This window comes from Cellulomonas sp. FA1 (genome assembly GCF_000986825.1).
In the GTDB taxonomy this organism is placed as follows: domain Bacteria; phylum Actinomycetota; class Actinomycetes; order Actinomycetales; family Cellulomonadaceae; genus Cellulomonas; species Cellulomonas iranensis.
Window position 1 is genome coordinate 3391724 of record NZ_LBMY01000001.1, and the last position, 461373, is coordinate 3853096.

Annotated in this window: 389 protein-coding genes, 5 tRNA genes, 7 pseudogenes and 1 riboswitch (2 of these 402 only partly in view); of the genes and pseudogenes, 261 read left to right on the top strand and 140 right to left on the bottom strand. The window is 75.7% G+C overall.

Features of this window, described 5'->3' with window-relative positions:
• A protein-coding gene (lysX, locus tag GY42_RS15355) for a bifunctional lysylphosphatidylglycerol synthetase/lysine--tRNA ligase LysX (RefSeq protein ID WP_082131591.1) crosses the window boundary here: on the bottom strand, positions 1-1296 show its start. 2130 nt of this gene lie to the left of the window's left edge; only the first 1296 of its 3426 coding nucleotides appear in the window; the start codon lies at positions 1294-1296; the stop codon falls past the left edge of the window.
• 303 nt (positions 1297-1599) lie between these two features.
• Between lysX and GY42_RS15360 the strand changes: the two genes are divergently transcribed.
• Positions 1600-4080, top strand: coding sequence for a glycogen/starch/alpha-glucan phosphorylase (locus GY42_RS15360; RefSeq protein ID WP_046529982.1), 2481 nt, complete (start codon positions 1600-1602; stop codon positions 4078-4080).
• A 186-nt stretch (positions 4081-4266) separates the two neighbouring features.
• On the opposite strand, the gene GY42_RS15365 is transcribed toward GY42_RS15360, so the two are convergent.
• The 5 genes from GY42_RS15365 to GY42_RS15385 all read right to left on the bottom strand — a co-directional run bounded on the left by GY42_RS15365 (position 4267) and on the right by GY42_RS15385 (position 9961).
• The gene (locus GY42_RS15365) at positions 4267-5838 is read right to left on the bottom strand and encodes a methyl-accepting chemotaxis protein (protein ID WP_046529983.1); all 1572 of its coding nucleotides are present in this window, start codon (positions 5836-5838) and stop codon (positions 4267-4269) included.
• Positions 5839-5994: 156 nt separating this feature from the next.
• A complete protein-coding gene (locus tag GY42_RS15370; RefSeq protein WP_046529984.1) occupies positions 5995-7779 on the bottom strand; it encodes a choice-of-anchor G family protein in 1785 nt (594 codons plus the stop codon).
• Between the two features lies 1 nt (position 7780).
• Positions 7781-8548, bottom strand: coding sequence for a hypothetical protein (locus tag GY42_RS15375; protein ID WP_046529985.1), 768 nt, complete (start codon positions 8546-8548; stop codon positions 7781-7783).
• Between the two features lie 43 nt (positions 8549-8591).
• The gene (locus GY42_RS15380; protein ID WP_052748435.1) at positions 8592-9245 is read right to left on the bottom strand and encodes a S26 family signal peptidase; all 654 of its coding nucleotides are present in this window, start codon (positions 9243-9245) and stop codon (positions 8592-8594) included.
• On the bottom strand, positions 9242-9961 hold the full coding sequence (locus GY42_RS15385) for a SipW-dependent-type signal peptide-containing protein (protein ID WP_046529986.1): 720 nt from the start codon (positions 9959-9961) through the stop codon (positions 9242-9244). The genes GY42_RS15380 and GY42_RS15385 overlap by 4 nt, the downstream gene beginning before the upstream one ends.
• A gap of 267 nt (positions 9962-10228) precedes the next feature.
• Between GY42_RS15385 and GY42_RS19710 the strand changes: the two genes are divergently transcribed.
• Complete coding sequence (locus GY42_RS19710; protein ID WP_052748436.1) at positions 10229-12610, top strand: LuxR C-terminal-related transcriptional regulator; 2382 nt, start codon at positions 10229-10231, stop codon at positions 12608-12610.
• 33 nt (positions 12611-12643) lie between these two features.
• Here GY42_RS19710 and GY42_RS15395 read toward each other — a convergent pair whose 3' ends face one another.
• The 3 genes from GY42_RS15395 to GY42_RS19515 are packed head-to-tail and all read right to left on the bottom strand — an operon-like array spanning position 12644 to position 14989.
• Positions 12644-13429, bottom strand: a complete 786-nt coding sequence (locus GY42_RS15395) for a LysR substrate-binding domain-containing protein (RefSeq protein ID WP_236686817.1) — start codon at positions 13427-13429, stop codon at positions 12644-12646.
• 11 nt (positions 13430-13440) lie between these two features.
• A complete protein-coding gene (gene trmB / locus GY42_RS15400; protein WP_046529988.1) occupies positions 13441-14166 on the bottom strand; it encodes a tRNA (guanosine(46)-N7)-methyltransferase TrmB in 726 nt (241 codons plus the stop codon).
• 46 nt (positions 14167-14212) lie between these two features.
• Entirely contained in the window at positions 14213-14989 is a 777-nt protein-coding gene (locus GY42_RS19515; RefSeq protein ID WP_052748437.1) for a VOC family protein, read from the bottom strand.
• Between the two features lie 109 nt (positions 14990-15098).
• On the opposite strand from GY42_RS19515, the gene GY42_RS15410 reads away from it, so the two are divergent.
• Positions 15099-16154 carry a cation diffusion facilitator family transporter gene (locus GY42_RS15410; protein WP_082131592.1) on the top strand — a complete coding sequence of 352 codons (1056 nt, stop codon included), beginning with the start codon at positions 15099-15101 and terminating at the stop codon, positions 16152-16154.
• 28 nt (positions 16155-16182) lie between these two features.
• On the opposite strand, the gene GY42_RS15415 is transcribed toward GY42_RS15410, so the two are convergent.
• Positions 16183-17181: an alpha/beta hydrolase gene (locus GY42_RS15415; RefSeq protein WP_236686818.1), complete on the bottom strand. Its 999-nt coding sequence runs from the start codon at positions 17179-17181 to the stop codon at positions 16183-16185.
• Positions 17182-17368: 187 nt separating this feature from the next.
• Here GY42_RS15415 and GY42_RS15420 point away from each other — a divergent pair, with 187 nt between their 5' ends.
• Both GY42_RS15420 and GY42_RS15425 read left to right on the top strand, forming a co-directional pair.
• Positions 17369-17917 carry a PAS domain-containing protein gene (locus GY42_RS15420; protein ID WP_046529989.1) on the top strand — a complete coding sequence of 183 codons (549 nt, stop codon included), beginning with the start codon at positions 17369-17371 and terminating at the stop codon, positions 17915-17917.
• Between the two features lies 1 nt (position 17918).
• Positions 17919-18800 (top strand): methyl-accepting chemotaxis protein, encoded by an 882-nt coding sequence (locus GY42_RS15425; protein ID WP_052748438.1) that lies wholly within the window; start codon positions 17919-17921, stop codon positions 18798-18800.
• Positions 18801-18896: 96 nt separating this feature from the next.
• On the opposite strand, the gene GY42_RS15430 is transcribed toward GY42_RS15425, so the two are convergent.
• The 3 genes from GY42_RS15430 to GY42_RS15440 all read right to left on the bottom strand — a co-directional run bounded on the left by GY42_RS15430 (position 18897) and on the right by GY42_RS15440 (position 20341).
• Positions 18897-19553 (bottom strand): histidine phosphatase family protein, encoded by a 657-nt coding sequence (locus GY42_RS15430; protein ID WP_046529990.1) that lies wholly within the window; start codon positions 19551-19553, stop codon positions 18897-18899.
• A gap of 117 nt (positions 19554-19670) precedes the next feature.
• Positions 19671-20072, bottom strand: a complete 402-nt coding sequence (locus GY42_RS15435; RefSeq protein ID WP_046529991.1) for a type II toxin-antitoxin system VapC family toxin — start codon at positions 20070-20072, stop codon at positions 19671-19673.
• Positions 20069-20341, bottom strand: coding sequence for a type II toxin-antitoxin system VapB family antitoxin (locus GY42_RS15440; RefSeq protein WP_046529992.1), 273 nt, complete (start codon positions 20339-20341; stop codon positions 20069-20071). Before GY42_RS15440 ends, GY42_RS15435 begins: the two co-directional genes overlap by 4 nt.
• 170 nt (positions 20342-20511) lie before the next feature.
• Here GY42_RS15440 and clpB point away from each other — a divergent pair, with 170 nt between their 5' ends.
• Positions 20512-23115, top strand: coding sequence for an ATP-dependent chaperone ClpB (gene clpB, locus GY42_RS15445; RefSeq protein ID WP_046529993.1), 2604 nt, complete (start codon positions 20512-20514; stop codon positions 23113-23115).
• A 57-nt stretch (positions 23116-23172) separates the two neighbouring features.
• Positions 23173-23895: a DedA family protein gene (locus GY42_RS15450; RefSeq protein ID WP_307416117.1), complete on the top strand. Its 723-nt coding sequence runs from the start codon at positions 23173-23175 to the stop codon at positions 23893-23895.
• Between the two features lie 31 nt (positions 23896-23926).
• On the opposite strand, the gene GY42_RS15455 is transcribed toward GY42_RS15450, so the two are convergent.
• From GY42_RS15455 to GY42_RS15485, 7 genes are all read right to left on the bottom strand, one after another.
• Positions 23927-24382 carry a hypothetical protein gene (locus GY42_RS15455; protein ID WP_046529995.1) on the bottom strand — a complete coding sequence of 152 codons (456 nt, stop codon included), beginning with the start codon at positions 24380-24382 and terminating at the stop codon, positions 23927-23929.
• 131 nt (positions 24383-24513) lie between these two features.
• A complete protein-coding gene (locus tag GY42_RS19205; RefSeq protein ID WP_052748439.1) occupies positions 24514-25860 on the bottom strand; it encodes a DUF4190 domain-containing protein in 1347 nt (448 codons plus the stop codon).
• A 105-nt stretch (positions 25861-25965) separates the two neighbouring features.
• Positions 25966-26760, bottom strand: a complete 795-nt coding sequence (locus tag GY42_RS15465; RefSeq protein ID WP_046529996.1) for an exodeoxyribonuclease III — start codon at positions 26758-26760, stop codon at positions 25966-25968.
• 100 nt (positions 26761-26860) lie between these two features.
• Positions 26861-29923 (bottom strand): fibronectin type III domain-containing protein, encoded by a 3063-nt coding sequence (locus GY42_RS15470; RefSeq protein ID WP_152667350.1) that lies wholly within the window; start codon positions 29921-29923, stop codon positions 26861-26863.
• Positions 29924-30166: 243 nt separating this feature from the next.
• Entirely contained in the window at positions 30167-31687 is a 1521-nt protein-coding gene (gene glpK, locus GY42_RS15475) for a glycerol kinase GlpK (protein WP_046529998.1), read from the bottom strand.
• A gap of 45 nt (positions 31688-31732) precedes the next feature.
• A complete protein-coding gene (locus GY42_RS15480; protein WP_046529999.1) occupies positions 31733-32470 on the bottom strand; it encodes an MIP/aquaporin family protein in 738 nt (245 codons plus the stop codon).
• A gap of 116 nt (positions 32471-32586) precedes the next feature.
• A complete protein-coding gene (locus GY42_RS15485) occupies positions 32587-34401 on the bottom strand; it encodes a glycerol-3-phosphate dehydrogenase/oxidase (RefSeq protein WP_046530000.1) in 1815 nt (604 codons plus the stop codon).
• 175 nt (positions 34402-34576) lie between these two features.
• Between GY42_RS15485 and GY42_RS15490 the strand changes: the two genes are divergently transcribed.
• Both GY42_RS15490 and GY42_RS15495 read left to right on the top strand, forming a co-directional pair.
• Positions 34577-35563, top strand: a complete 987-nt coding sequence (locus GY42_RS15490; RefSeq protein ID WP_082131594.1) for a sugar-binding transcriptional regulator — start codon at positions 34577-34579, stop codon at positions 35561-35563.
• A gap of 198 nt (positions 35564-35761) precedes the next feature.
• Positions 35762-36277, top strand: coding sequence for an amino-acid N-acetyltransferase (locus tag GY42_RS15495; protein WP_046530001.1), 516 nt, complete (start codon positions 35762-35764; stop codon positions 36275-36277).
• Between the two features lie 191 nt (positions 36278-36468).
• On the opposite strand, the gene GY42_RS15500 is transcribed toward GY42_RS15495, so the two are convergent.
• The gene (locus tag GY42_RS15500; RefSeq protein ID WP_046530002.1) at positions 36469-37395 is read right to left on the bottom strand and encodes an A/G-specific adenine glycosylase; all 927 of its coding nucleotides are present in this window, start codon (positions 37393-37395) and stop codon (positions 36469-36471) included.
• Between the two features lie 337 nt (positions 37396-37732).
• Here GY42_RS15500 and GY42_RS15505 point away from each other — a divergent pair, with 337 nt between their 5' ends.
• The gene (locus tag GY42_RS15505; RefSeq protein WP_046530003.1) at positions 37733-38374 is read left to right on the top strand and encodes a hypothetical protein; all 642 of its coding nucleotides are present in this window, start codon (positions 37733-37735) and stop codon (positions 38372-38374) included.
• 58 nt (positions 38375-38432) lie between these two features.
• Here GY42_RS15505 and disA read toward each other — a convergent pair whose 3' ends face one another.
• Together disA and radA are read right to left on the bottom strand one after the other, a co-directional pair.
• Positions 38433-39509, bottom strand: coding sequence for a DNA integrity scanning diadenylate cyclase DisA (gene disA / locus GY42_RS15510; protein ID WP_046530004.1), 1077 nt, complete (start codon positions 39507-39509; stop codon positions 38433-38435).
• Between the two features lie 87 nt (positions 39510-39596).
• Positions 39597-41027 (bottom strand): DNA repair protein RadA, encoded by a 1431-nt coding sequence (gene radA, locus GY42_RS15515; protein ID WP_087509323.1) that lies wholly within the window; start codon positions 41025-41027, stop codon positions 39597-39599.
• 94 nt (positions 41028-41121) lie between these two features.
• On the opposite strand from radA, the gene GY42_RS15520 reads away from it, so the two are divergent.
• The 4 genes from GY42_RS15520 to GY42_RS19520 all read left to right on the top strand — a co-directional run bounded on the left by GY42_RS15520 (position 41122) and on the right by GY42_RS19520 (position 45232).
• A complete protein-coding gene (locus GY42_RS15520) occupies positions 41122-41802 on the top strand; it encodes a TetR/AcrR family transcriptional regulator (protein ID WP_046530006.1) in 681 nt (226 codons plus the stop codon).
• Positions 41799-42719, top strand: coding sequence for an ABC transporter ATP-binding protein (locus tag GY42_RS15525; protein WP_046530007.1), 921 nt, complete (start codon positions 41799-41801; stop codon positions 42717-42719). The genes GY42_RS15520 and GY42_RS15525 overlap by 4 nt, the downstream gene beginning before the upstream one ends.
• Complete coding sequence (locus GY42_RS15530) at positions 42716-44353, top strand: ABC transporter permease (protein WP_046530008.1); 1638 nt, start codon at positions 42716-42718, stop codon at positions 44351-44353. The genes GY42_RS15525 and GY42_RS15530 overlap by 4 nt, the downstream gene beginning before the upstream one ends.
• A 393-nt stretch (positions 44354-44746) precedes the next feature.
• Complete coding sequence (locus tag GY42_RS19520) at positions 44747-45232, top strand: hypothetical protein (RefSeq protein WP_046530009.1); 486 nt, start codon at positions 44747-44749, stop codon at positions 45230-45232.
• A gap of 31 nt (positions 45233-45263) precedes the next feature.
• On the opposite strand, the gene GY42_RS15540 is transcribed toward GY42_RS19520, so the two are convergent.
• The 4 genes from GY42_RS15540 to GY42_RS15555 form a co-directional block, all read right to left on the bottom strand.
• Positions 45264-45662, bottom strand: a complete 399-nt coding sequence (locus GY42_RS15540) for a VOC family protein (protein ID WP_046530010.1) — start codon at positions 45660-45662, stop codon at positions 45264-45266.
• 44 nt (positions 45663-45706) lie between these two features.
• Positions 45707-47218 carry a sensor histidine kinase gene (locus GY42_RS15545; protein ID WP_236686819.1) on the bottom strand — a complete coding sequence of 504 codons (1512 nt, stop codon included), beginning with the start codon at positions 47216-47218 and terminating at the stop codon, positions 45707-45709.
• A gap of 68 nt (positions 47219-47286) precedes the next feature.
• Complete coding sequence (locus tag GY42_RS15550) at positions 47287-48039, bottom strand: response regulator transcription factor (protein WP_046530012.1); 753 nt, start codon at positions 48037-48039, stop codon at positions 47287-47289.
• A 91-nt stretch (positions 48040-48130) separates the two neighbouring features.
• Positions 48131-48778 carry a TetR/AcrR family transcriptional regulator gene (locus tag GY42_RS15555; RefSeq protein WP_046530013.1) on the bottom strand — a complete coding sequence of 216 codons (648 nt, stop codon included), beginning with the start codon at positions 48776-48778 and terminating at the stop codon, positions 48131-48133.
• Positions 48779-48878: 100 nt separating this feature from the next.
• Between GY42_RS15555 and GY42_RS15560 the strand changes: the two genes are divergently transcribed.
• The 8 genes and pseudogenes from GY42_RS15560 to GY42_RS15595 all read left to right on the top strand — a co-directional run bounded on the left by GY42_RS15560 (position 48879) and on the right by GY42_RS15595 (position 58906).
• Complete coding sequence (locus GY42_RS15560) at positions 48879-49832, top strand: phosphatase PAP2 family protein (RefSeq protein WP_236686820.1); 954 nt, start codon at positions 48879-48881, stop codon at positions 49830-49832.
• An 80-nt stretch (positions 49833-49912) separates the two neighbouring features.
• Complete coding sequence (gene topA / locus GY42_RS15565; protein ID WP_046530015.1) at positions 49913-52642, top strand: type I DNA topoisomerase; 2730 nt, start codon at positions 49913-49915, stop codon at positions 52640-52642.
• A 443-nt stretch (positions 52643-53085) separates the two neighbouring features.
• Positions 53086-54090: a hypothetical protein gene (locus GY42_RS15570; protein WP_152667352.1), complete on the top strand. Its 1005-nt coding sequence runs from the start codon at positions 53086-53088 to the stop codon at positions 54088-54090.
• Positions 54091-54295: 205 nt separating this feature from the next.
• Positions 54296-55309, top strand: a complete 1014-nt coding sequence (locus GY42_RS15575) for a Gfo/Idh/MocA family protein (RefSeq protein ID WP_046530016.1) — start codon at positions 54296-54298, stop codon at positions 55307-55309.
• Between the two features lie 62 nt (positions 55310-55371).
• Positions 55372-56046 carry a dTMP kinase gene (gene tmk, locus GY42_RS15580; protein ID WP_082131596.1) on the top strand — a complete coding sequence of 225 codons (675 nt, stop codon included), beginning with the start codon at positions 55372-55374 and terminating at the stop codon, positions 56044-56046.
• A pseudogene (locus GY42_RS15585) lies at positions 56043-57178 on the top strand (DNA polymerase III subunit delta'). The gene tmk and the pseudogene GY42_RS15585 overlap by 4 nt, the downstream one beginning before the upstream one ends.
• Positions 57179-57234: 56 nt before the next feature.
• Complete coding sequence (locus GY42_RS15590) at positions 57235-58755, top strand: alpha/beta hydrolase (RefSeq protein ID WP_046530017.1); 1521 nt, start codon at positions 57235-57237, stop codon at positions 58753-58755.
• A 78-nt stretch (positions 58756-58833) separates the two neighbouring features.
• A tRNA-Thr gene (locus tag GY42_RS15595) sits at positions 58834-58906 on the top strand.
• A gap of 95 nt (positions 58907-59001) precedes the next feature.
• Here the strand turns inward: GY42_RS15595 and GY42_RS15600 are convergent.
• The 4 genes from GY42_RS15600 to GY42_RS15615 form a co-directional block, all read right to left on the bottom strand.
• Positions 59002-59343 (bottom strand): ArsR/SmtB family transcription factor, encoded by a 342-nt coding sequence (locus GY42_RS15600; RefSeq protein WP_046530018.1) that lies wholly within the window; start codon positions 59341-59343, stop codon positions 59002-59004.
• A gap of 46 nt (positions 59344-59389) precedes the next feature.
• Positions 59390-60871, bottom strand: coding sequence for a hypothetical protein (locus tag GY42_RS15605; RefSeq protein ID WP_046530019.1), 1482 nt, complete (start codon positions 60869-60871; stop codon positions 59390-59392).
• Positions 60868-64662 carry an ACP S-malonyltransferase gene (locus GY42_RS19525; protein WP_160309427.1) on the bottom strand — a complete coding sequence of 1265 codons (3795 nt, stop codon included), beginning with the start codon at positions 64660-64662 and terminating at the stop codon, positions 60868-60870. Before GY42_RS19525 ends, GY42_RS15605 begins: the two co-directional genes overlap by 4 nt.
• A 139-nt stretch (positions 64663-64801) precedes the next feature.
• The gene (locus tag GY42_RS15615) at positions 64802-66049 is read right to left on the bottom strand and encodes an MFS transporter (RefSeq protein WP_046530020.1); all 1248 of its coding nucleotides are present in this window, start codon (positions 66047-66049) and stop codon (positions 64802-64804) included.
• 357 nt (positions 66050-66406) lie between these two features.
• Between GY42_RS15615 and GY42_RS15625 the strand changes: the two genes are divergently transcribed.
• Together GY42_RS15625 and GY42_RS15630 are read left to right on the top strand one after the other, a co-directional pair.
• Complete coding sequence (locus tag GY42_RS15625) at positions 66407-66604, top strand: hypothetical protein (RefSeq protein ID WP_046530022.1); 198 nt, start codon at positions 66407-66409, stop codon at positions 66602-66604.
• 52 nt (positions 66605-66656) lie between these two features.
• A complete protein-coding gene (locus GY42_RS15630) occupies positions 66657-67367 on the top strand; it encodes a LiaI-LiaF-like domain-containing protein (RefSeq protein WP_046530023.1) in 711 nt (236 codons plus the stop codon).
• 23 nt (positions 67368-67390) lie between these two features.
• On the opposite strand, the gene GY42_RS15635 is transcribed toward GY42_RS15630, so the two are convergent.
• On the bottom strand, positions 67391-67729 hold the full coding sequence (locus GY42_RS15635) for a hypothetical protein (RefSeq protein WP_052748442.1): 339 nt from the start codon (positions 67727-67729) through the stop codon (positions 67391-67393).
• Positions 67730-67761: 32 nt separating this feature from the next.
• Positions 67762-69117, bottom strand: a complete 1356-nt coding sequence (locus GY42_RS15640) for a hypothetical protein (protein ID WP_046530024.1) — start codon at positions 69115-69117, stop codon at positions 67762-67764.
• Between the two features lie 218 nt (positions 69118-69335).
• Here GY42_RS15640 and GY42_RS15645 point away from each other — a divergent pair, with 218 nt between their 5' ends.
• The gene (locus GY42_RS15645) at positions 69336-70358 is read left to right on the top strand and encodes a M15 family metallopeptidase (protein ID WP_046530025.1); all 1023 of its coding nucleotides are present in this window, start codon (positions 69336-69338) and stop codon (positions 70356-70358) included.
• Between the two features lie 12 nt (positions 70359-70370).
• Here the strand turns inward: GY42_RS15645 and GY42_RS15650 are convergent, their stop codons facing one another.
• Genes GY42_RS15650 through GY42_RS15660 form a run of 3 tightly spaced genes read right to left on the bottom strand, consistent with a single transcriptional unit; the run spans position 70371 to position 75879 of the window.
• Complete coding sequence (locus tag GY42_RS15650) at positions 70371-71837, bottom strand: MFS transporter (protein ID WP_082131597.1); 1467 nt, start codon at positions 71835-71837, stop codon at positions 70371-70373.
• A 19-nt stretch (positions 71838-71856) separates the two neighbouring features.
• Positions 71857-72921, bottom strand: a complete 1065-nt coding sequence (gene ligD, locus GY42_RS15655; RefSeq protein WP_046530026.1) for a non-homologous end-joining DNA ligase — start codon at positions 72919-72921, stop codon at positions 71857-71859.
• A gap of 3 nt (positions 72922-72924) precedes the next feature.
• Positions 72925-75879, bottom strand: coding sequence for a helix-turn-helix transcriptional regulator (locus tag GY42_RS15660; RefSeq protein WP_046530027.1), 2955 nt, complete (start codon positions 75877-75879; stop codon positions 72925-72927).
• Positions 75880-76354: 475 nt separating this feature from the next.
• On the opposite strand from GY42_RS15660, the gene GY42_RS15670 reads away from it, so the two are divergent.
• The 6 genes from GY42_RS15670 (at position 76355) to GY42_RS15695 (ending at position 82266) form a co-directional block, all read left to right on the top strand.
• The gene (locus tag GY42_RS15670) at positions 76355-76588 is read left to right on the top strand and encodes a PspC domain-containing protein (RefSeq protein WP_046530029.1); all 234 of its coding nucleotides are present in this window, start codon (positions 76355-76357) and stop codon (positions 76586-76588) included.
• 85 nt (positions 76589-76673) lie between these two features.
• A complete protein-coding gene (locus GY42_RS15675) occupies positions 76674-77108 on the top strand; it encodes an ATP-binding protein (protein ID WP_046531105.1) in 435 nt (144 codons plus the stop codon).
• Positions 77109-77285: 177 nt separating this feature from the next.
• Positions 77286-78788: a chromosome partitioning protein gene (locus GY42_RS15680; protein WP_046531106.1), complete on the top strand. Its 1503-nt coding sequence runs from the start codon at positions 77286-77288 to the stop codon at positions 78786-78788.
• A 160-nt stretch (positions 78789-78948) separates the two neighbouring features.
• Positions 78949-79563, top strand: coding sequence for an RNA polymerase sigma factor (locus tag GY42_RS15685; RefSeq protein ID WP_330217857.1), 615 nt, complete (start codon positions 78949-78951; stop codon positions 79561-79563).
• A 119-nt stretch (positions 79564-79682) separates the two neighbouring features.
• Positions 79683-81137 (top strand): hypothetical protein, encoded by a 1455-nt coding sequence (locus GY42_RS15690; protein ID WP_046530030.1) that lies wholly within the window; start codon positions 79683-79685, stop codon positions 81135-81137.
• A 151-nt stretch (positions 81138-81288) separates the two neighbouring features.
• Positions 81289-82266, top strand: a complete 978-nt coding sequence (locus tag GY42_RS15695; protein ID WP_046530031.1) for a 5'-3' exonuclease — start codon at positions 81289-81291, stop codon at positions 82264-82266.
• 44 nt (positions 82267-82310) lie between these two features.
• Here the strand turns inward: GY42_RS15695 and GY42_RS15700 are convergent, their stop codons facing one another.
• The 4 genes from GY42_RS15700 to GY42_RS15715 all read right to left on the bottom strand — a co-directional run bounded on the left by GY42_RS15700 (position 82311) and on the right by GY42_RS15715 (position 88838).
• Positions 82311-82865: a hypothetical protein gene (locus tag GY42_RS15700; RefSeq protein WP_046530032.1), complete on the bottom strand. Its 555-nt coding sequence runs from the start codon at positions 82863-82865 to the stop codon at positions 82311-82313.
• A gap of 115 nt (positions 82866-82980) precedes the next feature.
• Positions 82981-83679 carry a DUF3806 domain-containing protein gene (locus tag GY42_RS15705; RefSeq protein ID WP_046530033.1) on the bottom strand — a complete coding sequence of 233 codons (699 nt, stop codon included), beginning with the start codon at positions 83677-83679 and terminating at the stop codon, positions 82981-82983.
• 136 nt (positions 83680-83815) lie between these two features.
• Positions 83816-87943, bottom strand: coding sequence for a S8 family serine peptidase (locus tag GY42_RS20150; RefSeq protein ID WP_052748443.1), 4128 nt, complete (start codon positions 87941-87943; stop codon positions 83816-83818).
• A gap of 370 nt (positions 87944-88313) precedes the next feature.
• A complete protein-coding gene (locus GY42_RS15715) occupies positions 88314-88838 on the bottom strand; it encodes a hypothetical protein (protein WP_046530035.1) in 525 nt (174 codons plus the stop codon).
• A 225-nt stretch (positions 88839-89063) separates the two neighbouring features.
• On the opposite strand from GY42_RS15715, the gene GY42_RS18405 reads away from it, so the two are divergent.
• The 7 genes from GY42_RS18405 (at position 89064) to GY42_RS15750 (ending at position 97768) form a co-directional block, all read left to right on the top strand.
• Positions 89064-90266: a M15 family metallopeptidase gene (locus tag GY42_RS18405; protein WP_052748444.1), complete on the top strand. Its 1203-nt coding sequence runs from the start codon at positions 89064-89066 to the stop codon at positions 90264-90266.
• 17 nt (positions 90267-90283) lie between these two features.
• Entirely contained in the window at positions 90284-91438 is a 1155-nt protein-coding gene (locus tag GY42_RS15725; RefSeq protein WP_046530036.1) for an AAA family ATPase, read from the top strand.
• A 94-nt stretch (positions 91439-91532) separates the two neighbouring features.
• Positions 91533-91973: an OsmC family protein gene (locus GY42_RS15730; RefSeq protein WP_046531109.1), complete on the top strand. Its 441-nt coding sequence runs from the start codon at positions 91533-91535 to the stop codon at positions 91971-91973.
• A 112-nt stretch (positions 91974-92085) separates the two neighbouring features.
• Positions 92086-92355, top strand: coding sequence for a FeoA family protein (locus GY42_RS15735; RefSeq protein ID WP_046530037.1), 270 nt, complete (start codon positions 92086-92088; stop codon positions 92353-92355).
• Positions 92352-94358: a ferrous iron transporter B gene (feoB, locus tag GY42_RS15740; RefSeq protein WP_046530038.1), complete on the top strand. Its 2007-nt coding sequence runs from the start codon at positions 92352-92354 to the stop codon at positions 94356-94358. Before GY42_RS15735 ends, feoB begins: the two co-directional genes overlap by 4 nt.
• A complete protein-coding gene (locus tag GY42_RS15745) occupies positions 94355-94585 on the top strand; it encodes a hypothetical protein (protein WP_046530039.1) in 231 nt (76 codons plus the stop codon). Before feoB ends, GY42_RS15745 begins: the two co-directional genes overlap by 4 nt.
• Before the next feature lie 177 nt (positions 94586-94762).
• Entirely contained in the window at positions 94763-97768 is a 3006-nt protein-coding gene (locus GY42_RS15750) for an FAD-binding and (Fe-S)-binding domain-containing protein (RefSeq protein WP_046530040.1), read from the top strand.
• A gap of 188 nt (positions 97769-97956) precedes the next feature.
• On the opposite strand, the gene GY42_RS15755 is transcribed toward GY42_RS15750, so the two are convergent.
• Positions 97957-98472 (bottom strand): TetR/AcrR family transcriptional regulator, encoded by a 516-nt coding sequence (locus GY42_RS15755; protein WP_046530041.1) that lies wholly within the window; start codon positions 98470-98472, stop codon positions 97957-97959.
• Positions 98473-98657: 185 nt separating this feature from the next.
• Here GY42_RS15755 and GY42_RS15760 point away from each other — a divergent pair, with 185 nt between their 5' ends.
• On the top strand, positions 98658-100292 hold the full coding sequence (locus GY42_RS15760; protein WP_236686821.1) for an MFS transporter: 1635 nt from the start codon (positions 98658-98660) through the stop codon (positions 100290-100292).
• Between the two features lie 68 nt (positions 100293-100360).
• On the opposite strand, the gene GY42_RS15765 is transcribed toward GY42_RS15760, so the two are convergent.
• The gene (locus tag GY42_RS15765) at positions 100361-100654 is read right to left on the bottom strand and encodes an MTH1187 family thiamine-binding protein (RefSeq protein ID WP_046531111.1); all 294 of its coding nucleotides are present in this window, start codon (positions 100652-100654) and stop codon (positions 100361-100363) included.
• 216 nt (positions 100655-100870) lie between these two features.
• Here GY42_RS15765 and GY42_RS15770 point away from each other — a divergent pair, with 216 nt between their 5' ends.
• Complete coding sequence (locus GY42_RS15770) at positions 100871-102304, top strand: hypothetical protein (RefSeq protein WP_046530042.1); 1434 nt, start codon at positions 100871-100873, stop codon at positions 102302-102304.
• Positions 102305-102338: 34 nt separating this feature from the next.
• On the opposite strand, the gene GY42_RS15775 is transcribed toward GY42_RS15770, so the two are convergent.
• The 4 genes from GY42_RS15775 to GY42_RS15790 form a co-directional block, all read right to left on the bottom strand.
• Positions 102339-103412: an alpha/beta hydrolase gene (locus GY42_RS15775; RefSeq protein ID WP_046530043.1), complete on the bottom strand. Its 1074-nt coding sequence runs from the start codon at positions 103410-103412 to the stop codon at positions 102339-102341.
• A gap of 1 nt (position 103413) precedes the next feature.
• Positions 103414-104373, bottom strand: a complete 960-nt coding sequence (locus tag GY42_RS15780) for a zinc-binding dehydrogenase (protein ID WP_046530044.1) — start codon at positions 104371-104373, stop codon at positions 103414-103416.
• Between the two features lie 107 nt (positions 104374-104480).
• Positions 104481-105203 carry a maleylpyruvate isomerase N-terminal domain-containing protein gene (locus GY42_RS15785; protein ID WP_046530045.1) on the bottom strand — a complete coding sequence of 241 codons (723 nt, stop codon included), beginning with the start codon at positions 105201-105203 and terminating at the stop codon, positions 104481-104483.
• Between the two features lie 133 nt (positions 105204-105336).
• On the bottom strand, positions 105337-106068 hold the full coding sequence (locus GY42_RS15790) for a GNAT family N-acetyltransferase (RefSeq protein ID WP_052748445.1): 732 nt from the start codon (positions 106066-106068) through the stop codon (positions 105337-105339).
• A 351-nt stretch (positions 106069-106419) separates the two neighbouring features.
• Here GY42_RS15790 and GY42_RS15795 point away from each other — a divergent pair, with 351 nt between their 5' ends.
• A complete protein-coding gene (locus tag GY42_RS15795) occupies positions 106420-106965 on the top strand; it encodes a hypothetical protein (RefSeq protein ID WP_152667354.1) in 546 nt (181 codons plus the stop codon).
• Positions 106966-107142: 177 nt separating this feature from the next.
• Here the strand turns inward: GY42_RS15795 and metX are convergent, their stop codons facing one another.
• Positions 107143-108453 carry a homoserine O-acetyltransferase MetX gene (metX, locus tag GY42_RS15800; protein ID WP_046530047.1) on the bottom strand — a complete coding sequence of 437 codons (1311 nt, stop codon included), beginning with the start codon at positions 108451-108453 and terminating at the stop codon, positions 107143-107145.
• Positions 108454-108501: 48 nt separating this feature from the next.
• On the bottom strand, positions 108502-109827 hold the full coding sequence (locus GY42_RS15805) for a bifunctional o-acetylhomoserine/o-acetylserine sulfhydrylase (protein ID WP_046530048.1): 1326 nt from the start codon (positions 109825-109827) through the stop codon (positions 108502-108504).
• A 432-nt stretch (positions 109828-110259) separates the two neighbouring features.
• Here GY42_RS15805 and GY42_RS15810 point away from each other — a divergent pair, with 432 nt between their 5' ends.
• Both GY42_RS15810 and GY42_RS19920 read left to right on the top strand, forming a co-directional pair.
• Complete coding sequence (locus GY42_RS15810; protein ID WP_052748446.1) at positions 110260-111462, top strand: coiled-coil domain-containing protein; 1203 nt, start codon at positions 110260-110262, stop codon at positions 111460-111462.
• On the top strand, positions 111417-111728 hold the full coding sequence (locus GY42_RS19920; protein WP_052748447.1) for a C40 family peptidase: 312 nt from the start codon (positions 111417-111419) through the stop codon (positions 111726-111728). The genes GY42_RS15810 and GY42_RS19920 overlap by 46 nt, the downstream gene beginning before the upstream one ends.
• Before the next feature lie 100 nt (positions 111729-111828).
• Here GY42_RS19920 and GY42_RS15815 read toward each other — a convergent pair whose 3' ends face one another.
• Positions 111829-112326, bottom strand: coding sequence for an inorganic diphosphatase (locus GY42_RS15815; protein ID WP_046530049.1), 498 nt, complete (start codon positions 112324-112326; stop codon positions 111829-111831).
• A gap of 146 nt (positions 112327-112472) precedes the next feature.
• Between GY42_RS15815 and dacB the strand changes: the two genes are divergently transcribed.
• From dacB to GY42_RS15920, 21 genes and pseudogenes are all read left to right on the top strand, one after another.
• The gene (gene dacB / locus GY42_RS15820; RefSeq protein WP_046531113.1) at positions 112473-113882 is read left to right on the top strand and encodes a D-alanyl-D-alanine carboxypeptidase/D-alanyl-D-alanine endopeptidase; all 1410 of its coding nucleotides are present in this window, start codon (positions 112473-112475) and stop codon (positions 113880-113882) included.
• 77 nt (positions 113883-113959) lie between these two features.
• Positions 113960-115045: a zinc-dependent metalloprotease gene (locus GY42_RS15825; RefSeq protein ID WP_046531114.1), complete on the top strand. Its 1086-nt coding sequence runs from the start codon at positions 113960-113962 to the stop codon at positions 115043-115045.
• A gap of 61 nt (positions 115046-115106) precedes the next feature.
• On the top strand, positions 115107-116354 hold the full coding sequence (gene tilS / locus GY42_RS15830; RefSeq protein WP_046530050.1) for a tRNA lysidine(34) synthetase TilS: 1248 nt from the start codon (positions 115107-115109) through the stop codon (positions 116352-116354).
• A 3-nt stretch (positions 116355-116357) separates the two neighbouring features.
• Entirely contained in the window at positions 116358-116912 is a 555-nt protein-coding gene (gene hpt / locus GY42_RS15835; protein WP_046530051.1) for a hypoxanthine phosphoribosyltransferase, read from the top strand.
• Positions 116913-117060: 148 nt separating this feature from the next.
• On the top strand, positions 117061-119112 hold the full coding sequence (gene ftsH / locus GY42_RS15840; protein WP_046530052.1) for an ATP-dependent zinc metalloprotease FtsH: 2052 nt from the start codon (positions 117061-117063) through the stop codon (positions 119110-119112).
• A 49-nt stretch (positions 119113-119161) separates the two neighbouring features.
• Complete coding sequence (folE, locus tag GY42_RS15845; RefSeq protein ID WP_046531115.1) at positions 119162-119767, top strand: GTP cyclohydrolase I FolE; 606 nt, start codon at positions 119162-119164, stop codon at positions 119765-119767.
• Between the two features lie 163 nt (positions 119768-119930).
• Positions 119931-120806, top strand: coding sequence for a dihydropteroate synthase (folP, locus tag GY42_RS15850; protein WP_082131766.1), 876 nt, complete (start codon positions 119931-119933; stop codon positions 120804-120806).
• Between the two features lie 86 nt (positions 120807-120892).
• Positions 120893-121138, top strand: a pseudogene (gene folB / locus GY42_RS19925) (dihydroneopterin aldolase); the annotation flags it as partial.
• A 488-nt stretch (positions 121139-121626) separates the two neighbouring features.
• The gene (gene folK / locus GY42_RS15865; protein ID WP_082131601.1) at positions 121627-122466 is read left to right on the top strand and encodes a 2-amino-4-hydroxy-6-hydroxymethyldihydropteridine diphosphokinase; all 840 of its coding nucleotides are present in this window, start codon (positions 121627-121629) and stop codon (positions 122464-122466) included.
• On the top strand, positions 122463-122951 hold the full coding sequence (locus GY42_RS15870) for a DUF3180 domain-containing protein (protein WP_046530055.1): 489 nt from the start codon (positions 122463-122465) through the stop codon (positions 122949-122951). Before folK ends, GY42_RS15870 begins: the two co-directional genes overlap by 4 nt.
• 58 nt (positions 122952-123009) lie before the next feature.
• On the top strand, positions 123010-123528 hold the full coding sequence (locus GY42_RS15875; protein WP_046530056.1) for a PH domain-containing protein: 519 nt from the start codon (positions 123010-123012) through the stop codon (positions 123526-123528).
• The gene (locus GY42_RS15880; protein ID WP_046530057.1) at positions 123525-125129 is read left to right on the top strand and encodes a PH domain-containing protein; all 1605 of its coding nucleotides are present in this window, start codon (positions 123525-123527) and stop codon (positions 125127-125129) included. Before GY42_RS15875 ends, GY42_RS15880 begins: the two co-directional genes overlap by 4 nt.
• On the top strand, positions 125126-126181 hold the full coding sequence (locus GY42_RS15885; RefSeq protein ID WP_046530058.1) for a Rossmann-like and DUF2520 domain-containing protein: 1056 nt from the start codon (positions 125126-125128) through the stop codon (positions 126179-126181). The genes GY42_RS15880 and GY42_RS15885 overlap by 4 nt, the downstream gene beginning before the upstream one ends.
• Complete coding sequence (gene panC / locus GY42_RS15890) at positions 126178-127137, top strand: pantoate--beta-alanine ligase (RefSeq protein WP_046530059.1); 960 nt, start codon at positions 126178-126180, stop codon at positions 127135-127137. Before GY42_RS15885 ends, panC begins: the two co-directional genes overlap by 4 nt.
• On the top strand, positions 127134-127601 hold the full coding sequence (gene panD / locus GY42_RS15895) for an aspartate 1-decarboxylase (protein WP_046530060.1): 468 nt from the start codon (positions 127134-127136) through the stop codon (positions 127599-127601). The genes panC and panD overlap by 4 nt, the downstream gene beginning before the upstream one ends.
• Before the next feature lie 78 nt (positions 127602-127679).
• Positions 127680-129428, top strand: a complete 1749-nt coding sequence (locus tag GY42_RS15900; protein WP_052748562.1) for an L-aspartate oxidase — start codon at positions 127680-127682, stop codon at positions 129426-129428.
• A 159-nt stretch (positions 129429-129587) separates the two neighbouring features.
• On the top strand, positions 129588-132764 hold the full coding sequence (locus GY42_RS18415; RefSeq protein ID WP_052748448.1) for an endo-1,4-beta-xylanase: 3177 nt from the start codon (positions 129588-129590) through the stop codon (positions 132762-132764).
• 158 nt (positions 132765-132922) lie between these two features.
• The gene (nadC, locus tag GY42_RS15910; protein ID WP_082131603.1) at positions 132923-133921 is read left to right on the top strand and encodes a carboxylating nicotinate-nucleotide diphosphorylase; all 999 of its coding nucleotides are present in this window, start codon (positions 132923-132925) and stop codon (positions 133919-133921) included.
• Positions 133922-134008: 87 nt separating this feature from the next.
• Positions 134009-135475: a lysine--tRNA ligase gene (gene lysS, locus GY42_RS15915; protein ID WP_236686881.1), complete on the top strand. Its 1467-nt coding sequence runs from the start codon at positions 134009-134011 to the stop codon at positions 135473-135475.
• A 22-nt stretch (positions 135476-135497) separates the two neighbouring features.
• Positions 135498-135662 carry a hypothetical protein gene (locus tag GY42_RS19635; protein WP_163275714.1) on the top strand — a complete coding sequence of 55 codons (165 nt, stop codon included), beginning with the start codon at positions 135498-135500 and terminating at the stop codon, positions 135660-135662.
• Between the two features lie 90 nt (positions 135663-135752).
• The gene (locus GY42_RS15920; RefSeq protein ID WP_046530061.1) at positions 135753-136097 is read left to right on the top strand and encodes a histone-like nucleoid-structuring protein Lsr2; all 345 of its coding nucleotides are present in this window, start codon (positions 135753-135755) and stop codon (positions 136095-136097) included.
• Positions 136098-136186: 89 nt separating this feature from the next.
• On the opposite strand, the gene xylB is transcribed toward GY42_RS15920, so the two are convergent.
• Positions 136187-137626 carry a xylulokinase gene (xylB, locus tag GY42_RS15925; protein WP_046530062.1) on the bottom strand — a complete coding sequence of 480 codons (1440 nt, stop codon included), beginning with the start codon at positions 137624-137626 and terminating at the stop codon, positions 136187-136189.
• 146 nt (positions 137627-137772) lie between these two features.
• Positions 137773-138963 carry a xylose isomerase gene (gene xylA / locus GY42_RS15930; RefSeq protein WP_046530063.1) on the bottom strand — a complete coding sequence of 397 codons (1191 nt, stop codon included), beginning with the start codon at positions 138961-138963 and terminating at the stop codon, positions 137773-137775.
• A gap of 98 nt (positions 138964-139061) precedes the next feature.
• Here xylA and GY42_RS15935 point away from each other — a divergent pair, with 98 nt between their 5' ends.
• From GY42_RS15935 to GY42_RS15950, 4 genes are all read left to right on the top strand, one after another.
• Entirely contained in the window at positions 139062-140357 is a 1296-nt protein-coding gene (locus tag GY42_RS15935) for an ROK family transcriptional regulator (protein ID WP_082131604.1), read from the top strand.
• 353 nt (positions 140358-140710) lie between these two features.
• Complete coding sequence (locus GY42_RS15940; protein ID WP_046530064.1) at positions 140711-141793, top strand: lactonase family protein; 1083 nt, start codon at positions 140711-140713, stop codon at positions 141791-141793.
• Positions 141794-142053: 260 nt separating this feature from the next.
• Entirely contained in the window at positions 142054-143388 is a 1335-nt protein-coding gene (locus tag GY42_RS15945; RefSeq protein WP_046530065.1) for a glycosyltransferase, read from the top strand.
• A gap of 72 nt (positions 143389-143460) precedes the next feature.
• Positions 143461-144201 carry a phosphoglyceromutase gene (locus tag GY42_RS15950; protein WP_046531123.1) on the top strand — a complete coding sequence of 247 codons (741 nt, stop codon included), beginning with the start codon at positions 143461-143463 and terminating at the stop codon, positions 144199-144201.
• A 223-nt stretch (positions 144202-144424) separates the two neighbouring features.
• On the opposite strand, the gene phoU is transcribed toward GY42_RS15950, so the two are convergent.
• Positions 144425-145099: a phosphate signaling complex protein PhoU gene (gene phoU, locus GY42_RS15955; protein WP_046530066.1), complete on the bottom strand. Its 675-nt coding sequence runs from the start codon at positions 145097-145099 to the stop codon at positions 144425-144427.
• A gap of 148 nt (positions 145100-145247) precedes the next feature.
• On the opposite strand from phoU, the gene GY42_RS15960 reads away from it, so the two are divergent.
• From GY42_RS15960 to pstB, 6 genes are all read left to right on the top strand, one after another.
• Complete coding sequence (locus tag GY42_RS15960) at positions 145248-146537, top strand: sensor histidine kinase (RefSeq protein WP_046530067.1); 1290 nt, start codon at positions 145248-145250, stop codon at positions 146535-146537.
• Complete coding sequence (locus GY42_RS15965) at positions 146534-147244, top strand: response regulator transcription factor (RefSeq protein ID WP_046530068.1); 711 nt, start codon at positions 146534-146536, stop codon at positions 147242-147244. The genes GY42_RS15960 and GY42_RS15965 overlap by 4 nt, the downstream gene beginning before the upstream one ends.
• Before the next feature lie 154 nt (positions 147245-147398).
• Positions 147399-148529, top strand: coding sequence for a phosphate ABC transporter substrate-binding protein PstS (gene pstS / locus GY42_RS15970; protein WP_046530069.1), 1131 nt, complete (start codon positions 147399-147401; stop codon positions 148527-148529).
• Positions 148530-148662: 133 nt separating this feature from the next.
• Positions 148663-149667, top strand: coding sequence for a phosphate ABC transporter permease subunit PstC (gene pstC / locus GY42_RS15975; RefSeq protein ID WP_046530070.1), 1005 nt, complete (start codon positions 148663-148665; stop codon positions 149665-149667).
• The gene (gene pstA, locus GY42_RS15980; protein WP_046530071.1) at positions 149667-150725 is read left to right on the top strand and encodes a phosphate ABC transporter permease PstA; all 1059 of its coding nucleotides are present in this window, start codon (positions 149667-149669) and stop codon (positions 150723-150725) included. Before pstC ends, pstA begins: the two co-directional genes overlap by 1 nt.
• A 38-nt stretch (positions 150726-150763) precedes the next feature.
• Positions 150764-151543 carry a phosphate ABC transporter ATP-binding protein PstB gene (gene pstB / locus GY42_RS15985; protein WP_046530072.1) on the top strand — a complete coding sequence of 260 codons (780 nt, stop codon included), beginning with the start codon at positions 150764-150766 and terminating at the stop codon, positions 151541-151543.
• Positions 151544-151618: 75 nt separating this feature from the next.
• On the opposite strand, the gene GY42_RS15990 is transcribed toward pstB, so the two are convergent.
• Positions 151619-152191 carry a hypothetical protein gene (locus GY42_RS15990; protein ID WP_046530073.1) on the bottom strand — a complete coding sequence of 191 codons (573 nt, stop codon included), beginning with the start codon at positions 152189-152191 and terminating at the stop codon, positions 151619-151621.
• A gap of 346 nt (positions 152192-152537) precedes the next feature.
• On the opposite strand from GY42_RS15990, the gene GY42_RS15995 reads away from it, so the two are divergent.
• The 3 genes from GY42_RS15995 (at position 152538) to ispF (ending at position 154340) form a co-directional block, all read left to right on the top strand.
• Entirely contained in the window at positions 152538-153020 is a 483-nt protein-coding gene (locus tag GY42_RS15995; protein WP_046530074.1) for a CarD family transcriptional regulator, read from the top strand.
• Positions 153021-153111: 91 nt separating this feature from the next.
• A complete protein-coding gene (ispD, locus tag GY42_RS16000) occupies positions 153112-153855 on the top strand; it encodes a 2-C-methyl-D-erythritol 4-phosphate cytidylyltransferase (protein WP_052748449.1) in 744 nt (247 codons plus the stop codon).
• The gene (gene ispF / locus GY42_RS16005) at positions 153852-154340 is read left to right on the top strand and encodes a 2-C-methyl-D-erythritol 2,4-cyclodiphosphate synthase (RefSeq protein WP_046530076.1); all 489 of its coding nucleotides are present in this window, start codon (positions 153852-153854) and stop codon (positions 154338-154340) included. Before ispD ends, ispF begins: the two co-directional genes overlap by 4 nt.
• A 20-nt stretch (positions 154341-154360) precedes the next feature.
• On the opposite strand, the gene GY42_RS16010 is transcribed toward ispF, so the two are convergent.
• Positions 154361-155293: an EamA family transporter gene (locus GY42_RS16010; RefSeq protein WP_046530077.1), complete on the bottom strand. Its 933-nt coding sequence runs from the start codon at positions 155291-155293 to the stop codon at positions 154361-154363.
• A gap of 72 nt (positions 155294-155365) precedes the next feature.
• On the opposite strand from GY42_RS16010, the gene GY42_RS16015 reads away from it, so the two are divergent.
• Together GY42_RS16015 and GY42_RS16020 are read left to right on the top strand one after the other, a co-directional pair.
• A complete protein-coding gene (locus tag GY42_RS16015; RefSeq protein WP_046530078.1) occupies positions 155366-156277 on the top strand; it encodes a LysR family transcriptional regulator in 912 nt (303 codons plus the stop codon).
• 130 nt (positions 156278-156407) lie between these two features.
• Entirely contained in the window at positions 156408-156680 is a 273-nt protein-coding gene (locus GY42_RS16020; protein WP_152667356.1) for a hypothetical protein, read from the top strand.
• Positions 156681-156701: 21 nt separating this feature from the next.
• Here the strand turns inward: GY42_RS16020 and GY42_RS16025 are convergent, their stop codons facing one another.
• A complete protein-coding gene (locus tag GY42_RS16025; protein WP_046530080.1) occupies positions 156702-158042 on the bottom strand; it encodes a D-arabinono-1,4-lactone oxidase in 1341 nt (446 codons plus the stop codon).
• Positions 158043-158187: 145 nt separating this feature from the next.
• On the opposite strand from GY42_RS16025, the gene GY42_RS16030 reads away from it, so the two are divergent.
• Genes GY42_RS16030 through rlmB form a run of 4 tightly spaced genes read left to right on the top strand, consistent with a single transcriptional unit; the run spans position 158188 to position 162633 of the window.
• On the top strand, positions 158188-158889 hold the full coding sequence (locus tag GY42_RS16030; protein ID WP_046530081.1) for a TetR/AcrR family transcriptional regulator: 702 nt from the start codon (positions 158188-158190) through the stop codon (positions 158887-158889).
• The gene (locus GY42_RS16035) at positions 158886-160136 is read left to right on the top strand and encodes an alanine racemase (RefSeq protein WP_082131605.1); all 1251 of its coding nucleotides are present in this window, start codon (positions 158886-158888) and stop codon (positions 160134-160136) included. The genes GY42_RS16030 and GY42_RS16035 overlap by 4 nt, the downstream gene beginning before the upstream one ends.
• 56 nt (positions 160137-160192) lie before the next feature.
• Positions 160193-161632: a cysteine--tRNA ligase gene (cysS, locus tag GY42_RS16040; protein WP_046530082.1), complete on the top strand. Its 1440-nt coding sequence runs from the start codon at positions 160193-160195 to the stop codon at positions 161630-161632.
• Positions 161632-162633 (top strand): 23S rRNA (guanosine(2251)-2'-O)-methyltransferase RlmB, encoded by a 1002-nt coding sequence (gene rlmB, locus GY42_RS16045; protein WP_046530083.1) that lies wholly within the window; start codon positions 161632-161634, stop codon positions 162631-162633. The genes cysS and rlmB overlap by 1 nt, the downstream gene beginning before the upstream one ends.
• 21 nt (positions 162634-162654) lie before the next feature.
• On the opposite strand, the gene GY42_RS16050 is transcribed toward rlmB, so the two are convergent.
• The 4 genes from GY42_RS16050 to GY42_RS16065 all read right to left on the bottom strand — a co-directional run bounded on the left by GY42_RS16050 (position 162655) and on the right by GY42_RS16065 (position 167638).
• Positions 162655-163959 carry a DUF4032 domain-containing protein gene (locus GY42_RS16050; protein WP_046530084.1) on the bottom strand — a complete coding sequence of 435 codons (1305 nt, stop codon included), beginning with the start codon at positions 163957-163959 and terminating at the stop codon, positions 162655-162657.
• A gap of 116 nt (positions 163960-164075) precedes the next feature.
• Positions 164076-165200: an ABC transporter ATP-binding protein gene (locus GY42_RS16055; protein WP_046530085.1), complete on the bottom strand. Its 1125-nt coding sequence runs from the start codon at positions 165198-165200 to the stop codon at positions 164076-164078.
• A 211-nt stretch (positions 165201-165411) separates the two neighbouring features.
• Positions 165412-166209, bottom strand: a complete 798-nt coding sequence (otsB, locus tag GY42_RS16060; protein ID WP_046530086.1) for a trehalose-phosphatase — start codon at positions 166207-166209, stop codon at positions 165412-165414.
• Complete coding sequence (locus GY42_RS16065; protein WP_046530087.1) at positions 166202-167638, bottom strand: alpha,alpha-trehalose-phosphate synthase (UDP-forming); 1437 nt, start codon at positions 167636-167638, stop codon at positions 166202-166204. Before GY42_RS16065 ends, otsB begins: the two co-directional genes overlap by 8 nt.
• Positions 167639-167743: 105 nt before the next feature.
• Here GY42_RS16065 and GY42_RS16070 point away from each other — a divergent pair, with 105 nt between their 5' ends.
• The 4 genes from GY42_RS16070 to GY42_RS16085 all read left to right on the top strand — a co-directional run bounded on the left by GY42_RS16070 (position 167744) and on the right by GY42_RS16085 (position 171331).
• Positions 167744-169645, top strand: coding sequence for a protein kinase domain-containing protein (locus GY42_RS16070; protein WP_046530088.1), 1902 nt, complete (start codon positions 167744-167746; stop codon positions 169643-169645).
• A gap of 46 nt (positions 169646-169691) precedes the next feature.
• Positions 169692-170198 (top strand): hypothetical protein, encoded by a 507-nt coding sequence (locus tag GY42_RS16075; protein WP_046530089.1) that lies wholly within the window; start codon positions 169692-169694, stop codon positions 170196-170198.
• Between the two features lie 54 nt (positions 170199-170252).
• Positions 170253-171179 (top strand): DsbA family protein, encoded by a 927-nt coding sequence (locus GY42_RS16080; protein WP_046530090.1) that lies wholly within the window; start codon positions 170253-170255, stop codon positions 171177-171179.
• A 75-nt stretch (positions 171180-171254) separates the two neighbouring features.
• Positions 171255-171331 (top strand) — tRNA-Thr (locus tag GY42_RS16085).
• A gap of 29 nt (positions 171332-171360) precedes the next feature.
• On the opposite strand, the gene GY42_RS16090 is transcribed toward GY42_RS16085, so the two are convergent.
• Complete coding sequence (locus tag GY42_RS16090; protein WP_201775285.1) at positions 171361-172122, bottom strand: deoxyribonuclease IV; 762 nt, start codon at positions 172120-172122, stop codon at positions 171361-171363.
• Between the two features lie 98 nt (positions 172123-172220).
• On the bottom strand, positions 172221-172895 hold the full coding sequence (locus GY42_RS16095; protein ID WP_046530091.1) for a response regulator transcription factor: 675 nt from the start codon (positions 172893-172895) through the stop codon (positions 172221-172223).
• Positions 172896-172973: 78 nt separating this feature from the next.
• Between GY42_RS16095 and GY42_RS16100 the strand changes: the two genes are divergently transcribed.
• The 4 genes from GY42_RS16100 (at position 172974) to GY42_RS16115 (ending at position 176245) form a co-directional block, all read left to right on the top strand.
• The gene (locus GY42_RS16100) at positions 172974-174158 is read left to right on the top strand and encodes a sensor histidine kinase (protein WP_046530092.1); all 1185 of its coding nucleotides are present in this window, start codon (positions 172974-172976) and stop codon (positions 174156-174158) included.
• Positions 174159-174435: 277 nt separating this feature from the next.
• Positions 174436-174930 (top strand): hypothetical protein, encoded by a 495-nt coding sequence (locus GY42_RS19535; protein ID WP_046530093.1) that lies wholly within the window; start codon positions 174436-174438, stop codon positions 174928-174930.
• A 44-nt stretch (positions 174931-174974) separates the two neighbouring features.
• A complete protein-coding gene (locus tag GY42_RS19540; RefSeq protein ID WP_160309428.1) occupies positions 174975-175433 on the top strand; it encodes a signal peptidase I in 459 nt (152 codons plus the stop codon).
• A complete protein-coding gene (locus GY42_RS16115; RefSeq protein WP_152667358.1) occupies positions 175430-176245 on the top strand; it encodes a hypothetical protein in 816 nt (271 codons plus the stop codon). Before GY42_RS19540 ends, GY42_RS16115 begins: the two co-directional genes overlap by 4 nt.
• A gap of 15 nt (positions 176246-176260) precedes the next feature.
• Here GY42_RS16115 and GY42_RS16120 read toward each other — a convergent pair whose 3' ends face one another.
• Together GY42_RS16120 and GY42_RS16125 are read right to left on the bottom strand one after the other, a co-directional pair.
• Positions 176261-177130, bottom strand: coding sequence for an SGNH/GDSL hydrolase family protein (locus tag GY42_RS16120; protein WP_046530096.1), 870 nt, complete (start codon positions 177128-177130; stop codon positions 176261-176263).
• 22 nt (positions 177131-177152) lie between these two features.
• A complete protein-coding gene (locus GY42_RS16125) occupies positions 177153-177827 on the bottom strand; it encodes a uracil-DNA glycosylase (protein WP_046530097.1) in 675 nt (224 codons plus the stop codon).
• A gap of 147 nt (positions 177828-177974) precedes the next feature.
• On the opposite strand from GY42_RS16125, the gene GY42_RS16130 reads away from it, so the two are divergent.
• From GY42_RS16130 to GY42_RS16140, 3 genes are all read left to right on the top strand, one after another.
• Positions 177975-178289 carry a DUF3263 domain-containing protein gene (locus GY42_RS16130; protein WP_046530098.1) on the top strand — a complete coding sequence of 105 codons (315 nt, stop codon included), beginning with the start codon at positions 177975-177977 and terminating at the stop codon, positions 178287-178289.
• Positions 178290-178388: 99 nt separating this feature from the next.
• Positions 178389-179012: a LytR C-terminal domain-containing protein gene (locus GY42_RS16135; RefSeq protein ID WP_046530099.1), complete on the top strand. Its 624-nt coding sequence runs from the start codon at positions 178389-178391 to the stop codon at positions 179010-179012.
• A gap of 157 nt (positions 179013-179169) precedes the next feature.
• Positions 179170-179373, top strand: a complete 204-nt coding sequence (locus GY42_RS16140) for a cold-shock protein (protein WP_046530100.1) — start codon at positions 179170-179172, stop codon at positions 179371-179373.
• A 72-nt stretch (positions 179374-179445) separates the two neighbouring features.
• On the opposite strand, the gene GY42_RS16145 is transcribed toward GY42_RS16140, so the two are convergent.
• Positions 179446-180927, bottom strand: coding sequence for a hypothetical protein (locus GY42_RS16145; RefSeq protein ID WP_052748450.1), 1482 nt, complete (start codon positions 180925-180927; stop codon positions 179446-179448).
• 229 nt (positions 180928-181156) lie between these two features.
• Here GY42_RS16145 and groL point away from each other — a divergent pair, with 229 nt between their 5' ends.
• Positions 181157-182782 (top strand): chaperonin GroEL, encoded by a 1626-nt coding sequence (groL, locus tag GY42_RS16150; RefSeq protein WP_046530101.1) that lies wholly within the window; start codon positions 181157-181159, stop codon positions 182780-182782.
• A gap of 101 nt (positions 182783-182883) precedes the next feature.
• Here the strand turns inward: groL and GY42_RS16155 are convergent, their stop codons facing one another.
• From GY42_RS16155 to flgN, 5 genes are all read right to left on the bottom strand, one after another.
• A complete protein-coding gene (locus GY42_RS16155) occupies positions 182884-184092 on the bottom strand; it encodes an EAL and HDOD domain-containing protein (RefSeq protein WP_046530102.1) in 1209 nt (402 codons plus the stop codon).
• Between the two features lie 79 nt (positions 184093-184171).
• Positions 184172-184612 carry a flagellar assembly protein FliW gene (locus tag GY42_RS16160; RefSeq protein WP_046530103.1) on the bottom strand — a complete coding sequence of 147 codons (441 nt, stop codon included), beginning with the start codon at positions 184610-184612 and terminating at the stop codon, positions 184172-184174.
• Complete coding sequence (flgL, locus tag GY42_RS16165; RefSeq protein ID WP_046530104.1) at positions 184609-185508, bottom strand: flagellar hook-associated protein FlgL; 900 nt, start codon at positions 185506-185508, stop codon at positions 184609-184611. Before flgL ends, GY42_RS16160 begins: the two co-directional genes overlap by 4 nt.
• A 5-nt stretch (positions 185509-185513) precedes the next feature.
• Complete coding sequence (gene flgK / locus GY42_RS16170; RefSeq protein WP_046530105.1) at positions 185514-186932, bottom strand: flagellar hook-associated protein FlgK; 1419 nt, start codon at positions 186930-186932, stop codon at positions 185514-185516.
• A 7-nt stretch (positions 186933-186939) separates the two neighbouring features.
• Entirely contained in the window at positions 186940-187437 is a 498-nt protein-coding gene (gene flgN / locus GY42_RS16175; protein ID WP_226237093.1) for a flagellar export chaperone FlgN, read from the bottom strand.
• Positions 187438-187803: 366 nt separating this feature from the next.
• Between flgN and GY42_RS16180 the strand changes: the two genes are divergently transcribed.
• The 31 genes and pseudogenes from GY42_RS16180 (at position 187804) to GY42_RS16325 (ending at position 215049) form a co-directional block, all read left to right on the top strand.
• Positions 187804-188670 carry a sigma-70 family RNA polymerase sigma factor gene (locus tag GY42_RS16180; RefSeq protein WP_052748451.1) on the top strand — a complete coding sequence of 289 codons (867 nt, stop codon included), beginning with the start codon at positions 187804-187806 and terminating at the stop codon, positions 188668-188670.
• 77 nt (positions 188671-188747) lie between these two features.
• Positions 188748-190307, top strand: coding sequence for a glycosyltransferase family 2 protein (locus GY42_RS16185; protein ID WP_046530106.1), 1560 nt, complete (start codon positions 188748-188750; stop codon positions 190305-190307).
• Between the two features lie 124 nt (positions 190308-190431).
• Positions 190432-191625 (top strand): flagellin N-terminal helical domain-containing protein, encoded by a 1194-nt coding sequence (locus GY42_RS16190; RefSeq protein WP_046530107.1) that lies wholly within the window; start codon positions 190432-190434, stop codon positions 191623-191625.
• Positions 191626-191795: 170 nt separating this feature from the next.
• Positions 191796-193172 (top strand): flagellar filament capping protein FliD, encoded by a 1377-nt coding sequence (gene fliD / locus GY42_RS16195; RefSeq protein ID WP_046530108.1) that lies wholly within the window; start codon positions 191796-191798, stop codon positions 193170-193172.
• Positions 193173-193186: 14 nt separating this feature from the next.
• Positions 193187-193606 (top strand): flagellar export chaperone FliS, encoded by a 420-nt coding sequence (locus GY42_RS16200; RefSeq protein WP_046530109.1) that lies wholly within the window; start codon positions 193187-193189, stop codon positions 193604-193606.
• Positions 193607-193612: 6 nt separating this feature from the next.
• Positions 193613-193978 carry a hypothetical protein gene (locus tag GY42_RS16205; RefSeq protein WP_046530110.1) on the top strand — a complete coding sequence of 122 codons (366 nt, stop codon included), beginning with the start codon at positions 193613-193615 and terminating at the stop codon, positions 193976-193978.
• A gap of 179 nt (positions 193979-194157) precedes the next feature.
• On the top strand, positions 194158-194502 hold the full coding sequence (locus GY42_RS16210; RefSeq protein WP_046531129.1) for a flagellar basal body rod protein FlgB: 345 nt from the start codon (positions 194158-194160) through the stop codon (positions 194500-194502).
• A complete protein-coding gene (locus GY42_RS16215; protein WP_046530111.1) occupies positions 194499-194897 on the top strand; it encodes a flagellar basal body rod protein FlgC in 399 nt (132 codons plus the stop codon). The genes GY42_RS16210 and GY42_RS16215 overlap by 4 nt, the downstream gene beginning before the upstream one ends.
• A gap of 112 nt (positions 194898-195009) precedes the next feature.
• Complete coding sequence (locus GY42_RS16220; protein ID WP_082131609.1) at positions 195010-195222, top strand: flagellar hook-basal body complex protein FliE; 213 nt, start codon at positions 195010-195012, stop codon at positions 195220-195222.
• Positions 195222-196826 carry a flagellar basal-body MS-ring/collar protein FliF gene (gene fliF / locus GY42_RS16225; protein ID WP_046530112.1) on the top strand — a complete coding sequence of 535 codons (1605 nt, stop codon included), beginning with the start codon at positions 195222-195224 and terminating at the stop codon, positions 196824-196826. The genes GY42_RS16220 and fliF overlap by 1 nt, the downstream gene beginning before the upstream one ends.
• Entirely contained in the window at positions 196823-197821 is a 999-nt protein-coding gene (fliG, locus tag GY42_RS16230) for a flagellar motor switch protein FliG (protein ID WP_046530113.1), read from the top strand. Before fliF ends, fliG begins: the two co-directional genes overlap by 4 nt.
• Positions 197814-198494: a FliH/SctL family protein gene (locus GY42_RS16235; protein ID WP_052748452.1), complete on the top strand. Its 681-nt coding sequence runs from the start codon at positions 197814-197816 to the stop codon at positions 198492-198494. The genes fliG and GY42_RS16235 overlap by 8 nt, the downstream gene beginning before the upstream one ends.
• A complete protein-coding gene (locus tag GY42_RS16240) occupies positions 198491-199825 on the top strand; it encodes a FliI/YscN family ATPase (RefSeq protein WP_046530114.1) in 1335 nt (444 codons plus the stop codon). Before GY42_RS16235 ends, GY42_RS16240 begins: the two co-directional genes overlap by 4 nt.
• On the top strand, positions 199822-200259 hold the full coding sequence (locus tag GY42_RS16245) for a flagellar export protein FliJ (RefSeq protein WP_046530115.1): 438 nt from the start codon (positions 199822-199824) through the stop codon (positions 200257-200259). The genes GY42_RS16240 and GY42_RS16245 overlap by 4 nt, the downstream gene beginning before the upstream one ends.
• 874 nt (positions 200260-201133) lie before the next feature.
• A pseudogene (locus tag GY42_RS20230) lies at positions 201134-201370 on the top strand (flagellar hook-length control protein FliK); the annotation flags it as partial.
• 214 nt (positions 201371-201584) lie between these two features.
• Entirely contained in the window at positions 201585-202052 is a 468-nt protein-coding gene (locus tag GY42_RS16250) for a flagellar hook assembly protein FlgD (RefSeq protein ID WP_046531132.1), read from the top strand.
• A gap of 24 nt (positions 202053-202076) precedes the next feature.
• Complete coding sequence (locus GY42_RS16255; protein ID WP_046530116.1) at positions 202077-203255, top strand: flagellar hook protein FlgE; 1179 nt, start codon at positions 202077-202079, stop codon at positions 203253-203255.
• A 2-nt stretch (positions 203256-203257) separates the two neighbouring features.
• A complete protein-coding gene (locus GY42_RS16260; protein ID WP_046530117.1) occupies positions 203258-203875 on the top strand; it encodes a M15 family metallopeptidase in 618 nt (205 codons plus the stop codon).
• Positions 203876-204030: 155 nt separating this feature from the next.
• The gene (locus GY42_RS16265) at positions 204031-204312 is read left to right on the top strand and encodes a flagellar FlbD family protein (protein ID WP_306298830.1); all 282 of its coding nucleotides are present in this window, start codon (positions 204031-204033) and stop codon (positions 204310-204312) included.
• Positions 204312-205091: a motility protein A gene (locus tag GY42_RS16270; protein WP_046530119.1), complete on the top strand. Its 780-nt coding sequence runs from the start codon at positions 204312-204314 to the stop codon at positions 205089-205091. The genes GY42_RS16265 and GY42_RS16270 overlap by 1 nt, the downstream gene beginning before the upstream one ends.
• Positions 205088-205975: an OmpA/MotB family protein gene (locus GY42_RS16275; RefSeq protein WP_046530120.1), complete on the top strand. Its 888-nt coding sequence runs from the start codon at positions 205088-205090 to the stop codon at positions 205973-205975. Before GY42_RS16270 ends, GY42_RS16275 begins: the two co-directional genes overlap by 4 nt.
• A 27-nt stretch (positions 205976-206002) precedes the next feature.
• Positions 206003-206518, top strand: coding sequence for a flagellar basal body-associated FliL family protein (locus GY42_RS16280; RefSeq protein WP_046530121.1), 516 nt, complete (start codon positions 206003-206005; stop codon positions 206516-206518).
• Between the two features lie 198 nt (positions 206519-206716).
• Entirely contained in the window at positions 206717-207703 is a 987-nt protein-coding gene (locus tag GY42_RS16285; protein ID WP_236686822.1) for a flagellar motor switch protein FliM, read from the top strand.
• Positions 207700-208398 (top strand): flagellar motor switch protein FliN, encoded by a 699-nt coding sequence (gene fliN, locus GY42_RS16290; protein ID WP_046530122.1) that lies wholly within the window; start codon positions 207700-207702, stop codon positions 208396-208398. Before GY42_RS16285 ends, fliN begins: the two co-directional genes overlap by 4 nt.
• Positions 208398-208832 carry a flagellar biosynthetic protein FliO gene (locus GY42_RS18420; protein WP_052748453.1) on the top strand — a complete coding sequence of 145 codons (435 nt, stop codon included), beginning with the start codon at positions 208398-208400 and terminating at the stop codon, positions 208830-208832. Before fliN ends, GY42_RS18420 begins: the two co-directional genes overlap by 1 nt.
• Positions 208829-209725 (top strand): flagellar type III secretion system pore protein FliP, encoded by an 897-nt coding sequence (gene fliP, locus GY42_RS16300; RefSeq protein ID WP_082131611.1) that lies wholly within the window; start codon positions 208829-208831, stop codon positions 209723-209725. The genes GY42_RS18420 and fliP overlap by 4 nt, the downstream gene beginning before the upstream one ends.
• Entirely contained in the window at positions 209725-209997 is a 273-nt protein-coding gene (gene fliQ / locus GY42_RS16305; RefSeq protein ID WP_046530123.1) for a flagellar biosynthesis protein FliQ, read from the top strand. Before fliP ends, fliQ begins: the two co-directional genes overlap by 1 nt.
• Before the next feature lie 10 nt (positions 209998-210007).
• Positions 210008-210775, top strand: coding sequence for a flagellar biosynthetic protein FliR (locus GY42_RS16310; RefSeq protein ID WP_046530124.1), 768 nt, complete (start codon positions 210008-210010; stop codon positions 210773-210775).
• The gene (locus tag GY42_RS16315) at positions 210772-211926 is read left to right on the top strand and encodes an EscU/YscU/HrcU family type III secretion system export apparatus switch protein (RefSeq protein WP_046530125.1); all 1155 of its coding nucleotides are present in this window, start codon (positions 210772-210774) and stop codon (positions 211924-211926) included. Before GY42_RS16310 ends, GY42_RS16315 begins: the two co-directional genes overlap by 4 nt.
• 3 nt (positions 211927-211929) lie before the next feature.
• Positions 211930-213986: pseudogene (gene flhA / locus GY42_RS16320) on the top strand (flagellar biosynthesis protein FlhA).
• Positions 213964-215049 (top strand): hypothetical protein, encoded by a 1086-nt coding sequence (locus GY42_RS16325; RefSeq protein ID WP_152667359.1) that lies wholly within the window; start codon positions 213964-213966, stop codon positions 215047-215049. Before flhA ends, GY42_RS16325 begins: the two are co-directional and overlap by 23 nt.
• On the opposite strand, the gene GY42_RS16330 is transcribed toward GY42_RS16325, so the two are convergent.
• The gene (locus GY42_RS16330) at positions 215022-215729 is read right to left on the bottom strand and encodes a DUF998 domain-containing protein (protein ID WP_082131612.1); all 708 of its coding nucleotides are present in this window, start codon (positions 215727-215729) and stop codon (positions 215022-215024) included. The genes GY42_RS16325 and GY42_RS16330 overlap by 28 nt on opposite strands.
• 111 nt (positions 215730-215840) lie before the next feature.
• Between GY42_RS16330 and csrA the strand changes: the two genes are divergently transcribed.
• The 16 genes from csrA to GY42_RS16410 all read left to right on the top strand — a co-directional run bounded on the left by csrA (position 215841) and on the right by GY42_RS16410 (position 235147).
• A complete protein-coding gene (csrA, locus tag GY42_RS20060; protein ID WP_046530127.1) occupies positions 215841-216155 on the top strand; it encodes a carbon storage regulator CsrA in 315 nt (104 codons plus the stop codon).
• 85 nt (positions 216156-216240) lie between these two features.
• Complete coding sequence (locus GY42_RS16340) at positions 216241-218607, top strand: chemotaxis protein CheA (protein ID WP_046530128.1); 2367 nt, start codon at positions 216241-216243, stop codon at positions 218605-218607.
• Positions 218604-219017: a chemotaxis protein CheW gene (locus GY42_RS16345; RefSeq protein ID WP_046530129.1), complete on the top strand. Its 414-nt coding sequence runs from the start codon at positions 218604-218606 to the stop codon at positions 219015-219017. Before GY42_RS16340 ends, GY42_RS16345 begins: the two co-directional genes overlap by 4 nt.
• Before the next feature lie 150 nt (positions 219018-219167).
• Positions 219168-220784 carry a methyl-accepting chemotaxis protein gene (locus tag GY42_RS16350; protein WP_046530130.1) on the top strand — a complete coding sequence of 539 codons (1617 nt, stop codon included), beginning with the start codon at positions 219168-219170 and terminating at the stop codon, positions 220782-220784.
• A gap of 6 nt (positions 220785-220790) precedes the next feature.
• Positions 220791-223064 carry a putative bifunctional diguanylate cyclase/phosphodiesterase gene (locus GY42_RS16355; protein WP_052748455.1) on the top strand — a complete coding sequence of 758 codons (2274 nt, stop codon included), beginning with the start codon at positions 220791-220793 and terminating at the stop codon, positions 223062-223064.
• Between the two features lie 86 nt (positions 223065-223150).
• Complete coding sequence (locus GY42_RS16360) at positions 223151-224740, top strand: methyl-accepting chemotaxis protein (RefSeq protein ID WP_046530131.1); 1590 nt, start codon at positions 223151-223153, stop codon at positions 224738-224740.
• 135 nt (positions 224741-224875) lie between these two features.
• A complete protein-coding gene (locus GY42_RS16365) occupies positions 224876-226501 on the top strand; it encodes a methyl-accepting chemotaxis protein (RefSeq protein ID WP_046530132.1) in 1626 nt (541 codons plus the stop codon).
• A gap of 118 nt (positions 226502-226619) precedes the next feature.
• A complete protein-coding gene (locus GY42_RS16370) occupies positions 226620-228248 on the top strand; it encodes a methyl-accepting chemotaxis protein (RefSeq protein WP_046530133.1) in 1629 nt (542 codons plus the stop codon).
• Positions 228249-228397: 149 nt separating this feature from the next.
• Positions 228398-229483, top strand: a complete 1086-nt coding sequence (locus GY42_RS16375; protein ID WP_046530134.1) for a substrate-binding domain-containing protein — start codon at positions 228398-228400, stop codon at positions 229481-229483.
• Positions 229480-231087, top strand: a complete 1608-nt coding sequence (locus GY42_RS20155; protein WP_046530135.1) for a methyl-accepting chemotaxis protein — start codon at positions 229480-229482, stop codon at positions 231085-231087. The genes GY42_RS16375 and GY42_RS20155 overlap by 4 nt, the downstream gene beginning before the upstream one ends.
• 208 nt (positions 231088-231295) lie before the next feature.
• On the top strand, positions 231296-232414 hold the full coding sequence (locus tag GY42_RS16385; RefSeq protein ID WP_046530136.1) for a protein-glutamate methylesterase/protein-glutamine glutaminase: 1119 nt from the start codon (positions 231296-231298) through the stop codon (positions 232412-232414).
• The gene (locus tag GY42_RS16390) at positions 232411-233430 is read left to right on the top strand and encodes a CheR family methyltransferase (protein WP_082131614.1); all 1020 of its coding nucleotides are present in this window, start codon (positions 232411-232413) and stop codon (positions 233428-233430) included. The genes GY42_RS16385 and GY42_RS16390 overlap by 4 nt, the downstream gene beginning before the upstream one ends.
• Positions 233427-233813, top strand: coding sequence for a response regulator (locus GY42_RS16395; protein ID WP_046530137.1), 387 nt, complete (start codon positions 233427-233429; stop codon positions 233811-233813). The genes GY42_RS16390 and GY42_RS16395 overlap by 4 nt, the downstream gene beginning before the upstream one ends.
• Complete coding sequence (locus GY42_RS16400; RefSeq protein ID WP_046530138.1) at positions 233810-234262, top strand: chemotaxis protein CheX; 453 nt, start codon at positions 233810-233812, stop codon at positions 234260-234262. Before GY42_RS16395 ends, GY42_RS16400 begins: the two co-directional genes overlap by 4 nt.
• A 34-nt stretch (positions 234263-234296) precedes the next feature.
• Positions 234297-234659, top strand: coding sequence for a response regulator (locus tag GY42_RS16405; RefSeq protein ID WP_201775286.1), 363 nt, complete (start codon positions 234297-234299; stop codon positions 234657-234659).
• Positions 234656-235147, top strand: coding sequence for a hypothetical protein (locus tag GY42_RS16410; protein WP_046530139.1), 492 nt, complete (start codon positions 234656-234658; stop codon positions 235145-235147). Before GY42_RS16405 ends, GY42_RS16410 begins: the two co-directional genes overlap by 4 nt.
• A gap of 84 nt (positions 235148-235231) precedes the next feature.
• On the opposite strand, the gene GY42_RS16415 is transcribed toward GY42_RS16410, so the two are convergent.
• Positions 235232-236464 carry a pyridoxal phosphate-dependent aminotransferase gene (locus GY42_RS16415; RefSeq protein WP_046530140.1) on the bottom strand — a complete coding sequence of 411 codons (1233 nt, stop codon included), beginning with the start codon at positions 236462-236464 and terminating at the stop codon, positions 235232-235234.
• A 280-nt stretch (positions 236465-236744) separates the two neighbouring features.
• Here GY42_RS16415 and urtA point away from each other — a divergent pair, with 280 nt between their 5' ends.
• The 6 genes from urtA (at position 236745) to GY42_RS16445 (ending at position 242678) form a co-directional block, all read left to right on the top strand.
• A complete protein-coding gene (gene urtA, locus GY42_RS16420) occupies positions 236745-238040 on the top strand; it encodes an urea ABC transporter substrate-binding protein (RefSeq protein ID WP_236686823.1) in 1296 nt (431 codons plus the stop codon).
• A gap of 134 nt (positions 238041-238174) precedes the next feature.
• Positions 238175-239059: an urea ABC transporter permease subunit UrtB gene (urtB, locus tag GY42_RS16425; protein WP_046530141.1), complete on the top strand. Its 885-nt coding sequence runs from the start codon at positions 238175-238177 to the stop codon at positions 239057-239059.
• Positions 239056-240270, top strand: coding sequence for an urea ABC transporter permease subunit UrtC (gene urtC, locus GY42_RS16430; RefSeq protein WP_082131616.1), 1215 nt, complete (start codon positions 239056-239058; stop codon positions 240268-240270). Before urtB ends, urtC begins: the two co-directional genes overlap by 4 nt.
• Entirely contained in the window at positions 240267-241139 is an 873-nt protein-coding gene (urtD, locus tag GY42_RS16435; protein ID WP_082131617.1) for an urea ABC transporter ATP-binding protein UrtD, read from the top strand. The genes urtC and urtD overlap by 4 nt, the downstream gene beginning before the upstream one ends.
• On the top strand, positions 241139-241834 hold the full coding sequence (gene urtE, locus GY42_RS16440; RefSeq protein ID WP_046530142.1) for an urea ABC transporter ATP-binding subunit UrtE: 696 nt from the start codon (positions 241139-241141) through the stop codon (positions 241832-241834). The genes urtD and urtE overlap by 1 nt, the downstream gene beginning before the upstream one ends.
• A 106-nt stretch (positions 241835-241940) precedes the next feature.
• Positions 241941-242678, top strand: a complete 738-nt coding sequence (locus tag GY42_RS16445) for a GntR family transcriptional regulator (protein WP_082131768.1) — start codon at positions 241941-241943, stop codon at positions 242676-242678.
• 12 nt (positions 242679-242690) lie between these two features.
• On the opposite strand, the gene GY42_RS16450 is transcribed toward GY42_RS16445, so the two are convergent.
• Positions 242691-243143, bottom strand: a complete 453-nt coding sequence (locus GY42_RS16450) for a hypothetical protein (protein ID WP_046530143.1) — start codon at positions 243141-243143, stop codon at positions 242691-242693.
• A 190-nt stretch (positions 243144-243333) separates the two neighbouring features.
• On the opposite strand from GY42_RS16450, the gene uca reads away from it, so the two are divergent.
• Positions 243334-246966 (top strand): urea carboxylase, encoded by a 3633-nt coding sequence (gene uca, locus GY42_RS16455; protein ID WP_046530144.1) that lies wholly within the window; start codon positions 243334-243336, stop codon positions 246964-246966.
• Positions 246963-248843, top strand: a complete 1881-nt coding sequence (gene atzF, locus GY42_RS16460; protein WP_236686824.1) for an allophanate hydrolase — start codon at positions 246963-246965, stop codon at positions 248841-248843. The genes uca and atzF overlap by 4 nt, the downstream gene beginning before the upstream one ends.
• Positions 248844-248915: 72 nt before the next feature.
• Here atzF and GY42_RS16465 read toward each other — a convergent pair whose 3' ends face one another.
• On the bottom strand, positions 248916-249179 hold the full coding sequence (locus GY42_RS16465) for a DUF4031 domain-containing protein (protein WP_046530145.1): 264 nt from the start codon (positions 249177-249179) through the stop codon (positions 248916-248918).
• A 201-nt stretch (positions 249180-249380) separates the two neighbouring features.
• Here GY42_RS16465 and GY42_RS16475 point away from each other — a divergent pair, with 201 nt between their 5' ends.
• On the top strand, positions 249381-249671 hold the full coding sequence (locus GY42_RS16475; protein ID WP_046530147.1) for a WXG100 family type VII secretion target: 291 nt from the start codon (positions 249381-249383) through the stop codon (positions 249669-249671).
• A 157-nt stretch (positions 249672-249828) separates the two neighbouring features.
• On the opposite strand, the gene GY42_RS16480 is transcribed toward GY42_RS16475, so the two are convergent.
• From GY42_RS16480 to GY42_RS16490, 3 genes are read right to left on the bottom strand one after another with little or no spacing between them, the layout of a single operon-like run.
• Positions 249829-250584, bottom strand: coding sequence for an HD domain-containing protein (locus tag GY42_RS16480; protein ID WP_046530148.1), 756 nt, complete (start codon positions 250582-250584; stop codon positions 249829-249831).
• A gap of 9 nt (positions 250585-250593) precedes the next feature.
• Positions 250594-252300 carry a sensor histidine kinase gene (locus GY42_RS16485; protein ID WP_236686825.1) on the bottom strand — a complete coding sequence of 569 codons (1707 nt, stop codon included), beginning with the start codon at positions 252298-252300 and terminating at the stop codon, positions 250594-250596.
• Positions 252297-253022, bottom strand: a complete 726-nt coding sequence (locus GY42_RS16490) for a response regulator transcription factor (RefSeq protein ID WP_046530149.1) — start codon at positions 253020-253022, stop codon at positions 252297-252299. The genes GY42_RS16485 and GY42_RS16490 overlap by 4 nt, the downstream gene beginning before the upstream one ends.
• On the opposite strand from GY42_RS16490, the pseudogene GY42_RS19940 reads away from it, so the two are divergent.
• Positions 253021-253542 (top strand): annotated as a pseudogene (locus tag GY42_RS19940) (hypothetical protein); the annotation flags it as partial. The gene GY42_RS16490 and the pseudogene GY42_RS19940 sit on opposite strands and share 2 nt — an antisense overlap.
• Before the next feature lie 83 nt (positions 253543-253625).
• On the top strand, positions 253626-254021 hold the full coding sequence (locus tag GY42_RS19945; RefSeq protein ID WP_236686826.1) for a type 1 glutamine amidotransferase: 396 nt from the start codon (positions 253626-253628) through the stop codon (positions 254019-254021).
• Positions 254022-254084: 63 nt separating this feature from the next.
• On the opposite strand, the gene GY42_RS16500 is transcribed toward GY42_RS19945, so the two are convergent.
• The 7 genes from GY42_RS16500 to GY42_RS16535 form a co-directional block, all read right to left on the bottom strand.
• Entirely contained in the window at positions 254085-254864 is a 780-nt protein-coding gene (locus tag GY42_RS16500) for a PspA/IM30 family protein (protein ID WP_046530150.1), read from the bottom strand.
• Positions 254865-254959: 95 nt separating this feature from the next.
• Complete coding sequence (locus tag GY42_RS16505) at positions 254960-257017, bottom strand: TPM domain-containing protein (RefSeq protein ID WP_082131618.1); 2058 nt, start codon at positions 257015-257017, stop codon at positions 254960-254962.
• A gap of 94 nt (positions 257018-257111) precedes the next feature.
• Entirely contained in the window at positions 257112-258134 is a 1023-nt protein-coding gene (locus GY42_RS16510; RefSeq protein WP_046530151.1) for a GNAT family N-acetyltransferase, read from the bottom strand.
• Complete coding sequence (locus tag GY42_RS16515; protein WP_046530152.1) at positions 258131-259786, bottom strand: DNA repair helicase XPB; 1656 nt, start codon at positions 259784-259786, stop codon at positions 258131-258133. The genes GY42_RS16510 and GY42_RS16515 overlap by 4 nt, the downstream gene beginning before the upstream one ends.
• Positions 259787-259909: 123 nt before the next feature.
• Entirely contained in the window at positions 259910-262309 is a 2400-nt protein-coding gene (locus GY42_RS18840; protein ID WP_236686827.1) for a helicase-associated domain-containing protein, read from the bottom strand.
• Between the two features lie 35 nt (positions 262310-262344).
• Positions 262345-262836, bottom strand: a complete 492-nt coding sequence (locus GY42_RS16530) for a hypothetical protein (protein ID WP_143320405.1) — start codon at positions 262834-262836, stop codon at positions 262345-262347.
• Positions 262837-262912: 76 nt separating this feature from the next.
• Positions 262913-263932: a hypothetical protein gene (locus GY42_RS16535; protein ID WP_046530154.1), complete on the bottom strand. Its 1020-nt coding sequence runs from the start codon at positions 263930-263932 to the stop codon at positions 262913-262915.
• Between the two features lie 184 nt (positions 263933-264116).
• Between GY42_RS16535 and GY42_RS16540 the strand changes: the two genes are divergently transcribed.
• The 8 genes from GY42_RS16540 (at position 264117) to GY42_RS16575 (ending at position 275418) form a co-directional block, all read left to right on the top strand.
• Positions 264117-265193, top strand: a complete 1077-nt coding sequence (locus tag GY42_RS16540; RefSeq protein ID WP_046531149.1) for an LCP family protein — start codon at positions 264117-264119, stop codon at positions 265191-265193.
• A 197-nt stretch (positions 265194-265390) separates the two neighbouring features.
• On the top strand, positions 265391-267280 hold the full coding sequence (locus GY42_RS16545; RefSeq protein WP_046530155.1) for a CgeB family protein: 1890 nt from the start codon (positions 265391-265393) through the stop codon (positions 267278-267280).
• A 14-nt stretch (positions 267281-267294) separates the two neighbouring features.
• Entirely contained in the window at positions 267295-268551 is a 1257-nt protein-coding gene (gene wecC, locus GY42_RS16550) for a UDP-N-acetyl-D-mannosamine dehydrogenase (protein ID WP_046530156.1), read from the top strand.
• 431 nt (positions 268552-268982) lie between these two features.
• Positions 268983-270500: a glycosyltransferase family 4 protein gene (locus GY42_RS18425; protein WP_160309429.1), complete on the top strand. Its 1518-nt coding sequence runs from the start codon at positions 268983-268985 to the stop codon at positions 270498-270500.
• On the top strand, positions 270497-271663 hold the full coding sequence (locus tag GY42_RS16560; protein WP_046530157.1) for a glycosyltransferase: 1167 nt from the start codon (positions 270497-270499) through the stop codon (positions 271661-271663). The genes GY42_RS18425 and GY42_RS16560 overlap by 4 nt, the downstream gene beginning before the upstream one ends.
• The gene (locus tag GY42_RS16565; RefSeq protein ID WP_046530158.1) at positions 271660-273396 is read left to right on the top strand and encodes a heparinase II/III domain-containing protein; all 1737 of its coding nucleotides are present in this window, start codon (positions 271660-271662) and stop codon (positions 273394-273396) included. Before GY42_RS16560 ends, GY42_RS16565 begins: the two co-directional genes overlap by 4 nt.
• Positions 273393-273998 carry a hypothetical protein gene (locus GY42_RS18430; protein WP_052748459.1) on the top strand — a complete coding sequence of 202 codons (606 nt, stop codon included), beginning with the start codon at positions 273393-273395 and terminating at the stop codon, positions 273996-273998. Before GY42_RS16565 ends, GY42_RS18430 begins: the two co-directional genes overlap by 4 nt.
• Positions 273991-275418 (top strand): hypothetical protein, encoded by a 1428-nt coding sequence (locus GY42_RS16575; protein ID WP_160309430.1) that lies wholly within the window; start codon positions 273991-273993, stop codon positions 275416-275418. The genes GY42_RS18430 and GY42_RS16575 overlap by 8 nt, the downstream gene beginning before the upstream one ends.
• Here GY42_RS16575 and GY42_RS19950 read toward each other — a convergent pair.
• The 6 genes from GY42_RS19950 to GY42_RS16610 are packed head-to-tail and all read right to left on the bottom strand — an operon-like array spanning position 275406 to position 282829.
• Positions 275406-276809, bottom strand: coding sequence for a DUF6270 domain-containing protein (locus GY42_RS19950; protein ID WP_052748460.1), 1404 nt, complete (start codon positions 276807-276809; stop codon positions 275406-275408). The two genes, GY42_RS16575 and GY42_RS19950, sit on opposite strands and share 13 nt — an antisense overlap.
• 50 nt (positions 276810-276859) lie before the next feature.
• Entirely contained in the window at positions 276860-277978 is a 1119-nt protein-coding gene (wecB, locus tag GY42_RS16590) for a non-hydrolyzing UDP-N-acetylglucosamine 2-epimerase (protein WP_046530160.1), read from the bottom strand.
• Between the two features lie 31 nt (positions 277979-278009).
• A complete protein-coding gene (locus tag GY42_RS16595) occupies positions 278010-278933 on the bottom strand; it encodes an ABC transporter ATP-binding protein (protein WP_052748461.1) in 924 nt (307 codons plus the stop codon).
• Positions 278920-279882 (bottom strand): ABC transporter permease, encoded by a 963-nt coding sequence (locus GY42_RS16600; RefSeq protein ID WP_082131619.1) that lies wholly within the window; start codon positions 279880-279882, stop codon positions 278920-278922. Before GY42_RS16600 ends, GY42_RS16595 begins: the two co-directional genes overlap by 14 nt.
• Entirely contained in the window at positions 279879-281600 is a 1722-nt protein-coding gene (locus GY42_RS16605) for a glycosyltransferase (RefSeq protein WP_152667362.1), read from the bottom strand. Before GY42_RS16605 ends, GY42_RS16600 begins: the two co-directional genes overlap by 4 nt.
• A complete protein-coding gene (locus GY42_RS16610) occupies positions 281597-282829 on the bottom strand; it encodes a glycosyltransferase family 4 protein (RefSeq protein ID WP_046530161.1) in 1233 nt (410 codons plus the stop codon). Before GY42_RS16610 ends, GY42_RS16605 begins: the two co-directional genes overlap by 4 nt.
• Before the next feature lie 142 nt (positions 282830-282971).
• Here GY42_RS16610 and GY42_RS16615 point away from each other — a divergent pair, with 142 nt between their 5' ends.
• Entirely contained in the window at positions 282972-284189 is a 1218-nt protein-coding gene (locus GY42_RS16615) for a M20 metallopeptidase family protein (protein WP_082131620.1), read from the top strand.
• Positions 284190-284193: 4 nt separating this feature from the next.
• Here the strand turns inward: GY42_RS16615 and GY42_RS16620 are convergent, their stop codons facing one another.
• On the bottom strand, positions 284194-284532 hold the full coding sequence (locus tag GY42_RS16620; RefSeq protein ID WP_052748462.1) for a TraR/DksA family transcriptional regulator: 339 nt from the start codon (positions 284530-284532) through the stop codon (positions 284194-284196).
• Between the two features lie 135 nt (positions 284533-284667).
• On the opposite strand from GY42_RS16620, the gene GY42_RS16625 reads away from it, so the two are divergent.
• From GY42_RS16625 to GY42_RS18450, 5 genes and pseudogenes are all read left to right on the top strand, one after another.
• Positions 284668-285051 (top strand): cold-shock protein, encoded by a 384-nt coding sequence (locus tag GY42_RS16625; RefSeq protein WP_046530162.1) that lies wholly within the window; start codon positions 284668-284670, stop codon positions 285049-285051.
• Position 285052: 1 nt separating this feature from the next.
• Complete coding sequence (locus GY42_RS16630) at positions 285053-286105, top strand: DUF3027 domain-containing protein (protein WP_046530163.1); 1053 nt, start codon at positions 285053-285055, stop codon at positions 286103-286105.
• A 131-nt stretch (positions 286106-286236) separates the two neighbouring features.
• Positions 286237-286437 (top strand): annotated as a pseudogene (locus GY42_RS20235) (hypothetical protein); the annotation flags it as partial.
• Between the two features lie 491 nt (positions 286438-286928).
• Entirely contained in the window at positions 286929-289139 is a 2211-nt protein-coding gene (locus GY42_RS16635; RefSeq protein ID WP_152667363.1) for an ATP-binding protein, read from the top strand.
• 81 nt (positions 289140-289220) lie between these two features.
• Positions 289221-290018 (top strand): CAP domain-containing protein, encoded by a 798-nt coding sequence (locus GY42_RS18450; RefSeq protein WP_052748466.1) that lies wholly within the window; start codon positions 289221-289223, stop codon positions 290016-290018.
• A gap of 28 nt (positions 290019-290046) precedes the next feature.
• Here the strand turns inward: GY42_RS18450 and GY42_RS16645 are convergent, their stop codons facing one another.
• Both GY42_RS16645 and GY42_RS16650 read right to left on the bottom strand, forming a co-directional pair.
• A complete protein-coding gene (locus GY42_RS16645; protein ID WP_052748467.1) occupies positions 290047-290337 on the bottom strand; it encodes a DUF2530 domain-containing protein in 291 nt (96 codons plus the stop codon).
• A gap of 50 nt (positions 290338-290387) precedes the next feature.
• Positions 290388-290957, bottom strand: a complete 570-nt coding sequence (locus GY42_RS16650) for an arsenate reductase/protein-tyrosine-phosphatase family protein (RefSeq protein ID WP_046530164.1) — start codon at positions 290955-290957, stop codon at positions 290388-290390.
• Positions 290958-291098: 141 nt separating this feature from the next.
• Here GY42_RS16650 and GY42_RS16655 point away from each other — a divergent pair, with 141 nt between their 5' ends.
• The 4 genes from GY42_RS16655 (at position 291099) to GY42_RS16670 (ending at position 296680) form a co-directional block, all read left to right on the top strand.
• Positions 291099-292985, top strand: coding sequence for a DUF4012 domain-containing protein (locus tag GY42_RS16655; RefSeq protein WP_052748468.1), 1887 nt, complete (start codon positions 291099-291101; stop codon positions 292983-292985).
• Between the two features lie 79 nt (positions 292986-293064).
• Positions 293065-293631 carry a hypothetical protein gene (locus GY42_RS16660; RefSeq protein ID WP_046530165.1) on the top strand — a complete coding sequence of 189 codons (567 nt, stop codon included), beginning with the start codon at positions 293065-293067 and terminating at the stop codon, positions 293629-293631.
• 179 nt (positions 293632-293810) lie between these two features.
• Positions 293811-295385 (top strand): polysaccharide biosynthesis tyrosine autokinase, encoded by a 1575-nt coding sequence (locus GY42_RS16665; protein ID WP_046530166.1) that lies wholly within the window; start codon positions 293811-293813, stop codon positions 295383-295385.
• A 47-nt stretch (positions 295386-295432) separates the two neighbouring features.
• On the top strand, positions 295433-296680 hold the full coding sequence (locus GY42_RS16670) for a lipopolysaccharide biosynthesis protein (RefSeq protein ID WP_046530167.1): 1248 nt from the start codon (positions 295433-295435) through the stop codon (positions 296678-296680).
• 119 nt (positions 296681-296799) lie between these two features.
• Here GY42_RS16670 and GY42_RS19545 read toward each other — a convergent pair whose 3' ends face one another.
• The 5 genes from GY42_RS19545 to GY42_RS16695 form a co-directional block, all read right to left on the bottom strand.
• Entirely contained in the window at positions 296800-297795 is a 996-nt protein-coding gene (locus GY42_RS19545; RefSeq protein ID WP_046530168.1) for a glycosyltransferase family 2 protein, read from the bottom strand.
• Positions 297792-298883 carry a hypothetical protein gene (locus tag GY42_RS19550; RefSeq protein ID WP_160309431.1) on the bottom strand — a complete coding sequence of 364 codons (1092 nt, stop codon included), beginning with the start codon at positions 298881-298883 and terminating at the stop codon, positions 297792-297794. Before GY42_RS19550 ends, GY42_RS19545 begins: the two co-directional genes overlap by 4 nt.
• Positions 298880-300214, bottom strand: coding sequence for an O-antigen ligase family protein (locus GY42_RS16685; RefSeq protein WP_152667364.1), 1335 nt, complete (start codon positions 300212-300214; stop codon positions 298880-298882). The genes GY42_RS19550 and GY42_RS16685 overlap by 4 nt, the downstream gene beginning before the upstream one ends.
• Positions 300211-301035, bottom strand: a complete 825-nt coding sequence (locus tag GY42_RS16690; RefSeq protein ID WP_046531162.1) for a glycosyltransferase family 2 protein — start codon at positions 301033-301035, stop codon at positions 300211-300213. The genes GY42_RS16685 and GY42_RS16690 overlap by 4 nt, the downstream gene beginning before the upstream one ends.
• Before the next feature lie 85 nt (positions 301036-301120).
• Positions 301121-302605 carry a sugar transferase gene (locus GY42_RS16695; RefSeq protein ID WP_052748470.1) on the bottom strand — a complete coding sequence of 495 codons (1485 nt, stop codon included), beginning with the start codon at positions 302603-302605 and terminating at the stop codon, positions 301121-301123.
• Positions 302606-303006: 401 nt separating this feature from the next.
• Between GY42_RS16695 and GY42_RS16700 the strand changes: the two genes are divergently transcribed.
• Positions 303007-304488 carry an NCS2 family permease gene (locus GY42_RS16700; protein ID WP_046530171.1) on the top strand — a complete coding sequence of 494 codons (1482 nt, stop codon included), beginning with the start codon at positions 303007-303009 and terminating at the stop codon, positions 304486-304488.
• A gap of 87 nt (positions 304489-304575) precedes the next feature.
• Here GY42_RS16700 and GY42_RS16705 read toward each other — a convergent pair whose 3' ends face one another.
• Complete coding sequence (locus tag GY42_RS16705; protein WP_046530172.1) at positions 304576-304998, bottom strand: VanZ family protein; 423 nt, start codon at positions 304996-304998, stop codon at positions 304576-304578.
• A 64-nt stretch (positions 304999-305062) separates the two neighbouring features.
• On the opposite strand from GY42_RS16705, the gene GY42_RS16710 reads away from it, so the two are divergent.
• Positions 305063-306385, top strand: a complete 1323-nt coding sequence (locus GY42_RS16710; protein ID WP_046530173.1) for a UDP-glucose dehydrogenase family protein — start codon at positions 305063-305065, stop codon at positions 306383-306385.
• Between the two features lie 36 nt (positions 306386-306421).
• Here the strand turns inward: GY42_RS16710 and GY42_RS16715 are convergent, their stop codons facing one another.
• Together GY42_RS16715 and GY42_RS16720 are read right to left on the bottom strand one after the other, a co-directional pair.
• Entirely contained in the window at positions 306422-306967 is a 546-nt protein-coding gene (locus tag GY42_RS16715) for a CAP domain-containing protein (RefSeq protein ID WP_046530174.1), read from the bottom strand.
• Positions 306954-308255 (bottom strand): hypothetical protein, encoded by a 1302-nt coding sequence (locus tag GY42_RS16720; protein WP_046530175.1) that lies wholly within the window; start codon positions 308253-308255, stop codon positions 306954-306956. The genes GY42_RS16715 and GY42_RS16720 overlap by 14 nt, the downstream gene beginning before the upstream one ends.
• Before the next feature lie 102 nt (positions 308256-308357).
• Between GY42_RS16720 and GY42_RS16725 the strand changes: the two genes are divergently transcribed.
• The 4 genes from GY42_RS16725 (at position 308358) to GY42_RS16740 (ending at position 312909) form a co-directional block, all read left to right on the top strand.
• Complete coding sequence (locus GY42_RS16725; protein ID WP_370297501.1) at positions 308358-308843, top strand: MarR family winged helix-turn-helix transcriptional regulator; 486 nt, start codon at positions 308358-308360, stop codon at positions 308841-308843.
• Positions 308840-310162, top strand: a complete 1323-nt coding sequence (locus GY42_RS16730) for an MFS transporter (RefSeq protein WP_046530176.1) — start codon at positions 308840-308842, stop codon at positions 310160-310162. Before GY42_RS16725 ends, GY42_RS16730 begins: the two co-directional genes overlap by 4 nt.
• A 106-nt stretch (positions 310163-310268) precedes the next feature.
• Positions 310269-312077 (top strand): DUF4012 domain-containing protein, encoded by a 1809-nt coding sequence (locus GY42_RS16735; protein WP_052748471.1) that lies wholly within the window; start codon positions 310269-310271, stop codon positions 312075-312077.
• A gap of 136 nt (positions 312078-312213) precedes the next feature.
• The gene (locus GY42_RS16740; RefSeq protein ID WP_046530177.1) at positions 312214-312909 is read left to right on the top strand and encodes an LPXTG cell wall anchor domain-containing protein; all 696 of its coding nucleotides are present in this window, start codon (positions 312214-312216) and stop codon (positions 312907-312909) included.
• Between the two features lie 76 nt (positions 312910-312985).
• On the opposite strand, the gene serC is transcribed toward GY42_RS16740, so the two are convergent.
• Positions 312986-314128, bottom strand: coding sequence for a phosphoserine transaminase (gene serC, locus GY42_RS16745; protein ID WP_233421210.1), 1143 nt, complete (start codon positions 314126-314128; stop codon positions 312986-312988).
• A 125-nt stretch (positions 314129-314253) separates the two neighbouring features.
• Here serC and GY42_RS16750 point away from each other — a divergent pair, with 125 nt between their 5' ends.
• The 4 genes from GY42_RS16750 to GY42_RS16765 all read left to right on the top strand — a co-directional run bounded on the left by GY42_RS16750 (position 314254) and on the right by GY42_RS16765 (position 317978).
• Positions 314254-314943 (top strand): metal-dependent transcriptional regulator, encoded by a 690-nt coding sequence (locus GY42_RS16750; protein WP_046530178.1) that lies wholly within the window; start codon positions 314254-314256, stop codon positions 314941-314943.
• Positions 314944-315226: 283 nt separating this feature from the next.
• Positions 315227-315449, top strand: a riboswitch (cyclic di-AMP (ydaO/yuaA leader).
• A 3-nt stretch (positions 315450-315452) separates the two neighbouring features.
• Positions 315453-316232, top strand: coding sequence for a C40 family peptidase (locus tag GY42_RS16755; RefSeq protein ID WP_046530179.1), 780 nt, complete (start codon positions 315453-315455; stop codon positions 316230-316232).
• 158 nt (positions 316233-316390) lie between these two features.
• Complete coding sequence (locus GY42_RS16760; RefSeq protein ID WP_082131623.1) at positions 316391-316936, top strand: HNH endonuclease; 546 nt, start codon at positions 316391-316393, stop codon at positions 316934-316936.
• A 109-nt stretch (positions 316937-317045) separates the two neighbouring features.
• Complete coding sequence (locus GY42_RS16765; protein ID WP_046530180.1) at positions 317046-317978, top strand: universal stress protein; 933 nt, start codon at positions 317046-317048, stop codon at positions 317976-317978.
• Between the two features lie 19 nt (positions 317979-317997).
• Here the strand turns inward: GY42_RS16765 and GY42_RS16770 are convergent, their stop codons facing one another.
• Positions 317998-318495 (bottom strand): Lrp/AsnC family transcriptional regulator, encoded by a 498-nt coding sequence (locus GY42_RS16770; protein WP_236686828.1) that lies wholly within the window; start codon positions 318493-318495, stop codon positions 317998-318000.
• Between the two features lie 161 nt (positions 318496-318656).
• Here GY42_RS16770 and GY42_RS19960 point away from each other — a divergent pair, with 161 nt between their 5' ends.
• Positions 318657-319859 carry a CAP domain-containing protein gene (locus GY42_RS19960; protein WP_052748472.1) on the top strand — a complete coding sequence of 401 codons (1203 nt, stop codon included), beginning with the start codon at positions 318657-318659 and terminating at the stop codon, positions 319857-319859.
• Positions 319860-319951: 92 nt separating this feature from the next.
• Entirely contained in the window at positions 319952-320404 is a 453-nt protein-coding gene (locus GY42_RS19965; protein ID WP_046530182.1) for a GNAT family N-acetyltransferase, read from the top strand.
• Between the two features lie 55 nt (positions 320405-320459).
• Here the strand turns inward: GY42_RS19965 and rocD are convergent, their stop codons facing one another.
• From rocD to GY42_RS19225, 3 genes are all read right to left on the bottom strand, one after another.
• Entirely contained in the window at positions 320460-321686 is a 1227-nt protein-coding gene (gene rocD, locus GY42_RS16785) for an ornithine--oxo-acid transaminase (protein ID WP_046530183.1), read from the bottom strand.
• Entirely contained in the window at positions 321683-322510 is an 828-nt protein-coding gene (gene ddaH, locus GY42_RS16790) for a dimethylargininase (protein ID WP_046530184.1), read from the bottom strand. The genes rocD and ddaH overlap by 4 nt, the downstream gene beginning before the upstream one ends.
• Positions 322511-322711: 201 nt before the next feature.
• The gene (locus GY42_RS19225; protein WP_052748473.1) at positions 322712-323203 is read right to left on the bottom strand and encodes an SRPBCC family protein; all 492 of its coding nucleotides are present in this window, start codon (positions 323201-323203) and stop codon (positions 322712-322714) included.
• A 33-nt stretch (positions 323204-323236) separates the two neighbouring features.
• Between GY42_RS19225 and GY42_RS16800 the strand changes: the two genes are divergently transcribed.
• On the top strand, positions 323237-324229 hold the full coding sequence (locus GY42_RS16800) for an aldo/keto reductase (RefSeq protein ID WP_046530185.1): 993 nt from the start codon (positions 323237-323239) through the stop codon (positions 324227-324229).
• A gap of 32 nt (positions 324230-324261) precedes the next feature.
• Here GY42_RS16800 and GY42_RS16805 read toward each other — a convergent pair whose 3' ends face one another.
• Positions 324262-325047: a hypothetical protein gene (locus GY42_RS16805; protein WP_236686829.1), complete on the bottom strand. Its 786-nt coding sequence runs from the start codon at positions 325045-325047 to the stop codon at positions 324262-324264.
• Position 325048: 1 nt separating this feature from the next.
• Positions 325049-325546, bottom strand: a complete 498-nt coding sequence (locus GY42_RS16810; RefSeq protein ID WP_046530186.1) for an OsmC family protein — start codon at positions 325544-325546, stop codon at positions 325049-325051.
• Between the two features lie 304 nt (positions 325547-325850).
• Here GY42_RS16810 and GY42_RS16815 point away from each other — a divergent pair, with 304 nt between their 5' ends.
• The 4 genes from GY42_RS16815 (at position 325851) to GY42_RS16830 (ending at position 335382) form a co-directional block, all read left to right on the top strand.
• A complete protein-coding gene (locus GY42_RS16815) occupies positions 325851-326258 on the top strand; it encodes a transferase (protein ID WP_046530187.1) in 408 nt (135 codons plus the stop codon).
• A 117-nt stretch (positions 326259-326375) separates the two neighbouring features.
• Positions 326376-327443: a helix-turn-helix domain-containing protein gene (locus GY42_RS18460; protein WP_052748475.1), complete on the top strand. Its 1068-nt coding sequence runs from the start codon at positions 326376-326378 to the stop codon at positions 327441-327443.
• 187 nt (positions 327444-327630) lie between these two features.
• The gene (locus tag GY42_RS16825; protein ID WP_152667365.1) at positions 327631-334590 is read left to right on the top strand and encodes a DUF5979 domain-containing protein; all 6960 of its coding nucleotides are present in this window, start codon (positions 327631-327633) and stop codon (positions 334588-334590) included.
• Between the two features lie 120 nt (positions 334591-334710).
• A complete protein-coding gene (locus GY42_RS16830; protein WP_046530189.1) occupies positions 334711-335382 on the top strand; it encodes an AIM24 family protein in 672 nt (223 codons plus the stop codon).
• Between the two features lie 55 nt (positions 335383-335437).
• Here GY42_RS16830 and GY42_RS16835 read toward each other — a convergent pair whose 3' ends face one another.
• Entirely contained in the window at positions 335438-336349 is a 912-nt protein-coding gene (locus GY42_RS16835) for a ribonuclease Z (protein ID WP_046530190.1), read from the bottom strand.
• A 227-nt stretch (positions 336350-336576) separates the two neighbouring features.
• Here GY42_RS16835 and GY42_RS16840 point away from each other — a divergent pair, with 227 nt between their 5' ends.
• Positions 336577-337389 carry a hypothetical protein gene (locus tag GY42_RS16840; protein WP_236686830.1) on the top strand — a complete coding sequence of 271 codons (813 nt, stop codon included), beginning with the start codon at positions 336577-336579 and terminating at the stop codon, positions 337387-337389.
• 394 nt (positions 337390-337783) lie between these two features.
• The gene (locus tag GY42_RS16845; protein WP_046530191.1) at positions 337784-338338 is read left to right on the top strand and encodes a hypothetical protein; all 555 of its coding nucleotides are present in this window, start codon (positions 337784-337786) and stop codon (positions 338336-338338) included.
• A gap of 229 nt (positions 338339-338567) precedes the next feature.
• On the opposite strand, the gene GY42_RS19230 is transcribed toward GY42_RS16845, so the two are convergent.
• The gene (locus tag GY42_RS19230; protein WP_152667367.1) at positions 338568-339044 is read right to left on the bottom strand and encodes a hypothetical protein; all 477 of its coding nucleotides are present in this window, start codon (positions 339042-339044) and stop codon (positions 338568-338570) included.
• A 339-nt stretch (positions 339045-339383) separates the two neighbouring features.
• Here GY42_RS19230 and GY42_RS16855 point away from each other — a divergent pair.
• The 6 genes from GY42_RS16855 to GY42_RS19235 all read left to right on the top strand — a co-directional run bounded on the left by GY42_RS16855 (position 339384) and on the right by GY42_RS19235 (position 343835).
• Positions 339384-339456: transfer RNA gene (locus tag GY42_RS16855), tRNA-Arg, on the top strand.
• 155 nt (positions 339457-339611) lie between these two features.
• Positions 339612-339839 (top strand): hypothetical protein, encoded by a 228-nt coding sequence (locus GY42_RS16860; protein WP_046530193.1) that lies wholly within the window; start codon positions 339612-339614, stop codon positions 339837-339839.
• 259 nt (positions 339840-340098) lie between these two features.
• Positions 340099-341340 (top strand): IS256 family transposase, encoded by a 1242-nt coding sequence (locus GY42_RS16865; RefSeq protein ID WP_046530194.1) that lies wholly within the window; start codon positions 340099-340101, stop codon positions 341338-341340.
• Positions 341341-341501: 161 nt separating this feature from the next.
• Entirely contained in the window at positions 341502-342539 is a 1038-nt protein-coding gene (locus GY42_RS16870; RefSeq protein WP_046530195.1) for a ParA family protein, read from the top strand.
• Positions 342536-343399, top strand: coding sequence for an SIR2 family NAD-dependent protein deacylase (locus GY42_RS16875; protein WP_052748477.1), 864 nt, complete (start codon positions 342536-342538; stop codon positions 343397-343399). The genes GY42_RS16870 and GY42_RS16875 overlap by 4 nt, the downstream gene beginning before the upstream one ends.
• 268 nt (positions 343400-343667) lie before the next feature.
• Entirely contained in the window at positions 343668-343835 is a 168-nt protein-coding gene (locus GY42_RS19235; protein WP_236686831.1) for a hypothetical protein, read from the top strand.
• A gap of 52 nt (positions 343836-343887) precedes the next feature.
• On the opposite strand, the gene GY42_RS18465 is transcribed toward GY42_RS19235, so the two are convergent.
• The gene (locus tag GY42_RS18465; protein ID WP_052748478.1) at positions 343888-346275 is read right to left on the bottom strand and encodes an endo-1,4-beta-xylanase; all 2388 of its coding nucleotides are present in this window, start codon (positions 346273-346275) and stop codon (positions 343888-343890) included.
• Positions 346276-346709: 434 nt separating this feature from the next.
• Here GY42_RS18465 and GY42_RS16885 point away from each other — a divergent pair, with 434 nt between their 5' ends.
• On the top strand, positions 346710-348518 hold the full coding sequence (locus GY42_RS16885; protein ID WP_046530196.1) for an endo-1,4-beta-xylanase: 1809 nt from the start codon (positions 346710-346712) through the stop codon (positions 348516-348518).
• A 51-nt stretch (positions 348519-348569) separates the two neighbouring features.
• Here the strand turns inward: GY42_RS16885 and GY42_RS19555 are convergent, their stop codons facing one another.
• The gene (locus GY42_RS19555) at positions 348570-349526 is read right to left on the bottom strand and encodes a hypothetical protein (protein ID WP_046530197.1); all 957 of its coding nucleotides are present in this window, start codon (positions 349524-349526) and stop codon (positions 348570-348572) included.
• Positions 349527-349873: 347 nt separating this feature from the next.
• Here GY42_RS19555 and GY42_RS16895 point away from each other — a divergent pair, with 347 nt between their 5' ends.
• Entirely contained in the window at positions 349874-352021 is a 2148-nt protein-coding gene (locus GY42_RS16895; RefSeq protein ID WP_046530198.1) for a DEAD/DEAH box helicase, read from the top strand.
• 3 nt (positions 352022-352024) lie between these two features.
• Here the strand turns inward: GY42_RS16895 and GY42_RS16900 are convergent, their stop codons facing one another.
• Positions 352025-352576, bottom strand: a complete 552-nt coding sequence (locus GY42_RS16900; RefSeq protein ID WP_046530199.1) for a DUF427 domain-containing protein — start codon at positions 352574-352576, stop codon at positions 352025-352027.
• A 94-nt stretch (positions 352577-352670) separates the two neighbouring features.
• Here GY42_RS16900 and GY42_RS16905 point away from each other — a divergent pair, with 94 nt between their 5' ends.
• Together GY42_RS16905 and GY42_RS16910 are read left to right on the top strand one after the other, a co-directional pair.
• Positions 352671-352928 carry a type II toxin-antitoxin system Phd/YefM family antitoxin gene (locus GY42_RS16905; protein ID WP_046531175.1) on the top strand — a complete coding sequence of 86 codons (258 nt, stop codon included), beginning with the start codon at positions 352671-352673 and terminating at the stop codon, positions 352926-352928.
• A complete protein-coding gene (locus GY42_RS16910) occupies positions 352913-353320 on the top strand; it encodes a PIN domain-containing protein (protein WP_046530200.1) in 408 nt (135 codons plus the stop codon). Before GY42_RS16905 ends, GY42_RS16910 begins: the two co-directional genes overlap by 16 nt.
• Positions 353321-353367: 47 nt before the next feature.
• On the opposite strand, the gene GY42_RS16915 is transcribed toward GY42_RS16910, so the two are convergent.
• The gene (locus tag GY42_RS16915; protein ID WP_046530201.1) at positions 353368-354561 is read right to left on the bottom strand and encodes a Fic family protein; all 1194 of its coding nucleotides are present in this window, start codon (positions 354559-354561) and stop codon (positions 353368-353370) included.
• A gap of 150 nt (positions 354562-354711) precedes the next feature.
• Here GY42_RS16915 and GY42_RS16920 point away from each other — a divergent pair, with 150 nt between their 5' ends.
• The 6 genes from GY42_RS16920 to GY42_RS16945 all read left to right on the top strand — a co-directional run bounded on the left by GY42_RS16920 (position 354712) and on the right by GY42_RS16945 (position 360735).
• Positions 354712-355596: a siderophore-interacting protein gene (locus GY42_RS16920; RefSeq protein WP_052748479.1), complete on the top strand. Its 885-nt coding sequence runs from the start codon at positions 354712-354714 to the stop codon at positions 355594-355596.
• An 87-nt stretch (positions 355597-355683) separates the two neighbouring features.
• On the top strand, positions 355684-356646 hold the full coding sequence (locus GY42_RS16925; RefSeq protein WP_046530202.1) for an ABC transporter substrate-binding protein: 963 nt from the start codon (positions 355684-355686) through the stop codon (positions 356644-356646).
• A gap of 25 nt (positions 356647-356671) precedes the next feature.
• The gene (locus GY42_RS16930; protein WP_082131630.1) at positions 356672-357730 is read left to right on the top strand and encodes a FecCD family ABC transporter permease; all 1059 of its coding nucleotides are present in this window, start codon (positions 356672-356674) and stop codon (positions 357728-357730) included.
• Between the two features lie 82 nt (positions 357731-357812).
• Entirely contained in the window at positions 357813-358856 is a 1044-nt protein-coding gene (locus tag GY42_RS16935) for a FecCD family ABC transporter permease (RefSeq protein ID WP_046530203.1), read from the top strand.
• The gene (locus GY42_RS16940; RefSeq protein WP_046530204.1) at positions 358853-359686 is read left to right on the top strand and encodes an ABC transporter ATP-binding protein; all 834 of its coding nucleotides are present in this window, start codon (positions 358853-358855) and stop codon (positions 359684-359686) included. Before GY42_RS16935 ends, GY42_RS16940 begins: the two co-directional genes overlap by 4 nt.
• A gap of 164 nt (positions 359687-359850) precedes the next feature.
• Entirely contained in the window at positions 359851-360735 is an 885-nt protein-coding gene (locus GY42_RS16945; RefSeq protein ID WP_046530205.1) for a L,D-transpeptidase, read from the top strand.
• A gap of 57 nt (positions 360736-360792) precedes the next feature.
• Here GY42_RS16945 and GY42_RS16950 read toward each other — a convergent pair whose 3' ends face one another.
• Both GY42_RS16950 and GY42_RS18470 read right to left on the bottom strand, forming a co-directional pair.
• Positions 360793-362661 (bottom strand): glycoside hydrolase family 15 protein, encoded by a 1869-nt coding sequence (locus GY42_RS16950; RefSeq protein ID WP_052748480.1) that lies wholly within the window; start codon positions 362659-362661, stop codon positions 360793-360795.
• A 101-nt stretch (positions 362662-362762) separates the two neighbouring features.
• Positions 362763-362963: a hypothetical protein gene (locus GY42_RS18470; RefSeq protein ID WP_052748481.1), complete on the bottom strand. Its 201-nt coding sequence runs from the start codon at positions 362961-362963 to the stop codon at positions 362763-362765.
• 188 nt (positions 362964-363151) lie between these two features.
• On the opposite strand from GY42_RS18470, the gene GY42_RS16955 reads away from it, so the two are divergent.
• The 4 genes from GY42_RS16955 (at position 363152) to GY42_RS16965 (ending at position 367173) form a co-directional block, all read left to right on the top strand.
• Positions 363152-364378: an MFS transporter gene (locus GY42_RS16955; RefSeq protein ID WP_046531179.1), complete on the top strand. Its 1227-nt coding sequence runs from the start codon at positions 363152-363154 to the stop codon at positions 364376-364378.
• A 100-nt stretch (positions 364379-364478) separates the two neighbouring features.
• Complete coding sequence (locus GY42_RS20065) at positions 364479-364610, top strand: hypothetical protein (protein ID WP_269082308.1); 132 nt, start codon at positions 364479-364481, stop codon at positions 364608-364610.
• A complete protein-coding gene (ligD, locus tag GY42_RS16960; protein ID WP_236686832.1) occupies positions 364607-366271 on the top strand; it encodes a non-homologous end-joining DNA ligase LigD in 1665 nt (554 codons plus the stop codon). The genes GY42_RS20065 and ligD (GY42_RS16960) overlap by 4 nt, the downstream gene beginning before the upstream one ends.
• Before the next feature lie 155 nt (positions 366272-366426).
• Complete coding sequence (locus GY42_RS16965) at positions 366427-367173, top strand: GAF and ANTAR domain-containing protein (RefSeq protein WP_052748482.1); 747 nt, start codon at positions 366427-366429, stop codon at positions 367171-367173.
• A 113-nt stretch (positions 367174-367286) separates the two neighbouring features.
• Here GY42_RS16965 and GY42_RS16970 read toward each other — a convergent pair whose 3' ends face one another.
• The 3 genes from GY42_RS16970 to GY42_RS16980 all read right to left on the bottom strand — a co-directional run bounded on the left by GY42_RS16970 (position 367287) and on the right by GY42_RS16980 (position 370516).
• Entirely contained in the window at positions 367287-367970 is a 684-nt protein-coding gene (locus tag GY42_RS16970) for a response regulator (protein ID WP_046530206.1), read from the bottom strand.
• Positions 367967-369211: a sensor histidine kinase gene (locus GY42_RS16975; RefSeq protein ID WP_226236874.1), complete on the bottom strand. Its 1245-nt coding sequence runs from the start codon at positions 369209-369211 to the stop codon at positions 367967-367969. The genes GY42_RS16970 and GY42_RS16975 overlap by 4 nt, the downstream gene beginning before the upstream one ends.
• A gap of 114 nt (positions 369212-369325) precedes the next feature.
• A complete protein-coding gene (locus tag GY42_RS16980) occupies positions 369326-370516 on the bottom strand; it encodes a TIGR04053 family radical SAM/SPASM domain-containing protein (RefSeq protein WP_330217859.1) in 1191 nt (396 codons plus the stop codon).
• A 131-nt stretch (positions 370517-370647) separates the two neighbouring features.
• Between GY42_RS16980 and GY42_RS16985 the strand changes: the two genes are divergently transcribed.
• The 3 genes from GY42_RS16985 to GY42_RS19560 all read left to right on the top strand — a co-directional run bounded on the left by GY42_RS16985 (position 370648) and on the right by GY42_RS19560 (position 373388).
• Positions 370648-371643 (top strand): CPBP family intramembrane glutamic endopeptidase, encoded by a 996-nt coding sequence (locus GY42_RS16985; RefSeq protein WP_052748483.1) that lies wholly within the window; start codon positions 370648-370650, stop codon positions 371641-371643.
• Positions 371644-371764: 121 nt separating this feature from the next.
• On the top strand, positions 371765-373060 hold the full coding sequence (locus tag GY42_RS16990; protein ID WP_046530209.1) for a helix-turn-helix domain-containing protein: 1296 nt from the start codon (positions 371765-371767) through the stop codon (positions 373058-373060).
• A gap of 181 nt (positions 373061-373241) precedes the next feature.
• Positions 373242-373388, top strand: coding sequence for a hypothetical protein (locus GY42_RS19560; protein WP_156441938.1), 147 nt, complete (start codon positions 373242-373244; stop codon positions 373386-373388).
• Positions 373389-373517: 129 nt separating this feature from the next.
• On the opposite strand, the gene GY42_RS16995 is transcribed toward GY42_RS19560, so the two are convergent.
• Together GY42_RS16995 and GY42_RS17000 are read right to left on the bottom strand one after the other, a co-directional pair.
• Entirely contained in the window at positions 373518-374660 is a 1143-nt protein-coding gene (locus GY42_RS16995; RefSeq protein WP_046530210.1) for an SLC13 family permease, read from the bottom strand.
• A 114-nt stretch (positions 374661-374774) separates the two neighbouring features.
• Positions 374775-376076 (bottom strand): MFS transporter, encoded by a 1302-nt coding sequence (locus GY42_RS17000; protein ID WP_046530211.1) that lies wholly within the window; start codon positions 376074-376076, stop codon positions 374775-374777.
• A gap of 466 nt (positions 376077-376542) precedes the next feature.
• On the opposite strand from GY42_RS17000, the gene GY42_RS17005 reads away from it, so the two are divergent.
• Positions 376543-381171, top strand: a complete 4629-nt coding sequence (locus tag GY42_RS17005) for a hypothetical protein (protein WP_046530212.1) — start codon at positions 376543-376545, stop codon at positions 381169-381171.
• Between the two features lie 1215 nt (positions 381172-382386).
• On the opposite strand, the gene mscL is transcribed toward GY42_RS17005, so the two are convergent.
• The 3 genes from mscL to GY42_RS17020 all read right to left on the bottom strand — a co-directional run bounded on the left by mscL (position 382387) and on the right by GY42_RS17020 (position 384274).
• Positions 382387-383034, bottom strand: a complete 648-nt coding sequence (gene mscL / locus GY42_RS17010; protein ID WP_052748484.1) for a large conductance mechanosensitive channel protein MscL — start codon at positions 383032-383034, stop codon at positions 382387-382389.
• Between the two features lie 43 nt (positions 383035-383077).
• A complete protein-coding gene (locus GY42_RS17015) occupies positions 383078-383800 on the bottom strand; it encodes an SAF domain-containing protein (RefSeq protein ID WP_236686833.1) in 723 nt (240 codons plus the stop codon).
• Positions 383801-383905: 105 nt separating this feature from the next.
• A complete protein-coding gene (locus tag GY42_RS17020) occupies positions 383906-384274 on the bottom strand; it encodes an FmdB family zinc ribbon protein (protein ID WP_046530213.1) in 369 nt (122 codons plus the stop codon).
• A gap of 180 nt (positions 384275-384454) precedes the next feature.
• Between GY42_RS17020 and GY42_RS17025 the strand changes: the two genes are divergently transcribed.
• Positions 384455-387025: a penicillin acylase family protein gene (locus tag GY42_RS17025; RefSeq protein WP_046530214.1), complete on the top strand. Its 2571-nt coding sequence runs from the start codon at positions 384455-384457 to the stop codon at positions 387023-387025.
• 50 nt (positions 387026-387075) lie between these two features.
• Here GY42_RS17025 and GY42_RS17030 read toward each other — a convergent pair whose 3' ends face one another.
• Complete coding sequence (locus tag GY42_RS17030; protein ID WP_046530215.1) at positions 387076-387735, bottom strand: 5-formyltetrahydrofolate cyclo-ligase; 660 nt, start codon at positions 387733-387735, stop codon at positions 387076-387078.
• A 134-nt stretch (positions 387736-387869) separates the two neighbouring features.
• Here GY42_RS17030 and GY42_RS17035 point away from each other — a divergent pair, with 134 nt between their 5' ends.
• The 4 genes from GY42_RS17035 to GY42_RS17050 all read left to right on the top strand — a co-directional run bounded on the left by GY42_RS17035 (position 387870) and on the right by GY42_RS17050 (position 391190).
• On the top strand, positions 387870-389114 hold the full coding sequence (locus tag GY42_RS17035; protein ID WP_046530216.1) for a molybdopterin molybdotransferase MoeA: 1245 nt from the start codon (positions 387870-387872) through the stop codon (positions 389112-389114).
• Positions 389115-389149: 35 nt separating this feature from the next.
• Positions 389150-389752, top strand: a complete 603-nt coding sequence (locus GY42_RS17040; protein ID WP_046530217.1) for a GNAT family N-acetyltransferase — start codon at positions 389150-389152, stop codon at positions 389750-389752.
• A gap of 93 nt (positions 389753-389845) precedes the next feature.
• Complete coding sequence (locus GY42_RS17045; protein WP_046530218.1) at positions 389846-391012, top strand: hypothetical protein; 1167 nt, start codon at positions 389846-389848, stop codon at positions 391010-391012.
• A 102-nt stretch (positions 391013-391114) separates the two neighbouring features.
• Positions 391115-391190: transfer RNA gene (locus tag GY42_RS17050), tRNA-Ala, on the top strand.
• 198 nt (positions 391191-391388) lie between these two features.
• Here GY42_RS17050 and GY42_RS17055 read toward each other — a convergent pair.
• The 3 genes from GY42_RS17055 to GY42_RS17065 form a co-directional block, all read right to left on the bottom strand.
• Entirely contained in the window at positions 391389-392315 is a 927-nt protein-coding gene (locus GY42_RS17055; protein ID WP_082131632.1) for an alpha/beta hydrolase family esterase, read from the bottom strand.
• A 160-nt stretch (positions 392316-392475) separates the two neighbouring features.
• On the bottom strand, positions 392476-393549 hold the full coding sequence (locus GY42_RS18475) for a methyl-accepting chemotaxis protein (protein ID WP_052748485.1): 1074 nt from the start codon (positions 393547-393549) through the stop codon (positions 392476-392478).
• Between the two features lie 113 nt (positions 393550-393662).
• A complete protein-coding gene (locus GY42_RS17065) occupies positions 393663-394676 on the bottom strand; it encodes a YeiH family protein (RefSeq protein ID WP_046530220.1) in 1014 nt (337 codons plus the stop codon).
• A 216-nt stretch (positions 394677-394892) separates the two neighbouring features.
• On the opposite strand from GY42_RS17065, the gene GY42_RS17070 reads away from it, so the two are divergent.
• Together GY42_RS17070 and GY42_RS17075 are read left to right on the top strand one after the other, a co-directional pair.
• Positions 394893-395822, top strand: a complete 930-nt coding sequence (locus GY42_RS17070) for a LysR family transcriptional regulator (protein ID WP_046530221.1) — start codon at positions 394893-394895, stop codon at positions 395820-395822.
• Positions 395823-395958: 136 nt separating this feature from the next.
• Positions 395959-397356: a UTP--glucose-1-phosphate uridylyltransferase gene (locus GY42_RS17075; RefSeq protein WP_046530222.1), complete on the top strand. Its 1398-nt coding sequence runs from the start codon at positions 395959-395961 to the stop codon at positions 397354-397356.
• Positions 397357-397454: 98 nt separating this feature from the next.
• On the opposite strand, the gene GY42_RS17080 is transcribed toward GY42_RS17075, so the two are convergent.
• On the bottom strand, positions 397455-397721 hold the full coding sequence (locus GY42_RS17080; protein ID WP_046530223.1) for a GlsB/YeaQ/YmgE family stress response membrane protein: 267 nt from the start codon (positions 397719-397721) through the stop codon (positions 397455-397457).
• A 176-nt stretch (positions 397722-397897) separates the two neighbouring features.
• Between GY42_RS17080 and GY42_RS17085 the strand changes: the two genes are divergently transcribed.
• Positions 397898-399391 carry a family 20 glycosylhydrolase gene (locus GY42_RS17085; protein WP_046530224.1) on the top strand — a complete coding sequence of 498 codons (1494 nt, stop codon included), beginning with the start codon at positions 397898-397900 and terminating at the stop codon, positions 399389-399391.
• 1 nt (position 399392) lies between these two features.
• Here the strand turns inward: GY42_RS17085 and GY42_RS17090 are convergent, their stop codons facing one another.
• The gene (locus GY42_RS17090) at positions 399393-401318 is read right to left on the bottom strand and encodes a dolichyl-phosphate-mannose--protein mannosyltransferase (protein ID WP_046530225.1); all 1926 of its coding nucleotides are present in this window, start codon (positions 401316-401318) and stop codon (positions 399393-399395) included.
• Between the two features lie 280 nt (positions 401319-401598).
• Here GY42_RS17090 and rsmI point away from each other — a divergent pair, with 280 nt between their 5' ends.
• Complete coding sequence (gene rsmI / locus GY42_RS17095) at positions 401599-402471, top strand: 16S rRNA (cytidine(1402)-2'-O)-methyltransferase (protein WP_046531186.1); 873 nt, start codon at positions 401599-401601, stop codon at positions 402469-402471.
• 109 nt (positions 402472-402580) lie between these two features.
• Here rsmI and GY42_RS17100 read toward each other — a convergent pair whose 3' ends face one another.
• The gene (locus tag GY42_RS17100) at positions 402581-403189 is read right to left on the bottom strand and encodes an isochorismatase family protein (RefSeq protein ID WP_046530226.1); all 609 of its coding nucleotides are present in this window, start codon (positions 403187-403189) and stop codon (positions 402581-402583) included.
• Positions 403190-403534: 345 nt separating this feature from the next.
• On the opposite strand from GY42_RS17100, the gene GY42_RS17105 reads away from it, so the two are divergent.
• From GY42_RS17105 to GY42_RS17160, 13 genes and pseudogenes are all read left to right on the top strand, one after another.
• Positions 403535-404848, top strand: a complete 1314-nt coding sequence (locus tag GY42_RS17105) for a PQQ-dependent sugar dehydrogenase (RefSeq protein WP_082131633.1) — start codon at positions 403535-403537, stop codon at positions 404846-404848.
• Positions 404849-404939: 91 nt separating this feature from the next.
• The gene (gene metG, locus GY42_RS17110; protein ID WP_046530227.1) at positions 404940-406727 is read left to right on the top strand and encodes a methionine--tRNA ligase; all 1788 of its coding nucleotides are present in this window, start codon (positions 404940-404942) and stop codon (positions 406725-406727) included.
• Between the two features lie 15 nt (positions 406728-406742).
• On the top strand, positions 406743-407675 hold the full coding sequence (locus GY42_RS17115; RefSeq protein WP_046530228.1) for a TatD family hydrolase: 933 nt from the start codon (positions 406743-406745) through the stop codon (positions 407673-407675).
• A gap of 162 nt (positions 407676-407837) precedes the next feature.
• Positions 407838-409034, top strand: coding sequence for a ubiquitin-like domain-containing protein (locus tag GY42_RS17120; RefSeq protein ID WP_082131634.1), 1197 nt, complete (start codon positions 407838-407840; stop codon positions 409032-409034).
• 252 nt (positions 409035-409286) lie between these two features.
• Positions 409287-410558 (top strand): resuscitation-promoting factor, encoded by a 1272-nt coding sequence (locus GY42_RS17125; RefSeq protein ID WP_046530229.1) that lies wholly within the window; start codon positions 409287-409289, stop codon positions 410556-410558.
• Positions 410559-410938: 380 nt separating this feature from the next.
• Positions 410939-411892 (top strand): 16S rRNA (adenine(1518)-N(6)/adenine(1519)-N(6))-dimethyltransferase RsmA, encoded by a 954-nt coding sequence (rsmA, locus tag GY42_RS17130; RefSeq protein WP_046530230.1) that lies wholly within the window; start codon positions 410939-410941, stop codon positions 411890-411892.
• On the top strand, positions 411889-412821 hold the full coding sequence (locus tag GY42_RS17135; protein WP_046530231.1) for a 4-(cytidine 5'-diphospho)-2-C-methyl-D-erythritol kinase: 933 nt from the start codon (positions 411889-411891) through the stop codon (positions 412819-412821). The genes rsmA and GY42_RS17135 overlap by 4 nt, the downstream gene beginning before the upstream one ends.
• Positions 412818-414266, top strand: a complete 1449-nt coding sequence (locus tag GY42_RS17140; RefSeq protein ID WP_082131635.1) for a sensor histidine kinase — start codon at positions 412818-412820, stop codon at positions 414264-414266. The genes GY42_RS17135 and GY42_RS17140 overlap by 4 nt, the downstream gene beginning before the upstream one ends.
• Entirely contained in the window at positions 414263-414922 is a 660-nt protein-coding gene (locus GY42_RS17145; RefSeq protein ID WP_046530232.1) for a response regulator, read from the top strand. The genes GY42_RS17140 and GY42_RS17145 overlap by 4 nt, the downstream gene beginning before the upstream one ends.
• Positions 414923-415064: 142 nt before the next feature.
• Entirely contained in the window at positions 415065-415982 is a 918-nt protein-coding gene (locus GY42_RS17150; RefSeq protein ID WP_046530233.1) for an ABC transporter ATP-binding protein, read from the top strand.
• Positions 415979-417091, top strand: a complete 1113-nt coding sequence (locus tag GY42_RS17155; RefSeq protein WP_046530234.1) for an ABC transporter permease — start codon at positions 415979-415981, stop codon at positions 417089-417091. The genes GY42_RS17150 and GY42_RS17155 overlap by 4 nt, the downstream gene beginning before the upstream one ends.
• A 132-nt stretch (positions 417092-417223) precedes the next feature.
• Positions 417224-417689: pseudogene (locus GY42_RS20240) on the top strand (ATP-binding cassette domain-containing protein); the annotation flags it as partial.
• Positions 417690-417712: 23 nt separating this feature from the next.
• Positions 417713-419038, top strand: a complete 1326-nt coding sequence (locus GY42_RS17160; protein ID WP_442856796.1) for an ABC-F family ATP-binding cassette domain-containing protein — start codon at positions 417713-417715, stop codon at positions 419036-419038.
• A 16-nt stretch (positions 419039-419054) separates the two neighbouring features.
• Here the strand turns inward: GY42_RS17160 and GY42_RS17165 are convergent, their stop codons facing one another.
• The 3 genes from GY42_RS17165 to GY42_RS17175 all read right to left on the bottom strand — a co-directional run bounded on the left by GY42_RS17165 (position 419055) and on the right by GY42_RS17175 (position 421539).
• Positions 419055-420290, bottom strand: coding sequence for an MFS transporter (locus tag GY42_RS17165; RefSeq protein ID WP_046530236.1), 1236 nt, complete (start codon positions 420288-420290; stop codon positions 419055-419057).
• A gap of 70 nt (positions 420291-420360) precedes the next feature.
• Positions 420361-420879 (bottom strand): MarR family winged helix-turn-helix transcriptional regulator, encoded by a 519-nt coding sequence (locus tag GY42_RS17170; RefSeq protein WP_046530237.1) that lies wholly within the window; start codon positions 420877-420879, stop codon positions 420361-420363.
• Between the two features lie 60 nt (positions 420880-420939).
• A complete protein-coding gene (locus tag GY42_RS17175) occupies positions 420940-421539 on the bottom strand; it encodes a TetR/AcrR family transcriptional regulator (protein WP_046530238.1) in 600 nt (199 codons plus the stop codon).
• A gap of 143 nt (positions 421540-421682) precedes the next feature.
• Between GY42_RS17175 and GY42_RS17180 the strand changes: the two genes are divergently transcribed.
• Both GY42_RS17180 and GY42_RS18480 read left to right on the top strand, forming a co-directional pair.
• A tRNA-Gln gene (locus GY42_RS17180) sits at positions 421683-421754 on the top strand.
• 113 nt (positions 421755-421867) lie between these two features.
• The gene (locus tag GY42_RS18480; protein WP_052748486.1) at positions 421868-422500 is read left to right on the top strand and encodes a nitroreductase/quinone reductase family protein; all 633 of its coding nucleotides are present in this window, start codon (positions 421868-421870) and stop codon (positions 422498-422500) included.
• A 28-nt stretch (positions 422501-422528) separates the two neighbouring features.
• On the opposite strand, the gene GY42_RS17190 is transcribed toward GY42_RS18480, so the two are convergent.
• Positions 422529-423359: an SAM-dependent methyltransferase gene (locus GY42_RS17190; protein ID WP_046530239.1), complete on the bottom strand. Its 831-nt coding sequence runs from the start codon at positions 423357-423359 to the stop codon at positions 422529-422531.
• A 173-nt stretch (positions 423360-423532) separates the two neighbouring features.
• On the opposite strand from GY42_RS17190, the gene GY42_RS17195 reads away from it, so the two are divergent.
• From GY42_RS17195 to GY42_RS17205, 3 genes are read left to right on the top strand one after another with little or no spacing between them, the layout of a single operon-like run.
• Positions 423533-423976 carry a GntR family transcriptional regulator gene (locus tag GY42_RS17195; RefSeq protein WP_046530240.1) on the top strand — a complete coding sequence of 148 codons (444 nt, stop codon included), beginning with the start codon at positions 423533-423535 and terminating at the stop codon, positions 423974-423976.
• Positions 423973-424929: an ABC transporter ATP-binding protein gene (locus GY42_RS17200; RefSeq protein WP_052748487.1), complete on the top strand. Its 957-nt coding sequence runs from the start codon at positions 423973-423975 to the stop codon at positions 424927-424929. The genes GY42_RS17195 and GY42_RS17200 overlap by 4 nt, the downstream gene beginning before the upstream one ends.
• Entirely contained in the window at positions 424926-425606 is a 681-nt protein-coding gene (locus tag GY42_RS17205) for an ABC-2 transporter permease (protein WP_046530241.1), read from the top strand. The genes GY42_RS17200 and GY42_RS17205 overlap by 4 nt, the downstream gene beginning before the upstream one ends.
• Here the strand turns inward: GY42_RS17205 and GY42_RS17210 are convergent.
• Positions 425594-426847 (bottom strand): MFS transporter, encoded by a 1254-nt coding sequence (locus GY42_RS17210; protein WP_046530242.1) that lies wholly within the window; start codon positions 426845-426847, stop codon positions 425594-425596. The genes GY42_RS17205 and GY42_RS17210 overlap by 13 nt on opposite strands.
• A 149-nt stretch (positions 426848-426996) precedes the next feature.
• Here GY42_RS17210 and glmU point away from each other — a divergent pair, with 149 nt between their 5' ends.
• The 7 genes from glmU to GY42_RS17245 all read left to right on the top strand — a co-directional run bounded on the left by glmU (position 426997) and on the right by GY42_RS17245 (position 434634).
• Entirely contained in the window at positions 426997-428664 is a 1668-nt protein-coding gene (gene glmU, locus GY42_RS17215; RefSeq protein ID WP_046530243.1) for a bifunctional UDP-N-acetylglucosamine diphosphorylase/glucosamine-1-phosphate N-acetyltransferase GlmU, read from the top strand.
• A complete protein-coding gene (locus GY42_RS17220) occupies positions 428661-429644 on the top strand; it encodes a ribose-phosphate diphosphokinase (RefSeq protein ID WP_046530244.1) in 984 nt (327 codons plus the stop codon). The genes glmU and GY42_RS17220 overlap by 4 nt, the downstream gene beginning before the upstream one ends.
• Position 429645: 1 nt before the next feature.
• Positions 429646-430296 (top strand): SIMPL domain-containing protein, encoded by a 651-nt coding sequence (locus tag GY42_RS17225; RefSeq protein WP_046530245.1) that lies wholly within the window; start codon positions 429646-429648, stop codon positions 430294-430296.
• Between the two features lie 358 nt (positions 430297-430654).
• The gene (locus GY42_RS17230; RefSeq protein ID WP_046530246.1) at positions 430655-431272 is read left to right on the top strand and encodes a 50S ribosomal protein L25/general stress protein Ctc; all 618 of its coding nucleotides are present in this window, start codon (positions 430655-430657) and stop codon (positions 431270-431272) included.
• 88 nt (positions 431273-431360) lie between these two features.
• Positions 431361-431978: an aminoacyl-tRNA hydrolase gene (gene pth, locus GY42_RS17235; protein WP_046530247.1), complete on the top strand. Its 618-nt coding sequence runs from the start codon at positions 431361-431363 to the stop codon at positions 431976-431978.
• A gap of 147 nt (positions 431979-432125) precedes the next feature.
• Positions 432126-433652: a sugar transferase gene (locus GY42_RS17240; RefSeq protein ID WP_046530248.1), complete on the top strand. Its 1527-nt coding sequence runs from the start codon at positions 432126-432128 to the stop codon at positions 433650-433652.
• Between the two features lie 16 nt (positions 433653-433668).
• A complete protein-coding gene (locus GY42_RS17245) occupies positions 433669-434634 on the top strand; it encodes a GDP-L-fucose synthase family protein (RefSeq protein WP_046530249.1) in 966 nt (321 codons plus the stop codon).
• 19 nt (positions 434635-434653) lie between these two features.
• Here GY42_RS17245 and GY42_RS17250 read toward each other — a convergent pair whose 3' ends face one another.
• On the bottom strand, positions 434654-435205 hold the full coding sequence (locus tag GY42_RS17250) for an acetyltransferase (protein ID WP_046530250.1): 552 nt from the start codon (positions 435203-435205) through the stop codon (positions 434654-434656).
• A 146-nt stretch (positions 435206-435351) separates the two neighbouring features.
• Between GY42_RS17250 and GY42_RS19245 the strand changes: the two genes are divergently transcribed.
• Together GY42_RS19245 and GY42_RS17260 are read left to right on the top strand one after the other, a co-directional pair.
• Complete coding sequence (locus GY42_RS19245; protein WP_152667368.1) at positions 435352-439410, top strand: LamG-like jellyroll fold domain-containing protein; 4059 nt, start codon at positions 435352-435354, stop codon at positions 439408-439410.
• A complete protein-coding gene (locus GY42_RS17260) occupies positions 439407-439883 on the top strand; it encodes a hypothetical protein (protein WP_046530251.1) in 477 nt (158 codons plus the stop codon). Before GY42_RS19245 ends, GY42_RS17260 begins: the two co-directional genes overlap by 4 nt.
• Positions 439884-440054: 171 nt before the next feature.
• Here GY42_RS17260 and GY42_RS17265 read toward each other — a convergent pair whose 3' ends face one another.
• Entirely contained in the window at positions 440055-440705 is a 651-nt protein-coding gene (locus GY42_RS17265) for an arsenate reductase/protein-tyrosine-phosphatase family protein (protein ID WP_046530252.1), read from the bottom strand.
• The gene (locus tag GY42_RS17270; protein WP_052748488.1) at positions 440702-442330 is read right to left on the bottom strand and encodes a polysaccharide biosynthesis tyrosine autokinase; all 1629 of its coding nucleotides are present in this window, start codon (positions 442328-442330) and stop codon (positions 440702-440704) included. Before GY42_RS17270 ends, GY42_RS17265 begins: the two co-directional genes overlap by 4 nt.
• Positions 442331-442505: 175 nt before the next feature.
• Here GY42_RS17270 and GY42_RS17275 point away from each other — a divergent pair, with 175 nt between their 5' ends.
• A complete protein-coding gene (locus GY42_RS17275; protein ID WP_046531194.1) occupies positions 442506-443363 on the top strand; it encodes a glycosyltransferase family 2 protein in 858 nt (285 codons plus the stop codon).
• Here the strand turns inward: GY42_RS17275 and GY42_RS17280 are convergent.
• Complete coding sequence (locus tag GY42_RS17280; RefSeq protein WP_201775287.1) at positions 443336-444517, bottom strand: glycosyltransferase; 1182 nt, start codon at positions 444515-444517, stop codon at positions 443336-443338. The two genes, GY42_RS17275 and GY42_RS17280, sit on opposite strands and share 28 nt — an antisense overlap.
• A 110-nt stretch (positions 444518-444627) precedes the next feature.
• On the opposite strand from GY42_RS17280, the gene GY42_RS17285 reads away from it, so the two are divergent.
• Positions 444628-446328: a hypothetical protein gene (locus tag GY42_RS17285; RefSeq protein ID WP_175578567.1), complete on the top strand. Its 1701-nt coding sequence runs from the start codon at positions 444628-444630 to the stop codon at positions 446326-446328.
• 1096 nt (positions 446329-447424) lie between these two features.
• Here GY42_RS17285 and GY42_RS17300 read toward each other — a convergent pair.
• The gene (locus GY42_RS17300; RefSeq protein WP_046530255.1) at positions 447425-448150 is read right to left on the bottom strand and encodes a CDP-alcohol phosphatidyltransferase family protein; all 726 of its coding nucleotides are present in this window, start codon (positions 448148-448150) and stop codon (positions 447425-447427) included.
• Positions 448151-448321: 171 nt separating this feature from the next.
• Here GY42_RS17300 and gmd point away from each other — a divergent pair, with 171 nt between their 5' ends.
• The 9 genes from gmd to GY42_RS17345 all read left to right on the top strand — a co-directional run.
• Entirely contained in the window at positions 448322-449305 is a 984-nt protein-coding gene (gmd, locus tag GY42_RS17305) for a GDP-mannose 4,6-dehydratase (protein WP_046530256.1), read from the top strand.
• 1 nt (position 449306) lies between these two features.
• Positions 449307-450602, top strand: a complete 1296-nt coding sequence (locus GY42_RS17310; RefSeq protein WP_046530257.1) for a glycosyltransferase family 4 protein — start codon at positions 449307-449309, stop codon at positions 450600-450602.
• Positions 450599-451042, top strand: a complete 444-nt coding sequence (locus GY42_RS17315; RefSeq protein ID WP_046530258.1) for an adenylyltransferase/cytidyltransferase family protein — start codon at positions 450599-450601, stop codon at positions 451040-451042. The genes GY42_RS17310 and GY42_RS17315 overlap by 4 nt, the downstream gene beginning before the upstream one ends.
• Before the next feature lie 178 nt (positions 451043-451220).
• On the top strand, positions 451221-454874 hold the full coding sequence (gene mfd, locus GY42_RS17320) for a transcription-repair coupling factor (RefSeq protein WP_046530259.1): 3654 nt from the start codon (positions 451221-451223) through the stop codon (positions 454872-454874).
• Positions 454875-454998: 124 nt separating this feature from the next.
• Complete coding sequence (locus tag GY42_RS17325; protein ID WP_046530260.1) at positions 454999-455565, top strand: hypothetical protein; 567 nt, start codon at positions 454999-455001, stop codon at positions 455563-455565.
• On the top strand, positions 455562-456326 hold the full coding sequence (locus GY42_RS17330) for a MazG nucleotide pyrophosphohydrolase domain-containing protein (protein ID WP_236686834.1): 765 nt from the start codon (positions 455562-455564) through the stop codon (positions 456324-456326). The genes GY42_RS17325 and GY42_RS17330 overlap by 4 nt, the downstream gene beginning before the upstream one ends.
• Positions 456327-456548: 222 nt before the next feature.
• Entirely contained in the window at positions 456549-458105 is a 1557-nt protein-coding gene (locus tag GY42_RS17335; protein ID WP_046530261.1) for a Re/Si-specific NAD(P)(+) transhydrogenase subunit alpha, read from the top strand.
• 5 nt (positions 458106-458110) lie between these two features.
• Complete coding sequence (gene pntB, locus GY42_RS17340) at positions 458111-459502, top strand: Re/Si-specific NAD(P)(+) transhydrogenase subunit beta (RefSeq protein WP_046531198.1); 1392 nt, start codon at positions 458111-458113, stop codon at positions 459500-459502.
• 139 nt (positions 459503-459641) lie between these two features.
• Positions 459642-461373, top strand: partial view of an endo-1,4-beta-xylanase gene (locus GY42_RS17345; RefSeq protein WP_082131637.1) — the 5' portion only. 392 nt of this gene lie beyond the right edge of the window; 1732 of the gene's 2124 nt are visible here — the first part of the coding sequence; its start codon is at positions 459642-459644; its stop codon lies beyond the right edge, outside the window.

A 461373-nucleotide genomic window follows, 5' to 3' on the forward strand; every position in this document is an offset into this window, starting at 1 on the left:
GAGCTCGGCGAGCTCGTCGGCGGGGATCGCGGCCTGGCGGCGCACGCGGACCTCGTACCCGGCGGCCTTCCCGCGCTCGACCGCGCGCCGCACGGGCCGCAGGGCGGGGTTGGCGAGGTCGATGCGGCGGGTCACGACGACGGCCTCGTCGCCCATGGGCACGGGGTGCAGGCCCGCGTCGCGGTACGTGCGGGCGCCGGCCTCGGTGGTCGACGTGACCGCGGGGATCCAGCCGTGCTGCCGCGTGTGCAGGAGCCAGCGGTCCACGGCCGCCGGCCAGGACTCGCGGGCCCCGACGGGGTCGCCGGCGGCGAGGCTCACGCCGGACACCACGCGGTACGACACGGCGGCGCGACCGTCGGGGGAGAACACCGCCGAGCGGTCGTCGCGCGTCGCGAAGTAGCCGAGCGAGTCGTGCTCGGGGTCCTCCAGCAGCAGGCGCCGCACCGCGAGCGCGTCGGCCGCGCGCTCGCCCGCGGGGCTCGCCGACGAGCGCAGGAACACGGCGATGCCCAGCAGCAGGCCTGCCGCCGAGACGAGCCCGACGAGCGCGCCGACCCACGCGGGGCCGTGGCCGCTCGCGACGACGCTCGAGTGGATGCCGAGCACGTGCGACAGGCTCCAGCCGAGCCGGTCGCCCTGCGTGGTGAGCCCCGCGGGGTCGAACTGCAGCAGCGTGTAGGCGAGCGTGGCCGCGGCGAGGGCGGTGGTGCCGGTGACGAGCACGGCGCGCCACCACGCGCCGCGCCGCAGCCGGGCCGGGAACGCGCGCCGCGCCGAGACGAGGACCACGATGATCGGCAGCGAGAAGCAGAACGCGACGACGTCGCGCGTGGTGACCTCGAGCTCGGCGAGCGTCGCCGACCCGGTCGCGACGAGCACGAGCGTGAGCAGGCCGATGAGGGCGACGGGCAGCTGCCACACGACCACGACGAACCACACGGCGGCCCGCAGGCGGCGCAGCACGCCGGACGCGACGACGCCGACGAGGATCGCCGAGAACAGGCCGGGCTGCGCGGGGACGTTGGTCATCGACAGCACGTGGCCGACGGCGCGGACCTGGTGCGGCCAGAACGGCAGCAGCACGAGAGCGACGAGCAGCCAGATCGCGTACGCCTGGAGCACGCGGCCCGTGACGTGCGCGACGCCGCGCGCCCAGGGCGACGCGTGGGGCGTGCCGGCGGGGGCGGCGTCGCCCGCGTCCCGCGTCGGGCGCGCGTCGCCGCGCGGCACCGGCCGTCGCGGGTCGACGTCGGTGCCCGTCGACGGTGCCGGCTCGGTCGACGTGCGCGCCATGCGCGGTCCCCCGCAGGTTCGTCAGCCCGGGGCGCGGTCGCAGGGCTGCGCACGTCGGTCCCACCGGTGGGCGGCCCGCTGCGCGGACGGCCGTGAGGGCCAATCTGCCCCTCGGGGCGAACCTGTGCAACGAGACGTCCGCCCAGGTCGGACGTGCACGGCGCCCGCGGGCCCTGCGCGTGGGCCCTCGCCGTGCCCGCGGGTGCCCGGGACGTCCGGTCCGTGACGAGCGTCCGGTTCGCCGGCGGATCCGCCGGGCGCACGGCCTGGCCGTGGGACCACGGGGCAACTACCGTTGCGCAAGTGACTGAGAACCGTGCCAACGGCACCGCGCCGGTGACCGCCCCCCAGCACTCCGTCGAGGGCTTCGTGAAGGAGTTCCTGCGCGAGCTCCACTTCGGCCAAGGGGTGACGCTCGCACGCGCGAGCGACAACGACCAGTACCTGGCGCTCGCGCGCACGGTGCGCGAGTACCTCATGGCCCGGTGGCTCGAGACGCTGCGGCGGCAGTTCGACGCGCAGGCGAAGTCGGTCGCGTACCTGTCGGCCGAGTACCTGCTGGGGCGCCAGCTCGACAACGCGCTCATCGCGACCGACCTCACCGAGATCGTCGAGGAGGGGCTCGCGTCGCTCGGCATCGACCTCGCGACCCTGCGCGAGCAGGAGGTCGAGCCGGGTCTCGGCAACGGCGGCCTGGGGCGTCTCGCCGCGTGCTTCGTGGACTCGCTCGCGACGATGAGCGTGCCGTGCATCGGCTACGGCATCCGCTACGAGTACGGCATCTTCCGCCAGACGTTCGTCGACGGCTGGCAGGTCGAGCAGCCGGACACGTGGCTGTCGCTCGGCGCGCCGTGGGAGTTCCCGCACCCCGAGCACTCGGTGCCCGTGCACTTCGGCGGCCACACCGAGACGTACGACGACGGCGGCGTCGAGCGCACGCGCTGGGTGCCCGCGTGGGACGTGCTCGGCGTGCCCTACAACTACATGGTCCCCGGCTACCAGAACGGCCGCGTCAACACGCTGCGCCTGTGGAGCGCGCGCGCGACCAAGGCGTTCGACCTGCAGATCTTCAACTCCGGCGAGTACGTCGACGCGGTGCGCGCGCAGACGTTCGCCGAGAACATCTCGAAGGTCCTGTACCCCGAGGACTCGACGCCGCAGGGCAAGGAGCTGCGCCTGCAGCAGCAGTACTTCTTCGTCGCGTGCTCGATCCGCGACTTCGTCGAGAACGTGCTGCCCGAGGACTTCGACCTGCACGACCTGCCCGAGCGCATCATCTTCCAGCTGAACGACACGCACCCCGTGATCGCCGTCCCGGAGCTCATGCGCATCCTGGTCGACGAGAAGAAGTGGGACTGGGACGAGGCGTGGGCCGTGACGCAGAAGTGCTTCGCGTACACGTGCCACACGCTGCTGCCCGAGGCGCTCGAGGTGTGGCCGGTCGAGCTGCTGGGCCGGCTGCTGCCGCGGCACCTGGAGATCATCTACCGCATCAACGACGACTTCCTCGCGGAGGTCGCGCAGCGGTTCCCCGGTGACGAGCTGCGCCTGCGCCGCATGTCGATCATCGCCGAGCACCCCGAGCGGTCGGTGCGCATGGCGTACCTCGCGACCGTGGCGGGCGCGAAGGTCAACGGCGTCGCCGAGCTGCACAGCCAGCTGCTGCGCGACAAGGTGCTCCCGGACTTCTCGGAGTACTGGCCGGACAAGTTCACGAACGTCACCAACGGCGTCACGCCCCGGCGGTTCGTGCGCCTGGCGAACCCGGCGCTGTCGGAGCTCATCACCGACGCGGTCGGCCCCGGGTGGGTCACGGACCTCGAGCGGCTGCGCGAGATGGAGCCGCTGGCCGACGACGCCGAGTTCCGCGAGCGGTTCCGTGCGGTCAAGGCGCACAACAAGGACCGTCTGAACGCGCTGCTGCAGCGCCGCGACGGCATCACGCTGCCGGCCGACGCGATGCTCGACGTGATGGTCAAGCGCCTGCACGAGTACAAGCGGCAGACCCTCAAGGTGCTGCACATCGTGTCGCAGTACGAGCGCATCGTCAGCGGCGAGCTCGACCCCACGAGCATCCCGCGGCGCGTGTTCGCGTTCGGCGCCAAGGCGGCCCCGGGCTACAAGATGGCCAAGCAGATCATCGGGCTCATCAACCACGTGGGCGCGGTCGTCAACACCGACCCGCGCGTGCAGGGTGCGCTCACGGTCGTCTTCCCGCCCAACTACAACGTCACGCTCGCCGAGACGCTGATCCCCGCGGCCGACCTGTCGGAGCAGATCTCGCTCGCGGGCAAGGAGGCGTCGGGCACCGGCAACATGAAGTTCGCGCTGAACGGCGCCCTGACGATCGGCACCGACGACGGCGCGAACGTCGAGATCCGGCAGCTCGTCGGCGACGACCACTTCTTCCTGTTCGGGCTCCTCGAGCCGCAGGTCGAGCAGGTCGTGGCCGCCGGGTACGAGCCGTCCCGGTACTACGAGGAGAACCGCACGCTGCGTCGCGCGATCGACCTCATCGCGTCGGGTGCGTTCGCGAACGGCGACCGCAAGGTCTTCGAGCCGATCGTGTCGAACCTGCTGCACGAGGACCGGTTCCTGGTGCTCGCGGACTTCCAGTCGTACGTCGAGGCGCAGGAGCGGGTCGACGCCGCGTACCTCGACACCGAGGGGTGGACGCGGTCGGCGATCCTCAACGTCGCGCGGTCCGGGTTCTTCTCGTCCGACCGGTCGATGTGGGACTACATCGACCGCATCTGGCACGCGCAGCCGGTCGTCGCGCGCTGACGCGACTGCCCGGTCGCACGACGGTCCCGCACCCACCGGGTGCGGGACCGTCCGACGTCCGGGACCTTCCGTCACCACCCACCCGGCCCCCGGCCACCCCACCCCGCCGAACGCGGAGTTGTGCCGGTTCCGAGGGCGCAGGAGCGGCCGAAGCCCGCACTCGACGGCCGTGATGCGGCGGTGGTGTCAGGCGCGCAGCGCCGCGACCGACTCCTCGAGGCGTCGGGCCGTGCCCGAGAGCTCGTCGGCAGCGGTGCGGATCGTCGCGATCCCGTCGAGCGACCGCTCCTGCCGCTCCTCGACGCCGCCGATGCCGGACTCGATGCCGCGGCCCGCGCGCGCGGCCTCCGCGACGGCCTGCGCCATCTGCGCGGTGGTCGCGGTCTGCTCCTCGACGGCGCCCGCGATGGTCGTCTGGTAGTCGTCGATGCGGGACACGACGTCGCTGATCCGCGAGATCTCCTCGACCGCGCGGCCCACGGCCGACTGGATCTGCTCGACCTGGTCGCCGATCTGCCCGGTCGCGCGCGCGGTGGCCTGCGCGAGGTCCTTGACCTCGCCCGCGACGACCGCGAACCCCTTGCCGGCCTCGCCTGCGCGGGCCGCCTCGATGGTCGCGTTGAGCGCGAGCAGGTTCGTCTGCTCGGCGATGCCCGTGATGACCTTGACGACCGACCCGATCTGCGCGGACGACTCGCCGAGCTCGGCGACCGAGCGCTGCGTCTGCTCGGCGATCCGCACGGCGTCGGCGGCGATCGCGGCTGCGTCGGCCGTGGTGCGGGAGATCTCGCCGATCGACGCGTCCATCTGGTGGGCGCCCGCCGCGACGGACTCGACGCGGTCGGCGACCTCGCCGGCCCCGACGGACACGCCGCGCAGCTGGTCGGTGGACTCCTGCACCGCGACCGTCAGCTCCTGCGAGGACCCGACGAGCGTCGCGGCGGCCTCGGCGACCGCGCGCGCCGACGTCGTGACCTCGGTCGTCGCGGCCGTCGTGCGGTCGAGCGTGGCGTTGAGCGCGACCGCGAGCCGGTCCAGCTCGGTGCGCTCGCGGCCCGTGTCGAGGCGCGCGGACGAGTCGCCCGACGCCAGGGCGTCGGTGGCCTGCGCGAGCGGCCGCACGATCGAGCGCTGCACCGCGATGCCCGCGCCGGCGAGCACGAGCAGCACCGCGAGGGACACCCCGATCACGGGTACCGCGTCGGCGAGCGCCGCGGCCTGCACGTCGTCGACGTAGATGCCCGAGCCGACGACCCAGCCCCACGGCTCGTAGCCCGCGACGTAGGAGATCTTGGGCTGCGGGTCCTCGGCGCCGGGCTTGGGCCACTGGTAGGCCACCGTGCCGGCGCCGTCGGCCTCGACCACCTCGACCATGCGCACGAACAGCCGGAGCCCGTCCGGGTCCTCGTAGTCGCCGAGCGGCGTGCCGTCCATCTCGGGCTTGATCGGGTGCATGAGCATGGTCGGGGTCATGTCGTTGACCCAGAAGTACTCGTCGCCGCCGTAGCGCATGGTCCCGAGGGTTGCGAGCGCGCCGGCCTGCGCCTCCTCGACCGTGACCTCGCCCGCCTGCGCCCGTGCCGCCCACGCCTCGACGACCCCCAGGGCGGACTCCACGACGTGCTGCGTCGCGGTCGAGCGCTCGGCGAGGATGCGCCGCTCGACACCGCCCACCGCGACCGCGGTGAGGACGAGCAGGCCGATCGCGGTGAGGACCACGAGCGCGGCCATGCGGGTGCGGATCCGGAACTGGCTCATCGGGCGGCCTCCTGTGCGTCGGCGCCCCCTGCCGGCGTCCCGGGCGGTCGGACGACGACCCGGGTGCCTCTCCGTCGGCCGCGTGCGGCGGAACGTGAGCCGGACCACAGGGTGAAACGCCGTGCGCCCGGGGCCGCCGGTCCGGTCCGTGCACGCTCAGGGGGCGCCGACCGGCCCCGCCGTCGAGGTCGCGAACCGCACGTGGGCGACGTCCGCGCTGCTCGTGTACCGCGCGAGGCCCAGCCGCAGCGCCGTCACGCGGTACTCGGGCGTGCTCGTCGCCGTCCCGGCCGTGTACGGCTCGCCCGGTGGTGCGCCGGGCCGGTCCGGCTGCACGTTGAGCATGAGCGACACGACGCTCGGCAGCACCGTGACCAGCGACGACAGCGCTGTCACGAGCGTGCCCGACAGCGTCGCGAGCGTCGTCCCCAGGGTCGTGACCGGCACGACCAGCGCGGTGCGCAGCACGGGTGCGACGAGGCCCAGGAGCGCCGCGCCCGAGCCGTTCAGCGCCCCCGTGATCGAGCTCAGCGAGAGGCCGAGGACGCCGAGGACGGTGTTGACGAGCGTGCCCGTGAGCCCGGTCGCCGTCACGGTGACGGCCGCGGTCGGCGGCACCGCGGTGCCCGCGGCGGAGTCGAGGATCGCCCCGACGGGTGCGGTGAGCTGCACGCGGACCCCCGCGACGTTCACGGTGACCGGACCCGTGACGGGCACGGTCGCGCTCGCCGCGACCGTCGTGGTCAGGTCGACGGTGACGGTCGCGGACCGGACCGCCGTGAGGAGCGCCTGGACCACCTGCCCGGTCCACGTGTCGAGCAGCGCCCCGACCCGCGTCAGCAGAGGGTTGAGCACCGCGGCGCTCAGGACGACCTCCGTGTTGGGCGGTTGGCTGCTGAGCGCGCCCGGCGCGTAGCCGAGCAGCGCGTCGAGGTCGACGTCGACGACGCCGGACGACAGGTTCAGCGTCACGACGCCGTCGGTGAGCGGAGCCGTGAGCAGCGGTGCGACCGCCCCGGCGACGTCCGGCGTGGAGACCGTGACCGTGCCGGACAGCGGCGCGAGCGACAGCCCGGCGCCGAGCTGCCCCAGCAGCCCGGTGCGGATCGCCGCGGCGATCGGCCCCGACGTGCCCCCCAGCGTCCCGAGGTTGGTCTGCAGCGTGCCGACGGTCGCGTTCACGGCCTGCACGAGCTGACCGAGCACCGGGCTGCTGGTCCGCAGCCCGACGTCGGCCACCCCGTAGCTGCGCACGGCACCCGTGGCGGTGCCGTCGCCCCACAGCAGCGCTCGCAGGTCGGCGCACCCGTCGAGCTGCGCGCTCGAGGCGACGGCGCCCACGCGCAGCCGCGTGTCGGCGAGGTTCGTGATCGCCGGCAGCAGCGTGCCGAGCGACACGTACGCCGGCCCGGGCAGCTGGTCGGACGGGGTCGTCGGCGTGACCTGCACGCCGCCGCTGTCGTTCACCAGGCCCGCGGCGCCCGCGGCGGTGCCGTGCCCCGACACCTGGGCGTACTGGTTCAGCGCGCCCGCCGAGCCGGCCGGCAGCCCGACCCCCAGCCCCGTGAGGTCGAGGCCCACGACGTTGAGCGCGCTCGCCGTCAGCGGGTTGAGCCGCGTCGCGGTCGGTGCCGGCGAGCCGGGGTCGATCGCGGTCGGCGGCGTGACGGTCAGGGTGCCGTCGGCGGCGCGCACCAGGCGCACGCCCTGCAGCGCGGCGACCGGGTCGAGGTCCGTGCCGAGCAGGCTCCCGGACAGGAACCGGCCCGCCGAGGTCGCGGTGAACCCCTCGTCCTGGCCGCAGCGCAGCGACGACGTCGCGGTCAGGCCGTGGACCCACTCGTCCTCGCGCCACGCGGCGGTCGACGTCGACACGACGGCGGGGGCGGCCACGGCGGCGGCCGCGGCGGCGGCCACGAGGGCCCGGACGGCAGCACGCATGTCAGCCTCTCCTCGGGGTCGGCGGTGCGGGACGTCGGGCCGCACCCAGCAGCCCGGCGCCGAGCGCGAGCGCCGCGGCGGCGGCGAGCGCGAGCAGCACGGGGTCGGCGCCCGTGCGCGGCAGCCGGCCGGGCGGTGCGGCGACGACGGGCGGGGCGCCGGCACCCGGCGCACCGGGTGCGCCCGGCGGCGCGGACGGGGACGGCACCGGCACGTCGTCGATCGCGACGGCGCGCAGGCCGAGGCCGACCTCGTTCGTCAGGCCCATGAGGGTCTCGTCGGCGGACGCCGCGGCCGAGTCCTCGACGGCGAGCGACACCAGCAGGTGCTCGGGCGCACCCGCCACGAGGGGGTCGAGCGTGAAGCGCGGACCGGTGCCCGGGCCCCCGGTGCTCGTGCCCGCGTGGGTCGCGACGGCGCGTTCACCCGCGCCGCACGTCGGGGCGCCCGGACCGTCCTGCCACGGGTCGGTGCAGCTGCGGACGTCGAGCCGGAGCCCGCGCGGGTGCTCGGTCAGCGCGCCCGCGCTGTGCAGCTCGACCTCGAGCTCGGCGCGCACCGCGTCCTCGAGGCGCGCGTCGACCCGCCAGTGCGCCGGCTCGCCCGGCGTGAGCACGAACTGCGCCGGGTACGGCGCGGAGGAGAGCACCAGCCGGCCCGTCGTGCCCGTCTCCGGCACGTCCTGCATGGCCGTCGCGGCCGATCCCGCCCCCAGCACGAGACCGACCACCACGGCCGTCGTCCCCGTCAGCGCGAAGCCCCGTCGCATCGTCGCCCCCTCCGGTCGTCGGTCGGCCCTGGGCCGTCGTCCGTCACACGGTCCGGCGGGCCGCGGACGCCCTCTCACCCGCGGCCCGCCGGTCGCCGCCGCGTGGCCGCTCGGGCCACAGGGCCCACGCCACGAGCGCGGCGACGAGCAGCACCCCGGCGCTGGCCACCGCCGGCTGCCGGACCGTCTCGAGCACGCGCCCGGCACCCGGCAGCGACGCGACGACGCGACCCGCCGTCGCGACCCGGTACGGGTCGCGGTCCGTCGTCCGGTTCGCGTCGCCCTGCAGCGTCAGGAGCCGCTCCTGCGGCTGCCCCGGCACGTCGTCGATCGCGACGACGCGGTGGGTGACCCGTGCCCCGTCGCCGCGCGGCACGGTCACCACGTCGCCGACCCGCAGGTCGGCCGCCGGGGTCGTGCGGACCACCGCTGCCGTGCCGGCCGGCATGCCCGGTGACATCGACCCGGTGACCAGCACGACGAGCGAGGCCGACAGCGCCCACGAGGCCACCAGCCACGCGGCCACCAGCACGCCCGGCGCCCCGACGGCCGCGAGCGCGACGTCGCGCAGCGACCACCCGGTCCGGGCGTGCCCCGGCGCCCGGTGCAGGGCCCCGTCCTGCCGGTGGGCCGCGGCGGTGCGGTGGTTCCGAGCCCGCACCGCCACGGCTGCGCCGCCGACCTCGCCCGTGGTCACGCCGACTCGCCCGCGAACGCCCAGGCGGGCGCGATCGAGCGGCCCATGTAGTCGTCGGCCGTCGTGCCCGGTGCCAGCGGCAGCGGGTCGGGCAGCGTGAGCTCGAAGCAGTAGTACTGCACCGAGCCGGCGGCCGCCGCGAGCGTCTGCGTCGCCGAGCCGCCTGTCGTGCCGAGGTCGCCGTCGGCGATGAGCGTCGGTGCGCCCGGTGCGCCCGAGAACGCGGTCGCGTCGCACGTGAACGCCGCGTCGTCGGTGACGACCCGCACGTCGATCGCGTCGAACAGCAGCCCCCCGGGGTCCGTCGCGGTGATGCCCGACGCCGTCACCGCGGCCTGCAGGTCGACGTCGCCCGCGATGGACGTCGGCGACGTGCGCAGCGCGACGGGTGCGTACGTCGTGTCGCCCGGCGTGAACGCGGACGCCGCGGCCGAGAACACCATCTCGCCACCGGGGTTGTCCTCCTCGTCGGTCCACGCGGCCGCGTCGACCGCCGCCGTCGTGTTCTGCTGCACCTCGAACGTCGACGTCGAGACGCCGGGGCCGCCGGCGCCGTCGCCGCCGAACACCCACTCCACGTCGGTCCACGCCGCGAGCGTCGCGACCCCGCCCACACCCAGGACGGTCCCGGCCGCCGTGAGCGCGAACGCCTTGCGACGCCGCTGAGCGCGCTTGTCCTCGTCGATGACCCTGGTCGTCGTGCCGTGCTTCACCATGTCCCCACCCCACCGCTCGTCGGTCCGTCGGAGCCGTGGGCGGTGCTCCGTCCACGACGTCCTGGACGCTAGGTCGACAGGGGCGGACGAATCGGACGCACCGTGACGGTTCCGTACCGGGCGGGCATGCGGACCCGTATCTGCAGGTCCGGTCTGGGTGAAGGAACCCAGTAGCGGTCGGTGGTGACGCCCGCGACTACGTACGGTGGAACGGACGCGCCTCCCCCCGGTGCGTCGGCAGGGGGCAGGGGGGACCAGGGGGACGGCATGACGACGGCACGGCACGACGGCCACGACGGGACGGTGATCGGCGAGGACCGCGACGCCCGCGCGGTGCTCGACGACGCGACGACGGGCCGCGGCGCCCTCGTGGTGGGGCCGCTGGGCTCGGGCAAGACGCACCTCGTGCGGGCGGTCGTGGCGCTCATGCGCGACGCGGGCCTGGACCCGCTCGTGCTCCGTGCGGCCGCACCGCTCGCGTCCCTGCCGCAGGGCGTGCTCGACGACGAGGGGGTCGCACGGCTCGACGCCGCGTCACCCGCGGCGCCGCTCGTCGTCGTCGTCGACGACGCCGAGGACCTCGACGACACGACCGTGGACCGCCTCGTGCGGGGCCTCGCGCGCGGCAGCGTGCACCTGGTGCTCGCGATCGCGCCGCGCCGCGACGGCGAGCCGGCGCACGCCGTGGCGGTCCGCGCCCGGCTGGTCGACCTGTGGCTCGCGCACCGGCTGGTGCGGCACGACCTGCGCGAGCCGGAGCGGGCCGACGCCGACGCGCTGGTCGACGCGTTCGGCGGCGGGCACCCGCTGGACCGCGCGACCCGGCGCATCCTGGTCGCGCGCGCCCGGGGGTCGCGCACCGTGCTGCGCGAGCTCGTCGCCGAGGCGGTGCGCCGCGACCGCGCGGGCGGCGACCCGCTGGAGCTGCCGCTGGACCTCGTCGAGGTGCCCGGCCTGCGGGACGCGCTGACGGTCGAGGCGGTGACGTTCGGGCCGGCCGTGCGGGAGGCGCTGGTCGTGCTGCGGCACCTGCCGGGCCTGCCCTACAGCGAGGCGTGCCTCGTGCTCGGCGCCGAGCGGGTCGACGGCCTCGTGACGCGGCGGCTCGCGATGGTCGACGACGGCCCGCGGCGCGGCCTGTACGTCCGCCGGCTCACGGCGCTGGTCGTCGAGCAGCAGCTCGACGACGCCGCGGTCGAGGGTGTGCTGGCGGGCGTCGAGCGGTACGTGCTGGAGCGGGCCACGGGCCCGGTGTCGGACGTGCTCGCGTCGTTCGTGGTGGCGCGCGCGTCGGTGCGCTCGCCCGACGAGGGGTGGAACGCCGCCCACCCGTCGACGTGGGCGCGGCTGGTGGTGGGCGCGGCGCGCTACGCGAACAGCACGGGGCGGCACGAGCGCTCGCTCGCGTGGACGACCATGCCGGGCGTGCCCGCCGCCGCGCCCGAGGTGCTGCTCGAGCGCACGGTCGCGCTGCTCGCGCTGCGCGAGGACGCGCGGGCGCGCGCCGAGCTCGAACGCGTCGAGCCCGAGCGGCTCGGGCCGACGAGCCTGCTGCGGTACGTGCGCTGCTGGACGGACCTCGTGCGGTGGGTGCCGCCGGACGCGCGCGTCGAGGTGCCGACGTTCCCCGAGCAGGTGCGCGGCGTCGCGCGGGCCGAGCTGGTGCTGCTGCGCGCCGAGCGGGCGGCGCTCACGCTCGACTGGGACCGTGCGCTGATCGCGGCGCGCCACGCGCTCGACGGTGCGGCGCACCCGCGCACGGCGGTGCGGGCGGCCGCGCTCGCGACGTTCGCGGCGGTGGTGCTCGGCGCGCACCCCGAGGCGGAGCGGCTCGCGCGGGAGACGCGCGCGTTGCTGCGCGACCCGGTCGGCGGGCGCACGGTCGGCCTCGACGACGAGCTGTGGGCGCTGTGCACGCTGGCGGCGGCCGCGGCGCTGGGCGGTCACCGTCCCGACGACCTCGAAGACTGGGTGGTGGCGTGCACGCTCGCCGCCGGGGTCCGCGGCGGACCGGCGGAGGTCGGGCTCGTCAACGTCGCGTGGGCGTGCCTCGCGTTCGACCGTGGCGACGGTGCCGCGGTCGTCGAGGAGCTCGCGGCGGCGGCCTCACGCGTGCCCGCCGGCCGGGCCGGGGTGCTGCGGGCGCTGCTGGTGTGCGCGCTCGGGTCGTCGCGGGCGGCGCTCGGTGACGACACCGGCGCACGCCGCGCGCTCGCGACGGCGCCGGCCGAGCACCGCGCCTTCCCGCTCGTCGACATGGCGGCGCGCGTGGTCGAGGCGTGGCCCGCGGCGCACGACGCGACCTCGGTCGACCTGACGCCCGTGCGTGCGGCCGTCGCGGCGGCGCCGCGCCTCGAACGGATCGTGCAGCGGCTCACCGTGACGGGCGGGCGTGTGGGGATCGCCCCGGACGCCGACGGCGGCGCGTCGGTGCCGGGCCGCGTCGACGCCGTGCTGTCGGACCGTGAGCTCGAGGTCGCCCTGCTCGTGGGGCAGGGGCTGACGAACCGCGAGGTCGCGGACCGCCTGGTGCTGTCCGTGCGGACCGTCGAGTCGCACGTTTACCACGCGTGCCGCAAGCTCGGGATCCCGTCGCGGCGCGAGCTCGCCCGGGTGGTGGTGACCACCGGCGTCGGCCGGCGGGGCTGACGCCTCGTCGTGCCGTGGCCGCCGGGGCGGGTGTCAGCGCGCGCGTCCGCCTCCACCGCCGCGGGGGCGTCTCTCGCCGCGGCCCGGGGTGCGGGGCGTCGGCCGGCCCGTCCGGCGCGGCGTCGGCGCGTCGCCGCCACCGCGCCCGTCGCGTCGGGTGCCGCGCCCGTCGCGCGCCCCGCCGCTCGCGGCCGGCGCGTCCCCGCGCGAGCTGCCCGCGGTGCGGCCGCGCACGATCCCGACGAGCTCCTGCGCGTGCGGGTGCTCGGTGTCGGTCCGCCACACGAGCGCGAGCCGGGACCCGGGCGCGTCGGGCACGGGGCGCACGGTCGTGCCGCGTCGGTCGTGCAGGCGCGCGAGCGCGTGCGGCACGACGAGCAGCCCGGCGCCGCTCGCGACGAGGTCGGCGCCCGTCGCGGCGTCCGGCACCTCGACGACGTCGACGCCGGCGGGGGTCCACCCGAGCACGTCGTCGGCGGGGACCAGCAGCGTCTCGCCCGCGAGGTCCGCGACGTCGACCTCGTCGACGACCGTGAGCACGTGGTCGGCGGGCACGACGACGACGGTCGTCTCGGTCCACAGCGGCACGACGGCCCAGCCGTCGCGGGTCGTGGGCGTCGTCGTGGGCAGGCCCGGGGGCGGCGTGAGGGCCGCGCCGTCGGCGGGTGCGGGCGGCAGGCGCAGCACGGCCGCGTCGACGTCGCCCGCGAGCACCGCGGCGACCGCGGCGGCGGGCTCGGCGTGCACGACGTCGAGCGGGTCGTCGGGCAGGCGTTCGCGCCACACGCGCGACCACCGGTCGGGGCTGGTGCCGGGCACCAGGAGCAGCCTCACCGGACGCGCCGCACGACGACGTCGGTGACCTCGTGGCCCAGGTCGAGGCCGCGCTGCTCGAACCGCGTCACGGGCCGGTGCGCGGGCCGCTCGACCGCGCCGCCGGCCAGGTCGGGGTCGGCGGTGAGCACGTCGACCATCTGCGTCGCGTAGTCCGCCCAGTCGGTCGCGACGTGCAGCGTGCCGCCGACGCGCAGCCGGTCGCGCAGCAGCGCGACGTGCGCGGGCTGCACGAGGCGGCGCTTGTGGTGCCGGGCCTTGGGCCACGGGTCGGGGAAGAACGCGTGCACCGCGTCGAGCGACCCGGGCGCGACCGCGGTGCGCAGCAGGCGTAGCGCGTCGCCGTGCGCGACCCGGACGTTGGTCAGGCCCTCGCGCTCGACGAGCAGCAGCAGCGCCGCGACGCCCGGCAGGTGCGCCTCGACCGCGAGCCAGTCGCGGTCGGGGTCGGCGGCGGCCATCGCGGCGGTCGCGTCGCCCATGCCCGAGCCGATCTCGACGACCAGCGGCGCGGTGCGGCCGAACAGCGCGGCCGTGTCGAGCAGCCCGTCGGGCGTGCGCGGCGGCGGCACGCGGTCGTCGTCGACCGAGAAGCCCCAGCGGTCGAAGAGCCGCTCGAGCGCGTCGGTGCGGTCCCGCCCCAGGGGTGCGCGGCGCGGGTGGAACGTGCGCAGCGGCTCGTGGGGTCGCGACGCGCGGTGGGTGAAGACGTCGGGCCGCACGGGCCCACCCTACGCAGCCGTGCTCCGTGGCCCGCTCCGGCGAGCGTCAGGCGGTCATGTCGTCCGGCTGCTCGACCAGCGCGAGGACCTCGCCGGCCGGCCCGCGGACCAGCAGCACGCGCCCGTAGGGCGTGTCCTCGGGGCCGCTGACGACCTCGCCGCCGAGCGACGCGACCAGGGGTGCGATCGCGTCGGCGTCCTCGACCGCGACGTACCAGGTCCACGCGGCGGGCACGTCGCCCGCGCCGGGCCCGTAGCCGCCGACGCCCGCGGCGGGCGAGCCGCCGATGCCGAGCGACGTGTACGTGAAGTCGGGCGCGCTCATGTCCTGCTGCTCGTACCCGAACAGCGCCGTGTAGAAGCGGCGCGCGGCGGCCGGGTCGTGCGACATCTGCTCGGCCCACACGAACGCGCCGGGCACGTCGGTGACCTCCCAGCCGGTCTGCCGGCCGGACTCCCACAGCCCGACGGTGGCACCGGTCGGGTCGATCAGCACCGCGCGGCGGCCCAGGTCGAGCTCGGTGGTGGGGCCCATGACGACGGTCGCGCCGGCCTCGACGGCCCGCGCGGTGGTCGCGCTGACGTCGTCGGTCGCGAGGTACACGCACCACCCCGCGGGGCTCGGCACGTCGGCGACCGCGAGGCCCGCGACCGCGCAGCCGTCGAGCGTCGCCGTGACGTACCCGCCGGTCTCGGGCCCGCCCACCACGAACTGCCAGCCCAGCAGGCCGCCGTAGAACCGCTGCGTGGGCGCGAGCTCCGTGACGACCATGTCCGCCCAGCCGGGGACGCCGGCGGGCCACGGGCTGGGGCTCAGGGTCACGGCACGGCTCCTGCGGGTCGACGGCCGCGCGCGGGACCGCGGCGGCGGAGCACAGCCAACCACCCGCGCCCGCGTCGCGCACCACGGGTCCGCGTGCTACGCCAGGACCATGACCGACGTCACGCGCCCGTCACCGCCCGACCGTGACGCCCCCGACGGTGCCGCGGGCGGCGACGCGTCGCCCGCGGGCGACGCGCTCGACGCGCTGACGCCGGCGGGCGACGACGAGCCGGGCGGTGAGTCCACGCTCACCGTCGTGCTCGCGCTCGCGGCCAACGCGCTCGTCGCCGTGGCCAAGACGGTCGCGGCGGTGCTGACGGGCGCGGCGTCGATGCTCGCCGAGGCCGCGCACTCGTGGGCGGACACCGGCAACGAGGTGTTCCTGCTGGTCGCGCAGCGCCGCGCCGCGCGCGCACCGGACGCCGCGCACCCGTTCGGGTACGGCCGCGAGGTCTACGTGTGGTCGATGTTCGCCGCGATCGGGCTGTTCGCGGTCGGGGCCGGGGTGTCGGTCACGCACGGCGTGCAGGAGCTCCTCCACCCCGAGCCGGCGACCGACTTCCCGGTCGCGTACCTGGTGCTCGCGATCGCGTTCGTGCTGGAGTCGGTGTCGTTCGTGCAGGCGTGGCGGCAGTCGCGCGCCGAGGCGCGGCGCCGCGAGCGGGGCCTGCTGGAGCAGGTGCTCGCGACGTCGGACCCGACCGTGCGGGCCGTGTTCTTCGAGGACGCGGCCGCACTGGTCGGCATCGTCATCGCCGCGGCGGGCATCGCGGCGCACGAGGTCACGGGCTCGAGCGTGCCCGACGCGGTCGGGTCGATCCTCGTCGGGCTGCTGCTCGGGTACGTCGCGTTCGTGCTCATCGGCCGCAACCTGCGCTTCCTGGTCGGCGAGACCGTGGACCCCGTGCTGCAGGCCGCCGCGCTGCGACGCCTGCTGGCGTTGCCGCAGGTCGCGCGCGTGACGCAGCTGCACATCGAGGTCGTCGGTGCGCGGCGCGTGCTGCTCACCGGGGCCGTCGACCTCGTGGGCGACCCGGGGGAGGAGGAGGCGTCGCACCTGCTCGCGCAGGTCGAGCGGGACGTGCGCGCGATCCCCGGCGTCGTCGGCGTCGTGCTGTCGCTCGCCGAGCCGCACGAGCCGTCGCTCGTGCCGCCGCCCGCCTGAGCCGGCGGGGCCGGCGTGGTCGGCGGCGTCAGCCGATGCGTTCCTGCAGGAACGTCACGACCTCGCGCAGGTACCGTTCGCGCACGTCCGGCGCCGACAGCGCGAGGTCGTGCGCACCGCCCGGCACCTCGACGAACGTCACGTCGGTCCCCAGCAGGTGCGCGCGCGCCGCGATCTGCGCGGGGTCGAGCACCGAGTCGGTCGACAGCAGCGCGTCGTGCTCGACGTCGTCGGGCCCCGCGGCGTCGGACGCGAGCACGAGCACGGGCACGTCGATCGCGAGCCCGCGGGCCACGCGCGCGTGCCCGCGGCGCACGGTGCGCACGAACCCGGCCCGCACCGGGAAGCCCTCGTGCGGCTTCCACGTCAGGTCGTAGTCCCACTCGCCGCCCGTCGCGGCGTGCAGCGCACGGCCGTAGTGCGGTGCGAGGCCGCGCAGCCGGACCTGCGGCGCGACGCGCCCCACGCGGTCGATCGCGCGCGTCACGACCGTGCGCTCGGCCCACGAGCCCCGCAGGTCGAGCCACGGCGAGTTCAGCACGAGCGCGTCGACGAGCCCCAGCCCGCGCCGCGCGTCGGCCCACAGCGCGGCCGTGAGTCCGCCGGTCGAGTGGCCGAGCAGCACGACCTCGTCGTGGTCGAGCCGCACGGCGCGGACGGCCGCGTCGATCTCCTGCGCGTACACGCCGAGGTCGGTGGTCTCGTTGGGCGGCCGCCCGGGCCGGATCGACCGGCCGTGGTCGCGCAGGTCGAGCGCGTAGGTGTCCCAGCCCGCCGAGGCGAGCGCGTCGCCCACGTGCGTCTGGAAGAAGTAGTCGACGAACCCGTGCAGATAGAGCACGGCGCGTCGCGACGGCTCACCGTCGGGCACGCGGCGCACGAGCGTCGCGACGGGGTCGACGCCGGTGCGGCGCGCGACGTCGTCGGGGCGCAGGTGCAGCGTGCGCGCGCGCCAGCGGTTGCCGAGCACGTCGGACGTCTCGCGGTCCCACAGGTCGCGCCTCGCGCGCGCGTCGTCGTCGGCCACGTCCCCGATCCTGCCACGCGGTGCCGCGGTCGGCGGGGGTGAGGACGCGGGGTGAGGTGACCTGGACGGGCGTCCGGGAAGATCGGGTGAACCCCGGGTGAAGTGGACTTACGTCCCCTCCGGACGGCCCGCGCGCTGCCGATGGACCCACCGGCCGGGAGGCGCCCGACCACGGAGAGGCGGTCGCATGCACGCGGTGCCGGTGGTCCCCAGCGGGGTCGAGCGCACGTTCGGGCGGGACGAGATCATCGTCTCCAAGACCGACCCGCGGGGTCGGATCACGTACGCCAACGACGTGTTCCTGCGCGTCAGCGGCTACGCCGAGGCCGACCTGCTCGGCCGGCCCCACAACGTCATCCGGCACCCCGACATGCCGCGCGCCGTGTTCCAGGTGCTGTGGGACGCGATCGGCGCGGGTGACGAGGTGTTCGCGTACGTGCTCAACCTCGCGGCCGACGGCGCGTCGTACTGGGTCCTCGCGCACGTGACGCCCACCTTCGGTCCCGACGGCACGATCGTCGGGCACCACTCCAACCGGCGCTGGCCGCAGCCCGCGGCGATCGCCGCGGTGCGGCCGCTGTACCGCCGCCTGCTCGAGGTCGAGCGCGCGCAGCCCACCGCGAAGGCGGCCGTCACGGCGTCCATGGCCGCCCTGCGCGAGCACCTCGCGGGCGCGGGCACGACGTACGACGAGCTGGTGTGGTCGATCATCTCCGACTCCGAGCGGGAGGCCTGACGTGGCACGACGCGCACCCGTCGCCGACGCGACGCCGACCGGCGTCCCGTTCGCGACCCTCGAGCTCATCACGCAGGTGCTGCACGCCGCGGCCGACGGCGACCTCGAGCGCCGCGTCCCCGCGATGGGGCCCGAGCTCGAGGACCTGCGCACGGCGCTCAACCGCGTGCTCGACGTCGTCGACGCCTACGTGCGCGAGTCCGGCGCGACGCTCGAGGCCGCGTCGCACGGCCGCTACCACCGCCAGCTGCTCACGCGCGGCCTGCCCGGCACGTTCCGCGGCGGCGCGCGACGCATCGACGGCTCGCGCGAGCAGCTCGCCGGCGCCGCCGCGGCGCTCGCCGGGCAGCAGGAGGTGCGCGACCAGGTCGTCGACCAGGCGGTCGAGGTGTCGTCGCACGTCGCCGCCGCGTCGGTCGAGCTCGGCGCGTCGGCGGCGACGCTCGCGGAGTCGTCGCGGGCGGGTCTCGCGCAGGTGGAGGCCGCGGGCGCCGCGGTGCAGGCGCTCGAGGACACGTCGCGCCGCATCGGCGAGGCCGCGGGCGTCATCCGCGACGTCGCGGCCCGCACGCGCCTGCTCGCGCTGAACGCGACCATCGAGGCGGCGCACGCCGGGCACGCGGGGGCGGGGTTCGCGGTCGTCGCGGGCGAGGTGCGGCGGCTCGCGGACGAGGCGGCCGCGTCGTCCGACCGGATCGCGGCCGACGTGGCGGCGGCCCAGCAGGCCGCGACGCACGGCGTCGAGGTGCTCGCGGGGCTCGGCGAGGTCATGCAGGAGATGGACGGCCAGGTCGTCGCGATCGCGCAGGCCGCGGGCGACGCGGGTCTCGCGCGGCTGGCCGAGCAGCTGCGCGACGAGGTGGGGCGGGTCGCGGAGGTCTGACGGTCCGGTCCGGCCCGTGCGCCGCACCCGGCCGGACCGCGGTCGGTGACCGGGTCCGGCCGGGCGGGCCGTACGGGTGCTGCCGCGCGACCTCCGTCAGGCGACGGACGGGACGGGCACCTCGACGCGCATCGGCCGCGCGGCGACGTGCCCCTGCTGCGCGACGTCGACCGCGACGCTCGTCAGCCGCACGGACCCGTCGCGCTCGACCTCGACGGTCGAGACCGACGCGTTCGGCAGCGGGACCAGGCCCACGTCGTCGACCGTCGCGAGGTACGCGCCGAGCGCGAGGCCGTGGCCGACGACGAGCACGTGACCCTCGTCGTGCGTCGCCGCGATGCGCGCGAACACGTCGCGCGTGCGGGCCATGAAGTCGCGCCCGCTCTCGCCGCCCGGCAGGCCGGGGTGCGTGCCGGCGAGCACGTCGGCGACGAGGTCGGGCCACGCGACGACCTCGTCGAGCACGCGCTCGGCCTTCTGCTCGTACACGCCGAACGCGTACTCCAGCAGCCCGGGGTCGGTGCGCAGCGGCACGTCGGGGTGGTGGCGCAGCAGCTCGACGGCCGTCGCGACGGCGCGCCCCGACGGCGACGCCCACGCGGCGGTGAAGGGTGTCGCGGCGAGGTGGCGCGCGGTGGTCCGCACGCCCGCGCGGCCGTCGCGCGTGAGGGGGGAGTCGCAGCGGCCCTGCAGGATGCGGCGCGCGTTGAAGTGGGTCCGCCCGTGGCGGACGAGGGTCATGGTGAGGGTCATCGGTGCCCTGCTCTCTGCTCGTCGGTCGCGCCCGACGCTAGGAGCCGCGGGTGGCGGGGCGGTGACGACGGCGTGACAGCGGGCCGACGCGTGGGCGGCGGGCGCCCGTGGGCTCCGTCAGCCCGGCGACCACGCCGGGCGCAGGTCGGTCCGTGCGAAGTCGTCGCCGACGAACAGCAGGGGCTCGTCGAGCGCGGACGCGAGGGCGTAGGAGAAGCAGTCCCCGAGGTTGAGGCGCGCCGGGTGCCCGCTGCCGCGGCCGAACTCGCGGTACGCCTCGGCCGCGAGGCGCGCGTGCTCGGGCGTCAGGGCGACGACCTCGACGCCCAGGCGGTCGAGGAGGTGCTCGACGCGCCGCCGCTGCTGCGGGGCGTCACGCTGCGCCACGACGGCCGACAGCTCGACGAACGTCGCGGCGGACATGCGCGCGTGGGAGGCGCTCAGGACGGTGCGGGCGAGCGCCTCGGCGTGCGGCTCCCCGAGCAGGATCGCGACGACGGCCGACGTGTCGACGATCACCGGGGCAGCCCCAGCTCGTCGTACAGGTCGGCGTCGGCGTCGGCGATGCGGGCCCGGTCCTGCGGTGTGAGGTCGGCCCGGTACTCGACGAGCAGGTGCTGCACGTCGACCCAGCGGGTGTCGACGTGGCCCGTCGGTGCCAGGGACTCGACCTCGGCCAGGCGCCGCGCGACCGCGTCCTCGACCGCCGCGGTCTGCGACTGGCCCGTGAGGTGGGCGAGGCGGCGGACGAGCGCATGGGTCCGCTCGTTCTTGATGTTGAGCGACATGGTCGGAGTCTACCCCGGTCTATTGCGCTGTCTACCGTGGTGGAGACGCCCGGGCACCGTCGCATGCCCGACGTGCTGCGTGAAGTTGAGCGGAATAGACTCAAGTTCGTCAGCGGTTGGGACTGGCAGACACATCCCGACGACGTGCGTCACCCGCACAGGAGGAACCCTTGGACGCGAAGTTCACGACCCGCTCGCAGGAGGCGCTCGGCGACGCCATCCAGTCCGCGAGCGCCGCCGGCAACCCCCAGCTCGAGCCGGCCCACGTCCTCGACGCGCTGCTGCGCCAGGACGGCGGCGTTGCCAACGGCCTGCTCGACGCCGTCGGAGCCGACCGCGGCGCGCTCGGACGCGCCGTGCGCGGCATCCTCGTCAACCTGCCGTCCTCGACCGGCTCGTCGGTCGCGCAGCCGAGCGCGTCGCGCCAGACCGCCGCCGCGATCGAGGCCGCCAACGCCGAGGCCCGCGCGCTCGGCGACGACTACGTGTCCACCGAGCACCTGCTCATCGGCCTCGCCGCCGGGCAGTCGGGCGTCGCCGACGCGCTGCGCGCCGCCGGCGCCTCGCGCGACGCGCTCGTCGCCGCGCTGCCCACCGTGCGCGGCAACGGGCGCGTCACGAGCCCCAACCCCGAGGGCACGTACAAGGCGCTCGAGCAGTACGGCGTCGACCTCACGCAGCGCGCCCGCGAGGGTCGCCTGGACCCCGTGATCGGCCGCGACGCCGAGATCCGCCGCGTCGTGCAGGTGCTCTCGCGCCGCACCAAGAACAACCCCGTGCTCATCGGCGAGCCCGGCGTCGGCAAGACCGCCGTCGTCGAGGGCCTCGCGCAGCGCATCGTCGCGGGCGACGTCCCCGAGTCGCTGCGCGGCAAGACGCTCGTCTCGCTCGACCTGGCCTCGATGGTCGCCGGCGCCAAGTACCGCGGCGAGTTCGAGGAGCGGCTCAAGGCCGTGCTGGCCGAGATCACCGGCTCCGACGGGCAGATCATCACGTTCATCGACGAGCTCCACACCGTGGTCGGCGCGGGCGGCTCGGGCCCTGAGTCGTCACTGGACGCGGGCAACATGCTCAAGCCCATGCTGGCCCGCGGCGAGCTGCGCCTGGTCGGCGCCACCACGCTCGACGAGTACCGCGAGCGCATCGAGAAGGACCCCGCGCTCGAGCGCCGCTTCCAGCAGGTCTTCGTCGGCGAGCCGTCGGTCGAGGACACCGTCGCGATCCTGCGCGGCCTGCGCGAGCGGTACGCCGCGCACCACCGCGTCGAGATCTCCGACGGTGCGATCGTCGCCGCCGCCACCCTGTCCGACCGCTACATCACCGGCCGTCAGCTGCCCGACAAGGCCATCGACCTCATCGACGAGGCCGCGTCGCGGCTGCGCATGGAGCTCGACTCCTCGCCCGTCGAGATCGACGAGCTGCAGCGCGCCGTCACGCGCCTGGAGATGGAGGAGCAGTTCCTCGAGACGGCCGACGACCCCGCGTCGCGCGACCGGCTCGAGAAGCTGCGCGCCGACCTCGCCGACCGCCGCGAGGAGCTCGCGGCGCTCAACGCGCGCTGGGAGAAGGAGAAGGCCGGCCACAACCGGGTCGGCGACCTGCGGGCGCGGCTCGACCAGCTGCGCGCCGACGCCGACCGTGCGCAGCGCGACGGCGACCTCGCGACCGCCGGGCGGATCATGTACGGCGAGATCCCCGCGGTCGAGAAGGAGATCGCCGACGCCGAGGCGTCCGAGGCGGCGCTCGACGGCGAGCTCGCGACCGAGCAGACCCCGATGATCGCCGAGAAGGTCGGGCCCGACGAGGTCGCCGAGGTCGTCGCGGCCTGGACCGGCATCCCCGCGGGCCGCCTGCTCGAGGGCGAGACGCAGAAGCTCCTGCGCATGGAGGACGTCCTGGGCGAGCGGCTCATCGGGCAGAAGAAGGCCGTCGCGGCGGTGTCCGACGCGGTGCGCCGCGCGCGGGCCGGGATCTCCGACCCCGACCGTCCGACCGGCTCGTTCCTGTTCCTCGGGCCCACGGGCGTCGGCAAGACCGAGCTCGCGAAGTCGCTCGCGGACTTCCTGTTCGACGACGAGCGCGCCATGGTGCGCATCGACATGAGCGAGTACGGCGAGAAGCACTCGGTCGCCCGGCTCGTCGGCGCGCCCCCGGGGTACGTCGGCTACGAGGAGGGCGGTCAGCTCACCGAGGCCGTGCGGCGCCGGCCGTACTCGGTCGTGCTGCTCGACGAGGTCGAGAAGGCGCACCCCGAGGTGTTCGACGTGCTGCTGCAGGTGCTCGACGACGGGCGTCTGACGGACGGCCAGGGCCGCACGGTCGACTTCCGCAACGTCATCCTCGTGCTGACGTCGAACCTCGGCTCGCAGTTCCTCGTCGACCCGACGCTCGACGAGGCGTCGAAGCGGGACGCCGTCATGGGCGCCGTGCGGGCGGCGTTCAAGCCGGAGTTCCTCAACCGGCTCGACGACGTCGTGCTGTTCGACGCGCTGACGATCGCGGAGATCGGGCGGATCGTCGACCTGCAGGTCGACGCGCTCGCGCAGCGGCTCGCGGACCGTCGTCTCACGCTCGACGTCTCCGAGGGCGCGCGCGAGTGGCTCGCGCTCGAGGGCTACGACCCCGCGTACGGGGCGCGTCCGCTGCGCCGCCTGGTGCAGAAGGAGATCGGCGACCGGCTCGCGCGCAGCCTGCTCGCGGGCGAGGTGCGCGACGGCGACACCGTCCACGTCGACCTCGCCGACGGCGGCCTGACGGTGCACGCGACCCGCTGACCGCCGCGCGCCGACCCCGCCCGTGCGGCGGGGTCGGCGCGCGCACCGGTGGTCCGCGTGGCAGCATCCGTCGACATGCTGCCGTTCGCGCCCGCCACCGTCCTGCACGCCGCCGGCGGCGGCGAGCTCACCGGGCTCGCCGGGTGGGTCGTGTCCGTGATCGACGCGCTCGGCCCCGTCGGCGTCGGCCTGCTGGTCGCGCTCGAGAACCTCTTCCCGCCCATCCCGTCCGAGGTCGTGCTGCCCGTCGCCGGGTACGTCGCGTCGCAGGGCGGCATGTCGCTCGCCTGGGCCGTCGCGGCGGCCACGCTCGGTGCGCTGGTCGGTGCGTGGGCCCTGTACGGGCTGGGCGCGTGGGTCGGGCGCGCGCGCATCCGCCGCTGGCTCGAGCGGCTGCCGCTCATGGAGGTCGACGACCTCGACCGTGCCGAGGGCTGGTTCGAGCGGCACGGCGGCGTCGCGGTGCTGGTCGGGCGGTGCGTGCCCGTGGTGCGCAGCCTCATCTCGATCCCGGCCGGGGTCGAGGGCATGGCCTTCTGGCGGTTCTCGCTCTACACGCTGGTCGGCTCGGCCGTGTGGAACGGCGGCCTGGTGTGGGCCGGGTACCTGCTGGGCTCGCAGTGGGAGGACGTCGGCCGGTACAGCGACTGGCTCAACGCGGTCGTGTACGTCGTCATCGCGGCCGTCCTCGTGCACTTCGTGTGGGCGCGCACGGGTGCCCGGGGCGAGCGCCGGCGCGCCGCGAGCGCGGCACGGCGCGGCGAGCGCACGGACGCCTGAGGGACGTCGTGCACCCGTCCGGGGCGCGGGGTCAGGGTGCCGGTGTCGCCGAGCCGTCGAGGAACGAGCCCGTGACCGGCGAGGGCGGCACCGCGAGGCACAGCCCCGTGCGGTCGCCGCGGCCCCACCCCTGCTCCGTCGGCGCCCACGTCACCACGCGCACGCCCGCGGCCTGCTCGTCCTCGCTCAGGACGCACGCGCGGGCCACGCGCGCGTCGGCGCCCGCCTGACCGGGCCACACCGCCGCGGGGTCGAACGCGTACTGCGCGACGACCTGCGCCGCGTGCGGCTGCGCGCACGGCACGACGTCCACGCGCGCGACCTCGCCGTCCGCAGGCAGGGCGGCGACGCACGACCCGGTGACGAGCTGCACGACGTGCGCCGACGTCGGGGCCGTCACGTCGGCCGGCAGCGGCCGGCTGCGCGCCGCCGTGACGGCGCGCGTCCCGACCACCGCCGCGACGGCGAGGACGACGACCGCACCCACGCCCGCCGCGACCAGCGCGGTGCGTCGCCGCGCGCGGGCGTGGTCGGCGGCGGCCTCCTGCCACCCCGGGGCGCGGTACGTCGGGGCGTACAGGTCGTCCGGGACGTCACCGCCCGGCCCGTCGGCGGAGGTCAGGGGGTCGCCCCCAGCAGCGACCCGGTGCGCGGCGCGTCGTCCTCGACGATGCAGTACCCGACGAGCTGACCGGCGGCGACCTGGTCCGGGTGCGGCAGCCACACGTCGGCGTAGCCGCGCTCGAGCAGGCCGGGGTCGATCGCGTCGATCGCCGCGGCGCACTCGTCGAGGGCCGTGGTCATCACCGGGTCGTCGGCCGAGAGGTCGGTCGCGGGCGCACCGGTCGCGGTGACGAGCGCGACGACCTCCGCGTCGTGCTCGACGTCGCACGGCAGCGGGATCGCGTCGGACAGGTCGTAGTAGCCGGGGAACGTCGAGTAGCAGGTCCCGGCCGCGACGTCCTGGGGCAGCGTGTACTGCGGGAGCGTGCCCGACGCGTCGGAGCCCGTGCCCTGGTCGAGCTGGTCGAGCTGCTCCTGCAGGTCGTCGAACAGTCCGTCGAGCTCGCCCGATCCCGACGAGCCGCTGCCGCTCTGGAGGTCCTCCAGCAGCTGCTCGAGGCTGTCGCTGCCCAGCGCGTCGGACGCCTGCTGGGCGGTGCTCTGGCCCCACGCGACGAGCGTCACGAAGAGCCACACCATGAAGCCGAGCACGAGGGTGCCGACGGCGCCGAGCACGATGCCCGTGATCGCCAGCCCGCGGCCGCGGGCGCCCGTGCGCTTGATGCGCGCGAGCGACCCGATGCCGAGCCCGATGCCGATCGGCCCCGGTGCGCCGAGCATGAGCAGCAGGCCCGCGCCCGACGTGATGACCGACGCGATCGCGAGCCCGTCGACCGGGGTCGCGGGCGGCCCCCACGGTCCGGGGCCGGCGGGGGCGCCGTAGCCGGGGCCCGCGGGCGGTGCCGCACCGTAGCCGGGGCCGGGCGGCGGGGGCGGCGTGCCGTACGTCGGCGCGCCGCCGCCGACACCGGGCGGCGGCGGCGTCGCACCGCCGGACCCGAGCGGCGGCGGCGTCGGTGCGGCGCCGTAGGGCGACGCCGACGCGCCCGAGGTCGCGTCGGCGCGGACCGCCCACGGGTCCTGCGGCGCGGACGTCGGCGCCGGTGCACCGGTCGCCGCGGGCAGCGGGGCCGTCGGCGCCGGCGCGGCCCACGTGAGGGGCTGCGTGTCGCCCGCGGGCGGCAACGGCTGCGTCGGGGCGGTCCCCGCGAGCGGCTGGGTGTCCTGGCCGCCGTACACGGGCGACGCGGACGTCCCCCACGTCGCGGACGCGGTCGCGCCCGGTGCGGCGGGCGGCTCGGGCGCCGGCGGCTCGGACACGGTGGGCTCGGCCGCGGGCGGCTCCTGGACCGGACCGGCCCCGGCGGCGGGGGTGTCGCGGTCCTCGGGGGTCGACGTCATGGTGCCGAATCTAGTGGAGCGGGATGACGGGTTCGTCCCGGGGCCCACGGGCCGGGGGCGCGACCACCCGTGCGGGCGCGTCGACGCACCCGCACGGGTCGCCCGTCACGGCTCGGCGATCTCCAGCACGACCGGCACGTGGTCCGACGGCTGCTTGCCCTTGCGCTCGTCGCGCTCAATGCGCGCGCCCGTGACGCGCGCCGCGAGCGCCGGGCTCGCGTACGTGAGGTCGATGCGCATGCCCTCGTCCCGCGGGAACCGCAGCTGCTGGTAGTCCCAGTAGGTGAACGTGCGCTCGGCCGGCAGGTGCACGCGCGAGACCTCGGTGTAGCCGGCGTGCGCGAACGCCGTGAACGCGTCGCGCTCGGCGGGCGTCACGTGCGTGCGTCCCGCGAACCAGCCGACGTCCCACACGTCGGTGTCGAGCGGCGCGACGTTCCAGTCGCCGACCATCGCGACCTGCGCCCGCGGGTCGGTCGCGAGCCAGCCCTGCGCCGCGTCGCGCAGCGCCGCGAGCCAGTCGAGCTTGTACGTGTAGTGCGGGTCGCCGACCTCGCGCCCGTTCGGCACGTACAGGCTCCAGACGCGCACGCCGCCGCACGTGACGCCGAGCGCGCGCGCCTCGGCGACGCCCGGGTCGCCCCACGTCGGCTGCCCGGGGAACCCGCGCTCGACGTCGGCGACGCCCACGCGGGACAGCACCGCGACGCCGTTCCACTGCGAGTACCCGTGCGTGACGACCTCGTAGCCGAGGGCCTCGAACGGCTCGCGCGGGAACGCCTCGTCCTTGACCTTCGTCTCCTGCAGCGCGAGGACGTCGACCCCCGTGCGCTCGAGGAAGGCCACGGCGCGGTCCACGCGGGCACGGATCGAGTTGATGTTCCAGGTCGCGAGCAGCACGGGGCGGAACGCTACCCGGCGGCACCGACGACGCGGGCCCCGGACGCAGGTCGGGCCCGCTCCCCACCCGGGGAGCGGGCCCGACCTCGTGCGGGCGGCGTCAGCCGCGCGCGTCCCGGCGGCGCGCCGCGAGCAGCGCACCGGCGCCGAGCAGCAGCAGCGCGAGCGCGGCGAGCGCGAGCGGCGCCGTCGACGCACCCGTCACGGCCAGCGCACCCGCGCCGGCCGCGGGGCCGCCGGGCGCGGCGCGCACGACCAGCCCGGTCGCGACCGACCGCAGCGAGCCGTCCGCCGCGGTGCCGTTCAGCTGGGCCGTGTGCAGCCCCGCCGGGATGCCCGCCGGCAGCGCGAGCCGCGCGGCGAACGTGCCGTCGGCGCCCACGGGCACGGTGCCCAGCAGGGTCGGCGTCGAGAACAGCCAGACGTCGACCTCGCTGCCCGGCGCGAACCCGTGGCCGGTGACGGACACGAACCCGCCCTGCTCGACCACGAGCCGGCCCTCGCCGTCCACCGCGAGCGGCGAGCCGTCGGTCTCGAACCCGCGCAGCGACACGCCGAACCCGTCGCCCGCGACGGTGACGCCCTCGGGCCCGGTCGTGAGCGTCGCGGCCACGGGCCGGTCGTCCGAGCGCACGAGCACGGCGCCCGGTGCCACGGTGGGCACCGTCGGCGTCCCGTCGGTGCCGTCGACCGTCACGGGCACGACCGCCGGGGCCGTGGCCGTCCCGGTCCCGGCCGTGCCGGGCCCCGCCGCCGTCACGGCGCGGACCCGGACGTCGTACGCCGTGCCGTTGGTGAGCCGACGCACCACGAACGGCGACCCGTCGACCCGCACCCACGTCGCGCCGCCGTCGACCGTGTACTCGTAGTGCTCGACCGGCGCGCCGCCGTCGGACCCGGGCGCCTCGAACGTCACCGTCAGCGACCGGTTGCCCGGCACGACCGACGTCACGCGCGGCGCGTCGGCGGGGCGAGCGGGCGCGACCTGCACGGGCTCGCTCCACGGGCCCTGGCCCAGGTCGTTCGTCGCGGCCGCGCGGTACCAGGCGGCACCGCCCGTCGCCGGCACGGTGCCCGCCGGGGCGCCCGTCGTCGCGACGTCGGTCCAGGTGCTGCCGTCCGTGCTGCGCTGGACGCGGTAGCCCGTCGCGGTCGGCGTCGGGGACCACGTGAGGGACACCTGCTCGCGCCCGGCGCCGCCGGTCAGGCCCGTGACCTGCCCGGGCACGTCGGCGTCCGACAGCACGACGGTGAACCGCGTCGGGCCGGTGAGGACGTGGCGCTCGTCCGCGGCGCGGACGGTGATCTCGTGCGTTCCGGTGAGCGCGTGCTCGCCCGGCGCGAGGACCTCGTCGCCCAGCAGGTAGACGACGCCCGGGACCGTCGGGACCACGACGCGGTCGCGCACGGTGCCGGGGCGGTCCAGCACGTCGGGGGCGACGGCCGCGACCGGGGTCACGTCGGTGAACGTGAGCGTGAACGCGGTCGGGCCCGTGAGCACGTAGCCCGGCAGCGCGCTCGCCTCGACGACGACCGTGCCGGTCCCCGGGTGGGTGCCGGCCGCGACGGGCGTGCCGTCGACCGAGTACTGCACGCCCTCGACCGACGGGATCGTGTAGGTGTCGTCGGCGGTGCCCGCGGCGTCGGTCCACCCGGGGGCGACCGCGGTGGCCTGCCGCACGTCCGTGAACGTGAGCACCCACTCGGCGGGGCCGGTCAGCACGTGACCCTCGACGGGCTCGGCGGTCACCACGACGGTGCCGGTGCCGGGGTAGGTGCCGGGCGCGACGGGGTTGCCGTCGACGAGGTACTGCACGCCGTCGACGGACGGGATCGTGTAGGTGTCGTCGGCGGTGCCCCACGTGTCCACCTGCGCGGGCTCGGTCGCGGCGACCTGGCGGACGTCGGTGAAGACCAGCTCGAACCGGGTCGGGCCCGTGAGCACGTGGCCGGGCAGCGCGGCCGCCTCGACGACGACCGTGCCGGTGCCGGGGTAGGTGCCGGGCGCGACGGGGCTGCCGTCGACGAGGTACTGCACGCCGTCGACCGACGGGATCGTGTACGTGTCGTCGGCGGTGCCCCACGTGTCGACCTGCGTCGGGGGCGTGGCCGTCACGTGGCGGACGTCGGTGAAGACGAGCGTGAACTCGGTCGCCCCGGTGAGGACGTACCCGGGCAGCGCGGTCGCGGTCACCACGACCGTGCCGGAGCCGGGGTACGTGCCGGCCGCGACCGGGGTGCCGTCGACCGCGTACTGCACGCCCTCGACGGCCGGGACCGTGTACGTGTCGTCGGCGGTCCCGTCGGCGTCGACCTGCGTCGGCGGCTGCGCGGTCACCGTGATCTCCGACGGCGCCTGCTGCGCGCCGGGCCGGCACTGCGTCGCGACGTCCGCGACCGTGCCGACGCGCAGGTTGTCGATGATGACGGCCGAGTCGAGCGTCGCGTCGCTCTGGTCGAACACCGTGAAGAACAGGTCCTGCTGCGTGCCCCCCTGCAGCGGGACCGCGGCCGTGAGCAGCGGCGAGGCGCCGTTGAACACGGTGCCCGCGGCCTCGGCGGCGGGCGACGAGCCGGCGCCGAACAGGCCGGAGTTGATGCTGAGCACGCGGCCCTGCGCGTCGAACGCGAAGTTGTCGGGCGCGACGATCGTGTTGCCCGCGCCGATCGTCCAGGTGCTCTGGCCGACCTCGGCGATGAACGCGTCGTTGTACACGTCGCCCACGTACTGCGGGTACTCCTCGGAGAGGAACCGGAAGCTCACGCCCAGCAGGCAGTTGGCCTGCGCGGGGACGTCGAGCCTGATGCGCAGCGTCGTCACGTCGTAGACGCTGGGCCGCACCGCGGTGGACGACCACGACGTGCTGGCCGCCGTGCCCTGCGCGCCGATCAGCTGGTCCGCACGCCCGGACGACAGCACCACGTACGACCCGCCGGGGCGCGTCGGGAACCCCGCCACCGGGGTCGTCATGACGGCCGCCGACGCGCCGTTCGCCTGGGCGGGCGCCAGCAGCTCGGCCGAGGCGAGCGCGTCCGTGCCGCCCAGCAGGGCCGCCGCGAGCTCGTCCGCGCTCGCGGCCTGCGCGGCCGTGGACGTGACCGCCACCGTCCCCGCGGCGAGCACCGTCGCCACCGTCGTCGTGATCCACCGACGCACTCGCATGCGTCCCTCCGCTCCTCGTCGCTCCCCGGGGCTCGAGGTGCGTCCTCGGCCCCATCGGCGGGGCGGGCTCGCAGGTGAAGGGAGTCGAGCAGGACGTTCGTCCTGGACGGCGAAGAGGGGTGGTAGCACCCAGGGGGCGGAGCGGGCGAACCGGGCGGTCCCGGACAGGGCGAGGGCCCGGAGCCTCCCCGCCCCGGGCCCTCGTCCTCACCGGCGCGCGCGGGCGCGCCGGTCGTCGTGCGGTCAGCGCACGTCGTCGTCCACCCAGTCGAACGACTTCGTGACGGCCTTCTTCCAGAGCCGGTACTGCCGGTCGCGCTCGTCGCCGTCCATCGACGGCTCCCAGCGCTTGTCCTCGGCCCAGTTGTCGATGACGTCCTGCTCGCCCGACCAGTAGCCGACCGCGATGCCGGCGGCGTACGCGGCGCCCAGCGCCGTGGTCTCCGCGACCTGCGGGCGGATCACTGGGACGCCGAGGATGTCGGCCTGGAACTGCATGAGCGCGTCGTTGGCGACCATGCCGCCGTCGACCTTGAGCTCGGTGAGGTCCACCCCCGAGTCCGCGTTCATGGCGTCGAGCACCTCACGCGTCTGGAACGCCGTGGCCTCGAGCGCCGCGCGCGCGATGTGCCCCTTGTTGACGTACCGCGTGAGGCCGACGAGCGCGCCGCGCGCGTCGGAGCGCCAGTACGGCGCGAACAGGCCGGAGAACGCGGGCACGAAGTACGCGCCGCCGTTGTCCTCGACCGTGGCCGCGAGCTGCTCGACCTCGGGGGCGGACGAGATGATGCCCAGGTTGTCGCGCAGCCACTGGATGAGCGACCCCGTCACGGCGATCGACCCCTCGAGCGCGTACACGGTCGGCTGGTCGCCGATCTTGTAGCAGACGGTCGTCAGCAGGCCGTTCTGCGACGAGATCGGCTCGGTGCCCGTGTTGATGAGCATGAAGTTGCCGGTGCCGTACGTGTTCTTGGCGTGCCCCACCTCGAAGCACGCCTGCCCGAACGTCGCGGCCTGCTGGTCGCCCAGGATGCCCGCGATCTTCACGCCCGGCAGGAGACCGCCCTTGCGGCCCTCGCCGTACACCTCGGACGACGAGCGGATCTCGGGGAGCATCGAGACGGGCACGCCCATCTCGCCGGCGATCTCCTCGTTCCACGTGAGCGAGTCGATGTTCATGAGCATGGTGCGCGACGCGTTGGTCGGGTCGGTGACGTGGATGCCGCCGTTGACGCCGCCGGTCATGTTCCACAGCACCCACGAGTCGGTGTTGCCGAACGCGAGCCGCCCGGCCTCCGCCTTCTCGCGCGCACCCTCGACGTTGTCGAGGATCCAGCGGATCTTGGGCCCCGAGAAGTACGTCGCGAGCGGCAGCCCGACCTTGTCCTTGTAGCGCTCGGCGCCGCCTCCCAGCGCCGCGAGCTCGTCGCAGATCTTCTGCGTGCGCGTGTCCTGCCAGACGATCGCGTTGTGCACCGGCTCACCGGTCTCGCGGTCCCACACGACGGCCGTCTCGCGCTGGTTGGTGATGCCGACCGCGGCGATCTGCTCGTGCGTGAGGCTCGCACGGCCCAGGGCCATGCCGACGACCTCGCGCGTGTTGGTCCAGATCTCCGTCGGGTCGTGCTCGACCCACCCGGCCTTGGGGAAGATCTGCTCGTGCTCCTTCTGGCCCACCGAGACGACCTTGCCGGCGTGGTCGAAGATCATGGCGCGGGTCGAGGTGGTGCCCTGGTCGATCGCCAGGACGAACTGGTCGGTCATGCGGGATCCCTCCGTCGGGGCTGACGTGGTGGTGGGGGGGCGGGGTCAGACGATGTACACGCGCGCCAGCAGGCCCGCGAGGATCCCGCCGACGAGCGGGCCGGCGATCGGGACCCAGGCGTACGCCCAGTCGGACGAGCCCTTGCCCTTGATGGGCAGCAGCGCGTGCGCGATGCGCGGGCCGAGGTCACGGGCCGGGTTGATGGCGTAGCCGGTGGGCCCGCCGAGGCTCGCGCCGATGCCGACGACGAGCAGCGCGACGGCCAGCGGCCCGAGCTCGGCGGGGGTCTTGCCGAACGCGAGCACGATGAACACCAGGACGAACGTCGCCAGCACCTCGGTGACGAAGTTCCAGCCGTACGAGCGCAGCTCGGGGCCGGTCGAGAACACGCCCAGCTTCACCGCCGGGTCGGCGTCCTGGTCGAAGTGCTTCTTGTACGCGAGGAACGCCAGGCCGGCGCCGATCGCGGCGCCGAGCATCTGCGCGGTCACGTAGAGGAACCCGTTGGCGGCGGTCACCGGGATGCCCTTGGCGAACTCGTCCGCGCCGGACGCCCAGATGCCGATGGTCACCGCGGGGTTCAGGTGCGCCCCCGACTTGTACGCCGCGTACACACCGGCGAACACACCGAGGCCCCATCCGAAGTTGATGAGCAGCCAGCCACCGCCGAAGCCCTTGGTCTTCGGCAGGATCACGTTCGCCACGACGCCGGCACCCAGCAGCAGGAGCAGGGCGGTGCCGAGCGTCTCCGAGAGGAACGCATCACCGATCGTGTAGTCCACTTCGACCTCTTCCGTCGACGTCGTTGTCACGCGGGCCCCCGCCGCGGGTGGTCACCGTCCGCGAGGGGACGGTGGGCCGGGGGTGCGGTGCGGCGGGGCGCCGCACCCCCGGGGTCTCAGGTGCCGGCCGGGCCGGACGTGCCGCGTCCGGCGGGCGAGCCGGGCTTGGTGCCGGGGTCGACGTCGTCGTCCCCCAGCGGCACGAGCGGAGCGACGTCGGTCGCCCGCAGCCGCACGCGCTCGGCGGACGCGTCGTCGGGCTCGGCCGCCGCGGCGTCCTCGGCCTCGGCGCGCGCGACGTACGCCTCGATCTCGCGGCGCCGCGTCGCGTCGTCCCAGCCCAGCACGGGGGCCAGCAGGTCGGCGATCTCGTCGAGCGCGCCCACGCCCTTGTCGGACTGCTCGTAGTTGAGCCGCGTGCGGTGCATCATCACGTCGTCCAGGTGCAGCGCGCCCTCGTGGCTCGCGGCGTAGACGATCTCGGCGCCGATGTACGCGGGTGCGTGCTGCAGCGGGCGTGCGAGCTCGGGGCGCTCGTCGCACAGGTCCGTGAGCTCCTGCAGCAGCGAGCCGTAGCGGTGCAGCAGGTGGTCCATGCGGGGGCGGTCCCAGCCGTAGCGCGCGGCGATCGCGCGGGACTGGCGCTGCACGACGCGCAGGCCCTCGGCGCCGACCAGCGGCACCTCGTGCGTGATCGACGGCAGCGTCGTGGCGCGCGACCCGAGCGCGAAGTCCACCGCGTCCTTGGCCATGACGCGGTACGTCGTCAGCTTGCCGCCCGCGATGACCGTGAGGCCCGGCGTGGGGGAGGCGACCGTGTGCTCGCGCGACACCTTGGCGGACGACGTGCCCTCCTTGGTGCCCGGCTGCAGCAGCGGCCGCAGGCCGGCCCACGTGCCGATGACGTCGTCACGCGTCAGCGGGCGCGACAGCACCTGGTTGGCGTGGTCGATGACGTAGTCGATGTCGGCGCTCGTCGCGACGGGGTGCGTGAGCTCCTGCTCCCACGGGGTGTCGGTCGTGCCGATCACCCAGTAGCGGGACCACGGGATGATGAACAGCACCGACTTCTCGGTCTGCAGGATCAGGCCCGTGTTGCCCTCGATCCGCTTGCGCGGCACGACGATGTGGATGCCCTTCGAGGCCAGCACGCGCAGACCGCCCTCGCTGCCCGCGAGCGACTCGGTCTGCTCGGTCCACACGCCGGTGGCGTTGATGACCTGGCGGGCGCGGACGGGGATCACCTCGCCCGTCTCGAGGTCCTGCACGCGTGCGCCGGTGACGGCGCCGCCGGCGGTGGTCTCGAGCCCGACGACCTGCGTGCGGGACGCCGCGTGGGCGCCGTAGCTGACGGCCGTGCGGACGAGGGTCTCGACGAGGCGCGCGTCGTCGACGCTCGCGTCCCAGTACCGGACCGCGCCGACCGCCGCGTCGTGCCGCAGGTCGGGGAACAGCCGCTCCATGCCCTTGCGGGTGAGGTGCTGGTGGATCGGCATCGCGCGACGCGTGCCGGAGACGGACGCGAGGGTGTCGTAGAGCGCGACGCCCGCGCCGACGTACGCGCGCTCCCAGACGCGGTTCTCCAGCGGGTAGAGGAAGCTCACGGGCTTGACCAGGTGCGGTGCGATCCGCGTGATCAGCAGGTCGCGCTCGGTGAGCGCCTCGCGCACCAGGTGGAAGTCGAGCATCTGCAGGTAGCGCAGGCCGCCGTGCACGAGCTTGCTCGAGCGGCTCGACGTGCCGGACGCCCAGTCCTGCGCCTCGACGACCGCGGTCGACAGCCCGCGCGTCACGGCGTCGAGCGCGATGCCCGCGCCGGTGACGCCGCCGCCGACCACGAGCACGTCGAGCTCGCCGCCGCCCTCGGAGCTGCGGCGCAGCGCCGCCAGCGCGTCCTGGCGTGCCTGTGCCGTCAGCGGTGCGGTCCTCATGCGGTGGATCCCCTCCCGGGTGGAGCCGTGCGGTCGGACGCGTCGGACGGCGGTGGCCCCCTCGCCCGCCGGGCGCGTCCCGGTTATCGTCATCACGTCCAGAACGGACGCGCAACCGGAGTGCACGAACGTGCAGGGTTGACGGGACCATGGTCCGTACGAGGGGTGGTGCCGGGTGTTCGTGGAGCGGGAGCAGGACGTGCTGCGCGCGGCGTCCATGTACTACCTGCAGGACCTCAAGATGGAGGTCATCGCGCGTCATCTCGGCACCTCGCGCTCGACCGTGTCACGCCTGCTCAAGCGCGCGCGGGAGACCGGGCTCGTCGAGATCACGCTGCGCCCGTCGAGCACGCGCGCCCCCGGTCTCGGTCGCTCGATCTCCGCCGCGTACGGCATCGACACGTACGTCGTGCCCGTGCCCGACTCCGCCGGGTCCGTCGAGCGGCTCGACCAGGTCGCCATGACCGCCGCACGTCTGCTCGCGTCGTGGTTCGACTCCGACATGGTCATGGGCATCGCCTGGGGCACCACGCTCGCGGCCGTGTCGCGGTACCTCGCGCCCAAGCCGACGCGCGGGTCGGCGGTCGTGCAGCTCAACGGCGCCGCGAACATGCGCACGTCGGGCGTCGAGTACGCGTCCGACCTCATCTCGTCCTTCGGGTCGGCGTTCGGCGCGGCCGTGCACCACTTCTCCGTCCCCGCGTTCTTCGACTTCCCCGACACGAAGGCCGCGATGTGGCGCGAACGGTCGGTCAAGCGGGTCCTGGACATGCAGCGCCGCGCCGACATCGCCGTGTTCTCCGCGGGAGCCGTCGCCGGCGCCGTGCCGTCGCACGTCTACTCGGCCGGGTACCTCGACGAGGACGACGTGCGCCGCCTGCACGACGAGGGCGTCGTCGGCGACGTCTGCACGGTCTTCCTGCGCGCCGACGGGTCCTGGCAGGACGTCTCGCTCAACAGCCGCGCGACCGGCCCCACGCCCGACGAGCTGCAGCGCGTGCCGCGGCGCGTGTGCGTCGTCGCCGGCGACAACAAGGTCGCGCCGCTGCTGGCCGCGCTGCGCGCCGACGTCGTCACCGACCTCGTCGTCGACGAGGTCACCGCCACCGCGCTCGTCGAGGCCGCGTCGTCGCGCCCCCACGCGCACCCGCGCCGCCCCTGACCCACCCACCCGCCGGTCCGCTGCCCCCATCCCGCCTCCGGTCCCACCCACCGGTCTCACTCCTCCGGCGAACGCGGGGTTCGTCCGGTGCCGGGCCGCGCAGACCGGCCGAACCCCGCGTTCGACCCGTGGGACAGACGGGGTCGGGACCGTGCGGGGCGGCCCGGCGCGTGCACGTCCGTGCGTAGGTTGGGGGGCGTGAGCGAACCCGCCCCCGTCGACGTCGTGCCGGCCCTGCCCGCCGACGTCCGCGCGATCCACCGGCTCGTCGAGCCCTACGCGCACGAGCGCATCCTGCTGGCCAAGGAGTGGGTCGGCTACTACGAGGCCGTGCAGGAGTTCCTCGTCGCGCGCCCCGCCGACGGCGGCGACGTGGTCGGCTGCGGTGCGCTGCACGTCATGTGGGAGGACCTCGCCGAGATCCGCACGCTCGCGGTCGCACCCGAGTACCGCGGGCGGGCCGTCGGCCACGCGCTCGTCGACGGGCTCGTCGACCGTGCGCGCCGGCTCGGGCTGCGGCGCGTGTTCTGCCTGACGTTCGAGGTCGAGTTCTTCCGCCGCCACGGGTTCGTCGAGATCGACGGGACCCCCGTGCCGCCCGACGTCTACGCCGAGCTGCTGCGGTCGCACGACGACGGCGTCGCGGAGTTCCTCGACCTCGCACGGGTCAAGCCGAACACCCTGGGCAACACCCGCATGCTCCTCGAGCTCTGACGGGTCGGCTCGCCCGCCCGGCGCCACGGGTCCGCCCCGCAGCCGCCCGCCGCCGAACGCGGGGTACGGCCCGTCCTCGACGCCCGTCACCGGCGAGACCCCGCGTTCGGCGGCCGGGATCGTGGTGGTGTGCGAGGACCGCAGGTGGGGGGCGGGGTGGCGGTGGTGCGCGGGGTGGCCGGGGGTGACGCTCAGCCGGGGAGGCGGTACGTCGTCGCCGACGGGTCCGGGTCGTCGCCCGGTGCGACGTCCCGCGCGACTAGACCGTCCGCGACCAGGCCGTCGAGGCACCGCGCGAGCTGCGCGGCGTCCGGCCACACGGCCGCGACCGCGTCGTGCGGCACGGGGGCGATCGCCTCGCGCAGCAGCGCCATCACTCGGCCGCGGGCCTGCCGGTCGGTGCCGGACCACGCCTGCGTGCGGCGCCGGTGCGCGTGCGCGTCGACGGGCCGTCCCGCGGCGAGCCAGCGGCAGCGGTCCGCCACCGGGCACGCGTCGCACCGCGGCGCGCGCGCCGTGCAGACCAACGCGCCCAGCTCCATCGACGCGGCCGCCCAGCGGGCCGCCGCGTCGTCGTCGTCGGGCACCCACGCGGCCGCCGCGCGTGTCTCGGCGACCGTCTGGGCCGGCGCCGGGAGCGCCTCGCCGGCCGCCACGCGCGCGAGCACCCGCCGCACGTTGGTGTCGAGCACGACCGAGCGGCGTCCGAACGCGAACGCGCGGACCGCCGCGGCGGTGTAGGCGCCGACGCCCGGCAGCGCGAGCAGCGCCGCCTCGTCGTCCGGGAGGTCGCCGCCGTGCCGCTCGACGACCGTGCGCGCGCACTCCTGCAGCCGCAGCGCCCGCCGCGGGTACCCCAGGCGGTCCCACGCCCGCAGCACGTCGGCCGTGGGCGCGGCCGCGAGGTCCGCGGGCGTCGGCCACCGGTCCATCCACGCGCGCCACGCCGGCTCCACGCGCACCACGGGCGTCTGCTGGAGCATGACCTCGCTCACCAGGACGCCCCACGGCGTGCGGTCGCGAGCACGCCAGGGCAGGTCGCGCGCGTGCACGTCGAACCACGCCACGACGTCGCGTCGGACGTCGGCGGCGAGCGGGTCGGGGTCGGCGGCGAGCACGCCTCATGGTGCCCGGCGGCGCGAGGCGGGCCAACTTCGGCCGCGACCGAGCGGCACGGCGGCGCGGTGCGGCACGGCGGCGCGCCCGTGCCGTGCGACGGTCCGGGGACACGCACCTGCCGTGCCGGCGCGGCGCCGTCCTCCCGTGCGGTGCGCGCCACCGGCGGCGGGGAGGCGCTCCACGACGCCGGACCAGCGTCCACGATGTGGACGACCGTCCGGGCCGGGGCGCGTGTCGCCACGGCCACGCGCGTCGTGGACGGCGCGCGGGCCGCGGGCCTCGTACCGTGGTCGCCGCAGCCGCGGCCCCGCGGGAGGCGCGACCCGGGAGGACACGATGGACGACCGCGACCGCCGGCGCCCCGCCGGCACGGGTGCGGTGCGCCGCGTCCCGCCGCCGCGCCCGCCCGTGCGCGTGTTCTGGATCCGGCGCTTCGTGGTGCTGGGCCTGCCGCTCGTCGCGATCGTGCTGCTCGTGGCGTGGCTGCTCAACCGCGGCGGCGACGACCCCACGCCCGCGGCCGCCGTCGAGCCGCCGGCCGCCACGCCCACCCCGTCACCCACCGCCGAGGACGCCGCGGGCGGCGTCGCCACGTGCGACCCCGCGTCGCTCGCGCTGACCGTCGCCCCGGGCGGCGAGGCGTTCGCGGCCGACGTCGACCCGACGTTCGAGGTGACCGTGACGAACTCCGGTGCGGCACCCTGCCTGGTCGACGCGGGTGACGCGCACCAGGAGGTCGTCATCACGTCGGGCGAGGACCGCGTGTGGTCGAGCCTCGACTGCGCGGGCGAGGACGCCGCCACGCGCACGCTGCTGCTGCCGGCCGGCGAGTCGGACGTGTCGGCCCTGACCTGGACGCGCGTGCGCTCGGCCGAGGGCTGCCCCGGGGGGCTGCCGTCGCCGCAGCCCGGCACGTACTCGGTGACCGTGGCGCTCCAGGGCGCGACGTCACCGGCCGCGGTGTTCGGCCTGGGCTGACGGGTCGCGGGGCGGCACGTCGCCGGGTCGGCGTGCCGCGGGCACGGCGCCGCCGCGGTCAGACGTAGCGCTCGAGGATGCTCGACTCGGCGAGCCGCGACAGACCCTCCCGGACCGAGCGGGCGCGCTGCTCGCCCACGCCGTCGACGGCCATGAGGTCCTCGATGGTGGCCGCGAGGAGCTTCTGCAGGCCGCCGAAGTGGTCGACGAGCCGGTCGACCACGGGACGGGGCAGGCGCGGCACCTTCGACAGCAGACGGTAGCCGCGGGGACCCACGGCCGCGTCGAGCTCCTCGCCGCCGCCGGGCAGCCCCAGCACGCGCGCGATGTGCGCGATGTCGAGCAGCTGGGTCGAGTCCAGCTCGGCGAGCGCGTCGGGCACGGTCTCGACCGCGCGCCGCGTGGTGTCGACGTAGTCGCGGATCACGAGCTCGCGCTCGGTGCCCACGCCGCCGACGAGCTCGTCGAGCTGGAGCGTGAGCAGACGGCCGTCGCTGCCGAGCTCGACGACGTACCCGGCGATCTCGTCGGAGATGCGGCGCACCATCTCGAGCCGCTGCACGACGGCGGAGACGTCGCGGACGGTGACGAGGTCCTCGATCTCGAGCGCCGACAGCGTGCCGCTGACCTCGTCGAGGCGGGCCTTGTACCGCTCGAGCGTCGCGAGGGCCTGGTTGGCGCGCGACAGGATGGTGGGGGAGTCCTCGAGCACGTGCCGCTGGTCGCCCACGTAGAGCTGGATGATGCGCATCGACGCGGACACCGAGATCACGGGCAGCCCCGTCTGGCGCGCGACGCGCTCGGCGGTGCGGTGCCGCGTGCCGGACTCGGTCGTGGGGATCGACGAGTCGGGCAGCAGCTGCACGGCGGCGCGGACGATGCGGTCGCGCACGGGGTCGATGACCACGGCGCCGTCCATCTTGGCGAGCTCGCGCAGGCGGGTCGCGGAGAACTCGACGTCGAGCACGAACCCGCCGGAGCAGATCGAGTCGACCGTCTCGTCCATCCCGAGCACGATGAGCGCGCCCGTGCGGCCGCGCAGGATCCGCTCGAGACCGTCGCGCAGCTCGGAGCCGGGCGCGACCGCGGCGAGCGTCGACCTCAGCAGGTCGTCCTGGTGGTGCGGGTGCGGCACGCGTGAATCGTATCGGTGGCGCGACGGATCGGCCGAGACCTTGGCCACGGGTGTCTCACCTGCCGACCTGCGCGCGAGGGGCCCGCGTCACCGTGAGCCGTCGGCCGGGTCCTGGGGCGCCAGGCCCGCGAGCACGGCCGCGGCGAGGTCGGGGGCCTCGACGACCCGCAGCCCGTCGGGCACCGCGACCTCGGCGAGCGTGCCCGCGGGCACGACGGCGCGCGAGCAGCCCAGCCGAGCGGCCTCGGCGAGCCGCCGTCCGACGCCGGGCACGGGGCGGATCTCGCCCGCGAGCCCGACCTCGCCGACCGCGACGAGGCCCGCGTGGACCGGGACGTTCTCGCGCCCGCTGACGGCGGCGAGCGCGAGCGCGAGGTCGGCGGCGGGCTCGACGACGCGCGCGCCGCCGACGGTCGACACGTAGACGTCCTGGTCGGCGAGCCGTGCGCCGAGCCGCCGCTGCAGGACCGCGAGGACCATCGCGAGGCGGCTGCCGTCGACGCCGCTCGTGGTGCGCCGCGGGTTGGGCACGACGCTCGGTGCGACGAGCGCCTGCACCTCGGCCGCGAGCGGGCGGCGGCCCTCGAGCGTCACCGTGAGGCACGTGCCCGGCACGTCGCTGACGAGGCGCGAGGTGAACAGCCCCGACGGGTCGGCCAGGCCGACGATGCCGTGCTCCGACAGGTCGAAGCAGCCGACCTCGTCGGTGGGGCCGTAGCGGTTCTTGGTCGCGCGCAGCAGCCGCAGGCGCGAGTGGCGCTCGCCCTCGAACTGGCACACGACGTCGACGAGGTGCTCGAGCGTGCGCGGGCCGGCGACCGAGCCGTCCTTCGTCACGTGCCCGACCAGCACGACGGGCAGCGCGCGCGACTTGGCCGCCGTGATGAGGGCGGCCGTGACCTCGCGGACCTGCGAGACGCCACCGGGTGCGCCGTCGACCTGCGCGCTCGAGACGGTCTGCACCGAGTCGAGGACCAGCAGGTCGGGGTCGACGGCCTCGACGTGGCCGAGCACGGTGCCGAGGTCGGTCTCGGCCGCGAGCAGCAGCGCCGGGTCGAGCGCGTGGATGCGACCGGCGCGCAGCCGCACCTGCGCCGCGGACTCCTCGCCCGTCACGTAGAGCACGCGCCGGCCCGTGCGCGCGGCGCGCGCCGCGACGTCGAGCAGCAGCGTCGACTTGCCGACGCCGGGCTCGCCCGCGAGCAGCACCACGGCGCCGGGCACGAGCCCGCCGCCGAGCACGCGGTCGAGCTCGTCGACGCCCGTGGGGCGTGCGGCGGCGGACTCGACGTCGATCTCGTGGATGGGGCGCGCGGGGTTGCGCGTGGGGGCGACGGCGACCGTGCGCGGGCCGCCCGAGCCGGGGCCGGCGTCCTCGACGACCGAGCCCCACTCCTGGCACTCGCCGCAGCGGCCGACCCACTTGGTGGCGGTCCAGCCGCACTCGGTGCAGCGGAAGCCGGGGCGCTCGGCGGACTTGTCGGCGGTGCGCGCGCGGCGGGTCGTCGTCTGGCTCACGGCGTGCACGCTACGGCCAGGCGCCGACATCGCCCGCGTGGGCTCGGCGTGAGGGGGTTGCCCGCAGGCTGAACCAGCGTTTAGTCTACTGAACATGCGATCAGCCGACGACCTCACGGCACGTGCCCGCATCCGCGACGCCGCGATGCTGCGCTTCGGCCGCGACGGCTTCGGCGTCGGCGTGCGGCAGGTCGCGGCCGACGCCGGCGTCAGCCCCGCCCTCGTCCTCCACCACTTCGGCTCCAAGGACGGCCTGCGCGCCGCGTGCGACGAGCACGCGCACGACGCGCTCGTCGCCGCGAAGACCGACGCGATGGCGCAGCCCGCCACGACCGTGCTCGCCCAGCTCGCCGCCATGGACCGGTACGCGCCGCTCGTCGCCTACCTGTTCCGCGTCGTGCTCGACGGCGGCCCCGCCGCCGCGCGGTTCGTCGACGGCATGGTCGACGACACGCTCACCTACCTCGCCGAGGGTGAGCGGGCCGGCGTCGTCCGCCCGACCGAGGACCCGCAGGGCCGCGCGCGCTACGTCGTCGCCGCGCAGCTCGGGCTCCTGCTCGTCACGCAGCTCGACGCCGCGGCCGGGCGCGCACCGTCCCCGACGGCCGAGCCGGCCGCCGCGCTCACGCACATGGCCCGCACCACCGCGCACGCGAGCCTCGAGCTCTACACGCACGGCCTGTTCGCCGACAGCACCTACCTCGACGCGTGGCGCGCCACGCAGGAGCGACCCGAGCCGCCCGTCGACCCCACCACCCACCAGGAGCAGCCATGACCGACGCGATCGCCGTGCGCGGCCTGGTCAAGACGTTCGGGCGCCGCCGCGCGCTCGACGGCCTCGACCTCACCGTCCGCACGGGCGAGGTGCACGGGTTCCTCGGGCCCAACGGCGCCGGCAAGTCGACCACCGTGCGGGTGCTGCTCGGGCTGCTGCGCGCCGACGCGGGCGACGTCGCGCTGCTGGGCGGCGACTCGTGGCGCGACCCCGTGGCGCTGCACCGGCGCCTCGCGTACGTGCCCGGCGACGTCACGCTCTGGCCGCAGCTCACGGGCGGCGAGACGATCGACCTGCTCGGGCGGCTGCGCGGCGGCCTCGATCCGCGCCGGCGCGACGAGCTCGTCGAGCGGTTCGAGCTCGACCCGCGCGTGCGCGCCCGCGCCTACTCCAAGGGCAACCGCCAGAAGGTCGCGCTCGTCGCGGCGCTCGCCGCCGACGTCGAGCTGCTGCTCATGGACGAGCCCACGTCGGGCCTGGACCCCCTCATGGGTGCCGTGTTCCAGGAGGTCGTGCGCGAGGCGGCCGCCGACGGGCGCACCGTGCTGCTCTCGAGCCACGTGCTCGCCGAGGTCGAGGCGCTCGCGGCCCGCGTGACGATCATCCGTCGCGGCCGCGCCGTGAGCACCGGCACGCTCGACGACCTGCGCGGCCTCACGCGCACGACCGTCGTCGCGGGCCTCGCCGACGCCGCGGGCGCGCGCACCGCGCTCGACGGGCTCGCGGGCGTGCACCACGTGCGGGTCGACGACGACCGCGTGACCCTCGCCGCCGACGCGCCCGCGCTCGACGCCGTCCTGGGCGTCCTCGCGGCGCACGGCGTGCGGTCCGTGACGGCGCACCCGCCGACGCTCGAGGACCTGTTCCTGCGCGAGTACAGCGACGAGCTCGCGACGCTCGGCGTGGGGGAGCGGTGACCACCACGGCGTCGCGGCGGTCGGCACCCGGTCGGGTCGCGCCCGCGCCGCACGGTCCGCTGGCCGGCACGGGACGGCTGCTGCGCCTCGCGCTGCGCGCCGACCGCTGGACCGCCGCCGTCTGGGCCGTCGCGGTCGCGGGCACGGCCCAGGTCTCGGTCGTCGGGCTCGCCGGCCTGTACGCGACGCCCGCCGACCTCGCGGCCCGGGCCGCGCTCATCGCGTCGCCCGCCGCGACCGCGCTCGCGGGTCCGGGCTACGGGCTCGACGACTACACGCTCGGCGCGATGACCGCGAACGAGCTCGGCGTCTGGCTCGCCGTGCCGGTGGCGATCATGGCCGTGCTCGCCGTCGTGCGGCACCTGCGCGCACCCGAGGAGGACGGGCGTCTCGAGCTCGTCCGGTCGCAGCCCGTGGGGCGCGCGGCGCCCGTCGCGGCCGGTCTGCTCGCGACGGCGTCGGAGGTGCTCGCGGTCGGCGTGCTGCTGCTCGCCGCGCTGCTCACGACCGAGCTCGACCCCGCCGGGTCGGCGCTGCTCGTGGCGTCGGTCGTCGCGGCCGCGCTCGTGGTGGCCGCGGCGACGGCCGTCGCGGCGCAGCTCACCACGCACGCGCGCACGACGAACGCGCTCGGCCTCGCCGTGGTCGGCGTCGCGTTCGTGCTGCGCGCGGTCGGCGACGTGCAAGGTCCGCGCAGCACGAGCGCGTGGTCGTGGCTCTCGCCGTTCGGGTGGTCGCAGGCCACCGCGCCCTACACGCTCGACCGCTGGTGGCCGCTGGGCGTCAGCGCCGCGGCGGCGGCCGCGTGCGTGGCGCTCGCGGCCGTGCTCGTGCGACGCCGCGACCTGGGGACGGGTCTCCTGCCGGACCGCCCGGGTCCGGCGCGCGGCCGGGTCGGTGGGCTGGTGGGCCTGACGTGGCGGCGGCAGCGGACGTCCGTGCTCGCGTGGGGCGCGGGCGTCGTGCTGACCGCGGGGCTCGTCGGCGTGCTCGCGTCCGCGGTCGTGCGGTTCGTGCGCGACGAGCCGTCCCTGTCGGTGCTGCTGGGTGACCCGGGCGACGCCGTCGCCGCGGTCTTCGGCCTGTACGTCGTGTTCGTCGCCGTGCTGGCCGGCGCGTACGCCGCGACGGCGGTCGGGGCCGCACGCGCCGACGAGCGCGCGGGCCGCGCGACGGCCGTCCTCGCGCTGCCCGTCGGGCGCGTGCGCTGGCTCGGCACGCAGGTCGCGCTCGCGGCCGGCGCCGCGACGACCATGATGCTGCTGGCCGGGCTCGTGATGGGTGCCGGTGCGGCGCTCACGCTCGACGACGCGTCGCAGGTCGGCCGCCTGCTCGTTGCCGCGGCCGGCACCGTGCCGGGCGTGCTCGTCGTGCTGGGCGTCGCGACCGCCCTCGTCGGGCTCGTGCCGCGCGCGTCCGGCGTGGTGTGGTCGTACGTCGCGTACACGGGCACGGTCGGGATGTTCGCCGCGCTGCTGCCCGCGGGTGCCGACGCGCTCTCGCCGTTCGCGCACCTCACGTCGCGGCCGGGCGAGCCGCTGGACGCCGGCGCCGCGGTCGCGGTCACGGCCGTCGCCGCGCTGCTGGTCGGCGCGGGCCTGCTCGGCGTCCGCCGGCGCGACCTCGACGCGTGACGACGAGGGGCGACCGTGCCTGGGTAGGCTGCGCCCTGGTCCGGCAGCCGTCGGCCGCGACACCGAGGGGGACGCGCGCATGAGCGACACCGGACGACCCGGGCAGCCGGAGCAGCGACCCGGTCCGGCGGCCCCGACGCACCGGCCCGCCGCGACGCCGCAGGGTGTGCCCGGCCCGGTGCGGGCCGTCCCGCGTGGGCGCCGTCCGGCGCGTCCGCGGCCCCGGAGCCGGCCCCGGCCCGGCACGACGACCGTGGTCGCGGCCGCCCGGCGTGGCTGCTGCCCGTCGTCGTCGGCGTCGTCGTCCTGCTCGTCGCCGGTGCCGTCGCGGGGATCCTCCTGACGCGGGACCGCGGTGCGGGGGCCGCCCCGACCGGCACCGCGTCGACGGTCGTGCTGCCCGCCCCCACGCCCGCGACGGCGCCCGTCGCGCGCGAGGCGACGACGGCGTTCGCGGCGGCCCTGCCGACCACCGTCCTGCAGTACGCGCTCGCGTCGTCGCAGGAGGACGCCGAGCGGCTCGCGGCGGGCGCCGTCGAGGCGTACGTCGAGACGCTGACCGACGGGGCCGGCGGCACCGTCACCGTGCGTGCCGCACAGCTCGAGAGCCCCGAGGCGGCGACCGCCCTGCAGCAGCAGGTCGCGGCGACGCTGCCCGTGCCCGCGCCCGACACCGGCGCGACCCCGGTCGACCCCGACGCCCCCGACCTGCCCGAGTCGGGCGACGTGACCGTCGGCGGCGAGGTCGTCGGCACGTACACGGTCGCCGACGCGGGCGACGGCACCGGTGTCGCTGTCTGGCGCAACGGCACGGCCGTGCTGCAGCTGACCGCGCCCCTGGCCGACGTGCTCGACGCCTACCGCGCCTACGGCCTCTGACGGGTCGCCGCGCGGCGACCGACGTGCCGCGTCAGCGCCGCAGCACCGCGACGACGTTGCCCGCCGGGTCGGTGAACCACGCGATGTCCGGGCCCGCGTCGCCGCCGCGCACGATCCCGGACGCGTCGGCCTCGAGCCCCGGGTACCGCTCGAACGTCACGCCGCGGGACCGCAGCCACGCGACCACGCCCTCGAGGTCGTCGACCGCGAGGTTGAGGACCGTGAACGTCGCGGGGCGGTGCGCGTCGCCCTTCGGGTAGACGAAGACGTCGGTCGCGGGCGTGCCCGGGGGCTCGTGGACGCCCACCCGCAGCCACAGCCCCTGGGGCGTGCGCTCGACCGGCAGGCCCAGCACGTCGGAGTAGAACCGCTCGGCGGCGTCCAGGTCGTCGACCGAGAAGCCGCTGAAGGCGTGCGCGTCGGTGAGCACGGTCGTCCCCGTCCCTCGTCCGCGGGGCGACGGTCGTCGCCCCGTCAGGTACCGACCGTGCCCGTCGCCGCCGCCGTGTCACCCGGACGGGTGGGACCCGCGGCGGGCAGCCGTGCCGCGAACGTCGTGCGGCCCGGCACCGACGTGCACGTGAGCGTCCCGCCGTGCGCCGTCACGACCGCGTGGGCGATCGCGAGCCCCAGCCCCGTCGAGCCGGCGGCCCGGTTGCGCGACGCGTCGCCGCGCGTGAACCGCTGGAACAGCGAGCCCGCGAGGTCGGGCGGCACGCCCGGGCCGTCGTCGGTGACCGTCAGCACCACGTCCGCGCCGTCGCGCCGCACGCCCACGTCGACGCGCGTGCCGGGCGGTGTGTGGCGGCGCGCGTTCGACGTGAGGTTCGCCAGCACCTGGCGCAGCCGGTGGTCGTCGCCGAGGACCGTCAGCTCGTCGTCGGCCGCGTCGTCGTCGTCGCTGCCCGGCAGGTCGAGCCGCCACACGTGGTCCGGCCCCGCGGCGTGCGCGTCCGCGACCGCGTCGACCGCGAGCACCCCCAGGTCGACCGGCTCGCGCTCGAGCGCGCGGCCCGCGTCGAGCCGCGCGAGCAGCAGCAGGTCGTCCACGAGCGCGCTCATGCGGACCGCCTCGGCCTCGACGCGCGCGAGCGCCGCGACCGCGTCGGGCGGCAGCGCGTCCGGCGAGCGGCGCACGAGCTCGGTGTACCCGCGGATCGACGCGAGGGGCGTGCGGAGCTCGTGGCTCGCGTCGGCGACGAACCGCCGCACCTGCGACTCCGACGCGTGCCGCTCGGCGAGCGCGCGCTCGACGTGGCCCAGCATGCGGTCGAGCGCCGCCCCGACCTGCCCGACCTCCGTCGACGGGTCGGTGTCCCGCGGGTCGACGCGCGCCGCGATCTCGACCTCGCCGCGCGCGAGCGGCTGCTCGGCGACGCGTGCGGCGGTCGCGGCGACGCGTGTCAGCGGCGTGAGCTCCCGGCGCACCAGCAGCGAGCCGCCGACGCCGGCCACGAGCAGCGCACCGGCCGCCAGCAGCACCTCGATGACCACGTACTGGCCGACGGTCGCGTCGACGCCCGACGTCGGCAGCGCGTTGACCACCAGCACGCCGTCGTCGTCGTGCCGCGCGACCGCACGGTACGTGCCGAGGTCGTCGAGCAGCACCGAGTGCGGCGCGCCGTCCGTGGGGACGCCGCGCAGCGCCGCGACCTGCGCGTCGGTGAGGCGTCGGTAGCCGTCCTGCGCGAGGTGCGCGCCGTCCGTCGTCGTGGCGCCGACCACGAGGCTCACGGTGCCGACGTCCTGGCCGGGCACGAGCAGCGGCGGCGGCCGGTCCCCGTGGCGTCGGTCGTCGTCGTCGCCGTCCGGCCGCGGCGGCACCACGCCGAGACCCCCGCCGGCCTCCGTCGCCTGCACCGCGCGCGCCGCGGCCGCGACCGCGCGCTGGTCGACCTGCGCGACGAGCGAGCCGCGCAGCGCCAGGGTCGACACGACGCCCATCGCGACGCCCACCAGCAGGACGAGCCCCAGGACGACCGCCACGAGCCGACGCCGCAGCGACCAGCGCGTGCGGCGACGGGGTGCGGCGTCCCGGAGGTCGCCCGCCGGGGTCATCTCGCCGGGCGCAGCACGTACCCGACGCCGCGCAGCGTGTGCAGCATCGGCTCGCGGCCCTTGTCGATCTTGCGTCGCAGGTACGACACGTACAGCTCGACGATGTTCGCCTGCCCGCCGAAGTCGTACTGCCACACGCGGTCGAGGATCTGCGGCTTGCTCAGCACGCGGCGCGGGTTGCGCATGAAGTACCGCAGCAGCTCGAACTCGGTCGCCGTGAGGCGGATCTCGTCGTCGCCGCGCCACACCTCGTGGCTGTCCTCGTCCATGCGGAGGTCGCCGACCACGAGCACGGACTCCTCCGACGGCGCGACCGCGCCCGCGCGGCGCAGCAGGCCCCGCACGCGCGCCACGACCTCCTCGAGGCTGAACGGCTTCGTCACGTAGTCGTCGCCGCCCGCGGTGAGCCCCGCGACGCGGTCCTCGACGGCGTCGCGGGCCGTGAGGAACAGCACCGGCACGTGCGGGTGCGTCTGGCGGACGCGGCGCAGCACGTCGAAGCCCGACAGGTCGGGCAGCATGACGTCGAGCAGGATCACGTCGGGCTCGAGCGTCCGTGCCTTCGTGATCGCGCTCTGGCCCGTGAGCGCGTGCTCGACGTGCCAGCCCTCGTACCGCAGGGCCGTGGCGAGCAGCTCGGCGAGCGTCGCCTCGTCGTCGACGACGAGCGCGCGCACGGGGGAGCCGTCGGCGCGCGTGAGCGCGTCGGGCTTGCGCGTCGGGTGCGGGGCGGGGGCCGTGGTCGTCATGCGACCAGCGTCGTGACGGCGGCTGTGGTGCGCCTGGAGCGCGCCTGTGAGTTGGCTGAGTCCGCTCGAAGGCGTCGGGCGACGCGCCGCCTCAGTCCTCGACGTCGCCCACGGGCCGGGGCGCGTCGGCGCCCGCGAGCGTCGCGGCGAGGATCGCCTCGATGGCGAACGCGGTCGCGTCGGCCAGCTCGACCGCGGAGTCGTCCAGCAGCCACTGCGTCTGCAGGCCGTCCATGACGCCGATGACCGCGTCCGCGGCACGCACGGCCGCGGCGCGCGGCACGTGCGGGCCGATCTCCTGGACCGCGTTCGCGACCTGCCCGCGCAGCACCGCGAACCGCTGCGTCACCCACGGGCGGGCCGGGTGCCCCTCGGTGACGGACTCGCCGACCAGGACCGTGTACCCCTGGACGAGGCCCCGGCGGCCCTCGTTGGCGCGCACCGTGCGCACGAGGTGGCGGAACAGCTCGAGCCCGCCGGGGATGTGCTGGCCCTCGAGGTCCCGCACGCCGTCGTCGTCGCGCTGCTGCAGCACCGCGACCAGCAGCTGCTCCTTCGAGCCGAAGTGGTGCAGCACGCCCGCGTGCGTGATCCCGACCTGCTCCGCGACGTCCGCGAGGGACCCCGTGCGGTAGCCCTTGCTGCCGAACGTGCGGGCCGCGGCGCGCACGATCTCCTCGCGACGCTCCTGCGTCGCGGCGCGCGGGCGGCGAACCCGGCTGGTCACGGCCTCGTCCATGGCCCGCAGGGTACGGGCGGTGGGACCGTGGCCACCGCGCGTGACCACCGTGCGGCCGCCACGGGGCCGGGAGATCCCCCGGGTGGCCTACCGTGTGACGGTGCACGAGCGTCCCCCCGCCCCGGACACCCCGGGAACCGTCGTCGCACGACGCCCGCGGTCGCGCGGCTGGACCGTCGCGGCGTGCGCCGTCGTGGCGCTGGCCTGCGCGGTCGGCGTGTGGCTGCTGTGGCGCACGTTCGTCGACACGTGGGCCGGCCAGCGCGTCGAGGACGCCGCGCTCGACGGCGCGACGACCGGCCAGGGGCACCTGTGGCGCGTGGCCGAGCCGGTGCTCGACGTCGTGTCCGTCGGCTTCGTCGCCGGGGGGCTGCTCGCCGCGGCGGGCGTCGCGCTCGTGCGGCGGCGGTGGTCGCTCGCGCTGCAGGTCGCGGTGCTCGTCGGCGGCGCGAACCTCACGACGCGCCTGGTGAAGTACGAGGTGCTGCAGCGACCCGTGCTCGGCGTCGGCGCGGACTACGGCAACACGCTGCCCAGCGGGCACACGACCGCCGCCGGGTCGGTCGCGGCCGCGCTGCTGCTGGTCGTGCCGCCGCGCGCCCGCCCGGCGGTCGCGGTGCTCGGTGCGGCCTACACCGCGGCGACGGGCGTCTCGACGCTCGTGGGCCAGTGGCACCGGCCGTCCGACGTCGTGGCGGGAGCGCTGGTGGTGCTCGGCTGGACCGCCGTGGTGTGCGCCGCGATGGTGCTGCGCCCGGCCCGCACCGCGACCGCGACCGCGACCTTGCGCCGCGTCGACCGGTCCGACCCGTGGCGCGCGCGCACGCGCCGGACCGCTCTCGCGCTCGTCGTGGTGGGCGTCGCGGCCGGTGGTCTCGCGACGGTCCTGCTGACCCGCACGTGGGCCCACCGTGCCGGGGCCACGTCCCGCGCGGACGAGATGCTGGCCTACGGTGGGGGTGTCGCGGGCGTCGTCGCGGCGTGCAGCCTGGCCTTCGCGCTCATGCTCGTGCTGCGGCACGTCGCCGGCGCACGGGCCGAGACGCCCGCTTGACCCCAGCACGTAGAGTCCCCCCGGTACGGGCGGCCGCGGCGACGCGCCGCCCACCCCCCTCGGCACGGAAGGCCGGTCAGATGCCCGCAGGTCGCAAGCTCGTCATCGTGGAGTCGCCCGCCAAGGCGCGCACGATCGCCGGCTACCTCGGCGAGGGCTACGACGTCGAGGCCTCCGTCGGCCACATCCGTGACCTGCCGCAGCCGTCCGAGCTGCCCGCGGACATGAAGAAGGGCCCGTACGGCAAGTTCGCCGTCGACGTCGAGAACGGCTTCACGCCGTACTACGTGGTCGACGCGGACAAGAAGAAGAAGGTCGCCGAGCTGAAGAAGCTCCTCAAGGAGTCCGACGAGCTCTACCTCGCGACCGATGAGGACCGCGAGGGCGAGGCCATCGCGTGGCACCTGCTGGCCGAGCTCAAGCCCAAGGTGCCCGTCAAGCGCATGGTGTTCCACGAGATCACCCGCGAGGCGATCACGCGGGCCCTGGAGAACACGCGCGAGCTCGACGAGCGGCTCGTCGACGCGCAGGAGACGCGCCGCATCCTCGACCGCCTCTACGGGTACGAGGTCAGCCCCGTGCTCTGGCGCAAGGTCCGGCAGGGCCTGTCGGCGGGGCGCGTGCAGTCGGTCGCCACCCGGCTCGTGGTCGAGCGCGAGCGCGAGCGCATGGCGTTCGTGCCCGCCGACTACTGGGACGTCACCGGCACGTTCGCGGTCGCCGACACCGCCGAGCCCACGTTCTCCGCGCGCCTGACGGGGGTCGGCGGGCAGCGCGTCGCGTCCGGCCGCGACTTCGACGACCGCGGGCAGCTGAAGACGCGCGACGCGGTCGCGCTCGACGAGGCGCGGGCCTCGGCGCTGGTGAGCGGCCTCGACGGCGCCGCGTTCGCGGTGCAGTCGCTCGAGACCAAGCCGTACACGCGCCGCCCCGCCGCGCCGTTCACCACCTCGACGCTCCAGCAGGAGGCGTCGCGCAAGCTCCGCATGGCGTCGCGGCAGACGATGCGCACCGCGCAGTCGCTGTACGAGAACGGCTACATCACCTACATGCGGACCGACTCGCCCGGGCTGTCCGCCCAGGCGATCGACGCGGCCCGCCGGCAGGCCGCCGAGCTGTACGGCGCCGAGTACGTGCCCGACAAGGCGCGGGTCTACACGTCGAAGGCGAAGGGCGCGCAGGAGGCGCACGAGGCGATCCGCCCCGCGGGCGACCACTTCCGCACGCCCGCCCAGGTCGCGCGCGAGCTGTCGGGCGACCAGTTCAAGCTGTACGAGCTGATCTGGAAGCGCACGGTCGCGTCGCAGATGGCCGACGCGCGCGGGCAGACGGCCTCGGTGCGCCTCGCCGCGACCGCGACCACCGCCGACGGCCCCGTCGAGACCGTGTTCTCCGCGTCCGGCACCGTCATCACGTTCCGCGGGTTCCTCGCGGCGTACGAGGAGGGTCGCGACCGCGGCCGGTACGACGACGCCGAGGGCGGCGCCGCGGCCGGCAACGACGACGCGCGCCTGCCGCAGATGGCGCAGGGCGACCCCGTCACGGCGTCCGACCTCACCGCCGACGGCCACCGCACGTCCCCGCCGCCGCGCTACACCGAGGCGTCGCTGGTCAAGGCGCTCGAGGAGCGCGGCATCGGCCGCCCGTCGACGTACGCCGCGACCATCGGCGTCATCCAGGACCGCGGGTACGTCACGAACCGCGGGCAGGCGCTCGTGCCCACGTGGCTCGCGTTCGCGGTGACGCGGCTGCTCGAGGAGAACTTCGACCGGCTCGTCGACTACAACTTCACGGCCGGCATGGAGGAGGACCTCGACGCGATCGCCGCGGGCCAGAAGGCGCGCGTCGACTGGTTGACGGACTTCTACTTCGGTGACCGGTCCGACTCCCCGGAGTCCGGGGGCCTGCGCGGTCTCGTCGACAACCTCGGCGAGATCGACGCGCGCGAGGTCAACTCGATCGACATCGGCGACGGCATCACCCTGCGCGTCGGCCGGTACGGCCCCTACCTCGAGGCGCCCGGCGACGGCCCCGACGCGGACCCGCTGCGCGCGTCCGTCCCCGACGACCTCGCACCCGACGAGCTCACGGTCGCGAAGGCGCGCGAGCTGCTCGAGACGCAGCCCGACGGCGACCAGGTGCTCGGCACCGACCCGACCACGGGCACGCAGATCGTGGCGCGCAACGGCCGCTACGGGCCGTACGTCACCGAGGTGCTGCCCGAGCCCGAGCTCGACCCCGGCCTGTCGGCCGCGGCGCGCAAGAAGGCGCTCGCGGCGCAGCCCAAGCCCCGCACGGCGTCGCTGTTCAAGTCGATGCAGCTCGCGACCGTCACGCTCGACGACGCGCTGCGCCTGCTGTCGCTGCCGCGCGTCGTCGGCGTCGACCCCGAGTCGGGCGCCGAGATCACCGCGCAGAACGGCCGCTACGGGCCGTACCTCAAGAAGGGCACCGACTCGCGCACGCTCGCGTCCGAGGAGCAGCTCTTCACCATCACGCTCGACGAGGCCCTCGCGATCTACGCGCAGCCCAAGCGCGGCCGCGGTCAGACCGCGACCCCGCCGCTGCGCGAGCTCGGCGACGACCCGACCAGCGGGAAGCCGATCGTCGTCAAGGACGGCCGGTTCGGCGCGTACGTGACCGACGGCGAGACCAACCGCACGCTCCCGCGCGACGTGACGCCCGAGTCGATCACGCCCGAGCAGGCCGTCGAGCTGCTGGCCGAGAAGCGCGCCGCCGGGCCCGCCAAGAAGCGCGGCACGGCCCGCAAGACGACCACGACCCGCAAGAAGTCGACCGCCAAGGGCTGACCTCGGCGCCACCACGCGGGGTGCGCGTCGTGCCGGTGGTCGGCAGGGCGGTCGGCCGCCGCCGACCGTCGGTGGTGGTTGCTCGGCGTCGTGACGGCTCGGTGGTGGAGTCGTCGAAGCCGTGACCGGGACCGTCGTCCAGTCGGCGAGACGCGTCGGTCGCGAGACCGGGCGGAGGGCGTTCGTCGACGTCGAGCGTGACGGTCAGCCCGGTCTCGCGCGGCGCGCGTCCCACGACTCGAGACTCTGTGGGGCCGCTGTCCCGCCGGTGCGGCGGTGGTGCCGGGCTCGTCGGTGGTCGCACGGTGGTCGCTCGGTGGAGGCGGCGCTCTGGTCGGGCCCCTCGGTTCGCCGAGCCGTCCCCAGGCGTCGCGTCCCGCTGCCCGACCACCGTGCGGGGCGAGGCGTCCCGTGGCGTGACGGGCGCGTGGTCGAGTGCCGACATGCGCACCGCCGCACCACTTCCTCCGGGACTCCTGCGCACGGCGCTCCAGCAGGAGGGACTCATCGACTCGGAGCAGTGCGACGCGGTCGGAGTCGGTGCGGCGCGGCGTGGTGCGCTGCGCCGTGCGGGTCTCCTCGAGCGTGTCGTCCGAGGCGTGCACGACCTCGCCCCCGCGCTCGACGCCGCGGACGTGCCGGCGTGGCAGCGGGCCGACCGATGGGAGCGTGCGCGCCGTCGGGCGGCGTGGCTGGGTGTCCTGGCGGTCGGCCGTGCGCGCGGCGTGGCCGTCGGGGCCTGCGCGCTCGCGCTGCTCGGAGTCGAAGGGCTTCCTGTGCGGATCCGGCCCGAGGTCGCGCTGCTGGACGGGACGCACCGCGTGCCGGGCGGCGGCGTGCACGTGCGCTGCGGCGTGCCCGAGCGTGTCGAGCGACTCGGCCCGGTGATGGTCGTCGACCCGGTGACGGCGCTCGCCCAGACGGTGCCGACGCTGGACCGGGAGCACGCGGTGGCCGTGCTGGACTCGGCGATCCATCGGCGGCTGGTGCGGGAGGACGAGCTCGAAGAGGTCCGCCGCCGGACCTGGGGGCGGCGGGGGAGCGTGCGGGTGGCCCGATGGTGGGACCTCGTCGACGGGCGCGCGCAGTCCCCGCTGGAGACGCGTGCCCGGCTGCAGTGCCGTGATGCCGGGATCGCTCCGCACGACCTGCAGGTCGCCGTGCGCGACGGCAGCGGACGGGTGGTCGCGCGCGGCGACCTCGGGTGGCGGCTCGACGACGGCCGGCTGCTGCTGGTCGAGATCGACGGCGCCACGCCGCACGGGTCGCCCGACGCGCTGTACCGGGACCGGGCGAGGCAGAACGCGATCGTCGCCACCGGGGCGCTCCTGCTGCGTTTCACGGCGGACGACCTGCGCCACCACCGCGTCGCGGAGGAGGTCGCCCGTCACGTCACGCCGTCCACCACGCGGGACGGCGCCGTCGTGAGACCGGGGTCAGGTCGGTGACGCACCGCTCGAGAGCGTGTGAGCCCGGTCTGGCAGCCGTCGCATCCCAGATGCTGGCCCGGTGCCCGGTGCCCGGTGCCCGGTGCCCGGTGCCCGGTGCCCGGTGCCCGGTGCCCGGTGCCCGGTGCCCGGTGCCCGGTGCCCGGTGCCCGGTGCCCGGTGCCCGCTGCCGCACCGCGTCGGCGGCGGGCACTAGGTTGGTGCCATGGCTCGCACCGAGGACCCGCGCACCGCCCCGTCGATCCGTTGGGGCATCATCGGTGCCGGTGGCATCGCCAGCCAGTTCGCCCACTCCGTGCGGGAGTTCACGCGCGCGCAGCTCGTGGCGGTCGGCTCGCGGAACAAGGACCGCGCCGAGCGGTTCGCCACCGCGCACGGCATCCCCACGACCCACGTCGGCTACCGCGACCTCGTCGAGGACAAGCAGGTCGACGCGGTGTACGTCGCGACGCCGCACTCCGAGCACCGCGAGCACGCGCTGCTCGCGATCCGCGCGGGCAAGCACGTGCTCGTCGAGAAGTCGTTCACGCGCAACGCCGCCGAGGCGCGCGAGGTCTTCGACGCGGCGCGCGAGGCCGGCGTGTTCGTCATGGAGGCGATGTGGACGCGGTTCCTGCCGCACGTCGCCGCGCTGCACCAGGTGATCGACTCGGGCGAGATCGGCGACATCGTCAACATCCGCGCCGACCACGGCCAGTTCTTCGCGTTCGACCCCGCGAGCCGCCTGTACGACCCCGCGCTCGCGGGCGGGGCGCTGCTCGACCTGGGCGTGTACCCGGTCGCGTGGGCGCACGACTTCCTGGGCGTGCCGTCGCAGGTGCACGCGTTCGGGCAGCTCACGAGCACGGGCGTCGACGGGCAGGTCTCGATGGTGCTCGAGTACGGCGAGGGCACGCAGGCCACGCTCAGCACGACGCTGTGGTCGAAGACGCCGACGACGTCGTCGATCTCGGGCACCGAGGGGTACATCCGCGTCGCCGGGCCGTTCTACGCGCCCACGTCGTTCCGTCTCGCGCGCCGCGACGGCCGCGAGTGGACGTTCGACCAGCCCGCGCAGCGCGGTCTGCAGTACGAGGCCGCCGAGGTCGCGCGCCGCATCGCCGACGGCGACACCGAGAGCCCGCGCATGTCGTGGCAGGGCACGCTCGACGTCATGACGACGATGGACGAGATCCGCCGCCAGGTCGGCGTCGCGTACCCGGGCGAGCCGGCGGCCTGACCGGACGGCGGCCGACCCGGGCCGGTGCCGGAGGTGTCGGCGACGGCGGCTAGCCTGACGCCGTGACCCCCGACCCTGGTGCCGTGCCCGCCGACCGCCCGCGCGCGCACGGCGGCGGACCGACCGGGCTGTTCGTGTCGTTCGAGGGCGGCGACGGCGTCGGGAAGTCGACGCAGGTCGCCCTGCTGGGGCACCACCTGGCCGCGCGCGGGCGCGAGGTCGTCGTCACGCGCGAACCGGGCGGCACACCGCTCGGTCTGGAGCTGCGGCAGGCGATCCTGCACGGCGAGGACCTCGACCCGCGCACCGAGGCGCTGCTGTACGCGGCGGACCGCGCGCACCACGTCGCGTCGCTCGTGCGCCCCGCGCTCGAGCGGGGCGCCGTGGTGCTGACGGACCGCTACCTCGACTCGTCGGTCGCGTACCAGGGCACTGGTCGCGGGCTCGGTGCGGACGAGGTCGAGCGGCTGTCGCTGTGGGCCGCGCGCGGGCTGCTGCCGCACGTCACGGTGCTGCTCGACCTCGACCCGGCGGTCGGGCTCGCGCGCCTCACCGGGGACCCGGACCGGCTGGAGTCCGCGGGCGCCGACTTCCACCGCCGGACGCGCGACGCGTTCCTCGCGCGCGCCGCGCAGGACCCGGACCGGTGGCTCGTGCTGGACGCGTCCCAGCCGGCCGAGGACGTCGCGGCGCAGGTCCGCGCGCGGCTGGCGCCGCTGCTGGGGGGTGACGCGTGAGCGTCTGGGACGACCTGGTCGGGCAGGAGCCCGCGGTCGCGGTGCTGCGCCGCGCGGTCGAGGACCCGGCGGCCATGACGCACGCGTGGCTGCTCACCGGCCCCCGGGGTCGGGGCGGTCCAACGCGGCGCGCGCGTTCGCCGCGGCCCTGCAGTGCGAGCGGGGCGGCTGCGGCACGTGCCACGCGTGCACCACGACCCTCGCGGGCGCGCACCCCGACGTCACGTTCGTCGCGACCGAGGGCGTCTTCATCCGGGTCGACGCGACGCGTCCGCTCGTCGAGCTCGCGCAGCGCTCGCCGTCGCAGGGTCGCTGGCGCGTGATCGTCGTCGAGGACGCCGACCGCTTCAACGACCAGAGCGCGAACGTGCTGCTCAAGGCCGTCGAGGAGCCGCCCGAGCGCACGGTGTGGCTGCTGTGCGCGCCGAGCCCCGAGGACGTGCTCGTCACGATCCGCTCGCGCAGCCGGTCGGTGGGCCTGCGGGTGCCGCCCGTCGACGCGGTCGCCGACCTCCTCGTGCGGCGCGACGGGGCCGACCCCAGGACCGCGCACGTCGCGGCCCGCGCCGCGCAGAGCCACATCGGCATCGCCCGGCGGCTCGCGCGCGACCCGCAGGCGCGCGAGCGGCGCGCCGCCGTGCTGTCGCTCGCGTCCCGCGTGCGCGGCGTCGGCGACGCGGTGCTCGCCGCCGGTGAGCTCGTCGAGACCGCGCAGGCCGACGCGAGGGCCGCCACCGAGGAGCGCGACGCGGCCGAGCGCGCCGAGCTGCTGCGCGGCCTGGGGGCGCAGGGAGCGCAGACGCTGCCGCCGGCGCTGCGGGCCCAGGTGCGGCAGCTCGAGGAGGAGCAGAAGCGTCGCGCCACGCGCGCGCAGCGCGACGTGCTGGACCGCGCCATGGTGGACCTGCTGTCGCTGTACCGCGACGTGCTCGTGGTGCAGCTCGGTGCCGACGTCGAGCTCGTCAACGTCGAGCAGGAGGACGCGGTGCGCGCCCTCGCGGCCGGCTCGACGCCCGAGCAGACCTTGCGCCGCATGGACGCGGTCGGCGTCGCCCGCACGCGCCTCGCGGGGAACGTCGCGCCGCTGCTCGCGGTCGAGGCGATGGCCATCGCGCTGCGACCCCAGGGGTGACGCGCGCGGCACCGTGCCGCGCTCCGGCGCGCCGACGGGCGCACTACCGTAGGGGCATGCCGACGCGTCCTGCCCTGCGCCGGTGCGCGCTCCTGGTCCTGACGGTCCTCACCCTCACGGGGTGCCTCGCGCCGCGTCACCAGGCGACGGCCCCCACGTCCGCCGCGTCGTCGGGGACCACCGACCCCGCGCTCGCGCGGTTCTACGACCAGGTCCTGGAGTGGACGACGTGCGGCGAGGAGCAGTGTGCCGACGCGACCGTGCCGCTCGACTGGTCGGACCCCGAGGGCGACACGATCGAGATCGCGCTGCGGCGGATCCCCGCGAGCGGCGGCTCGCCCGTGGGCTCCCTGCTGGTCAACCCCGGCGGGCCGGGGCGGTCGGCCATCGACTCCATGAGCTTCTTCCGGCAGGTCGTGTCGCGCGACGTGCTCGCCGCCTACGACCTCGTCGCGTTCGACCCGCGGGGCGTGCAGCACTCGGCACCCGTGACGTGCGTGGACCCCGCGCAGCTCGACGCGCTCACCGCGTGGGTCCCGGACTTCTCGACCGACGCGGGGATCGCGGAGGCCGCCGCGCGCAACGGCGAGCTCGGCCGCGCGTGCCTCGAGCGCACGGGCGACCTGCTGGGTCACGTCGACACGCAGAGCGCCGCCCGCGACATGGACGTGCTGCGCGCGGCGCTCGGCGACGAGGCGCTGACCTACCTGGGCTTCTCGTACGGCACCGAGCTGGGTGCGACGTACGCCGCGCTGTTCCCCGAGCGGGCGGGACGGCTCGTGCTCGACGGCGCGCTCGACCCGACGCTCGACTCCGGCCAGGTGGCCGCGGGCCAGGCGGCGGGGTTCGAGAACGCGCTGCGCGCGTACGTCGCCGACTGCCAGACCGGTGCGCAGTGCCCGCTCGACGGCGACGTCGACGCGGGGCTCGCGGCGGTGTCGACGCTGTTCGACCGGGTGCGGGCCAACCCGCTGCCGACGACGAGCGGTCGCGAGCTCACGGTCTCGCTGGCGTTCAGCGGCGTCGCCGCGGCGCTCTACTCGCAGGCCAGCTGGCCGGTGCTCACGCAGGCGATCGGCGCGGCCGTCGACCGCGGGGACGGCACGGCGCTGCTGCAGCTCGCCGACAGCTACTACGGGCGCAACCCCGACGGCACGTACTCGTCGAACCAGAACGAGGCGTTCTCGGCGATCACGTGCCTCGACGACCGCCCGTCGGCCGACCCCGCGCAGATGCGCGCCGACGCCGAGGCGATCGCCCAGGTCGCACCCACGGTGGGGGAGTTCTTCTCCTACGGGGGTGCGTCGTGCGCGCAGTGGCCCGTGCCGGCCGTGCCCGCGCTCGAGTCGTACGCGGCGCCGGGAGCCGCCCCGATCGTCGTCGTCGGCACGACCAACGACCCGGCGACGCCGTACGCGTGGGCCGAGCAGCTCGCGGGGCAGCTGTCGTCGGGCGTGCTGCTCACCTACGAGGGCGAGGGCCACACCGCGTACGGCCGCTCGAACCGCTGCGTGAAGGACGCGGTCGACACGTTCCTGCTCACCGGCGAGGCGCCCGCCGACGGCACCCGCTGCTGACTTTGGAGGTCGGCCGCCGGGCAGGTACAGTGGGCGCGCTCGCCGATCGACCACGGTCACGCCGTGGTGGACGACGACGCCGCCTTAGCTCAGTCGGCAGAGCGTCTCACTCGTAATGAGAAGGTCAAGGGTTCGATTCCCTTAGGCGGCTCGGACCGAAGGCCCCGCACCTGCGTCACGCAGCTGCGGGGCCTTCGTCGTGCGAGAGGGCTCTCGCGGGGGCCGGGCGTCGTCGGCGAGCGGGTGCTACAGCTCGCGGCCGAGCACCTCGACGAGCCGGGAGATCCGGTCCTCGTCGCGGCGGTAGTGCGTCCACTTGCCGACGCGCGTCGAGATCACGAGGCCCGCGTGCTCGAGCGTGCTCATGTAGGCCGACACGGTGGACTGCGCGAGGCCGGCCTTCTCGGTGATGTGGCTCACGCACACGCCGACCTCGTCGGGGTCGGCGATGGCGCGCTCCTGCGGGAAGTGCGCGCGCGGGTCGCGCAGCCAGTGGAGGATGCGCAGCCGGACGGGGTTGCTCAGCGCCTTGAACGCCTCGAGCACCTGGGTGTCGACGGCCTCGTCGTCGTTGACGTGCACCGGCATGGGGCAGCCGCCCTCCTCATCGCGATGGTTCGGGATATCTCGATCTTCACGTCGAACCTAGCACCGGCTCGCCGTGCACGCCCACGAGGCGGTGCCGCCCGATCCGGCCGGGCACCGGGGACCCGGGCGGTCGCTGGCGCAGCGCCCACGAGACCAGCGCGTGGTCCAGCATGTACAGCCGCGCGGTCTCGGCCCGGCCCCCGGGGGACAGGTGGTCCACCACGTGCTCGAACGCCGAGGCGCCCCCGTAGGCCGGCCGCGGCTCGTACAGCCGCTCCGCGAGCCCCAGCTCGCCCAGCACGTTGAGCACGTAGGCGAACGGGTACGGCCGGTTCGCCCGGCCCGCGGGCGTCGCCCCGAGCCGTGCGAACGGCGTCACCATGCGCTCGACCATCGTGTCCGTCACGAGGTCGGAACGGCCCGTGACGTAGGCGAGCTGCACGAGGTACGCGTACGAGATGCCGGACAGGAAGTAGTCGCGACCCGGGTCGATCGACCGCCACTGCCCCACGACCTCCTCGACGAAGGCGTCGAGGTCGGGGAGCTGGTCGTCGAGCCGCCCCAGGTTGTCGAGCGCGACGACGTGGTACAGCGCCATGTGGGTCCGCTCGACCGGTGCCATGGCCGCGATGAGGTCGGTCGCCTGCGCGAGCCGGTCACGGCCCGCGTCGAGCAGCTCGAGGTGGCCGGACACCGCGATCGCGTTGAGCATCGTCAGCAACGGGTAGGCCGCGACGAACGCGGGCGACATCGCGCTGGGGAACGCGGGCTGCAGCGCCGCCGGGTGCGGCCGGTCCAGCCACGCGAGCGTCGAGCGCGCGTGCTCCTCGACGGTCGCCGACCCGCCCAGCACCGCCACCGCCGACAGCAGCGTCGAGCCGCCGCGTCCGCGGAAGAACGGTGACGGCACGCGGTCGATCGACGCGAGCGCCGCCGCGACCTGCGCGTCGTCGGGCACCACCGGCAGCTCGTGCGGCTCGAAGTGGGCCAGCGCGAGCAGGAGCGCCGTCCACGCGGCGACGCGCTCGTAGTCGCCGTGCCGGCCCTGGTTCTCGTCGGCGATCTGGTCCGGCCGGATCTCGTCGACCGCCGCGAGCGTCTCCCGCACCAGCGGGCCCACGCGCGCGGCGACGTGCGGGTCGGCGGTCAGGCCCAGCGTGGACACGGTCGTCAGCAGGATCGACGCCGCCGTGACCCGCTCGTAGGGGGTGGTCAGACCGCGGACCGTCGCGGCGACCGCGTCGACCCGCCCCGCGACGTACCCCGCGGGCAGCGGCTCGCCCTGCGTGACCTCGAGGGCCGTGCCGGCGAGCTCCGCCGCGAAGCGCGTGTACGGGTGCGCGTCGTCCACGCGCTCGCGCAGCCGCGCGAACGACCACCGGATGCGGTCGGCCTCGCCCGGGTCGAACCCGGACGGGTGCTGGCCCAGGCCGACGCCGCGGACGATCCTGCTCCACGGCGTCGCGACCACGCGGGTCAGCGGGGTCAGGTCGGCCAGGCCCCGCACCGGGGTGCGCCGCGCGCTCACCGGGTCGCCCCCGCGCCGGCAGCGGCGCCCGCCCGGGTGGACGCCGGGTCGACCGGCAGCCCCAGGAACGACGGCCGCGTGCCCTCCCACATCTGCAGCGCCCAGTTCAGCCACTTGACGCCCTCGCAGTAGATCGCGACCGGGCGGCGCTGCACCTCGGGCGTGTCGACCAGCGTGCCCTCGACCTCGGACGTGAAGTGGAACGGGGGCATCGCCGTGAAGTGCGTGCCCATGGTGAAGACGAACCGCAGCAGCCAGTGCGGGTCGTCGCGCAGGTGCGGCGACCCGGGGGAGTCCAGGTCGTAGACCGCGCGCATGACCGCGGCGAAGTGGTCCTCCACGCCGCGCGGGTGGGCGGGGTCGACGGGCAGACCGCGTTCCGTCACGTCCCGCACGCCGTACGACGCCGCGTAGGGGTTGTCGCGGTGGAACGTCACGTCGACGCGCGCCGTCCCGTCGGCGCCCGCACGCACCTCGAGGTCGAACAGCTCGTTGTGCATCTCGTCGTAGTGCCCCACCGAGTTGTGCCACGGCTTGTTGTCGTACATCGGGTCGTCACGCGTGTCGGCGCCCGCGCTGCGGTACCCGATCGCACGCGGGTCGAGGAACCGCAGGCCGATGCTGCGCGCCGTGACGGCGCGCAGCGCACGGGCGATCTCCGCCTCGTCGCCGCCCGCCTTGACCAGCGCGTCCGCGTGCAGCAGCGGCCCGAGGTCGTCCATCTTGATGTTCTCGGTGTTGGTGTCGCCCACGACGAGCGCGTGCGTCGGCGGCTCGAGGACGCGCTGCAGCGCCGCGTCGCCGCGGAACGCGGCGAGCAGGGGGCGCACGTTGCGGTAGCGGACCCCGTTCACCGTGAGGGTGTCGGAGTCCAGCAGCCGTGCGTCGAACGTGCGCGGCGCGGTCGCGCGGGACAGCAGGAGCCGGTCCTCGATCTTGCGCAGGTACTGCTCGTCCAGCGTGCCGCCCGGCCCGGCGCCGCGCCGCTGGGTGTGCACGTGCGCGTGCAGGAACCGCAGGATGACCTCGTACAGCCGGGCGACGACCCGGTGCGACGGCGCGTGGTCGCGCACGAACTGCCCGACCTCGACGCCCGGCACGTAGGTCATCTCGTAGATGACCTCGCGCAGGGCCTCGTCCCGCGCACCGTGCCCGACCGCGCGCAGCGTGCGCTCGGTCAGGTGGTCGACCTCCGGGAAGTGGTCGCGCAGGCCGGGTGGCAGCGCGCCGAGGTACTCCGCCTGCCGTTTCGCCTTCGTGAAGGGCGGCAGCATGGGGCCTTCGCCGTCGGGGTCCCACCGCGCGGTCGTGAGCGCCTCGCTGAGGACCTTGCGCACCCGCAGCCGGGGGTCGCCGGCGCGACGGAAGAAGATCGTCATGGACTCGCTGCCGCCCTCGCCGAAGCCCGCGACGGTCTCGTCGGGCTGGACGTACGCGCTCACGGTGCTGTGCAGCAGGTTCCTGCGCTGCGCGTAGTCCGTGATCGCACGACGCTCGGGCGACGCGGTGAGCAGGACACGGGCCTCCGCCTCGTCGAGCTCGGGGTTGAGCCCGTGGCGCCACGTCTCCTCGGGCGAGCGCACCACGAGCGTGCGCAGGCCGTGGGGCCCCGCGTCGAGCTGGGTCGCGCGGCTCGAGTGGCCGAGGGCGAGCACGGTGCACGACGCGTCGAGCCGTACGGGGCGGCGGCGCTCGCGGGCCTTGCGTCGCGTGAACACCGCTGCCGTCTCGGCGGACAGGTCACGGCGCGCGACCAGCGGTCGCCCGTGCAGCGAGAGCATCGGCACCTGCGCGTCGACGACGCGGTCGCACAGCGCGACCACGAGCTGCTCGGTCCGCCGGTCGTGCCCCCGCCCCAGGACGAGCTGCGTCGCGAGGTCGACGACGTCGGCCGGCGGCACCGCGCGGGCGGCCACGAGCCCGAGCAGCCACCCGAACGGGTCGTTGGCCTCGATGAACACGTGGTTGTACTCGAAGAAGCCGGGCCGGTGCTGGTGCACGAGCGCGAGCATGCTCAGCTGGTGGACCAGCACGTCGACCGCGTCGGCCCGGGCGAGCACGACGTCGAGCGCCTGCCGCGCGTCGTCGCGCACGTCCTCGCGGCGCCCGCCGACGACCGCGTCGTGCACGCGCTGCGCGACGGGCTGCGACGTGACGAGGTCGCGGACGACGGGCACGACGTGCCGGACGGCGGTCCGCCGGAGCTGCTCGAAGTGCACGACGAGCGCCTCGGTGTCCGCGGCCGGCTCGACCTCCTCCACGCGCACGGACCCGCCGGCGTCGAGCACCTGCAGCTCCGTGCAGGCCCGACCGGCGTCGGGGCCGGTGAGACGCTTGCGCATGCGCGCGCCGACGACGAGGTCGCCCGTGCGGACGTGCGCGTGGTGGGCGAGCGTGTGCTGCAAGGTCTCGCGGAACCGGCGCAGCGCCGGGCTGGTGTCGCGCTCGGGGTGCCTCGCGGCGTCGAACCCCATCTCGCAGACCCGTCGCCGGAGGTACCCGTCGAACGCGGGCTCGCGGCCGGCGAGGGACGTGAGCTCGCGCAGGGTGGCGAGGTCGGTGTCGGCGAGCGTGGCGTCGGCCCGTTCCGCGAGCGAGCGCGTCCGGAGCGTGAGCTCGTCGACCAGGTCCGCGCCGGCCACGAGCCGTGCCGCCTCGCCCGCGTCCGCGACGGAGAGCGCGTCCGGCTGGGCCGTGTTGTCGCGCAGCAGCTGCAGCGAGCGCCCGCCCCGGCCCAGCTCGAGCACGAGGTCGGGGTGCAGCTCGTCGATCAGCTCGACGGTGCGCTGCGAGTCCATCACCTCGTCGGTCATGGCGAGGATCGCGTGGCGCACGTGGTCGGCGGTGATGAGGAAGCCGTGCCCGCTGTTCGACAGCAGCGGGGCGCGCGGGGCGGTGAAGGTGATGCGGCGGTCGTCGAGGTACCGCGAGAGCGCCTCGCGCGCGCCGATCATGCGCCGGGAGTGCGCGAGGAACGTGGTCGGCGCCTTGAGCTCCTCGGCCTCGATCTCGGGGTAGGAGCGCAGCACGTGGACGAACGTGGGGAGGAAGGACTCGCGCACGTACACGTTGACCTGGTGCCGCGAGTACCTCTTGTGGACCTCGACGTGCTCGCCGTGGCGCTGGGTGAGGAGGTCGGTCACGCGGCGCAGCGGCTCGGTGCCGGACCGCAGCGCGACCACGTGGAACGGCTCGCCGACCGGCGGCGACTCCGCGGAGTGCCGGGGCAGGTACCGCTCGATGCTGGCGCCGAAGGTGCCGCCGGCGCGCTGGTTCGACGCCGCGAGCAGCAGCGGGGTGAACACGCGGGCGATCTGGGCGCCGTCGCCGACCGAGAGGGCCCCGGCGGCGACCGCCGAGGCGAGCATGCCGAAGCTCTCGCCCGTGTAGGCGGCGAACCGCAGGTGCCCGGACCGCTGCGCGCGCGCGGCGAGGTCGGCGTGGATGGCGAGGTTGTGCACGAGGAAGGCGGTGGCGATGAAGCCCTGCCGCTCGACCCGGTCCTCGGGGAGGTTCGCCCGGGTGAGCGCGAGACCGTCGGGGCCGCCGGCGACCTGGAGCGCGTCCGCGGCTTCCTGGTAGACCTCCCTGACGACCGGCAGGTCGGACCCGATGGTCCCGGCGCCCACCTCGCGGTAGGCGTCGCGGCTGCCGAGGCCCGGGAAGAACGCCACCGCCGCGAAGCCGTCCCCGGTGGGGGACGTGCTCCGCGGCGGTGCGGCCTGCTGCTGGACGGCTGGACCCGGCGGCTGCTGGTCCACGGCGTCGTCGGTCGCTACGTCTGTCGTCACGTCGGTTCCCCCCTGAGATGTGCCGGACGGTGCTGCGGTCCCGCGGTGAGTGCGGGCGCGACCGCGCGCGGCGGGTCGCCCCGCCGCGCGGGAGGTGTGTGGTCGTGCGCGAGGTGGTGCGCGCTCGGGGCGTCGACGCTCAGGTGGTGGGCTGGGCGACCGTCGCGGCGTCGTGAGCGACCGGGGCGCGCCCGGTCCGCGGCGCCGACCCGCGCCGGGCGGCGCGCGAGGTCGGCACGAGCACGGCGAGCGCGGCCAGTGCGAGCGCCGCGCCGACCCACAGCGGCGACACGAAGCCGAGGCCTGCGGCGATCGCGACGCCGCCGAGCCACGCCCCGGCGGCGTTGCCGACGTTGAGCGCCGCGATGTTGGTGCCGGACGCAACGGTGGGCGCGTCACCCGCGAACTGCATGATGCGCAGCTGGAGCCCGGGTGCGGTGGCGAAGCCGACGGCGCCGAGCAGGAACATCGCGACGACGGTGAGCCAGGTGATCGACGCGACGGCCGCGAACCCGACGAGGACGAGCGCGAGACCCCCGATGGTCGCGACGAGCGAGCCGTCGAGGTCGCGGTCGGCCCAGCGCCCGCCGGCGAGGTTGCCGAGGAACGTGCCGACGCCGAAGAGGAGCAGGAGCCACGGGACGGCGCCGGTCGCGACGCCGCTGACCTCGGTGAGCGTGAAGGCGATGTAGGTGTAGGCGCCGACGAGCCCGCCGAAGGTGAGGACGCTGACGAGGGCCGAGAGCAGCACCTGGGGTCGTCGCAGCACGCCGAGCTCGGAGCGCAGCCCGGCGGACGGCGCGGCGGGGGTGTGGCGCACGAGCAGCTGGATGCCGGCGAGCGTCACGACCCCGATGCCGGTGATCGCCCAGAAGGTGGCGCGCCAGCCGAGCTGCTGGCCCACGAAGGTGCCGAACGGCACGCCGACGACGTTGGCGACGGTCAGGCCCGCGAACATCAGCGAGATGGCGGCCGCCTTGCGGTTCTCGGCCACCATGTCGGAGGCGACGACGGCTCCGACGCCGAAGAACGCGCCGTGGCAGAGCGCGGCGACCACGCGTCCGGTGAGCATGACGCCGTACGTCGGTGCGAGCGCCGAGATGAGGTTGCCGGCGATGAACAGCACGACGAGCCCGAGCAGGACGCGCTTGCGCTCGACGCGGGCGAGTGCCGCGGTGAGGGCGATCGCCCCGACGGCGACGCTGAGGGCGTACCCCGAGACGAGGTAGCCCGCGACGCTCTCCGTGACGGCGAAGTCGGCGGCGATCTCGGGCAGCAGCCCGACGATGCCGAACTCGGTGAGGCCGATGCCGAAGCCTCCGAGGGCCAGGGCGACGAGCCCCGGGGGGAGTGCGGCGTTCTTGGCGTCCTGCCCCTGTGCGGCCATGGTGACGTCCTCTCCCGAGTGATATCGATGATTCGGAGATTATCGATGAGAGGGTCGGTGGTCAATGGTCTCCGTGAAGCGTGACCTCCTGCTGTGACACGTGAGTCGCCCTCGCGTCGCGCAGCACGACGGCCGCGCGCGGGTCTCCCCGCTGCGCCGCGCGCCGCGCACCCGCGTCCGCAGTCATATCGCCAGTGTGCGATTCATCGATGCGTTCGTCCAGGGGGAGGAGCATCTCGTCGGCGCCCGTCACCCCGCCCCGGACCGAGGTCCCTCGTGCTTGGCGGGACCGGGCTCCTACCCTGCGAGGACAGCCCTGCGTCGTCGGGGCAGGGCGTCATCGGCGAGGAGGCCGACATGCGTGTCCGTCCGTACCACTCCGCCCGCAGCACCGCCGCGCACCTCTACCACGAGGACGACGAGTGCCCGGCCGGCCGGCAGCTCGCCTGGTTCGACAAGGTCGACGGCACCGAGGGCTGCGAGCCGTGCCCCGTGTGCGCGTCCGCCGCGACGCCGTGCCCCGAGCACGCCGTCGCGGCCGCGCCCGCCCGCTGACCGCCCCGGACGTCCCTGCCGCGACCGTCCGACGATCGGTAGGTTGACCTGCATGGACGGTCGTCGCTCGCTCGGTCAGGTGCTCGTCGGTGTGCTCGTCGTGCTCGCCGGGGTCGTGCTGCTGCTGGAGCGCACCGGTGTCCTCGACATCGACCTCGCCACCGTCGCGAGCACGCTGTGGCCGCTGCTCGTCGTGCTCGTCGGGGTGACGTCGCTCCTGCTCGTGCCTCGCGCGTGGTTCGGACCCGTGGTCGTCACCGCCGCGGGCGTCGTCCTGCTGCTGGACCGGCTGCGCGTGCTCGACGTGAGCCTGTGGGAGTACCTGTGGCCCGTCGCCGTGATCCTCATCGGACTGGGCATCGTGCTGGGCGCCGCGGCGCGCACCGAGCAGGAGGGGCGTCTGACCGCCATCGCCTTCTGGTGGGGCGCCGAGCGACGTACCCGCACGCAGCGGTTCCGGTGGGCGAGCCTCACGGCGATCATGGGCGGCGTCGAGCTCGACCTGCGCGAGGCCGACATCGAGGGTGCCGCGCGCATCGACGTGTTCACGTTCTGGGGCGGCGTCGACATCAAGGTCCCCCGCACGTGGGAGGTCCGCACGTCGGGCCTGCCGCTGCTCGGCGGCTGGGAGGACAAGACCGAGCCGCCGCTGGGTGGCGGCCCCGTGCTCGACGTACGGCTCGTGACCATCATGGGCGGCGCCGAGATCCGGCACGGCAAGAGGTCCGCACGCCCCGACGTCCAGGACGCGCCCCTCGCCTGAGCCGTCGCGGGACGGCGCGAGGATCAGCCGCCGACGTGCGTGAGCGCCTCCGCGATCCGGTCGCGCCACACGCCCGGGTCGTCGGACGTGATCGCGACCCACGCGCGCATGGGCGGCCGCCCCTCGGGGAAGGGGGCGCCCTCGCCCGCGGCGACGAGCGCCGCGACCCGCGCGGCCGGCAACGTGACCACGAGGTGCTCGCCCGGCGTCATCGCGACGATCGTGCGGCCCAGCCGCAACGCCGCGGTGCCGAAGTGCCGGGGGCCGTCCGCGGGCAGCACCACGCCGGGCCGCCCGGCGAACGCGGCGGCCACCGCGTGCAGGCGCGACTCCGCGGCCTCGTGGGGTGTGGCGGCGGTCACACCGCGAGCGTAGCGGCGCCCCCGGGCGGCTCCTAGAGGACGGGGGCGGCCTGGCCGACGACCTCGGGCCCGCCGACCTCGCGGGCGCCCAGCTCGTCCTGCGCGAACGCGTGCGCGACCCGGATGCCCGGGCGTCCCGCCGCCGACGCGTCGACCACGACCCGCGGGAACGGGCGCGTGTCGTCCGCCGGGGTGGTCCACGCGATCGCCGCCGCGGACCAGCCGCCGCGCCGCGCGGCCTCGCGGGCCTGCGCGACGCCTGCGTCGGACGCCTCGAACTCGACGACCTCGACCTCGTGCGCCTCGCGGGTCAGCACGAACGGTGCGCAGTCGCCGCGCACGGCGCGCTCCAGCGCGAGCTCGAGGGCGCGCAGCGCGAGGTCCTGCACGCGCTCCGACGGCCGGTACGGCAGGTCGTCGGGCGTCAGCGGACGGTCGCCCGCGCGCACCCCGCGGCCCGGCGTCGCGGGAGCGGCCGCGCGCGGGGCGGCCGACGCGACCGCGGGCGTCGGGTTCGTGTCGGCGTCGAGGTCGTCCGGGGTGGTGGCCGCGTGGTCGGCGACCGCGGACGGGACCTCCGTGGCCGGGGGGCCGACCCACGCGGGGGTCGGTCCGGCGGCTCCGTCGGCCGCGGCGTTCCCGGCCGACGCCGCGGGCACGAGCGGGTCGGTGACGTCCGCGACGCCGACGGGCGTGTCCGTGACCGGGTCGACGACGGCCTCGACCGGGGTCGCGACCGTGTCGGCCGACGTCAGGCGGCGCGCCACGAAGAAGGCGGAGGGGTCGGTGTCGGGCTCCCGGCCGTGGCGCCCCGCGACGGGCGCGGGCTCGGAGGGCCAGGTGCCCTCGTCGAGCGGCGCGTCCGGCAGCGCGTGCGCACCGTGCCGTGGCGGCGTGGGTGACGCCTCGGGCGACGGGTGCGGGCTCGGCACGCCCGGCGTCGCGACGTGCAGGTGCGCGCTCGCGCGCGCGACGTAGTCCACCGTCCAGGCCGGCACGCGCGTGCGGCGGCGCGCCTGCGCGTCGAGCACGGGCAGCACCGGCATGTGCGGACGTCGCTCGTGCAGCACGCCCGGCGTCGCGCCCTCGGGTCCCGGGCACATCATCCAGACGACCCCCGGCACCGCGGCGACCAGCAGGTCTCCCACGGCGATCCCGATCGCGGCGGCCACGCCCTCGGCCGCCGGGGCGTCGCCGGAGGTGTCCGCGAGCAGGCGCCCCCAGCGCGCGTCGAGCGCCGCCGCGTCGTGCGGGTCGGTGCCGTCGTTGCGCAGCCACGCGCGCAGCCGCTCGAGGTGCGACCACTCACCGGGCGTCAGGGGGCGCGCGAGCACGGGGCCGTCCGGCGCCACGGACCTCGTCGCGAGCACGGGCGAGACGGTGTCCATGCGGTGGCATCGGCGCTCCGCGGCGCCCTCTTGAGTCCCCGGAACGTGTGATCCCACCCGATGATCCTGCCTCACGGCGATGCGCGGCCCAGGGTCGTCGGGCTCTGCACGACGCCCCCGGGCCGGCGCGAGGCCGCCGGGCTGCGGAGCGCCGCGGCGGCTCCCGGTGGCGCGGCGCCGGGACCCGGTTAGCGTGGTCGGGTCCCCGGGGAGGTGGCATGCGTCGATCCGCCGTCGTGGCCGTGGTGACGGCGTCCCTCGCGCTGGGCGGCGGAGCCGGCGCCGCGGCGTGGGGGACGCAGCAGCGGCAGGCCGCCGACGGTCGTCACGACGCGGCGGTCGCCCGCGTCGACGCCGCGCGGGGCGCCACCCGGGACGACCACGAGGCGCGCACCGCGCTCGTGGCGACCGCCGACGTGGCACGCGCCACCGACCTGCTCGACGACGCCCGCGGGGCGCTCGACGCGGCGGTCGCGCAGGCGCGGCAGACCCTCGACGACTCGGCCGGTCAGGTCGGCGACGACGACGCGCCGCGCGGCGCCCTGGCGGCGCAGCTCGAGGCCGCCGAGCAGGTCGCGTCGTCGGCGTCGCCCGCCCGGGCGCGCGCGCTGACCGCGGACGTCGCGGGCGCCGAGCAGGCGGTGCGCGACGCGGTCGCGGCGGAGCAGGCGCGCGTGGCCGCCGCGCAGGCCGCGGCACGCGCCGCGCGGGGGCGGGCAGCGCCGTCCGCCGCGCCGGATCCCGGACGGGGCGCGACGAGCGCCCGGTGCACGACCACGTACTCGGGGCCGTCGTTCTACACGTCGGTCCCCACCGAGGGTGGCGACGGGTCCAACGGCCGCCTGCCGGCGTCCGCGCTGACGGCCGTCTCGTGGACCGCGGACTCCCGCGGCACGCCGTTCTACCTGCGGTCCGACGCCGCCGCCGCGCTCGAGCGGCTCAACGCCGCGTTCCGCGCGGCCCTCGGCCACGACCTCGCGCTCGACCTCACCTACCGCGACCTCGACACGCAGGTCGCGATGCGCGCCGCGCTGGGCTCGGTGGCGGCCGTGCCCGGGACGTCGTCGCACGGCACCGGGCTGGCGATCGACGTCCCCGAGCTGCCGTGCGACTACGGCTGGGACTCGGCCGCGCGGGCGTGGCTCGTCGCGCACGGCCCGGCGTACGGCTGGGTGTCGCCGGCGTGGGCGCGCCAGGCCGGGTCGAACCCCGAGTACTGGCACTACGAGTACCGCGGCTGACGCGGGCCGCGGTCAGCGGTCGGTCGCGGGACCGTCCGCCGCCCGGTCCGGGTGGCCGCCCGCCGCGCCGTCGTCGGCCGGCCGGACCGCGGCGCTGCTGGACGGCACGGTCACCCACGCGACCACGGCGCCGGCGACCAGGAGCCCCGCGCACACGAGCATCGCCGTGCGGTGGGCCGGTGCGAGGCGCGCCGCGTCGGTGAGGGACGCGCCGACGCCCGCGACCAGCGGGAGCACGGCGACCGCGAGCAGGCTCGCGACCCGCGCGACCGCGTTGTTGACGCCGCTCGCGACGCCGGCCAGGTGGTCGGGGGCCGCGGCCAGCGCGGTCGTCGTCAGCGGTGCGACCGTCATGACGAGTCCCACGCCCTGCAGCAGCACGCCCGGCAGCACGTGCGTGACGTACGGAGCCGAGGGGCCGATGCCGGCGAGGAGCGCCGTGCCCGCACCGGCGACGAGCGGGCCGACGGTCATCGGGACGCGGGGGCCGACCCGCACCCCCCACGCGCCCGCGCGGGGGGAGAACGCCAGCAGCAGCAGCGTCACCGGCAGCTGCGCGACCCCGGCGGCGAGCGGCGGGTACCCCGCCACCACCTGCAGCGTCACCACGAGGAAGAACCCGACGCCGCTGAGCGCGGCGTACACGAGGAACGTCGCGGCGTTGACGCCGGCGAACGGGCGCCACCGGAACAGGCGCGGCGGGACCAGCGGCGCGCGCGTGCGCGACTCGACCCGCAGGAAAGCCGTCAGCGCGACGACGCCGACCGCGAGCGCCGCGACCACGACGGCGCGCGACGCGCCCGGCTCGGACCACACCGTGAACCCGTAGGTGAGCCCCGCGAGCCCGAGGGCCCCGAGCGTCGTCCCGGCGACGTCGACGCGCGCCTGCGCGCCCGGGTCGGCGGACTCGGGCACGTGCCGCAGCGCGACCGCGACGACGAGCGCGGCGAGCGGCACGTTGATGCCGAACACCCAGCGCCAGTCCGCGACCTGCACGACCCACCCGCCGAGGAACGGCGCCGCAGCGCCCGCGAGCCCGCCGAGCCCCGACCACGCGCCGATCGCGCGGCCGCGGTCGTCGCCCGCGAACGTCGACTGCAGGATCGCGAGCGAGCCGGGCGTCAGGAGCGCACCGCCGACGCCCTGCAGCACGCGTGCCGCGACCAGCACCCCGACCGTGGGGGCGAGCGCGCACGCGACGGACGCGACCGCGAACCACACGACCCCCACCAGGAACACGCGCCGTCGCCCGAGCCGGTCGCCGAGCGCGCCGCCGAGCAGCAGGAACGCCGCGAGCGTCAGCGCGTACCCGTTGACGGTCCACTGCAGGTCGGCCGTCGTCGCGTCGAGGTCCTCGGCGATGCGCGGCAGCGCGATCGTGACGACGGTCGCGTCGATGAACGCGAGGGCCGACCCGAGCACGGTGGCGAGCAGCACCCACCGGCCCGCGGCGGAGCGGTACGCGACGGTCCCGGTCACGGCCGGGCCCGGTGCACGGTCATCGTGGCCGGTCGCGGTCCTTGCTCGGCTGCACGCGCTTGGGCTCGCCGGGCATCTTGGGGTACTCGGGCGGGTAGGGCAGGTCGCCGTGGCCGTCGTCGCGCTCCTGGCGGTCGGCGAGCTCGAGCAGCGAGTCGATCCGGTACCGCGGCGCCGCGTGCGCGACGAGCGGTGCGAACAGGTCGCCGACGTCGGCGAACCGCGCGGGCATCGTGGTGACGTCGAAGTCGTCGGGGTGCGCGTCGGCGACCTCGTCCCACGTGAGGGGCGCCGAGACGGTCGCGCGGGGGTTGGAGCGGATCGAGTACGCCGACGCGATCGTGCGGTCGCGCGCCATCTGGTTGTAGTCGACGAAGATCTTGCGGCCCCGCTCCTCCTTCCACCACCTCATGGTCACCTGCTCGGGCAGCCGGCGTTCGAGCTCGCGGCCGAACGCGATCGTGGCGCGGCGCGCCTCGACGAACGTCCACGCGGGCTCGATCGGCACGAACACGTGGAGCCCGCGCCCCCCCGACGTCTTGGGCGTGCCCTCGAGTCCGTGCTCGGCGAGCAGCTCGCGCACGTGCGGCGCGACCCGCGCGGCGTCGGCGAAGTCGGTGCCGGGCTGCGGGTCGAGGTCGATGCGCACCTGGTCGGGCCGGTCGACGTCGTCCCGCACGACCGGCCACGGGTGGAACGTCAGCGTGCCGAGGTTCGCGGCCCACGCGACGACCGCGAGCTCGGTCGGGGCGACCTCGTCGGCGGTGCGGCCCGACGGGAACGCGATGCGTGACGTCTCGACGTAGCCGGGCGCGCCCTGCGGCACGCGCTTCTGGTAGAACGCGTCGCCCGACGAGTCCTGCCGGGTCGCCATCCGGGCGCCCTCGAACACGCCCTTGGGCCACCGCTCGAGCGTCGTCGGTCGGTCCAGCAGCGCGCCGAGGACGCCGTCGCCCACGGCGAGGAAGTACTCGACGACGTCGAGCTTGGTGATCCCGCGGTCGGGGAACACGACGCGGTCGGGGCTGCTGACGCGCACGGTGCGGCCGCGCACCTCGAGCTCCACCGCCGGGGTCTGTGCCATGGCTCACACGGTAGGGCCGGTCGCCGACACCCGCCCCTCGCGCGCGGCGGCCGTGCCGAGCAGGCCGCGGCGGTGCGCGATCGCGACGGCCTCGGTGCGCCCCGACGCCCCGAGCTTCGCGAGCACGTTCGACACGTGCACCGAGACGGTCTTGCCGGAGATGAACAGCCGCTCGCCGACCTGCCGGTTCGACAGCCCCTGCGCCACGAGCGTCAGCACCTCGGACTCCCGGGCGGTGAGCACGTCGCCGCTCGGCGCGGCCGGCGCCCCGCCGAGCCGGGCGCGTCGCACCAGGTCGGCGACGGCCTCCGCCAGCGGTGCGGCCCCCATGGCGTGCGCCTCGGCGAGCGCGGCCTGCGCCTCGGTGGCCGCCGCGCCGCGGTCGCCGCGCGCCACGAGGGCCTCCGCGAGGCGCCACCGGACGCGCGCCGTCTCGTACCGGTGCCCGTACGCCAGCTCGGCGAGCGCCGCGCGCCACGCCTCGACGTCGGCCCGGCCCGCGGCGCGCGCGTGCTCGGCGTGCGCGCGTGCCAGCCACGCCCGCCCCTCGGGCCCGAGCGTGCCCCCGCGCGGACGCCCCTCGTCGGCGGTGCGCACGACGCGCGCGAGCCGCGCGTCCGCGTCGGCGACGAGGTCCGCGTCGTCCTGCCCCGCGGCACGGCGTGCGTCCGCGAGGTCCGCGACGGCCGCGAGCGCGAGCGCGCCCAGCCAGATGCCGCCCAGGTACTCGGGCGACCACACCGACCGCACGTGCGTGTCGACGCGGTCCGCGTACGCGACGGCCCGGGCGGGCTCGCCGCGCCACGTCAGCGCGTCCACCGCGTTGCCGCCCGCGAGCTGCGTGAGGAGCGGGTCGCGCGGCCACCACGGTTCGAGGGCCAGCGCGCGCTCGACCGCGTCGCCGTCGCCGCGCGCGACCGCCGCGTAGAGCTCGACCGACGCGAGGAACGCGCGCACCTCGCCGCGGCCGCCCGCGACCTCGTCGGGTGCGGGGGGCGCGAGGTCGCCGCCCACGTACCGCACGAGCAGGCGGAACATCTGCAGGTCGACGCCGTAGGGGGCCCACGCCATGCCGAGCTCGACCGCGCGGCGGTGGCCCACGTCGGCCTCGTGCGCGGCCCGCACCAGGTCGCCCGCGTAGTAGGCGGTGGACGTGAGGTTGTAGCGCGTGCGCAGCTCGGTCGCGTGGTCGCCCGACGCGACCGCGCGCGCGAGGGCCTCGGTGAGCAGCTGCGCGGACCGTTCGTGGTCGATCTGCTCGCCGACGGCCGCCGTCGTGAGGGCGTCGGACTCCGCGGCGACGTCGCCGACCTCGCGCGCGACCTGAGCCGCACGCGCCGCGGTCTCGGTCGCCTCGTCCTCGCGCCCGGCGTTGAGCGCGGCCCGCGCGAACGTCGCGAGGGCCCACGCGCGCTCGCGCGACGGCGCGTCCGGCAGCTCGACGAGGGCCGCCGACGCCTCCGCGAGCGCGGCGTCGACGCTCTCGGTGCCGAGCAGGTGCCGCGCCAGGTCGGTGCGTGCGCCGCCACGCGCGAGCGGGTCGTCGCCCGCCGCCGCGACCGCGCCGCGCGCGAGCTGCACGGCCCGCTCCGACTCGCCGGCGCGGCTCGCGGCGCCGGCCGCGGTCCGCAGCACCGCCGCGTGCGACGCCGGGAGCCCCGCGGCGACCTCGGGCACGGCGTCCCACAGCCGCAGCACGACCTCGAGGTGGCGCAGCTCCTCCGCGGGTGCGAGCACGCGCGCGGCCTGCACCGCGGCCTCCCACGAGGCGCCCAGCGCGACCGGCAGGTCGGGCACGCGCAGCGCGTGCGCGGCGCGCTGCGCGGCGGCACCCGGCGTGGGGGTCGCGTCGAGCGCGGCGAGGAACGCACGGTGCGCCGCGGCCGCCTCGCCCGGCAGCAGGTCCGCGTAGACGGCCTCGGCGAGCAGCGCGTGCCGGAACGCGATCCGCCCGTCCTCGACGACGAGCACGTGCTGCGTCACGGCCTCGCGCAGCGCGGCGTCGACGGCTCCCGCGGGGTGGGCCGCCCCGGGGGCCGCCTGCGCGGCGGCCCGCAGCAGGGGCTCGTCGACGCGGCGGCCCGCGGCGGACGCGAGCTGCACCAGGCGCACGGTCGCCGCGTCGAGGCGCTCGACGCGCGTGCGCAGCACGTCGGCGAGCGACCACGGCAGCGCGTCGGCGTCCGCGCCCGCCTCGATGAGCTCCTCGGTGAAGTACGCGTTGCCCTCGGCGCGCTCGCGCAGCCGGTGCAGCTGGTCCTCGGGCAGCGTGCGACCCGCGACGGCCGCCGCGAACTCGCGCAGCTCGTCGTCGGTGAAGGGCGCGAGCGCGAGGTGGCTGCTGCGGGGGTGCCGCGCGAGCTCCGCGGCGACGGGGCGCCACGGGTGCCGGCGGTGCAGGTCGTCGGTGCGGTAGGTCGCGACGACCAGCAGCGGCTGGTCCGACAGCCGTGAGACGACGAACCGCAGCAGGTCGCGGCTCGACGCGTCGGCCCAGTGCAGGTCCTCGAGGACGAGCAGCAGCGGGTGCTCGGGCGACGCGCACGCCGCCAGCGCCTCGAGGACGCCCTCGAACAGCTCGCGCCGCTCGTCCGCGGCGTCGGCGGGGCCCGCGTCCTCGGGCGCGCGGCCGCCCGCGGCGCCGAGCAGGCGCCCGAGCGCGGGGCGTGCCTCCACCACGCGCGCGACCGCGGCGGGGTCCGTGCCGCGCAGGACGCCGAGGGCCTCGGCGAACGGCAGGTAGGGCAGCCCGATCTCGCCGAGGTCGACGCAGTGGCCCGTGACGACGCGCGCCCCGCCGGCCGCGACCACGTCGCCGACGTGCCGCAGCAGGCGGGTCTTGCCCACGCCCGCGTCGGCGCCGAGCAGCACGAGCGTGGGCGCGCCGGTGCGCGCACGGTCCAGCGCCTGGGCGAGCCGGGCGACCTGCTCCGTGCGCGCGACGAAGGGGGTGCTCATCGGGCCGCGTACCACGCACCCGATCCTCGCAGCGACCACCGACGTCCGGGCGGCCGTCCGCCGACCCGGCGCGCCGCGGTCGCGTCGGCGGCTCCCCGGCCCGCTCGCGCGTGGCGCGCGTCGGCCGTGCGTCGTGCGTCCGCCACCAGCCGCTCCCGGCGGTAGGCGACCTCGGCGTCCAGCGCCGGTCCCCAGAGCTCGATGCCCATGGCGTCTCCCGTCCCCGTGGCCCGCGTCGTCGTCGTGCCGGTCGCGGGCCCTCGCCCGGCACACGACCACGCTCGTCCTGAGGCCCCGCCCGGCGCATCGGTCGGCCGCCCACACCCGCGGCGCCCGGAGCGTCTGAGGTACCTCAGACCCTCGGGGGCCCGGGGTCGCTCTCGGGGTGCGGACCAGGGACGCGTGGGGGTCGGGCCCGGAGGTGCCGCGGCGGCGGGGCCCGCATGCTGGTGGTCACGACGACGGAGGAGGACGCATGGACGGGGTACGCGCGGCGTTCGCACGGGCCGGGCTGGTGCGCACGTACGAGGGGCGGTGGCTCGCGGGCGTCTGCTCGGGCGTCGCGGCCCGGCTGGGGATCGAGGCGTGGGTCGTGCGGCTCGTGCTGCTGCTCCTGCTGGTGCTGCCGGGCAGCCCGTTCCTGGTCTACGCGGTGCTGTGGTTCTGCATGCCGCCGCAGGGCTGGGTCGCGCCGGTCCGCGACGCGTGACGCGCGCCCGGACGTCGGTGCAGGCCAGGCGTCCGGGTGCCGGTCCGAGCGGCGGGGACGGCCGCGGTCGGGCACCCTGGTGCCCGTGGGTGACGTCCGAGACCTCCGTAGCCGGCGTGGCGCGCCGCCGCCGCTGCTCGACGACGAGCTCGTGGTCGCGGCGGAGCGCAGCGCGCCCCGCGCGGCACGCCACTGGGTGATGCGCTCGGTCGCCGGAGCCGGCGTCGGGGGCGCGTGCAACCAGGTGATCGAGCTGCTCGCGGGCGAGCTCGTGTCGAACGCGGTCGTGCACGGCCCGGCCGGCGAGCCGGTGCGCGTCGCGGTGCGCGTCGACGGCCCGCGGGTGCGCGTCGCGGTGTCCGACCGGGGCGGCGGCGTGCCGCAGGTCCGGCACGCCGAGCCCACCGAGCCCAGCGGCCGCGGCATGGCGCTCGTGGAGGCGCTGTCGACCACGTGGGGGACCGCGCGGCTCCCCGACGGCGGCACGACCGTCTGGTTCGAGCTCGACACCGACGAGTGACGCCGCGGCCGGCGGCGTCACACGGTCGGCGGTCGCGCGGCGCCCCGCGTCCCCGCTGTGCGTTCGCGTCCTGCTGACGATACGTTCGTCCAGGATGTGGCGTGCTCGCGCCTGCGGCGTGACCGGTCACCGGGTGCCGCGGTCGAGCCGCCGTCGAGCAGGACGAAGGAGCGGACGATGACGGACAGCGGCGGCACGGTGGCGGCGGAGCCGGTCACGACGACGGGCACGGTCCCCGCCGTGGACGGCACGGACGCCGCGGGGCGCCTGCCGCAGATCCGGGCGGAGGTCCGGGAGGACGGCACCGGCGAGATCTCGGTGGACGGCGTGCGCGAGCAGGTCGCGACGGCCGACCTGGCCGAGGCCGGGGCGGCCATCACGGCGCGCATCGCCGCGCTCGCGGCCGACGCGGGGCGCGCGCTGCCCGTGGAGGTGCGGGACCCGGACGGGCTGTGGGCGCTGCTGATCCACCCCGACGGCCGGGTCGACGAGGCGAACGACGCCGACGTCGCGCCCCTGAGCACGCCCGTGCCCGTGGTCGACCCGGCGTGGTCGGTCGCACCGCCGTCGGCACCGGTCGCACCGCCGTCGACGCCGACGCCCGCGGTGGCGCCGCCCTCGGGCGCCGTGCCCGTCGCGCCCGGCGTCCCGGAGCCCGCCCCGTCCACGGGCGCCGTGCCCGCGGCCTCGCGCGCCGCGACGCGCACCGAGGCCCGCGCGGAGCGCGCACCGTCCGACGGGTCGTCGCTGCCGACGCTCGACGACCTGCTGGCCGCGCGTCACCCCGCGCACGAGGGCCCGGCCGAGCTCGGCTGGCAGCGGGCCGTGCGACGCCTGACGTTCGGTGCCGTCGCACCGCGACCCGGTGCCGCCGAGCGTCGCCGCCGCTCGCAGGTCGACGCCGTGCGACGCACGTTCGACGGCCCCCGCACGGTCGTCGTCGTGAACCCCAAGGGCGGTGCCCACAAGACCACCGCGACGATGCTCCTGGCCTCGACGTTCGGGCTGTCGCGGGGCGGGTACACGCTCGCGTGGGACAACAACGAGACGCGCGGGACGCTCGGCTGGCGCTCGCAGCACGGCGACCACCAGCGCACCGCCGTCGACCTGCTGCGCGCGCTGCCCGACCTGACCACCCGCGGCACGATCCGCATCGGCGACCTCGACACGTTCGTCCGGACCCAGCAGGACGAGCAGTTCGACGTGCTCGCGTCCGACGAGAACGCGGCGTCGGTGTCGAGCGTCGACGCGGCGTCGTACCACGCGCTGCACGACGTGCTGTCGCAGTTCTACCGGGTGCTCGTGGTGGACACGGGCAACAACATGCGCGCCTCGAACTGGCAGGCGGCCGTGCAGTCCGCCGACCAGCTCGTGGTCGTCTCGACGCTGCGCGAGGACACCGCGCAGTCGGCGGCGTGGGCGCTCGACGCGCTGCGCGCCACGGGCCAGGAGGAGCTCGTGCGGCAGGCGGTGACGATCCTGTCGTTCCCGGAGCCGAAGGTCGACAAGGACCTGCGCCAGCGGCTGCGCTCGCACTTCGGCGCGCTCACGCGGGGCGTCGTCGAGGTGCCGCACGACAAGGCGCTCGTCGCGGGCGGGCCCATCGACTACGCGGCCCTCAAGCCGTCGACGCGTGACGCGTGGCTGCGGGCGACCGCCGTGGTGGCCGACGGCCTCTGACGCGCGGCGGCGGTCCCCGGCGGGGCGCTCGGCGCGGCGTGCCGGAACTCGTGCGGCTCGGCGTGCAAGATCCCGGCACGTCACGACACCGGGAGGGTGAGGGCGGTGGCAGCAGCACGCCGCCGCCCGGTCCGCCCGTCCGCCCGCCCCGGGAGCCGCAGTGCCCGCGCACCCTCAGCACGAGCCCACCGCCCGCCCCGCCCTGCGTGCCGTCGTCACGCCCGCGGACGACCTCGACCCCGCCGCCGACGTGACGCGTGACGGGGCGGCGTCGCCGGCCCGGCCCGCGACGCCGCGCGACGCGCCCTGGTTCGAGGCGCTGGTGCGCGACCACGCGACGGCCGTGCACCGGTACCTCGTGCGCCGCGTGCCCGCGTCCGACGTCGAGGACCTCGCCGCCGACGTGCTGACGGTCGCGTGGCGCCGCCGCGACGACGTGCCGGAGGGCGCCGAGCTGCCGTGGCTGTACCGCACGGCGGGCTTCGTGGTGTCGAACCACCGCCGCAAGGGCCGCCCGGTGCCGGTCGCGGACGTGCCGGAGGGGGTCGACGCCGACGACCCCGCGCTGCGGGCCGTGCGGGACGAGACCGTGCGGACCGTGCTCGCGGGGCTGTCCGCGCGGGACCGGGAGGTGATCCTCCTGCACGCGTGGGAGGGGCTCACGGGGGACGCCCTGGCCGAGGTGCTGGGCATCGGCCGCGGCGGCGCCGACGCCGCGCTGTCGCGGGCGCGGTCGCGGCTGCGCGCCGCGCTCGACGACGCCGGCGTCGCCTGAGCGCACGGTCGGGCGGCGCGTCCCCGCGCCGCTCCGCGGACCCGTGCAAGACCCGCGCCCCCGGCTACACAGACGGGGTGGAGGGCGGTCACGCCCGGCGACACGTTCGGAGGGACACCATGGACGACACGCGCGAACCCCGCGACACACCCCGTGACGAGGGCACGACGGCCGCCGCCGCCGACGCCGCGGTCGCCCGGGTGCGCGCGGCCGACCCGGCCGCGGGCACGACGCCGGACCTGCCGCGCCTGCACGCGCGGCTCGCCGAGACGACGGGCGTGACCTTCACGGACGCCGCACCCGCCGACGAGCTCGCCGCCGCGCGGCGGCGCCGGTCCGGCCCGGCGCGCTGGGCGCAGGTCGCCGCGGCCGTCGTCGCCGTCGGCCTGGTCGGTGGCGGCGGCTACGCGGTCGGCGCCGCGGGCGGCGGTCCCGCCCCGGCCGCACCGCCGATCACGCTGCAGGGCGCGTCGCCCGCGTCGGGCGGGGCGCTCGAGGCGGCCGGCGCGAGCGCGTTCGCGGACAGCGCCCGCATCGCGCCGGGCTGGTTCGGGGGTCGCACGGTCTTCACCGCCGACGGCGTGACGGGCGACGCGGGCACCGGCCGCGCGTGGGCGTTCGACGCGACGGGCACCGCGACGCGCGCGACCGCGGTGCGCGTCGCCGAGGTGCTCGGCGTGACCGGTGAGCCCCGGCAGGAGTGGGGCCAGTGGGTCGTCGGCCCGAACGACGGCTCGGGACCGACCGTGTCGCTCGGCGTCGACGGGCAGGCCGGCATGTGGTTCTACGACCGCGCGTGGGACCCGTCGGTGTGCGCGGCCGGAGAGCCCGGTGACGCGCCGTCGATCGAGCCGGCGCCGGTGCCCGACGGTGCGGAGGACGGTGCGGCGGTCGAGCCCGGGGTCGGGATCGCACCGGTGCAGCCCGACGAGGTCGCGCCCGCCGACCCGAGCGTGTGCGACCCGACGACGACGCCGCGCGGCGCCGCCGCCGAGGCGGCGGCGCGCGACCTGCTGACGCGTCTGGGCGTCGACCTCGGCGACGCCGAGGTCACGGTCACCGACGACACGGGCGTGGCCGGGCTGGTGGCGGTCACGGCCGCGCAGGTCGTCGACGGCACGCAGACCGGGGTCGTGTGGTCGGTGCAGCTCGCGGGGAAGGGCGTGCAGGCCGTCTCGGGTCCGCTCGCGCCGCTCGTCGAGCTCGGGACGTACGACGTCGTCAGCGCCGCCGCGGCGGTCGAGCGGCTCAACGACCCGCGCTTCGGTGCGTCGTACGGCGGGGTCGTGCCGCTCGCGGCGCGCATGACCGACGACACCGCCGAGCCGGCGGTGCCGCAGGTCGCGCCCGAGCCCGACGAGCCGACCGTGCCGCCCGTCCCGGCCGCCGGGGCCGCGGTCCCGTGGCCCGTGCAGCACGTGACCCTCACCGCCGCGCGCCTCGGCGTCACGCTGCTCACCACGCCCGACGGCGCGAGCCTGCTCGTCCCGGCCTGGGAGCTGAGCGACGCCGACGGCGGCACGTGGAGCGTCGTCGCGGTCGCGGAGGACCAGCTCGACCTGAGCGCGGGCTGACGGACGTCCCGGGCCGCGGCCCGGGTGGCACGCGGGCTGAGGGGCCCGTGGACACGGTGGGGCCGGGCGGCGCTGGAGGGGCGCCGTCCGGCCCCGCCGTCGTGCCCGGCGCCCGCAGGTGCCCGGCTCCCGGGGTGGGTAGCGTGCCCCCATGGCTGCCACCCCCGGTCCCGCCGGACGTCTGCTGCTGCTCGACTCCGCGTCGCTGTACTTCCGTGCGTTCTTCGGCGTGCCCGACTCGGTGCGCGCCCCCGACGGGACGCCCGTCAACGCCGTGCGGGGGTTCCTCGAGATGGTCGCGCGGCTCGTCGCGGAGCGTCGCCCGACGCGGCTCGTCGCGTGCTGGGACGAGGACTGGCGGCCCGCGTTCCGTGTCGAGGCGGTGCCGTCGTACAAGGCGCACCGGGTCGCGCGGGAGGTGCCGGGGACGACGGGCGTCGAGGACGTGCCCGACGCGCTGACGGCGCAGGTGCCCGTGATCGTCGACCTGCTGGCCGCGCTCGGGGTCCCGCGCCTGGGGGCCGCGGGCTACGAGGCCGACGACGTCATCGGGACGCTCGTCGCGCGCGAGGCCGCCCGCCCGGCGGGCGAGCGGTCCGCGGTGGACGTCGTCACCGGGGACCGGGACCTCTTCCAGCTCGTCGACGACGCCGTGCCGGTCCGCGTGCTGTACCCGGTCAAGGGCGTGAAGGACCTGCTGGTCGTCGACCAGGGCGTGCTCGAGGAGCGGTACGGCGTGCCCACGGGGCGCGCCTACGCGGAGATGGCGGTGCTGCGCGGCGACCCGAGCGACGGACTGCCGGGCGTGCCGGGGATCGGCGAGAAGACCGCGGCGGCCCTGCTGCGCCGCTACGGCACGCTCGCCGACGTGCTCGCGGCCCGCGACGCCGGCGACCGCGGGCTGACGGCCACGCAGCGCACCCGGCTGACCGACGCCGCCGACTACCTCGCGGTCGCGCCGCGGGTCGTCACGGTCGCCCCGGACGCACCCGTCGCGGACGCCGACGACCGCCTGCCCGTCGCACCGGCGGACCCCGACGCGCTCGTCGAGCTCGCGCAGCGCTGGGGCGTCGCGTCGAGCGTGCGACGCGTGGTCGACGCGCTCGCCGACGCGCACGACCCGCGCTGAGCGGACGCCGGCCGGCGACGACCCGCGGCACCGCCCCGCGGCGGTCAGCCCTCCGCGGGCGCCGCCGGGTCGGCCGGCGGTGCGGGCAGGACCCACACGTTCGCGCCGGCGGCCTGCCAGTCGCCGCCCGACGGCGGCGCGGCGCCGTCCGCGCCGAGGCGCACGCTCGAGCCGTCCTCCGCCGTGGCGGTCGTCACCGCACCGGGCTTGGGCGACGTGCAGGACGTCCGCGCCTGGTCGCCGTCCGGGACGACCACGAGGCACAGCGCGCCGTCCCAGCGCAGCGCCGCGAAGTGCTGCCCCGCGGCGGTCCGCACCGCGAACCGGGTGGTCTCGGGGTCGACACCGGCCTCCTGCGCGACGGCCGGGTCGACCGCGTCGGTCGGCTGCTGCGCGCGCTCCAGCAGCTCGACGGTCATGCCGTTAGCCTGCGCGGTGACGACCTGCGGGCGCGCGAGCAGGAGCCACGCGACACCGGCGACCACGAGCGCCGCCGCGACCGCGAGCACCACGCCCACACGGCGGCCGTGCGCCGGGTGCGGGTCGTGGTCGTCCTCCTCGACGTGGTCGAAGAGGTCGCGGTCGTCGAACGTCGTCACGGGACGATTATCCGCACACGGCGACCGGCGCGTGAGCCGGACACACCGGACGGACCGCCGCGCCGGCGCGCGCCCCGACGTCCGACCTGCGTGGGCGCACCCCGGACGCCGGTCGTCACGGCGCCGTGCGCTCGTGGTCCGGTGCGTCCTCGCGGGGTGCGACGCCGTGCACGACGTCCGCGAGGTGGCGCACGAACCAGCCCTCGGCGGCCGACTCCCAGTACTGGGCGACCGCGGCGATCGGGTACACGAGCACCTCGGGCACGCGCTGCGCGAGCACGATCTCGGTGCCGTACCGGTCGGAGCAGACGGCCCAGTCGAGCGTGGGCGCCTGGGCGCGTACGAGGTCGCCCAGCGCGACCCCGAACGCGTCGGCGAGCGAGCGAGGGTCGGGCCGGTCCTCGGCGAGGGCCCACTGCCGGCGCACGCGGTCGAACAGGGCGCCGACCGTCCCGGCGTCGGTGGGGTCGTCGCACAGGCCCGCGACCAGCGCCCGCTGCTGCGCGAGGAACAGCAGCTCGGCGGGGTTCAGCGCGTCGATCGTGTGCCGCGTGTCCGACAGCGCGGCGGCCACGGGGCCGACGTCGGTGGCGTCGGCCGCGGGACCGGGCGGCCCGTCCGGTGCGTCGCCAGGCGTCGCCGCACCCTCGTCGGTGACCGGGCGGGCGGCGTCGCCGTCCTCGTCCGGCACGTCCTCGAGGTGCTCGACGACGCGTCGCAGCTCGCCCTCGCCCGGCGTGCGGCCGTCCGCCACGGCTGCCGGGTCCCCGTCGGCGAGGGGCGGGTCGGCGGGTCCGTGCGGTGCGGGCAGCACGGGGCCGCTCCCTCGCGGCGTCCGTCGGTCCAGTGCCATACGCCACGCATCGGCTCGGGCACGAGAGGTCTTGACGCACGCGAGCGGGTGTCGCCCGGACGGACGCCGGGCGACACCCGCTCGTCGCGGGGGGTGGTCAGCGGGCGCTGATCACCTTGGCGGTGACGGTCGGCAGGTAGTTGCCGTCACCGAGGTAGAGCGCCGTGACCACCGACGTCGACCGCAGCGGCGGCAGGGTCACCGTCGCGGCACCGTCCGTCAGGGTGTAGGTCCCGACGGGGCGCAGCCCCAGCAGGACCGTCACGCGCCCGGCCGCGGCCGGTGCGCCGTCCCCGCCGCCGACGCGCACCGTCACCGTGGGCGTGCTGCCCCGCGGGACGGTCCAGGACGCGGTCTCGAGCGTCGCGGTCGACGTGCCCGGCACGACGCGCACCTGGGACTGGCCCTCGGAGCGTGCGACGTCCGCCGTGCCGTCGAACACCGCGGTGAGCCGGTGCGTGCCCGTCGCCAGGTCCCGCGGCAGCTCGATCGTGGCCGTGCCGGTGAGGCCGTCGACCGTGAGCTCGCCCGACGCGAGCACCTTCCCGGCCTCGCGCACGGTGACGGTGCCCGACGGCGCCCAGCTCGCGCCGGTGACCGTGACCGTGGCGGTCACGGGCTTGCCGTAGCGCGCGAGCGTGGGGTCGACGCGCAGCGCGGTCGTCGAGGCCGAGGGTGCGAGGTCGACCTCGGTGACCGCCGACTCGGACGCCGTCCACAGCGGCGAGTCGGGCGTGTACCGGACCTTCAGCGCGTGCGCCCCGGCGTTGAGCGTCGACGTCGTGAGCTCCCCGGCGCCGTCCGTCACGGCGGCGGTGCCGAGCTCGACCTCGCCGTCGTAGAACGTGAACGTCCCGGTGGCCTCCGACGGCGTGACCGCCGCCCGCAGCACCGTCTCCCCGCCGGCCGTGCCGGACGACTCGACGTCGAGCGTCGTGGTCGTCGCGACGGCCTCGGGGACCGTCACGTCGACGACCTGCGCGCGGTCGCCCGTGCCGTTGGAGTGGTGCAGCACGAGGACCTTCTGGTCGCCCGCGCCCGGCCCGCCGTGGACCTCGACCGTGGCGCCGTCGAACGTCTGCGACACGAAGTCGGCGCCGATGTTCGAGCCGAACCACAGCGGCGGGTCGTACGGGTCGACCGTGAACGGCCCGACCTCGTCGACGATCCCGTCGGCGGGGAAGGCGTAGGTGCTGCGCATCTGCGCCCACACGCCGACCGGCGTGCCGGGCTCGACGCCGAGCGCGGCGAGCGGCACCGGGACGACGACCGTGCTGTTGTCGAACGCGCCCATCTCGATGTTCCCCGCGAAGGGGTACAGCAGCTCGGGCCCGGCGATCAGCTCGTTGGTGTCGTAGTCGTAGGTCTGCACGACCGTGTAGTCGGTCTCGTCGAGCTTGGCGACGACGGTCGTGACGTCGGGCTCGCCGTCGCCGTCGGTGTCGACCAGGACGTACGGCTTGAGCGCGTGGCCCAGGGCCGCCCAGTCGCCGTCGGTCGCGATGCCGACGCCGAGATAGCCCTCGGCGGGGTCGCCGCCGTCGGCCGCGAGCGCGGGTGCGGTGGACGCCCACCCGACGTGCCGGATGTCGCCCGCCTTGATCGTCGAGGCCGAGGTCTCGGCGCCCGGCGGCAGCTCCTCGAGCCGCGGCGAGTCGGCCGCGTGCACGAGCGGCGTGGCCAGGCCGTACCAGCCGAGGGACTGCACGTCGCGCCCGCTGAACGCGAGCTCGGCGGTGGCGGCCGACGGGTCGGGGAACGCGAGCGGCGCGGCCTCGAGGTCGGACGTCGGGCGCGGCGTGCCCTGCACGGGCAGGCGCCACTCCTTGCCGCCGGACGTCAGCACGAGCCGGCCGGAGACCTGCGAGACGAACTCGCGCGGCAGGCCCTCGATCTGCTCGGCCTGCATGGTCGGGTCGATCTCGCGCTGCACGGTGGCCGGGTCGGCCGTGAACGTCAGCGTGACGACGCCCGTGCCGCCGGCGGGCACCCGCAGGCTCGCCGGCGCGGCCGTGATGGTCGCTCCGCCGGACGTCGTGCTCGACGTGACCTTCGTGGCGTAGGTGCGCGCCGTGGAGCCGAGGTTCTGCACGGTGACGGCCTTGCGGATCGTCACCGTCTTGTCGGCGAGCGGGACCAGGCCGAAGCTGACCGAGGTCTGCTGAGGGCGCTCGGCGTTGTAGACGAGCGTGTCGTTGGTGACCGCGGCGAGCGTGTCGACGCGGCCCGAGCCGACGCGCGGCGGGCCGAAGAAGAGGTCGCCGCCGGGCTCGGTCGCGACGTCGTGCGTCGCGGTGTTGACGATGGCGGCCTTGATCTGCGCTGCCGACCACCCCGGGTGAGCCTCGCGGACGAGCGCCGCGATGCCCGCGACGTGCGGCGAGGCCATCGACGTGCCGTTGCTGCTGGCGCCGCCGTTGCCGGAGCCGACGTTCGCGGACACGATCTGCTGACCGGGAGCCGCGACGTCGGGCTTGCCCCAGCCGAGCGAGCCGTGCACGCCGCGCGACGACGAGGTCGACAGGGTGTCCGGCGCGACGTCCTGGCGCGTGCTCAGCGCGAGCGACGGGCCGATCGTCGTGACGAGCGTGCCGGCCTCGATCTCGGGGAGCAGCGCGTCGGTCGAGGCAGCCGTGAGCTGGAAGCCGGGGATCGTCGCGTTGCCGCCGATGCCGGCGGAGAACACGGGAAGCTCGGTGGGCAGCAGCACGCCGACCGCACCGGCGGCCTCGGCGTTGTTGAACCGTGCGACCGAGCCGCACGCGCGGGTGGCGTCGTCGTCGTCCCACCACAGGTAGGCGATCTTGCCCGCGACCGTCGCGGCCTGCTCGGGCGTGAAGGCGGTGCAGCCGTCGAACGTCGCGCCGACGTAGGCGACGGGCGCGGTGACGTCGGGGCCGCTGTAGTTGACCGAGTTCTGACCGGCGTGCCGGCCGACGAGCGCCGGGTCGGACGCCTCGGTCACCTCGGTCGCGTCGAACGCGAGGTCCTTGCCCACCGACCACGCGACGGTCAGGCCCGCGAAGCCGTTGCCGGGCGAGCCGCCGACGTCCTCGATGTCGCCCTCGTTGCCGGCCGACAGCACGACGGTCGTGCCGAGCGCGGTGAGCTCGGAGACCTGCAGCGACTCGGGGTCGTCGGCCGGTGCGCCGGCGGCGCCGAGCGACAGGTTCAGCACGTCGATGCGGTCGTCGAACGACCCGTCGCCGTCGGGGTCGGCCGCCCAGTCCAGCGCGAGCGACGACAGGCTCGTGGAGCCCGCGACGTCGCCGAACACCTTGAGCGCGTACAGCTTGGCCATCGGCGCGGTGCCCGGGCCGACGGGCCAGTCGAGGACCGACTCGAGCGCCGAGTAGTCGCCGTCGAACGTCGTGCCGTCGGGCGTCACGCCGTAGCCCGCGGCCGTGCCGGCGACGTGCGTGCCGTGGCCGTGGACGTCGATGGGGTTCTCGTCGGGCACGGGGACGAGCTGCGCGGGGTCGGTGCTGTCCGCGTTGTAGTTCGTCCCCGCGAAGTCGTAGCCGCCGAGGAACTTGTCGGGGTCGAACGAGCCGGCGGGCACCGGGCCCGTGCCGTCCTCGCCGTACGCGGCCTCGTAGGCCTCGACGGTGCCCGGGCCGCCGAAGGCGGCGTGCGTGTAGTCGATGCCGGTGTCGATGACGCCGACCGTGATGTCGGTGCCGAGCACGCCCGTGCTCTGCCACGTCGCGAGGGCCTTGGTGAACTCCACCTGCGCGGCGTTGTCGAGCGTGCGCTCGGCGACCAGGCGCACGGACCGGACGTTCGGGTCGTCGGCGAGCGTGCGCAGCTGGTCGGCGTCGCCCAGCACGAGCGCGCCCGACACGAGGTTCGTGACGGTCGCGAGGCGCTGCGGCTGCGCGGCGGCGGTGCGTGCGCTGGCGCTCGACGCCTCGGCCGGCACGACGTCCGCGGCGGCCGCCTCGGTCGCCGCGGCGGCCTCGCGGACCTGCGCCGGGCTGCCGCCGTCGGCGGCGACCTCGACGCCCGACGGGGTGTCGAGCTCGACGAACGCCGTGACGGTCCCGCTCGCCTCGGCGAGCGCGTCGCCGACGCCCTCGACCTTCGTGACCGGGACGTCGCCCGCGACGAGCAGGCCGGACAGGTCGTCCGGTGGTGGTGCTGCGCTCGCGCCCGACGTGCCGAGCAGGGCGCTGGTGAGGACGACGGACGCGGCGGTCAGGCCGGCGAGCAGGCGACGTGGCATGGGATCCATCCCGGGGGTCGGACGTCGGGGGCACGACGACGTCACGGCAGGCCGCAGACGGCCCCCCCGGACGTCATACCCGAGGTTGGCTGCGGTCACAGCCGCCGGGCACCCTGTGCACGGTACTGACCGGTAGGGGCTTTCGTCACCCCTTCTCCACAACTTCTTCTTCGTCCGCTTCGCCGTCTTCGCGAAGGCTCCACGGCGGCACGCGCGTCGCGTCCAGGACGCGCGTCCGACGAGGCGCCGCCGAGCGCGCGACCGCCACGACCCCGCGGTCCGTCGCGGCGCCGGCGCGGTGCGCACGACGGATCGCGGGGTCGTCGCCGGGCCGAGGGGTCGACCGCTCGGCGGGAGTCCCCGCGCGGGGTCAGCGCGAGGAGAGCGCCTCGGTGCCGTGCGGCGGGGTCGGCAGCGGTCCGCGCGTCGACGTGCGGGCGTCGGCGGCGGGCGGGACGACGGGGACGGCGCCGGTGCGTGCGGTGACGACGGGGATGGCGCCGGTGCGGGGCGGGACGACGGGGATGGCGCCGGTGCGGGGCGGGACGACCGGGATCGCGCCCGTGCGCGCGGTCACCACCGGGATCGACCCGGTGCGCGGCACGTCGGCCGCCGCGGGTGCGACCGTGAAGCGCGGCTTGCGGCCGGGGCGGCGGCGGAACCGCCGCTGCTCGATGCCCTCGAGGGTCGTGGCGCGCCAGACGGCGCCGCCGTTGAGGCGGCCGTCGGGCGGCGGGAGCCACGGCACCTTGCGCGAGAGCCAGACGCGGATCGTCGCGTGCTCGACGTCGAGCCGGCGTGCGAGACGTGCGATGTCGTAGAGGTCGTCGAGGCCGTTGCCGTCGCCCGCAGGGTCCACGGCGCGCGCCGGGGGGCGGGCGTCGTCCGTCGTCACGGCAGCCAGGGTAGTCGGGGACGGCGCGCGATCGTGTGACGGTCCGGTAACAGGATGTGCACACGATCTTCGCTCGCTCAGCGGCTCAAGTCGGGTGGACGGGCGTCCGACTCACTTAACGTGTTTCGCGTGAGTGACAGATTGCCGAGCCGTCGGCGTCGGTCGGGCGGCAGGCACGTCGCTCCGCGTCCGGACGCCGCCCCCCGTACGCCCCGCACCACGCGCGTGCCCCAGCGAGTCGCGCAGGGTGGTGTCGCGCTCGGGCTCGTGATGAGCATGGGCGCCGTCGTCGCGAGCGCGGGCGCCCAGGAGCCGACCGTGGTCGACGACGTCGCCGCCCTCGTGCACGCCGCGACCACGGACGCGACGGCCGCCGAGGACCAGCGCACCGACGAGCTGCGGGCGCAGGCCGTGCAGGCCGCCCAGGGCGTCGTCGAGCAGGTCTCGCTCGTGCGCGCCGACGCCGAGCAGGCCGCGGTCCCGACCGAGGTGCTGGCCGAGCTCGACGCGGCGACCGAGCAGCTGCGGGCCGCCATGGAGGGCGTCGACGTGCCCGCCGACGTCGTCGACCGCACGCCGAACGTCTCGCGCGACGCCGAGCGCACGTCCGCCGAGCAGGACGGCACGCCCACCACGACCCCCGACGCCACCGCGACCCCCGACGCCACCGCGACCCCCGCGCCGAGCTCGGACCCGACCTCCACCGCGACCTCCGACGCGGCCACCCCGGACGCCCCCGACGCCGCGGCACCCGCGACCGACGCGCCCGCCGCCCCCGCCGCCGAGCCGTCCGCGGCCACGACCGCGACCGGCGACCCGATCGCCGACGCCACCCTCCCGGACACGTCGGACCCCGCGACGACGCCGCTGCGCACCGCGCTCGACCGCGTCAAGCAGGCCGCCGAGGTCGTGCGGACCACCACCGAGCAGAAGCGGGCCGAGGCCGCCGCCGCCGAGGCGGCCGCCGCCGAGGCCGCGCGCGTCGCCGCCGAGCAGGAGGCGCAGCGCGCCGCGTGGAAGGCGTCCCTCCAGGGCTACGCGAACGGGAAGATCCCGAGCTCGGCCCTGTGCGGCGTCGGGTTCGACAAGAACGCGCTGCTGCGGTGCGACGCCGCCGAGGCGCTCGACGCGCTCGACGCCGCGTTCTTCGCGCAGTTCGGCACGCACCTCACGGTCTCCGACTCGTACCGGTCCTACGCCGCCCAGGTCGCGTGCCGCGCCAACAAGGGCTCGCTGTGCGCGACGCCCGGCACGTCCAACCACGGCCTCGGCGTCGCGGTCGACCTCGGCGGCAGCGTGCAGAGCTTCGGCACCGCGCAGCACCAGTGGATGCGCGAGAACGCGCCGACGTACCAGTGGACGCTCCCCGAGTGGGCGCGCGCCACGGGCAGCAAGCCCGAGCCGTGGCACTGGGAGTACACCGGCTGAGTCCTACGATCGGCTCCATGACGGAGCCGACGTCACCCGTGCGGCCGCTGGTCGGGCGCGGCGCCGAGCTCGACGACCTCGACGACCTGCTGTCCTCGGTGTCGGCGGGCGGCGGCGCGACCGTGCTCATCGAGGGCGAGGCCGGCGTCGGCCGCACGCGGCTCGTCGAGGCCCTGCAGGGCTCGGCCGCGCTGCTGGGCGTCGGCGTGTGCGCGGGTCGCGGCGCGGGCCCGGACGCGGCGCCCTACGCGCTGCTGGCCGACGTGCTGCTCGCCCCCGCCGCGCACCGCGAGGCCCGCGGGCCGGTCGTCGCCGAGCTCGACGCGCTGCTCGACGTGCTGCCCGCCGACCGCGCCGACGCCCCGGCCCGGTACGCGCGCGCCGACGAGCTGTTCGGGGCGCTGCTGCGCCACCGCGGCGAGCAGGGTCCGTGGGTCCTCGTGCTCGAGGACCTGCACCTGGCGGACGCGTGCTCGCTGAGGCTCCTCGCCGCGCTCGCGGGCGAGGGCCCGCTGCCGCACGCGCTCACCGTCATGACGCTGCGGGGCGTGCCGCACCGCGTCGAGCTCGACGCGGTGGTCGCCGCGTGGACCCGCGCCGGGGCCCGGTACCTCGAGCTCGTGCCGCTCGCGCCGGCCGCCACCGTCGAGCTCGCGCAGCACCTGCTGCACGGCGCCGTCGGCCCCGCGCTGCGCGGCGTGCTCGCGACCACCGGGGGCAACCCGCGGCTCGTCGTCGACGTGCTGCGCACCGCGCAGGCGTGCGGCGTGCTCGAGCGCTCGCGCGGCGCCGTCGAGACGGTCGGCTCCGCGTGGCTCGACGAGCTCGACGACGTCGGGCGGGCGCACGTCGCCTACCTCGGCGCGGACGTGCTCGACCTGCTCGGCACCGCGTCGGTGCTCGGCGCGTCGTTCGTCGTCGGGGACCTCGCGGCCCTGGCCGACGAGCCCGTCGCGGACTGCTGGCGCACGCTGCGGCACGCGCTCGCCGCGGGCGTCGTGCACGCGCGCGGCGACCGGCTGGTGTTCCGCCACGACCTCGTCCGCACCGCGCTCTACGCGGGGCTGAGCGCCGAGCGGCGCCGTGCGCTGCACGCGCGCGCGGCGTGGGCGCTGCGGGCGGCCGGTGCGCCGTCGCACGTGGTCGCGGCGCACCTCGAGCGCGCGCGCTGAGCCGTCGCGCCGTGGCCGGGTGGGTCCGCCGCGCAGCACCTAGGCTCGGACGGGGCGCTGCCCGCGCCCGGCACCCGACGCACGAGGAGTGGACATGCCCACGCGCACCGCACGCACCGCCTGGAACGGCACGCTGCAGGACGGCGGCGGCCAGGTCGAGCTCACGAGCTCGAAGGTCGGCACGTACGACGTGTCGTTCCCGAAGCGCGCGGCCGACGAGGCCGGCGGCACGACGAGCCCCGAGGAGCTCATCGCGGCGGCGCACTCGTCGTGCTTCGCGATGCAGCTGTCGGCCGACGTCGCCGAGGCCGGCGGGACGCCCGTCGCGCTTGAGGTGACCGCCGACGTCAGCCTCGGCCCGGACCCCGCGGGCGGCTTCCGCCTCACGGGCATCGCGCTGACGGTCCGCGGCGAGGTCGAGGGGCTCGACGCCGACGGCTTCCGCGCGGCTGCCGAGAAGGCCAAGGCCGGCTGCCCGGTGTCGAAGGCGCTCACGGGCGTCGAGATCACGCTGGACGCCGCGCTCGAGTCCTGAGCCGGCGCGACGCCGCGAGGGCGGCCCGGCCGGGCGCCGGGCCGCCCTCGCGCGCGTCCGACGGGACCTGGGTCCCGTGAGGTGAGGCTTGCCTCAGGTCTACGTTCGCGACGTGGACCTGAGCACGCTGCCGCCCGGCGCAGCCGCCCGCGTCGTGGCCGTCGACCTCGACGAGGGCGCACGCGTGCGGCTGCGCGAGCTCGGCCTGCGGCCGGGGGGCGACGTGCGCGTCACGCACCGCGCCGCGTTCGGCGGGCTGGTCGTCGCGGTGGGTGCCGACCGGTTCGCCGTGGACGCCCGCACGGCCACGCGCATCGCGGTCGACCCGGGTCCCGTCGACGTCGCCCCCGCCTCCCCCTCCCCGGCGGGGGCGACGTCGTGAGCTGCCACGACGCGTCCCCGGGTGCCGCCACGACGACGCTCGACGCGCCGCTCGTCGTGCTCGTCGGCAACCCGAACGTCGGCAAGTCCACGCTGTTCAACGCGCTCACCGGCGCCCGCCAGCGCGTCGTCAACGCGCCCGGCACCACGGTCGAGCTGCAGAGCGGCACGTGGCGGCCGGGCGCGGCCGCGGCGCGCACCGAGCTCCGGCTCGTCGACCTGCCGGGTGCGTACTCGCTGGTCGCGCGCACGCCCGACGAGCAGGTCACGGCCGACGTCGTCGCGGGCGGCACGGCCCTCGGGCGCCCCGACCTCGCGGTCGTCCTGGTCGAGGCGGGTGCGCTCGCGCGCTCGCTGTACCTGCTGGGTCAGGTCGCGCGCCTCGGGCTGCGCGTCGTCGTGGGGCTGACGATGGTCGACGTCGCCCGCTCCCGCGGGGTCGACGTGGACGTCGACGCGCTGGCCGACCGGTTGGGCGTGCCGGTCGTCGCGGTGCACCCCCGCAGCGGGCGCGGCACGGACGCGCTCGCGGACGTCGTGCTCGCGACGCTGCGCGACGCCGACGCCGGGCACGTGCGCCTGCCCGTGCCCGTCGACCCCGTGCCCGTCGACCCCGTGCTCGTCGACCCCGTGCTCGTCGACCCCGTGCTCGTCGACCCCGTGCTCGTCGACCCCGCGCCCGACGAGGTCGAGGCGCTGTTCGCGTGGGTCGACGACCTCGTGCGCGCGGTCGGCGGCGTGGCGCCCGCGGGCGTGCGCACGTGGTCCGACCGCCTCGACCGCGTCCTGCTGCACCCGGTCGCGGGGATCCCGGTGCTGCTCGCGGTCATGTGGCTGCTGTTCCAGCTCGCGACCGCGGCCGCCGCACCGCTCATGGACGCGGTCGACGGGTTCGTCACCGGCACGCTCGCGGACGGCGTGACCACCGGGCTGGGCGCCGTCCACGCGCCCGCGTGGCTCACGGGCCTGCTGGTCGACGGCGTGCTCGCGGGCGTCGGCACCGTCGCGGCGTTCGTGCCGCTCATGGCGCTCATGTTCGTGGCCGTCGCGGTGCTCGAGGACTGCGGGTACCTCGCGCGGGCCGCGTTCGTCGCCGACCGCGCGATGCGTGCCATCGGCCTCGACGGGCGCGCGATGCTGCCGTTCGTCGTCGGGTTCGGCTGCAACCTGCCCGCGCTGGCCGCGACCCGCACGCTGCCGCACGCGCGCCAGCGGCTCATGGTGGGGCTGCTCGTGCCGTGGACGTCGTGCCCCGCGCGCCTCACGGTGTACGTGCTGCTGTCCTCGATCTTCTTCCCCGGGCACGCCGGCACCGCGATCTTCCTCATGTACGTCGCGAGCGTCGCGCTGGTCGTGCTGGGCGGGCTGCTGCTGCGCGTCACGCTCTTCCGCGACCTGCGCCGCGAGCCGCTCGTGCTCGCGCTGCCCGCCTACCAGCGGCCGCGGCTGCGGGCGCTCGCGCTGTCCACGTGGACGCGCGTGCTGTCGTTCCTCACCAAGGCCGGGCAGGTCATCGTCGTGACGCTCACGCTCGTGTGGGTCGCGCTCGCGGTGCCGGTGGTCGGCGGCCACGCCGTCGGCGACGTGCCGGTGGCCGACTCGCTGTACGGGCGCGCGGCCGAGGCCGTGGCCCCCGTGCTGGCACCCGCCGGGTTCGGCGACTGGCACGCGTCGGCCGCGCTCGTCACGGGCTTCGTCGCGAAGGAGGTCGCGGTCGGCGCGCTCGCGCAGGCGTACGCGGTCGACGAGCCCGACGACCCCGCCGCCGCGGGGGACCTGGGCGACCGGCTGCGCGCGACGTTCGAGGAGTCGTCGGGCGGGCACGCCGCCGCGGCCGCGGCGGCGTTCATGGTGTTCGTGCTCGCGTACACGCCGTGCCTGGCGACCGTCGCCGAGCAGTGGCGGCTGTTCGGCGCTCGCTGGACCCTCGGCTGCGTGGGTGCGCAGCTCGCGGTCGCGTGGCTGCTGGCGGTCGCGGTGTTCCGGGTCGGGGCGCTGCTGTGAGCCTGCTCGCCGACGTGGTCGCGGCGGCGGGGCGGGGTGCCGGCCCGGCGACCGTCGCGCGCGAGCTCGGCGTCGACGTCGGGCTGGTCGAGACCGTGCTCGACCACGCGGCGCGTGTGGGCCTCGTCCAGACGTCGTCGTCCGCGCTGGGGCGCGCCGCGTGCCCCACGTGCCCGCCGCGCGAGCGGCGCCCGGTGTCCTGCGCGGGCTGCCCGCTGACCCGCTGACGGGCGGCCTCCGCCGTGTCGAGGCCGCCACCCCGACGAGTCGACGAGGCGTCATCGGTCGCGCCCGCCGGGGCGCAACCGCGACGGATGACGGGGTCGGCGAGCCCGGCGGGAGACTCGGCGGCGCGCGTGGACGGAGGTGTCGGGTCCTAGGTGGGGGGTGGGACACTGCCGGGCGTGGCTGTGACGACCGGAACGCCCCCCGTCCGGGACGTCGTGCACGCGCTGCGCGACGCCGTCCGCGGGAGCGTCGACGACTCCTCCCGCCGGCGCGCCGAGTACTCGACCGACGCGTCCAACTACCGCGTCGTGCCGCAGGTCGTGGTGTTCCCCCGGGACACCGACGACGTCGAGGCCGCGCTGCAGGTCGCGCGCGAGACCGGCACGCCGCTCACGTCGCGCGGCGGCGGCACGTCGGTCGCGGGCAACGCCGTGGGCACCGGGATCGTCCTCGACTTCTCGCGGCACGTGAACCGCGTCCTCGAGATCGACCCCGAGGCGCGCACCGCGCGCATCGAGCCCGGCGTGATCATGGCGCACCTGCAGAAGGCCGCCGCACCGCACGGGCTGCGGTTCGGGCCCGACCCCTCGACGCAGGCCCGCGCGACGCTCGGCGGCATGATCGGCAACAACGCGTGCGGCCCGCGGGCCGTCGCCTACGGGCGCACGGCCGACAACGTCGTCGACCTCGACGTCGTCGACGGCACCGGCCGGCGCTTCACGGCACGCGCCGGTGTCGGGTCGCTCGACGTCGTCCCCGGGCTCGACGGCCTCGTGCGCGCGCACCTCGACGTGATCCGCACCGAGCTCGGCCGGTTCCGCCGCCAGGTGTCCGGGTACTCGCTCGAGCACCTCGCGCCCGAGCACGGCACCGACCTCGCCAAGATGCTCGTCGGCACCGAGGGCACGCTCGTCACGCTGCTCGGTGCGACCGTGAACCTCGTGCCCGTGCCGTCGGCGCCCGTGCTCGTCGTCCTCGGCTACCCCGACATGCCGACGGCCGCCGACGCGGTGCCCGCGCTGCTCGCGCACGCGCCGCTCGCGATCGAGGGCATGGACTCGCGGCTCGTCGACGTCGTGCGGCGCGTCAAGGGCGCGTCCGCCGTGCCCGACCTGCCGCCCGGCGCCGGCTGGATGATGTGCGAGGTCGGGGGCGCGACCCTCGACGAGGCGATGGCCACCGCGCGCGCGCTCGCGGCCGACGCCGGCACCGACGCCGTCGGCATCTTCCCGCCCGGGCCCGAGGCCGCGGCCATGTGGCGCATCCGCGAGGACGGCGCGGGGCTGGGCGGCCGCACGCCGTCGGGGGCCCAGGCCTGGCCCGGGTTCGAGGACTCGGCCGTGCCGCCCGAGCGGCTCGGCGCGTACCTGCGCGAGCTCGAGGCGCTCATGGCCGACCACCGCGTCGACGGGCTCGCCTACGGGCACTTCGGCGACGGGTGCGTGCACCTGCGCATCGACATGCCCATGGAGCGCTCGGGCGGGCCGCTGCGCGCGTTCATGGAGGACGCCGCGACGCTCGTCGCCAAGCACGGCGGCTCGCTCTCGGGCGAGCACGGCGACGGGCGTGCGCGCTCCGAGCTGCTGCCCGTCATGTACTCGCAGCGCGCGATCGACCTGTTCGGCGCCGTGAAGGACCTGTTCGACCCGCGCGACCTGCTCAACCCGGGCGTCCTGGTGCGGCCGCGCCCGCTCGACGCCGACCTGCGCCGGCCCGCGGCCCGTGCGCTGCCCGCCGCGTCGGGGTTCTCGTTCGCGCACGACGGCGGCGACCTGACGACGGCCGTGCACCGGTGCGTCGGCGTCGGCAAGTGCCGCGCCGACAACCACGCGACGGGCGGCTTCATGTGCCCGTCGTACCTCGCGACGAAGGACGAGAAGGACTCGACGCGGGGCCGCGCGCGCGTGCTGCAGGAGATGGCCAACGGGTCGCTCGTGTCGCGCGGGTGGTCCTCGGCCGAGGTGCACGAGTCGCTCGACCTGTGCCTGAGCTGCAAGGCGTGCTCGTCGGACTGCCCGGCGGGCGTCGACATGGCGCAGTACAAGGCCGAGGTGCTGCACCGCACCTACCAGGGCCGGCTGCGTCCCGTGAACCACTACGCGCTGGGCTGGCTGCCGCGCTGGGCGCGCCTGGTCACGGGTGTGCCCGGGCTCGCGGCGCTCGCGAACGCGGTGCTGGGCGTGCGGCCCGTCGCCAAGCTCGTGCTCACGCTGGGCGGCATGGACGCGCGCCGGAAGATGGTGTCGTTCGCGCCCGTGCCGTTCCGCGCGTGGGCCCGGCAGGCGGGGCGCCGATCGGGCGACGTGCGCGTGGTCGGGCGTCGCGACGCCGAGAGCGTCGCGCTGCCGGTCGAGGCCGCGGGCGCCGGGGGTGCGGCGGTGGCCGACGACGCGACGGGCGGGGCTCGTGCCGAGCACGGTGCGCCGCGTCCGCCCGTGCTGCTGTGGACCGACTCGTTCAGCGACACGCTCGCGCCGTCGGTCGCGCACGCGGCCGTCGCGGTGCTGCGCGACGCCGGCTACGACGTGCTGGTGCCCGACCACGACGCGTGCTGCGGCCTCACGTGGATCAGCACCGGCCAGCTCGACGGCGCGCGCCACCAGCTCGAGCACCTGCTCGAGGTGCTCGGGCCGTTCGCGGTCAACGGCATCCCGATCGTCGGGCTCGAGCCGTCGTGCACGGCCGTGCTGCGCAGCGACCTGGTCGACCTGCTGCCCGACGACCCGCGTGCGACGGCCGTCTCCCGCGCGACCCGCACGCTCGCCGAGCTGCTGACCGCGCCCGCGCCGATCGGCCCGGGGGACCGGTGGCAGGTGCCCGACCTGTCGGACGTCACGGCCGTCGTGCAGCCGCACTGCCACCACTACTCGGTCATGACGTGGACCGCGGACCGTCGCCTGCTCACCGACGCGGGCGCGCAGTTCTCGACGCTCGCCGGGTGCTGCGGCCTCGCGGGCAACTTCGGCATGGAGAAGGGGCACTACGACGTGTCGGTCGCGGTGGCCGAGAACGCGCTGCTCCCCGCGCTGCGTGCCGCTGCACCGGGCGACGTCTACCTGGCGGACGGGTACTCGTGCCGCACGCAGGCCGACCAGCTCGCGGGCGTGCAGGGCGTGCACCTGGCCGAGCTGCTGGCGTCCCACCTGCCGACCGCGTCGCCGTCGCCCGCCGCCACCGACTGAGCCGCGAACCGCCGAGGCGCGCTCCGCCGAGTGCGGTAGAACGCCACCGAGCGCGCCGGGCACGAGTGCCGCGCCCGGCCGCGTGGTGCCGCAGTACGACGCCGAGTGCGGTAGAACGCCACCGAGCGCGCCGGAAACGAGTACCGCGCTCGGCCGCGGAGTACCGCGCTCGGCGGTGCACGCGCGGGTCAGGCCCGGTCGAGCAGGGCGCGGACCGCGTCCTTGACGCGTGCGTCGAGGGGGGCGTCGCCGCTGCCCAGCAGCGCGTGCAGGAAGAGGCCGTCGCCCACGAGCTGCACGAGCCGCGCGGTCACGGGGTCGCCGATCGACCGGCGCAGGCCCGCGGCCCAGTCGTCGAGGTAGCGGGCCATGCGGTCGCTCGCGGGCGGGTAGGTGCCGAGCAGGCGCAGCGCCGCGAGCAGCGTGCGCTCCTCGGGGCCGTCGGCGGTCTGCGACCCGTCGAGGAACCAGCGGGCCGCGCCGTCGGGGTCGGGCGGGCACTGCGCGTCCGCCGCGGCGCCGCCCGCGTCGAGCCGGTCGAGCAGACCCTCGAAGAGGTCGTCCTTGCTGCGGAAGTGGTAGAGCAGCCCGCCCTTGGAGACGCCCGCGCGCTCGGCGACCGCGTCGAGCGTGGCGCCGCCGGGACCGTCCTCGAGCAGCACGTCCTGCAGCGCGTCGAGGATGCGGTCGCGGGTGGGGGCCATGGGCGTCGAGCCTAGCGACGGAGGTCCTCTTGTGCACCGTCCGGACGGTCGGTTACTGTACCGGCTGGACGGTATAGCCGTCGTCGGGCGACGAGCCCGGCGACCCGGACCGGGGAGTGGACCCGGCCCGCGTGCCCGACCCCCGGACCCGCCCGGTGAGCGCGGAACTGTGAAAGGACGTCATCGTGCCCACGCACGCGACCCCGACCCCCGACCCCCGCTCCACCACGAGCACGACGGACGCACCCGCGCCCGCCGTCGACGACCGTGCTCGCGCGGCGACCGACCCGGCGACCGACCCCGCCACCCCCGTGCCGCCGCGCGCCGGCCTGCGGCAGTGGCTCGCGCTCGCGGTGCTCATGCTGCCCGTGCTCGTCGTGTCCATCGACAACACGGTCCTGTCGTTCGCGCTGCCGCAGATCTCGGTCGCGCTCGCACCGACCGCGCAGCAGCTGCTGTGGATCGTCGACATCTACCCGCTCATGCTCGCGGGCCTGCTGGTCACCATGGGCACCCTCGGTGACCGCGTCGGACGGCGCCGCCTGCTGATGATCGGCGCCACCGGGTTCGGCGTCGTCAGCCTGCTCGCGGCGTTCTCGACCGACGCGACGCACCTCGTCGCCGCCCGGGCCCTGCTGGGGCTGTTCGGCGCGACCCTCATGCCCTCGACGCTGTCGCTGCTGCGCAACGTCTTCCTCGACGACGACCAGCGGCGTCTCGCCATCGCGATCTGGGCCGCCGGGTTCTCCGGCGGGTCGGTGCTCGGCCCGATCGTCGGCGGCTGGCTGCTGCAGCACTTCTCGTGGGGCTCGATCTTCCTGCTCAACGTGCCCGTCGTGCTCGTGCTGCTCGTCGCGGCGCCGCTCGTGCTGCCCGAGTCGCGCAACCCCGGCTCGGGGCGCCTCGACCCCGCGAGCGTCGTGCTCTCGGTCGTCGCGATGCTGCCGCTCGTGTACGGCATCAAGCACCTCGCGTCGGCGGGCGTCGACGCGCTGGGTGTCGCCGCGCTGGTCGTCGGGCTCGCGATGGCCGTGGTGTTCGTGCGGCGGCAGCGCACGCTCGCGTCGCCGCTGCTCGACGTCGGCCTGTTCGGGCGGCCCGTGTTCTCGGCGTCGGTCGGCGCCAACTTCACCGCGTCGTTCGCGCTGGCCGGCCTCGTGCTGTTCCTGTCGCAGCACCTGCAGCTCGTCGTGGGCCTCGACCCCGTCGAGGCCGGGCTGTCGCTGCTGCCCGGCGCCGTCGCGTCGATCGTCGCGGGCCTCGTGGCGGTGCGGCTCGCGCGGTCGTTCCCGCTGTGGGCGCTCGTGCCCGTCGGCATGCTGCTGGCCGCCGGCGGCTACGCGCTCGGCACGCTGCTGGGCACCGACCACCGCACGGGCGTCGTCGTCGCGACGTTCGCGCTGGTCGGCGCGGGTGTGGGGCTCGCCGAGACGCTCACCAACGACGCGATCCTCGCGTCGGTGCCGCCCGAGCGTGCGGGTGCCGCGTCGGGCATCTCCGAGACGTCGTACGAGCTCGGCGCGTCCCTGGGTGTCGCCGTGCTCGGGTCCGTGCTCGCCGCCACCTACCGCGCGGACCTCACGCTGCCCGCGGGCCTGACGGCCGAGCAGTCCGCCGCGGCCGGCCAGACCCTCGGCGGGGCCGTCGCGCTCGCGAAGGACCTGCCCGACGCGGTCGGCGGCCCGCTGCTGGTCGCGGCGCAGGACGCGTTCGCGCACGGCGTCGCGGTCACGTCCGGCATCGGCGCGGTCGCGGTCGGCGTCGTCGCCGTGGTGGTGGGGGTCGTGCTGCGGCGCCACCGCGGAGCCGGCGACCGCTGAGTCGCCGCTGAGACCCGCGCGCGGCGACCGGCCGGGGGTGGAGGGCCCCCGGCCGGCCGCCGCGCGCGTCAGTCCGCGAGCAGCGCCTCGACCCGCTGCACCTTGGCGTCCAGCTCACCGGTGTGACCGGGGCGGATGTCGGCCTTGAGCACGAGCGAGACGCGGTGGCCGTGCGCGCCGACGGCCTCGGTGGCGCGGCGCACGACGTCCATCACCTCGTCCCACTCGCCCTCGAGCGTCGTGAACATCGCGTCGGTACGGTTCGGCAGGCCCGACTCGCGGACGATGCGGACGGCGTCGGCGACGGCCTGGGACACGGACTCGCCCGCACCGAGCGGGGCGACGGAGAAGGCGACGAGCATGCGCCCACCCTGCCTCTCGCGGAGCGGTGCGTCCACCTCGCAGGGGGTGCCGCGGCCCGCGTCGCGCACCCCGCGAGTGGCGCGCGTCGCCCGTCCGACCCCTGCCGCTGACCGCCCGAGATGTGGGACCCTGTCCGTGCGACGACCGCACCCCGCGCGGGCGGGCGTGCCGCCGTCCCACCCGCCCCTGCTGCGCGAGGAAGGCCCGGCCGCGACATGCCCATCTTCGAGCTCGACGACGGACGTCCGCGCCTCGTCCAGCCGATGCAGCCCCTGGCGGGGTCGTTCGCGCAGGAGGTCACCGCACTGCTCACGCACCACCTCGCCGCGATCGCCGGCGAGCCCCTGTTCGTCGTGCGGGCGCGCGGCACGTCCGAGCGCGCCGACCTGCCCGAGCTGCTCGCGCTCGACGCGGCCGGGCGTCCCGTGGTCGTCGAGGTCGCGCAGGTGCTCGACGACGACGCGCTGGTCGCGGCGCTGCGCCACGGCGGTGCCGCCGCGCGCATGACGACGACCGACCTGTCCCGCGCCTACCACGCCGACCCGGGCCGGTTCGCGGTCGACTTCGCGGCGTTCCGCGAGCAGGTGCCGTTCGGTGCGGGCGCGGGCCGGGCGCCCGCCGGCGTGCGGCTGCTGCTGCTGTGCTCCGAGGTCGCGGCCGAGGCCGCGGACACGCTCGGGTTCCTGCGCGCGGGTGCGCACCAGGTCGACGTGCTGCAGGTCGGCGTCGTGCGCGGCGACGAGCGTCGGCTGCTCGAGGTGTCGCCGCTCGCGCTGCACGAGGGCGTGCGCCGGTCCGTCGAGCCGACGGCGCTGCGGCTCGTGCGCTCGAGCGAGGCCGGTGCGCGGGGCCTGGGCTACGAGCCCGAGCGGGGCCCGGGGTCGCCCGCGACGCGCGGCCGCTCGCTGCCGACCGGTGAGCTGCGCGCCGTGACGCCGCCGCCGTCCGTCGAGCCGCCCGCGCCGACGCCTATCGGGCGTCGTGGCACCGTCACCGAGCCGACCCCGCTCCCGTTCCGCACCGCCGGCCCCACCGCGGAGCGGCCGGGCGACGAGGCCCGGCCCGACCTCGACGAGTGGCCGCGGGACGCGGCGACGTCGACCCTCGAGGGGCCCCCGACGCTCACGCCCGTCGCCGGTCTGCGCGCCGCCGCGCTCGAGGGTGCGACCGCACGCCGTGCCGACGCCCCGGCACCGCCCGTGGTCGACGCGCCGCCGCCCGTCGACGCCGGTGCGGACGCGGGCGTCGCGACCCCGTCGCGTGGCACGGACGCCGCCGCGCACGTCGCGCCGGCCGGCACGACGACCGGCACGACGACGCCCGGCGGGCCGGACGCGCGCGGGACGGCGGCGTCCGGGGTCGGCGCGCAGCGCCCCGCGCGCCCCGACTGGCCCTTCCCCGAGCTCGCGATGCTCGCCAAGCGGCGCCGCGCGGTCACGACCCTCGTGTGGGCGCGCGAGCGCCGCGGGCAGCGGTTCACGGCCGTGCTGCGCCCCGACGGCATGATCGAGCTGCCCGACGGCACGGTCCTGCAGGACCCCGACGACGCCGCGACGGCCGTCTCGGGCGTCGACGGCGCGGACGGCTGGCGCGCGTGGCGCCTCGGGGACGGCGGCCCGACGCTCGCGGAGGCCGCGGGCACGCTGTGACCCCGCGGCCGCGCGGCGGTCCGCGGTGGCGTCGTCAGCCCCAGCCGTACGCGGCGAGCCACCGCGTGAGCTCGGCGTAGAAGCGCTCGCGCGCGGGCCGCGCCGACAGCGTGAGGTCGTGCATGCCGCCCGTGACACGCACGAGCGTCATCACGGGGCCCAGCTGCATCGCGCGGTGCGCGATCGCGTCGGTGTCGAGCACGACGTCGGCCGAGCGCATCTCGTCGCTCCAGCGCGGGCTGATGAGCGTGCGGTCGGACAGCGCGGTGAACACGGGCACGTCGATCCGCAGCCCGCGCGCGACGGTCGCGTGCCCCACCAGGACGGCGCTGAGCCAGCCGGCCCGCACGGGGAACGACGGCGTCGGGCGCCACCGCGCGTCGAACGTCCAGTCACCGCCGGTGGCGGCGTCGATCGTGCGCGCGTAGTACCCGGGGTCGATGTTGGGCAGCGCGGTCTTGGGGCTGAACCGCGCGAGGCGGCTGATCGCGGGCGCCGACAGGTGCCGCGCGAGCGACGAGCCCTGCAGCTCGAGCCACGGCGAGTTCAGCACGAGGCCGCTCACGACCCCGGGGTGCCGGGCCACCCACAGGCTCAGCACGAGGCCGCCGGTCGAGTGGCCCATGAGCATGATGCGCGCGACCGGCCCGAGCTCGGCACGCACGACGTCGAGCGCGGCGCCGATGTCCTCGTCGTACGTGCGCAGGTCGTCGACGTACCCCGGGGTCTGGTGGTCGCGCAGCGAACGCCCGTACTTGCGCAGGTCGAGCGCGTAGAACGCGGCACCCTGCGCGTGCCAGTAGCGCGCGAGCGGCGTCTGGAAGAAGTAGTCCGACCAGCCGTGCACGTACAGCACGGCGCGCGCGGGCCGCAGCGCCGGGTCGGGCGCGTAGCGCACGAGCGTCGCGGTGACCTCGCCCTCGTCGTCGTCGGCGAGGTCGAGGCGGCGCGCCTGGAACCCCTCGCCGAGCGCGTCGGGCGACCAGTCCGTCGTGAGCGCCGAGCCGTCCCACGCGGGCGTGTCCGGCGGGGCGGGGCGCTCGGGCGCGGCCGTCGGGGTCTGCGCCGCGGCCTGGGCGGCGGCATCGGTGCTCGGCTCGGACGTCATGTCACATCTCGAGGACGATCTTGCCGACGTGGGAGCCCGCGTGCAGCCGCGCGAGCGCGTCGGCCGCGCGCGCGAGCGGGAACGTCGAGTCGACGACGGGTCGCACGCCCGTGCGGGCGAGGAACGCGAGCACCTGCGCGAGCTCGTCGCGCGTGCCCATGGTCGCGCCCACGATGCTGATCTCCTGGAAGAACACCTTGGTGAGCGACGCGGGCTCCGGGTCGCCCGAGGTCAGCCCCGCGACGACGATCCGCCCGCCGGGGCGCACCGAGCGCACCGAGTGCTCCCACGTGGCCTTGCCGACGGTCTCGATCACGACGTCGACGCGCCCGACGCGCGTGCCCGGCTCGACGGCCTGCGCGGCGCCCAGCGCGAGCGCGCGCTCGCGCTTGCCGGCGTCGCGCCCCGTGACGACGACCTCGAGCCCCGCCGCGGCGCCGAGCTGCACGGCCGCGACCGCGACCCCGCCGCCCGCGCCCTGCACGAGCACGCGCTGCCCGGGCTGCGCGGCGCCCGAGCGGAACAGCATCCGGTACGCCGTGAGGTACGCGGTCGGCACGCACGCCGCCTCGACCCAGGTCAGCTCCGCGGGCTTGTCGACGACGTTCCACGCGGGCACCGCCACCTGCTCGGCGAGCGTGCCGAGGTAGCGCTCGGACAGCAGCGTGCGCGGCTCGTCGGCGGGGACGCCGCGCCCGTCGGGTCCGCCGACCACCGCGTGCACGACGACCTCGCGTCCGTCCTCGGTGACGCCCGCGGCGTCGGTGCCCAGCACCATCGGCAGCTGCTCGGCCCGCAGGCCCACGCCGCGCAGCGACCACAGGTCGTGGTGGTTGAGCGACGACGCGCGCACGTCGACCGTGGTCCAGCCGTCGGGCGGCGTCGGCGACGGGGCGTCGCCCACCTCGAGCCCGGCCAGCGGGTCGGCGGGGGAGAAGGACACGACGCGCGCGGAGAGCATGCCTCACGGTAGCCCGCCGCCGGCGTGAGGCCGGCGGGACCTCGGGGGTGGGTGAGGGGTGACGTGCGCGACCGCCACGTCGCGGGCGTCGCGCGACGTCCGCCGCGTCACAGCAGCGGCAGCATGCGCCCCAGGTCCGGCACGGCCTCCGACGTCCACCGCGGCTGCAGCGCGAGCGCGAGCTCGTCGACGTCGTACGGCGCACGACCCGCCGCGAGCCGCACCCAGCGGCGCGCGTCCGCGACCTCGAGGTCCCAGCCGCCGCGCGCCCGCACGATCGCGAGCAGCTCGTCCGCGACGAGCGCGAGCGCGCCGGGGTCGACGGGGTCGGGCGCCGCGTCGGCACCGCGCACGCGGCGGACCGAGCGGTGCAGGTCGTCGCCGTGCACGACCAGCTCGACCACGCGCGACACCGTCATGGTGGACAGCCGCACGGGCCCGCGCCGCGCCTGCACCACCGGGTCGGCCGGGAGCAGCGCGTCGAGCGTCGCGAACGCCGCGCTCGCGGACCTCGTGACGTACCCGACGGGGTCGGTGGCGTGCTCGGCCGCGAGGGCGCGCGTGGTCTCCGCGACGTCCTGCGCGCGCCCCGCGTACGTGCCGAGGTACTCGCCGAGCGACAGCGGCACCGTGCCCTCGGGCAGCGGCGTGCACACCGCCAGCGCGTCCATCGCGCGGCCCAGGTGCGCCCACAGCTCGACGACGCTCCAGCCGTCCAGCACCGACGGCTCGCGGCCCAGGCGCGGGTCGGCCATGTGCTCGACCCACCCGTGCAGGCGGTCCCACTGGGTCCGCAGGGTGGTCGCGGCGGTCTGGACGTCGGCGGGCATGCGCCCCATCGTGCCGTGCGACGCCGCGACCGGCCACGCCGTCCGCCGGACGAGCGGCGCGGTGCGCGTCGCCGGCGCCGGGACGTCCGCGTGCCGGCGACCACGGGCGGACGCCCGGGGCCTCGGCCGCGGGTCAGTCGTCGTCGGGGCGCACGACGTCCCACGTCGCGAACGGCACGAACCCCGCTGCCCGCGCGAGCGCGACCGACGCCGCGTTGTCGAGCTGGCACCGGTACAGCGGCTCGTGGCCCCGGTCGCGCGCGTGCGCGGCCAGCGCGAGCACCGTGCGGCGCCCGAGGCCCCGGCCGCGGTGCTCCGGCAGCGTGAGCACACCGGTGTCGGCGAGCGTCGTGCCCGCCCACGGGTAGGCGCTCGCGGCGGTCACGAGCCGCGGCCCGTCGGCGCCCGCGACGAACGCGCCGACGACGAGCCAGTGGTCGAGCTCGACGTACGCCTCGTCGAGGTCGTCCTCGGGGGCCGCCGCCGTGAAGGCCGCGAACGCGTCGGCGTCGTCGGCCGTCAGGACCCGGACGTCGTCGTCGGGGGCCGGCGTCGTGAGCCGCGCGAGCGCGTCCGCCGGGAGGTGGAAGACGTGGTCGGCGCCGTTGAGCGCGATCCCGGCCGAGGCCAGCGCGGCGGTCAGCGCCGCGGACCCGACCGTGCCGCCGTCGCCGAGCCCGACAGCCTCGGCGACCTGCGGCGTCGCACGCACGACGCCCCCCGTGCCCGTCGGGTCCAGGACCGAGAACCGGCGCGACGCGGGCAGGTCGGCGTCGACGACGACGCGGTACGTCCCGGGCGTCGCCGGCAGGTCGGTCGGTGCTAGGCCCGCGAGCCAGTGGGCGGTGACGGCGGTCGAGAACACGGGACTCCCCGGGGCGGTGGGTGCTGGGAGGGCCGCCGGCGGGTGCGCCGCGGACCTGCTCGGTCGGGCGCGACCCTAGGCGCCCGCCCCCGCAGGCGGCGACGTCTTTCCGGCCCCCACCCCCGCCGGTCCTCGTCCGCCCTCCTCGTCCGTCTGCCGTCGTCGACCGCGGGGTCGTGCCGCTCTCGCGCGGCCGGGAGCGGCACAAGGCCGCGGTCGGCGGGTGGGTCGGCCCGGTGGCGGGGGACGTCGGGTGCGGGAGGGCGGGCGGTGGGGGGAGGGCGGGGTGGTGGGGGGAGGGCGGTCCGGTGGTGGGTGCCTCGGGTCGTCGGCGGTGGCAGGATGCCGGGCGTGCCGACCGACGTCGTGCTGGTGCCGCTCGCGCAGGTCGGGCGGCCCGGCGAGCAGCTCCGTACCGTGCCGCGGTTCGTGCGGCACGGCCCGCCCGAGATCCGCTGCGACGCGGGCCTGGTCGCGACCGGGCGCGCCGAGCGTGGTCGGCACGTCGTCGAGACGTCCGACGGCCCGTGGGTCGTCCGCACGTCGGCGCACCGCGAGGTGCGCGTGACCGACGCGTCCGGCACCGAGATCGCGTGGCTCGCGCGCACGTTCTGGCGGCGGCGACGCCGGGGGCGCGTCGGGGACACCGTGGTGCACTACCGGCCGTCGAGCCTGTGGCGCCGCGGCGGGCGCTGGGTCGACGACGCGGGTCGCGTGCTGCTGACCGTGCGCGTGCACGACCGCGGTTTCCGGCGCTCGCTCACGTGCACGCCCGCGCCGTCGGCGGCACCGGGCCCGTGGGTCGTGCTGCTCGTGCTGCTCGCCGACGAGGCGGCCTACGACACCGCGCCGCTGTCGGACATCGTCATGGAGATGGGAGCGGGCCTGGGGAGCTGAGCCCTGACTCACCCGTCCCGACCCACAGGTCCCGACCCCCGACCCCCGGGTCCCGTCGTCCGGCCCCGAGCGCGGGGTTCTGCCGTTCGTGGGCTCGCCGGACCGGCCGAGGTCCGCGGTCGGCGGGGCGACGCGAGCGACGGCCGCCGCACGGACGGCCGCGGACGGCGCGCCGGGTCAGCGCGGCTGGTCGGACGTGCGCAGGAAGTCGGCGACGAGCCGACCCACCTGGTCCTCCTCGATGAGGAAGCCGTCGTGGCCGTAGTCCGAGCGGACGTACCGCACGGGCCCCACGCCGGGGATCCCGGCGGCGACTCGCTCGGACTGCGCGGGCGTGAACAACCGGTCAGAGTCGACCGCGACGACCAGCGCACGCGCCGTGACGTGCGCGAGCGCCGCCTCGACGCCGCCGCGGTCGCGGCCCAGGTCGTGCGTGATCATCGTGCGCGTCAGCGTGACGTACGTGTTGGCGTCGAACCGCCGCGCGAGCTTGTCGCCGTGGTGGTCGAGGTAGGACTGCACCGCGAACCGGCCGCCCTCCAGCGGGTCCTCGGCGCCCTGCGGGATGCGCCCGAACCGCTCGTCGAGCTCGCGCGCCGAACGGTACGTCTGGTGCGCGATCTGCCGCGCGATGCCCAGGCCCACGTGCGGGCCCTCGCCGTCGGGCGCGTCGTAGTAGTCGCCGTCGCGGTACCGCGGGTCGGCGGCGACGGCCGCGAGCTGCGTGTGGAAGCTTGCGATCTGGTCGCCCGTGGTCTGCGCGCACGTCGCGATGGCGACGAGCGCGTCGACCCGCTCGGGCGCGGTCGCGGCCCACTCGAGCACGCGCTGCCCCCCCATCGACGCGCCGATCACGAGGGCCCACGTGTCGACGCCCAGCAGGTCGGCGAGCCGCAGCTCGGCGGCGACCTGGTCGCGCACCGTCAGCAGCGGGAACCGGCTGCCCCAGGGCTCGCCGTCGGGCGCGGTCGACGCCGGGCCCGTCGAGCCCTGGCACCCGCCGAGCACGTTGGGCGCCACGACGAAGTACCGGTCGGTGTCGATGGGCGCGCCGGGCCCGACCATCGACTGCCACCAGCCCGCGGTCGGGTGGCCGGGGCCCGCGTCACCCGTGACGTGCGAGTCGCCCGTGAGCGCGTGCAGCACGAGCACCGCGTTGCCGCCGTCCTCGTCGAGCTCGCCCCACGTCTCGTACGCGAGCCGCACCGCCGGCAGCCGGCCGCCCGACTCGAGCTTGAGCGGACCGAGGTCGGCGAACTGCCGCCGGCCGGGCTCGTCGCCGTCGCGCCACGCGGCGCTCGCGGGCACGGGCGGGCGCTCGGGCAGCGGGCGCCGGCTGCCGAGCGTCGCACCGCGACGGGTCCGTCGGCCCGCGAGCGGGTCGGGCACGTCGGCACCGCCCGCCCCCGCACCCGGGAACGCGCCGGGCATCGCGCGCCGGGCGGGCGCGTGGTCCGGTGCGGGGGTGCGGGGGTCGGGGTGGGTCATGGTGCGGCGTGCCTCTCGTGCGGGGTGGGTGGCGCGGTCGTCAGGGTCTCAGGCCCCGGCGCCCTTGGCCGCCCGGAAGCCGGCCTCGAGGTCGGCGAGGATGTCGTCGACGTGCTCGATGCCGACCGCGAGCCGCACGAGGCCCGGCGTCACGCCGGACAGCGCCTGCTCCTCGGGGGTGAGCTGGCTGTGCGTGGTCGACGCGGGGTGGATGACGAGCGAGCGCACGTCGCCGATGTTCGCGACGTTCGAGTGCAGCTCGAGCGCCGACACGAACGCCTGCCCGGCCTCCGCGCCGCCGTCGATCTCGAACGCGAGCACCGCGCCCGCACCGCGCGGCGCGTACTTCTGCGCGTTCGCGTGCCACGGGCTCGACGGCAGCCCGGCGTAGTGCACGTGCCGGACCTCGTCACGCGCCTCGAGCCACTCGGCGACCCGCTGCGCGTTGGCGACGTGCCGCTCGACGCGCAGGGACAGCGTCTCGATGCCCTGCGCGATGAGGAACGCGTTGAACGGGCTGATCGCGGCGCCCAGGTCGCGCAGCAGCTGCACGCGCGCCTTGAGGATGAACGACAGGTTCACGCCGAACGCGCCGCCGACGCCCAGGTCGCGCGCGAACACCAGGCCGTTGTACGACGGGTCGGGCGTGTTGTAGTTGCCGAACCGCTCGGGGTGCTGCGCGTAGTCGAACGTGCCGCCGTCGACGATCACGCCGCCGATCGCCGAGCCGTGCCCGCCGAGGTACTTGGTGGCGGAGTGCACGACGACGTCGGCGCCCCACCGCAGCGGGTTCACGAGGTACGGCGTCGCGACCGTGTTGTCGACGACCAGCGGCACGCCGTGCTCGTGCGCGACGCCCGCGACGAGCTCGATGTCGAGCACGTCGGCGCGCGGGTTGGGGATGGTCTCGGCGAAGAACAGCTTGGTGTTGGGCCGGATCGCGTCGCGCCACGCCTGCGCGTCGTGCGGGTCGGTGACGAACGTCGTCTCGATGCCGAGCCGCGGCAGCGTGTGGTGCAGCAGGTTGTACGTGCCGCCGTACAGGCTGGGGGAGGCGACGACGTGGTCGCCCGCCTCGGCGACGTTGAGGATCGCGAGGGTCTCGGCGGCCTGGCCGGACGCGACGAGCAGCGCGCCGACGCCGCCCTCGAGGTCCGCGATGCGGTTCTCGACGACCTCCTGGGTCGGGTTGTTGATGCGCGTGTAGATCGGCCCGAGCTCCTTGAGCGCGAACCGGTCGGCCGCCTGCTGCGCGGAGTCGAAGACGAACGACGTCGTCTGGTAGATCGGCAGCGCGCGCGCCCCGGTGACGGGGTCGGGGGTCTGGCCCGCGTGGATCTGGCGGGTCTCGAAGCTCCAGCTCTCGTTGCTCACGGTGTGCTCCTCAGGGGTGGTGCCGGGGGACGGTGGGGGTGGGTCACCCGAGGAGCGCGCGCCGACGCCCGCCCCGCGGGGGGTCAGGGGGTGCGCACGTGCCGGGTCGCGGCCGGCGGGTGCGGGCGGGTCCCGACGTCGGGACGACCGGCCGCAGGCATGCCGAACGTGCGCTGGTCAGCGACACATTCGACGGATCATGCCGCCGAGAGTACGTCCCCCGTCCCGCACTTCGACACGGCCGTCTCATCATCAGAGACGTCCACGTGCCGTCGCGTGGCTGCCCGGCGGGCTCTCCCGGCCCCGCGGCGCCACCGTCACCCGGTCGGCGGACGAGGTCTGTCCGGTTGCTCCCGAACCACAACGATGTGACTTCTGGGACGCGTGTGACAGGTGTTCTCTTGTGGGAATCCTCCGGGTAGCGTCGCGAGCGTGCGCCACCCGGACCCCACCGCCGAGACCCCCGCCGCCCGCCCCGCGACGGTCGACGTCGCGTGCCACCGCGCCGCTCGTCGACCCCTCGGCGCCCGCGCGCGCGGACGGCTCGCCCTGCTGCCCGTGGGCCTGCTGACGCTCGGCCTCGTCGCGTCGCCCGCCGCCGCCGTGCCGTCGGACGACGACGTGCGCGACGCGCGCGCCGCGGTCGGCCAGGCGCAGCGCTCGGTCGCGCAGATGGAGGTGCGCCTCGCCGAGCTGGCGTCCGCCGCCGAGGCCGCCGAGGTCGCCGTCCAGAGCGCGGGGGAGGCGTACACGCAGGCCGTCGCCGACGCGGACGCCGCCAAGACCCGGGCCCGCGACGCCGCCGACCGGTCGACCGAGGCCGCCGAGCAGGCCGAGCAGGCGCGGCAGCGGCTCGTCGCGCTCGCGCGCCACCTCTCGCGCACGGGCGGCTCGGCCGACCTCATCGAGGCCGCGCTGTCCGCCGACGGCTTCCAGGACGTCGCGCGGCGCACGACGTCGCTCACCCAGGCCACCACCAAGGCGGACGAGGCCGTCCAGGAGTACCAGGCGGCGCTGCTCGTCGCGTCGACCATGGAGCGTCGCGCCGCCACCGCCGCGACCGAGGCCGACACCGCCGCCGCCGCCGCGCAGACCGCGCTCGACGAGGCCGAGCGCACCCAGGACGAGGCCGCGTCGTCGTTCGCCGCAGGCCAGGCCGAGCGCGACGGGCTCATCTCGGCCCTCGCCGCGGCCCGCCAGACGAGCGCCGAGGTCGAGCGCGCCCGGCAGGACGCGCTCGACGCCGAGCGTCGCGCGCGGGCGGAGGCAGCGGCGCAGACCGTGCGCACGCAGCCCCCCGCCGCGCCCGCCGCCGGCGGTCAGCCCGCGCCGGCGAACCCGGCCCCCGCCAACCCGCCCGCGGGCGGGTCGAGCGGCGGGTCGGCCCCGGCGCCGGCTCCGGCCCCGCGCCGGCTCCGGCTCCGGCTCCGGCTCCGGCGCCCGCGCCGGCTCCGGCTCCGGCCCCCGCTCCGGCGCCCGCTCCGGCACCGGCCCCCGCGCCCGGCGCGGGCAGCGGCTCCTCGCGCGGCTCCGCCGCCTCGGGGGCCGCCGCCGTCGAGTGGGCCCGGTCCAAGGTCGGCCTGCCCTACGTGTGGGGCGGCAACGGCCCCGACGGCTTCGACTGCTCGGGCCTGACCGGCCAGGCGTGGAAGGCCGCGGGCGTGAGCATCAACCGGACGTCGCGCGACCAGTACCGCCAGGTGCAGAAGATCGGCTACGACCAGCTGCGACCCGGTGACCTGGTGTTCTGGGCGAGCAACACGAACGACCCCAGCACGATCTACCACGTCGCGATGTGGGTCGGCGGCGGGCAGATCGTCGAGGCGTCCCGGCCCGGCGTCCCGGTGCGCGTGACGTCGATGCGCTGGGGCAGCACGATGCCCTTCGCCGGCCGCCCCTGACGGCGCGCCCCTGACGGCGCTGCGCCACGCGCGGCGACGCCGCCCACGACGACGACGGCCCGGCCCCCGCTGCGGGGGCCGGGCCGTCGGTCGTACGGCGTCAGTGGTGGTCGTAGCCCGCGTCGATCGCGCGCTGCCGCGACCGCTCGATCTCGGCCTCGGCCTCGGCGCGCCCCACCCAGTGCGCGCCCTCGACGGACTTGCCGGGCTCGAGGTCCTTGTAGACCTCGAAGAAGTGCTGGATCTCCAGGCGGTGGAAGTCGGACACGTCGTCGATGTCCTGCCGCCACGCGGCACGCTGGTCGCCCGTCGGGACGCACAGCACCTTGTCGTCGCCGCCCGCCTCGTCGCGCATGCGGAACATGCCCAGGGCGCGGCACCGGATCAGGCAGCCCGGGAACGTCGGCTCCTCGAGCAGCACGAGCGCGTCCAGCGGGTCGCCGTCCTCGCCGAGGGTGCCCTCGATGAACCCGTAGTCGTCGGGGTAGCGGGTCGAGGTGAACAGCATCCGGTCGAGACGGATGCGCCCGGTGGCGTGGTCCACCTCGTACTTGTTGCGCTGCCCCTTGGGGATCTCGATCGTGACGTCGAACTCCACTGTGCTTTCCTCCACGGCTCCCCGCCCGGTGGCGGTGGGTCTGTCGACCTGCGGGCGCGTCGTCTCCCCGGCGCCGTCGTCAGGTGACAGTAGTCTGACGCACCGGCGCGGCGGTACCGGACCGCAGGACGAACGGGCGGGTGACGATGGCCACAGCGGCACGGGTCGCAGGCGTGGGGACGCTCGTCGTGGTGCTCGCGGCGGGCGCCTACGCGACCGCCGACGCCTACGACGTCGTCCCCGGGGTCGTGACCCTCGCACCCCCGGTGCCCGACCCGGCGCCCTTCCCGACCGCTCCCGGTGCCGTCGAGCCGACCGCGGTGCCGCGCGTCCTCGGCGACCTCGACCCGCAGGCGCCGCTGCCCGCCGCGCCGCAGGTCCAGGCGCTGGTCGACGCGCTCGTCACCGACGCGCGCCTCGGGCCGAGCGTCGGCGTGACCGTCGTTGACCAGCTGACGGGCGAGGTGCTGGCCGGCCACCAGCCCGACGCCGGCCGCGTGCCCGCGTCGACCGCCAAGGTCCTCACGGGCGTCGCGGCGCTCACCGCGCTCGACCCGGCCACGACGCTGCCGACCACGGTCGTCCGCGTCGACGCCGGCACGATCGCGCTCGTCGGGGGCGGGGACATGATGCTCGCCGCCGGCGCCGGGGACCCCGCCGCGACGGTCGGGCACGCGGGCCTCGCCGACCTCGCGGCCGCGACCGCGACGGCGCTCGCGCAGCAGGGCGTCACGACCGTGCGGCTCGTCGTCGACGACACGCTGTTCTCCGGCCCGACGCAGAGCCCCGGGTGGGACCCGTCGTACGTGCGGGACGGCTTCGCCGCACCGGTGACCGCGCTCGCCGTGGACATCGCCAAGCTGCGCGAGGGCGAGTACGTGCCGCGCTCGCCCGACCCGTCGCTCGCGGCCGGCGAGGCGTTCGCGCAGCGGCTCGCCGAGGCCGGCGTCCCGGTCGACGGGAAGCCGCGCCGCGGCAGCGCGTCGGGCGGCCTCGAGCTCGCGCGCGTCGAGTCGGCGCCGCTCGTCGACGTCGTGCACTACTTCCTCGAGACGTCCGACAACACCATCACCGAGGTCGTGTCCCGCCTCGTCGCGCTCGACGCCGGGCTGCCCGCGAGCTTCGACGGCGGCACGCAGGCCGTGCTGCACCAGGTGAGCACGCTGGGCGTCGACACCGCCGGCGCGCGGCTGGTCGACGCGTCGGGCCTCGCGGCGGGCTCGTCGCTGTCGCCCGCGCTGCTCGCCGACGTCGTGCGCCTCACGACCGACCCGCAGCACTCCGCGCTGCGCGACGTCGCGGTCGGGATGCCCGTCGCGGGGCTCAGCGGCACGCTCTCGGGGCGGTACACGACGTCCGACGCGCGCGGCCTCGTGCGCGCCAAGACCGGCTCGCTGCCGAACGTCACGTCGCTCGCGGGCACGGCGCTCGACGCGCAGCGGCGCCAGCTCGTGTTCGTCGTCATGGCCGACCAGACGCCCGAGGGCGGCCAGTGGGCGCCGCGCCAGGCCGTCGACGCGTTCGTGTCGCAGCTCGCGTCCTGCGGCTGCCGCTGAGCGTCCCGGTCGACGGCCTCCCGTCGGTGCTGCGCCGTCGACCCGCACCGCACGGCGCCCCGGGTTACCGTGAGCCGGTGCAGCCCACCGCCCGCGGCCCCGTCGACTGGCGCGCGGCCGCGCGCCTGGCCGGCCGGGTCGCCGCACCCGGACCCGTCGCCGACCGCGCCACGCTCGTCGACCTCGTCGAGAGCCTGCGCTCCGCCGCGGCGACCGCGGCCCGCGACGTCGCGGGGACGGCGGGCATCGCACCCGCGGACGGCCGCGACCCGGCGGCCGTGTCGCGCGTCCTCGTGGTCGACCGGGCGCGCTGGGCGCACGCCAACGCCGAGGTGTTCGGCGTCATGGCCGAGCCGCTGACGACCCGCAGCGACGGCAGCCCCGTGCACGTCCCCGACGCGGCCCGCCTCGCGGCCGGCGCACAGGTCGGCGGCGTGCTCGCGCTGCTCTCGGCCAAGGTCCTGGGCCAGTACGACCCGTTCACGGCCGCCCCGGGCGCCCCGGGCCGGCTGCTGCTCGTGGCGCCGAACGTGCTGGCGGCGGAACGTCAGATGGGCGTCGACGGCCCCGACTTCCGGCTGTGGGTCGCGCTGCACGAGCAGACGCACGCGCTGCAGTTCGCGGCCGCGCCGTGGCTCGCGGACCACCTGCGGGCGCGCTCGGCGGAGCTGCTGTCCGACCTCGCCGACCTGGCCCCCGACGCCGAGCACCGCCCGACCCTGCCGCGCCTCGACGACCTGCTCGGGGCGCTGGTGCGCGCGGTGTCCGACGGCGACGGGGGCGTGCTGTCCCTGCTGACGGCGCGCCAGCACGCCGTGTTCGACGAGGTGGGCGCCGTGATGTCGCTGCTCGAGGGGCACGCCGACGTGATGATGGACGCGGTCGGCCCGTCGGTGGTGCCGAGCGTGCGGGCGATCCGTCGGGCGTTCGAGCGCCGACGGGACGCGGGCGTGCGGGCGACCGGCCTCGACCGGCTGGTGCGCCGCGTGCTGGGCATGGAGCTCAAGCTCGCCCAGTACCGCGACGGCGCCGCGTTCGTGCGGGCCGTGCGCGACCGTGTCGGGCTCGACGGGCTCAACGCGGTGTGGTCGGGCGCCGACGCGCTGCCGAGCGCGGCCGAGATCGGCGACCCCGCCGCGTGGGTGCGCCGCGTCCACGGGTGACGCGCACGCCGCGCCCGCTCCGTCACCGGTCCGGGCGGCCGACGGCGCCCCGGGGCCGGGCGTGAGCGGGCCGCCGCCCGCGGTCGCGGCGGTGCGGGTCGCGGTCCGCCGCGCGCTCGCGGACGTCGAGGACGGCGCGACCGTGCTGGTCGCGTGCTCGGGCGGTGCGGACTCGCTCGCGCTCGCGGCGGGGCTCGCGTGGGAGGCCGCGGTGCGCGCGCGTGCGGGGCGCCCGCTGCGGGCCGGCGCGGTGGTGGTCGACCACGGGCTGCAGGACGGTTCGCACGACGTCGCGCAGGACGCCGCGGACGCGTGCCGTGCGCTGGGTCTGGAGCCCGTGCGCGTCGTGCGGGTCGAGGTCGGGGCCGCGGGCGGGCCCGAGGGCGCCGCGCGCACGGCCCGGTACGCCGCGCTCGACGCCGCCGCCGACGCGGTCGGCGCCGCCGCCGTGCTGCTGGGGCACACGCTCGACGACCAGGCCGAGACGGTGCTGCTCGCCCTCGCGCGCGGGTCGGGCGAGCGCGCGCTCGCGGGCATGCGCCCGGTGCGGGGCCGCTGGCGTCGCCCGCTGCTGGGGCTGCGGCGGGTCGACACCGAGGCGGCGTGCGCCGCGCAGGCGCTCGTGCCGTGGCACGACCCGACGAACGGCCGACCCGTCGACGGTGGCGCGACGACCGGTGCCGGTGCGGGGGTGGCCGTGCCGGTGCCGGTCGCGCCCGGTGCTGGTGAGGTCGGGCCGTCGGCGGGCGACCTCGCCGTGCTGCCGCTGCGCAGCCGCGTGCGGGTCGAGGTCCTGCCGCTGCTCGAGCGCGTCCTCGGGCCGGGTGTCGCGCAGGCGCTCGCGCGCACGGCCGACGCGCTGGCCGACGCGACCGACGTCGTCGACGACGCGGCGGCGCACCTGCTCGCGGCCGCCCGCGTCGGCCCGCCCACCGACCCCGTCGTCGGTCGTGCGTCGGACCGGCCGGGCGCGCCCGCCGACGGGGTCGTGCTCGACGTCGCCACGCTCGCCGCCGCGCTGCCCGGCACGCGCCGGCGCGCGCTGCACGACGCGGCCCTGGCGGCCGGCTGCCCGGCGGGCGCGCTCACCCGTGCGCACGTGCTCGCGGTCGAGGCGCTCGTGCTCGACTGGCACGGTCAGGGCCCCGTCCACCTGCCGGGCGGCAGGGTCGCGACGCGCGCGTGTGGCAGGCTCTACCTGGACCGGCCGACGCGGCCGGCCGGCGCACCGGACATCTCCGGCGGCGCCCTCCCGGCCGGGCGGGGAACCCCCGCGGCACGGCACGACGACCACGACGACCAGGAGTGAGCTGTGGACGCGGCGGACATGGGTGACGACCTCGAGCGGGTCCTGCTGAGCGAGGAGCAGCTGCACGCGCGCCTCGACGAGATCGCGGCGCAGATCGACGCCGACTACGCGGGCCAGCAGCTGCTGCTCGTGGGCGTGCTCAAGGGCGCCGTCATGGTCATGGCGGACCTCGCGCGCCGACTGCGCGGCAACGTGTCGATGGACTGGATGGCGGTGTCGTCGTACGGCTCGGGCACCAAGTCGTCGGGCGTCGTGCGGATCCTCAAGGACCTCGACACCGACCTCACGGGCCGGCACGTGCTCATCGTCGAGGACATCATCGACTCGGGCCTGACGCTGTCGTGGCTGCTGTCGAACCTGCGCTCGCGCGGCCCGGCGTCGGTCGAGATCGCGACGATGCTGCGCAAGCCCGAGGCCGCCAAGGTCGAGGTGCCGGTGCGCTACGTCGGCTTCGACATCCCCACCGAGTTCGTCGTGGGGTACGGCCTGGACTACGCCGAGCGGTACCGCAACCTGCCGTTCGTCGGCACGCTCGCGCCGCACGTCTACCAGGGCTGACGCGCACGGCACCCGGACGGGTGCGCGGCACGGCCGCGCACCCGGCCTGTGCCCTGGGCGAACACCGCGGGGCCCTGCCAGGTCCACCGTGTACTTTCAAGGCAGAGTCCCCGCGAGCGGAGGTTGAGGGGCCCGGCCCCGATCGCCCATGAACGTCAAGCGTCTCTTCCGCGGCCCCTTCATCTGGGTCGCCCTGGCCGTCCTGCTGTCCCTGGCCGCCTTCAGCATGCTGCAGATGCCCACGCAGCGGCAGATCGACACGTCCACGGGCCTCGAGCTCCTCAAGGACGGCAAGGTCGACCAGGTCCTCGTCACCGAGGGCACGCAGCGCGTGGACCTCACGCTCGCGGAGCCGTACGACCCGGACCCCGACCAGGACGGCGACCTCGGCACGCAGGTCTACTTCTTCTACGTCACGCCGCAGGGCGACCAGGTGGTCGACGCGATCACGCAGGCCGACCCCACGGACGGCTTCACGTCGAAGGTCCCGCAGCCGTCGTGGTGGGGCAGCCTGCTGACGCTCGTGCTGCCGTTCATCATCATCCTGGGCCTGTTCTGGTTCCTGATGTCGAACGCGCAGGGCGGCGGCTCGCGCGTCATGAGCTTCGGCAAGTCCAAGGCCAAGCTCGTGAGCAAGGAGTCGCCCAAGGTCACGTTCGCCGACGTCGCGGGCGTCGACGAGGCGGTCGAGGAGCTGCAGGAGATCAAGGAGTTCCTCGCCGAGCCCGCGAAGTTCCAGGCCGTCGGCGCCAAGATCCCCAAGGGCGTGCTGCTGTACGGCCCGCCCGGGACCGGCAAGACCCTGCTCGCGCGCGCCGTGGCGGGCGAGGCGGGCGTGCCGTTCTACTCGATCTCCGGCTCGGACTTCGTCGAGATGTTCGTGGGTGTCGGTGCGAGCCGTGTCCGTGACCTGTTCCAGCAGGCCAAGGAGAACAGCCCCGCCATCATCTTCGTCGACGAGATCGACGCGGTCGGCCGGCACCGTGGCGCGGGCCTCGGCGGCGGGCACGACGAGCGCGAGCAGACGCTCAACCAGATGCTCGTCGAGATGGACGGGTTCGACGTCAAGACGAACGTCATCCTCATCGCGGCCACCAACCGCCCCGACATCCTCGACCCCGCGCTGCTGCGCCCGGGCCGCTTCGACCGCCAGGTCGCGGTCGAGCCGCCCGACCTCAAGGGTCGCGAGCGGATCCTCACGGTGCACGCGCAGGGCAAGCCCATGGCGCCGGCCGTCGACCTCGCGCTCGTCGCGCGGCGCACGCCGGGCTTCAGCGGCGCCGACCTCGCCAACGTGCTCAACGAGGCCGCGCTGCTCACCGCGCGCCGCGGTGCGCAGGTCATCGACGACGCCGCGCTCGACGAGGCGATCGACCGCGTGATCGCGGGGCCGCAGAAGCGCACGCGGGTCATGAACGTCAAGGAGCTCAAGATCACGGCGTACCACGAGGGCGGCCACGCCCTGGTGGCGGCCGCGTTGCGGTACACCGACCCGGTGACGAAGGTGACGATCCTGCCGCGCGGTCGCGCGCTGGGCTACACGATGGTCATGCCGCAGGAGGACAAGTACTCCACGACGCGCAACGAGCTGCTCGACCAGCTCGCGTACGCGATGGGCGGCCGCGTCGCCGAGGAGCTCGTGTTCCACGACCCGACCACGGGCGCGAGCAACGACATCGAGAAGGCCACGTCGACCGCGCGCAAGATGGTCACGCAGTTCGGCATGAGCGCCCGGCTCGGTGCGATCAAGCTCGGCCAGGAGTCCTCCGAGGTCTTCCTCGGCCGCGACGTCGGCCACCAGCGCGACTACTCCGAGGAGATCGCCGGCGCGATCGACGTCGAGGTCCGCGCGCTCATCGAGCACGCGCACGACGAGGCCCGCGAGATCCTCGTCGAGTACCGCGACGTGCTGGACGCGCTGGTCCTCGAGCTGCTCGAGAAGGAGACGCTCAACCAGGAGCAGCTCGCCGCGATCTTCGCGCCGATCACCAAGCGCCCCCCGCGCGACGTGTGGCTCTCGGGCGACGAGCGTGCGGTCTCCGACCGCGGGCCCGTCATGACGCCCGCCGAGCTGGCCGCGCAGAACGGGCACCCCGTGGTCCCGCAGGACGAGGCCGCGGCGGCGAACGCCGAGCACCCGGCGACCGCGGTCGTCGAGCTGCCCCCGGCGGGCACCCCCGACGCCGACGGGCCGCGCTGACGTGGCCGCCACCGACGTCACGGGCACGCCGGGCGACGACGGCTCGGTCATCTCCCGCACGCACGACGCGGGCGGCCGTGCGATCGCGCCGTTCGACGAGGAGCGTGCCGCGCGTGCCGTGCGCGAGCTGCTGCTCGCGGTCGGCGAGGACCCCGACCGCGAGGGTCTGCAGGAGACGCCGGCGCGCGTCGCCCGGGCCTACCGCGAGATCTTCGCGGGTCTCACGATGGACGCGCGCGACGTGCTGACCACCACGTTCGACCTCGGCCACGAGGAGATGGTGCTGGTCAAGGACATCGAGGTGTACTCGACCTGCGAGCACCACCTCGTGCCGTTCCACGGCGTCGCGCACGTCGGGTACATCCCCGGCGCCGACGGCCGCATCACGGGGCTGTCGAAGCTCGCGCGCCTGGTCGACGTGTACGCGCGCCGGCCCCAGGTGCAGGAGCGCCTGACCTCGCAGGTCGCCGACGCGCTCGTCGAGGTGCTCAACCCCAAGGGCGTGCTGGTCGTCGTCGAGTGCGAGCACCTGTGCATGTCGATGCGCGGCGTGCGCAAGCCCGGCTCGCGGACCGTCACGTCGGCCGTGCGCGGCCAGATGCGCGACGTCGCGACCCGCGCCGAGGCCATGAGCCTGCTGGCCGGCCGGCACTGACGGACCCGGCCGTGCCACCGCGTCGGGCTGCGGCGCGCGGACCCGCACGGTCCCGCGCACCGCGACGAGCGCCTAGGCTCGCACCGTGACCGACCACGGCTCCCTCCTCCGTGGCCCGTCGGGGCTGCTCGACGCGCACGAGCGCCTCGGGCGCGCCCTCGTCATGGGCGTCGTCAACGTGACCCCCGACTCGTTCTCCGACGGCGGCCGCTGGTACGGCGTCGACGCCGCGGTGGAGCGCGGCCACGCGCTGCTCGCGCAGGGCGCCGACCTGCTCGACGTCGGCGGCGAGTCCACACGGCCCGACGCGACGCGCGTGCCGGTCGACGAGGAGCTCGCGCGCGTGCTGCCGGTGGTCGAGCGCCTCGCGGCGGCCGGTGCGGTCGTGAGCGTCGACACCACGCGGGCCGAGGTCGCGCGCGCGGCCGTCGAGCGTGGCGCCGTGCTCGTCAACGACGTCTCCGGCGGCCTGGCCGACCCCGACATGCCGCACCTGGTCGCGCGCACGGGCGTCGCCTACGTCGCGATGCACTGGCGCGGCCACGCCGACGTGATGGACGACCACGACGTGTACGACGACGTCGTCGTGGACGTGCGGGCCGAGCTGCGCGAGCGGGTCGCCGCGCTGCGGGCGGCGGGTGTCGACGACGCGCAGGTCGTGCTCGACCCGGGGCTGGGGTTCGCCAAGGCGGGCGCGAGCAACTGGCCCCTGCTCGCGCACCTGCCCGAGCTCGTCGCGGAGGGGTTCCCCGTGCTCGTGGGGGCGTCGCGCAAGCGGTTCCTCGGGCACCTGCTCGCGGGCGCCGACGGCGTCCCCGTGCCACCGACGCAGCGGGACGACGCGACGGCGGCGATCAGCGCGCTCGCGGCGGCGGACGGGGTGTGGGCGGTGCGCGTCCACGAGGTCGCGGCGTCGGCCGCGGCGGTGCGCGTCGCGGCCCGCTGGCGCGCGGCACGCGACGGCACGGCAGGCTGGGCGACGACGGGCACGACGGCACGGTCCGCGACGGGGCGGGCCGCACGGGAGGGAGCACGGTGAGCGGTCAGGACGACGTGCACGACGACGGCGGGCGCCGGCTGGACCAGATCCGGCTGTCGGGCATCAGCGCGACGGGGTACCACGGCGTGTTCGCGCACGAGCGGCGCGAGGGGCAGACGTTCGTCGCGGACGTCGTCGTGCACCTCGACACGCGCCGCGCGGCGGCGGGCGACGACCTCGCGCACACGGTCGACTACGGCGAGGTCGCGCAGCTCGTGGCCGCGGTCCTCTCGGGCGAGCCCGCGGACCTCGTCGAGACGGTCGCGGAGCGGATCGCCGCGACGGTGCTGGCGCGTCCGCACGTGCAGGCCGTGGACGTGGCCCTGCACAAGCCGCAGGCGCCGATCACCGTGCCGTTCGGGGACGTGGTCGTCTCGATCCGGCGCGACCGCACGAAGCTGCCGGCCGCCGAGCCGTACCGCCCGCCGACGGGTGCCGTGCGACGCGACCCCGAGCCCGACGTGCGCCCGCGGACCGCGCCGCTGCCCGTGACCGGGCCGACGCACGCGGCCTCGGCGCCCGTGGCCGCCGCCGCTCCGGGGCCCGCGCGGGCTGATGCCGACACCGGCCCCGACGGCGTGGGCGCGGTCGTCGTGCCGGCGCCGTCGGGTGCGGTGCCGACCGGTGTGCTGCCGGCGGTGGCCGCGGCCACCGCGCTCGCCGCGGCTGCGCCCGGCCCGTCCCGCCGCCCGTCGTCACGGGCCCCACGGGGCCGGTCCCGGGCACGTTCGACGCGGGCCCCTCGGAGCCGGCCCCGTCGCCCGCGACCGCGCCGCGCGCGCACCTCGACGCCGACGACGACGGCCCCGCCACGCAGCTCATGGCCCCGGTCGACCTCCCGGACCACGACGCGCAGCCGTTCGACGCCCCGGAGCACGACGCGTCCGCGTACGCCGAGCCCGCGTACGTCGAGCCCGCGTACGTCGAGCCCCGGTACGCCGAGCCCGCGTCCGACCAGCCCGCGTACGACGTGCCGGCGCACGAGACCCCCGCGGCACCGTCGCTCGACGGCCCCGCCACGCAGCTCATGGCGCCCGTGGCCGACGTCGTCGAGGGCGAGCTGGTCCTCGACGCGCTCGACGAGCCCCCGGCGGCGCCGGTGCGCGCGGTGCTCGCGCTCGGTGCCAACCTCGGCCCGGCGCAGGAGACGCTGCGTCAGGCGGTCGCCGACCTCGCGTCGGTGCCCGGCATCGAGGTGGTCGCGGTGTCGCCGCTCGCGCGGACGGCCGCGATCGGCCCCGAGCAGCCGGACTACCTCAACGCCGTGCTGGTGGTGCGCACGACGCTCGCGCCGCGGGACCTGCTGCGCGCGGTGCACGCGGTCGAGCAGCACCACGGGCGCGAGCGCCTCGAGCGCTGGGGTCCGCGCACGCTCGACGTCGACATCGTGGTGTACGGCGACACGCTCGCCGTGACGGACGACCTCGAGCTGCCGCACCCGCGCGCGCACCAGCGCGCGTTCGTGCTGGAGCCGTGGGCGCAGGTCGAGCCCGACGCGGTGCTCCCCGGCCTCGGGGGCGGGCCCGTCGCGCAGCTCGCGGCGACCGCGCCGGACCGTGACGGGGTGCGCTGGATGGCGCTCGACTGGCTCACCGCGCCCGTGCCGGCCGCCAGCCCCGAGCCCGACGCCGACGGACCGGGGGAGGCGCGGCTGCCGTGAGCGCGACGCGTCGCGGCACGCTGGTCCTGCTGGCCACGGGCGTCGCCGCGGTCACGTGGTGGGCCATGCGCATGCTCGTGGGCCGGGGGTCCGCGACGCCGCCCGAGGTGCCGTGGCTCGTGATCGCCGTCGAGCTGGTGATCGCGGGCGTCGTGCTGTCGATGGGCTGGGCCGTGCGGCAGTTCCAGCAGGGCAGGCGCCCCGACCTCAACCCGCTGCGCGCCGCCCGGACCGTCGTCCTCGCGAAGGCGGCGTGCTACACGGGTGCGCTGCTGACCGGGTGGTACGGCGGCCAGGCGCTCTCGCTGCTCACCGACGCGGACGTCCCGGGCAACCCGGCGCGGGCCGGCGCGGCCGGTCTCGCGGTGCTCGGCGCGGTCGCGCTCGCGGTCGCGGGCCTGGTCGTCGAGCACTGGTGCCGCATCCCCCCGCCGGACGCGGACGCGCCGACGCTGACGCGCGACCCGGACCCGACGGCGGGCTGAGGTCACGGCCGCGCGCGGTCGTGACCTGCGGGGCACCCCGGTGCGGGAGGATGGGGGCATGACCACTGCCGCCGCGGCCCCCGGGCCGTCCGCCGCCGACCCGTTCGACCTGCACGACGTCGCCTGGACGCCGGTGTCGCCCCGGCTGGCAGGCGCGCGCCTGCTCGTGCTCGCGGTGTGGGCCGTGGTGCTGCTCGTGCCGACGTCCGTGCTGGCCGCGGCCCTGGGGATCGCGTGGCTGTGGGCCGTGCCGGGCGTGCTCGCGGCGCTCCTGCTGTGGGGTGCGCTCGTCGTGCGCCGGCAGGTGCGCGCGCTGCGCTACGCCGAGCGCGACGACGACCTGCTGATCCGCCGCGGCATCATGTTCCGCGAGCTCGTCGTCGTGCCCTACGGGCGCATGCAGTACGTCGACGTGAGCTCCGGCCCGCTCGCCCGTCGCTTCGACATCGCGACCGTGCAGCTGCACACCGCGGCGCCGGGCACGGACGCGACGATCCCGGGCCTGCCGCCGGCCGAGGCCGCGCGCCTGCGCGACCGTCTCGCGTCGCGCGGCGAGTCGCGTCTGGCCGGCCTGTGAGCACCTCGTTGCACCCCGTCCCCGAGTCGGCGGGCGAGGAGGGCTACGACTGGCGCCGGCTGCACCCGGTGACGCCCGCGCTGCGCGGATGGAAGGTCGTCGCGGCGTTCGTCGCCGTCATCGGGTTCCAGATGTCCGACACGCTGCGGCAGATCATGGACGCGCTCGGCCCCGGGCGCGCGTGGCTCGTGGTGCTGGGCGTGGTGCTGCTGGTCGCGGTCGTGGGCTTCGTGTACTCGGCGCTCGCGTGGCGCGTCATGCGGTACGCCGTGACCGACGAGGCCGTGCACCTGCGCACGGGGCTGCTGTTCCGCCAGCAGCGGCAGGCACGGCTCGACCGGCTGCAGGCCGTCGACGTCGTGCAGCCGCTGCTCGCGCGCCTGCTGGGGCTCGCGCAGCTCAACCTCGAGGTCGCGGGCGGCAGCGGCTCCGCGGTGCAGCTCGCGTTCCTGCGCGAGTCGGAGGCGACGGCCCTGCGCGCGCAGATCCTCGCGCTCGCGGCGGGGCTGGGCCCGCGCGGTGCCGCGCCGCAGCCCGTCGCCGGCGCGGTCCCGCAGGGCGCGGTCCCGGCCGGTGCACCCGCCGCCGGCGCCCCGGCCGGTGCCGTCGCGTTCGAGGCCGCGCCCGAGCGGCAGGTGTACGAGCTGCCCATGGGCCGGCTCGTGCACTCGATCGTGCTGTCGGTGCCGCCGTGGCTCGTCGTCGTCGCGCTGGTCGGCGGTCTCGTCGTGGGCGTCGTGACCCACGACCTCGGGGGCCTGCTCGTCGGCGTCCCCGCCCTGCTGGGCGTCGGCGGGTACGTGTGGAACCGGCTCAACACGGGCGCGACGTTCCGTGCGGCGGCGTCGCCCGACGGCATCCGGCTGCGACACGGCCTCACGGAGACCCGCGCGCAGACCGTGCCGCCGGGCCGCGTGCAGGCGGTGCGGCTCACGCAGGGGCCGCTGTGGCGCGGGCCCGACTGGTGGAAGGTCGAGATCAACGTCGCGGGGTACGGGCCGGAGGCCACGACCGAGTCCGTGCTGCACCCGGTCGCGACGCGCGCCGAGGCGGCCGTCGCGCTGTGGCTCGTGCTGCCCGACCTGGGTGTCGACGACCCGCTGGGCACGCTCGACGCGGCGTTCCGCGGCGTCGACGACGCGGGCGGCTTCACGCCCGCGCCGCGGCGCGCGCGGTGGGTGGACCCGCTGAGCCGCCGCCGGCACGGCGTGCTCGTGACCCGGACGGCGCTGATCATGCGCTCGGGGCGCTGGTGGCGCACGGTCGTCGTGGTGCCGCACGAGCGCACGCAGAGCCTCGCCCTGGAGCAGGGGCCGGTGCAGCGTCGGCTGCGCGTGGCGACGTTCGTCGCGCACTCGACGCCCGGCCCGATCTCGCCGCGCGTCGAGCACCTCGACGAGCACGTCGCGGCGGCGCTGCTCGAGCAGCAGGCGCGTCGTGCCCGCGAGGCGCGGGCCGTGGCCGGCCCGGAGCTGTGGATGCGGACCGCGTCGGCGGACCTCGCCGGCGCGGGGCAGGTCGTGGGCGCCGAGCCGCCGCGCCCGGTCGCCGACCCGGCCACCGCCCCTGCCGAGCCGGCGTCGCCGGACCCGCGGCCGTGAGCGCCGACCCCGCGTCGCGGCCCGGGCGCCTCGGCGTCGGCGTCGTCGGAGCCGGCCGCGTGGGCGCCGTGCTCGGCAGCGCGCTGCGCGCCGCGGGGCACCCCGTGGTCGGCGTCTCGGCGGTGTCGGAGGCGTCGCGCGAGCGTGCGGCCGCGCTGCTGCCCGGCGTGCCGGTGCTGGACGTGCCGGAGGTCGTGCGGCGCTCCGAGCTCGTGCTGCTCGCGGTGCCCGACGACGCGCTCGCGCCGCTCGTGCGCGGGCTCGCCGGCACGGGCGCGTGGCAGGCCGGTCAGATCGTGGCGCACACGTCGGGCCGGTTCGGCGTCGACGTGCTCGGGCCCGCGCGCGCCGCGGGCGTGATCCCGCTCGCGCTGCACCCGGCGATGACGTTCACGGGCACCTCGCTGGACCTCTCGCGGCTCGTCGGCTGCACGTTCGCGGTGACCGCGCCGGCGCCGGTGCTGCCGATCGGGCAGGCGCTGGTCGTCGAGGTCGGCGGCGAGCCCGTCGTCGTCGCCGAGGACGCGCGGCCGCTCTACCACGCGGCCCTCGCGCACGGCGCGAACCACCTGGTGGTGCTGGTCGCGCAGGCCGCGCAGGCGCTGCGGGAGGCGGGCGTCGCCGAGCCGGGGCGCGCGCTGCGCCCGCTGCTCGACGCGGCGCTGGACGGTGCGCTGCGCGCCGAGGACGCGTCCGGCGACGGCGGTCCGGGCGCGATCGCCGCGCTCACGGGGCCCGTGCGGCGCGGCGACGCGGGCACGGTCGCCGACCACGTCGCGGTGCTGTCGGCGCTCGGGACCTCCAGCGGGGCGGTCGACGTGCCGGCGGGGTACGGTGCTCTGGCCCGCGCGGCCGCGGCCCGCGCGCTCGGTGCGGGGCTCGTCGGCCCCGACGCGGCGCAGGCGGTGCTCGACGCGCTCGCGGGCATCATCGGCGCCCCGGCCGCGTTGCACGAGGGGGACGAGCGGCCCGGCGAGGGCCCCGACGGCCCGCCGGGCACCGGCCCGGCCCCGCAGGACGACGGCGGCACCCCGCCGCAGGAGGACGCATGACCACGACCCACCCGGCGCTCGTGCGCGACCGCGCGGCGCTGGCCGCCGCGCTCGCCGCGCAGGACGCCGCGCCCCGGCCGGACGGTGCTGCGGCCCGTCCGTACCGGCGTGCGGTCGTCATGACCATGGGCGCGCTGCACGCGGGGCACCTCGCGCTGGTGGAGCGTGCGCGCGAGCTCGCCGACGCGGTCGTCGTGACGATCTTCGTGAACCCGCTGCAGTTCGGCCCGACCGAGGACCTCGCGCGGTACCCGCGCGACCTCGAGGGGGACGTCGCGCTGCTCACCGGGCCGGGGCTGCTGCGCGCGCAGGACGTGGTGCTCGCGCCGACGGTCGACGTCGTCTACCCGGACGGCGACCCGACGGTCCGCGTGGTCGCGGGCGGCCTCGGCGACGTGCTCGAGGGGGCCTCGCGCCCCGGGCACCTCGACGGCGTGCTCACGGTCGTCCTCAAGCTCCTGCACCTCACGCGCCCCGACGTCGCGGTGTTCGGTCAGAAGGACGCGCAGCAGCTCGCGGCGGTGCGGCGCATGGTGCACGACCTCGACGTGCCGGTGGACGTCGTCGCGCAGCCGACCGTGCGCGAGGCCGACGGGCTCGCGCGCTCGAGCCGCAACGCGTACCTCACCGCGGACGAGCGCGGGCGCGCGCTCGCGCTGTCGGCCGCGCTCGCGGCCGGGACGCGTGCCGCACAGGACGGTGCCGGGCCCGACGCGGTCCTCGCGGCCGCGCGCGCCGTGCTCGACGAGCACCTGACCACCGACGACGCGGTGGACTACGTCGCGCTCGTCGACGCCGCGACGTTCACGCCCGCGGGCCCGGCCACGACGGACGCGCTGCTGCTGCTCGCGGTCCACGTGGGCGCGACCCGCCTGATCGACAACGCCCCGCTCGCGCTGCGGGGGGCACCCGTGGGTGTCCCGGCCGCGGGCCGCACGCACGGAGGTGCCGCGTGACCACGCTGCAGCGCACGATGATGACCGGCAAGATCCACCGCGCGACCGTGACGGCCGCCGACCTGCACTACGTCGGGTCGATCACGATCGACGCGGACCTGCTCGCGGCGGCCGACGTGCTGCCGGGCCAGCAGGTCGACGTGGTCGACGTGACCAACGGCTCGCGCCTGACGACGTACGCGATCGCGGGCGAGCCGGGCGGCGGCGAGGTGTGCGTCAACGGCGCGGCCGCGCACCTGGTGCACCCGGGGGACGTCGTCATCGTCATCGCCTACGGCACGATGTCGGACGCCGAGGCGCGGACGTACGCGCCGCACGTCGTGCTCGTCGACGCCGCCAACCGGATCGTGGACACGGGCGACGACCCGGGCCAGGTGCCCGAGGCGTGGACCGCGGAGTCGGGGCTCGTGCCGTCGGGTCTGCCGTTCGCGGAGGGCCGCGCGGCGGTCGTGCGCGAGGACTGAGCCCGCGCCGGGCGGTCCGCGGTCCGACCGTGGTGCCGACCCGGGGCGCGGCCGCGTTAGTGTCCGTGCGTGCCCGCGGTGCCGCTCCTGCCCGACCTGCCCCCCGTCCGTGTCGCGACGCGCCTGGCCGCGCCCGACCCCGGCTGGTCGGTCGAGGCCGACGCCGTGGTGGTCGGCTCGGGCGTCGCGGGCCTGACGGCCGCGCTCGAGCTGCGCACGCGCGTGCGGCGCGTGCTGCTGGTGACGAAGGGCGTGCTGTCGTCGGGGTCGACGGTGTGGGCGCAGGGCGGCATCGCGGCGGCGCTCGACCCCGCGGACTCGCCGGCGGCGCACCTGCGCGACACGCTCCTGGCGGGCGGCGGGCTGTGCGACCCGCGCGCGGTCGAGACGCTGGTCACCGAGGGGCCGCGCCGGGTCCGGGAGCTCGTGGCGCGCGGCGCGGTGTTCGACACCGGTCCCGACGGCGTCCTCAGTCTGACGCGCGAGGGCGGGCACCGTGCCGACCGGATCGCGCACGCGGGCGGCGACGCGACGGGCGCGGAGATCTCGCGCGCGCTGGTCGCGCAGATCGAGGCGGTGCGCGAGGACCCGGGCATCGAGGTGATCGAGCACGCGCTCGTGCTCGACGTGCTCACGGGCGCGCCGGGACCCGACGGCGCGCCGGGCCCGGTCGCGGGCGTCACGCTGCACGTCATCGGCGAGGGCTCGCGCGACGGCGTCGGCGCGGCGCTCGCGCCCGCGGTGGTGCTCGCGACCGGCGGCATCGGGCAGGTGTACCGCTCGTCGACGAACCCGGCGCAGGCGACGGGCGACGGCATCGCGGCGGCGCTGCGGGCCGGTGCGCTGCTGGGCGACCTGGAGTTCGTGCAGTTCCACCCCACGGTGCTGTGGCTGGGGGCGGGCGTGAAGGGCCAGCTCACGCTCGTGTCGGAGGCGGTGCGCGGCGAGGGTGCGCTGCTGCTCGACACGGACGGCGTGCGGTTCATGCCCGACGTGCACGAGCTGGCGGAGCTCGCGCCGCGCGACGTCGTGGCGCACGCGATCGTGCGGCGCATGGCCGCGACGGGGTCGGACCACGTGTGGCTCGACGCGCGCCACCTGGGCGGCGACTTCCTGCGTCGCAGGTTCCCGACGATCCACGAGCGCCTGGCCGAGCACGGCATCGACCCGGCGACGGACCTGGTCCCGGTGGCCCCGGCGCAGCACTACCACTCGGGGGGCGTCGTGACGGACCTCGACGGACGGTCCTCGGTGCAGGGGCTGTACGCGGTCGGCGAGGTCGCGTGCACGGGCGTGCACGGCGCCAACCGGCTCGCGTCGAACTCGCTGCTCGAGGGCCTGGTGTTCGCGCACCGCGCGGCGCGTGACGTGGCGGGGCGCGTCGAGGGCGGGTTCCTGCCGCGCGTCGAGCCGGTCGTGCGGCCGGGTGACGAGGCGTTGGTGGCGGCGGCCTCGCGGGCGCGCGTGCAGCGCGTGGCGACCGACGGGCCGGGCGTCCTGCGCTCGGCGGAGGGCCTGCGCCGCGCGCTGGACGCGCTGGGCCGGATCCCTGCCGACGCGCAGGCCCGGCGGGACGACGGCCGGCCGCTGGGGGAGCCGCAGCTCGCCGAGTGGGAGACGACGAACGTGCACCAGGTGGCGACGGTGCTGTCGCTCGCGGCGTTGGCGCGCGAGGAGTCGCGGGGCGGGCACGCCCGCGCGGACCACCCGGCGCCGCGGGACGCGTGGCGCGTGCGGGTGGGGGTGCGCGCGGCGGTCGGCGGCGGCGTCGTCGTCGGGACGTCGGGCCCGGCGCCCGACGGCGTGTCGTCCGACGACTCTCGATAGTTTCGATCTCGATCCTGCAACGAAAGTCGCGGCATCGCGACGACGCCTCTGGTCAGGCGACCAGATCCCCCGTACGTTGATCCGGCGAGATCCGACTTCGTGCGCAAAGGAGCGTCAATGCGTCGTCTCAGACACCATCGTGTCCTCGAAACTATCGGCGTGGGGGTGGCGGCGGCCGCGCTCGTCGTGGCACCCGCCGTCACGCTGGGATCGGCGGCGGTCGCGGCCGACGCGCCCGCCCAGGTGGACCTCGTCTTCGACTTCGAGGACGGCACGCTCCAGGGCTGGGAGCCCCGCGCGACGGAGCAGGGGGCGCCGGCCGTGGACGTCGTCGACTCCGGCGCGCACTCCGGCCAGCACGCCGCGCGCGTCTCCGACCGCGTGCACCAGGGCCAGGGCGTCCAGCTGCCCGTGACGGACGTGCTCACGCCCGGCGCGCAGTACGAGTACGAGGCGTGGCTGCGCTTCGAGGCCGACCCGGGCACGCTCGTCCTCAGCGCGCGCACCGACACCGACGGCACCGTCGCGTACTCCAACGTCGCGACGTTCACGGGCGTGACGACCGAGTGGACCCGCGTGGGCGGCATCTTCACGATGCCGGAGTTCGGCACCGCCGCCGAGCTCTACCTCGAGACGCAGTGGGACGGCGGCAACGCCGGCAACACCTCGACGTTCCTGCTCGACGACGTGACGATCGCGACCCCGCAGGTCACGGTCGAGGACCTGCCGCCGCTGCGGGGCGAGGTGCCCTGGCCGATGGGCGTCGCCATCGACCAGCGCGAGACGCTCGGCGACTCGCGCGACCTCGTGACGCGGCACTTCAACCAGATCACGGCCGAGAACCACATGAAGCCGTACGCCTGGTACGACGCCGACCGGAGCTTCCGCATGGACCCGCAGGCGAAGGCGCTGCTCGACACCGCGGTGGCCGAGGACCTGCGCGTCTACGGGCACGTGCTGGTGTGGCACGGGCAGAACCCCGGCCAGACGGACGCCGACCCCGACACGGGCACGCCCGCGAACCCGGGCTGGATGTTCCTCGACGACGACGGCGTGCAGCTCACGTCGAGCCCCGAGGACCAGGAGCTGCTGCGCCAGCGCATGCGGCAGCACATCTTCTCGGTCGCGGAGACGATCGCCGACGCGTACGGCCCGTTCGGCTCGGAGTCGAACCCGCTCGTCGCGTGGGACGTCGTCAACGAGGTCGTCGCCGACGGCGGCGAGAACCCCGACGGCATGCGCCGCTCGGCCTGGTTCCAGATCCTCGGCGAGGAGTTCGTCGACCTCGCGTTCCGGTACGCCGACGAGGCGTTCAACGACGAGTACGCGGCCGCGGGCTCCGACCGTCCCGTGACGCTGTTCATCAACGACTACAGCACCGAGGCGATCGGCAAGCAGGACCGCTACTTCGCGCTCGTCTCGCGGCTGCTCGAGCGCGGCGTGCCGGTCGACGGCGTGGGTCACCAGTTCCACGTGAGCCTCTCGACGCCGGTCTCGGCGCTCGAGGCGGCGCTCACGCGCTTCGAGGCGCTGCCCGTCACGCAGGCCGTCACCGAGCTCGACGTCGCCACGGGCACGCCCGTGACCGAGGCGCGGCTCATCGAGCAGGGCTACTACTACCGCGACGCCTTCGACCTGTTCCGCGCGAAGGCGGCGTCGCTCTTCTCGGTCACGGTGTGGGGCCTGTTCGACGGCCGCAGCTGGGTCAACGACAACGGCGCCCCGCTGCTGTTCGACGACCGCCTGCAGGGCAAGCCCGCGTACTACGGTGCGGCCGGGCTCGAGCTGCCCGGGCGCATCGCGTCCGGCCAGTCGTTCGGCGGGCAGGTCGCGCTCGACGACACCGCGGCCTCGGCGCCCGAGTGGGAGCAGCTCCCGCTCTCCCCGATCGGGGAGGACGGCGTCGCCGGCGGTCTGCAGACGCGGTGGACGGCCGACGCGCTGACGGTGCTCGCGCAGGTCCCGGCGGGCACCGACGCGGTCCGCGTCACGGTCGGGACGACGACGTACGCGGTGCCGCGCGAGGGCGAGGGCGACCTGCCCGCGGTCTGGGCCGCGCACGGCGACGGGTACCGCGTGGTCGTCCAGGCGCCCCTGACCGGGGCCGAGGAGGGCGACGTGCTCGCCTTCAACGTGGGCGTCGTGCAGGGCGAGCAGATCACGTCGTGGTCCGGCCGCGCGGGGTCCCTCGCGCTCGTCGAGCCGCTGTCGTACCTCGAGATCCCGTCCGCCGCGGACGGCGTCCCCGCCGTCGACGGCGACGTCGACGAGGTCTGGGCGGGCCTGGAGCCGGTCGTCACCGGCAAGCAGGTCTCGGGCAGCGGCACCGCGACGGCCGAGGTCCGCGCGCTGTGGGACGCCGACACGCTGTTCGTGCTCGCGGAGGTCACCGACCCGGCGGTCGACAGCACCGCCACGCAGCCGTGGGAGCAGGACTCGGTCGAGATCTACCTCGACCTGGGCAACCGCAAGAACGGCGCCTACCTGCCGACCGACATGCAGCTGCGCGTCGGGGCCGACAACGCGGTGTCGTTCGGCAACGGCCCGGCCGAGCAGGCCGACCGCGTGCGCACCGCGACCGCGGCCACGGGCACGGGGTACGTCGTGGAGGTCGCGATCGACCTGAGGGGTCTCGGCGGCGCGGACACCGTGCACGGCGTCGACTTCCAGGTCAACGACGCCGCGGGCGGCTCGCGCATCGGCATCACGAACTGGGCCGACCCGACGGGGCAGGGCTACCAGTCCACCGCCCGCTGGGGCGTCGCCAGGCTCGTCGAGGGACCGGTGGAGCCGGAGGGGCCGCGCGTCACGCTCGGCAGCCAGGAGGTCCGTGTGGGCGAGGGCGTCGAGGTCGAGCTCGCCGGGTTCGCGCCGCAGACCGACGTCGTGCTGGCGCTCGACGCCGGGGCGACCGCGCGCGGCGGGCTCGGCGGCGTCGGCGCGGCCGCCGCGCCGGAGGGCCCCGTCGTGCTGGGCACCCTGACGACCGACCCGACGGGGTCTGCCGTCGGGACGCTCACGGTGCCGGCGACCACCGCGCCGGGCGTGTACCTGCTGGTCGCGTCGGTCGACGGCTCGCCGCTGGCCGACGCCGCCCTGACCGTCCTCGCGGCGGCCCCGGGCGACGGCGGCACGGGCGGCGGCGACGGCGGTGGTGGCACCGGGTCGGCCGGTGGCACGGGCACCGGCGCCGGCGGCAGCCTCGCCGTCACCGGGACCGGGCTCGGCCTGGGGCTGCTCGCGCTGCTCCTCGCCGGCACGGGCACCACGCTCGTGGTCGCGCGTCGTCGCGGGCTCACCCCCGCGACGGTGCGGCAGACGCTGCTGCGGCGCTGACCGTGGCGGCGGCGCCGGGGTGACCTGCGGGTCACCCCGGCACCGGCCCCGCCGGACGTCCCCTCCCGACGTCCGGCGGGGCTTCGTCGTGCCCGGGGCGTCGCGCGCGGCCGCGCCCGCGCCGGTGGGCCGCCGGCCCGCGCCGCTACCGTGTCCCGGTGACCGCCGCACCCACGCCCGCCGCCCCCGCCCGGCCCGCCTCGCCCGTCCTGCCCGGCGACCCGGGCCCCGACGCGGGCGCGATCGCACGGCTCGTCGCGGTCGCGCTCGACGAGGACCTGGGCGCCGCGCCCGGGCGTGACGTCACGACGCAGTCGACGGTGGACCGGGCCGCGCGCGGCGGCGCCGACGTCGTCGCGCGCGAGGCGGGTGCGGTCGCGGGGCTCGTCGTGGTGCCGGTCGTGCTCGACCAGGTCGCCGACCGGCTCGGCCTCCCGCACGCCGACGTCGTGTGGCACGTCGCCGACGGTGCGGTGGTCGACGCGGGTGCGGTGCTCGCGACCGTCACGGGCCCCACGCACGTGCTGCTCGTCGCCGAGCGCACGCTGCTCAACCTCGTCTCGCGCGCGTCGGGCGTCGCGACCCACACGCACCGGTGGACCCGTGCGCTCGCGGGCACGGGCGCGCAGGTCCTCGACACGCGCAAGACGACGCCGGGGCTGCGGGCGCTCGAGAAGTACGCCGTGCGGTGCGGCGGGGGCACCAACAAGCGCATGGGCCTGTACGACGTCGCGATGGTCAAGGACAACCACGTGGTCGCGGCGGGGTCGGTCGCGGCCGCGGTCCGCGCGGTGCACGAGCGCCACCCGGACGTCGCGGTCCAGGTCGAGGTCGACCGGCCCGAGCAGGCCGACGAGGCGCTCGACGCGGGCGCCGACTTCCTGCTGCTCGACAACATGCCGACCGACGTGCTGGCCGCGACGGTCGCGCGCGTGCGGGCCCGCGAGGCCGCCACCGGGCACGTCGACCTCGAGGCGACGGGGAACCTCACGCTCGAGCGGGCGCGCGAGGTCGCGCTCACGGGCGTCGACTTCCTGTCGGTCGGCGCGCTCACGCACTCGTCGCCGATCCTCGACGTCGCGCTCGACCTCGACCCGCGCTCGGTGGTCGCACCCGGCGCCGCGACGGACGCGGGGGAGCTCCGCGCTCGCCCGTAGAATCCCGGGGTGACCGAACGCACCGCACCCGCCGACCCGAACGCCGCCGACGCGGCGACGCCCGCCGTGGACGACGTCCCCGAGCAGATGCGCGTGCGTCGGTCCAAGCGCGAGCGGCTGCTCGCGTCGGGCGTCGAGGCCTACCCGGTGTCCGTGCCGCGCACGCACACCATCGAGGACGTGCGCGCGGCGCACCCCGACCTCGAGCCGGGCAGCGAGACGGACGACGTCGTGGGCGTCGCCGGGCGCGTGGTGTTCCTGCGCAACACCGGCAAGCTCGCGTTCGCGACGCTGCAGGACGGCGCCGGGACGCGCCTGCAGGCGATGCTGTCGGAGAAGGAGGTCGGCGCCGACGCGCTCGCCGCGTTCAAGGCCGACGTCGACCTCGGCGACCACGTCTTCGTGCACGGCCGCGTGATCGCCTCGCGACGCGGCGAGCTGTCCGTGATGGCCGACGAATGGCGCATGGCCGCCAAGTCGATCCGCCCCTTGCCGAACCTCTACGAGGGCACCGAGATGTCCGAGGAGGCGCGTGTCCGGCAGCGTTACGTCGATCTGATCGTGCGTCCGGGAGCGCGCGAGATGGTGCGCCTGCGGTCGGCGGTCGTGCGGTCGTTGCGGGAGAACTTCTACCGCCGCGGATATCTCGAGCTCGAGACCCCCATGCTCCAGGTGCGTCCCGAGGGGGCGGCCGCGCGCCAGTTCGAGACGCACATGAACGCGTTCGACATCGACCTGTACCTGCGGATCGCGCCCGAGCTCTTCCTCAAGCGCGCGGCCGTCGGCGGTGTCGAGAAGGTCTTCGAGATCAACCGGAACTTCCGCAACGAAGGCGTCGACTCGACGCATTCGCCGGAGTTCGCGATGCTCGAGGCGTACGAGGCCTACGGCGACTACGACACCATGGCGGCCCTCACGCAGGACCTCGTGCAGACCGCCGCGCTCGACGCGCTGGGCACGACCGTGGTGACGCTCGCCGACGGCAGCGAGTACGACCTGGGCGGCACGTGGACGTCGCTGACCATGTACGGCTCGCTGTCCGAGGCGCTGGGCGAGGAGATCACGCACGACACGTCCGACGAGCGGCTGCTCGCGCTGCTCGCCGCGGCCGAGGTCGAGCTCGCGCCCGCGCAGCGCAACCACGGCAAGATGGTCGAGGAGCTGTGGGAGCACCACGTCGGCGCGACCCTGTGGGCGCCGACGTTCGTCCGCGACTTCCCGGTCGAGACCTCCCCGCTGACGCGCGACCACCGCACCGAGCGCGGCCTGGTCGAGAAGTGGGACCTGTACGTGCGCGGCATGGAGCTCGCGACCGCCTACTCCGAGCTCGTCGACCCGGTCGTGCAGCGGGAGCGCTTCGAGGCGCAGGCGCTGCTCGCGGCGCGCGGCGACGACGAGGCGATGCGCATCGACGAGGACTTCCTCGCCGCGATGGAGCACGCGATGCCGCCGTCGGGCGGCATGGGCATGGGTGTCGACCGGCTGCTCATCGCCATGACGGGTCACGGTATTCGTGACACCATCCCTTTCCCGCTCGTGAAGCCGCAGGTCTGACGTTGTCATCGGTGGAGGATTCGTGAGTGACTGGGGAGCAGTTCTCGCAGCGTTGCTGCCGTCGATCGGTGTCGGCCTGATCTTCTGGTTCTCGATGCGCGCGATCATCAACGCCGACCGCTCGGAGCGTCAGGCGATCGCGCGCATGGAGGCCGAGAGCGAGCACAGCGGACGCACAGACGCCTGACAATGAGGCGCGTTGCGTTTGACGCGCTCAATGGCGGGTGAGACAGTGAGCCCCGTCAGCTTCAAATCCCCCATTGCCCTGGAGCATTCAATGGCACAGAAGGTGCAGGTCCTGCTGGTCGACGACATCGACGGCGGGACGGCGGACGAGACCGTCACGTTCGGTCTCGACGGCGTGACGTACGAGATCGACCTCACGTCGGAGAACGCCGCGAAGCTGCGCGACGCGTTCGCGCAGTGGGTCGCCAACGGTCGCAAGGTCAGCGGCCGCTCCTCGGGTCGGTCCGCCGGCCGTGCCTCCTCCTCGGCCACGCGTTCCGCGCGGTCGAACGAGGCTCAGGAGATCCGCGAGTGGGCCAAGGCCAACGGCTTCCAGGTCTCCGAGCGCGGCCGCATCTCGGCCGAGGTCAAGAAGGCCTACGACGACGCCCACTGAGCGTCGCCGCGTCGCCCAGGGGGTCGCGACGCAGCACGAAGGGGCCGGCACCCGAGGGTGCCGGCCCCTTCGTCGTCCCGGGACGCGGGTCAGGCCGGGCGGTCGACCGTCAGCTCGCGCGCGGCCGCGTACTGCGCGCGCACGTGCGGCTCGGGCGTGCCGGTCATGACCTCGGCGCCGGTCGACGCCGACCACGCGGGCGGCGCGTCCTGGCCCGACAGGACCCACGCCGCCTGCCGTGCGGCGCCGTCGGCGACGTACTCGCCGGGCGTGGGGACCTGCACGTCGAGCCCGAGGATGCCCGGCAGCACGTGCCGCACGGCCTCCGACTGCGCGCCGCCGCCGATGAGGAAGACCCGCTCGACCGGCACGCCGACCGCGCGCAGCGCGTCGATGCCGTCGGCCAGCGAGCAGAGCATGCCCTCGACGGCCGCGCGCGCGAGGTGCGCGGGCGTCGTGTTGGCCAGGCGCATGCCGTGCAGCGCACCCGTGGCCAGGGGCTTGTTGGGCGTGCGCTCACCCTCGAGGTAGGGGATGTGCACGAGGCCGTCGGCGCCCGCGGGGGCCGACAGCGCGAGGCGCGACAGGCCCGCGTGGTCGACGCCGAGCATGCGGGCCGCGGCGTCGAGCACGCGTGACGCGTTGAGCGTGCACGCGAGCGGCAGGTAGGAGCCGGTCGCGTCGGCGAAGCCCGTGACGAGTCCCGAGCCGTCGGCCGTCGGCGCGGCGGCCACGGCGGAGACGACGCCCGACGTGCCGAGCGACACCGCGACGTCGCCGGGCAGCAGACCCAGCGCGAGGGCCGCGGCTGCGTTGTCGCCGGCACCGGGGCCGAGCACGGGGCGCAGCGCGAACCCGGGCGCCACGGGGCCGGCCTCGTTGGCGGCGAGCACGCGCGGCAGGCGCGGCGTCGAGCCGAGCGCGAGCTCGAGCAGGTCGGTGCGGTAGTCCTCGGTGAACGGCGACCAGTAGCCCGTGCCGGACGCGTCGGACCGGTCCGTCACGAGGCCGTCGAACCCGACCTCGGCCATGCCGCCCGCGAGCTTCCAGGTCAGCCAGTCGTGGGGGAGCGCCACGGCCGCGACGCGCGCCGCGTTCTCCGGCTCGGCGTCGCGCAGCCAGCGCAGCTTCGTGACCGTGAGCGACGCGACGGGCACCGAGCCGATGGCCGACGCCCACGCCTGCGCACCGGCGGCCGTGTCACCGTCGCCGAGCTCGGTGACGAGGTCCAGCGCGGCCTGCGCCGAGCGCGTGTCGTTCCACAGCAGCGCCTCGCGGACCACCTCGCCGTCGGCGTCGAGCACGACCATGCCGTGCTGCTGGCCGCCCACGCTGATCGCCTCGACGTCGTCGAGGCCGCCCGCGTCGGCGATCGCCGCCTGCAGCGCGTCCCACCAGTGGTGGGGGTGGACCTCGGTGCCGTCGGGGTGCTTCGCGCGGCCCTGGCGCACCAGCGCACCGGTCTGCGCGTCCCGCACCACCACCTTGCACGACTGCGTGGACGAGTCCACACCTGCCACGAGCGTCATCGCGTGTGCTCCTCTGCGAGCGGCCCGGGCGTGCCGGGCGTCGGGTGTCCGAGCGGGGGTCCTGCCGGCCCGCTCGGACGTCGGGTGCCGGGGACGGGCGACGCCCGGGGAGCGCGAGGCTCCCCGGGCGTCGGGTGGTGCTGGGGTCAGCCGCGCGCGCCGAGCGCGTGCTCGAGCGCGAGCTGGTTGAGGCGCACGAAGCCGAAGCCGTGCTTGGCCACGCCGTCGACGTCGAAGTCCTCGAACGCCGAGCGGTCGGCGAGGAAGTCGGCTAGCGACTCGCCCTCGTCGAGCGTGGGCTTGGCGAGCTCGAGCACGCCGGCGGCCTCGACGGCCTCCTGGACCTCGGGGTCCTCACGGAACGCGATCGCGCGCTCCTTGAGGAGCAGGTACGTCGCCATGTTGGCGCGCGCCGACTCCCAGACGCCGTCGAAGTCCTCGGTGCGCGAGGGCTTGTAGTCGAAGTGCACCGGGCCGGTGTACTTCGGGCCGCCGCCGGGGAAGCCGTTCTCGAGCAGGTCGACGGTCGCGAACGCGGAGAACAGGTCGCCGTGGCCGAACACGAGGTCCTGGTCGTACTTGATGCCGCGCTGGCCGTTGAGGTCGATGTGGAAGAGCTTGTCCGCCCACAGCGCCTGCGCGAGGCCCGTCGTGTAGTTGAGGCCGGCCATCTGCTCGTGGCCCGTCTCGGGGTTGAGGCCGACGATGTCGCCGTGCTCGAGCTTGGCGATGAGGCCCAGCGCGTGGCCGATCGTCGGGAGCAGGATGTCGCCGCGGGGCTCGTTGGGCTTGGGCTCGAGCGCGATGCGCAGCTTGTAGCCCTTCTCCTTGATGTACGCGGCGACCGTGTCGATGCCGTCGGCGTACGCCTGGTGCGCGGCGTAGAGGTCCTTGGCCGAGTCGTACTCGGCGCCCTCGCGGCCGCCCCACATGACGAACGTGTCGGCGTCGAGCGACGCGGCGAGGTCGACGTTGCGCAGGATCTTGCGCAGCGCGTAGCGACGCACGCGGCGGTCGTTGGACGTGAACGCGCCGTCCTTGAAGACGGGGTGCGTGAACGTGTTGGTCGTGACCATCTCGACCGTGATGCCGGTCTCGGCGAGCGCGCCGCGGAAGCGGTCGAGGATCTTCTCGCGCTCGGCGTCCGAGGAGCCGAAGGGCACGACGTCGTCGTCGTGGAAGGTCACGTGCGCCGCGCCGAGCTCGGCGAGCTTGTGCACGGACTCGACCGGGTCGAGCCACGGGCGGGTGGCGGCCCCGAACGGGTCCTGCGCGTTCCATCCGACCGTCCAGAGGCCGAACGAGAACTTGTCGTCGGGGGTGGGCTTGCGAACCATGACGCCTCCACGTCGAGTGCGGTCCGGAGGCGCGTCGATGGCGACCCCGGTTTTGTTCTCGGGATGAATTTATCCCGCGGTCTCGGTAGGGTCAAGCCATGCCGAGGACGGACGACGCACCCGACGCCGCCCCCGGCGACGTCGCCGCGGAGCGTCCCCGGACGCCCCGCACACGGGAGGGCCGGGCGGCCGAGCGCGTGCCCGACCCGCAGCGCGCGGCCCGGCAGGCGCAGATGCGCACGCACAACCTGTCGGTCGCGCTCGCGCAGGTCGTCGACGCGACCGAGCCCCCGTCGCGCGCGCAGATCGCCGCCGCGACGGGACTGTCGCGCGGCACCGTCACCGGCCTGGTCGACGTGCTCATCGAGGCGGGGCTCGTGCGCGAGCTCGACCCCGTCGTCGTCGCGCGCGCCGGCCGGCCCGCCGTGCCGCTCGCGCCCGCACCCGGCCGCGTCGCGGGCGTCGGCATGGAGGTGAACGTCGACTACCTGGGGCTGCGCGCCGTCGACCTCGCGGGCGACGTGCTCGTCGAGACGGTCGAGCGCGGCGACCTGCGCGAGAGCGACCCCGACGTCGTCCTCGACCGGCTCGCCGCGCTCGCGGGCCCCGTGCTCGCGGCCCTGTCGGCCGACGGGGTCCGCGTCGCCGGCACCGCGCTCGCGCTGCCGGGGCTCGTCGACCGCATCACGGGCCCGCTGCGCTACGCACCCAACCTGGGCTGGCGCGACGTCGACGTCGTCGCGCGACTCGCGGCGCACCCCGTGCTCGCGGGTCTGCCGCCGCGCGTCGCCAACGAGGCCAACCTCGCTGCGCGCGCCGAGGCGCACGCCCGCCGCGGGGCCGTGGCGCCGTCGTTCCTCTACGTGTCCGGTGAGGTCGGCGTCGGCGGCGCGCTGGTGCTGGACGGCGAGATCTTCCTCGGTCGGCACGGCTGGAGCGGCGAGATCGGGCACGTCGTCGTCGACGCCGGCCCGGGTGCGAGCGCACCCGTCTCACTCGAGCAGCGCGCCGGGCAGGACGCGATCGCGCGCGCCGCGGGCCTGGCACCCGGGACGCCGTTCGCCGAGGTCGTCGCGGCCGTCGCGGCGGGTGACCCGGTGGCACTCGAGGCCGTGCGCGCCGCCGGGCGCTGGCTCGGGCTCGCGGTGTCGACCGTCGCCAACGTCGTCGACGTCAGCGAGATCGTCCTGGGTGGCACGTTCGGGCTCGTGTTCGACGAGGTCCGCGGCGCCGTGGCCGATGCGCTCGCCGACCGCGTGATCTTCGCCGACTGGTCGTCGCCGTCGGTGTCGCGCTCGCGCGCCGGGGACTACCCGGCCATGACGGGCGGCGCGCTCGCCGTGCTGCGCACGGTCGTCGCCGACCCGACCCCCTGGATCGCCGCGGCGTCCTGACCCGCCGGCGCGCGTCGGTCGTCGCCGCGTCCCGAGCTGCCGTCTCTCCGGAGCCGTCGCGTCCCGGCAGCACGTCCGCGTCCGGATGCCAGGACCGGTCAGCCGCGCGACCGGGCTGACGTCGCTCATCGGGCCGATGAGCCACCCCAGCCCGGTCTCGCGGGTGACACGTCCCACGTCGCGGACAACCGGGGCCTCGCGAAGGACCCGCTGCTGGTGACCCGGTGGTCGCCGCCCCGCCGGTGGTCCGGCCCTGGTCGGGCCACCCGCCGGCGGCCCGGCCCCGGTGGTGCAGCCCCGCAGGTGCGCCGACGGCCGCGTCGACCACGGCATCCCTGCGTAGGGTCGTCGCCGTGAACGCGACGACACCCCTGTGGATCGGCACCTTCCCGCACGCCGGCATCGGCACCGAGTCCGGGCTCGGCGAGGGGGTGTGGCGTGTCGACCTCGACCGCGCCACCGGCGCCCTGGGGGTGCCGCGGCTCGTCGTCGAGACGCCCGCGCCCACGTTCGTCGCGACGCACCCCGACGGCCGCTGGCTGTACGCGGTGGGGGAGAGCGAGCGCGGCACGGTCACGGCGTTCGAGGTCACCGCCGACGGCGGCCTCACGCCCCGCGCGACCGTGACGTCGGGCGGTGCGGCGCCGTGCCACCTGCTCGTGGTCGACGACGCGCTGCTCGTCGCCAACTACGTCGACGGCGTGCTGGCGGTCGTCCCGCTGACGCCCGACGGCGCGTTCCGCCCGGAGGTCACCGCCGCGGGGGTGCCCGCGCAGGTCCTGCCGCACACCGGGTCGGGCCCGGACCGCGACCGCCAGGAGGGCCCGCACGCGCACTTCGTCGCGCTCACGCCCGACCGCCGCCACGTGCTCGTGGCCGACCTCGGCACCGACGAGCTGCGCCGCTACGCGCGGACCGCCGACGGGTCCCTGGTGGCCGACGGCGTGGCCGCCCGGCTGCCGCCGGGCACGGGCCCGCGCCACGTCGTCTTCGCCGCCGACGGCGCGCACCTGTACGTCGCGGGCGAGCTCGACGCGACCGTCCACGTGCTGGCCTGGGACGCGCCGACGGCGACCGGTGCACCCCGCCGGACGGTGCCCGCGGTGCCCGCGGCGGAGGCGGCCGACGGCGTGCGCCGCTCGCCGTCGCACGTGCTGCTCGACGGCGACCGTCTGCTGCTGGGCGTGCGCGCGCTCGGCCTGCGGGGCCCCGACGCGGTGACCTCCTACGACGTCCGGGCGGACGGCACGCTCGGCGAGCCGCGCACCGCGCCGCTGCCGGGCCCGACGCCCCGCCACCTCGCGGTCGTCGACGGCTGGACGGTCGTCGCGCTGCAGGACGCGCACGCGCTCGTCGTGCAGGGCCCCGACGGCACCCAGGTGGCGGAGGTCGCGTTGCGCTCGCCGGCGTGCGTCGTCCCGGTCGTCACCGCCTGATACGCGCACGCCGCACGCCGCGGTGCGGCCGGACTCTCGCCGACGCCCGCCCGCGCGCTCCCGCCCCGCGCGCCCTCCCGCTCCCCGCGCCTTCCCGCCGCGCGCGTCCACGGACACCCGTGCGGACGACGGACAGCGGCGTGCGGCTGTCCGTCGAGCCGCGACCGTGTCCGTCGGCGCCCGGGGTGCGCGCCGGAGCGGCGGGTCCGGCCGGTGGGCACCGGTGGCGTGCCCGCCCCGGCGGCGGTCCACAATGGGGGGTGACCACCGACCGGGCGCCGCGCGTCGCCATGCTCTCGGTGCACACGTCGCCGCTCGACCAGCCCGGCACGGGCGACGCGGGCGGCATGAACGTGTACGTGCTGGAGCTCGCGCACGCGCTCGCGGCGCGGGGTGCGCGCGTCGAGGTGTTCACGCGCGCCACCCGGTCCGACGTGCCGGAGACGGTGGTCCTCGACGGCGCCGACGCCGCGGGGCGCGGGCTGACGGACGCCGACGCGCGGGGCGTGCTGCTGGCCGACGAGGTGCCGCCGGGCGTCACGCCGCCCGTGCTGGTGCACCACGTGCCCGCGGGGCCGTTCGAGGCGCTCGACAAGAACGACCTGCCCGGCGTGCTGTGCGGCATGGCGGCGGGCGTGCTGCGCTCCGAGGCGGCGCGCCGGCCCGGCTGGTACGACGTCGTGCACTCGCACTACTGGCTGTCGGGCCAGGTGGGGGCGATCGCGGCGCAGCGCTGGGAGGTGCCGCTGGTCCACACCGCGCACACGCTCGCGAAGGTGAAGAACGCGAACCTCGGCCCGGGTGACGCGCCCGAGCCGACCGTGCGCGTCGTCGGCGAGGAGCAGGTCGTCGCGGACGCGGACGCGCTCGTCGCGTCGACGCCCGTCGAGGCGCGCGAGCTCGTCGAGCTGTACGGCGCGGACCCGGAGCGCGTGCACGTCGTCGAGCCGGGCGTGGACCTCGACCGGTTCCGGCCCGGCGGCCCCGGCGCGCGGGCCGACGCGCGGCGTCGCCTGGGCCTGCCGACCGACCGGCCGGTGGTGCTGTTCGCGGGGCGCGTGCAGCCGCTCAAGGCGCCCGACGTGCTGGTCCGCGCGCTCGGCGTGCTGCGCGCCACGGGTCGTCCCGTGCCGCAGCTCGTGGTGCTGGGCGGGCCGAGCGGGCGTCCGACGGCGGTGCGCGAGCTGCTCGCGCTCGCGGTGACGCTCGGCGTCGACGACGACGTCGTGGTGCGCCCGCCGGCGCCGCGCGACGAGCTCGCCGCGTGGTACCGCGCGGCCGACGTCGTCGCGATGCCGTCCCGCTCGGAGTCGTTCGGCCTGGTCGCGGTCGAGGCGCAGGCCACGGGCACGCCCGTGCTCGCGGCCGCCGTGGGCGGGCTGCGCACGGTCGTCGACGACGACGTGTCGGGCCGGCTCGTGCCGGGGCACGACCCCGCGGTGTGGGCCGACGCGCTCGCCGACGCGCTCGCGGACCCGGGGCGACGCGCGCGCTGGGGCGAGGGCGCGCGGCGGGTCGCCGAGCGGTACGCGTGGACGACGGCCGCGGACCAGCTCCTCAAGGTCTACGCGGTCGCGGGCGAGGCGCGTCGCTGACCCGCGCGCGTCCCGCGGACCGCGGGACGGACGTCCCTGCGGGGCCCGCCGGGCTGGGGCAGGATGGACGTCATGACCTACACCCTCGTGCTGCTCCGCCACGGCGAGAGCGAGTGGAACGCGAAGAACCTGTTCACCGGCTGGGTGGACGTCCCCCTCTCCGAGAAGGGCGTCGAGGAGGCCAAGCGGGGCGGCAAGCTCCTGACGGACGCGGGTGTGCTCCCGGACGTCGTGCACACGTCGCTGCTGCGCCGCGCGATCACGACCGCGAACTACGCGCTCGACGTGGCCGACCGCCTGTGGATCCCCGTGAAGCGCTCGTGGCGCCTCAACGAGCGTCACTACGGTGCGCTGCAGGGCAAGAACAAGAAGCAGACGCTCGACGAGTACGGCGAGGAGCAGTTCATGCTCTGGCGCCGCTCGTACGACGTGCCGCCGCCCGAGATCGAGCTCGGCACCGAGTTCTCGCAGGACCAGGACCCGCGCTACGCCGGTGAGCCGATCCCGCGCACCGAGGCGCTCGCGCAGGTCCTCGAGCGCGCGCTGCCGTACTGGGACGCCGAGATCGTGCCCGACCTGAAGTCCGGCAAGACGGTCCTGGTCGCCGCGCACGGCAACTCGATCCGCTCGATCGTCAAGTACCTCGACGACGTCGACGAGCAGACCATCGCGGGCATCAACATCCCCACGGGCATCCCGCTCGTCTACCACCTGGACGAGGAGACGCTGAAGCCGACGAACCCCGGCGGCACGTACCTCGACCCCGAGGCGGCCGAGGCGGCCATCGCGGCCGTGGCGAACCAGGGTCGCTGAACGCCCTGACCCAGGGTCGCTGAACGCCCTGACCCAGGGTCGCTGAACGCCCTGACGCACCGCTGACGCACGACGACGGCCGGTCCACCCACGGGTGGGCCGGCCGTCGTCGTCGGTGCGGACCCCGGGGCCGGGACGCGACGAGGCGCCCGCCCCCTCCCCGGGACGGACGCCTCGTCGTCCGTGGCGGGGCGGTCGGCCCCGCGGACGGCACGGGTGCCGGTCAGGCGCCCCGCACCGCGGCCGGGTCCAGCGCGTCGGCGAGGTCACCCGTCACCAGGTAGACCATGCGCCGCGCGACGGACACGCCGTGGTCGCCGAACCGCTCGTAGTAGCGGCCCAGCAGCGTGACGTCGACGGTCTCCTGCGTGCTGCGCTCCCACGGGCCCGACAGCATCGCGGTGAACGTGTCGGAGTGCAGCGCGTCCAGCAGGTCGTCGTCCTGCTGGATCGACTCGGCCAGCGCCATGTCCCGCGTCTCCAGCAGGGTCGCGACGCGGCGGGCGACGCGCACGGCGGCGTCCTGCATCTGCGTGAACGTCGGCTCGAGCCCGGCCGGCACGGCCGTCCCGGGGTACCGCAGCCGTGCGACCTGCGCGACGTGCCGCGCGAGGTCCCCCATGCGCTCGAGCGACGCGCTCATGCGCAGCGCCGACACGACGACCCGCAGGTCGGTCGCGACGGGCTGCTGCTGCGCGAGCAGCCGCACGCAGCGGTCGTCGAGGTCGCGCTCGAGCGCGTCGATCGCGAGGTCGTCGGCGATCACGGACTCGGCGAGCTGGAGGTCGGCGGTGAGCAGCGCGATCCCCGCGCTGCTGATGGCCTGCTCGACCCGGCCGGCCATGGCGACCAGGTCCTGGCCGAGCTGCGTGAGCTCGGCCTCGAAGATGTCCCGCATGTGCTCCCTCTCCCTGCGCGTGTGCAGCCCACACGGTGGCACGCGTCGGTGAACGAGCGCCGCCCGGCAGGTGAACAGCCGGCGGCGGTTCGTGGTCCCGCGCCGTCGGTGGCGCGGAGCCCCGCGGAGCCGCGCCTAGTGTGGCCCCGTGGAGTGGTTCCTGGATGCCGTGCCGCTGGCGGCGGGCGTGCTCGGCGTCCTCGTCGGCGCGGTCGCGATGGCGGCGTTCCGGTGGAGCGAGCGCGAGCAGCGCCGTGTGCCGCCGCAGCCCGAGCCGGAGCTCGAGGACGGCCTGGTGCGCACGCTGGCCGTGCTGCGCTCGGCGGCCGTGGTGCTCGACGCGCAGGACCGCGTGGTACGGGCGAGCCCGCCCGCGCACGCGCTGGGCCTGGTGCGCGACGGGCGGCTCGTGCACGCCGCGATGCGCGACATGGTCACGGACGTGCGCCGCGACGGCGTGATCCGTGACGAGGAGCTCGACGTGCCGCGCGGCCCGGTCGGCCCGGCGCGGCTCATGGTCCAGGTGCGGGTCGCGCAGGTGACGCCGGACCACGTGCTGCTGCTCGCGGAGGACCTCACGCAGGCGCGCCGGCTCGAGGCGATCCGACGCGACTTCGTCGTCAACGTGTCCCACGAGCTGAAGACGCCGGTGGGCGCGCTGTCGCTGCTGGCCGAGACCGTGCAGGACGCGGCCGACGACCCCGAGGCGGTGCGCCGGTTCAGCGGGCGCATGCGCGCCGAGGCCGCGCGGCTGTCGGCGCTCGTGCACGAGATCATCGAGCTGTCGCGCCTGCAGGTCGCGGGCGCGCTCGAGGACGTCGAGGCGGTCGGGGTCGACGACGTCGTCGCCGAGGCCGTCGACCGCGCGCGCACGGGCGCCGACGCCAAGCAGATCCGCATCGCGGCGGGCGGCGACCGCGGGGTCACGGTGTTCGGCGACCACAACCTGCTCGTCACGGCCGTGCGCAACCTGCTGGACAACGCGGTCGCGTACTCGCCCGAGGGCACGCGCGTGAGCCTGGGCGTCCGGCGCCGCGGCGAGCTCGTCGAGATCGCGGTGGTCGACGAGGGCGTCGGCATCGCGGAGGCCGACCAGGACCGCGTGTTCGAGCGGTTCTACCGCGTGGACCCCGCGCGCTCGCGCGACACGGGCGGCACCGGGCTCGGCCTGTCGATCGTCAAGCACGTCGCGGCGGACCACGGCGGCGACGTGTCGGTGTGGTCGCAGCCCGGCCGGGGCTCGACGTTCACGCTCCGTCTCCCGGTGGCCGACGCGCGCGGCGACGACGTGCCGGACGCGTCCGCCGCGGACGCGCCGGACGCCGCCGGCACGACCTCGTCGACGTCGGGTGCGCCCGGCGCACCCGACCACCCGACCGACGCCCCGGCGCGCCGCGAGCCGCGCACGCCGCCGAACCTCTCCAGGAGCACCCCGTGACCCGCATCCTGCTCGTCGAGGACGAGGAGTCCTACCGCGACCCGCTGTCCTACCAGCTCGGCCGCGAGGGCTACGACGTCGTGACCGCCGCGACGGGGCCCGACGCGCTCGACGCGTTCGCCGAGCACGGCGCCGACCTCGTGCTGCTCGACCTCATGCTCCCGGGACTGCCGGGCACCGAGGTGTGCCGTCGGCTGCGCCTGGAGTCCGACGTGCCGGTCATCATGCTCACGGCCAAGGACGACGAGATCGACAAGGTCGTGGGCCTCGAGCTGGGCGCCGACGACTACGTGACCAAGCCGTACTCGTCGCGCGAGCTGCTCGCGCGCATCCGCGCGGTGCTGCGGCGCCGCGAGTCGGCGGGCCGTGCGTCGTCGGACGACGGCGAGGACGACGGCACGCTCGAGGTCGCGAACGTCCGCATGGACGTCGACCGGCACACGGTGCACGTCGACGGCGTGCTCGTGCCGTTCCCGCTCAAGGAGTTCGAGCTCCTCGAGATGCTGCTGCGCAACCCGGGCCGCGTGCTCACGCGGGGCCAGCTCATCGACCGCGTGTGGGGCTCGGACTACGTGGGCGACACCAAGACGCTCGACGTCCACGTCAAGCGCATCCGCGCGAAGATCGAGGCGGACCCGTCCGCGCCGACGCTGCTCACGACGGTGCGCGGGCTGGGCTACAAGCTGTCGGACGGCACGGAGGACTGACGCGCCGTGACGCACGTCGCAGTCGGACGCGCGTCTGGTCGACCACCGTTCACCCGGGGTTCACCGAGCACCGCCGGTGCGGTCACCTGCCGCCCCTACCGTCGGCGTCGGCCGCGCACCGACCGGTGCGCGCGGACCGACAGGACGGGACACAGTGAAGCTCACCCCCCACAAGCGTTTCGGTGCGGTCGCCCTCACGGGCGCGCTCGCGCTCGCGCTCGCCGCGTGCTCCTCGACCTCCTCGGCGGAGCCGGGTGAGACGTCGGGCGCCGGCGGTGGCTCCGCGGCCGAGCTGAGCGGCTCGCTCGCCGGTGCGGGCGCCTCGTCGCAGGAGAAGGCCGTGGCCGGCTGGATCGCCGGCTTCAACGACACGTACCCCGACGTGGCCGTCAGCTACGACGCCGCGGGCTCGGGCGGCGGCCGCGAGCAGTTCCTCTCGGGCGGCGTCCAGTTCGCCGGCTCGGACGCCGCGCTCAAGCCGGAGGAGATCGAGAAGGCCGCCGAGCGCTGCTTCGGCGGCGAGGCCCTCGAGCTCCCGCTCTACATCAGCCCGATCGCGGTCGTGTACAACCTGCCCGACCTCGACACCGAGCACCTGCAGCTCTCGGCCGCGACGATCGCGAGGATCTTCAACCGCGAGATCACGACGTGGGACGACCCGGCGATCGCCGCGGAGAACCCCGACGTCACGCTGCCGTCGACGGGCATCATCCCGGTCAACCGCAACGACGAGTCCGGCACGACCGAGAACTTCACCGAGTACCTCGCGGCGGCGTCGGACGGCGCCTGGCCGCACGAGGCCTCGGGCGACTGGCCGCTGTCCGGCGGGCAGTCCGGCAAGGGCACGCAGGGCATGATCGACACGGTCTCGGGCGCCGAGGGCGCGATCGGCTACGCCGACGCGTCGCGCGCCGGCGACCTGGGCACGGTCGCGCTGAAGGTCGGCGACGAGTACGTGCCGTTCTCGGCCGAGGCCGCCGCGAAGGTCGTCGACGCGTCGCCCGCCGCGGCGGACGCGACCGACAAGCGCCTGGTCGTCGAGCTCGACCGCACGACCACCGAGAAGGGCGCCTACCCGCTCGTCCTGGTGTCGTACTCGATCGCCTGCTCGACGTACGACTCCGAGTCGGACGCGAACAACGTCAAGGCGTACCTGTCCTACGTCGCGAGCCCGGAGGGCCAGGAGCGCGCGGCCGACCCGAGCGTCGCGGGCTCCGCGCCGATCTCGGACGACCTGCGCACCAAGGTGCAGGCCGCGATCGACGCCATCACGGTCGCGAGCTGACCGCACGGATGACCGCGGCGCGCACCCGCCCCGGGGACCGGCCCGTCGCCGGCCCCGGGGCGGGGGCGTGCCCGCACCGCCCCTGAGCACCGCCCCACCCTCCCCGCCCCTGCGGACCACACCCGGAGCAGCCGTGGCCGTCACCACCAGCACACCCCCGCAGCGGGGCGCCGACCCGCAGGCGCCCGCCGACGCGGGCGCCGCCGTGCGCGCCGCCTCGACCGGACGCGTCGCGAGCCGCGTCTTCGCGGGCCTGTCCACGGGCGCCGGCGTCCTCATCCTCGTGACGCTCGCCGCGGTCGCCGTCTTCCTCGTCATGGAGGCGTGGCCGGCCCTCACGGCGTCGTCCGAGGACCTCGAGGCGATCTCGTGGTTCAACGCGTCCTCGGTCGCCGCGTACGTCGGGCCGCTCGTCTTCGGCACGCTGCTGGCCTCGGTGCTGGCGCTGCTGCTCGCGGTGCCCGTGTCGATCGGCATCGCGCTGTTCATCTCGCACTACGCGCCGCGCCGGCTCGCGCAGGGCCTGGGCTACCTCATCGACCTGCTCGCGGCGATCCCGTCGGTCGTCTACGGCCTGTGGGGCGCGCTGTGGCTCATCGGGCAGCTCGACCCGGTGTTCACGTGGCTGTCGTCGACGCTCGGGTTCGTCCCGCTCTTCGAGGGCTACCAGGCGCCCGCCAAGAACGTGCTGTCGGCGTCGGTCGTGCTCGCCGTCATGATCCTGCCGATCATCACGGCCGTCTCGCGCGAGGTGTTCCTGCAGACCCCGCGCCTGCACGAGGAGGCGTCGCTCGCGCTCGGCGCGACGCGCTGGGAGATGGTGCGCATGGCCGTGCTGCCGTTCGGCCGCTCGGGCGTCATCAGCGCCGCGATGCTCGGCCTGGGGCGTGCGCTCGGCGAGACGATGGCCGTGCTCATGGTCATCTCGCCCGGGTTCCTCTACTCGTTCTTCCTGCTGAAGCCGGGGCAGCACCAGACCATCGCCGCCAACATCGCCTCGAAGTTCCCCGAGTCGAGCGGCCTGAGCGTCAGCGCGCTCATCGCGACGGGTCTCGCGCTGTTCGTCGTGACGTTCGCCGTCAACTTCGCCGCGCGCTGGATCATCGCGCGGCGCGCCGAGTTCTCGGGAGCCAACTGATGACCGCCGACGTCGCCCCCGCCGGGCTGCTCGCCGACGCCACGTACCGGCGGCTGCCGTCGTGGGCCCCGTGGGGGTTCGCGGGCGGTGCGCTCGTGCTCGCGTTCCTCGTGCTGCTGGTCGCCGGGACGCCCGGCGTGCCCGGCGTCGTCGCGCTCGGCGCGGCGCTGTACGTGCTGTCGCTGAGCATCACCTCGCGCGTGGTCGAGGGGCCGCGCCGCGCCGCCGACCGGCTCGCGACGACGCTCGTGACGGGTTCGTTCCTGCTCGCGCTGATCCCGCTGGTCTCGCTCCTGCTGCTGGTGCTCACGCGCGGCTCGACGTCGTTCAGCTGGTCGTTCCTCACGACCGACATGGTCGGGATCTTCGGCGACATGACCGACGGCGGCATCCGGCACGCGGTCGTCGGCACGCTCATGGTGACGCTCGCCGCGGCGGTGATCTCGGTGCCGATCGGCCTGCTCACGGCGATCTACCTCGTGGAGTACGGGCGCGGTCCGCTCGCGCGGGCCATCACGTTCCTCGTCGACGTCATGACGGGCATCCCGTCGATCGTCGCCGGCCTGTTCGCGTTCGCGCTGTTCACGCTGGTCTTCGGCCCCGCGTACCGCGCGGGCGTCATGGGGGCCGTCGCGCTCGCGCTGCTCATGACGCCCGTCGTCATCCGCTCGGTCGAGGAGATGCTGCGCCTCGTGCCCAACGAGCTGCGCGAGGCGTCGTACGCGCTGGGCGTGCCGAAGTGGCTGACGATCGTCAAGGTCGTGCTGCGCACCGCCGCGGCCGGCATCGTCACGGGCGTCATGCTCGCGGTCGCCCGCGTCATCGGCGAGACCGCGCCGCTCCTGCTGACCGTCGGCCTGGTGACCCAGGTCAACTGGGACCTGTTCGACGGCCGCATGGCGACCCTCCCCGTGTTCGCGTACCGCCAGTACGAGCAGGGCGGCACCGGCATCGACCGGGCCTGGGCCGCGGCGCTCACGCTCATCCTCATCGTCATGCTCCTCAACCTCGTGGCCCGGCTCGTCAGCCGCTGGTTCGCCCCGAAGGGCGCCCGCTGACCGCGGGCCCGCTCCGACCCGAAGGAAGGACCCTCCCCATGTCCAAGCGGATCGACGTCTCCGACCTCGACGTCTTCTACGGCGACTTCCTCGCCGTCGAGGGCGTCAACATGACCATCGAGGCGCGGCAGGCCACGGCGCTCATCGGCCCGTCCGGCTGCGGCAAGTCGACGTTCCTGCGCACCCTCAACCGCATGCACGAGGTCATCCCCGGTGCGCGCGTGCAGGGCAAGGCGCTCATGGACGGCCAGGACCTGTACGGCACCGACGTCGACCCGGTGACGGTGCGCCGGCAGATCGGCATGGTCTTCCAGCGCCCCAACCCGTTCCCGACGATGTCGATCGCGGACAACGTGCTCGCGGGCGTGCGCCTCAACAACCGCCGCATGTCGAAGGGCGACCAGCAGGACCTCGTCGAGCGGTCGCTGCGCGGCGCGAACCTGTGGAACGAGGTCAAGGACCGCCTCGCGCGCCCGGGCTCGAGCCTGTCGGGCGGGCAGCAGCAGCGCCTGTGCATCGCGCGCGCGATCGCCGTCAAGCCGCAGGTGCTGCTCATGGACGAGCCGTGCTCGGCGCTCGACCCGATCTCGACGCTCGCGATCGAGGACCTCATCGCCGAGCTCAAGTCGGAGTACACGATCGTCATCGTCACGCACAACATGCAGCAGGCCGCGCGCGTCTCGGACCGCACGGCGTTCTTCAACATCGCGGGCACCGGCAAGCCGGGCAGGCTCATCGAGATGGACGACACCGCGACGATGTTCTCGTCGCCGCGCGAGCAGGCCACCGAGGACTACATCTCGGGCCGCTTCGGCTGAGCCGTCCCCGCACGCACGACGGGCCGACCACCGCGCGGTGGTCGGCCCGTCGTGCGTGGTGCGGGGTCGGGGGCGTCAGCCCTCCTCGTCGCCCTCCTGGCCGGACGGCTGCGACGCGTCGCGCGTGGCGGCGGGCGTGGCGGTCGACGTCGCGGTGGTGTCGGGGAGCAGCGCCTGGTACTCGGGCAGCTTGTCGTTCAGCACGGGCACCTGGAGCTGCACGGAGCCGCTCGACGCGGTCGCGACCGTGACGGTCGTCAGCCCGCCGGGAGCGGCGTCGACGGCGGCGACCTCGACGTCGGCCGTCTCGTAGCGCGGGGGCGCGTCGGGGGCGCCGAGCAGCACGGTGGTCGACGCGGCGACGGGCACGCGGACCTCCTCGCCGGCGATCGTGAGCGTGACGGTCTCGTCCTGCGACGAGCCGTTGGCCAGCGCACCGGTGAGCGTGCCGGGCTGCCCCTCGGCCTGCGCGACGACGATCATGTTGAGCACGCGCACGTCGCCGACCGTGGTCGCGACGCCGTCGGACGGCTGGTAGTCCGCGATCGTCGCGATCGGGTTGGTGGCCGAGCAGCCGCTCAGCGCGAGGACGGCGGCGGCCGCCAGACCGGCGGCGGTCCGGGCGGTGCGGGGGCGGAGGCGGGTCACGAGGGCTCCTGCTCGGTCTCGCGCGCGGGGGCGGGGTGGGACGGTGGTCACGACCGGCACCCACGCGCGTGTGGTAGCGCGGGGAGCCGCAGGTCAGCCTACCCGTGGCGCGCCGCTGCGGGGGTGCCGGGCGGGTGCTGCGGGGGTCGTGCGCGGGTCCTGCGACGGTCGCGCGCCGGGCCCCGCGGGCGCCGTCGCGGCGTGCCGGGGCGTGCGCGGCCGTCGCGCGAACCGCGTGCGACGGGCGGGTGACGAGCCTCTGACCTGGGCGGACGCCCGGGAAGCGCCGGAAATCACGGCAATCCGGCGTGATACCATACACGTCTGCGAAAGGGGACACCTGCAGATGACTTTCACTGTTGGGGAGACCGTCGTCTACCCGCACCACGGTGCAGCCAAGATCGAGGAGATCAAGAGCCGGACCATCCGGGGCGAGGAGAAGATCTACCTCAAGCTCAAGGTCGCGCACGGTGACCTGACCATCGAGGTTCCGGCGGAGAACGTCGACCTCGTCGGTGTTCGCGACGTCGTCGGCCAGGAGGGCCTGGACCGCGTGTTCGAGGTGCTGCGCGCCCCGTACACCGAGGAGCCCACCAACTGGTCGCGGCGCTACAAGGCCAACCTCGAGAAGCTCCAGTCGGGCGACGTCATCAAGGTCGCGGAGGTCGTGCGCGACCTGTCGCGGCGCGACGCCGACCGTGGCCTGTCGGCCGGTGAGAAGCGCATGCTCGCCAAGGCTCGCCAGATCCTCGTCTCGGAGCTCGCGCTCGCCGAGAAGACCGAGGAGGACAAGGCCGAGGCCATCCTCGACGAGGTCCTCGCCTCCTGATCCGCACGCACGACGGTCCGGGTGCACGCCGCCCGGGCCGTCTGCTGTGTCGGGGACCCGTGCGCCCCGCCGCACGGGGCACGATGCGCACATGACCATCGCCGCCGTCCTCACCGCCGCCGGGAGCGGCACGCGCCTCGGGCACACGCTGCCCAAGGCGCTCGTGCCCGTGTCCGGCGAACCCCTCGTGGTCCACGCCGCACGCGCCCTGCTCGCGGCGCGCACGGCGGACGGTGCCGCCGTCTCCCAGCTGGTCGTCACGGCGCCCGAGACGCATCTCGACGTGGTCGCGGCGCTGCTCGACGACGTGGTCGACGCGGCCGCGGCCGAGGTCCGGCTCGACGTCGTCGGGGGCGGGCGCACGCGTCAGGAGTCGGTCGCGGCGGGTCTCGCGGAGCTCACCGACGACGTCGACGTCGTGCTGGTGCACGACGCCGCGCGCCCCTTCGTCCCGGCGGACCTGGTGGCGCGGGTCGCCGACGCGGTGCGCGCGGGGCACGTCGCCGTCGTGCCGGGGCTCCCGGTGGTCGACACCGTCAAGCGGGTCGGCCAGGGCGACGAGCGCGGACGGCCCGTGGTCGAGACCGTGCCGCGTGCGGACCTCGTGGCCGTGCAGACGCCGCAGGGCTTCGACCGTGACGTGCTCGAGCGCGCGCACGCGGTGGGCACCGGGCGCGGCGCGTCCGAGGCGACCGCCGCGTCGGACGACGCGGGGCTCGTCGAGGCGACTGGCGTCGCGGTGTGGGTGGTGCCGGGCGACGAGCGCGCGGCGAAGGTGACGACGGCCCGCGACCTGCTGGTCGCGCAGGCCCTGACGACGGGAGCGCTCGCGTGAACCTCCGCACCGGCATCGGCGTCGACGTGCACGCCTACGACCCCGACCCCGCGCCCGACGCGGTGCTGCACCTCGCGGGCCTCGAGTGGCCCGGGGAGCGGCCGCTCGCGGGGCACTCCGACGCGGACGTCGCCGCGCACGCGGCGGCCGACGCGCTGCTCTCGGCCGCCGGGCTGGGCGACCTCGGGGCGCAGTTCGGCACGTCTGACCCGCGGTGGGCGGGGGCGTCCGGTGCGGCGCTGCTCGCGGAGACGGCGCGGCGCGTCCGGGCGGCGGGCTTCACGGTGGGCAACGTCGCGGTGCAGGTGATCGGCAACCGGCCGAAGCTCGGCCCGCGTCGCGTCGAGGCGCAGGCCGTGCTGTCGATGGCGTGCGGCGCGCCCGTGACGGTGTCCGCGACGACGACCGACGCGCTGGGCCTGACGGGCCGCGGCGAGGGGGTCGCGGCGATCGCGACGGCGCTCGTCTCGCTCGGGACCGACTGACGTCCCACGGGCGCCGCTCGCTAGCCGGCGGTGACCGCCGGGACCGGCGTGGGCGCGTCCTGCGTCGGTGCGGGACGGCGACGCGCGGGCGCCGACCCGAGCAGCACGCCGCCGACCACGACGGCGCCGAGCGCGAGCTCGACGGGCGGCACGGCCTCGCGCAGCACGAGCCACGACGCCGCGATCCCGACGACGGGGACGAGCATCGAGAACGGTGCGACGACGCTCGACGGGTGGCGCGTCATGAGCCACGTCCACAGGCCCGTGCCGACGAGCGTCGCGACGAGCACGGTGTACGCGAGACCGCCGAGGGCGGCGAGTCCGGTGGGCGACGTGAGGCCCCGGAACGACGCGGCCACGGCGTCCGGGCCCTCGACCAGGAGCGAGACCGCGAGCATCGGCAGCGGGGGCACGACCGACATCCACAGCACGAGACGGAAGGGCGCGTCGGTGCGGGCCTGGCGGTTGGCGAGGTTGCCGAGCGCCCAGCCGAGGCCGCCGCAGAGCGTGAGGACGACGGGCAGCAGGGTCGCGCCGCCGTCCAGCCCGGCGCGGTGCACCGCGATGCCGCCGAGCCCCAGCACGGCGACCAAGACGCCCAGGCCCTGCCGCGGGCTGAGGCGCTCGCGCAGCAGCGCGGCCGCCAGGAGCACGGTGAACGGCGCCGAGGACTGCAGCACGAGCGACGCGAGACCGGTCGGCATGCCGGTGTCCATGGCGAGGTAGAGGAACAGGAACTGCAGCACGCCGAAGCCGAGCCCGTAGCCCAGCACCCAGCGCCACGCGACGCGCGGCCGGGGGACCAGCAGGACCGTGGGGACGGCGATGACCGCGAACCGCAGCGCCACGAGCAGGAACGGCGGGAACTGCTGGAGCGACAGGTGGATCGCGACGAAGTTGAGGCCCCAGGTGACGGCGACGAGGGCGGCGAGCAGGCGGTGACGGAGCGGCACGCGGTCGAGTCTGCGGGGCTCGACCGTGCAGCACCATCGAAAAGACCTGCAGCGACGATGTAGCGTCACTGCATGGATCCGTCCGCCCTCGCGACGCTGCGGGCGGTGCGCGCGCACGGCGGCGTCACCGCGGCCGCGGCGGTGCGGCACCTCACGCCGTCCGCCGTGTCCCAGCAGCTCGCGACGCTGCAGCGCGAGGTCGGCGTCGCCCTCACGGAGCGCGCGGGACGCGGCGTGCGCCTCACCCCCGCGGGCCACGCGCTCGCGGACGCCGCTCTCGACGTCGCCGTCGCGCTCGAGCGCGCGCGTGCCGCGTGCGACGCGTTCGTGGCGAGCCCCGGCGGGACCGTGACCGTCAGCGCGTTCTCGAGCGGCGCCGAGCTGCTGCTCCCGGGCCTCCTGGGCCGCGTCGCCGCGCTCGGGGGAGTGACGGTCGAGTGCGCGGACGAGGACGTCGCGCAGGACCGGTTCGTCGCGTTGACCGACCGGTTCGACCTCGTGGTCGCGCACCGGCCCGACGGCGGCGTCGGGTGGGGGGCCGACGTCGTGGTCGAGCCGCTCCTGCGCGAGCCGCTCGACGTGGCCGTGCCGTCCGACCACCCGCTGGCGGCCGGCGGGTCGGTCGCACCCGGGGACCTGGTCGACCTGCCCTGGATCGCCGTGCGGGAGGGGTTCCCGGTCGCGCGCGTCCTCGACGAGCTGACCGTGCGCACGGGCGTCGAGCCGCGGGTCGTGCACCGCATCAACGACTTCCACGTCGTCGAGGCGCTCGTCGCCGCGGGGCACGGCGTGAGCCTGCTGCCGCGCTTCACGACGCGCGCGGGGCCGGGTTCCGGGCTGCGGCTGCTGCCGCTGCGCGACGTGCGCGCGGGTCGCCTGGTCGAGGTGCTGCTGCGCCCGGACCGTGCGCGCCGGGTCGCGGTGCAGCGCGTGCTCACCGAGCTGCGGGCGCTCGCCGCGGACGTCGCCGCGTCCACGTCCTGACCGCGGTGTCAGGATGTGGACACGCTTCCACCCGGGCGGGTGAACCTCGGCGCGCGGACCCCGGCCGTGGTGCGGCAGGGGTCGCGGAGCTCGTCGCGAACCGGGCGAATCACCGGTACGGTCCGACGCCGTGACAGTGCCATCGACGGACGACGGGCGCACCGCCGCGCCCGCACCCGGCAGCACCGTGCCGGCGCTCGGTCCGCGCGGTCTGCCCCAGCGCGTCCCCGGGCTGCCGGTGCGGCAGCGCGACCGGGTCTCGCTCGAGACCCTCCGCGCCACGTTCGCGGGCCTCCAGCAGGTCGACGAGTTCGCGCGCCCCACGGTCGCGCTCGAGCCGCCGACGGACCTGCCGCCGGTGTGGCCGCCCGTCACGGGTGCGCTGCCCCGCGTCGGAGGCTGATCCCCCCCGCGGGGTGCGCGGTCAGTGCGCGGGGCCGAGCACGCGGTCGACGTACGCGTTGCGGAACGTCCCCGCCGGGTCGACGCGCGCGCGGACCCGGTTCGCGTCCGCCAGCCGCGGGTACAGCGACGCGAGCGTCCCGTGGTCGAGCCCGTGCATCTTGCCCCAGTGCGGGCGCCCGCCGACGGCCGCGACGATCCGCTCGGCCGCGTCGAAGTACCGGCGGTGGGGCAGCCGGTGGTACTGCTGGACCGCGACGTAGGCCGTCTCGCGGCCGTGCGCCGTCGACAGCCACACGTCGTCCGCGGCCGCGAACCGCACCTCGAGCGGGAAGGGCACGTGCGCCCCGGTCGCACGGAACCACGCCGCGAGCTCGTGCACGACGTCCCGCACGGACTCGCGGGGCACGGCGTACTCGGCCTCCCGGAACCGGACGCGCCGCGGCGACACGAGCACCTCGTGCGACGCGGCGGTGTACGTGCGTGGCGGCAGCCCCGCGGTCTGGAACCGGTTGAGGGCCGGCGTCAGGCGTCGGCTGCGGGTCGCGACCTCCTGCGCGGCGCCGAACGCCACGTTCGCGAGCAGCTCGTCGTCGAGCACGTGGCGCCACACCGGCAGCGGGCGGTCGACGTCGTCGGTCACGTCGTTGCGCTTGGTGAGCGTCGACGTCGTGTGCGGGAACCAGAAGAACTCGAAGTGGTCGTGCCCGTCGACCAGCTCGTCGAGCCCCTCGAGCACCGCGGGCAGCGGCATGGCCTCCTCGCGCGCCAGCAGCCGGAACGCCGGCACGACCTCGAGCGTGACCGCCGCGAGCACCCCTGCCGTGCCGAGCCCGAGGCGCGCGAGCTCGAACAGCTCCGCCTCGTGCGTGCGCGACGCCTCGACCACGTCGCCCGAGGCCGTCACGACGCGCAGCCCGACGACCTGCGTCGGGAGCCCGCCCAGGCGTGCGCCCGTGCCGTGCGTGCCGGTGCTGATCGCGCCGGCGACCGACTGGCGGTCGATGTCGCCCAGGTTGCGCATCGCGAGCCCGCGGGCGGCGAGCCCCCGGTTGAGCGCGTGCAGGCGCATGCCCGCGCCCACGGTCACGTGGGTGGTGCCGTCGGGCCGTGGCGTCACGCGCTCGAACCGGGCGAGCGCGTCGAGGTGCACGTGGACGCCGTCGGTCACGGCGGCCGCCGAGAACGAGTGCCCGGCGCCCACGGCGCGCAGCCGCTCGCCCGACGCGGTGGCGGCCGTCACCTCGTCGACCAGCTCGTCCAGGTCGCGCGGCCGGGAGACGCGCCGCGGCGCGGCGCTCTCGGTCCGCGACCAGTTGCGCCAGCGCTCCGGCCCGGTGCTGCCGGGCGCGTGTCCCCCCATCCTGCGAGCATGGGATTGGGCGACCGTCCAAGTCAAGTGTGTGAGACCCTTGACTAACGTCATGACGACCGATGAGATTATCCTCGGGAAGAGTGACGTCACGGTGCCCGGGGGGGTGCGCCGGTCGTCGCCGCGAGGAGGAACCATGAACCGTCTACCGGTCGCCGAGCGACGCGAGCAGCTCATCGAGGCGGCGCTGGTCGTCGCGTGCCGTGACGGGGTCGACGGCGCCACCGTCCGCGCCGTCGCCGCCGAGGCGGGTGTCTCGCTCGGTGTCGTCCACTACTGCTTCCGCGACAAGGACGAGCTCCTGCGCGCGATGGCGCACACGATCACGTTGCGCAACACCGCGCGCGGCGAGGCGGAGATGCCCGAGTCCGCTCCCGTCGCCGACCTGATCATGGGTGTCCTCGACACCGTGTGGGACAACATCCGCGCGACGCGGGGCCCGCAGATCCTCACCTACGAGCTGACGACGACGTCGCTGCGCCACCCCGAGCTCCGCCAGGTCGGCGTGGACCAGTACACGTACAGCTGGGCGGTCGCCGAGCACTTCCTCGAGGAGGTCGAGCGCGCGGGACGCGTCGTGTGGCGCGTGCCGCGCCACCTCGTCGCGCGGTCGATCATCGCGGCCGTCGACGGGTTCTCGCTCGCGTGGCTCGTCGACGGCGACGACGAGGCCGGCTACCAGGGCCTGCGGCTGTTCGCCGAGCACCTCGCGACGCTCGCGGTGCCGGTCGACGAGTCCGCGCTGCTCGGCGCGACGCGCGACGCGCCCGAGAGCGACGCCGACGCGCCCCGCCTCCCGTCGCCCGTCGCACCGTCAGGGGTAGCGTCCCTGGCATGACGTCGACCCCCGTGCGTCCCCCGGCCGCCGCCCCCGCCCCGTCCGGCGGTGGCACCGACCCGGCGGGACGCACCGTGGGGCAGCGCCTCGAAGCCGCGACGACGGGGCGTCCGGGGCCGCTCGTGGTGGTCGACCTCGACGCGCTCGAGGCCAACGCCTCCGACGTCGTGCGACGCGCGGGCGGCGTGCCCGTCCGCGTCGCGAGCAAGTCGGTGCGGGTCCGGCACGTGCTCGAGCAGGTGCTCGCCCGCCCCGGGTTCGCGGGCGTGATGGCGTACGCGGCCGCCGAGGCGCGCTGGCTCGTCGGCCACGGCGTGCGTGACGTCCTGCTCGGCTACCCGACGGTCGACACCGTCGCGATCGACGCGGTCGCGGCCGACGCCGACGCCGCGGCGGCCGTGACCTTCATGGTCGACGACACCGCGCAGGCCGACCTGCTCGCGTCCGCCGCGCGCCGCCACGACCGGACGCTGCGCGTGTGCCTCGACGTCGACGCGTCCCTGCGCGTGGGGCGCGGGCCGCTCGCCGTGCACCTGGGGGTGCGTCGCTCGCCGGTCCGGACCCCGGCGCAGGCCGCGGCGCTCGCCGCCGCGGTCGAGGCCCGCGGCGGGCTCGAGGTGCGCGGCGTCATGTTCTACGAGGCCCAGGTGGCGGGGCTGCCCGACACGTCGCTCGCGGTCCGGCTCGTCAAGTCCGCGTCGGTGCGCGAGCTCGCCGTGCGCCGTGCCGCCGTCGTCGACGCCGTCACCGACGCGCTCGGCCGGCCGCTGCCGCTCGTGAACTCCGGAGGCACGGGCTCCATCGAGGTGAGCGCGTCGGCCCCGGCGGTCACGGAGGTGACCGCCGGTTCAGGACTGTTCGTGCCCACGCTCTTCGACGGCTACCGCGCGTTCCGCGCGCGGCCCGCCGCGTACGTCGGTCTCGACGTCGTGCGGATCCCAGGCGACGGGTGGGCCACCGTCTTCGGCGGCGGGTACGTCGCGTCCGGCCCGGCGACGCCGACGCGCCTGCCGCGCCCCGTGTGGCCCGAGGGCCTGCGCCTCGCGCCGCGCGAGGGCGCCGGCGAGGTCCAGACCCCGCTGCGGGTCCCGGCCCGGGCGGACCTGCGCATCGGGGACCGCGTGTGGTTCCGGCACGCCAAGGCGGGCGAGGTCATGGAACGGTTCGCCGAGGTCCACCTGGTGCGCGGCGACCGCGTGGAGGCGACCGTCCCCACCTACCGCGGCGAGGGCGTCTGCGTCGGCTGACGTCGCCACGCAGGTCCGGGTCGGTCGCGGGGGTCCCGCGCCGGTAGCCTGGGCGGGTGACTCTGCGGCTGTTCGACAGCGGCACCCAGGCGGTGCGCGACTTCGTCCCCCTCGTCGAGGGCCGGGTCGGCATCTACCTGTGCGGTGCCACGGTGCAGTCGCCGCCGCACGTGGGGCACGTGCGCTCCGCCGTCGCGTTCGACGTGCTCGTGCGGTGGCTGCGGCGGCGGGGGCAGCGCGTGACGCTGGTCCGCAACGTCACCGACATCGACGACAAGATCCTCGCCAAGGCCGCCGCGGCCGGGCACGAGTGGTGGGCGTGGGCGCTGACCAACGAGCGCGCCTTCACGTCCGCGTACGACGCGCTCGGCGTCCTGCCGCCCGACTACGAGCCGCGCGCCACCGGGCACGTGCCGGCGATGCTCGCGCTCATGGAGCGGCTCGTCGAGCGCGGTCACGCGTACGTGGCGGGCCCGGGCGACGTGTACTTCGACGTGCGGTCGTGGTCCGACTACGGCTCGCTGACCAACCAGCGCGTCGACGACATGACGGACGTGCCGGACGACGCGGGCTCCGGCAAGCGCGACCCGCACGACTTCGCGCTGTGGAAGGCGCCGAAGCCCGGCGAGCCGGCGACCGCGGCGTGGGACACGCCCTTCGGGCGCGGCCGCCCCGGCTGGCACCTCGAGTGCTCGGCGATGGCGCACCGCTACCTCGGCGAGACGTTCGACATCCACGGCGGCGGCCTGGACCTGCGGTTCCCGCACCACGAGAACGAGCAGGCGCAGTCCCGCGCGGCCGGCTACGGGTTCGCGCGGCACTGGCTGCACAACGGCTGGGTCACGCAGGGCGGCGCCAAGATGAGCAAGTCCCTCGGCAACGGCCTGCTGGTCAGCGCCGTGCTCGAGAAGGCGCCTGCGGCCGTGGTCCGGTACGCGCTGACCGCCGTGCAGTACCGCTCGATGCTCGAGTGGACGGACGACACGCTCACCGAGGCGGCCGCCACGTGGGACCGCCTGGCCGGGTTCGTGCAGCGCGCGACCGAGCGGGTCGGCGCCGTGCCGGCCGCGGAGGTGGCGGCCGCCGCGCTGCCCGCGGCCTTCGGCGCCGCCCTCGACGACGACCTCAACGTGCCGGCCGCGCTCGCGGTCGTGCACGAGACCCTGCGGGCGGGCAACACCGCGCTCGCCGCGGGCGACGACACCGCCGCGCGCGACGCGATGGTCGCGCTGCGGGGCATGCTCGACGTGCTGGGCCTCGACCCGGCGTCGCCGCAGTGGGCCACCACCGGCGGCGACGACCGCACGGCGCGCGCCCTCGACGCGCTCGTGCGTGCCGAGCTCGACGCGCGCGCCGCGGCCCGTGCCGCGCGCGACTGGGCCGCGGCCGACGCGATCCGCGACCGGCTGACGGCGGCGGGCGTCGTCGTCGAGGACTCACCGACGGGTGCGCGCTGGACGCTCGCGGCACCCGTGACCGACACGACGGAGGACTGATGGCCGGCAACTCGCAGCGCCGCGGCGCGACCCGCAAGGCGGGGACCAAGAAGGGCGCACGCGTCGGGACGGGCGGGCACAGCCGCCGCGCGCTCGAGGGCAAGGGCCCCACGCCCAAGGCCGAGGACCGCCCGTACCACGTGGCGCACAAGCGCAAGGTCGCGGCCGAGAAGGGCACGACCGGCGGGCGGGGCACGTCCGGGCGTCCGTCGGCGGGCGCCGCGCGCTCGGCGGCCGGGCGCAAGGGCGGGCGGACGTCGTCGACCCACGAGATCGTCGGCGGTCGCAACTCGGTGCTCGAGGCGCTCCGCGCCGGCATCCCCGTGTCGACCGTCTACGTCGCCTCGCGGCTCGAGGCGGACGACCGCACCAAGGAGATCGTGTCGATCGCCGCGGACGCGGGGTACCCGCTGCTCGAGGTCAGCCGCGCCGAGCTCGACCGGCTCACCGACGGTGCCGTGCACCAGGGCGTCGCGATCCAGGTGCCGCCGTACGAGTACCTCGACCCCGACGACCTGCTCGACACCGCGGAGGCGTCGCAGACCGCGCCGCTGATCGTCGCGCTCGACGGCGTGACCGACCCGCGCAACCTCGGCGCGGTCCTGCGCTCCGCGGGGGCGTTCGGCGCGCACGGCGTGCTCGTGCCCGAGCGGCGCGCGGCCGGTGTGACCGCGTCGGCGTGGAAGGTGTCGGCCGGTGCCGCCGCGCGCGTGCCCGTCGCACGCGCGACCAACCTGACGCGCGCGCTGCAGGACCTGCGCGCCGCGGGTGTGTTCGTCGTCGGCCTCGACGCGGGCGGCGACGTGCCCCTGGGCGAGCTGCCGTTCGCGGCGGACCCGCTCGTGCTCGTGGTCGGCTCCGAGGGCAAGGGCCTGTCGCGGCTCGTGCGCGAGCAGTGCGACGCGATCGCGTCGATCCCGATCGCGTCGGCCGTCGAGTCGCTCAACGCGGGCGTCGCCGCCGGGATCGCGCTGTACGAGGTCGCGCGCCAGCGCGCCTGACGCGTCGCGCCCCGGCCGGCGTCAGCCGATGAGCCGGTCGGGGTCCAGGTCGTCGTCGACGCGCGGGGTCTCGCCCGTCTCGCCGTCGCGCAGGTCCTCGGCGCGCGTGCCGAGGACGGCCTGCTCGTCGGGTCGGCTCGGCAGGATGTGCCGCACGTAGCTCGCGGCGACCTCCGTCATCGGCACGTCGCGGTCCTCCTGCTGCGACAGGTACCACCGGTGGTCGAGCAGCTCGTGGTAGATCTGCGCGGGCTCGAGCTTGCGGCGCAGCTCGCGCGGCACGCTGCGCACCGCCGGCTCGAAGATGTCCGTCAGCCAGTCGTGCGCGACGAACGCCTCGTCGTCGGCCTGCCGGTCGGTCGCGGCACGGTACTCGTCGAGGTCGTTGAGCAGGCGCCGGGCCTGGTTCTCCTGCACGTCGAGCCCCGTCAGGCGCATGAGGCGGCGCGAGTGGTGCCCGGCGTCGACGACCTTCGGCTGGATCCGGACGGTGGTGCCGTCGAGGTCGGTCGTGATGTCGAGCTCGCCGACGTCGAAGCCGAGGTCGTTGAGCCGGTCGATGCGGGCCTGCACGCGCCAGCGCTCGCCGTAGCCGAACGCCTCGACCTCGGTGAGCGCGCGCCACAGCTCGTCGTACCGGACCACGAGCGCCTCGCCGATCGCGACGACGTCCTCGTCCTCGTCGAGGAACTCGCCGGCCTGCAGGTCCATGAGCTCGCCGATGATGTTGACGCGCGCGACCTCGAGGTCGTACGCGCGCTGCCCCGGGCTCAGCCGGTCGTGCAGGTCGCCGGTCTCGGCGTCCACGAGGTACGCGGCGAACGTCTCGGCGTCGCGGCGGAACAGCGTGTTCGACAGCGACACGTCGCCCCAGTAGAAGCCCGCGAGGTGCAGGCGGACCAGCAGCACGGCGAGCGCGTCGATGAGGCGCGTCGCGGTGTCGGGTCGCAGCGCCTGGCTGAACAGCGCGCGGTACGGCAGCGAGAACTGCAGGTGCTGCGTGATGAGCACGGCCTCGAGCGGCTCGCCGTCGGGCGAGCGGCGACCCGTGATGACGCCGACGGGCTCGACGCTCGGCACCTCGAGCTTGCGCAGCTGGCGCAGCAGCTCGTACTCGCGGTACGCGACGGTCTCGCCGATCTCCTTGATCGCGATGACCCGCCCCGAGAGCCGCGCGAACCGCACGATGTGCCGCGAGATGCCGCGCGGCAGGGCCGCGAGCATCTCGGTGGGCCAGTCCTCGAGCGGCACGTCCCACGGGAGGTCGAGCAGCGCGGGGTCCGGGTTCGCCGCCGTGATCTGCAGGCGCTGCGCCGTTCCGCTCATGGCTCGATCCTCTCAGGTGGGGCGGCGGGGTCCGTGCGGGGACCGTGACGGTCGCGTGGAACGCCCGAGGCGGGCCCGGTCGACCGGACCCGCCTCGGTGCGTGTGGTGCTGGGTGTCAGGCGATGCGCTCGCCGGAGCCCGCGTGGAACAGGTGCTGCTCGTTCGGGCGGATCCGGACGTAGATCGTGTCGCCGATCTTCGGGACCGAGCGGGGGTCGACGCGCACGATGATCTGCGCGTCGCCGGCGCCCGAGTGCACCGCGGCGGCCGCACCGAACTCGTTGGTGAGCGCGCCGTACACGTACGCGTCCGAGCCGAGCTCCTCGACGAGGTTCACGACGACCGGGAACGAGTCCTGCGTGCCCTGCGGCACCGTGTCGAGCGACTCGGGGCGGAAGCCGACCGTGATGTGGCCCTTGTCGTCGTCCGTGAGGCGGCCGACGACCTCGCGCGGCAGCGCGAGACGCGACGAGCCGACGGACGCCGCACCCTCGAGCACGGGGAACGTGCCGATGTTCATGGCGGGCGAGCCGATGAAGCCGGCGACGAACACGTTCGCGGGCGTGTCGTACAGCGCACGCGGCGTGTCGACCTGCTGGAGGATGCCGTCCTTGAGGACCGCGATGCGGTCGCCCATGGTCAGGGCCTCGACCTGGTCGTGCGTGACGTAGACGGTCGTGACGCCGAGGCGGCGCGTGAGCGACGCGATCTGCGTACGGGTCTGGACGCGGAGCTTGGCGTCGAGGTTCGACAGCGGCTCGTCCATGAGGAAGACCTGGGGCGAGCGGACGATCGCGCGGCCCATGGCGACGCGCTGACGCTGACCACCCGAGAGGGCCTTCGGCTTGCGGTCGAGGTACTGGGTGAGGTCGAGGATCTTCGCGGCCTCCTCGACGCGCGTGCGGATCTCGGCCTTGGGGGTGCCGGCGATCTTCAGCGCGAAGCCCATGTTGTCCGCCACCGTCATGTGGGGGTACAGGGCGTAGTTCTGGAAGACCATCGCGATGTCGCGGTCCTTGGGCTGCACGTCGGTGACGTCGCGGTCGCCGATGAGGATGCGCCCGGCGTTGACGTCCTCGAGGCCCGCGAGCATGCGCAGCGAGGTCGACTTGCCGCAGCCCGAGGGGCCGACGAGGACGAGGAACTCGCCGTCCTCGATGTGCAGGTTGAGCGCGTCCACCGCGGGGCGCTCCGTTCCCGGGTAGATCCGGGTCGCGTGGTCGAACGTGACCGTAGCCATGGCTGTGCCAATCCCTTCACCGGCAGGTACGTGCCGGACGATCCGTCGTGAAGAGTGTCAACGCAGGTCCGCGGGGGTACGCGGGCCTGCCGAGCCCTCTGTGTCTCCGCTGACACGGATCGAGGACGGTCAAGACCGTCCTCGGTCGCGGCGTCAGTATGGCACAGGTCACGGGGCCGGCCGGCGGGACCGTCGGCCCGGCGGGCACGGGTCAGGCGAGCGCGTCGCGCAGCGTCGCGAGGGCCGCCACGGCGGCCTCCGGGTCGGCCACGCGGAAGCGCGCGACGGTGTCGCCCGCACCCACCTTGACGGTCACGTCGTCGGCGTCGAGCGCCGCGAACGCGTGCTCGTCGGTCACGTCGTCGCCCGCGTACAGCACGACCGGGGCGCCGAGCTCGTGGCGCAGCGCCTGCAGCGCTGTGCCCTTGTCCGCCGGCAGGACCGACAGCTCGACGACGTCCTTGCCGTGCATCGTGCCCACGCCCAGCTCGCCCCCGAGCGCGACGGCCTCGGTCTCGGCGGCGTCGGCGACGTCGCGCTCGGCCAGGCGCGTGTGCACGACGACGGCCGTCGGCTTGGTCTCGACCCACACGCCGTCGCGCCCGCGCGCCACGGCGGCCGTGCGCGCGCCGAGGGCCGCGAGCCGGTCGGCCTGCTCGTGCGTGAGCTCGACGACGTCGCGGTCCAGCCCGAACTGCGTGACGCGGGCGCGCTCGGCGCCGTGGCTGCCGATGAGGTACGTGCCCGGTGGCACCTGTGCGAGCGCGTGCAGGTCGCCCATCGCGCGCCCCGAGACGAGGGCCAGCACGACGCCGTCGAGCGCGGCGAGCGCCGCGAGGACCTCGACGCCCGCGGGCAGGATGCGCGACGCCGACGGGTCGTCCTGCAGCGGTGCGAGCGTGCCGTCGAAGTCGAGCGCGACGAGCAGCGGGCGCGCCGCCGGGTCCGCAGCGAGCGCCGTGAGACGGGCCGTGAGGTCGGTGGTGGGGTCGGTGGTCGTGTCAGCCACGGCTGCTCCCGGGCATCGCGGTCAGCGCCGCGAGGAACTCGTCGGACCACGCCGCGACGTCGTGGCTCAGGACGCGCCGCCGCAGCTGGCGCATGCGCTTGCGGGACTCGCGCGCGTCGAGGTGCACGGCGGCGACGATCTTGTCCTTCATGCCGTCGATGTCGTGCGGGTTGACCAGCACGGCGCCGCTCAGCTCGTCGGCGGCGCCCGTGAACTCGCTGAGCACGAGCGCGCCGCGGTCGTCGGACCGTGCCGCCACGTACTCCTTGGCCACGAGGTTCATGCCGTCGCGCAGCGCGGTGACGAGCATGACGTCGGCCGCGAGGTACAGCGCGGCCATCTCCTCCATGGGGAACGACTGGTGCAGGTACTGCACGGGCGTGTGCCCGACCTGCCCGTGGTCGCCGTTGATGCGGCCCACGAGCAGCTCGACCTCGTCGCGCAGCTGCTGGTAGGCGCCGACGTTCTCGCGGCTCGGGCTCGCGACCTGCACGAGCACGGTGTCGGTGGGGGACAGCCGCCCGTCCTCGAGGAGCTCGCCGTACGCCTTGATGCGGTGCCGGATGCCCTTGGTGTAGTCGAGCCGGTCGACGCCCAGCAGCAGGTGCTCGGGGTCGCCGAGCTCGCGGCGGATCTCGCGCGCACGCTCCTGCACCTCGGGCGTGCGGGCCAGCGCGTCGAACGCGCGCGAGTCGATCGAGATCGGGAACGCGGCCGCCCGCACGACGCGCTGCGCGTCGGTGCCCTCGTCGACCGTGACGGTCTGGCCGCGGGTCGTCAGGTCGGTCACGCGGCGCACGACGCGCACGAAGTTCGCGGCGTCGCCCGCGCGCTGGAAGCCCAGCAGGTCCGCTCCCAGCAGCCCCTCGACGACCTGCCGCCGCCACGGCAGCTGCGCGAAGATCTCGAGCGGCGGGAACGGGATGTGGTGGAAGTAGCCGATCCGCAGGTCGGGCCGCAGCTCGCGCAGGTACGCCGGGACGAGCTGGAGCTGGTAGTCGTGCACCCACACGGTCGCGCCCGGCGACGCGTCGCGCGCGGCGGCCTCGGCGAACCGCCGGTTGACGCGCTGGTACGCGTCCCACCACTGGCGGTGGAACGTGGGCGGCGCGATCACGTCGTGGTACAGCGGCCACAGCGTGTCGTTCGAGAAGCCCTCGTAGTAGCGCTCGACGTCGTCGGACGTGAGCGTCACGGGCACGAGCTGCGTGCCGTCCACGTCGAACGGGTCGAGCTCCAGGCCGGGCGAGCCGCCCCAGCCGACCCACGCGCCGTCGGCCTTCGCCATCACGGGCGCGAGCGCCGTGACCAGGCCGCCGGGGGAGCGGGTCCAGCTCGGTGCGCCGTCGTCGTCCAGGCTCACGTCGACGGGCAGCCGGTTCGCGACGACGACCAGGTCGTAGCCGTCCTGCGGGGTGTCGGTGGGCACGACATCAACTCCTCGAGGTTCGCCATGACCCTAGTCGTCCTATGGGTGACACGCTCGGGGACGGGCAGGACCGCTCCGGGCCCGTGACCGGCTAGGTTGCCGGGCATGGAGCGGATCGGTCTGACGCCGGGGTCGGAGATCGGCGGGTACACCGTGGTGGCCCCGCTCGGTTCCGGCGGCATGGGGACCGTGTACCGCGCGGTCGACGGCGGCGGCACGGCCGTCGCGCTCAAGCTGCTGCACCCGCACGTCGGGTCGGACGCGACGGTGCGCGCGCGACTGCTGCGCGAGGTCGCCGCGCTGCAGCGGCTGCGGCACCCCGCGGTCGCGGCCGTGCTCGACGCCGAGGCGGACTCCACCGAGGCGTTCCTCGTGACGGAGCTCGTCGCCGGGGACACGCTCACCGAGCACGTGCGCGAGCGGGGGCCGCTCGACGCCGACGACCTCGTCACGCTCGCCGAGGGCCTGCGGGCCGCGCTCGCGGCCGTGCACGCGGCGGGCGTCGTGCACCGCGACCTCAAGCCGTCGAACGTGCTGCTCACCGACGACGGCCCGGTGCTCATCGACTTCGGGCTCGCGCAGGGCGTCGACGACGACGCGAACCTCACGACCGCGGGGCTCGTGCTGGGGACGCCGGGCTACCTCGCGCCCGAGCTGCTCGACGGCGGCGACCCGAGCCCGGCGACGGACATGTGGGGCTGGGCCGCGCTGCTCGCGTTCGCCGCGACCGGCCGCGACCCGTTCGGCTCCCGGCCCGTCGAGGCCGTCCTGGCGCGTGCGCGCTCGGGCGACGCGGACCTGGCCGAGGTCGGCCCGCTGACGGCGGCCGCGCTCGCGGGTGCGCTGCGGCCCGACCCCGCCGACCGGACCGACCCCGAGGACGTCGTCGCGGCGCTGCGCGCCGTGGCGGCCGAGGGCGACCTGCCCCCGGGCGCCGTCGCGACGGTCGTGCTGCCGGCGGGTGGTGCCGACGCCGTGGCGACGACGGTCGTGGACCCGGACGACCTCGACGACCACCTCGACGACGACGACCTCGACGACGACGGCCCCGACGAGGACGACCTCGCGACGGAGCACGTCGCGTCGTCGCCCCGCGACGTGCAGCCGACGACGGCGCTCGGGGCCGGTGCGGCCGTGGCCTCCGCGGCGGTCCCCGTCAACGACGGGCGCACCGTCGCCGTGCCCGTGGGCGACGACGACCCGCACCGGACGACCGCGCTGCCCCCGACGATCCCGCCGCCCCACGACGACGCGTGGCAGGAGGACTGGCCGGACGAGGACGGGCAGGACGACGACTGGCAGGACGGCGACGAGCGGGGCGACGACCGGTGGCTCGGTGACGACCTCGCGCCCGGACCCGGCACCGCCGACGACGGGCCCTGGTACGTCCGCCCGCCCGCGCGCCGCCGCTGGGGGTCGATGCTCGCGATCGGCCTCGTGGTCGTGCTCGCCGCGATGCTGCAGCCGTTCGTGACGCTGCTGGTCGTCGTGGTGCTCGCGGTGCTGGTGCGCACCGTCGGCCTCGCGGTCGAGACCATGCACACGCGTCGCGAGCGCCGCGGCGTGCGCCGCTCCGACGTGCCGCTGGCCGTGACGGCGCTGCCCTGGTACCTGCTGCGCGCGGGGCTCGCTGTGCTGCCCCCGCTGCTGGTCGGCGGCGCGGTCGTGACGATCGTCGGCGGGGTCGGCTGGTGGCTGCTCGGCTCGGGCCGGTGGGAGATCGGCGGCTCGCCGGGCGGTGAGCCGCCGCAGGGCACGACCGCGCGGCTCGTCGTCGCGGCGCTCACGCTCGTGCTCGTCGGGTTCGTGTGGTGGGGGCCGCTGTCGCGCATGACGCGCACGGGCGCGCGCCGCACGCTCGCGCTCGTCGCGCCCGGCCCCGTGGGTGCGCTGGTGGTCGTCGTGCTCGCGCTGGTCGGCGCGCTGCTGCTGTTCGACGGCCTGGTCGACGCGCGGCCGATCGGCTGGTGGCCGCTGTCCGAGCCGCCTGTCCTGCCGAACCCGTGACCCGAACGGCGTGACCCGCGCCCGCACGTACGCCTACCCTGGGCCCGTGCGTGCGACGCGAGCGGTGCGAGGGGCGACCCCCTCCGCCGCGCGTGCCCACCTGCTGGGCCTGCTCGGCGTGCTGCTGTCGGTCGCGTCCGTCGTGCTCGGAGTGCAGGGGCGCGTGCTGCTGCACCAGTGCCTCGCGGCCGAGGGGCCGCTCGCGGCGCTCGGCATGCGCCTGGCGGTGCTGCGCTCGGCCGCCGAGTGCCCCGAGGGCGCGGTCGGGCTGGGCGCGACGTCGCAGGGCGCCGTCGTGCTGCTCAGCGTGGCGCTGCCCGTGCTGGCCGCGCACGTGCTGCTCGCGGCGTGCGGGCTCGGCCTGGGCGCGGCCGCCCGGCGTGGTGCCGCCACCGTGCGCGCGCTGCTCGCGGCGCGGCTCGTCGCGCGGACGCCGGCCGCACCGGCCGTCGTGCCGGCGCGCGTGCGCGTCACCGCCGACGTCGCGGTGCGGGTCCCCGCGGGCCGCGTGCTCGACCCGGCCCGGCCGCACCGAGGACCGCCGGCGCGCTGAGCAGCGCCCGCCCGCACGTCCCCGCCGGTCCGCCGGCCCCACCCAGGAGCACCCATGCCCACGAACGACCCCCGTCCCTCCAAGGCGCAGCGCCGCGACGAGGCGCGCGCCAAGGCCCTCGCCATGCGTCAGGAGCAGGAGCGCAAGGCCAAGCGCACCCGCCTCATCGCCATCGGCGGCCTCGTCACCGCCGTCGTCGTGCTCGGCGCCATCGTCTTCGGCATCGTCCGCCAGGGCCAGGCCAACGCCGAGGCCTACGGCGACGTCGTCTACGCCGGCGGCACCGCCAACACGGTCGTGCCCGCGCTCGCCGACGTCGAGCGGCCCGACGTGGCCGACGACGCGGGCGGCGTGCCGGTCAGCTCCGAGGGCGTCGGCACGGCCGTGCCCGACGACGTCGAGGTCCAGGTCTACTTCGACTTCATGTGCCCCTACTGCGGCATGTTCGACCGAGCGAACGGCGCCGAGCTCGAGCGTCTCGCCGAGGCGGGCGGCGTGACCGTCGTCTACAAGAACATCTCGTTCCTCGACGGCACGTCGCGCGGCACGTTCTACTCGACGCGCGCCGCCAACGCGGCGGCCGTGGTCGCCGCGCAGGACCCCGAGCACTACGTCGACTTCGTCAGCGCGCTGTACACCGAGGAGAACCAGCCCGAGGAGAACACGAACGGTCTGAAGGACGCCGAGATCGCCGAGATCGCCCTGGGCGTCGGCGTCCCGCAGGCCGTGGTCGACCAGTTCACGACGACCGTCGACGGCTCCTACGAGGTCGCGACGTCCGACTCCGAGACCGAGTCGCGCGACGGCACGTGGCGCACGTACGCGCCGTTCGTGGCCGCGACCACGCAGCAGGCGCAGACCGACCTCGGCGGCCTCGGCACGCCGACGATCCTCATCGACGGCACCAAGTGGGAGGGCGACCTGTACACGACCGGCCCGCTCACCGACGCGATCAACCAGGCCGTCGCCGCCAAGGGCTGACCGCCGGGCGCGGGCGCCCGTCCCCTCGTCGGGGCGGGCGCCCGCGCACGTCGCGGCCGGTACCCTGGCCGCCTCGCCTCCTTAGCTCAGCTGGCCAGAGCACCTGTCTTGTAAACAGGGGGTCGTCGGTTCGAATCCGACAGGGGGCTCCACCACGGGCGTCGCGGCCGGCCGCTCGCCCTCAGGCGCCGAGCGCCTCGCGCAGGAACGCCACGTCGTCGGCCTGACCCTCGGCGGGCGTCTCGACGACCACGTCGCAGCCCGCCTCGCGCACGACGTGCGCGATCAGCTCGGGCGGGATCGTGCCGTCGGCGAACGACGCGTGCCGGTCGCGGCTGGACCCGTGCGGGTCGCGCGAGGAGTTGGCGTGCACGAGGTCGATGCGGCCCGTGATCGCGGTGAGCCGCTCGACGATCGTCTCGAGGTCCTCGCCGGCCGCCCACGCGTGGCACGTGTCCAGGCACACGCCGACGTCGTAGCGGCCGATCGCGTCCCACAGCATCGCCCACCGGTCGAGCGTGCGCGCGCACGCGTTCTCGCCGCCCGCGGTGTTCTCGACCAGCACGCGCACCGGGAACGTCGCGCGCTCGAACGTCTTGCGCCAGTTGTCGAACCCGACCGCGACGTCGTCGCCGTCGCCCACGTGCCCGCCGTGCACGACCAGCCCGCGCGCGCCCAGCTCGGCCGCCGCGGCGGTGTGCTGCGCGATCATGTTCCGGCTCGGGATGCGGATGCGGTTGTTGGTCGACGCGACGTTCACGAGGTACGGCGCGTGCGCGTAGATCCCCAGGCCCGAGGCGACGAGCGCGTCCGCGTCGGGGCGGCGCACGGGCTTCTTCCAGCCCTGCGGGTCGGCCAGGAACACCTGCACGGCCCGTGCGCCGACGCGCTGCGCCTCCGCCACCGGGTCGTCCCCGCGCACGTGCGCGCCGATCAGCACCACGACGTCCTCCTGGAGTCCTCGACGATGTGCCGCACCAGGCTCGCACGCCACGGACGCCGGCGCTGCCGACGCCGCGCGGCGGGCCGCCCGTCGCGCGCTCAGAGGGCGGGGCCGGTCTCCTCGAGCAGCCGCAGAGCCGCACTCACCCGCGGGTTGCGTGCGGGGTCGGTGTCGATGCCTAGGGTCGTGTAGACCGCGTAGACGTGGTTCTGCACCGACTTCTCGGTGATGCCGAGCTGCGCCGCGATCCCCGCGTTCGACAGCCCCTGCGCCAGCAGCCGCAGCACCGTGTACTGGCGCTGCGTGAGGCGCGCGACGCTCGACCCGGCCCGCGGCGCGACCCGCTCGAGCAGCGCCGGGTCCAGGACCGTCTCGCCCGCGGCCGCCGCGCGCACGGCGTGCAGCAGCGTCGCCTCGCTCGTCGTCGACGTCTTCGACAGGTAGCCCCAGCCGTGCGCGACGTCGCGCGGCAGGTCGAGCAGCAGGTCCATCGCGTCGTGCGCCGACAGCAGCAGGACGCCCAGCGACGGCTGCGAGCGGCGCAGCGTCACGCCGAGCGCGATGCCGTTGCCGTCGGGCAGGTCGATGTCGAGCACGACGACGTCCACGAGACCCGGCGTCAGCACGGCGCGCGCCTCGACCGCGGAGCCGAGGGACGTGACGACCTCGAAGCCGCCGGCGTCGGCGAACGACCGCTCGAGCATCGAGCGGAACAGCGGCTGGTCCTCGACGACCGCGACGCGCAGTCGTCGTGGCGGGGTGGCTGAAGTCATCGGGACAAGTATCGTCACGCAGGCGCGTCGACGCAGGCGGACGCGTCGCGGACGAGGGCGTCGGGTGGGGTGAAAAGCATGCAGGGCGCACAGGACGACGTGCCCGTCGTGGTCCCGGCACGGGACGGCGACGAGGCCGCGGACCGGCGTGCGCTGCTGCGCGGCGCCGGGGTCGTCGCGCTCGGCTACGCGCTGGGTGCCGCGCTGCAGAGCGCCTGGATCTACTCGCAGCTGCTGCCGGAGTGGGGCACGGTCGAGCTGTGGCGGCGGCTGGTGGCCAACGGCGTGGCCGTCGCGGGACTGGTCGCGGCGCTCGTGGTGCTGCGCGTCCACGTCGCGTCGAACGTCGCGTCGGTCCTGCTGCGCGGCGTGCTGGCGGCGGTCTTCATGGGGACGCTGCGCGTCGCGGCGCAGCTGCTGGTGGGCGTCTACCCGATCGACGACGTCCGTGCGCTGGGTGCCGAGGTGCTCACCGGCACCCTCATCGCCCTCATCTCGACCGCGATCGGCATGGCGTCGATGGTGTCGCTGCGGCGCTCGCGGGCCGCGACGCGTGCGGCCGAGCGCGAGGCGGTGAGCGTCGAGATGGCCGTGCGCGCGCTCGAGGACGAGGAGATCCGGGTGCGACGCGCGGTGGCCGAGGGGCTGCACGGCACGTTGCAGCAGCGCCTGGTCCTGGTGGACGCGCGGCTCGACGCGGTGCAGGCCGCGACCGAGGGCACGCTGCCGGCCGCGACGGCCGACGTGCGCTGGGTGCGCTCGCAGCTCGCGGAGGCGCGCGACCTCGACGTCCGGCGCATGAGCCGGCTGCTCTACCCCGACCGGCTCGAGCTCGGGGTCGTGCCGGCCGTGCGCGCGCTGCTCGGGCGGCTGCCGGCGACGATCGCGACGAACCTGCAGGTCGGTGAGGAGCTGCGGCACGTCGACGACCCGACGCGTGGCGGGCTGACGATCCCCGAGCGGCTGCTCGTGGTGCGGGTCGTCGAGGAGGCCGTGACGAACGCGCTCAAGCACGGCCCGCCGTCGCGCGTCGACGTGCGGATGGACGTCGCGGGCGGCGTGCTCGAGGTCGTGGTCGCCAACGACGGCGGCTCGTTCGACGCGCCCGAGGAGCAGGATCCGACCACGGGGACCGCGCGGCTCGCGCAGCGGCTGCGGATCGCGGGCGGCTCGCTGCGCGTCGGGCCGGGCCCGGGGGGCGGCGCGGTGGTCGACGCGCGTCTGCCGCTGGGGGTCCTGGCAGGCGAGGACCGCACGGACTGAGCGGGTCGGGCCAGGCCGCGGGGCCGACCCTCGGACGGGTGCGCGACCGCGCCGACGAGTGACCTGCGCCACTCGTCCAGCCTAGGACGAAAGTCCCCCTGACCTGCGGGTACGCGTCTCAGAGAAGGCGTTTTCCGCCGGGTTCGCGGGTGAAGAACTCGGGCATCTCCGACGACCCCCGGGAGTTTTCACCTAGGCCTCCGCCGGAGGGGTGAGCGCGCCGATCGATAGTGGAGAGGAACCCACCTGAACACCCGTCCAAGAAGAGGTCCTCCCCGTGTCCACGTCCTCGAAGCGCGCCAACCGTCGCAAGCTCCTCGCCGTCGGTCTCGGCGTGCTCGGCGTCGCCGGCCTGTCGCTCGCGTCCGCGTCGCAGCTCAACGTCAACGGCACCTCCGCGTCGGTCGCGCAGGCCGGCACCGCCGCCGTCACGACCGCGGTCTGCCAGACCAGCACCGTCGCCGTCTCCTACGGCCTCGCCTCCGGCACCCCCGGCTCGCTCGGCACCGGTGCGCAGTTCGGCTTCGCGGCCGAGGCCGACGCGCTCACCCTCACGTCCTTCGACGCGGCCTGCGGCGGCAAGACCGTCAAGGTCGCGCTCGGCTCCGCGTCCGGCACCCAGATCGGCGCCACCTACAGCGGGACCGTGCCCGCGTCCGGCGGCGCCGTGACGCTCACGCTCAACGGCGGCACCCCCGCCTTCGGCTCGGCGCTGACGCCCGCGCAGATCAACAGCATCAGCAAGGTCGCCGTCACGGTGTACGGCGCCTGATCGTGCCCCGCGTCCAGCTCGCAGCACCCGCCGGGACCCGGCGGGTGCTGCGAGCTGCGCGGACGGCGGTCGGCTGGGCCGTGCTCGGCGTCGTCGTGCTGCTGCTGTGGCCCACGAACCTCGGCGGCTGCACGTCGTTCACGCTCGTCTCCGGGCACTCGATGGAGCCCACCTACCGCACGGGCGACATCGTCGTCGCGCGGTGCGGCGTGCCCCAGGTCGGCGACGTCGTCATCTACCGGCCCGCCGCGCTGGACGGCGCGCGCATCATCCACCGCGTCATCGGCGGCGACCCCGACGGGTGGCGGCTGCAGGGCGACAACAACGACGCGGCGGACCCGTTCACCCCGACGCAGGACGAGGTCGTCGGCGTCGAGGTCCTGCACGTGCCGCGCCTCGGGCTCGCCGTCGGCTGGGCCGCGACCCCGGGCGTGTGGGCGAGCGTGCTCGTGCTCGCGCTCGCGCTCGTCGTGTGGCCGTCCGCACCGCGGGTGCGCACGTGACCCGGCGCCGCGCCGTGCGCCGCATCGCCGTGACGCTGAGCGGCGCCGCCGTGCTCGCCGTCACGCTGGTCCTCCTCGCCGCGCAGGTCGCGTCCGCCGCCGGCCTGCCGCTCACCGGCGCCGGTGCGCGCGCGTGGGCCGCCACGGCGCAGCGCTGCCAGGAGGCGCCCGTCACCGTCACCGCCGCGTCCGGCACCGCCGTGCGCGTGACCGGTGTGCAGGCCGCGTGCGTCGGGCGACCCCTCGTCGTCACGCTGTACGACCCCGCGGTGACGTCGTCCGCCGCGCAGTCGCGCCGGTTCACCGGCCAGGCGACCGCCGCCGCGACGACCACCGTCGCCGGGGGCGCCTTCACCCCGGCCGCCGCTCTCGTGCCCCGCGTGACGGTCGACGGCTGGCTCGTGCCGTCCACCTGGAGCGGTCCGCAGCCGTTCGTGCGGTGCACCGTGCCGGACGACCCCGCCGCGTCGTGCACGGCGACCCTCGTGAACCGCCAGCAGTGGGGCTACCCGACGCCGACCACGTGGCTCGCGAACGTCGTCGTGTCCTCGACCAGCCCCACGCCCGTCACGTGGCAGGTCGACGTCGACCTCTCCGACCCCGAGCTGCCGTTCCTCGCGCGGGCGCTCACCGACGGCACCGGCGGGCTCGTGCGGGTCGCGGCGAGCGCGTGCGGCGACGCGCCGCGCGTCGTGACCGTGCGCGGCACGACCGCGTGGGGGTCGTTCCACCAGGTGCAGGACGGTCGGACGTCGGCGATCCAGCTGCGCGGCGACCTCACCGGCTCCGGCGGCCTGCTCACCTGCCCCTGACGACGGGCCGGCGCGTCAGTCGACCGGCAGCGGCTCCGGCCGCTTCGCGACGCGCGCGTCGCCCGACGACCGCCGCCGCAGCCGCCGCGTCGCCCACGGGTAGGCGTGCTCGCGCAGCCAGTGCGCGTCGGCGCGCACGCGCTCGAGGCGCGGGACGGGGGGCAGCGGTGCGAGCGGGTCGTCCCAGTCCGCACGGTCGGGCGGCAGGCCGAGCGCGACGAGCGCGCCCTGCGCGACCCGCGCGTGGCCGTCGGTCGTGAGGTGGATGCGGTCCTCGGCCCACATGCGCCAGTCCAGCAGGCTGCGCATGCCCCACAGGTCCAGGACGTACGCGCCGTGCCGGCGCGCGATCGACCACACGTGCGCGCTGAACACGCCCGTGCGGCTCCGCGTCGTGCGCACCAGCGGGCTCTCGCGCGCGTCGAAGCCCGTCGACAGCAGGACGTCGGCACCGTCCGCGCGCAGCCGCGCGACCGCGCGCTCGAGGTCCGCCGCGACGCGGTCGACGTCCACCGACGGACGCAGGATGTCGTTGCCGCCCCCGACGAGGCTCACGAGGTCGGGCGCCATCGCCCGGGCCGCCGGCACCTGCTCGGTGAGGATCGGGCGCATGAGGCGACCGCGCACCGCGAGGTTCGCGTACTCGAGGGCCGGCAGGCCCGCGGCCGTGCGGCGCGCCGACAGGTGCGACGCGAGCTGGTCCGCCCAGCCGCGCAGGGGTGCGTCCTCGCCGTCGGGCGCGTCCCACAGGCCCTCGGTGAACGAGTCGCCGACCGCGACGTACCGCGACCACCGCGGCGGGTCGCCCGCGGCGGCGGGGCCACCGGGCGGGGCGTCGGCGGGTCGCGGAGCGGTCGGGCCCTCGGGGTCGCGCGCGGACGTCATGGCCCCATCATGCGCCGTCGGGTCAGGGCAGGCGCCAGTCCACCGGTGCGGCGCCCTGCTCGCGCAGCAGCGCGTCGACGCGCGAGAACGGCCGCGACCCGAAGAACCCGCGGCTCGCGGACAACGGGCTCGGGTGCGGGCTCGCGACCACGGGGACGTCGCCCAGCGCCGGGCGCAGCGACTGCGCGTCGCGGCCCCACAGCACCGCGACGAGCGGCCCGCCGCGTTCCACGAGCGCCGCGATGGCACGGTCGGTGACCTGCTCCCAGCCGCGGCCGCGGTGCGAGGCCGGCGCGCCCGGCCGCACGGTGAGGACCCTGTTGAGCAGCATCACGCCCTGGTCCGCCCACGGCGACAGGTCGCCGCTCGTGGGGGCGGGGACCCCCAGGTCGTCGACGAGCTCGCGGAACACGTTCGCGAGCGAGCGCGGCAGCGGCCGCACGTCGGGCTGCACCGAGAACGACAGCCCCATGGGGTGCCCCGGCGTCGGGTACGGGTCCTGCCCGACCACCAGGACGCGCACGTCCGCGAGCGGGCGCTGGAACGCGCGCAGGATCGCGTCGGACGCCGGCAGGTAGGCGTGGCCCGCGGCGACCTCCTCGCGCAGGAACTGGCCGGCCGCGCGCAGCGCGGGCTCGGCGGGGGCCAGGGCAGCGGCCCAGTCGGGCGCGACGAGCTGGTCGAGAGGCGCGGTCACGAGCCCGCACGCTACCCGTGGCGGCCCCCGCACGGAGGTGGACGACGACGCGCCGACCGCCGCGCGCGGACGAATGACACCGGTGTGGTTCCGCACGTACCATGACGCGGAGCAGCGCGACCCGCACGGCCGGCACGAGGAGGAACCATGGACGCGAGCGCGGCGCCCGCCTCCCCGGGCGACGAGGTCCGCGACGACGCGCGCGGGGCCGACGGCCTCAGCGACCGCGACCGGCAGGTCCTCGAGTTCGAGCGCCAGTGGTGGAAGTACGCCGGCGCGAAGGAGCAGGCCGTGCGCGAGCTGTTCGACATGTCCGCCACGCGCTACTACCAGCTCCTCAACGCGCTCATCGACGACCCGGCGGCCCTCGCGCACGACCCGATGCTCGTCAAGCGCCTGCGGCGCATGCGGTCCTCGCGGCAGCGCGCGCGCACCGCGCGCCGCCTCGGCGCCGAGGGCTGAGCGGCAGGTGCCCCGTCCGTCCGGGTATGTCGCCCCGGCGGCGCGGCCGTGCGGCGGGCCTGGCCGGTGCGGCGGCCCCGAGACGTTAGCCTTGCGGCCGTGAGCAAGGCCGACTACCCGTACCCCGAGGACGAGTTCGACGCGATCTCGCCCGACGCACCGACGGGTGTGCACCGTGCCCCGCGCTCCACGTGGAGCAAGTGGTGGCCGTTCCTCGTCGTGCTCGTCGTCGTGCCCGCGCTCGCCTGGGGCGCCGTGACCTTCCTGTCGCGCACCGGCAACCTGCCTGGCGACGCGTCGCAGCCCCAGGGCGGCACCAGCGGCGAGGTCCAGGAGCCGCCCGCCGACGACCCGGCGACCGACGGCGCCGAGGACCCCGCGACCGACGGGGGCGAGGAGCAGCCGACGCCCGCGCCCGAGGAGACCGTCGAGGCGCCGCAGCCCGTGCTGACCACGCCGGTGCGCGTGCTCAACGGTGCGCGGGTGGCCGGCCTGGCCGCCGAGGTCGCGGGACAGCTCGAGACCGCGGGCTTCACGGACGTGACGCCCGACAACGCCACCGGCTCGCTGCCCGCGCAGTCCACGGTGTTCGTCGCCTCGGAGGACCTGCGGGCGACGGCCGACCTCGTCGCGAGCACCGTGAACGTGCCGACGATCGTCGTCGACGCGCAGCGCGCCGGCACCGGCGTCTCCGTCGTCCTCGTCACCGACCCGCGCGGCTGACGGGACCCGGCGGGCGCCCGCGCCGCCCCGTCACGTCACGTCACGTCACGTCACGTCACCTGAGCGGACCCTGGTCGCGCGTCCACGCCCCGCACTAGGCTCCGGGCACCGGGGCGACGGCGGATCTCCCCGGGCACCGGACGTCGAGGAGCACGGCATGGCCCAGGGCACGGTCAAGTGGTTCAACGCGGAGAAGGGGTTCGGCTTCATCACGCCCGAGGGCGGGGGCCAGGACCTCTTCGTGCACTACAGCGCGATCCAGGTCGACGGCTACCGCACCCTCGACGAGGGACAGGCGGTCGCCTTCGAGGTCGGGCAGGGCACCAAGGGCCCGCAGGCCGAGCAGGTGCGTCCCGTCTGACGGCGCGGACGGACGGCCCGGTCGCCCCGGCGGCCGGGCCGTCGTCGTGCCCCGGCCCGCCGCGGACGTCCGTCACGACTCGTCGAGCGCGTCGAGCGCGTCGAGCGCGAGCAGCACGCACGCGGCGCTCCACGCCAACGGCGCGACCGCCGCGGGCGCACCGTCCGCGAGCAGCTTCTCCGGGATCGACCCGGACGCCGTGCGGTGCGCGTCGATGACGTCGAGCCAGCGCGTCGCCGTCGCGACGTCGCCCTGCTCGGCGGCGACCCAGGCGTACAGCGAGGTCTGCGGCGTCCACGACACGCCGTCACGGCGCCACGCGCCGCCCGGTGCCAGCCCGGCCGCGGGCCGCAGCATCGACGGCACCGACGCGCGCCACGCCGCGGCGCCGTCCGCGGGCGGCTGCGCCCAGAACGGCGCGAGGACGAACGCGCTCGCGGCGTCGGGGACCGGGCGCGACGGGTAGCGCCCGTAGCCGCCCGGCCCGAACGCCGCGACGACCGCGTCCCGGGCCCGTGCCGCGCCGGCACGGGCCCGCGCGGCGTCGTCGGGGCGGTCGGCCGCCGACAGCACCGCCGCCGCCTGCTCGAGGCCGGCCACGAGCGGGGCCGCCGTGCCGAGCGTGACCTCGTGCTCGGCGACCTCCCAGTAGTCCGGCGACGCCGGCGGCAGGCCCTCGGCCACGAGCGTCAGCGCGTGCGTCGCCGAGCGCGACACGAGCGGTGCGAGACGCGCCGCGACGGCCGGCCGCTCGGCCGCCGGCACCTCGGCGAGCACCAGGCCCGCCGCCCACATCGACCAGCCCGTGCCGTCGCTCTGCGTGCCGCGGTCGTCGGGCGGCCCGGAGCCGTCGGGCCGGTACCGCGCCTCGAACGACCCGTCCGGCTCCTGCACGGCCGCCAGGAAGTCGAGCAGCGCGAGCGCGTCCGCGACGCGGCCCGTGCGGGCGAGCGCGACCGCGACGAACGACGCGTCCCGCGGCCACACGTACCGCCAGTGCGGCGACCACCCGGCGACCACGACGCCGTCGACCGTCAGGGCGTGCAGGTCGAGCAGCGCCGCGCGTGCCAGGCCCGCGTACCGGCCGTCGTCGCCGGGCACGGTCCCGGCGGCGAGCCAGGCCCGCTGCTCGGCCGCGGCAGCCCGGGCGGCGCGCGGCCCGAGCGGCACCGTCGTCGTCGGCGTGCCGCCGAGCGCCGCGGTGAGCACCGCGACCGCCGGGTCGGGCACGCGCGTGCCCGGCAGGTACGTCGCGACGGCGGCCACGGGGACCTCGGCCCGCGCGCCGTCGGGCAGCACCGCGACCGCCTGCTGGTAGAGGTCGATCCGTGCGTGCGTCGTGCTCGACGCCCCGACGCCCGTGCCGACCCCGCCGACGGCCCCCGCCCCGGTGCCCGTCCCGGTGGACGACGCGGCGGCCGGAGGGCCCGGCGGTGCGGGGGTGGCGCGGTCCGCGGGCGCCGGCGCCACGGCCGCCAGCAGCGCCCCGACCAGCACGACGACCGCGCGGGCGCGGGCGCGCCGGGCGCGGCTCACGACGACGGCGTCGGGCACGACGGCACCCTAGACCTTCGCGGCGGGCGGACGGCAGGACCACGGGCGCTGCTTGCACTCGGAGGGGTCGAGTGCTAACCATTGACTTAGCACTCTCCGGTGGAGAGTGACAGCAGCACACCGGCCGTAGGTGAGGGCCGTCGCGCGTGGGACGTGAGCGCGCACGGCGGCCCGTCCGTCGCGGGCACCGACCGGCCACCCCACGAACCGGAAGAAGGATCACAGCCCCATGGCCAAGATCATCGCCTTCGACGAGGAGGCCCGGCGGAGCATGGAGCGCGGGCTCAACACGCTCGCCGACACCGTCAAGGTCACCCTCGGCCCCAAGGGCCGCAACGTCGTGCTCGACAAGAAGTGGGGCGCGCCGACGATCACGAACGACGGCGTCTCCATCGCCAAGGAGATCGACCTCGAGGACCCGTACGAGAAGATCGGTGCGGAGCTCGTCAAGGAGGTCGCCAAGAAGACCGACGACGTCGCGGGCGACGGCACCACCACCGCCACCGTCCTGGCCCAGGCGCTCGTGCGCGAGGGCCTGCGCAACGTCGCGGCCGGCGCCAACCCGATCGCCCTGAAGAAGGGCATCGAGAAGGCCGTCGAGGCGGTTACCGCCCAGCTGCTCGACCAGGCGAAGGAGGTCGAGACCAAGGAGGAGATCGCCGCCACGGCCGCGATCTCGGCCGGCGACCCGGCGATCGGCGAGCTCATCGCCGAGGCGCTCGACAAGGTCGGCAAGGAGGGCGTCATCACGGTCGAGGAGTCCAACGCCCTCGGCCTGGAGCTCGAGCTCACGGAGGGCATGCGCTTCGACAAGGGCTACCTGTCGGCGTACTTCGTGACCGACCCGGAGCGCCAGGAGGCGGTCCTCGAGGACGCGTACGTCCTGCTCGTCGAGTCCAAGGTCTCGAACGTCAAGGACCTGCTGCCGCTGCTGGAGAAGGTCATCCAGGCCGGCAAGCCGCTGCTCATCGTGGCCGAGGACGTCGAGTCCGAGGCGCTCGCGACGCTCGTCGTGAACCGCATCCGCGGCATCTTCAAGTCCATCGCCGTCAAGGCGCCGGGCTTCGGCGACCGCCGCAAGGCGATGCTGCAGGACATGGCCGTCCTCACCGGTGGCCAGGTCGTCTCCGAGACCGTCGGCCTCAAGCTGGACCAGGTCGGCCTCGAGGTGCTCGGCACGGCGCGCAAGGTCGTCGTGACCAAGGACGAGACCACGATCGTCGAGGGTGGTGGCGACGCCGGCCAGATCCAGGGCCGCGTCAACCAGATCCGCGCCGAGATCGAGAACTCGGACTCCGACTACGACCGCGAGAAGCTCCAGGAGCGCCTCGCCAAGCTCGCGGGCGGCGTCGCCGTCATCAAGGCGGGCGCGGCGACCGAGGTCGAGCTCAAGGAGCGCAAGCACCGCATCGAGGACGCCGTGCGCAACGCGAAGGCGGCCGTCGAGGAGGGCATCGTCGCCGGTGGTGGCGTCGCGCTCATCCAGGCCGGCGCCAAGGCGTTCGAGACCCTCGTGCTCGAGGGCGACGAGGCGACCGGTGCGCAGATCGTGAAGCTCGCGATCGAGGCCCCGCTCAAGCAGATCGCGATCAACGCCGGTCTCGAGGGCGGCGTCGTCGCCGAGAAGGTGCGCAACCTCCCGACGGGTCACGGCCTCAACGCCGCGACCAACACGTACGAGGACCTGCTCGCCGCGGGCGTCAACGACCCGGTCAAGGTCACGCGCTCGGCGCTGCAGAACGCCGCGTCGATCGCCGGTCTGTTCCTCACCACCGAGGCCGTCGTGGCCGACAAGCCGGAGAAGGCCGCCCCGGCCGCGCCCGGCGGTGGCGAGGACTTCGGCGGCGGCTTCTGAGCCACGCAGTCCCCGCATGACACGGAGGGCCGCTCACCCCGCGGGGTGAGCGGCCCTCCGCTCGTCCGTGGCCGGTGCGCCGTGCGCGACCGGCCGGTGCGTCAGCCCGCCGCCGCCAGGCGGCTCGCGAGCGACAGCGCGCTCGAGACCGCGTCGAGGTAGACGCGGCCCACGTCGTACGGGTCGAGGCCCGTCGCGGCGACGCCCGCCGGGTCGTTCTTCTCCTGCGCGAGGACGGCCGCGAGGGCCTGGCCGTAGCGCCCCTGGTGGTGCTCGAGCGCCGCGGCGACCTCGTGCGAGACGCCCGTGCGCGAGACGACCTGCGACGGCGCGACCTTGAGCTGCGCCGCGACGGCCGACAGCAGGCCCACGGTGTACCCGGTGTCGTCACCCGTGATGCTCGAGACGGCGGTCGCGCGGGTCAGGAGGTACCACAGCGTCTCCATCGCGGCCGGCGTGGACCCCACGAGGGCCGCGGTCGCGAGCGCACCGAGCTGGCGCGGCCCCACGAGCACGACGGCGCGGTGCACCGAGTCGACCTTGTGGCGCACGCCCATGGCCGACGAGTTCACGAGGTGCAGCACGCGGATCGACAGCTCGGGGTCGCTCGCGACGGTCTGCGCGCACGCCGCCGGGTCCGGCGTCGGCCCGGAGACGAGCCGGATCACCTCGAGGCACTGGATCTCGCCGACCGTGAACGACCGGACGGGCTCGACGGGCCGCTGCTCGAGCACGAGCGGGCCCTGCAGGAACTCGGCGCCCGCCTCGAGCGCGGCGTCGACCCGGTCGCGCGTCGTGGCGTTCTCCGCGACGACGACCGCGCCGCGCGACGCGGCCTGCGCGGTGAGCTCGGCGAGCCGTGCCGGGTCCTGCGCCGCGTCGACCTTGACCATCTGGACGTACGGCAGCAGCGCGACCTGCTGGGGCGTGCCGCTGTAGTCGGCGAGCGCGAGGCGCACGCCGTCCTCGACGAGTCCGCCCAGCCGGTCGGCCGCACCGGTCGCCGACTGCAGGTGCGGCGGGACCTCGACGACCACGCCGTGCGGCAGCTCGAGCAGCGCCGCGGGGTTCGCGAGCACCGAGCGCGTCGGGCGGATCACGAGCGGCCGCTCACCCGCGAGGCGCGTGAGGTCGATCGTCCGGAACATCGCGTCGACGAGGTGCTCGACGGACTCCTCCGGCAGGGGGAGCCCGGAGCCGTCGGGCACGATCCCGCGCACGGCGTACGCGAAGATGCTCCGGTCGGGGTGGACGACCGGCTGGCGGAGGATCGACGCGCTGGCGCGGGCGTTGCTGGTCGGGGTGGTCACACGGCCTCCCGGGCAGGGGTGATTTCACCCCTCCATCGGCACGTGCGGACCCGCGCTGAGAGATATGGGCCGTGCGTCGTCAGGCCAGCGGTGCCCGCAGCGGCAGGTCGTCCTCGAGCACGACCTGCAGCGCGCGGCCGTCCGCGGGGTGCACGACCACGGGGGCGAGCAGGTTCGCCGACGGGTGCGCCCGGTCGTCGTCCGCGGGGTGCACGACCACGAGCAGCACCGGCGCCTCGTCGGGCGCGAGCCCGAGCGTCGCGCGGACCTCGGACGGGACCGTCGGCGCGTAGTCCGGGAAGAACGCGTGCGGCTCGACGACGAACAGCCGTGCCGGCCGCACGCCGTCCGGCTCGGACCGCAGCGTGAACAGCAGCCCGGTCTCGTCGAGCGGTGCGAGCGTCCACTCGTGGTGGCCGGGCAGGCCCGGGAGCTCGGTGGCGACCCGCAGCAGCGGCGGCAGGTCGCGCGGGCCGGCGGGCGTGACGACCGTGACGGGGGCGGCGTGCAGCGCGCTCATCGCAGGAAGTCCAGGAGCGAGGGCTGCAGGACCTTGGCCGCGGCGCCCAGCGCCCCGCGGTAGGCGACCTCCTGGGCCTGCACGTCGAGCGTGATCTGGGCGAGGTCGATGTCCTCGATGCCGCCGATCTGCTCCTTGAGCGTGACCGTCCGGGCCATGAGGACGTCCTTCGCGGCGATGACCTGCCCGTGCCGGGCGCCGACCGACGCGACCTGCTCGAGCATCGCCGAGATGCGGCCGTCGACCGCGTCGAGGTGCGTCGACATGTCGGTGCTGCCCGAGCGGATCGCGGCGGCGACGCGGTCCAGGACCGCGAACACCGAGTCGTCCCCGGTGCCGAAGGTCTGCCCGCCGTCGGCGTCCACCCGGACGGTCGCGCCCGGGCCGACCTCGCGCGTCACCGTGGCGCCGGCGAAGCCGTTGAAGACGTAGGGCGGGGTCGCGGCCGGGTCCACCGTGAACGCCGGGTCCTTGCTGGTGCCGGCGAAGACCTGGCGACCCGAGTAGGACGCGTTGGCCTGCTGCAGCAGCTCGTCGCGGCGTGCCTCGATCTCGGCGGCGAGCGCCTCGCGCGCGTCGGCGCTCAGCGAGCCGTTCTCGGCACGGACCACCAGGACGCGCGTGGCGTTCGCGATGGACAGGGACTCGCGGACCGCCTCGTCGACCGTCGCGAGCCACGCGTCGCCGTCGGCGCGGTTGCGCTCGTACTGCGTGACCGCCCGCAGGTCGGCCCGCAGGCGCAGCAGGTCGTGCGCGCCGGCGGGGTCGTCGGACGGCACCGCGATCTTGGTGCCGCTCGACATCTGCGCCTGGAGCCGGGCGCCCGCGGCGAGGCTCGCCTGCAGGTTGGCCAGCGTCGAGCGCTGGATGGTGCTGTGGGTGACGCGTGTGACCATGCCGGTCACCTCCCGACGATGCCGGTGCGGTTGATGAGGGTGTCGAGCATCTCGTCGATCGCGGTGAGCACGCGGGCGGCGCCCTCGTACGCGCGCTGGTGCGCGAGCATGTTCACCGTCTCCTCGTCGATGTCGACGGACGCGTTCGCGAGCTGCTGGTTCTCGGCGGACACCAGCCCGACGTTCGCGACGGTCGCGCGCGACGTCGCGCTGGCCGTCTTGACGCCGATGTCGGTGACGACCGAGCGCCACAGCGCGTCGGGGCCGTCGTTGGCGCTGCCGAGCCGCGCGATCTCGGTCGCGACCGAGCCGTCGAACGGGCCCTTGCCGTCCTCGCCGGCCGCGACCTCGCTGCCCTGCGTGAGCGCCACGCGGAGGCTGAGCGCGGCGGGCTCGCCGGCGGTGACCGCGAAGAAGTCGCCGCCCGGGGTCCCGTCCTCGCGGCGCGCGGTCGAGTGCAGCGCGTTGACCTGGTCGTGGAGCTGCTGGGCGACCTTGTCGTACTGCTGCGCGGCGCCCGTGAGGATCCCGCCCTGGTCCGGGGGTGCGAGCACCGAGAGCAGACCCGCGACGCGGCCGCCCTGCAGGCCGGCCGGGAGCGTCGGGTGGTCGGCCCACACGACGGACACCGCGGTGCCGGCGGTGGCCTGCGAGAACGCGTTCGCGCCGGTCACGGCGAGCTCGCTGACGTCCTTGCCGGTGACGAGCAGGTTGCCGCTGACGAGCACGTCGACCTGGCCGTTCTCGCGGACCCGGCTCGACGCGCCCACGAGGGAGGACAGCTCGGTGACGAGCGCGTCGCGCTGGTCGGAGAGCTCGTGGGCGGTCCCGCCCGAGCTCTCGATCGCGAGGATGCGCTCGTTGAGGTCGGCGACCGAGGACGCGGCCGCGTTGACGCGGTCGACGAGCGCGACGGTGGTGCTCAGGCTCTGCTGCCACTGCGTGGCCGCGTCGGAGTACAGCGTGTGCAGGCGCGTCGCGACCGCGTTGCCGCGCTCGAGGACGACGGCCCGCGCGGACTCCCGGTTGGCGCCGTTGGCGAGGTCGGCGAACCCGGCCCACAGGTCGGAGAGCTGACCGCCGAGGCCGGTCTTGGCGGGCTCGCCGAGGCTCTTCTCGAGCGAGGTGTACGCGTCGGCGCGCGCCGTCAGCTGGCCGGCCGTGCCGGCCGCCGCGCGGACCTTGGCGTCGAGGAACACGTCGCCGAGGCGGACGGTGCCCGTGCTGCTGACGCCCTGGCCGACGCCGTTCGACGTCGCGAACATCGACGGGACGCTCTGCGCCGCGACCGGGGAGAGGTTGACGCGCTGACGCGTGTACCCGTCGGTCTTGGCGTTGGCGATGTTCTGCGCCGAGACGTCGAGGGCCTGGCGCTGGGCGATGAGCGAGCTCAGGGCGGTCCCGAGTCCGGAGAAGGTGCTCACGGGTCTCCTAGATCGACCGGTCGACGAGGCGGGCGTGGGGGGTCTCGACGGTGGCGCGCTGGCCCAGCCCGTCGTAGGTCTGCACGGTGTCGTGCAACGACATGAGGGTCTCCTGCGCGGCGCGGTGCGACACCGCGAGCAGCTCGCGGTTGCCGTCGGCGAGCGCGGAGATCTCGGCGGTGAGCGACGCGAACGCGTCGCGGTGCGTGCGCAGGAGGTCGTCCCAGGGGGACGGGGCGTGCGCGGCGAGCTCGGCGAGGCCGGCGCCCGGGTCGAGCCCGAGCAGGCGCGCGACGGCGTCGGCCTCGGTGGCACGGCCGAGCTCGGCGGTGCGGATCTCGTCGAGGACGGCCTCGACCTCGCGCGTGGCGTGGCCGAGCCAGCGGGTGCGGCCCGAGCTGAGCACGAGCTGCTCCTCCTCGAGCTTGAACAGCAGCAGCTCGAGCAGGTGGCGCTCGCGCCAGAGGACCTCCGACAGCTGCTCGAGGGTGGGTCGCAGATCCACCGTCCACCTCTTCCTCGTCGCGTCGGTTCGCCGCACCGGCCTGTCGACGCTACCCATCGGACGACCGCGGGAGGATCTGACGGTTTCGCGCGGCCTGCGGCGCACATCTGCCCGAGGCAACCGGGACGCCGTGACCTGCCGCGGGCGTCACGCCTGATCGGAAGCGCTTGCGCGGTCACGAGGGGATGGGCGCGTGAAACCGATGTGATCTATGTCACAGACGCGAGGCCGTCTACGGGGGTTCGGACCGGTTCGTCGGCCCGGTCGCGCACGAAGGTCCCAATGAGGCGTTTCCTGCCCTTGGAACGTGGGTGCGCGCCCACCCTCAACCTCGCGTCGGCCCCGACCGAGGCCATCGGTGTGAGCGTGAACAGCACCCCCGTGGACGTCACGGACCTCGTGGTCGAGCACCTGCCGATCGTGGGCTACAACGTGTCCGAGATCCTCCACCGCGTGCCCCCGACGGTGAGCCGCGACGAGCTCGCGTCCGCCGGCGCCCTCGCCCTGGTCCTCGCGGCCCGCGCCTACGACCCGTCGACCAACGTGCCGTTCGCGCGGTACGCGACGCTGCGCATCAAGGGCGCGCTGCTCGACGAGCTGCGCTCGATGGACTGGGCGAGCCGCGGCGCGCGCCGCCGCTCGCGCGACCTCGAGGCCGCGACCGACCGGCTGCGCGGCGTGCTCGGCCGCACCCCGACCCGCGCCGAGCTCGCCGAGACCCTCGGCGTGGCCGTCACCGCGGTCGACGAGGCGCGCGCCGACGCCGAGCGTCGCGTGCTGTCCCTCGACGTGCCCGGCACGCCCGTCGCCGAGACGCTGCGCGACGCGCAGCAGACGCCCGAGGAGCACGTGCTCGCCGGCGAGCGCGTGCACTGGCTGCGCGCGGCCGTCACCGAGCTGCCCGAGCGGCTGCGCGTCGTCATCGCCGGCCTCTACCTCGAGGACCGCACGATCGCCGAGCTCGCCGAGGACCTCGGCGTGACGCAGTCGCGCATCAGCCAGCTGCGCACCGAGGCCCTCGGCCTGCTGCGCGACGGCCTCAACACCGCGTTCGACCCCGACCTCGTCGCCGCCCCCGCGCGCCCCGACGGCGTCGCCGAGCGCCGCCGGCAGGCCTACTACGCGTCCGTCGCGGCCCGCGCCGCGCTGTCGTCGGCCGCGGGCGCCACGCTCGACGTCGTCCCGACGCCGCGCACCGGAGCGCACGACGGCGTGCTGCGCACGATCGCCTGACGCGTCCCCCGGACGGCTCAGCGAGGCCGCGCGGCCGCCGATGGGTGGGCGTCGCCACGTCACCCGCCGGAGGACGCATGTCCCGCACCGCCACCACCGTGTCCGCCGTCCTCATCGTCAAGGACGAGGAGGCGGTCCTCGAGGAGTGCCTCGCGTCCGTCGCGTGGGCCGACGAGGTCGTCGTCTACGACACCGGATCGAGCGACCGCACGCGTGAGATCGCGCGCCGCCTCGCCACGACCGTCGTCGAGGGCCACTGGGACGACGACTTCGGCGCCGCCCGCAACCGCGCCCTCGCGCACGCGACCGGGCGGTGGGTGCTCGCGATCGACGCCGACGAGCGGTTCGAGGGCGACGGCGACGCGCTGCGGCACGAGCTCGCGCGGCACGACGCCGACGCCGACGTGCTCACCGTCACGATCGTCGACGTCGCCGACCGCGCCGCGGGGGAGTCCGGCAGCTTCCTCGGCGCGCGCCTCGTGCGGCGGGCGGCGGTCCGCTGGGAGGGGGCGCTCCACGAGCAGCCCGTGCGCCTCGACGGCGCGCCGACCCGCCTGCGGCGGGCGACGGGCGTCGCGCTCGTGCACGTCGGCTATCGCCCCGACGTCCTGGCCGCCAAGGACAAGGGGGCGCGCAACGTGCGCATCGCACGCGCCGCGCTCGACGCCGCGCTCGCCGCGGACGCGGCCCCGGCCGTCGTCGCCGCGCGCCGCGCGAACCTCGCGCGCTCGCTCATGCTCGACGCGGAGCTCTCCGAGGCCCTCGCGACCGCGCACGCCGCGCACGCGTCCGGCCTGCTGACGCCCGCCGAGGCGGTCCAGCTCGCGCGCGCCATGGTGGACGCCGCGACGGCCGTCGAGGACGACGCGGCGCGCGAGCACTGGTTCGCGGTGTGGGCCGAGAACGCGGGCACCGCGGCCTGGGTCGACGCCGCGCGCGCACGCCTGGCCGCCCGGCGCGGTGACGCCGAGGCCGCGCTCGAGGCGCTCCGCCGCGTGCCGACCACCGCGGTGGACGCCATGGGCCTGCGGTTCGACAAGTACGCGCACACCGCGCCGTGGGCCTGGGCGCTCGCGCAGCTCGGGCGGCGCCGCGAGGCGCTGCGCGTCGTCGTGGAGGCCGTCGGCCGCGGCCACGTCGCGGTCTCGCCCACGGGGCTGCTCGACCTGTTCGACCGCGCGCAGGTGCTCGAGGTGCTCGCCGCGGTGCGCGACGACGAGTGGCACGTGTACGTGCACACGTCCGTGCAGCAGGTGCTCGCCGCACCCGACGGCGCACCGCGCTCGCGCGCGTTCCTCCTGCTGCTCAACGAGGCGCGCCCGCGCGACCTGCGCACCGCGGTCGCGTGCGGCCACGTCGCGCGGCGGCTCTCGCTCGAGGAGGCCGCGACGTGGGCCGCGTCGCTGCGCACGCACGGCCTGGCCGAGCTCTGCCCGCTCGTGGTCATCGCGTGCGACCCCGCGTGCGACCCGCGGCAGCGCGCTCTCGCGGGTGCGCTCGCCTGGGACGTCTACCGGGACCCGCGCGGGCGGGACGGCCTCGCCGACGCGCTGCCCCTCGTCGCGCCCGAGCACGAGGCCGAGCTGCTCGACCAGCTCGACGTGCTGGCCCCCGGCCTCGTCGGCCGCGCGGGCTGACGCCCGCGGCGGGCGCCGCGAGATTCCTGCACCGGAGTCCTCAGCACCCGCCCCGCGCCTCCGATAGGCGGGACGTGCCCACGGATGGGCTGGCAACGACCCGACTTCAGGAGGAATGAGAACCATGGGTCTCTCGATCAACACGAACGTCGCGGCGCTCAACGCGTACCGCAACCTCGGCACCACCCAGGGCGACCTCTCCAAGTCGCTCGAGAAGCTGTCGTCCGGCCTGCGGATCAACCGCGCCGCCGACGACGCGGCGGGTCTGGCCATCTCCGAGGGCCTGCGCGCCCAGATCGGTGGCACCAAGCAGGCCGTCCGCAACGCCCAGGACGGCATCTCGGTCGTCCAGACCGCTGAGGGTGCGCTCACCGAGACGCACTCGATCCTGCAGCGCATGCGCACGCTGTCGGTGCAGGCGGCGAACGACGGCGGTCTGTCGACCTCCGCGAAGACGAACATCCAGGACGAGATCGGCCAGCTGAAGGACGAGCTCACCCGGATCGCCGACACCACGCAGTTCAACGGGCGCAAGCTGCTCGACGGCTCGTACGACGGCCGCTTCCAGGTCGGCGCCAACACGGGCGAGCGCATCGACGTCAAGATCGGCACCGCGGTCGACGCGTCCGGCCTCGGCGTCAACGGCGTGGACGTCACCAAGCTCGCGGCGGGCATCGCCACGGCCGGCGCCACGGCGGCCGGTGCGGCGACGACGGGCGCGGTCGGCACGGCCGGCTCGTTCGAGCTCGCGGGCGACTTCACCAAGTCGGAGACGTTCGACACGCTCAACGGCACCGTGAACTACGGCGGCAAGAGCATCGACCTGTCGACGATCGAGTTCAAGGCGGGTGCGGACGCCACCGAGCGCCTGGCCGCCCTGACCGGCGCCATCGAGGCCAAGCTCGGCACCGGCATCACGGTCGCCGCCGCGGGCACCACGGGCCTGACCTTCACGGGTTCGGCCGCCGCGACCGCCGCCACGCAGGCCGAGGTCGACGAGAACAACGCCGCCACGAAGATCAGCTTCACGCAGGCCAGCGGCGCGGACCTCGCGATCAAGGACATCGACAAGGCGATCGGCTCGGTCTCCAAGCTGCGCTCGCAGCTCGGTGCCGTGCAGAACCGGTTCGACCACACCATCAACAACCTCAACGTCGCGGTCGAGAACCTGTCCGCGTCGGAGAGCCGGATCCGTGACACGGACATGGCGCAGGAGATGGTGTCGTTCACCCGCTCGCAGATCCTCTCGCAGGCGGGCACCGCGATGCTCGCGCAGGCGAAGAACCTGCCGCAGTCGGTGCTCTCGCTCCTGCAGTGAGGTACCCGGTCGCCGTGAGGTGACCACCAGCACGACCCTCGACCGGCGGTGGGTGGACGACCGTCCCCCCACCGCCGGTCGGCACATCGGCACCGACCGTCCCGGCGGGCGCCGGCGGGCACGCAGGTGCCGGCAGCACGTGACGGCACGGCACAGCGGAGGACGCGGACATGGCGGCGATCGACGGGCTCGTCAGCGGCATCAAGACGGGCGAGTACATCGACAGCCTGATCACGCTGCAGAGCGGCCAGCAGAGCCTGCTGGTGCAGAAGAAGTCGACCGCGTCCGCCCTGGTGACGGCGCTCCAGGCGCTCAACACCAAGGTCGCGTCGCTCGCGGAGCACGCCGCCAAGGCGGCGAAGCCCGAGTCCTGGAACGCCGTCAAGGCCGCCGTGACGCAGCCCGGCACCTCGGGCACGCCGGGCGCCTCGGCGACCGTGAGCGCGGGCGCGCAGCTCGGCACGCTGACGTTCCGCGTCGACGCCGTGGCGCAGTCCCAGGCGTCGCTCGTGGCGCTGCCCACGACGTTCGCGTCCGAGAAGCCGTCGTTCACGATCACGCGCGGCGGCGAGACCGTCACGGTGACCGCCGACTCGACGTCGGTCCCGGACATCGTCGAGGCGTTCAACGGCGCGGGCACCGGGGTGCGGGCCACGGCCGTCAAGGTCGACAAGCTCGACGTCGACGGCAACCCGACGGGCGAGTCGACCTACCGGCTCCAGGTCACCGGCACCGAGACCGGGGGCCGCAACGCGTTCACGATCGCCCACGACGGCGGGAACCTCGCGCTCGACACCGTGCGCGAGGCGCGCGACGCCGCGATCACGCTGTTCCCCGGGACGCCCGGCGCGCAGCGGCTCACGTCGCCCACCAACACGATCACCGGCGTCCTCACGGGCGTCGACCTCACCGTCACGGCCGAGACCGCCGCCGACGCCAAGCCGCTGACGCTGGACCTCACGCGCGACGACTCGACCGTGAAGTCGCTCGCCTCGGGCCTCGTCGCGAACCTCAACGTCGTGCTCTCCGAGATCGCGTCGCGCACCAAGTCCACGACGTCGACGTCGGAGGACGGGCGCACCGTGGTGTCGGGCGGGCTGTTCGCCGGCGACGCGGGCGTGCGCATGCTGCAGCAGAACATGCTCGCGCTCGGGTCGATGCCGGTCGACGGCGTCTCGCCGGCCGACGTCGGCATCGTCATCCAGAAGGACGGCACCTTCACGTTCGACGACGCCGTGTACACGGCGGCCGCCGCGAAGGACCCGGACAAGGTCGCCGCGGTCGTGCAGGGCGTCGCGGCGCGGCTGTCGGAGGCCGCGAAGACGGCGTCCGACAGCAAGGAAGGCACGATCACCACCGCGATCACGGGTCACCAGGACGCGGTCAAGGACCTCACCGAGCGCATCACGGCGTGGGACGAGCGGCTCGCCGCCCGGCGCGTCGGGCTCGAGCGGATGTACGCGTCGCTCGAGAAGACGCTCGCGCGCATGAACTCGCAGGCGAGCTACCTGTCGAGCTACCTCGCCAACGACCAGAAGCAGAGCTGACCACCGGAGGGACCATGTTCGACGCACGGAGCCGGTACGTCGCCGCCGCGGTGCAGACCGCGAGCCCCGCCCGGCTGCTCACGATGCTCGTCGACCGCCTCGTGCTCGACGTCGAGCGGGGTGCGCACGCGCTCACCGCAGGCCGCCGCGCCGACGCGACGCAGCACCTCGCGCACGCGCAGGACATCGTGACCGAGCTGGCCGCGAGCCTCGACGTCGAGGCGTGGGACGGCGGCGAGCAGCTGCTAGCGATCTACACGTGGCTCATGACGGAGCTGCTGGCGGCGTCGACGAGCGGCGACGCCGCGCGCGTCGACGGCTGCCGCGGCATCGTCGCCGAGCTCGCGCGCACGTGGCACGAGGCGTCGGACGCGGTCTCCGCGACGGCCGCCCCCGCGGCGCCCGCGCCCAGCGGCCTGCTCGGCGTGGGCTGAGCCGTCGTGACCACCGCCGCGCCCCCGGCGCCCCCCGCCCCGCGGCCCGACGAGGCCGTGTTCCACGCGTCGTGGGAGCAGGCGCTGGCCGACCTCGAGCTCGAGGTCGAGCACGCCGAGGAGCTGCTGCGCGTCGCGCACCTGCCGACGCCGCAGGAGGTCGCCGAGCGCACCGCGTGGCACCCGCCCGCCGGGCTCGGCCCGCTGCCCGCACCGCTGCTGGACCGCGCGCGCACGCTGCACGCGCGGCAGCTCGACGTCGCCCACCGGCTCGCCGAGCAGGCCGCGGTCTCGCGCCGTCACCTGGCGGCGACCAGCGCGCTGCGCGCGCGTCCGGCCGCGGCGCCCGTCTACCTCGACCTCGAGGGCTGACCGCCCGCCCGCCCCGCGCCGCGAGTGCGCCGGACGGGTGACGTCGCAGGTCGCGCCGCTCGACTCCTCACACCCCGGCCCGGGCGGTCGATGGGGCGGGTGAGCACGGATCGCTCGCGCAGCAGGCCACGGATCGGCCGACCACGTACCACGCCGTCGGTGAGGTGGCCCGCATGGGCATGTTCGACTCCGTGAGCGTCCGCGCGCTCGACAGCGCGCTGGACGCCCTCGCGTTGCGCCAGCGCGTCAGCGCGGACAACGTCGCCAACCTGCAGACCCCCGGGTACCGCGCGCAGCGCGTCCAGTTCGAGGACGAGCTCGCGAGCGCGGTCCGGCGCGGCGACGGCGCGGCGACCGGCACGGTCGCGCGCTCGCTCGAGCCCACGCGCCTCGACGGCAACAACGTCAACCTCGACACCGAGACGCTCCTGCAGATCGACACCAACCTGCGCTACCAGCTGGCGACGCAGGCGATGTCGGGGACGTTCTCGTCGATCCGCACCGCGATGAGGACCAACGGATGACCATCTTCGGGGCCATCGGCGTGGCCGGGACCGGCATGACCGTCACGCGCAAGTGGATGGACGCCGTGGGCGACAACATCGCCAACGCGAACACCGTGACCGCGACCAGCGAGGAGGCGTTCCGCACGCGGTACGTCGTCGCGCAGGAGATGACCGGCGGCGACGGCGGCGTGCAGGTCGCGGGCGTGCAGCTCGGCAGCGCCGAGGGGCGGCTCGTGCACGACCCGGACCACCCGCTCGCGGACGCGAACGGGTACGTGCGCCACCCCGACGTGGACATGTCCTCGCAGATGACGCAGCTGATCATGGCGCAGCGCGGCTACCAGGCGAACGCCGCCGTCGTGACGCGCGCGACGGAGTCCTACCAGGCCGCGCTGCAGATCGGGCGGAGCTGATGAGCGCCTACGCGGTCGCCCCCGTCCAGGGCGTCACCTCGACCCTGCCCACCGCGGGACTCGGCGCCGTCGGCGCGGCGGGGCCGCGGGTGCGCCGGCCGCCGACCCGTCGGTGTTCGCGGGCGTGCTCGGCCAGGTCGAGCAGGTCCAGCAGCTGCAGTCGACGTCGCAGGACCTCGCGGTGCGCGCCGTGACCGGTGACCTCGACGACGTGCACGACTACACGATCGCCGCCGCGCGCTCGTCGCTCGCGCTCGAGCTCACCGCGGCCGTGCGCAACAAGGCCGTCGAGGCCTTCACCGAGATCATGAGGATGCAGGTCTGATGCCCGCTCAGGTGCAGGACGCGTGGGGCCGGGTCACGGCCGCGGTCCGTCAGCTCTCGCTCGCGCAGCGCACGTTCGCCGTCATCGCGGTGGCGGCGCTCGTGCTCGGCGCGGTCGCGCTGAGCAGCTGGATGTCGAAGCCGACGCTCGTGCCGCTGTTCTCCGGCCTGTCGGGCGCCGACGCGAGCGCCGTGGTCGACCAGCTCACGTCCGCGGGCGTGCAGTACGAGCTCACGGACGGCGGCGGCACCGTGCTGGTGCCCGCGTCCGCGGTGTACGAGCAGCGCGTCAAGCTCGCGGCGGCGGGCCTGCCGGCCGACGCCGACGGCGCGGGCTACTCGCTGCTCGACAAGATGCCGATGACGGCCTCGGAGTTCCAGCAGGAGAAGACGTACCGGCGCGCGCTCGAGGGCGAGCTCGCGCGCACCGTCGGCGCGATCGACGGCGTCGAGGCCGCCACCGTGCGGCTCGCGATCCCCGAGGAGACCGTGTTCGTCGCGGCGAAGAGCGACCCCACCGCGTCGGTGTTCGTCCGCACGCGCCCGGGCCGCGAGCTCACGGCGGACCAGGTGCAGGCCATCACGCACCTGGTGTCCGCGGGCGTCGAGGGCATGCAGCCGGCCGACGTCGCGGTCGTCGACGCGAGCGGCGCCGTGCTGTCGTCCGTCGGCGACAGCGCCGCGAGCGGCGGGCTCACCGACTCGCGCGCGGCCGACTACGAGGCGCGCGTCGGCGGGGCCGTGCAGGCCATGCTCGACCGCCTCGTCGGCCCGGGCAACGCCACGGTCACGGTCAACGCGCAGCTCGACCTGTCGCAGTCCGAGCGGACCACCGAGGAGTTCTCGGCGACGCCCGACACGCCCCCGCTCGCGTCCTCGACGACCACCGAGGAGTACACGGGCACCGGCAACGGCGGCGCGACGGGCGTGCTCGGCCCGGACAACATCGCGGTGCCCGGCGACGGCGCCAACGGCAACGGCACGTACTCCTCGACCAACGAGGACGTCACGAACGCCGTCAACAAGGCCACCGAGACGACCCGCTCGGCGCCCGGCGCGCTGCAGAAGCAGTCCGTGTCGGTGCTGGTCGACCAGGCCGCCGCCGGCGGCATCAACATGGCCGACCTGCAGGCCGCCGTCGCGGCCGCCGCGGGCGTCGACACCGAGCGCGGCGACACGCTGTCGGTGCAGCGCATGGCCTTCGACACGACGAGCGCGCAGGCCGCCGAGCAGGCGCTCGCGGCCGCCGACGCGCAGGCCGCCGCGGAGCAGCGCTCCGACATGATCCGGCAGATCGCCATCGCCGCGGGCATCGTCCTGCTGGTCGTCGTCGTGATGATCGTGCTCGGCCGGCGCTCGCGCCGCGCCCGGCGCGAGGCGCTCGACCTGGGCGAGCTCGACGCCGCGCGCGCGACCGCCGTCGCGCTCCCGCCGATCGAGGGCCCCGCCGAGGACGAGCTGCCGATCCTGCCGCCGCCGCCCGCACCCGTCGCGCCCGACGGCACCGCCGTGCGGCGCGCCGAGATCGCGGCGCTCGCCGACGAGCAGCCCGAGCAGGTCGCCGAGCTGCTGCGCGGCTGGATGACCACCGGGGCGCGGCGATGAGCATCACGGGGCGGCAGAAGGCCGCGCTGCTGCTCGTGCAGCTCGGCAAGGAGCGCGCGGCGCGCGTCATGTCGAAGCTCGACGTCGCCGAGATCGAGGAGCTCACGGCCGAGATCCTGCGCTTCGACCGGGTCGACCAGACGCTGGCCGACGAGGTCGTCGACGAGTTCTACGCGGTCGCCGAGATCGGCCCGGGCGTGGGCGGCGGGCTGGGCTTCGCGCAGCAGCTGCTCGAGGCGTCGGTCGGCAAGGAGCAGGCCGCGGGCATGATCGAGCGTCTGCAGGCGTCGCTCGCGGGTCACTCGTTCGACTTCCTGCAGCAGGCCGACGCGCGGCAGGTCGTGTCGCTGCTCGACGGCGAGCACCCGCAGACCATGGCGCTCGTGCTCGCGCACCTGCGCCCCGACCACGCGTCGGCGATCCTCGCGGGGCTCCCCGAGGACCTGCGCGCGGACGTCGCGCACCGCATCGCCCTCATGGAGCGCGCGTCGCCCGACGTCGTCGCGGTCGTCACCGAGGCGCTGCAGCGCAAGGCGTCCGCGGTGCTCGCGCCGCGCGAGCTCGCGGCCGTGGGCGGCGTGCAGCCGCTCGTCGAGATCATCAACCGCGCCGACCCGGCCACCGAGAAGTCGATCCTCGAGGGGCTCGCCGCGCGGGACGAGGCGCTGGCCGACCAGGTGCGCGCGCTGATGTTCGTGTTCGGCGACGTCGTGCTGCTCGAGGACCGCGCCGTGCAGCTCGTGCTGCGGCAGGTCGAGACGGGCACGCTCGCGCAGGCCCTCAAGGGCTCGGGCCCGGACGTGCGGGACAAGATCCTGCGCAACATGTCGGAGCGCGCGCGGGAGAACCTCGTCGAGGAGATCGACCTGCTCGGCCCGATCCGGCTGTCGCAGGTCGAGGAGGCGCGCGCCGCGATCGTCCAGGTCATCCGTGGCCTGGAGGAGAGCGGGCAGATCGTGGTGCGCCGCGAGGGCGAGGACGAGCTCGTTGCCTGACCTCGACTTCGTGCCGCTGCAGCGCACGCCCGTCGCCGCCGCGCGGTTCGCCGCGCGCCCGGCCACGCACGCGCCCGAGCGCCCCGCGGAGCCCGCCGGCGTCCGCGCGGTCGCGCTCGCGCGGCTCGACGCCCCGGCCGCCGGCGACGACGAGGCGCGCGCGGCGGGCTGGGCCGCGGGCTACGCCGCGGGCGCCCGCCGGGCCGCCGCCGACGCCGCCGAGCAGGCGGCCCGCACCGCGCAGCAGGCCGCGCACGACGCGCAGGTCCGCGCGGCCGAGCACGCGTCGGCGCTCGCGGCGCTCGACGCGGCGAGCCGCGCGCTGCAGGCGCGCACCGCACCGGTCGTGGCCGACGCGCTCGCGACGGTGCGGACGGCGGCGCTCGAGCTCGCGGTCGCGCTGCTGGGCGTCGAGCTGGGGGATGCGTCCAGCGCCGCGCGCGCCGCGCTGGCCCGCGTGCTCGCCGAGCCCGACGTCCCGGACGACGCGGTCGTGCACCTGCACCCGCGCGACCTCGCGGCCCTGCCGGGCACCGACGGGCTCGCGGTCACGTTCGTGGCGGACCCCGCGCTCGCCCCCGGCGACGCGGTGCTCGAGCACGCCGACGGTCACGTCGACGCCCGGATCGGGACCGCCGTGCAGCGCGTGCGCGACGCCCTGGAGGCCCCGTGACGACCCTCGCGCCCGAGCGCGACCTCGCCGACGGCTGGTCGCGCGCGCTGCACGCCGCACGCCCGGTCGCGGTCGGCCGCGTGCGCGGCGTGGTCGGGCTCTCGATCGAGACCGCGGGCACGTCGGCCGCGGTCGGCGAGCTCGTGACCATCGGCGAGGGCGACGAGGCCGTGACGGCCGAGGTCGTCGCGACCGCCGGCGGCGCGACGCGCTGCATGCCGCTCGGCCCGACGCACGGCCTGCGGGCCGGGCTGCCGGTCCGCGCGCACGGCACGGGACTGCGGGTCCCCGTCGGCTCCGGCCTGCTGGGGCGCGTGCTCGACGGCCTGGGACGGCCCATCGACGGGCGCGGCCCGCTCGACGTCGAGGCGATGGTCGAGCTCGACGCGCCCGCGCCGCACCCGCTGGACCGCGCACGCGTCGACACCCCCCTGCCGCTGGGCGTGCGCGTGCTCGACACGCTCGTGACGGCGGGGCGCGGGCAGCGCCTCGGCCTGTTCGCCGGGTCGGGCGTCGGCAAGTCGAGCCTGCTGTCGATGGTCGCGCGCGGCACCGACGCCGAGGTGTCGGTAATCGCGCTCGTCGGCGAGCGCGGCCGCGAGGTGCGCGAGTTCCTCGAGGACGACCTGGGGCCCGAGGGCCTCGCGCGGTCGGTCGTCGTGGTCGCGACGTCCGACCAGCCGCCGCTCGTGCGCCTGCGCTCGGCGTTCGTCGCGACGCGCATCGCCGAGCGGCTGCGCGACGAGGGCCGCCACGCGGTGCTCATGATGGACTCGCTGACGCGCGTCGCGATGGCGCAGCGCGAGATCGGGCTGTCGGTGGGCGAGCCGCCCGCGACGCGCGGGTACCCGCCGAGCACGTTCGCGCTGCTCGCGCGCCTGCTCGAGCGCGCCGGCGCGGGCCCGACCGGCTCGGTGACGGGTCTGTACACCGTGCTCGTGGACGGCGACGACCACAACGAGCCGATCGCCGACGCCGCGCGCTCGATCCTCGACGGGCACGTCGTGCTGGACCGGCGCCTCGCGGTCGCGGGGCACTTCCCGTCGGTCGACGCGCTCGGGTCGGTGTCGCGCGTCGCGTCGCGCGTGTCGACGCCGCAGCAGCGCGCCGACGCCGCGCGCCTGCGGGCCGTGATGGCGGCGCGCCGGCAGGCGCAGGACCTCATCGACGTCGGCGCGTACGTGGCCGGCTCCAACCCGCTCGTCGACACGGCCGTCACGCACGCGGCCGCGATCGACGCGTTCCTGCGGCAGGGGATGGACGAGGCCGCACCGGCGGACGCGTCGTGGACGTGGCTGCGCGCGCTGGTGCAGCAGATGGGGGAGGCATGAGCCGCAACTTCCCGCTCGCGGGCCTGCTGCGCGTGCGCGCCATGGCCGAGGACACCGCCGCGGCCGAGCTCGCGTCCGCGCGCCGCGAGGAGCGGATCGCGCGCGACCGCGCGACGCGCACGGCCGAGATGCTCGGCTCGACGCGCCCGCCCGGCGAGGCCGACATCGCGGCGTGGCAGGCGGCCGTCGCGGCGCGCGTCGCGCTGTCGTCGCTGCTGACCGAGGACCTGAGCGCCGTCGAGGACGCCGAGCAGCACGTCGGACGCCGGCAGGCGGAGTGGACGGCCGCGCGCGTGCGGACGCGGGCCGTCGACCGGCTGCGCGAGCGCCACGAGGAGGAGGTCCGCGTGACCGAGGAGCACGCCGAGCAGGTCGCGCTCGACGAGGTGGCCGCGCGCAGCGCGGCCCCGACGACACCCGGGGAGGACGCATGACCCCCACCGCCGTGGCGGCCCCCGCCACGTCCCCGCGCCCGGCGCCCGGTGCCGGCCCGCGCCCGGCGGGTGGTGCCGACGCGTTCGCCGACGCGCTCGCGGCGCAGGTCGGCCGGGACGAGGGCCGCGACGCGCGCCGGGACGTGCGCGCCGAGCGCGCGCCCGGCCCGGACCGCTCGTCCGGCCCCGACCGCACGGCGCGGGCCGACCGCGCACCCGGCCGCGAGCCGGCGCGCCCCGCCGCGTCGGGCCGCGCCGACGGCCCCCGTCGCACCGCTCCGGGTGACGCCGCCGCGGCCGGTGACGCCGCCGCCGCACCGGGCGGACCGACCGCCGAGCCCGTGGCGCCCGGCACGCCGACGCCCGACGTGACGGTGCTGGCCGTCGGGTTCCCGCCCGTGGCCGCCGCGCCGGCCGCGGCCCCGGTCGACGCACCCGTCGAGACGCCCGCGGCGCAGGCCGCCGCGCCGGCCGTCGACGACGCGACGCCGGCCCTCCCCGCCGCACCGGCGCGGCCCGCCGCCGCCGTCGCGCCCGTCGCCGCGGCGCCGGCCGCGTCGCCGACCCCCGTGGCCCCCGCCGACGTGCCGGCCGACGCCGCGGCGGCGGACCCGGCCGCCCCGCAGGCCCCGGCACCCGCGCCGGCCCGCGCGGTGCGCACCGGCGAGCCGAGTCCCACGCCGTCGACGGTGCGTGCGGTCGGCGACCCGCCGGCCCCGGCGGCGGCCGACGCACCGGTCGCGCGCGAGCCGCTCGCGGCGCCGACTGCCGCACCCGCACCCGCACCCGCGCCGGTCCCGGTCGTGGCGCCCGCGCCCGCCCCGGCTCCCGCCCCCGCGGCGGCGGCCCCGTCGCCGTGCCGGCGACGCAGCCCGTGCCCGCGGTCCCGCTCGCCGAGCAGCTCGGCGCGCGCCTGCGGTCCGTCGGCGAGCTCGGCGCCGGCCGCCACGTGCTCACCGTCCCCGTGGACCCCGAGCACCTCGGCCCCGTCCGGGTGGTCGCGCACATCACGCACGACGCCGTCCGCCTCGACCTCGTCGGCGCGACCGACGCGGCGCGCGAGGCGCTGCGCGGCACCCTCGCCGAGCTGCGGCGCGACCTGCAGGCCGCGGGTCTGCAGGCCGAGCTCGGCCTCGGCGGCCGCGACGAGGCCGGCGGCCGCGCCGGTCAGGACCTCGACCAGGGCCCGGGCGGCCGCTCCGGCCGCCCGGCCGACGGCGCCGTCACCCCGCGCGGCGCCGACGGCGACGCGCCCGCCACCCCCCACCCGACCCCCGTGCGCGCCCCGGCGCGCTCGACCTCGTCGTCTGACCCCGGAGGACCCGTTGAGCATCGACACGTCGTACGCGCAGGGCAACGTGCCCGTCGGCGGCTCCGGCGCGTCCGGCGCGAGCGAGCCCGTCGACCGGACGTCGCTGGACAAGCAGGCGTTCCTCAAGCTCCTGGTCGCGCAGATGCGCTACCAGGACCCGACCAGCCCGATGGACACCACGCAGCTGATGGCGCAGACCACGCAGCTCAACACGATGGAGCGTCTCGTCGAGCTGTCGGACACCCAGCGCGAGGCGTTCGCGCTGCAGATGCGGTCGTCCGCCGCCGCCCTCGTCGGTCGCGAGGTCACGTGGAAGGACTCCGAGACCACGACGCGCACGGGCGTCGTCACCGCCGTGTCCTACGCGGGCGCGGTCCCGACCGTGCGGGTCGGCGACACCGACGTGCCGCTCGACGCGGTCGCCGCCGTCACGGCGGCCGACCCCACCGCGACCACCCCGCCGACCACCCCCGCCGCCTGACGCGGACCACCGAAAGGAACTCCCATGCTCCGCTCGCTCTTCTCCGGCATCAGCGGTCTGCGCAGCCACCAGACCATGCTCGACGTCACGGGCAACAACATCGCCAACGTCAACACGACCGGCTACAAGTCCTCGCAGGTGGTGTTCCAGGACACGCTCAGCCAGGTCCTCACCAACGCGGGCGCCCCGCAGGGCGGCGTCGGCGGCACCAACCCCGCGCAGGTCGGCCTCGGCGTGCAGGTCGCGGGCATCACGACGAGCTTCACGCAGGGTGCGTCGCAGACCACCGGCCGCAGCACGGACATGATGATCCAGGGCGACGGGTTCTTCGTCGTCCGCAAGGGTGCCGAGACGTACTACACGCGCGCCGGCGCGTTCGACTTCGACACCACGGGCCAGATGGTGCTGCCGGGCGAGGGCGCGCTCGTGCAGGGCTGGGCCGCGGTCAACGGCGTCGTCGACACGAACAGCCCGCTCGTCGACCTCAAGGTCCCGGCCGGCACCACGATGGGCGCGGTCGCGACGACGACGGCGGACACGCTCGGCAACCTGGACTCCTCGGCGGCGGTCGGCACGACCAAGAACCTGCCGATGAAGGTGTACGACGCGATCGGCACCGAGCGCACGCTCACGGTGACGTTCACGAAGGAGGCCGCGGGCTGGACCGTGGCCGCGGGCGACGGGGCGGCGACGGTCGCCGCGCAGCCGGTGACGTTCACGGCGGCCGGTGCGCTCGCGACGCCCGGCACGCTCACGGTCGGGGGCGTCGCGCTCGACCTGTCGAAGGTCACGGGCTACGCGGGTCTCGACACGATCGCGGCGGGCACGCCGAACGGTCAGGCCGCGGGCACGCTGCTGTCGTTCGGCCTCGGCGCCGACGGCACCATCACCGGCACGTTCAGCAACGGCCTCAAGCAGGTCATCGGCCGCATCGCCATGGGGGCGTTCACCAACCCCGGCGGCCTGGAGAAGGCCGGCGGGTCGCTGTTCCGCACGTCGGTGAACTCGGGCGAGCCCATGATCGGCACGGCCGGCACGGGCGGGCGCGGCGGGCTCGCGGGCGGCCGCCTCGAGATGTCGAACGTCGACCTGTCGAGCGAGTTCACCAGCCTGATCATCGCGCAGCGCGGGTTCCAGGCGAACTCGCGCATCATCACGACCTCCGACGAGGTGCTCAACGAGCTGGTCAACCTCAAGCGCTGACGATGCAGGGGATCACCGCGATCGCGGCGCGCATGGCGCAGCTCCGCGAGCTCGTCGAGCCCGCGCCGACCCCGACCGTCGCGTCGGGGTCGGCGTCCGGCTCGACCACCACGGCCACGGCGTTCGCCGACACGCTCGCGCGTGCGGTCGCGACGTACCAGGTGCCGGGCGCCGCGCCCGCGACGACCGTCGACACGTCGCCGTCGTCGGTGCGGCGCATCAACGGCGACATGCTGCCCAACGGCCTCGCGGCGCACCAGAACGGCCGCGTGCCGGACGCCGCGCTGACCCCCGTGGGGGACACCGGGCACCGCCTGTGGCAGCCCGCCGCGCAGCAGCTCACGCGCCTGATCGACGACGCGCGCGCCCAGGGCGTGACGATCGGCATCACGGACTCGTACCGCACGTACGACACGCAGGTCGACCTCGTGCGCCGCAAGGGCCTGTACTCGCAGGGCGGCCTCGCCGCGACGCCCGGCACGTCGGACCACGGCTGGGGGCTCGCGGTCGACCTGCGGCTCGACGACCGCGCGCAGGCGTGGATGCGGGCCAACGCCGACCGGTACGGCTTCGCGGAGGACACGCCGCGCGAGCCGTGGCACTGGGCGTACCAGACATGACGCGCCGCACGCGGGTGAGGCCCGACGCCTCAGCCGCCCGCACGCCCTGCCGATGAGCAGGACGTGCCCCACGGACGGGGCGCACGCGGCGCCGGGCGCCTAGGCCGGAGCCGCCGCACCAGCAGTGACCAGGGACGGGATGTGCCGTGATCGTCGTGACGCGACTCAACGGGGGCAGGTTCGGGGTGAACCCCGACCTGGTCCAGCGGGTGGACAGTGCGCCCGACACCATCCTCACGCTCGTCGACGGCACCAAGCTCATCGTCCAGGAGTCCCTCGAGCAGATCGTCGCGCTCATCCACGAGCAGCGCGCGTCGCTGCTGGCGCGTGCGCGCGACCTCGAGCGGCTCGGGCCGGTGGGCACCGTGCCGGACCTCGACGACGACACCGGTGACGACCCGCCGCCGCCCGTCCCGCTGCGACCGAGGAGCCGCTGATGGACCCCGCGGGCATCGTCGGCATCCTGTTCGCGTTCGGCGCGATCTACACGGCCCTCACGCTCGAGGGCGCCGACCCCATGTCGATCCTGCTGCCGGCGCCGCTCATCCTCGTGTGGGGCGGCACGCTGGGCGTCGGCCTGGCCGGGCACACGCTCAAGGACGCGAAGGCCGCGTTCGCGGCCGTGCCGCGCGCGATGCGGGCCAAGGCGCCGCAGCCGGGCGCGAACGTCGACGTCGTCGTCAAGCTCGCCGAGCGCGCGCGCCGCGAGGGCCTGCTGGCGCTCGAGGACGACGCGCGCCAGGTCGAGGACCCGTTCCTGCGCGAGGGGCTGCAGGCCGCGATCGACGGCACCGACCCGGAGGACCTGCGGGTCATCCTCGAGGACCGGATCGCGACCAAGCGCGCGACGGACCGCGTGGCGTCCAAGTACTTCGTCGACATGGGCGGCTACGCGCCGACCATCGGCATCATCGGCACGGTCATCTCGCTCGTGCACGTGCTCGAGAACCTGTCGGACCCGGCGTCGCTGGGGCACTCGATCGCCGCCGCGTTCGTCGCGACGCTGTGGGGCATCCTCTCGGCGAACGTCGTGTGGCTGCCGATCGGCAACCGCATCCGGCGCATCTCCGACCTCGAGTGCCAGCAGATGGAGATCACGCTCGAGGGCCTGCTCGCGGTGCAGGCGGGCGCCAACCCGCGCCTGGTCGGCGAGCGGCTGCGCAGCCTCGTGCCCGGCGGCGGCGACAAGCCCGACGCCCGGACGGAGGCGGCGTGAGCGCGGCGGGCGGCCGGCGGCGCCGGCACGAGGAGCACGAGGAGCACGTCAACCACGAGCGCTGGCTCGTGAGCTACTCCGACATGATCACGGTGCTCATGGCGCTGTTCATCGTGCTGTTCGCCATCAGCCAGGTCGACCAGGAGAAGTACCTCGCGCTGAGCAAGTCGCTCGCCGCGGGCTTCGGCAACGGCGACGTGCAGGTCTCGTCGACGGTGTTCGACGGCGGCGACGGCGTGCTCGACGGCATGGCGCCGCAGGACCAGGACGCGCAGGGCGCGGGCACCGCCGGCATGGTGAGCGCCGACCAGGGCCTCGCGGAGGTCGGGCAGATCCCGACGCCCGAGCCGGTCGACCCGCAGCTGCTGGCCGCCGCGCAGGCCGAGGCGTCGCACCTCGAGCAGGTGCGCGAGGCGCTGCGGCAGGGGCTGCTGGCGCAGGGCCTGGACAAGGTCGTGCAGTTCCGCATCGACGAGCGCGGCCTGATCCTCGGGCTCATCGCCGACGACGTGTTCTTCGCGCCCGCGAGCGCCGAGCTGACGCCCACCGCGCTGCAGGTGCTCGACGTGGCGGCGCCCACGCTCGTCGCGCTGCAGGAGCAGATCGCGATCGAGGGGCACGCGAACGTGCTCCCGGTGTCGGGGCGCTACCCGACCAACTGGGAGCTGTCCGCCGACCGGGCGACCCAGGTGCTGCGGCACCTCGTGGAGAAGGACGGGCTCGCCCCCGGCCGCATCTCCGCGGTGGGGTTCGGCGACGCCCGCCCGGTCGCGCAGGGCATGGACGAGGCGTCGCTGGCGGCCAACCGCCGCGTCGACCTCGTCGTGCTGTCCGACGCGCCGGAGAACGTGCGCGAGCTCGTGCCGACCGTGACGCACGAGTGACCCGACGACCCGAGACGGAGGTGTGACATGCCAGTCGAGCAGCGTGTGGTGTCCCGGCAGAAGATCGGGGGAGGCGGCGGTGGGTCCGCACCCGCCCCGGCCCCGGCGGCCGAGCCCGTGGCCGAGAAGAGGTCGCGGCGCGGCCTGCTGGTCGTGGTGGCCGTGGTCGTGGTGCTGCTGATCGGCGGCGCCGCGGCGTACTTCCTGCTGCTGAAGGGCGACGGTGCGGCCGCGGAGCCGGCACCCGAGCCGACGCCCGAGCTGGGCGCGGTCGTCAAGGTCGAGCCCATCAGCATCAACCTGGCCGACGGGCGCTACCTGCGCCTGGGCCTGGGCCTGCAGCTCACGGCCGACGCGGGCGAGGAGATCGACGCGTCGCGCGCGCTCGACCTCGCGATCGCGCTGTACTCGGGCCGTCCGATCGCCGAGGTCTCCGACCCGGCCACGCGTGACCAGCTCAAGGCGCAGCTCGCCGAGCAGCTCTCCGAGGCGTACGAGGGCGAGGTGGTGGACGTCTACCTGACGAACTACGTCACGCAGTGACGTGACCAGCCGGCGCCACGGAGGGCGCCGCCGTCGCTCCCCGCCGCGCGCGACCGTGCCGCGCGACGCACCGCCCAGGACGGGCGGCGGGAGATCCACCGCACGGTCCGCGCACCCACCGGGCCCTTCGTCGTCCTCGTGCGCGACCACGCCGCCGATTCTCCTCACGTCCGTGCGGCACCCGCCGATGGGTCGGTCGTGACGCCGTCCCCACCCGCGACCGACGCGCCCGCCGCGCCCGTCGCCACCGACGTGCCCGTGGCACCCGGCTCGTCCGCGCGCCGCCGCGCGCGCGCCGCCGCACCGGTCCCGTACGACTTCCGTCGCCCCCTCACGCTGTCGCGCGAGCACGCGCGCCACCTGTCGATGGCGCTGCAGCGGTTCGCGCGCCTGTGGGGCACGCAGCTCACGGCGCGCCTGCGCGCGCTGGTCCAGGTGACGTTCGACGACGTCACGCTGCTGACGTACGACGAGCACGTCGCGAACCTGCCGACGCCGACCGCGCTGTTCGTGTGCACGGTCGAGCAGCCGCGCGGCACGGCGCTGCTGCAGCTGCCGGTGCCCGCGACCCTGGTGTGGGTCGACTACCTGTTCGGCGGCTCGGGCCTGGGCGACGAGCGCGAGGGCCGCGAGCTCACCGAGATCGAGACGACGCTCGTGCGCGACCTCGTGACGAACGCGCTCGCGGACCTCACGTACACGTTCGCGGCGATCATGCCGCTGCAGCTGTCGGTGCGCTCGATCCAGTACAACCCGCAGTTCGTGCAGGCGGTCGCCGCGACCGACGCCGTGCTGTCGGCGAGCTTCACGCTGCGGATCGACGAGAAGCGCGTCGACACCGCGACGCTCATGCTCCCCGCCGAGGCCGTGCTCGCGGCGCTGCGCACCGAGCAGCGCCCCGACGGCGAGACCCCCAACCCGGACCGGCTGGTCCGTGACAAGGCCGACCTCGAGCGCGCGACGCTCGAGGCGCCGGTCGAGGTCGCCGTGCGCTGCACGCCCCGTGTCGTCCACCCGCGGGACGTCGTCGACCTCGCGGTCGGCGACGTGCTGCCGCTGTCCCACCCCGCGAGCCGGCCCCTGGAGGTCGTGGTCGACGACGTCGTGCTCGCGCACGCCGCCGCCGGCACCCACGGCTCGCGGCTCGCCTGCCAGGTCGTGAGCGTCGAGGAGAACCACGCATGAGCACCACGTCCCCCGTCGTCGACACGACCGCGGCCGCCACGGCCGCCGCGGCGCTCGTCCCCGCCGACGTCCCGCTGCAGGTCGCACCGGCCGACGCGGCCCCGCCGGCCGACGCCGCCGCGGTCGTCGCGGGCGTCGTCGGCCGCACGTCGGCCGACGTCGCGCTCGTGCTCGGCCCGCAGGTCGCCGCGGCCCTCGCCGAGGGCACCGACGGCGCCGCGCTCGACCCCGCTGCGGCCCTGCGCCCGGCGCTGCAGGCGGCCGCGGCCGCGCTGGGCGACGGCGTGCTGGAGCCCGCGCGGCTGTCGACGGCCGGTCAGGTCGTCACGCCCGAGAGCGACGTCGTCGCGCTCGTCGGCCCCGACGGGCCGCGCGCCTGGCTCGTGGTGCGCGTGCGCCCGGGCGGTGCGCCGGCCGCCGCCGCGCCCGCGGTGCCGACGCAGCGGGGCGCCGCGCTGCGTGCGCTGTACGACGTCGAGCTCACGCTCACCGCCGAGATCGGGCGCACGCGCCTGCCGCTGCGCCAGGTGCTCGACCTCACGCCCGGCACGGTCCTCGAGCTCGACCGCGCCGCGGGCGGGCCCGCCGACGTCGTCGTCAACGGGCGCCTGATCGCGCGCGGCGAGGTCGTCGTGGTCGACGAGGACTTCGCGATCCGCGTCACCGAGATCGTCAGCGCGCCGGACGCCGTCTGATGGACGAGCTGCTGCTCGTCGGCCGCGTGCTGCTGTCGCTCGCGTGCGTCGTCGGCCTCGTGTGGTACCTGGCGCGCAAGCTGGGTGCCTCGCGGGGTGCGCACGACGACCGCGAGCCGACGGTGCACGTGGTCGACCGGCAGTCGCTCTCCCGCGGGTCGGGCGTGGCCGTGGTCGCGGTCGGCAGCCGCCGCCTGCTCGTCGGGTTCGGCGAGCAGCAGGTGCAGCTGCTCACCGAGCTGCGCCCCGTGCCCGAGCTCACGCCCGCGACCACGTCGGCGTCCGCGCCCCCCGCCGGGTCGGCGGACGCCGTGCCCACGCCGCGCCCCGCGCCCGACGGCGCGCGCCCCGGCCCGCTCGCGGGCTCGGTGCTGTCCCCGCAGACGTGGCGCGCGACCCTGCGCGCGCTGCAGGACCGCACGGTGCGCCGATGACCCGCCCGGCCCTCGCGTCGCCCGCACCCGCGACGCCTGTCCCGTCGCTGCCGACGCCACCGGCCGTCCGCGACCCGCGCCGCACGCTCGTGCGCGCGCTGCTGCTCGCGCTCGTCGTCGCGGGCGTGCTCGTCGTCCAGCTCGCGCTCGCCGCGCCGTCGCACGCCGCGACCGGGCCCACGCCGCCCGCGGCGCCGACCGCGCCCGAGGCGCCCGGCGTGGGCGAGGTGACGGTGCAGGTCAACGGCATCAACGGCACGCCCAGCGGCTCGATCGTCGTGCTGCTCGGCATCACGCTGCTGTCGGTCGCGCCGTCGCTGATCCTGCTGACCACGAGCTTCACCAAGATCCTCGTGGTGCTGTCCCTCACCCGCAACGCGCTCGGCCTGCAGGGCGTGCCGCCCAACCAGGTCCTCGCGGGCCTCGCGCTGTTCCTGTCGCTGTTCGTCATGGCGCCGGTCGTCAGCGGCGTCAACGACGCGGGCGTGCAGCCCTACCTCGACGGCAGCCTCACGTTCACGCAGGCCGTCGAGGCCGGGCAGGCGCCGCTGCGCGAGTTCATGCTGTCCCACACGCGCGAGCAGGACATCGCGCTGCTCACGCGCGCCGCCGACCGGCCCAACCCCGAGACGCCGGCCGACGTGCCGTTCACGGTGCTCGCGCCCGCGTTCCTGCTGTCGGAGCTGCGGGCCGCGTTCATCATCGGCTTCGTCGTGTTCGTGCCGTTCCTCGTGATCGACCTCGTCGTATCCTCCGCGCTCATGGCGATGGGCATGATGATGCTGCCGCCGATCATGGTGTCGCTGCCGTTCAAGCTCCTGCTGTTCGTGCTCGTCGACGGCTGGGGGCTGATCGTCACCGCGCTCGTCGGCTCGTACACCGGGGGCGGCTAGTGGACACCAACGCGGTCCTCGACATCGCGCTCGACTCCCTCGTGCTGGCCGCCAAGCTCGCCGCACCCGTGCTCGTCACCGCCCTCGTCGTGGGGTTCGCGGTGTCGCTCGTGCAGTCCGTGACCCAGATCCAGGAGGTCACGCTGTCGTTCGTGCCCAAGGCCGTCGCCGCGGCCGCGGCGCTGCTGATCGCGGGGCACTGGATGATCACCGAGCTCGTGACGTTCACGCACGAGCTGTACGCGCGCATCCCGTCGCTGCTGGGCGGGTGAGCGGACCCCGATGGACCCCGTCGCCGTCACGCTGCCGATCGCCGCGGTCGAGACCACGCTGCTCGCGGCCGTGCGCATGATCGCGTTCCTCGTGGTCGCGCCGCCGTTCGCGCAGCGCGGCGTGCCCGGACCGGTCAAGGTCGCGCTCGGCACGGGCCTTGCGCTCGCGGTCGCGCCGCGGCTCGAGCAGGTCGAGTCGACCGGCACGGGCGCGTTCGTCGGCGCTCTCGTGCTGCAGGCCGTCGTCGGCGCCGGGACCGGGTTCCTCGTCTACCTGGTGTTCGCGGCGGTGCAGTCCGCGGGGTCGCTCGTCGACCTGTTCGGCGGGTTCCAGATCGCGACCGCGTTCGACCCCATGAGCATGACGAGCGGCGCGCAGTTCTCGCGGCTCTACCAGCTGCTCGCGGTCGTGCTGCTGTTCGCGTCCGACGGCTACCAGCTGGTCGTCGCGGGGCTGCTGCGCACGTTCGACGTGCTGCCGCTCGGGACCATGTTCTCGGCCGCCGGGTTCGCGCAGGGCGCGGCCGACGGCATCACGTCGCTGTTCGTGTCGGCGCTGCAGATCGCGGGCCCGCTGCTCGTCGTGCTGTTCCTCGCCGACGTCGGCCTCGGGCTGCTCACGCGCGTGTCGCCCGCGCTCAACGCGTTCGCGCTCGGGTTCCCCCTGAAGATCCTGCTGACGCTCACGCTGTGCGGCTTCGCGCTGCTCGCGCTGCCCGACCTGCTCGGCGCGCTCGCCGAGCGCACCGCGACCGACGTGCCGGCGGTGCTGCGGTGAGCGGCGGCGGGGGCGGCGAGCGCACCGAGAAGGCCACGCCGCAGCGGCTCAAGGACGTCCGGCGCAAGGGCCAGCTCGGGCGCTCGCAGGACCTCACGGCGTGGGTCGGCCTCGGCGCGGCGGCGCTCATGCTGCCGGGCGTGCTCGGCCGCGCGCGGGGCGCCGCGCTCGAGCAGATGACGCAGGTCCGTGCGGTCGCGTCGAGCGCCGACCCCGCGCAGGCCGTCGAGGTGCTGCGGCAGTCGCTCCAGTCCGCGGGCAGCACGCTCGGTCCCATGTTCGCCGTGCTCGTGGTCGCGACGATCGTCGTCGCCGTCGCGCAGGGCGGCGTGAGCTTCCGCAGCATGAAGCCCAAGTTCGACCACCTCAAGCCCGCGGCCGCCGCGAAGAAGTTCGTCGGCCCGCAGGCGATGTGGCAGGGCGTCAAGACCCTCCTCAAGACCCTCGCGGTCGCGGCCGTGCTCTACGCGGGCGTCCAGACCATGGTGCCGACGCTCATGGCGTCCGGGACGCTGCCGCTCGCGGCCGTGCTGGGCGCCGCGGGCGACGGCGCGTCGGGCCTGCTGCGCGGCGGCATCGCGGTGGGCGTCGCGCTCGCCGTGGTCGACCTGGTGGTCGTGCTGCGACGCAACCGCAAGTCGACGCGCATGACCAAGCAGGAGGTCAAGGAGGAGAACAAGCGCACCGAGGGCGACCCGCTGGTCAAGGGCCAGATCCGGTCGCGGCAGATGCGCATGAGCCGCAACCGCATGATGGCCGAGGTCGCGACCGCGGACGTCGTCATGGTCAACCCCACGCACGTCGCCGTCGCGCTGCGGTACGAGCCCGGCACGGGCGCGCCGCGCGTCGTCGCCAAGGGCGCCGGCACCGTGGCCGCGCGCATCCGCGAGCTCGCGGGCGAGCACCGCGTGCCGCTCGTCGAGGACGTCCCGCTGGCCCGTGCGCTGCACGCGGCGTGCGACGTCGGCCAGGAGATCCCCGAGCACCTGTTCACCGCCGTCGCGCGCGTCCTCGCGTTCGTCATGGCGCTGCGCCGCCGCGGCGCGAGCCTCGGCCAGCACCGCCTGCCCGGCGGATCGACGCTGCCGCCCGACACCCCGACCCCGCCCCGAGCCCGGCGCCCGCGCGCCGGCGCCGCCCCCAGGAGCTGACCCGTGCAGAACCGTTCCGTCGCCCGCTTCGCGGTGCCCGTCGGCGTCGTCGGCATCGTGCTGCTGCTCGTCGTGCCGCTGCCGCCCGCGATGCTCGACGTGCTCATCGTCGTCAACATCACGGCGTCGCTCGTGATCCTGCTGACCAGCATGTACGTGCAGAAGCCGCTCGACTTCTCGGTGTTCCCGTCGCTGATCCTCGTGTTCACGCTGTTCCGGCTCGGGCTCAACGTCGCCTCGACGCGCCTCGTGCTGGGGCAGGGCTTCGCGGGCGAGGTGATCGACGCGTTCGGCCACTTCGTGGTCGGCGGGTCGCTCGTCATCGGCCTCGTGATCTTCCTCATCCTCGTGGTCATCCAGTTCGTCGTCATCACCAACGGCGCGGGCCGCGTCGCCGAGGTCGGTGCGCGCTTCACGCTCGACGCGATGCCCGGCAAGCAGATGGCCATCGACGCCGACCTCAACTCGGGCCTCATCGACGAGGACACCGCGCGCCGGCGCCGCGCCGAGGTGTCCGCCGAGGCCGACTTCTACGGCGCGATGGACGGCGGGTCGAAGTTCGTCAAGGGCGACGCGATCGCCGGCATCGTCATCACGGTCATCAACCTGGTCGGCGGGTTCGCGATCGGCATGATGCAGATGGGCATGTCGGCGGGCGAGGCCATCGAGCGGTTCAGCCTGCTGACCGTCGGCGACGGCCTGGTCACGCAGATCCCCGCGCTGCTGCTGTCGGTGTCCACGGGCATCGTCGTCACGCGCGCGACCGCCGAGGGCGACATGGGCACCGCGGCCGCGTCGCAGCTCACGCAGTCCCGCACGGCGCTGCTCGTCGCGGGCGGCGCGGCCGTCGCGCTCGCGCTGCTGCCCGGCATGCCCAAGCTGCCGTTCCTCGCCGTCGGGGGAGCGCTGCTGGTCGCCGGTCAGCGCATCGGCGCCCGCGAGAAGGCCGAGGCCGCCGCCGCGGCCGAGCCCGCGGTCGCCGAGGTCGCCGCGCCGTCCGCCGAGACGCCCGAGCAGCTCATCGAGCAGATGCGCGTGCACACGCTCGAGATCCTGCTCGCGCCCGACCTCGTCGACCTCGTCGGCACGGGCCCGGACCAGGACCTGCTCGCGCGCGTGCGGGCGCTGCGCCACAAGGTCGCGCTCGACCTGGGCATCGTCGTGCCGCCCGTGCGCACGCGCGACAGCGTCGACCTGCCGCCGTCGACGTACGTCGTGCGCGTCGCGGGCGTCGAGGTCGGCCGCGGCCAGGCGCCCCCGGGCGCGTGCTCGCCCTCGGCGACGACCTCGCCGCGCTGCCCGGCACCGCGGTGTCCGAGCCCGTGTTCGGGCTGCCCGGCAAGTGGGTGCCCGCCGAGCTGCGGCACGCCGCGGAGATCTCCGGCGCCACGGTCGTCGACCGCGTGTCCGTGCTGGTCACGCACCTGTCGGCGCTCGTGCACGACCACGCCGCGCGGCTGCTCGGGCGCGAGGACGTGCGCGTGCTCACCGAGGGCGTCAAGCAGGTCAACCCGTCGGTCGTCGAGGAGCTCGTGCCCGCGCTGCTCTCGCTGGGCGAGGTGCAGCGCGTGCTGCAGGGCCTGCTCGTCGAGCAGGTGCCGATCCGCGACCTCGGCCGCATCTACGAGGCCCTCACGCTGCGGGCCCGCGTCTCGACCGACCCCGAGGGGCTGGTCGAGGCCGCGCGCTCGGCGCTCGGCCCCGCGCTCGCGGCGCCCTACGTGCAGGAGGGCGCGCTGCGCGTCCTCACCCTCGAGCCCGTGCTCGAGCACCAGCTCGCCGAGAACCTGCGGCCCGGCGACCAGGGCAGCCAGCTGCTGGTCGACCCGCAGCGCCTCGACACGGTGCTCGCGCAGCTGCGCGCCGCGGTCGGTCGCGCCGAGGCCGAGGGCCGCGGGGTCGTGCTCGCGTGCTCGCCCGCGATCCGCCCGGCGCTGCGCCGGCTCGTCGCGCTCGCCGACCCGCGGCTGCCCGTGCTCTCGTACTCCGAGGTCACGGCCGCGGGCGTCCAGGTCGACACCGTGGGGGTGGTGAACGGTGACCACGCGATTGCTGCTTGAGGGTCCCGACCTCGACGAGCTCGTCACGCAGGTGCGCGAGCACCTGGGCCCGGGCGCGCGGATCGTCAGCGCCGAGCGCATCCGCTCGGGCGGGTTCGCGGGGTTCTTCGCCAAGGAACGCTACGAGATGACCGTCGACGTGCCGGACGAGGACGACCGGCCCGTGCGCGCGTTCGCGCACCGGCCCGCCGCACCCGCGCCCGCGCGCGGCATCGAGGACCTGCTCGACGCGGCCGACGCGGCCGACGGCCCCGACGGCCCGCCCGCACCCGGTCCGGGCGTGTCGACCACGTCGCGCGAGTTCGCGGCGGTCCTCGACCAGGTCCGCTCGCTCGTGGGCGCCCCCGACCCCGACCTCGTGGTGCCCGCGCCCCGCCCCGCCGACGCGGCGCTCGCGGGTGCCGCTGCCGCGCTCGCGGTCGCGCCCGCGGTCCCCGCCCCGAGCCGCCCCCGCGCCCCGTACGCGCCCGGCGTCGGGCTGCGCGCCGAGCTCGTCCGCCTCGGCGTGCCGGTGCGCCTGCTCGACGCGGGGCCCATGACGCTCGGCGCCCTGCTGGGCCGGCTGCCCGCACCGCCCCCGCCGCCGCGCGGCGTCGGACAGGTGCTCGTGGTCGTCGGCGAGGGCGACGGGCCGCGCGCCGTGGCCCGCACGCTCGCGGTGCGGTGGGGGCTGCCCGACGGCCGCGTGCACGAGCTCGACGCGTCCGGCGCCGTCACGGCACCCGCCCGCGACGGCGGCTCCGCGCAGGTCGTCGCGCTGCGCGTCGGCACCGAGCACCACGACCGCGCGCGCGCCGCGCACGCGCTCGCGGGCCTCGGCGCCGACCAGGTGTGGGCCGTGACGGACGCGCGCACCAAGTCCGCCGACGTCGCGGCGTGGGTGGCCGCGGTCGGCGCCGAGCGCCCCGTGGACGCGCTCGCGGTGCACGGCCTGCTCGACACCGCGGCACCCGGCACCGTGCTGGAGCCCGGCCTGCCGGTCGCGTGGGTGGACGGCGTCCCGGCGTCGCGCCTGGTGTGGGCCGCCGCCCTCGGTCAGGAGCTCGACGCCGCGCTCGCGTGAGCGCGCCGCCGGACCAGCACCGTGACGCCCGCGGCCACGGCCCACACGAGGATCGGGTAGGCGGCGAGCCGCTCGACCAGTCCGACGAGCCGCTCCGGGACGACCGTCACCCCCAGCACGAGCGCGGTCACGCCGAGGGCGCCGAACCCGACGCCCAGCACCCCGAGGCCGCGCAGGCCGGGCGTGCGCGCGAGCGACGCGCCCAGCGTCAGCAGGCCGGCGAGCCCGCCGACGATCGCGACGGCCGCGGCCGGCACGTGCGCCGCGCTCACGTCCTCGGGGCTCAGCCCGACCACGAGCTCGCCCACGCCCGCCACGCCGATCAGCGCGAGGCCGACGCGCCCCGCGGCGCCCCGGGCCAGCACGGGTCGCAGCAGCAGCGCGCCGAGCAGCAGGCACGCACCCGTGGCGACCCACGAGACGTTCGCGGCGACGTGCCACGGCGAGCACACGTCGCGGCCGCGGTGCTCGCCGCAGCCCGCCGCGCCGAGGTCGCTGATGGTGTTCGAGAGCACGCTGTACGGCGTCGTCCACGCCGCCCGGACCACCAGCAGCACCACGAAGTAGTGCGCGACCGCGACCCACGCGGCCGCGCCCGCGAGGACGCCGCCGCCGGTCAGGGCGCCGCGCGAGGGTCGGGCGGCCGCGGGGACGGACGGCACGGGGGTCGGGGCGCTCACCCGGGCACCGTACCCAGCCCGCGGCGGACCGGCCGCACCCGTCGCTCGCCACGTCCCGACGCGCGCGGGACGCCGGCCGGGCCGCCGCGGGCGCCCTGTAGTCTCGCGGGCATGCTCGTGCTCACCCGTCGCGTCGGCGAGAGCGTCGTCATCGGCGACGACGTGGTCGTCACGGTCCTCGAGGTCCGGGCCGACGGCGTGCGGCTGGGCATCGACGCGCCGCGCCACGTGCGCGTCCACCGCTCCGAGGTGCTCGACGCGGTGCGCGAGGCGAACGCCGCCGCCGCGCAGGCCGGCGACGCGGACGCCACGGCCGCGGCCGCGCTGCGCGACCTGCTGCCGGGCCACCGGTCGGCGCCCCGCGCCGACGCACCCGGGGCCGCGGACCCGTCGGCGCCGGACGCCGGCGGCACGCCCCGCGGCTGAAGACGGCCCGCACCCCTCAGACCTCGGCCCCGGCGGCCGATGTGCGGGGCGTCGGGTGCGTGCGCACCCAGCCGGGGAGGTGCACATGGACGACGTCGACGAGATCGTGCGCGAGTTCCTGGTCGAGTCGCAGGAGAACCTCGACCAGCTGGACCGCGACCTGGTCGCGCTCGAGGAGCAGCCGGGATCACGCCCGCTGCTGAGCAGCGTGTTCCGCACGATCCACACGATCAAGGGCACGAGCGGGTTCCTCGCGATGCACCGCCTCGAGCGGCTCACGCACGCGGGCGAGAGCCTGCTGGTCGAGCTGCGCGACGGGCGCCGCACGATGGACCAGCGGACCACCGACGTGCTGCTCGCGATGGTCGACCGCGTGCGTGACCTGCTGACCGCGATCGAGCGGGACGGCACCGAGGGCGACGTCGAGGTCGACGAGGTCGTGGCCCTCGTCGAGGCCGTGCGCGCCGAGGAGCCGCAGGCCGCGGGCGCCGCGCCCGCCGCCGCACCCGTCGCCGCGCCCGCCGCGGTCGCGGCACCCGAGCCGGTCGCGGCCGCGTCGGCTGCGGCCGCCGCTCCCGTGGCCGACGCACCCGTGGCCACCGCACCCGCCGTCGCGGCGCCCGCCGCCCCGGTGGCGCCCGCGCCCGCGCCGACGGCCCCCGCGGCCGTCGTCCCGCAGCCGCACCCCGCGCCCGAGCCGCCGGCCCCGGCGGCCGAGGCCGCCGAGGAGGTCGGCCACCTGCGCGTCGGCGACTCCGCGATCCGCGTCGACGTCGACCTGCTCGACGCGCTCATGCGCCAGGTGGGCGAGCTCGTGCTGGCCCGCAACCAGATCACGCGCCTGGCCGCCGCCGCCGACGACGTCACGCTCGTGCGCACGGCCCAGCGCCTCGACCTCGTCGCCGGCGAGCTGCAGGAGGGCGTCATGAAGACGCGCATGCAGCCCATCGAGCACCTGTGGTCCAAGATGCCGCGCGTCGTGCGCGACCTCGCGGCCACGTGCGGGCGCGAGGTCCAGCTCGAGATGTCGGGCGGCGACACCGAGCTCGACCGCAGCCTGCTCGAGGCCGTCAAGGACCCGCTCACGCACCTCGTGCGCAACGCGGTCGACCACGGCATCGAGGCGCCCGCGACGCGTGTCGCCGCGGGCAAGCCCGCCAAGGGCGTCCTCACGCTCCGCGCGTACCACGCGGGCGGCCAGGTCGTCGTCGAGGTCGCGGACGACGGCAAGGGCATCGACCCGGTCGTCGTCGGCGCCAAGGCGGTCGAGCGCGGACTGCGCACGCCCGCGCAGGTCGAGGCCAGCGCGCCCGGCGACCTGCTGCAGCTGCTGTTCCTGCCCGGCTTCTCGACCGCGTCGGCCGTGACGAACGTGTCGGGCCGCGGCGTCGGCATGGACGTCGTGCGCACCAAGGTCGAGCAGGTCGGCGGCACGGTCGACGTCGAGTCGACCGTGGGCGTGGGCACCGTGTGGCGCCTGCGGATCCCGCTGACGCTCGCGATCATGCCCGCGCTGACGGTCGAGTGCGCCGGTGACGTGTACGCGGTCCCGCAGGTGAACCTGCTGGAGCTCGTCGCGCTCGACGCGCAGCGCGGCGGCACCGCGATCGAGCACGTGCACGACGCGCCCGTCTACCGGCTGCGCGGCGAGCTGCTGCCGCTCGTGTCGCTGACGGGCGTCCTGGAGATCCCCGACGAGGCGACCGAGGGGTCGAGCTCGGTGATCGCGGTCGTGCAGGCCGACCACCACCGGTTCGGGCTCCTGGTCGACCGGGTCCTCAACACCGAGGAGATCGTGGTCAAGCCGCTGTCGGCGCGCCTCAAGTCGATCGGCGCGTACGCCGGGGCGACGGTGCTGGGCGACGGTCGCGTCTCGCTGATCCTCGACGTGCAGGCCGTCGCGCGACGCGCGCTGCACGGCGAGGTCGAGGCCGCGGCGCGGCGCGCGGGCGTCGAGGAGCAGCTCGACCACGCGGGCCGCGAGCAGGTGCTCGTCGTCGGCATCGGCGAGGGCCGCCACGTCGCGATGCCGCTGCAGCAGGTCACGCGCCTGGAGCACCTGCGCACCGACGAGGTCGAGCGCGTCGGCGGGCGGGAGGTCGTGCGCTACCGCGGCACGATCCTGCCGCTCGTGCGGCTCGACCGGATGCTCGGCGCGTACGGCGAGGAGGTCGACGAGCTGCTCGTCGTCGTGCTGACGCGCGGCACGCGGGCCGTCGGCCTGGTGGTCCGCGAGATCGTCGACATCCTCGAGGACCGCGACGACCAGCACTCCGACGTCGAGGACATGGGCCTGCTCGGGTCCACGGTGCTCGGCGGCCGCGTCGTCGAGCTGCTCGACGTGCGGTCGGCGGTCCTCGCCGCCGACGCGGCGTTCTACGACGAGCCCGCGCAGGACCCGGACGACGCGTCCGCGGTGCTGGGCTCCGACCTGGTGGGAGCGGCACGATGAGCCAGTACGTCACGTTCACGCTCGACGGCACGCTGTACGGCGTCGACGTGCTGCGGGTGCAGGAGGCGCTGCGCTCGCACACGCGCACGCGCGTCCCGCTCGCGCCCGCCGAGGTCGCCGGCCTGGTGAACCTGCGCGGGCAGGTCGTCCTCACCATCGACATGCGCACGCGCATGGGTCTGCCGCCGCTCGCGGGCGACGAGCCGATGATGGTCGTCGTGCAGGTCGCCGGCGAGCCGATCAGCCTGCTGGTCGACGAGATCGGCGACGTCGTCGAGGTCGGCCCCGACTCGTTCGAGGCGCCGCCGGACACGCTCGACCCCGCGATGCGCTCGGTCGTGCGTGGCGCGCACAAGCTCGACGGGCGCCTGCTGCTCGTGCTCGACGTGGACGAGGCCGTCGCGGCCTGACCCGCGTCACGGGCCGCACGGCCCCGCACCGCCCCCGGACGGGAGGTGGACCCCACCGGGGTTCACCTCCCGTTCTGCTCACGACCCGCGCGCGTCCGCCGATGGAGCGGTGCCGGGGGGAGTCGAGCAGGGCAGGGCGAGGGAGCAGCCATGGACACCACCAGCACGCGCCGCCGCGGGCTTCTCGGACGGTTCGCGGACCTCTCGGTGCAGGTCAAGATCCTGTGCGTCGTCGGGCTCGTGGGGGCCGCGGCCATCGGCAACGGCGTGTACGCGTACGTCGAGATCGACGGCGTCGCGGCCTCGATGAACGAGTTCGTCGTCGTCGAGAACACGGTGGGCAGCGCGACCAGCGTCGTGCACGAGGACCAGCTCAAGGCCCGCATGATCGTCGCGCAGATCGCCGCGACGCGCGGCAACGAGCAGAAGCAGTGGGTCGCGCGGGTCGCGGCGAACGACGCCGAGATGAACGAGGCGCGCGCGGTCGTCGACGCGCACCCGCGGTTCCGGGACGACCCGCGGTGGCGGGACTTCTCCGACGGGCTCGACGCGTGGACGCAGGCCCGCGACACGACGATCGTGCCCGCGGCCCTGTCGGGTGACCCGGCCGCGTACGAGGCCGCGACCGACGACGTCAGCCAGCCGCTCATCGACGCGTACCTCGAGCACCTCGACGCGTTCGAGGCGGCGTTCGAGGAGTACCTCGCGTCCGCCGCGGCCGACGCGCAGCGCGACGCGGACCGCGTGGGCCTGGTCGTGCTCGTCGTCGCGTTCGGTGCGGTGCTGCTGACGGGTGCGGTCGCGGCGGGCGTGGCCCGCCGCATCCGACGCTCGGTCACCGAGGTGCAGGCGTCCGTCACGGCCATGGCGGCCGGCGACTTCACGCGCACGCCGCACGTCGTCGAGCAGGACGAGGTCGGCCGCATGGCCGCGTCGCTCGTCGAGGCGCAGACGTCGGTGCGCGGCACGCTGGCCGGTGTCGCGGAGTCGGCGGGGACGGTGGCGGCTGCGGCGGAGGAGCTGGCGGCGGCGTCGGGTCAGGTGGCGTCGGGGTCGGAGGAGACGTCGGTTCAGGCGGGTGTGGTGGCGGCTGCGGCGGAGCAGGTGAGCAGGAACGTGCAGGCGGTGGCGGCGGGTGCGGAGCAGATGGGGGCGAGCATCCGGGAGATCGCGCAGAACGCGTCGGAGGCGGCGAAGGTGGCGCAGGCGGCGACGGGTGCTGCGGTGGCGGCGAACGAGACGGTGTCGCGGTTGGGGTCGTCGAGTGCGGAGATCGGGAACGTGGTGAAGCTGATCACGGCGATCGCGGAGCAGACGAACCTGTTGGCGTTGAACGCGACGATCGAGGCGGCGCGTGCGGGTGAGGCGGGCAAGGGGTTCGCGGTGGTGGCGGGTGAGGTCAAGGAGCTGGCGTCGGAGACGGCGAAGGCGACCGAGGACATCGCGCGGCGGGTGGAGGCGATCCAGGCGGACACGGCGGGGGCGGTGGAGTCGATCTCGCAGATCGGGTCGATCATCGCGAGCATCAACGACTTCCAGCTGACGATCGCTTCGGCGGTGGAGGAGCAGACGGCCACGACGAACGAGATGTCGCGGGGTGTGGGGGAGGCGGCGACGGGGTCGGGGGAGATCGCGTCGAACATCACGGGGGTGGCGTCCTCGGCGCAGGAGGCGTCCACGACGTTGGGGCAGATGGGGGTGTCGGTGGCCGAGCTGGCGCGGTTGTCCGAGGACCTGCGTCGCCGGGTCGCGGCCTTCACGTACTGAGCCGGCGTGGCCCGCACCCGACCGAGGTCGCGAGCCGCCCGCGCCGCCCTCGTCGGGGCCCTCGCGTGCGCGCTGCTCGCGGTGACCGGCGTCGTCACGGGCGTCTCGGCCGCGTTCCTCGTGGTCGCCGCGCTCGTGTGCGCGTCGTCGGGCGTCGTGGTGCGTGCGCGGCTGCGGGCCCGCCCCGTGCGCGAGGCGCGCGCGTGGCGGTGGTTCGCCCGGGCGCTGCTGGCGCTCGCCGTCGCGTTCGGCGGCGAGGCGGCCGTGCTCGTGCTCGCCCCCGGGGTCCGGTGGGCCGGCGTCGTCGAGACGCTCGGGACCGTCGTCGCGTCGGCCTTCCTCTACCTCGGCGTGCAGTTCTGGAACCGGTACCGCGGCGTCGAGTGGGACTGGGACCCCGGTGAGCGGCTGCTCGGGCTCGCGGGGCTCCTGGGCGGCACCGCGCTGCTCATGCACGGCACGTACCGCACCGTCGGCGCCGCCGCGGTGCCGACGTGGCGCGTGACCGTGCTCGTGCTCGGCGCCGCGGCACCCGCCGTGCTCGCGCTGTCCCTCGCGTCCGTCCTGGTCCTCGCGCGGCTCGCGCGCGACTGGCGCGCGTGGACCCTGCTCGCGCTCGTGGCGACGCTCGGCGTGCTCGGCACGGTCCGGTACCTCGAGGTGCTCGCGACGGGCGCGGTGCGACCGACCGCGACCGTCGCGGTCGTCACGGTGTGGGCCGTCGTCGCCGCGACCAGCGCCGTCGCGAGCCTCGCGCCCGTGGTGCGCAACGTCCAGACCGCGCCCTCGCCGCGTGCGTCGTCGATCGGGTCGCTCGCGATCGTCGTGGCGGGCGCGGGCCTGGTCGTGCTCGACGCCGTCGCCCCCAGCGGCCGCCGGTCCGTCGCGGTCGCGGCCGCGCTGTCGACGCTGCTGGGCAGCGTCCGGCTGCTGCGCGTCGTGGCGGACCTCGCCGATCTCACGTCGGCGCGCCGCGAGGCCCGCACCGACGGTCTCACGGGCGTCGCGAACCGTCTCGCGTTCATGGAGCACCTCGAGGCGACGCGCGGTCGCCCGCGCGGCGTCGGCGTGCTGCTCGTCGACCTCGACGAGTTCAAGGGCGTGAACGACGGGCTCGGGCACGTGGTCGGCGACGAGCTCATGCGCGCCGTCGCCGACAGGGTCACGGTCGAGACCGCGGGCGCCGCGCTGCTCGCGCGGCTCGGCGGTGACGAGTTCGCGCTGCTCGTGGACGACCCGGACCAGGCGCTGCGGGTCGCGCACGTCGTGCTCGAGGCGATCCGGGCGCCGTTCGTCGTCGCCGGCCGCACCGTGCGGATCGACGCGAGCGTGGGCGTCGCCAGCACGGGTCTCGGCTCGGCGTCGAGCGCGCGGCTGCTGCACGACGCCGACACCGCGATGTACGTGGCCAAGCGTTCGGGCGGCGGCATCCAGGTGTACGACGCCCGCACCGCGGCGCACACCGCGCGCCGGCTCGACCTGCTGAGCGACCTGCGGACCGTGCTCGCGGGGCACGCGCCGCCGGCGGAGGTCGGCGAGCTGGTCGTGCACCTGCAGCCGCAGGTCGCCTGCGGCGACGACCGCGTGGTGGGCGTCGAGGCGCTCGTGCGCTGGGCGCACCCGCGGCACGGCCTGCTGCGGCCCGCCGAGTTCCTGCCGCTCGCCGAGGAGCACCGGCTCATGGCGCGTCTCACGGCCGTCGTGCTGCGGCAGGCCGCCGCGGCGGCGCAGGGCGTGGCCGCCGACGGCTGGGACCTGCCGGTCGCGGTGAACCTCTCGGCGAGCTGCGTCACGGACGACGACCTGCCGGGCGAGGTCGCCGCCGCGCTGGCCGGCTCGGGCCTGCGGGCGGACCGGCTGGTGCTCGAGGTCACCGAGTCGGCGATCATGCGCGACCCGGACGCCGCGGTGACGGCGCTGGTGCGGCTCACGGAGCAGGGCGTGCGCGTGAGCATCGACGACTACGGCACCGGGCACTCGTCGCTCAGCTACCTGGCGCGGCTGCCCGCCGCCGAGCTCAAGCTCGACGCGTCGTTCGTCTCGCGGCTGCTGCGCGACGAGCGCACGGAGACGATCGTGGCCGCGACGATCGACCTCGCGCACCGCCTGGGCATCCGCGTCACGGCCGAGGGCGTCGAGGACCACGCGACGGCCGAGCGGCTGTGCGACCTCGCGTGCGACGCGACGCAGGGGTTCGTGCACAGCGGCGCGCTGCCCGTCGACGCGCTGCGCGCCTGGCTCGGCGCCCGTGCGCCCGTCGCCGTGGGCGAGGGCGGCTGAGACCGATCTCATCCTGACGGGCCGTCACGTCGTCCCGGGCGCTGCCGATCGGCAGGGCAGGTGCAGGACCTCGGGAGGAGACGGACATGCGTGGTGGCACGGGTTGGTGGGCGGACCGGTCGGTCCTGACGAAGATCGCGGCCTCGGTGGGGCTCATGGGCGTCGCGGCGGTCACGGTCGCGGGGGTCGCCGTCGCCGCGCTGCTGTCGCTGCGGGCCGAGATCGGCGCGCTGCACGAGGAGAGCGTCAAGCCGCTCTCGCAGCTCACGGAGATCCAGCGCGCGTACCAGGGGGACCGGGCGCGCGTCATCCAGTACGGCATCGCCGACGCGGCGACGCGCGCCGACCTCGCGGACGAGCTCGTGGAGCGGCGTGCCGACCTCGACGCGCAGGTCGCGGCGTACCGGCCGTTCGCCGTCGACCCCGCGGACGTCGACGCGATGGAGCAGGCGTTCGACGCGTACTACGCGGCTGCGCACGACTCGCTGTTCCCGCTGGCCGACGACGGCGACGGCCCCGGCTTCGCCGCGTACTTCCAGGACACGGTGCGTCCGCTGACGACCGCCGTCATGGACGCGATCCAGACCGAGACGGTCGCGCAGGAGGAGAAGGCCGCGCGGTCGTCGGTCGACGCGCAGGCCCTGGTCCTGCGCTCGGAGGTCGTGGTCGTGTCGGTGCTCGCGGTGGGGCTGGCGGCCGCGGGCGCCGTCGCGGTGGTCGTCGCGCGCTCGCTGCGCCGGCGGCTCGACGCCGCGGTGACCGCGCTGACGGCCGCGAGCGAGGGCGACCTCACGGTGACGGTGGCCGCGGACGGCGGCGACGAGGTCGGGCGGCTGACCGCGGCGCTCGAGGTCATGCAGACCCGGATGCGCGGCACGCTCGCGGGGGTGGCGGAGTCGGCGGGGACGGTGGCGGCTGCGGCGGAGGAGCTGGCGGCGGCGTCGGGTCAGGTGGCGTCGGGGTCGGAGGAGACGAGCGTGCAGGCGGGTGTGGTGGCGGCTGCGGCGGAGCAGGTGAGCAGGAACGTGCAGGCGGTGGCTGCGGGTGCGGAGCAGATGGGGGCGAGCATCCGGGAGATCGCGCAGAACGCGTCGGAGGCGGCGAAGGTCGCGCAGGCGGCGACGGTCGCGGCGGACGAGGCCGGGGTGACGGTGAACCGTCTGGGGTCCTCGAGCGCGGAGATCGGGAACGTGGTCAAGCTGATCACGCAGATCGCGGAGCAGACGAACCTGCTGGCGTTGAACGCGACGATCGAGGCGGCGCGGGCCGGTGAGGCCGGCAAGGGCTTCGCGGTGGTGGCGGGTGAGGTCAAGGATCTGGCGTCGGAGACGGCGAAGGCCACGGAGGACATCGCGCGCCGCGTCGAGGCGATCCAGGGCGACACGGCGGGGGCGGTGGACGCGATCGGGCAGATCGAGGGGATCGTGCGCTCGATCAACGACTACCAGCTGACGATCGCCTCGGCGGTCGAGGAGCAGACCGCCACGACGAACGAGATGTCGCGGGGTGTGGGGGAGGCGGCGACGGGGTCGGGGGAGATCGCGGCGAACATCACGGGGGTCGCGTCCTCGGCGCAGGAGGCCTCGACGACGTTGGGCCAGATGGGTGCCTCGGTCGCCGAGCTCGCCCGCCTGTCCGACGACCTGCGACAGCGCGTGGGTGCCTTCACCTACTGACCGCGTCCAGCGGGTGAGACCGGGGGTGGGCGCCGGATGAGATGCGAGCCCGCACCTCATCCGGGGCCTACTCCGTCCGATGGACAGACGCGCAGGGGGCGTCACTCGTTCGTCGTACCGCCCTCGGAGGCACGCATGTCCAGCTCCCTCGCACGCACGTCCCGCATCCGCGGCGTCCGGGCCAAGATCCTCGCGGTGGGTGCCGCGGGCGTCGCGTCCGCCCTGCTCACCGGCGGCGTCGCCCTCGTCGGCGTCAGCTCGCTCAACAGCGCGACCGAGCGCATCGACGAGCTGCTGGCCGCGACGCAGGCCGTCGGCGAGGTGCGCATGTACAACAGCGACGTCAACGGCTGGCAGTCCGCGTACGCGGGCGACGCGCACCGCGTGGGCGGTCCCGCCGCGGTCCTGCCCACCAGCGAGTCCCGGCGGCAGTACCTCGCGTCGGCCGACGCGCTGCGGACCTCGCTCACCGGGCTCGACGCGCAGGGCGCGGTCCTCGAGCCGGCGCAGCGCGAGGCGATCTCGCAGGTCGCGGACCTGTGGGAGAAGTTCTTCGCGCTCGACGACCAGGTGGTCGCGGACTACGAGGCCGGCGACCTCGAGGCCGGCGACGCGATCGTCCAGAAGGACGCGATCGCGCTGTACGGCCAGATCGGCCAGCTCACGCAGACCCTCCAGGACGACGTCGAGGCGCTCGCCGAGGCGGCGAACGACAACGCCACGACCGTGACCGCGCGGACCGTCGCCATGATCGTCGGCGCGATCGTGGTCGGTGCCGCGGGTGCCGTGGCGGGTGCGGTGCTGGTGTCGCGGCGGGTGCTGCGGGGGGTGGGTGCGGTGCAGCGGTCGGTGGCGGCGATGGCGCAGGGGGATCTGACGGTGCCGGCGCAGGTGGACTCGCGTGACGAGATCGGGGAGATGGCGGCGTCGTTGACGACGGCGCAGGCGTCGGTGCGTGAGGTCATCGCGGGGGTGGCGGAGTCGGCGGGGACGGTGGCGGCTGCGGCGGAGGAGCTGGCGGCGGCGTCGGGTCAGGTGGCGTCGGGGTCGGAGGAGACGAGCGTGCAGGCGGGTGTGGTGGCGGCTGCGGCGGAGCAGGTGAGCAGGAACGTGCAGGCGGTGGCTGCGGGTGCGGAGCAGATGGGGGCGAGCATCCGGGAGATCGCGCAGAACGCGTCGGAGGCGGCGAAGGTGGCGCAGGCGGCGACGGTCGCGGCGGACGAGGCCGGGGTGACGGTGAACCGTCTGGGGTCCTCGAGCGCGGAGATCGGGAACGTGGTCAAGCTGATCACGCAGATCGCGGAGCAGACGAACCTGCTGGCGTTGAACGCGACGATCGAGGCGGCGCGGGCCGGTGAGGCCGGCAAGGGCTTCGCGGTGGTGGCGGGTGAGGTCAAGGATCTGGCGTCGGAGACGGCGAAGGCCACGGAGGACATCGCGCGCCGCGTCGAGGCGATCCAGGGCGACACGGCGGGGGCGGTGGACGCGATCGGGCAGATCGAGGGGATCGTGCGCTCGATCAACGACTACCAGCTGACGATCGCCTCGGCGGTCGAGGAGCAGACCGCCACGACGAACGAGATGTCGCGGGGTGTCGGGGAGGCGGCGACGGGGTCGGGGGAGATCGCGGCGAACATCACGGGGGTCGCGTCCTCGGCGCAGGAGGCGTCCACGACGTTGGGCCAGATGGGTGCCTCGGTCGCCGAGCTCGCCCGCCTGTCCGACGACCTGCGTCGCCGCGTCGCCGCGTTCACCTACTGAGACCGGAGCGGGCCCCGGGTGAGATGCGCTCCGGCGCCTCACCCGGGGCCCGCGCCGTCCGATGGGACGCACGCAAGGGGGCGCCCGGATCCGACTCGACCGCCCTCGGAGGCAGACCATGTCCCGTACCCCTGCAGCAGGCCCCGCCCGCCGTCGTGGGCTCCGCGCGACGATCCTCGCGATCGGTGCGGCGGGCGTCGCGTCGGCCGTGCTCACCGGGGGCGTCGCGTTCGCGGGCGTCGCGGCGCTCGACCGCGCGACGACGCGGATCGACGACCTGCTCGACGCGACGCAGGCCGTCGGCGAGGTGCGGATGTTCAACAGCGACGTCTCGGGCTGGCAGACCGCCTACGCGTGGGACACGCGCCGCCTCGGCGGCCCCGAGGCCGTCGCGGCCGACGCCGCGAGCCGCCAGGGCTACCTGACGTCGGCCGACGGGCTCCGCGACGCGCTCACCGTGCTCGAGGAGCGCTCGGCCGTGCTCGAGCCCGCGCAGCGCGAGACCGTCGAGCAGATCGCCACCCTGTGGGACGACTTCTTCGCGATCGACGACCGCGTGGTCGCCGCGTACGCCGCGGGCGACCTCGAGGCGGGCGACGCGCTCGTCGCGGGCGACGGCTGGGACGTCTACGGCCGGATCGGCGAGCTCACGCTGGGCCTCCAGCAGGAGGTCGAGCAGGCCGGCGAGGCCGCCGACCGGGCCTCGACGCGCGTCGCCGTCCTCACGGTGGCCGGCGTCGCCGCGGCGATCGTCGTCGGTGCGGCGGGTGCCGTGCTCGGCGCGGTGGCCGTCTCGCGGCGGGTGCTGCGGGGTGTCGGTGCGGTGCAGCGGTCGGTGGCGGCGATGGCGCAGGGGGATCTGACGGTGCCGGCGCAGGTGGACTCGCGTGACGAGATCGGGGAGATGGCGGCGTCGTTGACGACGGCGCAGGCGTCGGTGCGTGAGGTCATCGCGGGGGTGGCGGAGTCGGCGGGGACGGTGGCGGCTGCGGCGGAGGAGCTGGCGGCGGCGTCGGGTCAGGTGGCGTCGGGGTCGGAGGAGACGAGCGTGCAGGCGGGTGTGGTGGCGGCTGCGGCGGAGCAGGTGAGCAGGAACGTGCAGGCGGTGGCGGCGGGGGCGGAGCAGATGGGTGCCTCGATCCGGGAGATCGCGCAGAACGCGTCGGAGGCGGCGAAGGTGGCGCAGGCGGCGACGGGTGCTGCGGTGGCGGCGAACGAGACGGTGTCGCGGTTGGGGTCGTCGAGTGCGGAGATCGGGAACGTGGTGAAGCTGATCACGGCGATCGCGGAGCAGACGAACCTGTTGGCGTTGAACGCGACGATCGAGGCGGCGCGTGCGGGTGAGGCGGGCAAGGGGTTCGCGGTGGTGGCGGGTGAGGTCAAGGAGCTGGCGTCGGAGACGGCGAAGGCGACCGAGGACATCGCGCGGCGGGTGGAGGCGATCCAGGCGGACACGGCGGGGGCGGTGGAGTCGATCTCGCAGATCGGGTCGATCATCGCGAGCATCAACGACTTCCAGCTGACGATCGCTTCGGCGGTGGAGGAGCAGACGGCCACGACGAACGAGATGTCGCGGGGTGTGGGGGAGGCGGCGACGGGGTCGGGGGAGATCGCGTCGAACATCACGGGGGTGGCGTCCTCGGCGCAGGAGGCGTCCACGACGTTGGGGCAGATGGGGGTGTCGGTGGCCGAGCTGGCGCGGTTGTCCGAGGACCTGCGTCGCCGGGTCGCGGCCTTCACGTACTGAGCCGCCGTCGTCCGCGCCCGGCGCCCCGCGCGCCGTCGCCTACCGGGCTGTCAGCGCGGGGCGCTCAGATGTGCGCGCCCCGCGCCGATGGACGGAGGAGGAGGCCGGTCACGGACGACCGGCCGGGCGCACCCATGAAGGGGGACAGGATGCGACGAGCGTTCCGCGCGGCCGCGCTGGCGGCCGTGCCGCTGCTGGTGATGACCGCCTGCGGCTCCGTCACGGGCGGGCCCGACGACCGGCCGCTGGTCGGCATCGCGATGCCGACCACGACCTCCGACCGCTGGATCGACGACGCCGACAACCTCGAGGCGCAGCTCGTGTCCCTCGGCTACGACGTCCGGCTCGAGTTCGCCGAGAACGACCCCGCGGCCCAGGTCGAGCAGCTCGAGGCCATGCTCGCCGCCGGGGCGGACGCGCTCGTCGTCGGGTCGGTCGACGGCACGGCCCTGACCGGCGTGCTCGCCGACGCGGGCGACGCCGACGTGCCCGTCATCGCGTACGACCGGCTGATCCGCGACTCGGGCGACGTCGCCTACTACGCGTCGTTCGACAACGCGCGCGTCGGCGTCCTCCAGGGCACGTCGCTGCTGCAGGGCCTCGGCGTGCTCGACGCCGCCGGCGAGCCCACCGGCGCGACCGGGCCCTACCTCGTCGAGCTGTTCGCCGGCTCGCCGGACGACAACAACGCGACCTTCTTCTGGGACGGCGCGATGCAGGTCCTCCAGCCGTACCTCGACTCCGGCGTGCTCGTCGTGGGCTCCGGCCAGACGACGTTCGCCGAGGCCGCGACGCAGGCGTGGGACGCGAAGGTCGCGGCCGACCGCATGCCCACGCTGCTCGCGGCCTACGCCGACGGCCGCCGGCTCGACGGCGTGCTGTCGCCCTACGACGGCATCTCGCGGGCCGTGCTCGACGCGACCCGCACCGCGCAGGCCACCCAGCCCGTCGTCACGGGCCAGGACGCCGAGGTCGACTCCGCGCGCCTCGTCGCGAGCGGCGAGCAGTTCTCGACCGTCTACAAGGACACCCGGCAGCTCGCCGAGGTCACGGTCGGCATGGTGCGGGCGCTGCTCGCGGGCGAGCAGCCCGAGGTCAACGACACCGCCACGTACGACAACGGCGTGCGCGTCGTCCCGTCGTACCTGCTGACCCCCCAGCTCGTCACCCAGGACAACGTCGAGCGCGTGCTCGTCGACGGCGGCTACTACACGGCGCAGGAGATCGGACGATGACCCGCGACGCACGCACCACGCACGGCGGCTGGTTCTGGAACCGCCCCCTGCGCACCAAGATCGTCGCGCTGCTGCTGTTCGTCGGCATCGCGTTCGCGGTCGTCGGCGGCGCCGGCGCCGTGGTCCTGCAGCGCGCCGGTGCGCACCTCGAGGAGATGGCCGACCTCACCAACGAGCTCCAGTCGTCGATGGCCGAGATCCAGGTGCAGCAGCAGCGCAGCCACCTGCTGGTGCGGCGCGCGGCCGCGGCCGACCCGGCCACGCGCGACCAGCTGCTCACGACGGTCGCGTGGGTCGACGCCGACGTCGCGTCGCGCGTCGACGTCGTCGAGGGCTACGACCTGTCGGACACGCCGCAGTGGCAGGACTTCCGCACGCGCTGGGACGCGTGGGTCGCGTACCGCGACGGCACGCTGCTGCCGCTCGTGAAGGCCGGTGACACGGCGGGCTTCGAGGTCGCGGTCGCCGCGGACGTCGCGGCCGACCCCGACTGGGCCGGGCGCGCGCTCGGGCTCGCCGAGGGGCAGGTCCGTGCGGGCGTCGACGCGATCCTCGCGCGGAGCGCCGGCGAGATCCGCGTGACGATCCTCGCGCTGGGCGTCGCGTTCGTCGTCGCCGCGCTCGTCGCGGTCGTCGTGACGACCGGGCTCATGCGCCGCGTCGCGGCGTCGGTCCGCACCATGGTCGCCTCGATCGAGGCCCTCGCGCGCGGCGACCTCACGGTGACGCCGCAGGTCGTGGTGGGCGACGAGCTCGGGCGCATGGCGCTCGCGCTCGGCGAGGCGCAGCACAACCTGCGCACCACGATGGCGGGCGTCGCCGAGGCGTCCGGCACGGTCGCCGCGGCGGCCGAGCAGCTGTCGGCCGCGTCGCGGCAGGTCGCGACCGGGGCGCAGGAGACCAGCGCGCAGGCCGGGGTCGCCGCGGGTGCCGCGGGGGACGTCGACCAGCACGTGCAGTCCGTGTCGGCCGGCGCCGAGCAGATGGGCGCCTCGATCCGCGAGATCGCGCAGAACGCGGCCGAGGCCGCCAAGGTCGCGCAGGCCGCGACCGCGGCCGCCGACGAGGCCGGGGTCACCGTGCAGCGGCTCGGCGAGTCGAGCCAGGAGATCGGCAACGTCGTCAAGCTCATCACGCAGATCGCCGAGCAGACCAACCTGCTCGCGCTCAACGCGACGATCGAGGCGGCCCGCGCCGGCGAGGCCGGCAAGGGGTTCGCGGTGGTCGCGGGCGAGGTCAAGGAGCTCGCGCAGGAGACCGCGAAGGCGACCGAGGACATCGCGCGCCGCGTCGAGGCCATCCAGGGCGACACCGCCGGCGCCGTCGAGGCGATCGGCCAGATCGAGGGCATCGTGCGCTCGATCAACGACTACCAGACGTCCATCGCGTCGGCCGTCGAGGAGCAGACCGCGACGACCACCGAGATGGCGCGCGGCATGTCCGACGTCGCGTCCGGGTCGGCGCAGATCCGCACGGCCGTGTCCGAGGTTGCGCAGGTCGCGTCGTCGTCCTCGTCGGCGCTCGTGCAGGTCGAGACGTCGGTCTCCGAGCTCGCGCAGATGTCGGAGGACCTGCGCGAGCGCACGGCCGCGTTCACGTACTGACGTCCCCGCGTCGTCCCGTCGGCCCCGCCCCGCGTCCCGCGCGGCGGGGCCGACGCGCACCACGACCCGGCGCGTGACCCCGCGCGCGCGACCTCACCCCGGCCCGCGGCCGACCTCACCTCCCGGACGGCTCACCCCGCGCCCCGACCGGCCGATGGGAGGGGACGTCGCCGGGAGCAGCCGGCGGCACGACAGACAGGAGCCGCGCGTGGCACGCACCCGGGTGCTGGTGGTCGACGACTCGGTCGTCATCCGCCGCCTGGTCACCGACGCGCTGTCGCGCGAGCCGGCGATCGACGTCGTGGGGGTCGCGGCCAACGGCCGCATCGCCCAGGCCAAGGTCGCGCAGCTCGCGCCGGACGTCATCACGATGGACGTCGAGATGCCGGAGATGGACGGCATCGAGGCCGTCCGCGCGCTGCGCGCGTCCGGCCACACCCAGCCGATCATCATGTTCTCGACGCTGACCGAACGGGGTGCGCACGCGACGCTCGACGCGCTCGCCGCGGGCGCGACCGACTACGTCACGAAGCCCGCGAACGTCGGCAGCGTGCAGCAGTCGCTCGACCAGGTCGCGCACGAGCTCGTGCCGCGGATCCTCGCGCTGTCCGCCGCACGCCGCGGACCCGCCGCCCGGGCCGCGTCGGCGCGGCCGGCCGGCGGTGCGCCCGCGCCCGCGGCGGCCCCGCCCCGCGTGCGGCTCGCGTCGGCCCCCGCGCCGCGCCCCGTGCGGCTCGTCGTGCTCGGGTCGTCGACCGGCGGCCCCGAGGCCCTGTCCCGCCTGATCACCGCGCTGCCGGCGCTGCCCGTGCCCGTCGCGGTCGTGCAGCACATGCCGCCCGTGTTCACGCGGCAGCTCGCGCAGCGGCTCGACCGTCTGGGCCCGTGGACCGTCGCCGAGGCGGCGGCGGGCGAGACCCTGCGCCCCGGGCACGTGTACGTCGCACCCGGCGACCACCACCTCGAGGTCCGCCGCGCGGGCGGTGCGCTCGTCACGGCCCTCACGCAGGCGCCGCCCGAGAACTTCTGCCGCCCCGCGGTGGACGTGCTGTTCCGCTCCGCCGTGGCGGCGGTCGGCGGCGACCTCCTCGGCGTCGTGCTCACCGGCATGGGCGCCGACGGGCGTGCCGGCGCCGAGCGCATCGTCGGCGCGGGCGGCACGGTCGTCGTGCAGGACGAGCCCAGCAGCGTCGTGTGGGGCATGCCCGGGGCGGTCGCGACCGCCGGCTGGGCGCACCGCGTCGTGCCGCTCGCCGAGATGGCGCAGGCCGTCGCCCGCACGGTCGAGGACGCGCGCCGCGCGCCCGTGGCTGGAGGTGCCGCGTGACCATCAGCCACGACACGTTCACGTTCGTCGCGGACCTCGTGCGGCGGCGCAGCGCGATCCTGCTGGAGCCCGGCAAGGAGTACCTCGTCGAGTCGCGGCTGCTGCCGCTGGCGCGCGAGGCCGGCGCGTCCGGCGTCGACCAGTTCGTCGCGCAGCTGCGCGCCAACCCGTCGCCCGCGCGCACGGCCGTGGTGGTCGAGGCCCTCACGACCAACGAGACGTCGTGGTTCCGCGACGTCGCGCCCTTCGACGCGCTGCGCCGGCACATCGTGCCCGAGCTGCGCGCCGGCGGCCTCGGCCGGCTGCGCGTGTGGTCGGCGGCCTGCTCGACCGGGCAGGAGGCGTACTCGATCGCGATGACGCTGCAGGAGGTGCTCGTGCCGACGGTCGCCGTGGAGATCACCGCGACCGACCTCAACGAGCAGGTCCTCGAGCGCGCGCGCTCGGGCACGTACACGCAGCTCGAGGTGAACCGCGGCCTGCCCGCCCCGACGCTCGTGCGGCACTTCCAGCGCCACGGGTCGGGGTGGCAGGTGTCCGACGAGCTGCGCCGCTGGATCACGTTCCGTCAGCACAACCTGCTCGACGTGCCGCCGCCCGGCGGTCCGTTCGACGTCGTGTTCCTGCGCAACGTGCTCATCTACTTCGACCTGCCCACCAAGCGCGCGGTGCTCGAGCGCGTGCGCGCCGCGCTGCGGCCCGGCGGGTACCTCGTGCTCGGCGCCGCCGAGACCACGATCGGCGTGCACGACGACTACGAGCGCGTCGTCCTCGACCGCGCGACCGTCTACCGCACGGCCGGCGGACGCGCGGCCGCGGCCGCACCCGCCGCCGCGCCGACCACCGCCGCCACCGCCACCGCCGCGTCGCTCGCGGCGGCGCGGTCCACGCTCGCCGGGGTGCCCGCACGCCCGGCGCCCGCCGCGGTCCCGCCGCGGCCCGTCCTGCCGACCCCGGCCCGCCCGGCCGGCTCGGTCTTCGCACCCACGTCCACCCGAGGAGCAGGGCTGACATGAGAGCACTCGTCATCGACGACTCGAGAGCGATGCGCCGCATCGTCGGGCAGACGTTGCGCGGACTGGGCTTCGAGCCCGTCGAGGCGGAGCACGGCCAGCACGCGCTGGACCTGCTCGCCGGCGACGGGCCCGTGCCCGCGCTCGCGTGCATCGACTGGAACATGCCCGTGATGGACGGTCTGACGTTCGTCACGCGCGTGCGGCAGAACCCGCAGTGGCGGGACATGACGCTCATGATGGTGACCACCGAGAGCGAGCACGGCCAGATCGTGCGTGCCCTGGCAGCGGGCGCGCACGAGTACCTCATCAAGCCGTTCACCACGGACGCGATCCGGGACAAGCTCGAGCTGCTCGGGCTCGTGCCGGTGGGGGAGAGCGCATGACCACGCTGATCGCCGGCGACGACGTGTACGCGATCGCCGAGGAGCTGTTCACCGCGATGGTCGACGGCGAGTCCGGCACGGTCTCGCAGTGGTTCGGCGACGTGCCCGCGTGGCAGGTGCCGGTCGTCGCGTGGGTCGACCTGCACGGCGGCTGGGCCGGGCGCGCGTCCGTGACGACCGAGCGCGCGACCGCCGACGACCTGGCGCGCGCGCTGCTGCAGATGGGCGCCGACGAGCCGGTCCTCGAGGAGGACCTGCACGACGCGTTCGGCGAGGTCGCCAACGTCGTCGGCGGCAACGTCAAGGCGCTCCTGCCGACGCAGGGCACGCTGGGCCTGCCGCAGGTGGCCGACCACGACCCGGGGCTGCCGGGCTCGGTGCTCGTCACCGAGGTGGTCCTCGACTGGCGCGGGCGCCCGCTCGTGCTCCGCGTCCGGGGGGCAGCGTGACCCCCACGACCCACCGACACCGAGGAGGAGTCCGATGATCCGCGTCCTGGTCGCGGACGACAGCCGCGTGATGCGGCAGATCGTCATCCGTACCCTGCGGCAGGCCGGCTACGACTGGGAGGTCCGTGAGGCCGCCGACGGCGCGCAGGCGCTCGAGGCCGTGCGCGCCGACGAGCCGGACGTCATCCTGTCCGACTGGAACATGCCCGAGATGACGGGCATCGACCTGCTGCGCCGCCTGCGCGCCGAGGGCTTCACGACGCCGCTGGGCTTCGTGACGTCCGAGGGGTCGCCCGAGATGCGCGAGCTCGCGGACCGTGAGGGTGCGCTGTTCCTCATCGCGAAGCCCTTCACGCCCGAGGGGTTCCGCGAGGTCATCGAGCCGGTGCTGGCATGAGCTCGGACATCGTCCCGCTGCCGTCCGCGAAGGACATCCGTGAGCTGCTCGAGGGCCTGCTGGGCCGGTCGGTCGACGTGCGGACGGGCGCCGCGATGGTGGACCCCGAGTCGGAGGGCGGTGCGCTCGTCGGGCTGTACGTCGACCGGCTGCTCGGCCTCAAGGCGATCTGCCTGATGGACGTGCCGCTGTCGGCGTACGTGGGTGCCGCGATCGGGCTGGTCCCGGCGCCCACGGCGCAGGAGTCGGCGGTCTCGCTCATGCTCGAGGACTTCCTCGAGGAGAACGCGCGCGAGGTGCTCAACGTCGTCGCGTCCCTCATGAACTCCGAGGGCACGCCGCACGTGCGGCTCGACGCCGTGTGCTCGCCGCGCGAGGCGCTGCCGCACGACGCGAAGCCGTGGGTGCGTGCGTACGTGCGCCGGCTCGACCTCGACCTCACGGTCGACGGCTACGGGTCGGGCGGCTTCTCGCTGCTCGTCATCTGACGCGCGGCACCTCCGCACGAGACGGGGCCCCGGCACGTGGTGCCGGGGCCCCTGCCTGCCTGCGCCTGTCGGCGCGCGGCGCCGTCAGCGCGGCGTCTGGCGGTACGACGACAGGAAGTTGCCCATGCGCTCGACCGCGTCGGCCAGCACGCGCGCCTCGGGCAGCGTGACGACCCGCAGGTGGTCGGGCGTGGGCCAGTTGAAGCCCGTGCCCTGCACGAGCAGGATCTGCTCGCTGACGAGCAGGTCGTAGACGAGCTGCGCGTCGTCGACGATCCCGAACACCTCGGGGTCGAGCCGCGGGAACAGGTAGAGCGCGCCGTCCGGCTTGACGCACGTGACGCCGGGGATGCTCGTGAGGCCCTCCCACGCGACCTCGCGCTGCTCGTGCAGCCGCCCGCCGGGCGCGACGAGCGCCTCGATGGACTGCACGCCCCCGAGCGCCGCCTGGATCGCGTGCTGCGCGGGCACGTTGGGGCACAGCCGGGTCGACGCGAGCAGCGTCATGCCCTCGAGGAAGCCCTGCGCGTGCTGCTGCGGCCCGGTCACCACGACCCACCCGGACCGGAAGCCGGCCACGCGGTACGTCTTGGACAGGCCGTTGAACGTGAGGCACAGCAGGTCGGGCGCGACCGACGCCAGGGGGATGTGCCGCGCACCGTCGTAGAGGATCCGGTCGTAGATCTCGTCGGCGAGCAGCAGCAGGCTGTGCTCGCGCGCGACCTGCGCGATCTGCTCGAGCACCTCGCGCCGGTACACCGCCCCCGTGGGGTTGTTGGGGTTGATGACGACGATGGCCTTGGTGCGCGGCGTGATCTGCTCGCGGATGTGCTCGACGTCGGGCTCCCAGCCGGTCGACTCGTCGCACCGGTAGTGCACGGGCCTGCCGTCGGACAGGCTCGTCATGGCCGTCCACAGCGGGTAGTCGGGCGACGGGATGAGCACCTCGTCGCCCTCGTCGAGCAGCGCCTGCAGGGTCATGGTGATGAGCTCGGAGACGCCGTTGCCCAGGTAGACGTCGTCGACGTCGAACGTCGGGAAGCCCTCGACCGTCTCGTAGCGCGTGACGATCGCGCGGCGCGCGGACAGGATGCCGCGGGACTCGGTGTACCCGTGCGCGTGCGGCACGGCGGCGATGACGTCGGCGACGATCTGGTGCGGCGCGTCGAACCCGAACGCGGCGGGGTTGCCCGTGTTGAGCTTGAGGACCTTGCGGCCCTCGGCCTCCATGCGGGCGGCCTCGTCGAGGGCCTTGCCGCGGATCTCGTAGAGGACGCCCTTGAGCTTGGCGGACTGGTCGAGGGGGCGCAGCAGCATGCCGCGAGCGTATCCCCGCGCCGCGGGCGGCCGCCGTGGCCACCGGGCGACTCGTGGCCTGGTCGGGGTCGCGCCGCGACCGCGACGCGTATCCCGCGCTGTATACCGACGAAACCCAGTGTTTACGCCCCGGGCGGGACCCGCGAAACACGCGGTCCCTAGCGTCCTGCGGCAGGGGCATCGACCTGTATACGCCGCGGGACACAGCGCGGTGAGCGCGGCGGTCGGTGACCCGAGTCCGGCACTGCCCCTCAGCTCCTCCCCAGCGAAAGGCACCCCGTTGACCTCCTCCTCCCTCCCCGCGCAGCCGCTCTCGCGGTCGTCCCGGGCGCGCGCCCTCGCCCTGCCGGTCCTCGCCGTCGCCACCGCGCTCGCGCTGTCCGCGTGCGGTGCGCGCACCGCCGCCGGCGACACCGGGACCGCCGGGTCGACGAGCGCCGCGTCGTGCGTCGACACGTCGGGCGACACCGTGAAGATCGGCTTCCTCAACTCGCTGTCCGGGACCATGGCGATCTCCGAGCAGACCGTCCGCGACTCGCTCGACCTCGCGGCCGAGGAGATCAACGCCGCCGGCGGCGTGCTCGGCAAGCAGCTCGAGGTCGTCGCCGAGGACGGTGCGTCCGAGCCCACCGTCTTCGCCGAGAAGGCCGAGAAGCTCATCGCGTCCGACTGCGTCGCGGCCGTGTTCGGCGGCTGGACCTCGTCGTCCCGCAAGGCGATGCTGCCGGTCTTCGAGGCCAAGGACGCGCTGCTGTTCTACCCCGTGCAGTACGAGGGCCTCGAGGCGTCGCCCAACATCTTCTACACGGGCGCGACGACCAACCAGCAGATCATCCCCGGCATGGACTACCTCGCCGAGCAGGGCAGGAAGAAGGTCTTCCTCGTCGGGTCGGACTACGTCTTCCCACGGACCGCGAACAAGATCATCGACGCGTACGCGCAGGCCAACGGCATCGAGATCGTCGGCGAGGAGTACGCGCCGCTGGGGCACACCGACTTCGCGACCATCGTCAACAAGCTCAAGGCCTCGGGTGCCGACGCGGTGTTCAACACCCTCAACGGCGACTCCAACGTCGCGTTCTTCAAGGAGTTCAAGAACGTGGGCCTCACCGCCGACGCCGTGCCGGTCGTCTCGGTGTCGATCGCCGAGGAGGAGGTCGGCGGCATCGGCGTCGAGAACGTCGCGGGCCAGCTGACGGCCTGGAACTACTACCAGACCGTCGACTCGCCCGCGAACACCACGTTCGTCGCTGCGTTCAAGGCGAAGTACGGCGAGAAGCGCCCCACGTCCGACCCGATGGAGGCGGCCTACACCTCGCTCCACCTGTGGAAGGGCATGGTCGAGAAGGCCGGGTCGTTCGACGTCGCCGCGATCCAGGAGGCCGCCGACGGGGTCACGTTCGACGCCCCCGAGGGCACCGTCACCGTGAACGGCGACAACCACCACATCGCCAAGACCGCGTACATCGGCGAGATCCGCGAGGACGGCCTCATCTACCCCGTGTGGGAGTCCGACGGTCCGATCGAGCCCGACCCGTTCCTCGAGGGCTACGACTGGGCCGACGGCCTGTCCTGACCGCCCGTCGGCACCCGGCGGTCCCGTCCCGGACCCGCCCGTGACCGCGGCGACCCGGCCGGCTCGACCCCTCGGTCGTGCCGGGTCGCCGCCCCGCGGGCACGTCCCCACCCACCACGACGAAGGCGGTGCGCATGGACGCGCTGTTCTCCCAGCTCTTCGCGGGCCTGAGCCTCGGCTCGGTGCTGCTGCTCGCGGCGCTCGGCCTCGCGCTGACGTTCGGCCAGATGGGCGTCATCAACATGGCGCACGGCGAGTTCATGATGGCCGGCGCCTACACGGCGTTCGTGCTGCAGGCGCTCATCGGCGACGCGGGCGTCTCGCTGCTCGTCGCGCTGCCGCTCGGCTTCCTGGTCGGCGGCCTGCTCGGCCTGCTGCTCGAGGTCACCCTGATCTCCCGCATGTACCGGCGCCCGCTCGACACGCTGCTCGTGACGTTCGGCGTCGCCCTCGTGCTGCAGCAGCTCGCGCGCGACGTGTTCGGCGCCCCCAACGTCGACGTGCGCGCCCCCGCGTGGCTGCAGGGCGCCGTGCCCGTGCTCGGCACGAACCTGCCGCGCACGCGCCTGTTCATCCTCGCGCTCGCCGTCACGTGCGTCGTGGTGCTCGCGCTGGTCCTCAAGCTCACGCCGCTCGGGCGGCGCATCCGCGCGACCGTGCAGAACCGCGACCTCGCCGAGGCCTCGGGCGTCTCGACCCGCGCGACCGACCGGCTGACGTTCTTCGTCGGCTCGGGCGTCGCCGGGGTCGCGGGCGTCGCGCTCACCCTGCTGGGGTCCATCGGGCCGACGCTCGGGACGAGCTACGTCGTCGACGCGTTCCTCGTGGTCGTCGTCGGCGGCATCGGCCAGCTCAAGGGGGCGGTGGTCGCGGCGTTCTCGCTGGGCCTGCTGCAGGCGACGTTCGAGTACTCGACGACCGCGAGCCTGGCCAAGGTGCTGCTGTTCGTCGTCATCGTCGCGTTCCTGCAGGTCCGCCCGCAGGGCCTGGTCTCGGTCCGCACGCGGAGCCTCGCGTGAGCGCCCTGGCGACGACGGCCCCGGCCCCGAACGCCGCCGCGCGCCCCTGGTGGCGGCACCCGCGCGTGCGCGTGTGGGGCGGGTTCGCGCTCGCGGCCGCCGTGCTGCTGGGCGTCGCGCCCGTCGTGCTCAGCGACTTCCGCCTCAACCTGCTCGCCAAGTTCCTGTGCCTCGCGATGGTCGCGGTCGGCATCGGCCTCGCGTGGGGCCGCGGCGGCATGCTCGTGCTGGGGCAGGGCGTGTTCTTCGGCCTCGGCGGGTACCTCATGGCGATGCACATGAAGCTCGCCGACGCGGGCCCCGGCGGCGTGCCGGACTTCATGCTGCTGTACGGCGACGGCGTGGTCCCCGCGTGGTGGGAGCCGCTGCGCGACCCCGTCGTCACGGTCCTGGCGATCCTGCTGCTGCCCGCGGGTGTCGCGACGCTGCTGGGGCTCGCCGTGTTCCGCCGGCGCGTGCGCGGCGCGTACTTCGCGATCCTGTCGCAGGCGCTCGCGGCGGCGTTCGCGATCCTGCTGGTCGGCCAGCAGAAGGTCACCGGCGGCACCAACGGGCTCAACGGGTTCCGGTCGTTCTTCGGCTACGACCTGGCCGACCCGGTGAACAAGCGGATGCTCTACTACATCGCCGCGGGCGTGCTGCTCGTGATGGTCGCGGTGGTGCGGCTGCTCATGGTGTCGCGGTTCGGCGAGCTGCTCGTCGCGGTGCGCGACCAGGAGAACCGCGTGCGGTTCCTCGGCTACGACCCCGCGAACGTCAAGGTCGTCGCCTACGCGGTCGCCGCGTGCTTCGCGGGTGTCGGCGGTGCGCTGTTCGCGCCCGTCGTCGGCATCGTCTCGCCCGCCGACGTGGGCGTGATCCCGTCGATCGGGTTCCTCGTCGGGGTCGCGATCGGTGGCCGCGCGACCCTGCTCGGCCCCGTGCTCGGCGCGATCGCCGTGTCGTGGGCGCAGACCGGGCTCTCGGAGCAGTTCCCGTCGTTCTGGACCTACTTCCAGGGGGCGCTGTTCATCCTCGTCGTCGCGTTCCTGCCGAACGGGTTCGCGACGCTCGGCGGGCTGTGGCGCCGGCGGCGCGGCGCGGCCGTCCCCGGTCCGGGCGGCGCGTCGGCCGGCCCGCCCGCCGGCACGTCCGCCCCCGCCGACGACCCCGGGCCCGACCTCGCCCAGGACGCCGCCACCGCGGCCCGCACCGCCGGGAGGAACGCATGACCGAGCAGCCCACCGCGCCGCCGGACGCCGGCGGCCTGGACCCGCAGGCGCTCGAGGCCGTCATCGCCGCGCCGGGCTCCCGGTTCCGGCACGACTACCTCGAGGTCCGCGGCCTGCGCGTCGTGTTCGACGGGTTCGTCGCGGTCGACGGCGTCGACCTCACCGTCACGCAGGGGGACCTGCGGTTCCTCATCGGCCCCAACGGCGCCGGCAAGACCACGATCGTCGACGCGATCACGGGCCTGGCGCCCGCCACCGGGTCCGTGCAGTTCGGTCGGGTCGACCTGCTGGGCACGCCCTCGCACCGCGTCGTGCGGGCCGGGGTCGGGCGCACGTTCCAGACCGCGAGCGTGTTCGACGAGCTCACGGTGCTGCAGAACCTCGACATCGCCGCCGGCGCCGGGCGCGGTCCGCTCACCCTGCTGCGGCGGCGGCACGTCGTGCCGCCCGAGGTCGAGGCGGCCCTGGAGACCGTCGGCCTCGCGCACGTGCGGGACCTGCCCGCGGGCGTGCTCGCGCACGGGCAGAAGCAGTGGCTCGAGATCGGCATGCTCCTGGTCCAGGACGCGCGCCTGCTGCTGCTCGACGAGCCCGTCGCGGGCATGAGCCAGGCCGAGCGCGAGCAGACCGGGCTGCTGCTGCAGCGCATCGGCGAGCAGCGCACGGTCGTCGTCGTCGAGCACGACATGGAGTTCCTGCGGGCGTTCGCCGCGTCCGTCACGGTGCTGCACCAGGGGCGCGTGCTGTCCGAGGGCACGGTCGCGCAGGTGCAGGCCGACCCGCGGGTCGTCGAGGTGTACCTGGGGTCGGGTGCGCACGGCCGCGGTCGCGCCGCGCGTGCGGGCGGCCCGAGCACGGAGGTGGAGTGATGCTGCAGCTGCGGGACGTGCACGTGGGGTACGGGCGCACGGCCGTCGTGCACGGCGTGGACCTCGAGGTCCCGACGGGGTCGGTCGTCGCCGTCATGGGCCACAACGGCGCGGGCAAGACGACGCTGCTGCGCGCGGCCGTCGGGCTGCTGCCCGTGCGCGCGGGCACGGTCCTGCTCGACGGGCAGGACGTCACACGGTGGCGCCCCCACCGGAGGGTGCGGGCCGGGCTCGCGTACGTGCCGCAGGGGCAGCAGTCGTTCGGGCAGCTCACGGCGCGCGAGAACCTGCAGCTCGTCGCCGACGTGCAAGGGGCGGCGGGAGCGCGCCGCGTCGACGACGCGCTCGACCTGTTCCCCGCGCTGCGCGGGCTGCTGGGACGGCGCGCGGGGCTGCTCTCCGGCGGGCAGCGGCAGCAGCTCGCGATCGCGCGCGCCCTGGTCACCGGGCCGCGGCTGATCGTGCTGGACGAGCCCACCGAGGGCATCCAGCCGTCGGTGGTCGCCGAGATCGAGGACGCGATCGTGCAGCTCGCCGCCACCGGCGGGCTGTCGGTCCTGCTGGTCGAGCAGCACGTGGGCTTCGCGCTCGCGGCGTCGTCGCGCTACTCGGTGCTGGAGTCGGGGCGCGTGACCGCGACCGGTGCGGGTGGCGCCGAGCGGGAGGCCGACGTGCGCGCGGCCATGGCGCTGTGAGTCGCGCCGTGAGCCGCACGGCATCGGCCCGCGCCGCGCGGACCGTGCTGGCCCGGCCGGGTGACGCGCACGGCCCGTGGTCGGGCGGAGGTCTAGGGTCGTGACCATGGTGGACGGGCTGCGACCGGGTGCCGGTGACGCGCTCGCGGCCGACGTGCCGGGCGCCGACGCACCGGTGGTCTCGCTGCGCGAGCAGGTCTACCACCGGCTGCGCGACGAGATCCTCAACGGACGGGTGTCCCCGCGCGAGCGGCTCACCGAGCCCAAGCTGTCGAAGGCGTTCGAGGTGTCGCGCACACCCGTGCGTGAGGCGCTGTCGCGTCTGCTGTCCGACGGTCTGGTCGAGCGCACCGACTTCGGCTACGCGGTGGTCGTGCCGTCGCTCGAGGACCTGCGCAACCTGTACGAGCTGCGCATCACGCTCGAGCTGCGCGGCATCGCCCGTGCGATCGAGAACCCGCAGGTCCGGCACGACGACGTGCTGCTGCGTGCCGAGCTGGCCCGCTGGGACGAGATGCGCGACGTCGTGCCCGAGCCGGACCCGAGCTTCGTGCTGCGCGACGAGGGGTTCCACCAGGTGCTGTCCCGCGCGTCGGGCAACGCGCAGCTCACCGACGCGCTCGTCACGGTCAACCAGAAGATCCGCGCGGTGCGCATGCACGACTTCGTCGAGGAGGACCGCATCACCGCGACGATCGACGAGCACCGCGAGATCCTCGGGCTCGTGATCGAGCGGCGGCTGCCCGAGTCGCTCACGGCGCTGCACAAGCACGTGGGGGAGTCGCTCGAGGTCGTCATGGAGCGTGCGACGCACGCGATGGCGCGCATGGCGACGGCGGGCTGACGCCCCGACCCGTCAGAGGCCGAGGTTGGCGCACCCGCTCTCGGTGAGCAGCAGCGAGCCGCCGGGCTCCTGCGAGGCGTCCGGGAACGCGTCGGCCCAGAGTGGGGCGAGGTCGAGCGGCGCGTCGCTCTCGTCGTCGATCTGGAGCCAGACCCGGTCGTAGGGCGGTGCGTCGGCGCACACCGCCGCGGCACCGGCGCGCAGCGTGGTCGCGTCGAGCGCGGGCTCGGCGGGCCACGTGACGAAGATCCGGAGCACCTGCGAGAAGCCGTCGCGGTGGCCGGTCGTGCCGACGTCGACGACCCCGGGCATCGCCGTGGTGACGATCTCCTCGAGCGTGGGGCCCGTCGGCGAGGCGGCGGTGTCCGACTTCGCGCGCAGCTCGGCGCGGAGCGCGTTGCAGGACGAGAGCGTGAGCGCGAGCACGGCGGCGGCGCCGAGCGCGGCGAGGGTGCGCGGGGTCATGGGTGGGCTCCTGGGGTCGGGACGGGCCCACGCTAGCGAGGTCGCGCGACCGCGCGCTGCGCTGCCCGTAACGCACCGTTCACGCCCGGACGCGCGGGGTGAAACACGCGCTTCCTACCGTCGGGATACCGGGGTGTATACAGCCCCGTCGACCTCCGGGCCCCGCCCGGACCGACCCCAGGGGCAGCCCGTGTTCGACACCCTCCTCGTGGCCAACCGTGGCGAGATCGCCGTCCGCGTGCTGCGCACCGCGCGCGCCCTCGGTCTGCGCACCGTCGCCGTGTTCTCCGACGCCGACGCGGCCGCACCGCACGTGCGGCTCGCCGACGCCGCGGTCCGCCTGGGCCCCGCACCCGCCGCCGAGTCGTACCTGCGCGCCGACGCCGTGCTCGAGGCGGCGCTGGCCACCGGCGCGGGCGCGATCCACCCCGGCTACGGGTTCCTGTCGGAGAACGCGGGCTTCGCCGCCGCGGTCGAGGCCGCCGGGATCGCGTTCGTCGGGCCGACGCCCGCGCACCTCGAGGTCTTCGGCGACAAGCACCGGGCGCGCGAGGCGGCGCGCGCCGCTGGTGTCCCGCTGATCGCCGGCAGCGGTCTGCTCGACGACGTCGAGGCGGCCCTCGCGGCGGCCGAGACCGTCGGGTACCCGGTCATGCTCAAGGCCGTCGGCGGGGGCGGCGGCATCGGCATGCAGGCGTGCGACGGGCCCGACGAGCTGCGCGAGGCGTACGGCCGCGTGCAGCGGCTCGCGGTCGCGAGCTTCGGCAGCGGCGGAGTGTTCCTCGAGCGCTTCGTGCGGCGCGCCCGCCACCTCGAGGTCCAGGTGTTCGGCGACGGCGCGGGGCGCGTGGTGAGCCTGGGGGACCGGGACTGCTCGTTGCAGCGCCGGAACCAGAAGGTCCTGGAGGAGGCGCCCGCCCCGGGGCTGCCCGCCGACGTGCGCGAGCGGCTCGCGACGTCGGCCCGCGCGCTCACGGCCTCGGTCGCGTACCGGTCCGCGGGCACGGTCGAGTACGTGTACGACGTCGAGCGCGGCGACGTGTCGTTCCTCGAGGTGAACACGCGCCTGCAGGTCGAGCACCCGGTCACCGAGGAGATCACGGGCGTCGACCTCGTCGGCTGGATGCTGCGCCTCGCACGCGGCGACGCCGACCTGACCGCCGAGCTCGCAGCCCTGCCGGACGACGGCCCGCCCCGTCTCGGGCACGCGGTCGAGGCGCGCGTCTACGCCGAGGACCCTCGCCGCGGCTACCGCCCGAGCGCGGGCCTGCTCATGCACGTCGAGTACCCGGCAGGCGTGCGCGTCGACGCGTGGGCGGAGGCCGGGCAGGAGGTCACGAGCCACTACGACCCGATGCTCGCCAAGGTCGTCGTGCGCGCCGACGACCGCACGGCCGCGCTCGCCGCGGCGTCCGACGCGCTGGCCGGCACGGCGCTGCACGGCGTCGTCACCAACCTGCCGCTGCTGCGCGCCGCGGTCGTCGACGACGACGTGCGCGCCGCCGCGCACACGACCGGCACGCTCGCGGGCGTCACGGACGACGAGCCGTGGGTCGAGGTGCTGCGCCCCGGGGTCATGACGACCGTGCAGGACTGGCCCGGCCGCCTCGGGCACTGGGACGTGGGCATCAGCCCGTCGGGGCCGATGGACGACCTGTCGTTCCGGCTCGGCAACGTCGCGCTCGGCAACCCGGAGGGCGCCCCGGGTCTGGAGTGCACGCTCGCGGGCCCGAGCCTGCGGTTCAGCCACGCGGCGGTCGTGTGCGTGACGGGGGCCGACGCGCCCGTGACCGTCGACGGCGTGCCCGTCCCGCAGTGGGAGCCGGTCGACGTACCGGCCGGTGCCGTGCTCGACGTCGGCACGCCCACCGGTGCCGGGCTGCGCACGTACGTGCTGGTCCGCGGGGCCCTCGACGTGCCCGGATACCTCGGGTCGGCGGCGACGTTCTCGCTCGGCGGGTTCGGCGGGTACACCGGCCGTGCGCTCGTCACGGGTGACGTCCTGGTGCCCGCGGCCGTCCCGGACGGCGCACCCGCCACGGCCGTCGTCCCCGTCGAGGCCCGCCCCGCGCTCGTGCACGCCTGGGAGCTCGCGGTGCAGGAGGGGCCGCAGCCGGCACCCACGTACTTCCTGCGCGAGGACATGGACATGCTCTACGGCGCGACGTGGCAGGTGCAGACGCACGCCAACCGCACCGGTATCCGGCTGTCGGGGCCCAAGCCGCGCTGGGCGCGCCCCGACGGTGGCGAGGCCGGTCTGCACCCGTCCAACCTGCACGACAACCCGTACTCCGTGGGCGCGCTCAACGTCTCGGGCGACACCCCGATCCTGCTCGGACCCGACGGTCCGTCGCTGGGCGGGTTCGCGTGCCCCGTCACCGTCGTGGCCGGGCACCGCTGGAAGCTCGGGCAGATCCGCCCGGGGGACACCGTGCGGCTCGTGCCCGTGCCCGAGGCGACGGCCGACGCGCTGCGCACCTCGACGGTCCGGCGCGCGGCCGCGTCCGTCCCGGCGGACCTCGCCACCGGTCCCGACGGCGACGACGGCGTGCTCGCGCGCATCCCCGCCGACCCGTCCGACCCGCTCGGCCGCCCTGAGGTCGTCTACCTGCGCGGCGCGGACGACAACGTGCTGGTCGAGTACGGGCCGATGGTCCTCGACCTGGGCCTGCGGATGCGTGTGCACGCGCTCGCCGAGGCGCTGGGTGCGCTCGACCTGCCGGGCGTCGTCGACGTGACGCCCGGTGTGCGGAGCCTGCACGTGCACGTCGACCCCGCGCTGCTGCCCGTGCGTGAGCTGGTCGACGCGCTCGTCGACCTCGAGGCCGAGCTGCCCGCGACGGCCGACCTCGTGGTGCCCTCGCGGCGCGTCCACCTGCCGTTCGCGTTCGACGACCCCGCGGTGGCCGACGCGATCGCGCGGTACACGGTCGGCGTGCGGCCGCAGGCGCCGTGGCTGCCGTCCAACGTCGAGTTCGTGCGGCGCGTCAACGGCCTGGGCTCGGGCGACGACGTGCTGCGCACCATGACCGAGGCCGAGTACCTCGTGCTCGGGCTCGGCGACGTCTACCTGGGCGCGCCGCTCGCGGTGCCGCTCGACCCGCGCCACCGGCTCATGACAACCAAGTACAACCCGGCGCGCACGTGGACCGCCGCCGACACCGTGGGCCTGGGCGGGCAGTACCTGTGCGTCTACGGCATGGACTCCCCGGGCGGGTACCAGCTGGTCGGGCGGACCGTGCCCATCTGGTCCGGGCACCGTCAGCACGGCGTGTTCGAGCCCGGCGTGCCCTGGCTGCTGCGGTTCTTCGACCGCATCGTGTGGCACCCCGTGACGGCCGAGGAGCTCGCCGAGCAGCGCACCGCGTTCGCCGCGGGGAGGCTCGACGTGCGCGTCGAGCACGGCACGTTCAGCTACCGCGAGCACCTCGCCCTGCTGACCGAGCACGCCACCGAGATCGCGGCGTTCCAGGAGAGCCAGGCCGCCGCGTTCGGGGCCGAGCGGGCGGCCTGGGCCGCCGCCGGCGAGCTCGACGCGGACGCCGGGGACGACGCGCCGCCCGCGGTCGTGGACGACGCGACCGTCGAGCTGCTGGACGGGCACGTGCTCGTCGAGGCGCCGATGGTCGGGTCCGTGTGGCGCGTCGAGGCCGCCGCTGGCGCCGACGTGCGCGCCGGCGACCTGCTCGTCGCGCTCGAGGCCATGAAGCTCGAGCTCGCGGTCCCGGCGCCGTCGGACGGGCGGGTCGTGCGCGTGCTCGTCGAACCGGGGCAGCAGGTCGGCCCCGGTGCCCCGCTCGCGGTGCTGGCGGTGGACGCGTGAGCTCGACGGACGCGCGCGCGGCCGTGCCGTCGCGGGCGGTGGGGGCGCACGACGCCCCGCACGAGGACCCGCACGCCCCCGTCGGCGCGCGCGTCTGCGACGGGCCCGCGCAGGCCCGCGTCCGGGCGGCCCACGCGCGGCTGCGGGAGGTCGACCGGCCGGAGGTCTGGACGCTGCTGCTGCCCGAGGCCGACGTGCTCGCGGCCGCCGCAGCCGTGGACGCGCGCGTCGCCGCGGGCGAGCACCTCCCGCTGGCCGGCACGACGCTCGCGGTCAAGGACAACGTCGACGTCGCGGGCCTGCCCACCACGGCCGCGTGCCCGTCGTACGCGACCTCGCCGCACGGGCGCCCCGGACCGGCGTCCGCGACGGCCCCCGCGGTGCAGGCGCTCGTCGACGCGGGCGCCGTGGTGCTCGGCAAGACGAACCTCGACCAGTTCGCGACCGGGCTGGTCGGCACCCGCAGCCCGTTCGGCGCGGTGCGTCACGCGACCCTGCCCGACCGCGTGTCCGGCGGGTCGTCGTCGGGGTCGGCGGTGGCCGTCGCGCTCGGCGTCGCGGACGTCGGCATCGGCACCGACACCGCCGGCTCGGGCCGCGTCCCCGCGGCGTTCCACGGGCTCGTCGGGATCAAGACGACGGTCGGGCTCGTGCCCACGGACGGCGTCGTGCCCGCGTGCGCGTCGTACGACGTGGTCACGACGTTCACGCGCGACCTCGGGACCGGGGTGCTCGCGACCCGGCTGATGGCGGGCGGCGGCGTCTCCCCGGCCTGCCAGGTGCCCGACACCGCCCCGGCCGACCCTGCCGACGTCGCCGACCCGCGGGCACGTCGGCGGACGTGGCCCGCCGACGTGCGGGTCGCGCTGCGTGACGACCCGGTCGTCGCGGTGCCGCGCACCGCCGACCTCGCGCCGCTCTCGCCCGGGTGGCGCGGCGCGTTCGCCGCTGCGGTCGACCGGGTCGTCGCGACGGGGGCGGCCGTCCGGGAGGTCGACGTCTCGGGCATGCTCGACGCCGCCCGGCTGCTGTACGACGGCGCGATCGTCGCCGAGCGCTACGCCGCGGTCGGTGCGTTCCTCGCGACCGACCCGCCCGACGCCGACCCCACGGTCGCCGGCATCGTGCTGGCCGGCGGCGGCGTCCGGGCCGCCGACTACGTGCGCGACCGCCTCGCGCTCGACGCCGCGCGGGTCGACGCCGAACGCGTCCTGCGCGGGTGCGACCTGCTGCTGCTGCCCACGACGACCGAGCACCCGACGCTCGCGCAGGTCGCCGCCGAGCCGGTCGAGGTCAACCGCCGCCTGGGCACGTACACGAACTTCGTCAACCTGCTCGACCTCGCCGCCGTCGCCGTCCCCGCGGGCGAGGCCGACGGCGGACCGTTCGGCGTCACGGTGCTGGCGCGCGCGCACGAGGACCAGCTCGCGCTCGACCTCGCGGCGCGCCTGACGGTCGGGGAGGCTGCCGCGCCGCTCCTGGTGCCCGGCACGGTCGAGCTGCTCGTCGTCGGCGCGCACCTGCGCGGGCAGCCGCTCCAGGGCCAGCTCACCGACCTCGGCGCGCGGTTCGGGCGCGAGGTCACGACGTCCGACGCCTACCGCCTCGTCGCCCTGGTGACGACGCCCCGCAAGCCCGGGCTCGTGCGCGTCGGGCCGGGCCGGGGAGCGTCGATCGCGGGGGAGGTCTGGCGGCTGTCGCCCGGTGCGCTCGGCCGGTTCCTGGCCGCGCTGCCCGCGCCGATGACGCTCGGCGCCGTCGAGCTCGCCGACGGGTCCTGGGTCACGGGTTTCGGCTGCACGGCCGAGGCGGCCTCCGGCGGGGTCGACGTCACGGCGACCGGCGGGTGGCGGGCCGCGCTCGCGGCGGGGGTGTGAGGCCCGAGGGCGGCACGCGGCGCGCCGCCGGTCGGGCACGCGGGTCGCGGCGCGGCCCACGGGTCGGGGGGCTCAGCGGTCGCGGGCCCGGACCCGCAGGCCCGAGGCGCGCAGCCGGCGGACCAGGTCGCGCGTGCTGACCGGTTCGGCGCCCAGCGCGACGACGTCGTCCCAGCGCTCGACCGGCACGTCGTAGTGGTCGTGGTCGAACGCCCGGCGCGGGATGCCGGCGCGGCGCGCGAACGCGTGCAGCTCGGCGTACGACGCGTCGCTCACGAGGTGGCCCCAGACGGTGCCGTGGCGGGGCCACAGCGGCGGGTCGACGAGCACGGTCACCGGGCGAGGGTACGTCGCCCCGGCACCTCGTCCACGACCCGTGACTCGCGGGCCGCCCGGCCGCCCCCAGCGCGTCGCACGTGCGTCGCGTCCACCGCCGCACCCCCGGGCCGGTCGTGCCCTCCGGCGGCGCGCCTAGCGTCGGCCGTGCCGTCGTCCCGAGCCGCACCCGCGGCCCCGACGGCTCTCAGGAGGGCGTCCATGAGCAGGTACGAGGTCGACAGCGCACAGCTCGACGGGTCGGCGGCGGCCGTGCTCGCGCGGTCCGCGAGCATCCAGGCCGAGGTGTCGGCGATGCAGCGCCAGCTCGTCGAGCTGCAGGCGTCGTGGCGCGGCGGTGCAGCCGGCCAGTTCGGCGCGGTCGTCGCGGAGTGGAACGCGACGCAGGCGCGCGTCGAGCAGTCGCTCGCGCAGATCGCCGCGGCGATGCAGGCCGCGGCACGCACCTACGCCGAGGCCGAGGCGCACGCCGCGCGGCTGTTCGCGCACTGACGCCGTCGCGCGCCGCTCCGCGGGGCGTCGGCCGCGTCGTCGGAGCGCGCCGTCGGACCGCGACGTCGGGCCTCGACGTCGGGCCCTCTACGTCGGACGGTGACGTCGCCGCGGGGCGGCCCGGCGCCGCGGAGCGTCACACGTCACGCATGAAGCGTCAGGGTGTCGTCGTGCCGCTCGCGTCGGGTGCGTCCCCGTCGGCGGTCTGCGCCGCGCGCTGCGCGTCGAGCCGCGCGAGCTCCTTCTCGATGCGCTGCAGCTCGGCCGACACGTTCTGCCGGGCGGGCTCCTCCCACGGCTGCGCGAGCGGGCTCACGAACAGCGACGGACGCGCCAGCAGCTTGTGCAGGATCCGCACGCGCGCCCGCAGGTAGTCCTCGACCGGCAGGTGCGCGTACTCCGACCGCACGTCGTGCAGGTACGCCTTGTACCGCTGCGGCTCGGTCGCGAGCATCGCGAGGTCGGCGTCGCACAGCACCGCGCAGTCGATGTCGTGCGGGTCCGGCGCGTGCCGCACCAGCGCCTGCACGAGCGCCGCGACGCGCTGCGCGTTGGCCTCGGGCACGCCGAGCTCTGTCAGCTGCTCGCGGGCGAGCACCGCGCTCGCGGCCTCGTCCTCGCCGCCCTTGTTGGCGTACGCCTTGCGCTCCGCCGAGTCGAACACGGCGCCGTGGTACCACGCCGCGAGCCGCACCAGCTCGGGGTGGTGCGCCTCCTCGTCGAGCTCGTCGACACGCGCCAGCACGTCCACGAGGTGCTTGAGGTTGTGGAAGTGCCGCTCGGGGCGCGTCCACCGCTCCAGCAGGTCCTCCGCGGTGCGGCGGACCTCGTCGGCGGGTGCGGTGCCACCGGCCTCCGCGACGTTGCGAGCGAATGCCGGCAGGAGCCAGGCGGGTGCGTCATGGACGCCCATGGAACAGCCTCACGAGGTTGACGACGGACGCGCCATCGTAGCCACGTCCGTCGCGGGCGGCACACCAGGGGGTCCGTCCTGCGGACCGGCGTGCTGCGGGTCCGCCTCCGGGGCGGCCGGCGCGCGCGGCGGGCCGTCGACCGGCAGCACCACCCGCACGGTCGTGCCGCCGCCCGGCGTCTCGTGCACCGCGACCCGCCCGCCGTGCGACGTCACGATCGCCGCCACGATCGCCATGCCCAGGCCCGACCCGCCCGAGTCGCGCGTCCGCGACGCGTCGACCCGGTAGAACCGCTCGAACACGCGCGCCGCGTGCTCGGGGGCGATGCCCGGGCCGTGGTCCCGGACCTCCAGCACCGCGGTCGTCGCGTCGTCGCCCGGGCCCACCGCGACCTCCACCGGCGTCCCCGCGGGCGTGTGCCGCTCGGCGTTGCCCACGAGGTTCGCCAGCACCTGCCGCAGCCGGGCCTCGTCGCCCACGACCACCCGGGGGGCCGTCGCACCGCCGAGGGTCTGCAGCCGCACCGGCCGCCGCGGGTCGAGCGCGCGCAGGTCGCTCACGGCGTCGGCCGCGAGCACCGTGAGGTCCACCGGGCCGAGCCGGCCCTGCCGGCCCTCGTCGAGGCGCGCGAGCGCGAGCAGGTCCTCGACCAGCGAGCCCATGCGCGTCGCGGACCCCTCGATGCGCCGCATCGTGTCCTGCACCTGCTCGTCCGTGCGCAGCGCCCCCATGCGGTAGAGCTCGGCGTACCCGCGGATCGCCGCGAGCGGAGTACGCAGCTCGTGCGACGCGTCGGCCACGAACCGGCGCATCCGCGCCTCCGAGGCGGTGCGCGCGGCGAACGCCTCCTCGATCTGCGCGAGCATCCCGTTGAGGGCCTCGCCCAGGCGGCCCACCTCGGTCGACGTCGGCGCCGACGGCACGCGACGCGACAGGTCGCCCGCCGCGATCGCCGCCGCCGTCGCCTCGATCTCGCGCAGCGGGCGCAGCGAGCGCCGCACCGCCCAGCCGCCGGCGACCACGCCCAGCAGCACGATCGCGAGCCCCGACGACGTGAGGCTGACGCCCATCGCGGCGACCGTGCGGTGGATGTCCTTGAGGGGCAGCCCCACCACCACCGAGCCCGACGTGCCGCCGCCGTCGAACGGGTACGCGACGACGCGCCACGACGAGCCGGCCCGCGACGAGCCGACCGTGAACGGCTCGCCCGCGATCGCCTGCGCCGCGGCGGGCGAGAGGTCGTCCACGAGGGGAGTGCCGTAGGACTCCGCAGCCGCGCTGCTGAGCAGCGGCACGTCCTGCGTGGACGTCTGCACGCGCACGTAGTAGTCGGTCGGCCCGAGGGTGCCGCCGCCGTAGGCGAGGAACCGCAGGGCGTCGTTCGCGACGTCCCTCGCCTCGGACGCGAGCTTCTGGTCGACCGGTCCCAGCAGGCTGCGCTCGAGGAGCGTCGCGGCGGTCACGCCGGCGACCACGAGACCCGCCCCCAGGAGCACCGCGGTGATCGTCACCAGGCGGCGCTGCAGCGACAGCGTCCGCCACGCGCGGCGGACGGCGTCGGGGACCGCCGACCGGGCTCCGGCGGGCGTGCTCGCGGCCCGCTCGTCCGCGCCCGCGGCTCCGGCGTCGCCCGTGGCGGCGTCGGGGGTCACGACGTCGTCGCGGTCCTGCGGCCCGGGCGCGCGCGGGGCGTCCGCGGGCCCGGGCCCGGTCACGCCGACTCGCGCAGCAGGTACCCGACGCCGCGGCGCGTGTGGATCAGCGGCGGCAGGCGGTGGCCGTCCGCGTCGGTGAGCTGGTCGATCTTGCGGCGCAGGTAGGAGATGTACGACTCGACGATGTTCGCGTCGCCGCCCCAGTCGTACTGCCACACGTGGTCGAGGATCTGCGTCTTGGACAGCACCCGGTTCGGGTTGAGCATGAGGTAGCGCAGCAGCTTGAACTCGGTGGGGGACAGCTCGACCTCCTGGCCCGCGCGGCGCACCTCGTGGGTGTCGTCGTCGAGCTCGAGGTCGGCGTACCGCAGGAGGTTCGACGCGGCGCCGTCGTCGGGCTGCGTGCGGCGCAGGATCGCGCGGATCCGGGCCACGACCTCCTCGAGGCTGAACGGCTTGGTGACGTAGTCGTCCCCGCCGACGGTCAGGCCCTGCACCTTGTCGGCCGTGTCGTCGCGTGCGGTGAGGAACAGCACGGGCACGTGCTGGCCCTTCTCGCGCAGGCGGCGCGTCACGGCGAACCCGTCCATGTCGGGCAGCATGACGTCGAGCACCACGAGGTCGGGCTCGGTGTCGCGCGCGAGGCGCAGCGCCGACCCGCCGTCGGCGGCCGCGTGCACCTCGAAGCCCGCGAACCGCAACGACGTCGCGAGCAGCTCGCGGATGTTCGGCTCGTCGTCGACGACGAGCAGCCGGGCCTCGGGCTCAGCGGACGCTGTCATGGCACCATCGTGCGCCCGGAACCTGAGCGCCGCCTGGGAACCGGCTGCGAGACCGTGCGACCCGGCCGGCGGTCGCCGGTGGTGGGTCTGGGAGTCTGCTGAAGGCCGCCTGGATGCTCGCGTGGACGGATCGGGGCGATCCGGGCGGATCGCCGATCGTGATGGACATGTGACCTGGAACTTCGGTGGTACGCGTGCGCGCGGCTACCGTGGAAGCGTGACCCTCGACTTCGACGACCGCGTGCTGCCCGCCGCCACGTCCGGTGCCGCGCCCCGCGTGACCGTGGTGCAGAGCTCGCCCGACGTCGGCCTCGACCGCTTCGCGCAGTGGCTGACGGGCGTGGACGTGCACCTCGTGCGCGCCGACCTCGGCGAGCCCGTGCCCGGCCCGACGGAGGTCGGCGACGGCCTGCTCGTGCTGGGCGGCCAGATGTCCGCGCACGACGACGCCGTCGCCCCGTGGCTGCGCCCCTTGCGCGACCTGCTCGCCGTCGTCAGCGCGACCGACGTCCCCGCGCTCGGCGTCTGCCTCGGTGCGCAGCTGCTCGCGGTCGCGCGCGGCGGGCGCGTCGAGGTCGCGGCGCCCCCGGGCGCGAGGCCGGCGTGGTCGACGTCCGGTGGCGGCCCGAGGCCGCCGACGACGCGCTGCTCGGCCCGGTCGCCGCGCTCGCCGGGCCGGCGCGCACGAGCCCGCAGCCGAGCATGCACGCCGACGCCGTGGTCGACCTGCCGCGCGGCGCCGTGTGGCTCGCGTCGTCGTCGATGTACCCGTTCCAGGCGTTCCGCATCGGCAGCGCGTGGGGCGTGCAGTTCCACCCCGAGGCGACCGCGGAGACGCTGCGCGCCTGGGCCGACCAGCACCCCGAGGTCGACGCCGACGCGGTCGCCGCGCAGATGGCCGACCGCGCCGCCGAGGTCGAGACGACCGGTCGTGCGGTCGCGGAGGCGTTCACGCACCTCGTCGCGTCGCGCGCCGCGACGCGACGCGTGCCCGTCTGACCCCTCGCGCGCACGGGGCCGGTCACCGCGCGGTGACCGGCCCCGTCGTCGTCCCGGCGGGTGTCAGGCGTCCTGCGTGCCCGTCGTGATCTCGGGCGTGACCGTGGTCGCCTCGATCTGCCGCGGCGAGCCGCCCTGCTTGAGGGCCGCGAGGCGCGCCTCGACCTCGATGTCGGCGCCCGCCGACTCCAGCTCGGCGAACTGTGCGTCCAGCGACGACGCCGCGAGCTCCGCCTGGCCCATCGCGTAGGCCTCCTCGCGACGCACCTTCTCCTCGAAGCGGGCGATCTCGCTCGTCGGGTCCAGGACGTTGATCGAGCCGATCGCCTCCTGCACCTGGCGCTGCGCCTGCGCGGACTTCTGCCGCGCGACGAGCGTGTCGCGGCGCTGCTTGAGCTGGCCCAGCTTGTCCTTCATCTGCGCGAGGCCCGACTTCAGCTTCTCGACCGTCTCGCGCTGCGAGGCCAGGATCGGCTCCGCGTCGCGGACCTCCTGCTCGGCGGCGATCTGCTTGCCGAGCGCGACCTTCGCGAGGTTGTCGAACTTGTCGGCGTTCGCGGCGTCGCCGGCGGCCCGGAACTGGTCGGCGCGCGACGACGCGGCCAGCGCCTTCTGCCCCCAGTCGCGCGCGGCCGCGACGTCCTCGTTGTAGTCCTGCTCGGCGAGGCGCAGGTTGCCGATCGACTGCGCGATCGCCTTCTCGGCGTCCGCGATCGAGTTCGTGTAGTCGCGCACGAGCTGGTCCAGCATCTTCTGCGGGTCCTCGGCCTGGTCGATCAGCGCGTTGATGTTCGCGCGTGCGAGCTGGGCGATGCGCCCGAAGATCGACTGCTTCTCCGTCATGGTGTCGTGCCCTCCTGTGTCGCCGACCGGACCGTCGGTCCGTGTCCCGTGCCGCGCCCGCCGTCGGCGGCGGGCGCCTCGTCCTCGCGTCGCGGTCAGAACCCGCCGCCGCGACCACCGCCGCCGAAGCCCCCGCCGCCGCCGCGTCCGCCGCCGCCGAAGCCACCACCGCGACCGCCGCCGCCGAAGCCGCCGCCACCGCCCCAGCTGCCGCCGCCACCGCCCCAGCCGCCACCGCCGCGGCCGCCGCCGCGCAGGATCGAGTCGATGAGGATGCCCCCGAGGATCATGCCGCCGAGGTCGCTGCCGCCCCCGCCCGAGCCGCGGTACCGGTCGTCGTCGCGCCGCTGCGCGTTCTCGACGTCGATCTGCGCGAGGCGCTGCGCCTCGGCCACGAGCTGCTCGCCGTGCTGCGCGGTGACGAGCGCGGCTTCGGGGTCGGTCGCGCGCTGGTCGAGCGCGCGCAGCCGCAGCCGGTCCGCCTCGGCGAGCCGCGTGCGGGCCTGCGGGCCGACCGCGCCGCGGCGGGTGCTCACGTAGTCGGTCGTCGCGCGCACCGCCGACTCGAGGCGGCCGAGCGTGTCGCCCAGCAGCGCGGCCGCGCGGCGGCTCCGCTCCTCGGCGTCGCGGCGCGGTGCGAGCGCCGCGTCGATCGCGGCCTCGGCCGCGGTCAGGCGTCGCAGCGCCGCGAGCGGGTCGCCCGTGCCCTGCCGGGCGGCACCGGCCTCCTCGACCGCGGCCCGTGCCTCGGCGACGTGCGGCGCGACCGCCGGGTCGCCCGCCGCGAGCCGGGCCGCGTCGGCCAGGTCGGACGTGATCGACGCGATGCCGGCGTCCAGCCGGGTGTTCGCCACCGCGAGGTCGGCCCCGGCCGAGTCCACCGCGTCGAGCAGGCGCGCGGCCTGGCCGAGGGCCTCCTCGGCCGCGCGCGCGAAGCCCACCGCGGCGCCCTTGTCGCCGGCCGCGGACCGCTCGCGGCCCTGGGCGAGCGCCGCGTCGACGTCGCCCAGCAGGCGGTCCGCCTGGTCCGGGTTCCCCGCGACCGAGCCGAGCGTGTCGGGCGAGTACCGCTGCGCGAGGGCCGCCGCGGCGGCGCGCGCCGGCTCGACCCGGGCGCGCAGCCGCTGCTGCTCGCGCTCGTGCGCGTCGAGCGCGTCGTCCACCCGGGCCTCGATCGCGCGGAGCCGGTCGAACGCCTCCTTCTGCTGGTCGAGGTGCTGCTCGACCTGCGCGCACAGCCGCAGGATCTGCGTGGACGTCGCGCGCACCTGCTCGTCGGTGTCGGGCACGTCGTCGTCGAGCGTCTGACGCAGGCGGAACGCCTCGGTGAGCTGCTGCTTGCCCTGCGCGAGCACGGCCTCGAAGTCGCGCGTGCTGTCGGGGCCGAACTGCGCCTGCGCGAAGCCCAGCTCCTCCTCCGACGAGCGCAGCGCGTCGTCGAGCGCGACGAGCGCCGACGCGGACCGCCGGTCGAGCTCGGGCGTCGGGACCCCCGCGAGCTCGTCGACCGCGCCCGCGGCCCGTGTCGCCCCCGCCGAGTCGCGCAGCACGCCCGCGGGCTGCCGGCGGCGGCGCAGGACGCCGAAGAGCAGGACGCCGCCGATGACCGCGAGGCCCAGCAGCAGGACGACGGCGAAGCCGCCGCCCGACGAGCCGCCCGACGCACCGCCGCCCGTCCCGCCGCCCGCCGCGTCGACGATCCCGTCCGCGGCGGTCACGGCGGCGCCGTCCCAGTCGTCGCTCCCCAGCTCGGAGCGCACGTCGGCCGCGACCCGGTCGAGCTGCGACGACGTGATCGTCCCGAGCGACGTCGGCGCGAGCGTGAAGTCGCGGTCCTGCACGGCCACGGCCAGCACGGCGTCGCTCGAGCCCAGCCCCGACAGCTCGGCCGCGTCCGACACCCACGCCTCGGCGGACTGCCCGTCGAACGAGTCCACGTACACGACCGTCAGCCGGTACGGGGTGTCCTCACCGACCCGGTCGACCGCCTCCTGCACGCGTGGCACGTCGGACAGCGCACCGGCCCGGTCGACGACCGTCGACCGGAACGCGAACGGCGGCTCCGCCGCCGCGGGGGCGGCCAGGGCGACCGCGAGCACCGCCCCCACCCCCAGGGCAGCGGCGGGGACGAGGGCACGACGAGCCAGACGCACGCGACGATCCTTTCTCAGGCCGGCACCCGTGGCAACGCGCCCCGCCCTCTCCCGGTTCCTGTCGCGGTGCACCTCGTGCCTCCGCCCCGGGGTGTCAGTCCGCGTCGACGTACCGGTGCCAGGACTGCGTCACGTAGCGCGTCGCGAAGCCCAGGGACACGTACAGGTCGGTCGCGCCCGTGGGGGAGTCCGCGTCCACCTCGAGCCCGACGTGGCCGCGGCCGCGCTCCGCGGCGTCCGTCACGACCGCGTCGACCAACGAGCGCGCGACGCCCCGCCCGCGCGCGGACTGCCGCACCCCGAGGTACTCGACGTAGCTGCCCGTCGCGCGGCCGTCGTCGGCGGTGACCTCCGCGGCGACGAGCACGCCGACCGGCTCGGGCTCCGCACCGTCGACGAGCTCGGCGAGCCACCAGTGGTCCCACCGGTGCCCGGGGTCGGCCCGCAGCCGCGCGAGGAACTCGTCGAACGTCTCCTCGTGGTGGTTGAAGTGGTCGACGAACGCCTCCTCCAGCAGCGCGTGCGCCGCGACGAGGTCGCCCGCGTCGGGCATCCCGTCCGCACCGCGCTCCAGGCGCCGCACGCGCACGCCCGGACCGGTCGGTCGCAGCCCCCGGTCGTCGTCGCCGACGGGGCGGCGCATCTGCCACCACGTGCGCACGCGCGCGTAGCCCGCGGCGGCGAGCCACCGCTGCTGCCGCGCGTCCGCGTCGAACGCGCCGCTGTCGAGCTGCGTGCGCGCGAGCCCGCGGGACCGGGCCAGCGCGACGCCCGCGCGCTCGGCCCACGCGAACAGCTCCGCGGCCAGGGCGTCGCCCGTCGCGTCGTCCAGCGCGGGGTCGACCACGACCGCCACCAGGACGCGCCCGGCGGCGCGGTCGTGCGCCGTCGCCCAGCCGCGCGCCTCGCCGGCGGCATCGCGCACCACCACGTGCGTGCGCGTGGGCGCCCCGTCGCCCGCGACCTCCGCGAGCGTCGCGTCCGCGCTCGCGGACCGTGCGCCGTGCGCGGCGACCTCGTGCCGCGCCCGCAGCGCGTCCAGGTCGGCCACGTCGTCGGGCCCGGGCGCGTGCGCGTGCCACCCGGCCGGGAGCGCGGGCGGAGCGGCCTCCGTCACCGGGCGACCCCCAGGTCCCCGAGGTCCTCCGCGTCGACGATCGTGTACGCGTACCCCTGCTCCGCCAGGAACCGCTGGCGGTGCGCCGCGAAGTCCTGGTCGACCGTGTCGCGTGCGACGACCGTGTAGAAGTGCGCGGTCTTGCCGTCGGCCTTGGGCCGCATGATCCGGCCCAGGCGCTGCGCCTCCTCCTGCCGCGAGCCGAACGACCCCGACACCTGGATCGCCACCGAGGCCTCGGGCAGGTCGATCGAGAAGTTCGCGACCTTCGACACCACGAGCTTCGTGATCTCGCCCGAGCGGAACGCGTCGAACAGCCGCTGCCGTTCGCGCACGGGCGTCTCCCCGGTGATGAGGTCGGCGCCGATGTGCTCGGCGAGCTCGTGCAGCTGGTCGAGGTACTGCCCGATCACGAGGGTCTGCTCGCCCGCGTGCTTGGCGACGAGCGCGTCGACCACGCCGTTCTTGCCCGACGCGGTCGCCGCGAGGCGGTACTTCTCCTCGGGCTCGGCCGTCGCGTACGTCATGCGCTCGTGGTCGGGCAGCGTGAGACGCACCTCGACGCACTCGGCCGGGGCGATGTAGCCCTGCGCCTCGATGTCCTTCCACGGCGCGTCGAACCGCTTGGGCCCGATGAGCGAGAACACCTCGTCCTCGCGGCCGTCCTCGCGCACGAGCGTCGCGGTCAGCCCGAGGCGGCGGCGCGCCTGCAGGTCGGCGGTCATGCGGAAGATCGGCGCGGGCAGCAGGTGCACCTCGTCGTACACGACGAGGCCCCAGTCGCGTGCGTCGAGCAGCTCGAGGTGCGAGTACACGCCCTTCCGCTTGGTGGTGAGCACCTGGTAGGTCGCGATCGTGACGGGCCGGATCTCCTTGCGGGTCCCCGAGTACTCGCCGATCTCGTCCTCGGTCAGCGTCGTGCGCTTGACGAGCTCGTCGCGCCACTGCCGCGCCGAGACCGTGTTGGTCACGAGGATCAGGGTCGTCGTCGAGCTCCTCGCCATCGCGCCCGCGCCCACGAGCGTCTTGCCGGCGCCGCACGGCAGCACCACGACGCCCGAGCCGCCGTGCCAGAAGCCCTCGACGGCCTGCTCCTGGTACGGCCGCAGCGACCAGCCGTCCTGCGCGAGCTCGATGGGGTGCGCCTCGCCGTCGACGTACCCGGCGAGGTCCTCGGCGGGCCAGCCGAGCTTCACGAGCACCTGCTTGAGGTGCCCGCGCTCCGAGGGGTGCACGACGACGTCCGTGTCGTCGACGCGCGCGCCCAGCAGGCCCGCGGTGCGCTTGGAGCGCGTGACCTCGGCGAGCACGGCCGCGTCGAGCGCGTGCAGCACGAGCCCGTGCACGGGGTGCTGGACCAGCTGCAGGCGCCCGTAGCGCGACATCGTCTCGGCGACGTCGACGAGCAGCGCGTGCGGCACGGGGTACCGGCTGTACTCGAGCAGCGTGTCGACGACCTGCTCGGCGTCGTGCCCCGCGGCGCGCGCGTTCCACAGCCCGAGGGCGGTCAGGCGGTAGGTGTGCACGTGCTCGGGCGCGCGCTCGAGCTCCGCGAACGGGGCGATGGCGCGCCGGCACGCGGCGGCCTGGTCGTGGTCGACCTCGAGCAGCAGGGTCTTGTCGCTCTGGACGATCAGCGGTCCGTCGGGCACTCGGCTCTCCTGTGGTCGGGTCGCGGGGCCGGGGACCCGGCGCCCGGTGGGGCGGGGTCCGGCGGTCTCACGGGGTCGTGGGGTCCGCGGGCGTGGCGTCGGCGATGCGGTGGACGGCGACGGTCAGCTCGGCCTCGCGGCGCGGGTCGAGCGCGCGCAGCCGGCCGCCCTCGACGCGCAGCGGACGCAGCAGACGGCGCTCGGGCCGGCCGTCGGGTCCGACCAGGTCCACCCAGACCTCGGTCCGGGACTGCGCCGCCTCGCGCAGCACCACCAACACGTCCCCGGGCTCGGGTGTTCCCGCGGCCGGCGCGGCGGGGCCGGTGCGGTGCGCGGGCGCGCGCCGGTCGTGGGGCGTCGCGCCGCGACCGCACGCGCGCGGTCGCCGACGCTCGGGGCACCGGCCGCGGTGCCGTCACTCGCACCGCCGGGCGTCGCACCGGGTGCCGGTGCGCCGCCCCCGCCCTGCTCCGCCGACGCCGGGTCGCCCGCCGCGTCGGCGGACGCGCGCCGCAGCGTCGCGACGACGCGTGCGGCGCGGTCGGGCAGCGGCTGCTCGCGCACCGGGTCGGTGCGGCGGGTCCGGGCCCGCACCCGCCGCTCGGGCGCGGCCGCGTGCACGACCGTGCCGCTCGCGTCCTCCGCGACCGGGGCCAGGCCCCGCGCGCGCAGCGCGTCCAGCAGCTCGGCCGGCGACGCGTCGGCCACCAGCACCGTCGGCGCCAGCAGGCGCGGGCGCAGCGGTGCGAACCGCGGGTCGTCGACGAGCCCGGCCAGCAGCGCGGCGTCGTCGGCCCGCACGTACGACGACGCGGCACCCGCGCGGACGCGCCCGTGCCGCCGCGCGACGTCGCGCACCAGGTACTCCAGCGGCTGCGGCACGCGACCCCGCGCCGCCGTGGACAGGCGCGCGAGCAGGTCGTCGGCCGGCAGGCCCGAGTCGAGCGCGCGCAGCACCGACTCGGCCGTGAACCGGACGGTCACCGCACCGCCGCGGGACTCGACCTGCGCCGCGAGGTCCAGCAGCTCCTCGAGCGCCTCGCCCGGGCGCCCGGGCACCACACCCGTGAGGTCGCCCTGCAGCAGCACCTCGTCGACCGGCGCCGGCAGGTCGGCCGCCAGCGCGGCGGCCGCGTCGGCGGCGGGCGTCGCGGCGGGCGTCGCCCCGGACCCCGCGGCGGGCCGGGTCGACGCCTCGGCCAGCAGCGCGCGACCGGCCGCCGCGAGCGCGCCCGCACCCGTCACGCCCAGCCGCTCGGCGTCGACGAGCGCCGCCTCCACCGCCGCGCGCGGCGGCACGGACCGCGGCGAGCGCCACCGCAGCGCGTCGTGCACGTCGTCACCGGTCGGTGCGGCCCCCGTCGGTGCGGCGGCGAGCACGTCGAGCACCGCACGCCGCAGCCGCGGCACCCACGGGCGCGCCAGCTCGGGGTCGAGCGCGGCCCGCAGCGCACCGCGCTCGTCGCGCGCACCCACGAGCCACGGCGTGCGCGACGACGCGAGCCACGCGCGGGCCAGCACGGCCCAGCGCTGCTCGACGTCCTGCGCGAGCCACACGTCGGCCTCGAGCGTCGGGACGAACGTGGGCGACTCCTCGCCGTCGTCCGCGAGCAGGCCCGCGGCCGCGGCGGTCTCGACGAGCCACGCGGCGTGCGCGTCGTCGACGTCGAGCGCCTGCGCCGTGCGGCGCAGGTCCCGCGCACCGAGCCCGCCCGCGCGCAGCACGCCCGGCGGCTGCGCGTCCCACCGGGCCAGCAGCTGGCGCACCAGGCGGACCGTGCGCTCGGCGGCCGCGGCGGACTCGGCCGCGACGGTGCGCGGGTCCCGCACGGGCGCGTCGGCCGCGGTCGGCGCGAGCGCGGGGGACCGGTGCGTGCGCCCGCCGCGCAGCCCGAGCGCGACGCGGCGCGGCAGCACGACGTGGCGGCCGTCGCCGCGCACCAGCAGACCGTGCCGCACGAGCCACGTGACCGCGTCGCCGGCCGGCGTCCCCGCGGGCGGCACGAGCCCCACGGGCGGCCCCCACAGCAGCGCGTCGAGCACCTGCGCGGCACCCGTCGGGGCGTCCGCGAGCAGCGCCGCGGGGTCGTGCGGGGCGTCGTCCGGCTCGGGCGTCGACGCGGGTGCGAGCCCGGCCGCCGACGGTCCGAGCGCGTCCGCCAGCCCGGGCGCGGCGTGCAGCGTGCCGTCGTCGTCGGGCCACAGCAGCGCGAGCGCGACCGCGTCGTCGACCGCGCGCCCCACGGCGTCCGCGTCCGCCGGCCCCGCGCCGACCGCCGCGAGGAGCCCCGCGCGCGTCGGCGCCGACGCGACGTCCGCGAGCACGACGGCCGCCTCGACGACCTGCAGCACGAGCGCGTCGACCCAGGTCAGGGCGCGGTCGAGGCTCGACCGGCTGGTGGCTCGCGCCGCCAGCGACGCGAGGGTCGCGGGGTGCGGCGTGGCCAGGTCGGGGCGGCGCACCAGCAGCGCGACGAGCTCGTCGTCGCTGCGTGCGCGCAGGTACCCGGTGAACGTGGCCATCCGCACCACGATACGTGCGGACCCGGTGCGGGTGCTCAGCAGCCCCGCGACCACAGGGCCTTGGCCCAGCCGCCGAGCTGCCACGCGTACCGCGCCGCCCAGCGGTCGAGCCCGAGGCGCTCCCGCCGGGCCACGACCTGCACGCCCTCGGGCACGCACCGGCCGATCAGGAGCCGCGCGCGCAGCAGGTTCGGGGTCGCGGTCACGACCGTCACCGTGTCCCAGCCGTGCGCGGCCATCTCGTCGCGGACCCAGCGCGCCTCGCCGCGCGTCGTGAACGGGTCCGGCCGTGCGCACGTCACGTCCAGCGAGCCGGGGTCCTCGCACAGCGGCACCCGGTCGTCGTCGTCCACCGACACCAGGACGGCGCCGGCCCGGCCCTGCTCGACGAGCTCGCGCGCCCACGCGACGCGCCACGGCTGCGGCGGGCCCAGCACGACGACGGCGTCGGCGACGCCCGGCGGGTCCTGGGGCGGCGCCACGAGGGTCGGCACGCCCGCGAGGGCGACCACCAGCGTGGTCGTCACCGTGGCCACGCCGAGGCGGCGCCACCGGCGTCGCCCGTCCCGCGTGACCTCGGCGACCGGCGGCGTCACCGGGCCGTCACGGGGTCGCCGCGCCCGCGTCGGGGGTCGTCCCGGTGCCGGGGTCCGGCTGCGGGGAGGGGCTCCCGCCGCCCGGGTCCGGCGCGGGTGCCGTCGGGTCCGGCGCCGACGGCGTCGTCGGGGCCGGGCCGGGGTCGGAGGGTGTGCCGTGGTCCGTGCCGGGGTCGCCCGTGCCCGGGCTCGACGCTCCCGGGGCGGCGCCGTCCGGGCCGGGGGCGGTGGTCGGGCCGCCCGCGCCGCCGGTCGCCGGACCCCGCGCCGGGGCGCCGGCCCCGGGTCGCGCGTCGCGGGGCGTCCCGCGGTCGTCCGGCACGGGGCCCGAGCGTGCGGCGACCCACGCGTCGTGGTCCTGCTGCACCGCCGCGGTCAGCGCGTCGAGCGTCTCGAGGTGCGTGCGCCCCGCGGCGGCCAGGTCGCGCGCGTGGGCCGCGTCGCGCGGTTCCCACGCGCCGGTCAGCCACGCCGACGCGGCGTCCAGCGCCGCGCGCAGCCGGTCGCGCGCGGCGGGGTCCGTCACCTGCCCGTCGGTCTGCGTCCACAGCGCGCCGCTCGCGTCGACCTGCGCGACGAGCGCCGAGAGCACGTCGTCGAGCGACGTCAGGAGGCTGCGCGCGACGAGCGTGGCCGACGGCGCGGGCGTGGGCGTCGGTGAGCGGTCGGGCGCCGGGGTCCCGGTCGCCGACGGCGCGGGGCTGCGACCGTTGACGGCGAGCGCGGTGCCGCCGACGCCGAGCGCCGCGACGACGACCGCGGCGACGGCGACCGCTCGGGCACGTCGGCGCCGCGGCGGCGGCAGGACCTCGGCCGACTCCTCGCCGGCCGGGTGCCCGTCCGCGACGCCGCCGTCGGCGCCGTGCGCGGCGGCCGCCGACGGGGCGCCCGCGGCCCGCACGGCCGCGGCGACGGGCTCGACGGTGGGCCAGGAGAACGTGTAGGAGGGCTCGGACGGCGTGGGCTCCGCGCCCGGGCTCGACGACGGCCCGGGCGCGCCCGCGCCGTCCCCCGTCTCGTCGGCCATGCGCCCAGGATAGGAAGCGACGCCGCGTCGACCCGGCCCGCCGGGCCCGACGTCACCCGCACGGCGCCCCGCCCGACCGGACTTTCGACGCAAAGGACGCGGCGGATGTCGACGTTCGGTGCACGTCGAGCCGGTCGTCGTCGTGCGTTCGTGCCGCCGGGCGGGCCTTCCCTATCCTTCGGGCGTGCCCTCCACCCCGACCCACGCCCGCCACCGCTCCCGATCGCGACGTGCGCTCGTCGTCGTGCTCGTCACCGTCGTCGCCCTCGTGGGCGTGGGCGTCGCCGGGACCTGGGGCGTGCAGAAGTGGCTGGCCTCGCAGGTCGAGCACATCGGCGACCCGTTCGCGGGCATCACGGCCCGGCCGACCCCGCCGCCGCCGACGGGTGGCACGGACGGCGGCGAGGGCGAGGTCGTCGACCACGGCGCGATGAACATCCTGGTGCTGGGGTCCGACTCGCGGATCTCGGCCGGCGACCCGAACCAGTGGTCGTTCGGTGCGCAGCGCACCGACACGATCATGCTCGTTCACCTCCCGGCGAGCCGCGACGCCGCGTACCTCATGTCGATCCCGCGGGACTCGTGGGTCGACGTGCCGGGCTACGGCGAGCAGAAGATCAACGCCGCCTTCTCGTACGGCGGGCCGTCGCTGCTGATCCAGACGGTCGAGCAGCTCACCGACGTGCGCGTCGACCACTTCGTGGTCACGGACTTCGACTCGTTCGTCGGCATCACCGACGCGCTGGGCGGCGTGCGCATGACGCTCAACCAGGACCTCAAGGTCGGGGACACGGTCGTGCCCGCCGGCAAGCAGCAGCTCCTCACCGGCGAGCAGGCGCTGCGGTTCGTGCGCGAGCGCAAGTCGCTCGCCCGCGGCGACTTCGACCGCGTGCAGCGCCAGCAGGCGTGGGTCCGCGCGATCGTCGCGAAGATGCGCAACGACGGCACGCTCCACAACCCGGTGACGTCCGCGCGCTTCCTCGACGTCGTCAGCCGCTCGGTCGCCACCGACGACGGCCTGGACGAGGCCGTCATGCGGGACCTGCAGGACCGCGCCAAGAACCTCGGGTCGACGGACATGCGGTTCTTCACGGTGCCGTTCACCGGCACCGGCCGCAGCCCCGACGGCAAGCAGAGCATCGTCGTGCTGGACCGCCCCGCGCTCGCGGACCTGATGGCCGCCGTCGCTGCCGACTCGCTGGGCGAGTACCTCGCGGAGCACGAGGCGGACCTCGACATGCTGCCGCCCGTCGTCGAGTGACGCGTCCGGGCGTCGTGCCGCTCCGCACGGGTGCCTCGGGGCCCGCCGGACCGCGACGGCAACCGTTTGCTCCCGGTTCGTCCCACCGGAGGCCGTGAGCCCGGGCACGGACCTGGGAGACCGTCCAGTTCGGCCGCTATCGTCTCAGGGGCGACACCGCGGCCGGGACGGTGACGGCCGGCGGGGGAGGACGACGAATGGACGCGCGCGCGTGGCGCAGGGCCCTGTGGCACCTGCGGCACGGCGGACCCTCCGCGCTGCGGACCCACCTCGCGCGCGAACGTGCCGGGCGGCCCGGTCCGCGCGGCGTGCAGGCCCGCGTCGACCGCCGGGGCCGGCTCACGTACCCCGCGTGGCCCGTGCCGACGGCACCGCTGCGCCGCGCCGACCTGCGCGTGGCGGTCGTGCTCGACGACTTCTCCCGGCTGGCGCTGTCGTACGAGTGGCAGCAGGTCGAGGTGACGCCCGCGGACTGGCGGCACCGGCTCGAGACCGAGCCGGTGGACCTGCTGTTCGTCGAGTCGGCGTGGGCCGGCAACGGCGGCGCGTGGCGGTACCACCTGACGGGCGCGCAGGGCCCGCGGCCGGCGTTCGTCGAGCTGGTGACGTGGTGCCGCGAGCACGGCGTCCCGACGGTCTTCTGGAACAAGGAGGACCCGGTCCACCACGAGGACTTCCTCGACGCCGCGCGGCTGTTCGACCACGTGCGGACGACGGACGGCGACGTGCTGGACCGGTACCGCGAGGAGCTGGGGCACGACCGCGTGGGTGTGCTGCCGTTCGCGGCGCAGCCCGCGATCCACAACCCGGTGCGCCCGGACGGGGGCCGGGCCGCGCGTGACGTCGCGTTCGCGGGCATGTGGTTCTCGCACCGGCACCCCGAGCGCCGCGAGCAGCTCGAGACGCTGCTGGGCGGCGCCCTCGACGCGTCGTCGCGCATGACCACGGGGCTGGAGATCTACTCGCGCCAGCTGGACGGCGACGAGCGGTACCAGTTCCCGCCGCCGTTCGACGAACGCGTCGTGGGGTCGCTGGACTACGCGTCGATGCTGACGGCGTACCGGGCCCACAAGGTGTTCCTCAACGTCAACACCGTGGTCGGTTCGCCGACCATGTGCGCGCGCCGCATCTACGAGATCACGGCGTCCGGCACCCCGGTCGTGTCGACGCCGAGCCCCGCGATCGACGCGGTCTTCCCCGCCGACGAGGTCACGCAGGTCGCGGACCGGCGCGAGGCCGAGCTGACGCTGCGTGCCCTGGTGCGCAGCCCCGAGCTGCGCGACCGTCAGGTGCACCGCGCGCAGCGCCGCATCTGGGCGGGCCACACATACGCGCACCGCGTCGACGAGGTCCTGGGGGCGACGGGCCTGGCGGCGCACCGCGTGACGGCGGCGCGGCCGCGCGTGAGCGCGCTGGTCTCGACGAACCGGCCGCACCAGCTGCCGCACGTGCTGGCGACGCTCGGCGCGCAGCGCGACGTCGACGTGCAGCTCGTGCTGCTCGCGCACGGCTGGGACCTCGACGAGGAGGCCGTGACGCGGGCCGCCGCCGAGGTCGGGCTCACCGACGTCGTGCTCCTGCACGCCGAGGCGACCGTGCCGCTGGGGGAGTGCCTCAACCGCCTGGTCGCGGCGGCGGACGCGCCCGTCGTGGCGAAGGTCGACGACGACGACGTGTACGGCGAGCAGTACCTGGCCGACCAGGTGCACGCGCTCGGGTACTCGGGTGCGGACGTGGTCGGCAAGCAGGCGCACTACGTGTACGTGGGCGGTGCGGACGTGATCGCGTTGCGGCTGCCGGACCGTGAGCACCGGTTCACGCACCTCGTGATGGGCCCGACGATCATGGCCCGCCGCGAGACCGCGACCGCGGTGCCGTTCCCCGCGCTCGACCGCGGCGAGGACACCGGGTTCCTGGCCGCCGTGCGGCAGGCCGGGGGGTCCGTGTACTCGGCGGACCGGTTCAACTTCGTCCAGGTGCGGCGCGGCGACCCCGCGGCGCACACGTGGACGGTCAGCGACGCCGAGCTCCTGGCCGGTGCCGACGTTCAGGTGGCCGGGTGGGTACCCGGGCACGCGATGGTGTGAGGAGTGGTCGGGGGATGACACCCACGACGGAGGTGCCGGTGCCGACGGTGGCGGTGATCGGCCTGGGGTACATCGGGCTCCCGACCGCCGCCGTGCTGGCGATGCACGGCGCGGACGTGGTCGGCGTCGACGTGAACGCCGCCACGGTGGACGCGGTGAACCGCGGCGAGGTGCCGTTCGTGGAGCCCGACCTGGAGATCGCGGTCTCCGGCGCGGTGGCCCAGGGACGGCTGCGCGCCGAGACCAAGACGCCCGAGGCCGACGTCTTCATCGTGGCCGTGCCGACCCCGTTCACGGGTGACCACGCGCCCGACCTCGGCTACATCGAGGCCGCGGCGGACGGCATCGCGCCCCGCCTGCGCGGCGGCGAGCTCGTCGTCCTCGAGTCCACGTCCCCGCCGGGGGCGACCCGCCACATGGCCGACCGGATCCTCGCGGCCCGGCCCGACCTGAGCCTCGACGGCACCGACGGCCGACCCGTCGTGCACGTCGCGCACTGCCCCGAGCGCGTGCTGCCCGGGCGGGTCATGATCGAGCTCGTCACCAACGACCGCATCGTCGGCGGCCTCACCGCCGAGGCGGCCGAGCGGGCGAAGGCCCTGTACGCGATGTTCTGCCAGGGCGAGATCATGCTGACCGACGCGGTCACCGCGGAGATGGCCAAGCTCGTCGAGAACTCGTACCGCGACGTCAACATCGCGTTCGCCAACGAGCTGTCGGTGATCGCCGACAAGCTCGGCATCGACGTGTGGGAGCTCATCGAGCTCGCCAACCACCACCCGCGCGTCAACATCCTGCAGCCCGGGCCCGGCGTCGGCGGGCACTGCATCGCCGTCGACCCGTGGTTCATCGTGGACGCCGCCCCGCAGGAGGCGCGCCTCATCCGCACCGCGCGCGAGGTGAACGACGCCAAGCCGGCGCTGGTGGTGGACAAGGTCCGCACGGCGGTCGCGGGACGCGACCGGCCGACCGTCGCGGTGCTCGGCCTCGCGTTCAAGGCCAACATCGACGACCTGCGCGAGTCTCCGGCCCGTCGCATCGTCGGCGACGTCCTGGGTGCCGTGCCCGGGGCAACCGTCCTCGTCGTGGAGCCGCACGTCGAGGAGTTGCCCGCCGAGCTGCGCGACCGCGACGACGTCGAGCTCGTGCCGCTCGAGACCGCCTACTCGCGCGGCGACGTCGTCGCGGTGCTCGTCGACCACGACGCCTTCAGGGCGTCGCCCTACACAGGGCCCGCGCCGGTCGTCGACACCCGAGGCCTGTGGCGATGAGCCGGGCCGAGTTCTTCGCGGACGTCGCGGCGGGCGCGGCCCGCGGTGACACCGTGGACGGTGCGCCGGACTTCCTCGACAGGGACGAGCAACTGCACCTGGCCCTCGAGCACGTGGGTTCGCTCCACCGGGAGCTCGGTCGTGTCGTCAAGCTCGCGGAGGCCCGCGAGGCGGCTGCACTCACGGCGATCCGCTCCGCGAAGGAGATCCTCGAAGGCCGCGTGCCGGGGCCGACACGTCGCGAGCGGCTCGCGTCTGCGCGTCGTCGTCGGGCGGACGGACGCCTGACCGCGGCCGCCTACCTACGCACGGTGGCGTGGATCCTGACCAAGAGCAGGAGGGCAGCTCGTGCCGAAGGGCTCGCGGCACTCGAGCGGTCCGTCGGAGCGACGACCTCGGCGTGGAGCGGAGACCGGCCTATCCGCGACCTGATGGCGCGTGGTGAGCACGACGCCGCGTACGTCCTCGCGCGCGCGCTGCTCAGCCAGCACGGTGGCAACCCCCGCTACCTGGCGCTGTTCCGTGAGGTGCAGACGAAGCGCGGCGCGGTGTCGTCGGTGCTGGCGACGACCCGGAAGATCGAGAAGCTCACGGCAACGAGCCCGCGAGCCGCGCGCAAGATCGAGGGGCGGCTCCGCGAGCTGTCGGGGTGGTACCCGCGGATCCCCGGCCCGCGCGAGCCGGTCGCCCCGCGGGACGACCGCACGGTGCTGCACCTGGTGAAGGAGAGCCGGCCGTACCTCTCGAGCGGCTTCACGTCTCGCAGCCACCGGAACTTCCTCGCCGAGGCAGCCGCCGGACTGCGGCCGGTCGTCGTGACGGAGCTCGGGTTCCCGCGGTCCGTCGGCGTGGTCGGCGTCGATCGCGTGCGTGAGGTCGACGGCATCGAGCACCGCGTGCTCGACGTAGGGGGCGGCACGGTCGACGACCTGCCGGTCGACCTGTGGCTCGAACAGTTCGCGCAGGCGGCGTACCGGGAGGTGCGTGACGTCCGGCCTGCCGTGATCCACGTGAGCTCGGGTCGGCGTGGCTACGAGACCGCGCTCGTGGGGCTCGCCCTGAAGGAGAAGACGGGGTTGCCGCTGGTGTACGAGGTGCGGTCGTTCTTCGAGGCGAACTGGACCGGGGAGCAACGGTGGGAGGCCTCGGGCGAGACGTTCCTGCGCCGCCTCGCGGTCGAGCGGATGTGCATGGAGGCCGCGGACGCGGTCGTCACGATCGGCGAGGCCATGCGGGACGAGCTGCTCGCGCGTGGCGCGGACCCGGCGCGGCTGCACGTCGTCCCCAACGGTGTCGACCCGGACGACTTCGTCCCGGTCGAGCGACCCGTCGACCTCGCCGCCAGGCTCGGGATCGGTGGCGTTCCGACGTTCGGCTACGTCTCCAACATGGACCACTACCGGGAGTCGCAGGAGACGTTGCTGCGGGCCGCCCGTGTCCTGGTCGACCGGGGACGCGAGTTCCGGTGCGTGCTCGTGGGCGGCGGCGCGCGTGCGGAGATGCTCGCGAGCCTGGCCGACGAGCTCGGCGTCGCCGACCACGTGGTCTTCACGGGACCGGTGGACCACCTCGACATCCCGGACTACTACGGCCTGATCGACGTCTTCGTCGTCCCGCGCGTGAACGAGCGTGCGGCGCGGTACGTCACACCGCTGAAGCCCTTCGAGGCGATGGCCCTGGCCAAGCCCGTCGTGGTCTCCGACCTTCCTGCTCTGACCGAGATCGTCGCACCCCCCGAGCGCGGGCTCACCTTCGGTGCTGGCGACCCCGAGCACCTCGCGGACGTCGTCGCGGCGCTCTGGGACGACCCCGTCGAGTCGGCGAGGCTCGGCGCTGCAGGTCTGGAGTGGGTGCGGAACGCCCGCACGTGGGCGATGAACGGGCCGCGGTACCTCGAGGTCTTCGACCGCGCCCGGGCTGCCGCCGCCGATCGGGAAGTGACGGAATGATCGCGCAGTTCGAGAGCTGGCGCGCCGGGCCCGGCTCACCCGCCACCGAGGCGTTGCACGCGCTGCGCCTCGTCGCGGGTCGCCACCGGGAGCCACGGCTCCTGGGGGTGGCTCCGGTCGCGCGGATGAACCCGTACCAGTCGCAGCTGTACCGCGCGTTCCCCACCCACGGGATCGCCGCCGCTCCGGTGAACGAGGCGGCGAGCTTCGGCCAGCTGGCCGAGGTGAGTGGTCTGGCCCCCGTCACGGTGCACCTGCACTGGCTGAGCTTCGTGCTGGGGCAGGCCGAGGACCGGCGTGCGGCACGGGTACGCCTGGACGAGTTCCGGGCCGGGCTCGACGCGTTCCTCGCGCAGCCCCGGACGTCGCTCGTGTGGACCGTGCACAACCTCGTCCCGCACGACGCCCGACACCTCGACCTGGAGATCGAGCTGCGGAACGCCGTGAGCGAGGCTGCGGGTCTGGTCCACGTGATGTCGGCGGCGACGGTCGAGGCCGTCCGTCCGAACACCCTCCTCGACGCCTCGAAGACCCTGGTCGTGCCCCACCCGAACTACCGTGGCTGCTACGCCGACCACGTGACCCGGGAGGACGCGCGGCTCGCGCTCGGCCTCGAGCCGGACGAGCTGGTGTTCGTGCTGCTCGGAGCGATCAAGCCCTACAAGGGCCTTGAGGGGCTGCTCGACGCCTTCGACGACGCGCGCGGAGCGCTCGGGCGGCGCGTGCGGCTGGTCGTCGCCGGGCAACCGGACGCCTCCGACGAGGCTCAGCGGTTCGTCGAGCGGTGCCTGGTCCACCCCGACGTCCTGGTCGCAGCGAATCGCGTGCCGAGCGAGCACGTGCAGCACTACCTGCGTGCGGCCGACGTGGGGCTCGCGCCGTACGACCGCGTCCTCAACAGCGGGGCCGTCCAGCTGTACACGTCGTTCGACCTGCCCGTCGTGGTCCCTGACGTGCCGGCCGTACGGGAGTCGCTGGCGGCGGGCACCTTCCTCGCGTACGGCCCCGGTGGGCTCGCAGGTGCCCTCGCGGCCGCGGAGCGGTTCGCGGACGACGACGAGGTTCGCGCAGCGGTGCGGCGGAACACGGACAGGTTCGACGCCACGCGCGTCTCCGCCGCGCTGGCAGACGCGGTCCGGGAGCGTACGGGGGGAGCGGCGTGACGCACGAGGTCGTGGGGAACCCCCGCGGGCAGCTCTTCCACACCTACACGACGATCTCGCGGCACGACCCGTCGCCTGCGGCGCTCGCCACGATGGTGCTGGACGGCCGGCTGCGCCTCTTCCCGCACGCGGAGGTCGACCTCGAGCAGCCGTTCACGTGGAGCGAGGACCCTCTTGACGACGCGAACTGGCGGTTCCAGTTCCACAGCCTCGTGTGGCTCGACAGGGTGCGGGAGGCCGGTGCCGAGCTCGACGAGCCGGTCGTCCTCGCCTGGTACGAGGCGACGCTGCGGTCGTGGATCGACGCGAACGCGCCGGGCGCCGCCGCGTCCGAGTACGCCTGGTTCGACATGGCTGTCGGGCTGCGCGCGGTCGTTCTCGCGTTCGCCGTCGACCACTTCGGGCCGCAGGACTGGCTGCTGCGTGCGCTCGAGGTCCACGGTGCGCACCTCGCGGACCCGCAGCACTACGACGAGCGCGGCAACCACGGGCTCCACCAGGATCTCGGCCTCCTCGTGGCCGCCCAGCTGCTCGGACGGGACGCGTGGGTGCGGCTCGCACGTGACCGCATCGTCCGGATGTTCGAGGCCGCGATCGACGAGCAGGGTGTGTGCCGTGAAGGTTGCGTCGACTACCAGTACCGCAACTACCGCTGGTACCACGAGGCGCTGCGGCGGCTGACCGCGGCCGGCGTCACCGACGTGACGGATCTGGAGGACCGGCTCTCGCGGATGCCGGAGTTCCTCGCGCACGCGACCGCTCCCAGCGGGGACTACGCGCTGCTCGGTGACACGCTCCAGCACTCCGCGGCACGCATCGAGGGCACGGCCGCCGACTGGGTGCGTGAGCGTACGCAGGCGCCGGCTGACCGCGTGCGCGTGTACGACGCCGGCTACGTCTTCGCACGACGCCGCTGGACGACTTTCGCCGAGGACCGGGAGAACGCGTACCTCACCCAGCGCTTCGGTCCTGGTCGGGCGACCGCGGTCCACGGCCACGAGGACGCCGGCTCGATCACGCTCGACGCGTTCGGCGAGACGCTCCTGCGTGACTCGGGGCTGTACGCGTACGAGGCCGGTGACGAGCGTCTGTACTTCCGCGGCCGCGCGTCGCACAACGTCATCGACGTGCCGGGTCGCAAGTACTACCCGAGTGCGCACGCCGACCTGGTTGCGCTGGACACCGACGACGGGCGGGTGTTTACCACAGTCAAGGTCGTGGCCCTCCAGGGCGTCGTCTGGCACCGGACCTCGCTGTGGCTGCCCGAGGAGCGGGTGCTCCTCGTGGATGACCGCGTTCGCGTGCACGGGGATGACACCGTCCTGCAACGCTGGCAGCTTCCTGAGCACGCGCGTGCTGAGGTCGGCAGTGATGGCTCCGAGGTGATTGTCACCACCCAGGCGGGCAACGTCGTGCGGATGTGCCAGTACTCCGCGCCTGATCGCGTGGTGATCGCATCCGGTGGACGGCAGCCGCTCGACGGGTGGGTGAGCCGCAGCTACCGCGAGATGACGCCGGCGCCGGCGCTGACGTTCGCGCAGCACGGCGAGTCGGTTCGGTTCACGACGCTCATCAGCTACGCCGACATCGCAGACCGGCTGACCACAGTCCGCCTGCACCGGCGGTCCGCGAAGGACCTGAGGCTCACTGTCGGGCACGGGACGGACGCGGCGGGGCTTCTGGTCTCGTCGGACGGTTACGCCGCGACGCGTGACCCGGGCGTAGATCTGTGACGGCCGCCGAGAGGATGGACGCTGGGCTCGTCGCGCGAGTCGCGGCCCTTGAGGCGGAGCTGGCTGTGCTCCGGCGCCGTGTCGAGGCCAGTGCGCCGGACCGGACAGTCCCCGCGTCCCCGTACGTCCTCTTCGAGGAGGGGGTCCAGGTCGCGCCCGACGTACGCATCGTCGCCGCGGACGAGGCGCACCGGGTCGAGCTGCTCAAGGGCTCGGCGCTCTACCGCGAGACGGAAGTGATGGGGCCGTTCCGGCTGGGCCGGCGATCGTTCGTCAACCGCGGCGGGTTCGTCCAGGGCGGGGTCTCAATCGGGACGAGCGTGGCCATCGGGCCGGGCGTCGCGATCATCACCGACTCGCACGAGATCGGGCAGCGGCATCGTCGCGCCGGCGACCGTGTCCACGGCCCGGTCGTCATCGAGGACGGAGTCTGGGTTGGGGCATCAGTGACGATCGTCGGTCCGGTGACGATCGGGGCCGGGGCCATCATCGCGGCCGGTGCCGTGGTAGTACGCGACGTCCCGCCGGACGTGGTGGTGGGTGGTGTGCCCGCTCGGATGCTGCGGGCGATCGAGGATGTGGAGGGTGACGTAAGTGGCTGAGACGCCAGAGGTCGACGGGCGCACGGCAGCGTCGTCGCGGGCGCGTGTGGCGGGGTTCGTCCGCATGCTGCAGGCCGACCCGGCTCGGACCTGGCAGGAGACCCTGCTGAGCGGAGACGTACGGCCGCGAGGGTTGACGATCGTGGGCACGGTCGTGCGTGGTCGGGTCATCTCGCTCGTACTCCGGGACGCGACCGGCGTGCTGCACCTCGTGACGATCCACGACAACATTGCTATGGGATGCCCGATCGCCTCGGTCTTCACACGCGACGTAGGGACCTACTGGCGAGACGACGCGGCGGGTGACGCGCGGATGGACGAGCATGTCGGTGCGTTGGAAGCCGCGATGCACAGCATCGACAGTTTCTTCGACGACACTCCTGCGGACTACCGCGTGCTGGTCCGGGGGAATGCCAACTTCGCGCACGTCGCGCTCTCGGTCATGTCGGCGCTGGAGCGGGCCGTCGACCAGGCACGCGCCGAGGGCGCGGTGCTCCGCGGGGCCCGGTTCGTCGAGCGTCACCCGTTGGGCGACCCGTCCGACCTGTACCCCGAGCTCGGCGGCACCACGCTGGTCGCCGAGCTGTCCGAGGACCTCGGGGCGGGCATCCGCGCCACGCGTGATGCGTTGGTGCCGCTTGCGCTCGGCGTCGCGAACAAGAAGCCGTTGATGAGCATCACTGACGGCGTCCGCAGGAGGCTGCACGCCTTCGTCCCGCGGGGCACTGTCGGCTCCGGACTGCCCGCCGCCGTGCGCGCCGGCGAGCACGATGTCGTCGTGTGGGTCTCGCTACGGGGGCTTGGCCGGCGTGCGGTTCCCGCGATCGAGATGGTCGACCTCGTCGAGATGCTTGCACGCGTGCTCGCTGAGCGCGCCGAGCGGCCGGCGATCCTCTTCGACGGCCTGTCGTTCCAGTGCGGCGACCTTCCGGATACTGACATGGCGGGCTTCCCCATCGCGCGGCATGTCCAGCTCGAGACCCTGCTGGCGGAGATCGCCGCCGATCGGATCGCTGCGGTGGCACCGGCGTGCACGACGTACACGGCCGTCGGGCTCGCGCTGTGGGAGTCCTTCCAGCTCGCGAGAGTCGTCGACGCGTATCTGGTCCACGACGGCACCACCCAGCACAAGATCGGGTGGATGCGCCCCGACCTCCCGGGGGTCGTGCACGGACCCCGCCAGCGGAACGTCGGGCAGGGCTTTATCTGGCACCCGGTCGACTCCGGGACGCCGGCGGTGTATGTCCCGCGGGACTGCGTGGTCGACCACAAGCCGGACACGACGTCGGTCCCGCACGCGAACTACGGGTACAGCCTCGTAGCCGGAACGGGTCTGGAGGAGTTTCTCGGGGCTTTCGTCGACGTCATCGGGCACGACGACGCGAACCGGGAACTCTATGAGCGTTTCTACTCCGCTTGATCCGGCCCTGCGGGGACCGCTGACCGGGAGGTCTCCGCGCGGAAGATGTCGACGAGTTCGTCGTGCGAGCGTGACCGGAGCGTCAGGAACGTCGCGCGGTAACGGAGGATCGACCTCGCGTCGAGCTGCCGCGTCACGCGTGCCGGCGCGCCGCTGACTACCGCACCTGCCGGGACGTCGCGCGTCACCACGCTGTTGGCACCCACGATCGCGAACGCGCCGATGGTGACACCTCCGAGCACCTTGGCCCCCGTGGCGACGTACGCGTACGGCTCGATCCTGGGCACGTTCAGCGACCGGCCGCGCCGCTCGCTGTAGCGGGACGGTCGCTGCGCGCCACCGATCGTGACGTTGGAGCCGATCGTCACCCCGCGCTCGATCTCAGCGAGCTTGTGCACGATCACCCCCATGCCGCCGTACCCGAACTCGACGTCCTCGCCAAGCTCGAGGTCGTACGGGATGTACGAGTTGTGCAGCACCTTGATCAGGTGCTCGCACAGCAGGGCGCGCTCGACGTTCCCCGCCTTGAGGTAGCGCTGCGCGGACAGCCAGATGCGGTAGGCGCTGGGGATGCGGTCTGCTCGGACCGGCATGGAATCGAGCCACGGGTCGACGATCTTGTCCCACCCGAACCGGCGTGTGAACTGCGGATCGGGAAGGTCGTCGGGCACGGGCACGGGCACGGGCGCGAGACGTGCCTCGATCGTGCGGCCGAGCGTGCGGTAGGTCCCCTCGTCGTAGTGGAACGGGGCCTCGCCCCACCGGTGCTGCGGGTCGGCGCGGACGGCCGCGACGGGGAGCGCGTGCACGGCGACCCCGTGCGTTCGTGCCGCGTCGTAGTAGGGCGCGAACAGCGCGTTGGCGGTCTCGGCGTCGAAGGTCAGAGACCTGCCTGTGCGCGCCCCGGACGTGGTGCGCTCCGCCCAGGGCACCGCGAGCAGGAGGGTGCGGTCGAGCAGGTCCAGCGTGCGCAGGTCCGCTACGAACCGCTCGAGCGCGTCGACCCACAGCGCGAGATGCTCCTGCGTCCCGAACTCGACGAGCCGGTGCTGCGCGGCGAGGGTCGCGTCGTGGCCGCTGGCGATGAGGTCGACCGACCGTGTGACGTAGCCGTCGCCCACGCGGTAGACGCCGAGACGCTCGTCGGTGAGGTCCCAGATGACCCCGGCGACCCGGTCGGCCTCCTGCGCAAGCAGTGGCAGCAGTGACGACGCGCGGTCCTCGGCGACCATCCGCTCGCCGAACGTCGCGTCGGTGTCGAGTCGCTCGCCGGCGTCGGGGACGGGGGCATACGCGGACACGAGTGACTGCCGGGCGACGTAGCGCGCGAGCGAGAAACGGGTCTCTGGCAGCAGCTCGAACGTGTCGCGGGCGACGCAGCTCCCGTACACGAACAGGCGATGGTGATCGGTGCCGCCAGGATGCGCGGGAGAGGTCACGCTCACGGAACGGTCCGCGCGGCCGGTCGCAGGTGGCGGAGCGCGGTGAGGCTCCGTTCCGCCGCCGTCCCGTCCCCGTACGGGTTCTCGGCGGTCGCCATCGCGGCGTGCGCGCTCGTGTCGCGCAGCAGCGTGGTGACCTCCGCGACGATCGTCTCCTCGTCGGTCCCCACGAGCCGCACCGTGCCGGCAGCGACGGCCTCGGGGCGCTCGGTGGTGTCCCGCATGACCAGCACGGGCGTCCCGAGGCTCGGGGCCTCCTCCTGGACGCCGCCCGAGTCGGACAGGATCACGTGCGCCTCGGCCATGAGCCGCGCGAACTCCCCGTAGGGCAGCGGCTCGGTGACCAGGACGTTGGGCAGTCCGTCGAGCGCGGGCAGGATGGCCTCGCGCACCACGGGGTTGCGGTGGGCGGGCAGCACGACGAGCAGGTCCTCGTGCTCGCGGGCGATCCGCGCCACGGCGCGGCCGACGCCCTGCATGGCGTCGCCCCAGTTCTCGCGGCGGTGCGTGGTGACGATCAGCAGGCGGCGGCCGTCGGCGACGGCACGCGCGAGGGCCGGGTCGGTGAAGGGCACCTGCCGCTCGACGGCGGTGAGCAGCGCGTCGATCACGGTGTTCCCGGTGATGACGACGTCGTCCTCCGCGACGCCCTCGCGGAGCAGGTTGTCGCGGCTGACTCCGGTCGGCGCGAGGTGCAGCGCCGCGATCTGCGACGTGATCTTCCGGTTCCCCTCCTCGGGGAACGGCGACGCGAGGTCGCCCGAGCGCAGCCCGGCCTCGAGGTGCGCCACGGGGATCTGCCGGTAGAACGCGGCGAGCGCGGCGGCGGTCGAGGTGGTGGTGTCGCCCTGCACGACGACGGCGTCGGGCCGCTCGGCGGCGAGGATCGGGTCGAGGCCGTCGAGGACGCGGCTGAAGATCTGCGCGAGCGTCTGGCCGTGGCTCATCACGTCGAGGTCGTGGTCGGGCGTGATCTCGAAGAGCGCGTTGACCTGGTCGAGCATCTCGCGGTGCTGACCCGTGACCACCACGACGCCGTCGAGGTCGTCGCTCGCCTCGATCGCCTTGACCAGCGGGGCGCACTTGATGGCCTCGGGTCGGGTGCCGTAGACGGTCATGATGCGGGGTCGCACGGGGCGTTCTCCTGGGTCAGCGGGCACGGACGTGCCGGGGTGGTGCGGACGGGTCGTACAGGTCGGTGACGCGCACGGCCGTGTCGTGGCCCTCGCGGAACGCGTCGTCGAGCAGGCTCGAGGCCTTCTCGTCCTCGCCCTTGGCGAGGTTCCACGCCCACCAGCGGTACTTCTGCGCGACGGCGTACGCGTCGCCCTCCATGACGAGGTGGCCCTTGTGCAGCCAGACGGCGCGCGTGCAGGTCTCCTCGATGGTCTTGGCGGCGTGCGACACGAGGAACGTGCAGCCCGCGGAGGCGCGCAGCCGGTCCATGCGGTCCTGCGACCGCTCGCGGAACGCGGCGTCGCCGGTGGCGAGGGCCTCGTCGATGAGCAGGATCTTGGGGTTGGCCGCGGCGGCGATCGCGAACTTGAGCCGCGCGCCCATGCCCGACGAGTACGTCTTCATGGGGTGGTGGATCTGCGGGCCCAGCCCGGACAGCTCGACGATGTCCCGGTACGCGGCCGCGGCCTGCTCGGGCGTCATGCCCATGGCCAGGCAGCCGAGCCGCACGTTCTGCTGGCCCGTGAGCTCGGGGACCATCGCGGCGTTGACGCCCAGCAGCACGGGCTGGGTGCGCGCGAGCACCTGGCCGCGGATGGGGCGCTCGAGACCCGCGATGACCCGCAGCAGCGTGCTCTTGCCCGAGCCGTTGAGGCCGACGACGCCGATCGCGTCACCGGACCGTGCGACGAGCGACACCCCGGCCAGCGCGCGCACGGCGACGTTCGCCTGCCGGCCGATGAGCCGGTTGACGACCCGTAGCGGGCGGGGGACGTCGCGTGCGGCGGACGTGTCGGACGACGGCGTGCGGTAGCGCACGTGCACGTCGTCGACCGCGACCTGCACGGGCGTGAGCGCGGTGACGGCCGACGTGACGGGTCCGCTAGACGGAGCCATACGACTCCTCCCCGCGCCAGAACACGACGGTGCCGACCAGCAGGAGGCCGACGGCCCAGCAGGCGACGATCGTCCACGCCTGCCACGGCGGCGTGACGCCGTACAGCAGGCAGTCCCGCGTGATCTCCAGCACCCGGTACATCGGGTTGAGCTGCACCAGCTCGAGCACCCGCGGGTGCGAGATGAACCGGTCGAACGAGAAGAACACGGCCGACCCGTACAGCCAGAACCGCATGGCGAGCCCGATGACGTGGTTGAGGTCGGGGACCCGGGTCGTCGCCCGCGCCGCGAGCAGCGCGAGCCCGAGGTTCATCGCGAGCTGCAGCAGCAGCACGAGGGGCACGAGCAGCCACCGCCAGCTGATCTCCTGCAGCGGCGTCGACCAGTCCTCGCCGGCACCGGGGCGGGTCAGCAGCACGAGGAGGGCCATCGTGACGAACGCCGGCACGAAGCTCAGCGTCTCGCGCGCGACGGTCGCGATCGGCAGCGCGGCCCGGGGGAACGAGAACGACTTCACGAGCGACCGGGCCGCGATCACCGACCGTGCACCACCCGTCACCGACCGGGTCGTGAACCCGAACATGAAGACGCCGATGATGAGGTACCCGATGAAGTTGTCGATGCCGCGATTGGATCGCAGCAGCAGCCCGAAGATCACGAGGTACACGGCGGCGTCGAGCAGCGGGTTCAGCACGAGCCACACCTGCCCCAGCAGGTTGCCGCTCGTGCCGCTGATGACCTTGGCGCGCGCGTCCGCGACGATGAAGTGCCGGCGCTGCCACAGCAGCCGCAGGTAGTCGCCCAGCGCGGGCCGGTCGGCGACGGGGTGCAGCGCGGTGCCGTCGACGGGCTCGACCCGCACGGGGCGCCTGCCCTCACGGGAGAGCAGCGGCTTGGTGAACCGGGGGACGTCGGGCAGCGGGTCGGTGCTCGGCGGGGCCGTGGTCATGCCGCGAGCTCCTCGTAGAGGGCGCGGTAGCGCGCACCGGCGGCGGCCCACGTGCGCCCCGCGGCGAACTCGCGGCCCGCGGCGCCGAGCCGTGCCGCGAGCGCGTCGTCGCCCGCGAGACGCTCGAGGGCGTCGGCCCACGCCGTCGCGTCGTCCGGCGCCGCCAGCAGACCCGCACCGGGCGCCGCGACGACCTCGGCCAGCGCGGGCAGGTCGCTCGCGACGACGGGACGCCCCAGGGCCATCGCCTGCATGGGCTTGAGCGGCACGACCGTGCGCGTCACCGCGGTGTCGCGGCGGGGGACGGCGAACGCGTCGAGCGCCTCGTACCAGGACGTCGCCGCGCCCGGCGGGACGCGCCCGGGCAGCACGACGTGCTCCGTGAGACCCAGCTCCTGGACCCTGCGCTCGACCGCGGGGCGCGCGACGCCGTCACCGACGACCGCCGCTCGCGCGTCCACCCCCCGGTCGCGCAGCTGCGCGACCGCGTCCACCAGCGTGACGATCCCTTCGTAGTCCACCAGGCTCGTCACCGTGCCCACCCAGAACCCGGAGGTGGGGAGCCCCAACGCACGGCGCGCCTCGACCGAGGATACGTGGCGGCCCAGCAGGCCCGTGTCGACGCTGTTGGGCACCACGGTGATCCGTGCGGCGTCGACGCCGCGCGCCACGAGGTCGTCACGGACGGTCGCGCCCAGCACCACGACGTGGTCCGCCGCGGACGCCAGCTCGGCCTCGCGGGCGCGCAGCATCGCGTGCCGCCGGCTCGCGCGGGCGGCGTCGCGCAACGCGGGCGTCGGGAACGACGCGGCCCACGTGTCCTCGAGCAGACCGCGCACCTCGTACACCCACGGCACCCCCAGCCCGGCGGCGACGGCCTGCGTGACCAGGGCGTTCGTGTAGTTGGTGGTCGTGTGCAGCACGGTCGGCCGCCACCGGGCCGCGACCTGCGCGAGCGCGCGCGCGTGCTGCTCGAGCCGGGCGCCGGGGGTCCGGGCCGTCGCCCAGGGCAGCAGTCGCCGGTACTCCACGTCGTCGACCACGTCGACGTCCCGCGCGCCCACGAGCCCGACCGACACCGGGTACCCGATCCGGGTGGCGGCCAGGACGTCGACCCCCGCCGCGGCCTGCGCCCGCAGCACCGCGTGGCTGCGCAGCGCGTACCCGCTGGCGGTGTGCGGCAGCGAGTTCACCAGCACGTGCAGCGCCCGGGGTGCCCCGTCGGGTGCCGGTCGGGTCGGCGGGACCGTGGGCGTCGGCAGCCGGAGCCCCGGCGTCATGAGGTCGCGCTCGGACGCGAGCCGGCGCCCGAGCGCGGTGCCCTGCGCGAGCCGGACCGCGTCGTCCACGCGGCCCTCGCGCCACGCGCGCCGGGCCGCCGTCGCGCCGCGCGCCCCCGGGTCGGGCACGTCGAGCTCGACCGCGACCTCCGCCAGCACGCGACGCCCCACCCGGCCGCCGGGGGCGGCGAGCGCCGCGGCGACGTGCGTGCGCGCGACGTCCCGGTGCCCCGTCAACCACACCGCGAGCCCCAGCCGGGCGTCGCGCCGCCGCCCCCGGGCCCCGCGCCGCAGCAGCGCCGCCGCGCGCCGTGCGAGCGACCGCGGTGCCCGGCGGCTCGCCTGCACCGCGAGCAGAGCCGGGTCCTCCACGAGCATGGCCGCGGCGGTGGTCACGCCCAGCACCGCGTGCCGCACGAGCTCGGTCGCACGCGTCACGTCGTCAGCCCCCCGAGCAGGTCGAGGTAGTGCGCGGCGAGCCGGTCGTGGTCCGCGTTGTCGAGCACCCAGCGCCGGCCCCGCAGGCCCACGTCGAGGCGTGCGCGGTCCTCCGCGAGCCGGGTCCACAGGTCCGCGAGTGCCGCCGGGTCCTGCGGGGCGACGACGTCGCCCGCGTCGGACTCGGTGATGATCCGCGCCGCCTCGCCGGCGATCGACGCGGTGACGTGCCGGCCGACCGCGAGCGCCTCGTACAGCTTGGACGGCACGGTCCACTCGAACGGGCCCCAGTCCCGCAGGGACACGAGCGAGGTGTCGGCCCACGCGTAGTGGGCGCGCACGTCGCCCTGCGGGACGCGCCCCACGAACTGCACGGGCGCGCCGAGGCGGCGCGCCGTGTCGTAGAGGTACGCCTCGTCCGCGCCCGTGCCGACGACGCGCATCACGAGGTCGACGCCGCGCTCGCGGACCACGTCGGCCGCCTTGACCGCGGCGGCCAGGCCCTGGCTGCGGCCGAGCGTGCCCAGGTAGAGGACGCGGAGCGAGCCCGCGGGGCCGACGGCCGGCGGCAGCGGGTCGAGGTGCGCGACCGACGTGCCGTTGCGCACCACCTCGACGCGGCGCGCACCGCGCTCGCGCAGCACCTCCGCGAACGACACCGTGGTGGTCACGACCGCGTCGGCGCGCCGCTGCAGGTGCGTCATGGCACGGTGCGCAGCCGTCGTCGCGAGCGCGCGCCGACCCCGTCCGTGGCCCGGGCCGAGCATGCCGCTCGACCCGATGAGGTCGGGCCACGCGTCGCGCATCTCGACGACCACGGGCCGCCGCAGCAGCCGCGCCACGGCCATGCCGGCGGGGATCGACGGCAGCCCGGGGGCGGTGGCGATCACGACGTCGGGGCGGTCGCGGCGCCCGGCGTACCGCGCCACGGCCCGCACCAGCGAGTCCGTCGCGGCGACGGCCTGGTCGACCGACCTGCTGACGAGGCGGTGGTCGTGGGTGCGGAACCGCACGCGCACGACCGTCTCGCCGTGCTGGCCCCGGGTCACGGTGCCGACCCGGTCGTGCGGGGCGAGGTCGCCGGCGCGACCGCTGGGGTAGTGCGGCGGGGGAGCGAGCACCGTGACGCGGTGGCCGGCGTCGACGAACCGCCGGACGAACGCCGACCAGCGGCGCTGCGGGGCACCCGTCTCCGGCGCGTAGTGGTGGGTCACGAGGAGCACGTGCACGCCTCGATCAACCCCTTCAGCTGTCTTCACACGTCGGCACATCGTCTTCGCCAGACCTTCACGGTACCCAACGCAACGTTTGCCGCCGCACGCCCTCCGACCCACGGGACACGTCCGCACCGCGCTGTGGCAGGGTGACGGCATGGCGCTCGACGACCGGACCCTGACGGCCCTCCGTGACGACGCGACCCGGGAGCTGCCGCGCACCGCCGCGCTGCGCCACGCGCTGCACCGCGTGCCCGAGACGGGGCTCGACCTGCCCGCGACGCAGCGCCTCGTGCTCGACGCGCTCGCGGACCTCGACCTCGAGGTCACGACGGGGCGGGCGCTGAGCTCGGTGACGGCCGTGCTGCGCGGCGCGCGCCCCGGCCCGACGGTGCTGCTGCGCGGCGACATGGACGGCCTGCCGGTCACCGAGGACACGGGTGAGGAGTTCACGTCGCAGCACGCGGGCGTCATGCACGCGTGCGGGCACGACCTGCACGTCGCGGGCCTGGTCGGCGCGGCGCGGCTGCTGGCGGCGCGGCGCGACGAGATCGCGGGGTCGGTCGTGCTGATGTTCCAGCCGGGCGAGGAGGGCCACCACGGTGCGCGCCTCATGATCGAGGAGGGCGTGCTCGACGCGTCGGGCGAACGCGCGGTCGCGGCCTACGGCGTGCACGTCATGTCCGCGGGCATCCCCACGGGCGTCGTGGCGTGCCGGCCGGGCACGTTCATGGCCGCGTCCGACACGGTGCGCGTCACGGTGCACGGCCGCGGCGGCCACGGCTCCAAGCCCTACCTGGCGGCCGACCCGGTGCCCGTCGCGGCCGAGGTCGTGCTCGCGCTGCAGGCGATGGTGACCCGGCAGTTCGACGTCTTCGACCCGGTGGTGGTCACGGTCGGGCGGATCGCCGCGGGGACGAAGGACAACGTCATCCCGGACGACGCCCACCTCGACGCGACCGTCCGCACGTTCAGCGAGGCCACCCACGCGGCGGTGCCGGAGCGGCTCGCGCGGGTCGTCGAGCACGTCGCCGCGGCGCACGGCATGACGGCGACGGTCGACTACCGGCGCGGCTACCCGGTGACCGTGAACCACGCGCCCGAGGTCGACCGCGCGCGCCGCCTCACCCGGCAGATGATGGGGGAGGCCGGCTGGGTGGACGCGCGCGACCCGGTGCCGGGCGCCGAGGACTTCTCCTACGTGCTGCAGGAGGTGCCCGGCGCGTTCGTGTTCGTCGGCGCCACGCCGCCCGGCGAGGACCCCGCGGCCGCGGCCTACAACCACTCGCCGCGCGCCCGGTTCGCCGACGAGGCGCTCGTGACCGGCCCCGCGGTGCTGGCCGCGCTCGCGCTGGACCGGCTCGCGGAGGGCTGACGCCTCACGCGTGCGCGACGCACGTCGTGGCGGTCGGGCGGGCCGTCAGGCGTGCGTCGTCGATCGGCTCGCCGCCCACGGCGCACGTCCCGTACGTGCCCGCGGCGACGCGCGCGAGCGCCGCGTCGACCTCCTCGAGCCGGCGCCGGGCGTCGGCGGCGAGCGCCTCGAGCTGTGCGCGCTCGAACGCGATCGTCGCGCCCTCGGGGTCGTGCTCGTCGTCGACGTTCGCGCCGCGCGCGGCGTCGACGACGTCCCCGTGCGCCTCGCCGAGCGCCGCGAGCCGCGCGAGCGCGTCGGCGCGCAGCTCCGCCAGCAGGGCCCGTGCGCGTCCGTCGTCCACGCCCAGCAGTCCACACCGCCGCCGCCGCGGGCGCGCGCCGGGGCGGACGGACGCGAAACGACGTGCACGGCCCGGTAACCTGGACGGTGGTCCTCGGAATGCCCCGTGGACGTGCCCGGCGCAAGAGGAGCGGCAGTGCCCACCGGCAAGGTCAAGTGGTTCGACACCGAGCGTGGCTTCGGCTTCATCGCCGACGACGACGGCGGCGAGGTCTTCCTGCACGCGTCCGCGCTGCCCGCAGGCGTCACGGCGCCCAAGCCCGGCACCAAGGTCGAGTTCGGCGTGGCCGACGGGCGCCGCGGCCCGCAGGCGCTGTCCGTGACGTTCCTCGACCCGGTCCCGTCCGTGGTCAAGGCCAAGCGCGCGCCCGCCGACGAGATGGCCGTCGTCGTCGAGGACCTCATCAAGGTGCTCGACAAGGTCGGCAACGACCTGCGACGCGGCCGCTACCCGGAGGGGCAGCGCGCGACCCAGTACGCGACGCTCCTGCGGGCCGTCGCGGACAAGCTCGAGGCCTGACGTGGCAGCCGTCAAGGACGCCGTCCTCGAGCGGGCCGTGGACCTCGCGCGCGAGGTCGCGGTCGAGATCGCGGAGGAGCCCGAGCACGTCGGCGAGTACCTCGGTGCCGTGCGCGAGGCCGAGCGGCTCGTGTCGCACCGGTTCGCGTGCACCGCGCGCGGGTACCGCGGCTGGGCGTGGACCGTCACGGTCGCGCGCGTGCCGCGCGGCCGCACCGCGACCGTGTGCGAGGCCGAGCTGCTGCCGGGCGAGGACGCGATCCTCGCGCGCACGTGGGTGCCGTGGTCCGAGCGTCTGCGCCCGGGCGACATCGGCCCCGGGGACGTGCTGCCGTTCCGCCCCGACGACCCGCGCCTCGAGCCCGGGTTCACGCCCACGGGCGACCCGGCGGTCGACGAGGTCGCGATCGACGAGCTCGCGCTGGCGCGCGTGCGCGTGCTCTCGCCGCAGGGACGCGACGAGGCCGCCGAGCGCTGGTACCGCGGGTCGCGCGGCCCGACGGCCCCGGGGGCCGTCGCGTCGAGCGCCGCGTGCATGACGTGCGGGTTCCTGGTGCCGCTGCAGGGTTCGCTCGGGACGCTGTTCGGCGTGTGCGCCAACGAGTGGTCGCCGGACGACGGCAAGGTCGTGAGCCTCGACCACGGGTGCGGTGCGCACTCCGAGACCGACGTCGACCCCGCGCCGACCGAGTGGCCGGCACCGGACCCGCTGCTCGACGAGAACGCGGTCGAGGTCGTCGCGGTCGAGCCGTCCCGGGCCGGTGACGCGCCGCCCGCCGACGCGTCGACGGGCGAGCCGGGCGGCGACGCACCGACGGCCGAGGGGCCGGCGACCGAGGTGTCGGTGGCTGAAGCGACGGTGGCTGAGGCGACGGCGGCTGAGGTGCCGGCGGCCGACGAGCCCGCCCCGGAGCCGCAGGCCGAGCAGCCGGTGGCCGAGGAGCCCGCGACCGAGCTGCCCGTGACCGAGCTGCCGGTGACCGAGGAGCCCGCGTCCGAGCAGGCCGCGGACGGTCCGTCGGACGACGCCGAGCGCACCCCCGACGGGCCGTGACCGCCGACGTCTTCGGCACGGCCGCGCTGCGCGGTGCGGTGCTGGAGGCGTGGCGGGCGTCGCCCGCGCGGCTGCGCGAGGACGCCAACGGCGAGGAGGACCACGCCCGCGGGTACTACCGCGACCGGGTCGTGGTCGAGCTCGCGCAGAACGCGGCCGACGCCGCGACGCGCGCCGGGACGCCGGGCCGGCTGCTGCTGCGCCTCGCGCACGGCGACGACGGCAGCCCCGTGCTGGTGGCCGCGAACACGGGCGCGCCGCTCGACGCCCCCGGGGTCGCGTCGCTCGCGTCGCTGCGTGCGTCGGCCAAGCGCGGCACCAGCACGCGCGAGGTCGGGCGGTTCGGCGTCGGGTTCGCGGCCGTGCGCGCGGTCGCCGACGAGGTGGTGGTCTGCTCGACGACGGGCGCGGTCCGGTTCGCGCTGGCCGACACGCGCGTCGAGCTCGAGCGGGTCGCCGCGCACGAGGCCGCCGAGGGTCGTGGCGAGCTGGCCGACGAGGTCCGCCGCCGCGACGGCTCGCTGCCGGCGCTGCGCCTGCCGTGGCCGGCCGAGGGGCGCCCGCCCGCGGGCTACGACACGGCGGTCGTCCTGACGCTGCGCGACGAGGTCGCGCACGACGAGGTCCGTGCGCTGCTGGCGGCGGTCGACGACGTCCTGCTGCTCGCGCTGCCGGGGCTCGTCGAGGTCGTCGTCGAGGTCGAGGACGCCGCGCCGCGCCGGCTCGCGGACGTCGAGCGCCGCTGGGACGTCCTCACCGCGGAGGGCGAGCTGCCGCTCGCGCTGGTCGCCGACCGGCCCGTCGAGGAGCGGTCAGCCCGCACGTGGCGCGTCACGTGGGCGCTGCCGCGCACGGGTGCCTCCTGCCGGGGGTCGTGCACGCGCCGACGCCGACCGACGAGCCGTGCTCGCTGCCGGCGCTGCTGGTCGCGACCCTGCCGCTCGACCCGTCGCGGCGGCACGTCACGGCCGGCGCCCTCACGGACGCGGTGCTCGACCACGCCGCCGCCGCGTACGCCGACCTGGCGGGTCGGGTCGCGGTCTCCGGCGCCGACCCGACGGGCCTGGTGCCGACGGGGCTGGCGTCGGGTGCGCTCGACGCGGCGCTGCGCGGACGGGTGCTCACCGCGTTGGCGCGCACGCCGCTGCTCGTGCCGGCGGACCCCGACGACCCGCTGGTCGCGCCGATGCGCGCGACGACGGTGCGGGACCTGCCGGACGGGCCGGCCGTCGCGGCGCTGGGGCTGCTGGTCGCGGGGCTGGTCCGCCTGCCGCCCGGCCCGGCGGCGGCCGCGGCGGCCCGCGCGCTGGGGGTCGAGGAGCGCACCCTCGCCGAGGTGGTCGACGAGCTGCCCACGGGCGCCGCGGTCGACTGGGCGGCCCTGTACGACGCGCTCGACGCGGTGGCGCACGACGCCGCGGCCCGGGAGGGGCTCGCGGCGCTGCCCGTGCCCCTGGTCGACGGCCGTGTGGTCCGCGGGCCGCGGGGCGTCGTCGTGCTGGACGAGGACGTCGCCGCGCTGCCGCTCGCGACGCTCGACGCCCTGGGCGACTGGGGGCTGCGCGCGGCGGACCCGCGGGTCGCGCGTCCGCTGCTGCTGCGGCTGGGTGCCGAGCGCGTCGACGCGCACGCGCTGCTGCGTCACCCGGTGCTGCGCGCGGCGGTGCTGGAGCAGGCCGACGACGACGACCTGGACCACGCGGCGCAGGTCACGGCCGCCGTGCTCGACGTCGTCGCGGCAGCCGGGACGGTGCCGGACGACGCGGCGGCCTGGCTCGGGCTGCTGACGCTCACGGCCGCAGACGGTGCCGCGGCGCCCGCGCACGGGCTCGTGCTGCCCGGTGGACGCGCCGCGGACCTGCTCGACGACCGCGTGCTCGCCCCGGTGGCCGTCGAGGCCCTCGACCGCTGGTCGCGCGAGGTGCTGACGGCCGTCGGGGTGCGCGACGACCTCGCCGTGACGACCGTGCCGGACGTCGTCGCGGGCGTCGCGCCCGACGAGGACGCGGACGAGCCGGGCGCGCTCGCGGCCGCCTCGTTGGACGGCTGGGACGCGTACGTGCTGCGGCTCGCGGCGGTGCTGGGGCCGGGTGCGGCGTGCGGCGACGTCGCGGCGGTCGCCGACCTGGACGCCGTGGCCGACGACCGCTGGGACGCGCTGCTCGCGCACGTCGCGCGTACGCCGGCGCTGCGGGCCGCGCTCGTGACGCCGGTGCGTGGCGAGGGCTCGGGCGCGAGCGCCGACTCGTACACGGCGTGGTGGCTGCGCACGCGGGCGGGGCTGCCGCTGCCCGCGGTGTTCGCCCTGCCGGGGGCGCACGGCCTGCCGGCGGCGCTCGTGCCGCCCGCACCGGCCGTGCTGGACGGCCTGGACGCGGGTGCGCTGCGCGCGCTGGGCGGCGTCGCCTCGCTCGCCGAGGTCCCGGCCGTCGGGTGGTCGGCGCTGCTCGAGCGGCTCGGTCCGCCAGGTACCGCCGTGCCGCTCGAGGTCGCCGCCGGGCTGTGGCGTGCGTGGGCGACGGGCGCGGGGCCGGGCGAGGCGCCGGGTGCCGTCGTCGCGCTCACGGCGCCGGGCGTCGCGGAGGTGGTCGAGGACGCGGTCGTGGCCGACGACCCGCGCTGGTGGCAGCGCGCGTCCGACGCGGTGCCGGTGGTGCCCGTCCCGCCGTCGGGGCCGGACGGCGTGCGCCCGGGCGCCGGTGCGGTCGCGGACCTGCTGGACCTGCCGCTCGCCGCCGACGAGCTCGACGCCGACGTCGCGGACGACGGCGAGCCCGAGGACGTGCCGGACGCCGTGCTCGCGCTGCTGCCCGGTGCGCCGGTGCGCTGGTGGCGGCACGACGACCTGCTGGTCGGCGGCGACGCGGTCGACTGGTGGGTGGACGACGACGGCGACGTGCACGCCGTGCACGTCGCGGGGCTCGCGGCGGGGCTCGCGTGGGCGGCCGGCCGGTGGGGTGCGCGCGGCGCGCTCGAGCACCTGCTGGGGGACCCGGACGACGGGTCCGCGGCGCTCGACGTGGTGCTGGGCTGACCCGTGCGGACGTGCACGGACGCGGCGCCGCGGGGTCCGGACGAACTACCACCAAAGGTCACGATCAGGTAACATCCGGCTGTGCCCGACGCCCGACGACGTGACCTCCGCCGCTGGCACGACCGCCGCCGTCGGCGCGGGCCCGCAGGCGCGCTGACGGGCGGCCTCGCGGTCGTCGCCGTGGCGTCCGCGATCGTCCTGGCCACCGCGCCCGGTGCCTCGGCGCCGACCGGGCCCGCCACGTCCGCGCTCGCCCCCGACGGGCCCGCCGACCGTCAGGACGCCGCGTCGCGCAGCGCCGAGCGCACCGATGAGGCGGAGCCGGCCGCGCCGCAGAGCGACCCGACGTCGTCCGACGGTGCCGAGGTTGCGCCGGACCCCGCTCCCGACGGGTCCGGCGCGGCCGCACCCGGGGCGGACGGGGCCGCGTCCGGCGGGGACGGGGCCGCCGCACCCGCACCCGCCGCCGAGCCCGAGCCGCCGCTGGCGCCGGCCGCGGTGGCCTCCGCCGACGACCCGGGTGCCGCGATGGCCGCCGACGTCGTCACGCTGACCAACGAGCGTCGCGCCGAGGCCGGGCTCGCGCCGCTCGGGGTCTCTGCGTGCGCCACCGAGCAGGCGGTCGCGCGCGCCGGCGTCCTGGTCGCGGAGGGGCGGTTCGAGCACGACCCGCTCGGCCCCGTCCTCGACGCCTGCCGTGCGGGCACCGTCGGGGAGAACCTGTCGCTCGGCTACCCGTCCGCGCAGGCCGCCGTGGCCGGCTGGATGGGCTCGCCGGGGCACCGCGAGAACATCCTGCGGGCGTCGTACGCGCAGGTCGGCGTCGGCTGCGTGCCGGGCGGCCGCGGCTGGCTGTGCGCGCAGGTGTTCGTCGGCTGACGCACCCGGGCGCCCGCCGCGTGGGGCCTCAGGCGGCGTCGCGGTGCGGCGCGGGGGCGATCATCGCGCCCGTGCCGTCGGGCGACAGCCGCCCGTTGCGACGCGCCCACAGGATGCCGACGAGCCCCAGCACGACACCCGAGGCGCACACCGCGAACCAGCGCAGCGGCGCGACGTCCAGCAGCCACAGCACGCCCATCACCGCGAGCGCGGCGCCCCACAGGGCCGTCCCCGTCCCCATGACGCGCGCGAGGTCGACGTCGATCGGCGGCGGCGGCGTGCGCCGCGGGTGCATCAGGGTGTCGACGAGGGTGGGCACGCCCCGATCGTAGTCCGGGGGTGCCGGGGCCCGGCCCGGCGGCGCGGTCGTCAGCGCAGCAGCGCCGTCGCCAGCGCGTCCACGGCCGGCGCCAGCGACGCGAACGACGCGCGGTACACGGCGTCGCCGCGGCCGATCGGGTCCTCGACGTCGTCGACGCCCGCGCCCGCCGCGGGGCGTGCGGCCGCCGCCAGCGCCGGCAGGGCGCGCAGCCGCTCACCGGGCGTCGCGCCCGCGTCGCGCAGCGCCGCCGGGTCCACGTGGGGCAGCAGCCGGGCCAGCTCGAGCAGGGTGAACGTGCGGCGCACGGCGGCCGGCGCGAGCTGCACGACGGCCGACCGGTGACTGCGCGTCAGGGCCAGCACGAGGTCCGCGCGGGCGACGAGACCGGCGTCGAGCTGCCGCGCCGCGAACCCGTCGACGTCGGCGCCCGCGCCCGTCAGCAGGGGCACCATCGGCGCGGAGACGGGGTGCCCCACGACGGCGTGCGTCCCCGCCGACGCGACCACCACGTCCGTCCCCGCGAGCCGGGCCGCGAGCAGCCGCTCGACCGCGGGGGACCGGCAGATGTTGCCCGTGCAGACCGCCACCACGAGCGCGGGGTCGGGAGGCGTCGTCATGCGGCCCCATCATGCCGGACGGCCCGGGCAGGGAGACGTCGGTCGCACCGGACGCGGACAGCGCCCGGTTCGTACGGTTAGCATCGCCGACGACGCGTCGGCGACACCCCTCCGGCGCGCAGGGGGCGAAGGGGGCTGGGTGTGACGCACCCGGGTTGGGGTTCGCAGTGGTCGGGCCAGGCGGTCCCGCGGCCGCGCACGGCGCAGGACCCGCGCTCGGCGCGTCGACGTCCGGCGGGCGCGCGGCCCGCACGACGGCGCCGCCGGGGCACGCGCCGGCGCGCGGTCCTGCTCGCCGTCGCGGGGCTCCTCGTGCTGGTCGTCGTCGCGGTGGCGTGGCTCGCGTGGGACGCGGTCCGCGCGCGCAGCGACCTCGAGACGGCGCGGGACGCGGTCGCGCGCCTGCAGGACCAGGTGGTCGCCGGCGACGTCGAGGGCGCGCGTGCGACGCTGCCGGCCCTGCGGGAGCACGCCGCGGCCGCGCACCGCCGCACCACGGGGCCGCTGTGGTCGGTGGCGGGCGCCGTGCCGTGGGCGGGGCCGAACGTCCGGGCCGTGCAGGCCGTCACCGAGGCGGTGGACGAGCTCGCGCAGCACGCGCTGCCGCCGCTGGTGGAGGCGACGGCCCTGGTCGACCCGGCGGCCCTGCGTCCCGTCGACGGGCGCGTCGACGTGGCGCCGCTCGCGGACGTCGCGTCGCAGGTCGCCGCCGCCGACGTCGCCGTGCGTGCGACGCTCGACCGCTTGGAGCAGGTCGACACGGGGGCCGTGGTCGCGCCCGTCGCGGAGCCGGTGGACGCGCTGCGCGACCAGCTCGCGCGCGTGGCCGTGGACACCGGGACGGCGGCGCGCGCGGCCGCGCTGCTGCCGCCCATGCTCGGCGGCGACGGCCCCCGGCAGTACCTGGTCCTCGTGCAGAACAACGCCGAGCCGCGCGCGACGGGCGGCATCTCCGGGGCGGTGCTGCTGCTGCGGGCCGAGGACGGGCGCCTCGAGGTCGTCGAGCAGCGCAGCGGCAACGAGCTCACGGGCCTGGGCGACCCCGAAGCGGAGCTCAGCCCGGCCGAGCAGGACCTCTTCGGCCCCCTGCTCGTGACCGACATGCGTGACGTCAACTTCACGCCGGACTTCCCGCGGTCCGCGCAGCTCGCGCGCGGGCTGTGGGCGCGGGCCACGGGCACGCAGGTCGACGGCGTGCTGTCGGTCGACCCGGTCGCCCTCGCGCTGGTCCTGCGCGCGACCGGGCCCGTGACCCTGGCCGACGGCTCCACGCTGGGCGCCGACGACGCCGTGGGGGTCCTCCTCAACGACGTCTACCTGCGCTTCCCGGAGCCCGCGCGGCAGGACGCGTACTTCGCCGACGCGGCGTCGGCCGTGTTCTCGGCGGTGAGCAGCGGGCAGGGCGAGCCGGCGGGCGTCGTCGACGCGCTCGCGGAGGCGGCGCGGCGCGGTCGGCTGCTGGTCTGGTCGGCGGACGCCGACCTGCAGGCGCACCTCGCGGGCACGGTGCTGGCGGGCGAGCTGCGCGGCCGCGCGGGGGACAGCCCCGTGGTGGGCCTGTACCTCAACGACGGCACGCAGGCGAAGCTCGGCTACTACCTCGACGTCGACGCGCAGGTCGCGTCGACCGCGTGCGTCGACGGGGACGCGCAGCGCATCGCGCTGACGGCGACGTACCGCTACGCGCCGCCCGCCGACGTGGCGTCGCTGCCGCCGTACGTGCTCGGGCTGGACGGCGTCGTGCCTCCCGGCGACTTCCGGACGAACGTCCTGCTCTATCTTCCCGAGGGGGCTTTTCTGGAGGACATCATGGTGGACGGTCGACCAGTTGAGGTGCACGCGCAGGTGCACGACGGACTCGCCGTGGCCGCTCTCACCTGGACATTCTCTCCTGGTCAGTCGTTCACATTGACCGCCAATGTGGTCAGTGGTCCAGAACAGTCCGGCGAGGTGCTTCTGAGGGGCACCCCGACCGCGTCGGGTTTCGATCATGTGTCATCTGTTTCCAAGTGCGCGGATCGCGGTTAGCCTCATCTCGACACCGCGGTCCGGGGTGAGGAAATCGACCCCGGACCCGCCCATGTCGTCGCACCAGGGGGGCAATTCCATGAAGATCCGTCGCACCGCTGCCGTGACCCTCACGGCCGCCGCGCTCGCGCTGCTTCCCAGCGCTGCCTTCGGGTACGGCGCCGCGGACTACAGCAACACCGGGACGGCGTCGACCACGACCCCGACCGTCGGCCAGCCCTTCACCATCACGGTCCAGGGCCCCGCCAACACCCCGGTGATCATCACCATCACCACCAACCCGGCGTCGATCCCCGACTCCGCGATCACGATCGCCGGCACCAAGGCGCTCACCAAGACGACCAGCGCCTCCGGCGCCGTCTCGTTCACGGTGACGCTGAGCCAGCCGGGCACCTACACGGCGATCATCACCGACGGCGTCTCGGGCGAGGCGCTGTCCACGCAGACGTTCGTGGTCCCCGGCCCCGCGGCAGGGGGCGCGGGATCTGCGGCGGGCACGGGCGGGTCGTCGAGCCGGGGCTGGCTGAGCCAGACCGGCTCGGACCCGCTGCCGATCGCGCTCGGGGCGGGCGCGCTGCTCGCCGCGGGTGCGGCAGGCGCGGTCTACGCGAACAAGCGACGTCACGACGTGCGCACGGGGCGCTGAAGTCCCCGGCCACCACTGGCGTGCCCGAAGTTCTCGAGGTCGGACGGGAAGGCCCTCACGCGGACGTGTGAGGGCCTTCCTCCGCTCGTCTGGCCGAATGGCGAGACGAGGCGACAGCTGGATGTCTCGAGGTGCCTCGCGCACCTGCACCCGATGAGAGATCGGAGCGGTACCCGCACATGGAGCTGAGCGACTACCTGTCGATTCTCAAGAAGCGTTGGCTCACGATCTCGGCGCTCGGTGTGGCCGGCGTGGTCATCGCGGTCGGCGCGAGCCTGCTCACGACCCCCATGTACACGGCGAGCACGCAGCTCTACGTCTCGGTGCAGGGCGGAACCTCGACCAACGACCTGCTGCAGGGGTCGAACTTCACTCGTCAGCAGGTGGCCTCGTACACGTCGATCGTCACCAGCCCGCTCGTCCTCGGCCCGGTGATCGACGACCTCGGCCTCGGGCTGCGGGCGGGGTCGCTCGCCGAACGCGTCTCCGCGACGTCACCGTCCGACTCGTCCCTCGTGAACATCGAGGTGCTCGACGAGTCTCCGGCCGTCGCAGCCGCGCTCGCCGACACGATCGCCGAGGAGTTCCGCAGCGTCGTCGCCGACCTCGACAGACCGACCGACGGCAGTCCTTCTACGGTCAAGCTCACCGTCGTCCGGAATGCTGCGGCACCCACCGTCCCGTCGGTGCCGAACACGAAGCTCAACCTGGCGCTCGGCCTGCTCCTGGGCGTGGCGATCGGTGCAGGCATCGCGATCGTCCGCGAGATGCTCGACACGGTCGTCCGCTCGGCGGCCGCGGTCAGGCAGCTCACCGACGTGTCGGTGGTCGGGGTCATCGGCCTCGACGACAACGCCTCGGAGCGGCCCCTGATCGTCCAGGACGCGCCGCACAGCGCGCGTGCGGAGTCCTTCCGTCGTCTTCGTACCAACATCCAGTTCCTCAACCTCGCGAGCCGCCCGTCCTCGATCGTGGTGACGTCGTCGTTGCCCGGGGAGGGGAAGTCGACCACCACCATCAATCTCGCGATCGCCCTCGCGGACGCAGGCAGCAAGGTCGCGCTCGTCGACGCCGACCTTCGGCGGCCGAGCATCGCCAAGTACCTCGGCATCGAGGGCGGCGTCGGACTGACGACCGTCCTCATCGGGCAGGCGACCGTGGAGGACGTCGTGCAGCCGTGGGGCAACGGCCTGCTCCGCGTGGTGCCGTCGGGCCAGGTTCCCCCGAACCCCAGCGAGCTGCTCGGCTCGGACGCGATGACGGCTGTGCTGGACGAGCTGGTCCGTGATCACGACGTCGTCCTGATCGACACGCCGCCACTCCTTCCGGTGACCGATGCTGCCGTGCTCGCGAAGCACGTGGGTGGTGTCCTCCTGGTCGTCGGTGCGGGCAAGACGCACCGGCAGCAGCTCGCCGAGGCGATCCACTCGCTCGACCGGGTCGAGGCGAACACCCTCGGTGTCGTGGTGAACCGGGAGCCGCAGTCCCGCTCGAGCGCGTACGTGTACTACGAGTACTCGCAACAGGCCGGTGACGGTTCCGCCGGTGCTCGCAGGACCCGAGGTGCGCGTACGGAGCTCGCGCGTGCGGCCACGCCCGCGGTGGCGCGGCCAGGGTTCCCCCCGCGGGACGGCTCGTCGGTCCAGGCGGTCGACGTGCCTGCGGCGTCGGTGTCGATGCCGATCGGGTCCGAGGTGGACGACGGCCTGGGACGTGCGTCGACTCCGCCGCAGCACGTCCGCGGTCCACGGTGACGGCACCGCCCCTCGGGAGACGGGCCGTCCGCGCCGGTGCGGCCCGGGTGGCGACGAGAGGAAGCTCGCGCCAGCTGGTCCTCGGGCAGCTCGTCGGCCAGGTCGCGCTGGTCGCGGCGATCCCTTTCCTGACCCGTCTTCTGCCGGCCGGCGAGATGGGGGCGTACCAAGCCGGCTTCTCGATCGCTCTGGTCCTCCAGCCGCTCGCCACGCTGCGGCGCGAGCTCCTGATCCCCGTCAGCCGAGCGGCGGACACGCGCCGGCAGCGCCGTGTCGCGGTGGTGTTCGCGGGCGCCTGCACGGCCATCCTGGCTGCCGCCGGCCTGGTGCTGCACCTGGTGTCCTTGCGGCACGCAGCGGACGTTCTGCTGGCGACTGCGTTGATCCTCTTCTCGACGGCGCTGATGACCGTCGAGAACGCGTACCTCATCCGGCAGGGCGCGCTGAGCAGGCTGGCGGCGCGCAACCTGCTCGCGGGCTCCGTCGCGGCGGTGCTCCAGGTGCTGGTGGCCCTGGCCGTGCCGACCGCAGCCGCCGTCGCGGGCGCGTTGCTCCTCGGTCGAGGCGTGGCGACGGCCGTCACCGTGGTGCGTCGGTCGGTGGACGAGACGCATGACGAAGCCGGGGCTCGTCGCTCGCAGCGCGCGGTCAGCGCGATCCTGTCGGCGATGGTGGCCAACGCCTCGTCCCAGGCCGTGGTCATCGGATCGTTCGTCGTGCTGGGCCCGGTGGCCTCGGCCACCGTCGGCGTGGGGCAACGGATCGGGGGCGCGCCCACGACCCTCGTCGGACAGGCGTTGTCGCAGGTCGCGCTCGGCTCTGCTGCACCGCTCATCCGGGGGCGCAGACCTGGACTGGCCCCGCTGCTGCGACGTCAGACGCTCCGTACCGCGGCGGTCGCGGCGGTCACCGCCGCCGGTCTCATGGTCGGCGCGCCGCTCCTGGCGGTGCCCGTGCTCGGTGCGGGCTGGGAAGAGGCGGGGATCGTGACCGCGGTCTTCGCGATCCCGCTGAGCCTGCAGCTCGTGGCGCTGCCGGTGACGACCCTGCTCATCCCGCTCGGGTACGAGCGTCAGCTTCTCGGTCTCCAGTGCGGGCGGTTGGCGCTCATCCTCGGGACGCTCGCGCTCGCCTCCGCGGTGACCGGCGATCTCGTCGCGGCCTGCGTCGCGACGTCCATCGCCTGGACGCTCGCCTACGTGCCGATCCTCTGGATGTCGTTCGCCGCGGCCAGGGCGCACGACAGAGCGGCAATGTCGGACGCAGTCGAGCCCGTGCCGTCGGAGACGCGGTAGCGCGCTCGCGGCGAGCGGTGTCTCGAGGTTCCCGGTGCGGGCGACGTCGGGGGAGCGTCCGGTGCCGGCCGTCCGTCGCCCTCGGACTCGGCTCAGTGCGTGACCTCTGCGGAGACGGCTCAGACAGCTCCGCGCGGCGTCCACCTCGCGCGCCCGAGACGACGGAACGCGCGGCGGGCGAGACGGGGCGACAGCTTGGCCGCCGCGCACGTCACCAGGGTTCTCCTGTCGTCCCGCACGTGGAGGAGCAGGTCTCGCCACGGGACCATGGAGGGCAGCCGTTCCACGAGTGCGTCGGTCCCTCGTGGGAACCGCCACGCCTCCCGCAGGGCGCGTCCGACGACCATCGCCCGGAACCGTGCCCGGAGATCGTTGACCGTGGCCGGATCGGGGAGCTTCGTCAGCGACGCCTCGGCGAGGTTGAGGAGGGCGACGAAGTTCTGCGGCTGCGGGACGCCGCCGTTGCTGATCGAGCCGTCTCGCTGCACGTACGTGTACAACGTCTCGGGAACCGTGGCGACCCGTCGGAGCTCGGGAAGGAGACGGATCACCCCACCGTGGTCAGACTTCGAGCGCAGCGGTGGGAACACGTCACCGGTGAGCACCTCGCGTCGGAACAGCTTGTTCCACAGAGCCCCGGAGCCGAGCAGGATGCAACCCACGGCATCGCGACCGAGGAGAAGTGCGGCGTCGTCGTAGCGCGCCACGTCCTCACGCTGCGTCAGGGCGGGGCCGAAGCGGTGCTCCGCGCCGCACACGACCACGTCCGCCTGCAGCCGCTCGGCGTTCTCGACCATGATCTCGAGGAAGCGCGGCGACCACTCGTCGTCGACGTCGACGAACCACACGAACCGGCCGCGAGCGGCACGTAGCGCCGCGTTGCGCGCGTGGGCGACACCGCCGTTCGTCGGTAGACCGATGACGCGGACGCGGTCGTCGTCGCCGGCGATCTGCTCGACCAGGCACAAGGTGTCGTCGGTGGACCTGTCATCGATCACGACGACCTCGAAGTCGTCGAACGTCTGCCGCAGGAGTTCGCGGAGTGCCGTGCCGACGTACTCGGCGGCGTTGAACACGGGGAGCACGACCGTCACGCTCGGAGACGAGGCGCTCACGGCGCGACCACCCGCTCGCGCGTCCCCAGCACCTCGGAGGCGAGAGCGCGGAGCGCGACCGCTGCCTCGTCGACGGAAGCGGCCTGCACGGCCCTCGACGCCGCCACCTCGTCCAGGTAGCTGGTGAGCGTGTCGGGACCGGCCTCGTGATCGACCGGCCGGACCGTGAGCCGTCCCGCAGCGAGCGTCCTCGCGATCTTGACGTCGGGGTGTGCGAGGACCGCACCGACGGCAGCCCCGTCCACCGCCGCGACGATGAGTGCGTGGATCCTGTTGCTGAGGACGACCACCGCCCGGGCGTAGGCGGACCGGGCGACGGACTCGATCTCGGTGAGGTCGCCGCTCGCCGCGTGAAGCAGCGGCGCGCCGAGGCGGCCTGCGAGGTCTCGGCTCGTCGGGAGATCGCGACGCGTCTGGGCGACCACCGCGAGTCGGAGCCGACGTGACGCCGCCCAGGCGGCGATCGTGGAGAGCGCGGCGTCCGACGGCTGGGGCCGGTCGCCGCGGTAGCTGAGCACGACCAGGTCGCGGCTCGCTCCGTCCGCGCGGGCGGGCAGGGCGAACGCCCAGTCGGGCGCGACGTCACCGCGTCCGAACAGGTCGCGCGAGACGGCGTCGCGCCACACGTTGCGCGTGACCAGCCGAGCGGCGACCTCGTGCCCGAGGCTCAGCGGGCGACGTCGGTCCCGCGCGCCGACTCCCAGCCGGAACGCCGGGTTGCCACCGGCCCGGGCTGCTGCCGCGAGGAAGGCGCCCATCGTGCCCAGCACGAGCTCGACAGGCGTCGACGAGATCTCACCCGGGTTGGCGAAGAACGTGCCTCGGTCACGCCGGCAGAGCGTCGCCACCGCGGATCCCAACCATCTCGACCGGGAGGTGTACAGCACCGTCCCTGGAGGGACGTCAAGTGCCCCGACGTAGTCCGACGGCGCATGTCCGACGTAGACGTGCCACTCGCCCACGGGAGCGAGCTCGGAGATGAAGGCGCGCCGCAGCAGGGCGTCGCCGAGGTTGTCGTACTGACCTGTGAGGTAGGTGAACGCCCGGTGCCGCGGGTGGTTGGCCCGCGGCAGTGGTGGTGTCGTCATGGGTGACCCTTCCTCGTCGACGGTCGGTCGGACACGTCCGCCAGTCGCTGCGGATCCTGCACGCTTTCGGTCGGCGGGGTGCGTGCGGTACGCGCGAGCAGCGGTGTGAGGGCGAACAGCGCCATGAACGGCAGCACCTCGACGGACTGGTAGATCAGGCTCTGGACGATCGCGGCGAGGAGCCCGGCACGGAACCACGGGACCTCGCCCGGGGTGGCCCACGTGGTGACCGCCATCAACCCGTAGTAGGCGAGGGCTCCGAGGAGACCGAGGCTGACCAGCACCTGGAGCACACCTGACTCGGGTGAGGCCACCGCTCCGCCCGGTGCCAGGTTCGATGTGATGTTCGTGTACTCGCCCGCGTGGCTGCCGATGAGAAGCGGCGACCGCGACCACAGGTCCAGGAGGGTCTGCCACGCGTCGATCCGTCCTGCGTTGCCGGCGCCGTCCGGGCTGAAGATGCTGAGGAATCGTTGCAGGTACGTGTCGGTGGGGGCTGCGACCAGGAACGCGACGGCCAGCGCACCGCCGGCGACCAGCGCTCGGGCGACGAGGCTGAAGCTGCGCGACAGGAGGACGCCGATGGCGAGACCGGCGAGGACCAGGACCATGCCTGACCGGGAGTAGCTCACGAGCACCGCGACCATGCTGACGACTGCGGCGACGAGGTAGAGGCGTCGGCGTTGGACGGCGTGGATGCCGAGCAGGACGAAGGACATCAGCCCCAGAGCGATGGGATAGTGCAAGAAGCTCCCGGTCATGGCCGGCGGTCGAGCTTGCGTGCGCAGCGTGCCGAAGTCGGTCCCGGGGAACACCGTGAGCCCGCCGAACTGCTGCATGAGGGCGACGACGACCATGATCGCGGCGCAGGTCACGAGGGCCGGCCCGGGTCCGCGGCCCGGGCCGAACTCGTACGTGAGGCCTCCGAGGAGCACCATCAGCCCGGCGAGAAAGACCATGACGACGGCGTAGATGGCCGCACCGGCCACTCGCCCGGGCTGAGCGGACGCCCAGACGGACAGCAACGACGCCACCACGAGCAGCCACCACAGGCCCAGCATCGTCGCGAAGTGCGGGGTGGGCCGCGCCCGGTGTCGCACCACCAGAACGGCCGCGAACAGCGCGACCGCGCCCGCCTGGATGGCGTAGCCGACCGTCTTGCCCAGGACCAGCTCGAAGAGGCCGCGGCTGGTGATCGCCAGCAAGGTCATGAAGAACAGCGCCGAGGGGAACGGGCGGGCCGCACCGCGAGGTCCGGAGACGTCCCGAGGACGGGCCGAGACCGACGCAGAAGCAGGGGTTCCGGTCCGCCGCGCGGTGGTCGTCGTCACGCGATCGTGCCCTGCGTCCTGGTGCCCCACTGCCCCGCCATCTCCCGGAACCTCCCGCGGCGGGCCTCGCCCGCGACGAGGTCGGGGTAGCGGCGGTAGAACGTCCACATCGCCCGCATCTCCAGCAACCAGGGCTTCAGCCGGAAGGACGTCGTCTCTCGGGCCCAGCTGTGGATCCAGCGGGCGTCGCCGACCACGTGGACGGGCGTCCCCTTGAGCCACGAACGAAGGCCGAGGTCGGAGTCCTCGTAGTAGACGAAGAACGCCGGGTCCCACGGCCCCTCGGTGCCGAACGACGCGAACGTGTCACGGGTGGCGACGACGGCGGCACCGACGAGCCACGCGGCCGTGGCCGTCTCGCCCGGTCGCGCCTCGATGTGGTAGCGACGCAGCACCCGCTCGACACCGAGGCGGCTGAGGACCTTGTTGGTGAGGCTCGGCACGCCGCGACCAGACGGCTGCGAGGCTCCGTCCGGGTACACGAGCTGCGGCCCGACCAGGCCCGGATGCGTGTCCAAGGCGTCCTCGAGGCGGGAGAGCGAGTCGAAGTCGACGACGACGTCGGGGTTCACGAATGCGACGTAGCTGCCGCGCGCCTGCCCGAAGCCGGCGTTGTTGGCGCGTCCGAAGCCGACGTTGCGCGGCAGCTCGATCACCTGGTCGGCGCCGAGATCGCGTGCGGTCGCGGCAGACCCGTCGCGCGAGCGGTTGTCGACGACGATCCACTCGACGTCCGGTGGTCGTGGTGACGCCCAGTGCTGCCGGAGCGTCGCCGCGCTGTTGTACGTCACCGTGATGAGTGACCAACGTGGGGTCGTCATGACCAGGTCCAATCCCGTGAGGGGGGCATGGTGGGGCGACGTCCCTTCGAGCGGGGTCGCGGTGTGCGCGCGGACACGGACCGTCTCACCTGGCTCCCTCGGCAGCGACCATCGCGCGTGCGGTCTTCGCGAGGATCACGAGGTCGCCGGCGATGGTCCAGTTCTCGACGTACGCGACGTCCAGCCGCATGGCAGCGCGGGGGTCGAGGTTCGACCGTCCCGAGACCTGCCACAGACCGGTGAGCCCGGGCTTCACGAGCAGCCGGCGGTGCGCGGCGCGGTCGTAGGTCGCCACCTCGGCGGCGATCTGCGGCCGCGGCCCCACGAGGCTCATCTCGCCCCGCAGCACGTTGAACAGCTGCGGGAGTTCGTCGAGCGAGTACCGCCGCAGGACCCGGCCGAGCGGGGTGACGCGCGGGTCGTTCTTGGGCTTGTAGAAGGCGCCGACGTCGGCCACGCCCTCGGCGGCGAGCACCTCGGCGAGGCGGTCGTGCGCGCCGACGTGCATCGAGCGGAACTTCAGCATGCGGAACGTGCCGCCGTCCTTGCCGATCCGCTCCTGCGCGTAGAGCACCGGACCGGGGCTGGTGAGCCGCACGAGCACGGCGAGCACCAGCAGGACCGGGGCGAGCAGCAGGGTCACGGCGGCGGCGCCGCACCAGTCGAACAGCGACTTGAGCACGTACTTGGAGCCGCGGAACTGCGGTGCGTCGACGTACATGAGCGGCATGCCGTTGACGGGCTGCATGAGGACGCGTGGCCCGGCGACGTCGGTCAGGGCCATGGTCAGCGCGAGGTCCACGCCGGTGCCCTCGAGGTCCCACCCGAGCTGGCGCACGGCCTCGCGGTCCATCGCGTCGGAGCCGGCCACGGCGACGGCGGCCACGCCGTGCCGCACCGCGAGCGACGCGGCCTGCGTGTGGGTGCCCAGCACGGGCACGCCGTCGATCGAGCGCACCTCCGGGTGGGCGCCGTCGGGCAGGCAGACGCCGACGACGCGGTAGCCCGCGCCGGGGTGCCGGTGGAAGTCCCCGACGAGGTTGGCGGCCTTGTGCCAGGGCCCGATGACGAGGACCGGGACCTGGGCGTCGCCCGCGGCGCGGCGGCGCCGCAGGTCGCGGCGCCAGAACGCACGTCCGGCGAGCAGCAGCGCGAGGCCGAGCGGTGCCGCGACGCCGAGGTAGCCCCGGCCGATCTCCATGCGCAGGAGGTAGGCGACGATCGCGACCCCCGCGAACAGGTGCCACGTGACCTCGAAGACCCGGGCGAACTCGGCGGACCCGCCGCCCAGGAGCCGCCGGTCACGCGTGCGGCCCACGGCGAGCGCGGCGAACCACGTCGCGAAGAGCGAGATCGACACCGCGAGGTAGCTGGGTGAGAACTCGCCCGAGACGTAGGCGTGCCCGTCGATCGGGAACCGCACGAGGTAGGCGACGCCGACGGCCAGCGCGAGCGCGAGCGCGTCCGTCACGGCGAGGCGCTGCGCGAGCGTGACGGGCCAGGTCAGCGGTGCCGTGCGGGCCCGTCGACGTGCCTGGAACAGTGGCTGGGCATGCGTGGTGGACGTCATTCTGCTTTACCCCCCAGTTCAAGCAGATGCTGGATGCGGACGCTATCACCGGAACCGGGCAAAGAGCGATGGGTCGGATGATTGCCCCATGAGTCAGTGGTGACGATCTCGAGCGTCGCCGCAGGTCACAGACTTGCGTGAGCGCGGTGTTCCCCTGGGCGCAACATTCATTTCACACGCGGGAGTGGCCGGCAGCGTCGCAGACGGCATTTTCTGGACGAGCGTCCTGCAATTCTGGACGCACGTCCTGCAAGAATGTGGACGTGCGTCCTGCTGCGTTTCTGGACGCACGTCCTGCGGGCGACGGGCGGCGGGCGCGCGTCCGGCTCGCGGGCGCGCGCGGAGGTCAGTGCCTGGACGTCCCATGTGTGGAGGACCTGTGCTCTGCCACACTGCGCGCCATGGCCACTACTCCCCCCGAGGAGAAGGTCGGCGACGCCCCCGCTGCCCCGCGCGGCGCGATCGACCGCTTCTTCCAGATCACCGAGCGCGGCTCGACCATCGGCAACGAGATCCGCGGCGGTCTCGTCACCTTCTTCACGATGAGCTACATCATCGTGCTCAACCCGCTCATCATCGGGACCCTGCCGGACAGCACCGGTCAGTTCCTCGGTGGCGGGGACTCCCCGAACCTCGCGATGATCGCGGCCGCCACGGCGCTGATCGCCGGCGTCCTGTCCATCACGATGGGCCTGGTCGCCAACTTCCCGATCGCGCTCGCGGCCGGCCTGGGCCTGAACGCGGTCGTCGCGTACACGATCGCGCAGCTGCCGGGCATGACCTGGGCGGACGCGATGGGCGTCGTCGTCCTCGAGGGCCTGGTCATCCTCGCCCTCGTGCTCACGGGCTTCCGCACCGCCGTCTTCCGCGCCGTGCCGCGCAGCCTCAAGGGCGCGATCGGCGTCGGCATCGGCCTGTTCATCGCCCTCATCGGCTTCGTCAACGCGGGCTTCGTGCACCAGGGGCAGGGCACGCCCCTCGAGCTCGGCACGGGCGGCTCGCTGTCCGGCTGGCCGGTCCTGGTCTTCGTGGTCGGGCTGGTCGCCGCCGTCGTCCTCCTGGTCAAGAAGGTGCGCGGCGGCCTGCTGTACGCGGTCGTCGGGACCACGGTGCTCGCGCTGGCGGTCGAGGCGTGGGCGAAGGTCGGTGCGGCCGGTGCCGACAACCCCACCGGGTGGCACCAGAACGTGCCCTCGCTGCCGGACTCCGCGTTCGCGGTGCCGGACCTGTCGCTGCTGGGCCAGTTCTCGCTGCTGGGCGCCGTCGGCAAGATCGGCGTCCTCGCGGTCGTCGTCCTGGTCTTCTCGATCCTGCTGGCCGACTTCTTCGACACGATGGGCACGATGGTCGCCGTCGGCCAGGAGGCGAAGCTGCTCGACGCCGAGGGCACCCCGCCGCGGTCGAAGCAGATCCTCGTGGTCGACTCGCTCGCCGCCGTCGCCGGCGGCATGGGCTCGGTGTCGTCGAACACCGCCTACGTCGAGTCCACGTCGGGCGTCGCCGAGGGCGCCCGCACGGGTCTGGCGTCGGTGGTGACGGGTGTCGCGTTCCTGCTCGCGACGTTCCTGTCGCCGCTCGTCGCGATGGTCCCGTCGGAGGCGGCCGCGCCGGTCCTCGTGGTCGTCGGGTTCCTCATGGTGTCGCAGGTCGCCGACCTCGACTGGAAGTCGCCCGAGGTCGCGATCCCCGCGTTCCTCACGCTCGCCCTCATGCCCTTCACCTACTCGATCTCGGTGGGCATCGGCGCGGGCTTCATCGCGTACGTGGTGGTCAAGGTCGCGCTCGGCCGGGCCCGCACGGTCCACCCGCTCATGTGGGGCGCGGCGGCGGCGTTCGTCGTCTACTTCGCGCTCGGGCCGATCCAGCAGGCGCTCGGCCTCTGACGGGTCCCACCTCCGCACGGCCCGACGGGCCGGGGCGCCGCGCACCGCGCGGGGTCCCGGCCCGTCGTCGTCCGTGCGGGCGGGCCGTCACGCGCCCCGGCGCGACCGCGTCCGGGCGGCGAGCGCGAGCGCCGCGACGCCGACGGCCGCCCCGAGGGTGTTCATCACGACGTCCTGCACGGTCGACACGCGCGTCGGCAGCGCGAGCTGCACCGTCTCGATCAGTGCCGACGTCACGGCGCCCAGCAGCACCACGGCCCACGGCCGCGCCAGCAGGAGCCCGACGAGCACGCCGAACGGCACGAACATCACGACGTTCGCCGCCGCCTCGACGCCGAGGTAGGTGACGGGCAGGCCGTGCGCGGCGAGCCAGGCGACGGCCGCCCGCACCGCGCCGAGCGTCTCGTCGTCCGCAGGCGCGGGGGAGAGCGTCACCGCGGCTACGGCCGCGAGGTAGGCGACGAGCGCGACCACGACGACGCGTCGCGCGCGAAGTGTGACGGGCGTCACTGGCGGTCTGACCGGTTCATCCCGGTACCCTCGCACACGAGGACACTCGACATCGGGGGGCGATGTGCGTATCTCAGTCATCGGTTGCGGTTACCTCGGGGCGGTCCATGCGGCGAGCATGGCGTCCCTCGGCCACGACGTCGTCGGGGTCGACGTCGATCCCGGGAAGGTCGCCCGCCTCGCGGCCGGCACGGCCCCGTTCTACGAGCCCGGGCTGCCCGAGCTCCTCGCGGAGGTCGGCGACACCGGGCGCCTGACCTTCAGCACCGACATGGCCGACGCCGCGGGTGCCCGCGTGCACTTCCTGTGCGTCGGGACGCCCCAGCAGCACGGCGAGTTCCGCGCCGACCTGTCCTACGTCGAGTCGGCGTTCGAGGCGCTCGTGCCGCACCTCGCGCCCGGCGACGTCGTCGCGGGCAAGTCGACCGTGCCGGTCGGCACCGCCGAGGACCTCGCCCGCCGCCTCGTCGGCACGGGCGTGACGCTCGTCTGGAACCCCGAGTTCCTGCGCGAGGGCTTCGCGGTCCAGGACACGCTGCACCCCGACCGGCTGGTCTACGGCCTGCCGTCGGAGGAGGGCGTGCCGACGCCCGAGGGCGACGCGGCGCGCGCCCTGCTCGACGAGGTCTACGCGACGCCGCTGGCCGAGGGCACACCCCTCGTCGTCACCGACTACGCGACGGCCCAGCTCGTCAAGGTCGCCGCCAACTCGTTCCTCGCGACGAAGATCTCGTTCATCAACGCGATGGCCGAGCTGTGCGAGGCGACGGGCGCCGACGTGACACGTCTGGCCGACGCGATCGGCTACGACGCGCGCATCGGCCGGCGCTTCCTCAACGCCGGGCTCGGCTTCGGCGGCGGCTGCCTGCCCAAGGACATCCGCGCGTTCATGGCCCGCGCCGGTGAGCTCGGCGTCGACCAGGCGCTGTCGTTCCTGCGCGAGGTCGACGCGATCAACATGCGCCGCCGCGTGCGCGTCGTCGACCTCGTGCGGGAGGTCAGCGCCGGGTCGATCGTGGGGCGCCGGATCGCGGTGCTCGGCGCCGCGTTCAAGCCCGACAGCGACGACGTCCGCGACTCGCCGGCGCTGTCCGTCGCCGCGCAGATGCAGCTGCAGGGTGCGCAGGTCACCGTGACGGACCCGCAGGCCGTCGAGAACGCGCGCGCGAAGTGGCCCGACATCAAGTTCGCGTCCTCCGCGCAGGAGGCCGTGCAGCAGGCGGACGTGGTGGTGCTCGCCACCGAGTGGGCGGAGTACCGCGCGCTCGACCCCGCGGAGCTCGGCGGCCTCGTCGCGCGGCGCGCGATCGTCGACGGCCGCAACGTGCTGGACCCCGCGGCCTGGCGTGCCGCCGGGTGGACGTACCGGGCGCTCGGGCGCCCCTGACGACCGGTCGTCGGCCCCCGACCTCGACGGGCGGGGTCAGGGGCCGACGAGCACGAGCGAGCAGAGCACCTGGCCCGCGTCGGGCACGCACGCGGCGGCGGCCTGCGTGAGCGCCGGGTCCTCGACGTTGGCGCGGTGCCCGGCCGAGCCCAGCCAGGCGTCGACGACGTCGGCCGGGGGAGCGGCCGCGCGCGAGAGGTTCTCGGCCGCGGTGCCCAGGGGCGCGCACGCCGTGAGCACGGGCCCGAGCGGCGCGTGCTCGAGATCGGCCCCGACGAGGGCGGCGGCGCGCTCGCCGGCCGGGCCCTGCGCGCACGGTGCGGCCTGCCACGCGGGCAGGCCCGCGGCGGTGCGCGCCGCGTCCGCGGCCGCGAGCAGCTGCGCCGCGTAGGCGTCGAGGTCCGTGCTGGGCCACGGCGACGACGCGGTGCGCGGCGACGAGGAGGGGCGCGGCGCCGCGTCACGGAACGCGGCCGCGGCGACCGCCCCGCCGCCCAGCAGCGCCGCGCCGACGAGCAGCCCCGTCGCCACCAGGCCCGGGCGCGACCGGCGCGGCGCGCGCGCGGCGTCAGGACGAGGCACGGGCCCAGTGCATCGCGACGTCGTAGCGGTCCCAGCGCGCGGCACCCGACGCCGGTGCCTGGGTCGCGTTGACCAGGACGGCGGTCTCGCGCAGCGTCAGGCCCAGCAGGCGGGCCCGCGCCAGCACCTCGCCGCCCGGGTCGGCCCACCGCGGCGCCCGCGCGGGCGCGGGGCTGCGGTGCCGGTCGACCGCGCCGCGGGCGGCGGTCAGCGCGACGACGTCGGTGCGTGCGGCGTGCTCGAGCACCGCGGCGTGCACCGCGTGGTCCTCGGCGCCGAGCCGGGCGCCGCGCTCGAGGTGCGTGTCGAGCAGCAGCGCGTCGACGGGCAGCTCGTCGAGCGCGACCAGCGGCTCGCGGCCGGCCCCGTACCCGGTGAGCACCACGCGGTGCCCGCGCGCCCGCAGCGTGCGCAGGGCCTCGACGACCTCGGGGAGGTCGGCGAGCCAGGCGGCGACGCCCACCCACACGTCCGGCGGGCAGCGGTCGAGGAGCGCCTGGACGAGCGTGCCGCGCGCCGGGCCGGTGCCGGACAGCACGGCGGTCGCGTCCCACACGACGGGTCCGTCGTCGACGTCGGGCACGACGACCCGGGCGACGGCCCCGCTCGTCGCGACGGCGGCGTCGGCGAACCGGGGGGACCGGGTCACGGCGAGGAGCCCCTCGGCGCGTTCGGCGTGGGGCCCGTCGGCGCCGTAGGCGTGCAGCCGCACCTGCGTGCCGAAGCGCGCGCCGGTCGTGGCGTCCCACAGCGGGCGACGGGTCGCGCGCAGGTCGGCCCAGGGGTCCTGCGCGGGCAGCGAGCCGCGCGGTGCGACCATCCGCTCGACGGCGCGTGCGACGACGTCGGACGAGTCGCGCGCGGGCCCCTGCGCCGTCGTGACGAGCGGGGCGGGGCCGGCGGCCCGGTCCAGCTGGGCGTGCAGCTCGGGCAGGCGCGCGCGCAGCGTGCGGGCGTCCTCGGGGGTCGACACGACGAGGGCGGCCGCGGCGGCCTCGCCGATCGCGACGACCGACCCCGCGCGGTCGGCCCACCGTTCGAGGTCGCGGCACAGGACCCGCTCGGCGGCGTCGAGGCCGCGCGCGCGGCCGGGCAGCGCGCGCGTGGTGGGCGTGTCGAAGCCGAGGGCCACGACGGTGAGCACGGCGGACTCGCTGCGGATGCGGTCGCACTCGGAGCCGAGCGAGACGGGCGTGGCGCGGTGCGTCACGGGGTCGGTCGACGACGCCAGCAGGCGCTCGACCGCCAGGGCGTCGCTCGCGACGTCCCAGTCCGAGCCCTTCGTCACGATTCCCTCCCCATCGTCCGACTGTTCCGCACCGACGGGTGCGGGCGCAAGGCGGGTCCACGGCAGGTCGTGACTGCAGGTAATGATGTAAAGTAATGACCTGTGACCATCGCACCGGATCCCCCGCAGTCCGCCGGGCTCGCCGCTCCCGACGCCCACGCGGCCGTGCACCCGGACCTCGCGCTCGCCACCGAGCTGCGCGTCACGCTCGGCCGCACCACCCGTCGGCTCAAGGGCGAACGCGGCGACGCGGGCCTGTCCGACCCCCAGTTCAACGTCCTCGCGATCCTCCTGCGCGAGGGCCCCATGACCCCCGGGCGCCTCGCCGAGCACGAGCGCATCGCCGCGCCCGCCATGACCCGCACCGTCAACTGCCTCGTCGAGCGCGGGCTCGTGCGCAAGGACGAGCACCCCACCGACGGCCGCCAGGTCGTCGTGTCCCTCACGCCGCAGGGCGAGGGCGAGGTCACCGAGACCCGCCGCCGCCGCGACGCCTGGCTGTCCGCCCGCCTCGCCGGGCTCACGGCGGCCGAGCGCGCGACCCTCGTCGCGGCGTCCGACCTGCTCCGGAGGATCGCCGCGTCGTGAGCTCCACGTTCTCGTCCCTGTCGTACCGCAACTACCGCTTCTGGTTCGCCGGCGCCCTCGTGGCGAACGTCGGCACCTGGATGCAGCGCGTCGCGCAGGACTGGCTCGTCCTCACCGAGCTCTCGGACGAGTCGGGCGTCGCCGTCGGCATCACGACCGCGCTGCAGTTCGCGCCGACGCTCGTGCTGTCCGCGTGGGCGGGCCTGCTCGCCGACCGGTTCGACCGGCGCAAGCTGCTCGTGCTCACGCAGGTCGCGCAGGGCGCGCTCGCGGCGGGCCTCGGTGCCCTGGTGCTGTCCGGGCACGCGCAGCTGTGGCACGTGTACGCGTTCGCGGGCCTGCTCGGGGTCGTGACGGCGATCGACGCGCCCGTGCGGCAGACCTTCGTCGCCGAGCTCGTGCCGCAGTCGCGGCTCTCGAATGCCGTCGGCCTCAACAGCGCGTCCTTCAACGCGGCACGGCTCATCGGACCGGGGCTCGCGGGCCTGCTCATCGCGGCCGTCGGCAGCGGCTGGGTGTTCGTCATCAACGCGGCGACGTTCGCCGCGACCATCGGCTCGCTCGCGCTCATGCGCCGGTCCGAGCTCTACCCGATGCCGCACGCGCCGCGGGCCAAGGGGCAGATCCGCGAGGGCATCGCCTACGTGCGCAACCGGTCCGACATCCTCGTCATCATGGTCGTCGTCGGCGTGGTCTCGACCTTCGGGCTGAACTTCCAGCTCACGAGCGCGCTCATGGCGCGCACCGAGTTCGGGCGGGGCGCGCAGGAGTACGGCGTGCTCGGCTCGGTGCTCGCGATCGGCTCGCTCACCGGTGCGTTGCTCGCGGCCCGGCGCGACCGCCCGCGCGTGCGCCTCGTGATCGGCGCGGCGTTCGGGTTCGGGGTCGCGACGGGCGTGCTCGCGCTGATGCCGACGTACACGTCGTTCGCGGTCGCCTGCATCCCCGTCGGCCTCGCGTCGCTCACGATGATGACGGCGGCGAACTCGAGCATCCAGATGTCGACCGACCCGGCGATGCGCGGTCGGGTGATGTCGCTCTACATGATCGTGTTCCTCGGGGCGACGCCCGTCGGGTCGCCGGTCGTCGGGTGGATCGGCGAGACGTTCGGGGCTCGCTGGTCGATCGGCATCGGCTCGATCACGGCGCTCCTGGTGTCGGTCGGTGCGGCGTGGTGGGCGCGCAGGCGCTGGGACGTGCGCGTGCGCTACCGCGTGGGCGCCCGGCCGCACCTGCAGGTGCTGCACCCGGCGGACCGGGCGCGGGCGTCGCAGCGCGTGGCCGCGCAGGACGCCGCGGACGCGCAGCACGCCGCCTGACGCCACGGCGTCGCACGCGGGGCGCCGTGGTCCGACCGGGCGAACTGCGGGGTGAAAGCCGCTACGCCCGACATGTCCGGAAAGCGTGCTGTGTCACGATCCACGCATGGACGTGACGCCGACGGTGACGGGCCGGCCCGCCGAGGCCGCCCCTCCGCTCCGGCCGCCGCAGGCGGGCGGGACCCCGCGCCCGCACCGGGCGCGGACCGTGCGGCGTGCGCTCGCCGGGCTGCTCCTGCTGGTGGTGCTCGCCGGTGCGTGGGTCGGCTTCCGCGCGTGGCAGGCGGCGACGGCGCTGCAGGACGCGCGGCGGCAGCTCGCGGGCGTCGACCTCGACGCCGCGGCGCTCACGTCCGCCGCGGACCTCACGGGCCTGCACGCCGCGACGTCCCGGGCCGCGGCCGCCGCCGAGGACCCCGTGTGGCGGCTCGCCGAGCACGTCCCGTGGCTCGGGGACCAGCTCGCGGCCGTGCGCGTCGTCGCGACCTCGCTCGACGACGTCGTCGCCGGCGCGCTGCCCGCGGCCGACGACCTCGCCGTCCTGCTCGACGGCGGCGCCCGCGGGGCCGACGGCCGGTTCGACCTGGCGGCGCTCGGCGCGGTGGCGACGCGCGTGGCGGACGCGGCGGGCGCGGTCTCCGCGGCGCGCGAGCGGCTCGACCGCGTGGAGCCCGACGCCCTCGTCGGGCCCCTCGCGGACCCGGTGCGGCAGGCGCAGGACGCCGTGGACCGCCTGGACCGCGCGGTCGGCCCCGCGGCGCGCGTGGCGGGCGTGCTGCCCGCGATGCTCGGGGCCGACGGGCCGCGCACGTACCTGGTGCTCGCGCTCAACCCCGCCGAGCTGCGCGCGGCGGGCGGCATCGTGGGTGCGGTCGTCGAGGTGCGCGTGGACGACGGCGCCGTCGACGTCGTGGCGATCCGCACCACGGCCGACCTGCGCGGCGTGCGCGACCCCGTGCTGCCGCTGAGCGACGAGGAGCTCGCGCTGTGGGGCGACGGGCTGGGCCGGTGGGTGCAGAACGCGTCCTCGACCCCCGACTTCCCGCGCACCGCGGCCCTCGTGGCGGCCCACTGGGCGACCGTGTCGGGCGACCCGGTGGACGGGGTGCTGGGCACCGACCCGGTCGCCGTCGCGGCGCTGGTCGACGCCACGGGTCCGGTGCCCGACCCCGACGGCGGGACGCTCGCCGGCGACGGCCTCGTGCGGGCCCTGCTGCGCGACGCGTACGTGCGGCACCCCCGGGCACAGGCCTCCGACGCGTACTTCGCGCACGTCGCGTCGAACGTCGTGGCCGCGGTCGGCGCCGGGCAGGGCGACCCGCAGCGCCTGCTCGCCGCCGGGCGGCGCGCGGTCGACGAGCGGCGGCTGCGCGTGTGGTCGGCGCGGCCCGACGAGCAGCGGGTCCTGGCCGCGACGGTGGCCGGGGGAGCGTTCATGTCGGGTCCGTTCGCCGACGAGCCCGGCGTCTTCCTCGACGACGCGACCCAGGGCAAGCTCGGCGCCTACCTCGACACGGACGTGACGTTCCGTGACGCGCGCTGCGAGGGGTCAGCCCCCTCCGTGACGGCCGTCGTGCGCCTGCACCTCGAACCGCCGGGCGCCGTGGCGGGGGCGTTGCCGGTCGTCGTCGGCGCGCCCGGCGAGGGCGTCGCGCCCGGGACGCTGCTGACGTCGGTGTCGGTGTGGTCGGGGCGCGACGGGCAGCCGCCGGTGGTCCGCCGGGACGGCGCGCCGGCCACGGGCCGCGTGACGCGCGCCGACGGGCGCGTGGTCGTGCAGGTCGCGTCCCGGGTCGCGCCGGGGGCGACCCAGGAGCTCGAGGTCGACCTGCCGCTGCACGACGGCGCCGTGACGCTCTGGACCACGCCGACCGTGACCTCGCCCGGATCGGCCACCTTCCGGTGCGCGTCCTGACGGCTCGCCGCCGCCCGGACGGGTGAAACGCGCCCGAGATGTCCGAATCACCCGTCCAGGAGTAGGCCTGACGCCCACGACGCGCGAAGATGGTCCCGAATTGTCCGTTTCTTCTCATCCCTCTCGGGAGGCAGCCATGCGCACGTCCGTCCGGGTCTGCGCCGTCGCAGGCCTTCTCCTGCTCCTGACCGGGCTCGCCCCGACGGTCGCCACCGCCTCCCCGGGCGACGTCGCCGCGGCCGACGACTGCACGCGCGGCACCGACGACTACGGGGCCGAGCTGCCCTGCGAGGTCGACGTCGCGGCGCTGAGCGCGGTGTGCGACGCCGACGTCCCGCGCCTGCAGTACGCGCTGGACCCCGTGGGCACCGACCACCGCACCGTCACGATCACGTTCGTCAACCCGACCGGCGGGCCGGACGTCGTCTACGCCGACCAGCCGCTGTCCGGGTCGGTGCCGTGGCCCGGCGCCGTGACCGACGCGTCGGGGCGCGGGGTCGACTGGCCGGGCTGGCGTCTCGAGGGCGGCCGCTGGGTCGAGGGTGACGAGTACGACTGGGCGCGCGGCTCGGTCCAGGTCGACTTCCACGTCAACCCGACCGCGTCGGCCGTCACGACGTACCCGCAGTCCTCGGCGAGCTGCCTCACGTCGCCCGAGCGGTCCGACGTGCTCGTCGCCGGCGGCGACGTCGCGTCGGCGGCCGGGCCGCGCGTCCGTGCCGAGGTGCTGTCCGCCACGGGGGCGACCGCGGGACCGGTCGTCCTGGTCGGGGCCGGCCTGGTGCTGGCCGGCGCGGCCGGGGTGCTGGTCGCACGCCGTCGCCGCGCCTGACGCGCGGGTCGCGCCTGACGCGACGGAGCCCGGCACCGTGCGGTGCCGGGCTCCGTCGCGTCGTCCTGCCGGCGGGTCAGACGAGCTGCGCGACCACGTGGTCGACGCACGCCGTGAGCGCGCGCACGTCCTGCGGGTCGACCGCGGGGTACATGCCGACGCGCAGCTGGTTGCGGCCGAGCTTGCGGTACGGCTCGATGTCCACCACGCCGTGCCGGCGCAGCACGGCCGTCACGGTCGGTGCGTCGATCTCGGGCGCGAGATCCACGGTCCCCACGACCGGCGAGCGCAGCGCGGGGTCGGCGACGAACGGCGTCGCCCAGTCGCGGCTCTCGGCCCACGCGTACAGGTGCCCCGACGACTCGGCGGTGCGGGCCGCGGCCCACGCGAGCCCGCCGTGCGCGAGCATCCACTCGACCTGCTCGGCCAGCAGCACGAGCGTCGCGACCGCGGGCGTGTTGAGGGTCTGCTCGGCGCGCGAGTTGGTGACCGCGGTCGTGAAGGACAGGAACTCGGGCACCCAGCGGCCCGACGCCTCGACGCGCGCGGCCCGCTCGACGGCCGCGGGCGACGCGAGCGCGAGCCACAGCCCGCCGTCCGACGCGAACGACTTCTGCGGCGCGAAGTAGTAGACGTCGGTCTGCGCGACGTCGAGCGTGGTGCCGCCGGCCGACGACGTGCCGTCGACGACCACGAGCGCGCCGGACTCGCGCGACCCCGGCACGCGCCGCACGGGCGCGATCACGCCCGTCGACGTCTCGTTGTGCGGCCAGGCGTACGTGTCGGCGCCGTCGACGAACGCGGGGACCGCGACCTCGCCGGCCGGTGCCGACACGACGTGCGACGGCTCGAGGAACGGCGCGCGCGTGGTCGCGGCGGCGAACTTGGCGCCGAACTCGCCGAACTGCGCGTGCGCGGCGCGGCGCTCCACGAGGCACAGCGTGGCGACGTCCCAGAACGCGGTCGAGCCGCCGTTGCCCAGCACGACCTCGTAGCCGTCGGGCAGGTCGAACAGCGTCGCGAGGCCCGAGCGCACGCGCGCCACGACGTCCCGCACGGCGGCCTGCCGGTGCGACGTGCCCAGCACCGTGCGCCCGACCGCGGCCAGCGCCTCGACCTGCTCGGGGCGCACGAGCGAGGGGCCGGACCCGAACCGGCCGTCGCGCGGCAGCAGGTCGGCGGGGATCGTCACACGGGCGAGGGCGTCGGCGGCGGGCACGAGGCGAGGATAACGACGCCCGACGTGCGGCCCGCAGCCCGTTCACGTGGGCGGGTCCGACTACCCTGGGCACCTGAGGCGGTCCCGCAGCACGGGCCGTGGCACGCGACGTGGGAGGCCGAGCGGTGAGCGACCTGATCGACACGACCGAGATGTATCTCAAGACGATCTACGAGCTCACCGAGGAAGGCATCACCCCGCTGCGTGCGCGCATCGCCGAGCGGCTCGGGCACTCCGGCCCGACGGTCTCGCAGACCGTCGCCCGCATGGAGCGCGACGGCCTCGTGGTCGTCACGGGGGACCGGCACCTGGAGCTCACGCCCGACGGCCAGTCGAAGGCCGTGCGCGTCATGCGCAAGCACCGCCTCGCCGAGCGGCTCCTCACCGACGTCATCGGCCTGGACTGGCCCCACGTCCACGAGGAGGCGTGCCGCTGGGAGCACGTCATGAGCGAGCGCGTCGAGCAGCGGCTCGTGGCGCTGCTCGACCACCCGCACTTCGACCCGTACGGCAACCCGATCCCCGGGCTCGACGAGATCGGGGAGGCGCGCACCGAGGTGCGGTTCCTCGACGGCGTCGTGCCGCTCACCGGCGAGCGGGCCGCCGCCGGCGGCACCGCGGTCGTCGCGCGCATCGCCGAGCCGCTGCAGGTCGACGTCGAGCTGCTCGCGCGGCTCGCCGAGGCGGGCGTGCAGCCGGGTGCGCACATCACGGTCGAGCGCGTGGCGGGCGTCGTGACGGTCGGCGTCGCGGGCTCCGGCACGGTCCTGGACCTGCCCGAGGACGTCGCGCGCCACATCTTCGTCGGGGTCTGAGCCCGCGCGCGGGCCGTGCCCGTCGCGCAGGTCGTCGACCCGTCGGGACCCACGAGGGCGGCCCCGCACCGGACCGGTGCGGGGCCGCCCTCGTCGTGCCGTCGTGCCGCCGTCGACGTGCGCGCGTCAGGTGTCGACGACTCGAAGGTTGGCCTGGCGTGTCGCGCGGCGTGTCGGACGTCGGTCCATGACCTCCCCGAGATCTTCGTGACCAGAGCGTGACAATCGCGCCGGGGGTCATGTACGTTCGTCCTGCTTCTCGGAACCCTCCTCCGTGGAGCCCTCGAGCGGAACGCCGAACCCTGCCGCCGCTCGCAGGTCCGTACGACTCGCCGGCAGGGGCGGGGGAACCACTTTGCGGGTACCGGTGACGGTGCCCTTGGGGTGAAGCCGGGCGGACGGTACGGCAGCACGCACGAAGGTGCGGGTGGCCGTGGCGGACGACCGGCCGGGTGATCTCCCACCCGAACCCGACAGCTCACCTCGTAGGCGCCAGGAGAGGCACCACGTTGTCCGAAAGCACCACCCGGGCGCGACACCGCGCCGCGCGTCGTCCTTCGACGCCGCTCACCGAGCTGGCCTCCGCCGCGTCGGAGCAGATGGGGACCGTCGGTCGGCGCACCGCCGTCGTCGCGGCCTCGTCGGGCCTCATGGTCTCGATGGTCGCGGTCCCCGCGACCGCCGCGGACCACGTCGCCGCCCCCGCGCTCGCCGCCGTCGACACGGCCGCCCTCACGGCCTCCGCGCGTGCGGTCCTCAACACGTCCCCCGTGGTCGCGTCGCCCGCCGAGGCCGTGTTCACGGTCGACGCACCGGCCGTCACGGCCGAGAAGCCGGCCCCGCCGCCGCCGCCGGAGCCGGTCCGCACGCGGACGGCGTCCCGCACGGCCGAGCGTGCGGCCGCGACCCCCGCGGCGCAGACGCAGGCGACCAACAACCCGATCCCGCAGTCGGTCTCCGGCAACGCGGTGCTCGAGGTCGCGGCGCGCTACGTCGGCGTCCCGTACGTCTCGGGCGGCTCGACGCCCGACGGGTTCGACTGCTCGGGCTTCACGTCGTACGTGTACGCCCAGCTCGGCATCTCGCTGCCGCGGACCTCGTCCGCCCAGCGCAACGCCGGCCAGGTCGTCTCCCGCGCCGACGCCCAGCCGGGCGACCTGATCTGGAGCCCCGGCCACATCGGCATCTACGCCGGTGGCAACCAGATGATCGACGCCCCCCGACCGGGCAAGACGATCCAGTTCCGGTCGATCTGGCAGAGCAACCCCACGTTCATCCGGATCGGCTGAGCCGGTCCGATGCCGCGAGGCCCCGACGACGTCCACGTCGTCGGGGCCTCGTCGCGTTCTCCCGGGCCGCAAAGGACGTGCGCGTACGCTGGTCCGGCATTCACGCTGTTCCTCGCCCACGGCCGGCAGCCAGCCGGTCCGACCACCGGGAGTGCACCGTGCTGACGACCGCCGCCGACCAGGCCCCCCGCACCGACGCGCGCGCGGACGTGCCCGCGCGGACGCTGCTGCTCAACGCGAGCGGCGAACCGCTCTGCATCGTCACGCTGCACCGCGCGGTGGTGCTCGTCATGACCGGCAAGGCGACCGTCCTGGAGTCCGACGGCCACGTGCTGCACTCCGCGCGCGTCCAGATGCCCGCACCCGTCGTGCTGGTGCTCACGCGGTACGTGCGCGTGCCCACGCGGCGTCCCGTGCCGCCGACGCGGCGCACGGTCCTGCAGCGCGACGACCACCGCTGCGCGTACTGCGGGGGCGGCGCCGACACCGTGGACCACGTGCACCCGCGCTCGCGCGGCGGCCGGCACGAGTGGACCAACGTCGTCGCGGCGTGCCGGCGCTGCAACCACCGCAAGGCCGACCGCACGCTGCACGAGCTCGGCTGGGAGCTGCCCTTCCTGCCGCGCGCCCCGCGCTGGTCCGTCACGGTCGGCGGCGCCGCCGGGCGGCCCGAGCCGGCGTGGTCGCCGTACCTCGTCGCCTGACGCGCGACCCGCGCGGACCCGGTGCCGTCGGGCGCCGCGCCCTGTGCCACGATGGCAGGGCCGGACCATCGGGCGCACCGGGGCGCCGCACGCGACGCAGGAGGGCGACATGACGCGCGAGCACGAGATCCTCGTGGGGGTCGACGGGTCCACGGCGAGCCTGCACGCGCTCGACTGGGCCGCCGCCGAGGCGCGGACCCGCGGACTGGGGCTGCGCGTGCTCGTCGCCTACTCGTTGCCGTCGTTCACCGCCGCGTCCCTCGACGGGGGCTACGCCGCGCTCGACGACGACACCATCCGCGCGGGTGCGCAGGCCGTGCTCGACGAGGCGCTGGGCCACCTCGGCTCGCCGGGGGTCCCCGTGCAGGGGCGTGTCGTCACGGGCGACGCGGCGGCGGCGCTGGTCGAGGAGTCGCGACGCGTCGAGCTCGCGGTCGTCGGCACACGGGGCCGCGGCGGCTTCGCCGACCGGCTGCTGGGCACCGTGTCGTCGGCGCTGCCGGCGCACGGCTGGTGCCCGACGGTCGTCGTCCCGCTGCGGGGCGACGACGGGCACCCGCTGCCCGACGGGGAGGTCCCGCCGCTGCGTCCCGTGCGCCGCATCGTCGTGGGCGTCGACGGGTCGGCGCCCGCCGAGGCGGCGCTGCGCGCGGCGATCCGCGAGGCCGCCGCGTGGGGTGCCGAGCTGTTCGCGGTGTCGGGCGTGCCGATCGCGTCGATGGCGGGTGCCCTCGCGTGGCTCCCGTCGGCGGTCGACCACGAGCAGGTCCTGAGCGACGCGCAGGAGGGCCTCGACGTGGTCGTCGACCGCGCGCTGGCCGGGCACCCGGGCGTCGTGGTGCAGCGGCGCGTGCTGGACGGCACGGGTGCCGAGCTCCTCACGGAGTTCTCCGAGGCCACCGACCTCATCGTCGTGGGGTCGCGCGGGCGCGGCGGGTTCGCCGGGCTGCTGCTGGGCTCGACGAGCCAGGCCGTGCTGCACCACGCGCGGTGCCCGGTGATGGTCGTGACGACGCGCTGCGAGGACCCGGCCGCGGGCTGAGGTCGAGCGCGGTCCGGGGTCAGGCGTCCCGGGGCGCGTCCGGCGCGGCGACCGCGGTCGCGGGCACGGCGTCGGGTCGGCGCACGAGTGCCGACAGGACGACCGTCGAGCGGGTGCGCGCCACGAACGGCTCGGCGGCGAGCCGCTCGACGACCTCCTCGAGGTGCCGCATGTCCCGTGCGCGGACCTGCACCACGAGGTCGACGTCGCCCGTCACGGTCGACGCGGTGACGACCTCGGGGTACCGCTCGACGGCCGTGCGCATGGTCGCGGGGCTCGTGGAGCCCTGGCAGAAGATCTCGACGAACGCCTCGGTGTGCCAGCCCAGCGCGGCGGGGTCGAGCTGCACGGTCCAGCCGCGGATCACGCCGCGCTCGCGCAGCCGGTCGACGCGTCGTTTGACGGCGGGTGCCGAGAGCGAGACCTCCGCCCCGACCTGGGCGAACGTCGAGCGGGCGTCGCGTGCGAGCGCGCGCAGGATGGCGCGGTCGAGGGAGTCGAGCCGGTCGGGGTCCACGCAACCATCGTGGTCCATCGAGACGACCGTGCCCCGATCGCCGCAAATGCACGGATGTGCAGGACATCTGGCCATATGTGCCACCGATTGCGACACTCAGCCTCACGTCGGAGGCTGCACGTGCCGATGCGTCCAGCAGGCGCGACGACGTGGGGGAGACCATGAGCGAACGGCAGGGCACCGGGGCAGGCCGCGACGGCCGACCCGCGGGGGGTGCCGCGGCGCCCGTCGAGGCACCTGCACGCGCGGTCCCGCTGATCCCCACCCAGGCGGGGCACGCGCTGTCGGGCCCCGTCCCGGTCGTCCCCGCGTCCGGTGTGCCGCAGCAGCGCACGCCGGCAACCGCCGCCCCCGGGGAGCCCCCGGCCGCGGACGCGGACGCCGCGTCGCCCGTGTACCCGTCGCACCGGCGCCAGGTCGTCGCGCTGCTCACCGCCGCGGCCGTCCTGGTGTCGGCGGGCGGCGTGTGGGCCGTGCAGCAGGAGCGTGCGGCGCGCGCGGACGCGGTCCGTGCCGCGCAGGCCCGCGTCGACACCGTGCGCGCGGGCGTGGGCGACGAGCTCGCGGCCGCCCGCGTCGACGGCGTCGTGGCGGGTGCCGCGGTCGCGACCGTGCAGCGCGCGGCGGCCGGCGACCAGGCGCGTGCGGCGGTCGAGCACGCGTCGGCGACGCTCGCGTCGGCGCCGCAGGCGGGGGACGGGCCGCGCGACGCGCTCCAGCAGGCGATCGACGCGACGTCCGGCGCGGTGGGCGCGCCCGCCGTCTCGCTCACGACGCTCCGGACCGTGACGGCCGGTCTCGCGGCGCCCGAGAAGGGCGTCGTCGACGCGCAGGCCGCGTGGCAGGCCGCCGAGGACGCACGCGTCGCGGCCGAGGCGGCGGCGCGTGCCGCCGCCGCGCAGGCGGCCGCCGCGCGCGCTCCGAAGGCCGCGACCACGCGTCGCGCGCCCGCTCCCGCGCGCAGCGGCGGTGCCGCCGCGGCCGCGCCCGCCGCGCCCGCCGCCGCGGGACTGCCCGTGGCCGGTTCCGAGGGCTCCGCGGGGGCCGTGGGTGCGGCGCTCAACGCGCACCGCGTCGCCAACGGGCTCGGCGAGCTGAGCATCGTGCGGTCGGGGGCGCGCGTCGAGCACGCGATGCAGATGGCGGCGTCCGACAGCATCTGGCACTCGGGCACGCGCGCGGGGTCGGCGAAGGCCCGGCCCGAGATCGTCGGGCGCGTGAGCCCCGGCGACGCGACGCGCATGATCCGGGCGTACGCCAACTCGAGCGGTCACAACGCGCAGATGCTCGGCGCGTACTCGACCGCGTACGTGGGGGTCGTCATGCACGACGGGTGGATGTACACGTCGATCACGTTCGGCTGACGGGGCCGCGCGGCGCGTCGTGCGGCGGGAGTCGGCCGGGGCGGGTGGCAGGATGGCGCCCGCCCACCCGCCGCCCACGCGAGGAGCACGCCGTGCCCGCACCGACCGTCCGCCCGTGCGCCGGGCCCGCCGAGCACGCGGCCCTGGCGGGCGTCTGGCGGCGCGCGGTCGACACGACGCACGACTTCGTGGCACCCGCGGACCTCGACGCGATCGAGGCGCAGCTCGTGCCCGCGTACCTGCCGGCCGTCCGGCTGACGGTCGCCGAGGTCGACGGCGTCCCCGTGGGGTTCGCCGGCACCAGCGGCGACGAGCTCGCGATGCTGTTCGTGGACCCTTCCTGGCAGGGCTGGGGCGTCGGCGGCGCGCTGCTCGCGCACGTCGTGCACGAGCAGGGAGTGACGCGCGTCGACGTCAACGAGCAGAACGCGGCCGCCGCCGCGTTCTACGCGCGGCGCGGGTTCGCGGTGGTGGGGCGCAGCGCGACCGACGAGGCCGGGCGGCCGTACCCGTTGCTGCACCTGCGGCTGACCGCCGCGGGCTGAGCCGGACGCGCGGCGGCCCGGCGCCCGGGTGCGCGCGGTGCGCACCCGGGCGGGCTCAGCGCGCCGTGAGCGCGTCCGTGAGGCGGTCGAGCGCGGTGTCGAGGTCCGCGACGTCGACCGTGAGCGGCGGCGCGAGGCGGATCGTCGCGCCGTGCGTGTCCTTCGCGAGCACGCCGCGCGCGAGCAGCCGCTCGCACAGCTCGCGACCGCTCGCCGGGCCCCCGGGGGCGGACGGTGCGACGTCGACACCGGCCCACAGGCCGATCGTCCGCACGTCGGACAGCAGGCCGCGGTCGACCAGCGGGTCGAGGCGGTCGCCCACGTGCTCGCCGAGCGTGCGGGCGCGGGCCTGCAGCGTGCCGGGCGTCAGCAGGTCGACCACGGCGAGCGCGACCGCGCACGCGAGCGGGTTGCCGCCGAACGTCGAGCCGTGCGTGCCGGCGGTCAGGACCTCGAGCACGTCGGCGCGGCCGACCACCGCCGACACGGGCACGATCCCGCCGCCGAGCGCCTTGCCGAGCGTCACGAGGTCGGGCCGCACGTCGAACCGCTCGCACGCGAGCGTCGAGCCCGAGCGCCCGAGGCCCGACTGGATCTCGTCCGCGACGAGCAGCACGCCCGCGTCGTCGCACGCGCGCCGCACGGCCGCGAGGTAGTCCAGCGGCGGCACGACCACGCCCTGCTCGCCCTGCACGGGTTCGAGCAGCACGGCGACGGTCGTCTCGTCGATCGCGCGCGCCAGGGCCGCCGCGTCGCCGTACGGCACGGTGACGAAGCCCGGCGTGAACGGACCGAACCCGCGGCGCGCGTCGGGGTCGGACGAGAACGACACGATCGTGGTCGTGCGGCCGTGGAAGTTGCCGTCGGCGACGACGATGGTCGCGCGGTCGGCGGGCACGCCCCGCACCTCGTAGCCCCACTTGCGGGACGCCTTGATCGCGGTCTCGACGGCCTCGGCGCCCGTGTTCATGGGCAGCACGAGGTGCGACGTACCGGCCAGCAGCGGCCCGACGAGCCCGGCCAGCGCCTGCGCGAACGGCTCGAGCAGGTCGTGGCCGAACGCGCGGGAGGTCAGCGTGAGCCGGTCGAGCTGCGCGTGCGCGGCGGCCACGAGCGCCGGGTGCCGGTGGCCGAAGTTGAGCGCCGAGTACCCCGCGAGCATGTCGAGGTAGCGGCGACCGTCGGTGTCGGTGACCCACGCGCCCTCACCCGTCGCGAGCGTGACGGGCAGCGGGTGGTAGTTGGGTGCGAGGGCCGACCCGACGACGGGCGTGGTGGTCACCGGCGGATCTCCAGCGTGCAGCACTTCGCGCCGCCGCCGCCCTTGAGCAGCTCGGAGGTGTCGACCGGGATCGGGGTGTAGCCGCGGTCGCGCAGCTCGCCCGCGAGGTGCGTCGCGCGGGGTGCCACGACGACGTGCAGACCGTCGGAGACCGCGTTGAGGCCGAGCGCCGCGGCGTCGTCGTCGGTCGCGACCACGGCGTCGGGGAAGAGGCGCTCGAGGACCGCGCGCGACCCGGCCGAGAACGCGGGCGGGTAGTACGCGACCTGCGGGGACGCGGGGTCGGACGACAGCACGGCGAGCGCGGTGTCGAGGTGGTAGTACCGGTCGTCGACGAGCTCGAGCGAGATCACGGGGCGGCCGACGAGCTCCTGCAGCTCGGCGTGCGACGCCCGGTCGGACCGGAACCCGGTGCCGGCCAGGATCAGGTCGCCGACGACCAGCAGGTCGCCCTCGCCCTCGTTGACTTGCTCGGCGGTGTGCGTGACGAAGCCGCGGTCCGCGAACCACTTCTGGTACGCGGGGCCCTCGGCGGCGCGCTCGGGGTAGCGGAAGCGTGCCGAGTACACGACGCCGTCGACGACGGTCGCGCCGTTGGCCGCGTAGACCATGTCGGGCAGGCCGGGGATCGGGTCGATCGTCTCGACCGTGTGGCCGAGCTCGAGGTACGTGTCGCGCAGCGTGCGCCACTGGCGCACCGCCAGGTCGGTGTCCGTCACGCGCTGCGGGTCCATCCACGGGTTGATCCGGTAGGACACCGTGTAGTGGGTCGGCTCGCACATGAGGTAGTGGCGGGGCGTGGCACCGGGTGCGTGCGCGGTCATCGGGCTCCTCGAGGGGGACGGGGCCGCCGCGGGGGTGGGGGCGGCCGACCCTTCGAGGGTACGAGCGTCGCGGCGTCCTCCTGGACAGGTGACGTTGCGCGTGCGGGCGCGATCCGTTGCGCTGTGGGTGCACGCAGGGTCGATCCGTTGCGTCGAAACGCCTGCGAAACACCGATCCCGCGCGTCGGCGTGTCGCGAGGCTCAGCCCGCGCGCAGGTCGCGCGCCGCGCGGTGCAGCACCACCCGCAGCATGAGCCCCAGCACGGGCGCCGTCAGGCGCGCCGTGAGCGCCGCGGGCAGCGGCCCCGCGAGCGGCACGCGCTCGGACCACGTCACGCGGCACGCGCCCGGGCCCGTCGGCAGCACGACGATCGTCGCCTCGCCCAGCAGCACCGGGCCCTGCTTGGTGAACACCGCGACACCCGCCGCGCCGCCCGTGTCGGCGCCCGGGGCGTCGTACCGCGTGACGACCATGCGGTCGACGAACCCCGGCAGCCCGCGGCGCGCACCCGGCCCCGACACCGCCTCCACGCGGGTGCCCAGGCGCGGCGGCCCGTCGGTGCGCACACGCGTCAGCGGGACCCACGCCGCGTGCCGGCGCGCGTCGGTCAGCGCCGCCCACGCGGCGGCCGCGGGCACGGGCAGCGCGCGCGTGACCGCGACGGCACCGGGGGCAGCAGGGGGCGTCGGCATGCGTCGATCCTCCACCGGGGTACGGTCGTCGGCATGCGGAGCAGGGTGGTGGGACGGACGGGTCGTGAGGTCGGAGTGATCGGGCTGGGCTGCTGGCAGCTCGGCGGCGACTGGGGCGAGGTCGGCGACGACACGGCGCACGCCGTGCTCGAGGCCGCGGTCGCCTCGGGCGTGACGTTCCTCGACACGGCCGACGTGTACGGCGACGGGCGGTCCGAGCGCGCGATCGGCGCGTTCCTCGCGTCGCGCCCCGACCTCGCCGGGTCGGTCACGGTCGCCACCAAGATGGGCCGCCGCGCCGACCCGCACGTCGCCGAGGCGTACACGTACGACGCGTTCTGCCGGTGGACCGACCGCAGCCGCGTCAACCTGCGCACCGACACGCTCGACCTCGTGCAGCTGCACTGCCCGCCCAGCGCGGTGCTGCGCAGCGACGACGTGTACGACGCGCTCGACCGGGTCGTCGAGGACGGCCGCGCGGCCGCCTACGGCGTGTCCGTCGAGACCGTCGACGAGGCGCTCGCGGCGATCGCGCGCCCGCACGTCGCGTCGGTGCAGATCATCCTCAACGCCTTCCGCCGCAAGCCGCTCGAGCAGGTGCTGCCCGCGGCGGCCGAGGCGGGCGTCGGGATCGTCGCGCGCGTGCCGCTCGCGTCCGGCCTGCTGTCGGGGAGGTACGACGAGCAGACGCAGTTCGCGCCCGACGACCACCGCGCCTACAACCGCCACGGCGAGGCGTTCGACGTCGGCGAGACGTTCTCGGGCGTGCCCTACGACGTCGGCGTCCGCGCCGCGCGCGAGGTCGCCGGGCTCACGCCGTCGGGCATGACGACCGCGCAGCTCGCGCTGCGCTGGATCGTGCAGCAGCCCGGCGTCTCGGTGGTCATCCCGGGGGCGCGCACGCCCGCGCAGGCGCAGGCCAACGCGGCCGCCGACACGTTCCCCGACCTGTCGGACGAGACCCTCGCGGCGCTCGCCGACGTGTACGACCGCGACGTGCGGGAGCACGTGCACGCTCGCTGGTGACGCCTGCCGCACGCGCGACGGACGCGTGCGGCTCAGCGGCGACGCAGGAAGCCCCGCCGGCGTGCGGCGCCGTCCGTCGGCTGGGGCGCCGGCCGTGCGGGCGCGACCGCGTCGGCCTGGCCGACGACGTGCGGGGCGGTCGCGAGCTGCGCGTGCACGGGCACGGCCTCGACGACCCGCGGGAACGTCTCGGGGGCGGGGCCGAAGGCCAGGCGCGCGCCCTTGATCACGCCCTGCCCGAGCGCCCGGCCGCCCGCGACGCCGATCGCCGCGCCGAGGCCGTAGGGCGCGAGCCGCCCGACCGCGAGCCCGCCGAACCGGGCGGTCTGCGTGCGCAGCAGCTTGCGCGTGAGCTGGTTGTTGACCTTCTTGACCGTGCCCATCGGCATGCGGGTGAGCAGCACGCGGCCCACGCGGAACGTGGTCAGCTCGGTCGCGTCGCTCACGACCTTCGCGCCGGACTCGCCCAGCAGGGTCGACAGCAGCAGCGCCTTGCGGCGCTCGGTGTCGGTGACCTCGATGCCGTGCACCGACGCGACGGCGAGCGCGAACGCCGCGGACGCGCCGAAGAACGTCGCGACGTCGCTCACCGTCAGCGCGGTCGCGAGGCCCGTGCCGACGATCGGCGCGGCCGCCGCGGCGCCGACGGCGCCGCCCGTGCCCGCCACGACCAGCAGGTACTCCTTCTCGAGGAGCTCGACGACCCGGGCGGGGTCCGCGTCGGGGTTGCGGCGCCGCACGCTCTCGACGTGCGCGTGGATCGTCGCGGACGGGATCGTCACGGCCTTGTCGAGCGCCCCCTGCACGAGCCGCGGCACGTCAGCGCTCCCCGGACACCGTGAGCGTCGTCGTGGCGCCGTGCTCGAGCGTGCGCCCGACCGTGCAGTGCTGGTCGACCGCGCGGTGCACGACCGTCAGCAGTCGGTCGCGCGTCGCGTCGTCGAGGCCCGAGAGGTCGACCTCCATGACCTCGGCCAGCGCGGGGTAGCGGTCCTCGGTGGGGTGCGTCGCGCCGCCCACGCGGATGGTGACCCGGACGTCGTCGCCGAGGCGGTGCACGAGCGCGGCGTCGGCGGACAGGCCGCTGCACGCGCCGAGCGCGATCTTCAGCAGCTCACCGGGGGAGAAGGCCTCCGGGTCGCCGACCGACCCGATGCGCACCTGCGCGCCGCGCGAGCTGCGGCCCACGTACTGCCGCTTGCCGGTGCGCTCGAGCCAGAGCTCGGTGTCGCCCGCGTTGGCGAGCGGGTCGGGGGTCGCAGCCCCTGTGGGTGCCGGGCTCCCGGCGACGTCGGGCGCGTCCTGGTCGGTCGTCATGGGGCGATCCTCGCACGCACCCGCGCGGGGTTCTCGGCGAGCGCGCGACGCCGCGCCCGCCGCTTCCCGGGGCCGTCGAACGCGGGGACCGGCCGCTTCCGCGGGCCGGGACGCGGCCGTTCCCCGCGTTCGGCGACGCGCCCCGGCGGGGCCGGCGGCGGTCGTGCCGCGGCGGCGGTGGCCGACCGCGCGCGGTGGTCCAGGTCACGGCGGCCGGGACAGGTCCGCGGGGCTCGCGTGAAGGTCGTGTGACGGGCCTTCCCGTGGGAACAGAGCCTGCGGTCGGATCGTTGCGATGAGCAGGATGAAGCGATACGAGGAACTCGAGACCGAGGACGGCAAGGTCGTCCGCTACCAGCGACACGAGAACGGCGGCGGCCTCGTCGCCAAGGGTGCGCGCGTGCACGAGAGCGCGTTCGTGGCCGACTCCGCGTGGGTCGACCCGGGCGCGGTCGTCGAGGCTGGTGCGTCGGTGGGCCGGTTCTGCTGGATCGAACCGGGTGCCGTCGTCTCCGAGCGCGCGCGCCTGGGCTCGCACGTGCACGTCGGCCGGGACGCGGTCGTCGGCCGCGGCGCCCGCCTGGGTGCGCGCGTCGAGGTCGGTGCGGGTGCGCACCTGGACCCGGCGCTCGTCGTCGAGCCCGAGGCGCGGATCGCCGACGGCGCGCACGTCGAGCGGACGGGCTTCCCGCCGCACGTGCTCGCCGCCTGACGCACGTCGCACCACGACCGCCGCCCGGCGTCACGCGCCGGGCAGCGGTCGTGCAGTGCGCGGTCGCGCCTCGAGTTCACCCGTTCGGGTGGGAGGAGCCCGGCTAGCGTCGGACGTATGCCCAACGCCCCGGTCGTCCCGCAGGTCACGGCCACGACGGAGGCTCTGACGGCCGAGGGGCGACCCGCCGTCGTGGTCCGCCAGGACCGGTCGACCGCCGCCGTGCTCGACTGGGTGAGCAGGTTCGTCGGGCGGGGGCCGCTCGAGGTGGGCCGCAGCGAGATGCTCGCGCTCATGGCGCCCATGGGCTGGGACCTCGCCTTCCCCGACGGGGACGCGACCGCCGGGACGGTGCACCCGCTCGCCGCCGACCGCATGCTGCTGCTGCGGTACGAGGGCTCGCGGTACGTCGCGGTGTCCGACCGCGCGCCGTCCTCTGTGCCTGCCGGGCCGCGCATCGCGGTGCTCGAGCTGGTCGAGGCGGGCACGGGGCGGCTGCTGCGCGGTGACCACGACCTTCCGCTCGGCCCGGGCGACGTCATCCTGCACCCGCCGCGCGGCCGCTACCGCATCGAGTGGCAGACCGGACCGTGCCGTCGGACCTACGTGCTGCTGACGACCTCGCTGTTCGGCCGGCGGCCGGACGCGATCCTGCGCGACGAGGACCTCGTGCTGCGCGACGCGCCCCTCACGCCCGCCGCGCAGCACCTCGTCGAGGTGCTGTTCGACGAGGACACGGACACGGTCGTGCGGCTCACCGCGACGCAGGCGCTGCAGGGTCTGGTGGCGGCCACGGTGGCGTCGGCGATCGACCGCGGGCAGGCCCCGCCCGAGCAGGGCCTGCGTGACCGGGTCCGGGCGCTGCTCGTCGAGCGGTACGCGGACCCCGCGCTCGACGCCGACGCGGTCGCGAGTGAGCTGCGGATCAGCAGGCGGCACCTGTTCGCGCAGTTCGAGGACAGCCCCGACTCGTTCGCGACGACCCTGCGGGACATCCGGCTCGAGCACGCCGCGGAGATGCTGGCGGGCGCCGACGACGGCGTGACGGTGCGCCGGGTGGCACGCGAGACCGGGTTCGCGGGGACGGCGCAGCTGGGCCGGGCGTTCCGGGACCGGTTCGGGCTCACCCCGACGCAGTTCCGTGCCGCCGCCCTGCGCGGGCAGCCGCTGCCGACGGAGCGCTGACGGGGCGTCCTGCCGGCGGGTGGGGCCCGAGTCAGGGCGCCACGTCCGCGACCGCGTCGAACACGACGAACCGGACCGCGTTGACGATTCGTGCGCGCACCGGTGACATACCGCGCAGTCTCACCCGGGTCACGGGACCAACGACCCCCAGGGTATGGGCGATCCCGATCCGCCCGGAGGCTCCCGCATGCCCACGCAGTCCCGAGGTCGCGCGTTCCCGCGCCGCCTCATGTCGTTCGTCGCCGCGGCGCTCGCCGCGCTGCTCGCGCTGCCCGTGCTCACGGCACCGGCGGCCGCGGCAGACCCCCAGTACCTCGGCATCACCAAGTCGGTGGACCGCAGCGAGCTCGCGCCGGGCGACACGTACACGTACAGCGTGCAGGTGGCGTGCTCGGAGGCGTCGTGCCTCGACGCGGTGCTGACGGACCCGCTGGGCGAGCACGCGGGGCACGAGCTGCTGGACGTCGAGCTGCTGCCGTCGACGCCGGGTCTGACGTTCGTCCCGACGTGGACGTCGGGCGGCACGACGTCGGCGACGGCGCCCGCGGTCGTCGCGGCCGACACGCGGCTCGACGTCGCGTTCACGCAGCCGACCGTCAGCCCGACGGGTGAGGGCATCCAGGCCGGGCAGACGTTCTCGGTGCAGCTGACGCTGCGCGTGCCCACCGACCTGACGCCGGGCACCACGACCACGCACGTCAACACCGCGACGGTCACGGCGACGAACTCGGCACCCGCGACTGCGTCGGCGCAGGTCGAGGTCACGGTGCCGGTGACCGTGGCCGTCACCCCCGCCAAGTCGTGGACGCCGGCCCAGCAGGCCTTCGCCGCGGGTGCGCCGTCGACCATCACGATCGGCGCGACCAACGCCGCCAACGTCCCGGCCGACGCGCTCGTGCTGCAGGAGCCCGCGGTCGCGCCCGAGGGTGCCGCGACCCTCGACGCCGCGAACCCGTTCACGCTCGTCGACCTCGTGTCGCTCAGCGGCGTGCAGGTGCCGACCGGCTGCACCGCGGTGCGCGTCGACGCGTACGTGCAGCGTGCGGGCACGTGGACGTGGGTCGCGGGCGACGGCGGCCTCGTGCTCCCCGGCGGCGTCGACGCGGACGCCGTCGGGGGCCTGCGCGTGACGTGCGACGGCCCCGTGGCCGTCGGCGACACGCTGTCCCTCGACCTGGGCGTCGCGCAGCGCGCGACCCACCGCACGACCGACGCCGACCTGTCGGTCACCACGAGCACGCTCACCAACACCGTCGCGGCGACGGTCGAGGTCGACGGGCAGGACCCGGTCTCCGCGACGGCGACCGCGCCGTACCGCGTCGACCCCGCGCGCCTGGGCACCGAGGTCGTCAAGGACTTCGCGCCGGCGCGCGTCTCGGCCGGCGAGCCGAGCGTGCTGAGCCTCGTGGCGTCGCAGACGTCCGACGTGCCGGTCCGCGAGCTGCGCGTGAGCGACCTCGACTTCTTCGGCGCCGACCCCGCGTTCGGCGGGTTCGACGGCGCGCCGTCGTGGCCGACCGGCGCGACGGGCGCGTCGGTCGTCTACCACCTGTCCGACGGCTCGACGCCGTCCGTCACGTTCGCCGCGGGCGACGTGCCGGCCGCCCCCGCGCTGGGCGCGGGCGTGCACGTCACCGGGTTCGAGCTCGTGTTCACGGGCTCGATCGCGCCGGCCGCCGAGCCCGCGCGCGCCCGCGTCACGGTGCTCACCGCCGAGACCGCGACCGGCCCGGTGCGGCAGCTCGACAACACCGCGACGGTGCGCGTCGAGGCGCCCAACGGCAACACCGCGCAGGGCACGGACGACGCGCGCCTCACGGTCGTGCCCGCGTCCATCGAGGTCGGCCTGGCCAAGACGGTCCGCCCGAACGCCCAGCTGCGCCCCGGCGACACCGCGGTCACCGAGCTCCGCACGACGCTCGCGGTGTCCTCGTCGTACGTCACGGCGCGCGACCTCGTCGTCACCGACGCGTGGGACGGCGCCGCGCGCGGCTTCTGGGACGGCTTCGACCTGACGGCGATCGCGCCGACGCAGGTGCCGTCGGAGACGTCGGTCGAGGTGCGCCTGCAGACGGCCGTCGGCACGTGGGTCACGGTCCGCACCGAGCCCGCGCGGGCCGAGACGTGGCTGCTGCAGCTCGACGCCGCGGAGCTCGCGGCCGGGCTGCCGGCCGGGGTCGCGCTGAGCGACGTCACGGGCGTCGAGCTGCGCCTGCACGACGCCGACGGGTTCGAGGAGAACACGACCGTCACGCCGTACCTCGTGACGACCGCGCGCGGCACGCTGCGCAGCGGCGGCACCCTGCCCGAGGGCACGACGACGCTGCGCAACGCGGCGACCGTGGTCGGCAGCGGCACGACCGGCGGCGGCACCCCGGTGTCCGACGGCGACGACGCGGACGACGACGCGGCGGTCACCCCGCCGCCGCCCGGCACGGGCCCGGTGGAGGTCCGCAAGACGTGGACGCAGCCGACGGTCGCCGCGCAGTCGGGCCAGCAGCGCACGACGCGCGTCGCGTGGCGGACCGCCGCGGGGGCGTCGTCGGTGACGCTCACCGACCCGGCCGCCGCGACGGACCCGGCCGCGGCCGACCCGGCGGGCACGCTGCTCGACGCGTTCGACCTGGTGCGCGTGCAGCCGATCGCCTACTCGGCGACGCCGTTCACGAACGGCTGGTACCTCAAGTACGACCGCGTCACCGACGTGCGGCTGCTGCTGCCCGACGGTGCGGGCGGGCGGTCCTGGCAGTCGGTCACGGCGCCCGCGGGCGGCTGGACCAACGGCGGCGGGTTCGTCGGGTACACGCTGACGACGCAGCAGCGCGCCGACGCGTGGGGCGTGCAGCTCGTCCTCGAGGAGAACGGCCCCGCGCGCGCCGCGGCCCGCCAGGCGGGCGCCGCCCTCGACCCGTTCGCGCCCGCCGTGGGCACGGGCGTCGCGGCGTCGTCGATCGACCGCACGCTCGACCTGCAGTGGCAGATCCGCGAGGTGCGCCGCACGGGCGGCTGGGTCACCGACGAGGAGACCTACAACGCGGGCGCCGCGGGCGTCGTGCGCAACACCGTGGGCATCGCGGCGCAGCGCACCGACGGCGTCGTGACCGCGCAGGAGCGCGCGGACATCACGATCACGGGCTCGACGCCGCTCGTGCGCGTCGACAAGACCGTGTCGACGGGTGACGTCGCGTACGTGCCGCGGCCCGGCGTGGTCCCGGCGGACCAGTGGCCCACGCGTACGTTCGGCCTCACGGCGTGGAACGACGCCGTGGCCCGGGCCTCGTACCTGCGCATCACCGACCCGGCGTGCTCCGACGTCGACGTGCAGGGCACGGCGTGCGCGCTCGCGGACCCGACCGCCGACCCGTTCGCGGCGTCCGTGGACTGGCTCGCGCCCGGCAGCGGCGAGAGCCCGTTCGACCGGTTCGACCTGACGAAGGTGCGGTTCTCCGCGACGCGCCCGGCGGAGGTGGACCTCGCGGCGTCGACCGCGTGGCTGCTGCGCTACGTCGACGGCGACTACACCAGCGAGCGCACGACCGTCGCGGTGCTGCTCGCCATGACGCCCGCGCAGCTCGCGGACGTCGTGGCGCTGAGCGCGACGTTCCAGGGCACCGACCCGGCGTTGACGGGCGGCACGATCACGCAGGGCAACCGCCTGCGGCTCGACCTCGACACGCGCCTGCGCACCGAGGTCCGGTCGACGGGCCAGGCGCAGACGCTGCGCGCCGGCGAGTCCGTGACGGTCGAGAACCACATGTACGCCCAGTCGTACGACCCGGTGCTGGACCCGTCGGGCGCGACGATCGCCGCCGGCACCGACGGCGTCGACGTGCGCCTCACGGGCGGCGAGATCAACGTGGGCGTCGCCAAGACGATCTCGCCCGCGGTGGTGACCGAGCCGACGCGCGACGAGCCGCTGACGGTGCGCCTGACGGCGACGAACGGCACGGCCCCGGCGGGCACGCTCGCGCCGGCGCAGGTGCGCCTGCAGGACGACGCGACGACGTCGCCGGAGTTCTGGGACCGGTTCGACCTGGTGGGCCTGGGTGCGGTGACGCTGCCCGTGGGCGCCGACCAGGTGCAGGTCGACGTGCACGGGCCGTTCGGGCCGGGCGGCGCGGACGCGTGGGTGACGGGCACACCGGGGGCGACCCCGACGCTGCCGGTCGCGGCGGAGCGCGCCGGTGACGTCGACGGCGTCCGGTTCGTGCTGTCGCGCGCCGACGGTGCGTTCTTCTCGGACGCGGTGCCCGCACCGGGCTGGTCGACGACCGCGCAGCTGCAGGTGCGGCTGCGGGACGTCACGCGCACGGACGGCGACCCGATCGTGCTGGACGCCGACCACCACGAGGTGACCAACACCGTGGTGGGCCAGGCGGACCGGCTCAACGGCGAGGCGTCGCAGGAGCGCGCGAGCGCCGCCGCGGTCGACCTCTTCGAGGGCACGCACCGCCTCGCGGTCGACAAGCTCGCCAACGAGGGCAACCGCACCGTGCAGGTCGGCACGGCCGTGCCGTGGGACCTGTCGTTCCGCAACGCGGGCAGCGGCTACCTCGACGTCGCCGAGCTGCGCGACACGCTGCCCGAGCACCTCGTGTGGACGGGTGAGACCGCCCCGGTCGTGACGGTGCCCGCGGGCAGCGCCATGGGTGACCAGGTGACCGTGTCGGTCGACGGCGACGACCTGGTGCTCGCGTGGCCGCAGGACGCGCGCCGGCTGGCGCCGGGCGAGCGCGTGGACGTGCGCCTGGTGCTCGAGCTGCAGCCCGGCCTGTCGGCGGGGCAGCGCGCGGTCAACACCATGGCCGTGCGGACCGCGCAGACGCTCGAGGCGTGCACGCCGCTCGACGGCTCGCGCGCCGTGACGGGTGCGTGGGCGGACGACGCGACCACGTGCGGCTCGGCCGACCACGTGTCGCCGCGCGCCGGCTCCAACCTGTTCGCCGTCAAGGGCGTGCGGGGCTCGCAGCCCGGTGCGGCGACGGCGGACGGCCAGGAGTGCACGACGCGCCTGACCGCGACCGGCGGCGACTACCACCGCACGCCGTGCATCGCGCGCTCGCTGGCCGGTGCGCAGGACGACTGGGTGCTGCGCGCGCAGAACGCGGGCACGACGAGCGTCGACGAGCTGACGATCTTCGACCCGCTCGCGGCGACCGGTGACCGCATGATCATCACGGGCGGCGAGCGCGGCTCGGTGTACCGCCCGCAGGTCGTGCCCGGTTCGCTGCAGGTCACGGCGCCCGCGGGTGCCGTGGTGGTGACCGAGGTGACGACGACGGCGGACGTGTGCGCCGGCACGTGGGCGGGCCTGCAGGACCAGGCCGTCTGCGAGCAGTCGGGCGAGGCGTGGTCGGTGGCCGACGACGCGACCGACTGGTCGGCCGTCACGGGCCTGCGCGTGCACGTGGACCTGCGGCCGTCGGCCGCGGGGGCGCTGCTGAGCGGGCAGTTCGTCGACGTGACGTTCTCGACCGTCAACGTGCTGGCGGGTGACGACGCCGTGGACGGCGTGCCCGCGGGCTCGGCGGCCGACGCGGTGGTCGCGTGGAACCAGTTCGGCGTGAAGTACCACGACGTGGGTGCGCCGACGTGGTCGAAGATCGCGCCGCCCAAGATGGGCGTCGAGGTGCTGACCGGCCCGATCGAGGTCCGCAAGGTCGTCGAGGGCCCGGCGGGCGGCTACGCGCCGGCGTCGTTCGGCGCCGACGTGGTCTGCACGCTCGACGGCGTCACCCTCGACCTGGGGGCCGCCGCGACGCTCACGCTCGACGAGGGCAACGGCTGGACGGCCCGCGTCGAGGGCGTGCCGGTGGGTGCGCGGTGCGACGTCACCGAGACCGGTGAGCCCGGCAGCCACGGCGAGACGACGCGGTCCGGCACGGTCCGGCTCGAGGTCGACGCGCCCGCGGGTGCGGACGGCGCCGTGCCGACCGCGCAGGTCGCGACGCTCACCAACACGTACGCGTTCGGCGGCCTGAGCGTCACCAAGCGCGTCGACTCGACCGCGACCGCGGGCCTCGAGGGGCCGTTCACGTTCGCGCTGACCTGCACCGCGGCCGGCACGGGTGCGCCCGTGACGTTCGACGGCGTCGACGCGCTGACGTTCACGCTCGCCGACGGCGAGACCTTCACGGCCCCGGACGAGGTCATCCCCGCCGGTGCGACGTGCGCGCTGACCGAGACCGACAGCCGCGGCGCCGACCGCGTGCTGCTGGTCGGGGACGGCGTCGTGCCGACGGGCCCGGGTGCGGCTGACGTGACCGTGGGCGCCGACGGCGCGCAGGTCGAGGTCGTCAACGGGTTCGACGCGGGCGTGCTCGAGGTCCGCAAGGTCGTCGACGGCGCCGGTGCGGCCACGTGGGGCGCGGGTGCGTCCTTCGGGTTCTCCGCGGTCTGCACGTACGACGCGCGCACGGTGCTCGACGAGTCGTTCGAGCTCGTCGCGGGCGGGCTGCGGACGTTCGGGCCGTTCCCGGTGGGCACGTCGTGCCGCGTGCTGGAGACGGCCGCGGGCGGCGCCACGAGCTCGGTGCTCGCACCGGCCGACGGCGTCGTGACGGTCGAGCCCGCGTCCGACGAGGGCGAGGTCCCGGCGGCCGTGGTGACGGCGACCAACACGTTCGACGTCACGTCGGTCGAGGTCGTCAAGCAGGTCGCGGGCGCCACGACGGCGCCGGGCGCGGCCGGGCCGTTCACGGTCGAGCTGGTCTGCACGTGGCCGGTCGACGGCCAGGACGTGCCGCTCGACGTGCCCGGTGGTGCGCAGCGGACGCTGCGGGCGCCGACCGCGCTGACCGCGTCGTGGACGGGCCTGCCCGTCGGTGTGGACTGCACGGTCACCGAGACGGAGACGGGCGGGGCCGCGCAGGTGGCCGCGACCGTGCGCGTCGAGGGGCGCGAGCCCGTGACGTCGACGGGGGCCCGCGTGCCCGTCGTCGGGCTGGCCGGGACCACGGAGCCGGGGCAGGCTGTGGTCGAGCTGGTCAACACGTTCGACGCGCCGCCGACCGACGGCGGCACGACCGCCGCGGACCGTGACCCGCTCGCGCTGACCGGTGCGGACGTGCTGCGCGCCGGCCTGGGGGCCCTGCTGCTGCTGGCGGCCGGTGGCCTGCTCGTCGCCCTGCGGAGGCGACGGGCCTGAGGACCGGTGGCGGCCGGCATCCCCCCCGACGCCGGCCGCCACCGCTGCACGACGCCGTCCGGGTGAACTCACCCGGGCGGCGTCGTCGTCGTGACCCCGTGGGGGTGCAGGATGACGCCCATGCGTAGCGACATCTTCGACCAGGCGAACCTCGAGGTCGAGAACGGACAGCGGTTCTTCCTGCAGAACTCCAAGATGCTCAAGGTGACCCTCGGCGAGCCCGTGCTCGCCGCGAAGGGCTCGATGGTCGCCTACCAGGGGGCCGTGCAGTTCCACCACAAGGGCTCGGACACGCTGGCGAAGTTCGTCAAGCGCGCGATCAGCTCCGACGACCAGGCGCTCATGACCGTCTCCGGGCAGGGCGACGTGTTCTTCGCGCGGTTCGCCGAGACGGTGTTCATCATCCACCTCGAGGGCGACGCGATCAGCGTCGGCGGCTCGTCGCTGCTCGCGTTCGACGCGACCCTGCAGTGGGACCTGCACCGCACGCGCGGCGCCGGCATGATGACCGGCGGCCTGTTCAACACCCTCATCCAGGGCCACGGGTCCGTCGCGCTGACGTCCGACGGCCAGCCCGTCATCCTCGACTGCTCGCAGCAGCCCACGTTCGTCGACCCCAACGCCGCCGTGTGCTGGTCGGCGAACCTCGTGCCCGAGGTCGTGTCGAGCATGAACATGAGCTCGCTGCTGCGCGGCGGCACGGGCGAGGCGTTCCAGTACAAGTTCCACGGCCCGGGCTTCGTGGTCGTGCAGCCGTCCGAGGGGTTCGCGGGGCTGGGGCAGAGCAGCTGACGTCGCTCGTCCTTCCGGGTGTGAAGGGTTGCCGTCGCGAGGCGACGGCAACCCTTCACACGTTCGTGGGCGCGGTGCGACGCGGCGGGACGGCGAACCGGTCGCCGTCGTGGGCCACGTGCACGGTCGTCGTCGCGCCCGCCGCCCGGACCGCCGCCTCGGCCTGGACGCGCATCGGCTCGAGGTCGGGGTAGCGCGAGGAGAAGTGGGCGAGGACGAGCGTGCGCACGCCGCCGGCCGCGGCCAGCGCACCGGCCTGCCCGGCCGTGAGGTGCAGGTACTGCTCGGCCAGGGCGGCGTCCTCGTCGGTGAACGTGGACTCCGCGAGCAGCAGGTCCGCGCCGTCGGCCAGCGCGCCGGCGCCGTCGCACACCGCGGTGTCCATGACGACGGAGACGCGCTGCCCGGGGCGCGGCACGCTCACGTCCTCCAGCCGCACGTCGCCCACGTGGCCGTCGCGCGTCAGGCGGCCGACGTCGGGGCCGGTGACGCCCGCGGCGGCGAGCCGCTCGGGCTGGAACGTGCGCCCGTCGGGCTCGGTGAGCCGGTACCCGTACGCCTCGATGCGGTGCCGCAGCTCGACGACCTCCAGGCCGTCCGCGACCGGGCCGGACGCGCCGTGCGGGTGCAGCCGCAGGTCGAGCCCCGGGGTCGCGAGGCCGACGAGCGCACGGACCACGGCCTCGCCCGACGCGGGGTAGTGCAGGTGCACAGGGTGCTGCACGCCGTCGAGCACCAGGCGGGACAGCACGCCCGGCAGGCCGTAGGAGTGGTCGCCGTGCACGTGCGTGAGGCAGATGCGCGTGATGCCCGTCGCGGCGACGCCCGCGTGGATGAGCTGACGCTGCGTGCCCTCGCCCGGGTCGAACAGCAGGCCCTCGCCGTCCCAGCGCAGCAGGTAGCCGTTGTGGTTGCGGGTCCGGGTGGGCACGTGCGACGACGTGCCGAGGACGACGAGCTCGCGCACGGGTGGGTCTCCTGTCGGTGGGGCGGGGTGCGGGCCGGGCTGGGTGCGTGCCGGGCGGGTTGCGCGCCGGCGGGGCCGCGGTGCGGCGCCACCCTAGGAGGTGCCGTGCGCGGGCGGCACGGTGAATGCCGTGGGGGCGGGGTGTCACAGCGGGCGGTGCGGGGTGGGTCGGACGTCACGCCTGCGGGGGCTGGCCTGCGGGTTCACGGCTGGGTACGTTCGCGACCGTGCGTCTGAACCGGCCGTCGGCCCGTCCCGCCCTGCTCGCCGTCGCCGCGGTTGCGGCCCTCGCCGCGTGCTCGTCCGGCACGTCGCCCGCGCCGGGTGCCTCGCCCAGCACGTCGGCTCCGACGGTCGTCGCGTCGCCGTCGCCCACCGCGTCCGCGACGCCCGACGTGCCGGTGGTCGCGGCGCCCGCCGAGTGCGACGCGGTCTCGCTCGCGCCGGGTGCGACGGTGACCGGTGCGGACCTGTCCGCGTGCGTCATCGGGTTCTCGCTGGCCGCGGGCAGCGGCCACGAGCACGTGCAGTCCGGCGACTCCACCGCCGAGGTCGACTTCGTGTTCTCCGACGCACCCGCCATGACCGGCACGATGGTCGACGCCGACGGCACCACGTCGTTCGTGCTCACGCAGGACCGGTCGTGGATCACGATCGACGGACGCTGGGTCGAGGGCGACGTCACCAGCAGCGACTCCGAGAAGGTGCTCGCCGGCACGGTCGGCACCGCGTACCGCACGCTCGCCGACCCGTCCGTCAGCGGCGGCATGATCGCCATGTCGCCCACGTACACGGTGCAGGACGACCAGGACGTCATCGACCTCGTCAACGGCGGCGAGGTGCACGCGTGGCGCCTGCAGGCCGACGCGCCGTTCAGCATGGCCGGCGTCGACATGCAGGAGCTCATCGTGTGGCTCGCCGACGGGCACGTGGTCGTCGGGACGCAGGGGACCGGCACGTTCGGGGGAGTGCAGACGACGACCGTGCAGCAGTTCACCGACTGGGGCGTGCCCGTGGTGGTCGAGCCGCCGGTGGGGTGAGGTGGGGCGTCTCCTCACTGCGTCACGCGGAGGCTGATCGCGGAGAGTAGTGGCAGCTCGGTCGTCACGGCGTGTCTGTCGTCATGCACCGGTACGCATGCCTGGCGGGCGGCCAGACGGGTGAAACGGTCCTGTTCACCCCCGCCGCAAGTGCGCGCGCGCCTACGCTCCGGATCTGCCGCCCGAGGTGGCACTTCGGGGCGCATGCGGCGCAGACGGTCCGCGCCCAGAGCAGGGGGAACGATGAGGTCGGCTTCCCGGATCCTGACGGCCGCAGGCGCGGCCGGAGCGCTTGCCGTGATCGACGGCGGAGTCGGGTCCGATGGCATCGTCGGGGGAGACGGCCGCACCACGATCCGGGACGTCCGCTGAGATGAGAGCCGAGCGACGTGGCGTGCTCCCCGTGCTCTCCGCGGTGCTCGGCGTGCTCGGTGCGGTCGTCGGGATCGTGGCCGGCTTGTGGGTGCACTGGTACGTCGTCGAGCCAGGCGACGGTGAGCTGATCTCGGTGGCAAGGACGCTGGTCCCCGACGGCTTCACCCCGGTGAGTGAGCCAGGCGTCACGGGGCAGATGTCCGTGCTGCTCGAGAGGGGTTCTGTCCACGTCGACGCGACCAGCCTCCAGGCAACGACGCTGGGTGTTCTGTCGACCGGCCTGCAGGAGCAGGGATGGACCCTGCGAGAGCAGGTCGACCCGGCCCGGACGACGGGCAGGGTCAAGGTGCAGCGCGACGGTCTGTTTGCCACGGTGTTCGTCACCGACGCGCTGTACGACGACGTGACGACGGCGAGCATCCAGGTGTCCCGCGGCCCGAGCAGCCCCTCTCTGCCGGTGACCGTGGCGCTGGGCGCCGCGGCTGGCATCGCCCTCGGGGTGGTGTCGGGCGTCATCGTCTTCCAGGCGCTGTCGCGCTCTCGGGTCCGTCGGGATGGACCGCGACCCGTCTGAACGGGGCCCCGGGGCGGCGCCGGCGCGCGGCAGACGGATCGGGGATCGTCGTGCCGCGGTCGTCTGAACTGTACCTCCGCGTCGCGACGGTCAGCTCCGGCGGGGCTGCCGCAGCCTGCGGGCGGCCGCACCGGGGTCGGGCCGGATCCCTGTGGCGTGGGCTCCCAGGCCTGGCTGGCGTCGGACGGGTCGACGAGCGCCGTGAGGGGATCAGCGTGAGGCCCGTCCGTCAGCCGGGCTGCGCGCCGAAGCCGCCCTCGCCCCAGGTCGCCTCGACGCGTGCGTCGTCGTCGAGTGCGACCTCGGCGCAGCCGCGGGTCGTCGCCGTGGTCGGTCCGTTGCCCGACGGGACGGCCCAGCAGAGCAGGTGCGTGCCGGTCAGATCGGCGGGCAGATCGAACCTGCCTGACCGCACGGGCTGCCACGTGCCGCCGAGCGCGGTGACGGCGTCGGGGTCCACGGGGGTTTGAAGGTCGTCGAGCGCGTCGCTCGGGCGGGCGTGCAGGAGCGTCCAGCTTGCATCGTCGTCGGCGGGGAGGGCGAGGACCCAGCCCTCGTCGATGGGTGTGTCGGCCAGGCCCGTGTCGTCAACGCTGCGCAGGACTCCGCCGGGGGTGGCGGAGGCGCACGCCGTGAGGGCCGGGAGGAGGGCGAGCGTCGTGGCCGCGACGGCGAGGGCCGGGTCGGGTCGGCGTGTGCGGCGCATGGGCTCCGTCCTGGTGGGACGTCGGTGGTGGTGGTCGTCCGGGAGCGGACCGCTGCAGGGGGACGCGGTCCGGTCCGGGTGGGGCGAGCGTCCCACGACGCGCCGGGAGGCGGGGTGATGGTCGGTCCGCGTCGTCACGAGCGGGCTGCTGTGCACGCCGCGGGTAGCCCGCGCGGAGGGGTTGCTGGCGCACGCGTGCGTCCTGCCCCGGTAGGCTAGATCCGCGTCGAACAGGCCCTCACTGACCTGGGCGGCGTTGCACGGGGCCGACATGAACGCGGTCTGGGACAGGTGGTGTGTCGCCACCGAGTCCCCGACCTTGTTCTCGGGAAGCCCCGCGCGCCTGTAGCTCAGGGGATAGAGCACCGCTCTCCTAAAGCGGGTGTCGGCAGTTCGAATCTGCCCAGGCGCACACCGGTATCAGCGCAGGTCAGGCGCCGTTTTCTGCTGTAGCAGATCGTGTAGCACTCCGACGCTGGGGGCTCGTCGGATGCTGTCGACTGCGCGCCCGTGACCAGGGCTTACAGCCACGTCCAGTGACGCGTAGCCCCCAGGGAGCCCCCAGAGATGGCGCCTGACCGCACGCCCGACCAGGTCCGCGCCGCTGCCGCCGCGATGGACTGTGCCCGCGCCGCCGGGCTACCCGACGACGTGCTGCTGATCATGCTCGCGGCGCGCGAGGCGTTCTGGGGCGATGCGCCCTGGCCGAGCCGTGCCGACCTCGGCCGGGTCCTCGCCGAGCCCGCGGTGCAGATAGTCGACGAGATGCTGTGGTGGACCGCGGTGACCATCTGAACCCTGACGAGACGCGGCAGCGCTTCACCCTCGACCGCGAGGTTGAAGTGGAGTGTTGACGGCGCTACAGAACCTCGTGTCCTTCACCGGTCATGCCGATGCGGAGGCGGGACACATTTCGCTAGACCGAGCGTCTGCGCAGTGGAGTCCCTGATAGTGGTGTAGCGCCGGGACCGGGGTCGTCGTCGTAGACGACGGCGCGGTCACCGCGTGATCCTTCGAGTGAACCTCTCACAGCACTCTCGAACGGAGCATCACGATGACCGCACCACGCATTGTCGACCCTTCGGCCGTCCTGGGCCAGGTGCTGGCGGACGCCTCGCCGGACCTGATGCGTCACCTGCTGGGCACGGTGATCAACTCGTTGCTCTCGGCGGAGGCGGACGCGGTCTGCGGCGCCGAGTGGGGCCAGGCGTCGCCCGACCGGGTCGCGCAGCGCAACGGCTACCGGCACCGCGACCTGGACACCCGGGTCGGCACGATCGACGTCGCGATCCCCAATCTGCGGCAGGGGACCTACTTCCCCGAGTGGCTGCTCGAGCGGCGCAAGCGTGCCGAGACCGCCCTGATCAGCGTGGTGGCGACGTGCTACCTGCTGGGGGTCTCGACGCGGCGGATGGACAAGCTCGCGGCCTCGCTGGGCATCGCGAGCCTGAGCAAGTCGCAGGTCTCGCGGATGGCGGCCGACCTCGACGAGCAGGTCGCGGCGTTCCGCACCCGGTCGTTGGCGGACGCCGGGCCGTTCACCTTCGTGGCCGCGGACGCGTTGACGATGAAGGTCCGCGAGGGCGGGCGGGTGGTCAACGCGGTCGTGCTGGTCGCCACCGGCGTGAACAGCGACGGGCACCGTGAGGTCCTGGGGGTCAAGGTCACCACCGCGGAGACCGAGGAAGCGTGGAACGTGTTCTTCGCCGACCTGGCCGCCCGGGGCCTGGCCGACGTCAAGCTGGTGACCTCGGACGCGCACCGTGGGCTGGTCGAGGCGACCGCGGCGAACCTGCCCGGGGCGACCTGGCAGCGGTGCCGCACCCACTACGCCGCCAACCTCATGGCCGTGACGCCGAAGAGCTCGTGGCCGGCGGTGAAGGCAGCGCTGCACAGCGTCTACGACCAACCCGACGCCGCCTCGGTGCACGCCCAGTTCGACAAGCTGCTCGACCTCGTCGTCGACAAGCTCCCCGCGGTCCACGCCCACCTCGACGCGGCCCGGGCCGACCTGCTCGCGTTCACCACGTTCCCGAAGGCGATCTGGCGTCAGGTCTGGTCGAACAACCCCAACGAGCGCCTCAACAAGGAGATCCGCCGCCGCACCGACGTCGTCGGAATCTTTCCCGACCGCCACTCTGTGACCCGCCTCGTCGGGGCCGTCCTGGCCGAGCAGCACGACGAATGGGCCGAAGGCCGCCGCTACTTCGCCCTCGACGTGCTCACCCGCTCCCGCCTCACCCTCGTCGGCGACAGCTCGCAGGTGACCGACCAGCCGCTCGCTCTTACGGCCTGACCAGCACGAAGATCACGCCGACGCGCTACACCACTTCCAGGGGCTTGACCGTGGCGGAGCTCAGCGCCGTACAGCGCGGGGCCGCGTCGCGTCTGCGCCTCCTCGGTGGACGACAGTGCGCGCGGTACGGTTGCCGCGGGCACACGTAGATCGGAGAGTTGATGAAGACAGTCGCCTTCTTTAACAACAAGGGCGGAGTGGGGAAGACGACGCTCACGTGCAACGTGGCCGCCCACTTCGCACACTCACTCGGGCAAAAAGTCCTCCTCGTGGACTGCGACCCCCAGTGCAACACCACGCAGCTTCTGTTGGCGGAGGAAGTCTGTGATGACCTCTACTGGTCTGGGAACACGGCACAGTTGCCCACCCTGGTGGACGTTACGCGCCCCCTTGAGGAGGGCGGGGCTGAGATTGACGAATCCGTGACTCCCATGCGTTCTTCATCCAACCGCTTCGGCGTCGACCTTCTTCCCGGCCATCCGCGGATGGCGATAGTGGAGGACCTGCTCAGTCGAGCTTGGGCAGAAGCGTCCGGGGGTGACCTCGGCGGCATAAGAAAGACGAATTGGACGACGGACCTGCGCGAGCGTCACGCGAACGAGTACGACGTCCTCTTCTTCGATCTCGGGCCAAGTCTGGGCTCATTGAATCGATCGGTACTTCTCGGCTGCGACTACTTTGTGACGCCGATGGGTGCAGACATCTTCAGTATCGTTGGCGTCCGTAACATCCGCGACTGGTTCCGGCAGTGGCTCGATTCGTACGAAACTGCACTGCAGTTGTGTGAGAAGCGCCACCCCGGCGCCCTCGAGCGCTATTACGCTGACGCGCGGTCGACGATCGGCGAAGGCTTCGTTGGGTACACGGTCCAGCAGTACATCACCAAGTCAAAGCAAGGCAGGCGACGGCCCACGCTCGCATTTGAGCGAATCTTGAACAGCGTCCCCGGCGAAGTGCGCGACTCCTTGGGCGAGTTCTATGCGCCAGGCATCACTGACGATTCAGCCAAGCTCGGCGACGTGCCGAACATGTACAGCTTGATTCCGATGGCCCAGTCGGCGAACGCTCCAATTGCGAAACTGGGGACGGGAGACGGGCTGGTCGGCGCTCAGTACCGCCAGCAGCAGAACTACGCAGCCGTTGTGGGGAGCGTTGCCCGGTCCCTTGCTCAGAACCTCGGCATCCAGGTTCGATCATGAGTCCTGTTGTAATACCGGACTCGCTTGCCACGGAGCTGGCGGAACGCCGGTGTGTCGTCGTCCTGGGGGCTGGCGCCTCGGCGGCAGCGAGCAACGCGCTTGGCGCCCATCCGCCCACATGGGATGCCTTCCTGAATGGCGCTCTCGGGCTTCTTACTCGGAAGGGAGACGCCGATGCTGCACGCGAGCAGATCGCGATCCGCCGTTACCTTGACGCCGCCCAGATCATCGTCGACGGGCTGCCCCCGGCGGATTTTTCGAAGTATGTTCGAGATTGCTTCGAACGACCGCGGTTTGAGGCCTCGAAGATTCACGAACTCGTGCTTGAGCTTGATCCGAAGATCGTTGTCACGACCAACTACGACGATCTCTACGAGGCGCTCTGTCGCCAAGGGGCCGCAGTTGAGGGGTACAACGTCTGCCGGTACTACGAGGAGCATGCGGTCAACGACCTGAGGTCGGACCGTCGACTCATTCTGAAGGCTCACGGTTGCATCTCGAATCCCAGTCGAATTATCTTGACGCGTGAGCAGTACTTTACCGCACGACGTGATCACCCTTCGTTCTATTCCGTGCTAGACGCGCTCATGCTTACCAACACTCTGCTCTTTATCGGGTGTTCAATGGATTCCGATCCAGACGTACAACTGCTCCTGGAGAACTCCAGTATCGCGGCGCCTTCCCAGCACCCCCACTATGCGATTGTGGAAGACCTATGGCACCCGGCCGTCGAGCGAGTCCTCGCGAAGACGTACAACATGAACTTCCTCAAGTTCGATCCTGGGGACTACCGCCAGGTGCAAGGGGCGCTTGAGGATTTGCTTGGGATGGTCCGGGCGCGGCGCGCGCTTCCGTCGTGACTGACAGGGCGCGCCCTGCCGCATTGTGAACGGCCCAGTCCCGGCACGTGACGTAGTGGTCTTGAGGTGTCAAAACGGCTTTGTCTAGCGTTTGGGACGACGCTTGGCCGCTTGTGCGAGTGCGGGCGCGGTCAGCGGGTGGTCAGCGGGCGTCTGGAACGGGCTCGCCCGACGAACCACCCGCATGTAGTTCCGCAAGTCAGCGCGTTATCCACAAATCAAGATCGAACTCCCTAAAGTGGATGTCGGCAGTTCGAGTCTGCCCAGCGTGCGGCGTGCGTTCCTCGACCAGTTCGACGTCCAGCAGGCCGGCGGCGAGGCGATCCTCGAGTACTGGATCCCCGCCGAGCGGCTCGAGGAGCTCAACGACCACATCGTCGGCACCATCGAGGTCGTGCGAACCTTCCGGTCACCGCTTGGTGTGGAACCCGCGTGACCAGCGCGACGTCGGGCCCGGTGCGCACACACCGGGCCCGAGGTGCGTCGCCTCACCCGCAGCTCACCCCCGCGTACCCGGCGTCGTACCCGCTGAGCCCGGCCCCCCACGCGACGATCCCCGCCCCGGTGACCCGCACGGCCCCGGCGTCGACGCTCGCCCCCGGCGCGGTCCACGTCTTCTGCACGGTCGACCCCGGCCACACCAGCCACCCGCCGACGCCGCGCCAGGGCGACGTCGCGGCGACCAGCACGGGCACGCGCTCGGCGTTCCGCACGCGCACGGTGACGCGCGGCCTGCCGTCGACGCACAGCGCCTCGGCGGACACGGCCAGCGCAACGGAACCGCGCGTCCCCGGTGCGCCGAACGGCGTCACGGCGGCCGACGGCGTCGACGCCTCCGACGTCCCGGGAGCGTTCGTCGCGGTCACCGTGAACGTGTACGCCGTCCCGTTCGACAGCCCCGTGACGGTGCACGCGGTGGTGTTCGTCGTGCACGTGGCCCCGCCCGGCTGCGCGGTCACGGTCGATGACGTCACGGCGCTGCCGCCGTCGTCGGACGGCGCGGTCCACGACACGTCCGCGGCGCCGTCGCCGGCGGTCGCGGTCACGGCCGTCGGCGCGGACGGCGCGGTGGCCGGCGGCTGCACGACCTCGCCCGGCCACTGCGCGACCGTCTGCGCGGTGCCGCCGGCACCGAGCTTCTCGACGCGCAGCGCGTTGATCGAGAACGCGTTGCCGCCCCCGCCGCCGCGGATGCCGATGTTGCCGATCAGGCCGTCGGCGGGCTGGGCGCCGTCGAGCGTGATCTCGGTGACCAGGTCGTAGCTGCCCATGTTGACCATGCCGCTGTTGAAGTACGCGGGGATGTGGGTGGCCACCTGCCCGGCCGCGTACTGGTGGTCGTTGATGACCGCGCCGTCGCCCGTGGTGTACCCGCCGTTGGTGTTGTCCTTGAGCCAGCGCACGCGGATCGCCGTCGTGCCCTTCGCGGTGTAGTTGACCGTCAGGCGGTACGTCGCGCCCGCCTCGGGGCGGAACGCGACCTCGCCGTCGTCGGTCGTCGACCACGGCCACACCGCCGCGTCGTCGCCCAGCACGACGTTCGCGCCGCTCCACGCGTCGCCCAGCGACGTGTCGTACACGTGCACGCCCGGCACGGGCTCGCGGTCGCCGCCGCCCGGCAGGTCCACGTACTCGTGCGTCGCCAGGAACTCCTCGGGGTACAGGATGCCCAGCAGCGCGAGCTTGGCGTTGCCGTCGTAGTCGTACGGCATGGCGAACTCGCCGCCCTTCCAGCCCTGCCGCACGTCACGCACGCCCGCGAGCTTCACGGCGTGCACGACCTTCGGGTTGCCGGTCGTGTTGCCCGGCCCCGCGCCGTAGTCGCGGTAGATCTTGAACAGCTCGGCGTACTTCATGCCCTGGTTGTTCTCCGCCTCGGGCGTCAGCTCGCCGGGCGGCAGCGCGACGTCCATCTCGGTGACGTGCACCTCGACGTCTCCCAGGGACGCGAACAGCCGGATGTTCTGCTCGACGGCCGCGACGTCGGTGGCCAGGTTGTAGTGGCCCTGCATGCCGATGACCTCGATGAGCGGCCGCCCGCCCGGCCGCTCGCCCGCGTGCCGCGCGTTGATGTCCTTGACCATCTCGTAGACCACGCGCGCCTTGGCGGGGGAGTCCAGGCCGAAGTCGTTGTACGTGAGCTTGACGTCCCAGCCGTGCGCGTCGACCACCTCGGCGGCCTTGACGAACGCGAGCTCGACCCAGTCCGCGCCCAGCGCCTGGTACCAGCCCTCGCCCTTGGCGAGCGAGCCGCGCCAGTCCGCGGGGTTCGCGGTGCCGACGGCCTCGTTGACCACGTCGACCGCCACGAGCCGGTCCCCGAAGTGCCCCAGCACGTTCTCGACGTGCGCGTCCAGGTTCGCCAGCGCGGTGTCACGGTCGAACGTGCCCGGCTGGTCGAAGCGCGCGGGCGGCGCGTCCCACATCCACGTCGGCGACTGCGAGTGCCACGCGAGGGTGTGCCCGTACAGCGCCAGGTCGGGGTTCCGGGACGTGTACCGCGCGAACGCCGCCTCCGCCGCGTCGTACGTGAACACGCCCTTGTCGCGCTGCGTGCTCTCGGGCTTCATCTCGTTGCCCGGCGTGTACGACGCGTAGTTGTACAGCAGCCCCTCGATCTCGCCCGCACCGAAGATCCCCATCGAGAACCGGTCGGCGTGCTGGTCCTTCATGGGCGGGTAGTGCTCGAACGTCTGCCCGGGCTCCGGCAGCGCGGCCGGCTCGGGCGCGGCCGCCGCGGGGCCGGCGGGCCCGAGCGCACCGACCGCGAGCACCGCGGCCAGCAGCGGTGCGCCGACGCGCGCGGCGGCGCGACCCGCGCGACGACGGCGGGGGACGAGCGTGCGCAGGGGTGCGGTGACGTCCGGACCCGGCATGGGTGCCTCCAGGGGCGCTCCCCGGCGCGACGCTGCGCGGGGCTCGGCGACGGCAGAGGACGATGGCAAACGTTCTCCACCCGTGATGCCGTCGAACCTAGCCCGCGACGCTCCGGGGTTGTCAAGAGTCCGCCACGTCCGGTTGGTCGGGTCTTGACGTCCGTTTCCGACGCCGCCTACGGTGACCCCACGCGGTGTGGCGAGCGTTTGCCGTCGACGACGACGGTGGCGCCGCCCGGGACCCGACGCCGGGTCCACCCGCGTCGCCGCGGGCGGTCGTCGCCCGCGCGTCGAACCCCTGAGCAGCGCGGACGTGCGGGACGGCGTGGTCCCGCGGCGCGCGCCTGCCCGGGTCGACCCTTGGGGAGGAGCAGTCGATGACCCGACGGACCAGAGGTGGCCGGACCGAGGCACGGCGCGACGGGAGGCGGCCCGTGCGCTGGGCCGGGGCGGGCCTCGCGGTCGCGCTCGCGACCGTCGGGTTCGTGGCGCCCGCGCACGCCGCGGTCGACGCGGCCACGTACGACGTCACGATCCGCGCGACCGGCGCGGGCACCGTCACCGGCGGTGGCACGTACGCGCCCGGCGAGACGGTCGAGCTCACCGCGACGCCCGGGGCGGGGCAGGTGTGGGCCGGCTGGACGTCCGCCGACCTCGCGTGGATCGGCGCACGCGCCCTGTCGTTCACGATGCCCGAGGGCGACGTCACGCTCGAGACGTCGTTCCGGCCGCAGATCGCGCCGCTCAAGGAGGTGTACCGCGACTACTTCGACGTCGGGAACATCTACTCCAACGCCGGCACCTACGCGGACGGCTCGCAGGCGTCGTCGACGATCGCGCGGCACTACTCGGTGATGACCGCCGAGAACAACATGAAGCCCGACCAGCTGCTGCCCAACAACAACATCGACCCGGTGACGGGCGACTTCACGTTCAACTTCGGCCCCGCCGACGCGTTCGTCGACCAGACGCTCGCCCGCGGCATGAAGGTCCACGGGCACGTGCTGGTGTGGCACGGGCAGTCGCCCGCGCGGATCAACAGCGGCGCCACGGGCGGCACCCGCGCGCAGGCCAAGGCCAACATGGAGCGGTACATCCGCGAGGTGCTCACGCACTTCCAGGGCAAGGCCGAGTCGTGGGACGTCGTCAACGAGGCGTTCGTCGACGGGCTCGCCGAGTTCGACCCCGCGACGCAGGACTGGCGCGACTACCTGCGCGGCGGCCCGAACGGCGGGCAGTCCCGCTGGTACAGCGCGTACGCCAACGGCGCCGACACGGCCGCCGGCGAGCACCCCGCCGACTTCCTGTACGACGCGTTCATCTACGCCCGCCAGTACGGGCCCGAGGTGCGCCTGGAGTACAACGACTTCAACGTCTTCCAGTCCGAGGGCAAGGCGCAGGCGATCCTCGCGATGGCCACCGACCTCAACGCCCGGTACGCCGCCGAGCACCCCGAGGACCCGCGCCGGCTGGTCGAGTCGATCGGCCTGCAGTCGCACAACTACATCAACCAGACCCCGGCGTTCGCGTGCTCGGACCGCACGCGCCTGCGCTCGCTCGTCAAGGACGCGGCGGCCGAGTGGCAGCCCGGCGCCTGCTCGAACGAGGCGTCGGTCGAGCGGTCGCTGCAGCTCATCACCGAGGCCGGCTTCACCGCCAGCATCAGCGAGCTCGACCTGCAGGTGTGGGAGGCGTGGAACGGCCAGCCCGAGGGCGAGGACCGCGCCGCGTACCGCGACCTCACCGACCCGACCGTCGCCGACCGCATCTCGCGCGGCGAGTTCGACTACTGGGTCGGCAAGATCAGCAACCGCGCCGAGCTCGAGAAGATCCAGGCGCAGCGGTTCGCCGAGTACTTCGCGGTCTACAAGAAGTACTCGACCGACATCAACCGCGTGACGTTCTGGGGCATGACCGACCAGGCGTCGTGGCGGTCCACGCACAACCCGCTGATCTTCAACAGCGACTTCTCCGAGAAGCTCGGCGCCGCCGCGTCCGCGAACCCCGAGCGCTGGCTCGGGCAGCGGCACCCGGTCGTCGACACCTCGAAGCTCGAGGCCGCGATCGCGGAGGTCAAGGCGCTCAAGCTCAGCGCGAAGGACTTCACGGGCCTGAGCATCGCGCGCGTCAAGGCCGTGCTGGGCCGCGTGATCGCCGTGCTCGTGACGCCGGGCGCGCAGGGCAAGGTCAACGCGGCCACGGCCGCGCTGCACGAGGCGGTCGCCGCGCTCGAGCGGCGGTAGCGCGACGCGCGCGGGGCGGCCGGGTCGTCGGTCGCCCCGCGCGCGTGCCGGTCAGCGGCGACGGCGGCCCGGCAGCCGTCGCCGGTCTCGGCGCGGCACGTCCGGCGCGAACGGCGGGAAGTCGTCGGGAAGGTACCGGGGGAGCAGGTCCGCGACGTCGAGCGCGAGGTCCGCCAGGTGCTCGACGGCCGGCAGCCGCGTCGGCCCCGGGACGTGCACCACGACGTCCCCCTCCTGCACCAGCAGGCTGAGACCCGGCGCGTGCTCACGGGCCAGACGCTCGAGCAGCCGCGGGTGCAGCACCTCGTGCGTCAGCCGGGGGTCGGCACCCCGCATGCGCCACCGCTCGTTGTGCTCGTGCGACTCCACGACCACCTGCTGACCGCCGAGGGCACGGGCGACGCGGTCCCACCGGGTCAGGGGCGTCAGGCTCACGGTCGGCAGCAGCCGCGGACCCGTCGTGAAGACCGCGTGCCGGGACGGACCCGCGACCCCGGTGCGGACGGTGACGGAGACGACGTCGCCGTGCCCGCCCTGCCGGGTCAGCACGTCGGACGCCGGACCCCCGCCCCGCAGGCCCGGCGCGTCCCAGCGGCTCGACAGCGTGGTCGAGCGAGGTGCGTGGTGCCAGCCGTGGGTGTCGGCCGAGGCCTGCACATGCGCCCGGTGCCGTGCCGTGCGCCGCCGGTGGAGCGTCGTCGCCACCGCGACGACGCCGACGGCCGTGACGACCAGGGCCACCGTGACCGCCAGGACCGCGGGGTCGAGCGGCTCGTCCAGCTCGCCGAACGAGCCCCGGGCGCCGCTGACGGCGAGGAGGGCCACCGTGTAGGCGCCGCCGACCAGCAGCACCGTCCCGGACACCCCCACGACCAGCCACACGACGACCAGCGAACCCCCGGCGACCAGCGCGTCCACCCGGCTGATCTCTCCCGCGCCGACGCGACGCCGCAGCGTGGGCAGCACGCCTCGCATGCCTGCCGGCGGTCCGGCGTTCGTCTCGCTCACGCCGGAGTCATCGGCACGGACGCGGCCGCTCACGAGGGAGGTGGGCACCCCGCGTCGCCCCCCCGACGTGCCGCCGAGCGCGTGACGTCGGCCCCGCGCGCGGCCCGCCGCTCGTGGATCGGGCCTCACGTGTGATCAGATGGGGTCCTCGCGTCGTCGACGCGCCGGGAGAGCTGGGAGCGGACCTCGAGGTCCGTGGCCCGCCCCCGACGGGCGGACGGCCCGTGCCGCCGTCGGCGCACGCACCGCTCGGGTGCGCCGCCGGGCGTGAGCGGCCCCGCCGTGGGCCGCGGCCCGTCGTGCTGCACCGTGCTCGCGGTGCAGGCATCGCAGTTGGAGGAGGACCTGTGGCCCGAGCCGGCCAGCGACGCCCCGGGCGTGCCCGCCCCGACGCGGGCGGCCAGCGCCGTCGCGCCGCGCACCCCGACCAGGAGGGGATCATCCCCGTCCTCGCCGGGATCGCCCGTGAGGTCGACGACGCCGTGCAGCGCACGCCCACGCGCTCCGGCGTGCGGACCAAGTTCCAGGTCGTCGCGCTGCTCGTGCGCGAGGAGCGCGCCCGCGTCATGGGCGACGCCGACCTGTCGGAGGCGAAGAAGGCGCAGCAGCTCAAGCGGCTCGACGGCGTCGCGACGCAGCTCGCGCGCATCGCCGCGCGCGACACGACCCTGCTGACGCTGCTCACGGACGACGCGAAGCTGTCCGACGCCGCGCGCTCCTACAAGGAGACGGTGATGCGCGCGGGCGGTCTCGACGTCCCCGACGAGCCCGAGCCCGCCCCGGCGCCCGCGCCGACCGCCGCCACCGAGCGGCGGGTCGTGCCGCAGTCGGTGATCGCCGCACGCCTGGCCAACCCGTTCCTCGCGCCCGACTTCGAGGCCGCCGCGGCCCTGCGCGCCGCGCCCCGCACGCACCGCCTCGACGGGTGGGAGCTGCTCGAGCCGCTGTTCCGGTCGTTCGAGCGCGCCGCCAACGGCTCGCCCGCGTGCATGGAGCTGCCCGACGTCCGCACCCTGCCGGGCCTGCACGGGCGCGAGCTCATGCCGCACCAGGCGCGCCTCGTGGCCGCCGCCGCGCGCGGGCACCGCACGTTCCTGCTGGCCGACGAGCCGGGCCTCGGCAAGACCGCGCAGGCGCTGCTCGCCGCGCAGGCCGCCGACGCGTTCCCGCTGCTCGTCGTCGTCCCCAACGTCGTCAAGACCAACTGGGCGCACGAGGTCGGCATGTGGCTGCCGCTGCGCAACGTCACCGTGGTGCACGGCGACGGCGAGGACGTCGACGGGTTCGCCGACGTCGTGGTCGTCAACTACGACATCCTCGACCGGCACGCCGGGTGGCTCGGCACGCACGGGTTCCGCGGCATGGTCGTCGACGAGGCGCACTTCATCAAGAACAAGTCGTCGCTGCGCTCGCAGCACGTGCTGGGCATCGCCGACAAGATCCGGCTGCGCGCCACGCGGCCGCTGCTCATGGCGCTGACGGGCACGCCGCTCATCAACGACATCGAGGACTTCCGCGCGATCTGGCAGTTCCTCGGCTGGATCGACGACACCAAGCCGCTCGCCCCGCTCATGTCGGCGCTCGAGGAGACGGGCCTGACGCCGGCCGACCCCGGGTTCTCCGCCGCCGCGCGGTCGGCCGTCATCGACATGGGCATCGTGCGGCGCCGCAAGGTCGACGTGGCCGCGGACATCCCGGCGCGCCGCGTCGCGGACCTGCCCGTCGAGCTCGACGGCGCGGTCGGCCGCTCGATCCGCGCGGCCGAGGCGGCGCTCGCGCAGCGCCTGGTCGAGCACTACCGCTCGGCCGTCGCGGCCCGCGGCGAGATCGTCGACCGCGTGGACCTCGACCTCGCGCGCCGCGTGGCGGCCGCCGAGCTCAAGGACGCGTCGTCGAAGAAGAAGGGCGAGAACGTCTTCACGATGGTCCGCCGCATCGGCCAGGCGAAGGCCGGGCTCGCGGCGGACTACGCGGCGCAGCTGGCGCGCAACGTCGGCAAGGTCGTGTTCTTCGCCAAGCACGTCGACGTCATGGACGCCGCCGAGCAGCTGTTCTCCGAGCGCGGCCTCAAGCACGCGTCGATCCGCGGCGACCAGACCCCGCGCCAGCGCGAGAAGAACGTCACGGCGTTCGTCGAGGACCCCGAGGTGCAGGTCGTCGTGTGCTCGCTCATGGCGGCGGGCGTCGGGCTGAACCTGCAGGTCGCGTCGAACCTCGTGCTCGCCGAGCTGCCGTGGACCGACGCCGAGCAGACGCAGGCCATCGACCGCGTGCACCGCATCGGCCAGGACCAGCCCGTCACGGCGTGGCGCGTCATCGCGGCGCAGACCATCGACGCGCGCATCGCCGAGCTCATCGACGCCAAGTCGGGGCTCGCGGCGGCGGCGCTCGACGGCGTCGCGCTCGACGAGGACGCCGCGTCGACGGACGTGCAGCTCGACGCCCTGGTCGGGCTGCTGACCGACGCGCTGCGCGCCGAGGGCGTCGCCGTCTGAGCGTCACCAGCCCCAGGTGCCCGCGCCGCCCTTGAACGGGCCGACGACGCGGCGCGTGCGCCACCCGCCGTAGAAGTCGCCCTCCTGCGCCTCGACGACCTCGCCGTCGACCGTGCAGACCAGCCCGGCCGGGTAGAGCGCGACGTGGTCGAGCAGCGCCTCGTACCCGGGCCGCGGGTCGGGGTAGCCCCACGCGGCGCGCGGGCGCACGACGCGCGCACCCGCGTCGGTGCCGACGACGTCGTGGTACGTCGCGCGCCCCTTGAACTCGCACACCGTCGAGGCACCCGCGACCGGCACGAGCGCGCCCGGCGCGACGTCGGCCAGCGGCAGGTAGTACGTCGGCGGGTGCGACGTCTCCAGCACGCGCAGCGCGCGCCGCGTGTCGACGACGACCGAGTCCCCGAACCGCACGACGACGTGCTCGTCGCTCGGCACGACCGCGGGCGGCCGCGGGTAGTCCCACACCGACTCCTGCCCGGGCCCGGGCGGGACGGCGGCGCGACCGCCGGGCGGGGTGGTGCGCGGGTGCCAGGCCGTGGTGTCCGACGTCATGGCCCCACTGTCGCCCGCGGGCCGACGCGGCGCACGTGCGGCCGGCACGAGGTCGCGTCTATCAGATTCTCAGATGTGCGCGTACGATCGGGTCATGCGCACCGTCACCGCCACGCACGCCTCGCGCGGTTTCTCCGACCTGCTGGACGCCGTCGAGCACGGCGACACGATCGCGATCACGCGCGGCGGGCGCGTCGTCGCCCAGATCGCGCCCGCGGTCTCCACGACCGGCAGAGCGCTGCGCGCGGCCCTGGCAGGGGGCCCCGCGCTCGACGACGACCTCGAGGCCGACGTCGCCGCCGCGACCGCGCTGCTCACGGCCGACGAGAGCGACCCGTGGCACGCCGGCTGATCCTCGACACCACGACGCTGATCGCCTACGAGCGCGGCACCGTCGACCGCGGCCTGTTCGACGACGACGACCTCGCGATCGCCGCGGTGACGGTCGCGGAGTTCCGCACGGGCATCGAGCTCGCCGACACCGCGCGACGGGCGGCCGACCGCGCGCGGGTGCTCGCCGCGATCACGTCGGCGATCACCGTGCTCGACTACACCGAGCGCACCGCCGCCGAGCACGCGCGCCTGATCGCGCACGTCCGCCGCGCGGGCCAGCCGCGGGGGGCGCACGACCTGATCATCGCGGCGCACGCCGCCGAGCACGGTCGCACGGTCGCGTCGTGCGACGCCCGTGCGCGGTTCGGCGAGCTCCCCGAGGTCCGGGTGGTCCTCGTCCCGCGGCGCTGAGAGTCGGCGAATCGGCGCGGGCCGGGCCCGAGTGTGCGGCGCCCGGCTCACCGTCCCGCGCGTCGCCGCCCCGCCCGTGCCGAGAAGGCGTCCATCGCGGCGAGCACCTCGGCGGCCTGCCACACCCGCGCACGGTGGCCCGTCGACGGCGAGTGGAGCACCCCGGCCTCCTGGAGCACCTCGATCGCGTTCCGTGCCGCCCGGTCGGACACCCCGAGCGCGCGGGCCGCGTACTCGGCCGTCACGACGGGTTGGGAGAACAGCAGGTCCGACAACGGCCACGCTGCCGAGTCCGACCGTGCCGTGATCGTGTCGCGCCAGCGCGCGCGGGCGGCGACGACCTCGGCGGCGAGCTGGCGGCCGTTCGCGGTCGCGGCGACCGCGGCCGACGCGATCTGCTCGACGATCGGGTCGAGGTCGCCGTCCCGGTAGGCGCCGAGCGCGCGGAAGTACGACTCCGGGTCGCGCAGCAGCCCGGCGGACACCGGGACCGTCGTGTGCAGCGCGAGACCGCGTCGACGCAGGACCGTGTGGACCAGGACGCGCCCGGTGCGCCCGTTGCCGTCGGTGAACGGATGGATGGTCTCGAACTGGGCGTGGACGACGGCCGCCAGGACGAGCGCCGGCACGTCGTCCCGTGCGGCGAACGCGACGAGGTCGTCGACGAGCAGGGGAACGCGGTCGTGGTGCGGCGGGACGAAGTCGGCGCCGTGCGGACTGATCGGCGAAGCGCCCACCCACACCTGCTCGGAGCGCCAGCGTCCCGCGGTCTCGGGCTCCGACTCCGCCAGGAGCGCGCGGTGGACGGCGAGGATGCCCGCCGCGGTGACGTCGTCGCCCGCGGCGAGGGCGCCCGTCATGGCTCGGACGTTGGCTGCGACGAGGTCGGCGTTCTGCCGGGACGGCACGCCGAGCGACGCGAGCGCGAGGTTGCGCGCGTTCGTGGTGAGGTGCTCGATCTGCGAGCTCGACGCCGACTCGGTCCGCAGGAGCACCGTCGGCATGGGGACGGGGAGCGACGCCATCGCGCTGTCGAAGCGTGCGACGTCGAGCGTCGCCTCCTCGGTGAGCGCCGCCACCCGGGCGCTGACGCGAGGGTGCGCCGCCGCGATCGACGGTGGCACGGCGGCCTCGTAGGGCCGCGCGACGCGCCGTCGCTGGAACGCGTCGAGGTAGGGGCTGGTCGCCGCCCAGGGCAGCGTCTCGTGGTCGACCGCCGGCCACGGGTGGTCGGTGGTCATCCTTCTCCCCGGTTCGTCACGAGTTGAAGCCTACGGCCATACCCTTCACTCCGCCTGTGCCGGCCGGAAGCGTCGTCGCGGTCGGTCCCCCTCCTGGGTCGCGCCCGCGCGGACTGGACGTGCGGGCTGAGGTATGGCAACCCTTATCCCGTGCCTCCCGCCGTCGAGCCCCGCTTCCGCACGTCGCCGAACGTGCTGTTCGCGACGGTCGTGACGCGCGTCGTGCGGCTCTCGCCCGGGTTCGTGCGCGTGACGCTCACCGGGCCCGACCTGGGCGTGTTCGCGCCCTACGGGCTCGACCAGCGCATCAAGATCCTGCTGGGCGAGCCGTGCGACGGCCTGCTGCCCGGGCTGCCCGAGCGCGAGTGGCGGCGCGTGTGGCGCGCGGTCCCCGAGCAGCGGCGGCCCGTGCTGCGCAGCTACACCGCCTACGAGGTGCGGCCCGACGCGCGCGAGCTCGACCTCGACTTCTACGTGCACGACCCCGCGGGCCCCGCGAGCGAGTGGGCCCTCGCCGCGCGCCCCGGCGACCCGCTGCTGGTCTCGGGCCCCGACGTGCGCGCGGGCGCGCCCGACCACGGCGTGCAGTGGTGCCCCGGCGGCGCGACCGAGCGCGTGCTGCTCGCGGCCGACGAGACCGCGTACCCCGCCGTGCGCGGCATCCTCGCGGCGCTGCCCGCGGGCGTGCGCGCGACGGTCCTGCTGGAGGCGGGCCACGCGGCCGACGCCGCGACGCTCGACGACGTCACGGCCGGGCACGACGCGCACGTGCTGCTGCGCGACGGGCGGCGCGGCGGGCAGGCGCTCGTGACGGCCGTCGAGACGTGGGCCGCCGCGCACGGGCCCGCCGCCGCGGCCGCGGGCGACGCGTTCTACGCGTGGGTCGCGACCGAGAGCACGCGCCTGGCCGGGGCGCGCGCCGCGCTCGCCGGGGCGGGCCTGGCTCCCGAGCGCGTGCACACGCAGGGGTACTGGCACGACCGCCCGCGCGGGGTCCCCGCACCCGAACCCGCTGGCTACGCGGTCGCCGTGTGACGGACCGCACGTACGCGGTGAGGTAAGGCTTTGCTAACGTCACCCCCGGTCCGCGACGGGCGGACCGTCACGGACGAAGGAGTTGGCGTGCGTTCAGCAGTCTCCACGGTGCGGTCGCGGGTCGCGGTGCTCGCGGCCGTCACGGCCCTCGGTCTCGGCCTCTCGGCGTGCGCCGCCGACGCGGACGCCGGCACCGCCGACCCCACGCCGTCCGCCTCCGCCGACGCGTCCGACGAGCCCCGCGTCGTCGAGCACGCACGCGGCGAGACCGAGGTCCCCGCGCACCCGCAGCGCGTCGTCGTCCTCGAGCCCGTGCAGCTCGACACCGCCGTCGCGCTGGGCGTCGAGCCCGTCGGCGCGGCCGTGCTCAACGAGGCCCTCGGCGTGCCCGCCTACCTCGGCGACGCCGCGGCCGACGTGCAGACCGTCGGCACCGTGCAGGAACCGAACGTGCAGAAGATCGCGGCCCTGCAGCCCGACCTCATCATCGGCACCGAGTCGCGCCACTCGGCGCTGTACGACCAGCTCTCGGACGTCGCGCCCACCGTCTTCATGGCCACGCAGACCGACCCGTGGCAGGACAACGTGCGCTTCACCGCGAACGCCCTGGGCGACGAGGCCGACGCGCAGGAGCTGCTCGACGCGTACGACGCACGCTGCCAGGAGATCGCCGACGAGTTCGGCACCGCCGGGCAGGCCGCGCAGCTCATCCGCCCGCGCGACGGCATCCTCACGCTCTACGGGCCCACGTCGTTCGCGGGCAGCACGCTCGAGTGCGTCGGCTTCACGACCCCCGAGCGCGACTGGGAGAACTCGATTTCCGTCGACGTCTCGCCCGAGAACGTGCTCGACGCGAAGGCCGACCACGTGTTCGTCACGACGACCGACGTGACCGACGACTCCAGCGTCCCCGAGGCCGTGCGCGCCAACGCGGCGGCGTTCCCGCAGCTGCACCTGGTCGACCAGGCGTGGTGGATCACGGGCGTCGGCCCGCTCGGCGGGCAGGCCGTGCTCGACGACATCGAGAAGATCCTCTCCGCGGCGTCCTGACCCCCACCCGCCGACCCGCGCACCCGTGAGCACCGCAGCACCGACCGCCCGCCCGGCGACCCTCCGGTCGCCGGGCCGGGCGCGTCCGCCGCGCCGGCACGCCGCCGGCTGGGTGGCCGGCGCGCTCGCGGTGCTGCTCGGGGTCGTCGCGCTGTCGGTGCTGGTCGGGGCCAACCCGGTGCCGCCGGACGACGTGCTCGACGCGCTGCTGGGCCGCGGCACCGACACCGCGCGGTTCGTCGTGTGGGACCAGCGGCTGCCGCGCACGCTCGCGGGCCTCGTGGTCGGCGGCGCGCTCGGCGTCGCGGGCGCCCTCATGCAGGCCTTCACGCGCAACCCGCTCGCCGACCCGGGCCTGCTCGGCGTCAACGCGGGCGCGGCGTTCGCGGTGGCGCTGGGCATCACGTTCCTGGGCGTCACGACGCCCGCGGGGTACATGTGGCTCGCGTGCCTCGGCGCGCTGGTCGTGGCCGTCGGCGTGCACGTGCTGGGCGGTGCCGCCGACCTGCGCGCGAGCCCTGCGCGGCTCGTCGTCACGGGTGTCGCGGTCGGCGCCGTGCTCGCGGGCCTCACGAGCGGGCTCACGCTCACGCACCCCGACACGTTCGACCGCATGCGCGGCTGGGCCGCCGGCAGCCTGCTCGAGCGCGGCCCCCAGGTCGTGCTGCCGGTGCTGCCGCTCGTCGTGCTGGGCCTGCTGGTCGCGGCCCTCACGGCGCGCAGCCTCAACGCGGTCGCGCTCGGGCCCGACGTCGCGCAGGCGCAGGGCGTCGACGTGCGCCGCACGCGCGTGCTCGTGCTCGCCGCGGTCACGGTCCTCGCGGGCGGGGCGACGGCGATCGCCGGGCCCGTCGCGTTCGTCGGGCTGATGGTGCCGCACGTCGTGCGGTGGACGCTGGGCACCGACCAGCGCCGCGTGCTCGCGGGGTCGCTGCTGGGTGGGTGCGTGCTGGTCGTCGCGTCCGACGTCGTGGGGCGCGTCGCCGTGCCGCCGGGGGAGATGCCCGTGGGCGTGGTCACCGCGTTCGTCGGTGCGCCCGTGATGATCGCGCTCGCGCGCCGCCGACGGGCCACGGCGCTGTGACCGCCACGCGCCCGGACGTGCACGACGCCGCCGGCACCGCCGAGACCGCCCCCGCGGCCGCCCCGCGCGCCGTGCCGCTCCCGTGCGGCTGCTGCGCGGCCCACGCCCGCGCGTGCTCGTCGGCACCGACCGGCTGCACGTGGGCGTCGGCGTGCGTGAGGGCGTGCTGTGCGTCGTGCTGGCCGCCGTGCTGCTCGTCCTCGCGGTCGTCGGGCTCGCGGTCGGCGACTTCCCCGTGCCGTGGCCCGACGTCGTGGGCGCGTTCACCGGCCGCACGCAGGGCCTCGCGGCGACCGTCGTGCTCGAGTGGCGGCTGCCGCGCGTCGCGGCGGCCGTGCTGTTCGGGGCCGCGCTCGCCGTCGCGGGCGGCGTGTTCCAGGCCGTGACGCGCAACCCGCTCGCGAGCCCCGACGTCGTCGGCCTGTCGAACGGCGCGTTCACGGGCATGCTCATCGCGCTCGTGTCGCTGGGCGGCGGCTGGGCGTCCCGCACGGTCGGCGCCCTGGTCGGCGGGGTCCTCACGGCCGTGGTCGTGCACCTGCTCGCGCACCGCGGCGGTCTGCAGGGGTTCCGGCTCATCGTCGTCGGCATCGGGGTGTCGTCGATGCTGGGCGCGTTCAACACGTGGGTGCTGCTGCGCGCCGACCTCGAGACCGCGCTGCTCGCCTCCGCCTGGGGCGCGGGCACGCTCACGACCGCGACCGCCGAGCTCGTGCGGCCCGTCGCGGTGTGCGTCGTCGTGCTGCTCGCCGTGGTCGCGACGCGAGCCGGCGCGCTCGCGCAGCTCGAGCTGGGCGAGGACGTCGCCGCGACCACCGGCGTCGCCGCGGGCCGCGACCGCACCGTGCTGCTGGTCGCCGCGGTCGGGCTCGTCAGCGCCGTCACCGCCGTCGCCGGGCCCGTCGCGTTCGTCGCGCTCGCGGCCCCGCAGATCGCGCGCCGCGCCGCCGGGTCGCCCGGCATCCCGCTCGCCGCGAGCGCGGGCGTCGGCGCGGTCGTGCTGCTCGGCGCCGACCTCGTCGCGCAGCACGTGCTGCCCCTGACCGTGCCCGTCGGCGTCGTCACCGTCGTGATCGGCGGCGCCTACCTGCTGTGGCTGCTGCTCCGAGAGGCGAGGAACCGATGACCGCCGAGACCGCCACGACCTCGACGACCTCCGTGGGCCGCGTCGGCACCGCGTCGCGGCTGCGCGCCGAGGGCGTCACGCTGCGCTACGACGCGCGCACGGTCAGCGAGGACCTCACGTTCGCGGTGCCCGACGGCTCGTTCACCGTGATCATCGGCCCCAACGCGTGCGGCAAGTCCACGCTGCTGCGCGCGCTGTCCGGGCTGCTCGTGCCCGCCGCGGGGCGCGTGCTGCTCGACGACGCACCGCTGCCGTCCTACGCGGCGCGCGAGCGGGCACGGCGCCTGGCGTTCCTGCCGCAGACCATGTCCGCGCCCGAGGGCATCACGGTGGCCGAGCTCGCCGCGCGCGGCCGGTTCGCGCACCAGCGCGTGCTGCGCCGCTACTCGGCGGCCGACGTCGACGCGGTCGAGCGCGCGCTCGCCGCGACGGGCACGACCGACATCGCCGACCGTCGGCTCGACGAGCTGTCCGGCGGGCAGCGGCAGCGCGCGTGGATCGCGATGGTCCTCGCGCAGGACACGCCGCTCGTGCTGCTCGACGAGCCGACCACGTACCTCGACGTCACGCACCAGCTCGAGGTGCTCACGCTGCTGCACCACCTGCACGTGCAGGGCCGCACGGTCGTCGCCGTGCTGCACGACCTGCACCACGCGGCCCGCTACGCGACGCACCTCGTCGCGATGAAGGACGGGCGCGTCGTCGCGCAGGGCGACCCCGCCGCGGTCGTGACGGCCGAGCGCGTGCGCGACGTGTTCGGGCTCGACGCCACCGTCGTGCCCGACCCCGTGACGGGTGCGCCGCTCGTCGTGCCCGCGGACACCCGCTGACCGCCGCCGGGCGCCGCGCCCGCCGGCCGTGGCCCGCGTCGGGTCGGCGCTCGCGCCGCTCCGGGACGGCCTCCGCCCCGCGCCGGGACGGCCTCGCCGCGAGCCGGGAAGGCCAGGGCGCCGGCGCCCTGGTGCCCTCGCCCGACCGGACGCACCATGGACGGGTGAGCACCCCGCCGCGCCCCGGTCCGGCCGCCGCCCTCGTGGCGGCCGTCGTGGCGCTCGCGACCGCGTGCGCACCGTCGTCACCCGCCGCGACGCCCGAGACGGTGGTCGTGCGCGCGCCCGTCGTCGCGGCCAAGGCCGCCGTGCCGCCGCCCCCGGCGCTCGCACCCGTGGACCTCGCGTCCCTGCCGGTGGTCGAGCCGCGCGTGGTCGTGCCGGGCCTGCCCGGCGACGACGGGCTCGAGCAGCTGCGCTCGCAGGACCCGGCGCTCGGCACGTGGCGCACCGCGACCGTCGTGCGCGACACCGCCGCGTACGACGCGCCCTACGGCACGCCTCGCGGCACGGTGCCCACGGCGACGCTCGACGTGCCGACCGTGCTGCCCGTGGTGGAGCGCCGCGCCGGGTGGCTGCGCGTCATGGTCGCGACCCGCAGCGCGCTGCCCAGCCAGGACGCCACGCAGGTCAACGGCCGCACCGCGTGGATCCGCGAGCAGGACACCGTGGCCAGCGGCACGAGCTGGCGCCTGCACCTGGACCGCGCGGCGCTCACGCTCACGATCGACGACGGCACGACGCCCCGCACGGTGCCCGTCCTCGCCGTGGGCGCGCCCGGCACCCCGACGCCCGCGGCCGCGCAGTTCCTTACCGGGTCGCAGTGGGACCAGCCCGGCACGTACACGCCGCGCAGCCTGCTGCTGTCGAGCCAGAGCGAGACCATGGACGCCTACGACCGACGCACCGGCACGTCCGCGACCGCGATCCACACGTCGCCGTTCACCGCGACGGGTGCGATCTCCAACGGGTGCGTGCGCGTGACCGCCGACGTGCTCGACCTGCTGTGGGGCAAGGTGCCGCCCGGCACGGTGCTGACGGTCTCCTGAGCGGCCGCGCGCGGGCAGCGCCCGGGGCCGGGCCGCCGCCCCGCCGACGGACCACCCTCAGCGCGCGCCGCCCTCGCGCGCCCGCACCGCGGCGATCGCGTCCGCCGCGCGGATCAGCCCGATGTGGCTGAACGCCTGCGGGAAGTTGCCGATCAGCCGCCCGGCGTCCGGGTCGTACTCCTCGCTCAGCAGCCCGAGGTCGTTCGCGTAGCCCACGAGCTGCGCCATGAGCGTCTCGGCGTCCTCCAGCCGGCCGCTGTTCGCGTGCTGCTCGACCAGCCAGAAGCAGCAGATGAGGAACGGGTGCTCGTCGCCCTCGAGCCCGTCCATGCCCGTGTCGGTGCGGTACCGGTGCACGAGGCCGTGCTCGTCGGTCAGCTCCTGCTCGATGCGCGCGACCGTGCCGAGCATGCGCGGGTCGTCGTACGCGAGGAACCCCGTGTGCGGCAGCTGCAGCAGCGACGCGTCGACCTCGGCGTTGTCGTACGTCTGCGTGAAGCTCTCGATCTCGGGGTCGTAGCCGCGCTCGTCGATCTCGGCGCGCAGCCGGTCCCGCAGCTCGCGCCACCGCTCGACCGGCCCGTCGAGCCCGTGCTCCTCGACCGCGCGCACGCCCTGGTCGAACGCGGCCCACATCATGGCGCGCCCGTGCGTGAAGTGGTGCAGGTCGCCGCGCATCTCCCAGATGCCGTGGTCGGGCCGGTCGTAGTGCGTCTCGGTGTACCGCAGCAGGCTCTTCTGCAGGCCCCACGTGTACTCGTCCTCGCCGACGCCCGCGTCGCGCAGCATGCCCAGCGCGATCATCACCTCGCCCACGACGTCGGCCTGGTACTGGTCGGCCGCGCCGTTGCCGATCCGCACGGGCCGCGACCCCTCGTAGCCGTCGAGGTGGTCGAGCTCCTTCTCGTCGAGCTCCCGCTCGCCGCCCACGCCGTACATGATCTTGACGTCGTCGGCGTCGCCCGCGACCGCGCGCAGCAGCCAGTCGCGCCACAGGCACGCCCCCTCGGTGAGGCCGTGCGCGACCGCGACCTCGATGGTCAGCGCCGCGTCGCGCAGCCACACGAACCGGTAGTCCCAGTTGCGCACGCCGCCCAGCTCCTCGGGCAGCGACGCGGTCGGCGCCGCGACGATCCCGCCCGTCTCGCCGTGGGTGAGCGCGCGCAGCACCAGCAGCGAGCGCAGCACGAGCGGGTCGTGCGTCGTGCGGACCTCGAGCTTCGACGACCAGTCCGTCCAGAAGCTCACGGCCGCCGCGAGCGCCTGGTCGGCGTCGATCGGCTCGGGCGGGTCCGCGTACGACGGGAACCACACGAGGTCCCAGTCGAGGAGGTCGCCCTCCTCGAGCCGGAACCGGCCGCCGAGCCGCGGCGTGCGCGCGCCGCCCGCCGCGGAGAACGCGCCCGGCTCGGCGGACGTCCCGTCCTGCGCGACGCCGTCGTCGCCGTCGACGCGCGTCAGCAGCGGACCCGTGACGAGGATCCCCTCGGGGCCCGCGAGCGACTGCAGCGCCTCGCGCCCGTGGTGGTCGACCACCCGCACCCACGGCGTGGCGCGCGCGTAGTCGAACCGCAGGCGCAGGTCGTGCTCGACCTCGACCGTGCCCTCGAGGCACTCGACCTGCCGCACGAGGTCGTCGCGCCCCGACGTCAGGGGCAGGAAGTCCGTCACGCGCGCCGTGCCCGTGGGCGTGCGCCACGTCGTCTCGAGCACGAACGTCTGCGGCAGGTACCGCCGCTCGATCACCTCGCCGTCGACCGCCGACAGCTTCCAGCGCCCGTCGTCGGGTCCGCCGAGGATCGCGGAGAACGCCGCGGGGGAGTCGAAGCGCGGCAGGCACAGCCAGTCGATGCTGCCGTCGCGGGACACGAGCGGGCCGGTGCGCAGGTCGGACAGGAGGGCGTAGTCCTCGAGGTGCGTGCTCACCTCGTCCTTTCTACGGTGCGGACGCCCGCCCCGCAGGACGGGCGTCCGGTTTCGCCCGGGTCCGGGCGGCGGACGAGCACCGCGCGGACCCGGCGGTCGGGTCAGTCGGCGACGTGCCGGCCGCCCTCGCGCCGCCCGTGGTTGACGTCCGCCTCGTCCGGGCCGGGGCCCGTGTCGACGGGCGGCTGCGTCTGGTCGGCGTCGTGCGCGTGGTCGCCGTCGTGCGGGTGGTCGTGGTCGTGCTCGTGCGGGTGGTCGTGGGTGTGCCCGCCGGGGTCCGCGGGGCCGGGGTTCTCGCTCATCGGGTGCTCCTTCGCTGTCCGACTCGGTTCCGGTCCCTCGATGGTCGCCACCCGGTGCCCGGTCCGCACGCCGGGGCGTGGCGCGCGACGTGCCGGGGTCGCCGCGCCGTGCGGGTGGAGCGCTGCTACGTTCGCGAGGACGGGCGACGCCGACGACGCCGCGCCCGGACGACGGGAGGGGGCCCGTGATGTCGGCACGCACCACGGGTGCGCCCGCGGGGGCAGCGGCCGCGGTCACGCCCGCACCGGCGGGCCGGATGCTCGTCCTGGCAACCGTCGGCTTCCTCGTGAACTTCTGGGCGTGGGCGCTCATCAGCCCGCTCGGGTCGGCGTACGGCGACCGGCTCGGCCTCACGGGCTTCCAGCAGTCGGTGCTCGTCGCGGTTCCCGTGGTCGTCGGGTCGCTCGGGCGCATCCCGGTGGGTGCGCTGACGGACCGGGTCGGGGCGCGCGTGATGTTCCCGGTTGTCAGCCTCGCGACCGTGCTGCCCGTCCTGTACATCGGCCTGGTCGCCGAGTCGTACACGTCGCTGCTGGTCGGCGGCTTCCTGCTGGGGCTCGGCGGCACGACCTTCGCGATCGGCGTCCCGCTCGTCAACGCGTGGTACCCGCCGGCGCGGCGCGGTACCGCGCTCGGGCTGTTCGGCATCGGCATGGGCGGCACCGCGATCTCGGCGTTCACGACCGTCCGGCTCACCGACGCGTACGGGCACGCCGCGCCGTTCCTCGTCGTCGCGGTCGTGCTCGTGCTCTACGCGGTCGTCGCGGCCGCGCTGCTGCGCGACGCCCCCGGGCGCGCGGTCCCGGCCGGCGGGTTCTGGCGGCGCACCTGGGACACCGCGCGGCTGCCCGCGACCGGGCAGCTGTCGTTCCTGTACGCCGTGGGGTTCGGCGGCTTCGTCGCGTTCAGCGTCTACCTGCCGACGTACCTCGGCAACGCCTACGGCCTGACGCCCGGCGACGCGGCGTTCCGCACCGCGGGGTTCGTCGTGCTGGCCGTCGCGATGCGGCCGGTCGGCGGGACGCTGTCCGACCGCGTGGGCGCCGTGCCGGTGCTGGTCGTGGCGTTCGCGGGGGTCGCCGTGCTCGCGGCCGTCGCCGCCGCGGGGCCACCGCTCGTGCCTCTCGGCACGGTCGCGTTCCTGGGGCTGGCGGCGCTGCTCGGTGCGTCGTCCGGCGCGACGTTCGCGATCGTCGGGCACGTCGCGCCGCCCGAGAAGGTCGGTGCGGTCACGGGGCTCGTCGGGGCGGCCGGCGGGCTCGGTGGGTTCGTGCCGCCGCTCGTCATGGGCGCGGTCTACGACCGGCTCGGCGGCTACGCGCTCGGCCTCGTGCTGCTCGCCGTCGTCGCCGCGGGCGCCGCGCTGTTCACGCGCGGCCCCGTCGCCCGCTCGGCACGCACGCCCGACGCGTGACGCGCCCGCGGCGTGCGGGCCGCGCGCACCCCGCACAGACTGGCATCGCCCACCCCTGGCGGGCGTCGACCCGACCGCCCCACCCGCGCGGAGGACCACCGTGAGCGAGACCGACGACGGCAGCACGATCCACCCCGACCAGCTGGACGAGGAGGGCGTCGGCGGCACGGCCGACGGCGTCCCGAGCACGTTCGAGCCCGAGGAGGACCCGGGCCTCACGGCGGGCGCGTGAACCGCTCGGGCGGCGCGGGCACGCGGGGGCGTGCGGCGGAGGACGCCGACGCGCTCGGCACGTACCGCGCGATGCGCGACTTCACGCGCACGCCCGAGCCGTCCGGGGCGCCGCCCGCCGCGGGCGGCGCCGTCGAGCGCCGGTTCGTGGTGCAGCGGCACCGCGCGCGGCGCCTGCACTACGACGTCCGTCTCGAGCTCGACGGCGTGCTGCTGAGCTGGGCCGTGCCCAAGGGCCCGACGCTCGACCCGGGCGTGCGGCGCATGGCCGTGCACGTCGAGGACCACCCGCTGGAGTACGCGGGCTTCGAGGGCGTGATCCCGCGCGGCGAGTACGGCGGCGGCGACGTGATCGTGTGGGACCGCGGCACGTGGGTGCCGTACAAGAGCGACGACCCGGCCGCCGAGCTGCGCGACGGCCAGCTGCACGCCGAGCTGCACGGCGAGCGGCTGCGCGGCAAGTTCCTGCTGGTGCGCAGCGACAGGCGCGGGCGGGACGGCGGCGACGGCAAGGAGCAGTGGCTGCTGATCCACAAGCACGACGAGCACGCGGTCGACGGCTGGGACGCCGAGGACCACCCCACGTCGGTCGTGTCGGGGCGCACCAACGACGAGGTCGCGGCCGACCCGGACCGGCTGTGGCGCTCGGGCGTGCCCGCGGCCGAGGCCGAGGTGGACCTGCGGGACGCGTCGCCGGCACCACCCGCACCCCTGCCCGCCGACGACGACGCGCTCGCGGCCCTCGACGACCTCGGCGCGTCGGGCACGTGGGAGGTCCACGGGCGGCGGCTGCGCGTCACGAACCTCGACAAGGAGCTGTTCGGCGGCCGCGACGGCGAGCCGCCCGTCACCAAGCGCGACCTGCTGCGGTACGCGGCGCGCGTCGGGCCCGTCGTGCTCCCGTACCTCGCGGGGCGCGCGCTCAACATGCACCGTTTCCCGCAGGGCGCCGGCACCGCGGGGTTCTGGCACAAGCAGCTCCCCGACCACGCACCCGACTGGGTGCCGCGGTGGGACCGCCCCGACGTCGACCCGGGCGACACCACCACCTACCTCGTGGTCGACGAGCCCGCGGCGCTCGTGTGGGCCGCCAACTTCGGCGCGCTCGAGTGGCACGCGTGGACGTCACGCACCGACGCGCCCGACCTGCCGACCTACGCCCTGGTCGACCTCGACCCCGGGACGTCGACCACGTGGGACGACCTCGTGCTGCTGGCCCGCCTGCACCGCGACGCGTTCGAGCACCTGGGCGTCCGCGCGTACCCCAAGCTCACCGGGAAGCGGGGCATCCAGATCTGGGTCCCGGTGGCCCCGGGGCCGTCGTTCGACGACACGCGCACGTGGGTCGAGCGGCTCTCGCGCACGGTCGGCCAGGTCGTGCCCGACCTCGTGAGCTGGCGGTGGGAGGTACGCGAGCGCGGCGGCCACGCGCGGCTCGACTACACGCAGAACGCCGTCAACAAGACCCTCGTCGCGCCGTACAGCCCGCGCGCCGCCGCCGGCGCGCCCGTGTCGGCGCCGATCACGTGGGACGAGCTCGACGCCGACTGGCTGCGCCCCGACGCGTTCACGGTGCGCACGGTCCTCGACCGGCTCGCCGACGTCGGCGACCCGTTCCGCGGCGTGCTCGACGCGCACCAGGTGCTGCCGCCGCTGCGGTGAGGGGGTGCGGCGCCCGCCCGGGCCGGTCCCCTTGAGCGGCCCCGAGACGCGTGCCAAGGTGAGGACGTCGTAGGCGCGCACCCGCCCCCGTCGACGCAGGGGCATCCCCACGCGCGCCTCGCAGGGGCGGCGCGACGCGACGGAAGGGGCACCCGGTGCGGCCAGGGCAGGACGACGCGGAGGCGGCGCGGACCGAGGCGTTCGCCGAGCTGGCCCGCATGCAGCCCGTCGACTCCGGCTCGCTCGCGTCGCTGCACGAGCTCCTGCTCGTGGTCCGGCGCACGCTGCCCGGCGTCGAGGACGTCTCGCTCACGCTGGGCGAGCCGGACGCCCCGACGCACGTCACGACCACGAGCCCGGGCGCCGCACGGGCCGACGGCTGGCAGGTCATGGCGGGCGAGGGGCCGTCGTTCGACGCGTACCGCGACGGGGCCACGGTCACGAGCGCGCGGTGGACGGCCGACCCGCGCTGGCCGCGCGTGGCCCGGCACTCCGAGACGGCCACGGGCGGACCCGCCACCGCCGTCCCCGTGCAGTACGGCGACCGGCGGTGGGGCGTGCTGACGTGCTACGGAGACCAGGTCCACGCCGCGGACCAGGTCGAGGCCGTCGAGCTCGTGGCCGGGACGGTCGCCGCCGTGCTCACCGGGTCGCGGCAGCGCGACGAGCTGCGGGCGCTCGTCGCGCAGCTCGGTGAGGCCCTCGAGTCGCGCGCGACGATCGACCAGGCCAAGGGCGTGATCATGGCGCACCGCGGCGGCACGCCCGACGACGCGTTCGACCACCTGTCGGCCATGAGCCAGCACCGCAACGTCAAGCTGCGCGAGGTCGCGCGGGACGTGGTGCAGCGTGCGACCGCCGCGCGCCGCGAGCGGACGGACGGCGCCGACGCCGGTCGGTGACGTGACCGGCGGTCGCCGCCCCGCCCGGTCCGACCGTCTGGTCCGGCTGCTCGACCTCCCGCCACGCGACGACGGGCCGCAGGGCCCGCAAGCGGGGGAGCGGTCGCGGTGCGTCAGACGTCGCCCGCCTCGTGCACGCAGATCGCGATGTGCGTGCGGTTGTCCGCCGGGAGCTTCTCCAGGATCCGGCTGATGTGCGTCTTCACCGTCGCGACCGTGATGAACAGCTCGGACGCGATCTCGGTGTTCGACAGCCCGCGCCCGATCGCACGGGCCACGTCGCGCTCGCGCTCGGTGAGCGCGTCGAGCTTCTGGCGCGCGGCCGCGCGCCGTTCGTCGCGCGGCTGGTCGGTGACCGACGCGATGAGCCGGTCGGTGACCGACGGGGACAGGGTCGTGCGGCCCGCGCCCGCGTCGTGCACGTGCCGCACGATCTCGGCCGGCGGCGTGTCCTTCAGCAGGAACCCCGCGGCGCCCAGGCGCAGCGCGCCCAGCACCATCTCGTCGGTGTCGAACGTCGTGAGGATCACCACGCGCGCGTCGGGCTGCTCGGTCAGCAGCCGCTGCGTGGCCTGCAGCCCGTCGAGCCGCGGCATGCGGATGTCCATGAGCACGACGTCGGGCGACGTCGCGCGCACCACGTCGAGCGCCTCGAGCCCGTCGCCGGCCTCGCCGACGACCTCGATGGTCGGGTCCGCGCCGAGGATGAGCCGCAGCCCGACCCGCACGAGCGTCTCGTCGTCGACCAGCACGACCCGCGTCGCCGGCCGGCCGTCGGCCGTGGTGGTGCCCGTCATGCCTGTCCCTCCGTCCCGGCCGCCCACGGCAGCCACGCCTGCACCGCGAACGTGCCGTCCGGGCGTCGTTGCACGTCGAGCTCGCCGCCCGTGAGCCGCAGCCGCTCGGCGAGCCCCGTGAGCCCCCACCCGGACGACGGCAGCGGCGTCGCCGGCGGGTGGTCGGGCATCCGGTTGGTCACCTCGACGCCCACGCGGTCGCCCGGCGTGCCGTGCAGCCGGACCTTCACGGGCGCGCCCGGCGCGTGCTTGCGCGCGTTCGTCAGGGTCTCCTGCACGACGCGGTACAGGTGCCGGCTCGTCGACAGCGGCAGCCGCGCTAGGTCGTCCTCGGCCACGTGGTCGAGCACGTACGACACGGGCGACCCGGCGGCGCGCGTGCCGTCGACGAGCTCGTCGACCTGCGCGAGCGTCGGCTGCGGGCGCGACTGCTCGTCGGCCGCCGCGGGGTCGCGCAGCAGCCCGAGCACCTCGCGCAGCTCGCCGAGGGCCTCGTGCGCGTTCTCCCGGACGATCGCCGCGGTGTCGCGCACCTGCTCGGGGTCCAGCCCGGCGCGGTACTCCAGCGCGCCGGCGTGCAGCGCGACGAGCGACAGCCGGTGCGCGAGCACGTCGTGCATCTCGCGCGCGATGCGGTTGCGCTCGGCGGCGCGGGCCGTGTCGCCGCGCGCGTCGGCCTCGCGGCGCGCGATCGCGGCCTGCTCGCGCAGCGACGCGACGAGCGCGCGCCGACCCCCGATGAACAGCCCCGTCACCACGGGCAGGGCCATGCCGACCAGCACCGACAGCAGCAGCACCCACCGCGGCGGGTAGGGCAGGTCGTCCGGCAGGAAGACGTTCTGCAGCGCGCGGTCGGCCACCAGGCCGGCGCCGAACCACAGCGCGCAGACCGACAGGATCTCCGCCCAGCGGCGCCGCGTCGCCAGCGACACGACCGCGAGCGACGCGATGCCCGCCGAGAACACCGAGAACGACCCGAGCACGACGAGCACGCCCGTGATCGGCAGCGGCGCACGGTGCCGCAGCACGTACAGGACCGCGGCCACCACGAGCACGCCCAGGTCGACCGCGATCCACACCTCGGCGAGGAGGTTCGTCCTGCCCGTCATCTCGGCGCGCGCGATGCCCGCGCCGTACACCGCCGTGCCCGAGAAGAACCCCAGCGGCAGCGCGAGCATGAGCCGCCACGTGTGGGACCACGCGCGGCGGGCGCGGCTCGGCGGGGCGGGCGTCAGGGACACGCCGTGATGCTAGGCGCCCCGCGGGCCCGCCCGGATCGGTCGCGCGGACGACCGGGTCGGCCGCCCGGACGACGACGCCCCGCGCGGACCTGCGTGCGACCGCGCGGGCCCGTGTCAGGACGCGAGCAGCGCCGCGACGTCCTCGGGGTGCGGGAACGACCCGGGGACGTACCCGCACAGCGGGTCCGACGCGAACGGGTCGCCCGTCGCGGCGTACGCGCGCGAGCGCGACCCGCCGCACACCCGGCCGAACTCGCACGCGCCGCACCGCCCGGTCAGCCGTGCGGGGTCGCGCAGCCCCGTGAACAGCTCCGACGTCCGGTAGATCTCGGTCAGCGGCTGCTCGCGCACGTCGCCCGCCGACACCGGCAGGAACCCGGACGGGTGCACCGTGCCGACGTGCGACACGAACACGAACCCGTACCCGGCGTTGACGTTGACCGGCGGGCGTCGCACGCGCGCGCCGTCGCCCCAGCCGAACGCGGCCGTGCGCTCGGTCAGCTCGGCGTACAGCTCGCCCAGGCCCAGCGCGGCCACGTGGTCCTCGCCGCGCGCGGCGAGCACCGCGCGCTGCAGCGACACGCGCCGGAAGTGGTGGCCCTCGGTCGTCTTCACCGGCACGTGCGGGCCCAGGTCGTAGAGGTAGTTCATGACGTCCTCGGCCTGCTGCGGCGTGAGCGCCCCCAGGTCGACGCCGCGACCCATCGGCACCAGCATGAACGCGCTCCACGTCATCGCGCCCTGCGTCCGCACGAGGGCCGCGAGGTCCGGCAGCTCGTGCACCGTGCGGCTCGACATCGTGGAGTTCACCTGCACCTTGATGCCGAGCTCGCGGGCCGTCGCCCACGCCTCGACGGTGCGGTCGAACGTGCCCGGCACGCGCCGGAACCCGTCGTGCACGGCGGCCGTCGCGCCGTCCAGCGACAACGACAGCGCCGTCACGCCCGCGTCCTGCAGCGCGCGCAGCGCCGCCCGGTCGAGCTTCTCGGTGCCCGACGGCGAGACCGCCACCGCGAGCCCCAGCGCGAGCCCGCGCCGCACGAGCTCGGTGAGGTCCTCGCGCTCGAAGCAGTCCCCGCCGGTGATGACGAAGATGGGGGAGGGCCGGCCGAACGCCGCGACCTGGCGCATGAGCTCGGTCGCGGCGTCGGTGTCGAGCTCGCGCGGGTGCCGGCGCGGCTGCGCCTCGGCGCGGCAGTGCACGCACGACAGCGCGCACGCGCGCGTCGCCTCCCAGATGACGAGCAGCGGCCGGTCGGCCGGGTCGTGGCGGACGGTGCGGACGACGGGGCCGTGCGGGCGCATGCCGAGCATCAGACACCCGCCGCCGGCCCGGGGTCCGGGACGAGCGTCCCTTCCGCGCGGACGACACCCACGCCCGCGTGGTCGGTCGCGCGGCCGATGCGTCGTGCCGGGACCGCCGTGACGATGGTCGGGTGAGCAGCCCGCACGTCGTGCCCCCGCCCCCGACCGTCGCCGCGCCCCCGACCGTGTCCGCCCCCCGGGCGGTGCGCGCACGCGAGGTGCCCGGGACCTACGCGTACCACCGGCTCCAGCGGACCCGTCCCGGAGCCCGGTGGTGGCGGCCGCTGCTCGTCGGGCTCGTCGCGCTCGCGCTGTACGTCGCGCTGCTCGCGCTCGGCGGCGGCGCGCTCCTCGTCGCCGCGTTCGCGGGCGGCCCGGCGTCGTGGGACGCGCTCACCGGCCTGGACGTCACCGACCTCCTCGACCCCCTCGCGTTCACGCTCGCGATGCTCTCGATCATCGCGATGCTGCCCGCCGTGCTCGTAGCGACCCGGCTGCTCGGCGCGCGGCCCGTCGGCCTGCTCGCGTCCGTCACGGGGCGCGTGCGGTGGGGGTGGGCGCTGCGCTGCCTCGCGCTCGCGGCGGGTCTCGCGCTCGTGGTCCACACGGGTGACGCGGTCGTGGCGGCCGCGTCCGGACGGCCCTGGCAGCCCGACGTGGACGCGGGTGCGTGGCTGCTGATCGGCCTGGCCCTGCTGCTGGTGCCCGCGCAGTGCGTCGCCGAGGAGGTCGTGTTCCGCGGGTACCTCCTGCAGACCGTCGGCACGTGGCTGCGGCACCCGGCGTTCGCGATCGCCCTGCCCGTGCCGCTGTTCGTGCTCGGCCACGAGTACGTGAACCTCGCGATGCTCGACATCGCGCTGTGGGCGCTCGCGATGGGCTGGGTCACGTGGCGCACCGGCGGCCTCGAGGCCGCCGCGGCCGCGCACGTCGTCAACAACGTCGCGGTGTTCACGCTCGGCGCGGTGGGCCTGGCCGACCTCGACCTCGTGGACGTCGGGCCGGTCGCGCTCACGGTGTCCACGGTCCAGACCCTCGTCCTCGTCGGACTCGTCGAGGTGCTCGCGCGGCGCGCGGGCGTCGCCCGGGAGCGCGTCGTGGCCGCGCCTGCCGAGGGTGAGAACTGACACGTCCCGTGGCGATTCGTCGTATCCGCGTACGTTGCGTCCGTATCGGTCAGTCGTGCCGTGACACGAGTCGCCCCGGCCCCTCTTCCGTGCGGCGGGGTCGGTCCCTATCGTGAGATCCGTGCACCCCGTGAGTGAACGCATCCGTGACGCCCGCGAGCGCAGCGGCCTGTCGCAGGCCGACCTCGCGCGTGCGGCGATGATGCACCCCAGCTACGTGTCCCACCTCGAGCGCGGCGTGCGCGGTCCCGGCGACGCGGCCCTCGAGCGGCTCGCGCGAGCCCTCGGAGTCACGGCGCAGTACCTCGAACAGGGTGACCGCTCGCCCGAGTACCTCGAGTCGGAGGCCGCGCTCGTCCGTGCGCGGCAGCTCATGCGCGCGGGGCGGGCCCCGGACGCGGCGCGTGAGCTCGAGCAGGTCGAGCTCGCGGCCCTCGACGTCGACCAGGCGGCGAAGGTGCTGCTGGCGCGCGCCGAGGCGCTCGACCTCGCGGGCGACCTGGAGACCTCCGCGCAGCTGCTCGCCGACGTCACGCACCGGCTCGTCGTCGGCCACCGTCCCGAACGCGCGACGTACGCCGCGACCCGCCTCGTCATGGCGCTCACCGAGGCCGGCGACCTGCACGGCGCCGTGCGCGCGGGCGAGGAGCACCTCGCGACGCTGCGCGAGCCCGCCGCCGGCACCGACGAGATCTTCCGCCTCGAGTCGACGCTCGTGTGGGCGTACGTCGCGCGCGGGGACGTGACTTACGCGCGCGTGCGCGGCCAGGACCTGCTGGGGCGCGCCCTCGTGCACGGTTCGGCGCGCGCCGTCTGGTCCGTCCACTGGAACCTCGCGTTCGTCGACGACGCGCTCGGCGACCACGACGACGCGCTGTCGCACCTGCGCTCGGCCCTCGCGATCGCCGGGGGCGACGAGGTCGAGCGTGACGTGCCCCGCCTCCGGCTCGACCTCGCGCAGCTGCTGCTCACGGTGGACCCGCCGCGCCCCCGCGAGGCGCTCGCGGAGCTCGACGCGGCCGCGACCGCGCTGGAGGTCGGCGAGTCGCAGGTCGAGCTCGCGCGCGCGGCGACCACGCGGTCGCGCGCCACGCTGCTGCTCGGTCAGCACCGCGCCGCCCTCGCGCACGCCGCGCGCGCGGTCGAGATGCTCGCGACGGGTGAGCGGCGCGACGCCGCCGCCGCGCACGAGGCGCTCGGCGACGCGCTGCTCGCCTCGGGCGAGCGGCCCGCCGCGATCAAGGCGTACCGGCAGGCGGCCGACCGGCTCGACCTGGCACCCGCCGGGCGGCCGACCGCACGCGCGTGGCGCCGGATCGGCGACCGGCTGCGCGTCGCGGGCGACGACCGCGCGCACGTCGCCGAGGCGTACCGGCGGGCCATCGGCGCCGCGGGCGTCGGCGTCGTCCGCGCCTGACGGGCGCTCACCCGGACGGGTGATGTCGCGCGGAGCGCGAGGTACGGCCGACACGCCCGGGTGACCGCCAGCACGGGAGCGTCTACCCCGGCCCGCCCTGGGTCATTGCGGTCTAGACACGGTCGTGGGGACCATGCCGAGGTACCGGATCGTCCGGTGCGTCGTTCGAAGGGGTCCCCTCATGAAGAAGCTCTCGCTCGCTCTCGTCGTCGCCCTCGCCGCGTTCTCCGGCGTGGCCGGTGCCACCGTCGCGTCGGGCACGCCGGTCACGCCGGGTGCGCCCGGCACGACCGTCACGATCCTCTCGCCGTGCTGCAAGGTGATGTGACGGACGCGCTCCCACGGTGACGACACCTGCGACGCCGCTCCGGGGCGACCACGCCGGCCCCGGGGCGGCGACGCAGGGCCGCGCCCTCACGCGCGCGCGACCCCCGCGTCCGCCGTGCGGTCCTGCAGGTCAGGACGTCAGGATCAGCGCACCGACGCCGGCGGCGACGGTCAGCGGCGCGACGACCAGCCCCAGCAGCACGTACCGGCGCCACGACACGTCGACGCCCGCGCGCACGAGCGCGCGGTGCCACAGCAGCGTCGCGAGCGACGCCCACGGCGTGACCAGCGGGCCCGCGTTGACGCCGACCAGCAGCGCGACCAGCAGCAGCGGGTCGTGCGCCGCGGTCGGCTCGAGCACGAGGTACGCGGGCAGGTTGTTCACGAGGTTCGCGCCGAGGGCCCCCGCCGCCGCGACGGTCCAGGGGCCGCCGCCGGCGAGGTCCTGCTGCAGCAGGGCCCGCAGACCCGCCTCCTGCAGCGCCTCGGCCGCCAGGAAGAGACCCGAGGCGAACACGACGAGCGGCCAGGGCACCAGGCCGGGCGTGAGCGCGCGGGGCCGGCGCCACGCGGTGACGACCAGCAGGACGACCGCCGCGACCGTCGCCGGGATCCACACGGGTGCGCCGCTCACGAGCCCGACCAGCAGCGCGACGACCACGCCCGCGCTCCAGCGCAGCAGCACCGGGTCCCCGGCGGGCGGCTCGTCGTCGGCGAGCGTGTAGCGGCCCCGCAGCTCGCGGCGGTGCAGCAGCGCCACGGCCGCGACCGGCACGACGACGCACGCGAGCGCGGGCGCCCACGTGAGCGCGACGAACTCGCGGATGCCGCCGACGTGGTGCTCGGCCAGCAGGTTCGTGAGGTTGGAGACGGGCAGGAGCATCGACGCGGCGTTCGCGAGCCACACCGTGACCAGCGCGAACGGCCGCGCGTCGAGCCCGGCGTGCAGCGCGACGGCCAGCACGACCGGCGTCAGCAGCACGGCCGTCGTGTCGAGCGACAGGAACACCGTGCACACGACCGCGAGGGCCACGACCCCGCCCCACAGCAGGAGCGTGCGACCGCGCGCGCGGCGCGCGACGCCCGCCCCCACCGCGCGGAACAGGCCGGCCCCGGCGGCCAGCTCGGTCACGACCGTGACCGCCACGACGAACGTCAGCACGGGCCAGACCCGGTCGACCAGCGCGAGCGCCGCCTCGCCGGGCAGCACGCCCGTGGCCAGCGCGACGAGGCCGGCGCCGAGCAGCACGGCGCCGATGACGAGGGTCCTCACCGGGCGGCCCCCGCCACGCGCGCGAACGACGGGGAGCGGCGCGGGGCGCGGGGCGTCCCCGGTGCGGCGTTCACGGTCACGTGCACAGCGTGCACCCCCGCGCTCCGTGGTGCGTCATGACGCGCGCCGCCGGCGCAGCGCCTCGCGCAGGGGCGGCACGGGGGTGCCGGCAGCGCTGAGGTCGGCGCGCGCACGGCGCCGGTGGTGCAGCACGCCGACCACGCCGACGACCCACGGCACGAGCAGCACCGCGAACGCGAGCCGCCACGCGTCCAGGGGGTACGTCGTCGCGCCCGCGGGGGAGACGAGCTGCAGCACGACCCCGACCGCGAGGACGCCCGTGATCGTCGAGACGAACCCGCCGGTGTTGACGAACCCGGTCGCGGTGCCGAGCCGGTCGCCGGTCGTGAAGGTCCGCGCGAAGTCGATGCCCACGAGCGACACGGGCCCGCCCGCGCCGATGACCACGGCGAACACCACGAGCTGGGCGAACGGGCGCGGCGTGGCGGGCAGCAGCAGCCACGCCCACACGGTGAACGTCGCGCCCGCGGACGCGAGCACGACCCACGACCGTCGCAGCGGGTGCCGCGACGTCCACCGGCCGACCAGCGGGCCCGCGGTCATGGCCGACGCGGTCATGGTCGTGAGCAGCACGCTCGCCTCGGCGGGCGTGCGGCCCTGCGCGGTGACGAAGAACGGCACGCCCCACAGCATCGCGACGACGTTGAAGGAGAACGGCGTGAGGAAGTGGGACCAGAACCCCAGCCGCGTGCCTGCGGGCAGCACGGCGGCACGCACGGCGTGCACGAAGCGCTCGCGCGCGGCGGTCTCGACGGCCGACGGCGCGGGGTCGGGCCGGCGCGCGAGCCCGGTCGCCGCGACGACGGTGACGGCCGCGCCGACGGCCGCGAGGGCCCCGAACGTCACGCCCCAGCCGCGGGCGTGCAGCACCCACGCCACGACCACGGCCGACACGATCTGACCCGACTGCCCGACCAGCCCGGTGACCTGCACCATGACCGGCACGCGACGGGCCGGGAACCACTCGGCGATGAGCCGGCACGCGCTGATGAAGATCGCGGCGTCGCCCGCGCCGATGAGCACGCGCGCCGCCAGGGCCAGCGGCACGTCGTCGGCCAGGGCGAGCAGGCCCTGCCCCACGGCCATGACCGCCGAGCCGGTCGTGATCAGCACGCGGGCGCCGAACCGGTCGAGCGCCCGGCCCGCGGGGATCTGCAGGGCGGCGTACACGCCGAGCTGGAGCACCGAGAACATCGCGAGCCCGGTCGCGCTGAGCCCGAACCGCTGGACGGCGTCCACGCCCGCGACGCCGAGCGCCGTGCGGTGGACGACGGCCACCAGGTACGCGGCTGCCGCGACCGCCCACACCACGGTGGGGCTGCGACGCGTGCGCACCCACGTCCTCCGTCTCTCTCGTCCCGGCCCAGCGTAGGCGTCCGGCGCGTCGCCGCCGTGGGCCCGAACGGCCGTGGAGCCCTCCGCCGGTCCCCTGACGTGGTGCGTCGCTGCGACACGCCGAGGCGGTGTCATGGATGACTCCAGAGTCATTGATTTTTCACCGGGTCGGGCGGGTCTGGACGTTTGACCGAGAGCCCCGCGAGGGGCACCATTGATCCCGACGGTGCGCATCGCCTGCCCCCTGCGCGGTGCGCACCGTTTCAGCTTCGCACCGACGGGACGAGCCACACGGCTCGTCCCGTCGGTCGTTTCCGGGGGCGTGCCGGCGGCGCCCCGGGCAACGACCCGCCGCCCGCGGGTCGCGGACCCGCCGCCCACCGCCCGCACCCCGGGATCCGCGCAACCCGGGCCGGCACGGCGTGGCCGCCCCGGGATCCGCGTGCCGCGCGGTTACCGTGCCAGGGTGACCGCTCCCGCACGCACCCCCGGCCCGGGCGACCGGCCCGACGCCGACGTCGCCGCGTCCGCGGCGCCCGAGGCCGCGGACGGCCCGCCGGTCGCGCTCGTCGAGCCGCCGTCACCCGCCGAGGTCCTCGAGGGCGCCGTCGCGACGTGGCGCGCGGCCCTCGTGGAGGCGGCGGGCGCGTCGACGCTCGCCGACGTCGACCAGCTCGGCGAGGCCGCGCTCGACCTGTCGAGCGCGCACCCCTCCGGCATGGCGCAGCTCTTCGCCGGGCGGCCCACGCGGCTGTCCAACCTCGTGCGCGAGCCCGGGGCGCAGTCCGCCGCGCGCCGCCGCGCCCGCGCCGTCGCGGCGCGCGCGGCGGCCTACACGCAGCGCTACGGCATCGCGTCGACGTCGCTCGCGATCGGCGTCGCGACGTGGACGGACCGGTCGACCGCCGACCTCGCGTCGGACGACGTCGGTGCGCTCGCGCACGTCACGCGGCACCCGCGCACGCCCAGCGGACGGGGAGCCGGCGACGACGGCCCCGACGTGCCCGTGCGCACCGTGCGCGCCCCGGTGCTGCTGCGCCCCGTCGCGCTGCGCGCCCGCGGCACGGGCGAGGGCGACCACGAGATCGAGCTCGAGCCCTCCATCGAGGTCAACCCCGTCCTGGCGCGCGCGCTGCGCAGCCACGGCGCGCTGCTCGACCCCGGTGCGGTCGCGCGCGGCACGTTCACCGGTGCCGGGTTCGACCCGCGGGGCGCGCTGCAGCGGCTGTCGTCCCTCGGCGAGGCCGTGCTCGAGGACTTCCGGCTCGTCGAGCGCGTCGTCGTGGGCACGTTCGTGCACCCGGGGCAGATCATCGTCGACGACCTGGACCAGCTCGCGGGCACGCTCGACCGGCACGACGTCGTGCGTGCGCTCGCGGGACTCGACGAGGCGCGCGCGGCGCTCGACGTGCCGCTGCCCGCGCCCGTCCCCGGGGACCGCGACCCCGCGCTCGAGCGCGGCATCGGCGACCTCGACCCCGCGCAGCAGCACGTGCTCGACGTCGTCGCGACGGGCGCCCACGTCTTCGTCGACGCGCCCACCGGCTCCGACGTCACCGGCACGCTCGCCGCGATCGTCGCCGACGCGGCCGCCGAGGGGCGCACCGTCCTGTACGTCCCGGGCCACCGGCGGGCCGCGGTGTCGCTCGTCGAGCGGCTCCAGCGCCTCGGCGTCGGCGAGATCGTGCTCGACGTCGAGCCGCACGCCGGGTGGCGCACCTCCGCCGCGCGCCGGCTGCTCGGCGCGATGACCCTCGAGCCGCCCGTCGTCGACACCGACGCCGTGCAGGCCGTCCGCGTGCCGCTCGTCGAGCAGCGCGAGCGGCTGCGCGCCTACGTGGACGCGCTGCACGCGACGCGTGAGCCGTGGGGCGTTTCCGCGTACGACGCGCTGCAGGAGCTCGCGCGGCTCACGGCCGCACGCCCGACGCCCGCGACGACCGTGCGGCTGTCGACGGATGTCGCGCGGCCCCTCGACGCCGAGCGGCGCGCGCACGTGGCGCGCGACCTCGTGCGCGCCGGCGAGCTCGGCGCGTTCCGCCTGCGCCCGCAGGACACCCCCTGGTACGGCGCCGACCTGCGCACCGCGGCCGACGCGCAGGTCGTGCGGCACCGCCTCGACCGGCTCCTCGACGTCACGCTCCCGCAGCTCGTCGAGCGCGCGGCGCAGGTGGCCGCCGAGACGGGGCTCACGCGCGCGACGACCCTCGACCAGTGGGCCGAGCAGCTGCGCATGCTCGACGGCGTGCGGGACTCGCTCGACGTGTTCCAGCCGCTCGTGTTCGAGCGCACCGCCGCCGACCTGGTCGCCGCCACCGCGACCAAGGAGTGGCGCGAGGAGCACGGCGTCCCGATGGGGTTCTGGGTGCGTCGCCGCCTGCGCAAGCAGGCCAAGGACATGCTGCGCCCCGGGCGCCCCGTCGCCGACCTGCACGGCGCGCTCATCGAGGTGCAGGCCCGCCGCGAGCTGTGGCAGGCGCACTGCCCGGCGGGCGGCTGGCCGCGGCTGCCCGAGGGCCTCGAGGTCATCGAGGCCGAGCACCTCGCGGTCCGGCAGGACGTCGAGGCGCTCGCCCTGGTGCTCACGACGACGCCCGGCGGCGGGCTGCTGACCACCACGCCGTTCGACGAGCTGCGCGACCGGCTCGTGCGGCTGCGCGACGGCGCGTCCGCGCTCGACACGCTGCCCGAGCGCACGCAGCTGCTGCACGGGCTGCGCGCGGCGGGGCTCGGCGACCTCGTCGACGACCTCGCCCACCGCCGCGTGGCACCCGCGCTCGCGGCGGCCGAGCTCGACCTCGCGTGGTGGAGCACGGTGTTCGAGCAGGTCCTCGGCGCCGACCCGGCCCTAGCGGGCTACGACGGCGCGGCGCTCGGCGCGCTGTCCGCGCGGTACGCCGAGCTCGACCGGCGGCACGTCGTCAGCCGCGCCGCGCCCGTCCTCGCGGCGGCGCTGGGTCGCGTGGCCTCGGCCGTCCGCACCCACCGCGACCAGGCGGAGGGGCTGTTCGCGGAGCTGGTCGACGAGCGCATGACGTCGCTGCGCGACACCGTCGCGCGGTACCCCGACCTCGCGCGTCGTCTGCGACCCGTGCTCGTCGCCGGGCCCATGCTCGTCGCGCAGGTCCTGCCCGCGTCGCGCACGGTCGACCTGGTCGTCGTGGACGCCGCGGCGCACCTGCCCGTCGAGGCGGCGCTGCCCGCGATCGCGCGCGGCCGGCAGGTCGTCGTCGTGGGCGACGCCCGGTGCGCGTCGGGCTCCGCGGTGCGCGAGCTCGCCGCCGTGCTGCCGACCGTCGCGCTGCACGCCGACGCGTCGCGCCGCGACCCGCACCTCACGCGGTTCCTCGCCGAGCACGGGTACGAGGGCGTCCTGGTCCCGACGCCGCTGCCCTGCTCGGCGCCGCTCGTGACGTTCGAGCCCGTCGACGGCACCGGCATGCCGGACCCCGCCACGAGCATGGTGGACTCGACGCGCGCCGAGGTCGAGCGTGTCCTCGAGCTCGTCGTCGAGCACGTGCTCCAGCACCCCGACGAGTCGCTCGCGGTCGTGACGCTCACGCCCCGGCACGCCGACGCGGTGCGCGAGGTCGTCATGGCCGAGGTCCGCGGCAACCCCGCGCTCGGCGCGTTCTTCGACGCCGGCCGCGCCGACCCGTTCCTCGTCGTCGACGTCGCGAACGTCGCGGGCCTGCAGCGCGACGCCGTGATCCTGTCGCTCGGCCTCGGCCGCACCCCGCACCGCCGCGTGCTGCACACGTTCGGCCCCGTGAGCCGCCCGGGCGGCGACGCGCTGCTGCTCGACGCGCTGGGCTCGACGCGGCACCGGCTGACCGTGGTCGCGTGCTTCACGGGTGACGACCTGGACCCCGAGCGGCTGCGCGGCCCCGGCCCGCAGCTCCTCGCCGACGTGCTGCGGTTCGCCGTCGAGCGCGGCGCGCAGGCGCCCGGCGCGGACGCGTCGGAGCGGCCCACGGGCGGGCCCGACCCCGACCGGCTCGTGCTCGACCTGGCCGAGCGGCTGTGGCAGCACGGCCTCGTCGTCGACGTCGACCACGGCGTGCCCGGCGGGGTGCGGATCCCGCTGGTGGTGGGTCACCCGGACCTGCCCGACGAGATGCTCGTCGCGGTCCTGACGGACGACGACGAGTACGTGAGCGAGCCGAGCGTGCGCGTGCGCGACCGCCTCGTGCCGGACCGGCTCGAGCGCCTCGGGTGGTCGGTCGTGCGCGTGTGGTCCGCCGCCGCGTTCCTCGACCCGCAGGCCGAGGTCGACCGCATCCGTCGTGCCGTCCACACCGCGCTGGTCGCGCGCCGGCCCGAGCTCGCGGCCCCGGTGTCCGCGCCCGTGCGGGCGGTGCCGGTGCCGGTCGAGGACGAGGACCACGCGCCCGTGCGGCCGTACGTCGACGGACGACCGGCCACGGGTGCCCAGCCGGTGGTCGCCCCGGCGACCGGTGCCGTGCCGGTGGTGCGCACCGCGACCGGTGCCCAGCCCGTGGTCGCGCCCGCCGCGACGGGTGCGGTCCCCGTGGTCGCGCCGGCGACGGGTGCGACGCCCGCGGTGCCCGCCCCGCCGCGTGACGGTGCGACGTCCGCGTCCCGGCCCGCCGCCACGACCGGCGAGCCGACCGGCGCGAACCCGACCGGCGCGAACCCGACGGGCACGAACCCGACCGGTGCGGTCCCCGTGGTGCGGACGCCCACCGGCGTGACGCCGACGGTCGGTCCGCGGTCGGTCACGGGCACGGTCCCGGCGGTCGACGCCGCGGGTGGGTCGGCCGTGCGCCGCGCGACCGACCTGGGCCCCGCGGGTCCGGTGCAGACGGAGGCGTTCGTGCACACGCCGCCCGCGGGCGAGCAGCTCGTGCTGCCGCTGCGCACGACCCCGCGCCCCGACGTCCGTGCCGGGCTGCCGATCAACGCCTACAGCGACGACCAGCTCGACGACCTGGCCCGCTGGCTGCGGTCCGACGGCGTGGAGCGCACGCGCGACCAGCTGGCGGACGCGCTGCGGGCCGAGCTGGGCATCACGCGCCGCAGCCACCGCGTCGACACGGCGGTCCGCGCCGCGGTCACCCGCGCCTTCACCTGACGGCCGCGGTCACCGGCCCGTCCGACGGCTACGGTCACCGGCCCGTCCGACGGCTACGGTCACCGGCCCGTCCGACGGCTGCCGTCGCCAGCCGGCTCGACGGGCGCTGCCCGTCGTCACCGACCGTCATCGAGGTCCGCCCGGTCCCCACGGCATCGAACCCGCGCCGAACGCGGGGTTCGGCCGCTCGTGGTGTCCGAGAAGCGGCCGAACCCCGCGTTCGCGCGTGCGGGACGGGTCGTGGCTCCCGGGGAGGGGCGGCGGACGGCCGGGGTGCGCTCGTGCGGTGGGAGGATCGGGGCGTGAGTGCTGCACCGCGTCGCCCCCGCCGTGCCGTGCGACCGTCGGGGACGGTCGGCACGGACGAGTCCGTCCTCCGCTCGGTGCACGCGGCGCCGCCCGCTCCCGCGGCGTCGGTGCCCTCTCCGTCCGCTCCCGCGGTCTCGGCGCCGTCCGTGCCAGGTCCGTCCGGTCGTGTGTCGGAGCCGTCGGGCGTCCGCGCAGCGCCGTCGGCTGGGACGCCGTCCACCGGGTCCGCTGCCGACGTGGCGACCGGTCACCGGGGCGGGGGCGGGCCTGCCCCCGCCGACCAGGTGGACGACCCGTGGCGGGCGACCCGCTCGGCGGACGACTCGGACCGGGGCTGGGGGCGCGAGGAGCCGTCGTCGAACGACGACCGGCTGCGTCGGGAGAAGCCGCCCCACTGGTGAGCCAGTCAGGGCGCCGGGGCTCCGGCGGCTCCGGCGTCGCCCACCGCCGGGGCTCCGGCGGCTCCGGTGTCGCCCATCGCCGGGGCTCCGACGGCTCCGGTGTCGTCCAGGTGGCACCGCCCGTCCTGGTGCCGCGACGGGTCGCGGTCGGCGTCGGCAACCCGGGCGCCGCCGCGTCGTCCGCGTCGGGGTGGTGACCCCGGTGGGCGGCTGCTCCCGTACGGACGTCGCGGACGCCCGCGCGGGCCGCGAGGTCTCGACGGGTTCAGCGCGACGGGCCGGTGCGCCGGGGTCAGTGTGGCGGAGCCGGCGTACCCGGGTCAGTGTGACGGGGCCGTCGCGCCGGGGCCGGTGCGGCGGGGCCGGCGGCGCACCGGGATCAGCGCGACGGGGCCGGCGTACCGGCGTCAGTGCGACGGGGCCGGCGCGCCGGGGTCAGTGTGACGGGGCCGTCGCGCCGGGGCCGGTGCGGCGGGGCCGGTGCGACGGGGCCGGCGCGCCCGGGTCAGGGGTGCGCGCCCGGCGGGATGCTCGGCGGTGCGCCGGGCGCCGGGGGAGTGCCCGGTGCGGGCGGCGGTGCGACCGGTGGCGTGCCGGCCGCGGGGTCGCCCGGCGTCGCGGTCGTGTCGTTGACGATCGCGGGCGTCAGACGCTGCGACAGCAGGTCGCGGATCTCCTGCAGCAGCAGGATGTCCTCGGCCGGCGCCGCGGGCTCGTCCTCGACGCCCTTCTTGCGACGCGCGGCGAGCGCGTTGAGCGGCACGACGATGAGGAAGTAGATCGCCGCGGCCGTGATGAGGAACTGGAGCAGCGCGTTGAGGATCACGCCCACCTGGATGGGGGCGATCGGGTCCTCGCCCGGGCCGGGGGTGCGCCACGTGTAGGGGCCGATGTCCCACAGGCCCGCGAGGTTCGGCTTGCCGAACACCCAGCCGATGAGCGGGCTGATGAACCCGTCCTGCAGCGCACCGACCACCGCGGTGAACGCGGCGCCGACGACCACGCCGACCGCGAGCTCGATCGCGTTGCCGCGCGAGATGAAGTCCTTGAAGCCCTGGAAGACCTTGGCCATGCCCTTGACCTGGGAGCTGCCGCCCACGGTGCGGAGCCGGTCGCCCGCCCCCCGCAGCCCTTCGCGCATGCTGTCCGACACCGGGACCTCCCGCTGGTCGCCCTCACCGACTGGTTCCTGCCGATCATGGCACGACGACCGCCACCAGTCGGGACGAGGCGGACGACTCGGCCACGGCGAGCGCCTCGTCCGGCGTCAGCGCGACGACGACGGGCGGCGCCTCGTCGGGTGCGGCGACGCCCCCGAGCAGGCCGCCGCCCGCGCCGGCCGGGCCGTCGGCGGGGGCGGGGAGCACGAGCGCGCGCCGCGCGACGGTACGGCCGTCACCGCCCTCGGGTCGCGCCGCGACGAGGTCCACCCGCAGGCCCGGGGCGAGCAGCGCGGCCACCGCGGGGTCGTCGAGGCGCACCGCCGTCACCACGGTGCCGGGCGGCCCGGTCAGCGCGGCGTCCACCAGGAGTGCCGGCGCGAGCGGCATGCTCGCCGGCAGCGCGACGGCCGTGACCCCGCCGACCGCGTCCGCCACGCTGGTGACCGCGCGCTGCGGTGCGGCGCCGGGCGCGACCCGGGCCACGGTGACGTCGTCCGGCGTCAGCGTCGTGCCGGCGGGCACGTCGCGGGTCAGCACGACCACGGGGACCGTGGGCGGCGGGGGTGGGCGCACCGCGTGCACGACCACCGCGGCGGCCGCGCCGAGGCACAGCGCCGCGACGAGCGCGCGCGACCGCCACAGCAGCAGGCGCCACCGTCGTGCCGGCGTCGGGCGCGCGACCGGCAGGGGCGGGGGCGCGCCCGACGCGGACCGGGCGGCGGGGTCCGGGCCGGGTGGCGTCGGCAGGAGGCTCACCTGCGGGACGCTAGGACCCGTCGGGTGCGCCGCGGGGCGCAGGACGCGCCACCGGGGACCGGGGCGACGCAGCGAGGCCTGTGGGCGGCTCGCGGCGTCCGGGGGTCAGGCGGACGCGGCCGGTGCCGCGGAGGTCGCCGGCGCCGCGGAGGTCGTGCCGGCCGTCGTCGACGCCGACGAGCCCGACGTCGTGCCGGACGACGTGCTGCCGCCCGACGACGTGCCGCCGCTGGACGACGTGCCGCCGCTGGACGACGTGCTCGACGACGTGGTGCTCGAGGCGCCCGTCGCCCCGCCCGCGCGGGCGTCGTTGCGGTAGAAGCCCGAGCCCTTGAACACGACGCCGACGGACGAGAACACCTTGCGCAGGCGTCCGGCGCACTCGGGGCAGACCGTGAGCGAGTCGTCGGTGAAGGACTGCTGGACCTCGAAGGCGTGCTCGCAGGCCGTGCAGCGGTAGGCGTAGGTGGGCACTGGTTCTCCCTCGTCGTCGCCGGGCGTCCCCGACGGTCCTCGATCCGATCCCCGGGGCTGCGCAGTGCGCTGCGGCGTGCGGCCGGAGCACTCCTCGCGGGTCCTGCGGCTTGGCACTCTCGGGGTCCGAGTGCCAACTGTACGCCTCCCGTCAAGCGGCCCCGCGGGTACCCTGCGAAGGTGCCCCGTCGCCATCGTCTGCGGACCGCGTCCGTCGTCGTCGCCGTCGTCGTCGTGCTCGCGCTGCTGGCCACCGCGCTCGTGACGACCCTCCTCGTGCGCCGCCCCCTGCCCGAGGTCTCGGGCACCCTCGAGGTCCCCGGCCTCGCGGCCGACGTGCAGGTCACGCGCGACGCACGCGGCGTGCCGACCATCGTCGCGGGCTCGACCGACGACCTGTTCCGCGCGCAGGGGTACGTCACCGCGCAGGACCGCTTCTTCGAGATGGACTACCGCCGGCACGTCACCGCCGGGCGGCTGTCCGAGCTCGTCGGCGCGAACGAGCAGGCCCTCGAGGCGGACAAGGTGATCCGCACGCTCGGCTGGCGGCGCGTCGCCGAGCAGGAGTGGGACCTGCTCACCGACGACACGCGCGGCTACCTGCAGGCGTACGCCGACGGCGTCAACGCCTACCTGGCCGACCGCGACCCGGGCGCGATCGCCGTCGAGTACACCGTGCTGGGCCTGCGCGTGCCGCAGACCGCGCCCGCGCCGTGGGACCCGGTCGACTCGCTCGCGTGGCTCAAGGCCATGGCGTGGGACCTGCGCTCCAACTACGACGCCGAGCTCGAGCGCGCCATGACGTACCGCGCGGTGCCCGACGTCGCGCGCGTCGAGGAGCTCTTCCCCGCCTACCCGCAGGACCAGCACCTGCCGATCGTCACCGCGACCGACGTCGCGGACGGTGCGGCCACCGTCGCCGACGGCGCCGGCCTCGCGCTCGCCGACGACGCGCTGCAGGACGCGCTCGCGGCGGCGGACCGCGCGCTCGCCGCGGTGCCGCAGCTCGTCGGCCGGGGCGAGGGCGTCGGCTCGAACTCGTGGGTCGTCGCGGGCGACCACACCGCGTCCGGCAAGCCGCTGCTCGCCAACGACCCCCACCTGGGCATCTCGGCCCCCGGCATCTGGTCGCAGGTCGGGCTGCGCTGCGCCGACGTCGCGGCGGACTGCCCGTTCGACGTCACGGGGTTCGCGCTCGCGGGCCTGCCCGGCGTGATCATCGGCCACAACGGCGACCTCGCGTGGGGCCTGACGAACATGGGCGCCGACGTCACCGACTTCTTCCTCGAGCGCGTCGACGGCGACCGCGTGCTCGTCGACGGCGAGCGGCGCCCGCTGCAGGTGCGCACCGAGACGATCTCCGTCGCGGGCGGCGACGACGTCGAGCTCGAGGTCAGGGCCACGGCGCACGGCCCGATCGTGTCGGACGTGCTCGACCTCGACGGCGTCGCGCGCGGACCCGTGCCCGACGACGCGCCCGGCTCACGCTTCGAGGTCGCGCTCGCGTGGACCGCCCTGACGCCCGGCCGCACGGGCGACGCCGTCTTCGCGATGATGACGGCGTCCGACGCGGCCGACGTCGCCGCGGCGGCCGTCCTGTTCGAGGTGCCCGCGCAGAACATCGTCTTCGCGACGACCGACGGGCACATCGGCTACCAGGCGCCCGGGCGCGTGCCCGTGCGGGCCGTCGTCGACGGACCCGTGCCGTCCGACGGCACCTGGCCCCGTCCCGGCTGGGACTCGCGCTACGACTGGCAGGGGTGGGTCGAGCCCGCCGACATGCCGCGCGTGCTCGACCCCGCCGAGGGCTTCGTCGTGGCCGCCAACCAGGCCGTCACGCGCGCCGGCGAGGGGCCGTTCCTCGCCCGGGACACCGACTACGGCTTCCGCAGCCAGCGCATCCGCGACCTGCTCGCGCAGCAGATCGCCGCGGGCGACAAGGTCGACGTCGCCTCGACCGCGGCGCTGCAGACCGACCGGCACAGCCCCTACGCCGACGTCCTGGTGCCGGCGCTGCTCGAGGTCGAGCTCGACGACGCGTTCGACGCGGGCGGCCAGGAGCTGCTGCGCACGTGGGACCGGTCGATGGACCCGGACTCGGCGGCGGCCATGTACTTCGCGGCCGTGTGGGCGCAGGTCCTCGAGCTGACGTTCACGGACGACCTGCCCGCCGGGCACGGCCCCGACGGCGGCTCGCGGTGGCTCGAGGTCGTGCACGGCATGCTCGAGGACCCCACGTCGCCGTGGTGGGACGACCGGACGACGTCGGGCGTCGTGGAGGGCCGCGACGACGTGCTCGCGCGTGCGCTCGTCAACGCGCGCCACGAGCTGACCGCGCACCTCGGCAGCCGCACCGACGACTGGGCCTGGGGCAAGCTGCACGTCGCCGCGCCCGAGCACCCCGTGCTCGGTGGCGAGGGCGTGCCGGGCGTCGTGCACGCGCTCGTGAACCCGCGTGCGCAGCGCGTCGGCGGCGGGTCGTCGATCGTCGACGCGACGGCCTGGGACGCCGCGAGCGGGTCGTACGCCGTGACGGCGGCCCCGTCGATGCGCATGGTCGTCGACCTCGGCGACCTCGACTCCTCGACGTGGGTGAACCTCACGGGCACGTCGGGCCACCCCGCGAGCGTGCACTACACCGACCAGCTCGAGGCGTGGGCGCGGGGCGAGCAGTTCGCGTGGCCCTACTCCGGGGCCGCGGTCGAGGCCGACGCGGTCGCCCACCTGACGCTCACGCCCGCGCGCGACTGACCCCGGACGGCGCGCCCGCCCGGCGCCCTGACGTCAGGGGGACGTCGCCGTCAGGCGTCGGGCGCGCCCGGTCCGAGCCGCCGCCAGCCGGTCGGCGTCGCGACGGCCGTGACACCCACGTCGTGGGGTGCGCGCGGCACCGACCCGAGCACCTCGTCCTCGTGGACAAGCGCGACCACGGGCACGCCCGGGCGCACGTGCGCCAGCACGCGGTCGTACCAGCCGCCGCCCTGCCCCAGGCGGCCGCCCGCCGCGTCGACCGCCAGCGCGGGCACGAGCACCACGTCCGCGTCGGCCAGCGCGGCGGCGCCCAGCGGTTCGCCGCCCGGCTCGGGCGGGCGGCCGGGGGCGCGCTCGCGCAGGTCGTCGGGGCCCGCGTACTCGGCCCAGTCGCGCTGCAGGCCCGTGCCCAGCACGGGCAGCAGGAGCCGCACGCCGCGCGCCGCGAGCACCTCGACCAGGGGGCCCGTGCCGGGCTCGGTCGGGCGGGACGCGTAGACGCTCACGCAGCGCGCGCCGGCCACCTCGGGGATCGTCAGCACGACGTCCGCGAGCCGCTGCGCGACCTCCGAGCGCTGCCGCGCCGAGCGGTGCGCGCGCTGCTCGCGGATCCGGCGCCGCAGCCGGTCCTTCTCCTCCGACGGGTCGCGGGGTCGTGCGCGTCGCGCCACCTCGTCCGCAGGGGAGGGGGGCTGGGCGACGGCGCTCATGGCACCAGTGTCTCAAAGTCCGGCCCCGCCGACCCGGACCGAGGTCATGCCCGTGGTGCGGCGCACGTGCCCGGCGAGGCCCGGTCGCGCGCGCCGGTCGCGGCGCACGGCCGCCCGGCAGGCACAATGCGCGCATGAGGACGGTCCAGGACCATCTCGCCGCCGTGCTGGCCGCCGCCGCACCCGTGGCGCCGCTCGACGTCGTGCTGCACGACGCGACCGGCTGCATCCTCGCGGCCGACGTGGTCGCGTCGGTCGACGTCCCGGCCGTCGCGGTCGCGGCGCGCGACGGCTACGCGGTCGCCGCGCACGACACGTACGCGTCGGGGGCGCAGGGCCCCGCGCTGCCGGTCGCGCACGACCTGCACGCCGGCAGCCCCGCCGGCCTGCGCCACGTCGGCGGCACGGCCGTGCGCGTCGCGTCGGGGGCGCCGCTGCCGCTGGGCGCCGACGCGGTCGTCCCCGTCGAGGAGACCGACCGCGGGCAGGCGCGGGTCGCGTTCCAGCGCGTCGCGACGGCGGGGCAGCACGTGCGGGTCGCCGGAGCGGACGTGCGCGCGGGCGAGACCGTGCTGACGGCGGGCACGCGGCTCGGGGCCCGCCAGATCGCGCTCGCGGCGGCCCTGGGGCGTGGGCGGCTGCGCGTGCACCCGCGCCCGCGCGTCGTGCTGCTGTCGGTGGGGTCCGAGCTGATCGAGCCGACGAGCGCCGCCCGCCCGGGCACGGTCTTCGAGGCCGACGGGCACGCGCTGGAGGCGGCCGTGCGGGACGCGGGCGCGACGCCCGTGCGGGTCGGCGCCGTCCCCGACGAGCTGGCCGCGCTGCGCGAGGCGCTCGAGGACCAGCTCGTGCGCGCCGACCTCGTGGTCCTCACGGGTGGGCTGTCCGAGCTCGCGCACGACACCGTGAAGGACGTCCTCGCACCGCTCGGCACGGTGCGGCTCGACCAGGTCGCGATGACGCCCGGCCTGCGGCACGGGTTCGGCACGGTCGGTGCGCACGGCCTCGACGTCGTCGACGCGGGCGGGCGGACGGTACCGCTGTTCGCGCTGCAGGGGCACCCGGTCGCGGCGCAGGTGTCGTTCGAGGTGTTTGTGCGGCCGGCGCTGCGCGCGATGGCCGGGCACGCCGAGCTGTTCCGCCCCTCGGTGGCCGCCGTCGCCACCGAGGGCTGGGCGTCGCCGCCCGGGCTGCGGCAGTTCGTGCCCGCCAGCGTGCTCGGATCCCCCGACGAGGGGTACCGTGCGACCCCGATCGGTGACCCGTCCGCCCCGTCGACCACGGCGCTCGCGCACGCCAACGCGCTGGCCGTCGTGGGGGAGGGGGACCTGGCGGTGCACCCGGGCAGCGTGCTGCACTGCCTCGTCCTCGAGGGGTGAGCCGCGCCCGTCGTCGCGCGGAAGGAGCGTGAGCCGTGGCCGTGGGGTGGCCCGTGGAGCTGGTCGACGGTGACGTGCGGCTGCGGCCGCTGCGGCGCCGCGACGGCGACGCCTGGATGCGCCTGCGCGCCGAGAACGTCGGCTGGCTCGAGCCGTGGGACGCGACGAGCCCCGAGCCGGTGCGCGGCCCGCGGCCCACGTTCGGGCAGTTCGTGCGCGCGCTCGCCGCGCAGGCGCGCGACGGGCAGGCGCTGCCGTTCGCGGTCGAGCACGAGCGCGCGCTCGTCGGGCAGCTCACGGTGTCGTCGATCCAGTACGGGTCGCTGCGGTCCGCGGCGATCGGCTACTGGGTGTCGCGGCACGTCGCCGGGCGTGGCATCACGCCCACCGCGGTCGCGCTCGCGACCGACCACTGCTTCGGCGCCCTGGGCCTGCACCGCGTCGAGGTCAACATCCGGCCCGAGAACGGGCCGTCGCTGCGCGTGGTCGAGAAGCTCGGGTTCCGCGACGAGGGGCTGCGCGAGCGCTACCTGCACATCCAGGGCCGCTGGCGCGACCACCGGACGTTCGCGCTGACCACGGAGGACGTGCCCGAGGGGCTCGTGGCCCGCTGGCACCGGCGGCGCGCGCACGCCTGACGCGTCCCATTAGCACCGCCCCGGTCGGGTGGGTCGGCGCGACACGCCGCACCGGTGCGACGTCGCGGGCGCCGTGCCCCCTACCGTCGTGACGTGAACGATCTCGCAGGCCCCGCAGCGCTCGCGCTCGTGGGCCTGTGGGCGGCGTACCTGGTGCCGCACCACCTGCGGCACCGGCAGCGACTGCTGGAGGCCCGGGCCGACGACCGGTTCTCCACGGGGCTGCGCGTCGTGGCGGTGGCGAGCAGCACGCGTCGCCGTCTGGGGCGTGGAGCCGCGGCAGCCGGCATGTGGGGGCCGAGCACCAGATCACTGCTCACCCCGGGGACGGGGGTGCCGGCGACGTCCGCCGGCACGGCGACAGGAGGCAGGACCGTGGACCGACCGCACGCCACACCCGAGCGCATCTCCGCCGAGGCCGCGCGCCGGCTGGCGCAGGCCCGTGCGTCGCGTGCCGCCGCGGCCGCGCGGCGGGGTGCGGCCGCGCGCCGCCGCGGTCTGCTGGCCGCCGTCCTGGTCGCCGCGACCGTGGCCGGCTGGGTCGTGACGGGCCTCGTGCCCGCCGCGACGTGGCTCGCCGGGGCCGTGCCGTCGGCGCTGCTCGCGTCCGTCGTCGTGCTGGGCCGCCGTGCCGTGATCGCCGGTCAGGTGGCGGACGCCGAGTGGGCCGCGACGATCGAGCGCGAGGAGCGGCTGGCCGCCCGGCCCCGCACCGGCGCGACCCCGACGGTCCGCGCCCGCACGGGGGCGACGCCCGTGGTGCGCCCGCGGACGGGTGCGACGCCCGTCGCTCGCACGGAGTCCGAGCTCGAGGCGCCCGTGCCGCTCGTCACCGGGTACGCGGTGCGGCCCTCGGACGCGCACACCGAGGTGTTCGAGCGCATCGTCGCCGACCGCGGCGAGTCGAGCGGGCCCGCGCGCCACGCGACCGGCCAGGTGCCGGTCGTGCGCCGGGACGCGCAGGGCACCGCGACCGAGGCCGTGCCCGCGGTCGACGCTGCGTCGCAGGACGAGGACGCGTGGTCGCCGGTGCCCGTGCCGCGCCCGACGTACACGATGAAGGCGTCCGCGCCGCGCCGCGACCCCGCGCCGCTCGGCGAGGGTGACGCGGACGCGTCGACCGCGCGCAGGCCGGCCGACGCGCCCGCGGGCGACACGGCCGCCCCCGCGGCCGAGACGGTGGCCGAGCCGGTCGCGGAGACGACCGGCAGCATCGACCTCAACGCGGTGCTCGCGCGCCGCCGCGCGGCGGGGCAGTAGGCGACGGAGCCGGGTCGCCGCGCACGCGTGTGACGTGCGTCGCGACGGCCCGGCCCGGTTTCGTCGTGGGGCCCGCGGGGTGCTAGTGTGATCCCGCTTCAAGGGGCTGTGGCGCAGTTGGTAGCGCGTCTCGTTCGCAATGAGAAGGTCAGGGGTTCGAATCCCCTCAGCTCCACCACGACGCTCGGACTCGACACACGAGTGAGCGGCGTCGCCGAGAGTGAGTCACGAAGAGCCCGCCGGTCACGGCGGGCTCTTCGTGCGTCCGGGGCCGGTGGAGCAGCCGACGGATGTGGTCGGGGTGCTCGGCGCCACCCGCACCACGTCGCGGACGGGCTCGATCGCGAGCCCGTCCGCGAGGTGGTGCAGCTGGACGTCAGGCCTCGCGTCCGTGCGCCAGCATCCACGCGGTCACGTCGGGGGCGAACGCGTCCGACCACGTCGGGCCGTGCGCGCCGCCCACGATCGTCCACAGGCCGACCTCGGTGCCGTGGGAGCAGGACCAGCTGCTCGTCACGGTCTCGGGGCCGGCGAGCGTCGAGTCGTAGTCCGCGGTGCCGAGGGTCGGGCTGGCGTCGCACTCGTCGATCGCCCGCCAGTCCGCGACCGTCTGCTCGGCCCCCGGGTAGGGCGCCCCCGGGCCGACGCTGCCGCCCTCGTAGCGGATGACCTCGTCGGTGTCCGCCTGGACCTGCAGGACGCTGACGGGCCGGCCCGGGGCGCACGCCGACGGATCGGCGTCGTTCGCACCGGCGACCGACACGGCCGCGGCGATCAGGTCGGGGTGGTGGCACGCCATGCGCAGCGCCATGAACGCGCCGTTCGAGTGCCCGATGACGAAGACCCGCTTCGGGTCCACCGCGTACTGCGCCTGGACCGTCTCGATGACGCGGGTCACGAAGCCGTCGTCGTCGGGGTCGGCACCGTCGAAGGAGCAGCAGGCGGGCGTCGCGTTCCAGTACTGCTTGCCCGCCCTGTCGACGAGGCCCTCCGGGTAGGCGAGCAGGAACCCCTGCTCTTCCGACTGGTCGCGCAGGCCGAGGTAGGTGGCCGTGCTCGCGCCGACCTCCGAGTAGCCGTGCAGCGACACGACCAGGGGCGCGGGTTCGTCGGCGTCGTACCCGGAGGGGACGTCGAGGGTGAAGGAGCGGTCGTCGAGGTCGACCGTTCCCGAGCTGCCGGGTGCGACCCGGGTGGGGGTCGGTGTCGGCGCGGCGGCGTCGGAGCCGCCGGTGCACGCGGCCAGCAGGAGCAGCACGGCCGCGGCCCATGCGGCGGTCTTTCGGGCGGACGTCGTCGTCATCGGCGGATGATGGCGCAGGTCAGAGGGATGGGGCAAGCCAGCCCCGGGGCGCCGCTCGTCCTGCAGTGCGGACGCGAGAGCGGTGACCGGTCTGTCTCGCCACGGGCCGGTGGCGAGGGCGGGGCCGGCTCCCCCGGGGGGCGAGGGAGCCGGCCCGGTCTCAGCGCCCGAACAGCTCGTGCAGCCGCGCGGCGCGGCCCGTGGCGTCCTCGGCCGACGCGCGCAGCTCGCCGACCGCGAGCACGGTGGTCCCGGCGGCGGCCGCGACCGCGCCGATGTCGCGGCTCATGCCGTCGGCCACGGCCGACTGCTCCTGCACGGCGGTCGCGACGGTCGCCTGCCGCTCGCGCACGTCGTCGATGCGGCCCACGATCTCGCCGATCGCGTCGGCCGTGCGGCCCGTGGTCGCGGTGATCGCGTCGACCATCTCGGTGATCTCGCCGATCGCCTCGTGCGTGCGGTCCGCGAGCGACTTGACCTCGCCCGCGACGACCGCGAAACCGCGCCCGACCTCGCCCGCGCGCGCCGCCTCGATCGTCGCGTTGAGGGCCAGCAGGTGCGTCTGCTCCGCGATCGACGTGATGAGCTTGCTCATCGCGCCGATGCGGCCCACGACGGTGGACAGCTCGGACAGCCGCTCGCTCGCGGTCGCGGCGGACTCGACCGCGTGCGCGGTGCCGTCGGCGGCCGCGGTCGTGCCGACCGCGATCTCGTGGATGCTCGCGGACATCTGCTCCGAGGCGGCGGCGACCGCGCCCGCGCGTGCCGACACGTCGTCGGCGTCGGACGCGAGCCGGTCGGCGAGCGTCGAGAGCGACGTCGACGACGTCAGCAGCTCGTCGGCGACCACGCGCGTCTCGCGCTCCTGCCGCTGCCGGGCGGTCACGTCGTCCCACACGCCCACGAACCCCTCGGGCAGCCGGTCGACGACGACCTCGAGCTCGACCTGCCCGGCCTCGACGGGCACCGAGACGACGACGCGGGCGGGGAACGTCGTCGACGACCGCACCACCTCGGCCAGGCGGTCGCGCAGGGCGCCCATGACGTGCGCGCCGTGCTCGCGCACGATGCGCCCCGAGAGCGCGTCGCCCGCGCGGTTGCGCTGCACGACCTCGCCGCGGTCGTCGGTCACGAGCAGGGGAGCGGGCAGCGCGTCGAGCACGGTGTGGGCGCCGAGCCGGGCGACGAGGGGCGCCAGGTCGTCGGGGACGGGGCGGCGGCGGGTCGCGAACATCGGGGTCTCCTCCGGGACGGAACTGCCGTCCGATCGGCCGCGGGCCGCGGGGACTGACGGTTCGGCGGGAGGTCGGGACGATCGTCCTGCGCCGTTCGGGTGGCGCGGCGCGCTCAGGTGGCGAGCAGGACGCCGACCGCCGCGAGGCCCGCGACCCACGCCGTGGACAGCGCCGCCAGCACGACCGGGCGCAGCCCGACGGCCCGCAGCGCGGCGAACCGCACGCCGCACCCGAGCGCGAACATCGCGGCGGTGAGGAGCGCGGTCTGCGCGGTCCCGGCCGCGGCGAGCAGCCCGTCCGGCAGCGGGACCGTGGACCGCACGACGACCATCGCGAGGAACCCGGCCACGAACAGCGGCACGACCGGGGGGCGGCGTCCCGTCGTCGTGGGGCCGTCCGCCGCGCGCACGGCGCGGCGGCGGTGCAGCGCGAGCGCCGCCACGACGGGTGCGAGCAGCAGCACGCGCGCGAGCTTGACGACGACCGCCGCCGTGAGCGCGGCGCCGCCGAGGGCCCCGCCGACCGCGACGACCTGCGCGACCTCGTGCACCGACGCGCCGGCCCACGCCCCGGCGCGCGCGTCGCGCAGCCCGAGCAGCGGTGCGAGCAGCGGGACGAGACCGATCATGAGGGTGCCGAAGACGACGACGAGGGCGACGGCCGTCACGGTGTCCTGCTCGGCCTCGTCGTCCGGGTCGGTGACGCCCGCCGCCGCGGCGACGGCGGCCGCGCCGCAGATCGAGAACCCGCACGCGACGAGCACCGCGAGGTGCGTCGGGACGCGCAGCGCGCGCCCGAGCGCGAGCGTGCCGAGCACGCCCCCGGCGACGACGACCACGACGACCGCGAGCAGCGGCGCCCCGAGCGCGGCGACGTCCGCGAGCGCGAGCCGCAGGCCCAGCAGCACGACGCCCACGCGCAGCAGGCGGCGGGCCGCGACGGCGAGGCCCGGCCCGGCGGCCGCCGGGGCACCCGTGGTGTTGGCGAGCACGACGCCCAGCGCGATCGCGACGACGAGCGGGCTGACGCCGGGCAGCACGTGCGCTGCGCCGAGCGACGCCAGGGTCGCGGCGGCGCACAGCGCGAGCCCCGGGGTGAGCGCGCGGCCCGGCGCAGCGCGCGGCACGCGAGGGTCGTCGGGGGAGAGGTGGGGGCGGGGCGGGCCGTGGCGCCGGGGGTGGTGGCGCGCGTGCGGTGCGGGGTGACGCGGGTCGGGACGGGTGGCACCCCGCCAGGGTGCGCGTCGCGCGGGCGCGGCAGTAGGGGCAGAACCCGCGCGGGGCACAACGTACGCTTGTGGCCGGACGGTGGAGGTCCGGACCGAGCACCCCGAGGAGGGCACGTGCACCGTGAGCCCGACCTCGCGGCGCTGCGCGCCCTCGCGCTCGTCGCCGAGCTCGGCAGCCTCTCGGCCGCCGCCGACCGGCTGGGCGTCAGCCAGCAGGCCGTGTCGCTGCGGGTCCGCGGCCTCGAGGGCACGCTGCGCACGCAGCTCCTCGTGCGCTCGGCCCGCGGCTCGCACCTCACGCGCGAGGGGCAGCTGGTCGTCGGGTGGTCGGCGGGCCTGCTCGCCGCGGCGGACGACTTCACGGGCGTCGTGGGCGCGCTGCGCGCCGACCGCGAGCGCACCGTGCGCGTCGCCGCGAGCCTCACGATCGCCGAGCACCTGCTGCCCGGGTGGGTCGCGCGCTGGCGGGCCGAGCGCGGCGACGACGACGTCGTCGTCCGCCTCGAGTCCGTGAACAGCGCCGCCGTGGTCGAGGCCGTGCGCGCGGGGCAGGTGGACCTCGGTTTCGTCGAGACCCCGTCGGTGCCGTCCGACCTGGGCTCCGCGACGTTCGGCCACGACACCGTCGAGGTCGTCGTGCCGCGTCACCACCCCTGGGCCGTCGCGGGGACCGTGCGGGCCGTCGAGCTCGCCGCCACCCCCCTCGTGCTGCGCGAGCCGGGCAGCGGCACGCGCCGCGCGCTGGAGGACGCGCTCGCCGGGGCGGGGCACCCGCTGCACGCGCCGCCGGCGGCCGTGCTGCCCACGACCCTCGGCGTGCGCAGCGCCGTCATGGCGGGCGTCGGCCCCGGCGCCCTCAGCGCGCTCGCGGTCGCCGACGACGTGCGCGCGGGCCGGCTCGCGCGCGTCCGCGTGCACGCCCTGCGGATCACGCGCCCCCTCACGGTCCTGTGGGCGGGCGCGCGGCCGTCGGACGCCGCCGCGGACCTGGTCCGGGTGGTCCGCGAGGACGCCGACCGCACGCCCCTCGGCGCGCGGCACTGACCGCGCCGGGCCCGGCTCGCCGGGCCCGGGACCCCGCTGACCTGGACCGGCGTCCGTGACGCGGACGCTGCCGACGTCCCGGCCCGACGACCCTGCCCGACGGGTCCGACACGCCGCGGACCCCTAGTGTCGAGCCATGAACGGACTCGCCCTCGCCCAGCAGAAGATGCGTGACGCCGGCGTTCCCACGGCCGCGGTCGACGCGTTCACCCGGTTCTACGGCCTCCTCGAGAGCGGCAGCACGGGAATCGTGCGGGAGGCCGACGTCGACCCGCTGACCGACGTCCCCCGGCTCGCCGACCTCGACGTGGACCCCGACGCGGCCCGCGAGGCGCTCGCGCGGACCGCGGTCGTCAAGCTCAACGGCGGGCTCGGCACGTCGATGGGCATGGACCGGGCCAAGTCGCTGCTGCCCGTGCGCGGCGACCGCACGTTCCTCGACGTCATCGCCGACCAGGTGCTCGCCGCCCGCGCGGCCACCGGCGCGCGGCTGCCGCTCGTGCTCATGAACTCGTTCCGCACGCGCGACGACAGCCTCGCGGCGCTCGCCGCCCACCCCGCCCTCGCGGTCGACGGCGTGCCGCTCGACTTCCTGCAGAACCGCGAGCCCAAGCTGCTCGTCGACGGGCTCGCGCCCGTCACGTGGGAGGCGGACCCGTCGCTCGAGTGGTGCCCGCCCGGCCACGGCGACCTGTACCCGGCGCTGCACGCGTCGGGCGTGCTCACGGCGCTGCTCGACGCGGGGTTCCGCTACGCGTCGGTCTCGAACTCCGACAACCTCGGGGCGACCCCGGACGCGCGCGTCGCCGGCTGGTTCGCCGCCACCGGTGCGCCGTTCGCCGCCGAGGTCGCGCGCCGCACGCCCGCCGACCGCAAGGGCGGCCACCTCGTGGTGCGCCGCGCCGACGGGCGCATCGTGCTGCGCGAGACCGCGCAGACCCACGCCGACGACGCCGACGCGGCCGCCGACATCGCGACGCACGCGTTCTTCAACACCAACAACCTGTGGCTCGACCTCGAGGCGCTCGCCGCCGAGCTCGAGCGGACGGGCGGCGTCCTCGACCTGCCGCTCATCCGCAACGAGAAGACCGTCGACCCCACCGACAAGACCTCACCGCGGGTCGTGCAGATCGAGTCCGCGATGGGCGCCGCGATCGAGGTGTTCGACGGGGCCGCGGTGCTCGAGGTCGGGCGCGACCGGTTCCTGCCCGTCAAGACGACCAACGACCTGCTCGTGCTGCGCTCCGACGTCTACGCCGAGGACGACGCGCACCGGCTCGTCGCGCGGGTCGACGCGCCGTTCGTCGACCTGGACCCCGCGCACTACGCGCTCGTCGGCGACTTCGACCGGCACGTGCCGCACGTGCCGTCGCTGGTCGAGGCCTCCTCGCTGCGCGTGCGCGGCGACTGGACCTTCGGCGCCGGGGTCACGGTGCGCGGCGACGCCGTGCTCGACGGCGACGGCGGACGCGTCCCCGACGGCGCGACGCTCGACGCGACGGGAGTGGCCGCCGCGGCGGACCTCGCCCGCTGAGGCCCGGGGGCCGGGCCCGCGCGTCCCCGTGGCCCGGACGCACGAGGGCGGTCCGACCCCGGTGGGTCGGACCGCCCTCGTCCTGCGTGCGGGTGGCGTCAGCGACGGCGCCCCGCCGAGCCGACGTACAGGCTCACGAGGATCGCCGCGAGGGCGACCTGGATGACGATCTCCAGCACGTCGACGCCCTTGGTCTCGTTCCAGCCGACCAACGACGCGATCCACGTGCCGATGAGTGCCGCGACGATCCCGATGATGATCGTCACGAGGATGGAGATGTGCTGCTTGCCGCGCACGACCAACCGGCCGAGCGCGCCGATGATCGCGCCGACCACGATCGCGCTGATGATGCCGTTGACGTCCATGGTGTGCTCCTCGCTCCCCGTCGACCGACGACCGGCCTGGGAGCAAAGTAGGACGGGTCGGGCGGTCCCGCCCGTCGAGCGGCCCGTCACGACCGGCTCGCGCGTCCGGCCCACCCGCGGCGCCCCGGAGGGGTAGGTTGCGCAGCGCCGGTGCCGTCCGTCCCCGAGGGAGTCCCGTGTCCGACGTCGTCGCCGTGGTGCCCGCCCCGCTCGTCGTCGAGCCGTCGTCGCGCCCCCCGTTCGTCATCACGCCCTCGACGGTCGTCGTGGTCGACGCGGCCGACGACCTCGTCCCGGTCGCGGTGCTCACCGCCGACATGCTCGGCCGTGCGAGCGGCCGCGCCGTCGAGGTGAGCCACGCCGACCTCGGCACCCCCGGGGTCGTGCACCTGCGCCTCGTGGACGACCTCCCGCCCGGCGACGAGGCGTACCGCGTGGTCGCGGGCGACGGCCGCGTGCGGCTCGAGGCCCGGACCGTCGACGGCCTCGTGCACGCCGTCGTCACGCTGCGCCAGCTGCTGCGCCCGCTCCCCGGGGGCGGCGTGCAGGTCGCGGCCGTGCGCGTCGAGGACGCGCCGCGCTACGCGTGGCGCGGCCTGTCGGTGGACGTCGCGCGGCACTTCGTGAGCGTCCCGGACCTCAAGGTCGTCATCGGCCTCATGGGGCACTACAAGCTCAACGTGCTCCACCTGCACCTCACGGACGACCAGGCCTGGCGGCTCGACCTGCCCTCGCGGCCCGAGCTGGTGCGGCGCGCGAGCGCCCGCTCGGTGGGCGGCGACCCCGGCGGGCACTACTCGCGCGCCGACTGGGACGAGATCCTGGCGTACGCGCACGCCCGGGCCGTCCGCGTGGTGCCCGAGCTCGACGTGCCGGGGCACGTCAACGCCGCGCAGCACGCCTACGGCGAGCTCAACCCCGACGGTGAGCCCGCCGACGAGTACCTCGGCATCGAGGTGGGGTTCTCGCGCCTGCACGACGACCTGCCGGCCACGCACGCGTTCCTCGCCGACGTCTTCGGGGACCTCGCCGAGATGACGCCCGGCGAGCACCTGCACATCGGGGGCGACGAGGTCCTCGCGATGGGGCGCGACGAGTACGAGCGGCTCGTGCGGTCCGCCGCCGCCGCGGTCACCGCGCACGGCAAGCGGGTCGTCGCGTGGCAGGAGGTCGCGTCGGTGCCGGACCTGCCGCCCGGCACGGTCGTGCAGTACTGGGACACGCGCGTCGACCCGGCGCCGTTCGTGCGCGCCGCGCACGCCGGTGCGCGGATCCTGCTGTCGCCCGGCTCGCGCGTGTACCTCGACATGAAGTACGGGCCCGACTTCCCCCTGGGGCTGGAGTGGGCCGGGCACGTCGAGCTCCGCGACGCCTACGAGTGGGAGCCCGCGACCCTCGTCGACGGGCTGCCGCCCGAGGCCGTCGCCGGGGTCGAGGCGGCGGTGTGGACGGAGACGCTGCGGACGCTCGACGACCTCACGACCATGCTCCTGCCGCGGCTCGCGGCCGTCGCCGAGGTCGCGTGGAGCGACCCCGCGCGTCGGGACTTCGACGACTTCACCGAGCGGCTCGCCGCGCACGGCGAGCTCTGGGACCGGCTCGGGCTCGCGTGGCACCGCTCGCCGCAGGGCCGCTGGGCGGCACCCGTCGCGCCCGACCCGGCGGTCTGACTCAGATCCAGGTGGGCAGCCACATGCGCACGTGCCACTGCTGCCACGGGATCACCCAGCCCGCCCACACCGGGTAGAAGAACAGCCCGACACCCGCGACGACCGCGACGAACACGCCGACGGCGACGACGGTCGCCCGCCGGGCGCGCCGCTCGCGCGCCGTGCCGTCGGGCTCGACACGCGGCCCGACCAGCAGCCCCAGCACGTACACGAGCGTGAGCACGACCCACGGCACGAACGCGACCGTGTAGAACGTGAAGATCGTGCGGTGCGCGTACGCGAACCACGGCACCCAGCCGGCGAGCAGCCCGGACAGCACGGCGCCGGCGCGCCAGTCGCGGTAGCGCACCAGCCAGAACAGCGCCACGAGCACCGCGGCCGCGCCGGCCCACCACAGCACCGGGTTGCCGACGGCGAGGATGGCCTGCGAGCACGAGTCCGCGCCGCACGCCTGCCGCGCCGCGTCCCCCGTGAGGCCCGAGACCTCGGTGGGGTAGTAGAACGACGTGGGTCGCCACTGCACGATCCACCCCAGGGGGCCGGCCGCGTAGGAGTGCGGCGTCTCCAGCCCGTTGTGGAACCGCCACATGTCCTGGTGGTACGCCCACAGCGAGCGCAGCGCCGGCGGCAGCCACGTCACGCCCTCGCCGGGGTGGCTCGCCGCCCACTGCCGGTTCCAGCCGTCGTTCGACGCGAACCACCCGGCCCACGACGCGACGTACGTCAGCAGGGCGGTGGGCACCATGACGAGGAACGCGACGACGGCGTCCTTCACGAGGGTCGCCCGGACCCAGGGCGCCACGCCCGCGGACCGGCGCGCGGTCGCGTCCCACGCGACCGTGAGCAGCCCGAACACCGCCAGGAAGTACAGGCCCGACCACTTCGTGCCGATCGCCAGGCCGAGCGCGACACCGGCCGCGAGCCGCCACCAGCGGAACCCCAGCCCCGGGCCCCAGCGCAGCGGGTGCCCGGCGTCGAGGAGCGCCGCGGTGCGCGTCGCGAGGCGCCGTCGGGCCTGCTCGCGGTCGAGGATGAGGAAGCCGAACGCCGCGAGGACGAAGAACATGAGGAACGGGTCGAGCAGGCTGATCCGCGACTGCACGATCGCCTGCCCGTCGAGCGCGAGGAACAGCCCCGCGACCGTCCCGAGCGCCGTCGAGGCGAACAGCCGCCGCGCGATGCGCGCGATCATCAGCACCGCGAGCGTGCCGCACACCGCCGCGGCCAGCCGCCACGCGAACGAGCTCTCGACGCCGCCCCCCAGGCGCATGCCCAGCGCGATCATCCACTTGCCGACCGGCGGGTGGACCACGTACTCCGGGTCCGTGCCGAGCATGCTGGTGTCGCCCGCCTCGAACCGCGGGTTGGGCTCGTCGCCCCACGACGCCTCGTACCCGCGGACCAGCAGCGAGAACGCCTGCTTGACGTAGTACGTCTCGTCGAACACCAGCGCGTGCGGGCGTGCGAGGTCCCAGAACCGCAGGACCCCGCCGAACGCCGTGACGGCCAGCGCCCAGAGCCACCCGGTGAGCCGCGCGCGGGGCGTCGCGTCGAGCGCGAGCGTGCCGGCGCCGAGCAGGCGGCGCAGCAGGCGCGGCTCGTGGGGCTCGTCGGGCTCGTGCGCGAGGGCGTCGGCCGTGGGCGCGCCGTCCGTGGGCGCGCCCTCCGCGAGGGGTGTCAGCACGGTCGTGGCCGACGCCCCGGACGCCGCCGTGGCGCCGTCGGGCCGTGCGGACGCCGCGTCGTGGTGCCGCGCGCCCGGGGCCGGCGTCGCGTCGTCGGGCGGCAGCGGGGCGGGGTCGTCCGGCGGACCGGCGGTCGACGTGCGGTCGCTCGCGGCGTCGGGTGGGAGCGCGTCCGCCGTCGGGTCCAGGGGCGCCCCCTGCCCCGTCGGCTGGCGCTCGGTGGCGTCTCCGTCGGTCGACACGGGGCCATCGTAGGGGTACGCGCACCGGGCGATCCGGACGTCCCGACGCGGGCCTCGACCCGCGGCGGACGGGCCGCGTCGCGGGTCGCGCCCGGGCGGGTGGGAGGCTGGTGCGGTGACCCCCACGACCTCGTCCGCGGACGCACCCGAGCCCGGCGTCGACCCCGCCCGCGCGAGCGGCGCCGAGACCGATCTCGAGACCGCCGTCGTGACCGATCTCGGGACGGACGTCGAGACCGACGTCGTGCTCGACGTCGCCGACGGTCCCGGCGCCGACGCGGTGCGGGCCCACGGCCCGGCGGGTCGCTCGGTGCGCGGCGGCGCGCTCGTGCTCGCGGCCACGCCCATCGGCGACGCCGAGGACGCGTCCGCACGGCTGCGGCGCCTGCTCGCCGACGCGGACGTCGTGGCCGCGGAGGACACGCGCCGCACGCGCGCGCTGGCCGCGCGCCTCGGCGTGACGATCGGCGGGCGCGTCGTCAGCCACCACGAGCACAACGAGGCGGGGCGCTCGGACGACCTGCTCGACGTCGTCGCGCGCGGCGGCACGGTGCTGGTCGTGACGGACGCCGGCATGCCGACGGTGTCCGACCCGGGGTTCCGCGTCGTGCAGGCGGCCGTCGCGGCGGGTCTGCCCGTCACGGTCGCGCCCGGCCCGTCGGCCGTGCTCGCGGCGCTCGCGCTGTCGGGCCTGCCGACCGACCGGTTCTGCTTCGAGGGCTTCCTGCCGCGCAAGCCCGGCGAGCGGTCACGCGCGCTCGCGGCCCTCGCGACCGAGCGCCGCACCATGGTGCTGTTCGAGGCGCCCCACCGCACCGCCGACGCGCTCGACGCGCTCGTCGTGGCGTTCGGTCCCGACCGGCCGGGCGCGGTGTGCCGAGAGCTCACCAAGACGTACGAGGAGGTCCGCCGCGGCCCGCTCGCCGAGCTCGCGCGGTGGGCGCACGCGGGCGACGTGCGGGGCGAGGTCGTGCTGGTCGTCGGTGGCGCCCCCGAGGCCGGTCCGCGCGACGCAGCCGACCTCGTGCCCGAGGTGCTCGCGCGCGTCGACGGCGGCGAGCGGCTCAAGGCCGTCGTCGCCGAGGTCGCCGAGGCGGCGGGTGTGCCGAAGCGTGACCTCTACGCGGCCGCGCTCGCGGCGCGCCGCTCCTGACGGGCGCGGCACGACCACCGGACCGCCCACGTCGGGGCGCCGCCGGGGGTGACCGCCCGGCGGTCGGGCCCCTGCCCGCCGCCGGTGCGGTGCGGCGGGCCGGTCGTGCTCAGAGCGCGTCGGACGCGACCAGCTCGGCGCCCGCGGCGGCCATCGCGTCGCGCGCCGCCGCGCCCTGCTCGGGCGTGACGGGCACCGTGAGGTCGGTCAGCACGCGCGCCCGCAGGCCCAGCGTGAGCGCGTCGAGCGTGGTCGCGCGCACGCAGTGCGACTCGGCGATCCCGACGACGTCGACGTCGGTGACCCCGGCGTCGAGCAGCAGCGCACCGAGCGCGCGCCCGTCTGCGTCGACGCCCTCGAAGCCCGAGTAGGCGGCCGCGTACTCGCCCTTGCGGACGCTCGCGTCGGGGCGCAGGTCGGCGAGGGCCGGGTGCAGCTCGGCCTCGGCGGTGCCGACGACCGCGTGCGGCGGCCACGTGTCGACGTAGTCGGGGTCGTCGGAGAAGTGCGCCCCCGGGTCGACGTGCCAGTCCTGCGTGGTCACGACGAGCGCGTACCGGTCGCGGTGCGCGGCCGCGTACCGGGCGATCGCCGCGGCCACGGCGTTCCCGCCCTCGACCGGCAGCGCGCCGCCCTCGCGGAACGTCGGCTGCACGTCGACGACGAGCAGCGCCCGCGTCCCGTCCGTGCCCGTGGCGGGCCCCTCGTCACGCGTCATGCACCCATCCTGCCCGCCACGACGCCACGACGTCCCCTCCGGCTCCTCCCACCCGCCGCACCCGCCCCCGTCTCCCCGCGCCCCGTCCCACCCGCCCCGCGCGGGCTCCGCCCCCGCGACCTCCCGCCACCTCCGCCGCACCTGCTCCTCGACGGACAGCGGCACGGACCACGGACACCGGCACGCACCTGTCCGTCGACCCGCACCGCTGTCCGTCGGCGTGGGTGGGGTGCGCGCGGGCGGAGGTGCTGGTGTCCGCGCGGACCGCCGCCCGGTGGGCTTCGTGGTCGGCCGGTGCGGGGCGGGCGCGTGCGGTCCGCCCCGGCCGCGGGCACAGTGGGGTCGATGACGACGGAGCGACCGGGCCACGGCACGCGACGGGAGCCGGGCGCCGAGCCGGCGACGGGCCGCGTGACCGGGCGTGCGGCGACGCGGGGTGCGGTGCGCGGCGCGGTCTCGCTGCTCGTGGCGGTCGCGCTCGCGGGCTGCGGGGCCGGCGGCTCCGCACCGACGGCGGACGTCACGGCGAGCGGGTCGGTGACGCCCACGCCGACACCGTCCGTGACGCCCTCGTCGACCCCGTCCGACGCCCCGGCCCCGGCCGTGCGCGACGTGCCGACGGTCGAGGTCACGTCCGTGCAGGACGTCGTCACCGGTCTCGACGCGCCGTGGGGCCTGGCCTTCCTGCCGGACGGGCGTGCGCTGGTGACGCTGCGCGACGCGGCACGGCTCGTGCTGGTCGGCGCGGACGGTGCGGTGACCGACGTGACCGGTCCGGGTGCCGACGAGGTCGCGGCGACCGTCGTGCCGCGCGGCGAGGGCGGTCTGCTCGGCGTCGCGGTCGTCCCCGGCGACGCCGCGCCCGGAGGTCCCGTCGACGTCGTGCTGTACGCGACGGCCGCGCAGGACAACCGGGTCCTGCGCGCGACGCTCGACGGCGCGACGCTCGGACCGGTCCGCACCGTGCTCGACGGCATCCCGAAGGGCGCGAACCACAACGGCGGGCGGCTCGCGTTCGGGCCCGACGGGTACCTGTACGTGACGACGGGCGACACGTACCGGACGGCCCTGGCGCCGGACCCCGCGAGCCTGGGCGGCAAGGTGCTGCGCGTCACTGCCGACGGCGCGCCCGCGCCCGGCAACCCCGACCCCGGCTCGCCGGTGTGGACGCGGGGGCACCGCAACGTCCAGGGCATCGGCTGGGCGCCCGACGGCCGTGCCGTGGCCTCCGAGTTCGGGCAGGACACGTGGGACGAGCTCAACGTGCTGCACGCGGGCGGCGACTACGGCTGGCCGGGGGTCGAGGGGCGGGGCGGTGCCGCCGGCGGCGCCGTCGACCCCGTCGCGGTGTGGGCGACGTCGGACGCGTCGCCGTCGGGCCTGGCCGTCACCGACGAGGGCGTGTACCTCGCGGGGCTGCGCGGGCGCACGCTGTGGCGGGTACCGCTGCGGCCCGTCGACCCCGCGACCCTCGCCGACCCCGCCGCCGACGCTGCCGGGTTCGGCGAGCCGCAGCCGCTGCTCGCGGGCGAGCACGGGCGGCTCCGCGCGGTGGCGGTCGCGCCCGACGGGGCGCTGTGGGTGCTGACGAGCAACACCGACGGGCGCGGCGACCCGGCCGACGGCGACGACCGCGTGCTGCGCGTCACGGTCGGCTGAGGCCGCGACGCCAGGCCGCCCGACGTCCGGCCCGCGTCCGGCCCGCGGGAACCGCGTCGAGGACGACGGGCCGCCCACCTAGGATCGACGCATGTCCCGCATCCTGTCGGCCGTCGCGTGGCCCTACGCGAACGGCCCCCGCCACATCGGTCACGTCGCCGGCTTCGGCATCCCCTCGGACGTCTTCAGCCGGTACATGCGCATGGCGGGGCACGACGTGCTCATGGTGTCGGGCACCGACGAGCACGGGACGCCGATCCTCGTGCAGGCGGACAAGGAGGGCGTGACCGCGCAGGAGCTCGCAGACCGCTACAACCGCGTCATCGTCGAGGACCTCACGCAGCTCGGCCTGTCGTACGACCTGTTCACGCGCACCACGACGCGCAACCACTACGCGGTCGTGCAGGAGATGTTCCGCACGGTGCACAAGAACGGCTACATGGTCGAGCGCACCACGATGGGCGCGGTCAGCCCGTCGACGGGTCGCACGCTGCCCGACCGCTACATCGAGGGCACGTGCCCCATCTGCGGGTACGACGGCGCGCGCGGCGACCAGTGCGACAACTGCGGCAACCAGCTCGACGCGATCGAGCTGAAGAACCCGCGCAGCCGCATCAACGGCGAGACGCCGAAGTTCGTCGAGTCGGAGCACTTCTTCCTCGACCTGCCGGCGTTCGTCGACGCGCTGGGGGACTGGCTGCGCACGCGCACCGAGTGGCGCCCGAACGTGCTGAAGTTCTCGCTCAACCTGCTGGACGACGTGCGTCCGCGCGCCATGACGCGCGACATCGACTGGGGCATCCCGGTGCCGCTCGACGGCTGGGAGCAGAACCCCAACAAGCGCCTGTACGTGTGGTTCGACGCGGTCATCGGGTACCTGTCCGCGTCGATCGAGTGGGCGCGCCGCACGGGCGACCCCGAGGCGTGGCGGCAGTTCTGGAACGACACGGACGCGCGCTCGTACTACTTCATGGGCAAGGACAACATCACGTTCCACTCGCAGATCTGGCCGGCCGAGCTGCTCGGCTACGCCGGTCGCGGGTCGAAGGGCGGCGCGCCCGGCCCGTACGGGCTGCTGAACCTGCCGACCGAGGTGGTCTCGAGCGAGTTCCTCAACGTCGAGGGAAAGCAGTTCTCGACGTCGCGCGGCCGCGTGATCCTGGTCCGCGACATGCTCGCGCGCTACCAGCCCGACGCGCTGCGCTACTACATCTCGGTGGCGGGCCCCGAGACGCAGGACGTCGACTTCACGTGGGCGGAGTTCAAGCGCCGCACGAACGACGAGCTGGTCGCGGGCTGGGGCAACCTGGTGAACCGCACCGCGAGCATGGTGCACAAGAACTTCGGCGAGATCCCGGCCCCCGGGCCGCGCCTGGCGGTCGACGAGGCGCTGACGGCGGAGATCACGACCGCGTTCGGGCGCGTCGGCGACCTCGTGGGCACGCACCGGCAGCGCCAGGCGCTGCAGGAGGCGATGCGCGTGGTCGGCGAGGCCAACCGCTACGTGTCCGAGACCGAGCCGTGGAAGCTGAGAGGCGACCGCGAGCGGCTCGCGACCGTCCTGCACACGACGACGCAGGCCGTGAGCGACCTCAACACGCTGCTCGCGCCGTTCCTGCCGCACAGTGCGCAGGCCGTGCACGAGGCGCTCGGCGGCACCGGGACGTTCTCGCCGCAGCCGCGCATCGAGGAGGTCACCGACCTCGACGACGACACGCGGCACTACCCGGTCATCACGGGCGACTACCGCTCGGTGCGCGGCACGTGGCAGCCGCGCGCGGTCGTGCCGGGCACCAAGGTCGACAAGCCGACGCCGGTGTTCACCAAGCTCGACGACGCGATCGTCGAGGAGGAGCTCGAGCGGCTCCGGCAGTCCTGACCCGGGACGCCTGACGTGGCACGCAAGCAGCGCGAACGGGGCTGGCCCCCGCCGCCCGAGCCCCTCCCGTCGCCCGTCGTCGACGACCACACGCACCTCGAGTCGGTCGTCGGCTGGCGGGCGGACGGCTGGGACCCGGCCGACGCCGCCGCCCACCCGGACCTCGCGGCGCACCTCGCGCGCGCGGCCGCGGTCGGCGTGCCGCGCATGGTGCAGGTCGGCTGCGACCTCGACGCGGTCGCGTGGACCGACGCGGTGGTGCGCGAGCACCCCGCGCTGCTCGGCGCGGTCGCGATCCACCCGAACGAGGCGGTGCTGCACGCGGGGGTCCGGGAGGTCGCGCCCGACGGCCTCGACCCCGACCCGCAGCCGCGGCACGACGTCCCGCTCGACGACGCGCTCGCGGCCGTCGCGGCGGTCGCGCGCGACAACCCGCGCGTGCGGGCGATCGGGGAGACGGGGCTCGACTTCTTCCGCGCCGGGCCGCGCGGGCGCGAGGTGCAGCGCGAGGCGTTCCGGGCGCACGTCGCGCTCGCCAAGGAGCTCGGGCTGGCGCTGCAGATCCACGACCGCGACGCGCACGACGACGTCGTCGACGCGCTGCGCCGCGACGGGGCCCCCGAGCGCACGGTGTTCCACTGCTTCTCGGGTGGCGTCGACCTCGCGCGCGTGTGCGCCGACGAGGGCTGGTTCTGCTCGTTCGCCGGGCCGGTGTCGTTCCCCGCCAACGAGGACCTGCGCGCGGCGCTGCGCGAGCTGCCCGCCTCGCTCGTGCTGGTCGAGACGGACGCGCCGTACCTCACGGTGCACCCCTTCCGCGGGCGACCCAACGCGCCGTACCTGCTGCCGGGCACCGTGCGCACGGTCGCCGAGGTCACGGGGCGCCCGCTGGCGGACGTGTGCGCGCAGGTCGGCGGGGTCGCGGCGCAGGTGTACGGGGCGTGGTGAGCCGGCGGGCCGCTCGCGCGCGCGTGCGCCGGGGTGGTGGCGACGGTCACGGATCGGTTACGGTCTGTCCGGCGCAGCCGCCGGACGTCCGTCAAGGACGGCCGGCCCGGTGCCGATGACCCTCCCAGGGCAGCGATCCCTCCCGCCGACCCGAAGGACACCGTGACCCGTCACGACCACGTGCCGGGGCGTCGCGCCACCGGCGTGCGCGCCCGGGCCGCACGCACCGCCGCGCAGGCCGTCGTCCTCGCGCTCGTCGCGGGCGGCACCAGCGCGTTCGCCGCGATGCACAAGGACGTGACGGTCGACGTCGACGGCGCCGAGGTGCAGGTCCAGACCTTCGGCCGGACCGTCGCCGACGTGCTCGCGGCCGGGCGCATCGACGTGGGCGACGGCGACCTGGTGGCGCCCGGGCTCCACGAGGCCGTGGGGCGCGACGGGCAGGTCGTGGTGCGGCACGGCCGCGAGATCGACGTCGAGGTCGACGGTGCGCCGCAGACGCTGTGGACCACCGCGCTGACCGTCGGCGAGGCCGTGGACGCGCTGGGGCTGCGCGAGGGCGTGCGGCTGTCGGCGTCGCGGTCGGACAGCCTCGGTCGCGACGTGCTGCGGGTGTCGACCCAGAAGACCGTGCACGTCGTGGTGGACGGCCAGGTGATCGACGGCGTGAGCAGCGGCGCGACGGTGCGGGACGCGCTCAAGGACGTCGGGCTGGTGCTCGAGGAGGGGGACCAGGTCTCGGTCCCGCTCGACGCGGCGGCCGTCGACGGGCTGGTCGTGCTCGTGACGCGCGCGGCGAGGCAGGGCGAGACCGTGACCGAGGCCGTGCCGTTCGCGGTGCAGGAGGTCGAGGACCCGTCGCTGGTCAAGGGCAACCGTGTCGTGAAGAACGCGGGCCGCGCGGGCCTGCGCACCACGACCTACACGCTCGACGTGGTCGGTGGCGTCGTCGTGGGCCGCACGGTGGTCGCGTCGGTCATGACCACCGAGCCCATCGACCAGGTGGTGCGGGTCGGCACGGCCGAGCTGCCGGACCCGTCGACCGTCGCGGTCGAGCCGGGGACGGCGCAGGCCCTCGCGAAGGACATGGCCGCGGCGCGCGGGTGGGGCGACGACCAGTTCGCGTGCCTCGTGTCGTTGTGGCAGAAGGAGAGCGGCTGGCGCGTGACGGCCGAGAACCGTTCGTCGGGCGCCTACGGGATCCCGCAGGCGCTGCCGGGCAGCAAGATGGCGTCGGTCGCGGACGACTGGCGCACGAACGCGGCGACGCAGATCACGTGGGGTCTGGGGTACATCGCGGGCCGCTACGGCGACCCGTGCGGCGCGTGGTCGCACTCGAAGGCCAAGGGCTGGTACTGAGCTGGCGCCGACCGGCCGGTGAGGCGTCCCGGTCGGTGACGTGACCGGGGTCTCGTCGTGCGGGGGTTGGACGACAGGTCACAATTCCGTTACGGTCGCGTGTCACCTTTGATCGGTCCGCCCCTCCGCGGCCCGGGACCGGTGGCACCGACGGCCGTCCCTCACGGCCGCCGTGACCGCCGGATCGGGGAACCCCTCCGCGGCACGGACGCACGGCGCACCGGTGGTGCCCGTGGGCCCGCGCCGCTCCCCGTGCCCGGGCACAGCGACGGCTGGAGCCTCGTGCAGTTCTCGACCCGCCACACCGGTCCGACCCCGCCGACGGCCGACGCCGTCACGACCCCGCACCCCGACGCCGGACCGGACGAGGGTCCGACGCCCCGCACCGGGCTGCGCCGCCTCCGCTGGCCGTTCGTCGCCGCGGGCGCCGCGGTCCTCGTCCTCGCGGGCGGCGGCATCGCCGTCGCCAACGCCCACAAGACCGTCGCGCTCGACGTCGACGGCGACGTCACGCAGATCTCGACGTTCGCCGGCTCGGTCGAGGGCCTCCTCGACGCGCAGGGCGTCCAGCTCGGCGGCCGTGACACGGTGTCGCACACCGGTGCGCTCACGGACGGCGCCGAGATCGTCGTGCGCCACGCCAAGGAGATCGTCGTCCAGCTCGACGGCCAGGAGCAGCAGGTCTGGACGACCGCGCTCACGGCCGACGAGGCGCTCGAGACGCTCGCGACGCGTGCCGACACCGTCGCGCTCGTCGCGTCCCGCTCCGCCGAGCGCGCCGAGCTCCCGCTCGACCTCGTGCTCGACGGTCGCGCCGAGGTGCTCGTCGACGGCGGCGTGCTCGACGTCCCGGACGCCGGCGCGAGCGTCGGCACCGTGCTCGACGAGCTCGGCGTGACGCTGCAGCCGCTCGACCGCGTGCGCGTGCAGCACGACGCGAACGGCGTCGTGCAGGTCGTCGTGCAGCGCGTCGTGGTGCAGGACGTCACGACGACGTCCGAGGTGCCCTTCACGTCGCGCACCGAGGACGACGCGTCGCAGTACACCGGCAAGAAGGTCGTCGCGCAGGCGGGCGTCCCCGGCGTGCGGACGGTCGTCGAGACCGTCACGACCGTCGACGGCGCCGAGGAGTCGCGCGTCCCGGTGTCCGACGACATCACGACGGCCCCCGTCGAGGAGGTCGTCAAGGTCGGCACGAAGCCGCGCCCGGCGCCCGCGCCGCGGCCCGCGAGCTCGGGGTCGACCTCGGGCACGGCCGGTCCGATCACCGCGGGCGGCGACGCCGACTCGCTCAACTGGGCCGCGCTCGCGCGCTGCGAGTCGGGCGGTCGTGCCGACGCCGTGTCGTCGACCGGCAAGTACCACGGCCTCTACCAGTTCTCGGTCGCCACGTGGCAGGCCGTGGGCGGCGCGGGCCTGCCGTCGCAGGCGTCGGCCGACGAGCAGACGGCCCGCGCCAAGATGCTCTACAACCGCTCGGGCGCCGGGCAGTGGCCGCACTGCGGCAAGAACCTGTTCAGCTGACCCGCTGACGCGTCGGCGAAGGGCGGTCCGGCACGTCTCCCCGACGTCCCGGACCGCCCTTCGCCGTCCCCGCCCCTGACCGCCGCCCACCCACCGCCGCACCCCACCGGCCGCCGCACCGCCGCCGTCGAACGCGGCCTTGTGCCGGTGGTGGCGCCTCATGAGCGGCCGAACCCCGCACCGGGCGGGGAGGCGGCCGGGTGGGGAGGGGCCCGGGTGGGGGAGAGGGACGTGCCGTCGACGAGGGTCGCCCGTGCCGTCCGTCGTCGGACGCCGACCTCCACCCGGTGGTGGAGGCCCGGGAGCGGCCGGACCCCGCGCCGGTGGGGTGGCGTGGTCGCGGACCGGGCACGGGCCGTCGGTCGTTAGGCTCGGGGGTCATGTCGGCGATCGCCCTGCTCGGGCCTGCGGAGATCCGCGCGCTCGCGGAACGCGCGGGCGTGCGTCCCACCAAGACCCTCGGGCAGAACTTCCTGCTCGACGCCGGCACCGTCCGCAAGATCGTGCGGCAGGCCGACGTGCGTGCCGGCGAGCGCGTCGTCGAGGTCGGGCCCGGGCTCGGGTCGCTGACGCTCGGGCTGCTCGAGGCCGGCGCCGACGTCGTGGCCGTCGAGATCGACCCCGTGCTCGCGACCCTCCTGCCCGAGACGGTCGCGGCGCACGTCCCCGGCCTCACCGTCGGGGACGCGACGCAGGACGACGTGTCGCGCACGGTCGTGCTGCGCGACGGCGACGGCCGTGCGCGTCTCACGGTCGTCACGCAGGACGCGCTCACGGTCACGGCGCTGCCGGGCGAGCCGCCGACCGCGCTCGTCGCGAACCTGCCGTACAACGTCTCCGTGCCCGTGCTGCTGACGTTCCTCGAGCGGTTCGGCTCGCTCGAGCGGGGGCTGGTCATGGTGCAGGCCGAGGTCGCCGACCGGCTCGCCGCACCCCCGGGCAGCCGGACGTACGGCGTGCCGTCGGTGAAGGCCGCGTGGTACGCCGCGGCCCGCCGCACCGCGACCGTCGGGCGGGCCGTGTTCTGGCCCGCGCCCAACGTCGACTCGGCGCTCGTGCGGCTCGACCGCCGCGAGCCGCCCACCACGACCGTCGCGCGCACCGAGGTCTTCGCGGTCGTCGACGCGGCGTTCGCGCAGCGCCGCAAAATGCTGCGCTCGGCGCTCGCGGGCCTCGCCGGCTCGTCGTCGGCGGCCGAGGCGGCCGTGCGCGCGGCCGGCCTCGACCCGCAGGCGCGCGGCGAGCAGGTCGACGTCGCGGGCTTCGCGCGCATCGCCGAGGCGCTGGTCCTCGCGCGGCCCGCGGCGCCCGGACCTGGCACAGTGGCACCGTGACCCTCACCCCCGTCGACGACCTGCCCGAGCGCGCCGTGCGCGTGCGGGCGCCCGGCAAGGTGAACCTGTCGCTGCGCGTCGGCGGGCGGCAGGCCGACGGCTACCACCCCGTGTCGACCGTGTTCCAGGCGGTGTCGGTGTACGAGGAGGTCGTCGCGACGGCGGCCGAGGACTGCACCGTGACGGCCAGCGGCCCGCAGTCCGAGCTCGTGCCGACCGACGGCTCCAACCTCGCGCTGCGCGCCGCGCGCGCCGTCGCCGAGCGCGCGGGCGTCGACGAGGGCGTGCACCTGCACCTGGTCAAGGGCGTGCCGGTCGCGGGCGGCATGGCGGGCGGGTCGGCCGACGCGGCCGCCGCGCTCGTCGCGTGCGACGCGCTGTGGAGCACCGGCCTGTCGCGCGACGAGCTGCTCGAGCTCGCGGCGGACCTGGGCTCGGACGTGCCGTTCTCGCTCGTGGGGCACACCGCCGTGGGGCAGGGGCGCGGTCACCTGCTGACGCCCGCGCTGAGCCGCGGCGAGTTCCACTGGGCGTTCGCCGTGCAGGACCGCGGGCTGTCGACGGCCGCCGTGTACGCCGCGTTCGACGAGCTGCACGCGGGTGCGCAGGACCTCGAGGACCGGGACGTCCCGCTCATGCAGGCCCTGCTCGCGGGCGACGCGACGGCCCTGGGTGCCGCGCTGCACAACGACCTCGAGGCGGCCGCGCTCGAGCTCGACCCGGGCCTGGCCGAGCCGCTCGCGATCGCGACCGACGCGGGGGCGCTGGGCGTCGTCGTGTCCGGGTCCGGGCCGACGGTCGCGGCGCTCGCGCGCAGCCGGCAGCACGCGCTGGCGATCGCCGCGGCGTTCACGGCGTCGGGCGTCGCCGACCGCGTGCTGACCGCGACGGGACCCGTGGCGGGTGCGCGCGTCGTGGCGGGCGAGTGACCGCGCGACCGGACGCGGCGCGCGGCGGCACCGAGACGGCCCTGGTCCGTCCCGCCACCGCGGGCGCCGTCGCACCCGTGCCGCCCGCCGACCCCGACGCCGGGGGGTGGGTCCGTCCCGCACCCGACGCCGACGCGCTGCGCGGCGACGCGCTGCTCGCCGTGGCGCTGTTCTTCGGCGCGCTGCTGTCGATGGTGCTGTTCCGCGTCGCGGGCATGTACGAGCACGTCGCCGACGGCTGGCTCGCGGCCCTGCTGCTCGCGGCGACGACGCTGCCGCTCGCGGTGCGGCGCCGGTGGCCGAGCGCGGTGCTGCTGGTCGTCGCGGCGGCGTTCATCACGGGTCAGGCGCTCTCGGTGCCCGAGACGCTGCTGTCGAACATCGCCCTGTTCTGCGCGATGTACACGGTCGGCGCGTGGGAGACCCACCGCCGCCGCGGCGTGCTCGTGCGCGCGTTCGTCGTGGTCGCGATGATGGTCTGGCTGCTGACGTCGCTGTTCGTCGCCGCGACCGATCCCGAGATGTCCGAGCAGCTGCCGGACCAGGTGGGCGTGTTCTCGCCGTTCGTGTCGTTCACGCTGCTGCAGCTGCTCACGAACGTGCTCTACTTCGCGGGCGCCTGGTGGTTCGGCGAGCACTCGTGGCGGTCGGCGCGCGAGCGTGCGCGCACGCAGTGGCGCACGCACCTGCTCGTGCTCGAGCGGCGGCGCGGCGAGGAGCAGGCGGTCGCGCTGGAGCGGCTGCGGCTCGCGCGCGAGCTGCACGACGCGGTCGCGCACCACGTGTCGCTCATGGGTGTGCAGGCCGCGGCGGCGCGCACCGTGCTGACGTCGGACCCGGACCGCGCGACGGCGGCGCTCGGGCACGTCGAGGAGGCCGCGCGCGACGCCGTGCGCGAGCTGCACGGCATCCTCGGGATGCTGCGCGACAGCGGCGCCCCCGAGCCCGTCGCGGACGACGGGTCGGCGGCCGCGCTCGGGTCCGGCGAGGCGCTCGCGTCGCTCGACGTCGCGCGCGTGCCGGAGCTCGTCGAGCGCGCGCGGGAGGCCGGGCTCGCGGTGACCTTCCAGGAGATCGGCGAACGGCGGCGCCTGCGGCCGCTCGCGTCGCTCAACCTCTACCGCATCGCGCAGGAGGCGCTGACGAACACGCGCAAGCACGCCGGCGACGGCGTGCGCGCGGACGTGCGGCTGCGGTGGCTCGCGGACGAGGTCGAGCTCGAGGTGTCCGACGACGGCGGCACCGGGCGGCGGCTGCGCACCGTGCCGTCGACCGGCATGGGCCTGGTCGGGATGCGCGAACGGGTCGCCGCCGACGGCGGGACGTTCGAGGCGTCGCGCCGCCGCGGGGGCGGGTTCGTGGTGCGGGTGCGGCTGCCGCTGGGCGCGCCGCTGGACGACGTCGTGGCGGGTGCCGCGGCGAGGACGACGGAGGCTGACCGATGACCGGACCCGTGCGGGTCGTGCTCGTGGACGACCAGGCGCTGCTGCGCGCGGGGATCGGGACGATCCTGTCGGCGCACCCCGGCATCGAGGTCGTCGGCGAGGCCGGGACGGGTGCCGAGGCCGTCGACCTCGTGCGGGCCGCGCGCCCCGACGTGGTGTGCATGGACGTGCAGATGCCGGACATGGACGGGCTCGAGGCGACGCGCCGGCTGGTCGCCGACCCGGCCGTGCACGCGGCCGTCGTGGTGCTCACGACGTTCAACCGCGAGGACTACCTCGTCGAGGCGCTGCGCGCGGGCGCCGTGGGGTACCTGCTCAAGACGTCACGGCCCGAGCAGCTCACGGACGCCGTGCTGCGCGCCGCCGCGGGCGAGGGGCTGCTGGCTCCCGAGGTGACGCGCGCGGTGATCGCGCGCGCGGTGCAGGAGCGCCCCGCGGCGCGGCCCGCGCCCGAGCCGGTCGTGCCGCTGACCGAGCGCGAGGGCGAGGTGCTCACGCTCGTCGCCCGCGGGCTGAACAACGACGAGATCGCCGCCGAGCTGGTCGTCAGCCGCGCGACGGTCAAGACGCACGTGTCGAACGTGCTCGCCAAGCTGGGTCTGCGCGACCGCGTGCAGGCCGTCGTGTACGCGCACGAGCACGGCCTGGTGGGCTGAGGGCCGCTCGTCCGCGCGGCGTCTCCGTCCCGGGACGGAGACGCAGGATCGGCCGCCCGCCCGAGGTGCCGGCACCGCCGTCCCGCCTACCGTCGTGCCAGGACGTCCGGGACCGCCGGACGCGTGGACGGCAGGAGGCACGATGCTCGAGCTGCACGGGGTCAGCCGATCGTTCGGCGACCGGCTCGTGCTCGACGACGTGAGCTTCACGGTCGGGCGGGGTCGGCTCACGGGGTTCGTGGGCGGCAACGGGGCCGGCAAGACGACGACGATGCGCATCATCCTGGGCGTGCTCGCACCGCACGCGGGCACGGTGACGCTCGACGGTGCGCCGCTCGCGGGCGCCGCGCGCTCGCGGTTCGGCTACATGCCGGAGGAGCGCGGCCTGTACCCGAAGATGCAGCTCGTCGAGCACCTGACGTACCTCGCACGGCTGCACGGGTTCGACAAGGTCGGCGCGGCGTCCCGCGCGCACGCGCTGGTCGAGCAGCTGGGCCTCGCCGAGCGCGCGAAGGACCCGGTCGAGAGCCTGTCGCTCGGCAACCAGCAGCGCGCGCAGGTCGCGGCCGCGCTCGTGCACGACCCCGAGGTGCTCGTGCTCGACGAGCCGTTCTCGGGCCTGGACCCCATGGCCGTCGACGTCGTGCAGGGCGTGCTCGCCGAGCGTGCCGCGCAGGGCGTGCCGGTGCTGTTCTCGTCGCACCAGCTCGACGTGGTCGAGCGGCTGTGCGACGACCTCGTCATCATCGCCGGCGGGCGCGTGCGGGCCGCCGGCGGCCGCGAGGAGCTGCGCGCGCAGCACGGCACCGCGCGGTTCGAGATCGTCGCCGACGGCGACGTCGCGTGGCTGCGGGACGTCCCCGGCGTGCAGGTCGACGAGCTCGCCGCCGCCACGGCCGTCTTCCGCGCGGACGACGACGTCGCGCAGCAGGTGCTGCGCACGGCGCTCGCCCGGGGCCCGGTGCACGCGTTCACGCCGCTGCGCCCGTCGCTCGCCGAGATCTTCCGCGACGTCGTCATCGACGCGCCCGAGCCCGACCTGCAGGAGGCGGCCCGATGAGCACGACCCCGACCCCCGACCGTCCGTCGCTCGTCCGCGCGAGCATGCTGGTCGCCGAGCGCGAGATCACGTCGCAGGTGCGTTCGAAGTCGTTCCTGGTCTCGACGGCGATCCTGCTGGTCGGGATCCTCGCGGCCATCGTCGTGAGCTCGGTCATGTCGGGCCGCGCGCAGGACGACGTGCCGGTCGCGGTCGTGACGTCCGTCGCGGGCGAGGTCCCGACGACCGACGGCCTGGCCGTCACCGACGTCGCCGACCGGGCCGCGGCCGAGCGGGCCGTGCGGGACGGCGACGTCGAGGCGGCGGTCGTGCCGGCCGACGGCCCGCTGGGCGTCGAGGTGCTCGCGATGGAGTCCGCGCCGGACGCGCTCCTCGACGCGCTCACCCAGAGGCCCGAGGTCGAGCTGCTCGCCCCCGCGAACGCCGACGGCCCCGTGCGCTACGTCGTGACGTTCGGCTTCGGTCTGATCTTCATGATGTCGGCGATCAGCTTCGGCTCGACGATCGCGCAGAACACCGTGACGGAGAAGCAGACCCGCATCGTCGAGATCCTGCTGTCCGCCGTGCCGGCGCGCGCGCTGCTGGCCGGCAAGATCCTCGGGAACTCCGCCCTGGCGCTCGGGCAGACCGCGGCGATCGCGGCGGTGTCGGTGCTCGCGCTGGTCGTCACCGGGCAGGACGACCTGCTGACGCTCATCGGCACGCCCGTGGTGTGGTTCGTCGTGTTCTTCGCGGTCGGGTTCGTGCTGCTGGCGTCGGTGTTCGCGGCGAGCGCGTCGCTCGTGTCGCGCATCGAGGACACCGGCGTCGTGCTGCAGCCCGCGATGTGGCTGGTCATGGCGCCGTACTTCCTCGTGGTGTTCTTCAACGACAACGCGACCGTGCTGTCCGTGATGTCCTACGTGCCGTTCAGCGCACCCGTGGGCATGCCGGTGCGGCTGTTCCTCGGCGACGCGGCCTGGTGGGAGCCGCTGCTGTCGCTCGCGGTGCTCGCGGCCTCGTGCGTCGTGGTGATCGGCATCGCGGCGCGCATCTACGAGCGGTCGGTGCTGCGGATGGGTGCGCGCGTGCGCGTGCGCGAGGTGCTCGGCAGCCGCGCCGCGCGCTGAGCGCACCCGGAGCGCCGCGGGGCGCCGGACCACCGACCGAGCCGGGCTCGGGGCGCGGTCCGGCGCCCCGCGGCGTGCGCCCGGGTGCCGCGTCGACACCCCGCCCGCGGACCTGGCAGGCTGGAGGACCTCATGCCCCACCTGCTCGGCGCTGACCGCGTCCACCTCACCCTCGGCACCCGCACGCTCCTCGACGGCGTGAGCCTCGGCGTCGACGACGGCCAGCGCATCGGCGTCGTCGGGCCCAACGGCGCCGGCAAGTCCACGCTGCTGCGCGTGCTCGCGGGCAGCCAGGCCCCGGACGACGGCCGCGTCACGCGCGCGGGCGGCACCCGGGTCGCGCTGCTCGACCAGCGCGACGACCTGGGCGACGGCACCGTGCGCGACGTCGTGCACGGCGACGCCGACGCGCACGAGTGGGCGTCCGACGCGCGCGTGCGCGCCGTGCACACGGGCCTGCTCGCGGACGTCGCGCTCGACGCGCGCGTCGCACAGCTGTCCGGCGGGCAGCGGCGCCGCGTCGCGCTCGCGGCGCTGCTCGTGCGCGACGACGAGGTGCTCGTGCTCGACGAGCCGACCAACCACCTCGACGTCGAGGGCGTCGCGTGGCTCGCCGGCTACCTGGTCGAGCGCTACGCGCGCGGCAGCGGCGCGCTCGTGGTCGTGACGCACGACCGGTGGTTCCTCGACGCGGTGTGCACGCGCACGTGGGAGGTCCACGACGGCGTCGTCGACCAGTACGACGGCGGGTACGCGGCGTACGTGCTGGCGCGCGCCGAGCGTGCGCAGCAGGCGGCGACGGTCGAGGCGAAGCGGCAGAACCTGCTGCGCAAGGAGCTCGCGTGGCTGCGCCGCGGGGCGCCCGCGCGCACGTCGAAGCCGAAGTTCCGGATCGACGCCGCGACCGCGCTCATCGCGGACGAGCCGCCGCCGCGCGACTCGCTCGCGCTCGCGCGCACCGCGACCGCGCGGCTCGGCAAGGACGTCCTCGACCTGGAGGACGTGACGTTCACGCTGCCCGACGGCCGCGTGCTGCTCGACGACGTGACGTGGCGGCTGGGCCCGGGGGACCGGTACGGCGTGGTCGGGGTCAACGGCGCGGGCAAGACGACGCTGCTGCGGCTGCTCACCGGCCGCGCGCAGCCCACGTCGGGGCGCGTGCGGCGCGGCAAGACCGTGCAGGTCGCCGAGCTGCGGCAGGACGTCGAGGACCTCGACGAGGTCGCGGACCTGCGGGTCGTCGAGGCGGTCGAGCGCGAGAAGCGCTCGGTGGTGGTCGGCGGCAAGGAGCTCACCGCGAGCCAGCTGGTCGAGCGGCTCGGGTTCACGCGCGAGCGCGCCCGCACGCCCGTGCGCGACCTGTCGGGCGGTGAGCGGCGCCGGCTGCAGCTGCTGCGCCTGCTGGTCGCCGAGCCGAACGTGCTGCTGCTCGACGAGCCGACCAACGACCTGGACACCGACACGCTCGCGGCGGTCGAGGACCTGCTCGACGGGTGGCCCGGCACGCTGATCGTCGTGTCGCACGACCGGTACCTGCTCGAGCGCGTGTGCGACCGGCAGGTCGCGCTGCTCGGCGACGGGAAGGTCCGGGACCTGCCGGGCGGGGTCGAGCAGTACCTCGAGCTGCGGGCCGCCGCGCTGGGGGGTGCGCGGTTCGCGCTGCCGGGCGACGCGGCCGCGGCCTCCGGGGGCGCGCCCGCGGCGGACGGCCCGTCGGCGCCCGCGCCGTCGGCGGCGGAGGTCCGCGCCGCCCGCAAGGAGGTGCAGCGCATCGAGCGCCGCCTCGAGCGGATCGCGACGCTCGAGGCGGGCCTGCACGCGCGCATGGCCGAGCAGGCCACCGACCACGAGGCGGTCACGGCGCTCGACGCCGAGCTGCGCGCGCTCGCGGCCGAGCGCGACGAGCTCGAGGCCGCGTGGCTCGAGGCCGCCGAGACCGCGGGCTGACCGCGCCGACGCGCCGTCAGCGGTGCGGGAGCCGCCCCGCGGCGAGGGTGTGCGTCGTGGCCGCGAGCCCGAGCAGGCCGACGACCGCGACGAGCGGCGCCGTCCACCCGGCGGTCGCCTCGTGCAGCGCGCCGAGCACGCTGGGCGTCGCCGCGGCGACCGCGTAGCCCACGGTCTGGACCGTGGCCGAGAGGCGGCGGACCTCGGCGGGGGAGTCGGCCACGGCGGCGACGACCGTGAACAGCACGACGAAGTTCGCGCCCTGCGCGAGGCCGCCGAGCACCGCCCACGCGACCCAGGCGCCGGGCGCGAGCAGCAGCCCGAGCGGCAGCGACAGCCAGCAGGCCGCGATGCCGAGCACCACCGCGCGCGGCGGCACGCGCCGCGCGAGCGCCGCGGGGGCCAGGACGCTGCCGAGCACGCCGAAGAGCTGGAACAACGACGCCGCGGCCCCGGCGCCGCCGCGCCCCAGCCCCGACGCGTCGTGCAGCACGGACGGCAGCCACGCCGTGACGCCCATGTACGACGAGGCCTGCCCGACGAACGTCAGGCACAGCAGCCACGTGACCGGCCGGCGCACCAGCGGCACGCGGGGCGGCGCCGTCGTCGGCGCGGTCGGCGTCGTGAGCGCGGCGCCCGGTGCCGCGGCCACGGCGGCCGCCCGGGTCGCGGCCCGGCCGGTCGCGCGCCAGGGGCCGTCGCCCGCCACGCGCAGCCACACGACGAGCGCGAGCAGCGCCAGCAGGCCCCACGCCGTGAGCGCCCAGCGCCACCCGACGAGCCCCGCGAGGGGTGCCGTGCCGAGCGTCGTGAGCCACGCGCCCGCGTTCATGACGGCCGAGTACAGGCCCATGACGCGCGGCACGCGGGTCGGGAAGTCGCGCGCGACGACCACGGGCACCCCGACGTTCCCCACGGTGATCGCCGCGCCGACGACGACGGTCCCCACGAACGCGCCGGGCACGCCGCCGAACGAGCGCAGCAGCGTGCCGCCGAGGATCGCGAGCAGCGCGAGCGCGAGCATCCGGGTCGTGCCCGCGCGCCCGAGCGCGAGCGCGGCGAGCGGCGTGAGCGTCGCGAAGCACAGCACGCCGAGCCCCGTGAGCAGCCCCGCGGCCGACGACGTGAGGCCGAGCGTCCCGGCGACCTGGTCGATCACGGGGGCGGGCGCCACGAGCGGTCCGCGCAGCGTCAGGGCGACGAGCAGCAGCGCCCCGAGCAGCGCACCGCCCGCGCGGGCGCGGGCGCTCACGGTCGCGGCGCCGCGACGGGCGTGCTCGTGGCGGGGCGGGTCGTGACGCGCGGGCGGCGGCCCTGCGCCGTCACGACGCGTCGAAGAGCGTGAGGACGTCGCGCAGCAGCGACGCGAGCCGCTCGCGGTCCGCCTCGGGCAGGTCGCCGATGAGGCCGCGCTCGACGTCGAGCAGGTCGGCGAACGCCTCGTCGACGCGCCGCAGCCCGGCGGGCGTGAGCTGCACGAGCACGCCGCGCCGGTCGTCGGGCGACGGCTGGCGCTCGACCAGCCCGTGCTGCACGAGCCGGTCGATCCGGTTGGTCATGGTGCCGCTCGTGACGAGCGTCTGCGTGAGCAGCGCCCCCGGCGACAGGCGGTAGGGCGCACCGGCGCGCCGCAGGGCGGCGAGCACGTCGAACTCCCACGTCTCGAGGCCGTGCCGCGCGAACGCGCCGCGCCGCGCGAGGTCGAGGTGCCGCGCGAGGCGGCTGACGCGCGACAGCACGGTGAGGGGCCGCACGTCGAGGTCCGGCCGCTCGTGCTGCCACGCGAGCACGATGCGGTCGACCTCGTCGCGCGGGGTCCCGTCGTCGTGCGGCTCGGCCATGGTCGGAAGATTAGTCGTCGTCGAGAGACCTGCGTCGCGTGCCGCGCCGGGGCGGTCGCGTCAGGGCTGGCGCGTCAGCGCGGGGCGGCGCTCGAGGCCCTCGAGGCCGTTCCACGCGAGGTTGACCAGGTGCGCCGCGACCTCGGCCTTCTTGGGGCTGCGGGCGTCGAGCCACCACTGCCCGGTGAGCGCGACCATGCCGACGAGCATCTGCGCGTACATCGGTGCGGTGCGCGGGTCGAGCGCCTGCTTCTTGAACTGCGCCGCGAGCAGGTGCTCGACCTGGGACGCGACGTCGCCGATGAGCGACGAGAACGTGCCGGTGGCCTGCGCGACGGGCGAGTCGCGCACGAGGATCCGGAACCCGTCCTCGGACTCCTCGATGTACGTCAGCAGCGCGAGCGCGGTGCGCTCGACCATGACCTTGGGGTGGCCGCCCTCCTCGAGCGCGTCCGTGAGCGCGCCGGTGAGCGCCTGGATCTCGCGGTCGACGACGACCGCGTAGATGCCCTCCTTGCCGCCGAAGTGCTCGTACACGACGGGCTTGGAGACCTCGGCGCGGGCCGCGATCTCCTCGACGCTCGTGTTGTCGAACCCCTTCTCGGCGAAGAGCCGCCGCGACACGTCGAGCAGCTGCGCGCGGCGCTGGGTCCCGGTCATGCGCGCGCGTGTCGCCCGCTTCGAGTCGGAGGCCATCGGGCCAGTCTGCCGTGCGGCGCGCCCGCGCGGGGGGACGCCGCGTGCGACGGCCGTGTCCGCACCGGCACGCGGGCGCCGCCGTGCCTGGCAGACTGGGCCGCCGGTCCGCCCTGGTGTAACGGCAGCACGCAGGCCTTTGGAGCCTTGCGGTCCAGGTTCGAATCCTGGGGGCGGAGCCCGACCCGCAGCGCCGTGCGCGGCTCGGCCCGACCCGTCGGTCCGGACGGGCTCCTGACGGTCGCGACCTTCGTCTCTGCCGCGGTGCCGCACCGGTCCCTAGCGTGGTCGCATGAGCGACCCGCTGCCGTACGGTCCCGTCCTCACCCGCCTGGCCGAGCCGATGCGTCGCGCGTTCCTCGTGGTGAACCGCCGCGTCGCGGCGCCCGCGCTGCGACGCGGCGGCGGCGTGCTGCTCGCGACGCCGCTGGCCGGGTCGATCCTGCTGCTGACCACGACGGGGCGGGTGAGCGGCGAGCGCCGCGAGGTGCCGCTCTGCTACGCCGTGGTCGACGGCGCCGTGGTCGTCGTGGCCGGGTACGGGCACGCGGCGCAGTGGTACCGCAACGCCGTCGCGCACCCCGAGGTCGAGGTCACGCTGCCGGGTGCGGCGTTCGCGGGGCGCGCGGTCGAGGTGGTCGACGACGACGCGCGCGTGCGCGCGATGCGCGTGGTCGCGGCGTCGATGGGCGTGGCGGGCCGCTCGACGCTCGGCGACGTGGCCGCGATGCCGGACGACGAGGTGCTGGCGCTGGCGCGCACGCTGCCGATGCTCGCGATCACGCCGACCGCGGTGCTGCCCGGACCGTTCGACCCGGGCGGCGCGGCGACGCGTGCGGTGCTCGCGGCGTGGCTCGCGCTGCCGCTGGTGCCGCTGGTGCCGCTCGTGGGACGTGCGGTGCGGGCGTGGCGCCGCCGGGGCTGACGCCACGGCCGCACCGCGAGGAGAGCCGTCAGGCGCGCCGCGCGAGCACGGCGAACGTGGGGGACGTCGGGTCGTGGGGCGCGCCCGCGACGTCGCCCAGCACGTCGTGCGCGACGAAGCCGGCGGCCCGCAGCTCGTCGCCGACCTCGTGCGGCGTGAGGCACTGCATCCAGTTCCAGAACACGCGCGTCGTGCGTGCGGTGCGGATCGTGTACCGGTCGAGCACGAGGCGCAGCCCGTGGTACGTGAACGTCTCGTGCGTCCCGTCGTAGGGCTCGGCGGACCAGAAGCCGCCCATGAGCCCGGGCGCGGTGGTGCTGCCTTCGCGCACGGTCGCGAAGCGGGCCGCGCTCGTGACGTCGAGCAGCAGCCGACCGCCGGGCCGCAGCGCGCCGTGGACGCGCGCGAGGAGGGTGGCGCGCTGGTCGGGGCTCAGCACGCTGTAGTCCTCGAAGACCAGCACCGCCGCGTCGTGGGCGTCGCCCAGGTCGGTCCCGGGGTCGAGGTAGCTGCCGTGCCGGAGCTCGACGGGCAGGTCGTCGCGGCGGGCGACGGCGCGCGCGTGCGCGAGCGACCGGGACGCGACGTCGACGCCGAGCACGCGCACGCCGGCACGGGCGACGCGCTCGGCGTACAGCCCCGGCCCGCAGCCGAGGTCGAGCAGCCGGTCGCCGGGCGAGAGGCCCAGCGCGGGGACGAGCCAGGCGGCGGACCGGTCGACGAACGCGTGCGGGCGCGACGCGAGCGGGGACAGCGGGTCGAGGTGCGCGGCGAGCATCTGCGCCGAGACGTGGGGGTCGTCCCACAGCGCGGGGGCGGTGTAGGCGCAGAAGGGGGTGGGGCGGGCAGGGGTGGTCACGGGTGCTCCTGGGGTCGACGACGGTCGCCGCGGCGGGCGGCGGGGCGGGAGGGTCGTCAGGAGCGCACGACGACGACGCTAGCGCGCGGCGGGGGCCGTCGGCCGGGACCGTCCGGCTTGACGCACCGGCGGCCTACTGTTCATAGTGTCTATACACAGTAGGAGGTGGTGGCGTGCGGATCGTCGTCTCGAACAACGCGGACGTGCCTCTGTACGAGCAGGTCGCGCAGCAGGTCAAGGCCGCGATCCTGCGCGGCGAGCTCGAGGACGGCGCCGCCCTGCCCTCGGTGCGCGGACTCGCACGGGACCTGCGGATCTCGGTCATCACGACCACGCGGGCGTACGCCGAGCTCGCCGCCGAGGGGTTCATCACGAACGTGCCCGGCAAGGGCGCGTTCGTGCTCCCCGTCGACTCCGACCTCGTGCGCGAGCAGCTGCTGCGGCGCGTCGAGGACGGCCTGGGCACCGCGATCGATGCGGCGCGGCTCGCGCGGCTCGGCCGCGACGACCTCGTCGAGATGCTCGACGCGCTGCTGGACGGTGACGGCGACGACGCGGACGCGCCCGCCGGGCCCGCGCGACCCGCCGGTGCCGCGCGGACGGCGGCAGGCCGGTGACCGGCGCCGCGGCGACCCCCGCACCCACCGGCACCGCGCCGCTCGCGGTCGCGCTGCGCGGCGTCACCGTCGACCTCGGCGGCTTCGCGCTGCGCGACGTCGACCTCGCGCTCCCCACCGGCTACGTCATGGGCCTCGTCGGCCCCAACGGCGCCGGCAAGACCACCCTCATCCGCACGCTGCTGGGCATGTGGACCGCGTCCGCCGGCACGGTCGAGGTGCTGGGGCACGCGCTGCCCGCGCCCGTCGCGCTGCGCCAGGAGATCGGCATCGTGCTCGACCGCCCCGCGCTCGTCGAGGACTGGCGCCTCGACGACGTCGCGACGGCGCTGCGTCCGTTCTACGCGCGCTGGGAAGACGACCGGTTCGCGACGCTGCTGCGCACGTTCCGGCTCGACCGCCGCGCGCGCGTCAAGGAGCTGTCGCGCGGCATGACGATGAAGCTGCAGATCGCCGTCGCGCTGTCGCACGACGCGCGTCTGCTGCTGCTCGACGAGCCGACCAGCGGCCTCGACCCCGTCGCGCGCGACGAGCTCGTCGGCATCCTCGGCGACTACCTCGTCGACGACGCGCGCAGCGTGCTGTTCTCGACGCACATCACGGCCGACCTCGAGCGGATCGCCGACCACCTCACGGTGCTCAGCGGCGGGCGCGTCGTGCGCAGCGGCACGCGCGACGACGTGCTCGACGCGTACTGCCTGGTCCGCGGCGACGACGACGAGCTCCCGGCCGACGGGATCGTGCCGCTGCACGGCGCGCGCCGCACGGCCGTGGGCGTCGAGGCGCTCGTCGCGACCGACGACGTGCCGCTGCTCGGCCCGGGCGTGCTGGTCGAGCGGCCCACGCTCGACCAGATCGTCGTGCACCTCGGCGGCACGCCGCCGCCCGTCGACCCCGACCCGCCCGCACCCGCCCGCCGCCGCGGCCTGCTGACCTCGCGGGGCCGGTCGTGAGCGCCGCGGCCGCCGCGCTGCGGCTCGACGTCATGACGGTGCGCCCCTACACGCGCCAGCTGCTCATGGTGCTGGGCGCGATGGGCGTGCTGGTGGTCATCGGCCCGCCGGCGGTCGGGCTCATGGCGGGCGCCGTGTTCGCCGCGGTCGTCGCGGCGTACCCGTTCGCGGTCGAGGACAAGAACGACCTCGGCACGCTGCACGCGTCGCTGCCCGTGCAGCGCGGCACCCTCGTGCTCGCGCGCTACGTGCTGTCGCTGCTGACGTACCTGGTCGCGACGGCGGCGGCCACGGTCCTCGCGGTCGCGTGGTCGACCACCGGGGACGCGGTCGTCACGGCCGTCGAGCTCGGGCTCGTCGCCACGGCGGGGTTCGTCACGTACGCGCTGCTCGTCGGGATCCAGCTGCCCGTGTACTACGCCGTCGGCTACACGCGCGGGCGGCTGCTGGGCTACGTCCCGATCATGCTCCTGTCGGCCGGCGGCGCCGCGCTGGGGGCGTCGGGCGAGGTCGACCTGGGTGGGCTCGTCGAGCCGCTCGAGCGGCAACCCGGCCTCGTCGCCGGCCTCGCGGTCCTGGGCGGCGCGACGGTGCTCGTGCTCTCGGCGCTCGCGTCGTGGCGGCTCGACCGGCGGCGCACCGCGCGCGTCTCCGCGGGCGCGCGTCAGGCCGGCTGACCCTGCCGGTCGCCCGCGGCGGCGCGCCCCGACACCAGCACGGTGACGGCGAACGCCGCGGGCACGACGGCCATGAGCAGCAGACCCGCGCGCAGCCCGCTGCCGGAGTCGGGCGGCAGGGCCGCCGCGAGCCCGCCCAGCGGTCCGTCGGTCAGGCCCGCGAGCACGCCCGCGCCCAGCGGCCCGAGCATGCCGCCCGCGTCGCCCGCGAGCGCGAGCAGCGCGAACATCGCGGCACCGCCGAGCGGGAACCGCGCGGACGTCAGCGAGAACGTGCCGGGCCACAGCAGCGCGACCGCGAGGCCGCACAGCGCGCACGCGACCAGGCTGACGACCGGCACGGTCGCGGTCGCGGCGACGACGTAGCAGACGGCGGCGCCCGCACCCGAGGCGGCGAGCAGCGGGCGCAGCGGCACGCCGTGGCCCCACATCCCGTACGCGAACCGCCCCAGGCCCATCAGCAGCGCGAACAGGCCCGGCCCCAGCAGGTCGCCGACCTCCTTGGGCACGCCCGTGCCCTGCTCGGCGAAGAACGACGACCACTGCGCGATCGTCAGCTCGGCCGCGCCGCCCGTCGTCATGAGCACGAGCGCCGCGAGGAACATCGGCGTCCCGAGCAGGCGGCGCACGGGCGTGCGGTGCTCGTCGGGGACCGTGGCCGGCATCGGCACGCGCAGCAGCACCACGAGGTTCGCGAGCGGCACGAGCGCCCACAGCACGGGCAGCAGCGCCCACCGGTCCGTGCCCAGCGCGGCGAGCAGCACCGTGGTGCCCACGACGACCGCGAGCTGCCCCCAGCAGTAGAACGAGTGCAGCAGCGCCATGCCCGCGGCCTTCGACCCCTGCGGCGACGGCAGGTGCTCGACGACGGGCGACACCAGCACCTCCAGCAGCCCGCCGCCGATGCCGTACACGACGACGGCGACGCACAGCCCGAGGAACGGCGACGGCAGCGCCGCCGGCAGCACCGCGAGCAGCACGAGCCCCGCCGCCGCGAGCACGTGCGCGAGCACCAGCGGACGGCGGTACCCGATCCGGTCGACCACCCGCATCGCGACGAGGTCGGTGGCGAGCTGCACGCCGAAGTTCAGCGCCGCGAGCGCCCCCAGCTGCGCGACCGGCACGTCGAACGCGGTGTGGAACACGACGAACAGCAGGGGCGCCAGGTTGTTGACGACCGCCTGCACGACGTACCCCGCGTAGGCGGAGCGGCGGGTGGCGGTGAACGTGAGGGACGGCACGCGGGTCCTCGCAGGCGGCGGTGGCACGGGGCGGGCGTCACTCTGCCACGCGTCGCGAACGGTCGGGTCGCGCACCGCGGCGGCGGTAGAGTCGCTCCACGGCAGACCAAGTGCCCGTCCACCGGGCAGACCCGCGAGGAGCACCCCTGGTGACCGTCCCCCGCCCAGCCGCCGTCGTCGTCCTCGCAGCGGGTGAAGGAACCCGCATGCGGTCCGCGACCCCCAAGGTCCTGCACGAGCTGGGCGGTCGCAGCATGGTCGGGCACGCGCTCGCCGCCGCGCGCGCGCTCGAGCCGGGCCGCGTCGCCGTGGTCGTGCGGCACGAGCGCGAGCGGGTCGCGGCGCACGTGCTCGAGGTCGACGCGGACGCGCTGCTCGTCGACCAGGACGACGTGCCGGGCACGGGTCGTGCGGTGCAGGTCGCGATGACCGCGCTGGACGCGGCCGCGCAGGCCGCGACCGCCGACGTCGTCGCCGCGGGGCACGACGTGGGCGGTGCCGCGGCGGGCTCGGTGCTCGACGGCGCGGTCGTCGTCGTCGCGGGCGACGTGCCGCTGCTGGACGCGGGCACGCTCGAGCAGATGCTCGCGGCGCACGCGGCCGACGGCAACGCGGTCACGGTCCTGACGACCGAGGTGCCGGACCCGACGGGCTACGGCCGGATCCTGCGCGAGCCGGGCACGGGCGACGTGCTCGGCATCGTCGAGGAGAAGGACGCGACCGACGAGCAGCGCGCGGTCGCCGAGATCAACACGTCGGTCTACGTGTTCGACGCGGCCGTGCTGCGCAGCGCGCTCGCGCGGCTGGGCCGCGACAACGCGCAGGGCGAGGTGTACCTGACCGACGTGCTCGCGATCGCGCGCGGCGACGGCGGGCGCGTGCGCGCGCTGCGCACCGACGACCGGCTGAGCGTCGAGGGCGTCAACGACCGCGTGCAGCTCGCGGTGCTGCGGGCCGAGCTCAACCGCCGCCTCCTCGAGGACTGGATGCGCGCGGGCGTCACGGTCGTCGACCCGGCGACCACGTGGGTCGACGTCGACGTCGACCTCGCGCGGGACGTCACGCTGCTGCCCAACGTGCAGCTGCACGGCGCGACGAGCATCGGCGAGGGCGCCACGATCGGCCCCGACACGACGCTCACGGACGTCGAGGTGCGCGCCGGTGCGACCGTCGTGCGCACGCACGGCTCGCTGTCGGTCGTCGGCGAGGGCGCCACCGTCGGCCCGTTCGCCTACCTGCGGCCGGGCACCGAGCTCGGCGCCGACGGCAAGATCGGCACGTTCGTCGAGACGAAGAACACGCAGATCGGCACGGGGTCGAAGATCCCGCACCTGTCGTACGTGGGCGACGCGACGATCGGCGAGCACTCGAACATCGGCGCCGCGTCGGTGACCGTCAACTACGACGGCGTCAACAAGCACCGCACGGTGATCGGCTCGCACGCCCGCACCGGCTCGGACAACATGTTCGTCGCCCCCGTGGTCGTGGGCGACGGCGCCTACACGGGCGCCGGCACGGTCGTCCGGCGCGACGTGCCCCCGGGGGCGCTCGCGGTGAGCGCGGGCTCGCAGCGCAACATCGAGGGCTGGGTGCAGCGCTCGCGCGCCGGCACCGCCGCCGCCGAGGCGGCGGCCAAGGCGCGCGGCACGCGCGACGTCGCGGGCCTGTCGCCCCAGGCGCGCGCCGAGCGCGAGCGCGCGGCGACCGCGGCGATCCCCGTGACGCCGCCCCCGCACCTGCCCGGGCAGCCGGCGCAGCTGGACGACCCGACCGACGCACCGGCGGGCGGCACGACGAACGAGGACGGGACGCGATGACCGGCATCATCAGCCACGACGGGGAGAAGCGCCTGGTCCTGGCGTCGGGGCGCGCGCACCCGGAGCTCGCGAAGGACGTGGCCGACCACCTCGGCATCGAGCTGCTCCCGACCGACGCGTACGACTTCGCCAACGGCGAGATCTACGTGCGGTTCGGGGAGTCGGTGCGCGGCGCGGACGCGTTCGTCCTGCAGTCGCACTGCTCGCCGATCAACCAGTGGCTCATGGAGCAGCTGCTCATGATCGACGCGATGAAGCGCGCGTCGGCCAAGACGATCACGGTGATCGCGCCGTTCTACCCGTACGCGCGGCAGGACAAGAAGCACCGCGGCCGCGAGCCGATCTCGGCGCGCCTGGTCAGCGACCTGTTCAAGACCGCGGGCGCCGACCGCATCATGAGCGTCGACCTGCACGCCGCGCAGACGCAGGGGTTCTTCGACGGGCCGGTCGACCACCTGTGGGCGCAGCCGATCCTCGTCGAGTACGTGCGCACGCGCGTCGACACCTCGAACGTCACGGTCGTGTCGCCCGACGCCGGGCGCATCCGCGTCGCCGAGCAGTGGGCCGCCAAACTCGGCGGGGGACCGCTCGCGTTCGTGCACAAGACGCGCGACATCCGCAGCCCCAACAAGGCCGTCGCGAACCGCGTCGTCGGTGACGTCGAGGGCAAGAGCTGCGTGATCGTCGACGACCTCATCGACACCGCGGGCACCATCGCGGGCGCCGTGCGCGTGGTCCTCGAGGCCGGTGCGAAGGACGTCATCGTGGCCGCGACGCACGGCGTGCTGTCCGACCCGGCGGTCGAGCGGCTGCAGGAGTGCGGTGCGCGCGAGGTGATCATCACCGACACGCTGCCGGTCGCCGAGGAGCGCCGCTTCCCGCAGCTCACGGTGCTGTCGATCGCGCCGCTGCTGGCGCGCGCGATCCGCGAGGTCTTCGACGACGGCTCGGTGACGTCGCTGTTCGACGGGAACGCCTGACATGACGGGCCCCGCGCACGGCACCGACGCCCCCGGCGGCGTGACCGTGCGCGGGTCCGGCGCGGCCGACGCCGTGCCGGACGTGGTCCTCGCGGACCTCGCGACCGAGGTCCGCGACCGGGACGTGGCGGTCGCGCTGCGCGACGCGACGACCGCGCTCGCGGCCGTGCGCGCCGCGCTGCGTGCCGCGGGCGTCGACGACCGAGCGGTGCGGACGGGCGACGTCGCGACCTGGACCGAGCAGGACGGCCCGGACGGCGACCTGCGGGTCGTGGCACGGATGGGGGTCGTCGTGACGCTGCGCGACACCGCGACCGCGGGCGACGTCGTGGGTGCGGCGCTGACCGCGGGCGGACCGGCGGTGCGCCTGGGGGGCCTGCGGCTCGTGGTGGCCGACCCGGCGCCCGCGCACGCCCGCGCGCGCGAGGCCGCGTGGCAGGACGCGCACGAGAAGGCGACGCACCTCGCGGCCCTCGCCGGCCGGCCGCTGGGGGACGTGCGCTGGGTGCACGAGGGCGACCCGGCCGGGGGAGAGGTGCCGCGGTTCGCGCGCGCGCTCGGCGCCGACGCGTTCGCGCTCCCGGTGGACCCCGGCGAGCAGTCCGTGCGCGCCACGGTCACCGTGCGCTGGGACTGGGGCGACGGCGCCTGACGGCACGTGGCGGCCCCTGAGGGCACCTGACGGCACCGCTCGGGTGACGGGGCGCACGTCCGCGGCCGCCCCGGCGGGGTTCGAGGTCCCGGCCGGCGTCCGCTAGGATCGTCCGGTTGCCTCGGCGAGGGACGACGGACGGTCGACCCGGAAGCACCATCTCCGGAACGGCCCCCGGCTCCGTGATCGACTGGGTGGTCGCCTCCGTGTGCGTCCAGGTCCCCGTCCTGCGCCCCGCGTCGAGGCCACCGGGCCCCGTGCCCGACCACCCGAGGAGCCCCGCTCCTGCGGGCCCACCGACTGCCAGACCCGCGCCCGCGGCACTCCGCGGCGCCACCGGAACGCCTGAGGAGCAGCAGTGTCCGAGATCAAGCTCGTCGCCACCGCCCGTACCGAGTTCGGCAAGGGCGCCGCCCGCCGCATCCGCCGCGCGCACCAGATCCCCGCCGTGCTCTACGGGCACGGCACCAAGCCGCTGCACGTGACGCTCCCGGGTCACGAGACGATGCTCTCGCTCAAGAACTCGAACGCGCTGTACTCGATCGAGCTCGACGGCAAGGAGACCCTCGCGATCGTCAAGGACGTCCAGCGCGACGTCGTGCGCCAGGTCATCGAGCACGTCGACCTGCTCATCGTGAAGAAGGGCGAGAAGGTCGCCGTCGACGTGCCCGTCACGATCGTCGGCGAGTCGGCGCCCGGCACGATCCACGTCGTCGAGACGCAGAACCTGTCGCTCGAGGCCGAGGCCACGCACCTGCCGCAGCACGTCGAGGTCTCGATCGAGGGCCTCGAGGGCGGCTCGGCCGTCACGGCCGGCGAGGTCACGCTGCCGAAGGGCGCGACGCTCGTCACCGACGCCGAGATCGTCGTCGTCACGGTCACCGTGCCGCAGGCGTCGGCCGCCGACGTGGCTGCCGAGGAGGCCGCCGCCGAGCTCGCCGCCGAGCAGTCGGCCGCGTCCGCCAGCGAGGCCTGAGCACCGCAGCTCCCCGCGACGCCCGGCACCGTGCACGGTGCCGGGCGTCGTCGTACCCCCACCACCGGCACCCCTGGAGGACCCCACCGTGAGCGACGGACCCTGGCTCGTCGTCGGCCTCGGCAACCCCGGCGCGCAGTACGCGGGCAACCGGCACAACGTGGGCCAGATGGTGCTCGACGAGCTCGCGCGCCGCACCGGCGCGACGTTCGGCTCGCGGGGCGGCCTGCTGGGCCGGCGCCCGCAGGCCGTGTCGGCCGACGTGCGCCTCGGCACCCTGCCGGGCGGTACGCCCGGCCCGCGCGTCGTCCTCGCCAAGCCCACGACGTACATGAACGTGTCGGGCGGCCCCGTGGCGGCGCTCGCGCGCTACCACGACGTGCCGGTCGAGCGGGTCGTCATGGTGCACGACGAGCTCGACATCCCGTTCGCGGACGTCCGCCTCAAGCGCGGCGGCGGCGAGGGCGGCCACAACGGCCTGCGCGACACGTCCAAGGCGCTCGGCTCGAAGGACTACGTGCGCGTGCGGGTGGGCGTCGGGCGCCCTCCGGGCCGGCAGGACCCGGCGGACTTCGTGCTCAAGGACTTCTCCGGCCCCGAGAAGAAGGACCTGCCGTGGCTCGTGGACCGCGCGGCCGACGCCGTCGAGGCGGTCGTGCTCGAGGGCCTCAAGGCGGCGCAGCTGCGGTTCCACACGAAGGTCTGACGGTCGTTCGCCTGCCGGTCACCTGATGCACACCCGCACAAGGGTGACATCACCGCCCGAAGAGGGTGAAATCGGACGTTAACCCCCAATCACCCCGAAAGGGGCGATTAGCCTCTCGTCATCACGCGAGCGGACCACGGGGGAGCCATGACACTGACGGCGGGCGAACGGGTCTGGGGCGACCAGGGGGACGACCGGCGCGGACGGGCTCTCGAGCCCCGTCGGTCCTGGGCGTCCTCCGAGCCCTACGTCCGGCGGCGCACCGTCCTCAACTCCGACCCCCTCGCGCAGGCCGACGGCTGGCGCGCCGTGCGCGTGCGCCACGCCCTCGCCGTCGCGGGCGGCGACGCGACCGTCGTCGGTGCGACGACCGCCGTCGTGTACCGCGTGCACTCCGGGCTGCTGGAGTCGCTCGTCGTCGCCGGCGTCGCCGCGGCGGCGTTCGTCCTCCTGGTCGCGCTCGGCGGCGGGTACGGCCGCCGGCAGACCGGCGACGGGCCCGGCGAGTTCCAGGTCGCGCTGCGCGCCGCCCTCGCGTTCGTCGTCGCGCTCATCCTGCTCGGTTACGTGTTCCGGCTCGACGTGCCCCGCAGCTACGTGCTCGTCGGCGTGCCGGTCGCGCTCGCGCTCACGTGGTGCGTGCGCCTCGTCGCGCAGCGCCGGCTGCGGCGCCGCCGCGCGCTCGGCCACGCGATGCAGCGCACCGTGGTCGTCGGCGACCCGTTCGCGGCCGGCAGGCTCGTGCGCGACCTCTCGCGCGCGCCGCACCACGGGTACCGCATCGACGGCGTGTGCCTGCCGTCGGTCGACCTCGCGCACCAGGTCGCCGGGGTGCCGGTGCTCGGCGCGGTCGCGGACGTGGTCCAGGTCGTCGCGGACCGCGGCGCCGAGGTCGTGCTCGTGACGGGCTCGTGCCTCTCGGGCGAGGCGCTGCGGCGGCTGTCCTGGGCGCTGTCGCGCGCCGGTGCGCGGCTCGTGGTCGTGCCCGACCTCGTCGAGGTCGCGGGCCCGCGGCTCACGGTCCGCCCGGCCGTCGGGCTCTCGCTGCTCGAGGTCGAGGTCGGTGCGCCCCGCGGGCGGCTGCTGCTCAAGCAGGCCATGGACGCCACGATGGCCGGTGCCGCGCTCGTCGTGCTCTCGCCTGTGCTGCTCGTCGCCGCGGCCGCGGTCGCGCTGACGTCGCCCGGCGGGGCGGTCTACCGTCAGACCCGTGTGGGCCGCGACGGCACGACGTTCACGATGTACAAGCTGCGCACGATGTACCGCGACGCCGACGAGCGGCGCGCCGCGCTGCTCGCCTCGGGCCACCGCGACGGCGTGCTGTTCAAGATGGCCGACGACCCGCGCGTGACCCCGGTGGGGCGCGTGCTGCGCCGGTTCTCGATCGACGAGCTGCCCCAGCTGCTCAACATCGTGCGCGGCGAGATGGCGGTCGTGGGGCCGCGTCCGCCGCTGCTCGAGGAGGTCGCGGTGTACCCCGACGAGGTGCAGCGCCGTCTGCACGTCAAGCCCGGCCTCACGGGGCTGTGGCAGGTCAGCGGGCGCTCCGACCTGTCGTGGGAGGAGTCCGTGCGGCTCGACCTGCGGTACGTCGACAACTGGTCCGTCGCGATGGACATGCTGATCATCTGGAAGACCGCGCGTGCCGTGCTCACGGGCGCCGGCGCGTACTGACACCGACAGGAGCACCATGACGACCTTCACCCCCGGACCGCTCGACCGTGACGACCGGGTGTGGGTCGCGGGTCACCGCGGCCTCGTCGGGTCCGCCGTCTGGCGTCGGCTGCGCGCGGCCGGCTTCACCGACCTCGTCGGTCTGCCCTCCGGCCGGCTCGACCTGCGCGACGCCGCGCGCGTCGAGGAGTTCGTCGACGCGACGCGCCCGCGGCACGTGGTGCTCGCGGCCGCGCGCGTCGGCGGCATCTGGGCCAACGCGCAGCAGCCGGTCGACTTCCTGTCGGACAACGTGCGCATCCAGGTGAACGTGCTCGACGCCGCGCGGCGCGCGGGCGTCGAGCGGCTGCTGCTGCTCGGGTCGTCGTGCATCTACCCGCGGCTCGCGCCGCAGCCGATCCCCGAGGAGGCGCTGCTCACGGGGCCCCTCGAGCGCACCAACGACGCGTACGCCATCGCGAAGATCACGGGGATCCTGCACGTGCAGGCCGTGCGTCGGCAGTACGGCCTGCCGTGGATCAGCGCCATGCCGTCGAACCTGTACGGCCCGGGCGACAACTTCTCGCCGACGGGCTCGCACGTGCTGCCCGCGCTCGTGCGCCGGTACGACGAGGCCGTGCGCACGGGAGCGCCGACGGTCACCAACTGGGGGACGGGCGAACCGCGCCGGGAGATGCTGCACGTCGACGACCTCGCGGACGCCGTCCTGCACCTGCTCGAGCACTACGACGACGAGCAGCACATCAACGTCGGCACCGGCACGGACGTGACGATCCGCGAGCTCGCCGGCCTGGTCGCGAGCAGCACGGGCTTCACCGGCGAGACCCGGTGGGACGACTCGAAGCCCGACGGCACGCCGCGCAAGGTGCTCGACGTGAGCCGTCTGCACGCCACGGGGTGGCGCGCGCGCATCGGCCTCGCCGAGGGCGTCGAGAGCACCGTCGCGTGGTACCGCGAGCAGGCCGGGGCCGTGCGCGTCTGACGGTGGCTCGCGTGCCGCGTCAGGGCGTGACGTGGCCCCGCGGTGCCAGCACGCGTGCGCCCGGCGGCACGTCGGTCGTCACGAGCGCCGTCGCGCCGACGACCGCGTCGGCGCCGATCGTCACGCCGCGCAGCACGGTCGCGCGCGCGGCGACCCACGCGCCGTCCTGCACGACGACGGGGGCGTTGTCGTACTCGAACGTCGCCGACCGGGCGTCGTGGCTCCCGGTGCACAGGAGCACGTCCTGCGAGATGCACACGTCGGAGCCGATCGTCACGGGCTCGAGGTTGAGGATCCAGGCGCCCTCGCCGATCCAGGTGTCGTCGCCGACCGCGAGCTTCCACGGCCAGTGCACGCGGACCCGGTGGCGGATCACCGTGCCGGTGCCGATGCGGGCGCCGAACGCGCGCAGCAGGGCCGCCCGCAGCGACGCGGGGCACCACCACCGCACGACCACGAGCCCGGAGACGGCGAGCCACAGCGCCTGCACGGCGGCCGGGCGACCCTTGTCGTACCCCGTGCCGCGGAACCCGGCCAGGTGGCGGCGGGCCGGTGGCGGTGCGATCGACATCGGCCCACGGTAGCGGCGCGTGGGTGCTCCCCGCGGGTGGTCATCCGGGTGAAAAGCCCCCCAGGGAGGGGCAAAACGGGACATACGCGTCTTAGAGTCGCCACGCCCGGCCGGACCGGGATGGCGCGTTCGTTGCGAGGTGGCCCGTGGTCAGGAAGTCGAAGATCGTCGCCGCCGTGGCGACGGTGGTGCTCGGTGCGGCGGCGCTCGTCGCCGCACCCGTGGGGGCGGCGCCCGCGCAGGCGCTCACGCCCGGGGTCGCCTTCAGCGCCGACAGCCTGCCCACGTGGCAGACCAACGGCGTGGTGTGGTCGCTCGCGGCCGCCGGCGACAAGGTGTTCGCCGGCGGGACGTTCTCCCAGCTGCGCCCCCCGTCCGGCGGGTCCGGGTCCGCGATCTCGGTGACCGGGCTCGTGGCGCTCGACACGACGACGGGCCAACCCACGTCGTGCCGCCCGCAGCTGAGCGTCGGCAGCGGCATCACGGTCCGTGCCCTCGCGACCTCGCCCGACGGCGCGACGCTCTACGTGGGCGGCCTGTTCGGACGCGTCGACTCGACCTACGCGAACAAGATCGCGGCCGTCGACGTCGCGACCTGCACCGTCCGGTCGACGTTCACCGCGCCGTCGGTCTCCGCGACGGTCCGCGCGCTGGCCGCCACGCCCGACGTGCTGTACGTCGGCGGCGACTTCCGCACCGTCGGCGGCGAGCGGCGCGACTACTTCGCGGCGCTCGACGCCCGGACCGGTGCGCTCCTGCCGTGGCGGGCCGACGCCGACGCGGTCGGCCGCGCGATCGCCGTCTCGCCCGACGGCGGCACGGTCATGCTCGGCGGCGACTTCTTCACGGTCGGGGGCGCCAACTCCCACTCGCTGGCCGCGGTCGACGCGGGCACGGGCGCGGTGACGCGCACCTACCCGCGCGGGTTCATCCCGGACACGTCCGTCACCAAGGCGGTCGACGCCGGCCAGGCGGGCTTCTACGTCGGCAACGAGGGCACGGGCGGCGGCGTGTTCGACGGCCGCCTCGCGCTCGCCTACGGCTCGCTCGACCAGGTGTGGCGCGACACGTGCCTCGGGGCGACGCAGGCCGTGCTCGAGCACGACGGCCTGCTGTACGCGGGCCACCACGCGCACGACTGCGAGTCGATGGGCTGGTTCACCGAGGGCAAGCGGACCCACCTGACGGCGCAGCGCGTGGACGACGCGCAGCTCGCCGGCTGGTACCCCGACACGAACGACGGCATCGGCGAGAGCATCGGGCCGCGTGCGCTGACCGTCGCCACCGCGGGCTCCCAGCAGTACCTGTGGGTGGGCGGCGAGTTCACGACGACCAACGGCAGCGCGCAGCAGGGCCTCACGCGGTTCGGCCAGGTCGACACCGGCGCCCCGCCGGTCCCGACCGTGACCGTCGAGTCCACCACCACCGGCGCCGTGCACGTGCGCTGGCGCAGCGTCGTCGACCCCGACGACTCCGAGCTCGCCTACGAGGTCTTCCGCAACGGCGCTGCGACGCCGATCGCCACCGTGCGGGTGGCCTCGTCGTTCTGGACGCGCCCCCAGGGCTCGTTCGTCGACACGTCGGTGACCCCGGGGCAGACGTACTCCTACCGCGTCCGCGCGACCGACGGCACGAACGTGAGCGCGCTGTCCGGCGCGGCGTCGGTCGCGGCCCGCTCGTCCGACGTCGCCTACCCGGCGGCGGTCCTCGCCGACCAGCCGTCCCTGTACTGGCGCTACGAGGAGGGCTCCGGCGGCGTCGCGTGGGACTCGGCCGGGCAGGGCCGCAACGGCGTGCTCACCGGCACGCCCGCGTTCCGGTCGACGACGAGCCCCGTGGGCGACGGCGGCTGGGCGATGGGCTTCGGCGACGGGCGGACCGCGCACAGCGACTGGATCGAGCAGGGCCCGTCGACGTACTCGGTCGAGACCTGGTTCCGGACCACGTCCACGCAGGGCGGCAAGATCGTCGGGTTCGGCAACGGGCAGTCCAACCGGATGTCGCCCGCCGCGCTGCGCACGTCCGGCAGCTACGACCGGCACGTCTACATGACCGACGCGGGCAAGCTCGTGTTCGGCGTGTACACCGGCTCGACGCAGACGGTCACGAGCCCGCGCTCCTACAACGACGGCGAGTGGCACCACGTCGTCGCCACGCAGGGCGCCGCCGGCATGACGATGTACGTCGACGGCGTGCCCGTGGGCCGCAACGGGACCACGACGGCGCAGTCCTACAAGGGGAGCTGGCGGGTCGGCGGCGACAACCTCGACGGGTGGCCGTCGCAGCCGTCGTCGCGGTACTTCGGCGGGGACGTCGACGAGACGGCGGTCTACCCGACCGCGCTGACCGCGGCGCAGGTCCAGGCGCACTACACCGCGTCCGGGCGCACGCTGCCCGGGCAGACCCCGCCCCCCGACGCGTACGGCCAGGCCGTGCACGCGCTCGGCCCCGACCTGTTCTGGCGGCTCGGCGAGACCGGCGGCACCACCGCCGCCGACTCCGGGCCGTACGGCGCGACGGGCAGCTACCAGGGCGCGGTCACGCTCGGCGCGGACAGCCCCGTGGTGGGCACCGACGGCCGTGGCGTGCGGTTCCGCAACGGCGGCGGCAACGTCGTGAGCGACCTCAGCACGACGAACCCGTCGACGTACTCCCTCGAGCTGTGGTTCAGCAGCACCACGAACCGCGGCGGCAAGCTCATCGGGTTCGGCGACAACCGCACCGGGCTGTCGGGCAACTACGACCGCCACGTGTACCTGCAGGACGACGGACGTCTGGTCTTCGGCGTCTGGACGGGGTCGGCGAACACCATCACGACGCCCGCGCCGTACAACGACGGCGCCTGGCACCACGTGGTCGCGACCCAGTCGCCCACCGACGGCATGCGCCTGTACGTCGACGGCGCGCTCGTGGGGACCAACCCGCAGGGCGCCGCGCAGTCCTACACGGGGTACTGGAAGGTCGGCGGCGACCCGACCTGGGGGTCCACCTCGCCGTACCTGGTGGGCTCGGTCGACGAGGTCGCGGTCTACCCCGCCGTGCTCACGGCCGCGCAGGTCGCGCAGCACCACGCGCTCGGCACCGGCACGCCGCCGCCCGACCTCACGGCGCCCTCGGCGCCGGGGGACCTGGCGGCGACCGCCGGCGAGAGCGACGTGGCCCTCACGTGGTCCGCGGCGACCGACGACGTCGGCGTCGTGTCCTACGAGGTGCACCGGTCGACCGACCCGGCGTTCACGCCCTCGGCCGAGACGCACCTGGGCGACGTCGCGGCACCCGGGTACGCCGACGCCGCGCTCGCGCCGGGCACCTACACCTACCGCGTGCTCGCCCGGGACGCCGCCGGCAACGTCGGCGCCGCGAGCGCACCGGTCACGGTGACGGTGACGGGCCCGGACGCCGCGGCGCCCTCGGCGCCCACGGCCCTGACGGCGGGCGTCACCGGCACGACCGTGCAGCTGTCCTGGACGGCGGCGACCGACGACCGCGGGGTCACCGGGTACGACGTGCACCGCTCGGCCGACCCGGGGTTCGTCCCGTCGGAGGCGACGCGCGTCGCCCAGGTCACCGCGACGACGTGGACCGACACCGGGCTCGCGATCGGGTCGTACACGTACCGCGTCGTCGCGCGCGACGCCGCCGGCAACACGGGCCCGCCGTCGGACCCGGCCACGGCCACCGTCGCACCGTCGACGGACCCCGTGACGGTGGTGCTCGCGCCCGCCGAGGACACGTGGGTCAACCAGAGCGCGCCCACGACGCCGCAGGGCACCTTCAACCAGCTCAGCGCGCGCGGCGGGACGCCGTTCCAGGTGACCTACCTCAAGTTCGACCTGCCGCCGGCACCCGCCGGGCTGCGCCTGACGGGCGCCGCGCTGCGGGTCCGGACGACCACGGCGGCGAGCGCGGGGTCCGTCGACCCGTACACCTGGCAGTGGGCGGAGTCCGGGTGGTCGCAGGCCACGCTCGTGTACGCCGGGCGGCCGGCGCTCTCGGGCGTCGTCGTGGGGACGTGGCCCGGCGGGTCGGTGCCCAGCACGGTGTACACGACGCCGCTGGACCCGCTCGTGTTCGACGGCCGGCTCGGGGCGACGCAGACGCTCGCGCTGACGTCCACGAGCACGGACAACGTGTGGCTGTGGTCCTCCGAGCACACGACGGCGTCGTACCGTCCGCAGCTCACGCTCACGTTCGAGGCGTCGTGAGCGCCCGGACGCGCCGCGCGCTCGGCGCACCGGTGGCGGTCCTCGCGCTCGCGGGCGGTCTGCTCGCCGGGTGCACCGCGGCCACGCCCGCACCCGATGCCGGGGGTGCCGGGGACGCGGCGGACGGCGCGGCGGCGTCGGCCGTGCCCTCGGCGTCGCCCACGGGACCGGCCGCCGCACCGTCGGTGGACCCGTCGGCCCCGCCGCCCGACCTCACGTCCGTCGAGCCGCCCGCGCCCGACGACGACCAGGCCGACGCGTACCTCGAGGGGCGCGTGCCCGACGGCGTCGACCCGGCGGCCGTGCTCGAGGCGGGCGTCGAGGCGTGCGCCCGCATGCGTTACCTCGCGGCGGTGGACGCCGACGTGCTGGTCGAGGCGCTGCGGGACGACCCGGACGCGGCGCAGTGGCCGGACGCGGTCGAGCACCTGTGCCCCGACCTGTCGACGTACGTCGACCAGGCCGGCCGCTGACGCACGCGACGCCCGGTGGGCGGGGCCGCGACGGTCCCGCCCGCCGGGCGTCGTCGTGCCGCGGGGTGGCCGCGGGATCCTCCGGCTCGGGCGGCTCGTGGGCCGCGGGTGCGGTCCCCGGCCCCTGCGGACGCGCCGACGGGCTCGCCGCGCGGAGGTGCGGCTCCGACGTCAGCTCCGTGCCGCGCGCTCCTCGTCGAGCACGTGGGCGAGGACGTCCACCAGGTCGTGGCACGCCGCGACGACGGCGTCGATCGTGCGCTCGTGGGCCGCGAGGTCGTCGAGGTGCCCGTCGGCGACGTCCCAGCGCGCGCCTTCGGGCGGCACCGGTCCCGCGCCGCGCCGTCGCCGGCCCGTCGCGGCGGCGGCGTCCGCGTGCCAGGCGATCGCGCGTGCCGCGGGCATGCGGCCCACGAGCTCACGGGCCCCCGCGGGCCGTGCCGCGTCGCGGGCCGACCCCAGCGCGATGCGGGCCACGGGGCCGGCCTCGCGCAGCGTGAACACGCGCGGGCGCGCGGCGGGCAGCAGCGCGATGACGTCGGCGCACACGGTGCGGTCGGCCCCCAGCACGAGGTCCGCGGACCGCAGGTCGGCCACGGTCACCGCGTGCGCCCCCGTGGTGGGGGGCAGCCAGGCCTCGGCCTCGACGCGCGCGCGGACCAGGGAGCACGCGGGGCTGCCGACGGGTGGGTGCGTGCCCGCCGCGACCACGTCGACGCCGTCCCCGAGGGACGTCCGGAGCACCGCGCGCGCGAGGGGCGAACGGCACACGTTGGCGCGGCAGACCACCAGGACGCGCAGGGGACCCGCGGTGCGCGTCACGGCCGGGCGGCGCCGGCCGCGGCGCGCGGGGTGCGGTGCTGCGTCGTCGCGGCCCGCGGGGTGTGCTCCTGCTCAGCGTGCTCCTGCTCAGCGTGCTCCTGCGCGGCGTGCTCCTGCTCGGCGTCGTCCGGCGCGGGCGAGCGGGCCACGTCGTCGGGCGCGAGCGAGCGGGTCACGTCGTCCGGCGAGCTCGCCGCGGCACCGTCCGGCGCCCCGGCCGCAGCACCCTCGGCCGCAGCGCCCTCGGCCGCGTCGTCCGCGCGTGCGCCGTCCGCGTGCCGTGCGGGGCCGGGGCCCGTCCGCGTGCGCGGCACGTACGAGTACTCGGCGCGGCGCCGCCGCGTGCGCGGCACGCGGTTGAGGACCGTGCCCAGCAGCCGCGCGCCCGCGTCGTCGAGCGTCTCGGCGGCACGCGCGACGGCCGCGGCGTCGGTGCTGCCGTGCCGCACCACCAGGATCGTGCCGTCGGCGAGGGCGCCGAGCACCGCGCCGTCGACGACGGGCGTGAGGGGCGGCGTGTCGAGGATGACGAAGTCGAAGCGCTCGTGCAGCGCGGCGACCGTCGCCGTCATCGCCTGCGAGCCGAGCAGCGCCGCGGGGTCGGGCGGCAGCGTGCCGGCGGGGAGCACCGTGACGCCGTCCTCCCAGTCGACCAGCACGTCGTCCAGCGGGTACTCCCCGATGAGGGTGTCGGAGAGCCCCACGGAGTCGAGGATGCCGATGTGCTGCGACACCCCCGGCCGGCGCAGGTCGGCGTCGACCAGGCACACCGTGCTGCCGCTCGCGGCGAGCGACGCGGCGAGGTTCACCGCCGTCGAGGTCTTGCCCTCGGCGACCACCGCCGACGAGACCGCGATGACGCGGGGCGGGTGGTCGACGTCGACGAAGCGCAGGCTCGCGCGCAGCGTGCGGAACGACTCCGTGACGGGCAGCGAGCGCGTCACGCCCGCGATCGACGGGTCGAGGGGCACCTCGGTCAGGACGCCGGCGCCCGTGACCTGCTTGAGGTGCTCGGCGGTGCGCACGGAACGGTCGAGCTGCTGGCGCGCCGCCGCGAGCCCGAGCCCGACGGCGAGCCCGGCCAGCAGCCCCAGCGCGAGCGCGAGCTTGCGCCGCGGCGACGTCGGCGAGGCGGGCGGCTCGGCCTCCCGCACCACCTGCGCCGAGACCTGCGCACCCGCGGACGACGCCTCGAGGTCCTCGATCGCGGTGCCCAGACGCTCGGACACGGCGTTCGCGATCGCGGCGGCCGTCGCCGGGTCCCCGGACTGCGCGGTCACCGAGATGATGAACGAGCCGCTGGGGTTGCTCGCCGTGACGGCGTCCCGCAGCGTCGCGACGTCCGTGCCGAGCCCCAGGTCGGCGATGACGGGCCCCAGCACCCCCGGGCTCCCGACGAGCATCGTGTAGGACTTGAGCCGGCTCATGGTGAACTGCGACGACGCGAAGAGCGACGCGTCGGGCGCGGACGCGTCCGCGAGCGTGATGAACGTCTGCGCGCGGGCCTCGTACACGGGGGTCATGGTCAGCGGCAGGGTGAGCCCGGCGCCGGTGCCCAGCGCGACGCACGCGAGGACGGCGAGCCACCGCGCGCGCAGCAGCTGGACGAAGCGTGCGATCTCCACGAGGGTGTCCGTTCTCGTCGGGTTTCGGAGGTTTTGACTGTACAGGCGGCCTCCCGCGGCGTCCGGGTGATGTCGCTCCGCAGGGCCCCGGCGAGCGGGTGATTCTGTCCGCTTTGCGCCGTATGGGGGTCCGCGTCGGGCACGATGGGCGCGCGACGAGAGGCGGGTGGTGGGCATGAGCGGGGACGTCCCGGTGAGCGTGATCGTGCTGACGCGCAACGAGGAGGCGACGCTCGGCAACAGCCTGCGCCGGCTCGAGCGCTTCGACGACGTGGTCGTCGTGGACTCCGGCAGCACGGACCGCACGGCCGAGATCGCGGTCGAGCACGGCGCGCGCGTCGTGCCGTTCACGTGGGACGGCGGCTACCCCAAGAAGAAGCAGTGGTCGCTCGAGCACGCCGGCGTGCGGCACGACTGGGTGCTGCTCCTCGACGCCGACGAGTTCCCGTCACCCGCGCTGGTCGACGAGATCGCGGCGCTCGTGCGGTCCGGGCGCGTCGACGAGCACGGCGCGTACGACGTCGCCCTGCTGTACCGGTTCGCGGGGCGGTACCTGCGGCACGGCCACCGCGTCACGAAGCGCTCGCTGCTCGACCGGCGGCGGTGCGCGTTCCCCGAGGTCGGCGACCTCGACGCGCCCGGCATCCGGGAGGTCGAGGGCCACTACCAGCCCGAGACCACGGGCACGGTCGGCGCTCTGCGGCACCGCGTCGTGCACGACGACCGCGACCCGGTCGCGAGCTGGTTCGACCGGCACAACCGCTACTCCGACTGGGAGGCGTACCTGCGCCGGCACGCCGCCCTGCGCTCGGACGTGGCCGCGCGCCGCACCGCCAAGGGCGCGCTGTTCGACCGCGTGCCGTTCAAGCCGCTCGCGTTCTTCGTGTACGCGTTCGTCGCGCGCCGCGGGTTCCTCGACGGCCGCGCCGGCTTCGACTACGCCGTCGCGCTCGCGACATACTACTGGCAGATCGGCGTGAAGGTCCGCGAACTCGAGCGGGCCGATCAGGCCGTCGCGCGGCGCGCGGGATGAGCCGCCCGCGCGTCGGCGTAGGCGTGCGCCAGCTCGTCGACCACCGCGTCGATCGAGTAGCGCGCCGCCACCAGCGCGTGCGCCGCGCGGGACGCCGCGTCGTTCGCGTCGGCGTCGAGGAGCCGCGCGACGGCCGCGGCGAGCGTCGGGACGTCGTCGCCCACGGCGCCCGCGCCCGCCTCGGCGACGTCCGGCGCGAGGCCGTTCGACGACGTGACGACCGCCGGCACGCCGCACGCCATGGCCTCGAGGACCGAGACCGGGAACGTCTCGCCGACGGACGGCAGGACGTAGACGCTCGCGCGCGCGAGCTCGGCGAGCGCCTCGTCGTGCGGCAGGCCGCCCAGCACGTCGAGCGAGTCGCGCACGCCCAGCTCGTCGGCGACCGCGAGCGTGCGTGCCAGCGCCCCGGAGTCCGAGCCGGCGAGCACGAACCGCGCGCCGGGGTGCTGCGCCAGTACGGCCGGCATGCAGCGCACGAAGTCCTCGGGACGCTTGCGGTCCTGCAGCCGGGCCAGGTACAGCACGCGCGGGGCCTGCGGCAGCGGCCGGCGGGGCTGCAGCTCGACCCCGTTGACCAGGCGTCGTGCGTGCGGCAGCGCGGTGCGCGCGGTCGCGCGGACGTCGTCGCGCTCCTCGTCCGTGAGGTGCAGCAGGACGTCCGCGCGGCGGAGCACGCGGCGCACGACGAGCGCGTCGAAGAACCGAGCGAGCGGCTTGCTGCTCGGGTCCACCATGCCGTGCGTCTGCACGACGAGCGGTGCGCCCGCGGCGAGCGCCACCGCGGCGGCGGGCAGCGTCACGAGGTCGCGCATGAGGTGCACGTGCACCACGTCGGCCCGCCGCACCAGGCGCGGCAGGTCCGCGCCCAGCGCGAGCGACGTGATGCCGCTGACCTCCAGGGCGGGCGCGAGGCGCCGGCGCCGGTAGAGCCGCGCCGGCACGTCCTCGACCACGTCCGGGAGGTCGTCGAAGCCGTCGGCGAGCGCGACCAGCCGCGCACGGCCGCCGCGCGCGTTGAGGCCGCGCGCGAGGTTGAGCGCCACGCGCGTGGGGCCGCCGAACGCGTTCTCCGGCGTGTGCAGCGTGACGACGTGGAGCACCCGCAGCCCCTCGACGGTCGCGGCGGGGTCGGTCGTCCTGGCGGTCGGCACGTCGGCGTCGCTCCTGCTCGAGGGGGGTGCCGAGCACGGGGTCGCGCCGGCCGCGCGTCACGCTACCGCTCGCCGAGCGGCGCCGGGAGCGCCTCGGCGGGTGAGAGACCGTGAGCGCGGGCTCGTCGCAGGCGGGCGACCTGCGGCAGTGGTGGGCGGCCCCGCTGGTGGTCGTGCTGGGCGGCATGCTCCCCGTCGTCGTCGGTCTGCAGCGCGGCACCGGCGAGCGCGACCTCGCGTTCGTCCTGCAGCTGCTCCTCACGGCGTACGCCGGCACGCGTCTGGCGTTCGTGCTGCTGCGCGGGCTCACGCGCCCGCTGCAGGGGGCGTTCTGGCTGTTCGTGTACACCGCGATGGGGATCGCGCCGCTCGCGCAGCTGGTCATCGGGCAGTTCCCCACGCTGTTCGTCGGCACGCGCGACCACCTGACGACCGCGATCCTGCTCGTGCTGGTCGGGTGCGTCGCCTTCGACGTCGCGGAGCTCGTCGTGGCACGTCGTCGCCCGGCCGCGTCCGGTGCACGCGGCTCGACGGACGCGGACGGCGCGGTCGCGGCGCGCGTGGCGCCGGCCGCGCCGTCGTCCCCCCGCGGCCGCGCCGTGACCGGACCGCCGTCGGACCTGCGGCCCTACCGCCTGCTCGTCGCGGGCTCGGCGGTCGCGCTGCTCGTGAGCGTGGCGCTCGTGGTCCGGCTCGGCGGGCCCGCGACCTTCTTCTCGTCGCGGCAGGCGATCAGCGAGAGCATCGGCGCGGCGGGCCTGGCCGACGCGGGCTCGCAGGTGGGGTCTGCGCTGCTGCGGGGCGGCGGCACGATGCCGGTGCTCGTGATGCTCCTGGCGCTGACGCGGGTGCTGCTGACGGTGCGGCCGGCTCGTCGGTCCGTCGTGCTCGTGGGCACCTGGCTCGCGCTGCTCGGCGCGAACGTCGTCGTCAACAACCCCGTCTCGAACCCGCGCTACTGGGCGCTCACCGTGCTGCTGTCGACCGTGTTCGTGCTGGTCGGTGCGCGGCGCGGCTGGTACCGGACCGTCCTGGTCGGCGGCCTGGTCGCGGCGGTCGTCGTCTTCCCCTACGCCGACCGGTTCCGCTACGACGAGGCGGGGTACCGGCCCCTGGAGTCGCAGTCGGTGCTCACGACCATGGCGATGAAGGACTTCGACCAGATGGTCATGGTCGCCAACACCGTGACGTACACGCAGGTCGGCGAGGGTCACACGGGTGGGCGTCAGATGCTCGGCGCCGTGCTGTTCTTCGTGCCGCGGCAGGTCTGGCCCGGCAAGGCGCAGGACACCGGGGTCCTGGTGGGCGAGTGGATGGGCACGGTCAACACCAACCTGTCGTCGCCGTGGTGGGCGGAGCTGTGGGTCGACGGCGGCTGGGTCGCGGTCGTCCTCGGGTCGGCGGCGCTGGGCCTCGCCGCGGCGCGCGCGGACCGCCGCTACCTCGTGGCGCTCCGGCGCGCGCGCGTGAGCGATCCGGTCCTCGTCGTCGTGCCCGTGGTCGCCGGGTACGCGTTCATCCTGCTGCGGGGGTCGCTGCTGCAGGCCATGGGGCGGCTCGCGATCCTCGCGGCGTGCGGCCTGGTGCTGGTGCTCTGGGACCGTCAGATGCGGCGCTGGTCGGACGCCGACGAGGCCGCCCCGACGGTCGCCGCGCGCGGCGCCGTGCCGTCGCGGTCGGTGGGCGCGGCGAGGTCGTCCGGCAGGGCCGAGCCCCGCAGCCGTGCGGCGCGCACCCACAGCGCGACGGCCTTGAGCGCCGAGCCGAGCGCGAGGCCCCAGGCCGCGCCGAGCACGCCGCCGACGAGGTAGCCGGCGACGACGAGCACGACGGTCGTGGCCGAGAACACGACCTGGATCGCGAGCGTGGCGCGCGGTGCGACGACGCGCAGCGCGAGGATGCCGGCCGAGCCGAGGGCCATCGCGACGTACTGCGCGGTGGTCGCCGGGAACAGCGCGTGCGCGTGCTGCCACGTGTCGCCCAGCACCTGCCGGCCCACGGACGCGGGCAGCAGCTGCACCGTCAGGCCCCACAGCCCGGCGACCACCGCGAGCGCGCCGCCGAGCCGTGCCGCCGCCCGGACCCGGGCGCGGGCGCCGACCAGCCGCCCGACGTAGGGCGGCCCGAACGACGTCGACGCGGTGAGCAGCACGTTGAGCGGCCCGAACACGGTCGACGCGCCCCGCAGGGCGCCGACGGCCGCGGGGGTGCCGAACGTGCCGAGCCCCAGGACCGTCAGCTGGCTCGAGCCGTTGCCGACGGCGAACTCGGTCGCGAAGCGTCGTCCCAGGTGGTCGCGCGCGACCAGGGCCGCGAACGGGCGCCGGGGCCGGGCGACGCGGCGCGCGAGCAGGGCGAGCGCGACGACCAGCGCGGGGACGTACGCCGCGCCCCAGGCGAGCACCGCGGCGGCGGGCGTCGGGGTGGGCACGAGCGCGAGCACGGCGACGAGCACGGCGACCTTGGTCGCGTCGACCGCGAGCGCGAGGTGCGGCTCGCGCGCGGCCGCGAACGCGTACCGCGCGACCTCGACCGTGAGCAGCACGACGAGCACCGCGCCGAGCGCGGCGAACGTGTGCGCGGTGCCGCCCCCGACGGCGAGCCCCGCCGCGACGGCGGCGGCGCCGAGCGCGAGCGCGACGGCGGCGGTGGCGGCGAGCGCGTCGCCCGCGGCCTGACGCCGCGCGACCGGGTCGCGGACGAGCACGAGCGGCTGGCCGACGTACGCGGCCACGAGGCCCAGGAGCACGGTGAAGACCACGTACGCGAGCGAGAAGACGGCGAAGGACTCGGCGGGGGAGCGGCGCGCGACCAGCACGAGCAGCGCGATGCTGCCGAGGCTCGACAGGCCCTGGTCGGCGACGGCCGCGACCCCGCCGAGCCGTGCGCGCGCTCCCGCGGCGTCCGTCACGGGCGGGCCCCGGCGAGCCGACGCAGGCCCGCGAACCAGCGGCGCAGCAGCGCGACGACCACGAGGGCCGTGAGCAGCACGACCGTCGCGTACGCCCAGCGGAACGCCGTGCCCGCGCCCCACAGCGCGAACGTCCAGCACAGCACGCCGTAGTCGGCGGGGAGCAGGGCGAGCGCGCGCGCCGTGGACGGCGGGCGGGGGGCCGTGGGCCCGTCGTCGCCGTCCGGGGCGCTGCGGGCCAGCAGCTCGGCGAGCGTGCCGCCGGCGAACCCGACGGTCGCGACGAGCTGCGCCGCGAGCGGCACGAGCAGCCACGCGCCGTCGACGACGTCCCAGCGGGCCCAGCCGACGAGCACCGCGGCGTGCACGAGCACCATCTTCCCGGCGTCGACGACGTGGTCGGTCCACTCGCCGGCGAGCGACCCGGTGCCCGTGAGCCGGGCGACCTGGCCGTCGGCCGAGTCGAGCGCGAAGCCGAGCGCGAGCAGCACGGCGACGCCCGTGCCGAGCGCCACCGACGGCGGCACGAGCGTGAGCAGCAGCGCGGCCGTCGCGGTCACGGCGGCGGAGAGGTAGGTCACGGTCTGGGCGGACAGCCCCAGGTGGACGGCCGCGGCCGCGAGCAGACGACCCCACGGGCGGTTGACGTGCCGCGAGTAGAGGGACACGCCCCGTGCGGACTTCTGCGCGGTCGCCAGGCGGCGCACCACCGACACCTCCATGGGGGTCCTCCCTGCCGTCGTGGTGCGCCGGCGCGGGCGCACCCGTCGAACGTACCGACGCGGGGGCCGCCCGGGCCGCGGCGGACGGGTGATTTTCCACCACAAGATCCCGCGAAAGGGACAAACATGGCTACTTTGACCCAAACGTCGCGAACGGGGAGGGCTGGATCCATGGCCAAGAAGGCGCTGATCACGGGCATCACGGGCCAGGACGGCTCGTACCTGGCGGAGCTGCTGCTCGAGAAGGGCTACGAGGTGCACGGGCTGGTGCGCCGCGCCTCGACGTTCAACACCGAGCGGATCGACCACCTGTACCAGGACCCGCACGACCCCAGCGCCCGCCTGTTCCTGCACTACGCGGACCTCACGGACGGCACGCGGCTCGCGACCCTGCTCGAGAAGGTCCACCCGGACGAGGTCTACAACCTCGCGGCGCAGTCGCACGTGCGCGTCAGCTTCGACGAGCCCGAGTTCACGGGCCAGACGACGGGCATGGGCTCGACGCGCCTGCTCGAGGCGATCCGGGCGACGGGTGTGCAGACGCGCTTCTACCAGGCGTCGAGCTCGGAGATGTTCGGTGCGACGCCGCCGCCGCAGAACGAGCTCACGCCGTTCTGGCCGCGCTCGCCCTACGGCGCCGCGAAGGTCTACGCGTACTGGATGACCCGCAACTACCGCGAGGCCTACGGCATGTACGCGGTCAACGGGATCCTGTTCAACCACGAGTCGCCGCGTCGCGGCGAGACGTTCGTGACCCGCAAGATCGCGGCGGCGGCCGCGCGGATCGCCGCCGGCAAGCAGGACACGCTGTACCTCGGCAACCTCGACGCCGTGCGCGACTGGGGCTACGCGAAGGAGTACGTCGAGGGCATGTGGCGCATGCTGCAGGCCGACGCGCCCTCGGACTACGTCCTCGCGACCGGCGTCGCCTCGACCGTGCGCGACTTCCTCGGGCACTGCTTCGAGCACGTCGGCCTGGACTGGCGGCAGCACGTCGAGTTCGACCCGCGCTACCTGCGGCCCACGGAGGTGGACGCGCTCATCGGCGACGCCTCCAAGGCGGCCGACGAGCTGGGCTGGACCGCGAAGGTCCACACGCCCGAGCTCGCGGCGATCATGACCGAGGCCGAGGTCCGCGCCCTGGGCGGGAGCTGACGTGGCCACCACCGTCGACCACGTCGCGGCCGACCGCCGCGAGGCCCGGGCGCCCGGCCTGGGCCGCGTGTGCCTCGTCGGCATCAACTACGCGCCCGAGACCACGGGGATCGCGCCGTACACGACCGCGATGGCCCGCGCGTGGGCCGACGCGGGTGCCGTCGTCGACGTCGTCACCGGCGTGCCCCACTACCCGGCCTGGCGCGTCGAGGACGAGCGGTACGCCCGCGGGCGGTCCTGGCACGAGCGCGACGGCGCGGTGGCGCTGCACCGCGTCCGGCACCACGTCCCCGCGTCCGCGGACCTGCGCGGACGCGCGCGCATGGAGGCGTCGTTCCTGCGGCGCGCGACGCCGCTCGTGCGGCGCAGCGCCGCGGGCGTCGTCGTGGCCGTGACGCCGTCGATGTCGGCGCTGGCCGCGGCGGTCACGGGGGCGCGCGGCCGGCCCGTGGGCGTCGTCGTGCAGGACCTCACCGGGCGCGGCGCGCAGGAGTCCGGCTCGACCGGCGGGGCCGCGGCGTCGCTCATCGGCCGCGCCGAGGTCGCGCTGCTGCGGCGGTGCGCCGCTGTCGGCGTCATCACGCCGCAGTTCGGCGCGACCCTCACGGCCGCCGGCGTGCCGGCCGAGCGGATCGTCGAGGTCGGCAACTTCACGCACGTGCGTCCCAGCGCGGCCACCCGTGACGAGGCGTGCGCGCGGCTCGGCTGGGACCCGTCGGTGTTCCGTGTCGTCCACACGGGCAACATGGGCCGCAAGCAGGGGCTCGAGCACGTCGTCGAGGCCGCGCTGCTGGCGGCGGCGCGCGGCGTGACGGGGGTCGAGCTGGTGCTCGTGGGGTCGGGCAACTGCCGCGACGAGCTCGTGGCGGCGGCGGCCGGCCTGCCGACGGTCCGCGTCCTGGACCCCGTCGACGCCGAGCGGTACCCGCTCGTGCTGGCCGCGGCCGACGTGCTGCTGCTGCACGAGCGTCCGGGCGTGCGCGAGATGTGCCTGCCGAGCAAGCTCACGAGCTACACCGCGGCCGGGCGCCCGGTGCTCGCCGCGGTCGAGAGCGAGGGGATCGCGGGTCGCCAGCTCGTCGCGGCGGACGCCGCGCTCGTCGTGCCGCCGGGCGACGCCGACGCGCTGCTGGCGGCCGTCGAGCGGCTCCGGGCCGACCGCGGGCTGCGCGACCGGCTGGCCGCCGCCGCGCGCCGGCTCGGCGAGGAGACCTACGGCGAGCCCGCGGCACGCGCGCGCTACGTCGGGCTGCTGCGGGGCCTGGTGGCCCGCACGGGCGCGGGGGTCACGGCGTGAGCCGCGGCGACGGCGCCCGCGTCGGGTACGCGGCCGGGGCGTTCGACCTCTTCCACGTGGGACACCTCAACCTGCTGCGGCACGCCAAGGCGCGGTGCGACCACCTGATCGCGGGCGTCGTGGCCGACGAGGTGCTCGAGATCACCAAGGGGCGCCGGCCCGTCGTGCCGCTCGTCGAGCGCGCCGAGATCGTGTCCCACATCTCCTTCGTCGACGAGGTCCACCACGAGGTGCTCCTCGACAAGCTCGACACGTGGCGCGAGCTGCGGTTCGACGTCTTCTTCAAGGGCGACGACTGGCGCGGCACGCCCCAGGGCGAGGAGCTCGAGCGGCGGTTCGCGCGGGTCGGCGTCGAGGTCGTGTACTTCCCGTACACGGTCCACACGTCGAGCACGATCCTGCGGGCGGCGCTCGCGGAGCTGGAGCGACCCGCGGTGTGAGCCGCGGTCCTGACGGGCGGCGTGACCGCCCGCGCTCGCCCCCGGGGCCCGTGCCCCCCACGGCCCCGGGGGCGATGTCGGCGGGCGTCCGTAGAATCGTGCACCGACCCCGGTCCCGCGCGGATCCGGGGCTCGCGTGCTGCCCTCGCCGCCCGCCACCCCGCACGAAGGACCCCCGATGGACCTGACCGGCCTCCTGCCCGCCCTGCTCGCCGACCCCGCGGCCGCCGAGGCCGTCGCGTCCGTCCGTGCGCGCGGCGAGCTCGACGTCGTCGGTCCCGCCGGCGTGCGTCCCCCGCTCCTCGCGGCGCTCGCGGGCGCGCACCCGACGACCGGCCCCGCGCCCGACGCCGCCGCGGTGCGTCCGCTGGTCGTCGTCACCGCGACGGGCCGCGACGCCGACGAGCTCGCGGGCGCGCTGCGCTGCTACCTCCCGGACGACGACGTCGCGGTGCTGCCGAGCTGGGAGACGCTCCCGCACGAGCGGCTCAGCCCGCGCGCCGACACGGTCGCGCGGCGGCTCGCGGTGTTCCGCCGCCTCGCGCACCCGGACCCCGAGCCCGGGCCCGCCGGACCGGTCCGCGTCCTGGTCATGCCCGTGCGCGCGCTGCTCCAGCCGGTCGTCGACGGCCTGGGCGAGCTGCGCCCCGTCGAGATCCGCACGGGCGACCGCGTCGACCTCGACGACGTCGCGCAGCGCCTCGTCGACGCCGCGTACGCGCGCGTCGACATGGTCGAGCGGCGCGGCGAGTTCGCCGTGCGCGGCGGCATCCTCGACGTCTTCCCGCCCACCGAGGACCACCCGCTGCGCATCGAGCTGTGGGGCGAGGACGTCGAGGAGATCCGCTGGTTCTCGGTCGCCGACCAGCGCTCGCTCGAGGTCGCCGACCACGGCCTGTGGGCCCCGCCGTGCCGCGAGATCCTGCTCACCGACGACGTGCGCGAGCGCGCCGCCGCGCTGCGCGAGCGCCTGCCCGGTGCGCTCGACATGCTCGACAAGCTCGCCGACGGCATCGCGGTCGAGGGCATGGAGTCGCTCGCGCCCGCGCTCGTCGAGCGCATGGTCCCCGTGCTCGACCTCGTGCCGGACGCGTCGCTGCTCGTGCTCGTCGACCCCGAGCGCGTGCGGCGCCGCGCGCACGACCTGGTGGCCACGACGCAGGAGTTCCTCGAGGCCGCGTGGACGTCGGCCGCCGCCGGCGCCGCGACGCCGCTCGACCTGTCGGCCGCGTCGTTCGCCTCGTTCGCCGAGGTCCGCGCGCTCGCCGCGGTGCGCGGCCTGGGCTGGTGGACGCTGTCGGGCTTCACGCTCGACGCCGACGCGGTCACGGGCGACGACGCGACGGGCCGCGACGACGCGCCGCCCACCGCCGCGCCCGACGCGCGGACGCTCGTGGTCGCGGCGCGCGAGGTCGAGCGGTACCGCGGCGAGGTCGCGCGCGCCGTGTCGGACGTGCGGCGCCTGCAGCAGGACGGCTGGCGGCTCGTGCTCGCGACCGAGGGGCACGGCCCGGCGCAGCGCATGGTCGAGCAGCTGCGGTCCGCCGACGTGCCCGCGCGGCTCGTCGCGACCCTCGACGACGAGCCCGAGGGCGGCGTCGTGCTCGTCGTCCCCGCCCCCGCGGGCCCCGGGTTCGTGCACGAGCAGCTGCGCGTCGCGCTGTTCAGCGAGTCCGACCTCACGGGCCGCGCCGGCTCGAGCACGCGCGACATGCGGCGCATGCCGAGCCGTCGTCGCAACGTCGTGGACCCGCTGCAGCTGCGGCCGGGGGACTTCGTCGTGCACGAGCAGCACGGCGTCGGGCGGTTCGTCGAGCTCGTGCAGCGCACGATCGGCACGGGTGCGAGCGCGGCGACGCGCGAGTACCTGGTCGTCGAGTACGCGTCGTCGAAGCGCGGGCAGCCCGGCGACCGGCTGTTCGTGCCGACCGACCAGCTCGACCAGGTGACGAAGTACGTGGGCGGCGAGGCCCCGTCGCTCAACCGCATGGGCGGGTCCGACTGGCAGAAGACCAAGGGCCGCGCGCGCAAGGCCGTCAAGGAGATCGCCGCCGAGCTCATCCGGCTGTACTCGGCGCGGATGGCCACGCCCGGGCACGCGTTCGCGCCCGACACGCCGTGGCAGCGCGAGCTCGAGGACGCGTTCGCGTACGTCGAGACGCCCGACCAGCTCGCGACGATCGACGAGGTCAAGGCCGACATGGAGAAGACGGTCCCCATGGACCGGCTGATCTGCGGCGACGTCGGCTACGGCAAGACCGAGATCGCGGTGCGGGCGGCGTTCAAGGCCGTGCAGGACGGCAAGCAGGTCGCGGTCCTGGTGCCGACGACCCTGCTGGTCCAGCAGCACTACGACACGTTCGCCGAGCGCTACGCGCCGTACCCGGTGACGGTCAAGGCGCTGTCGCGCTTCCAGACGCCGAAGGAGTCCAAGGAGGTCGTCGAGGGGCTGTCGGACGGGTCCGTCGACGTCGTCATCGGCACGCACCGGCTCCTCACGGGCGAGGTGCGGTTCAAGGACCTGGGCCTGGTCATCATCGACGAGGAGCAGCGGTTCGGCGTCGAGCACAAGGAGACGCTCAAGGCGCTGCGCGCCAACGTCGACGTGCTCGCGATGAGCGCGACGCCGATCCCGCGCACGCTCGAGATGGCGGTCACGGGCATCCGCGAGATGTCGACGCTGGCGACGCCGCCCGAGGAGCGGCACCCCGTGCTGACGTTCGTGGGCCCGTACGAGGAGAAGCAGATCTCCGCGGCGATCCGCCGCGAGCTGCTGCGCGAGGGCCAGGTCTTCTACGTGCACAACAAGGTCGAGTCGATCGAGCGCACCGCGTCGCGGCTCAACGAGCTGGTGCCCGAGGCCCGCGTCGCGGTCGCGCACGGCAAGATGGGCGAGCACCAGCTCGAGCAGGTGATCGTCGACTTCTGGGAGAAGAAGTTCGACGTGCTGGTCTGCACGACCATCGTGGAGACGGGACTCGACATCTCGAACGCGAACACCCTGATCCTCGAGCGCGCGGACCGGCTGGGGCTGTCGCAGCTGCACCAGCTGCGCGGGCGTGTGGGGCGCGGCCGCGAGCGCGCGTACGCGTACTTCCTGTACCCGCCCGAGGTGCCGCTCACCGAGACCGCGCACGACCGGCTGCAGACCATCGCGGCGCACACCGACCTCGGCGCCGGCATGGCCGTGGCCATGAAGGACCTCGAGATCCGCGGCGCGGGCAACCTGCTCGGCGGCGAGCAGTCGGGGCACATCGAGGGCGTCGGGTTCGACCTGTACGTGCGGATGGTCGGCGAGGCGGTCGCGTCGTTCCGCGGCGAGGAGGCCGAGGAGCAGCCCGACGTCACGATCGAGCTGCCGGTCGACGCGCACATCCCGCACGACTACATCGCGCACGAGCGGCTGCGCCTCGAGGCGTACCGCAAGATCGCGGCGGCGCTCGACGAGACGACGCTCCGCGAGGTCCGCGCCGAGCTCACGGACCGGTACGGGGCCGTGCCGCCGGCGGTCGACACCCTCTTCGAGGTCGCGCAGTTCCGGCTGCACGTGCGGGCCGCGGGCATCGCGGACGTCACCGCCCAGGGCCGGTTCGTGCGCTTCGCGCCGGTCGAGCTGCCCGAGTCGGCGCAGCTGCGGCTCAAGCGGCTGTACCCCGGGTCGGTCGTCAAGCCCGCGGTGCGCACGGTCCTCGTCCCGTTCCCCACGACCGCGCGCATCGGCGGCAAGCCGCTGCACGGCCGCGAGGTCATGACGTGGGCGCGGCAGTTCATCGACGCGGTCGTGCGCGGCGACGTGTCGGTCGCGGCGTCGGTCGGCACGACCGGGCGCTGACGTGCGTGCCGCGCCCGCGGCGCGGCGCGCACGTCGTTCGGGCCTACGATGTCGGGCGACACCCACGGAACGTGAGCGGGAGGCCCTGGTGGCGGTGCGACGGACGCGAGGACGCGGACGGCTGATGGCGGGCGCGGTGGCGGCGGTGGGGCTGCTCGCGGGGTGCTCGGGGCAGCCCGGGGCCGCGGCGGTCGTGGACGGGCGGACGATCTCGACCGCCGAGCTCGCGCGCGCGGCCGAGGAGCTCAAGCCGATCTTCAACGGCGCGGGCACCAACGACGTGCTCGGCGTCCTGATCAACGAGCCGTTCGCGACCGAGGTCGCGGCCGAGCGGGGCGTCGGGGTGAGCGACCAGCAGGCGCTGGACCTGCTGCGCTCGGTGACCGAGCAGGCCCTCGGTGCGGAGGCCGCGGCCGACGCCGAGTTCGGCGAGGGCGCCCTGGCCGTCGCGCGGTACTCGCTCGCGGTCACCGGGCTGCGGGACGTGCCCGACGCGCAGGACGCGATGCTCGAGTACCAGGAGAAGATCTCGGCCGCCGACGTCGAGGTGAACCCCCGGTTCGGCGACTACACGCCCGAGACCGGGGTCACGGCGCCGGTCGCGCCGTCGTGGATCGTGCCCGAGGGCGGCCGAGACGCCGCCGCGGTGCCGGAGGACGGCAGCACGCCGGCTCCGACGCCCGCGCCGTGACCGTCGACGCGGCGCCGCCCGAGGGCGACGCCGTGCGGTCCGTCGGCTCGGTCCGCTCGAGCGCCGCGCAGGTCGAGGCGCTCGAGCGCGTCGTCGCGCTCATGGACCGCCTGCGCTCGCCGGGCGGCTGCCCCTGGGTGGGGGCGCAGACGCACGCGACGCTGCAGCAGTTCGTGGTCGACGAGGCGCACGAGCTGGTCGAGGCCGTCGAGACGGGTGACCGTGCGGGGCTGCGCGAGGAGCTCGGCGACGTGCTGCAGCAGGTGCTGTTCCACGCGCGCGTCGCGGCCGAGCACCCCGACGACCCGTTCGACCTCGCCGACGTCGCGGACGGGCTCGCGGCCAAGCTGGTCCGGCGGCACCCGCACGTGTTCGCGCCGGACGGGTCCGACCTGCCGGACGCGGGCCTCGACGTGGCGGCCGTGCACGACGCGTACGAGCGGCTCAAGCGCGAGGAGAAGGTCACGCGCGCGTCGGCGCTGGACGGCGTGCCGCCGTCGCTCGGCGCGCTGTCCCGCGCCGAGAAGCTCGTGGCTCGCGCCGACCGTGCGGGCCTGCTCGCGGCCGCCCCGCTGCCGCCCGCGGCACCGGACGGGGCCGCCGCCCGTGACGTTCCGCCGCTCGACGACCGGGGGCTGGGGGAGCGGCTGCTCGCGCTCGTCGCCGCCGCGCACCGCGACGGGCTGGACGCCGAGGGTGCGCTGCGGCGCGCGACCGCCGCGTGGGAGTCGTCGGCGCGTTCCGCCGAGGCCTCCGCCTGACGCGTCGGCACCGGCGCCCGGGGGATCGGGCGCTCCCCAGGCACCGGCCATGTCTCGGGTGGTGAGACGACGGGGCGGGTCGTGGGCCGTCGGTGGCAGCGCCCGCAGGTAGAAAGCGCATTCCGGGCCAAAGGTCCGAGCCTGTCCGCGCCGCGTCCGACCAGGATGGGCGCGTGAGCGGGACCCACGTCCCGCTCCCGTCACCGTCGAAGGAGAGCACGCATGAGGATCGGCGTCCCGCGCGAGCAGCGCCCGGGGGAGCGGCTCGTCGCCGCGACGCCCCGGACCGTCGCCAAGCTCCGCGACCTGGGCTACGAGGTCGTCGTCGAGCGGGACGCGGGCGCGGCCGCGACGTTCACGGACGAGGCGTACGAGGCCGCCGGCGCGCGGGTCGCGGACCGCGAGGAGGTCCTGGCCAGCGACGTCGTCACGGCGGTCCACCTGCCGTCGGACGTCGGGGCCATGCGCGCGGGCGCGACGCTCGTCGCGACCATGGCGCCGTTCGCCGACCCCGACCTGCCCGCGCGGCTCGCCGCGCACGGCGTCACGGCGCTCGCGCTCGACGCCGTGCCGCGCATCTCGCGCGCGCAGGCCCTCGACGTGCTCTCGACGCTCTCGAACGTCGCCGGGTACCGCGCGGTCATCGAGGCCGCCGAGGAGTTCGGCGGCATGTTCACCGGGCAGGTCACGGCCGCCGGCAAGACCCCGCCCGCGAACGTGTTCGTCATCGGCGCGGGCGTCGCGGGCCTCGCGGCCCTCGGCACCGCGAGCAGCCTCGGCGCGCAGGTCCGCGCGTTCGACGTGCGACCCGAGGTCGGCGAGCAGATCGAGTCGATGGGCGCGACGTTCGTGCAGGCCGAGGGCGCGAGCCAGGAGGTCTCGACCGACGGCTACGCGCGCGAGCTCACGGCCGAGCAGGAGCGCCTCACGGCGCAGATGTACGCCGAGCAGACCGCGTGGGCCAACGTCGTCGTCACCACGGCGCTGGTCCGCGGGCAGGCGCCGCGCACCATCACCAAGGAGATGGTCGCCGCGATGGCGCCCGGGTCGGTGATCGTCGACCTCGCGGCGTCCGGCGGCGGCAACTGCGAGCTCACCGTGCCGGGCGAGCGCGTGGTGTCCGACAACGGCGTGGTCGTGCTCGGCTGGACCGACCTGCCGAGCCGCATGCCGCAGCACACGTCGCAGCTGTTCGGCACGAACGTCGTGCACCTGCTCGCGCTGCTCACGCCCGGCAAGGACGGCGAGCTCGTGCTCGACCTCGACGACCCCGTGCAGCGCGGCATGACGGTGACCACGGGCGGCGACGTCACGTGGCCGCCGCCGCCCGTCGCGGTCTCCGCCGCCCCGGCCGCCACCCCGGCCGCCCCGGTCGAGACACCCGAGGAGCTCGCGGCGAAGAAGGCCGCCGCGCAGGCCGCGGCGCAGCGCCGGCAGCGCCGCAACGGCGTGCTCGCGGGGCTCGGCGCGGTGCTCACGGCGGTCGCGCTGACGGCCGCCCCCGCGTCGTTCCTCAGCCACGCGACGGTCTTCGCGCTCGCGGTGGTGGTCGGCTACTACGTCATCTCGAACGTCAGCCACTCGCTGCACACGCCGCTCATGGCCACGACCAACGCCATCAGCGGGATCATCCTGGTCGGCGCGCTGCTGCAGATCGGGCACGAGTCGTGGGTGGTCAGCACGCTCGCGTTCGTGGCGGCGACGGTCGCGGCGATCAACATCTTCGGCGGGTTCCTCGTCGCGTTCCGCATGATCCACATGTTCCGGAAGGAGGCGTGACGGTCGTGCTCACGTCGCTGGCCCAGGCCGTCTACCTCATCGCCGCCATCCTGTTCGTGCTGTCCCTCGCGGGGCTCAGCAAGCAGGAGACCGCGCGGCGCGGCAACCTCTACGGCATCGCGGGCATGGGGCTCGCGCTGCTCGCCACGGTCGCGCTCGCGGCCGACCGCTCGCAGCGGCCCGTCGCCGTCACGCTCCTGCTCATCGCGATGGCGCTGACGCTCGGGGCGGTCGTCGGCACCGCACGCGCACGCCGCGTCGAGATGACGCAGATGCCCGAGATGATCGCGGTGCTGCACTCGTTCGTCGGCCTCGCGGCCGTGCTCGTCGGCTACAACTCGTACCTCACCGAGGCCCCCGACGCGCTGCACCTGGTCGAGGTGTTCCTCGGCGTGCTCATCGGTGCCGTGACGTTCACCGGCTCGGTCGTCGCGTTCCTCAAGCTGTCGGCGCGCATGAAGAGCGCCCCGCTCATGCTGCCGGGTCGCAACGCGCTCAACCTCGGTGCGCTCGTCGCGTCCGCGGGGCTCCTCGCGTGGTTCCTCGCGTCGCCCTCGCTGCTGCCGCTCGTGCTCATGACCGTCGTCGCGCTCGCGCTCGGCTGGCACCTCGTCGCCTCGATCGGCGGGGGTGACATGCCGGTCGTCGTGTCGATGCTCAACTCGTACTCGGGCTGGGCGGCCGCGGCCGCGGGCTTCATGCTGAGCAACGACCTGCTGATCGTCGTCGGTGCGCTCGTCGGGTCCTCGGGCGCGATCCTGTCCTTCATCATGTGCACGGCCATGAACCGGTCGTTCGTGTCCGTCATCCTCGGCGGCTTCGGCGCCGAGGGCGGCACCGTGGCGGCGGTGGACCGGGACTACGGCGAGCACCGCGAGGTCAGCGCCGGCGAGGTCGCCGAGATGCTGCGCGAGGCGCGCAGCGTCGTCATCGCCCCCGGGTACGGCATGGCCGTCGCCAAGGCGCAGTACCCGGTGGCCGACCTCGTCGCCAAGCTGCGCGCGCAGGGCACCGACGTGCGGTTCGCCGTCCACCCCGTCGCCGGCCGCCTGCCCGGGCACATGAACGTGCTGCTGGCCGAGGCCAAGGTGCCGTACGACATCGTGCTCGAGATGGACGAGATCAACGACGACTTCGGCGACGTCGACGTCGTCCTCGTGATCGGCGCGAACGACACCGTCAACCCGGCCGCGCTCGACGACCCGTCGTCGCCCATCGCGGGCATGCCGGTGCTCGAGGTGTGGAAGGCCAAGCAGGTGGTCGTGTTCAAGCGGTCGATGGCCACGGGCTACGCGGGCGTGCAGAACCCGCTGTTCTTCCGCGAGAACACCGCGATGCTCTTCGGCGACGCGAAGGACCAGGTCGAGCAGATCGTCGCGCCGCTCGCCGTCGGCTGACGCACGGCGCGGACGCGCACGCGTACGCCGTCGCGACGGGCCGGGAAACGTTTCACAGGCTGACCCGGCCCGTCGTGCCGCCCTAGCGTCGCGGCGGGCCGCCACCCGGCGGCCCTCCCGCGCGCGAAGGAGCGTCCGCATGCCGTCCGCCGGCCCCGCCGTCCCGAGCCCCGCCGACCCGGGCCCCGCCGACCCGGGCCCCGCCGTCCGGTCGCTCGCCGTCACGGAGCGGGCCCGCACCGCCCTCGCCGTCGTCCTCGCCGCGGCCCTGGTCGCCGTCGCCGCGGTCGCGGCGGTGGTCGTCCCGGGCGCCGCGCCGGCGCGCGCGCAGTCCCCGGCCGTCGTGCTCGACGACGACTTCGAGACCGACGCGGGCGGGTGGGCGGGCCGCGGCGACGCGACCGTGTCGCTCACGGCCGACGGCGCCCGCGGCACCCGCAGCCTGCTGGTGCAGGGGCGCACGCAGTCCTGGAACGGCGCCGCGGTCGACGTCACCGACGTGCTCGTGCCCGGCACGACCTACACGATCGGGCTCTGGCTGCGGCTGCCCACCGGGTCGGGCGAGGCCGGGCTCCGCGTGTCGGTGCAGCGCGACGTCGACGGCGTCGCGTCCTACGAGACCGTGACCACCGTCGAGCGCGTCACGTCGCAGTGGACGCAGGTCGTCGCGTCGTACACGCCCGGCCGGTTCGACACCGCGTCGCTGTACGTCGAGTCCACGGGGTCGCTCACGGACTTCCTGCTCGACGACGTGCTCGTCAGCGGCGTCACGTACACGCCCGACCTGTCGCTGCCGTCGGTGGCCGACGCGCTGGCCGACGACTTCCCGTTCGGCCTCGGCATCGAGCCCGTCGACACGCTCGGCGGCCGCGGCGACCTCGCCGCGCACCACGCCGTGCAGATCACGCCCGGCAACCAGATGAAGCCCGAGTCGGTGCAGCCCGCCGAGGGCACGTTCACGTTCGGCGACGCCGACCTCATGGTCGACTGGGCGCGCGCGCACGACATGCGGGTCTACGGGCACACGCTCGTGTGGCACCAGCAGACCCCCGCGTGGTTCTTCGAGCGTGACGGCGCGCCGCTCACGACGTCGACCGCCGACCAGGCGCTGCTGCGCGATCGCCTGCGGACCCACATCGAGGCGGTCGCCGACCACTTCCGCGACACCTACGGCGAGTACGGCACGCCCGGCAACCCGATCTTCGCGTTCGACGTCGTCAACGAGGTGATCGACGAGAGCCAGCCCGACGGCCTGCGGCGCAGCGAGTGGTACCGCGTCCTGGGGGCGTCGTACGTCGCCGACGCGTTCCGGTACGCGCGCGCCGCGTTCGGCCCCGACGTGCTGCTGTTCATCAACGACTACAACAGCGAGTACCCCGACAAGCGGGCGCCCTACCTGCGCCTCGTCACCGACCTGCTCGCGCAAGGCGCGCCCGTCGACGGGGTCGGCCACCAGCTGCACGTCGAGGTCGGCCGCTCGGTGCCCATGATCGAGGACACGATCGAGGCGTTCGAGGCGCTGCCCGTCACGCAGGCGGTCACCGAGCTCGACGTCTCGACGTACCGGCACGCGGGCGAGCAGTGGGCCACGCCGCCCGCCGACCGGCTGCTCGAGCAGGCGTACTACTACCGCGACGTGCTGGCGATGCTGAAGCGGCACGCGGCGTCGCTCGAGTCGGTCACCGTGTGGGGCCTCGAGGACTCCCGCACGTGGCTGCGCGCCGGGGCCGCGCCGCTGCTGTTCGACGGCGCGCTGCAGGCCAAGCCCGCGTTCTGGGGCGTGGTGGACCCGTCCCGCATCGGGACGACGCCGACGCCGACGCCGACGGCCACGCCCACGCCGACACCGACGCCCACGGTCACGCCCACCC

Excerpts from the sequence above, each read along its gene's own strand:
- GY42_RS15365 (WP_046529983.1), bottom strand. The coding sequence starts at position 5,838 with ATGAGCCAGTTCCGGATCCGCACCCGCATGGCCGCGCTCGTGGTCCTC.
- GY42_RS15370 (WP_046529984.1), bottom strand. The coding sequence starts at position 7,779 with ATGCGTGCTGCCGTCCGGGCCCTCGTGGCCGCCGCCGCGGCCGCCGCC.
- GY42_RS15375 (WP_046529985.1), bottom strand. The coding sequence starts at position 8,548 with ATGCGACGGGGCTTCGCGCTGACGGGGACGACGGCCGTGGTGGTCGGT.
- GY42_RS15385 (WP_046529986.1), bottom strand. The coding sequence starts at position 9,961 with ATGGTGAAGCACGGCACGACGACCAGGGTCATCGACGAGGACAAGCGC.
- GY42_RS19710 (WP_052748436.1), top strand. The coding sequence starts at position 10,229 with ATGACGACGGCACGGCACGACGGCCACGACGGGACGGTGATCGGCGAG.
- GY42_RS15410 (WP_082131592.1), top strand. The coding sequence starts at position 15,099 with ATGACCGACGTCACGCGCCCGTCACCGCCCGACCGTGACGCCCCCGAC.
- GY42_RS15420 (WP_046529989.1), top strand. The coding sequence starts at position 17,369 with ATGCACGCGGTGCCGGTGGTCCCCAGCGGGGTCGAGCGCACGTTCGGG.
- GY42_RS15430 (WP_046529990.1), bottom strand. The coding sequence starts at position 19,553 with ATGACCCTCACCATGACCCTCGTCCGCCACGGGCGGACCCACTTCAAC.
- GY42_RS15440 (WP_046529992.1), bottom strand. The coding sequence starts at position 20,341 with ATGTCGCTCAACATCAAGAACGAGCGGACCCATGCGCTCGTCCGCCGC.
- GY42_RS19205 (WP_052748439.1), bottom strand. The coding sequence starts at position 25,860 with ATGACGTCGACCCCCGAGGACCGCGACACCCCCGCCGCCGGGGCCGGT.
- GY42_RS15470 (WP_152667350.1), bottom strand. The coding sequence starts at position 29,923 with ATGCGAGTGCGTCGGTGGATCACGACGACGGTGGCGACGGTGCTCGCC.
- glpK (WP_046529998.1), bottom strand. The coding sequence starts at position 31,687 with ATGACCGACCAGTTCGTCCTGGCGATCGACCAGGGCACCACCTCGACC.
- GY42_RS15485 (WP_046530000.1), bottom strand. The coding sequence starts at position 34,401 with ATGAGGACCGCACCGCTGACGGCACAGGCACGCCAGGACGCGCTGGCG.
- GY42_RS15505 (WP_046530003.1), top strand. The coding sequence starts at position 37,733 with ATGGACGACCGCGACCGCCGGCGCCCCGCCGGCACGGGTGCGGTGCGC.
- GY42_RS15520 (WP_046530006.1), top strand. The coding sequence starts at position 41,122 with ATGCGATCAGCCGACGACCTCACGGCACGTGCCCGCATCCGCGACGCC.
- GY42_RS15525 (WP_046530007.1), top strand. The coding sequence starts at position 41,799 with ATGACCGACGCGATCGCCGTGCGCGGCCTGGTCAAGACGTTCGGGCGC.
- GY42_RS15550 (WP_046530012.1), bottom strand. The coding sequence starts at position 48,039 with ATGACGACCACGGCCCCCGCCCCGCACCCGACGCGCAAGCCCGACGCG.
- GY42_RS15555 (WP_046530013.1), bottom strand. The coding sequence starts at position 48,778 with ATGGACGAGGCCGTGACCAGCCGGGTTCGCCGCCCGCGCGCCGCGACG.
- topA (WP_046530015.1), top strand. The coding sequence starts at position 49,913 with ATGCCCGCAGGTCGCAAGCTCGTCATCGTGGAGTCGCCCGCCAAGGCG.
- GY42_RS15570 (WP_152667352.1), top strand. The coding sequence starts at position 53,086 with ATGCGCACCGCCGCACCACTTCCTCCGGGACTCCTGCGCACGGCGCTC.
- GY42_RS15575 (WP_046530016.1), top strand. The coding sequence starts at position 54,296 with ATGGCTCGCACCGAGGACCCGCGCACCGCCCCGTCGATCCGTTGGGGC.
- GY42_RS15590 (WP_046530017.1), top strand. The coding sequence starts at position 57,235 with ATGCCGACGCGTCCTGCCCTGCGCCGGTGCGCGCTCCTGGTCCTGACG.
- GY42_RS15600 (WP_046530018.1), bottom strand. The coding sequence starts at position 59,343 with ATGCCGGTGCACGTCAACGACGACGAGGCCGTCGACACCCAGGTGCTC.
- GY42_RS15615 (WP_046530020.1), bottom strand. The coding sequence starts at position 66,049 with ATGGCCGCACAGGGGCAGGACGCCAAGAACGCCGCACTCCCCCCGGGG.
- GY42_RS15625 (WP_046530022.1), top strand. The coding sequence starts at position 66,407 with ATGCGTGTCCGTCCGTACCACTCCGCCCGCAGCACCGCCGCGCACCTC.
- GY42_RS15630 (WP_046530023.1), top strand. The coding sequence starts at position 66,657 with ATGGACGGTCGTCGCTCGCTCGGTCAGGTGCTCGTCGGTGTGCTCGTC.
- GY42_RS15640 (WP_046530024.1), bottom strand. The coding sequence starts at position 69,117 with ATGGACACCGTCTCGCCCGTGCTCGCGACGAGGTCCGTGGCGCCGGAC.
- GY42_RS15645 (WP_046530025.1), top strand. The coding sequence starts at position 69,336 with ATGCGTCGATCCGCCGTCGTGGCCGTGGTGACGGCGTCCCTCGCGCTG.
- ligD (WP_046530026.1), bottom strand. The coding sequence starts at position 72,921 with ATGGCACAGACCCCGGCGGTGGAGCTCGAGGTGCGCGGCCGCACCGTG.
- GY42_RS15660 (WP_046530027.1), bottom strand. The coding sequence starts at position 75,879 with ATGAGCACCCCCTTCGTCGCGCGCACGGAGCAGGTCGCCCGGCTCGCC.
- GY42_RS15670 (WP_046530029.1), top strand. The coding sequence starts at position 76,355 with ATGGACGGGGTACGCGCGGCGTTCGCACGGGCCGGGCTGGTGCGCACG.
- GY42_RS15680 (WP_046531106.1), top strand. The coding sequence starts at position 77,286 with ATGACGGACAGCGGCGGCACGGTGGCGGCGGAGCCGGTCACGACGACG.
- GY42_RS15690 (WP_046530030.1), top strand. The coding sequence starts at position 79,683 with ATGGACGACACGCGCGAACCCCGCGACACACCCCGTGACGAGGGCACG.
- GY42_RS15695 (WP_046530031.1), top strand. The coding sequence starts at position 81,289 with ATGGCTGCCACCCCCGGTCCCGCCGGACGTCTGCTGCTGCTCGACTCC.
- GY42_RS20150 (WP_052748443.1), bottom strand. The coding sequence starts at position 87,943 with ATGCCACGTCGCCTGCTCGCCGGCCTGACCGCCGCGTCCGTCGTCCTC.
- GY42_RS15725 (WP_046530036.1), top strand. The coding sequence starts at position 90,284 with ATGACGGAGCCGACGTCACCCGTGCGGCCGCTGGTCGGGCGCGGCGCC.
- GY42_RS15730 (WP_046531109.1), top strand. The coding sequence starts at position 91,533 with ATGCCCACGCGCACCGCACGCACCGCCTGGAACGGCACGCTGCAGGAC.
- GY42_RS15755 (WP_046530041.1), bottom strand. The coding sequence starts at position 98,472 with ATGGCCCCCACCCGCGACCGCATCCTCGACGCGCTGCAGGACGTGCTG.
- GY42_RS15765 (WP_046531111.1), bottom strand. The coding sequence starts at position 100,654 with ATGCTCGTCGCCTTCTCCGTCGCCCCGCTCGGTGCGGGCGAGTCCGTG.
- GY42_RS15770 (WP_046530042.1), top strand. The coding sequence starts at position 100,871 with ATGCCCATCTTCGAGCTCGACGACGGACGTCCGCGCCTCGTCCAGCCG.
- GY42_RS15775 (WP_046530043.1), bottom strand. The coding sequence starts at position 103,412 with ATGACGTCCGAGCCGAGCACCGATGCCGCCGCCCAGGCCGCGGCGCAG.
- GY42_RS15780 (WP_046530044.1), bottom strand. The coding sequence starts at position 104,373 with ATGCTCTCCGCGCGCGTCGTGTCCTTCTCCCCCGCCGACCCGCTGGCC.
- GY42_RS15785 (WP_046530045.1), bottom strand. The coding sequence starts at position 105,203 with ATGCCCGCCGACGTCCAGACCGCCGCGACCACCCTGCGGACCCAGTGG.
- metX (WP_046530047.1), bottom strand. The coding sequence starts at position 108,453 with ATGACCCACCCCGACCCCCGCACCCCCGCACCGGACCACGCGCCCGCC.
- dacB (WP_046531113.1), top strand. The coding sequence starts at position 112,473 with ATGGCCACAGCGGCACGGGTCGCAGGCGTGGGGACGCTCGTCGTGGTG.
- ftsH (WP_046530052.1), top strand. The coding sequence starts at position 117,061 with ATGAACGTCAAGCGTCTCTTCCGCGGCCCCTTCATCTGGGTCGCCCTG.
- folP (WP_082131766.1), top strand. The coding sequence starts at position 119,931 with ATGGGCGTCGTCAACGTGACCCCCGACTCGTTCTCCGACGGCGGCCGC.
- folK (WP_082131601.1), top strand. The coding sequence starts at position 121,627 with ATGGCCCCGGTCGACCTCCCGGACCACGACGCGCAGCCGTTCGACGCC.
- GY42_RS15875 (WP_046530056.1), top strand. The coding sequence starts at position 123,010 with ATGACCACTGCCGCCGCGGCCCCCGGGCCGTCCGCCGCCGACCCGTTC.
- panC (WP_046530059.1), top strand. The coding sequence starts at position 126,178 with ATGACCACGACCCACCCGGCGCTCGTGCGCGACCGCGCGGCGCTGGCC.
- lysS (WP_236686881.1), top strand. The coding sequence starts at position 134,009 with ATGCGCGTGCGTCGGTCCAAGCGCGAGCGGCTGCTCGCGTCGGGCGTC.
- GY42_RS15920 (WP_046530061.1), top strand. The coding sequence starts at position 135,753 with ATGGCACAGAAGGTGCAGGTCCTGCTGGTCGACGACATCGACGGCGGG.
- xylB (WP_046530062.1), bottom strand. The coding sequence starts at position 137,626 with ATGACGCTCGTGGCAGGTGTGGACTCGTCCACGCAGTCGTGCAAGGTG.
- xylA (WP_046530063.1), bottom strand. The coding sequence starts at position 138,963 with ATGGTTCGCAAGCCCACCCCCGACGACAAGTTCTCGTTCGGCCTCTGG.
- GY42_RS15935 (WP_082131604.1), top strand. The coding sequence starts at position 139,062 with ATGCCGAGGACGGACGACGCACCCGACGCCGCCCCCGGCGACGTCGCC.
- GY42_RS15950 (WP_046531123.1), top strand. The coding sequence starts at position 143,461 with ATGACCTACACCCTCGTGCTGCTCCGCCACGGCGAGAGCGAGTGGAAC.
- phoU (WP_046530066.1), bottom strand. The coding sequence starts at position 145,099 with ATGCGGGACATCTTCGAGGCCGAGCTCACGCAGCTCGGCCAGGACCTG.
- pstA (WP_046530071.1), top strand. The coding sequence starts at position 149,667 with ATGACCGCCGACGTCGCCCCCGCCGGGCTGCTCGCCGACGCCACGTAC.
- pstB (WP_046530072.1), top strand. The coding sequence starts at position 150,764 with ATGTCCAAGCGGATCGACGTCTCCGACCTCGACGTCTTCTACGGCGAC.
- GY42_RS15995 (WP_046530074.1), top strand. The coding sequence starts at position 152,538 with ATGACTTTCACTGTTGGGGAGACCGTCGTCTACCCGCACCACGGTGCA.
- ispD (WP_052748449.1), top strand. The coding sequence starts at position 153,112 with ATGACCATCGCCGCCGTCCTCACCGCCGCCGGGAGCGGCACGCGCCTC.
- GY42_RS16015 (WP_046530078.1), top strand. The coding sequence starts at position 155,366 with ATGGATCCGTCCGCCCTCGCGACGCTGCGGGCGGTGCGCGCGCACGGC.
- GY42_RS16025 (WP_046530080.1), bottom strand. The coding sequence starts at position 158,042 with ATGGGGGGACACGCGCCCGGCAGCACCGGGCCGGAGCGCTGGCGCAAC.
- GY42_RS16030 (WP_046530081.1), top strand. The coding sequence starts at position 158,188 with ATGAACCGTCTACCGGTCGCCGAGCGACGCGAGCAGCTCATCGAGGCG.
- GY42_RS16035 (WP_082131605.1), top strand. The coding sequence starts at position 158,886 with ATGACGTCGACCCCCGTGCGTCCCCCGGCCGCCGCCCCCGCCCCGTCC.
- rlmB (WP_046530083.1), top strand. The coding sequence starts at position 161,632 with ATGGCCGGCAACTCGCAGCGCCGCGGCGCGACCCGCAAGGCGGGGACC.
- GY42_RS16050 (WP_046530084.1), bottom strand. The coding sequence starts at position 163,959 with ATGAGCGGAACGGCGCAGCGCCTGCAGATCACGGCGGCGAACCCGGAC.
- GY42_RS16055 (WP_046530085.1), bottom strand. The coding sequence starts at position 165,200 with ATGGCTACGGTCACGTTCGACCACGCGACCCGGATCTACCCGGGAACG.
- GY42_RS16070 (WP_046530088.1), top strand. The coding sequence starts at position 167,744 with ATGGAGCGGATCGGTCTGACGCCGGGGTCGGAGATCGGCGGGTACACC.
- GY42_RS16080 (WP_046530090.1), top strand. The coding sequence starts at position 170,253 with ATGCCCACGAACGACCCCCGTCCCTCCAAGGCGCAGCGCCGCGACGAG.
- GY42_RS16095 (WP_046530091.1), bottom strand. The coding sequence starts at position 172,895 with ATGACTTCAGCCACCCCGCCACGACGACTGCGCGTCGCGGTCGTCGAG.
- GY42_RS16100 (WP_046530092.1), top strand. The coding sequence starts at position 172,974 with ATGCAGGGCGCACAGGACGACGTGCCCGTCGTGGTCCCGGCACGGGAC.
- GY42_RS16120 (WP_046530096.1), bottom strand. The coding sequence starts at position 177,130 with ATGACGTCCGCGCGCGACCCCGAGGGCCCGACCGCTCCGCGACCCGCC.
- GY42_RS16130 (WP_046530098.1), top strand. The coding sequence starts at position 177,975 with ATGGACGCGAGCGCGGCGCCCGCCTCCCCGGGCGACGAGGTCCGCGAC.
- GY42_RS16140 (WP_046530100.1), top strand. The coding sequence starts at position 179,170 with ATGGCCCAGGGCACGGTCAAGTGGTTCAACGCGGAGAAGGGGTTCGGC.
- groL (WP_046530101.1), top strand. The coding sequence starts at position 181,157 with ATGGCCAAGATCATCGCCTTCGACGAGGAGGCCCGGCGGAGCATGGAG.
- GY42_RS16160 (WP_046530103.1), bottom strand. The coding sequence starts at position 184,612 with ATGAGCGCGCTGCACGCCGCCCCCGTCACGGTCGTCACGCCCGCCGGC.
- flgL (WP_046530104.1), bottom strand. The coding sequence starts at position 185,508 with ATGGTCACACGCGTCACCCACAGCACCATCCAGCGCTCGACGCTGGCC.
- GY42_RS16185 (WP_046530106.1), top strand. The coding sequence starts at position 188,748 with ATGTCCCGCACCGCCACCACCGTGTCCGCCGTCCTCATCGTCAAGGAC.
- GY42_RS16190 (WP_046530107.1), top strand. The coding sequence starts at position 190,432 with ATGGGTCTCTCGATCAACACGAACGTCGCGGCGCTCAACGCGTACCGC.
- fliD (WP_046530108.1), top strand. The coding sequence starts at position 191,796 with ATGGCGGCGATCGACGGGCTCGTCAGCGGCATCAAGACGGGCGAGTAC.
- GY42_RS16200 (WP_046530109.1), top strand. The coding sequence starts at position 193,187 with ATGTTCGACGCACGGAGCCGGTACGTCGCCGCCGCGGTGCAGACCGCG.
- GY42_RS16210 (WP_046531129.1), top strand. The coding sequence starts at position 194,158 with ATGTTCGACTCCGTGAGCGTCCGCGCGCTCGACAGCGCGCTGGACGCC.
- GY42_RS16215 (WP_046530111.1), top strand. The coding sequence starts at position 194,499 with ATGACCATCTTCGGGGCCATCGGCGTGGCCGGGACCGGCATGACCGTC.
- fliF (WP_046530112.1), top strand. The coding sequence starts at position 195,222 with ATGCCCGCTCAGGTGCAGGACGCGTGGGGCCGGGTCACGGCCGCGGTC.
- fliG (WP_046530113.1), top strand. The coding sequence starts at position 196,823 with ATGAGCATCACGGGGCGGCAGAAGGCCGCGCTGCTGCTCGTGCAGCTC.
- GY42_RS16245 (WP_046530115.1), top strand. The coding sequence starts at position 199,822 with ATGAGCCGCAACTTCCCGCTCGCGGGCCTGCTGCGCGTGCGCGCCATG.
- GY42_RS16255 (WP_046530116.1), top strand. The coding sequence starts at position 202,077 with ATGCTCCGCTCGCTCTTCTCCGGCATCAGCGGTCTGCGCAGCCACCAG.
- GY42_RS16260 (WP_046530117.1), top strand. The coding sequence starts at position 203,258 with ATGCAGGGGATCACCGCGATCGCGGCGCGCATGGCGCAGCTCCGCGAG.
- GY42_RS16270 (WP_046530119.1), top strand. The coding sequence starts at position 204,312 with ATGGACCCCGCGGGCATCGTCGGCATCCTGTTCGCGTTCGGCGCGATC.
- GY42_RS16280 (WP_046530121.1), top strand. The coding sequence starts at position 206,003 with ATGCCAGTCGAGCAGCGTGTGGTGTCCCGGCAGAAGATCGGGGGAGGC.
- fliN (WP_046530122.1), top strand. The coding sequence starts at position 207,700 with ATGAGCACCACGTCCCCCGTCGTCGACACGACCGCGGCCGCCACGGCC.
- GY42_RS18420 (WP_052748453.1), top strand. The coding sequence starts at position 208,398 with ATGGACGAGCTGCTGCTCGTCGGCCGCGTGCTGCTGTCGCTCGCGTGC.
- fliP (WP_082131611.1), top strand. The coding sequence starts at position 208,829 with ATGACCCGCCCGGCCCTCGCGTCGCCCGCACCCGCGACGCCTGTCCCG.
- GY42_RS16310 (WP_046530124.1), top strand. The coding sequence starts at position 210,008 with ATGGACCCCGTCGCCGTCACGCTGCCGATCGCCGCGGTCGAGACCACG.
- csrA (WP_046530127.1), top strand. The coding sequence starts at position 215,841 with ATGCTCGTGCTCACCCGTCGCGTCGGCGAGAGCGTCGTCATCGGCGAC.
- GY42_RS16340 (WP_046530128.1), top strand. The coding sequence starts at position 216,241 with ATGGACGACGTCGACGAGATCGTGCGCGAGTTCCTGGTCGAGTCGCAG.
- GY42_RS16345 (WP_046530129.1), top strand. The coding sequence starts at position 218,604 with ATGAGCCAGTACGTCACGTTCACGCTCGACGGCACGCTGTACGGCGTC.
- GY42_RS16350 (WP_046530130.1), top strand. The coding sequence starts at position 219,168 with ATGGACACCACCAGCACGCGCCGCCGCGGGCTTCTCGGACGGTTCGCG.
- GY42_RS16360 (WP_046530131.1), top strand. The coding sequence starts at position 223,151 with ATGCGTGGTGGCACGGGTTGGTGGGCGGACCGGTCGGTCCTGACGAAG.
- GY42_RS16365 (WP_046530132.1), top strand. The coding sequence starts at position 224,876 with ATGTCCAGCTCCCTCGCACGCACGTCCCGCATCCGCGGCGTCCGGGCC.
- GY42_RS16370 (WP_046530133.1), top strand. The coding sequence starts at position 226,620 with ATGTCCCGTACCCCTGCAGCAGGCCCCGCCCGCCGTCGTGGGCTCCGC.
- GY42_RS16375 (WP_046530134.1), top strand. The coding sequence starts at position 228,398 with ATGCGACGAGCGTTCCGCGCGGCCGCGCTGGCGGCCGTGCCGCTGCTG.
- GY42_RS20155 (WP_046530135.1), top strand. The coding sequence starts at position 229,480 with ATGACCCGCGACGCACGCACCACGCACGGCGGCTGGTTCTGGAACCGC.
- GY42_RS16395 (WP_046530137.1), top strand. The coding sequence starts at position 233,427 with ATGAGAGCACTCGTCATCGACGACTCGAGAGCGATGCGCCGCATCGTC.
- GY42_RS16400 (WP_046530138.1), top strand. The coding sequence starts at position 233,810 with ATGACCACGCTGATCGCCGGCGACGACGTGTACGCGATCGCCGAGGAG.
- GY42_RS16405 (WP_201775286.1), top strand. The coding sequence starts at position 234,297 with ATGATCCGCGTCCTGGTCGCGGACGACAGCCGCGTGATGCGGCAGATC.
- GY42_RS16410 (WP_046530139.1), top strand. The coding sequence starts at position 234,656 with ATGAGCTCGGACATCGTCCCGCTGCCGTCCGCGAAGGACATCCGTGAG.
- GY42_RS16415 (WP_046530140.1), bottom strand. The coding sequence starts at position 236,464 with ATGCTGCTGCGCCCCCTCGACCAGTCCGCCAAGCTCAAGGGCGTCCTC.
- urtB (WP_046530141.1), top strand. The coding sequence starts at position 238,175 with ATGGACGCGCTGTTCTCCCAGCTCTTCGCGGGCCTGAGCCTCGGCTCG.
- urtD (WP_082131617.1), top strand. The coding sequence starts at position 240,267 with ATGACCGAGCAGCCCACCGCGCCGCCGGACGCCGGCGGCCTGGACCCG.
- urtE (WP_046530142.1), top strand. The coding sequence starts at position 241,139 with ATGCTGCAGCTGCGGGACGTGCACGTGGGGTACGGGCGCACGGCCGTC.
- GY42_RS16445 (WP_082131768.1), top strand. The coding sequence starts at position 241,941 with ATGGTGGACGGGCTGCGACCGGGTGCCGGTGACGCGCTCGCGGCCGAC.
- GY42_RS16450 (WP_046530143.1), bottom strand. The coding sequence starts at position 243,143 with ATGACCCCGCGCACCCTCGCCGCGCTCGGCGCCGCCGCCGTGCTCGCG.
- GY42_RS16475 (WP_046530147.1), top strand. The coding sequence starts at position 249,381 with ATGAGCAGGTACGAGGTCGACAGCGCACAGCTCGACGGGTCGGCGGCG.
- GY42_RS16480 (WP_046530148.1), bottom strand. The coding sequence starts at position 250,584 with ATGGGCGTCCATGACGCACCCGCCTGGCTCCTGCCGGCATTCGCTCGC.
- GY42_RS16490 (WP_046530149.1), bottom strand. The coding sequence starts at position 253,022 with ATGACAGCGTCCGCTGAGCCCGAGGCCCGGCTGCTCGTCGTCGACGAC.
- GY42_RS16500 (WP_046530150.1), bottom strand. The coding sequence starts at position 254,864 with ATGACGGAGAAGCAGTCGATCTTCGGGCGCATCGCCCAGCTCGCACGC.
- GY42_RS18840 (WP_236686827.1), bottom strand. The coding sequence starts at position 262,309 with ATGGCCACGTTCACCGGGTACCTGCGCGCACGCAGCGACGACGAGCTC.
- GY42_RS16535 (WP_046530154.1), bottom strand. The coding sequence starts at position 263,932 with ATGGCCGACGAGACGGGGGACGGCGCGGGCGCGCCCGGGCCGTCGTCG.
- GY42_RS16545 (WP_046530155.1), top strand. The coding sequence starts at position 265,391 with ATGGACGCGCGCGCGTGGCGCAGGGCCCTGTGGCACCTGCGGCACGGC.
- wecC (WP_046530156.1), top strand. The coding sequence starts at position 267,295 with ATGACACCCACGACGGAGGTGCCGGTGCCGACGGTGGCGGTGATCGGC.
- GY42_RS18425 (WP_160309429.1), top strand. The coding sequence starts at position 268,983 with ATGGCGCGTGGTGAGCACGACGCCGCGTACGTCCTCGCGCGCGCGCTG.
- GY42_RS16560 (WP_046530157.1), top strand. The coding sequence starts at position 270,497 with ATGATCGCGCAGTTCGAGAGCTGGCGCGCCGGGCCCGGCTCACCCGCC.
- wecB (WP_046530160.1), bottom strand. The coding sequence starts at position 277,978 with ATGACCGTCTACGGCACCCGACCCGAGGCCATCAAGTGCGCCCCGCTG.
- GY42_RS16595 (WP_052748461.1), bottom strand. The coding sequence starts at position 278,933 with ATGGCTCCGTCTAGCGGACCCGTCACGTCGGCCGTCACCGCGCTCACG.
- GY42_RS16600 (WP_082131619.1), bottom strand. The coding sequence starts at position 279,882 with ATGACCACGGCCCCGCCGAGCACCGACCCGCTGCCCGACGTCCCCCGG.
- GY42_RS16615 (WP_082131620.1), top strand. The coding sequence starts at position 282,972 with ATGGCGCTCGACGACCGGACCCTGACGGCCCTCCGTGACGACGCGACC.
- GY42_RS16650 (WP_046530164.1), bottom strand. The coding sequence starts at position 290,957 with ATGACGACGCCTCCCGACCCCGCGCTCGTGGTGGCGGTCTGCACGGGC.
- GY42_RS16660 (WP_046530165.1), top strand. The coding sequence starts at position 293,065 with ATGAAGATCCGTCGCACCGCTGCCGTGACCCTCACGGCCGCCGCGCTC.
- GY42_RS16665 (WP_046530166.1), top strand. The coding sequence starts at position 293,811 with ATGGAGCTGAGCGACTACCTGTCGATTCTCAAGAAGCGTTGGCTCACG.
- GY42_RS19550 (WP_160309431.1), bottom strand. The coding sequence starts at position 298,883 with ATGACGACACCACCACTGCCGCGGGCCAACCACCCGCGGCACCGGGCG.
- GY42_RS16690 (WP_046531162.1), bottom strand. The coding sequence starts at position 301,035 with ATGACGACCCCACGTTGGTCACTCATCACGGTGACGTACAACAGCGCG.
- GY42_RS16695 (WP_052748470.1), bottom strand. The coding sequence starts at position 302,605 with ATGACGTCCACCACGCATGCCCAGCCACTGTTCCAGGCACGTCGACGG.
- GY42_RS16700 (WP_046530171.1), top strand. The coding sequence starts at position 303,007 with ATGGCCACTACTCCCCCCGAGGAGAAGGTCGGCGACGCCCCCGCTGCC.
- GY42_RS16735 (WP_052748471.1), top strand. The coding sequence starts at position 310,269 with ATGGACGTGACGCCGACGGTGACGGGCCGGCCCGCCGAGGCCGCCCCT.
- GY42_RS16740 (WP_046530177.1), top strand. The coding sequence starts at position 312,214 with ATGCGCACGTCCGTCCGGGTCTGCGCCGTCGCAGGCCTTCTCCTGCTC.
- GY42_RS16765 (WP_046530180.1), top strand. The coding sequence starts at position 317,046 with ATGACGCGCGAGCACGAGATCCTCGTGGGGGTCGACGGGTCCACGGCG.
- GY42_RS19960 (WP_052748472.1), top strand. The coding sequence starts at position 318,657 with ATGAGCGAACGGCAGGGCACCGGGGCAGGCCGCGACGGCCGACCCGCG.
- ddaH (WP_046530184.1), bottom strand. The coding sequence starts at position 322,510 with ATGACCGCGCACGCACCCGGTGCCACGCCCCGCCACTACCTCATGTGC.
- GY42_RS19225 (WP_052748473.1), bottom strand. The coding sequence starts at position 323,203 with ATGCCGACGCCCCCTGCTGCCCCCGGTGCCGTCGCGGTCACGCGCGCG.
- GY42_RS16800 (WP_046530185.1), top strand. The coding sequence starts at position 323,237 with ATGCGGAGCAGGGTGGTGGGACGGACGGGTCGTGAGGTCGGAGTGATC.
- GY42_RS16810 (WP_046530186.1), bottom strand. The coding sequence starts at position 325,546 with ATGACGACCGACCAGGACGCGCCCGACGTCGCCGGGAGCCCGGCACCC.
- GY42_RS16815 (WP_046530187.1), top strand. The coding sequence starts at position 325,851 with ATGAAGCGATACGAGGAACTCGAGACCGAGGACGGCAAGGTCGTCCGC.
- GY42_RS18460 (WP_052748475.1), top strand. The coding sequence starts at position 326,376 with ATGCCCAACGCCCCGGTCGTCCCGCAGGTCACGGCCACGACGGAGGCT.
- GY42_RS16825 (WP_152667365.1), top strand. The coding sequence starts at position 327,631 with ATGCCCACGCAGTCCCGAGGTCGCGCGTTCCCGCGCCGCCTCATGTCG.
- GY42_RS16830 (WP_046530189.1), top strand. The coding sequence starts at position 334,711 with ATGCGTAGCGACATCTTCGACCAGGCGAACCTCGAGGTCGAGAACGGA.
- GY42_RS19230 (WP_152667367.1), bottom strand. The coding sequence starts at position 339,044 with ATGCGCCGCACACGCCGACCCGACCCGGCCCTCGCCGTCGCGGCCACG.
- GY42_RS16860 (WP_046530193.1), top strand. The coding sequence starts at position 339,612 with ATGGCGCCTGACCGCACGCCCGACCAGGTCCGCGCCGCTGCCGCCGCG.
- GY42_RS16865 (WP_046530194.1), top strand. The coding sequence starts at position 340,099 with ATGACCGCACCACGCATTGTCGACCCTTCGGCCGTCCTGGGCCAGGTG.
- GY42_RS16870 (WP_046530195.1), top strand. The coding sequence starts at position 341,502 with ATGAAGACAGTCGCCTTCTTTAACAACAAGGGCGGAGTGGGGAAGACG.
- GY42_RS16875 (WP_052748477.1), top strand. The coding sequence starts at position 342,536 with ATGAGTCCTGTTGTAATACCGGACTCGCTTGCCACGGAGCTGGCGGAA.
- GY42_RS18465 (WP_052748478.1), bottom strand. The coding sequence starts at position 346,275 with ATGCCGGGTCCGGACGTCACCGCACCCCTGCGCACGCTCGTCCCCCGC.
- GY42_RS16900 (WP_046530199.1), bottom strand. The coding sequence starts at position 352,576 with ATGACGTCGGACACCACGGCCTGGCACCCGCGCACCACCCCGCCCGGC.
- GY42_RS16905 (WP_046531175.1), top strand. The coding sequence starts at position 352,671 with ATGCGCACCGTCACCGCCACGCACGCCTCGCGCGGTTTCTCCGACCTG.
- GY42_RS16915 (WP_046530201.1), bottom strand. The coding sequence starts at position 354,561 with ATGACCACCGACCACCCGTGGCCGGCGGTCGACCACGAGACGCTGCCC.
- GY42_RS16940 (WP_046530204.1), top strand. The coding sequence starts at position 358,853 with ATGACCGCCGAGACCGCCACGACCTCGACGACCTCCGTGGGCCGCGTC.
- GY42_RS18470 (WP_052748481.1), bottom strand. The coding sequence starts at position 362,963 with ATGAGCGAGAACCCCGGCCCCGCGGACCCCGGCGGGCACACCCACGAC.
- GY42_RS16955 (WP_046531179.1), top strand. The coding sequence starts at position 363,152 with ATGTCGGCACGCACCACGGGTGCGCCCGCGGGGGCAGCGGCCGCGGTC.
- GY42_RS16970 (WP_046530206.1), bottom strand. The coding sequence starts at position 367,970 with ATGACGGGCACCACCACGGCCGACGGCCGGCCGGCGACGCGGGTCGTG.
- GY42_RS16980 (WP_330217859.1), bottom strand. The coding sequence starts at position 370,516 with ATGCGCCCGCACGGCCCCGTCGTCCGCACCGTCCGCCACGACCCGGCC.
- GY42_RS19560 (WP_156441938.1), top strand. The coding sequence starts at position 373,242 with ATGAAGAAGCTCTCGCTCGCTCTCGTCGTCGCCCTCGCCGCGTTCTCC.
- GY42_RS17030 (WP_046530215.1), bottom strand. The coding sequence starts at position 387,735 with ATGAGCGCCGTCGCCCAGCCCCCCTCCCCTGCGGACGAGGTGGCGCGA.
- GY42_RS17035 (WP_046530216.1), top strand. The coding sequence starts at position 387,870 with ATGAGGACGGTCCAGGACCATCTCGCCGCCGTGCTGGCCGCCGCCGCA.
- GY42_RS17055 (WP_082131632.1), bottom strand. The coding sequence starts at position 392,315 with ATGACGACGACGTCCGCCCGAAAGACCGCCGCATGGGCCGCGGCCGTG.
- GY42_RS18475 (WP_052748485.1), bottom strand. The coding sequence starts at position 393,549 with ATGTTCGCGACCCGCCGCCGCCCCGTCCCCGACGACCTGGCGCCCCTC.
- GY42_RS17075 (WP_046530222.1), top strand. The coding sequence starts at position 395,959 with ATGAACGGACTCGCCCTCGCCCAGCAGAAGATGCGTGACGCCGGCGTT.
- GY42_RS17080 (WP_046530223.1), bottom strand. The coding sequence starts at position 397,721 with ATGGACGTCAACGGCATCATCAGCGCGATCGTGGTCGGCGCGATCATC.
- GY42_RS17100 (WP_046530226.1), bottom strand. The coding sequence starts at position 403,189 with ATGACGCGTGACGAGGGGCCCGCCACGGGCACGGACGGGACGCGGGCG.
- GY42_RS17105 (WP_082131633.1), top strand. The coding sequence starts at position 403,535 with ATGACGACGGAGCGACCGGGCCACGGCACGCGACGGGAGCCGGGCGCC.
- metG (WP_046530227.1), top strand. The coding sequence starts at position 404,940 with ATGTCCCGCATCCTGTCGGCCGTCGCGTGGCCCTACGCGAACGGCCCC.
- rsmA (WP_046530230.1), top strand. The coding sequence starts at position 410,939 with ATGTCGGCGATCGCCCTGCTCGGGCCTGCGGAGATCCGCGCGCTCGCG.
- GY42_RS17145 (WP_046530232.1), top strand. The coding sequence starts at position 414,263 with ATGACCGGACCCGTGCGGGTCGTGCTCGTGGACGACCAGGCGCTGCTG.
- GY42_RS17150 (WP_046530233.1), top strand. The coding sequence starts at position 415,065 with ATGCTCGAGCTGCACGGGGTCAGCCGATCGTTCGGCGACCGGCTCGTG.
- GY42_RS17155 (WP_046530234.1), top strand. The coding sequence starts at position 415,979 with ATGAGCACGACCCCGACCCCCGACCGTCCGTCGCTCGTCCGCGCGAGC.
- GY42_RS17170 (WP_046530237.1), bottom strand. The coding sequence starts at position 420,879 with ATGGCCGAGCCGCACGACGACGGGACCCCGCGCGACGAGGTCGACCGC.
- GY42_RS17175 (WP_046530238.1), bottom strand. The coding sequence starts at position 421,539 with ATGACCGGGACCCAGCGCCGCGCGCAGCTGCTCGACGTGTCGCGGCGG.
- GY42_RS18480 (WP_052748486.1), top strand. The coding sequence starts at position 421,868 with ATGAGCGACCCGCTGCCGTACGGTCCCGTCCTCACCCGCCTGGCCGAG.
- GY42_RS17220 (WP_046530244.1), top strand. The coding sequence starts at position 428,661 with ATGACCGGCATCATCAGCCACGACGGGGAGAAGCGCCTGGTCCTGGCG.
- GY42_RS17225 (WP_046530245.1), top strand. The coding sequence starts at position 429,646 with ATGACGGGCCCCGCGCACGGCACCGACGCCCCCGGCGGCGTGACCGTG.
- GY42_RS17240 (WP_046530248.1), top strand. The coding sequence starts at position 432,126 with ATGACACTGACGGCGGGCGAACGGGTCTGGGGCGACCAGGGGGACGAC.
- GY42_RS17245 (WP_046530249.1), top strand. The coding sequence starts at position 433,669 with ATGACGACCTTCACCCCCGGACCGCTCGACCGTGACGACCGGGTGTGG.
- GY42_RS17250 (WP_046530250.1), bottom strand. The coding sequence starts at position 435,205 with ATGTCGATCGCACCGCCACCGGCCCGCCGCCACCTGGCCGGGTTCCGC.
- GY42_RS17275 (WP_046531194.1), top strand. The coding sequence starts at position 442,506 with ATGAGCGGGGACGTCCCGGTGAGCGTGATCGTGCTGACGCGCAACGAG.
- GY42_RS17300 (WP_046530255.1), bottom strand. The coding sequence starts at position 448,150 with ATGGAGGTGTCGGTGGTGCGCCGCCTGGCGACCGCGCAGAAGTCCGCA.
- gmd (WP_046530256.1), top strand. The coding sequence starts at position 448,322 with ATGGCCAAGAAGGCGCTGATCACGGGCATCACGGGCCAGGACGGCTCG.
- mfd (WP_046530259.1), top strand. The coding sequence starts at position 451,221 with ATGGACCTGACCGGCCTCCTGCCCGCCCTGCTCGCCGACCCCGCGGCC.
- GY42_RS17325 (WP_046530260.1), top strand. The coding sequence starts at position 454,999 with ATGGCGGGCGCGGTGGCGGCGGTGGGGCTGCTCGCGGGGTGCTCGGGG.
- GY42_RS17335 (WP_046530261.1), top strand. The coding sequence starts at position 456,549 with ATGAGGATCGGCGTCCCGCGCGAGCAGCGCCCGGGGGAGCGGCTCGTC.